453 protein-coding genes, 9 tRNA genes, 1 other RNA gene, 13 pseudogenes and 1 riboswitch (2 of these 477 running past the window's edge) are annotated in these 450103 nt (G+C 58.4%); of the genes and pseudogenes, 267 read left to right on the plus strand and 209 right to left on the minus strand.

Annotated features, from left to right (window positions below; translation table 11 throughout):
• Nucleotides 1-521, plus strand: the final stretch of a protein-coding gene (locus DA792_RS03545; protein ID WP_159075149.1) for an MFS transporter. The gene continues 637 nt to the left of window position 1, outside the view; 521 of the gene's 1158 nt are visible here — the last part of the coding sequence; its start codon lies off the left edge, out of view; the stop codon is at nt 519-521.
• Nucleotides 522-527: 6 nt separating this feature from the next.
• On the opposite strand, the gene DA792_RS03550 is transcribed toward DA792_RS03545, so the two are convergent.
• The 5 genes from DA792_RS03550 to trpA all read right to left on the minus strand — a co-directional run bounded on the left by DA792_RS03550 (nt 528) and on the right by trpA (nt 6234).
• A complete protein-coding gene (locus DA792_RS03550; RefSeq protein ID WP_107718141.1) occupies nt 528-1691 on the minus strand; it encodes an alpha-hydroxy acid oxidase in 1164 nt (387 codons plus the stop codon).
• A 175-nt stretch (nt 1692-1866) separates the two neighbouring features.
• Nucleotides 1867-2532 (minus strand): hypothetical protein, encoded by a 666-nt coding sequence (locus DA792_RS03555; RefSeq protein WP_159075150.1) that lies wholly within the window; start codon nt 2530-2532, stop codon nt 1867-1869.
• A 338-nt stretch (nt 2533-2870) separates the two neighbouring features.
• Nucleotides 2871-4115 (minus strand): saccharopine dehydrogenase family protein, encoded by a 1245-nt coding sequence (locus tag DA792_RS03565; protein ID WP_107718148.1) that lies wholly within the window; start codon nt 4113-4115, stop codon nt 2871-2873.
• Between the two features lie 43 nt (nt 4116-4158).
• Nucleotides 4159-5253, minus strand: coding sequence for a carboxynorspermidine decarboxylase (locus tag DA792_RS03570; protein WP_107718150.1), 1095 nt, complete (start codon nt 5251-5253; stop codon nt 4159-4161).
• Nucleotides 5254-5442: 189 nt separating this feature from the next.
• Nucleotides 5443-6234: a tryptophan synthase subunit alpha gene (gene trpA / locus DA792_RS03575; protein ID WP_107718152.1), complete on the minus strand. Its 792-nt coding sequence runs from the start codon at nt 6232-6234 to the stop codon at nt 5443-5445.
• A 126-nt stretch (nt 6235-6360) separates the two neighbouring features.
• Between trpA and ychF the strand changes: the two genes are divergently transcribed.
• The 3 genes from ychF to DA792_RS03590 all read left to right on the plus strand — a co-directional run bounded on the left by ychF (nt 6361) and on the right by DA792_RS03590 (nt 9526).
• The gene (gene ychF, locus DA792_RS03580; RefSeq protein ID WP_107718155.1) at nt 6361-7458 is read left to right on the plus strand and encodes a redox-regulated ATPase YchF; all 1098 of its coding nucleotides are present in this window, start codon (nt 6361-6363) and stop codon (nt 7456-7458) included.
• A gap of 106 nt (nt 7459-7564) precedes the next feature.
• A complete protein-coding gene (locus tag DA792_RS03585) occupies nt 7565-8503 on the plus strand; it encodes a glycosyl transferase family 90 (protein WP_159075151.1) in 939 nt (312 codons plus the stop codon).
• 51 nt (nt 8504-8554) lie between these two features.
• Nucleotides 8555-9526 carry a UDP-glucuronic acid decarboxylase family protein gene (locus DA792_RS03590; protein WP_107718159.1) on the plus strand — a complete coding sequence of 324 codons (972 nt, stop codon included), beginning with the start codon at nt 8555-8557 and terminating at the stop codon, nt 9524-9526.
• A gap of 4 nt (nt 9527-9530) precedes the next feature.
• Here DA792_RS03590 and DA792_RS03595 read toward each other — a convergent pair whose 3' ends face one another.
• Nucleotides 9531-10940: a coniferyl aldehyde dehydrogenase gene (locus DA792_RS03595; protein ID WP_107718161.1), complete on the minus strand. Its 1410-nt coding sequence runs from the start codon at nt 10938-10940 to the stop codon at nt 9531-9533.
• A 475-nt stretch (nt 10941-11415) separates the two neighbouring features.
• Here DA792_RS03595 and DA792_RS03600 point away from each other — a divergent pair, with 475 nt between their 5' ends.
• The 3 genes from DA792_RS03600 (at nt 11416) to DA792_RS23200 (ending at nt 12205) form a co-directional block, all read left to right on the plus strand.
• Entirely contained in the window at nt 11416-11586 is a 171-nt protein-coding gene (locus DA792_RS03600) for a hypothetical protein (protein WP_159075152.1), read from the plus strand.
• 144 nt (nt 11587-11730) lie between these two features.
• Nucleotides 11731-11820 (plus strand) — tRNA-Ser (locus tag DA792_RS03605).
• A gap of 148 nt (nt 11821-11968) precedes the next feature.
• Complete coding sequence (locus DA792_RS23200; RefSeq protein WP_368074493.1) at nt 11969-12205, plus strand: Arm DNA-binding domain-containing protein; 237 nt, start codon at nt 11969-11971, stop codon at nt 12203-12205.
• Here DA792_RS23200 and DA792_RS03615 read toward each other — a convergent pair.
• The gene (locus DA792_RS03615) at nt 12175-12771 is read right to left on the minus strand and encodes a DUF7146 domain-containing protein (RefSeq protein WP_159075154.1); all 597 of its coding nucleotides are present in this window, start codon (nt 12769-12771) and stop codon (nt 12175-12177) included. The genes DA792_RS23200 and DA792_RS03615 overlap by 31 nt on opposite strands.
• 173 nt (nt 12772-12944) lie before the next feature.
• A complete protein-coding gene (locus DA792_RS03620; RefSeq protein WP_107718167.1) occupies nt 12945-14117 on the minus strand; it encodes an ROK family transcriptional regulator in 1173 nt (390 codons plus the stop codon).
• Between the two features lie 173 nt (nt 14118-14290).
• Here DA792_RS03620 and DA792_RS03625 point away from each other — a divergent pair, with 173 nt between their 5' ends.
• The 4 genes from DA792_RS03625 to DA792_RS03640 all read left to right on the plus strand — a co-directional run bounded on the left by DA792_RS03625 (nt 14291) and on the right by DA792_RS03640 (nt 17869).
• Nucleotides 14291-15301, plus strand: a complete 1011-nt coding sequence (locus DA792_RS03625; RefSeq protein WP_107718169.1) for a sugar ABC transporter substrate-binding protein — start codon at nt 14291-14293, stop codon at nt 15299-15301.
• 83 nt (nt 15302-15384) lie between these two features.
• On the plus strand, nt 15385-16464 hold the full coding sequence (locus tag DA792_RS03630) for an ABC transporter permease (RefSeq protein ID WP_107718171.1): 1080 nt from the start codon (nt 15385-15387) through the stop codon (nt 16462-16464).
• Nucleotides 16461-17252, plus strand: coding sequence for an ATP-binding cassette domain-containing protein (locus DA792_RS03635; RefSeq protein ID WP_107718173.1), 792 nt, complete (start codon nt 16461-16463; stop codon nt 17250-17252). The genes DA792_RS03630 and DA792_RS03635 overlap by 4 nt, the downstream gene beginning before the upstream one ends.
• Nucleotides 17252-17869 carry an AAA family ATPase gene (locus tag DA792_RS03640; protein WP_107718175.1) on the plus strand — a complete coding sequence of 206 codons (618 nt, stop codon included), beginning with the start codon at nt 17252-17254 and terminating at the stop codon, nt 17867-17869. Before DA792_RS03635 ends, DA792_RS03640 begins: the two co-directional genes overlap by 1 nt.
• A gap of 6 nt (nt 17870-17875) precedes the next feature.
• Here the strand turns inward: DA792_RS03640 and DA792_RS03645 are convergent, their stop codons facing one another.
• The 8 genes from DA792_RS03645 to DA792_RS03680 form a co-directional block, all read right to left on the minus strand.
• The gene (locus DA792_RS03645) at nt 17876-18445 is read right to left on the minus strand and encodes a maleylpyruvate isomerase N-terminal domain-containing protein (protein ID WP_107718177.1); all 570 of its coding nucleotides are present in this window, start codon (nt 18443-18445) and stop codon (nt 17876-17878) included.
• Nucleotides 18445-19548: a cupin domain-containing protein gene (locus DA792_RS03650; protein WP_107718179.1), complete on the minus strand. Its 1104-nt coding sequence runs from the start codon at nt 19546-19548 to the stop codon at nt 18445-18447. The genes DA792_RS03645 and DA792_RS03650 overlap by 1 nt, the downstream gene beginning before the upstream one ends.
• Nucleotides 19549-19575: 27 nt before the next feature.
• Nucleotides 19576-20223 (minus strand): maleylacetoacetate isomerase, encoded by a 648-nt coding sequence (gene maiA, locus DA792_RS03655; protein WP_107718181.1) that lies wholly within the window; start codon nt 20221-20223, stop codon nt 19576-19578.
• Nucleotides 20224-20238: 15 nt separating this feature from the next.
• On the minus strand, nt 20239-20937 hold the full coding sequence (locus tag DA792_RS03660; protein ID WP_107718182.1) for a fumarylacetoacetate hydrolase family protein: 699 nt from the start codon (nt 20935-20937) through the stop codon (nt 20239-20241).
• A gap of 30 nt (nt 20938-20967) precedes the next feature.
• The gene (locus DA792_RS03665; protein ID WP_107718184.1) at nt 20968-22170 is read right to left on the minus strand and encodes a 3-hydroxybenzoate 6-monooxygenase; all 1203 of its coding nucleotides are present in this window, start codon (nt 22168-22170) and stop codon (nt 20968-20970) included.
• 135 nt (nt 22171-22305) lie between these two features.
• Nucleotides 22306-23697: a TRAP transporter large permease gene (locus tag DA792_RS03670; protein WP_107718186.1), complete on the minus strand. Its 1392-nt coding sequence runs from the start codon at nt 23695-23697 to the stop codon at nt 22306-22308.
• On the minus strand, nt 23690-24187 hold the full coding sequence (locus tag DA792_RS03675; RefSeq protein WP_107718188.1) for a TRAP transporter small permease: 498 nt from the start codon (nt 24185-24187) through the stop codon (nt 23690-23692). Before DA792_RS03675 ends, DA792_RS03670 begins: the two co-directional genes overlap by 8 nt.
• 83 nt (nt 24188-24270) lie before the next feature.
• Nucleotides 24271-25305: a TRAP transporter substrate-binding protein gene (locus DA792_RS03680; RefSeq protein WP_107718190.1), complete on the minus strand. Its 1035-nt coding sequence runs from the start codon at nt 25303-25305 to the stop codon at nt 24271-24273.
• Nucleotides 25306-25470: 165 nt separating this feature from the next.
• Between DA792_RS03680 and DA792_RS03685 the strand changes: the two genes are divergently transcribed.
• The 10 genes from DA792_RS03685 to DA792_RS03730 all read left to right on the plus strand — a co-directional run bounded on the left by DA792_RS03685 (nt 25471) and on the right by DA792_RS03730 (nt 35479).
• Entirely contained in the window at nt 25471-25941 is a 471-nt protein-coding gene (locus tag DA792_RS03685; RefSeq protein ID WP_107718193.1) for a MarR family winged helix-turn-helix transcriptional regulator, read from the plus strand.
• A gap of 207 nt (nt 25942-26148) precedes the next feature.
• Entirely contained in the window at nt 26149-26913 is a 765-nt protein-coding gene (locus DA792_RS03690; protein ID WP_107718195.1) for an SDR family NAD(P)-dependent oxidoreductase, read from the plus strand.
• A gap of 24 nt (nt 26914-26937) precedes the next feature.
• Nucleotides 26938-27711: a crotonase/enoyl-CoA hydratase family protein gene (locus DA792_RS03695; RefSeq protein ID WP_107718197.1), complete on the plus strand. Its 774-nt coding sequence runs from the start codon at nt 26938-26940 to the stop codon at nt 27709-27711.
• A 97-nt stretch (nt 27712-27808) separates the two neighbouring features.
• Nucleotides 27809-28849, plus strand: a complete 1041-nt coding sequence (locus tag DA792_RS03700; protein ID WP_254679345.1) for a TRAP transporter substrate-binding protein — start codon at nt 27809-27811, stop codon at nt 28847-28849.
• A 3-nt stretch (nt 28850-28852) separates the two neighbouring features.
• Nucleotides 28853-29392: a TRAP transporter small permease gene (locus DA792_RS03705; protein ID WP_107718201.1), complete on the plus strand. Its 540-nt coding sequence runs from the start codon at nt 28853-28855 to the stop codon at nt 29390-29392.
• Nucleotides 29392-30714, plus strand: coding sequence for a TRAP transporter large permease (locus DA792_RS03710; RefSeq protein ID WP_107718203.1), 1323 nt, complete (start codon nt 29392-29394; stop codon nt 30712-30714). Before DA792_RS03705 ends, DA792_RS03710 begins: the two co-directional genes overlap by 1 nt.
• Before the next feature lie 13 nt (nt 30715-30727).
• Entirely contained in the window at nt 30728-31183 is a 456-nt protein-coding gene (locus DA792_RS03715; RefSeq protein ID WP_107718205.1) for a MarR family winged helix-turn-helix transcriptional regulator, read from the plus strand.
• A gap of 39 nt (nt 31184-31222) precedes the next feature.
• A complete protein-coding gene (locus tag DA792_RS03720; protein ID WP_107718207.1) occupies nt 31223-33040 on the plus strand; it encodes a feruloyl-CoA synthase in 1818 nt (605 codons plus the stop codon).
• A gap of 10 nt (nt 33041-33050) precedes the next feature.
• Entirely contained in the window at nt 33051-33926 is an 876-nt protein-coding gene (locus DA792_RS03725) for an amidohydrolase family protein (RefSeq protein ID WP_107718209.1), read from the plus strand.
• On the plus strand, nt 33923-35479 hold the full coding sequence (locus DA792_RS03730; protein ID WP_107718211.1) for an acyl-CoA dehydrogenase family protein: 1557 nt from the start codon (nt 33923-33925) through the stop codon (nt 35477-35479). The genes DA792_RS03725 and DA792_RS03730 overlap by 4 nt, the downstream gene beginning before the upstream one ends.
• Here the strand turns inward: DA792_RS03730 and DA792_RS03735 are convergent.
• Nucleotides 35476-36369 (minus strand): helix-turn-helix domain-containing protein, encoded by an 894-nt coding sequence (locus tag DA792_RS03735; RefSeq protein WP_254679346.1) that lies wholly within the window; start codon nt 36367-36369, stop codon nt 35476-35478. The two genes, DA792_RS03730 and DA792_RS03735, sit on opposite strands and share 4 nt — an antisense overlap.
• 54 nt (nt 36370-36423) lie before the next feature.
• On the opposite strand from DA792_RS03735, the gene pobA reads away from it, so the two are divergent.
• Complete coding sequence (gene pobA, locus DA792_RS03740) at nt 36424-37593, plus strand: 4-hydroxybenzoate 3-monooxygenase (RefSeq protein ID WP_107718213.1); 1170 nt, start codon at nt 36424-36426, stop codon at nt 37591-37593.
• Here pobA and DA792_RS03745 read toward each other — a convergent pair.
• The 5 genes from DA792_RS03745 to pcaD form a co-directional block, all read right to left on the minus strand.
• Complete coding sequence (locus tag DA792_RS03745) at nt 37590-38642, minus strand: 3-carboxy-cis,cis-muconate cycloisomerase (protein WP_107718215.1); 1053 nt, start codon at nt 38640-38642, stop codon at nt 37590-37592. The two genes, pobA and DA792_RS03745, sit on opposite strands and share 4 nt — an antisense overlap.
• Nucleotides 38643-38710: 68 nt before the next feature.
• Nucleotides 38711-39316: a protocatechuate 3,4-dioxygenase subunit alpha gene (pcaG, locus tag DA792_RS03750; protein WP_107718217.1), complete on the minus strand. Its 606-nt coding sequence runs from the start codon at nt 39314-39316 to the stop codon at nt 38711-38713.
• A gap of 1 nt (nt 39317) precedes the next feature.
• Nucleotides 39318-40046 (minus strand): protocatechuate 3,4-dioxygenase subunit beta, encoded by a 729-nt coding sequence (gene pcaH / locus DA792_RS03755; RefSeq protein WP_009573830.1) that lies wholly within the window; start codon nt 40044-40046, stop codon nt 39318-39320.
• Complete coding sequence (gene pcaC, locus DA792_RS03760) at nt 40039-40425, minus strand: 4-carboxymuconolactone decarboxylase (RefSeq protein ID WP_107718218.1); 387 nt, start codon at nt 40423-40425, stop codon at nt 40039-40041. Before pcaC ends, pcaH begins: the two co-directional genes overlap by 8 nt.
• Nucleotides 40422-41204 carry a 3-oxoadipate enol-lactonase gene (gene pcaD, locus DA792_RS03765; RefSeq protein WP_107718220.1) on the minus strand — a complete coding sequence of 261 codons (783 nt, stop codon included), beginning with the start codon at nt 41202-41204 and terminating at the stop codon, nt 40422-40424. Before pcaD ends, pcaC begins: the two co-directional genes overlap by 4 nt.
• A 75-nt stretch (nt 41205-41279) precedes the next feature.
• Here pcaD and DA792_RS03770 point away from each other — a divergent pair, with 75 nt between their 5' ends.
• Entirely contained in the window at nt 41280-42194 is a 915-nt protein-coding gene (locus tag DA792_RS03770) for a LysR substrate-binding domain-containing protein (protein WP_107718222.1), read from the plus strand.
• A gap of 9 nt (nt 42195-42203) precedes the next feature.
• On the opposite strand, the gene pcaF is transcribed toward DA792_RS03770, so the two are convergent.
• From pcaF to DA792_RS03785, 3 genes are read right to left on the minus strand one after another with little or no spacing between them, the layout of a single operon-like run.
• Nucleotides 42204-43403 carry a 3-oxoadipyl-CoA thiolase gene (gene pcaF, locus DA792_RS03775; RefSeq protein ID WP_107718224.1) on the minus strand — a complete coding sequence of 400 codons (1200 nt, stop codon included), beginning with the start codon at nt 43401-43403 and terminating at the stop codon, nt 42204-42206.
• The gene (locus tag DA792_RS03780) at nt 43403-44095 is read right to left on the minus strand and encodes a 3-oxoacid CoA-transferase subunit B (protein ID WP_107718225.1); all 693 of its coding nucleotides are present in this window, start codon (nt 44093-44095) and stop codon (nt 43403-43405) included. The genes pcaF and DA792_RS03780 overlap by 1 nt, the downstream gene beginning before the upstream one ends.
• Nucleotides 44096-44815, minus strand: coding sequence for a 3-oxoacid CoA-transferase subunit A (locus DA792_RS03785; RefSeq protein ID WP_107718227.1), 720 nt, complete (start codon nt 44813-44815; stop codon nt 44096-44098). It lies immediately after the preceding gene.
• Nucleotides 44816-44921: 106 nt separating this feature from the next.
• Here DA792_RS03785 and DA792_RS03790 point away from each other — a divergent pair, with 106 nt between their 5' ends.
• Nucleotides 44922-45680, plus strand: a complete 759-nt coding sequence (locus tag DA792_RS03790; RefSeq protein WP_107722544.1) for an IclR family transcriptional regulator domain-containing protein — start codon at nt 44922-44924, stop codon at nt 45678-45680.
• Between the two features lie 6 nt (nt 45681-45686).
• Here the strand turns inward: DA792_RS03790 and DA792_RS03795 are convergent, their stop codons facing one another.
• Nucleotides 45687-46328, minus strand: coding sequence for a ChrR family anti-sigma-E factor (locus tag DA792_RS03795; protein WP_107718229.1), 642 nt, complete (start codon nt 46326-46328; stop codon nt 45687-45689).
• Nucleotides 46325-46843, minus strand: coding sequence for a sigma-70 family RNA polymerase sigma factor (locus tag DA792_RS03800; protein WP_199908167.1), 519 nt, complete (start codon nt 46841-46843; stop codon nt 46325-46327). Before DA792_RS03800 ends, DA792_RS03795 begins: the two co-directional genes overlap by 4 nt.
• Before the next feature lie 358 nt (nt 46844-47201).
• Between DA792_RS03800 and DA792_RS03805 the strand changes: the two genes are divergently transcribed.
• Genes DA792_RS03805 through DA792_RS03820 form a run of 4 tightly spaced genes read left to right on the plus strand, consistent with a single transcriptional unit; the run spans nt 47202 to nt 50588 of the window.
• Nucleotides 47202-48515, plus strand: coding sequence for an NAD(P)/FAD-dependent oxidoreductase (locus tag DA792_RS03805; RefSeq protein ID WP_107718234.1), 1314 nt, complete (start codon nt 47202-47204; stop codon nt 48513-48515).
• A complete protein-coding gene (locus DA792_RS03810) occupies nt 48512-49303 on the plus strand; it encodes a DUF1365 domain-containing protein (RefSeq protein ID WP_107718236.1) in 792 nt (263 codons plus the stop codon). The genes DA792_RS03805 and DA792_RS03810 overlap by 4 nt, the downstream gene beginning before the upstream one ends.
• On the plus strand, nt 49300-49863 hold the full coding sequence (locus DA792_RS03815; protein ID WP_107718238.1) for a DUF3833 family protein: 564 nt from the start codon (nt 49300-49302) through the stop codon (nt 49861-49863). The genes DA792_RS03810 and DA792_RS03815 overlap by 4 nt, the downstream gene beginning before the upstream one ends.
• Complete coding sequence (locus DA792_RS03820) at nt 49860-50588, plus strand: SDR family NAD(P)-dependent oxidoreductase (RefSeq protein WP_107718239.1); 729 nt, start codon at nt 49860-49862, stop codon at nt 50586-50588. The genes DA792_RS03815 and DA792_RS03820 overlap by 4 nt, the downstream gene beginning before the upstream one ends.
• Before the next feature lie 3 nt (nt 50589-50591).
• Here the strand turns inward: DA792_RS03820 and DA792_RS03825 are convergent, their stop codons facing one another.
• From DA792_RS03825 to DA792_RS03855, 6 genes are all read right to left on the minus strand, one after another.
• A complete protein-coding gene (locus DA792_RS03825; protein ID WP_107718241.1) occupies nt 50592-51188 on the minus strand; it encodes an energy-coupling factor transporter transmembrane component T family protein in 597 nt (198 codons plus the stop codon).
• The gene (locus DA792_RS03830; protein ID WP_107718243.1) at nt 51182-51847 is read right to left on the minus strand and encodes an energy-coupling factor ABC transporter ATP-binding protein; all 666 of its coding nucleotides are present in this window, start codon (nt 51845-51847) and stop codon (nt 51182-51184) included. The genes DA792_RS03825 and DA792_RS03830 overlap by 7 nt, the downstream gene beginning before the upstream one ends.
• An 18-nt stretch (nt 51848-51865) precedes the next feature.
• Nucleotides 51866-52417, minus strand: coding sequence for a biotin transporter BioY (locus tag DA792_RS03835; RefSeq protein ID WP_107718245.1), 552 nt, complete (start codon nt 52415-52417; stop codon nt 51866-51868).
• A gap of 260 nt (nt 52418-52677) precedes the next feature.
• Nucleotides 52678-53931, minus strand: coding sequence for an organoarsenical effux MFS transporter ArsJ (gene arsJ / locus DA792_RS03845; RefSeq protein WP_107718249.1), 1254 nt, complete (start codon nt 53929-53931; stop codon nt 52678-52680).
• A complete protein-coding gene (locus DA792_RS03850; RefSeq protein ID WP_107718251.1) occupies nt 53931-54956 on the minus strand; it encodes an ArsJ-associated glyceraldehyde-3-phosphate dehydrogenase in 1026 nt (341 codons plus the stop codon). Before DA792_RS03850 ends, arsJ begins: the two co-directional genes overlap by 1 nt.
• Nucleotides 54953-55783: an arsenate reductase/protein-tyrosine-phosphatase family protein gene (locus tag DA792_RS03855; RefSeq protein WP_254679347.1), complete on the minus strand. Its 831-nt coding sequence runs from the start codon at nt 55781-55783 to the stop codon at nt 54953-54955. Before DA792_RS03855 ends, DA792_RS03850 begins: the two co-directional genes overlap by 4 nt.
• A 197-nt stretch (nt 55784-55980) precedes the next feature.
• Here DA792_RS03855 and cydD point away from each other — a divergent pair, with 197 nt between their 5' ends.
• From cydD to DA792_RS03905, 10 genes are all read left to right on the plus strand, one after another.
• The gene (cydD, locus tag DA792_RS03860; RefSeq protein ID WP_254679348.1) at nt 55981-57684 is read left to right on the plus strand and encodes a thiol reductant ABC exporter subunit CydD; all 1704 of its coding nucleotides are present in this window, start codon (nt 55981-55983) and stop codon (nt 57682-57684) included.
• Nucleotides 57681-59312, plus strand: a complete 1632-nt coding sequence (cydC, locus tag DA792_RS03865) for a thiol reductant ABC exporter subunit CydC (RefSeq protein WP_107718256.1) — start codon at nt 57681-57683, stop codon at nt 59310-59312. The genes cydD and cydC overlap by 4 nt, the downstream gene beginning before the upstream one ends.
• Before the next feature lie 203 nt (nt 59313-59515).
• Nucleotides 59516-61129, plus strand: a complete 1614-nt coding sequence (locus tag DA792_RS03870; RefSeq protein WP_107718258.1) for a cytochrome ubiquinol oxidase subunit I — start codon at nt 59516-59518, stop codon at nt 61127-61129.
• A gap of 5 nt (nt 61130-61134) precedes the next feature.
• Complete coding sequence (gene cydB, locus DA792_RS03875; RefSeq protein WP_107718261.1) at nt 61135-62298, plus strand: cytochrome d ubiquinol oxidase subunit II; 1164 nt, start codon at nt 61135-61137, stop codon at nt 62296-62298.
• 14 nt (nt 62299-62312) lie between these two features.
• Entirely contained in the window at nt 62313-62441 is a 129-nt protein-coding gene (gene cydX, locus DA792_RS03880; RefSeq protein ID WP_107718263.1) for a cytochrome bd-I oxidase subunit CydX, read from the plus strand.
• A gap of 149 nt (nt 62442-62590) precedes the next feature.
• On the plus strand, nt 62591-63907 hold the full coding sequence (locus tag DA792_RS03885; protein WP_107718266.1) for an NAD(P)/FAD-dependent oxidoreductase: 1317 nt from the start codon (nt 62591-62593) through the stop codon (nt 63905-63907).
• Nucleotides 63908-63919: 12 nt separating this feature from the next.
• A complete protein-coding gene (locus tag DA792_RS03890) occupies nt 63920-64282 on the plus strand; it encodes a DUF5368 domain-containing protein (protein ID WP_107718268.1) in 363 nt (120 codons plus the stop codon).
• Nucleotides 64283-64454: 172 nt separating this feature from the next.
• Nucleotides 64455-65195, plus strand: coding sequence for a glycosyltransferase family 2 protein (locus DA792_RS03895; RefSeq protein ID WP_107718270.1), 741 nt, complete (start codon nt 64455-64457; stop codon nt 65193-65195).
• A 16-nt stretch (nt 65196-65211) separates the two neighbouring features.
• Nucleotides 65212-65517: a lipid-A-disaccharide synthase N-terminal domain-containing protein gene (locus DA792_RS03900; RefSeq protein ID WP_254679349.1), complete on the plus strand. Its 306-nt coding sequence runs from the start codon at nt 65212-65214 to the stop codon at nt 65515-65517.
• The gene (locus DA792_RS03905; protein ID WP_107718272.1) at nt 65480-66907 is read left to right on the plus strand and encodes an ArnT family glycosyltransferase; all 1428 of its coding nucleotides are present in this window, start codon (nt 65480-65482) and stop codon (nt 66905-66907) included. Before DA792_RS03900 ends, DA792_RS03905 begins: the two co-directional genes overlap by 38 nt.
• A 17-nt stretch (nt 66908-66924) precedes the next feature.
• On the opposite strand, the gene DA792_RS03910 is transcribed toward DA792_RS03905, so the two are convergent.
• A complete protein-coding gene (locus DA792_RS03910) occupies nt 66925-67608 on the minus strand; it encodes a sugar transferase (protein ID WP_107718274.1) in 684 nt (227 codons plus the stop codon).
• Nucleotides 67609-67974: 366 nt separating this feature from the next.
• Here DA792_RS03910 and modB point away from each other — a divergent pair, with 366 nt between their 5' ends.
• From modB to DA792_RS03930, 4 genes are all read left to right on the plus strand, one after another.
• Nucleotides 67975-68688, plus strand: coding sequence for a molybdate ABC transporter permease subunit (gene modB, locus DA792_RS03915; RefSeq protein WP_107718276.1), 714 nt, complete (start codon nt 67975-67977; stop codon nt 68686-68688).
• Entirely contained in the window at nt 68685-69815 is a 1131-nt protein-coding gene (gene modC / locus DA792_RS03920; RefSeq protein ID WP_107718278.1) for a molybdenum ABC transporter ATP-binding protein, read from the plus strand. The genes modB and modC overlap by 4 nt, the downstream gene beginning before the upstream one ends.
• A 129-nt stretch (nt 69816-69944) precedes the next feature.
• A complete protein-coding gene (locus tag DA792_RS03925; protein WP_107718280.1) occupies nt 69945-70931 on the plus strand; it encodes an efflux RND transporter periplasmic adaptor subunit in 987 nt (328 codons plus the stop codon).
• Nucleotides 70924-74187, plus strand: a complete 3264-nt coding sequence (locus DA792_RS03930) for an efflux RND transporter permease subunit (RefSeq protein ID WP_107718282.1) — start codon at nt 70924-70926, stop codon at nt 74185-74187. Before DA792_RS03925 ends, DA792_RS03930 begins: the two co-directional genes overlap by 8 nt.
• Before the next feature lie 158 nt (nt 74188-74345).
• On the opposite strand, the gene DA792_RS03935 is transcribed toward DA792_RS03930, so the two are convergent.
• Nucleotides 74346-76427: a methyl-accepting chemotaxis protein gene (locus DA792_RS03935; RefSeq protein WP_107718284.1), complete on the minus strand. Its 2082-nt coding sequence runs from the start codon at nt 76425-76427 to the stop codon at nt 74346-74348.
• 148 nt (nt 76428-76575) lie between these two features.
• Nucleotides 76576-78765 carry an NADP-dependent isocitrate dehydrogenase gene (locus DA792_RS03940; RefSeq protein ID WP_107718286.1) on the minus strand — a complete coding sequence of 730 codons (2190 nt, stop codon included), beginning with the start codon at nt 78763-78765 and terminating at the stop codon, nt 76576-76578.
• 290 nt (nt 78766-79055) lie between these two features.
• On the opposite strand from DA792_RS03940, the gene DA792_RS03945 reads away from it, so the two are divergent.
• Genes DA792_RS03945 through DA792_RS03960 form a run of 4 tightly spaced genes read left to right on the plus strand, consistent with a single transcriptional unit; the run spans nt 79056 to nt 82995 of the window.
• A complete protein-coding gene (locus tag DA792_RS03945) occupies nt 79056-80480 on the plus strand; it encodes a circularly permuted type 2 ATP-grasp protein (RefSeq protein ID WP_107718288.1) in 1425 nt (474 codons plus the stop codon).
• Between the two features lie 16 nt (nt 80481-80496).
• Entirely contained in the window at nt 80497-81438 is a 942-nt protein-coding gene (locus DA792_RS03950; RefSeq protein ID WP_107718290.1) for an alpha-E domain-containing protein, read from the plus strand.
• A gap of 6 nt (nt 81439-81444) precedes the next feature.
• Nucleotides 81445-82245: a transglutaminase family protein gene (locus tag DA792_RS03955; RefSeq protein ID WP_107718292.1), complete on the plus strand. Its 801-nt coding sequence runs from the start codon at nt 81445-81447 to the stop codon at nt 82243-82245.
• Between the two features lie 18 nt (nt 82246-82263).
• Nucleotides 82264-82995: a proteasome-type protease gene (locus tag DA792_RS03960; protein ID WP_107718294.1), complete on the plus strand. Its 732-nt coding sequence runs from the start codon at nt 82264-82266 to the stop codon at nt 82993-82995.
• Here DA792_RS03960 and tsaD read toward each other — a convergent pair.
• The 9 genes and pseudogenes from tsaD to DA792_RS04005 all read right to left on the minus strand — a co-directional run bounded on the left by tsaD (nt 82992) and on the right by DA792_RS04005 (nt 89715).
• A complete protein-coding gene (gene tsaD, locus DA792_RS03965; RefSeq protein WP_107718296.1) occupies nt 82992-83984 on the minus strand; it encodes a tRNA (adenosine(37)-N6)-threonylcarbamoyltransferase complex transferase subunit TsaD in 993 nt (330 codons plus the stop codon). The two genes, DA792_RS03960 and tsaD, sit on opposite strands and share 4 nt — an antisense overlap.
• Complete coding sequence (locus tag DA792_RS03970) at nt 83981-84598, minus strand: L-threonylcarbamoyladenylate synthase (protein WP_159075155.1); 618 nt, start codon at nt 84596-84598, stop codon at nt 83981-83983. Before DA792_RS03970 ends, tsaD begins: the two co-directional genes overlap by 4 nt.
• 1 nt (nt 84599) lies before the next feature.
• Nucleotides 84600-85232, minus strand: coding sequence for a hypothetical protein (locus DA792_RS03975; protein WP_107718300.1), 633 nt, complete (start codon nt 85230-85232; stop codon nt 84600-84602).
• Between the two features lie 4 nt (nt 85233-85236).
• Nucleotides 85237-85968: an L-threonylcarbamoyladenylate synthase gene (locus DA792_RS03980; protein WP_107718302.1), complete on the minus strand. Its 732-nt coding sequence runs from the start codon at nt 85966-85968 to the stop codon at nt 85237-85239.
• Entirely contained in the window at nt 85965-86570 is a 606-nt protein-coding gene (locus tag DA792_RS03985) for a hypothetical protein (RefSeq protein ID WP_159075156.1), read from the minus strand. Before DA792_RS03985 ends, DA792_RS03980 begins: the two co-directional genes overlap by 4 nt.
• Complete coding sequence (gene tsaE / locus DA792_RS03990; protein ID WP_159075157.1) at nt 86567-87037, minus strand: tRNA (adenosine(37)-N6)-threonylcarbamoyltransferase complex ATPase subunit type 1 TsaE; 471 nt, start codon at nt 87035-87037, stop codon at nt 86567-86569. The genes DA792_RS03985 and tsaE overlap by 4 nt, the downstream gene beginning before the upstream one ends.
• A gap of 126 nt (nt 87038-87163) precedes the next feature.
• Nucleotides 87164-87604 carry a D-aminoacyl-tRNA deacylase gene (gene dtd / locus DA792_RS03995; protein ID WP_107718308.1) on the minus strand — a complete coding sequence of 147 codons (441 nt, stop codon included), beginning with the start codon at nt 87602-87604 and terminating at the stop codon, nt 87164-87166.
• Nucleotides 87601-88520 (minus strand): annotated as a pseudogene (locus tag DA792_RS04000) (carbohydrate kinase family protein). Before DA792_RS04000 ends, dtd begins: the two are co-directional and overlap by 4 nt.
• Before the next feature lie 70 nt (nt 88521-88590).
• Complete coding sequence (locus DA792_RS04005) at nt 88591-89715, minus strand: primosomal protein N' (replication factor Y) - superfamily II helicase (protein ID WP_107718311.1); 1125 nt, start codon at nt 89713-89715, stop codon at nt 88591-88593.
• Between the two features lie 80 nt (nt 89716-89795).
• On the opposite strand from DA792_RS04005, the gene DA792_RS04010 reads away from it, so the two are divergent.
• A complete protein-coding gene (locus DA792_RS04010; protein ID WP_107718313.1) occupies nt 89796-90179 on the plus strand; it encodes a CZB domain-containing protein in 384 nt (127 codons plus the stop codon).
• Between the two features lie 11 nt (nt 90180-90190).
• Here the strand turns inward: DA792_RS04010 and DA792_RS04015 are convergent, their stop codons facing one another.
• The 7 genes from DA792_RS04015 to DA792_RS04045 all read right to left on the minus strand — a co-directional run bounded on the left by DA792_RS04015 (nt 90191) and on the right by DA792_RS04045 (nt 97289).
• Nucleotides 90191-90574, minus strand: coding sequence for a hypothetical protein (locus DA792_RS04015; RefSeq protein WP_107718315.1), 384 nt, complete (start codon nt 90572-90574; stop codon nt 90191-90193).
• A gap of 5 nt (nt 90575-90579) precedes the next feature.
• Nucleotides 90580-91692: an SPFH domain-containing protein gene (locus DA792_RS04020; RefSeq protein WP_107718316.1), complete on the minus strand. Its 1113-nt coding sequence runs from the start codon at nt 91690-91692 to the stop codon at nt 90580-90582.
• A gap of 18 nt (nt 91693-91710) precedes the next feature.
• Nucleotides 91711-92676 carry a DUF2927 domain-containing protein gene (locus DA792_RS04025; RefSeq protein WP_107718318.1) on the minus strand — a complete coding sequence of 322 codons (966 nt, stop codon included), beginning with the start codon at nt 92674-92676 and terminating at the stop codon, nt 91711-91713.
• Complete coding sequence (locus DA792_RS04030; RefSeq protein WP_107718320.1) at nt 92676-93857, minus strand: toxic anion resistance protein; 1182 nt, start codon at nt 93855-93857, stop codon at nt 92676-92678. Before DA792_RS04030 ends, DA792_RS04025 begins: the two co-directional genes overlap by 1 nt.
• Nucleotides 93858-93894: 37 nt before the next feature.
• Nucleotides 93895-94794: a 5-bromo-4-chloroindolyl phosphate hydrolysis family protein gene (locus DA792_RS04035; RefSeq protein ID WP_107718322.1), complete on the minus strand. Its 900-nt coding sequence runs from the start codon at nt 94792-94794 to the stop codon at nt 93895-93897.
• 199 nt (nt 94795-94993) lie between these two features.
• Nucleotides 94994-96487 carry a pseudouridine synthase gene (locus DA792_RS04040; protein WP_107718324.1) on the minus strand — a complete coding sequence of 498 codons (1494 nt, stop codon included), beginning with the start codon at nt 96485-96487 and terminating at the stop codon, nt 94994-94996.
• Between the two features lie 178 nt (nt 96488-96665).
• On the minus strand, nt 96666-97289 hold the full coding sequence (locus tag DA792_RS04045) for an OmpW/AlkL family protein (RefSeq protein WP_107718326.1): 624 nt from the start codon (nt 97287-97289) through the stop codon (nt 96666-96668).
• Nucleotides 97290-97478: 189 nt separating this feature from the next.
• Between DA792_RS04045 and DA792_RS04050 the strand changes: the two genes are divergently transcribed.
• Together DA792_RS04050 and DA792_RS04055 are read left to right on the plus strand one after the other, a co-directional pair.
• Nucleotides 97479-97931 carry a nucleoside deaminase gene (locus DA792_RS04050; RefSeq protein ID WP_107718328.1) on the plus strand — a complete coding sequence of 151 codons (453 nt, stop codon included), beginning with the start codon at nt 97479-97481 and terminating at the stop codon, nt 97929-97931.
• Nucleotides 97932-98106: 175 nt separating this feature from the next.
• Nucleotides 98107-98355 carry a peptidase gene (locus tag DA792_RS04055; protein WP_107718330.1) on the plus strand — a complete coding sequence of 83 codons (249 nt, stop codon included), beginning with the start codon at nt 98107-98109 and terminating at the stop codon, nt 98353-98355.
• Nucleotides 98356-98361: 6 nt separating this feature from the next.
• Here the strand turns inward: DA792_RS04055 and DA792_RS04060 are convergent, their stop codons facing one another.
• Nucleotides 98362-99081: a metal-dependent hydrolase gene (locus tag DA792_RS04060; RefSeq protein ID WP_107718332.1), complete on the minus strand. Its 720-nt coding sequence runs from the start codon at nt 99079-99081 to the stop codon at nt 98362-98364.
• An 81-nt stretch (nt 99082-99162) separates the two neighbouring features.
• Here DA792_RS04060 and DA792_RS04065 point away from each other — a divergent pair.
• From DA792_RS04065 to rnpB, 6 genes and pseudogenes are all read left to right on the plus strand, one after another.
• A pseudogene (locus DA792_RS04065) lies at nt 99163-99803 on the plus strand (ceramidase domain-containing protein).
• Between the two features lie 67 nt (nt 99804-99870).
• Nucleotides 99871-100158 carry an Asp-tRNA(Asn)/Glu-tRNA(Gln) amidotransferase subunit GatC gene (gene gatC, locus DA792_RS04070; protein WP_107718334.1) on the plus strand — a complete coding sequence of 96 codons (288 nt, stop codon included), beginning with the start codon at nt 99871-99873 and terminating at the stop codon, nt 100156-100158.
• Nucleotides 100158-101645 (plus strand): Asp-tRNA(Asn)/Glu-tRNA(Gln) amidotransferase subunit GatA, encoded by a 1488-nt coding sequence (gene gatA, locus DA792_RS04075; RefSeq protein ID WP_107718336.1) that lies wholly within the window; start codon nt 100158-100160, stop codon nt 101643-101645. Before gatC ends, gatA begins: the two co-directional genes overlap by 1 nt.
• A gap of 39 nt (nt 101646-101684) precedes the next feature.
• Nucleotides 101685-102374, plus strand: coding sequence for a hypothetical protein (locus DA792_RS04080; protein WP_107722547.1), 690 nt, complete (start codon nt 101685-101687; stop codon nt 102372-102374).
• A gap of 83 nt (nt 102375-102457) precedes the next feature.
• A complete protein-coding gene (locus DA792_RS04085; protein ID WP_107722546.1) occupies nt 102458-103081 on the plus strand; it encodes an N-acetylmuramoyl-L-alanine amidase in 624 nt (207 codons plus the stop codon).
• Between the two features lie 13 nt (nt 103082-103094).
• Nucleotides 103095-103510: RNase P RNA component class A (rnpB, locus tag DA792_RS04090), an RNA gene on the plus strand.
• A gap of 144 nt (nt 103511-103654) precedes the next feature.
• Here the strand turns inward: rnpB and DA792_RS23205 are convergent.
• The 3 genes and pseudogenes from DA792_RS23205 to DA792_RS04115 form a co-directional block, all read right to left on the minus strand.
• Nucleotides 103655-104544, minus strand: a pseudogene (locus DA792_RS23205) (DUF5677 domain-containing protein).
• A pseudogene (locus tag DA792_RS23210) lies at nt 104529-105280 on the minus strand (IS5 family transposase). The pseudogenes DA792_RS23205 and DA792_RS23210 overlap by 16 nt, the downstream one beginning before the upstream one ends.
• Nucleotides 105281-105340: 60 nt before the next feature.
• Nucleotides 105341-105547, minus strand: a complete 207-nt coding sequence (locus tag DA792_RS04115) for a hypothetical protein (RefSeq protein WP_107718348.1) — start codon at nt 105545-105547, stop codon at nt 105341-105343.
• Between the two features lie 40 nt (nt 105548-105587).
• Here DA792_RS04115 and DA792_RS22150 point away from each other — a divergent pair, with 40 nt between their 5' ends.
• Together DA792_RS22150 and DA792_RS04120 are read left to right on the plus strand one after the other, a co-directional pair.
• Nucleotides 105588-105737 (plus strand): hypothetical protein, encoded by a 150-nt coding sequence (locus DA792_RS22150; protein WP_159075160.1) that lies wholly within the window; start codon nt 105588-105590, stop codon nt 105735-105737.
• A gap of 222 nt (nt 105738-105959) precedes the next feature.
• Complete coding sequence (locus DA792_RS04120) at nt 105960-106670, plus strand: DUF533 domain-containing protein (RefSeq protein WP_107718350.1); 711 nt, start codon at nt 105960-105962, stop codon at nt 106668-106670.
• Between the two features lie 176 nt (nt 106671-106846).
• Here DA792_RS04120 and DA792_RS04125 read toward each other — a convergent pair whose 3' ends face one another.
• Nucleotides 106847-107224 (minus strand): VOC family protein, encoded by a 378-nt coding sequence (locus DA792_RS04125; protein WP_107718352.1) that lies wholly within the window; start codon nt 107222-107224, stop codon nt 106847-106849.
• A 244-nt stretch (nt 107225-107468) separates the two neighbouring features.
• The gene (locus DA792_RS04130; protein ID WP_107718354.1) at nt 107469-108377 is read right to left on the minus strand and encodes a DMT family transporter; all 909 of its coding nucleotides are present in this window, start codon (nt 108375-108377) and stop codon (nt 107469-107471) included.
• A gap of 79 nt (nt 108378-108456) precedes the next feature.
• Nucleotides 108457-108623, minus strand: a riboswitch (FMN riboswitch).
• 230 nt (nt 108624-108853) lie between these two features.
• Between DA792_RS04130 and rpmG the strand changes: the two genes are divergently transcribed.
• The gene (gene rpmG, locus DA792_RS04135) at nt 108854-109021 is read left to right on the plus strand and encodes a 50S ribosomal protein L33 (RefSeq protein WP_009572866.1); all 168 of its coding nucleotides are present in this window, start codon (nt 108854-108856) and stop codon (nt 109019-109021) included.
• A gap of 182 nt (nt 109022-109203) precedes the next feature.
• A complete protein-coding gene (locus DA792_RS04140; RefSeq protein WP_107718356.1) occupies nt 109204-109794 on the plus strand; it encodes a GNAT family N-acetyltransferase in 591 nt (196 codons plus the stop codon).
• A gap of 74 nt (nt 109795-109868) precedes the next feature.
• Here the strand turns inward: DA792_RS04140 and DA792_RS04145 are convergent, their stop codons facing one another.
• Both DA792_RS04145 and DA792_RS04150 read right to left on the minus strand, forming a co-directional pair.
• Nucleotides 109869-110639 carry a Bax inhibitor-1/YccA family protein gene (locus DA792_RS04145; RefSeq protein ID WP_107718358.1) on the minus strand — a complete coding sequence of 257 codons (771 nt, stop codon included), beginning with the start codon at nt 110637-110639 and terminating at the stop codon, nt 109869-109871.
• A gap of 284 nt (nt 110640-110923) precedes the next feature.
• Nucleotides 110924-111148, minus strand: a complete 225-nt coding sequence (locus DA792_RS04150) for a DUF1127 domain-containing protein (RefSeq protein ID WP_107718361.1) — start codon at nt 111146-111148, stop codon at nt 110924-110926.
• 122 nt (nt 111149-111270) lie between these two features.
• Here DA792_RS04150 and DA792_RS04155 point away from each other — a divergent pair, with 122 nt between their 5' ends.
• Nucleotides 111271-112149 carry a LysR family transcriptional regulator gene (locus DA792_RS04155; protein ID WP_107722548.1) on the plus strand — a complete coding sequence of 293 codons (879 nt, stop codon included), beginning with the start codon at nt 111271-111273 and terminating at the stop codon, nt 112147-112149.
• A 10-nt stretch (nt 112150-112159) separates the two neighbouring features.
• On the opposite strand, the pseudogene DA792_RS04160 reads toward DA792_RS04155, so the two are convergent.
• A pseudogene (locus tag DA792_RS04160) lies at nt 112160-113130 on the minus strand (NADPH:quinone oxidoreductase family protein).
• 364 nt (nt 113131-113494) lie between these two features.
• On the opposite strand from DA792_RS04160, the gene DA792_RS04165 reads away from it, so the two are divergent.
• From DA792_RS04165 to DA792_RS04185, 5 genes are all read left to right on the plus strand, one after another.
• Nucleotides 113495-113878, plus strand: coding sequence for a helix-turn-helix domain-containing protein (locus DA792_RS04165; protein ID WP_107718363.1), 384 nt, complete (start codon nt 113495-113497; stop codon nt 113876-113878).
• 247 nt (nt 113879-114125) lie between these two features.
• Nucleotides 114126-114953 carry an inositol monophosphatase family protein gene (locus DA792_RS04170; protein WP_107718365.1) on the plus strand — a complete coding sequence of 276 codons (828 nt, stop codon included), beginning with the start codon at nt 114126-114128 and terminating at the stop codon, nt 114951-114953.
• 19 nt (nt 114954-114972) lie between these two features.
• The gene (locus DA792_RS04175) at nt 114973-116316 is read left to right on the plus strand and encodes an 8-oxoguanine deaminase (protein ID WP_107718367.1); all 1344 of its coding nucleotides are present in this window, start codon (nt 114973-114975) and stop codon (nt 116314-116316) included.
• Between the two features lie 33 nt (nt 116317-116349).
• Nucleotides 116350-116868 (plus strand): CAP domain-containing protein, encoded by a 519-nt coding sequence (locus tag DA792_RS04180; RefSeq protein ID WP_107718369.1) that lies wholly within the window; start codon nt 116350-116352, stop codon nt 116866-116868.
• Nucleotides 116869-116999: 131 nt separating this feature from the next.
• Nucleotides 117000-117194: a hypothetical protein gene (locus DA792_RS04185; protein WP_107718371.1), complete on the plus strand. Its 195-nt coding sequence runs from the start codon at nt 117000-117002 to the stop codon at nt 117192-117194.
• On the opposite strand, the gene guaD is transcribed toward DA792_RS04185, so the two are convergent.
• The gene (guaD, locus tag DA792_RS04190) at nt 117161-118456 is read right to left on the minus strand and encodes a guanine deaminase (RefSeq protein WP_107718373.1); all 1296 of its coding nucleotides are present in this window, start codon (nt 118454-118456) and stop codon (nt 117161-117163) included. The genes DA792_RS04185 and guaD overlap by 34 nt on opposite strands.
• A 138-nt stretch (nt 118457-118594) precedes the next feature.
• On the opposite strand from guaD, the gene mgtE reads away from it, so the two are divergent.
• The 6 genes from mgtE (at nt 118595) to DA792_RS04220 (ending at nt 125031) form a co-directional block, all read left to right on the plus strand.
• A complete protein-coding gene (gene mgtE, locus DA792_RS04195) occupies nt 118595-119995 on the plus strand; it encodes a magnesium transporter (protein ID WP_107718375.1) in 1401 nt (466 codons plus the stop codon).
• A complete protein-coding gene (locus tag DA792_RS04200; RefSeq protein ID WP_199908111.1) occupies nt 119992-120558 on the plus strand; it encodes a 5-formyltetrahydrofolate cyclo-ligase in 567 nt (188 codons plus the stop codon). Before mgtE ends, DA792_RS04200 begins: the two co-directional genes overlap by 4 nt.
• A 23-nt stretch (nt 120559-120581) precedes the next feature.
• Nucleotides 120582-121352 carry an HpcH/HpaI aldolase family protein gene (locus tag DA792_RS04205; protein ID WP_107718379.1) on the plus strand — a complete coding sequence of 257 codons (771 nt, stop codon included), beginning with the start codon at nt 120582-120584 and terminating at the stop codon, nt 121350-121352.
• A 91-nt stretch (nt 121353-121443) separates the two neighbouring features.
• Complete coding sequence (locus DA792_RS04210; RefSeq protein WP_107722549.1) at nt 121444-122256, plus strand: TIGR00282 family metallophosphoesterase; 813 nt, start codon at nt 121444-121446, stop codon at nt 122254-122256.
• A 128-nt stretch (nt 122257-122384) separates the two neighbouring features.
• Nucleotides 122385-124166: an SLC13 family permease gene (locus DA792_RS04215; RefSeq protein WP_107718381.1), complete on the plus strand. Its 1782-nt coding sequence runs from the start codon at nt 122385-122387 to the stop codon at nt 124164-124166.
• Nucleotides 124167-124290: 124 nt separating this feature from the next.
• Nucleotides 124291-125031, plus strand: a complete 741-nt coding sequence (locus DA792_RS04220) for a YebC/PmpR family DNA-binding transcriptional regulator (protein WP_107718383.1) — start codon at nt 124291-124293, stop codon at nt 125029-125031.
• A gap of 31 nt (nt 125032-125062) precedes the next feature.
• Here DA792_RS04220 and DA792_RS04225 read toward each other — a convergent pair whose 3' ends face one another.
• A complete protein-coding gene (locus DA792_RS04225; RefSeq protein WP_107718385.1) occupies nt 125063-125971 on the minus strand; it encodes a LysR family transcriptional regulator ArgP in 909 nt (302 codons plus the stop codon).
• Between the two features lie 85 nt (nt 125972-126056).
• On the opposite strand from DA792_RS04225, the gene DA792_RS04230 reads away from it, so the two are divergent.
• The 8 genes from DA792_RS04230 to DA792_RS04270 all read left to right on the plus strand — a co-directional run bounded on the left by DA792_RS04230 (nt 126057) and on the right by DA792_RS04270 (nt 130793).
• Entirely contained in the window at nt 126057-126671 is a 615-nt protein-coding gene (locus DA792_RS04230) for a LysE/ArgO family amino acid transporter (RefSeq protein WP_107718387.1), read from the plus strand.
• Nucleotides 126672-126707: 36 nt separating this feature from the next.
• Complete coding sequence (locus DA792_RS04235) at nt 126708-127607, plus strand: DMT family transporter (protein WP_107718389.1); 900 nt, start codon at nt 126708-126710, stop codon at nt 127605-127607.
• Nucleotides 127608-127691: 84 nt separating this feature from the next.
• Nucleotides 127692-127934 (plus strand): YdcH family protein, encoded by a 243-nt coding sequence (locus tag DA792_RS04240; protein ID WP_107718391.1) that lies wholly within the window; start codon nt 127692-127694, stop codon nt 127932-127934.
• 354 nt (nt 127935-128288) lie between these two features.
• Nucleotides 128289-128861 carry a thermonuclease family protein gene (locus tag DA792_RS04245; protein WP_199908112.1) on the plus strand — a complete coding sequence of 191 codons (573 nt, stop codon included), beginning with the start codon at nt 128289-128291 and terminating at the stop codon, nt 128859-128861.
• 73 nt (nt 128862-128934) lie between these two features.
• Nucleotides 128935-129010 (plus strand) — tRNA-Val (locus DA792_RS04250).
• Between the two features lie 559 nt (nt 129011-129569).
• A tRNA-Asp gene (locus tag DA792_RS04260) sits at nt 129570-129646 on the plus strand.
• 70 nt (nt 129647-129716) lie between these two features.
• Nucleotides 129717-129793 (plus strand) — tRNA-Asp (locus tag DA792_RS04265).
• A 148-nt stretch (nt 129794-129941) separates the two neighbouring features.
• Nucleotides 129942-130793, plus strand: coding sequence for a DMT family transporter (locus DA792_RS04270; RefSeq protein ID WP_107718395.1), 852 nt, complete (start codon nt 129942-129944; stop codon nt 130791-130793).
• Nucleotides 130794-130798: 5 nt separating this feature from the next.
• Here DA792_RS04270 and DA792_RS04275 read toward each other — a convergent pair whose 3' ends face one another.
• The 3 genes and pseudogenes from DA792_RS04275 to DA792_RS04285 form a co-directional block, all read right to left on the minus strand.
• Nucleotides 130799-132196, minus strand: a complete 1398-nt coding sequence (locus DA792_RS04275) for a helix-turn-helix domain-containing protein (protein ID WP_107718397.1) — start codon at nt 132194-132196, stop codon at nt 130799-130801.
• A gap of 89 nt (nt 132197-132285) precedes the next feature.
• Nucleotides 132286-133520 (minus strand): annotated as a pseudogene (locus DA792_RS04280) (multidrug effflux MFS transporter).
• A gap of 84 nt (nt 133521-133604) precedes the next feature.
• Nucleotides 133605-134558 carry an META domain-containing protein gene (locus DA792_RS04285; protein WP_107718399.1) on the minus strand — a complete coding sequence of 318 codons (954 nt, stop codon included), beginning with the start codon at nt 134556-134558 and terminating at the stop codon, nt 133605-133607.
• A gap of 247 nt (nt 134559-134805) precedes the next feature.
• Here DA792_RS04285 and DA792_RS04290 point away from each other — a divergent pair, with 247 nt between their 5' ends.
• The 9 genes from DA792_RS04290 (at nt 134806) to DA792_RS04330 (ending at nt 142984) form a co-directional block, all read left to right on the plus strand.
• On the plus strand, nt 134806-136338 hold the full coding sequence (locus tag DA792_RS04290) for an acyl-CoA carboxylase subunit beta (RefSeq protein WP_107718401.1): 1533 nt from the start codon (nt 134806-134808) through the stop codon (nt 136336-136338).
• A gap of 18 nt (nt 136339-136356) precedes the next feature.
• Nucleotides 136357-136725, plus strand: a complete 369-nt coding sequence (locus DA792_RS04295; RefSeq protein ID WP_107718403.1) for a hypothetical protein — start codon at nt 136357-136359, stop codon at nt 136723-136725.
• Nucleotides 136691-137161, plus strand: a complete 471-nt coding sequence (locus tag DA792_RS04300; protein WP_254679352.1) for a DUF6497 family protein — start codon at nt 136691-136693, stop codon at nt 137159-137161. The genes DA792_RS04295 and DA792_RS04300 overlap by 35 nt, the downstream gene beginning before the upstream one ends.
• Before the next feature lies 1 nt (nt 137162).
• Nucleotides 137163-137570 carry a RidA family protein gene (locus DA792_RS04305; protein WP_107718407.1) on the plus strand — a complete coding sequence of 136 codons (408 nt, stop codon included), beginning with the start codon at nt 137163-137165 and terminating at the stop codon, nt 137568-137570.
• On the plus strand, nt 137570-137992 hold the full coding sequence (locus DA792_RS04310) for a hypothetical protein (protein WP_107718409.1): 423 nt from the start codon (nt 137570-137572) through the stop codon (nt 137990-137992). Before DA792_RS04305 ends, DA792_RS04310 begins: the two co-directional genes overlap by 1 nt.
• Nucleotides 137993-138347: 355 nt before the next feature.
• Nucleotides 138348-138548 (plus strand): hypothetical protein, encoded by a 201-nt coding sequence (locus tag DA792_RS04315; protein WP_107718411.1) that lies wholly within the window; start codon nt 138348-138350, stop codon nt 138546-138548.
• Nucleotides 138549-138742: 194 nt separating this feature from the next.
• Nucleotides 138743-140740 (plus strand): acetyl-CoA carboxylase biotin carboxylase subunit, encoded by a 1998-nt coding sequence (locus DA792_RS04320; RefSeq protein WP_107718413.1) that lies wholly within the window; start codon nt 138743-138745, stop codon nt 140738-140740.
• Between the two features lie 113 nt (nt 140741-140853).
• Nucleotides 140854-142077: a DinB/UmuC family translesion DNA polymerase gene (locus DA792_RS04325; RefSeq protein ID WP_107718415.1), complete on the plus strand. Its 1224-nt coding sequence runs from the start codon at nt 140854-140856 to the stop codon at nt 142075-142077.
• 43 nt (nt 142078-142120) lie between these two features.
• Nucleotides 142121-142984: a hypothetical protein gene (locus DA792_RS04330; protein ID WP_159075161.1), complete on the plus strand. Its 864-nt coding sequence runs from the start codon at nt 142121-142123 to the stop codon at nt 142982-142984.
• 163 nt (nt 142985-143147) lie between these two features.
• Here the strand turns inward: DA792_RS04330 and DA792_RS04335 are convergent, their stop codons facing one another.
• Nucleotides 143148-143591: a DUF4174 domain-containing protein gene (locus tag DA792_RS04335; RefSeq protein WP_107718419.1), complete on the minus strand. Its 444-nt coding sequence runs from the start codon at nt 143589-143591 to the stop codon at nt 143148-143150.
• 104 nt (nt 143592-143695) lie between these two features.
• Here DA792_RS04335 and scpA point away from each other — a divergent pair, with 104 nt between their 5' ends.
• Complete coding sequence (scpA, locus tag DA792_RS04340) at nt 143696-145825, plus strand: methylmalonyl-CoA mutase (protein WP_107718421.1); 2130 nt, start codon at nt 143696-143698, stop codon at nt 145823-145825.
• Nucleotides 145826-145898: 73 nt separating this feature from the next.
• Here scpA and nhaA read toward each other — a convergent pair whose 3' ends face one another.
• Nucleotides 145899-146909 (minus strand): Na+/H+ antiporter NhaA, encoded by a 1011-nt coding sequence (gene nhaA / locus DA792_RS04345; RefSeq protein ID WP_368074494.1) that lies wholly within the window; start codon nt 146907-146909, stop codon nt 145899-145901.
• A 23-nt stretch (nt 146910-146932) separates the two neighbouring features.
• Nucleotides 146933-147112, minus strand: coding sequence for a Na+/H+ antiporter NhaA (locus DA792_RS23215; protein WP_368074495.1), 180 nt, complete (start codon nt 147110-147112; stop codon nt 146933-146935).
• Between the two features lie 103 nt (nt 147113-147215).
• Here DA792_RS23215 and DA792_RS04350 point away from each other — a divergent pair, with 103 nt between their 5' ends.
• From DA792_RS04350 to DA792_RS04370, 5 genes are all read left to right on the plus strand, one after another.
• Nucleotides 147216-147836 (plus strand): VOC family protein, encoded by a 621-nt coding sequence (locus tag DA792_RS04350; protein ID WP_159075162.1) that lies wholly within the window; start codon nt 147216-147218, stop codon nt 147834-147836.
• Nucleotides 147833-148336 carry a GNAT family N-acetyltransferase gene (locus tag DA792_RS04355; protein ID WP_107718423.1) on the plus strand — a complete coding sequence of 168 codons (504 nt, stop codon included), beginning with the start codon at nt 147833-147835 and terminating at the stop codon, nt 148334-148336. Before DA792_RS04350 ends, DA792_RS04355 begins: the two co-directional genes overlap by 4 nt.
• Nucleotides 148337-148413: 77 nt before the next feature.
• A complete protein-coding gene (locus DA792_RS04360) occupies nt 148414-149097 on the plus strand; it encodes a molecular chaperone DjiA (RefSeq protein WP_107718425.1) in 684 nt (227 codons plus the stop codon).
• Nucleotides 149069-150172: an endonuclease/exonuclease/phosphatase family protein gene (locus DA792_RS04365; RefSeq protein ID WP_107722552.1), complete on the plus strand. Its 1104-nt coding sequence runs from the start codon at nt 149069-149071 to the stop codon at nt 150170-150172. The genes DA792_RS04360 and DA792_RS04365 overlap by 29 nt, the downstream gene beginning before the upstream one ends.
• A gap of 9 nt (nt 150173-150181) precedes the next feature.
• Nucleotides 150182-150487, plus strand: a complete 306-nt coding sequence (locus DA792_RS04370; RefSeq protein WP_107718427.1) for a hypothetical protein — start codon at nt 150182-150184, stop codon at nt 150485-150487.
• Between the two features lie 9 nt (nt 150488-150496).
• On the opposite strand, the gene DA792_RS04375 is transcribed toward DA792_RS04370, so the two are convergent.
• The 3 genes from DA792_RS04375 to DA792_RS04385 form a co-directional block, all read right to left on the minus strand.
• Complete coding sequence (locus DA792_RS04375; protein ID WP_107718429.1) at nt 150497-152059, minus strand: Ppx/GppA family phosphatase; 1563 nt, start codon at nt 152057-152059, stop codon at nt 150497-150499.
• A gap of 94 nt (nt 152060-152153) precedes the next feature.
• Nucleotides 152154-152837 (minus strand): AAA family ATPase, encoded by a 684-nt coding sequence (locus DA792_RS04380; protein WP_107718431.1) that lies wholly within the window; start codon nt 152835-152837, stop codon nt 152154-152156.
• A 3-nt stretch (nt 152838-152840) separates the two neighbouring features.
• A complete protein-coding gene (locus tag DA792_RS04385; protein ID WP_107718433.1) occupies nt 152841-153953 on the minus strand; it encodes an AI-2E family transporter in 1113 nt (370 codons plus the stop codon).
• Between the two features lie 224 nt (nt 153954-154177).
• Here DA792_RS04385 and proS point away from each other — a divergent pair, with 224 nt between their 5' ends.
• The 5 genes from proS to DA792_RS04410 all read left to right on the plus strand — a co-directional run bounded on the left by proS (nt 154178) and on the right by DA792_RS04410 (nt 159270).
• The gene (gene proS, locus DA792_RS04390) at nt 154178-155515 is read left to right on the plus strand and encodes a proline--tRNA ligase (RefSeq protein WP_107718435.1); all 1338 of its coding nucleotides are present in this window, start codon (nt 154178-154180) and stop codon (nt 155513-155515) included.
• Between the two features lie 208 nt (nt 155516-155723).
• Nucleotides 155724-156233, plus strand: a complete 510-nt coding sequence (locus tag DA792_RS04395; protein ID WP_107718437.1) for a DUF2937 family protein — start codon at nt 155724-155726, stop codon at nt 156231-156233.
• A 117-nt stretch (nt 156234-156350) separates the two neighbouring features.
• Nucleotides 156351-157646 (plus strand): lipoprotein-releasing ABC transporter permease subunit, encoded by a 1296-nt coding sequence (locus tag DA792_RS04400; protein WP_107718439.1) that lies wholly within the window; start codon nt 156351-156353, stop codon nt 157644-157646.
• Complete coding sequence (locus tag DA792_RS04405; RefSeq protein ID WP_107718441.1) at nt 157639-158313, plus strand: ABC transporter ATP-binding protein; 675 nt, start codon at nt 157639-157641, stop codon at nt 158311-158313. The genes DA792_RS04400 and DA792_RS04405 overlap by 8 nt, the downstream gene beginning before the upstream one ends.
• Nucleotides 158314-158406: 93 nt before the next feature.
• Nucleotides 158407-159270: a BRCT domain-containing protein gene (locus tag DA792_RS04410; RefSeq protein WP_107718442.1), complete on the plus strand. Its 864-nt coding sequence runs from the start codon at nt 158407-158409 to the stop codon at nt 159268-159270.
• A 34-nt stretch (nt 159271-159304) separates the two neighbouring features.
• Here the strand turns inward: DA792_RS04410 and parE are convergent, their stop codons facing one another.
• Complete coding sequence (parE, locus tag DA792_RS04415) at nt 159305-161281, minus strand: DNA topoisomerase IV subunit B (RefSeq protein WP_107718443.1); 1977 nt, start codon at nt 161279-161281, stop codon at nt 159305-159307.
• A 186-nt stretch (nt 161282-161467) separates the two neighbouring features.
• Between parE and ppk2 the strand changes: the two genes are divergently transcribed.
• The gene (gene ppk2, locus DA792_RS04420; RefSeq protein WP_107722553.1) at nt 161468-162496 is read left to right on the plus strand and encodes a polyphosphate kinase 2; all 1029 of its coding nucleotides are present in this window, start codon (nt 161468-161470) and stop codon (nt 162494-162496) included.
• Nucleotides 162497-162566: 70 nt separating this feature from the next.
• Here the strand turns inward: ppk2 and DA792_RS04425 are convergent, their stop codons facing one another.
• Nucleotides 162567-163544, minus strand: coding sequence for an isopenicillin N synthase family dioxygenase (locus DA792_RS04425; protein WP_107722554.1), 978 nt, complete (start codon nt 163542-163544; stop codon nt 162567-162569).
• 172 nt (nt 163545-163716) lie between these two features.
• Here DA792_RS04425 and DA792_RS04430 point away from each other — a divergent pair, with 172 nt between their 5' ends.
• Nucleotides 163717-164172 carry a GNAT family N-acetyltransferase gene (locus DA792_RS04430; protein WP_107718445.1) on the plus strand — a complete coding sequence of 152 codons (456 nt, stop codon included), beginning with the start codon at nt 163717-163719 and terminating at the stop codon, nt 164170-164172.
• An 11-nt stretch (nt 164173-164183) separates the two neighbouring features.
• Here DA792_RS04430 and DA792_RS04435 read toward each other — a convergent pair whose 3' ends face one another.
• Nucleotides 164184-164624, minus strand: coding sequence for a DUF983 domain-containing protein (locus tag DA792_RS04435; RefSeq protein ID WP_417267327.1), 441 nt, complete (start codon nt 164622-164624; stop codon nt 164184-164186).
• A 247-nt stretch (nt 164625-164871) separates the two neighbouring features.
• Here DA792_RS04435 and DA792_RS04440 point away from each other — a divergent pair, with 247 nt between their 5' ends.
• The 4 genes from DA792_RS04440 (at nt 164872) to DA792_RS04455 (ending at nt 167084) form a co-directional block, all read left to right on the plus strand.
• Nucleotides 164872-165432 carry an EF-hand domain-containing protein gene (locus DA792_RS04440; RefSeq protein WP_159075163.1) on the plus strand — a complete coding sequence of 187 codons (561 nt, stop codon included), beginning with the start codon at nt 164872-164874 and terminating at the stop codon, nt 165430-165432.
• A gap of 85 nt (nt 165433-165517) precedes the next feature.
• Nucleotides 165518-166108 carry an RNA polymerase sigma factor gene (locus DA792_RS04445; protein ID WP_107718449.1) on the plus strand — a complete coding sequence of 197 codons (591 nt, stop codon included), beginning with the start codon at nt 165518-165520 and terminating at the stop codon, nt 166106-166108.
• Nucleotides 166095-166520 (plus strand): hypothetical protein, encoded by a 426-nt coding sequence (locus tag DA792_RS04450; protein ID WP_107718451.1) that lies wholly within the window; start codon nt 166095-166097, stop codon nt 166518-166520. The genes DA792_RS04445 and DA792_RS04450 overlap by 14 nt, the downstream gene beginning before the upstream one ends.
• A 3-nt stretch (nt 166521-166523) precedes the next feature.
• The gene (locus DA792_RS04455) at nt 166524-167084 is read left to right on the plus strand and encodes a periplasmic heavy metal sensor (RefSeq protein WP_107718453.1); all 561 of its coding nucleotides are present in this window, start codon (nt 166524-166526) and stop codon (nt 167082-167084) included.
• A gap of 86 nt (nt 167085-167170) precedes the next feature.
• Here DA792_RS04455 and DA792_RS04460 read toward each other — a convergent pair whose 3' ends face one another.
• On the minus strand, nt 167171-168580 hold the full coding sequence (locus DA792_RS04460; protein WP_107718455.1) for a diguanylate cyclase: 1410 nt from the start codon (nt 168578-168580) through the stop codon (nt 167171-167173).
• 128 nt (nt 168581-168708) lie between these two features.
• Here DA792_RS04460 and DA792_RS04465 point away from each other — a divergent pair, with 128 nt between their 5' ends.
• The 4 genes from DA792_RS04465 (at nt 168709) to DA792_RS04480 (ending at nt 171460) form a co-directional block, all read left to right on the plus strand.
• A complete protein-coding gene (locus DA792_RS04465) occupies nt 168709-168987 on the plus strand; it encodes a DUF3572 domain-containing protein (RefSeq protein WP_107718457.1) in 279 nt (92 codons plus the stop codon).
• Nucleotides 168988-168996: 9 nt separating this feature from the next.
• Nucleotides 168997-169731 carry an HAD family hydrolase gene (locus DA792_RS04470; protein WP_107718459.1) on the plus strand — a complete coding sequence of 245 codons (735 nt, stop codon included), beginning with the start codon at nt 168997-168999 and terminating at the stop codon, nt 169729-169731.
• Between the two features lie 113 nt (nt 169732-169844).
• A complete protein-coding gene (locus tag DA792_RS04475; protein ID WP_107718461.1) occupies nt 169845-170444 on the plus strand; it encodes a heme NO-binding domain-containing protein in 600 nt (199 codons plus the stop codon).
• A complete protein-coding gene (locus tag DA792_RS04480; RefSeq protein ID WP_107718463.1) occupies nt 170441-171460 on the plus strand; it encodes a GGDEF domain-containing protein in 1020 nt (339 codons plus the stop codon). Before DA792_RS04475 ends, DA792_RS04480 begins: the two co-directional genes overlap by 4 nt.
• A gap of 84 nt (nt 171461-171544) precedes the next feature.
• On the opposite strand, the gene DA792_RS04485 is transcribed toward DA792_RS04480, so the two are convergent.
• Nucleotides 171545-172816, minus strand: coding sequence for an amidohydrolase family protein (locus tag DA792_RS04485; RefSeq protein WP_107718465.1), 1272 nt, complete (start codon nt 172814-172816; stop codon nt 171545-171547).
• 314 nt (nt 172817-173130) lie between these two features.
• On the opposite strand from DA792_RS04485, the gene DA792_RS04490 reads away from it, so the two are divergent.
• The 3 genes from DA792_RS04490 to DA792_RS04500 are packed head-to-tail and all read left to right on the plus strand — an operon-like array spanning nt 173131 to nt 177298.
• Nucleotides 173131-173826, plus strand: coding sequence for a response regulator transcription factor (locus tag DA792_RS04490; RefSeq protein ID WP_107718467.1), 696 nt, complete (start codon nt 173131-173133; stop codon nt 173824-173826).
• Between the two features lie 35 nt (nt 173827-173861).
• A complete protein-coding gene (locus DA792_RS04495; protein WP_107718469.1) occupies nt 173862-175079 on the plus strand; it encodes an FIST N-terminal domain-containing protein in 1218 nt (405 codons plus the stop codon).
• Nucleotides 175076-177298, plus strand: a complete 2223-nt coding sequence (locus DA792_RS04500; protein ID WP_107718471.1) for a hybrid sensor histidine kinase/response regulator — start codon at nt 175076-175078, stop codon at nt 177296-177298. Before DA792_RS04495 ends, DA792_RS04500 begins: the two co-directional genes overlap by 4 nt.
• A 29-nt stretch (nt 177299-177327) precedes the next feature.
• Here DA792_RS04500 and DA792_RS04505 read toward each other — a convergent pair whose 3' ends face one another.
• A complete protein-coding gene (locus DA792_RS04505; RefSeq protein ID WP_107718473.1) occupies nt 177328-178107 on the minus strand; it encodes an ABC transporter permease in 780 nt (259 codons plus the stop codon).
• A gap of 99 nt (nt 178108-178206) precedes the next feature.
• On the opposite strand from DA792_RS04505, the gene DA792_RS04510 reads away from it, so the two are divergent.
• Both DA792_RS04510 and DA792_RS04515 read left to right on the plus strand, forming a co-directional pair.
• Nucleotides 178207-180309, plus strand: coding sequence for a 4Fe-4S binding protein (locus tag DA792_RS04510; RefSeq protein ID WP_107718475.1), 2103 nt, complete (start codon nt 178207-178209; stop codon nt 180307-180309).
• The gene (locus tag DA792_RS04515; protein ID WP_159075164.1) at nt 180288-181187 is read left to right on the plus strand and encodes an FAD:protein FMN transferase; all 900 of its coding nucleotides are present in this window, start codon (nt 180288-180290) and stop codon (nt 181185-181187) included. Before DA792_RS04510 ends, DA792_RS04515 begins: the two co-directional genes overlap by 22 nt.
• Nucleotides 181188-181214: 27 nt before the next feature.
• On the opposite strand, the gene DA792_RS04520 is transcribed toward DA792_RS04515, so the two are convergent.
• Nucleotides 181215-182126, minus strand: a complete 912-nt coding sequence (locus tag DA792_RS04520; RefSeq protein ID WP_107718476.1) for a substrate-binding periplasmic protein — start codon at nt 182124-182126, stop codon at nt 181215-181217.
• 12 nt (nt 182127-182138) lie between these two features.
• Nucleotides 182139-182825 carry a cytochrome c-550 PedF gene (gene pedF / locus DA792_RS04525; RefSeq protein ID WP_107718478.1) on the minus strand — a complete coding sequence of 229 codons (687 nt, stop codon included), beginning with the start codon at nt 182823-182825 and terminating at the stop codon, nt 182139-182141.
• 149 nt (nt 182826-182974) lie between these two features.
• On the opposite strand from pedF, the gene DA792_RS04530 reads away from it, so the two are divergent.
• From DA792_RS04530 to DA792_RS04560, 7 genes and pseudogenes are all read left to right on the plus strand, one after another.
• On the plus strand, nt 182975-184165 hold the full coding sequence (locus DA792_RS04530) for an ABC transporter substrate-binding protein (RefSeq protein WP_107718480.1): 1191 nt from the start codon (nt 182975-182977) through the stop codon (nt 184163-184165).
• 1 nt (nt 184166) lies between these two features.
• Nucleotides 184167-185125, plus strand: a pseudogene (locus tag DA792_RS04535) (YVTN family beta-propeller repeat protein).
• 52 nt (nt 185126-185177) lie between these two features.
• Entirely contained in the window at nt 185178-185621 is a 444-nt protein-coding gene (locus DA792_RS04540; RefSeq protein ID WP_107718482.1) for a hypothetical protein, read from the plus strand.
• Between the two features lie 8 nt (nt 185622-185629).
• Nucleotides 185630-186373 carry an ABC transporter ATP-binding protein gene (locus DA792_RS04545; RefSeq protein WP_107718484.1) on the plus strand — a complete coding sequence of 248 codons (744 nt, stop codon included), beginning with the start codon at nt 185630-185632 and terminating at the stop codon, nt 186371-186373.
• Nucleotides 186370-187161, plus strand: a complete 792-nt coding sequence (locus tag DA792_RS04550; RefSeq protein ID WP_107718486.1) for an ABC transporter permease — start codon at nt 186370-186372, stop codon at nt 187159-187161. The genes DA792_RS04545 and DA792_RS04550 overlap by 4 nt, the downstream gene beginning before the upstream one ends.
• Before the next feature lie 87 nt (nt 187162-187248).
• Nucleotides 187249-187830, plus strand: coding sequence for a tetratricopeptide repeat protein (locus DA792_RS04555; protein ID WP_107718488.1), 582 nt, complete (start codon nt 187249-187251; stop codon nt 187828-187830).
• A 126-nt stretch (nt 187831-187956) separates the two neighbouring features.
• Nucleotides 187957-188367: a c-type cytochrome gene (locus DA792_RS04560; RefSeq protein WP_107718490.1), complete on the plus strand. Its 411-nt coding sequence runs from the start codon at nt 187957-187959 to the stop codon at nt 188365-188367.
• Nucleotides 188368-188393: 26 nt separating this feature from the next.
• Here DA792_RS04560 and DA792_RS04565 read toward each other — a convergent pair whose 3' ends face one another.
• Both DA792_RS04565 and DA792_RS04570 read right to left on the minus strand, forming a co-directional pair.
• The gene (locus DA792_RS04565) at nt 188394-188987 is read right to left on the minus strand and encodes an ATP-binding cassette domain-containing protein (RefSeq protein WP_254679353.1); all 594 of its coding nucleotides are present in this window, start codon (nt 188985-188987) and stop codon (nt 188394-188396) included.
• Between the two features lie 86 nt (nt 188988-189073).
• Nucleotides 189074-190063, minus strand: a complete 990-nt coding sequence (locus DA792_RS04570; RefSeq protein ID WP_107718492.1) for an ABC transporter substrate-binding protein — start codon at nt 190061-190063, stop codon at nt 189074-189076.
• A gap of 205 nt (nt 190064-190268) precedes the next feature.
• Between DA792_RS04570 and DA792_RS04575 the strand changes: the two genes are divergently transcribed.
• The gene (locus tag DA792_RS04575) at nt 190269-192035 is read left to right on the plus strand and encodes a PQQ-dependent methanol/ethanol family dehydrogenase (RefSeq protein WP_107718494.1); all 1767 of its coding nucleotides are present in this window, start codon (nt 190269-190271) and stop codon (nt 192033-192035) included.
• Between the two features lie 304 nt (nt 192036-192339).
• On the opposite strand, the gene DA792_RS04580 is transcribed toward DA792_RS04575, so the two are convergent.
• A tRNA-Glu gene (locus DA792_RS04580) sits at nt 192340-192414 on the minus strand.
• 252 nt (nt 192415-192666) lie between these two features.
• On the opposite strand from DA792_RS04580, the gene DA792_RS04585 reads away from it, so the two are divergent.
• Nucleotides 192667-194538: a PHA/PHB synthase family protein gene (locus tag DA792_RS04585; RefSeq protein ID WP_107718497.1), complete on the plus strand. Its 1872-nt coding sequence runs from the start codon at nt 192667-192669 to the stop codon at nt 194536-194538.
• A 124-nt stretch (nt 194539-194662) separates the two neighbouring features.
• On the opposite strand, the gene DA792_RS04590 is transcribed toward DA792_RS04585, so the two are convergent.
• The 7 genes from DA792_RS04590 to DA792_RS04620 form a co-directional block, all read right to left on the minus strand.
• Nucleotides 194663-195691 carry a hypothetical protein gene (locus DA792_RS04590; protein WP_199908113.1) on the minus strand — a complete coding sequence of 343 codons (1029 nt, stop codon included), beginning with the start codon at nt 195689-195691 and terminating at the stop codon, nt 194663-194665.
• Nucleotides 195692-195849: 158 nt separating this feature from the next.
• A tRNA-Glu gene (locus tag DA792_RS04595) sits at nt 195850-195924 on the minus strand.
• Nucleotides 195925-196039: 115 nt separating this feature from the next.
• Nucleotides 196040-197782 carry a single-stranded-DNA-specific exonuclease RecJ gene (recJ, locus tag DA792_RS04600; RefSeq protein WP_107718499.1) on the minus strand — a complete coding sequence of 581 codons (1743 nt, stop codon included), beginning with the start codon at nt 197780-197782 and terminating at the stop codon, nt 196040-196042.
• Nucleotides 197783-197902: 120 nt separating this feature from the next.
• Nucleotides 197903-198880 (minus strand): class II fructose-bisphosphatase, encoded by a 978-nt coding sequence (glpX, locus tag DA792_RS04605; protein WP_107718501.1) that lies wholly within the window; start codon nt 198878-198880, stop codon nt 197903-197905.
• A 179-nt stretch (nt 198881-199059) separates the two neighbouring features.
• Nucleotides 199060-199758, minus strand: coding sequence for a ceramidase domain-containing protein (locus DA792_RS04610; protein WP_107718503.1), 699 nt, complete (start codon nt 199756-199758; stop codon nt 199060-199062).
• Between the two features lie 3 nt (nt 199759-199761).
• Entirely contained in the window at nt 199762-201000 is a 1239-nt protein-coding gene (locus DA792_RS04615; protein WP_439099381.1) for a homoserine dehydrogenase, read from the minus strand.
• 210 nt (nt 201001-201210) lie between these two features.
• On the minus strand, nt 201211-201543 hold the full coding sequence (locus DA792_RS04620; RefSeq protein ID WP_107718507.1) for a hypothetical protein: 333 nt from the start codon (nt 201541-201543) through the stop codon (nt 201211-201213).
• 219 nt (nt 201544-201762) lie between these two features.
• Here DA792_RS04620 and DA792_RS04625 point away from each other — a divergent pair, with 219 nt between their 5' ends.
• Nucleotides 201763-202251, plus strand: coding sequence for a hypothetical protein (locus DA792_RS04625; protein ID WP_107718509.1), 489 nt, complete (start codon nt 201763-201765; stop codon nt 202249-202251).
• 35 nt (nt 202252-202286) lie between these two features.
• Here the strand turns inward: DA792_RS04625 and DA792_RS04630 are convergent, their stop codons facing one another.
• From DA792_RS04630 to DA792_RS04640, 3 genes are read right to left on the minus strand one after another with little or no spacing between them, the layout of a single operon-like run.
• Nucleotides 202287-202949: a TadE/TadG family type IV pilus assembly protein gene (locus DA792_RS04630; protein ID WP_159075165.1), complete on the minus strand. Its 663-nt coding sequence runs from the start codon at nt 202947-202949 to the stop codon at nt 202287-202289.
• 11 nt (nt 202950-202960) lie between these two features.
• Nucleotides 202961-203506, minus strand: a complete 546-nt coding sequence (locus tag DA792_RS04635) for a TadE/TadG family type IV pilus assembly protein (protein WP_107718513.1) — start codon at nt 203504-203506, stop codon at nt 202961-202963.
• Nucleotides 203503-205227, minus strand: a complete 1725-nt coding sequence (locus DA792_RS04640; protein WP_107718515.1) for a TadE/TadG family type IV pilus assembly protein — start codon at nt 205225-205227, stop codon at nt 203503-203505. The genes DA792_RS04635 and DA792_RS04640 overlap by 4 nt, the downstream gene beginning before the upstream one ends.
• A 454-nt stretch (nt 205228-205681) precedes the next feature.
• On the opposite strand from DA792_RS04640, the gene dnaG reads away from it, so the two are divergent.
• The 4 genes from dnaG (at nt 205682) to DA792_RS04660 (ending at nt 210925) form a co-directional block, all read left to right on the plus strand.
• Nucleotides 205682-207667, plus strand: a complete 1986-nt coding sequence (gene dnaG, locus DA792_RS04645; RefSeq protein ID WP_107718517.1) for a DNA primase — start codon at nt 205682-205684, stop codon at nt 207665-207667.
• A gap of 277 nt (nt 207668-207944) precedes the next feature.
• Nucleotides 207945-209948 (plus strand): RNA polymerase sigma factor RpoD, encoded by a 2004-nt coding sequence (rpoD, locus tag DA792_RS04650; protein ID WP_107718519.1) that lies wholly within the window; start codon nt 207945-207947, stop codon nt 209946-209948.
• Nucleotides 209949-209987: 39 nt separating this feature from the next.
• The gene (locus tag DA792_RS04655) at nt 209988-210470 is read left to right on the plus strand and encodes a mismatch-specific DNA-glycosylase (RefSeq protein WP_107718521.1); all 483 of its coding nucleotides are present in this window, start codon (nt 209988-209990) and stop codon (nt 210468-210470) included.
• A 152-nt stretch (nt 210471-210622) separates the two neighbouring features.
• Complete coding sequence (locus DA792_RS04660; protein ID WP_107718522.1) at nt 210623-210925, plus strand: HlyU family transcriptional regulator; 303 nt, start codon at nt 210623-210625, stop codon at nt 210923-210925.
• Nucleotides 210926-210962: 37 nt separating this feature from the next.
• Here the strand turns inward: DA792_RS04660 and DA792_RS04665 are convergent, their stop codons facing one another.
• Nucleotides 210963-211814 (minus strand): SDR family oxidoreductase, encoded by an 852-nt coding sequence (locus DA792_RS04665; RefSeq protein WP_107718524.1) that lies wholly within the window; start codon nt 211812-211814, stop codon nt 210963-210965.
• A gap of 112 nt (nt 211815-211926) precedes the next feature.
• On the opposite strand from DA792_RS04665, the gene DA792_RS04670 reads away from it, so the two are divergent.
• The 6 genes from DA792_RS04670 to ribD all read left to right on the plus strand — a co-directional run bounded on the left by DA792_RS04670 (nt 211927) and on the right by ribD (nt 215358).
• Nucleotides 211927-212322, plus strand: coding sequence for a winged helix-turn-helix transcriptional regulator (locus tag DA792_RS04670; protein ID WP_107718526.1), 396 nt, complete (start codon nt 211927-211929; stop codon nt 212320-212322).
• Between the two features lie 90 nt (nt 212323-212412).
• Entirely contained in the window at nt 212413-212673 is a 261-nt protein-coding gene (locus DA792_RS04675) for a hypothetical protein (RefSeq protein WP_107718528.1), read from the plus strand.
• Nucleotides 212674-212745: 72 nt separating this feature from the next.
• Nucleotides 212746-213234: a hypothetical protein gene (locus DA792_RS04680; protein ID WP_107718530.1), complete on the plus strand. Its 489-nt coding sequence runs from the start codon at nt 212746-212748 to the stop codon at nt 213232-213234.
• The gene (locus tag DA792_RS04685) at nt 213231-213650 is read left to right on the plus strand and encodes a secondary thiamine-phosphate synthase enzyme YjbQ (protein WP_107718532.1); all 420 of its coding nucleotides are present in this window, start codon (nt 213231-213233) and stop codon (nt 213648-213650) included. The genes DA792_RS04680 and DA792_RS04685 overlap by 4 nt, the downstream gene beginning before the upstream one ends.
• Nucleotides 213651-213783: 133 nt before the next feature.
• On the plus strand, nt 213784-214251 hold the full coding sequence (gene nrdR, locus DA792_RS04690; RefSeq protein WP_009572755.1) for a transcriptional regulator NrdR: 468 nt from the start codon (nt 213784-213786) through the stop codon (nt 214249-214251).
• A 6-nt stretch (nt 214252-214257) separates the two neighbouring features.
• Nucleotides 214258-215358 (plus strand): bifunctional diaminohydroxyphosphoribosylaminopyrimidine deaminase/5-amino-6-(5-phosphoribosylamino)uracil reductase RibD, encoded by a 1101-nt coding sequence (ribD, locus tag DA792_RS04695; RefSeq protein WP_107718534.1) that lies wholly within the window; start codon nt 214258-214260, stop codon nt 215356-215358.
• On the opposite strand, the gene DA792_RS04700 is transcribed toward ribD, so the two are convergent.
• From DA792_RS04700 to DA792_RS04710, 3 genes are all read right to left on the minus strand, one after another.
• The gene (locus tag DA792_RS04700) at nt 215348-217096 is read right to left on the minus strand and encodes a capsular polysaccharide biosynthesis protein (protein ID WP_159075166.1); all 1749 of its coding nucleotides are present in this window, start codon (nt 217094-217096) and stop codon (nt 215348-215350) included. The two genes, ribD and DA792_RS04700, sit on opposite strands and share 11 nt — an antisense overlap.
• Nucleotides 217097-217121: 25 nt before the next feature.
• The gene (locus DA792_RS04705; protein ID WP_107718538.1) at nt 217122-218255 is read right to left on the minus strand and encodes a polysaccharide biosynthesis/export family protein; all 1134 of its coding nucleotides are present in this window, start codon (nt 218253-218255) and stop codon (nt 217122-217124) included.
• Nucleotides 218256-218496: 241 nt separating this feature from the next.
• Nucleotides 218497-219801 (minus strand): capsule biosynthesis protein, encoded by a 1305-nt coding sequence (locus DA792_RS04710; protein ID WP_254679355.1) that lies wholly within the window; start codon nt 219799-219801, stop codon nt 218497-218499.
• 241 nt (nt 219802-220042) lie between these two features.
• Here DA792_RS04710 and DA792_RS04715 point away from each other — a divergent pair, with 241 nt between their 5' ends.
• The 5 genes from DA792_RS04715 to nusB all read left to right on the plus strand — a co-directional run bounded on the left by DA792_RS04715 (nt 220043) and on the right by nusB (nt 223489).
• Entirely contained in the window at nt 220043-220642 is a 600-nt protein-coding gene (locus DA792_RS04715) for a riboflavin synthase (protein WP_107718542.1), read from the plus strand.
• On the plus strand, nt 220639-221208 hold the full coding sequence (locus DA792_RS04720) for a hypothetical protein (RefSeq protein WP_107718544.1): 570 nt from the start codon (nt 220639-220641) through the stop codon (nt 221206-221208). The genes DA792_RS04715 and DA792_RS04720 overlap by 4 nt, the downstream gene beginning before the upstream one ends.
• Nucleotides 221209-221348: 140 nt before the next feature.
• A complete protein-coding gene (gene ribB, locus DA792_RS04725) occupies nt 221349-222455 on the plus strand; it encodes a 3,4-dihydroxy-2-butanone-4-phosphate synthase (RefSeq protein ID WP_107718546.1) in 1107 nt (368 codons plus the stop codon).
• A 3-nt stretch (nt 222456-222458) separates the two neighbouring features.
• The gene (locus tag DA792_RS04730) at nt 222459-223004 is read left to right on the plus strand and encodes a 6,7-dimethyl-8-ribityllumazine synthase (protein ID WP_107718548.1); all 546 of its coding nucleotides are present in this window, start codon (nt 222459-222461) and stop codon (nt 223002-223004) included.
• Complete coding sequence (nusB, locus tag DA792_RS04735) at nt 223001-223489, plus strand: transcription antitermination factor NusB (RefSeq protein WP_107718550.1); 489 nt, start codon at nt 223001-223003, stop codon at nt 223487-223489. Before DA792_RS04730 ends, nusB begins: the two co-directional genes overlap by 4 nt.
• Before the next feature lie 50 nt (nt 223490-223539).
• Here nusB and DA792_RS04740 read toward each other — a convergent pair whose 3' ends face one another.
• Nucleotides 223540-224559: an acyltransferase family protein gene (locus tag DA792_RS04740; RefSeq protein WP_107718552.1), complete on the minus strand. Its 1020-nt coding sequence runs from the start codon at nt 224557-224559 to the stop codon at nt 223540-223542.
• Nucleotides 224560-224778: 219 nt separating this feature from the next.
• Between DA792_RS04740 and DA792_RS04745 the strand changes: the two genes are divergently transcribed.
• Entirely contained in the window at nt 224779-225087 is a 309-nt protein-coding gene (locus tag DA792_RS04745; protein WP_107718554.1) for a hypothetical protein, read from the plus strand.
• Nucleotides 225088-225344: 257 nt separating this feature from the next.
• Here DA792_RS04745 and DA792_RS04750 read toward each other — a convergent pair whose 3' ends face one another.
• Entirely contained in the window at nt 225345-226124 is a 780-nt protein-coding gene (locus DA792_RS04750) for an aminoglycoside phosphotransferase family protein (RefSeq protein WP_107718556.1), read from the minus strand.
• Nucleotides 226125-226287: 163 nt separating this feature from the next.
• Between DA792_RS04750 and DA792_RS04755 the strand changes: the two genes are divergently transcribed.
• Nucleotides 226288-226770, plus strand: a complete 483-nt coding sequence (locus tag DA792_RS04755) for an MmcB family DNA repair protein (protein ID WP_107718558.1) — start codon at nt 226288-226290, stop codon at nt 226768-226770.
• A 3-nt stretch (nt 226771-226773) separates the two neighbouring features.
• Here the strand turns inward: DA792_RS04755 and DA792_RS04760 are convergent, their stop codons facing one another.
• Complete coding sequence (locus tag DA792_RS04760) at nt 226774-226962, minus strand: DUF6324 family protein (protein ID WP_107718560.1); 189 nt, start codon at nt 226960-226962, stop codon at nt 226774-226776.
• A 187-nt stretch (nt 226963-227149) separates the two neighbouring features.
• On the opposite strand from DA792_RS04760, the gene DA792_RS04765 reads away from it, so the two are divergent.
• A tRNA-His gene (locus DA792_RS04765) sits at nt 227150-227226 on the plus strand.
• 50 nt (nt 227227-227276) lie between these two features.
• Here DA792_RS04765 and DA792_RS04770 read toward each other — a convergent pair.
• Nucleotides 227277-227597 (minus strand): DUF6476 family protein, encoded by a 321-nt coding sequence (locus tag DA792_RS04770; protein WP_107718562.1) that lies wholly within the window; start codon nt 227595-227597, stop codon nt 227277-227279.
• On the opposite strand from DA792_RS04770, the gene DA792_RS04775 reads away from it, so the two are divergent.
• Entirely contained in the window at nt 227596-228615 is a 1020-nt protein-coding gene (locus tag DA792_RS04775) for an RluA family pseudouridine synthase (RefSeq protein WP_107718564.1), read from the plus strand. The two genes, DA792_RS04770 and DA792_RS04775, sit on opposite strands and share 2 nt — an antisense overlap.
• Here the strand turns inward: DA792_RS04775 and DA792_RS04780 are convergent.
• Nucleotides 228606-229259, minus strand: a complete 654-nt coding sequence (locus tag DA792_RS04780) for a DUF4386 domain-containing protein (protein ID WP_159075168.1) — start codon at nt 229257-229259, stop codon at nt 228606-228608. The genes DA792_RS04775 and DA792_RS04780 overlap by 10 nt on opposite strands.
• 98 nt (nt 229260-229357) lie before the next feature.
• Here DA792_RS04780 and DA792_RS04785 point away from each other — a divergent pair, with 98 nt between their 5' ends.
• The 3 genes from DA792_RS04785 (at nt 229358) to DA792_RS04795 (ending at nt 232515) form a co-directional block, all read left to right on the plus strand.
• A complete protein-coding gene (locus DA792_RS04785; protein WP_254679356.1) occupies nt 229358-230266 on the plus strand; it encodes a LysR family transcriptional regulator in 909 nt (302 codons plus the stop codon).
• Between the two features lie 253 nt (nt 230267-230519).
• Entirely contained in the window at nt 230520-231428 is a 909-nt protein-coding gene (gene rpoH, locus DA792_RS04790) for an RNA polymerase sigma factor RpoH (RefSeq protein ID WP_107718569.1), read from the plus strand.
• A 115-nt stretch (nt 231429-231543) separates the two neighbouring features.
• On the plus strand, nt 231544-232515 hold the full coding sequence (locus DA792_RS04795; RefSeq protein ID WP_107718571.1) for a Gfo/Idh/MocA family protein: 972 nt from the start codon (nt 231544-231546) through the stop codon (nt 232513-232515).
• 378 nt (nt 232516-232893) lie between these two features.
• Here the strand turns inward: DA792_RS04795 and DA792_RS23220 are convergent, their stop codons facing one another.
• The gene (locus DA792_RS23220) at nt 232894-233031 is read right to left on the minus strand and encodes a hypothetical protein (RefSeq protein ID WP_368074496.1); all 138 of its coding nucleotides are present in this window, start codon (nt 233029-233031) and stop codon (nt 232894-232896) included.
• Nucleotides 232992-234071: a dipeptidase gene (locus tag DA792_RS04800; RefSeq protein WP_368074497.1), complete on the minus strand. Its 1080-nt coding sequence runs from the start codon at nt 234069-234071 to the stop codon at nt 232992-232994. Before DA792_RS04800 ends, DA792_RS23220 begins: the two co-directional genes overlap by 40 nt.
• Before the next feature lie 173 nt (nt 234072-234244).
• Between DA792_RS04800 and DA792_RS04805 the strand changes: the two genes are divergently transcribed.
• Nucleotides 234245-234562, plus strand: a complete 318-nt coding sequence (locus tag DA792_RS04805) for a DUF4389 domain-containing protein (protein WP_107718573.1) — start codon at nt 234245-234247, stop codon at nt 234560-234562.
• A gap of 74 nt (nt 234563-234636) precedes the next feature.
• On the opposite strand, the gene DA792_RS04810 is transcribed toward DA792_RS04805, so the two are convergent.
• The 3 genes from DA792_RS04810 to DA792_RS04820 form a co-directional block, all read right to left on the minus strand.
• Nucleotides 234637-236469 (minus strand): M3 family oligoendopeptidase, encoded by a 1833-nt coding sequence (locus DA792_RS04810; RefSeq protein ID WP_107718575.1) that lies wholly within the window; start codon nt 236467-236469, stop codon nt 234637-234639.
• A gap of 63 nt (nt 236470-236532) precedes the next feature.
• Nucleotides 236533-237483, minus strand: coding sequence for an alpha/beta fold hydrolase (locus tag DA792_RS04815; RefSeq protein ID WP_107718577.1), 951 nt, complete (start codon nt 237481-237483; stop codon nt 236533-236535).
• 5 nt (nt 237484-237488) lie between these two features.
• Nucleotides 237489-237779 carry an SCP2 sterol-binding domain-containing protein gene (locus tag DA792_RS04820; protein ID WP_107718580.1) on the minus strand — a complete coding sequence of 97 codons (291 nt, stop codon included), beginning with the start codon at nt 237777-237779 and terminating at the stop codon, nt 237489-237491.
• Between the two features lie 94 nt (nt 237780-237873).
• On the opposite strand from DA792_RS04820, the gene DA792_RS04825 reads away from it, so the two are divergent.
• The 6 genes from DA792_RS04825 (at nt 237874) to DA792_RS04850 (ending at nt 243700) form a co-directional block, all read left to right on the plus strand.
• A complete protein-coding gene (locus tag DA792_RS04825; RefSeq protein WP_107718582.1) occupies nt 237874-238452 on the plus strand; it encodes a tetratricopeptide repeat protein in 579 nt (192 codons plus the stop codon).
• Between the two features lie 50 nt (nt 238453-238502).
• Complete coding sequence (locus DA792_RS04830; protein ID WP_107718584.1) at nt 238503-241511, plus strand: helicase-related protein; 3009 nt, start codon at nt 238503-238505, stop codon at nt 241509-241511.
• A gap of 26 nt (nt 241512-241537) precedes the next feature.
• Nucleotides 241538-241933 carry an RNA-binding S4 domain-containing protein gene (locus tag DA792_RS04835; RefSeq protein WP_107718586.1) on the plus strand — a complete coding sequence of 132 codons (396 nt, stop codon included), beginning with the start codon at nt 241538-241540 and terminating at the stop codon, nt 241931-241933.
• Between the two features lie 51 nt (nt 241934-241984).
• Nucleotides 241985-242323 (plus strand): ferredoxin FdxA, encoded by a 339-nt coding sequence (fdxA, locus tag DA792_RS04840; RefSeq protein ID WP_107718588.1) that lies wholly within the window; start codon nt 241985-241987, stop codon nt 242321-242323.
• Nucleotides 242324-242749: 426 nt separating this feature from the next.
• Complete coding sequence (locus DA792_RS04845; RefSeq protein ID WP_107718590.1) at nt 242750-243265, plus strand: CarD family transcriptional regulator; 516 nt, start codon at nt 242750-242752, stop codon at nt 243263-243265.
• A 99-nt stretch (nt 243266-243364) separates the two neighbouring features.
• A complete protein-coding gene (locus DA792_RS04850; protein ID WP_107718593.1) occupies nt 243365-243700 on the plus strand; it encodes a ribonuclease E inhibitor RraB in 336 nt (111 codons plus the stop codon).
• Between the two features lie 9 nt (nt 243701-243709).
• Here the strand turns inward: DA792_RS04850 and cobS are convergent, their stop codons facing one another.
• Nucleotides 243710-244474 carry an adenosylcobinamide-GDP ribazoletransferase gene (gene cobS, locus DA792_RS04855; RefSeq protein WP_254679357.1) on the minus strand — a complete coding sequence of 255 codons (765 nt, stop codon included), beginning with the start codon at nt 244472-244474 and terminating at the stop codon, nt 243710-243712.
• Nucleotides 244475-244598: 124 nt separating this feature from the next.
• On the opposite strand from cobS, the gene cobT reads away from it, so the two are divergent.
• The gene (cobT, locus tag DA792_RS04860; protein ID WP_107718595.1) at nt 244599-245603 is read left to right on the plus strand and encodes a nicotinate-nucleotide--dimethylbenzimidazole phosphoribosyltransferase; all 1005 of its coding nucleotides are present in this window, start codon (nt 244599-244601) and stop codon (nt 245601-245603) included.
• Nucleotides 245604-245612: 9 nt separating this feature from the next.
• On the opposite strand, the gene DA792_RS04865 is transcribed toward cobT, so the two are convergent.
• The 5 genes from DA792_RS04865 to DA792_RS04880 form a co-directional block, all read right to left on the minus strand.
• Nucleotides 245613-247514: a monovalent cation:proton antiporter-2 (CPA2) family protein gene (locus DA792_RS04865; RefSeq protein ID WP_107718597.1), complete on the minus strand. Its 1902-nt coding sequence runs from the start codon at nt 247512-247514 to the stop codon at nt 245613-245615.
• Between the two features lie 171 nt (nt 247515-247685).
• Nucleotides 247686-249473 (minus strand): hypothetical protein, encoded by a 1788-nt coding sequence (locus DA792_RS04870; RefSeq protein ID WP_217621085.1) that lies wholly within the window; start codon nt 249471-249473, stop codon nt 247686-247688.
• 11 nt (nt 249474-249484) lie between these two features.
• Nucleotides 249485-249826 carry a hypothetical protein gene (locus tag DA792_RS22155; RefSeq protein ID WP_159075170.1) on the minus strand — a complete coding sequence of 114 codons (342 nt, stop codon included), beginning with the start codon at nt 249824-249826 and terminating at the stop codon, nt 249485-249487.
• Between the two features lie 44 nt (nt 249827-249870).
• The gene (locus DA792_RS04875; RefSeq protein ID WP_107718601.1) at nt 249871-250617 is read right to left on the minus strand and encodes a hypothetical protein; all 747 of its coding nucleotides are present in this window, start codon (nt 250615-250617) and stop codon (nt 249871-249873) included.
• Nucleotides 250618-250783: 166 nt separating this feature from the next.
• Nucleotides 250784-251788, minus strand: coding sequence for a hypothetical protein (locus DA792_RS04880; protein WP_107718603.1), 1005 nt, complete (start codon nt 251786-251788; stop codon nt 250784-250786).
• A 107-nt stretch (nt 251789-251895) separates the two neighbouring features.
• Between DA792_RS04880 and DA792_RS04885 the strand changes: the two genes are divergently transcribed.
• Nucleotides 251896-252321, plus strand: coding sequence for a hypothetical protein (locus DA792_RS04885; RefSeq protein WP_107718606.1), 426 nt, complete (start codon nt 251896-251898; stop codon nt 252319-252321).
• Between the two features lie 7 nt (nt 252322-252328).
• Here DA792_RS04885 and DA792_RS04890 read toward each other — a convergent pair whose 3' ends face one another.
• The 4 genes from DA792_RS04890 to DA792_RS04900 all read right to left on the minus strand — a co-directional run bounded on the left by DA792_RS04890 (nt 252329) and on the right by DA792_RS04900 (nt 254702).
• Entirely contained in the window at nt 252329-253054 is a 726-nt protein-coding gene (locus tag DA792_RS04890) for a hypothetical protein (RefSeq protein WP_107718608.1), read from the minus strand.
• 74 nt (nt 253055-253128) lie between these two features.
• Complete coding sequence (locus tag DA792_RS04895; protein WP_107718610.1) at nt 253129-253905, minus strand: glycosyltransferase family 32 protein; 777 nt, start codon at nt 253903-253905, stop codon at nt 253129-253131.
• A 72-nt stretch (nt 253906-253977) separates the two neighbouring features.
• Complete coding sequence (locus DA792_RS22405; RefSeq protein ID WP_199908114.1) at nt 253978-254148, minus strand: dienelactone hydrolase family protein; 171 nt, start codon at nt 254146-254148, stop codon at nt 253978-253980.
• Nucleotides 254145-254702, minus strand: a complete 558-nt coding sequence (locus tag DA792_RS04900; RefSeq protein ID WP_199908115.1) for a dienelactone hydrolase family protein — start codon at nt 254700-254702, stop codon at nt 254145-254147. Before DA792_RS04900 ends, DA792_RS22405 begins: the two co-directional genes overlap by 4 nt.
• Before the next feature lie 133 nt (nt 254703-254835).
• On the opposite strand from DA792_RS04900, the gene DA792_RS04905 reads away from it, so the two are divergent.
• From DA792_RS04905 to DA792_RS04930, 6 genes are all read left to right on the plus strand, one after another.
• Nucleotides 254836-255753 (plus strand): LysR family transcriptional regulator, encoded by a 918-nt coding sequence (locus DA792_RS04905; RefSeq protein ID WP_107722561.1) that lies wholly within the window; start codon nt 254836-254838, stop codon nt 255751-255753.
• Nucleotides 255754-255843: 90 nt separating this feature from the next.
• On the plus strand, nt 255844-256338 hold the full coding sequence (locus DA792_RS04910) for a formate dehydrogenase subunit gamma (RefSeq protein ID WP_107718612.1): 495 nt from the start codon (nt 255844-255846) through the stop codon (nt 256336-256338).
• On the plus strand, nt 256335-257852 hold the full coding sequence (locus DA792_RS04915) for a formate dehydrogenase beta subunit (protein ID WP_107718614.1): 1518 nt from the start codon (nt 256335-256337) through the stop codon (nt 257850-257852). Before DA792_RS04910 ends, DA792_RS04915 begins: the two co-directional genes overlap by 4 nt.
• On the plus strand, nt 257849-260782 hold the full coding sequence (fdhF, locus tag DA792_RS04920) for a formate dehydrogenase subunit alpha (RefSeq protein ID WP_107718616.1): 2934 nt from the start codon (nt 257849-257851) through the stop codon (nt 260780-260782). Before DA792_RS04915 ends, fdhF begins: the two co-directional genes overlap by 4 nt.
• Complete coding sequence (gene fdhD, locus DA792_RS04925; protein WP_107718618.1) at nt 260779-261552, plus strand: formate dehydrogenase accessory sulfurtransferase FdhD; 774 nt, start codon at nt 260779-260781, stop codon at nt 261550-261552. Before fdhF ends, fdhD begins: the two co-directional genes overlap by 4 nt.
• Complete coding sequence (locus tag DA792_RS04930; RefSeq protein WP_107718620.1) at nt 261549-261752, plus strand: formate dehydrogenase subunit delta; 204 nt, start codon at nt 261549-261551, stop codon at nt 261750-261752. The genes fdhD and DA792_RS04930 overlap by 4 nt, the downstream gene beginning before the upstream one ends.
• Before the next feature lie 15 nt (nt 261753-261767).
• Here the strand turns inward: DA792_RS04930 and fghA are convergent, their stop codons facing one another.
• Nucleotides 261768-262607, minus strand: a complete 840-nt coding sequence (gene fghA, locus DA792_RS04935) for an S-formylglutathione hydrolase (protein ID WP_107718622.1) — start codon at nt 262605-262607, stop codon at nt 261768-261770.
• Nucleotides 262607-263716 carry an S-(hydroxymethyl)glutathione dehydrogenase/class III alcohol dehydrogenase gene (locus tag DA792_RS04940; RefSeq protein WP_107718624.1) on the minus strand — a complete coding sequence of 370 codons (1110 nt, stop codon included), beginning with the start codon at nt 263714-263716 and terminating at the stop codon, nt 262607-262609. Before DA792_RS04940 ends, fghA begins: the two co-directional genes overlap by 1 nt.
• Nucleotides 263717-264020: 304 nt before the next feature.
• Here DA792_RS04940 and mnmH point away from each other — a divergent pair, with 304 nt between their 5' ends.
• The gene (mnmH, locus tag DA792_RS04945) at nt 264021-265070 is read left to right on the plus strand and encodes a tRNA 2-selenouridine(34) synthase MnmH (RefSeq protein WP_107722562.1); all 1050 of its coding nucleotides are present in this window, start codon (nt 264021-264023) and stop codon (nt 265068-265070) included.
• 5 nt (nt 265071-265075) lie between these two features.
• On the opposite strand, the pseudogene selD reads toward mnmH, so the two are convergent.
• Nucleotides 265076-267270, minus strand: a pseudogene (gene selD, locus DA792_RS04950) (selenide, water dikinase SelD).
• A 157-nt stretch (nt 267271-267427) separates the two neighbouring features.
• On the opposite strand from selD, the gene DA792_RS04955 reads away from it, so the two are divergent.
• The gene (locus DA792_RS04955; RefSeq protein ID WP_107718626.1) at nt 267428-268657 is read left to right on the plus strand and encodes a glycerate kinase type-2 family protein; all 1230 of its coding nucleotides are present in this window, start codon (nt 267428-267430) and stop codon (nt 268655-268657) included.
• A 363-nt stretch (nt 268658-269020) separates the two neighbouring features.
• Here the strand turns inward: DA792_RS04955 and DA792_RS04960 are convergent, their stop codons facing one another.
• The 4 genes from DA792_RS04960 to DA792_RS04975 are packed head-to-tail and all read right to left on the minus strand — an operon-like array spanning nt 269021 to nt 271410.
• Nucleotides 269021-270073: a YeeE/YedE family protein gene (locus tag DA792_RS04960; protein WP_107718628.1), complete on the minus strand. Its 1053-nt coding sequence runs from the start codon at nt 270071-270073 to the stop codon at nt 269021-269023.
• A gap of 34 nt (nt 270074-270107) precedes the next feature.
• Entirely contained in the window at nt 270108-270437 is a 330-nt protein-coding gene (locus tag DA792_RS04965; protein ID WP_040402083.1) for an ArsR/SmtB family transcription factor, read from the minus strand.
• Between the two features lie 54 nt (nt 270438-270491).
• Nucleotides 270492-270998 (minus strand): GlcG/HbpS family heme-binding protein, encoded by a 507-nt coding sequence (locus DA792_RS04970; protein WP_107718630.1) that lies wholly within the window; start codon nt 270996-270998, stop codon nt 270492-270494.
• A 19-nt stretch (nt 270999-271017) separates the two neighbouring features.
• Entirely contained in the window at nt 271018-271410 is a 393-nt protein-coding gene (locus tag DA792_RS04975; protein WP_107718632.1) for a hypothetical protein, read from the minus strand.
• A 160-nt stretch (nt 271411-271570) separates the two neighbouring features.
• Between DA792_RS04975 and DA792_RS04980 the strand changes: the two genes are divergently transcribed.
• The 11 genes and pseudogenes from DA792_RS04980 to DA792_RS05030 all read left to right on the plus strand — a co-directional run bounded on the left by DA792_RS04980 (nt 271571) and on the right by DA792_RS05030 (nt 280856).
• Nucleotides 271571-272326 carry a cytochrome c biogenesis CcdA family protein gene (locus DA792_RS04980; protein ID WP_107718634.1) on the plus strand — a complete coding sequence of 252 codons (756 nt, stop codon included), beginning with the start codon at nt 271571-271573 and terminating at the stop codon, nt 272324-272326.
• A gap of 5 nt (nt 272327-272331) precedes the next feature.
• Entirely contained in the window at nt 272332-272928 is a 597-nt protein-coding gene (locus DA792_RS04985) for a thioredoxin family protein (protein WP_439099391.1), read from the plus strand.
• Nucleotides 272929-273089: 161 nt separating this feature from the next.
• The gene (soxX, locus tag DA792_RS04990; RefSeq protein ID WP_107718636.1) at nt 273090-273563 is read left to right on the plus strand and encodes a sulfur oxidation c-type cytochrome SoxX; all 474 of its coding nucleotides are present in this window, start codon (nt 273090-273092) and stop codon (nt 273561-273563) included.
• Nucleotides 273564-273602: 39 nt separating this feature from the next.
• Nucleotides 273603-274019 carry a thiosulfate oxidation carrier protein SoxY gene (gene soxY / locus DA792_RS04995; protein ID WP_107718638.1) on the plus strand — a complete coding sequence of 139 codons (417 nt, stop codon included), beginning with the start codon at nt 273603-273605 and terminating at the stop codon, nt 274017-274019.
• A 139-nt stretch (nt 274020-274158) separates the two neighbouring features.
• Nucleotides 274159-274488, plus strand: a complete 330-nt coding sequence (soxZ, locus tag DA792_RS05000) for a thiosulfate oxidation carrier complex protein SoxZ (RefSeq protein WP_107718640.1) — start codon at nt 274159-274161, stop codon at nt 274486-274488.
• A gap of 66 nt (nt 274489-274554) precedes the next feature.
• On the plus strand, nt 274555-275421 hold the full coding sequence (gene soxA / locus DA792_RS05005; protein WP_107718642.1) for a sulfur oxidation c-type cytochrome SoxA: 867 nt from the start codon (nt 274555-274557) through the stop codon (nt 275419-275421).
• 121 nt (nt 275422-275542) lie between these two features.
• Nucleotides 275543-277239: pseudogene (soxB, locus tag DA792_RS05010) on the plus strand (thiosulfohydrolase SoxB).
• A 73-nt stretch (nt 277240-277312) separates the two neighbouring features.
• On the plus strand, nt 277313-278599 hold the full coding sequence (gene soxC / locus DA792_RS05015) for a sulfite dehydrogenase (RefSeq protein WP_107718643.1): 1287 nt from the start codon (nt 277313-277315) through the stop codon (nt 278597-278599).
• Nucleotides 278580-279653: a c-type cytochrome gene (locus DA792_RS05020; protein WP_107718645.1), complete on the plus strand. Its 1074-nt coding sequence runs from the start codon at nt 278580-278582 to the stop codon at nt 279651-279653. The genes soxC and DA792_RS05020 overlap by 20 nt, the downstream gene beginning before the upstream one ends.
• 77 nt (nt 279654-279730) lie before the next feature.
• Nucleotides 279731-280168, plus strand: coding sequence for a DUF302 domain-containing protein (locus tag DA792_RS05025; protein ID WP_107718647.1), 438 nt, complete (start codon nt 279731-279733; stop codon nt 280166-280168).
• 31 nt (nt 280169-280199) lie between these two features.
• A complete protein-coding gene (locus DA792_RS05030) occupies nt 280200-280856 on the plus strand; it encodes a Crp/Fnr family transcriptional regulator (protein WP_107718650.1) in 657 nt (218 codons plus the stop codon).
• Nucleotides 280857-280860: 4 nt separating this feature from the next.
• Here the strand turns inward: DA792_RS05030 and DA792_RS05035 are convergent, their stop codons facing one another.
• Nucleotides 280861-281064 carry a YgaP family membrane protein gene (locus DA792_RS05035; RefSeq protein ID WP_107718652.1) on the minus strand — a complete coding sequence of 68 codons (204 nt, stop codon included), beginning with the start codon at nt 281062-281064 and terminating at the stop codon, nt 280861-280863.
• A gap of 186 nt (nt 281065-281250) precedes the next feature.
• Nucleotides 281251-282750, minus strand: a complete 1500-nt coding sequence (locus DA792_RS05040; RefSeq protein ID WP_107718654.1) for a CoA-acylating methylmalonate-semialdehyde dehydrogenase — start codon at nt 282748-282750, stop codon at nt 281251-281253.
• Nucleotides 282751-282928: 178 nt separating this feature from the next.
• On the opposite strand from DA792_RS05040, the gene DA792_RS05045 reads away from it, so the two are divergent.
• From DA792_RS05045 to coaD, 3 genes are all read left to right on the plus strand, one after another.
• Nucleotides 282929-283822, plus strand: a complete 894-nt coding sequence (locus DA792_RS05045; protein WP_199908170.1) for a LysR family transcriptional regulator — start codon at nt 282929-282931, stop codon at nt 283820-283822.
• A gap of 70 nt (nt 283823-283892) precedes the next feature.
• The gene (locus DA792_RS05050; RefSeq protein ID WP_107718656.1) at nt 283893-284327 is read left to right on the plus strand and encodes a CBS domain-containing protein; all 435 of its coding nucleotides are present in this window, start codon (nt 283893-283895) and stop codon (nt 284325-284327) included.
• Nucleotides 284328-284444: 117 nt separating this feature from the next.
• Nucleotides 284445-284939: a pantetheine-phosphate adenylyltransferase gene (gene coaD / locus DA792_RS05055; RefSeq protein ID WP_107718658.1), complete on the plus strand. Its 495-nt coding sequence runs from the start codon at nt 284445-284447 to the stop codon at nt 284937-284939.
• Between the two features lie 108 nt (nt 284940-285047).
• Here the strand turns inward: coaD and DA792_RS22410 are convergent, their stop codons facing one another.
• From DA792_RS22410 to gap (DA792_RS05065), 3 genes are all read right to left on the minus strand, one after another.
• Nucleotides 285048-285206, minus strand: a complete 159-nt coding sequence (locus DA792_RS22410; RefSeq protein ID WP_199908116.1) for a hypothetical protein — start codon at nt 285204-285206, stop codon at nt 285048-285050.
• A 145-nt stretch (nt 285207-285351) separates the two neighbouring features.
• Complete coding sequence (locus DA792_RS05060) at nt 285352-286002, minus strand: MarC family protein (protein WP_107718660.1); 651 nt, start codon at nt 286000-286002, stop codon at nt 285352-285354.
• 355 nt (nt 286003-286357) lie between these two features.
• Nucleotides 286358-287359 carry a type I glyceraldehyde-3-phosphate dehydrogenase gene (gene gap / locus DA792_RS05065; RefSeq protein ID WP_107718662.1) on the minus strand — a complete coding sequence of 334 codons (1002 nt, stop codon included), beginning with the start codon at nt 287357-287359 and terminating at the stop codon, nt 286358-286360.
• A 59-nt stretch (nt 287360-287418) separates the two neighbouring features.
• Between gap (DA792_RS05065) and DA792_RS22160 the strand changes: the two genes are divergently transcribed.
• Entirely contained in the window at nt 287419-287682 is a 264-nt protein-coding gene (locus DA792_RS22160) for a hypothetical protein (RefSeq protein ID WP_159075171.1), read from the plus strand.
• Nucleotides 287683-287815: 133 nt separating this feature from the next.
• On the opposite strand, the gene gap (DA792_RS05070) is transcribed toward DA792_RS22160, so the two are convergent.
• From gap (DA792_RS05070) to tkt, 3 genes are all read right to left on the minus strand, one after another.
• Complete coding sequence (gap, locus tag DA792_RS05070) at nt 287816-288814, minus strand: type I glyceraldehyde-3-phosphate dehydrogenase (RefSeq protein WP_107718664.1); 999 nt, start codon at nt 288812-288814, stop codon at nt 287816-287818.
• Between the two features lie 224 nt (nt 288815-289038).
• Nucleotides 289039-289608, minus strand: coding sequence for an NADPH-dependent FMN reductase (locus tag DA792_RS05075; RefSeq protein WP_107718665.1), 570 nt, complete (start codon nt 289606-289608; stop codon nt 289039-289041).
• Between the two features lie 107 nt (nt 289609-289715).
• Complete coding sequence (tkt, locus tag DA792_RS05080; protein ID WP_107722565.1) at nt 289716-291737, minus strand: transketolase; 2022 nt, start codon at nt 291735-291737, stop codon at nt 289716-289718.
• Nucleotides 291738-292100: 363 nt separating this feature from the next.
• Here tkt and DA792_RS05085 point away from each other — a divergent pair, with 363 nt between their 5' ends.
• From DA792_RS05085 to DA792_RS05095, 3 genes are read left to right on the plus strand one after another with little or no spacing between them, the layout of a single operon-like run.
• The gene (locus DA792_RS05085) at nt 292101-292658 is read left to right on the plus strand and encodes a hypothetical protein (protein WP_199908117.1); all 558 of its coding nucleotides are present in this window, start codon (nt 292101-292103) and stop codon (nt 292656-292658) included.
• Between the two features lies 1 nt (nt 292659).
• A complete protein-coding gene (locus DA792_RS05090) occupies nt 292660-293067 on the plus strand; it encodes a cell division protein ZapA (RefSeq protein WP_107718667.1) in 408 nt (135 codons plus the stop codon).
• Nucleotides 293057-293419 (plus strand): MliC family protein, encoded by a 363-nt coding sequence (locus DA792_RS05095; protein ID WP_107718669.1) that lies wholly within the window; start codon nt 293057-293059, stop codon nt 293417-293419. The genes DA792_RS05090 and DA792_RS05095 overlap by 11 nt, the downstream gene beginning before the upstream one ends.
• A 79-nt stretch (nt 293420-293498) precedes the next feature.
• Here the strand turns inward: DA792_RS05095 and grxD are convergent, their stop codons facing one another.
• The 5 genes from grxD to DA792_RS05120 form a co-directional block, all read right to left on the minus strand.
• Nucleotides 293499-293858, minus strand: coding sequence for a Grx4 family monothiol glutaredoxin (gene grxD / locus DA792_RS05100; RefSeq protein ID WP_107718671.1), 360 nt, complete (start codon nt 293856-293858; stop codon nt 293499-293501).
• A gap of 47 nt (nt 293859-293905) precedes the next feature.
• Nucleotides 293906-294136, minus strand: coding sequence for a BolA family protein (locus DA792_RS05105; RefSeq protein WP_074641462.1), 231 nt, complete (start codon nt 294134-294136; stop codon nt 293906-293908).
• A 77-nt stretch (nt 294137-294213) separates the two neighbouring features.
• The gene (locus DA792_RS05110; RefSeq protein ID WP_107718673.1) at nt 294214-294696 is read right to left on the minus strand and encodes a hypothetical protein; all 483 of its coding nucleotides are present in this window, start codon (nt 294694-294696) and stop codon (nt 294214-294216) included.
• A gap of 70 nt (nt 294697-294766) precedes the next feature.
• Nucleotides 294767-296926, minus strand: a complete 2160-nt coding sequence (gene purL / locus DA792_RS05115) for a phosphoribosylformylglycinamidine synthase subunit PurL (RefSeq protein WP_107718675.1) — start codon at nt 296924-296926, stop codon at nt 294767-294769.
• 397 nt (nt 296927-297323) lie between these two features.
• Complete coding sequence (locus tag DA792_RS05120; RefSeq protein WP_107718677.1) at nt 297324-298232, minus strand: LysR family transcriptional regulator; 909 nt, start codon at nt 298230-298232, stop codon at nt 297324-297326.
• 268 nt (nt 298233-298500) lie between these two features.
• On the opposite strand from DA792_RS05120, the gene DA792_RS05125 reads away from it, so the two are divergent.
• The 14 genes from DA792_RS05125 to DA792_RS05180 all read left to right on the plus strand — a co-directional run bounded on the left by DA792_RS05125 (nt 298501) and on the right by DA792_RS05180 (nt 308930).
• Nucleotides 298501-299442 carry a lysophospholipid acyltransferase family protein gene (locus DA792_RS05125; RefSeq protein WP_107718679.1) on the plus strand — a complete coding sequence of 314 codons (942 nt, stop codon included), beginning with the start codon at nt 298501-298503 and terminating at the stop codon, nt 299440-299442.
• 28 nt (nt 299443-299470) lie between these two features.
• Complete coding sequence (locus tag DA792_RS05130) at nt 299471-300283, plus strand: glutamate racemase (protein ID WP_107718681.1); 813 nt, start codon at nt 299471-299473, stop codon at nt 300281-300283.
• 122 nt (nt 300284-300405) lie between these two features.
• Nucleotides 300406-301434: an N-acetyl-gamma-glutamyl-phosphate reductase gene (gene argC, locus DA792_RS05135; protein ID WP_107718683.1), complete on the plus strand. Its 1029-nt coding sequence runs from the start codon at nt 300406-300408 to the stop codon at nt 301432-301434.
• A 31-nt stretch (nt 301435-301465) separates the two neighbouring features.
• Entirely contained in the window at nt 301466-301909 is a 444-nt protein-coding gene (gene ccmE, locus DA792_RS05140; protein ID WP_199908171.1) for a cytochrome c maturation protein CcmE, read from the plus strand.
• Between the two features lie 95 nt (nt 301910-302004).
• The gene (locus tag DA792_RS05145; protein ID WP_254679358.1) at nt 302005-302607 is read left to right on the plus strand and encodes a thermonuclease family protein; all 603 of its coding nucleotides are present in this window, start codon (nt 302005-302007) and stop codon (nt 302605-302607) included.
• 144 nt (nt 302608-302751) lie between these two features.
• Nucleotides 302752-303363: a holin-associated N-acetylmuramidase gene (locus DA792_RS05150; RefSeq protein ID WP_107718687.1), complete on the plus strand. Its 612-nt coding sequence runs from the start codon at nt 302752-302754 to the stop codon at nt 303361-303363.
• Nucleotides 303354-303950: a holin family protein gene (locus DA792_RS05155; RefSeq protein WP_107718689.1), complete on the plus strand. Its 597-nt coding sequence runs from the start codon at nt 303354-303356 to the stop codon at nt 303948-303950. The genes DA792_RS05150 and DA792_RS05155 overlap by 10 nt, the downstream gene beginning before the upstream one ends.
• A complete protein-coding gene (locus DA792_RS22415; protein ID WP_199908118.1) occupies nt 303943-304119 on the plus strand; it encodes a hypothetical protein in 177 nt (58 codons plus the stop codon). Before DA792_RS05155 ends, DA792_RS22415 begins: the two co-directional genes overlap by 8 nt.
• Before the next feature lies 1 nt (nt 304120).
• Nucleotides 304121-304261, plus strand: a complete 141-nt coding sequence (locus DA792_RS22165; protein WP_159075172.1) for a hypothetical protein — start codon at nt 304121-304123, stop codon at nt 304259-304261.
• Complete coding sequence (locus tag DA792_RS05160) at nt 304258-304680, plus strand: hypothetical protein (protein WP_107718691.1); 423 nt, start codon at nt 304258-304260, stop codon at nt 304678-304680. The genes DA792_RS22165 and DA792_RS05160 overlap by 4 nt, the downstream gene beginning before the upstream one ends.
• Nucleotides 304681-304839: 159 nt before the next feature.
• Complete coding sequence (locus DA792_RS05165) at nt 304840-306813, plus strand: heme lyase CcmF/NrfE family subunit (RefSeq protein WP_107718693.1); 1974 nt, start codon at nt 304840-304842, stop codon at nt 306811-306813.
• Nucleotides 306810-307259, plus strand: a complete 450-nt coding sequence (locus tag DA792_RS05170) for a cytochrome c-type biogenesis protein (protein ID WP_107718694.1) — start codon at nt 306810-306812, stop codon at nt 307257-307259. Before DA792_RS05165 ends, DA792_RS05170 begins: the two co-directional genes overlap by 4 nt.
• A 231-nt stretch (nt 307260-307490) precedes the next feature.
• On the plus strand, nt 307491-308051 hold the full coding sequence (locus DA792_RS05175; RefSeq protein ID WP_107718695.1) for a DUF2087 domain-containing protein: 561 nt from the start codon (nt 307491-307493) through the stop codon (nt 308049-308051).
• Between the two features lie 102 nt (nt 308052-308153).
• Nucleotides 308154-308930 carry an enoyl-CoA hydratase-related protein gene (locus DA792_RS05180; protein ID WP_107718697.1) on the plus strand — a complete coding sequence of 259 codons (777 nt, stop codon included), beginning with the start codon at nt 308154-308156 and terminating at the stop codon, nt 308928-308930.
• A gap of 3 nt (nt 308931-308933) precedes the next feature.
• Here the strand turns inward: DA792_RS05180 and DA792_RS05185 are convergent, their stop codons facing one another.
• From DA792_RS05185 to gltX, 3 genes are all read right to left on the minus strand, one after another.
• On the minus strand, nt 308934-309149 hold the full coding sequence (locus DA792_RS05185; protein ID WP_107718700.1) for a hypothetical protein: 216 nt from the start codon (nt 309147-309149) through the stop codon (nt 308934-308936).
• Nucleotides 309150-309198: 49 nt separating this feature from the next.
• A complete protein-coding gene (gene gltA / locus DA792_RS05190) occupies nt 309199-310497 on the minus strand; it encodes a citrate synthase (RefSeq protein WP_107718702.1) in 1299 nt (432 codons plus the stop codon).
• A 326-nt stretch (nt 310498-310823) separates the two neighbouring features.
• Nucleotides 310824-312263, minus strand: coding sequence for a glutamate--tRNA ligase (gene gltX, locus DA792_RS05195; RefSeq protein ID WP_107718703.1), 1440 nt, complete (start codon nt 312261-312263; stop codon nt 310824-310826).
• Between the two features lie 91 nt (nt 312264-312354).
• On the opposite strand from gltX, the gene DA792_RS05200 reads away from it, so the two are divergent.
• The gene (locus tag DA792_RS05200) at nt 312355-314514 is read left to right on the plus strand and encodes a ComEC/Rec2 family competence protein (RefSeq protein WP_107718705.1); all 2160 of its coding nucleotides are present in this window, start codon (nt 312355-312357) and stop codon (nt 314512-314514) included.
• Between the two features lie 87 nt (nt 314515-314601).
• Here the strand turns inward: DA792_RS05200 and lexA are convergent, their stop codons facing one another.
• The 5 genes from lexA to DA792_RS05225 form a co-directional block, all read right to left on the minus strand.
• Nucleotides 314602-315315, minus strand: coding sequence for a transcriptional repressor LexA (lexA, locus tag DA792_RS05205; protein WP_107722567.1), 714 nt, complete (start codon nt 315313-315315; stop codon nt 314602-314604).
• Nucleotides 315316-315726: 411 nt separating this feature from the next.
• Nucleotides 315727-316899 carry a molybdopterin molybdotransferase MoeA gene (locus DA792_RS05210; protein ID WP_107718707.1) on the minus strand — a complete coding sequence of 391 codons (1173 nt, stop codon included), beginning with the start codon at nt 316897-316899 and terminating at the stop codon, nt 315727-315729.
• Nucleotides 316896-317375: a cyclic pyranopterin monophosphate synthase MoaC gene (gene moaC, locus DA792_RS05215; RefSeq protein WP_107718709.1), complete on the minus strand. Its 480-nt coding sequence runs from the start codon at nt 317373-317375 to the stop codon at nt 316896-316898. Before moaC ends, DA792_RS05210 begins: the two co-directional genes overlap by 4 nt.
• 11 nt (nt 317376-317386) lie before the next feature.
• Nucleotides 317387-318193: an indole-3-glycerol phosphate synthase TrpC gene (gene trpC / locus DA792_RS05220; RefSeq protein ID WP_107718711.1), complete on the minus strand. Its 807-nt coding sequence runs from the start codon at nt 318191-318193 to the stop codon at nt 317387-317389.
• Nucleotides 318194-318244: 51 nt separating this feature from the next.
• Nucleotides 318245-319429: a cytochrome P450 gene (locus tag DA792_RS05225; protein WP_107718713.1), complete on the minus strand. Its 1185-nt coding sequence runs from the start codon at nt 319427-319429 to the stop codon at nt 318245-318247.
• Between the two features lie 102 nt (nt 319430-319531).
• Between DA792_RS05225 and DA792_RS05230 the strand changes: the two genes are divergently transcribed.
• The 6 genes from DA792_RS05230 to DA792_RS05255 all read left to right on the plus strand — a co-directional run bounded on the left by DA792_RS05230 (nt 319532) and on the right by DA792_RS05255 (nt 327284).
• Nucleotides 319532-321388 (plus strand): sensor histidine kinase, encoded by a 1857-nt coding sequence (locus tag DA792_RS05230; RefSeq protein ID WP_107718715.1) that lies wholly within the window; start codon nt 319532-319534, stop codon nt 321386-321388.
• Nucleotides 321385-322629 carry a sigma-54-dependent transcriptional regulator gene (locus DA792_RS05235; protein WP_107718717.1) on the plus strand — a complete coding sequence of 415 codons (1245 nt, stop codon included), beginning with the start codon at nt 321385-321387 and terminating at the stop codon, nt 322627-322629. Before DA792_RS05230 ends, DA792_RS05235 begins: the two co-directional genes overlap by 4 nt.
• Nucleotides 322630-322742: 113 nt before the next feature.
• A complete protein-coding gene (locus DA792_RS05240) occupies nt 322743-323753 on the plus strand; it encodes a DctP family TRAP transporter solute-binding subunit (protein ID WP_107718719.1) in 1011 nt (336 codons plus the stop codon).
• A 318-nt stretch (nt 323754-324071) separates the two neighbouring features.
• Nucleotides 324072-325076, plus strand: a complete 1005-nt coding sequence (locus tag DA792_RS05245) for a DctP family TRAP transporter solute-binding subunit (RefSeq protein WP_107718721.1) — start codon at nt 324072-324074, stop codon at nt 325074-325076.
• Nucleotides 325077-325182: 106 nt separating this feature from the next.
• Nucleotides 325183-325884 (plus strand): TRAP transporter small permease, encoded by a 702-nt coding sequence (locus DA792_RS05250; protein WP_107718723.1) that lies wholly within the window; start codon nt 325183-325185, stop codon nt 325882-325884.
• A gap of 5 nt (nt 325885-325889) precedes the next feature.
• Nucleotides 325890-327284: a TRAP transporter large permease gene (locus DA792_RS05255; protein WP_107718725.1), complete on the plus strand. Its 1395-nt coding sequence runs from the start codon at nt 325890-325892 to the stop codon at nt 327282-327284.
• Nucleotides 327285-327407: 123 nt separating this feature from the next.
• Here DA792_RS05255 and trpD read toward each other — a convergent pair whose 3' ends face one another.
• Together trpD and DA792_RS05265 are read right to left on the minus strand one after the other, a co-directional pair.
• Nucleotides 327408-328439, minus strand: coding sequence for an anthranilate phosphoribosyltransferase (gene trpD, locus DA792_RS05260; RefSeq protein ID WP_107718727.1), 1032 nt, complete (start codon nt 328437-328439; stop codon nt 327408-327410).
• Entirely contained in the window at nt 328436-329023 is a 588-nt protein-coding gene (locus tag DA792_RS05265; protein WP_107718729.1) for an anthranilate synthase component II, read from the minus strand. Before DA792_RS05265 ends, trpD begins: the two co-directional genes overlap by 4 nt.
• 286 nt (nt 329024-329309) lie before the next feature.
• Between DA792_RS05265 and DA792_RS05270 the strand changes: the two genes are divergently transcribed.
• Nucleotides 329310-330803, plus strand: a complete 1494-nt coding sequence (locus DA792_RS05270; RefSeq protein ID WP_159075173.1) for a divergent polysaccharide deacetylase family protein — start codon at nt 329310-329312, stop codon at nt 330801-330803.
• Here DA792_RS05270 and DA792_RS05275 read toward each other — a convergent pair.
• Together DA792_RS05275 and DA792_RS05280 are read right to left on the minus strand one after the other, a co-directional pair.
• Nucleotides 330800-331225: a carboxymuconolactone decarboxylase family protein gene (locus DA792_RS05275; protein ID WP_254679359.1), complete on the minus strand. Its 426-nt coding sequence runs from the start codon at nt 331223-331225 to the stop codon at nt 330800-330802. The genes DA792_RS05270 and DA792_RS05275 overlap by 4 nt on opposite strands.
• Nucleotides 331137-331586 carry a MerR family transcriptional regulator gene (locus tag DA792_RS05280; protein ID WP_107718735.1) on the minus strand — a complete coding sequence of 150 codons (450 nt, stop codon included), beginning with the start codon at nt 331584-331586 and terminating at the stop codon, nt 331137-331139. Before DA792_RS05280 ends, DA792_RS05275 begins: the two co-directional genes overlap by 89 nt.
• A gap of 153 nt (nt 331587-331739) precedes the next feature.
• Here DA792_RS05280 and DA792_RS05285 point away from each other — a divergent pair, with 153 nt between their 5' ends.
• Together DA792_RS05285 and DA792_RS05290 are read left to right on the plus strand one after the other, a co-directional pair.
• Nucleotides 331740-332510, plus strand: a complete 771-nt coding sequence (locus DA792_RS05285) for a DUF2189 domain-containing protein (protein WP_107718737.1) — start codon at nt 331740-331742, stop codon at nt 332508-332510.
• Between the two features lie 40 nt (nt 332511-332550).
• A complete protein-coding gene (locus DA792_RS05290) occupies nt 332551-332877 on the plus strand; it encodes a hypothetical protein (protein ID WP_107718739.1) in 327 nt (108 codons plus the stop codon).
• Between the two features lie 106 nt (nt 332878-332983).
• On the opposite strand, the gene DA792_RS05295 is transcribed toward DA792_RS05290, so the two are convergent.
• The 6 genes from DA792_RS05295 to bcp form a co-directional block, all read right to left on the minus strand.
• Entirely contained in the window at nt 332984-333874 is an 891-nt protein-coding gene (locus DA792_RS05295) for a DMT family transporter (protein ID WP_107718741.1), read from the minus strand.
• Between the two features lie 109 nt (nt 333875-333983).
• Nucleotides 333984-334118, minus strand: coding sequence for a hypothetical protein (locus tag DA792_RS23030; protein ID WP_302666610.1), 135 nt, complete (start codon nt 334116-334118; stop codon nt 333984-333986).
• A 306-nt stretch (nt 334119-334424) separates the two neighbouring features.
• Nucleotides 334425-334961: a bactofilin family protein gene (locus tag DA792_RS05305; RefSeq protein WP_107718745.1), complete on the minus strand. Its 537-nt coding sequence runs from the start codon at nt 334959-334961 to the stop codon at nt 334425-334427.
• Complete coding sequence (locus DA792_RS05310) at nt 334951-336255, minus strand: M23 family metallopeptidase (protein WP_107718747.1); 1305 nt, start codon at nt 336253-336255, stop codon at nt 334951-334953. The genes DA792_RS05305 and DA792_RS05310 overlap by 11 nt, the downstream gene beginning before the upstream one ends.
• A gap of 287 nt (nt 336256-336542) precedes the next feature.
• On the minus strand, nt 336543-337391 hold the full coding sequence (locus DA792_RS05315) for a ferritin-like domain-containing protein (RefSeq protein ID WP_107718748.1): 849 nt from the start codon (nt 337389-337391) through the stop codon (nt 336543-336545).
• Nucleotides 337388-337846, minus strand: coding sequence for a thioredoxin-dependent thiol peroxidase (gene bcp, locus DA792_RS05320; protein ID WP_107718750.1), 459 nt, complete (start codon nt 337844-337846; stop codon nt 337388-337390). The genes DA792_RS05315 and bcp overlap by 4 nt, the downstream gene beginning before the upstream one ends.
• A 114-nt stretch (nt 337847-337960) precedes the next feature.
• On the opposite strand from bcp, the gene DA792_RS05325 reads away from it, so the two are divergent.
• From DA792_RS05325 to DA792_RS05350, 6 genes are all read left to right on the plus strand, one after another.
• A complete protein-coding gene (locus DA792_RS05325; protein WP_107718752.1) occupies nt 337961-341407 on the plus strand; it encodes a YhdP family protein in 3447 nt (1148 codons plus the stop codon).
• 25 nt (nt 341408-341432) lie between these two features.
• A complete protein-coding gene (gene queA / locus DA792_RS05330) occupies nt 341433-342521 on the plus strand; it encodes a tRNA preQ1(34) S-adenosylmethionine ribosyltransferase-isomerase QueA (RefSeq protein WP_107718754.1) in 1089 nt (362 codons plus the stop codon).
• A 70-nt stretch (nt 342522-342591) separates the two neighbouring features.
• Nucleotides 342592-343881 carry an MFS transporter gene (locus DA792_RS05335; protein WP_107718756.1) on the plus strand — a complete coding sequence of 430 codons (1290 nt, stop codon included), beginning with the start codon at nt 342592-342594 and terminating at the stop codon, nt 343879-343881.
• A gap of 170 nt (nt 343882-344051) precedes the next feature.
• Nucleotides 344052-344660 (plus strand): DUF924 family protein, encoded by a 609-nt coding sequence (locus DA792_RS05340; RefSeq protein ID WP_107718758.1) that lies wholly within the window; start codon nt 344052-344054, stop codon nt 344658-344660.
• Between the two features lie 280 nt (nt 344661-344940).
• Nucleotides 344941-346350, plus strand: coding sequence for a dihydrolipoyl dehydrogenase (gene lpdA / locus DA792_RS05345; protein WP_107718760.1), 1410 nt, complete (start codon nt 344941-344943; stop codon nt 346348-346350).
• Between the two features lie 146 nt (nt 346351-346496).
• Complete coding sequence (locus tag DA792_RS05350; protein WP_107718761.1) at nt 346497-347462, plus strand: LysR family transcriptional regulator; 966 nt, start codon at nt 346497-346499, stop codon at nt 347460-347462.
• Nucleotides 347463-347538: 76 nt separating this feature from the next.
• On the opposite strand, the gene DA792_RS05355 is transcribed toward DA792_RS05350, so the two are convergent.
• On the minus strand, nt 347539-347898 hold the full coding sequence (locus tag DA792_RS05355) for a rhodanese-like domain-containing protein (RefSeq protein ID WP_107718763.1): 360 nt from the start codon (nt 347896-347898) through the stop codon (nt 347539-347541).
• A 256-nt stretch (nt 347899-348154) separates the two neighbouring features.
• On the opposite strand from DA792_RS05355, the pseudogene uvrA reads away from it, so the two are divergent.
• The 3 genes and pseudogenes from uvrA (at nt 348155) to rssA (ending at nt 352413) form a co-directional block, all read left to right on the plus strand.
• A pseudogene (gene uvrA, locus DA792_RS05360) lies at nt 348155-351048 on the plus strand (excinuclease ABC subunit UvrA).
• Between the two features lie 4 nt (nt 351049-351052).
• Nucleotides 351053-351475, plus strand: coding sequence for an NUDIX hydrolase (locus tag DA792_RS05365; protein WP_107718764.1), 423 nt, complete (start codon nt 351053-351055; stop codon nt 351473-351475).
• Nucleotides 351476-351489: 14 nt separating this feature from the next.
• Nucleotides 351490-352413 carry a patatin-like phospholipase RssA gene (gene rssA, locus DA792_RS05370; RefSeq protein WP_107718766.1) on the plus strand — a complete coding sequence of 308 codons (924 nt, stop codon included), beginning with the start codon at nt 351490-351492 and terminating at the stop codon, nt 352411-352413.
• 23 nt (nt 352414-352436) lie between these two features.
• Here rssA and DA792_RS05375 read toward each other — a convergent pair whose 3' ends face one another.
• The 3 genes from DA792_RS05375 to DA792_RS05385 all read right to left on the minus strand — a co-directional run bounded on the left by DA792_RS05375 (nt 352437) and on the right by DA792_RS05385 (nt 355938).
• Nucleotides 352437-353150 (minus strand): hypothetical protein, encoded by a 714-nt coding sequence (locus tag DA792_RS05375; protein WP_107718769.1) that lies wholly within the window; start codon nt 353148-353150, stop codon nt 352437-352439.
• 135 nt (nt 353151-353285) lie between these two features.
• Nucleotides 353286-354578, minus strand: coding sequence for a serine--tRNA ligase (gene serS / locus DA792_RS05380; RefSeq protein WP_107718771.1), 1293 nt, complete (start codon nt 354576-354578; stop codon nt 353286-353288).
• A 73-nt stretch (nt 354579-354651) separates the two neighbouring features.
• Nucleotides 354652-355938, minus strand: a complete 1287-nt coding sequence (locus DA792_RS05385; protein WP_107718774.1) for a pentapeptide repeat-containing protein — start codon at nt 355936-355938, stop codon at nt 354652-354654.
• A 97-nt stretch (nt 355939-356035) separates the two neighbouring features.
• Here DA792_RS05385 and DA792_RS05390 point away from each other — a divergent pair, with 97 nt between their 5' ends.
• The 9 genes and pseudogenes from DA792_RS05390 (at nt 356036) to DA792_RS05430 (ending at nt 362850) form a co-directional block, all read left to right on the plus strand.
• Nucleotides 356036-356434, plus strand: coding sequence for a VOC family protein (locus DA792_RS05390; protein WP_107718775.1), 399 nt, complete (start codon nt 356036-356038; stop codon nt 356432-356434).
• 157 nt (nt 356435-356591) lie between these two features.
• Nucleotides 356592-356915 carry a preprotein translocase subunit YajC gene (yajC, locus tag DA792_RS05395; RefSeq protein ID WP_009571455.1) on the plus strand — a complete coding sequence of 108 codons (324 nt, stop codon included), beginning with the start codon at nt 356592-356594 and terminating at the stop codon, nt 356913-356915.
• Between the two features lie 75 nt (nt 356916-356990).
• Nucleotides 356991-359618 carry a protein translocase subunit SecD gene (gene secD / locus DA792_RS05400; RefSeq protein ID WP_107718777.1) on the plus strand — a complete coding sequence of 876 codons (2628 nt, stop codon included), beginning with the start codon at nt 356991-356993 and terminating at the stop codon, nt 359616-359618.
• Between the two features lie 86 nt (nt 359619-359704).
• Nucleotides 359705-360058 (plus strand): Mth938-like domain-containing protein, encoded by a 354-nt coding sequence (locus DA792_RS05405; protein ID WP_107718779.1) that lies wholly within the window; start codon nt 359705-359707, stop codon nt 360056-360058.
• 30 nt (nt 360059-360088) lie between these two features.
• Nucleotides 360089-360709: a heme ABC exporter ATP-binding protein CcmA gene (gene ccmA, locus DA792_RS05410; protein ID WP_107718780.1), complete on the plus strand. Its 621-nt coding sequence runs from the start codon at nt 360089-360091 to the stop codon at nt 360707-360709.
• Nucleotides 360706-361361: pseudogene (ccmB, locus tag DA792_RS05415) on the plus strand (heme exporter protein CcmB). The gene ccmA and the pseudogene ccmB overlap by 4 nt, the downstream one beginning before the upstream one ends.
• 58 nt (nt 361362-361419) lie before the next feature.
• Nucleotides 361420-362157: a heme ABC transporter permease gene (locus DA792_RS05420; protein ID WP_107718782.1), complete on the plus strand. Its 738-nt coding sequence runs from the start codon at nt 361420-361422 to the stop codon at nt 362155-362157.
• On the plus strand, nt 362154-362309 hold the full coding sequence (gene ccmD, locus DA792_RS05425) for a heme exporter protein CcmD (protein ID WP_199908119.1): 156 nt from the start codon (nt 362154-362156) through the stop codon (nt 362307-362309). Before DA792_RS05420 ends, ccmD begins: the two co-directional genes overlap by 4 nt.
• Nucleotides 362302-362850 carry a DsbE family thiol:disulfide interchange protein gene (locus tag DA792_RS05430; RefSeq protein ID WP_107718784.1) on the plus strand — a complete coding sequence of 183 codons (549 nt, stop codon included), beginning with the start codon at nt 362302-362304 and terminating at the stop codon, nt 362848-362850. Before ccmD ends, DA792_RS05430 begins: the two co-directional genes overlap by 8 nt.
• A 95-nt stretch (nt 362851-362945) precedes the next feature.
• Here the strand turns inward: DA792_RS05430 and DA792_RS05435 are convergent, their stop codons facing one another.
• Complete coding sequence (locus DA792_RS05435; protein ID WP_107718786.1) at nt 362946-364226, minus strand: O-acetylhomoserine aminocarboxypropyltransferase/cysteine synthase family protein; 1281 nt, start codon at nt 364224-364226, stop codon at nt 362946-362948.
• Between the two features lie 437 nt (nt 364227-364663).
• Between DA792_RS05435 and arsC the strand changes: the two genes are divergently transcribed.
• Nucleotides 364664-365005: an arsenate reductase (glutaredoxin) gene (gene arsC, locus DA792_RS05440; protein ID WP_107718788.1), complete on the plus strand. Its 342-nt coding sequence runs from the start codon at nt 364664-364666 to the stop codon at nt 365003-365005.
• A 3-nt stretch (nt 365006-365008) separates the two neighbouring features.
• Here the strand turns inward: arsC and DA792_RS05445 are convergent, their stop codons facing one another.
• A complete protein-coding gene (locus tag DA792_RS05445) occupies nt 365009-365749 on the minus strand; it encodes a helix-turn-helix transcriptional regulator (RefSeq protein WP_107718790.1) in 741 nt (246 codons plus the stop codon).
• Between the two features lie 107 nt (nt 365750-365856).
• On the opposite strand from DA792_RS05445, the gene DA792_RS05450 reads away from it, so the two are divergent.
• From DA792_RS05450 to DA792_RS05465, 4 genes are all read left to right on the plus strand, one after another.
• Nucleotides 365857-366480 carry a glutathione S-transferase family protein gene (locus tag DA792_RS05450; protein WP_107718792.1) on the plus strand — a complete coding sequence of 208 codons (624 nt, stop codon included), beginning with the start codon at nt 365857-365859 and terminating at the stop codon, nt 366478-366480.
• Between the two features lie 87 nt (nt 366481-366567).
• Nucleotides 366568-367185: a flavin reductase family protein gene (locus tag DA792_RS05455; protein ID WP_107718794.1), complete on the plus strand. Its 618-nt coding sequence runs from the start codon at nt 366568-366570 to the stop codon at nt 367183-367185.
• A 71-nt stretch (nt 367186-367256) separates the two neighbouring features.
• Nucleotides 367257-368054 (plus strand): heme-dependent oxidative N-demethylase family protein, encoded by a 798-nt coding sequence (locus DA792_RS05460; protein ID WP_107718796.1) that lies wholly within the window; start codon nt 367257-367259, stop codon nt 368052-368054.
• 96 nt (nt 368055-368150) lie between these two features.
• Nucleotides 368151-368594 (plus strand): EVE domain-containing protein, encoded by a 444-nt coding sequence (locus tag DA792_RS05465; protein WP_107718798.1) that lies wholly within the window; start codon nt 368151-368153, stop codon nt 368592-368594.
• A gap of 16 nt (nt 368595-368610) precedes the next feature.
• Here DA792_RS05465 and DA792_RS22170 read toward each other — a convergent pair whose 3' ends face one another.
• On the minus strand, nt 368611-369429 hold the full coding sequence (locus DA792_RS22170) for a hypothetical protein (RefSeq protein WP_159075174.1): 819 nt from the start codon (nt 369427-369429) through the stop codon (nt 368611-368613).
• Between the two features lie 118 nt (nt 369430-369547).
• Nucleotides 369548-372235, minus strand: coding sequence for an aconitate hydratase AcnA (gene acnA, locus DA792_RS05480; protein WP_107718804.1), 2688 nt, complete (start codon nt 372233-372235; stop codon nt 369548-369550).
• 306 nt (nt 372236-372541) lie between these two features.
• On the opposite strand from acnA, the gene DA792_RS05485 reads away from it, so the two are divergent.
• A complete protein-coding gene (locus tag DA792_RS05485) occupies nt 372542-373291 on the plus strand; it encodes a DUF1223 domain-containing protein (RefSeq protein ID WP_107718806.1) in 750 nt (249 codons plus the stop codon).
• Nucleotides 373292-373405: 114 nt separating this feature from the next.
• On the plus strand, nt 373406-374065 hold the full coding sequence (locus tag DA792_RS05490) for a hypothetical protein (RefSeq protein WP_159075175.1): 660 nt from the start codon (nt 373406-373408) through the stop codon (nt 374063-374065).
• A 26-nt stretch (nt 374066-374091) separates the two neighbouring features.
• On the opposite strand, the gene DA792_RS05495 is transcribed toward DA792_RS05490, so the two are convergent.
• The 5 genes from DA792_RS05495 to purB all read right to left on the minus strand — a co-directional run bounded on the left by DA792_RS05495 (nt 374092) and on the right by purB (nt 378861).
• The gene (locus DA792_RS05495; RefSeq protein ID WP_107718810.1) at nt 374092-375033 is read right to left on the minus strand and encodes a lysophospholipid acyltransferase family protein; all 942 of its coding nucleotides are present in this window, start codon (nt 375031-375033) and stop codon (nt 374092-374094) included.
• A gap of 7 nt (nt 375034-375040) precedes the next feature.
• The gene (locus tag DA792_RS05500; protein ID WP_107718812.1) at nt 375041-375940 is read right to left on the minus strand and encodes a DMT family transporter; all 900 of its coding nucleotides are present in this window, start codon (nt 375938-375940) and stop codon (nt 375041-375043) included.
• An 87-nt stretch (nt 375941-376027) separates the two neighbouring features.
• Entirely contained in the window at nt 376028-377140 is a 1113-nt protein-coding gene (locus tag DA792_RS05505; protein WP_339690377.1) for a flagellar motor switch protein FliG, read from the minus strand.
• A gap of 176 nt (nt 377141-377316) precedes the next feature.
• A complete protein-coding gene (locus tag DA792_RS22175; protein WP_159075176.1) occupies nt 377317-377481 on the minus strand; it encodes a hypothetical protein in 165 nt (54 codons plus the stop codon).
• Nucleotides 377482-377556: 75 nt separating this feature from the next.
• Entirely contained in the window at nt 377557-378861 is a 1305-nt protein-coding gene (gene purB / locus DA792_RS05510) for an adenylosuccinate lyase (RefSeq protein ID WP_107718816.1), read from the minus strand.
• Nucleotides 378862-379061: 200 nt separating this feature from the next.
• Here purB and DA792_RS05515 point away from each other — a divergent pair, with 200 nt between their 5' ends.
• Both DA792_RS05515 and DA792_RS05520 read left to right on the plus strand, forming a co-directional pair.
• Entirely contained in the window at nt 379062-379562 is a 501-nt protein-coding gene (locus tag DA792_RS05515) for a GAF domain-containing protein (RefSeq protein WP_159075177.1), read from the plus strand.
• Nucleotides 379563-379569: 7 nt separating this feature from the next.
• Nucleotides 379570-380001: a DUF6314 family protein gene (locus DA792_RS05520; protein ID WP_107718820.1), complete on the plus strand. Its 432-nt coding sequence runs from the start codon at nt 379570-379572 to the stop codon at nt 379999-380001.
• Between the two features lie 274 nt (nt 380002-380275).
• Here DA792_RS05520 and DA792_RS05525 read toward each other — a convergent pair whose 3' ends face one another.
• The 6 genes from DA792_RS05525 to DA792_RS05550 all read right to left on the minus strand — a co-directional run bounded on the left by DA792_RS05525 (nt 380276) and on the right by DA792_RS05550 (nt 384259).
• Nucleotides 380276-380683, minus strand: a complete 408-nt coding sequence (locus DA792_RS05525; RefSeq protein WP_107718822.1) for a hypothetical protein — start codon at nt 380681-380683, stop codon at nt 380276-380278.
• 118 nt (nt 380684-380801) lie between these two features.
• Nucleotides 380802-381341, minus strand: a complete 540-nt coding sequence (locus tag DA792_RS05530; RefSeq protein WP_107718825.1) for a hypothetical protein — start codon at nt 381339-381341, stop codon at nt 380802-380804.
• Between the two features lie 115 nt (nt 381342-381456).
• Nucleotides 381457-381882 carry a DUF1284 domain-containing protein gene (locus DA792_RS05535; RefSeq protein WP_107718827.1) on the minus strand — a complete coding sequence of 142 codons (426 nt, stop codon included), beginning with the start codon at nt 381880-381882 and terminating at the stop codon, nt 381457-381459.
• The gene (locus DA792_RS05540; protein WP_107718828.1) at nt 381879-382322 is read right to left on the minus strand and encodes a hypothetical protein; all 444 of its coding nucleotides are present in this window, start codon (nt 382320-382322) and stop codon (nt 381879-381881) included. Before DA792_RS05540 ends, DA792_RS05535 begins: the two co-directional genes overlap by 4 nt.
• Nucleotides 382323-382441: 119 nt before the next feature.
• Nucleotides 382442-383848, minus strand: coding sequence for a type I glutamate--ammonia ligase (gene glnA, locus DA792_RS05545; protein WP_107718830.1), 1407 nt, complete (start codon nt 383846-383848; stop codon nt 382442-382444).
• 72 nt (nt 383849-383920) lie between these two features.
• A complete protein-coding gene (locus DA792_RS05550; protein ID WP_107718832.1) occupies nt 383921-384259 on the minus strand; it encodes a P-II family nitrogen regulator in 339 nt (112 codons plus the stop codon).
• A gap of 262 nt (nt 384260-384521) precedes the next feature.
• Here DA792_RS05550 and DA792_RS05555 point away from each other — a divergent pair, with 262 nt between their 5' ends.
• Complete coding sequence (locus tag DA792_RS05555) at nt 384522-386084, plus strand: NAD(P)H-hydrate dehydratase (RefSeq protein WP_107718834.1); 1563 nt, start codon at nt 384522-384524, stop codon at nt 386082-386084.
• 151 nt (nt 386085-386235) lie between these two features.
• Here the strand turns inward: DA792_RS05555 and DA792_RS22705 are convergent, their stop codons facing one another.
• The gene (locus DA792_RS22705; protein ID WP_107718836.1) at nt 386236-386556 is read right to left on the minus strand and encodes a hypothetical protein; all 321 of its coding nucleotides are present in this window, start codon (nt 386554-386556) and stop codon (nt 386236-386238) included.
• 149 nt (nt 386557-386705) lie between these two features.
• On the opposite strand from DA792_RS22705, the gene DA792_RS05565 reads away from it, so the two are divergent.
• Nucleotides 386706-386790 (plus strand) — tRNA-Leu (locus DA792_RS05565).
• Here DA792_RS05565 and DA792_RS05570 read toward each other — a convergent pair.
• The 6 genes from DA792_RS05570 to DA792_RS23035 form a co-directional block, all read right to left on the minus strand.
• Entirely contained in the window at nt 386769-388139 is a 1371-nt protein-coding gene (locus tag DA792_RS05570; RefSeq protein ID WP_159075178.1) for a zinc ribbon domain-containing protein, read from the minus strand. The two genes, DA792_RS05565 and DA792_RS05570, sit on opposite strands and share 22 nt — an antisense overlap.
• Nucleotides 388140-388299: 160 nt before the next feature.
• Nucleotides 388300-388617: a type II toxin-antitoxin system RelE/ParE family toxin gene (locus tag DA792_RS05575; protein WP_107718840.1), complete on the minus strand. Its 318-nt coding sequence runs from the start codon at nt 388615-388617 to the stop codon at nt 388300-388302.
• Nucleotides 388607-388849, minus strand: a complete 243-nt coding sequence (locus tag DA792_RS05580; protein ID WP_066710806.1) for a type II toxin-antitoxin system ParD family antitoxin — start codon at nt 388847-388849, stop codon at nt 388607-388609. Before DA792_RS05580 ends, DA792_RS05575 begins: the two co-directional genes overlap by 11 nt.
• A 77-nt stretch (nt 388850-388926) precedes the next feature.
• A complete protein-coding gene (locus tag DA792_RS05585) occupies nt 388927-390162 on the minus strand; it encodes a relaxase/mobilization nuclease domain-containing protein (RefSeq protein ID WP_254679361.1) in 1236 nt (411 codons plus the stop codon).
• A 50-nt stretch (nt 390163-390212) separates the two neighbouring features.
• Nucleotides 390213-390569, minus strand: coding sequence for a hypothetical protein (locus DA792_RS05590; RefSeq protein ID WP_254679362.1), 357 nt, complete (start codon nt 390567-390569; stop codon nt 390213-390215).
• 311 nt (nt 390570-390880) lie between these two features.
• Nucleotides 390881-393466, minus strand: a complete 2586-nt coding sequence (locus DA792_RS23035; protein WP_107718846.1) for a Hint domain-containing protein — start codon at nt 393464-393466, stop codon at nt 390881-390883.
• Nucleotides 393467-393800: 334 nt separating this feature from the next.
• Between DA792_RS23035 and DA792_RS05605 the strand changes: the two genes are divergently transcribed.
• On the plus strand, nt 393801-395702 hold the full coding sequence (locus tag DA792_RS05605) for a Hint domain-containing protein (protein WP_107718848.1): 1902 nt from the start codon (nt 393801-393803) through the stop codon (nt 395700-395702).
• Here DA792_RS05605 and DA792_RS05610 read toward each other — a convergent pair.
• The 7 genes and pseudogenes from DA792_RS05610 to DA792_RS05640 all read right to left on the minus strand — a co-directional run bounded on the left by DA792_RS05610 (nt 395588) and on the right by DA792_RS05640 (nt 402231).
• On the minus strand, nt 395588-396526 hold the full coding sequence (locus DA792_RS05610) for an AEC family transporter (protein ID WP_107718850.1): 939 nt from the start codon (nt 396524-396526) through the stop codon (nt 395588-395590). The two genes, DA792_RS05605 and DA792_RS05610, sit on opposite strands and share 115 nt — an antisense overlap.
• 1 nt (nt 396527) lies before the next feature.
• Nucleotides 396528-397327, minus strand: a pseudogene (locus tag DA792_RS05615) (MBL fold metallo-hydrolase).
• Nucleotides 397324-398130 (minus strand): TatD family hydrolase, encoded by an 807-nt coding sequence (locus DA792_RS05620; RefSeq protein ID WP_107718852.1) that lies wholly within the window; start codon nt 398128-398130, stop codon nt 397324-397326. Before DA792_RS05620 ends, DA792_RS05615 begins: the two are co-directional and overlap by 4 nt.
• 43 nt (nt 398131-398173) lie before the next feature.
• Nucleotides 398174-399340, minus strand: a complete 1167-nt coding sequence (locus DA792_RS05625; RefSeq protein WP_107718854.1) for a DNA polymerase III subunit delta' — start codon at nt 399338-399340, stop codon at nt 398174-398176.
• Entirely contained in the window at nt 399337-399969 is a 633-nt protein-coding gene (gene tmk / locus DA792_RS05630) for a dTMP kinase (RefSeq protein WP_107718856.1), read from the minus strand. The genes DA792_RS05625 and tmk overlap by 4 nt, the downstream gene beginning before the upstream one ends.
• Before the next feature lie 25 nt (nt 399970-399994).
• Nucleotides 399995-401200 (minus strand): D-alanyl-D-alanine carboxypeptidase family protein, encoded by a 1206-nt coding sequence (locus tag DA792_RS05635; protein WP_107718858.1) that lies wholly within the window; start codon nt 401198-401200, stop codon nt 399995-399997.
• 86 nt (nt 401201-401286) lie between these two features.
• The gene (locus DA792_RS05640; RefSeq protein WP_199908120.1) at nt 401287-402231 is read right to left on the minus strand and encodes an SPOR domain-containing protein; all 945 of its coding nucleotides are present in this window, start codon (nt 402229-402231) and stop codon (nt 401287-401289) included.
• Between the two features lie 324 nt (nt 402232-402555).
• Between DA792_RS05640 and DA792_RS05645 the strand changes: the two genes are divergently transcribed.
• Nucleotides 402556-402643: transfer RNA gene (locus tag DA792_RS05645), tRNA-Ser, on the plus strand.
• A 141-nt stretch (nt 402644-402784) separates the two neighbouring features.
• Here the strand turns inward: DA792_RS05645 and DA792_RS05650 are convergent.
• From DA792_RS05650 to DA792_RS05705, 10 genes are all read right to left on the minus strand, one after another.
• Nucleotides 402785-403228, minus strand: a complete 444-nt coding sequence (locus DA792_RS05650) for a hypothetical protein (RefSeq protein ID WP_217621086.1) — start codon at nt 403226-403228, stop codon at nt 402785-402787.
• 398 nt (nt 403229-403626) lie between these two features.
• Complete coding sequence (locus DA792_RS05655) at nt 403627-403854, minus strand: hypothetical protein (protein WP_107718862.1); 228 nt, start codon at nt 403852-403854, stop codon at nt 403627-403629.
• Nucleotides 403855-404133: 279 nt separating this feature from the next.
• Nucleotides 404134-404511, minus strand: a complete 378-nt coding sequence (locus DA792_RS05665) for a hypothetical protein (protein WP_107718867.1) — start codon at nt 404509-404511, stop codon at nt 404134-404136.
• The gene (locus tag DA792_RS05670) at nt 404511-404981 is read right to left on the minus strand and encodes a DUF5681 domain-containing protein (RefSeq protein ID WP_199908121.1); all 471 of its coding nucleotides are present in this window, start codon (nt 404979-404981) and stop codon (nt 404511-404513) included. The genes DA792_RS05665 and DA792_RS05670 overlap by 1 nt, the downstream gene beginning before the upstream one ends.
• A 154-nt stretch (nt 404982-405135) precedes the next feature.
• The gene (locus DA792_RS05675) at nt 405136-405732 is read right to left on the minus strand and encodes a hypothetical protein (protein ID WP_107718869.1); all 597 of its coding nucleotides are present in this window, start codon (nt 405730-405732) and stop codon (nt 405136-405138) included.
• 843 nt (nt 405733-406575) lie between these two features.
• The gene (locus DA792_RS05685) at nt 406576-408132 is read right to left on the minus strand and encodes a DUF3987 domain-containing protein (RefSeq protein WP_107718871.1); all 1557 of its coding nucleotides are present in this window, start codon (nt 408130-408132) and stop codon (nt 406576-406578) included.
• Nucleotides 408133-408306: 174 nt separating this feature from the next.
• A complete protein-coding gene (locus DA792_RS05690; RefSeq protein ID WP_107718874.1) occupies nt 408307-408567 on the minus strand; it encodes a helix-turn-helix transcriptional regulator in 261 nt (86 codons plus the stop codon).
• A gap of 237 nt (nt 408568-408804) precedes the next feature.
• Entirely contained in the window at nt 408805-409287 is a 483-nt protein-coding gene (locus tag DA792_RS05695) for a TIGR02391 family protein (RefSeq protein WP_107718876.1), read from the minus strand.
• The gene (locus DA792_RS05700) at nt 409280-409954 is read right to left on the minus strand and encodes a DUF5343 domain-containing protein (protein WP_159075179.1); all 675 of its coding nucleotides are present in this window, start codon (nt 409952-409954) and stop codon (nt 409280-409282) included. Before DA792_RS05700 ends, DA792_RS05695 begins: the two co-directional genes overlap by 8 nt.
• A 103-nt stretch (nt 409955-410057) precedes the next feature.
• Complete coding sequence (locus tag DA792_RS05705; protein WP_107718878.1) at nt 410058-411353, minus strand: tyrosine-type recombinase/integrase; 1296 nt, start codon at nt 411351-411353, stop codon at nt 410058-410060.
• Nucleotides 411354-411718: 365 nt separating this feature from the next.
• Here DA792_RS05705 and DA792_RS05710 point away from each other — a divergent pair, with 365 nt between their 5' ends.
• The 8 genes from DA792_RS05710 (at nt 411719) to DA792_RS05740 (ending at nt 419416) form a co-directional block, all read left to right on the plus strand.
• Nucleotides 411719-412531, plus strand: coding sequence for a tyrosine-type recombinase/integrase (locus DA792_RS05710; RefSeq protein WP_254679363.1), 813 nt, complete (start codon nt 411719-411721; stop codon nt 412529-412531).
• Nucleotides 412471-412908, plus strand: coding sequence for a tyrosine-type recombinase/integrase (locus tag DA792_RS22720; protein ID WP_254679364.1), 438 nt, complete (start codon nt 412471-412473; stop codon nt 412906-412908). The genes DA792_RS05710 and DA792_RS22720 overlap by 61 nt, the downstream gene beginning before the upstream one ends.
• Entirely contained in the window at nt 412895-413209 is a 315-nt protein-coding gene (locus DA792_RS05715) for a hypothetical protein (protein WP_107718880.1), read from the plus strand. The genes DA792_RS22720 and DA792_RS05715 overlap by 14 nt, the downstream gene beginning before the upstream one ends.
• Nucleotides 413210-413324: 115 nt before the next feature.
• On the plus strand, nt 413325-413537 hold the full coding sequence (locus DA792_RS05720; RefSeq protein ID WP_107718882.1) for a MerR family transcriptional regulator: 213 nt from the start codon (nt 413325-413327) through the stop codon (nt 413535-413537).
• A complete protein-coding gene (locus DA792_RS05725) occupies nt 413537-413956 on the plus strand; it encodes a helix-turn-helix domain-containing protein (protein ID WP_107718884.1) in 420 nt (139 codons plus the stop codon). Before DA792_RS05720 ends, DA792_RS05725 begins: the two co-directional genes overlap by 1 nt.
• A 114-nt stretch (nt 413957-414070) precedes the next feature.
• The gene (locus DA792_RS05730) at nt 414071-415093 is read left to right on the plus strand and encodes a site-specific integrase (RefSeq protein ID WP_009571409.1); all 1023 of its coding nucleotides are present in this window, start codon (nt 414071-414073) and stop codon (nt 415091-415093) included.
• A 217-nt stretch (nt 415094-415310) separates the two neighbouring features.
• Nucleotides 415311-416762, plus strand: coding sequence for a site-specific DNA-methyltransferase (locus DA792_RS05735; RefSeq protein WP_254679692.1), 1452 nt, complete (start codon nt 415311-415313; stop codon nt 416760-416762).
• Entirely contained in the window at nt 416759-419416 is a 2658-nt protein-coding gene (locus DA792_RS05740) for a DEAD/DEAH box helicase (RefSeq protein ID WP_107718888.1), read from the plus strand. The genes DA792_RS05735 and DA792_RS05740 overlap by 4 nt, the downstream gene beginning before the upstream one ends.
• A 449-nt stretch (nt 419417-419865) precedes the next feature.
• On the opposite strand, the gene DA792_RS05745 is transcribed toward DA792_RS05740, so the two are convergent.
• The 8 genes from DA792_RS05745 to DA792_RS05780 all read right to left on the minus strand — a co-directional run bounded on the left by DA792_RS05745 (nt 419866) and on the right by DA792_RS05780 (nt 429486).
• A complete protein-coding gene (locus DA792_RS05745) occupies nt 419866-422967 on the minus strand; it encodes a type I restriction endonuclease subunit R (RefSeq protein ID WP_107718890.1) in 3102 nt (1033 codons plus the stop codon).
• Complete coding sequence (locus tag DA792_RS05750) at nt 422960-424075, minus strand: AAA family ATPase (RefSeq protein WP_107718892.1); 1116 nt, start codon at nt 424073-424075, stop codon at nt 422960-422962. The genes DA792_RS05745 and DA792_RS05750 overlap by 8 nt, the downstream gene beginning before the upstream one ends.
• Nucleotides 424076-425290, minus strand: a complete 1215-nt coding sequence (locus DA792_RS05755; protein ID WP_107718894.1) for a restriction endonuclease subunit S — start codon at nt 425288-425290, stop codon at nt 424076-424078.
• On the minus strand, nt 425287-426834 hold the full coding sequence (locus DA792_RS05760; protein WP_107718896.1) for a type I restriction-modification system subunit M: 1548 nt from the start codon (nt 426832-426834) through the stop codon (nt 425287-425289). The genes DA792_RS05755 and DA792_RS05760 overlap by 4 nt, the downstream gene beginning before the upstream one ends.
• Nucleotides 426831-427022: a methylation-associated defense system helix-turn-helix domain-containing protein MAD1 gene (mads1, locus tag DA792_RS05765; RefSeq protein WP_107718898.1), complete on the minus strand. Its 192-nt coding sequence runs from the start codon at nt 427020-427022 to the stop codon at nt 426831-426833. The genes DA792_RS05760 and mads1 overlap by 4 nt, the downstream gene beginning before the upstream one ends.
• A gap of 303 nt (nt 427023-427325) precedes the next feature.
• Nucleotides 427326-427730 (minus strand): hypothetical protein, encoded by a 405-nt coding sequence (locus tag DA792_RS05770; RefSeq protein ID WP_107718900.1) that lies wholly within the window; start codon nt 427728-427730, stop codon nt 427326-427328.
• Nucleotides 427727-429037, minus strand: a complete 1311-nt coding sequence (locus tag DA792_RS05775; RefSeq protein ID WP_107718901.1) for a recombinase family protein — start codon at nt 429035-429037, stop codon at nt 427727-427729. Before DA792_RS05775 ends, DA792_RS05770 begins: the two co-directional genes overlap by 4 nt.
• Nucleotides 429034-429486 carry a DUF2924 domain-containing protein gene (locus tag DA792_RS05780; RefSeq protein WP_107718903.1) on the minus strand — a complete coding sequence of 151 codons (453 nt, stop codon included), beginning with the start codon at nt 429484-429486 and terminating at the stop codon, nt 429034-429036. The genes DA792_RS05775 and DA792_RS05780 overlap by 4 nt, the downstream gene beginning before the upstream one ends.
• 396 nt (nt 429487-429882) lie before the next feature.
• On the opposite strand from DA792_RS05780, the gene DA792_RS05790 reads away from it, so the two are divergent.
• The 21 genes and pseudogenes from DA792_RS05790 to DA792_RS05885 all read left to right on the plus strand — a co-directional run bounded on the left by DA792_RS05790 (nt 429883) and on the right by DA792_RS05885 (nt 446761).
• On the plus strand, nt 429883-432138 hold the full coding sequence (locus tag DA792_RS05790; protein WP_107718907.1) for a hypothetical protein: 2256 nt from the start codon (nt 429883-429885) through the stop codon (nt 432136-432138).
• A gap of 80 nt (nt 432139-432218) precedes the next feature.
• On the plus strand, nt 432219-432464 hold the full coding sequence (locus DA792_RS05795) for a hypothetical protein (protein WP_107718909.1): 246 nt from the start codon (nt 432219-432221) through the stop codon (nt 432462-432464).
• Between the two features lie 99 nt (nt 432465-432563).
• On the plus strand, nt 432564-433286 hold the full coding sequence (locus DA792_RS05800; protein ID WP_107718911.1) for an RNA polymerase sigma factor: 723 nt from the start codon (nt 432564-432566) through the stop codon (nt 433284-433286).
• An 84-nt stretch (nt 433287-433370) separates the two neighbouring features.
• Nucleotides 433371-433643, plus strand: coding sequence for a hypothetical protein (locus tag DA792_RS05805; RefSeq protein ID WP_107718913.1), 273 nt, complete (start codon nt 433371-433373; stop codon nt 433641-433643).
• Nucleotides 433644-433660: 17 nt separating this feature from the next.
• Nucleotides 433661-434014 (plus strand): hypothetical protein, encoded by a 354-nt coding sequence (locus DA792_RS05810; RefSeq protein WP_199908122.1) that lies wholly within the window; start codon nt 433661-433663, stop codon nt 434012-434014.
• Nucleotides 434014-434547: a hypothetical protein gene (locus tag DA792_RS05815; protein ID WP_199908123.1), complete on the plus strand. Its 534-nt coding sequence runs from the start codon at nt 434014-434016 to the stop codon at nt 434545-434547. Before DA792_RS05810 ends, DA792_RS05815 begins: the two co-directional genes overlap by 1 nt.
• On the plus strand, nt 434544-435419 hold the full coding sequence (locus DA792_RS05820; RefSeq protein WP_107718915.1) for an ATP-binding protein: 876 nt from the start codon (nt 434544-434546) through the stop codon (nt 435417-435419). Before DA792_RS05815 ends, DA792_RS05820 begins: the two co-directional genes overlap by 4 nt.
• 19 nt (nt 435420-435438) lie before the next feature.
• Entirely contained in the window at nt 435439-436065 is a 627-nt protein-coding gene (locus DA792_RS05825; protein WP_107718917.1) for a hypothetical protein, read from the plus strand.
• Nucleotides 436066-436077: 12 nt separating this feature from the next.
• Nucleotides 436078-437760 carry a DEAD/DEAH box helicase gene (locus tag DA792_RS05830; protein ID WP_107718920.1) on the plus strand — a complete coding sequence of 561 codons (1683 nt, stop codon included), beginning with the start codon at nt 436078-436080 and terminating at the stop codon, nt 437758-437760.
• Nucleotides 437757-437975: a hypothetical protein gene (locus tag DA792_RS05835; RefSeq protein WP_107718922.1), complete on the plus strand. Its 219-nt coding sequence runs from the start codon at nt 437757-437759 to the stop codon at nt 437973-437975. Before DA792_RS05830 ends, DA792_RS05835 begins: the two co-directional genes overlap by 4 nt.
• Nucleotides 437968-438174, plus strand: a complete 207-nt coding sequence (locus DA792_RS05840) for a DUF6511 domain-containing protein (protein ID WP_107718924.1) — start codon at nt 437968-437970, stop codon at nt 438172-438174. Before DA792_RS05835 ends, DA792_RS05840 begins: the two co-directional genes overlap by 8 nt.
• The gene (locus DA792_RS05845; RefSeq protein ID WP_107718926.1) at nt 438174-438932 is read left to right on the plus strand and encodes a hypothetical protein; all 759 of its coding nucleotides are present in this window, start codon (nt 438174-438176) and stop codon (nt 438930-438932) included. Before DA792_RS05840 ends, DA792_RS05845 begins: the two co-directional genes overlap by 1 nt.
• Nucleotides 438929-441331, plus strand: a complete 2403-nt coding sequence (locus tag DA792_RS05850; protein ID WP_107718928.1) for an AAA family ATPase — start codon at nt 438929-438931, stop codon at nt 441329-441331. Before DA792_RS05845 ends, DA792_RS05850 begins: the two co-directional genes overlap by 4 nt.
• Before the next feature lie 448 nt (nt 441332-441779).
• A complete protein-coding gene (locus DA792_RS05855) occupies nt 441780-442127 on the plus strand; it encodes a hypothetical protein (RefSeq protein WP_439099383.1) in 348 nt (115 codons plus the stop codon).
• Complete coding sequence (locus tag DA792_RS05860; protein WP_107718933.1) at nt 442124-442327, plus strand: hypothetical protein; 204 nt, start codon at nt 442124-442126, stop codon at nt 442325-442327. The genes DA792_RS05855 and DA792_RS05860 overlap by 4 nt, the downstream gene beginning before the upstream one ends.
• Nucleotides 442320-442766: a DUF6362 family protein gene (locus tag DA792_RS05865; RefSeq protein ID WP_107718935.1), complete on the plus strand. Its 447-nt coding sequence runs from the start codon at nt 442320-442322 to the stop codon at nt 442764-442766. The genes DA792_RS05860 and DA792_RS05865 overlap by 8 nt, the downstream gene beginning before the upstream one ends.
• Before the next feature lie 395 nt (nt 442767-443161).
• Complete coding sequence (locus DA792_RS05870; protein ID WP_107718937.1) at nt 443162-444538, plus strand: site-specific DNA-methyltransferase; 1377 nt, start codon at nt 443162-443164, stop codon at nt 444536-444538.
• A gap of 4 nt (nt 444539-444542) precedes the next feature.
• A pseudogene (locus tag DA792_RS22725) lies at nt 444543-445052 on the plus strand (DNA cytosine methyltransferase); the annotation flags it as partial.
• A 202-nt stretch (nt 445053-445254) separates the two neighbouring features.
• Entirely contained in the window at nt 445255-445737 is a 483-nt protein-coding gene (locus DA792_RS22730; RefSeq protein ID WP_254679735.1) for a hypothetical protein, read from the plus strand.
• Nucleotides 445734-445949 carry a DUF7220 family protein gene (locus DA792_RS05880; RefSeq protein ID WP_107718940.1) on the plus strand — a complete coding sequence of 72 codons (216 nt, stop codon included), beginning with the start codon at nt 445734-445736 and terminating at the stop codon, nt 445947-445949. Before DA792_RS22730 ends, DA792_RS05880 begins: the two co-directional genes overlap by 4 nt.
• A gap of 80 nt (nt 445950-446029) precedes the next feature.
• Nucleotides 446030-446761 carry a hypothetical protein gene (locus DA792_RS05885; protein WP_107718942.1) on the plus strand — a complete coding sequence of 244 codons (732 nt, stop codon included), beginning with the start codon at nt 446030-446032 and terminating at the stop codon, nt 446759-446761.
• A 99-nt stretch (nt 446762-446860) separates the two neighbouring features.
• Here DA792_RS05885 and DA792_RS05890 read toward each other — a convergent pair whose 3' ends face one another.
• The 3 genes from DA792_RS05890 to DA792_RS05900 form a co-directional block, all read right to left on the minus strand.
• Complete coding sequence (locus tag DA792_RS05890; RefSeq protein ID WP_107718945.1) at nt 446861-447382, minus strand: DUF3489 domain-containing protein; 522 nt, start codon at nt 447380-447382, stop codon at nt 446861-446863.
• Nucleotides 447383-447478: 96 nt separating this feature from the next.
• The gene (locus tag DA792_RS05895) at nt 447479-447697 is read right to left on the minus strand and encodes a hypothetical protein (RefSeq protein ID WP_107718946.1); all 219 of its coding nucleotides are present in this window, start codon (nt 447695-447697) and stop codon (nt 447479-447481) included.
• A 5-nt stretch (nt 447698-447702) separates the two neighbouring features.
• Nucleotides 447703-447975, minus strand: coding sequence for a hypothetical protein (locus DA792_RS05900; protein WP_107718949.1), 273 nt, complete (start codon nt 447973-447975; stop codon nt 447703-447705).
• Nucleotides 447976-448083: 108 nt separating this feature from the next.
• Between DA792_RS05900 and DA792_RS05905 the strand changes: the two genes are divergently transcribed.
• Nucleotides 448084-448644: a hypothetical protein gene (locus DA792_RS05905; protein ID WP_107718951.1), complete on the plus strand. Its 561-nt coding sequence runs from the start codon at nt 448084-448086 to the stop codon at nt 448642-448644.
• A protein-coding gene (locus DA792_RS05910; protein ID WP_107718953.1) for a phage terminase large subunit family protein crosses the window boundary here: on the plus strand, nt 448592-450103 show its 5' portion. It continues 483 nt past the right edge of the window; 1512 of the gene's 1995 nt are visible here — the first part of the coding sequence; the start codon lies at nt 448592-448594; its stop codon lies off the right edge, out of view. The genes DA792_RS05905 and DA792_RS05910 overlap by 53 nt, the downstream gene beginning before the upstream one ends.

Raw genomic sequence — 450103 nt, forward strand, 5'->3', positions numbered from 1 at the left:
TGTTGTTTGTGTCCTTCATGGGGGAAAACGCCATCGAATCCTGGTCGGCGCTGTTTCTTGAGCGTGAACTCGGCGGCGAGGCGGGGCAGGGCGGGTTTGGCCCCTCCATGCTTGGGTTTACCATGGCTGGGTTTCGCCTTTTGGGCCATCTTGGCACACAGCGTCTCGGAGAGGCGCGCGTGGTGTTTTGGTCCGGCGTCCTTGGGGTGGTTGGCGCGTTGGTCTTGTCTCAGGCCCAAACCCAACCGATTGCCCTCTTTGGGATTGCCGTCACTGCGATTGGCATGGCGGTAATCGTGCCAACCGCGACGTCCTTGTTGGGCAAACGTGTGTCGCGCCGACACCGCAATGTCGCCATTTCGCGTGCCTGGATGTTGGGTTTTGTCGGTTTTTTTGTCGGGCCTTCAACCATCGGCTTCGTGTCCGACCATTTCGGCCTGCGCGTGGCGTTTTTATGTGTCACAGGGATGCTCGCTTTGATCATCCCTGCGGTTCTTGCATTGACCCGTGTGCAGAACTGACGGGGGTTACGCCCAGCGACCGGCGAAATCTTCGGGCACCAAGACCATATCCCGGTCGACCTGATCCACGGTTTTGCGGCCACAGAGGGCCATCGTGGTGTCCATTTCCTTTTGGATCACCTCAAGCGCCTTGGTCACGCCAGCTTCGCCCATGGCACCAAGCCCATGGACAAACGCGCGACCAATATAGGTGCCTTTTGCCCCCAGAGCCAAGGCTTTGAGCACGTCTTGACCTGAGCGGATGCCACTGTCGAGATGCACCTCAATCTTGTCGCCCACGGCGTCCATGATTTCGGGCAGCATCCGAATGGAAGACAGCGCGCCATCAAGTTGGCGTCCGCCGTGGTTGGAGACCACAATGGCATCCGCGCCGATATTGGCCGCCTGTTTGGCGTCTTCTGCGTCCAAAATGCCTTTGAGGATGACGGGGCCATCCCACATCCGGCGCAGCTCTGCGATCCGATTCCAGTCGAGTGACTGATCAAAGGCTTCCGCGGTCCATGCGCTCAGGGAGGATGGGTTGGTGACGCCCTTGGCGTGGCCGACGATATTGCCGAAAAAGCGCCGTTTGGTGCCGAGCATCTCAAGGCCCCACTGCGCCTTGGTCATCATATTGGCGATGGATTTTGGTGTGAGCTTGGGCGGAGCGGAGAGGCCGTTTTTCAGATCTTTGTGGCGCTGGCCCATGATTTGCAAATCAACGGTGATTACCAGAGCCGAACATTTGGCGTCCGTGGCGCGGGCGATCAAACGGCGCATGAATTCATCGTCTTTGAGGGTGTAAACCTGAAACCAAAAGGGTTTTCCGGTATGTTCGGCGACGTCTTCGATGGAACAGATCGACATGGTTGACAGGGTGAAGGGGACGCCAAATTTCGCCGCGGCTTTCGCCGCTTTGATTTCGCCATCGGCCCGTTGCATCCCGGTCAGCCCGACAGGGGCGAGGGCCACAGGCATGGCCACATCCTGTCCGATCATTTTAGAGGCGGTGGAGCGGCCCGTCATGTCCACGGCGATGCGTTGGCGCAGACGGATTTTGTCAAAATCGGTAACGTTTTCGCGAAAGGTCTGCTCGGTCCAGGACCCGCTTTCGCAATAGTCATAGAACATCTTTGGCGTGCGCATTTTGTGCAGCCGTTTGAGATCATAAATATTGGTTATGACGGGCATCTCTGATCCTAACTGGTCAAATTGGTTTTCTTAATTAACCAATTTGCACATATTGAGGCCGGAGCCAAGACCAATTGCTGCGACGTTTTGCACGGGCATAGTCGCACATCGGGTCCGCCACGTTTCGAGAGGGGTGCGTTGCCCAAAGCCCGAGACTGATGAGGGGGGTGGCAGATTAGAGGCTCATGAAAATAGCAATGTTCTCGTGGAGTTTCATGTTTAGAAATTCAATGCCATAGGACATGTCTGGCAATAGGTTGATCATATCTTGGCCATTCGGGTCTTCGATGACCCCTTCAAACAGCGTTTCGAGCCCGACCCAGTCTTGCCACGTGTTGAACGCCGCCTGTTCAAGCACATCTGACTGTGGGGCGGGGGCGCTTGCCGGGCGCACGAAGGTCAGCTCAAAGATATTCTGATCGAAAGTGGCAAGGATGTCTTTGAGCGTCTCCACCTGTGCCGCACTCACTTGCGACTTGTGCGCGAGATGAATGAGACAGGCCTCTTTGCCTGCTTCTTGCAACAGTCGACTTTGATTTGTAGCGGTGGTGATGATCCTGGTTCGGACCAATTTTTCTGGCGCTTGGTTCACAGAGGTCTGAAGCTCCAGAGATTGTGCAACATTGCGCCAGAGTTTTTCCAGAGATTGCGATTTAAACGTGAGTTTAAGCACCTCTTCATCTGTCAGACCTGTCTCCGATAGAAAGGTCGCCGCTTTTTTGTCGAGCCCTTTCCAAACCATTTCGACAGAGCCAATTTGGGTGCGGATATTGCCATTGGTGATCGGGGGGATGGCGTCATTGCCCTCAGCAAGGGCCACAAGCGCCGTAGAAATCTCCATGCGGGTTTGTTCGATCACCCGACGATTTCGAGCGACGTCGATCCCGGCCTGGGCAAAACAGATGCTGCTGACAAGGCGATGACCAAGGGCCCCTGTTCCCCGACCAAAAGCACATGTTGGTCGTATGAGGCCTCGCCGTCCGAGGCGTGCAGGGCGCCGACATTGGAGGCTACAGTTAAGAAAATCACAAAGAGGAGGCGAATGAAGGGCATGGACGTCTCGCTGGTTTCAATATCTTGACCTTGCGCGATTCGCCTTTCTACACTCTTAAATTACGTCCAGAGAACATAAAAAAGCCCGCCATACAGCGGGCTTTTTGAGTGCGGTGAGTAGCGGGTTTATACGTCCCAGGCTTTGTCTTCGCCGCCGAGGCCGCCGATCTGGACGCGGGTCGGCAGACCCATTTTGTCCAGCAGCGTAAAGAACGGCTTTGGGTCCATTTCTTCAACGTTTTTCATGGTTTTTGCGTCCCATGCGCCAGAGGCCACCAACATGGCAGCGGCCACGGGCGGCACGCCTGCGGTGTAGGAAATGCCTTGCGATCCGACCTCTTCATAGGCCTCTTTGTGATCGGCAACGTTGTAGACAAACATCTCAACCTCTTTGCCGTCTTTCACGCCCCTTACCAAATCCCCGATACAGGTTTTTCCGGTGTAATCGGGAGCCAAAGACGACGGATCAGGCAGCACGGCTTTGACGACTTTGAGCGGCACGACCTCTTGGCCCTCGGCGGTCTTTACCGGATGTTCAGACAAAAGACCTAGGTTTTTCAAAACGGTAAAGACGTTGATGTAATGGTCGCCAAACCCCATCCAGAACCGCACATCGGCTTTGGGGTAGTTTGCGGCGAGGCTGTGAACCTCGTCATGGCCGGATTGATAGGCCTTTTGTACGCCAACAACGGGCAAGTCCCACTCGCGGCCAGAGGCGAACATTGACGTCTCTTTCCATTGCTGGTCTTCCCAATAGTAGACCGTGCCCGTGAATTCGCGAAAGTTGATTTCTGGGTCAAAGTTGGTGGCGAAATATTTACCATGCGATCCAGCGTTGATGTCGACGATGTCGATGGATTTGACCTCGTCCATTTGATCGGCGGCAAAGCGGGCAAAGGCATTGACCACACCCGGATCGAACCCTGCGCCCAAGATCGCGGTCACGCCTTTCTCGGCGCAGAGATCGCGTTTTTTCCACTCGTAATTGCCATACCAAGGCGGGATTTCACAAATTTTCGCCGGGTCTTCGTGGATGGCAGTGTCGATATAGGCCGCACCCGTTTCGATACAGGCATCCATCACCGTCATGTTCACAAACGCGGAGCCGACGTTGATCACGATCTGGGCGCCGATGTCACGGATCAGGGTCGCAACGGCCGCACTATCCATCGCATCGACCTGATGGGCCGCAAGAACGCCCTCTTGTTTCATCGCGCCTTTGGCATGCACGGTCTCAAGGATGGAGTCGCATTTCGAAAGCGTCCGGCTGGCGATATGAATATCTCCCAGCACATCGTTGTTTTGAGCGCATTTATGCGCCACGACCTGAGCGACGCCGCCAGCGCCAATGATGAGTACGTTCCGTTTCAACGGTCGAGACCCCCTATCGTTTGGGTGGTGAATGAAAGCAGGCTCAGCCGAGCGCCGCGACGAAATCCTGATACCCGAAAGAGCGGGCCAGAGTGATGGAGCCATCCAATTCGCGCAGGGCGATGGAGGGCATTTGCACACCGTTAAACCAGTTCTTTTTAACCATTGTGTAACCGGCTGCGTCTTGAATCGAAATTTTATCGCCAATTTCAAGCGGTTTGTCGAACAAGGCATCGCCAAAGATGTCCCCGGCCAAACAGGTTTTTCCCGCGATTTGATAGGCATGGTGGCCATTTTGCGGCAATTTTGCCGTCTCGCGGTAGATCAACAGATCAAGCATATGCGCCTCAATCGAACTGTCGACGATGGCAACTTTTTTACCGTTATCAATGATATCCAAAACAGAGACTTCCAACGTGGTTGAGCCGGTGATCGAGGCCTCGCCGGGCTCAAGATAGACCTGAACGCCCATGGCATCAGAGAAGGCTTTGAGGCGATCCGCGAGCTTGTCCAGTGGATAGTCATCTCCGGTAAAATGAATGCCGCCACCCAAAGAGACCCAGTCCAAACGTTTCAAAAACGTGCCAAACTCGGCCTCAATCCGGGTCAATTGTGCCGAAAACAGATCAAAATCGCGGTTTTCACAATTATAGTGGATCATCACGCCGTTGATCCGATCCAGCGCGCCCTCCAGCCGGTCCATGTCCCATTCACCTAGGCGCGAAAACGGTCGGGCCGGATCCGCGAGATCAAAACCCGAGGTCGAAAATCGTGGATTGAGACGCAGGCCGGTGGCAATGCCCGATGCTTTGTCGCCAAAGCGGTCCAGCTGCCCGAGAGAGTTGAAAATCAGCTTATCGGCATGGCTGACCGCCTCGTCAATCTCGTGATCGGCCCAACCAACGGAATAGCCGTGGGTCTCTTTTCCGAATTTTTCCGCCCCAAGTTTCAGCTCATAGAGCGACGACGAGGTCGTTCCGTCCATATAGTCGCGCATAAAATCGAACGCCGGCCATGTGGAAAAACATTTGAGCGCCAAAAGCGCTTTTGCCCCAGAGCGCTCGCGCAGCCGGGCAATTTTTTCCATGTTGGGCAACAAGCGCGCCTTGTCGATGAGGTAGTAAGGCGTCTGGATCATCGTGGGTCCCCTCACGGTTTCAAAAGGGATGAACGGTGTGAGGGGCACTTAGGGCGATTCACCCTCTAGGGCAAGAAAAATACGGATGTACCGCCTCTGCCCTCATGTCCGTATTTGGAGGTGGAGCGGGAAAAGCATTGCGCTCCCCCGGCAAGAAATGCGCTATGTTTTTGGCGTATAAAGAACAGGTTAGGCGCGATGTGTGCCCTCAGCCAAGGCGGCAACATAGGCGATGATCTCATCCACCGACTTGCCTTGTGCGATCTCGTTCACAATCGCCGACCCGACCACGGTGCCATCCGCAACGGCGGCGATTTCTTGCGCCTTCTCCGGCGTACGCACGCCAAAGCCCACGATCACAGGCAGATCGGTCTTGGCCTTGATCCGGGCCACTTCGGGGGCGACATCGGCGCCAGAGGCCGCCGCGGCCCCCGTGATCCCAGTGATCGAAACGTAATACACAAAGCCCGAGGTGTTGGTCAGCACTTTTGGCAGACGTTTGTCATCGGTCGTTGGCGTGGCCAAGCGAATGAAATTCATCCCGGCCTTTTGCGCCGGAAGACACAGTTCGTCATCTTCTTCGGGCGGCAGATCAACGATGATCAACCCATCAATCCCGGCCTCAACCGCATCGACTAAAAATGTGTCGACACCGCGCGAATAGATCGGGTTGTAATAGCCCATCAAAACGATCGGGGTGGTGGTATCGCCTTTGCGAAATTCTGCTGCCATATCAAGGGTCTTTTGCAAGGTCATCCCGTGATCCAGTGCGCGCTGACCGGCCAGTTGAATGGTCGGGCCATCGGCCATCGGATCGGTAAAGGGCAGCCCCAGTTCGATGATGTCCACACCTGCGCGGGGCAGGGCTTTGACAATCTCAAGCGACTTTTCAACATCGGGATCACCGGCCATCACATAGGCGACAAAGGCTTTTTTGCCCTGAGCTTTGAGCTCGGCGAATTTGGCGTCGATGCGGGTCATAGGGGCCTCCGGCTTGCAAGTCTTCACCGGGTTTGGCCGATCTTTGCGCTAAGTGCAATGGGGAAGGCTTGCGCGAGGCCTCTTTGCGCCTTAGACACGCGTGGAATCTGCACAAAGGGACGCGATATGGGCTTTAAAATGGGAATTGTCGGGCTGCCGAACGTGGGCAAATCGACGCTGTTTAATGCTCTGACCAAAACGGCAGCGGCGCAGGCGGCGAATTTTCCGTTCTGTACGATTGAGCCCAACGTGGGCGAGGTTGCCGTGCCGGATGCGCGCCTGGACACTCTGGCCGAGGTTGCCGGGTCGAAACAGATCATTCCAACGCGGATGACTTTTGTCGACATCGCGGGTCTGGTCAAAGGCGCCTCAAAGGGCGAGGGCCTTGGCAACCAATTCCTGGCCAACATCCGCGAATGTGATGCCATCGCCCATGTGGTCCGCTGTTTTGAAGACGGCGATGTGACCCATGTCGAAGGCCGTGTGGACCCGGTTGATGATGCGCAAGTGATCGAGATGGAATTGATGCTGGCCGATCTGGAAAGCATCGAGAAACGCCGGGCCAATCTGGCGCGCAAACTTAAAGGCAATGACAAAGAAGCGGCACAACAGGATCGCCTTTTGGCCGCTGCCCAAGCCGCCCTTGAGGCCGACAAACCAGCCCGTTCGGTCGAGATCGACCCGGATGACATGAAGCAATGGCGGATGCTGCAACTTTTGACACAAAAGCCGATCCTCTATGTCTGTAACGTCGAGGAAGAAAATGCCGCCAACGGCAATGCGCATTCCGAAGCGGTTGCCAAAATGGCCGCTGAGCAAGGCGCGGGCGCTGTGGTGATTTCTGCCAAGATCGAGGAAGAGATTTCCCAACTCGAAGCGGAAGAAGCGGAGATGTTTTTGGGCGAAATGGGGCTGGAAGAAGCTGGTCTCGACCGTCTGATCCGCGCTGGCTACGAATTGCTGCATTTGGAAACCTATTTCACCGTCGGCCCGAAAGAGGCCCGCGCTTGGACCATCCAAAAAGGCACCGCCGCGCCGCAAGCGGCAGGCGTCATCCACGGCGATTTTGAAAAGGGTTTCATCCGCGCCGAAACCATCGCGTTTGCAGACTTTGTGCAATTTAAGGGCGAATCTGGCGCGAAAGAAGCCGGTAAAATGCGCGCTGAGGGCAAGAGCTACATCGTTCAAGATGGCGATGTGATGCATTTCCTCTTTAGCCGATAACCGTATTTATACGTTTGATTTTACATAACTGACTTTATGGAGATCGACGATGGCCCGCCCACGTCCATTGAAAGCGTTTAAGGTCCGGCGGAAGGTAAGAAAGAGTTTGCAGACCTCTTTCAACCGTGCGGGCGTTGCGCCAGTGGCCTTTGATTTCGCGGCTTCGGACGAGGTCAAATCGGAGTATGAATTTCACTTGGTCAGAGACCGAGGCCGAAATGTTTACCTCTATAATCAAGAGTATCTCATGCGCCACGCGGGGCTGCATCGGAATATTTCGCCAGCTTATCTTTATTGGTTCAGTCAAACCGATCCCGCCGTTGAGAGGATCTCGTGCGATCTCTCAGACGGCGAATGGCCGGGCTTTGCGCGTTTTACTTATTCAACCTGCTTTTCGGGTAAGGTTTTGGTCCCGGATCAACATTTTTTCCGCGATCACGGGTATATTGAAACGGATCGTTTGGCGCGTGAGGCCCCCGCGTGGTCGGAGCGTAAAGATACCATTTATTGGCGCGGACAGAACAACAGTCACGGGTTTTTTTCTCTTGAGCCCGAACATCTGGACAAGCCGTGGGTGATGCAGCGTTTGCGCTTTGCCATGGCCGCCCGCGATATTCAGGGGGTTGATGCCCGTTTTGTGGCTGGGACGACCCATCTCCAAGAAGCGCAATGTGCGCAAGCGGGCTTGATGGCGCAGAAACGCCCTTGGCAGGCTTGGGCCGGTGACAAATATGCACTGGATATTGATGGGTTTTCAAATGCTTGGTGCAACTTTATGCAACGGCTGAAACTTGGCTGTTGCGTGCTTAAAGTGGACAGTCAGTTTGGCTTTCGGCAATGGTATTACGACACGTTGGTGCCATTTGAACACTACGTCCCGGTCAAGGCAGACATGTCTGATTTGGCCGAAAAAGTGGACTGGGTTCGGACCCATGACACGGAGGCGCAAAAAATCGCCGCTGCAGGGCAGGCCTTGGCCCGCGCAATGACATTTGAGAGCGAAACGGCACGCGCGGCACAGATTATCGAAGAGCATTGGGCATAAGCCCCTGTGCCAATCCGGCCCGCATGGGCTAACCCTATTTTGGAGAGCCCTATGGCGCGACTTTATGACAGCCGTAAACGTATTCTTGTCACCGGAGGTGCGGGGTTCATTGGGTCGCATTTGATGGATCGTTTGTTGGATCAAGGTCATGATGTGATCTGTGTCGACAACCTCTTCACCGGCACCAAACGCAACATCGACCATTTGCACACGCATCCGCGCTTTGAGTTCCTGCGCCATGATGTGACCTTTCCGCTCTATCTTGAGGTGGATGAAATTTACAACCTCGCCTGTCCGGCCTCGCCGGTGCATTACCAACACGATCCCGTGCAAACGACGAAAACCTCGGTGCATGGTGCGATCAATATGTTGGGACTGGCCAAGCGTTTGAAATGTAAAATCTTTCAGGCTTCCACTAGCGAAGTTTACGGCGATCCCGTGGTGCATCCGCAGACCGAAGACTATTGGGGCAACGTCAATCCCATCGGCCCGCGGTCTTGCTACGATGAGGGCAAACGTTGTGCCGAAACCTTGTTCTTTGACTATCACCGCCAGCACGGGCTTGAGATCAAAGTGGCGCGAATTTTCAACACCTATGGCCCGCGCATGCATCACGCCGATGGGCGCGTTGTGTCGAATTTCATCGTGCAGGCCTTGTTGGGCGATCCGATCACCATTTATGGCGATGGCTCGCAAACCCGGTCCTTTTGCTATGTGGATGATCTGGTCGAAGGCTTTTTGCGGTTGATGGAGACCGGGCGCGAAGAAACGGGTCCGATCAACCTTGGCAATCCGGGTGAATTTACCATCCGCGCATTGGCGGAAAAGGTCATCGAGATGACCGGTTCGCGCTCGACGCTTGTGTTTCACAATTTGCCGCAAGACGATCCGAAACAGCGCAAACCGGATATTTCCCGCGCCAAAGCGGCGCTTGATTGGGAGCCAACCGTGGCATTGGAAGAGGGCCTGTCGCGCACCATTGCCTATTTCAACGCGCTTCTCCCCACTCTCAAGGTGGCGTGAGCCGTTACATAAAGCGGCGTAAGCGTTTGAGAAGGCGGGCTTTGAGGCCTTTGAATGGGGGGTCAATCAGAGCCATCCCGTTCCATTTCACTTGCCGCACCACGGGTTTGAGATGGGAAAACGTCTCGAACCCGGCGCGGCCATGATAGGCTCCCATACCAGAGGCACCGACACCGCCAAAGGGTAGCGTGTCAAACCCCACATGGATCACCGTGTCATTGACCGTCACGCCACCTGAAATGGAGTGATCAAGCCACAGATCTTGCTCGGCGCGATCTTCGGCAAAAACGTATAGCGCCAGCGGATGATCGCGCGCGGCGGCGAATTCAAGCGCCTGTTGCGGCGTGTCATAGGGCACGATCGGTAGGATCGGACCAAAGATTTCCTCCCGCATCAAGGCGATGTCCAAAGGCGGGTCAAGCACAAGGGCAGGGGCGAATTTACGGGTATTTCCTGTGCCGCCTTCAAGCCGGATCACCTCGGCCCCACGCGTTTTCGCCTCAGAGAGCAGTGTCTCAAGCCGGGTCAGGTGACGTTCCGTGATGATCCCGGCAAAATCCGGGCTTTGCGCACCTTGCGGATAAAACCGCATCATCGCGCCCATCACCGCATCCGCCATCGGACCAATTTTATGACGCGGCACCAAGACATAATCGGGCGCAACACAGACCTGCCCCGCATTTGCGGTCTTACCCCAAGCAATACGCCGCGCGGCACGGTTGAGATCCGCAGAAGGCATCAAAATGGCGGGGGATTTTCCGCCCAGCTCCAAGGTCACGGGTGTTAAATTCCGCGCCGCTGCCTCGGCCACCTTACGCCCCACCCCGGTGGAGCCGGTGAAGAACAGGTGATCAAAGGGCAGGGCGGAAAACGCCGCCGACACATCGGGGCCGCCGATGATCGCTATGATTTCGTCAGGGGCGAAGGCCTCGGCAATCATATCGCGTAAGACGGCGGAGGTGCGCGGCGCCAATTCGGAGGGTTTCAACATCACCCGATTGCCCGCAGCCAAGGCGGCGGCAATGGGGGCAAGCGACAACATCACCGGAAAATTCCACGGCGCAATGATGCCGACCACGCCCAATGGCTGGGGGCGAATTTCAGCGCGGGCGGGTTTGTAAATCAACGGCGTGCGGATACGACGGATTTTCATCCAGGCTTTGAGATGGCGCTTGGCGGTGCGAATCTCTCCAAAACTTACGTCGATGTCAAACGTCCGACTTTCCTGCGCACTGCGATGGGAAAAATCGTCGGACATGGCGGTGAGCAGGGCAGGCTCGGCCTTGGTCAGGGCTTCTTCCAACCGCGTCAGGCGATCCAGACGCAGATCATAGGACACCACCGGCTCCGCCCGATGCGCGTGGCGCATGGTTTCAAACATGCGGGATAGGTCTGTCGATGTGTCTTGGCTCATCTGTCACCTCCTGTGCCTGTGTGGCATTGAGCCAGAAAACAAGCGTAAGAGAAAGGCGTCAGATGCGCTTTGCCGTGACGTTTAACGCCAGATAAGGCGGCGCACTGTCGCACGAATGCCGTTTTGCGACGGCTCCAACAGGCATCCCAATACGAATGCAAAAGGTCTGATCTCGGTCATGTCGCAGGTCCCCACGCCTGATTTTCGTCTCTCCCACCCTTGATACGTTCAAATTATCTCGATTGCGTGACAGATAGCGCGGTGATGTCGTTTAAAGGCCACCAGATTCAACATTTCATTAGGGGCTTTGTGGTTTGGTTTAGGGCATGAACTGGAGGGGTCCAGTGTTGCGCTTTCGGGTGCAGCTCAGTCACGTGGGGTGAATGCGATGTCCAACACTACAATGTCCAACAGAGACAAGAGAGATGCGGTTTCGACCGCCACACCTAGGGCGATGCCACTTGGGGGGATCAGATTGAGTGTTTTGATCCTTTTGACGGGCTTGGCTTTGGTTGAGGCGCAACCGGCGAAGGCTGCGTTCCCAAATTCGAAAAAGCATGTCGTTTTGCCGGAGATCAGCACCCCAATTGCGCCGCCTTTGACCGTGGGCGGCGGAACTGAGGACGCTGCCCCTTTGTCCGAATGAAATGATATGGAGTGTGGCTCACATCACTCGGGACGGCCTTGTCATGGGACGATACTTGATTGCCGTTCGTGGACTGAAAAACATGCACCCAGAGGATGCTATTTTATCTTGTGTCTCTGAAACGCCTCCATTACACGGGTCGGCGGAGACGTGGCCGAGTGGTCGAAGGCGCTCCCCTGCTAAGGGAGTAGGCCCGGAAGGGTCTCGAGGGTTCGAATCCCTTCGTCTCCGCCACCTACCATTTTCATTGAATGGCCTTGGGGCGTTTGTTAGCGTATAAGTGTATGGACTTATGCGCTTATTTTCATTCGTTGATTGTGTTCGTTTCACTTCGATTGCGCTCGGTTCTGTTCGTTGCGTGGTATGAAAGGTGGTACGTTCCATGGCCTACACCTCAGGAAAATTGACAAAGAATCTCGTCCGAACCCTTGGCTCAGGGCGGCATGGCGACGGAAATGGTCTCTACCTTGTCGTGGACCCATCCGGCGCCCGGCGCTGGATCGTGCGGGTCACAGTGAAGGGCCAGCGAAACCGGCAAGGGAAGCCCAACCGAACCGACTTCGGGCTCGGCGGTGCCGATAAGGTCAGTCATTCTGCACCGCCTTTCATGTTCAAATAATCATTCCAATCTTGTCCAGCGGGGGCGGGAAGTAATGAAACATCCCAGCCAAGTCCGCTGGCCCTTTGTGCCAAAGCCTGTGCCGCTCTTAATACTGCGCCTTTGTCGTCGCTGTCTGAAGCGATTATGAGCCGTGAAGGGGTTGCTGGCAGTGATAGGCTTTCTATTCCACTGGCCGAAAGTGCCGCCCAGATCGTCGCAGGGGTTTTGAGTATGCCACTCGCAAGAGAAAGACCTGTTTCAATACCTTCTGAAACGGCAAGAACATTGCCGCCCTGAGCCAGTCGCACAGAGCCGCCTTTGCAGCCGCCTAGCATGGCTTTGGCAGGTATGACCTTCGCTTTCTGGCCCGATTGCGTAAGGTAGGTGCGATGGACTGCAAAGCCCTGTACGCCCTGAATGTGTGCAATCATTGCAGGCAAGTGATTGCCTGAGGCATGTCTGCACGATGGATGAAAGCGCAGGGAGGTTGGCATCGCGCATGTGATTGCGCGTTGCCTTAGCCATTCATCTGGAATGGAAATGCCTCGACCGTCTTTATTGTAGGCCAGTTCGAGCCTTATCAAATCTTGTAGTCTGGTTTCTTGATCAACTCGTGGAGGAACAGCATTTCGGAAGTAGTTGTCGCGAGCGGTAAGACGCGGGCGCGAAAGTCTTTCATATTTTCGTATGGTTGTTTTGTTCCAGCCTACGGCCTTGATTTCATCGCGAAAACCTCCAGCCCTTGTTTCGCAAGTTTTCAGGTCAGGAAAAATTGCGAGAACATCGGTTCTGCGGCGGCTCCGATTACACGGGCATTGCCGCCGATTTGGGCGGGTTCGACCCGGGGTGCGATCAGCCCACGCAGGTCCAGAGCCTGAAGTTCGGCGCGGGTTTCGTCCACAAGCCGCTCGCGCACATCTGCGGGAAAGGCCCCGTCGATCAGCACCGCTTCGAAATCAATCACGCTACAGACCGTGCGGCTGGCGGAGGCGAGGGCCTTGGCGGACTGGGTGATCCAGTCATCCAAATGGGTGCCGAAACCGGACCAATCTTGCGGCATACGCCACAGCGCTGTGGTGTCGCCTCCGGCTTTAAGGACTGCGGCCTCCAGCAGATAAAGCGAGGCGGCGTCAATCAGTTGCACCTCTTTGCCCTCGGTGGTGATGTGGGGCAGGGAGCCAAAGGCCCCGGCATTGTGTTGCCGTCCTTCGACGACCGAAGAGGCCATGACAATGCCGCCACCGATGAAGGAGCCAATGAAGAAATAGGCGTAGTCAGTAAAGGCGCGTCCGCGGCCAAAGAAATGTTCGGCGCGGCAGGCGGCGGTGGCGTCATTGTCGGTATATTGCGGCAGGTCGGAAAACGTCGCGATCTCGGTGGCAAAGTCGATCTCGCGCCAAATGTTGAAATCCTTTGGCGCGCCCAAAGCGTCGCTCCACCGCCAAATTTCCGACGGTGCGGCGACGCCAATGCCACACAGACGCTTACGTTGATAGGGGGTTAAGGCCGCGGCGAGCGTCTCCATTCCCTCACGCAAAAAGGTAAAGATTTGGTCCGGCATGGGATAACGGTAGGTAATCAGGCGTTGTTCCAAAACTCGACCGGACAGGTCCATCACCACCAAATCTGATGAGCGTCGCCCAATTTTGAGGCCAAACGACAGCGCCCCATCCGAGTCGATTTCCATCGGAATCGACGGCTTTCCGACCTTGCCGCGCTTTGGTGATCCGCGTTTGAGAAAGCCTTCGTTTTCAAGTTTTCTCAATATGTTAGAGACGGTTTGAGCCGACAGGTCGGTGCGCTTGGCAAGCTCGCTACCGGGCATGCCTCCATGACGTTGAATGAGCGATAGGATCAATCTTTCATTGATCTCACGCACGCCAATCTGATTGACGCCCGATCGAAGCTGGCGCACCTCAATATCATTCATCTGTCGTCCTCCCGTGGGTCATATTGTCGAACTCGCATTAATAAATCAAATGGATTTATTTATTGACGGGGCGCTAGGAATCATGTCTTTTCACCGTGAGCCGCTCGGAGGAAGTGGTGAGAGTGATGCGTGACCCTGAGACAGGGAGCGCGACGAATTTTGGGAGGACGACCATGAAAAAACTTCTGACTGGGAGCGCAATTGCGCTGGCTTTGACGGCATCCGGGGCTTTTGCTGAGGACATCAGCGCCTGCCTTGTGACCAAGACGGACACCAACCCTTTCTTTGTGAAAATGAAAGAGGGTGCAAGCGCACAAGCTGAGGCTTTGGGCATCAAACTCAACACCTACGCGGGCAAACTTGACGGCGATGTGGAAACTCAGATCGCAGCCGTTGAATCCTGCATCGCTGGGGGCGCAAAAGGCATCCTGATCACCCCGTCTGACAGCCGTGCTTTGGCGCCTGTCGTGACCCAAGCCCGCGAAGCCGGTCTTTTGGTCATCGCACTCGACACGCCGTTTGAGCCGATCGACACCGCAGACGCGACCTTTGCCACCGACAACTTCTTGGCTGGCGAATTGATCGGCCAATGGGCGGCGGCGAAAATGGGCGACACGTCTAAGGCAAAAATCGCACTGTTGGATCTCAACCCCTCTGAAGTGTCCGTCGATTACCTGCGTGACAACGGGTTTTTGCAGGGCTTTGGCGTCGACATCAAAGATCCGAAAGACATTGGTGACGAAGACGACGAGCGCATCGTTGGCAATGATGTGACCAACGGCAACGAAGAGGGCGGTCGCACCGCGATGGAAAACCTGCTGCAAAAAGACAGCGGCGTGAACGTGGTGTACACCATCAACGAACCGGCAGCAGCCGGGGCCTATGAAGCGCTCAAATCCATGGGTCTCGAATCTCAGGCCTTGATCGTCTCGGTCGATGGCGGTTGCCCCGGCGTGCAAAACGTCAAAGACGGCGTGATCGGTGCGACGTCCATGCAGTTCCCGCTGTTGATGGCCTCCAAAGGCATCGAAGCGATCAAAGCCTATGCGGACACGGGCGAAAAGCCGATGAATTCCGAAGGTCTCGATTTCTTCAACACAGGCGTTGAGCTTGTGACCGATCAACCGGTGGAGGGGATTCCGTCGATCACCTCCGAGGAAGCCCTCGGCAAGTGCTGGGGCTGATCTGATCCGCGTCGTTTCACCGGGAGAGGCAGCGTGCTGCCTCTCCCCCCTCTTTTCGCCCTCCGACATCGAAGGACAGGGAAATGAGTGACACCACCCCGGCCAAAAAAGGCCAAGATTTTGAACATGTTCTGGATCAAAGCGACCGTTCTGTCGCCTCGTTCGAGACGTCCCAGAGAAATATCATCGAACGACTTCAGTCGGCTTTGCATGGCAACCCGACACTGGTGCCGGTGATCGTTTTGGCCGCAGCCGTTGTTGTGTTCGGTCTGATCGCAGGCGGTAAATTTTTCTCTGCCTTCAACCTGACATTGATCATGCAGCAGGTGTCGATCATCGGCATTCTCGCCGCGGCGCAATCGCTGATCATCCTGACTGCGGGCATTGACCTTTCGGTGGCGGCGATCATGGTTTTGATGGCGGTGATCGCGGGCAATTTGGCGGTGTATAATGGCGTACCTGCGCCCATTGCACTGATTGTTGCCTTTGTTGGCGGGACAGTGGCGGGGCTGATCAACGGCTTCTTGGTCACCAAGATCAAACTGCCGCCTTTCATCTCTACCTTGGGCACGTGGTCGATCTTTTTCGCGCTCAACCTGTGGCTTTCAGGTGCGCAATCCATCCGCTCGCAAGACATCGACGCCAATGCGCCCTTGCTCAAATTCTTTGGCCATACCATTGAAATGGGCGGTGCGCGCATCACCTATGGCTCGATCCTGATGGTGCTGGTCTTTGCCGTGCTGTGGTACATGCTCAACAAGACCGCGTGGGGCCGTCATGTTTACGCGGTGGGCGACGACAAAGACGCGGCGGAATTGGCGGGCATTCGCACCGACCGCACGCTTTTGTCGGTCTATGCGCTCTCAGGTTTCATCTGTGCCGTCGCCGCTTGGGCCTCTATCGGTCGGGTTGGCTCGATCTCGCCGCAGGCCTTCTATGAGGGTAACCTGCAATCCATCACTGCCGTGGTGATCGGGGGCATCTCGCTCTTTGGCGGGCGTGGTTCGATCCTTGGCGCTCTGTTTGGTGCTTTGATCGTGGGGGTGTTCCAATCCGGGCTGCGACTGGCCGGTGTGGATGTGCTCTGGCAGGTCTTTGCCATCGGTTGGCTCATCATCATCGCGGTCGCTATTGACCAATGGATTAGAAAGGCTTCGGCATGACACAGTCTCATATTCAGCCCATTCTCTCCGCCTCAGGCCTGACCAAACGCTATGGCCGTGTCACCGCCCTCGATACCTGTGATTTCGAACTCTATCCGGGCGAGATTTTGGCCGTGATCGGGGACAATGGTGCGGGCAAATCTTCCTTGATCAAAGCGCTGTCTGGTGCGGTCAAACCCGATGCGGGCACGATCAAATTGGATGGTGAAGAGATCCATTTCCGCTCGCCGCTTGAGGCCCAGGACGCAGGCATCGCCACCGTCTATCAAACCCTCGCGCTTTCGCCTGCGCTGTCCATTGTTGACAACATGTTCCTGGGTCGTGAAATCCGCAAGCCGGGGTTTGCGGGCAAGTTTCTGCGGGCTTTGGATCATGGGGCGATGCGCGATTTTGCTCGGGACAAGCTGTCCGAGCTGGGTCTGATGACGATCCAAAACATCGACCAACAGGTGGAAACCCTGTCAGGTGGTCAACGGCAAGGCGTGGCCGTGGCCCGCGCCGCAGCCTTTGGCTCAAAGGTGATCATTTTGGACGAACCGACTGCGGCTCTTGGCGTCAAGGAAAGCCGCCGGGTGTTGGAGTTGATCCAAGATGTACGTTCGCGCGGCATTCCGATCATTTTGATCTCGCACAACATGCCGCATGTGTTCGAAGTGGCGGACCGGATACATATCCACCGCCTTGGTCGCAGGCTGTGCGTGATTGATCCGAAAGAATACACCATGTCGGATGCCGTGGCCTTTATGACCGGGGCAAAAGAACCACCAGCCGAGGCCGCAGCCGCCTGATGGAGAGCCGTCTGAACGCTTTGGTCGCCAAAATTCGCACCGCCGCAGAGGGGCAGGAACGGCTTTTGGTCGCCGTGGCCGGACCTCCCGGCGCGGGCAAATCGACGCTGGCCGAGGCGTTGGCCGATCAGATCGGACCAGAGGCGCAGGTCATTCCGATGGACGGGTTTCATCGCGACAATGACTGGTTGATCGCACACACTCTTCTGGCGCGCAAAGGTGCGCCAGAAACTTTTGATGCGGCGGCTTTTTTGCACCTGATCAAACGGTTTTCAAAGGGCGAAAGCCCGCGCTTTCCGCTGTTTGACCGCGCTGGTGATTGCACCGTGCCAGAGGCGGGAGGGCTGTCTGAGGCCACGCGTATTCTGGTGATCGAAGGCAATTACCTCCTGCTCGACCGTCCAATTTGGCGCGATCTTGCGGCGTTTTGGGATATGACGGTCTTTATCGACGTACCAAAGCCGGAGCTTGAACGTCGCTTGATTGCGCGTTGGTTGGATCACGGGTTGGACCCGGATGCGGCGCGGGTGCGGGCGCAGAGCAATGATTTGATCAATGCCGACACGGTGATCGCACAGAGCACCACCGCCGATTGGACCATATCAAGCGACTTTTAACGGCGCTTAAAGCTGGCGTAGGTCCTGCGGCAGGTCCGTCCTGCGCCCGCCATTGTCCAAATCCAGCGCGCCAAACCAGACCTCGCGCGCCCGCATCATTGGCAGAGCGCGGACGGTTGTGGCCGCCTGATCGGGCAGTGTCAGCGGCATGTCCCAATGCGCATCTGTGAGGTCGCGCCAACAGACGTTCAAATGCACCTCCGTGTGGTGAAACAAATGCCGCAAAGCGCGCGCGGGCAGGGTCGCAGCCAGATCCAAAGCGGGCATTTGATGCTTTTCGTCATTCGGCGGGGTGTAGGCCACGCCTTTGGTCAGAGCCTCAAGAAGCATTGCCTGATGGCGGGCATGATAGCTGACATGGGCGATCACATGCCGCCGGGTCCAGCCGGGGCGCAATGCCGCCCCGTCCAGATCAACGTCCGACAACTCATTGAGTTTGCGTGCAAAATAGGCCGTCCCACGGCGCGCCATCAACAGGTCTTCGGCGGGGGCGAGGGCGGCGTCATAGCGCGCGCCCTTGCCTTGGCGGGCCTTGAGAGCCGCGCGGGCGACCCGATCGGTCTCGCCAAGCGCCATCAGTTTTGCCCCTCGACCTTCGTACGCATAAACGAAAGCGCTTCCATGATCGGCGCGTCCGAGAACCGGAACAGGTCGAATTGGGTGTCCGCCTGCAACGACCATTTGACCCAGCTCGGCACGACGAACATATCGCCGGTTTCAAGCCGAGTGGTCACGCCGTTGAGCACCACAGAGCCGGTGCCTTCAAACACTTGGAAGACGCTCGATCCGACCTCTTGGCGCGGCGCGGTTTCAACGCCCGCCCGCAGACGGTGGAATTCACAGCGCATCGTTGGCATCACATCGCCGCCAGTGGTTGGATTGACGTAGCGGATTGCGGCGTGGCCTTGGGCGACGGTGGCGGGTTGGCCCTCGTCCTCCAGCAAAAGCTGTTCGGTCAACGCCCGGTCGGTGAACTCCCAGCGATAGGCCCCGATCGGCGAGGCCACGGTGTTTTGCAACTGTGACAGCGGTCGCACCCCCGGATGACACCAAAGCCGCTCGCCGCGCGAGAAATTCGGCGTGGCATAATCGGTCACCCGGTCGGAGCCGAATTCGAAAAAGCCGACGTCCATCTGTTGGCTGAACGGAATATCGAGCCCGTCGATCCAGGCCATCGGTTTGTCGGTGTCATTGTGATGGCCGTGGAAACACCAGCCCGGCGTCAGCAACAGATCGCCGCGCGACATGCGCACCGGATCGCCGTTGACCACGGTCCAAACCCCTTCGCCCTCAACCACAAAGCGGAACGCGTTTTGAGAATGGCGATGCTCGGGCGCGGTCTCTTTTGGACCCAAATATTGGATCGCGGCCCACATGGTTGGCGTGACATAGGCATGCGGCGCAAGGCCCGGATTGGCCAGACCAAGCGCGCGGCGTTCGCCTCCGCGCCCTACAGGCACCAGTTCGCCGGATTTCTCCGCCAAAGGCAGCAGATTCGACCATTTCCAAACATGTGGCACGGCTTTGGATTTTGGATGGATCGGCATCAGGTCGCCAAGCTGGGTCCAAAGTGGGATCAGGCTTTCGTCCTCGAACCCTTTGTAAAGCGCGCGCAATTCCGGCGTATCTTCGGGCTGCATCGCATGGTCTACGCTGTCGTGATCAAGCTGTTCATTCATGGGAACCTCCTTGCGGGATGGGGACGCTTAGGCCGCGTCCGGCTGTTGGGGCGGAGCCGCCTTGGCAAAAGCGGGGAGTTGGTCGAGAGCGGCATAAATGCGCGCAATCGTCGGCCAGGGATCAAGCGGGATGCCGAAGCGTTTGTTGTTCCAGACCTGCGCGTAAAGGCACACATCCGCCAGTGTTGGCGTGTCGCCGTGGCAATAGATGCCGGTGTCTGGGCTGTGCGTCAGGGCCGCTTCAAACGCGTCAAACGTGGTGCTGACCCAATGGGTGAACCACTCTTTTTGTGCCGCTTCATCGGCCCCGAATTGGTCGCGTAGGCGGAACAGCACCCGCAAATTGTTGAGCGGGTGGATTTCGCAGGCGATCATGTAAGACAGCGCCCGCACCCGCGCCCGTCCATCCGCATCTTTTGGCAAAAGCGCGGGTTCGGGATGGGTCTCCTCCAGCCATTCGATGATGGCCAGAGATTGGGTCATAAACGTGCCGTCCTCACGCTCCAAGGTTGGCACCAGCCCTTGCGGGTTCTTCGCCAAATACTCGGGCGTGCGGGTTTCCCCGTCGCGCAGCACATAGGGGATATAGTCAAAATCCAGCCCCTTGAGGTTCAACGCGGCACGCAGCCGCGTTGAGGTGGAGGAGCGAAAGAAGTTATGCAACTTCAACGTCATGGCATTCAGCCTCGCTCAATCTTCTTTGGGGCCAATGGGGGTCTCGATCGACCCCAGTCCCTCGATGGAGACAACACAGACATCACCAGAAACGAGCGGGCCGACGCCTGCGGGCGTGCCGGTCATGATCAAATCGCCCGGCGCAAGCGCAATGGAATGGGACAGGATCGAAATGATCTCTGGCACCGACCAGATCAGCTCATTGAGATCCGCATCCTGTTTCACATCGCCGTTGACGGTGAGTTTGATCGCGCCCTTATCCGGGTGACCGACTTTGGCGACCGGGAACACCGGGCCGATCACGGCAGAGCGGTCAAACGCCTTGCCCCAATCCCACGGGCGGCCCTGTTCGCGGGCTTTGAGTTGCAGATCGCGTCGGGTCAAATCGTTGCCCACCGCATAGCCCCAGACATGGGACAGGCTGTCGGCCTCGGTAATGTTTTTGCCGCCGGTGCCGATTGCCACAACCAATTCGGCCTCGTAGTGAAAGTTTTCGGTCTCGGGCGGATAGGCGACGGTTTCACCGCTTTCCACAACCGCATCCGCCGGTTTGGTAAAGAAAAACGGCGGATCACGATCCGGGTCTTTGCCCATCTCGCGGGCATGAGCGGCGTAGTTGCGGCCGACGCAGAAAATACGGCGCACGGGCAGGCGCTCGTCCGTGCCATCAACTGCAATCGAGGCCTGAGGCGCGGGGGGGAAGACATAGGTCATCGGATGGTCCTTTGCGTTTCTGAGGGGAGGTTATTCGGCGGCCAGCGCGGTTTCGTCGAGGCCGGTGGAGCCATAAATCCAGCTCAATTGGTCGTACCATTGTGCGGGGGACATGCCCTTCATCACATGGTTGCGCACGGCCGCTTTGGCGTCATCCGGGTGGTAGATATATTCACCGATCAGGCGGGAATTCATCTGAACCCGGGCGGTGCGCACGCGGCGCATGTCTTGGTAGCGCTGAAGCGCGTTTTCGACATGATCGCCATAGTTTTCAATGCAATGGGATAGAGCCACCGCGTCTTCCATCGCCATGCAGGCACCTTGGGCAAAATATTGCAGCATCGGGTGGGCGGCATCACCCAGCAGAGCCACACGGTTCTCAACCCAGTTGGAAATCGGCTCGCGGTCGCACAGCACCCAAAGTTTCCAATCATTGCCATGTTCGATGATCTGACGCGCTTTCGGGTGGATGTGCTCAAAGCCCTGCGCGACTTCTTCTTTCGAGACGGGCTTGCCGGCAATCGCCTCTTTGACGTCGCGGTGATAGGTCACCACAAGGTTGAACATTTTCCAGCCCTTGAGCGGGTAATGCACGATGTGACATTTCGGACCGGCCCAGAGCGTGGCAGCGTTCCACCGCAGATCTTCGGGCATTTGCTCGGTCGGGATCACCGAGCGATAGGTGGTGTGGCCGGAAATACGCGGCTCGCCATCGCCGATCATCTGGGCGCGCACGGACGAACGCAACCCTTCCGCCCCGATCAAAAACGAGCCTTTGAGTGCGTCACGGTCTTTGAGTTTGAGTGTCACAGAGGTGCCGTCTTGCTCATAGCCTTCGACAACATGATTGGTGCGAATGTCGATCAGCGGGCTGTCTTCGCAATATTTCAACAAAACGCCATGCAGATCGGCGCGATGCACCACCGCGTAGGGGTTGCCAAAGCGTTCGCGGAACGGCGCGTCGAGCGGGATCGAGGTGATGTCTTCGGCGGTTTGCGCATCCATCAGGCGCAGGGCGTCGATATAGACCGCCTTGTCGCGCGCCTCGTCGCCAATGCCGAGATAGTCAAAGCAATGAAAGGCGTTCGGGCCAATTTGAATGCCAGCGCCGATTTCGCCAAGCGCAGGGGCCTGTTCGACCACGATGGAGCGATGACCTTTGCGGGCAAGGCCACAGGCGGCAGCAAGCCCCCCGATGCCACCACCGGCGATGAGGATAGGAAGATCAGACATGAGATGTCTCCTTTTTCGGACCTTAAAGCGTTTCGTCAAAAACCTGGATCACAGCTTTTCGAGACGCGCCGTGCAAGATTTGAATGTGTGCGCATTTCGCATCAAACTTGTGTCTCAAGTTTAACGCGAAACGCTTTAGCCGCCGATCAGGCGCGGAATGGTGAGGGTGAGGGCGGGGATCAGAATGATCAGCGCCACACGGATGACTTCGGAGCCAAGAAAGGGCATGACACCGCGGAACACGGTGGACATCGGCGTGTCCTTGGCCAGAGAAGAGATGATGAACACGTTGAGGCCGACAGGCGGCGTGATCAGGCCAAGCTCGACAACGATCAGCGCCAGAATGCCAAACCAGATTTTCAAATCCTCAATGCCCATGCCAAAGGCGGCATCGGCGGCGGTGACATATTCCCCGCCATTGAGCGCAATCAAGGTCGGCCAAAAGAACGGCACGACGACAAGGATCATCGCCAGACTTTCCATGAAACAGCCAAGGATCACGAAGGCGATCAACATGATAACCAGCACCAGCATCGGGTCCAAGCCAGAGGTCGCGGCCCAATCAGACAACGCTTGCGGTAGGCCGGAGCGGGTGAAAAAGCCCTTGAGCACCTCGGCACCAAACAGGATCAGATAGATCATGCCGGAGGTGATCGCCGTGGCCTGAACCGCGCGTCTGAGGCCTTTGAGATTCAGCCCCTCGCCGGTCAACGCCCGAAGCACAAAGCCATAAGCGGCAATCATGAACACGCCAATGGAGGCGGCAGGGGTGGGGGTGAACAGGCCAAACCCCAGACCCAAAATGATCGCGCCGAAAATGGCGATGACCGGGAACAGGCGTTTGAGCGCGATGTTGCGGTCTTCGCGCGGCATCGGGCGCGGTTCGGGGGCCAGGGACGGGTTGATCCGCACCTGAATGGCAACCACGAGGATAAAGGACAGCACTGCCAAAAGGCCGGGGATGACAGCGGCTTGGAACATTTTAAGGATCGAACCCTCAACGATGATCGCATAGATCACCAGTGCGACAGAGGGCGGGATGAGAATGCCCAACGTGCCACCTGCCGCCAATGCGCCCGCCGACAAACGGTCGGCATAGCCGAGTTTTTTCAACTCAGGCAGGGCAACTTTGCCCATGGTCGCCGCCGTTGCCAGGGACGATCCGCAGACCGCACCAAAGCCGCCACAGGCCGCAATCGCCGCCATGGCCACGCCACCGCGCAGACGCGAGAGGAGGGCTTCGAGCCCTTTGAACAGGTCACTTGAGAGCCGCGCCTCGGCAGCAATATAGCCCATGAGCACGAAAAGTGGGACGACCGAGAGGTCATAATTGGCTACGTTTTCCCAAAGCAAAGACTTGAATTGGCGCAGATAAGGCACAAACCGCACGTAAGGCACGGACAGAGACAGCGCATAGGTGCCGCCCACGCCGACCAAAATCATCGCAATGCCCACAGGCATTCGCAGCATCAAAAGGGCGAACAGGACAACAAGGCCGACCACGCCGATGGTGATGGGATCAAGCATAGCGGGCATCTCCGAAAATTTGGCTCACAGAGACGATGGCCCAAAGGATCATCGAGGCGATGCCGGGGATATAAAACGGCCAGATCGGCCAGCCGAGCACGCCGGCCACCACTGCATCTGAGCGCGATTCCAATAGGCCGTTGATCATCCAATAGGCCAAAAACAACGCCACTCCGGCGGTGAGGATCAGCCACATGTGATCGAGCACACGTTTGACCACCATCGGCGCATTGGAGACGAAAAGATCGACCGCGACATGACCGCGCGAGGCCTGCGTGTAAGGGAAAAACATCAGTGCCGCGCCGGAAATGGCCAGTTGCACAAAGTCTTCATATCCGGGCAGGCCGGAGATATTGACGCCAGCGGGCGCAAGGATACGGTCGAGGATGAAAGCGCCGGTATTGGTGGTGGTGACCATGACGATGACAAAGAGGATCACGCCTCCAAGCATCGCAAAGATGTCAGCCAGACGCGTCACATGAGCGTGCATAGCAGGCCTCCCGGTTGGGTGGTGGTGTTTCGTATCGGTTTAGCGGGGGCGTTGGGCGAACCAGCCCCCCGCTTAGGTTTGGCTTATTGGGCTTCGGCTTCGGCCACCGCGGCACGGGCCGCGTCGACAAGGGCTGCGCCATCAATGCCTTTGCTGGAAACTTCTTCGATCCAGCGGTCGACAACAGTGTCATTTGCGGCATCAAATTTCGCACCTTCTTCGGCGGAGAACACGGTGCGGGTCACGCCCGCCGCATCCAAGGCGTCAATCCCGGCCTGTTCGAAATCTTCCCACATCTGGCCGATCTCCGCGGCGACATTGACCGTGGAGTTGGCGTCGATCACGGCCTTGAGATCCTCTGGCAACGCGTCATAGGCGTCTTGGTTCATCGCCACCATGAAAACGGCGGTGCCAAAGCGGTCGCCATTGGGCAATTCGGCGGTGTATTTTTCCAGCTCCTGCAATTTCAGCGCGGGCACGATTTCATAGGTGGTCAAGGCGCCGTCGATCACACCTTTGGCCATGGCTTCCGGCACGGCAGGGACGGGCAGGCTGACGGGCTCTGCACCCATGGCCTCAATGGTCCACGCGCCAGAGCGGCCCGGTGTGCGCAGTTTCAGACCGGCCACATCTTCGAATGTGGTGATCGGAGTGCTTGCGGAATGGATCAGGTTGCCGTCATTGGCATGCAAAAACAGCACATGAATGTCTTTGAAATCCTCGGCCAACAGATCAAGAGAGGCGTTGAGTGCAATGGTGGTGTCACGGGCGGAGCCTTTGTGAACACGGGGCAATTCAAACACTTCGGTGCGCGGGAAGACCCCCGGCGTGTAGCCCAAGAGGGTCCAAACAATGTCGGCCGTGCCGTCGCGGACCTGACCGTAAAGCTCGCTGGGTTTGCCGCCCATCGACATGGCCGGATAGATTTCAATGTTGATGCGACCGTCGCTCTCGGCCTCGATCGTCTGTGCCCAAGGCTCCAACATCACCTTATGGGCGTTGGCCACTGGCGGTAGGAAATGGTGCATGATCAGCGTGACATCTTGGGCCATCGCCGTGGTGGCCGACAAGATCGCCGCGGCCGTGAGTGTGCCGAGAATTTTGGCTTTAGAAAACATATGAGCTCCTCCGATTTTATCTGGGCGCACTCCCGTTGCGCATGTAGTATGTATACTTACTATTGATCTGGGTCAAGTCTGTAAGCATACTCATTATTGACCTCCCTCAAGTCCCGTGGGCTATGGGGGAGGCATATGGTGATAAAAAGAATGACATGAGGGCCGATGAAACTTGAGATCCACAACATGGCAGGACATTTGATTCGCCGATTGAATCAGATTTCGATGTCGATCTTTAATGAGCGGATGCGGCTCACAGGCCATGCGCTGACCTCGGTGCAATTTGCCGCGATGAACGCGCTGCACGCCAATCCTGGGCTGGATCAGGCCAGTCTCGCCGGGCTGATTGCCTATGATCGGGCGACCATCGGTGGGGTGGTGGATCGGTTGGAGGGCAAGGGGTTGGTCAAACGGATCGTGAATGAACGCGACCGCCGCGCCCGTACAATCACACTGACCCCTGAGGGCGAGCAGATTTTGCAAGAGTTGATCCCGGTGGTGAAGCGGTTTCAAGATGAGATCCTTTTGGGTCTGGATGAGGGGGAGCGGGTGGAGTTTTTGCGGTTGGCGGCCAAGGTTGCGGATGCTGGCAATCACCTCAGCCGCGCGCCGCTGATTCTTGACCGAAAGCCCTAACCTGATCGTTCTGCGCAGCTGCGCCACGCCTGAGCCAAAATTTTAAAACCACACAGCCTGCGCGCTGTGTGGTTTTTTATTTGCCTTTTCAAATGTCCGTGTGCGGGCATCGTCGATGCTGCATCTGCGAGATAGGTTATTGCATTAATTGTTCATTGACATAACAATTAAATCTTCGCATGGTTTGCTCAAATGGGAGGAGATCACATGAAGATCGAAGGGCATGTCGCCGTTGTGACAGGTGCGGCCAGCGGGCTTGGCTTTGCCACCGCCAAACGGCTTGCTGCGCTGGGCGCGAAAGTGGTCGTGTTGGACCTGTCAAAAGAGGCCGCCGAGCGTGCCGCCGCCGAGATCGGTGGTCTTGGTTTTGGCGTTGACGTCAGTGACGCTGATGCTGTTGAGGCCGCGTTTGCCGAGGTTGAAGCAACCCTTGGCACCCCGCGCGTCACCGTGTCCTGCGCCGGGATCGGCACTGCCGCACGCATCTTGCCGCGCGATGGCAGCCTGACCATTGATGCCTTTGCCAAGGCGCTGAACGTCAATCTTTTGGGCACTTACACGGTGATGAACATCGCTGCGCGGGCCATGGCCAAAGCCGACCCTCTGGATGACGATGGCGTGCGCGGTGTGATCATCAACACCTCCTCTGTGGCGTTCGAAGACGGGCAGATCGGCCAAGCGGCCTATTCCGCCTCCAAAGGCGGCGTGGCCTCCATGACCTTGCCCGCAGCGCGCGAACTTGCACGGTTTGGTATTCGGGTCATGGCGATTGCGCCGGGCCTGTTTGAAACCGCGATGAGCGCGGGCCTGCCTGAGGACATTAAAGCCGACATTCTCAAATCCGTGCCGTTCCCGTCGCGTATGGGCCATGCGGATGAATATGCGCAGCTTGTGCAGTCGATTGTGGAAAACCCGATGCTCAATGGCACGGTGATCCGACTGGATGCTGCCGCGCGCATGCCGATCAAATAACTGAATAAAAAGAAGAAAAATACAATGACATCTGATACAGAGATCCTGAAAGTCGAGGTTGAAGGCCCGATCGCCACGCTGACGATGAATCGCCCGGCCAAACGCAATGCCATGTGCGACGCGCTTTTGGATGCGATCGAGGCGTTCTTCTCTCGTCCGCCAGAGGGCGTGCGCGTGGTGATCCTGACTGGGACGGCAGGACATTATTGTTCAGGTCTTGATCTCTCAGAACATGTCGCCCGCGATGCCGAAGGCACGATGCGCCATTCGCGCAATTGGCACGGCGTCATGGATAAAATTCAATTCTCCGGCCTGCCGGTGATCTCCGCCATGTTTGGTGCCGTGATCGGCGGTGGTTTGGAATTGGCGGCTTCGACCCATGTGCGCATTGCCGAGCCGTCGACGCTCTTTCAACTGCCCGAAGGGATGCGGGGCATCTTTGTCGGCGGGGGCGCGAGCGTTCGGATCGGGCGCATTCTTGGTGCCGACCGGATGTGTGAAATGATGCTGACCGGGCGCAAATACAATGCGGCTGAGGGGCTTGATCTTGGGCTGGCGCATTATGCGGTGGGCGAGGGCGAGGCGATGGATTTGGCGCGCAAACTGGCGGCCAAAATTGCCAAAAACGCCACCCTGTCGAACTACATGATGATCCAGGCGATCAGCCGGATTTCCGACATGTCCAAATCCGACGGCCTGTTTATGGAAAGCATGTGTGCGGCGGTGTCGCAGACCAGTGAAGATGCCGGGGAAGGCCTGAAAGCCTTTCTCGAAAAACGCGCTCCGGTGTTTCGGTAACGCGCGGTAAGGGGCCTTGCGCGGAGGAGTGCAGGGCCGCTGCAAAAGGATCAGGGCTCGGGCAAGGGGCCAGATGTCATCAATGGGAGGAACCAATATGACGACTATGACGCGCCGGATGGCGATGACGACACTGGGGGCGGCTTTGGCCACACCCGCATTCCTGAAAAAAGCCCATGCCGCAGAGGTGACCCTGCGCGTGCACCATTTCCTGCCGGGTGTGGCCCCGATGCAAACGCGGTTTTTCGACGTTTGGGCCAAGGAAATCTCTGAGGCCTCGAATGGCGCGATCGAGATGCAAATGTTCCCGTCGATGCAGCTTGGCGGCAAACCGCCACAGCTTGCCGATCAGGCGCGTCAGGGCATCTGTGACATCGCCTGGACACTGCCGGTCTATACGCCGGACCGTTTCCCGGTGGCCGAAACCATGGCGATGCCCTTTATGGTGACCAATGCCGAAAAGACATCGGTGGCAATGCACACGTTGATGGAAGAATTCGGTCAAAACGAATACAAAGGCATGAAACCTTTGGCGTTTCACACCCATGATGGCGGCAAAATTCACACCCGTGGTCAGATCGTCTCCAGTGCCGAAGACATCAAGGGGCTGAAACTGCGCGCCCCGAACCAAGCGACCGGTGAAATGCTGGCGTTGATGGGGGCTGAAACGGTGTTCTTCCCGGTGACCGAAATGGTCGTGGGGCTCTCAAACGGGGTGATCGACGGCTGTTGCCTGCCTTACGAGGTGGTGCCTGCATTCAAATTGCAAGAACTGACCAAAGTGACCAACGAACCCGAAGCGGGCGGACGCGGCATCTATGCCAACACCTTTGCCCTCGTGATGAACGAGCGCAAATATGAAGGCCTGTCCGATGATCTGCGCGCCGTAATCGACGCCCATTCCGGGGCGGATCTGTCACGTCGTTTGGGCGCGCAATTCGATGAATTCGAGGCCTTTGGCAAATCCGTTGTCGAAAAACAGGGCAATGAAATTCACACCATCGCGGCCTCTGAGATCAACACATGGCGCGAAATGGCGACCCCGATTTATGACAATTGGATCGGCAAGCTCAATGACGCGGGCCATGATGGCGCGGCGATTGTGGCACGGGCCAACGCCCTGTTGGACGCGGGTTAAACCATGGCCGAGCGGCTTGCAAACGAGACGGAACAGGTGCCGCATGGCCGCGTGTTCCTGATTCTGCAACGGATCTGTCTTGGCTCTGCGGGTGTAGGAGGGGCGGTGATTTTTGCCGCCTCGCTCACCGTCGCAGCCTCGGTGATCATGCGTAACCTTGGCCTTGGCGGTATTCGTGGCGATTTCGAACTGGTCGAATTGGCCTGTGCCGCCTGCGCGTCACTGTTTTTGCCCCTGTGCCAATTCAACAAAGGCCATGTCATGGTCGATCTTTTCACCCTCTGGCTCGCACCAAAGACCCAACGCCGCATGGACGGGGTTTGGACATTGATCTTCGCCTTCGGCTGGGCCTTTTTGGCGTGGCGTTTGTCGGTGGGGCTTGGCGAAATGCACGACTACGGCGACCGCACCATGTTGCTGCGCGCGCCTGTCTGGTGGGTGTATCTGCCCGCTCTGTTCGGCACCGCGCTGTCGGCCATCGTCGCATTTTTGCAAAGCCTGCCAATGTTGAGCCACGCCTTTCGTGCCATGGAGGTCCGCTGATGGAACCGCTGACAATTGCGATCATCATGGTCGTTGTGCTGTTGATCCTGATCTTTGCCCGGATGCCCATTGCTTTGGCGATGGGGATGGTGGGAGCCGTGGGCTATATGGTGCTCGCCTCGCCCTATGCGCTCATGGCCTATTTCAACACCGCCTGGGTCGACAAATTCATGTCCTATGAGTTGGCCATCGTGCCGCTCTTTATCCTCATGGGCCATCTTGCGACCCGCTCCGGTATTTCCGCCTCGATCTTTGCCGCATCCAACGCGTGGATCGGCCATTTGCGGGGCGGTTTGGCGATGGCATCGGTTGCGGGCTGTGCGATGTTTGGCTCTATCTCCGGCTCGTCCTTGGCCACGGCCTCGACCATGGCACGGGTGGCTTTGCCAGAAATGCGCAAACACGGCTATTCCGGCGCTTTGGCCTCTGGGTCTTTGGCGGCGGGCGGCACTTTGGGCATTCTGATCCCGCCCTCTGTGGTGCTGATCATCTATGCGCTCTTGACCGAACAGAACATTGTCAAACTGTTCTTGGCGGCAACCATTCCGGGCATTTTGGCGGTCATTGGCTTTTTCATCGCCATCGCCGTTTACGTCCGCCTGTTCCCGAACGAAGGCCCAACGCGCCCAGCGACCGACATGAAAACCCGATTCAAAGCGCTGCGCGACATTTGGCATGTGGTGGCGATTTTTGTCGTGGTTTTGGGCGGCATCTATGGCGGCTTCTTTACCCCGGCCGAAGGTGCGTCTGTTGGCGTTGTCTTGATGCTGATCGCGGGGCTGTTCACCGGCGGTCTGACACCGCAAGCGATCCTTGATTGTCTGATCGACACAGCGGGATCAACCGCGATGATCTTTGCCATCGTTTACGGCGCGGATATTTTCAACGTCGCTTTGGCGCTCTCAAGGATGCCGTCTGATGTGGCTGCGTTCTTTTCCGCCGCCGATGTGGCTCCCATTGTAGTGCTCTTGGGCATCATCGCCTTTTATCTGGTGATGGGCTGTTTGATGGACAGCTTGTCGATGATCCTTTTGACCGTACCGGTGTTTTTCCCAACGATCATGGCACTGGATTTCGGCCTGATGCCGGAACAACAGGCGATGTGGTTTGGCATCATCTCTTTGGTGGTGGTCGAAATGGGGCTGATCACGCCGCCGGTGGGGATGAATCTATTCGTCATTTCGTCGATGGCCAAAGACATCCCGACCAGTCAGATTTTCCGAGGCACCACGCCCTTTATCATCGCCGAGTTCTGTCGGATCGCCATTCTGGTGAGCTTCCCGGTTTTGAGCTATTGGCTGGTGGATATCGTGGCCAATTGATCGGGAGAGAGACGTGAAAAAAGAGGGCACCGCCAAAGAGATCACCGACGAAAATCTGCGTCAGTTCGTGGGCTATAATATGAAGCGCGCCTTTCTCAACGTGCGCGCGGATTTGGCCGATACGTTGGAGCCGATCGGGCTGCGTATGACGTCGTTTTCGGCTTTGGCGGTGATTATTGAGAACCCTGACATTTCCCAAAGCCGCCTCGCCGAGGCGCTTCATATCGAACGCTCTGGGGTGGTGGTTTTGGTCGATGAATTGGAAAGCGCCGATTTGATTTCGCGTGGACGGGTTGAGGGGGATCGACGCCAATACGCCCTGCGCGCGACCAAGGCCGGAATGGCAAAATGGAAAGAGGCAGAGACCGCCGTCAATGCACATGAGGCGGCGATGTTTTCTAAGCTCACAGAGGCGGAAGTCACCGTTCTCAAAGAGCTCTTGTACCGGGTCAGACGCCCGGAGGCATGATCGGAATTCGGTCCTTGATAAGGGCCAAGGGAGGAAATGATGAAAGATCAAACCACGGGGCTCACGCTGGTTGAGCATTCTGTTCGGCTGGAAAAACGCGAAAATGCATCCCTGATTTTGACCTCTGAGGTGCCGCTCGACCCGGTCGTGGCGCATACGGGTATATGGTTGGAAAAATGGGCCGCAGAAACACCTGATACGGTGTTTTTGGCCGAACGCGACGGGGCAGGGTGGCGCGAGCTGGGCTATGGCGAGGTGTTGCGCCGTGTCAAAGCCATCGCCGCCTCTCTGGCTGCGCGCGGGTTGGGTCAGGACACGCCGATCCTGATCATGTCGGGCAACTCGGTGGATCACGCCTTGCTCTCCTTTGGCGCGCAATGGGCCGGGGTGCCGACCGTGCCTTTGGCAGAACAATATTCGCTCATCGAAGAGGCCCATTTCCGCCTGCAATACGCAATCAAAAAGACCAAGCCGAAACTGGCCTTTGTTGATGATGCGGCCCGCTACGGCAAAGCCATCGCCCTTGCGGAGCTCGACGGGATCGAAGTCATCGCCTCCCTCCCTGAGGGCGCGCCGCGTCCGGTCACGGCCTTTGCCGATTTGCTCAAAGGCGACGCATCCGTCGATCTCGACGCGGTCCACGCCAAGGTCGGCCCAGATACGTTGGCCAAAATCCTGTTCACCTCGGGGTCCTCCTCTGACCCCAAAGGCGTGATGACGACCCAGCGGATGATGTGTGCCAATCAGGCCCAAATGGCCTCGGTCCTGCCATTCATGAAAGAGCGCCCGCAGCGTATCGTCGATTGGCTGCCGTGGAACCACGTTTTCGGCGGCTCGCATAACGTCAATATGATGCTGATGCACGGCGGGTCTTTCTACATCGACAATGGCAAACCGACCAAGGCGCTGTTCCAGCATACCATTGATAACGTGACGGAAAAATCCTGTACCGCCGCGTTCAATGTACCCGTGGGCTTTGCCATGCTGGTGCATGAGATGGAGCACAATCAGGCCCTCAAAGAAGCCTATTTCAAAGACCTCGATATGCTGTTTTACGCTGGTGCCTCCCTGCCACAGGATGTCTGGACCCGGCTCGAAGAGATGGCCATCGAAGTGCGCGGCAAGCTGCCGTTGATGATCTCAAGCTGGGGCTTGACCGAGACCGCCCCCGCCAATGTCATGGTCCACGAACCGATCGGTCGCTCGGGCGTTATTGGCGTGGCTTTGCCGGGGGTTGAGGTCAAACTCATCCCTGACACCGACATGCGCTGTGAAATCCGGGTCAAAGGCCCGAATGTCATGCCCGGTTATCTCAACGATCCTGACAAAACCGCCGAAGCCTTTGATGGCGAGGGCTTTTTTATCACCGGCGATGCGGTCAAGTTTCTTGATCCCGAGGATATGAACCGGGGGCTGGTGTTTGATGGCCGCGTGTCCGAGGATTTCAAACTTTTGACCGGCACATGGGTACAGGCCGGCAAGTTGCGGCTTGACGCTTTGGAGGCGCTGCGTGGGCTGGTGATGGATGTGGTCATTTGTGGCCATGATCGTGGCGAAATCGGTCTGATGATTTTCCCGCGCCCAGATCACGTTCATGGTGACAACAGCTCAGAAGGTGCCGTGATTGACGAGCATCTTCAGGCCGAAATTCACCATGTTTTGCGCACCATGGCCCGCGCCGCCTCCGGCTCCGCCAAACGCATTGCCCGTGCCATCATTGTGGCCGAACCTCCCTCAGTCAAAGATGGCGAAATCACCGACAAAGGATCGCTGAATACCCGCAAAATTATCACCCGTCGTGCCGCGCTTTTGGAGCGGATGTACGACAATGAAGACCCCGCATTGATCCGGGTGTAAGGAGCTGAAAATGGTAGATTTTACCTCTGTCCGCGCGATTGATTTTCACACCCATGCCGAAGAGGCCTGTGGCTGTCATGATGACGATGGCTATGATGACCTTCAGGCCTCGATGGCGTCCTATTTTGGCGCGCCGTGGTCGCATCCGCCGACCATTGATCAAACCGCCGCGCATTACCGCGAGATGAATATCGCTGCGGTGATTTTCCCAGTCGATGCCGAGCGCGAAACCGGCTACCGCCGTTACAACAATTACGAGGTCGCCGAGGCCGCCGCCAAACATGCGGACATCCTCATTCCCTTCGCCTCGATTGATCCGGCCAAGGGCAAACTGGGCGCGCGTGAGGCCCGCGATTTGGTCGAAAATCACGGCGTTCAGGGCTTTAAATTTCACCCGACGATGCAGGGATTCTACCCCAATGATCGCAATGCCTACACGCTTTATGAGGCCATCGCCGAGTCTGGCAAACCGGCGTTGTTTCACACCGGTCAAACCGGCGTTGGATCGGGGATGCCGGGCGGCAATGGGATGCGGCTAAAGTATTCAAATCCTATGTATATTGACGACGTGGCGGTGGATTTTCCCGACATGCCGATCATCCTCGCCCACCCGTCGTTCCCCTGGCAAGAAGAGGCTTTGTCGGTGGCAACGCATAAGCCGAATGTTTACATCGACCTGTCCGGTTGGTCGCCGAAATATTTCCCGCCAATCCTTGTGCGCTACGCCAACACGATGCTGAAAGAAAAGATGCTCTTTGGCTCGGACTGGCCGATGATCGCGCCGGAAAAATGGTTGGCGGCGTTTGAAAAAGCCGAGTTCCGCGACGAGGTTCGCCCGCTGATTTTGAAAGAGAACGCGATGCGGTTGTTGGGGGTGGCTGAATGACCCCGTTTCAGGCCCCTTTAGATGACATTCTCTTTTGTTTGAAAGGGGTTGCCGGAGCGGATCGGTTGCCCGACTGGGATGATGAATTGGCCGAGGGCATTCTGTCGCATTTTGCCAGTTTCGCCGAGGGCGTGATCGCGCCTTTGGATGAGCCGGGTGACGCGCAGGGGTGTGCCTTGGTTGAGGGTCGCGTCGTCATGCCTGACGGGTTCAAAGACGCCTTTGATCAACTCTCTGAGGGGGGATGGCAAGGCCTCACAGCCCCCGAAGCGTTCGGCGGCATGGCGCAAAACGCGGTGATCGCAGCGGGCGTGTCCGAGATGTTTTCGGGCGCAAACCACGCGCTGCAAATGGTTTGCAACCTCGTGCCCGGCGCGATCTCGACATTGATGAAATTCGGCTCTGAGGCGCAACAACACACTTGGATTCCGCGTCTGGTATCCGGGGACGTGCTTTCCACCATGTGCCTGACAGAACCGGGGGCGGGCTCGGATCTCTCTCGTATTCGCACCAAAGCCACCCGTGAGGGCGATGTTTGGCGGATCGAAGGGGAGAAAATTTTCATCTCCGGCGGCGATCAAGACATGTCTGAGGGGATTTTGCACCTTGTTTTGGCCCGCACCGGCGCGCCTGAGGAGGGGATCAAAGGCCTGTCGCTGTTCCTTTGTGGCTCCGATGAGGACGGTGCGCGCAATGCGGTCACCGTGACCCGGATCGAGGAAAAACTGGGTCTTCACGCTTCGCCCACCTGTCAACTGGCCTTTGACGGCGCGCGCGCCGAGTTGATCGGCCAAGAGGGCGGCGGGTTGATGGCGATGTTTACCATGATGAACCACGCCCGTCTGGATGTCGCATTGCAAGGTGTCGCTCACGCCAGCCGTGCCCATCAGATCGCGGCGGCTTATGCCAGTGAGCGCAAGCAAGGCCGTAAATCCGACGGTACGGAGGCGGTTTTGGCCGATCACCCGGACGTGCGCCGGATGCTGGACGCCCAGAAATCATTGGCCCTTGGCGCCCGCGCCATGGCCTATCTGACCATGGTCGAATTGGCTTTAGGCGAAAATCGCGCGCTGGTCGATTTCCTCACGCCAATCTGCAAAGTGTTCTGCACCGATGCGGGAATTATGTCGGCGGATTTGGGCATGCAAGTGCTGGGTGGCTACGGCTATCTGACGGAATATCGCGTGTCTCAGACTTGGCGCGATGCCCGCATCACCTCGATCTACGAGGGGGCGAATGGCATTCATGCCATCTCTACCGCCACGCGGGGTCTGCGTGCGCCAGAGGGCCCAGACGCCTTTACTTGCTTGATTGAGCGGCTTGCGGACGGGGATGCGGCCTGTCTTGCGCTTTTGTCCGATTGGCAAGCTGCGCGTGCAGAAATGAGTGAGGGGGTGCTTGAAAAATCTCATGATTTCATGGCTTTGACGGCGGAACTCTTGTTTCAGGCGGTCTGGTGTAAACTGGCGGCGACAGGCGATGCGGAGTTGATCCGCCTTGCCAAATGTGTGGCGCGCCGTCCGTTGCCAGTGCGTTTGCCTTTGGCGGCTTAACCCGCCTCTCCCGCAACCCGGGCGCGATATGTGGTGGGGGTTTCCCCCATGCGCGCCCGGAAGCGGCGGGAAAAATATGGCGGATCGGTATAGCCCAAACGATAGCCAACTTCGGCGACGGACAGCCGGGTGAAGGCCAACAGGCGGCAGGCCTCGGTCATCACGGTTGTTTCCAAAAATTGAGATAGGCTCGCGCCGGTCTCATTTTTGACGATCCGGTTCAAATGCCCCGTGGTCATATGCAGCGCAGTTGCAAACTCGCTTGGCCCCCAACCCTCATTCAGGTGATCGGAAAGCAGCGCCTCAAGCCGCTGCATTTGCTGGGTCGGCGCGTGATCTGATGGCGCGCCCTCATCACTTTCCTCGGCCAGTGTCACCAGAAGGGCATTTGAGAGGGCGATCAAACGTTGTGTGCGAAATGTACCAGTAGACCCATAGGATTGTGCAATCGCATGGAGCAACGGCGTGGCCGCCGCACCAAGCGCGCCTTGATGGGGCGCATTCAGCCAAGCTGTGAGGGCAGGCGTGCGGGGGCCCACGCGCTGCACCACAGGAGAGGGGAGGGACAGGACCAAACCTTCGGTGCCTTTTTGAAACGCAAACCCATGCACAATTTTGGTTGGAACATAGAGAAATTCGCCGTTTTTAAGGGAGTTCTCTTGGCCATCCAAACTCACACGAGCATGCCCCTGTTCGATATGGAAAATTTGAGTCATTTGGTGGTGGCGATGCGGCGAGATCACCCAATCATGCAATCCCGCCCGGTCAAACACCCGTTCGCAATGCACCACATCGGGAAAGGCGCTGGTTTCGCCAAAGAGGTTAAAGGCAGGGATGATGTTTGTGTCGATCATGCCCGAATAATACCATTCATTGCCGACCCCGTCCATTCGGTCCGTACCGGTGATGCGTTAGGCTTACGGTAAGAAAAGGGAGAGACGCATATGAAAACCCAAGTTGCCATTATTGGCGGGGGCCCGTCGGGCCTCTTATTGTCACAACTGTTGAACAAAGCGGGTGTCGAGACTGTCGTTTTGGAACGCTCCACCCGCGCGCATGTTCTGTCGCGCATCCGTGCTGGTATTTTGGAATGGGGCACGGTCGAGCTTTTGAACGAGGCGGGCGTCGGCGCGCGCATGGCCCAAGAGGGCATCCCGCATGACGGTTGTTATCTCACCGACGACGAATTGATGGTCCACATCGACTTCAAAGAGCTGACCGGAAAACAGGTGATGGTCTACGGTCAGACCGAGGTCACCACCGACCTTTATGCTGCCCAAGACGCCATTGGCACCACTGTGATCCACGGCGTCGAAGATGTGTCGATCCACGATCTCGACCAAGCCACGTCTTATGTTGAATTCACTCATGAGGGCGCGCGCAAGCGGCTTGAGTGCCTTTATGTGGCGGGCTGTGACGGCTTTCATGGCGTGTCGCGCAAAACCATCCCCGAAGACAAGCGTCGCGAGTTTGAGCGCGTCTATCCCTTTGGTTGGCTTGGGATTTTGTCTGAAACCCCACCTGTACATGACGAGTTGATTTATTCCAACTCGCGCCACGGCTTTGCGCTTGCCTCGATGCGCAACGAAAATCTGGTGCGCTATTATGTGCAGGTGCCGTTGTCGGATAAGGTCGAAGATTGGTCGGACGGGCGGTTCTGGGACGCGTTCTCCCGTCGCATTCCCTCTGACGCCGCCGCGCGGTTGATTACGGGCCCGTCGATTGAAAAATCCATCGCACCGCTGCGCAGTTTCGTGGCCGAGCCGTTGCGTTGGGGCAATATGTTCCTTGTTGGCGATGCTGCACATATCGTGCCGCCAACCGGTGCCAAAGGCCTGAACCTTGCGGCGTCTGATGTCTATTACTTGTACAAATCGCTCATTGATGCGGTGAAAGGCGGGTCCAAAACAGGCATCGACGAATACTCGGCCCGTGCGTTGGAGCGGATTTGGAAAGCCATGCGCTTTAGCTGGCAAATGACCACGATGTTGCACCGGTTTGATGGCGAAGACGCCTTTGCCGAACAGATGCGCAAAGCAACGCTCACTCACCTCGCAACCTCTGAAACCGCGCGGCGTGATTTGGCAGAAAACTACATTGGCTTGCCGTTTTAAAGCGCGCCGATCCGCTCAACATTTTTGATCAAGGTGATGGCCATGGCGAGCGCCCGCCCCGTGGCCATCATCATTTGCGGCAGGACCATCCATTCGAGTGACCAGGCCGCGCCTGAGCGTTCCTGTTCATGTACCAGAGCGTGATGCATGGCTGAGACCTGTGTGGCGTTGAACCGCGCGAGGGTGACGAGCAGTTCTGCCGCGACGGGGTTTTGTTTGTGCGGCATGGCCGACGACCCTCCGCCGACAGAAAGTGAAATCTCTTCAATGCCTTGTTGTGACATGAGGGCAATGTCTTGGCCAATTTTGCCAAGGCTGCCGGTGATGAGAGAGAGGAAAGAGGCATAGCCTGTGAGGCCATGTCGCATGCTGTGCCAGGCCTTATCCGTGGGCGCAAGGCCAAGGGTTTTCGCGACCTCAGCGACAACCAGATCGGCTTGATCCCCAAGCGCTTTTCGGTCCCCCGAGGCACCGCCAATTTGCACTTTTTCCACATCTGCGCGCTTTTGATCAAGCGTTTTGAGGTGGTCCGCAAGCGGCAAACGCCAGGTCGAAATCCGGTCCCGCACGGTGATTTCTGTCGCCGCTTGCATCCGGGTGCGCCCCATCAAGGGCGCGTCCCCAAACCGATCTTCCAGTGCTTTCAAATAGGTTTCCAGCTCCATCAATCGTCCGGCAATCAAAAAAGAGGCTTCACGCAGGGTGAGCACCAATGCGGTGTCCACGACATCCTGTGAGGTCGCGCCTTTGTGCAGCGCTGCGGCAGGGGCTGTGGCTTTGAGTTGCGCGATCAAGCGCGGGATGGGGACGCCGTCTTGCGCCATGCCCAAGGCAATATCGGCAAAGTCGATTGTGGCGCACTCAATGGCGCACGCAGCCTCTTCCGCCAAGGCCGGATCAAACACGCCTGCCGTGCCACAGGCGCGCGACCATGCGGCTTCGAATGCCAACATATGCGCCATCTGGCGCTCAGGTGACAGGATCGCGGCCATTTCGGGATCGCCAAAAAGGCCGGACAACCACGGGTGATCAAAAACAGAACTGCTCATCGAATTGTCCTTGTTTACGGCGAAAGGGGCGGTGGTTGCCGCCCCTTATAGTTTGAATTGTGCAAAAGTTACAGGTCGAGAAACACCGTCTCACCCGCCCCCTGCAGGCGGATATCAAAGCGATATAGGCCCTCGGCGGTCTTCTTGGCGATCAATGTGTCAACGCGCGGGCGCTGTTCGATCCGGTTCAAAAGCGGGTCATTGGAATTGTCCTCATCCTCGAAATAAATCCGGGTGTTGAGGCCAATGTTGATGCCGCGTGCCACCACCCAAAGGGAGATATGCGGCGCAGTTTTGACGCCACCCCGGCCGACATATGAGCCGGGCTTCACGGTGCGCAGCGTAAACTCACCGGTCTCGGCATCGGCGGCAAAGCGGCAATGGCCGGTGAATGCCGGATCTGCACCCTCCGCCCCCGGGAACAGGCCTGTCGCATCGCATTGCCAGGACTCAATGAGCGCGTCGCGCATCGCCCAACCGGTGCCATCAAACACCGAACCGACGATCTCGATGATGTCGCCTTTGGCTTTGGCTTCATCCATAAACGGCGTCGTGGCGATTTCTTCGTCGTAATAGCCGCCATTGCCCGCGTAGGTCGGCATCAATCCGATATGGACATAGGGGCCTGCGGTTTGAGAGGCGGTTTCAATCAATGTGTCAAGTTTCTGGACCATCTTACATGCCCTCCAGCTTGTTTTCGAACATGGTCTGGCGACGACCGCGCAGCACAATGTCAAATTTATAGGCGAGGAAATCGAGCGGACGCGATTTCGAGAAATCCAACGGCGCGACCAGACGATCCAGCGAGCTGCGGTCTTTGATTGTCGCGGCAATTGGGCAGTGATTGATCAAAGGATCACCTTCGAAATACATCTGGGTGATCAGGCGCTGACCGAAACTGTGGCCATAGACCGAAATGTGGATGTGCATCGGTCGCCAATCATTGGCGCGGTTCGGCCAAGGATAGGCCCCGGGGCGCACGGTCAAAAACTCATAGTAGCCGTTTTCATCTGTAATGGTTCGGCCGCAGCCGCCAAAATTCGGGTCGAGCGGCGCGAAATAACTGTCCTTTTTGTGACGATAGCGCCCGCCTGCATTGGCTTGCCAAATTTCGATCAACGTGTTCGGCACAGGGCGGCCCATTTCGTCCAAAACCCGACCATGCATGAGAATGCGTTCGCCCACCGCAGGGGCCGCGCCCTTGGTCCAGTTCAGGATCAAGTTGTTGTCCAAAGCACCGAGTTTGTTATGGCCGAACGTCGGGCCAGTTTCCTCAGATGGGCTGCTTTCCATCGACAAAAGCGGCAGGTTAGGCGAGCGCGACACGCTCGTCTTATAATCCGGGTCATACGGCACCGGATGGATCGCGCGATTGCGCGGGATCAAGGGACCCATATCAGTCATTTTCACTCTCCTCCATTTCGGCAAAGGTTTGCTTGGCCAATTTCAGCGCGTGATTTGCCTTTGGCACACCCGCATAAATCGCCACATGTTGCAGCGCCTCTGCCACATCGTCTTTCGATGCGCCCGTGCGCGCGGTGGCGCGGATATGCATCGGAATTTCCTCAAAATTTCCAGTCGCGGCCAAAAGCGCGATGGTCAACATCGACCGTTCCCGGCGCGAGATCTTGTCCGACGACCACACTGTGCCCCAAGCCCCTTCGGTGATCAGTGTTTGAAAGGGCAAATCAAACTCGGACTTGGCGGCCTCGGCACGATCGACATGGGCATCGCCCAAGACAGCGCGGCGGGTTTTCATCCCCTGATCGAATGTCTTGCTCATGCGGTGATCCTTTCGACAAATCGGACAAGCGCCTCAGCAAAGGCGTCGGGTGTTTCAATCGCGGGCAGGTGCCCAGTGGTTTCGAACATCATAAAATCGGCGCGGGGCAGGGCGCGTGCCAGGGCCTCGACGACGGGTGCGGGCGTGGCCAGATCGTGCTTGCCAGCGATGACCAGCGCGGGCTGGGTGATTGCGCTCAGACGGTCAGAAATGTCCGTGCCTGCAATCGCGGCGCAGGTGGCAATATAGCCGTCCTGATCGGTGCGCGCGAGCATGGTGCGCCAAAGCGCAGCATCGGGGTGGCTCAGAAAATCCGGCCCGAACCACCGCGGCAAAATCCCCTCGGCTATCGCCCCCATACCATGTGCGCGAATGGCTTCGATGCGCGCAAGCCAGCCGTCAGCCGGGCCAAGTTGCGGCGCGGTATTGGACAGCACCAAACCGACCACCCGTTCGGGGGCCATCAGCGCGATATGTTGCGCAATCAGTCCGCCGATGGAGCAGCCAACGATCACAGCGCGTTCGATCTCTGCGTGATCCATCGCGGCCAAAACATCTTTGGCCAAATCGGGGATTCCATAGCCCTCGGGTGCAGTTTCGGACAGGCCGTGCCCGCGTTTGTCCATCCGCAGCGTGGTCCATTCCTGCGGCAGGCGTGTGCAAACCGCGTCCCACATCCGCAGGTCCGTGCCCAGAGAATTCAGGAACACCAAAGCAGTGCCCTCGCCCTGTGACTGGCTCAAATGCTGTGTGCCCCAAGGGCGGTGTAATGCGTGCATGTGATCCTCCTTGTCTCAGAGTGCCATAATATTTTCATTGGAAAAAATACAATATCATGCCAAAAGCATAACCAAATGAATATACCAAACGGCCTCAAACTCCGCCACCTCGACGCCTTCCTCGCTGTTGCCGAGGCGGGCACCATCTCTGCTGCCGCGCGGTTGCGCAATGTCTCGCAGCCTGCGCTCTCAAAAACCGTGTCGGAGCTTGAGGCGCAACTGGGCACCGAGTTGTTCGAGCGCACGGGAAGGCGGGCGATCCTCACTCCCGGTGGCGAAGCGTTTCGCCGCCATGCCATTGCGGCCTTGCAAAGCCTTGAGGCCGGGTGTCGTGTGCTCAGTGGCCCGTCGCACCGCGATCTTGTCAAAGTGGGCGTCTTGCCCACGGTGGCAGGCGGGTTTTTCCCGTCGGTTGCATTGGAATTCCACGAATTGCGACCCGAGGCGCGGATCGGCGTGATGACAGGGCCCAACCGCTATCTGATCGACATGCTGCGGTCGGGCAAAATTGATCTGATGATTGGGCGCATGCCGGGGTCAAAGGATATGCCTGGCCTGTCCTTTGAATATCTCTATGATGAGCCGATTGAATTGGTCGCACGCGCCGGTCATCCGGCCTTGGGGCATGACCCGGTTCAGGCGCTTTCGACCTATCCGTTGATCCTACCTAATCCGGGGGCGATCATCCGCGCAACGGTCGATCAATACCTGTCGGCGATGGGGGTGTCGGGGTTGCGTCCGGTGTTTGAAACCGTCGCTTTGCCGGTGGCGCTGACGTTGTTGGAGCAATCGGATATGCTATGGTTCATCTCGCGCGGCGTGGTGGCGCGGGAGTTGGCGGCGGGCACATTGGGGACGCTTGATATGAAGGCCGATTACATGTCCGGCGCGGTCGGTTTGACGCGTAAATTTGCCTTTGGTCAAAACACGCCTGCGGATCTTTTGGCAAGCTTGCTGCACCAGCGGGCGGAACAAATGTCCGCCCGCTGATCTTTGATCTTACACGGCCTCCAGCGCAATGGCGATGCCTTGGCCGACGCCGATACACATCATCGACAGCGACTTTTCACCCGGTTTGAGTTCCAACATCGCCGTGCCGGTGATCCGCGCGCCTGACATGCCAAGCGGGTGGCCGAGCGAAATCGCACCGCCGTTGGGGTTCACGCGCGCATCGTCGTCGGCAATGCCCAGATCGCGCAGCGTGGCCAAGCCTTGGCTCGCAAAGGCTTCGTTCAGCTCGATGACCGCAAAGTCCTCTTGTTTGAGGCCAAGGCGTGCCATCAGCTTTTTCGAGGCAGGCACAGGGCCGTAGCCCATGATGCGTGGCGCAACCCCCGCCGTGGCCCCGCCAAGGACTTTGGCGATCGGCGTAAGCCCGTGTTTTTCCGCCGCTTCCTTGGTCGCGAGGATCAGCGCCGCCGCCCCGTCGTTGACGCCAGAGGCATTGCCTGCCGTGACCGTGCCGTCGGCTTTGACGAAGGTTTTGAGCTTTTGCAGATCGGCAAGGGTGGTCTGCGGGCGCGGGTGTTCGTCGGTGTCTACGACAATCGGATCGCCGCGGCGCTGCGGGATGGTCACGGGTACGATTTCACGGGCCAGACGTCCGTTTGTCAGTGCAACCCCTGCCTTTTGCTGCGAGCGCAGGGCAAAAGCGTCTTGGTCCGCACGGTTGATGTTAAAATCTTCCGCCACGTTTTCCCCCGTCTCGGGCATCGAGTCGACGCCATGCATGTCCTTCATCAACTTGTTGACAAAGCGCCAGCCGATGGTGGTGTCCTCGACTGTGTTGCTGCGCGAATATGCGGCCTCTGCCTTGGGCATCACGAAGGGCGCGCGCGACATCGACTCGACCCCGCCTGCCACGATCAATTCGGCTTCACCCGCCCTGATCGCCCGCGCGGCCGTGATGATCGCATCCATGCCAGAGCCGCAAAGCCGGTTCATTGTCGTTCCGGGCACGCAATCCGGGTAACCCGCCAGCAAAAGCGACATCCGTGCCACGTTGCGGTTGTCTTCGCCGGCTTGGTTGGCACAGCCAAAAATGACCTCGTCAATCGCCGCAAGGTCCAGGCCGGGGTTGCGCTCGGCCAGGGCTTTCAAAGGGATCGCGCCCAAATCGTCGGCGCGCACCGAGGCCAAGGCCCCGGCGAAACGGCCCATGGGCGTGCGGATATAATCGCAGATATAGACGTCTTGCATCACAAATCCTCCGGTACGTTTAGGTCGGCCACGTCGCCATCAACATGAAGCGTTGCGCCCGTTACGGCCTGCAATTGCGCCAAGGTGATCCCAGACACTTTCTCGCGCAGGATGAATTTTCCATCCTCGATGTCGACCACGGCGAGCGAGGTATAGACGCGGGTCACACAGGCCACGCCGGTGAGCGGAAAGGTGCAGGCCTCGACCAATTTCGGCTTGCCATCTTTGGTGACGTGATCGGTGACCACGGCCACGCGTTTGGCACCATGGACCAAATCCATTGCCCCGCCGACCGCAGGCACGCCTTTGGAGCCAACGCGCCAATTCGCCAAATCGCCGTTTTGCCCGATCTGATATGCGCCCAGCACGGCCAGATCGAGGTGACCACCGCGGACCATGGCGAAACTGTCGGCATGGTGGAAAAACGACGCGCCCGGATTGAGCGTGATCGCCTTTTTCCCGGCGTTGATCAGGTCCCAATCTTCCTCACCCTCAAGCGGCGCCTTGCCAAAGCCCAGCACACCGTTTTCGGTGTGATAGGTGACATCGCGGCCTTCGGGTTGGAATTTGGCGATCATCTCGGGAAAGCCGATCCCGAGGTTCACATAAGAGCCATCTTCGATGTCTTGCGCGGCGCGCCACGCGATTTGGGCGTTGTTCAAAGCCACGTCGGAAATGTTGAAATCGGACATTTAATGAACCACTCCCGTGCGCACGAGCACTTCTTCTTGTTGAGGATGTGCAACTTCGACCACCATATCGACAAAGATGCCGGGGGTGATGACTTGTTCCGGGTTGATGCCGCCGGGGGCGACAAGTTCGGAGACTTGCGCGATGGTTTTATTGGCAGCCATGGCCATCAGCGGATTGAAGTTGCGGCCTGCAAGGCGGTAGGTCAGGTTGCCGACCGTGTCTCCGATCTGACCTTTGATCAGGGCGAAATCCGCCTTCAACCAGCGTTCGCGGACATACATTTTGCCGTCGAACTCTTCGGTCGGTTTGCCGATCGCAAGGTCGGTGCCAAAAGAGGAGGGCGTGTAAAACGCCGGGATGCCCGCACCGGCGGCGCGGATGCGTTCGGCCAAGGTGCCTTGGGGCACAAGTTCCAACTCGATCTCGCCCGCGAGATATTTCTCGTTGAACGCTTCGGCGTTGGAGCTGCGCGGGAAGGAACAGATCATTTTGCCGACCATGCCGGCTTTGATCATCGCGGCGATACCGATGCCGCCATTGCCCGCGTTGTTGTTGATCACGGTCAGGTTTTTCGGGCTGCCGGTGGCGCGAAAGCGGTCGATCAGCGCGTGGATCAATTCGATCGGCGCGCCGGAGCCGCCGAAACCGCCGATCATGACCTGTGCACCGTCCGGGATCTCGGCGATGGCCTCGGCCACGGTAGAGATGGTTTTGTCCATGAGACTCTCCTTATTCTGAACGTTGATCTAGCTTTGCCATCGCAAAAGGCCGAGTCATTTTGTTCGCATATTGACATTTGTTCTCTGAATGATCAAAATCGTGCGCATGGCGAACAAATCATCAGACACCATCTCCTCTCTGGCCAAGGGCCTGCATGTTCTCGAATGTTTCGGGGCGGAGACGCCGAAACTGTCAATCACCGATGTGTCGAAACAAACCGGGCTGGACCGGGCCACCGCGCGGCGCTGTCTTTTGACGCTGCATGCCGAGGGCTATGCCGAGTATGATGGTAAATTCTTCACGCTGACCCACCGCGCTTTGCGGCTTGGGATGGGGGCGATTTCGGCCCTGCCGCTGCCGCAAATCGTGCAGCCTTGGTTGGATCAACTGACGGAAAACATTGGTGAAAGCTGTTCTGTGTCGATTTTGGACCGCACGGAAATCGTTTATCTCGCCCGCGCGGCGCAAAAACGGGTGATGTCGATCGGGCTGATGCCGGGGTCACGTCTTCCGGCGCATTGTACCTCGATGGGGCGGGTGCTTTTGGCCGCTTTACCGCGCGATGAGGCGGTGGCGGTGATTGAGGCCTCAGACCTCTCTCCGCGCACGAAATTTAGCGTTACCGACCCGGAAGAGGTCATGGCGCGCGTCGATTTGGCGCGAAACCAAGGCTATGCCTTGATTGATCAAGAAGTCGAGATTGGCCTGCGCTCTATCGCCGTGCCCTTGGTCAACAGTCATGGCACGGTCGTGGCGGCGCTCAATACCGGCATGGCGGCGACGCAGGCCCGCGTGGAGGGCCTGATTCCGGTCTATTTGCCGAAATTGTTGAAGGTGCAGTCAGGGTTGAAGCGGGTACTGTAACCCGCCTCAAATCCGAAAGATTGGTTGCAACAGACGCGGCACAAGCGACAAGAACCGCAATTGCGCGTCGGTCGCGGCCAGACAAATACAGGCCTCTCCGGGTTCGGCAATGGGCGTGTGTTCCAAACTGCCATCGGCGGTCTCAAGATCACCAACACCGTAACGCCCGGTTTCATCGCGAAATGCGCCTTGTAACACCAGGGTCAGTTCCAACCCGTTGTGCCCATGATCCGGCACAGCCATGCCGCCGGGGATGTACAAAAGTCGCACGCTTCCGGCCTTGTCATGCTGTAAAATCGCCTGTTTTGTGCCAAGCCCCATGTGTTTCCACCGCGGTTGGGCCCCGCCCAGTGCGGCCATCACCGGGGCCGGGTAGGGACCTTTGGCCTCATACTCTGGCTCTTGCTCAAAAACGGCGTCGAGTTCGTCAAACAGCCGCGATTTCAGAGCGGCCGAGACATCAGACACGGCACCCGTTTCCATCACCACGCCACCGGCATGGGCGTGGGCCTCGGAGCGCGCGCGACAGTCGTCGCACAGCGACAGATGGCTGGCAATCACCACCGCATAGGGCTGTGGCAGGTGACCCGACACATAGGCCAAAAGAACATCGTCAGAGACGTGATGGGTGATTGAATTCGTGCTCATGACCGTGCTCCTTTCATTTCGTGTCTGAGTTTTTCCAAGGCGAGGCGGATGCGGGATTTGATGGTTCCAAGCGGCAATCCGGTCGCTTCGCTGATTTCACTGTGGCTGAGTTCGCCCATATAGGCCTGTTCGACCATTTGCCTTTGATCCGGGCTCAGCGCCGCCATCGCGCGTTTGAGATGTTGCACCTCCTGTTCAAGCCCAATGACATGGCTGGCGTCTGGTTCGGGGGGCTCCGGGGTTTTTAACGCCTCTGGCACAGGTCGCGCATTTTTGCGGAAATGATCGGTCTGTTGGTTGCGTGCGATTTGATAAATCCACGCCGAAACCTGCGCTCGTTCGGGATCAAACAAATGCGCCTTGCGCCAGACTTTAAGCATCACCTCTTGCACCACATCCTCAGCCTGCGCCGAGGAGGCCCCGGAGCGCATCACCATGCCTTTGAGGCGAGGGGCGAAATGGTCAAACAGGGCAGAAAATGCCGCCTTGTCGCGCTGATCGCGCACCTTGAGCATCCATTGGGTCTGATCCGATGGGGAGTCAGTCGAGGGGGATGTCACGTCGGTCGGCCCTTTCGCGCAGATCCGGGGTCTGGTGGAGCGCCGTTGAGGGCGGGACGGACCCGTCTTTTCAAGCGGCACCACACATGCCCCTGCCTCAAAAGAGGGAGCGGGCTCCAGCACGGATGCAAACATATGATGGTCTTGGGTCAACATATCTGGTTTACGCGGCCCGTCGAGGGATGGATCACTTTCGGTCTTCACTTTTTTCGATTTTTCTGTGTCGCCTCTCCGGTCGGTTCGGTTTGTGATCATCGTTTTGATCCAAAAGCGCGCGCGCCGCGTAGTGCTTTGTAACCAAGGAGATTAAGACATGTCATTTGACGTATCCCCCGCCCCCGTCCAACGGATCGCCATTATTGGCGGCGGTATTTCAGGCCTTGCCGCGGCTTACCGTTTGGCTGGAACGCATGCTGTGACCCTGTTTGAGGCTGAGCCGCGTTTGGGCGGTCATGCGCGCACGGTGATGGCCGGGGTCAAGAGCGACAGGCCGGTGGACACAGGATTTATCGTGTTCAATTACGCCAATTACCCGCATCTTACCGAGATGTTTGCGGCCCTTGATGTGCCGGTTGAGCCAAGTGATATGAGCTTTGGCGCGACGATTGATGGCGGGCGCGTGGAATACGGGCTGAAATCCTTGGCGGCTTTGGTGGGCCAAAAACGCAACCTGCTGCGCCCAGGGTTTGTCCGTATGGTTCGCGACATTTTCCGCTTTAACGCGGGCGCGGAAGCCGCCGCCAAAGACGAGCACATGACCATTGGCGAGATGGTCGAGGATATGAAGCTTGGCGACTGGTTTCAGCGCTACTACCTGATGCCGATCTGTGGCGCGATCTGGTCAACCTCGCCGGAGGACATCCGCGCCTTTCCGGCCCGTGCCTTGGTGCAGTTTTTCCGCAATCACGCGTTGCTCAGCGCCACGGGTCAACACCAATGGTGGACGGTGTCGGGGGGCTCGATTGAATATGTTCGCCGCCTTGAGGCGTATCTTTTGGGACGTGGGGCTGATTTGCGCACAGGTACGCCGATTGCCACGGTTCAGCGCGATGAAATGGGGGTTGAGATCACGCCGTTTGGTGGTGCGTCCGAGCGGTTTGATCAGGTGATTTTTGCCTGCCATTCCGACACGGCGCTCAAACTGCTCGCCGTCCCCTCTGCGGCCGAGACCCGCGCCCTTTCCGATCTGCGTTACCAAGACAACCGGGTTGTGCTGCATCGTGACGCCTCCTTTATGCCAAAGCGCAAAACCTGTTGGTCCTCTTGGGTCTATCAGGCCAAATCAGACGAGAGCCGCACCCAAATCGGCGTCACCTATTGGATGAACCGGTTGCAAAACATCCCAGAAACCGACCCGCTTTTCGTCACCCTCAATCCAGCCCATGCGCCCGACCCGGCGATGGTTTATGACGAGGTCACCTTTCGCCACCCGGTGTTTGATCATGCGGCCTTGCGCGCCCAAGGCGCGATCGCAGCGCTTCAGGGTCAAAACCGCACATGGTTTGCGGGGGCTTATCTGGGCAATGGGTTCCATGAGGACGGATTCGCAAGCGCCGTGCGCGTCACCGATGCGCTCACCGCACAGGCAGCCATGGCCGCGACGGCCGTCACGATTGCGGCGCAATGAGTGCCCCCGAACATATCGCGGGCCAAACGGTCCATGCCCGGCGCGGGGCGCTCAAACATGCGTTTCGCTATGGCGTGGACTATGTCTTGATCGACCCTGAAAGTCCGCTTCACCCACGCCTGTTTTCGCGCAATCACTTTAACCTGTTTGCCGTGCATGACCGCGATCATGGCGGAGTTCGCGACGCCGGGCGGGGCGCGGTTTGGGCACGGGAGGCGTTGAAAAGCGCTGGTTTGTCAGAGGGGTACAGTCTACGCCTGTTGACGCAGCCCGCGTTTCTTGGGTTTTCCTTCAACCCGGTGAGCTTTTGGTTGGCCTGTCGCGAAGGCGCGCTTGTGGCGGTGATTGCCGAGGTCAACAACACCTTTGGCGATCGGCACAATTACCTCTGCCACCTAGCTGACTTTGCCCCGATCTCCGCCACGGATGTGATCACCGCACGCAAAGTGTTTCACGTCTCGCCGTTCCAAGAGATCAAAGGCGGCTATAGCTTTGGTTTTGCCATTCACGCGGATCGCATCGCCATACGCATCCTGCATGACAATGGCACCGAGGGTTTGATTGCGACACTCACCGGCGCGCGGAGGCCGCTCACCAATGGCTCGATCCTGCGCGCCACGCTGCGCCGTCCTTTTGGGGCATTGCGCACGTTGATTTTGATCTACGCCCAAGCGCTCCGGCTCAAAGTCAAAGGTGCCCGCTATCGCCCGCGCCCCGCGCCGCCAAAAGACAGTTTGAGCGCGCCCAACATGCCCCACACCCCCTCGGCCAAAGAGGTCCAATCATGAAACTTATCCTCATCGCGCTCGTTCTGATTTTGCTGCTCGTCGTGCTCATCCTCTGGCGGCCCGGATATAATTTCCGCGCTCAAAAGCCTGCGGATTACGCCGAGACGACACCGTTGTTTGACCCACAGGTTCACCTCAACGGACCGATCGATTCAGAGGGCGTGATTTATGGCCCCGATGGCCGGGTCTCCTCGCGGTTTGTGGCCCGGATGACCGGGACATGGGACGGGCTGAACGGCACATTGCGCGAGGAATTCACCTATGCCAGCGGCGGTCAGCAGGTGCGCGAATGGACGCTGTCCTTTGATGCCAGCGGCGCGCTGACCGCCACGGCACCCGACATCATCGGCGTGGGCACCGGGCAATTGTCGGGGGCGACCCTGTCGATGCGCTATAAAATCAAACTCGAAGAGGACGCAGGCGGGCATGTGTTGGATGTCACAGATTGGCTCTATCTGGCGCAAAATGGCGTGATCGTGAACCGCTCGGAAATGCGCAAATTCGGCATCAAAGTGGCCGAACTGGTGGCGACGATGCGCCCCGCAGAGGAGGTAAAATGACCTATCAGGGCAAGACCTATTGGATCATCGGCGCCAGCGAAGGGTTGGGCCGGGCTTTGGCCGAAGAATTGGACGCGAAAGGCGCAGGGCTGATCCTGTCGGCGCGATCCGAAGATCGGTTGAATGAGGTCGCGGCCAGTCTCAAACACGCCCGTGCGGTGGTGATGGATGTGACCGATGAGGCCTCCGTGGAACAGGCCTATAAAACGGCGGGTGCGGTTGATGGCATGATATATGTGGCGGGCACTTACGATCCGATGACGGCGCAACAATGGCAGGCCAAATCGGTCTCAACCATGTTCGCGGTCAACCTGATGGGGGCGGTGTCTGTGCTCCATCATATCGTGCCGGACTTCACCAAACGCGACGCTGGCCACATCGTTTTGATCGGCTCCTTGTCGGGGCATCGCGGCCTTCCGGGGGCCATTGGATATGGCGCGAGCAAAGCGGGTTTGATGCATTTGGCCGAGACGCTTTACGCCGATTTGCACAAAAGCGGCGTAAAGGTACAATGCGCCAATCCGGGCTTTATTCGCACCCGGCTGACCGACAAAAATGACTTTGACATGCCGATGTTGATGGCGCCGAAAGAGGCCGCCGCTCACGTCATGCGCGCGATGGACAGCGGCCGGTTCGAAACCAATTTTCCACGGCCGTTTTCGTGGCTGTTTTCATTGGCGCATTTCATTCCACGCAGGCTTTTTCTAAAAATAACCGGGGCTTAGGGATCAATCTTCCAGAGAGCGTGCGTGGATCGCCTCTGAGATTTCATCGGCGGATTTCAGAGTGCGCACAATGATCGGCACGAACAACGCGGTCAGATTGCGACCCAGCCCGCGCGCGCTTTGTGCCTCACGCACCTCGTCAAAAATACCGCGCACCATTGGAATAAACCGCCAGACCAAGGACATCGCCAAAGCGATTTTCGCTTTTGGCACCCACGCAGGCGCATAAGTCAGCGCGGCCAAGATCCCGTCAATAAATTCGCTGGCTTTGGTGGTAAAGGTCACAAGGCTCGCGGCCCATAAAAGACAGGCAAATCGCGCGACGATATAGGTGGCCATGCCGGGGCCTTCGAGCCAGAGTTGCACCGCAAAAATGATCATCAAGACGTAAAATGCCGGACGCACGGCCATCACCGCATGAGACGCTTTTAACCCGGCGAGGCCATAGCCGAATGCGACCAAAACCGCACCAGCCGCCAAGACGCCCGGATGCGCGATCACAAACAACAGGGTACAATAGACGAACAACAGCCCCAGTTTCAGGGCTGGATGGGCAAGGTGCAGCGGGCTTTGCCCCGGAACGTAAAGCTCGGTCAGCATGTCGAGCGCGCAATATAGGCCGGGATCACCGCATCGGGGGGGCCATCGTTGATGATATGGCCGTCCTCAATGTGCAAGATGCGGTCAAACCCGGTGAGCAGGTCAAGATCATGCGACACCACCACCGCAGGGTGCGGCAAAGCATCAAGCACCGACATGAAACGCAACTTATTGCGCAGGTCCAACAGCGTGGTGGGTTCGTCAAACACGATGAGATCGGGACGGGTGACTAGCACACCGGCCAACGCCACCATTTGCTTTTCCCCGCCCGACAATTGATGGGTCAGACGCTCACGCAGATGGGTCAAGGACAGCTCGGTGAGCACAGCGTCGATCCGTGCCTTGATGTCTGGCTTTGACAGTTTGCGCGCCTTCAACCCAAAGGCGAGGTCTTCGTCCACCATCGGGAAAACGATTTGATTGTCTGGATTTTGAAAGACAAAGCCAACATGCTGGCGCAGGTCGGTTTTATCCTCTCCTTTGTAGCTCACGCTCCCGGTGCTTGGGCGTTCCAAGCCGTTGAACAGGCGTAGAAACGTGCTTTTGCCGGAGCCATTGTTGCCGATCACGCCAATACGGTGTTCGGGCAAGTTGAGGCTGATCTCCGACAGGATCGTGCGACCCTCTTTGGTGACGGTGACCCTGTCGAACTGTATCATCTGAGCGTTTGATCCAAGTTAGGCGGCGCGCGCGCCGATGATCGGATAGCTGCGCTTGACGGTGATCATGACACCCGCCGCGATCACGCATTTGACCAGATCGCCGGGGACAAAGGCAATAGAACCGCCGATGGCTTTGGACAGGGGCACACCTGCGGACAGGGTGATCCATGGAATGCCGACCAGATACATCACAACGATGCCACCAAAGGCGCAAATGAGGGCGGCGTGGAGAAAGGACAAACCATCCCAGAATTTTTCAGTGAGCCAGCCGATGACAAACGCGGCCAAGACCCAACCGGCCAAAAAGCCTGCGGAGGGTCCAAAGAACACCGCCAAACCGCCGCGCCCGCCGGACAAAAGCGGCAATCCAATCGCGACCAGCACCAGCAGCAAGATGATCGACAATGCGCCGCGCTTTGCGCCCAGAACGCCACCCGCAAGCATCACGCCCAGCGATTGTGCGGTGATTGGCACTGACAGGACCGGCAAGGTGATCGGCGGAAAGACGCCCGCCACCGCAGTGATGGCGGCGAACAGGGCGATGAAAACGATGTCGCGTGTGGTCATGAAAGTGGGTCCTCTGTCTGGTGCGGTTTTGATTTTTGCCGTTTTTGTTATATTTTTGTTTGGCCGCCGAAATGGAGGTCCCGAGGGCCAAAGGTCTTGGCGCCGAGTGTTACCCGGCGAAGACAGGCGCGGTAAAGCCTTATTTTATGGGATTTTAGTCCAAACCGCTTTCGGGGGCGGGTTTGCAAAAGGGCTATTCAAACCCGATAGTGAGGTGCCCGGATTGCAGAGCGTTTGCAAAGCATGGCACTGACCGGTCGTCACCGGCTCAATCTGCGGACGCTGAGAAAACTTAGTCCGGCCATGATCCCCGCCGTGGCAAGGCAAAGGGGCAGGCCCCCCGCCTGATAGGAGAGACCCGACAAAAGCGTGCCCAAAAGCCGCCCCCCGGCATTGGCCATGTAGTAAAATCCGACATCCATGGTGACGCGATCCGTGCCAGAGAAGGCGAGGATGAGATAGGAATGCACCGAGGAATTGATCGCAAAGACAAAGCCAAAGAGCAAAAGCCCGGCGACCAAAGAGAGCGTGAGCCAGAGCGTTGGCGCACCCGAGATCAGGGCTAGGCCTGCGAGGGCGAAAGGGATCGGCGTTAAAAATCCGGCCCAATGCATGGCCGATCGCGTGGTCTGCGTGACGCTGTGAGAGGCGGCGTTGAGAAGTTTCGGGGCAAAGCCTTGCACCGCGCCATAGGCGATGATCCACAGCGCCATAAAACCGCCAACGATGAAAAACGCCTCGCGCCCCCCTTCGGGTGTGCCATCCGAGAGCACATCGTGAAAATAGATCGGCAGGCCGACGACAAACCACACATCGCGCGCGCCAAACAGGAACATCCGCGCCAAGGAGAGTTGATTGACGCGCGTGTCCTTGGAGAACACGGCGGAGAATTTGGTGCCCTTTTTGCCAACGGGCAAACCTTTTGGCAAAAACAGGACCACCGAGATCAGGATCACCGCCAAAAGCGTGGCCATGCTCCACAACGACAGTTTGAACCCGACGAGGCCCAACATCGCTGCACCGACGAAAAAGCCCAAACCTTTGACGGCGTTTTTCGATCCTGTCAGGACGGCGACCCATCGAAACAGTGTGCCGTCTCCCGTCGGGGCCAAGAGTTTCACCGCCGATTTGGACGACATTTTCGCCAAATCTTTCGCCACGCCGGACGCGCCTTGAACGGCCATGACATAGACGACAGAGACGCCAACGGACCACGCCGGGTTGAGACCCGCCAGTGCCACCAAGGCGGCAATTTGGATCGCCAGTCCGGCAAACAAGGTGGCCGCCAAACCAAACCGCGCGGCCAACCATCCGGCGGTGAGATTGGTCACGATCCCCGCCACCTCATAGAGCAAAAACAGCCACGCCAATTGGATCGGAGAAAACCCCAACCCATTGAAATGCAATAGGACCAGCATTCGCAAAGCACCATCACAGAGCATGAAGGCCCAGTACGATGCAGTCACCGCCATATAGGCGCGCAAGGGGTTTTGCTGGGGCGTGGTCGAACTCATCACATCGACCCTGCCACCAAACGGGCAACATCGGCCAAACGGCAGGCATAGCCCCATTCATTGTCGTACCAGGCGTAGATTTTGACCTGTGTGCCGTGGATCACCATGGTCGATTGCGCATCAACAATGCTTGAACGCGGGTCGTTGATATAGTCACAGGACACGAGCGGCCGGGTCTCATAGCCCAAAATGCCCGCAAGTTCGCCTTCGGATGCGGCTTTGAACAGGGCGTTGACCTCTTCGGCGGTGGTTTCGCGTTCGACCTCAAAGACGCAATCGGTCAAAGAGGCATTGAGCAAAGGCACCCGGACTGCATGGCCGTTCAAACGGCCTTTCAGTTCGGGGTAGATCAATGTGATCGCCGTGGCCGACCCGGTGGTGGTCGGGATCAGGTTGGTCATCGCTGAGCGCGCCCGGCGCATGTCTTTGGCGGGGCGATCCACGATGGTTTGGGTGTTGGTCACGTCATGGATCGTGGTGATCGACCCATGTTTGATGCCAAGGGTTTCGTGGATCACTTTGACCACCGGGGCCAAACAATTGGTGGTACAGGACGCCGCCGTCACCAGATTATGCGTGGCCGGATCATAGAGGTGATGGTTCACCCCGTAGACCAGATTGAGCGCGCCACCGTCTTTGACCGGGGCGGAGACCACCACTTTTTTCACCCCGGCCTCGTAATAGGGGGCGATTGTGTCGGCGGTTTTAAACACCCCGGTGCAGTCAATCACCAGATCGACGTCGAGTGCGGCCAAAGGCAGGTCTTCGATCCGGGTGTGGCGGGTCAACATCATATGGGTGCCGTTCACCGTCAGGCTGTCGGCATCATGCGAAATCTGTGCGCCCCATCGGCCATGAACCGAGTCAAATTCCAGCAACAGCGCGTGCTGCTCTGCGTCTCCAGCGAGGTCATTGATCAACACGATATTCTCGCCAAGGCCGCGATCAAACAGGTCACGAAGGGCCAGTTTTCCCATCCGACCAAGGCCGTTGAGCGCGATTTTTGGAGCTGAGGTCTGGGTCATGACGGGGTCCTTTCAGAACCGGAAATCTGGTCGATCTGAGATTGAAGTGACAGCCGGTCCAACCCGTCCAGACGCAGTGCGGCAAAGGCTTTGATCCGGTGAAAGAGCTGGCTGTAGGTCTGCGCAAAGGCGAGAGCTTTCTCCGCCTCGGTGCCGGTCGCTTTGACCGGGTCGGGCAATCCCCAATGGGCGCTCAAAGGCTGGCCAATCCAGGGGGCGCAGTCTTCGCTTGCGGCCAAGTCACAGACGGTGAACACGAAATCAAAGGCAGGCGTCTCTTTGGTTTGAAAGGTCGTAATGTCTTTGGATGTCAGTCCTGTGGTGTCATGACCATTGCGTTCTAAAAGCGAGAGGGTCATCGGGTGGACCGCACCATTGGGGCGGGTTCCAGCCGAAAAGGCGACAAATCGGCCATGGCCCACCGCGTTGAGGATCGCCTCGGCCATGATGGATCGTGCGGAATTGCCTGAACACAGGAACAACACGCGGTAGGGGGATGTGTGGGACAAGCGAGTCTCCTCGGGGCAAATTTCGGGACGTCCGCGGCAACAATCGTTGACCAGATAGCCGACCAAGCCCTCGCAGGCGGCCAAGTCGACCTCATAATACAACGAGCGCCCGTCGCGTTTGGCGTGGATCAGCCCGGCCTGTGTCAAATCAGACAAGTAACCGGACAGGGTGTTGGCTTTCAGATCCAGCGCGGCGACCATTTCGGACGGGCGCACCGGATGGGGCGCAAAGCGCATCAATAGGCGAAACACCGCAAGCCGCCCTTCGTGTCCAAGAGCGGCAAAGGCGGTTTGGGCCATGGGTGAGTCGAATGTCATCTTTTCCATAATTCGCGAATAATAGAATTATATAAAAACCCCAAGTGAAGATTTTGTAACAGGCGGCATTTTCGCCCCAAAGGTGAGACACCCCGCCGCAGATGGGCCCCCTATGCGGTATCAAAGATTGCGCTACCTGTCTGAGCATGCCAGCAAAGGCGCATAACAATCAAAAACACCGCTCGGATCACGCGCGCATGACAAAACTGAAAAAAACCAAAGCCGTCGCGCCCGAGCGACAGGTGCTCGCGACGCTTTTGTCGCGTGAGGCCAAGGGGATCAAATATGCCTCACGGCTCAGCGCCCTGTCCGCACTTGTGTGGGTGGTGCAAGCGGCTCTGGTGGCTTCGGTGTTTTCGCGGCTTTTGACCGGGGTAGGTGGCGTGTCGGTTGTTGCGGGCTCGTTGGGATTTCTGGCCCTCGCCGCGCTGCGCCTTGCCCTTTCGTATATCGCAGAGGGGCTGTTGTTTCGCGCAGGCCAGTCGATTGTCACCCAGACCCGGCAAGAGATTTTGGACCGTGAAGCCCAAAGCGTTGGCACCTCCACCTTTGGCGGCCCCGGCGCGCTGGCGGCTTTGGCTTGCGAAAAACTCGACGCGCTTTTGCCTTACATCACCCGCTACGCCCCGGCGCAGGCGCGGGTCAAAACCGTGCCTTTGGTCATCCTCGCGCTGGCGTTTTGGCACTCTTGGGCGGTGGGTGTGGTGCTTTTGATCGCTGGCCCGCTTATTCCGGTGTTCATGGCGCTCGTGGGCTATGCCGCCAAAGAGGCGTCCGAACGGCAAATGTCCGAGATCGGCACGCTCAACGACCTGTTGGTTGATCGGTTGGCGGCATTGGCGGATATGCGTCTTTTAGGGGCCTCTCCACGGGTGATCATGCAATTTGAAACCGCAGCCGATGACTTGCGCGCCCGCACCATGGCCGTGTTGCGCGTCGCGTTCCTGTCCTCCACCGTGCTCGAACTCTTTGCCGCTTTGGGCGTGGCAATGGTCGCGGTCTGGGTCGGGTTTTCGCTTTTGGGCGAACTGTCTTGGGGCGCTTACGGCGCGGGGTTGACGCCCTGGGCCGGGATGTTCCTCTTACTGCTTTCGCCCGATTATTTCCAACCTTTGCGAGACCTGTCTGCGGCGTGGCATGACAAGGCGGCGGGGTTGGCCGTGGCCAAGGATTTGGCCGCGTGGCAAGACGCGACATCTACGCCGCTTTTGGGCAAAGGGGCCGCCTCTGCGCCTTTGCCAGCTCCGGCAGAGATCACGCTCGCAGGCGTGTCGGCCCAACGTGGCCCGCGTTTGATCTCCTATCCAGATCTCATAATCTCACCAGGTGCGCGCATCGCGTTGTCCGGTCCGTCCGGGGCGGGAAAAACCACGCTTTTGCGTCTGATCGCGGGGCTGGAACACCCGGCCTCGGGCGAGATCACCGTGGCGGGGCAGCCGCTCACCGCCGAGATTGCCGACGCATGGCGCGCCCGCCTTGGCTGGATGCCACAAGCGCCGATGTTTTTGGGCCGCTCTCTACGTCACAACATCACCTTCGGTGCGCCTTTGACGCCTGATGTGATCGACGCGGCGGCGCTTAAAGATGTCCTTAAAACCCTGCCCAAGGGCGATTTGACCCTGTTGGGGGAAACTGGCGGCGGGCTGTCAGGCGGTGAGGCACGGCGGGTGATGTTAGCCCGCGCACTCGCGGCAAACCCCGATGTTGTGCTGGCCGATGAACCGACCGCCGATCTTGACCGCGACACGGCGGATCGCATCACTGAGGGTCTCATGGCCTTGGCCGCGCGTGGGGCGACGGTGATTGTCGCCACCCATGATCCGGTGCTGATCGCGCGCATGGATCAAGTCGTCGACATTCAGCCCGAAGATCATCCTCTTGATGCGGAGGCCGCCCAATGACCGCTTTGTGGCGCATTTTCACCCTCATGGTCAAAGGTGAGACGACATCGCTTATGCGTGGCCTGTTGTTGTCCACCCTCGTGCTGATGATGGGCGCGGCTTTGTTGGGCCTGTCGGGGTGGTTCATCACGGCGGCTTCTGCTGCGGGTTTGATTGGCGCGGGTGCGGTGTTTGACGTGTTCCGCCCTTCCGCCATGGTGCGGTTCTTGGCGATTGGTCGCACCGCGACGCGCTACGGCGAACGCATCCTCACCCATGACGCCACGTTGCGGGCGCTGACCCGATTGCGGGTGGCGCTTTTGAGCCGGGTTGCGGCGCGGTCTTATGATCGGCTGATCCGTCTGCGCGGCGCACAGGCGCTCAACCGGATCGTTGCCGATGTCGATGCCCTTGATGGCGTGCCTTTGCGGCTGTTTTTGCCGCTGATTGCCGGGGCCGTGACCCAAATCGTCGCTTTTGCGGTGATCTCATGGCTGGTCGATCTGCGTGTGGGCTTGGCGATTTTCGGGCTGTTCACCATTGGTGGCGCGGGCGTGTTGCTTTGGGGCATTCGACGGGCGCAGACGCCATCAAAGCGGATGGAAATGGCGGCGCAGGCGTTTCGTTCGCGGCTCATTGACCTGATCACCGGGCGCGAAGATCTGGCGGTCTATGGCCAACTGACGACACAGACAGAAACCTCCCGCAGCGCGGAAATGCGCCGTCAATCGGCGGCCACACACACCGATCATCTGGAGCGTCAAATCGGGGCCGCCTTGATGGCGGTCAGTGCCTTGGCCGCGGGGTCTGCGCTTTGGATTGGCGGGCATTTGGCCGAAATGGGCGAGATTTCACCCGCCCGTGCCGCGATTGGATTTTTTGCCGCCCTTGCCTTGATGGAAACGCTTGCGCCTCTGCGTCGGGCTGTGGCCGAGATTGGTCGGATGATCGGGGCCGCACGACGGGTGTCGGAGCAGCTTGGCCCGGAGGTCGCACCCATCGTGCATTCTGTGCCGAACGGCTCAACGGATTTGATTTTCTCGGACGTCAGTTTTGCCCGCAACGCAGGGGCGCGCCGCGTGATTGACGGTTTTGATCTGACGCTCAAACCCGGCGAGTGGGTCGCGCTCAAAGGGCCATCGGGCGTCGGCAAAACCACAGTGCTTTTGCTTGGTGCAGGGGCACTGTCACCCTCCGGTGGGCAGGTGCGCCTCTGTGATCACCCCGTCACGCAATGTTCACCCGGCTCTGTCACTTTGGTGGGGCAGCGCGCGTCGCTTTTGCGCGGCACAGTGGCGGAGAATTTGCGAATTGTGGCGCCAGAGGCCGAGGATGACGCGCTTTGGGCGGCGCTTGCGGCGGTCGCCTTGGACGATGTCGTGCGCGCCAAAGGCGGCCTGTCGATGCGGCTTGGGCCACGCGGCGCGGGCCTGTCGGGGGGCGAAGCACGCCGTCTTGTGCTGGCGCGGGCCGTGTTGCGCAAGCCTTTGGTTTTGCTTTTGGATGAGCCGACCGAAGGCTTGGACCACGCCACGTCCTTGCGTGTGCTGGCCGGGATTCGGGCGGCGTTGCCGAACACCGGCGTTTTGATGGCGGCGCATCGGGCCGAAGAGCAGGGTGCGTCTGATCGAATTTTGACATTGGGTTAAACTGGGCCGATCTTGGCCCTGATGTCACATGAAATTGAGTGCCAAAGCGGAGGGCGCGCGCCCATGTCGCGGTCACAAAAAGATATATCTGTAATATTGCATTTATTGATGTGAGTCAAAGTGCTGATCTGTGCCGCGACTTATGCAAGGTCTTAAATATATATCTGCGAGATATGTTTCTCGCGTAATAGGAGCATGAGACAATGGAGTTCGGATTGGTCGAGCTGTCGCGTCTGCAATTCGCGTCGACAGCACTTTTCCACTTTCTCTTTGTGCCGCTGACGCTGGGTCTGTCGATCATCGTCGCGATTATGGAGACTGTGTATGTGATGACGGGCCGCCCGATTTGGCGGCAGATGACGAAATTCTGGGGTACGCTGTTTGGGATCAACTTTGTCCTGGGCGTCGCCACCGGCATCACGATGGAATTTCAGTTCGGGATGAACTGGTCCTATTATTCTCATTACGTCGGTGACATTTTCGGCGCGCCTTTGGCGATTGAGGGTTTGATGGCCTTTTTCCTTGAAGCCACCTTTGTCGGGTTGTTTTTCTTTGGCTGGGACAAGCTGTCGCGTACCGCGCACCTTGTGGTCGCTTGGTTGGTTGCCATCGGGTCGAATTTCTCGGCGCTGTGGATTTTGATCGCCAATGGGTGGATGCAAAACCCGGTGGGGGCCGTGTTCAACCCCGACACGATGCGCATGGAAATGACCAATTTCTTCGAGGTCGTGTTTAACGAGGTGGCGCAGGCCAAATTCGTTCACACCGTTTCGGCAGGTTATGTCACCGCCTCTGTGTTCGTGCTGGGTGTTTCGTCGTGGTATCTCTTGAAGGGCCTCCACATGGAATTGGCCCGCCGCTCGATTGCTGTTGCGTCGGCCTTTGGCTTGGCGGCCGCCTTGTCTGTGGTGGTTTTGGGCGATGAGTCTGGGTACTCCGCTTCGCACACTCAAAAAATGAAACTCGCGGCGATCGAGGCGATGTGGGAAACCCATCCGGCGCCTGCGCCGTTCACGTTGATCGGTTTTCCGGACAAAGAGGCGCGCGAAACCCATTATGCCATCGAAATCCCCTATGTGATGGGCCTGATTGGCACGCGCTCTTTGACGCATGAAATTCCGGGCATTGATCAACTTGTCGCTGAATCAAAAGACAAAGTCCGTTCCGGTATCATCGCCTATGACGCGCTGATGACCATCCGGTCTGAGCGCGACAATACTCCGGCGGATGTGCGCGCCACATTCGAAGAACACTCCGAGGATTTGGGCTATGCCCTCTTGCTCAAACGCTATGTCGATGATCCAAGAGAGGCCACAGAGGCGCAAATCCAACAGGCCGCAGACGACACCGTGCCGGGCGTTTGGCCGATCTTCTGGGCCTTCCGCATCATGGTCGGGCTGGGCTTTAGCTTCATCACGGTCATGGCGTTTTTCTTTTACCGCGCCTCGTTCAAAGGCATGCAATTCCCGCGCTGGGCACTGCGTTTGGGCGTGATCATCATTCCGGCCCCGTGGATTGCCGCCGAGCTTGGCTGGTTCGTCGCCGAATTTGGCCGCCAACCTTGGACCGTGGATGGCATTCTGCCCACCGCCTTGTCGGCCTCGAACCTGTCGATCACCGACCTTCTGATCACGCTGACAGGCTTTGTGGTGTTCTACACCGTGCTGTTCATCGTCGAGATGGGCTTGATGCTCAAATACATCAAAAAAGGCCCCTATATGGATGTTGCAGAAACCGACACATGGATGGAGCGCCATTCGCACCGTCTGCGCACCCATGATGGCCAAGGCCCCTTTGCTGAAACCCCTGCGGAGTAAATGACATGATCCTTCACGACTTGATCTCTTTCGACATCCTCCGCGTGATCTGGTGGGCGCTTTTGGGCGTGCTCCTGATTGGCTTTGCCCTGACCGACGGCTTTGATTTGGGGGTCGGGGCCTTGTTGCCTTTCGTTGGCAAATCCGACACCGAACGCCGGGTGATCATCAACACCATCGGCCCGGTTTGGGAAGGCAACCAAGTGTGGTTCATCTTGGGCGGGGGGGCGATTTTCGCCGCTTGGCCGCCGCTTTATGCGGTGTCGTTCTCGGGCTTTTACCTTGCGATGTTCTTGGTGCTTGCCGCGCTGATCCTACGGCCTGTGGGTTTTAAATATCGGTCCAAACGCGAAAGTGCGACATGGCGGACGACATGGGATTGGGCGCTGTTCGTGGGCGGTGCGGTGCCTGCGCTGATCTTTGGTGTGGCTGTTGGCAACGTGTTGCAAGGTGTGCCGTTCTACCTCACCCCTGACATGTTGATGCCGATGTATGAGGGCAACTCGATCATGAAGCTCTTGGGCCTTTTGAACCCCTATGCGCTTTTGGCCGGTGTGGTGTCGCTGTCCATGTTGTTGATGCACGGCTCTGCCTGGCTTGGCCTGAAAACCGAAGGCGTGATTGCTGAGCGCGCCCGTCGCATCGGGGCCGTTGCGGGGATCGTTGCTGCGGTGTCTTATGCGCTTGCGGGGCTTTGGTTGGCCTTCGGCATTGAGGGCTATCAGATTGTTGGTGAGGTGGTCAAAGACGGGCCGTCTAATCCGCTGTTCTCCGACGTCACCCGTGGTGGTAGCTGGATGGACGCCTACGCCACCCGGCCTTGGATTGCTGTGGCCCCGATCATGGGCTTTGCTGGCATTGCTCTGGCCGTGATGGGGCTGCGCGCAGGCCGCGAAGTCTCTACGCTCTTGTTCTCCAAGCTCGCGATCTTTGGCATCATCTCTTCGGTCGGGTTAACGATGTTCCCGTTCATCCTGCCCTCGACCGTTGATCCGGCAAGCTCGCTCACCGTTTGGGACAGCTCCTCCTCGCATCTCACCCTCTTTGTGATGCTGGTCTGTGCAATCATTTTTGTCCCGCTCATCCTCGCCTACACCTCTTGGGTTTACAAAGTCCTCTGGGGCAAAGTGACCGAAGAGGACGTCACCCAAAACTCGCAAAGCTACTGAGAAAGGAAAGACTTATGTGGTATTTCGCTTGGCTTTTAGGCCTCCCGCTCGCTGCCCTTTTCGCTGTGCTCAATGCGATGTGGCTTGAGATGCGCGAAGATGCGCGCCTCACCCAAGAGGCTGACGAAGACACCGCCGCCTGACTTCGCGTCCCTGTCAGGAGGTGCGACCCCCGAGGGCGGATGTAGTTCCCCGCCCTCGGGACCAATAATCCCAGATACGCTGTCCTTCGGGGCAGATTTTTCACCTCAAATAAATGCATACATATGCATACGTTAATGCGGAGATCCCTATGTACACCCGTTCTTCACTCCCGCTTGATCGGCGCGGATTCTTAGGCCTCGCCATCGGCGCAACGGCCCTTGCCGCAAGCTCCGGCCAGGCTGAGGCCTCCCCCCTCAAAACATCGGCCAAAATCGTCATTATCGGTGCGGGCGCGGGCGGCACAGCACTGGCCAACCGTTTGGTCACCCGCCTTGAAGGCGCTCAGATCACCCTGCTTGATCCGCGCCAAGAGCATCTCTATCAACCCGGTCTGACATTGGTCGCCGCCGGTCTCAAATCTGCCGATTACGTCACCTCCAAAACAACCGATTGGTTGCCCAAAGGCGTCACGTTGATCGCGCAAAAAGCCGCCGCCATAGACCCCGTCGCGAAAACCGTATCAACCGAAAGCGGTGACACGCTTGCATACGATTTCCTCGTCGTGGCCCCCGGGCTTGTACTCGATCATGACGCGATCGAGGGCTTTTCCCTTGATATGGTAGGCGAAAACGGCATCGGCGCTTTGTATGCCGGGCCGCAATACGCCAGTGCCACATGGAAAGCCGCCTCGACATTTATCGAAGAGGGCGGTCACGGTGTGTTCACCCGTCCGGGCACCGAAATGAAATGTGCCGGCGCGCCTTTGAAACACACGTTTCTGATTGATGACCGCCTGCGCCGCGCCGGACACCGAGGCAAAGCCGAAATCACCTACGCCGCCCATGATGGCGCGCTGTTTGGGGTGCCGATTGTGTCGGAAAAGGTCCGCATGATCTTTGGGGATCGGACTATTGCGCCAGTGTATCATCACGTTCTCACATCCATTGACGTTGGCACCAAACGCGCAACATTCACCACTGCTGATGGTACAGATGAGATTGACTATGATTATCTGCACGTCATCCCGCCGCAGCGTGCGCCTGAGGTGATCCGCCAATCCGGTCTCTCCTGGGCCGACAAATGGACCGACCAAGGCTGGGTCGAATGCGACATGGCCACGTTGCAACACCTGCGCTACCCCGAAATTTGGGCGCTTGGCGATGTGGCAGGCGTCCCAAAGGGCAAAACCGCCGCGTCGGTGAAATGGCAAGTGCCGGTGGTCGAGGATCAAATCCTCTCCGCCATCGCGGGCACCGAGCCGAGCGAGACCTACAACGGCTATACCTCTTGCCCGATGATCACCAAAATCGGCCGCGCCATGTTGGTCGAATTTGATTACAACAACAACCTCACCCCCTCCTTCCCCGGCATCATTCCCCCGCTCGAAGAGCTATGGATTTCGTGGTTGATGAAAGAGGTCGCCCTGAAAGCCACCTATAACGCCATGCTGCGTGGCAAAGCATAAGGAGCGCGCGCAATGAAAGATTTAACAGTTCAAACCCTCCTTGCTGTGTTCGAGGAAATCTTTGGTCGGGGTCTGTTTTGGGCCATGGTTGTCGCTGCCGTTTTGGTGACTGTCGGCTATATCTATGTGCTGATCCGGGATCGGTCGGTGAGTTGGCGCAAATTCCTTTGGGCACAACTTTCCATGCCATTGGGCGCGATTGGTGCGGTCTGGTTTGTGATGGCCATGACCCATTCCGCGCTTTCCGACATCGGCGGGGCCATTGATGTCGGCGTGCTTTTGGGCGTGGCTGGGATGGGCGCGGTCGGCATGGCGATCTTGGTCTACACCGTCCAGTCCATCCTCAGAAAACCGCAAAGCGACCCTGCATCCTGACGGCCGCGAGAGCGACCCGAAGGTCAAGCCCCCATCTCGTGCGGAGTGGGGGGCTTGTTTGCGCGGGCACGCCGGGGGGGCGCTAAGGGGCTTTCTCTTTACATCACGACAGCGCTCCTTTAATCGCACAGTGATGGACCGCGTGAACGGAAAAAGGCCTTGAGTACGAGATATGTGTGACACTTCCATCATCATTCCCGCCCGCAATGAGGCCGAAAACATCGAGACTTTGCTGGATGGCATTGCGCAAGCCTGTACCGCTATTGGCCCGTGGGAAGTGATCGTCATCGACGATGCCTCTGATGATGGCATGGCCGACATCCTTGCCCGACGTATGACCCAGATGCCCGAGCTTCGGGTGATCCGTCACAACCGCTCCGGCGGTCAATCGGCGGGGGTGCATTCGGGTGTGCGTGCCGCGCGTGGTACGTATATCTGCACGCTCGATGGCGATGGTCAAAACCCGCCGTCTGAGATCCCGAACATGCTGGCCCCTTTCAAAGGACCAAACAGTGCGCAGATCGGGCTCGTCGCGGGTCAACGCGTGGCCCGACAAGACACTTGGTCCAAACGCTACGCCTCTAAATTTGCCAATGCGCTGCGCTCCAAAATTCTCAAAGATGGCACCCGTGACACCGGATGTGGCCTAAAAGCCTTTCGCCGCGATGACTTTTTGGCGCTGCCCTATTTCGATCACATGCACCGCTATTTACCTGCGCTCTTTGCTCGCGACGGTTGGACCATTGCCCATGTCGACGTGTCCCATGCGGCGCGTGGCGGCGGTCGCTCGCATTATTCCAATCTTCAGCGCGCGCTTGTCGGTGCGACTGATTTGATCGGGGTGGCGTGGCTTTTGAAACGTCGCAAAAAAGCTCAGCCCACCGAAGTTACCCGTTCCGAAGATCAAGGCTAAGCTTATGCAAATGCTGATGAATATGCTCCACGTCGACAGTGTTGCCGAGCTGTGGTGGGTGGTTTTTGGACTGGCCGCGCAGCTCATGTTCACGGCGCGGTTTCTGTTGCAATGGATCGCCTCTGAACGGGCCAAAGACAGCGTCATGCCCGTCGCGTTTTGGTATTTCTCTCTGATCGGCGGCGTGATGCTTTTGATCTATGCGCTCTATCGGGCCGACCCCGTGTTTATTCTGGGGCAGGCCCTCGGCGTCTTTATTTACGCCCGCAACCTTTGGCTGATTTATGCAAAACGACGCGCCCAACCCACCCCGTCTGAATGAGTGGCTTCCGGGCGCTCTGATCCTTGTCGTCGTGGCCGTTGGCCTGCGGCTTTTGGCGCTTGCCTTTGATCACACAGACCTGTTCGTGGATGAGGTGCAATATTGGTTTTGGGGCCAAAACCTTGATTTCGGGTATTATTCCAAACCGCCATTGATCGGCTGGGTGATCCGTTTGGTCACCGATCTGGCTGGCTCCGATGCGGCGTTTTGGGTGCGGATGCCCGGTGCGGTGTTGCATGGCATCACGGCTTTGATCTTGGGCGCACTGGCTGCGCGGTTGGCCGGGCGCACCGCCGCGCTTTGGACCGTGGCACTCTATCTCTCGCTGCCTTTCGTCAGTCTCGGTTCGGTGATGATCTCGACCGATACGATCATGGCACCGTTTTATGCCGCCGCGCTTTTGTTTCTGTTCCGCACCGCCGAAACGCGGCGGGCCTCTGACGCGCTGGCAGTCGGCGTGTGTGCCGGACTGGCCTTTATGGCGAAATATGCCGCCATTTACATCTTGGCCGGGGCCGGGTTGGCGATGATTTTTGTGCCCATGATGCGACCCGGTTGGCGCAATCTTGCCGTGATGATCCTGGGCTTTGCCTTGGTGATCTCGCCCAATGTTGTGTGGAACCTCTCGCATGATTTGACCACCGTGTCGCACACGATGGACAATGCCGGTTGGGTGCGGCACGGCGCAAAATTCGACCTCGGCTCACTCCTGACGTTTTTCGGCAGCCAGTTTGGTGTCTTTGGCGTGATCCCGATGGCGGCACTGGTCTGGGCCTATCTGCGCCCGCGCACTCAGGCCCATGTCGCTCTTATACTCTTGTCGATCCCTGCCATTTTTGCCGTGTCCATTCAGTCGCTTATGGATAAGGCCTATGCCAATTGGGCAATTGCCACCTATTTCGCCGGTACGGTTTTGGTGGTGATGGTCTTGCCGCGGGGGGGACGGATTGCGGCTCTTGCCCTGAATGGCATTTTGGCCGTGACGCTTCCGGTCTTGCTCATCCTCGCCCCGTGGCCGATGTCGGGCGATAAGCCGCTTTTGAACCGCTATCTTGGTCGTCATGCCCTCTCCGAGAGCATCCTGACCTTGGCCGAGCGCGAGGACCTGCCTGTTGTTGCGTCCAATCGTGATGTCTTGGCCGATTTGTTTTATACGGGCCGCGATCGTGATGTGGCCCTCTATGCCATGCCCGAAACAGGGCGTCCTTCAAGCTATTATGCCCAAAATTTCACACTGCCGGAGGAGATGCTTGGCTCCGTCTTGGTGATTTCCGTCGGTGACATCACCTGTCCGGGCGAGGCGTTTGACGGGCTGGTGCGTGAGGGCACGTGGGTGAAGACTGATCTGCGTGCAACCCGTGTGAAAGCCGCGTGTTTGTTCAAAAACTGAGCGAGACAGCGCGCCGCTCAGTGTCCGGTTTGTTTCAAAACGACCCCGGCTGTGCGCGCAATCAAGGCTATATCCGTGCGCAAGCTCAGGCGTCTGTAATAGAGGTGATCGTAGCGGACGCGGTCGGTGAAACTGGTCTCCCCGCGCCCTGAAATTTGCCAAACACCAGTGATGCCGGGGCGCATTTCAAAATACGCCCAACCATTGGCCGCCTCATACAGCATCTGCTGGCTCGTCATAAACGGACGCGGTCCGACAAAGCTCATATCGCCTTTGATGACGTTCAAAAGTTGAGGCAACTCATCGAGGCTGGTGGCACGAATGAACTGACCCACTTTGGTGATCCTGGGATCATGGCGTAATTTTTGATACTTAAGCCACTCTTCCGCAACCTCGGGATCTTCACGGCACAAGCGTTCCAAAAGCTCATCGGCATTCTGGCGCATGCTGCGAAGCTTATAAAACTGGAACAGTTTGCCGTTTCGTCCAACCCGGCGCTGCATATAAAATGCAGGACCACCGTCAAGGCGCACAAGAAGGGCGAGCACCAAGATCACCGGCAAAAGAAAGGGGATCATCGCGGCGGCGAGCAGCAGGTCAAAAGCGCGTTTACCGCCTTTTCTATAAAAAAATCCTGACTGGGGTGGAACGGGACGCGCCCCTTTGGACAGATCGTTACTATTTTTTGATAAAATGGACATATTCGCCCCCCCGCGAATAGCGACTGGTTATTTGAAACACGTATTACTGCGCCTGCCTTGCGCGATTCTTTGGATCGGGGATAGCGATCCCGCGGGTTTGTATCACGGTTTATAGCTAGAGCGCAGTTTCATGTGGGAATTTTATTTTCTACTCGCAAAAGTCTGCCGATTCTTTGGTGGATTTACTGTGGTGTTCGCATGATGGCGGGTAAATTTGGAGCCTTGCGCCACGCTTTGAAGGGCTTGCACTTTGACGCTTGCCCACCATTATGGTGAAAATTTTCAAGACGCAGAGCGCAGATAGGCCCTGGCGTGGCTTGATATGCGGTTTTAGACGAATGGGATTGTGACGATGATGGAGACCAAATGACGGGGCAGGTGGCACAGTGGTTTGGCTTGGGCGCTGCAGAGTGGCAGGCCGTGGCTCTGTCTCTCAAAGTGGCCTTTTGGGCCGCGCTCCTCAGCCTGCCTTTGGGCATTTTCGCCGCCTTTGCCTTGGCGCGCTGGCGCTTTGTGGGGCGTGAGATCCTCAATGGGTTGGTGCATTTGCCGTTGATCCTTCCGCCTGTGGTTACGGGCTATCTGTTGTTGATGACGTTTGGCGCGCGTGCACCGATTGGCGCGGCGCTTCAAGACATCGGGATTGTTTTTGCCTTTCGCTGGAGCGGTGCCGCTTTGGCTGCGGCGATCATGGGCTTTCCTTTGATGGTGCGGGCAATCCGCCTGTCAATCGAGGCGGTCGATCCCAAATTGGAGGCCGCCGCCGCCTCTCTTGGTGCCTCACCGATCCGAGTGTTTTGGACCGTGACGTTGCCCTTGGCCTTGCCCGGTGTGCTGGCCGGAGTGGTTTTGGCCTTTGCCAAGGCTCTGGGTGAATTTGGCGCGACGATCACCTTTGTCTCCAACATTCCGGGTCAAACCCGCACATTGCCTTCGGCTATCTACGCGTTTTTGCAGGTACCCGGCGGTGAAAATGCGGCCCTAAGATTGGTGGTGGTTTCGATCGTTTTGGCGATGAGTGCGCTGATCCTGTCAGAGATTCTGGCCCGCCGCATGGCCAAACGGGCACGCGGCGCATGAGTATTTCGGTTCAACTCCGCCATCAATTCGAAGGCTTTGACCTTGAGGCGCAATTTGATGTGCCCTCGGGGATCACGGCGCTGTTTGGCCGGTCGGGGTCGGGCAAATCCACGGTGATCCGCGCGATTGCCGGGTTGTTTGTCCCAGATGAGGCGCGCGTGGTGATCAATGGCCGGGTGTTATGTGACACGGGGGCCGGGATTTGCCTGCCGCCGCACAAACGTCGGATCGGCACGATTTTCCAAGATGCCCGGCTGTTTCCACATATGTCTGTGCGGCAAAATCTCGACTATGGCCGGCGCTTTTCCGGCCGCGATGTCCCCGAGGCTGAGGTGGCGCAAATGGTCGAGATGCTGGGCATCGGGCCTGTGTTAGATCGGCGTCCTGCCGGGTTATCAGGAGGCGAACAGCAACGGGTCGCTATTGGCCGCGCGTTGCTGTCCGGGCCGGATTTGATCTTGGCCGATGAACCTTTAGCGGCGCTTGATGACGCCAGAAAAGACGAAATTCTCCCGTATTTTGAACGGCTTCGTGATGAGGTTGAGATCCCGATCCTCTATGTCAGTCACAGTCCCGCCGAGGTCGCGCGTCTGGCGACAACGGTGGTGGCCTTTGAGGCTGGGCGCATCACGGGGCAGGGTGGGGCGGTTGAAATCCTTGGCGATCCAAACCTCATGCCCGCAGGTGTGCATGGCGCGGGGGCGCTCATTCAGGCACAGGTGCAGGCGCATCATGCGGATGGTCTGACCGAACTGTCTGCCGGAGGCGTGCCATTGTTTTTGCCCAAATTGGACGCAGCACCCGGCACGCAAGTCCGGTTGAGAATTGCGGCACAGGATGTGATCTTGTCGCCATCCCGCCCAGAGGGGCTGTCGGCGCTGAATATTATGCCCGGGACCATTGCGCAAATCCGCAGGGGCGAGGGGGCGGGCGTTATGGTGTCGCTCGCAACGCCTGCGGGCGTGGTTTTGGCGCGGGTGACCAAACGCTCCACCGCGGCTCTTGACCTAAAACAAGGTATGCCTTGTCACGCTGTGATCAAATCGGTCTCGATTGCACGTCAAACAGTGGCGCGTGGAGGGGCGCAGTTTGGTTTTGGTGAGGGCAGGGACGAAAAAACGCAGTAATCCGTGACAGATGTCTCATTTTTTCCTACTCAAAGACCAAGCAGCGCTTGCACATGCTATATGATTTGCTACATATGCAAAAAATTGAATATTATGTGATGACACTCACAGAACCGAAATGAGGACCTTATGCGCCGCACTCTAATGCTCATCTTACCGCTGATGTCCGGAAGTTTTCTGGCCATTGCCCCCGCCTTTGGCGAGACTTTGACTGTGACCCCACAGGCGGTCATTGAATGGAAACCGGTTTATGCCGAGGTTGAAACCCGCGACCGTGTGCCCGCGCGTGCCCGGATCGGCGGAACGATTTCGGCCCTCGACGTGACCGAAGGTGATATGGTTGAGGCCGGTCAACGGGTTGCCATCATCGAAGACACCAAACTGTTGTTCCAAATCGAAGGCATCGACGCCCAGCTCGACGCTTATGGGTCGCAATTGGATCAGGCGCAGGCCGATCTGGATCGTGGACAGTCGCTTTCGGAGCGCGGCGTGATTTCCAACCAAAGCCTGCAAGCTCTGCAAACCAACGTGAATGTGCTCGAAGGTCAGATCACCAGCCTGAGATCCGAACGCCAAGTTGTGGCGCGTCAGATTGAAGAGGGCGAAGTGCTTGCCCCCGAGGCCGGCTTGGTGCTGTCCGTGCCCGTGTCCAAAGGCGGCGTTGTGTTTGCCGGTGAAGAGGTCGCGACCATCGGCGCAGGCGGTGCGTTCTTGCGTCTTGGTGTCTCTGAACGCTACGCCGATACGCTCAAACAGGGCGACACCATCGAAATCACCGAAGCGGGCGGGGCCACATCTGGCACGCTCGCCAAAATCTATCCGCTGATTGAGGGCGGTCGGGTGCAAGCCGATGTCGAGGTCGAAGGCTTAGAGACCACTTTCGTCGGACGCCGGGTTCAAGTGCGCTTGCCTGTGGGCAGCCATGAGGGGCTTTTGGTCCCCGCAACTGCTCTGACACAATCCGGCGGGCTTGATTTTGTCACCGTTGATCTTACGAGCGGCCCATCCGAGCGCGTGGTGGTTCCGGGCAATCGGATTGAAACAGAGGGTGTCGTTTGGGTCGAAATTCTAAGCGGCTTGACCGCTGGCGATGTGGTGGTGACGTCTCATGAGTAACTCTCCTCACGGTGTCTCGGGCGCGCTCGGCCTCGCCGGGCGTTTGACCCGCACTTTCATCCTCTCCCCGCTCACCCCCTTGTTTCTCTTGGCCTCTTTGGCTGTGGGCATGATCGCGCTTGTGTCTTTGCCACGCGAAGAAGAGCCGCAGATTTCCGTGCCCATGGTCGACATTCATGTCGACACCTCCGGGCTTAAGGCGCAAGACGCGCTCAAACTCGTGACCGAGCCGTTGGAAACCATCGTCAAAGGCATTGATCAGGTTGAACATGTCTACTCCGACAGCCGCGATGATCACGTCATGGTCTCCGCACGCTTCATGGTCGGTGTGCCTTCCGACACCGCCATTCTGCGGGTGCGCGATAAAATCATGGCCAATCTTGACCGCATCCCGGTCGGTATTCCGGAGCCCTTGGTCGTCGGCCGGGGCATCAATGATGTGGCGATTGTCGCGCTGACCTTTAGCCCTGCTGAGGGCTTTGAGGCCATGATGCCCTCCGATCTCACCCGGATCGTCAAAGAGGTCGAAGTGCGCCTCGCCCGGATTGAAAACGTTGGCCTAACCTATGTAATTGGCGGCACGGAAGAGGCGCTGCGGGTTGCCCCGTCGCCCGAAAAACTGGCTCTTTACGGCATCACCTTGCAACAGCTTGCGGGCAAAGTGCAGGGCGCAAACTCCTCCTCACCTGCGGGCCTGTTGCGCGATGGTGGCGATCAAATCGGCCTGATCATCGGTAAAACCCTGACCACGCCGGAAGAAATCGGCAACCTCGAACTCACGGCCCGCGATGGCCGCACGGTTTACGTTCGTGATGTGGCCGAGGTTGGCTTTGTCTCCGATCTCGACGAAAAGCATGTGGCGACCCTGACGCGTGCCGGGGCCGATACCGGTCTCGAAGGCGCACATTCCGCGATTGACATGACCGCAGAGATCATCCGCCGTCCTGCCGTGACCTTGGCCATTGCCAAGCGTGCGGGAGCCAATGCGGTGACCGTGGCCGAAGAAGTCTTGACCCGTGTGTCCGAGATGGAAGGCAGCATCATTCCCGACAGTGTCAGCATCGAAGTGACCCGTGATTATGGCGAAACGGCCAATGAAAAAGCCAATGAATTGCTGTTCCACTTGGGCCTTGCGACTGTCTCCATCGTCATTTTGGTGTTGATCGCGATTGGCTGGCGCGAGGCCATTGTGGTCGCCATCGTGATCCCGGTCACCATCCTTTTGACCCTCTTCGCGGCCTATATCATGGGCTATACGCTCAACCGTGTGTCCCTGTTTGCGCTGATTTTTTCGATCGGGATCTTGGTCGATGACGCCATCGTGGTGATCGAAAACATTGCCCGCCATTGGGGCATGAAAAAGCCCGGACAAAACCGGTTTGGTGCGGCAATTGCCGCCGTGGCCGAGGTCGGAAATCCAACCATCGTGGCCACGCTGACCGTGGTTGTGGCGCTGTTGCCGATGCTCTTTGTGTCTGGGCTGATGGGGCCGTATATGTCCCCGATCCCGGCCAATGCGTCGGCTGCGATGATCTTTTCCTTCTTCGTGGCAGTGATGATCACGCCGTGGCTGATGCTGAAGATTGCGGGGCGCGCGGAACTTCATCACGATGAAGAAGGCGCGTTTCCAGGCGGTAAATTGGGCAAGTTTTATGCCTCCATTGCACGGCCCATCTTGGCGTCGAAAAAAGTCGCATGGCTGTTTTTGATTGCGGTGATTGTGCTGTCTTTCGGCTCGCTCGGCGCGCTTTACACCAAAGACGTCACGGTTAAATTGCTGCCCTTTGACAACAAATCTGAACTTGCGGTTATGGTCGATTTGCCAGAAGGGGCGTCCGTTGAGGCCACGGATGCGATTGTTCAACAGGCCGCGCGTCTGGCCATGACCCTGCCCGAAGTGATGTCGGTTCAGACCCATGCGGGCACCTCGGCCCCCTTTAACTTCAACGGTCTCGTGCGGCATTATTATTTGCGCGAAAACCCGGAGATGGGTGAGGTGCAACTCAAACTTTTGCCGAAAACCGAACGCGACCGGACTTCGCATGACATCGCGCTCGAACTGCGGGAAAAAATCCTTGAGGGCATCACAGTGCCGCCGGGAACCGCGATGAAAGTGGTCGAACCTCCTCCGGGTCCGCCGGTGATCTCGACGCTTCTGGCCGAAATCTATGGCCCCGATGGCGAAACCCGGCGTGCGGTTGCAGGCAAGGTACGCGATGCCTTTGAAGACGTCGATTTCATCGTCGATACCGATGATAATTTCGGGGTTCAGGCCCGTCGTATTCGGGCTGAAATGCAGCCCTCTGATCTAAATTTCTATCAAGTCAATGAAACCGACGCCGCCCAGACGCTTCAGCTTTTGAACAGCTATACGACGGTGGGTTATTCCCATCGTGGCGAAGGCCGCCGCCCGATCCCGATTGTGATCGGTCGAGATCGTTCGGATCGGGTTTTGGATGCCGAAACACTGTCCACCCCGGTGCCTGCCAACGCGTTGCCCGGTGGGCGCGGCGTGGTGGAGCTGGGCGATGTGGTGAAAATCACGGAAGAACAAACCTCCTTCCCGATTTTCCGCCACAATGGCTACGATGTGGCGATGGTTCAGGCCGAACTTGCCGGTGAATATGAAGCGCCGCTTTATGGCATGATGGCTGTTGCGGATAAGTTGGATGCGATGGACTGGCCGGAAGGGATGCAGCCTGAGATTTCACTGCATGGTCAGCCCTCGACGACCGAGCATCCGACCTTGTTGTGGGATGGCGAGTGGGAAGTGACTTGGATCACCTTCCGCGATATGGGGGCGGCCTTTGGTGTGGCGCTTCTTGGGATCTACATCCTCGTCGTGGCTCAGTTTGGATCGTTCCGCTTGCCCTTGGTGATCCTGACGCCGGTGCCATTGACCTTTCTTGGGATCATGATCGGGCACTGGATGTTCGGCGCGCCGTTTTCGGCCACCTCGATGATTGGTTTCATCGCGTTGGCGGGGATCATTGTGCGGAACTCGATCCTGCTGGTCGATTTCATTCGCAACGCCGATGATCAAGGCAATGTGACGCTTGATATTCTTATCGAAGCAGGGGCCACGCGGTTCAAACCGATCCTTTTGACCGCAATTGCCGCGATGATTGGGGCTGCGGTGATCTTGGCGGACCCGATTTTCCAAGGTCTTGCGATCTCGCTTTTGTTTGGGCTGTTGTCGTCGACGGCTTTGACTGTGTTGGTGATCCCGGCCATCTACCGCATTTTTAAAATGTGATGGGACGGTAAGCGAGAGGGCCGGCCCTGTTCTGGGCAAGTGAAAACGAAAAGAGGGGGCACATGGTGTCCCCTCTTTTCGTTTCATCTGTCGCAAAGACGTCAGGCATATCAGCGTTTCAACGGGCACCCGTCGTCAGCGTGTTGTCGTCTAAAACTTTAGGCGCTGCGGGATAGGCTGGTGTCAAAGGGGGTGAGTGTGGTTGTCGCCTGCGTGTCTTCGGTCGAGAAGAAGCGGACGTCTCGTTCCATTGCCGCAATGTTGCTTTGCAAGCTGACTGTGGCCGCGTTTGTTTCTTCTGACATGGCGGCGTTTTGTTGGGTGGTTTGGTCGAGCTGATTGATCGCCGAACTCAATTCGCCAAGGCCAGTGGCCTGTTCCGTCGTGGAGGTGGCGACCTGTTCAATCCCGTAATTGATTTTTTCGACAGCTTCACGGATACGGCCAAGCGCGGCCCCAGCTTCGCGCACCAAATCAACGCCATTTGTGACCTGACGGTTCGAGGTGTCGATCAGCGTGGCGATTTCGCGCGCGGCGTCAGAGGAACGTTGCGCCAATGCGCGGACTTCAGAGGCCACCACTGCAAAGCCACGCCCGGCATCCCCGGCGCGGGCAGCCTCAACCCCCGCGTTGAGGGCCAAAAGGTTGGTTTGAAAGGCGATGTCGTCGATGACGGAGGTGATGGAGGCGACTTGTTTCGAGGAAGATTCGATCTCGTCCATCGCGTTCACGGCTCGGTCAACCACCTCACCCGCTTGGACCGTGTAGCCCTGTGCTTCTTTGGATTGATTTTGAACTGTACCTGCGGTGGTCGCGACGCCTGAAACAGAGGCCACCAATTCATCAAGGGCCGATGCGCTTTCTTCGAGGGTTGCCGCCTGAGCTTCGGTGCGCCGAGCCAAATCATCGGTGGCATGGCTGATGGCATCAGCCTCTGCCTTGATGATTTGGGTGCCGTCGACCACGCTCCCCATGGTTCGATTGAGTTTCGCGAGGGCGGTGTTGAAGTTCTTTCGGATGTCATCGAATTCGCCCAAATCGGTGTCAAGTTGCACCGACAAGTTGCCATGCGCCAAGGCATCAAGCCCCGCCATGAGCGTTTCAGCCGTGCGGCGATAGACGGTTGTGTCGACGGCAAATTTGACGATTTTTACAACTTGTCCTGCTGCGTTACAGATCGGGTTGTAGCTGGCTTTAATGGTGACGCGCTTGCCGTTCTTGCCGATACGCTCATATTCGTCACTGAGCGCTTCGCCCGATCTCAAACGCGCCCAGAATTGGGTGTAGTCAGAAGATCCTGCGTAGGTCGGGTCGACGAAAATCTTGTGATGCTTGCCAATGATTTCGGATTCGTCATAGCCAATGACGTGACAAAAGGTGTCATTGGCGCGGCGGATCGTTCCATCCGGATTGAATTCGATCACACCCTGCACCTTTTGGATGGCGTCGATTTGACCCCGTGCATCCGCTTCCATGTTTTTGGCGGTTGTGATGTCAAAGGCGTATTTGACCACCTTAAAGGGCCGACCTTCAGGGTCGATCAGGGTTTCATAGGTGCTTTCAAGCCAGACTGTCGACCCGTCTTTCGCAATGCGTTTCACCGGCCCTTTTTCGGAGGCACCTTGTCCGAGGCGGGTCCAGAAATCACGATAGGCTTGGGTGTTGACCTCATCCTTTGGCATGAAAATGCTATGATGCTTGCCTTTCAAGTCCTCCATAGAATAACCGGTCGCGGCAAGAAAATGATCATTCGCGATGAGGATATTGCCCTTAAGGTCGAATTCGATGACCGCCATGGAGCGTTTGATCGCGTCCTCTTTGGAGCGGTTGTCGCGGCGACGCAGGTGCATTTCAGAGATTTCGCGGGCAATGATCGAAATATACGCCACGGCCCCCTGATCATCCTTGATCGGCACATAGGTGGTGTCGAGCCAAACCTCTTCGCCCGCGGCATTGAGGCGCGGCATGATCTGATTATGTGTCTCGCCTGTGGCGAGCTTGGCCCAAAGTGCGGCACATTCCGTGTGATCTTTGCTGCGGACAAGGGCCTTATAAGGGGTTCCAACAATCGCCGCCTCATCAAAGCCCATACGATGACAGAACTGCGCGTTGGCGGAGAGGATGGACCCGTCTGGCGTACAGGTGAGCATGAAATGGGTCTTGTCGACAGCGGCCAGAAGGGCCACGTCGGTCGGACGCGATGGCGCCGTAGATTTTACACGTCTAAATTTACTGAACATTTGAACCCTATGTCGTCACCATATGGCGAGAGTTCGCCACGATCTGACATCAGAGTATCGGCAATCCCTTAAGGAGGAGTTTAAGGGGCCATAAACAAAAAGGGAGCCGCGAGGGCTCCCTTTCTGATTTTGAAAACAGACAGTTAGATTAGCCGATGATGGCGTTCAGCGTGGCCGAGGGGCGCATCACAGAGGCGACTTTGGCCGGATCTGCGTGGTAATAGCCGCCCAAATCGGCCGGCTCGCCTTCGGAGATTTTCAACTCGTCCAAGATGATCTCTTCTTTCTCGGCCAGCTCTTTTGCAATCGGGGCAAAATGCGCAGCGAGATCGGCATCGGTGGATTGAGCCGCCAGAGCTTCGGCCCAGTAACGGGCGAACCAGTAATGCGAGGACCGGTTGTCGTTTTCACCGACTTTGCGCTCCGGCGACTTGCCGTTCAACAACAGCTTTTGGGTCGCATCTTCGACAGCTGCGGCCAGAACGGCGGCTTTGGCTTTGCCACGCGACGCGGCCAAGAAGGCGTAGCTTTCACCCAAGGCACAGAACTCGCCAAGGCTGTCCCAGCGCAGGTGGTTTTCCTCGATCACCTGCTGAACGTGTTTCGGCGCAGAGCCGCCAGCCCCGGTTTCAAACATGCCGCCACCGTTCATCAATTTGACGATGGAGAGCATTTTCGCCGAGGTGCCCAGTTCCAGGATCGGGAACAGATCGGTCAGATAATCGCGCAGCACGTTGCCGGTGATGGTGACCACGTCTTTGCCTTTGCGCATCTCGACAAAGGAGAACCGCGTGGCTTCGCGCGGGGCCATGATCGGGATGTCTTTGCCCGCCGCTTTCAGCGCCGGTTCGACATATTTGATCAGTTCCGCGTCATGTGCGCGGTTGGCATCTAACCAGAAGGCGCCGGTGCCAGTGGCGTCAAAGCGTTCGATGCCGAGTTGAATCCAATCGAGGATCGGCGCTTTTTTCGCAGTACACGACCGCCAGATGTCGCCCGCTTCCACCGCATGGGAATGCAGCACATCGCCAGTGTCCAAAATGATCTCGACTTTGCCGTCGGCCTTCATTTCAAAGGTGGTCGGGTGAGAGCCGTATTCCTCGGCCTTTTGCGCCATCAAGCCGACGTTGGACACCGCACCACAGGTGGTGACGTCCAGCGTGCCGGTCTCTTTGAAATACTCGACCGTCTCGTCATAGACGCAGGCGTAGGAGTTGTCAGGGATACAGCATTTGGTGTCGGCCGCTTTGCCATCCGGGCCCCAACCGATGCCACCGGCTTTGATCACGGCAGGCATGGAGGCGTCGATGATCACGTCAGAGGGGACATGCAGGTTGGTGATGCCCTTGTCAGAATTCACCATGTAAAGCGGCGGACGGGCCTCAAGGGCGGCTTTGAGGTCGGCTTTCATCTCGGCATTGTCCGCGATGAGTTTGTCCAATTCGCCGATGCCGTCGTTCGGGTTCCAATCCAGAGAGGCCCCATGTTTGGCGATGAAATCTTCGAGATAGACAGACACGAAGTGACCAAAGATGATCGGGTCAGAGACCTTCATCATCGTGGCTTTGAGGTGCACGGAGAACAAAACGCCCGGTTCCATGCTTTCCACTTCGGCTTTGATATAGGCACGCAGCGCCTTGGCGGAGAGGAAGGTCGCATCGACCACTTCGCCCTCGGCGTATTTCAGGCCGGATTTCAGCACGGTTTCGGTGCCGTCTTTGGCGGTGAACACGATCTTTGCGCCGCCGGCTTGGGCCGCCGTGATGGTCGCGGCTTTTTCATTGGCGAAAAAGTCGTTGCCCGGCATGGAGGCGACCGTGGTCTTGGACGCGGAGGTCCATTTGCCCATACGGTGAGGATTGGCCTTGGCATATTCTTTCACGGCTTTGGCGGAGCGACGATCCGAATTGCCTTCGCGCAGAACCGGGTTCACGGCGGAGCCTTTGATTGTGTCGTATTTGGCGCGGATCGCCTTTTCGGCGTCGGTCTGCGGATCGGCCGGGTAGGATGGGATCGGGTAGCCTTGGCCCTGCAATTCTTTGATCGCGGCTTCGAGTTGCGGCACGGAGGCGGAAACGTTCGGCAATTTGATCACGTTGGCTTCGGGGGTTTTCACCAACTCGCCCAGTTCGGCCAAATCGTCAGACACTTTTTGATCGTCCGAAAGCAGCTCCGGGAAGAGCGCCAGAATACGCGCGGCGACCGAAATATCGCGGGTCTCGACATTGATCCCTGCGGCCTCGGAGAAAGAGGTGATGATCGGCAGGAGCGAACCACGCGCGAGTTCAGGGGCTTCGTCTACGATGGTGTAGATGATATCGGGGGTCTCTTGGGCCATGGGGTCCTCCACTAGTGGGTCTGCCACTTTAAGCGATGCTTTTCAGCGATTCTGCATCGGGGCATTTGCCCTTTTGCGCTTGGCCTTTCGGGTAGCGGAGTATGGGTCTCAAGTCAATGTATCCCGAGGTATACAATGCAAATGCTGTGGCGAATTGAGGCGGGCGACGGCGCTTCATGATCCGGTTTACCAAAGGTGCATGCTTAAAAATTAAGCTAATGCGCGTTTCATCACCGCAAAACGCGTGATTCCGATTGTGAAGCGCTTCGACGAACCTCTAAATTCTAAGCATGAGCGACACAAAAATCTTTGACGAAATGTGGGGCCGCAATGAGACCCTGCGCGATCCTTACGCAGGATTTCAGAGCTGGTTTGAAGGCGAAGACCTCAAACGGCTCCGAGCAAAACAACGCGAGGCGGAAGAGGTCTTCCGGCTCACGGGCATCACCTTTAACGTCTACGGACGCTCAGAGGCCGAAGAGCGGTTGATCCCGTTCGACATCATCCCAAGGGTGATTTCGGGACGGGAATGGCAAAAGCTGTCCAAGGGGATCGAGCAACGGGTCCGCGCAATCAATGCCTTTCTGCACGACATTTATAACCGGCAGGAAATCATCAAAGCGGGGCGTATCCCGCTTGAGATGATCACCCGCAACGAGGCGTTTTTGCCACATATGATGGGGATGAGCCCGCCGGGCGGCATCTATACGCATATTGTGGGCACCGACCTTGTGCGCACCGGCGACGATCAGTTCTATGTCCTCGAAGACAATGCCCGCACCCCCTCCGGCGTCTCCTACATGTTGGAGAACCGCGAAACGATGCTGCAAATGTTCCCCGAGCTGTTCTCGAAAAACCGCGTGCAGCCGGTGCAAAACTACCCGTCGGACCTGCGTCGTTCGCTGGCCGCCTGTGCGCCGCCCGCCTGTGATGGGCCGCCGACCGTGGCCGTTTTGACGCCGGGGATTTACAACTCTGCCTATTTTGAACACGCGTTTTTGGCCGATCAAATGGGTGTGGAACTGGTCGAAGGTCATGATCTTCGGGTTGTGGACGGGCGTGTCGCCATGCGCACCACGCGCGGCTACCAACCGATTGATGTGCTCTACCGCCGGATTGACGACGATTTCCTCGATCCGCTGAATTTCAACCCGGAGTCGGCTCTGGGCGTGCCCGGCATTATGGATGTCTACCGCGCGGGCGGCATCACCATCGCCAACGCGCCGGGCACCGGCATCGCCGATGACAAGGCGATCTATAGCTATATGCCAGAGATCGTTGAATTCTATACCGGGGAAAAAGCGATCCTTGAGAACGTGCCGACATGGCGCTGTTCTGAGCCGGACAGTTTGGCCTATGTGCTCGACAACCTCTCTGAGCTGGTGGTCAAAGAGGTGCACGGTTCTGGCGGCTACGGCATGTTGATCGGACCGACCTCAAGCAAGAAAGAGATCGAGGCCTTCCGCGCCAAATTGACCTCGCGCCCCTCGAATTACATCGCCCAGCCGACGCTGGCCCTCTCGACCGTACCGATTTTTACCAAAGCGGGGCTTGCCCCGCGCCATGTCGATCTGCGACCCTATGTGCTCTGCTCGCCTGAGGGGATCAACATCACGCCCGGCGGGTTGACCCGCGTGGCGCTGCAAAAAGGGTCCTTGGTGGTGAACTCATCCCAAGGCGGAGGCACCAAAGACACTTGGGTGCTGGAAGATTAAGGGGTAGGGGACAGACATGCTTGGGAAAACCGCAAATGGCCTCTACTGGATGTTTCGCTATCTGGAACGGGCCGAAAACACCTCGCGGCTTGTCGATACGGGGCAACGCATCGGGCTGACCCGTCTGGGAGATGCCGATGATGAATGGACCTCGGTGATGCAATCCGCCGGTGTCATCGAGGGCTATGATGCCCATTATGATGAGATCAGCAAAGACAGCGCGATTGATTGGATGCTGCGCTCTCGGGACAATCCGTCCTCTGTGCTCTCGACCATCTCGGAGGCGCGCCAAAACGCCCGCCTCGTGCGCACGGCCCTGACCGGTGAGGTCTGGGAGGCCTTGAATGGCTGTTACATGGCGACGCGTGAGGCGTTGAAACGCAAAGTCTCCGAACGCGATCTTCCGGCCGTTTTGGGCCTTATTCGCCAACGCACCGCCTTGGTGCGCGGCGCGACCCATGGCACCATGTTGCGCAACGACATCTATGATTTTGCCCGCATCGGTACGTTTATCGAACGCGCCGACGCCACGGCGCGGATTTTGGATGTCAAATATTACGTGCTTTTGCCGTCGAATTTCTCGGTCGGTTCCTCGATCGACAATGTGCATTGGGAAACCATTCTGCGCTCGGTCTCGGCGCGGGGCGGGTTTCGCATGGCTTACGGCTCACAGGTCAACGCCCGCGACATTGCCCAGTTTCTGGTGCTCGACAAACGCATGCCGCGGTCGCTGAATTTCTGCGTCTCTAAAATCTACGACAACCTGTCCTATCTCGGGGCAGATTATGGGGGAAAATTCCCCTCGGTGGACTTGGCTGAGGCGCTGGTCAATCGGTTCAACGCTCATGATATTGACGCGGTCTTTGAATATGGGCTGCATGAGTATATTCAAAACGTCTTGACGAGTTTGCGCCACCTTGGGGGCCAAATCGAACAAGACTACCGCTTTTATGAGTGAGGACCCATGCGCCTGACGATCCGCCACACCACCCGATATTCCTTTGCCGATCCTGTGACGTACGGGCTGCAACAACTGCGCAAAACGCCAAAGTCGGGCCATGGTCAGGAGGTGATCCGTTGGAGCACCACCCTGTCCGGGGCCAAAAAGGAACTCGAATACCATGATCATATGAACAACGCGGTGGAGCTGATTTCTTTTGATAAAGACGTCACCGAAGTCACCGTGCGCTCGGAGGGCGAGGTTGAGGTCTCTGATGCCAATGGCATCATCGGCGCGCATCGCGGGCCGGCCCCGCTTTGGCTGTTTGAAACCGTCACGCCCCTGACCAAACCGGGCCCCGGCGTACGCGCACTGATCAAACAGGTGGAGGGCGAAAGCTCGGTCGGCAAGCTGCACGATCTTTCGCGCATCATCAGCGAAGCCGTGGCCTATGAGGTTGGCACCTCGCAGTCTGAAACCCGTGCCGAAGACGCGATTGCTGAGGGCAAAGGTGTGTGCCAAGACCACGCCCATATCTTTATCTCTGCGGCCCGCGAAATGGGTTTTCCGGCGCGCTATGTCTCTGGCTATCTGATGATGGACGATCGAATTGAACAGGACGCCACCCATGCTTGGGCTGAGGCGCATGTGGATGGTCTGGGTTGGGTCGGATTTGATGTCTCCAATCAAATTTGCCCGGACACACGTTATGTTCGTGTTGCAACAGGGCTGGACTATCAGGGGGCTGCCCCTGTAACTGGCACGCGATATGGCGGGGCGGGGGAGACTCTCTCGGTCGCGATCGAAGTTGCCCAGCAACAATAAACGTTCCCGGAGGGACAGATGACCTATTGCGTCGGCATGATGCTCAACAAGGGCCTTGTGATGATGTCGGACACCCGCACCAATGCAGGCGTCGATAACATTTCCACTTTCAAAAAGATGTTCACCTGGGAAGAGCCTGGTGAGCGTATTTTGACATTGATGACGGCGGGCAATCTGGCGACGACACAGGCTTTGGTCTCTTTGCTCGACGAGCGCACCAAAGCACCGGGGGATCGCGAGCCCTCGATCCTTGGCGCGCCTTCAATGTTCCAAGTGGCGCGCATTGTCGCGCAGACCCTCAAAGATCTGATCACCACCCACGCCGACGAAGGCCAGCGCGCCGCAAGCACGTTCAACGCCACCGTGCTTTTGGGCGGTCAAATCAAAGGCTCGCCGCCGCGTTTGTTTTTGATCTATCCCGAGGGCAATTTCATCGAGGCGGGGGATGAGACGCCGTTTTTCCAAATCGGTGAAACCAAATACGGCAAACCGATTTTGGTGCGCGCTTATGACCCGGATATGTCCTTTGAAGATGCGGTCAAATTGACACTGGTCTCCTTTGACAGCACGGTGAAAGCCAATCTTTCCGTCGGCCTGCCGTTCGATTTGCAAGTCATCGAAACCGACACCTATAAAGTCACGCACCAACGCCGTATTTCGGCGGATGACGAATATTTCCAAACGATTTCATCGGGTTGGGGCGAGGCGTTGAAAACTGCGATGGACAGTCTTCCGGGCTTTACCTTTTAAGGCGTCTCAAGGCTGAGATTGGGTGTTGGGAACAGCGCTGGTTTGACCCCACGCTCGATGTAATCCCATGTCGCCATGGCAATCATCGCCGCATTGTCCGTCGCCCATTTCACCGGCGGCAGGCACAGGTTGACGCCGTGCCGCCCGGCCACATCCGTCATCGCGTCGCGCAACTGTGGCGAGGCGGACACCCCACCGACAATCACCAAAGACCGCGGTTTGCACTCTGACAGCGCCCGGTCTGCCTTGGCCACCAACACGTCGAGACAGGCGGCGACAAACGACGCCGACATGTCCTCAAGGCTGACGTCTGGGTGGTTTTCAATATGGCGCGCAACCGAAGATTTCAGGCCGGAAAACGAGAACTCATAGCCCTCATTTTTCATCGGCCGTGGCAGGCGCAACACCGGCGTGCCCAATTTTGCCGCCCGGTCAATCGCCGGGCCGCCCGGCATGCCAAGCCCCAACATCCGCGCCACCTTGTCGTAGCTTTCACCGACGGAATCGTCCCGCGTCGTGCCCAACAGGCGGTAGGACCACGCATCTTTCAACTCCGCGATCAACGTGTGCCCACCTGACACCAACATGATCACGGCGGGGAATTCTGTTTGGCCGTCTTCCAACTCGACCGAGCGAATATGCCCACGCAAATGGTTGACGCCATATGCCGGCACGCCCCAGCCCAAGGACAGCGCCTCAGCCGTGGACAGCCCGACCAAAAGCGAGCCGATCAATCCCGGCCCGCGGGTCACGCCAATTGCGCAGAGGTCCTTAGGAGTGACCGCGGCCTCATCCATAACCGACTGAATTGTTGGCAAAATCGCCTCAAGATGCGCGCGTGATGCCAGCTCGGGATAAACCCCGCCAAAAGCCTCATGCACCGTATATTGTGACACGGTCTTGATCGCCGCCACATGCCCGGATCGGTCGACAAGTGCCACCGAAGTGTCGTCGCATGAGGTCTCGATGCCGAGGATCAGATCGCTCATTGAAGGCCCTCCAAAATCGTGGCGATTTCGTTCTCAGACACCGCGCCAAGGCGCTCGATCCGCGCCGGGGTGACACGACAATTCACCAAGGTCGATGGCTGTGAGCCGCGCCCCACGCCCGCGACGACCACGTCCGGCGCGCCATTCAGCTGCGCCAGTGCAGCCTCTGTTGTGTTTGGCGTCTCTTGTCCTGAACGGTTGGCCGAGGTGACCAAGAGCGGTCCGGTGCGGCGCAAAACGGCCAAAAGCAGTGCATCGTTTGGAATACGAAAGGCAATCTCCTCGCGGTCCTGAAGCCAGTCGGGCGCGCGCGTGGCATCGACCCCCAAGGCCACGGTGAGCGGCCCCGGCATATGACCCGAGCTGAGCATCTTTTCGACCGCAGAATTGGCGATGCCGCCAAGCATGTCGATTTGGTCCTGTGCGGCGATCATGATGGGTAGGTTTTTCGAGCGCGCGCGGGCCTTTAAATCAAAGACGCGCGCCACGGCCTCGGCCTGTGTGGGGCACGCGGCGAGCCCAATCACAGTATCGGTCGGCAGCAACACGATCTGACCGTCCATCAATGCGGCCGCGACCCGGTCTGCATCTGCGTTCACAGAGTGGTCCATCATTTTAGCTGCCTTCAGGTTTGCGCGATGCGGGCAAATCATCCGCCGACAAGGGGAGGGTTTGCGCGGCTTGATGACCCAAAAACATGCTCATCCCTGCCGCGAGCAAACGATCCGATTGGCGTTTGCGCGGGGAACTGATCGCCAGCCGCATAAACATCAATGCCACACGTTTTTCGGCCAAACGTTCGGCGGCCAAACTGGCCTGTTGATGCACACGCAAAATCAGAAAACCATGCACGCCCAAAGCCGTCACCAAAATTCCTGCGAGACCGGCGGCGGCGATGAAGGGCACTTTGAAATAAACAGAAATTGCCAACGCCCCCAACACCAAGGCAATACCGATAGGGACACCGGATGTCCCGAGTTTGAATTGAATGTTCGCACGCTTTTCCAGCGTGTGCTCCATCTCCTCAAGGGCGACAGAAATCTCTTTCCAATCGTTCAAAAACGACGTCGAGCCAGCCCCCAAAGAGATATCAAGCGGGGCGTCATTCAGTTTTTCAAGCTCGTCGTGATACTGTGCGTCTGACAAAAAGCCTTTTGCGCGGCGGGATTGAAGGTGGTCCATGATTTCAGTGGAGACCATTGGATCGTTGCGCAGACGCGTTTCCAGAGTTTGAATTTTATCCATCATGGGTTCAGTACCTCATGCTCCGAGGCAGCGCGGCCACCACGGCTTCAATCTTGGCTTTGGCGATATCGCCTTCGCGTAAGATGGTGATCTTTCCACGTGGTTCAATGCGCACCACAGTCGAATGGGTTGCACGAAACGCGTCCCCTTCAATCGCCGCCCATGGCACTGTTTTGAGGCGCGCCATCCCTTTGGCGACCAGATCAAGCGCCCGATCAAACTCTCGGATTGTGTTTTGCGCCAGCGTATCGGCGGCTTGGCGCACCGCAGTTGTGGTCAATAACCCGTTTCTCACCATGGCACAAAGATCACGTTCAATGACGCTGTCGGGGATTCTCATTCCGATGGTGCCGTCTTGTGATTTGATCGTCATTTCAATTAATTGGGTTTGCTTTCGGATGGATGCGCTGGCTTGGGCCACAACCGTGATCGGACCGGGCGTGAAATGGTCAAAAAGGGCCGAGGCCACAGGGCTGTCTTCCAGATAGAAAGTGGCGTCTTTGACATTGGCGGCGGAGACGGAAATCGGGTCAGACACATTCCGGCGCAAGGCAAAATTGACCCGGTTTGCCACCTCGCCAGAACGCACACTTCCAGAAAGAGAATAGCAGGTATCGCTTGGCAAAAGAACCAAGCCACCATCGGCGAGAAGCTGGGAGACCTCATCTAAATGCCGCGTACTCAAAGACCCGTTGCGGGTGAGGTCACTCTTGCGAATGGTCAGGACTGGCTTGCTCATGTCAGCACCTCGACAATCGGATAAGCGCGGGCGTTTGCGGCGGGTTCGGGGGCGGCATCGACAAAGGTCAGCAGGGTGGTCATCTCGGCGGTGTTGGTTTTGGGCGGTTCCGCGCCCTCCACCGGGATGTTGCCCGCAAGGCGGTATTTGTCTAACTCTGCGAGCTTTTCTAAGGCGGTTTCTTCCAAACAATGTTCGTAATGTGCAAGTGTGCCATCACGGTAAATTCCAAAATGCACATAAGGCCGACCGGCGCGGCGCAGAAGGGCGACGGGGGTTTGACCGTCAGACGCCTCCATTCCCAAAAGCGCAAAGGCGGGCAGGGCATAGATTGGCAGGCCGAGGGTAAAGCCCAGCCCATTGGCAAACGCCGCCGCCGTGCGCGTCACACCAAGCCCGCCGGGACCGATGTCGCACCCGATGCGGGTGATCTCGTCTAACGTCGCCCCGATCTCGGCCAGCCCCGTTTCCAACATCAGGCGATAATCGCGCGATCCGGCGAGGCAGTCGATCGCTGAACTGTCAAATCGGATCGCACCATCACGGGCCAGCGCCAAAACCGGCACGCCATTGGAAGCTTGGATCAGGAGTGTCACAGTCATGCCAGCGCCTCCATTGCATCTAAAACCGTAGCCCATCGCGGGGCAGAGGCGGAAACTGATAAGATCCGTGCGCTGTCATCCTCGCCAAAGCCAATGTGGATTGACAGAGCGGAGCCATAGCTTTCTGCGATCCGCTCACCCCATTCGATCACGGCAATGCCTGTGTCAAAATAGTCTTCTAATCCAAGGTGATAGAACTCTTGTGCGCTGGTCAGGCGGTAGGCGTCGACATGCAACACCGTGGCCCTTGGCGTCTCGTAAATATTGGCGATGGTATAGGTCGGGCTGGTCACCGCCTCCTCTGATCCAAGAGCACGGACCAAGGCGCGGGTGAAAAATGTCTTTCCCGCCGCCAGGCTGCCATCCAGCAAGATCACATCGGTGGGACGCAACAACGGGGCCAGCGCCGCCGCAACACGCGCGGTCGCGGCTTCGTCTTTCGCAATCAATGTCACTGTGCGTGCCACGGGGCCTGTCCGGTCTATGAAAACGTCCTGCGCGATTTAGGGCAAATGGGGCCAAAGGTCCATGGTGTCAATCACCGGGTTAATCTGTGGGCCAATCGGTGGGGCGATCCGCTCGCAACGCCCCGCTCACTGATCGGTGTCGAGCCAAATCGTAATCGGACCGTCATTGATCAGGCTCACCTTCATATCGGCGCCAAAAATTCCGGTCTCACAGGGGACGCCCGTCTGGCGCAGGGCATCGGTGAAATGCGCGTAGAGCGCGTTCCCAATGTCGGGTGCAGCGGCGGTGGAAAACCCCGGACGATTGCCTTTTGTCTCGGCGGCGAGCGTAAATTGGCTGACCACAAGCGCACTGCCTTGGATGTCGCGGACAGACAGGTTCATTTTGCCCGCATCATCTTGAAAAATCCGCAGCTTTGAAATTTTGTCAGCCAGTTTTTCGGCCTGCGCCTCGCTGTCGCCACGCATCGCACAGATCAGCACCAAAAGCCCCGGCCCGGATTGTCCAACCACCGCACCATCGACTCGCACAGCGGCTTCAGAGATGCGTTGAACCAGCGCTCTCATAGGTCATGCGCCCATGGTGGATTGGCCCCGGCGCGGCTGACGGTCACGGCGGCGGCCTTGGCCCCAAGGGCAAGAGCGGCGCGCAATGTGGCCTCATCCAAATCGGCAACATGCGCTTTGGTCAGTTTGCCCGCCTGTTGCAGCCCGGCCAAAAGGCCTGCGTTGAACGTGTCCCCGGCTCCCACGGTGTCCACGACCGTTACTTTTTCGGCGGCCACATGGGTGACATGTCCGGCGGTATAGCCCTTGACGCCATCCCCGCCCATCGTCAGGCAAACAAGCTTTGGCCCCTTGGTCAAAAGCACCTCGATATGGGCCTCAATTTCACCCTCTCCCATCAGCCACAACAAGTCCTCGTCGGAGACTTTGACAATATCGGCATGGGCCAGCATATGTTCGATTCGTGCACGATAACGGGTCTCATCGCGGATAAATCCGGGCCGAATGTTCGGATCTATCATGGTGACGCGATCCTTCGAAGCCTCGACAAACAGCGTTTCATAGGCCGCGCCACAGGGTTCGACCGGCAAGGAAATCCCACCACAAAACACGGCCTTGATCTGGTCGGGAAGGGGGGGATGTCGGCCTCGGTCAACATCCGCCCGGCGGTGTTTTCGTCATAAAACGCATAGGTGGCGTGACCATCGACCAGTTTGACAAAGGCCACGGTACAGGGGCGATCCACAGTGAGGGACAGGCGACCATCCACATGGCTCTGGGCAAGACTTTGTTTCAACAGATCGCCAAAGAAATCCTCTGAGAAGCCACTGAAAAATCCCACATCCGCCCCAAGCCGCCCCAAAGCGATGGCGGTGTTAAACACGGCGCCACCGGGGTAGGGCGCATAGGCGTCCTCACCCTGCGTCGTGGTGCGGGGCAGCATGTCGATGAGGGCTTCGCCTGCGCAAAGGATCATGGGCCTGTCTCCTGGAAATGGGGTTGCGTCGTTTTAGAGGTGTTAGCGCTATCTGCGCAAGAAAAAAGGCTCAAAACCCACCCGTGCCCTGCTGATTTATCGCCACCACATAGCCCACACCCGCCGCAACGATCAGCCCGGCGATCACCGCCAAGGCGATTTTCCACGCCGAATAGGGGCGTTCGCCCTGAACCTTGCCGGTACGGCCATTGACGACAAAGCGGTAGGTCTTGCCCCGGTATTTATAGGCCGCCATCCACACCGGCAGAAGGATATGTTTGAACGTCACCTCCGACACCGCAGTCTGGAGGCCATGCACCCTTTGTCGGTCGCCGCCAATGTCAAATTTCACATCGCGAACAATCACCCGGTCCATGTAGTCGCGCGCGCTCTCGTAGCCCTCTTCGAGCGGCACGGTATAGGCGGAGGCCCGAAATCCTGCTAAATAATCTGGCACATAGGGTTCCAATTCGGACAGATCCCATGGTGCAAGCCCATCGGTGAACCGCGCCGGTAAAGCCTGTGAGGCCAGCACCAGGACATCGTCAAAAAACCGTGACACACGCCCGGATTTGGCCCGCCAACGGGTGTGGCGTTCGCGGATGGTTTGGGTTTTGCCATCACGGGTGATCGTGCGGGTGGTGTAATAATCATCGCCACGCTCGCCTCGGTATTGCGTCGCTGTTTGCGCATCAAAGGTCCAGTAAGGCAGGTACATCCCCGACAATTGCCGCCCTTTGCGGGCATAGTCTTTGAGGCCATTTGGGGCAAACCAAAGGCCGCCAAGCCAATCGGTCATCGCCTGCCGTGCGCGCTCCTCCGCCAAGGCAAAGGGCAAGAGCCCATGCGGTTTGATCTGGCGATGGATGCCGGTGTCTGTGACCACGGGGGTGGCGCAAAACGGGCATTCTGTGGCGTGGATGTCGGCGTCAAATTCCACCTCCGCCCCGCAATTGGGACAGGTTGAAACGCGGGTGTCTTCCATCGCCTGATCCGGCAGGGTCGCGTTCAATGCTGCGCGAAAATCCAATTCCCGCGGTGGCGCTGCGTCGCCTTTATCGAGCGGTTGATCCGCCCCGCAATGGTCGCATTTGAGCAGCTCGGCCCCCGGATCAAACCGAAGATCCGCCCCACAGGCAGAACAGGGGAAGCGGTGCTCTTGGGGGCTTTGTTCAGAAAATTTCTCTGATTCCATAACAATTTACCCCGTGTTAAGTGCGCAGAGCACATGCTGCTTCATAGTACACTGCACGTTGAGACAGATGGAGATGATCTTTGCTGAAAAATGAACAAGATACGCAAGTGCGCGATGCGATCTGCGCCCATGCCGATTGGACGAGAAAACTTTCGGAGTGTATCGACAGTGGCCAGTTGGAAAAAACATCACATGACATCTCTTGTGACGATCAATGTGCCTTTGGCAAATGGCTGGCGGGGCTTTCGCCTGCGGCGCATGATCCGGCGATGAAAAAATTCACAACGATTAAAACCATGCATACGCGGTTTCATGCTGAGGCGGGTAAAATCGCGGCTCATGTTGAAAATGGAGATCGTGCCGCAGCGCGCCAAGGCTATGAAGCACCCCATTTCAAAAGGATGACCAATTCGTTGATCATCAATCTCAACGATTGGCGCGAGGATTTTCGCAGGTTCACCTGAGGCTCTACATCTCATGCGCTGTCCCGCCGTTCAAAACTCACCGCCTGAGCGATTTGACGACAGGACGGATCGGTGAAGCGGATGACATGGCAAAACACCATGGTCCCAACCCCGTCTCGGGTCAGACGGCCGGAAACTGTGCCGGCTTTGCCATGACAGACCACCTGATCAATCAGGATGCTTTGCGGCGGCGTCGCGTGTAAGAGATGCGCCGCAATGGCCTCCCGGCCAAGCACACAGGGCATTCCGGTTTGGTCCCAACTGGCCGTCTCAGAAAACATTCCATGATCCACTGTGCTCACGCCCATGAGGGCGAGAGCGATCTCGGTGACTTTCAGGCTTTCAGTGCTGCTGTCGCAGTCCGGCGATCGCTGCACCCGTGTGGCGAGTGACATGAGGGTCAGGCACCCGGCGGCGGCGGCGGTGGGGCGATGGTGAAAAGCTGCGCCAATTCGCGCACATCTTCGGCCTGTAACCACCCGTCCTGACCCGGAGTCCAGACGTAAGAGGCGCGTTTCAATGCGCCCTTTGCAGCCATCTGACCCATTTCCGCTTTGGAAAACGGACCGGTTGTCTGCCCATTCTCGGCGATGTGCCAAACATGTTCGACCGGCGGCGGAGGCGGGGTTTGAGCGACAGGCGCAGCGGCGGTGGCAGGACGTGCGCCCCACGGTCCTTGTTGGGTCGCCATCCCCATCCCAATGCCAGCCCCCATACCTGCGCCCATGGAAGAGGCCATCGCCGAATTTTCCGCGCCCATGGCTTCGGCGGCGTTGAATTTCATATAGGTGTCGAGATTGCCGACGATGCCCATCGAGGTGCGCTTGTCCATCGCGGCCTCAACCGCTTCGGGCAAGCTGATGTTTTCAATGTAAAATTCCGGGATGATCAGACCGTATTCCGACACCACCTTGGTGATCTCACTGGCCACCAATTTGCCCAGATCCGCTGTATTTGCCGCCATATCCAACACCGGAATGCCAGACCCCGCGACGATGCGGCTAAAGGCCTGAACGATGATGTTGCGGATTTGGAAGGAGATTTCGTCCATGGTGAATTCGCCGTCTGTGCCGACGATTTCGGTCAAAAACAACGCCGGATCAGAGACTTTGACCGTATAGGTGCCAAAGGCGCGGATGCGTACGGGGCCAAATTCCGGGTCACGGCACATGATCGGGTTTTTCGTGCCCCATTTGAGGTCGGAAAACCGTGTGGTGTTGACGAAATAGACTTCGGATTTGAACGGCGATTTGAACCCATGATCCCAATGGTTCAGCGTGGTGAGGATCGGCATGTTGTTGGTTTCCAACATATAAAGCCCGGGCGAGAACACATCCGCCAATTGACCTTCATGCACAAACACGGCCGCCTGACCTTCACGCACGGTCAGTTTGGCCCCGTATTTGATCTCATGCGCCTCACGTTCAAACCGCCACACCATCGTGTCGCGGGTGTCATCCGTCCAATGAATGACGTCAATGAATTCGCCAGAGAGAAAATCGAAAATACCCATCGGGGCCTCCTGTGGTCGTCAAATATCTTCGCCCATCAACTCGCGTGCAATCACGACAGAGATCGGGCGGGCAACTTCGGGGGGCATGCCGGGCGCCAGGCGCGGATCATAGAGCATGCGGAGCAAAAATTCGTCATGGCGGGTCAGCAACGCAAATTCTTCGTCGTCGTTGAAAATCGACGGGCGGGCCCGCGGGCTGTCGTTGGCCAACCCCAGACCTTGGGCGATTTCTTCGTGAAAACACGACCGGCGCAGCAAGTCCGGGTTCTCGGCGCGGATGATCGCCACGGCCTTGCGATACGCGCCATCATTGGCCGGATCAGAGGCCACCACCAAGCAATAGGTCGAGCGCGGCATGTCGATAACAGAGCGGATCGCATCCGATCCGATGCCGGGAATGAGCTGGTTCAAACGTGGGCCAATGGCGCGGCGTTCGTCTTCGTTGAGCACCAAGACGTTGAAGTTCGGGCGCGAGGACACGGTGACCGAATGCCCCGAGGCACGCGCCAGTTGCCCGGCAAAACTGTTTAGCGTCGCACGATCTTTTTGGCGTTGCTCCAGCGGCACAGACGCGCCGAATTCAATGCCAAGCCGCACCGGCACATCCCAGCGATGCAGATCAGAGGGCGTGGTTCTGGCCACAAATTGCCCGCCGACCGAGGTGTATTCATCATTGAGCGCGATGGCATCAAAATTCACCGCAAGTTGGCGTGCGGAAAAGGGTGTGTCCGGGCCACCCCCGTCCGTGCGCAACAGGTCATTGGCCAAAAGATCGGCCTGAACCCGCGCAAAATAGGTCTCAAGCAAACGGCTTTCCGTGCTGCGCGGGGTGACGGTTGTGCTGTCTGGGCGCAAAACGGGTTGCGCCGCTTGGCTGGGCGGGCGGGCAATGGGCGGCGTGACTGGACCGGACACACAGGCCGACAACGCAAGCACTGCGCTCGCGCCGAGGACTGTTAAATGTGTCCGGCCCAAGGCAGGCATCAGGAGCGCACCGATGGCCCGGCCGCATTGCCCGTGGCTTTGGCTGAGGCCAAGGTGTCGCGCAGATTGGTTTCCATGGTCTTGAGTTCGACCTCGGCTTCGGCGCGTTTGCGTTTGCCCTCATCGGCGATCTGAAGGCTTTCCTCGATGGTGGCGATCAATTCGGCATTGGCGGTTTTCACAGCCTCGATGTCAAACACGCCGCGTTCCATTTCGGTGCGTACGATTTTGTTGCCCTCGCGCAGATTTTTGGCATTCGCGGTCAACAGTTCGTTGGTCAGATCCGTCGCGGCTTTGATGTCTTTCGCGGCTTCGGTCGAACGCTGAATGGTCACGGCCTGGGCCAATTGGGTTTCCCAAAGCGGCACAGTGTTGACCAGCGTCGAGTTGATTTTGGTGACCAGGGATTTGTCGTTTTCCTGCACCAAGCGGATCGAGGGCAGGGATTGCATCGTCACCTGACGGGTCAGTTTCAGATCATGCACCCGACGTTCCAAATCGTCACGCGCTGCGCGCAGATCGCGCAATTCCTGCGCTTTGATCACTTGGTCCTGTTCGGGCGCAGCGTCAACGGCAGCGGCCAAGGCCGGGATCTCGTTCTCATCCAATTCTTTGATTTTCAACTCACCCGCCGCGATATAAATCGCCAATTCGTCATAGAAATTCAGCGTCTTGTCGTAGAGCATGTCGAGCGATTTGATGTCTTTGAGCAGCTTGTGCTCATGGGTCAGCAAATTGTCAGTGATCTTGTCGATCTGGGTTTGGATGGTCTCATAACGGGCAATGAATTTCGCCATTGGAGCGGCGCGCCCCAACAGCCTTTCCCACCAGCTGCGTTTGCGACGCACGTCAAGCTCAGATACGGAAAACCCACGAATGGTGGTGACGATGGAGCGCAAAGAGTCGCCCGCAGGCCCCACATCTTTGTTGCGCACATCTTCCAGCATCGCTTGCGAAATCTCTTGCAACTCGGCCTGCGCGCCTGAGCCAAAACGGACGATGGAATTGGTGTCCCCCATGTCGATCTCGGATTTCGCACGCTCAATTTCCGCGCTCAAAGGCGTGTTTGCCAAGGCTTCCGGGTCAATCAACTCGCCTTTGGGTTCGGCAAGGACGACGGCGGTGACCGCTTCGACGTCTTTCAATGTGGCTTCGGCCTTTTGGCGGGTGGTGTCGGACATGGAACGGTTCCCCAGTTAAGAACTTGAAAAGTTTGTTTTATTTGATGCCTTCGCGGGCAAGTCGGTCACGCAGGACCTCGATCTCAATGTCGAGATCGGTCTTACTGTCCAAAAGTAACGCCTCATTGCGCGCGGTGAAATTTTGTTCAAGATCATCGAGCAACGCAAACCAATCCTGACGCGCCTCAGCGTTTTTGGTGCGCGCCCAAAGGTCGGCATATTTGACCGTCGCATCGCGCGCGCCCAGCAAATAAACCCCAAGATATTTGCGCGCGGCGGTCAGGTCGCGCGGGTCTTCTTCGACAGTACGAAACATATCGCGGGCGGTTTTGATAAACGCATCAAGGCGGGTTTCGGCGGCCCGGTCGCCAGAGCGCGAAAGGGCCTCGCGCATGGTGTTCAAATGCGCCTCGGCCTCGTCAATCGCTTTGGATACCCGATCTTGTTGAAACGTGTCGATGTCGTCCATGCCTTTGTTTTTCAACGGATCAAAGCCAAAGGCGAGGCTATGCAACACGGTGCCAAGACCGGCAAAAATCACCGTTTCCAAAGCGCCCCAGCCGAACCAGCCAACAAGGCCAAGGCCAAGCCCGGTCAAGGCAGAGCCAAAGATTTTGCGAGGGATCGCCGGGCGGCGTGAGATTTTGCGCGCCTCATAGGCCTCTTCGGCTTTCAACCCTTCACGGGTCAAAAATGCCGCCGCGACAAGACATCCCAAGGCCGACAAATAGCCTGCCATAACAACAGGTTCGGCGGTAAAGGCCTTCCATGCCAAAGGCAGGCCCGCGTAGAATAATAGGTTGGAGCGTGCACCAACGCGAGACGGGCGTTTGCCATCAAAGGGGCGATGTTGCGGGGGAGGCGGGGTGCCCTCCGATTGCGCCGAAGGCTTGGGGCTGCCTTCAGGCGAATAGGTCGAACCATACCGTTGGGCCATGGATCACATCCCCTGCGCTTTGATGGTGACGTAAAAGGTCAGCGCGACCAAAAGATAGTAGGCCAGTTTTGAAAACGGACTGTCGCTCATGGCCACCCTTTCGATCAAACGCAGTGTTCAGGTCCAGATATAGGAAGAAATTGCACGCTGCGAAAGAGTTAAGGGGAGCAAATGCCCCCCTTTCCCCGGTGTTCTTTGGTTAGGTCTTGCCTCTCGGCGGTTTCCCGCCCGGCTTGCCACCGGGCTTGGTTCCCGGTTTGGCCGCGTGGGATTTGAACCCGGAGGAGCGGGGCTTGCCCTCCGCACCGCCGCCATGGCTTTTGAAGCCTGCGGATTTGAAGCCGCCCGGTTTTCCACCTGGCTTCCCGCCCGGTTTGCCAAAGGGCCGACCTGCGGGTTTGCCATCGCGATCACCCCGTGAGTCGTTGCGTGAATCGCTGCGGGAATCTGTGCGGGACTTGAAATCGCCATCGCGTTTTTTGAACCCGCCCTCTGGCCGACCGCCGCCTGCATCGTCGCGACGTTTGAACCCGCCCGGTTTGCCACCCGGCTTGCCGTCCCGATCATCACGGGATTTAAAGCCGCCTTCACCGCGTGGTTTGCCGCCAAAGGGGCGATCTCCGCCCGCATCGTCGCGGCGTTTGAAGCCGCCGGGTTTGCCACCGGAACGATCATCGCGCTCGCCATAGGCCGGTTTGTCGCCGCGCGGCTTGAACGATGCTTTGCCGTCTGCGCGCCGATCTGTCCCCCGCGCGTCATCGCGGCCTTTGGTTTCGGTGCGCGGACCGCCCGGTTTGCCGTCACGCGACACGGTACGTTTCGCGCCTTGCGGTGCGCCACGTTTGGAAAACCCGCCATCGCCAACCTCAAGATCCATGCCCAACTGATCGCGCAGCACACGGGCGCGGACCTCTTCGACCTGACCGGGTTGCAAGGTGCCAAGACGGAACGGGCCATAAGACAGCCGGATCAGGCGGTTCACCACCAGACCGATATGTTCCATCGCACGGCGAATTTCGCGGTTTTTGCCTTCGCGCAGACCCACGGTCAGCCAAGCATTGGCGCCCTGTTGCCGATCAAAGGTGACTTCCATGCCTTGGAAATCTTCGCCATCAATGGTGATGCCATTGCGCAACGTGTCCAATGTCGCCTCAGAGGCGGTGCCTTTGACGCGGACCCGGTATTTGCGCAGCCAGCCGGTGTCGGGCAGCTCAAGTTTGCGTTTGACCTCGCCATCGTTGGTCAGCAAAAGCAGACCTTCGGAGTTGATATCCAACCGGCCGACAGACATCACCCGCGGCATTTCCACCGGCAATTTGTCAAACACGGTCTCGCGGCCTTTTTCGTCCTTGGCCGTGGTCACAAGGCCCAAAGGTTTGTGATAAAGCCACACACGCGGTGGCTCGGGTTCGCCCACTTCTTTGCCGTCGACATAAATGCGGTCCTTCGGCATGACATTGAGGGCAGGGGAGACCACTTTGCGGCCATTGACCGTGACGCGGCCCTCATTGATCAATTCTTCGGCCTCGCGGCGCGAGGAAATGCCCGCGCGCGAGAGCACTTTGGCGATGCGGTCGCCCGGATGGGGCTTGTCCGCGCCACCAGAATGATCCGATCCCGGTTTGGAATGCGGTTTTGCGTGGCTTTTGTAGCCGGTGGGTTTGGACGGTTTTTTGGGCGTGTCGTCGGTCATGGAAAAGGCCTCTCTTTGCGCCGCTCATACTCTGACATAGCCCCGTTTAAAAGAGCCTTGCTTGGATTGCGCGGTTTTCTGAGGTCTTTGATACAAAACCGGCCCGCACGAGGGCGCGTGCAGGCCGGATCATCATGGATTGGGGACGCCCCATCCCATCTCTTGGACGAGATGACTTTTAGAACGTGTAGACGTAGGACATCCCAACGACCCAAGGGTCAATCTCGGCTTTGCCAATTTTTGCGCCATCGAGTTTGACATCGCTGTCAATGTCGATCCAGCGCACATCGGTCCGGAACGCGCCGTGATCGCTGATTTTGTAGTCAAAGCCCGCATGAAGCGCGACGCCCCAAGAATCGCTGAGGTCCAGATCGCTACCGGCGATCGCGCCTTTGGCTGTTTCTTCGAAAAACGCCGTGTAGTTGAGGCCAACCCCCACAAAGGGCGAGAACTGTTCGCCGCCGTTAAAGTGATACTGCACGGAGACGACCGGCGGCAGGTGTTTGGTCGAGCCAATGCGGCCCAGGCCGGAGGCGTCAATGTCATGCATGAAAGGCACGGCGCCGAGCACTTCGATGCCGATGTTGTTGGCGACGAAATACTCAAATGTAATGGTCGGGCGGACGTTGTCCCCGATATCAAGCGTATTGGCCCCGCCCAGAATGGTGCCGTTGTCTGATTTTGGCATCACGCCGCCAAGGCCAAGGCCGAGAGACATAGTCCCCGCCTCTTGCGCGCTTGCGCCGGAGATCCCGGCAAGAGAGAGTGCGAGGGCGGTGGCAAAAAGTGTCGTCGTTTTCATAGTGTGTCCTAATGTCGTAACGTCGCGCGTGTGGCGGACGCTCTGCCTCGGGCGGGGCAAGGGCTTTGATTTGCATCAAATTGGCGGGGGCTGCGTCAATCTGTCGGGGTGGGCATGTGGGGAGCGCCCCGTAGGACGCCATCACGACGCGTGTCTTGCGTCGACGGCGATTCCACGTCAGGAAAGGCCATGTCTTTTCGCTCTTATATGGATGATGCGTTCATCGAAGCCGCTTTGGCCGAGGCGCGCGGCGAGGTGCCTGTGGGTGCCGTCGTCGTGTCACCAAAAGGCGAGATCGTCGGGCGCGGTGGCAACCAAACCCGCGCCGATAATGATCCTACGGCCCATGCCGAGATCGTCGCCATCCGTGCCGCCTGTGCCGCGCTGGGCCAGGAGCGTCTGTCGGGCTACGATCTTTATGTGACGTTGGAACCTTGTCCGATGTGCGCCGCGGCGATGTCAAATGCGCGGATTGCCCGGCTGTATTACGGCGCGCAAGATCCGAAATCCGGCGGTGTGGCCCATGGGGCGCGGGTGTTTTCGCACGCCCAATGTCACCACGCCCCCGAGGTTTATGACGGCATCGCGGCGGATCGGGCCGAAGCCATGCTCAAAGCCTTTTTTGCCGCCCGCCGCGGTTGAGACGGATCATAGCGGCGCGGCTCTTGCACAGCGGCTCTTGCACAAAAGGCGCTCTTGGGCTAAAGATTGCGCTGTACAGGCTTGGCCTGTGCGCCACCCCAAATCCTTGAAATAACGCCCGTTTTCGGGGCCAGTCGCATGCCTGGGCCTTTGCGGGTCTCTGCGTGAGTGTCTGATGATCGAAACCACATTGCTGCGCTATGAGCGGCCCTTGAAAAACCTCGCCCTGATGTTGGGCGTGGCCTCGACGATTGCGATTGTACAAAACTGGTATCCGCTGAACCTGTTTCTGTCGTTGCCCTTTTGCATGATCTGGCTGGCGATGGGGTGGCTGCATTCTGAGCGGCAGTTGAAATGGATCAACATCCTGTTTGCTGCATTTTACGTGTACGGTATTGGGCGCTATCTGGTGGTTGGAGCTTAGCCGCCGTCAAATCTCGATGGCGGCAAGCACCTCGGGCACTTTGACCACACCGTCCTCCAACGCATAGACCAGAGGATCACAACTCTGCGCCAAAAGCGGGAAGGTGCCCCAGTGGCACGGGATCACCGTTTTGAACTCAAAGAACTTTTGACAGACATAGGCGGCGCGGGCCATGTCCATCGTGTAGTGGCCCCCGGCGCAGAGAATGCCGATGTCGGGCTGATGCAGGTCGGCAAACCACGCCATATCGGCCATGATATCGGTGTCGCCTGAAACATAGATCGTGTGGCCTTCGCCCGAGATCATAAAACCCGCAGGATCGCCTGCGTAGGCAGGTGCGCCATCTTTGAAATCAATCGAAGAGGAATGCACCGCGTTCACCATGGTGACCCGCACCGCCGCATCGCCTTCGCCCAAGGTGCCTTCGCCCAAGGTGATGGTGCCGCCTTTGCCAAATCCGGTGACGTCGGCGCCCTCAGCGCCCAAAATGAGCGACAATTCATGGATGCAATAGATCATCGCCCCGGTGTCTTTGCCCACAGGGATCGTTGTCGAGGCGTGATCGCCATGGCCATGGGTGAGAAAGATCGCGGTTGCGCCTGTGGTGGCCTCCGCCGCGCGCTCCTCTGGGAAGGAGGGGTTGCCCGCAAGCCACGGGTCGATGAGCAAAACCTGATCCGCGATCTCGATGCGAAACCCGGAATGTCCAAGCCAAGTGATTTTCATGCGACCTCTCCCTATATTGTCCTCAAAATTGTCCTCAAACGGCAGTTCAGGAAAAGTTAGCACAGGTGCGGGGAAAATCACATGTGGACCGAGCAATTTGATGGCTATTGTGAGCGGGTGGATTTCACATTTTGGTCAGAACCCGTCAATGCGCTGACCAATTTGGCCTTTGTGCTGGCGGCGCTTTGGATGTGGCCGCGCACCCGGCATTCCCCTTTGGCGCGGGCGATGGCGGCGGTGTTGATGGTGATCGGTTTTGGCTCGTTTGCCTTTCACACCACCGCGACACGTTGGGGGCAATGGCCGACATCGCACCGATTCTTGGCTTTATCCTGTTGTATATTTTCGCGGCCACGCGGGATTTCTTTGGTCTCACGCCCTTGAAAAGCGGTCTTGTAACCCTGCTGTTTTTCCCCTTTGCCGCCGCCACCGTGCCGCTTTTTGCCAAGCTTGGGCTTGGGTCATCGGCGGCCTATGCGCCCGTGCCGATGTTGATTTTCATCTACGCCTCTCTGCTCAATCCCCGAGCCCCCAAAACCGCGCGCGGATTGGTCATGGGGGCGGGGCTGTTGTGCCTCTCCATCGGCTTTCGCATGTTGGATGATCCGATCTGTGCCCTCTGGCCCATCGGGACGCATTTCCTCTGGCATCTGCTCAATGCCGTGGTTTTGGCCCATATGATCGCGGTCTACGCCAACCATATAGGGGTGAAGGAGGCTTGAAGGCCGCGCGCCTGCGCGATAAAGCCATGTCAAAAGCCCTGTGCAACAGAAAAGACGGAGCCCAACCATGTCCATTGACATCGACACCGCACGCCGGGTCGCCAAACTCGCCCGCATCCGGGTTGAGGAAGACGCACTTCCCGCACTGGCCCAAGAGTTCAACGCGGTGCTTGGCTTTATCGAGCAACTCTCCGAAGTGGATGTCGAAGGGGTCGAGCCGATGACTTCGGTCACGCCGCAGCGCCTCAAGCGCCGGGTCGATGAGGTCACCGATGGCAATATGCAGGAGAAAATCCTGAAAAACGCGCCCGATGCGCGCGAAGGCTTTTTTGCGGTTCCGAAGGTGGTGGAATAATGTCTGATCTCAATAAACTCACCCTGTCTGCGGCCCGTGACGGTCTGCGCAAAGGCGATTTCACCTCTGTTGAGCTGACCGAAACTTGCTTGTCCGCGATTTCCGCCTCCGGAGCGCTCAATGCGTTCGTGCACAACACGCCCGAGATCGCGATGGAACAGGCCAAAGCGGCCGATGCCCGGATCGCGTCCGGCGATGCGCCTGCGATGTGTGGCCTGCCGATCGGGATCAAAGATCTGTTTGCCACCAAAGGCGTCGACACCCAGGCGGGATCGCGCATCTTGGAAGGCTTCAAACCCGAATATGAGAGCACCATCACCACCAAGCTGTTTGACGCGGGGGCGGTGATGTTGGGCAAGCTCAACATGGACGAATTCGCCATGGGCTCCTCAAATGAGACCTCTGTGTACGGCAATGCGGTCAACCCGTGGCGTCGCGGCAATGAGGACACTCCGCTTACGCCGGGCGGCTCCTCTGGTGGCTCTGCGGCGGCAGTGGCGGCGGACCTGTGTCTGGCCGCGACAGGCACCGACACCGGCGGCTCGATCCGCCAACCGGCGGCTTTCACCGGGATTGTCGGGATCAAACCGACCTATGGGCGTTGTTCGCGTTGGGGCGTGGTGGCCTTTGCCTCCTCCCTGGACCAAGCCGGGCCGATGACCAAAACCACCCGCGATGCGGCGATCATGTTGGAAGCCATGTGTGGCCATGACGCGAAAGACAGCACCTCCGCCGATCTGGCCGTGCCGAATTTCGAGGCCATGCTGACCGGCGACATCACGGGCAAAAAAATCGGTATCCCGAAAGAATACCGCATGGACGGCATGCCGGAAGAGATCGCCAAACTTTGGGATGACGGTGCAGACATGCTGCGCGCGGCTGGGGCTGAGGTGGTCGATATTTCGCTGCCCCACACCAAATACGCGCTGCCTGCCTATTACGTGATCGCGCCCGCTGAAGCCTCGTCCAACCTCGCGCGCTATGATGGCGTGCGCTATGGTCACCGCGCCAAATTGGCGGCGGGTGACGGCATCGACGACATGTATGAAAAGACCCGCGCCGAAGGCTTTGGTCACGAGGTTCAGCGCCGCGTGATGGTTGGCACCTATGTGCTCTCCGCCGGCTTCTATGACGCCTATTACAACCGCGCCCGCAAAGTCCGCACCCTGATCAAAAAGGATTTCGAGGATGTGTTTGCCCAAGGGGTCGACGCGATCTTGACCCCGGCGACACCGTCGGCGGCCTTTGGTCTGGGCGAAATGTCGGAGAGCGATCCGATCCAGATGTATCTCAACGACGTCTTCACCGTGACCGTCAACTTGGCGGGTCTGCCGGGAGTGTCTGTGCCGGCGGGCCTGTCCGCCAAGGGTCTGCCTTTGGGGCTGCAACTCATCGGGCGTCCGTGGGAAGAGGGTGATCTGCTGAATATCGCCCATTCGCTTGAGACGGCTGCGGGCTTTGTTTCCAAGCCAGAAAAATGGTGGTAAGGGACGACGAACTGCCCTCATCCTTGGAGCTTGCCGCCGATGCGCCGCGCCTCTTACGCCTTGATTTCTTTGATTGCCCTTGCGGCTTGCGAAACCCCCGTGCCGGACAGCGGTTCCGGCGTGGGCTTTGGCTCCTATGCGGATTATCAAGCCCAACGTGAGGCCGAATTGATTGCCAATGGTGATGGGCGTGGTCAAAGCGCAGGCGTGAGCACGAGCGCAACCACGGGCCTCGACACCAAAGAGATTTCGGCCGAGGCCGCTGCGGCAATTGATGCGGCGGAGAACACGCCCGCGCCGGTGGGGCCCGCACCCAAAGCGGTGACCAACGCCATCGGGATTTCCTCGGAAAACAATTTCGATGCGGTTGCCTCCGAGCGGTCGATCGAACAAGACGCGGCGCGTGTTGCCGCCAACAAAGACTCCTATGTCACCATCCAACCGACTGCCGTGCCGACCCGTCCAACCAAGGATGCGGCCACGATTGTTGAGTTCGCCTTGTCGACCACCAATCGCGTTGGCGAAGCGCTGTATTCGCGTCTGATCCCCGGCGCGCAGACCCGTGCCGCGCGCGCCTGTGCCAAATACCCGTCGCCCGATCTGGCGCAGGAAGATTTCCTCAACAGCGGCGGGCCGGAACGCAACGCCAAAGGGCTTGATCCCGATGGCGACGGCTTCGCCTGTAGCTGGGATCCCGCACCTTTCCGTCTGGCCGCGCGCGCGCGCTGATCCGCGATTTGACTGCTGTGCCTGATATCCGTGATCACCCGTCGCCCAATTTTGGTGATCGACGCGGCGGTGCGCAACCGGATATGGTGGTGTTGCATTACACCGCCATGACCTCAGCCGATGCTGCGCTTGAGCGGCTGTGTTGCCCGGATCACGAGGTCTCCGCCCATTATCTGATTGATTGCCGAGGCGTTATTTTGCGCCTCGTGAATGAGGAAAGCCGGGCGTGGCACGCGGGGGCGGGGCAATGGGGTCGTGTCACCGATGTCAATTCGCAGTCCATCGGCATTGAACTGGCCAACCCCGGCACAGCCCCTTTTGCCGCCGATCAAATGGATGCGTTGGAGTGGCTGTTGAGTGACATCATGGAGCGTTGGTTTATGACGCCCGAACGGGTCATTGCCCATTCCGACATGGCCCCCACGCGCAAAATCGACCCCGGCCCGCGCTTTGATTGGCGCAGGCTGGCGCTTGGCGGTCTGTCGGTCTGGCCGCAGATTGCGCTGGATTTTGAGGCCCATGCGGATGAGTTTTTGCAAGGTCTTGCGGCATTTGGCTATCCCGATGCGCCGATTGAGGCGGTGCTTCCGGCCTTTCGTGCCCGCTTTCGTCCCAATCATCATGGGCCGCTGGATGCCGTTGATATGGCCATGGCGCATGATCTGGCGTCGCGCTTTCCCGTTGACCCGGACGACTGGCTCGCCTAAGTCGCTTTGATACGCGGATGGCTGGATAATCGCGGGCTGGGGGCGATCTCTGGCGCGAGGAAAGTCCGGACTCCATCAAGCAACGGTGCCGGGTAACGCCCGGCGGGGGCAACCCTAGGGACAGCGCCACAGAGAACAGACCGCCTTACACGCGCGCAAGCGCAAGCTGGGGTAAGGGTGAAACGGTGGGGTAAGAGCCCACCGCGGGACTGGCAACAGAACCGGCATGGCAAGCCCCACCGGGAGCAATGCCAAATAGGGACGTCGCGCGGGGACTGTGTGCTTTGCATACCGCCCGCAGGGATGCTTGAGCCCGAGACGTCCGGGTTGGCAGCTTGAGCCTGTTGGTAACAACAGGCCTAGAGGAATGGTTATCCACGGCGGGTCCGCCCGCTGAGACAGAATCCGGCTTATAGGCCGTCCGCGTATATTTCTGTCATCCCTATTAGAGGGGCCATAGCCGACATTGGCGCTCAACGCAGCCAAAGGCAGGAACGAGCCCAGAGTGCATGATGCTGCATTATGCCCAAACGTCAGCTATTTGCGGGGCGGGGTGTTTACAAAGCTCAAATTTTAAGAGTCTGTTCTGTTCAATGCCTCAAAGGCCCGTTTACTGTCTCGTTCGGCTTTTAGAGCGATATCGGCCATTTCGTTTGCAAGCTCATGAAACACGTCAATATGCACGATACGATCAAAATTTTTCGAATGTCTAAGATACGTATCAACCAACTGAGCCAAAGACAGCGCCGTCAACTGAAACGGATCTACGAAGCCCGAGTTGCTCGCCTCAACCAGATTTACTGGAACCGTTGTCTCTGCCAAGCCGAGGTATGTGTCGACAGGGCGGTGATTGGCATGGACGTGGCTCGATGCCCACTTGTACCACGGCCTCCAATGGTCCATGCCAACATCCTTTTCGACTTTATCAAATTGCGGATGAGAAACGGTGATTTTTGGCCATTCACCATTTGTTACAGTTCGACCAAGAACTCGCTCTGCTTCGGCGCAACGTTCCTCAAACGTGTGCATTTCCTCAGCACTAAAGCCTCTTAGCCCCGATCGTTCTGAGTGTTCGTTCATCTGACGTGCAGCACGGCATGCAGAAAAGTGAAAACTCAGCAAGTATTTTTGGCTGTGTCCTCACCGTGCTTTGCGATGTACATCGCCGTTACCGACAATTCATGCAGAGACCTCCATCGGGTCAAAGCGCCATCCGGGAAGCCGCCCTTTAGGAGATAAATAATCTCTTGTACCACCAGAAGCGCTTTGGAAAAGATACGGGCCAAAGCAGCCATGGTTGCATTGTTGTCTTCGTCATTGCGTCGTTGAACATCCTTGCCGTGCAATTCGCCAAGTTCTTGTGCGACATGCCACAGCATATCGAGGTGGTCGAATGCAGGTTTCCAGCGCGAGAAGGTTCTCTCTTCGAACCCTTTAGGGTGTGGACTCAATTCAGCCAACATCTGATTGCAAAGATATGGACCATCGACAGGAAGTTGCGTTTCAACTTTTCGTATCTCGTTGTTAGCCTTCGCATGTCTTTCATGCGGCAGAAGAACCGCTCTACAAGGTTTCGCTGGGCGTAGATGTCGGGGTCATGTGGGATGTGGATGCGGGCGTTTGACTTGGATGGGATCACTGCCAATGCGCCTTCGTCAGCGATGGTTTGGCGGATGGCTTTTGAGCCATAGGCTTTGTCTGCGACGATAGCTGTCGGCTGTTTTTGCCAGCCGACAAATGAACCAAATACCTTGCTATCATGCCTTTGTGCGCCTGTAATCGCGAACCGTAGAGGCAGGCCGCGATGGTCTACGGCGACGTGAACCTTGCTGCCGCGACCGCCGCGTGAGCGTCCAATACCTTGCGCCAACTCCCCCCTTTTGAGCCTGCTGCCGCCCGGTGTGCCTTGACGATTGAACTATCAATGAAGATCAGCGCGTCCTCACATTCCGTCGCCAGCACATCAAATATCCCTTGCCAAATCCCGCGCTCACCCCAGCGGACATAGCGGTTGTAAACAGTCGTGCGCGGGCCATACCGGTCCGGCAGATCGCGCCACGGCACCCCCGTGCGCAGAACATAGAAAATGCCATTCAAGACTGTTCTGTCATCCTTGCGCTGCGGACCGCGCCCTTGTTTGGGTAAATGAGGCCGGATTGCAGCCCATTCTTCGTCGCTCAGATCAAATCTCGCCATCATGCACCTGTTTTCCGCAGATGAATCATGAAGAGCCCATTTCAGCAAGACAAGGAATTGGGTTCACACCCTAGTCTCCTCCCGAAAACATGCCAAATTTTCAGCCGCGCTTTTTCTATAAGACTCAATGCTGCTGTTTTTGCAGTCTTCCCGTACCAGTTCAAATGACTCATCAACCTGTCGCGCGGCTTCTTTGTCGTCCATTTCTGTGAGATCCAGCGAAGCCGTGATGCTGTTTTCCAGTACGTTCAGGCTGTTATCTTCATCCATTTAAATCACCAAAAAATTGTGCGCTTTGGTGAGTGATAGCATGCTGTGGTTGGGAATTGCTATTATGGTCAGCGCTCAGGGCAGTGGAGCAGACCTTGCCTTGGGCGAGTTGAACGGCGGCAAGGTCCGCTGGGTTGAACTCCGTGCAACCTGTTGCGAAGGTCCGACATTCCCCGAGCAGATGAGTTAAGGCAGCGGGATTATGATCTTAAATTTAAGATTACAGGATAGCAAAACACTTTAGAAACTGATTTCCAAATAGACCAACGCCCTCCTGTGCGAGTGCCGCCCACTGTGTCTTTACGCGCAAAACGCCAGTTTTAGAGGGAGGTGGTGGCATTCTCCCCGTTGGCACAATGGAATTTTGCGCGCAGTATGTGGGGGAGCGAAATCTAAAAGAGGGAGTGTCCCAATGAGTTTTGTGCGGGCTTTGACAACTTTGGCGATCGGCTTTGCTGCGGCGAAAGGCGTGGAGAAAGTGAAAAAGATGGGCGGGATGGATGGTGTGCGTGAAGCCATGCGCCAGTCCGGCAATCCCGGCGGTGTGGCCGATCAAATGGGCCAGATGGCGGAGAAATTCGGCCTTCCGGGCGGCGCGGACGCGGTGCGCGACATGATGGGCAAATTTGGCAACCAAGCCGCCGATATGTCTGAGGCGACCGAAGCCGGACTTGGCTCGCTGTTCTCGGCCATGGGCGGGGCGGCGGCGACGGGCGCGGCCTCGATGACCGATATGTTTGCCTCGGTGACCCAAGGCACGCCGGTCGGCGCGGCCAGTGAGGAAAACGCCAAGCTGATGATCCGGGCGATGATCATGGCGGCCAAGGCGGACGGCGAGATCGACGCCGAAGAGCGCACCAAAATTTTGGATAAGCTGAACGATGCCTCTGATGAGGAAATCGCCTTTGTGCAGGCCGAACTGGACGCCCCTGTCGATCCGATGGCTCTGGCCAAGGACGCGGGCACCTCTGCGGCGGCTCAGGTCTATGCCGCGGCCCTGATGGCGATTTCGGTCGATACCGATGCGGAAAAGACGTTTTTGATGGGTCTCGCGCAGTCTTTGATGTTGGACCCGGCACGACAGGCCGAAATCCATCAGTCGATGGGCAAACCGGTTTTGTAGGCTCAATTCAGCTTATAAAAAGGGCGACTTTCGGGCCGCCCTTTTTTTGGGGGGGGACGTCAGATCAATTTGACCTTCGCGTCGCAAATGGGGCGAGACGGGACGTTGGGCGTTCGTACAGATCGCCGCGAATGGCGGGTTTGAGGCCATATCGACCGGCGCGGCTGTTTATTTCCTTAGATTATCTCACCGACATCAATTCGGTTGCCGTCATCGTCGGAGAACACGAAGGCGCGTAGCCCATAGTCTTTGTCTTGCAATTTCTTGATGATGCGAAACCCGTGCTCTTGACACCTTCGGCAAGCCTCATCTGCGTTGGAAACGAGGATATGAGCCACATTAAATGTGGGATGCCGATGATCTTTTTGAAGCGTCAGATGCAGCTCTGCGCTATCTCTTTTCAAGATCATGAACCCCACGGGGTCACCGTTTTCAAAGGTCTTCTCGAAACCAAACACCGAGTTATACGACTTGTATGCCTTTTCGACGTCTTGAACAGGCAGCGTTGCTGCGATGCGGCCGAGGACAAGTGCGTTACTTTTTGAGGATGTCATCTGACACTCCCTAATTTATCGTGTTCCCCTTCAGGTCCGATCGGTGTCGGCGGCATCAAGGGGCAATCACTATACAGGGCGGTGCCTGATTGAGGTATCCACCAAAGTAATTTCAAAATCAAGGTATAGATGGCACAGCCAGACATATCCATGTTGTGGGTGTTCCGCCATAAACCCGTGAAACAGGTTTATGGTGGAACGCTTTAGGTTTGAGCCAATATGACGCGGCCCGATGTTCGCGCGCTCAGGTCGTAGCCATCTGCGCGTTGCGGCTTTCCTGGCGCAGCAAATAGAATGACGCGGACAGGATCATCAGTGACCCGATCCACATCGACCCCGGCGGCACAAAGCCAAAGGCCGCAACCCCCAACGCCACGTTGAGCGGCAATTTGAGGTGGTCAAACGGCTGAAGATAGGCGGCATCGGCGATGGAATAGGCTTTGGCGATCGCATATTGCGCCATCGCGGTCAAAACCCCCGCCAACAACACGATCCCACCTGAGAGGCCAAGATCTAGCGCGATGCCGTCGCCCAGAGCGAGGCCGAAATTCACCGGCGTCAGCAAGAGCAACAGATAGACGGTGAGGCTTTCGGGCGTCTCGGTGCGGGTCATGCGTTTGGTCAACAATGAGGTCAGCGCCCAAAACGCGGCGGCCCCCACCGGATAGAGCGCGTAGATCGAAAACTTTTCCGACCAAGGCGCGAGGATGATCATCCCGCCCAGGAACCCAAGCGTGACGGCAAACCAGCGTGCCAATGTGGTCTCTTCGCGCAGGATCAGCCCGGCCCCCAAGGTGACGAAAAACGGCGACAGCATGATCAAGGCAATGGCCTGCCAGATCGGCACATGCGCCAGCCCGGCGATCCAAAGCTGGACCCCGATGGTGGCGGCCCCGACGCGCAACAGATGCAGGCCAAGGTTGCCCGTGGCCATGGCGCGCAGCCCGTGACGGATCACCCATGGGGCGGAAAACAGGAAGGCAATGAAATATTGCCAAAACGCCAGACGCGCGGAGGGCACGCCCTGCATCATCGTGACATATTGGGTGAGGGCGTTGATCACGGCAAACAAAGCGCCGGCAGCGATCATCAATAGCGCACCGGCGCGCGCGGGGCCGAGCGTGGCCCAAAGGCCAGAGGGGGAACGAGTCATGTGGCGTGTCCTTTCTGTTACCGCACATAACTCAAGGCACAGAAGGACATGGGGGCAGGGGCCAAAACCCCATCCCGCATCCAACTCTCTTTCATCCGGACTATACCGTCGGCCCCGGAATCGCACCGGATCTGCTGTCCCAAGGGGCCTCTGTGAAGGTGCCCGTGGCGCTCGCGGGCTTACATCAACGCCTGCGCGCCGTTGCTTACCGCCGGTGGGGAATTTCACCCCGCCCTGAGAGGTTTTGCGGTCCCAATGACCGCGTCGCGTACCCTATGCACAGCGCGGCACCGGCGCAAGTGTCGGACGTGCAGGGGCATTGTGCGAGAATAGGAATGGACGGCATATGTGGTTTTTTGGCAAAACCCGGTCGAACACCATTGACTCGGGGCCGCAAGGGCTTAAAAGGCGGGCTTCAAGGATTCCACGGGTCGGCCCGGACGCCCCCGTTGCATGTGATAACTGGAGTATTCAAAATGGCGAAGCCGACGACGATCAAAATCCGTCTCAACTCGACCGCGGACACGGGCCACTTTTACGTGACCAAAAAGAATGCCCGCACCATGACCGAAAAGATGGTCGTAAAAAAATACGACCCGGTCGCGCGTAAGCACGTCGAGTACAAAGAAGGCAAAATCAAGTAAGCCCTTCCGAAGACACCGAAATGCAAAACCCGCGCGACCCGAGAGACGGTCACGCGGGTTTTCTTTTTAAACATCCCCCCGCCTGACTGCCTCGCCCCCTGATCCCCAGAGATCCTCGCAAAAAGAGACCTCGGGAGATCACCGTTCGCCGCCAAACGCGGCCCACAGGAGAGGCCTGAGAGATGTTAGAGTGTGATGATCCATATGATGAGAGACCTGCGAGCCTGAGCGAGGCTTTGGAGGTGTTGGACCGGCGGCCAGAGCTGCCACCCTTTGTGATGCGTCAGGCGATGCCGGCGGACACGATGCAGATTGATAATTTGTTCCGCGCCTCTTACGGCGAGTTGCTCAGAGCCGACTATTCGGCAGCGACGTTGGCCAAGGTTTTGCCCTCCCTCTTGGTGACCTCGCCGCGGCTTTTGAACAGCGGCACGTTTTTTGTCGCAGAGACTGGGGGTGGCGATGTGATTGCGGCAGGGGGGTGGACACAGGCCAGCCCCTTTGGTGGCGTCGGCCCGCGCGAGATCGGCCATATGCGGCGCGTGGCGGTTCACCCGGACTATGTGCGGCGTGGGGTCGGCAGTGTGATCCTGGACCATGTTTTGGCCAATGCGCAGCGCACCGGCGTGACGCGGATGTGTTGCCTCTCCACCCTGACGGCCCAACCGTTTTACGAGGCGCATGGATTTGCCATGTCTGGCGATGTCGATCTGATGTTGCGGCCCGGTGTGGCCCTGCCGGCGGTACAGATGGCGCGGGATTTGAACGCGTAAGCTCACATGGTGAGAGACATAAAAAGGGCCGGTCACAGTGACCGGCCCTTTGGCATTTCAAGTCCGTCTGCGGATCAATCGCGGTTGCCCAAGAATTGCAACAGGAACATGAACAGGTTGATGAAGTCGAGGTAGAGGTTCAGCGCCCCCATGATGGCCGATTTCGCCAACCATTCGCCGTCCATCGCATGAGCGTGAGCAATATAATCGGTTTTGATTCTTTGTGTGTCATAGGCGGTCAGACCGGCAAAGATCAAAACACCAATGCCAGAGATCGCGAACTCAAGACCGGAGGATTTGAGGAAGATGTTCACAACAGAGGCGATCAAAAGGCCGATCACCCCCATGATGAGAAACGATCCCCATGCGGAGATGTCTTTTTTGGTCGTGTAGCCCCAAAGCGACAGGCCCGCAAAGGCGGCGGAGGTCACGAGGAAGGTTTGGGCGATAGAGGCGCCGGTGAAGACCAGAAAGATCGAGCTGAGCGACAGGCCCATCAACGCGGCGTAGGCGTAGAAATAGGTCTGGGTCGCGGCGGCAGACAAGCGCGACACCACGGCGTTAAAGCCAAACACCATTGCCAGCGGCGCGAACATCAACACCCATTTCAAAGGCGTCGCATAAAGCGCATAGCCGAGCCCGGTGAGATATTCACCGTCGCCGACCATATATTCGGTCGGGGTGGAACTCACGGCCATGTTGGCCAACGCCCAAGCCGCCAAAGCGGTGACCAAAAGGCCCACCGACATGGTGCCGTAAACTTTGTTCATGTGGGTGCGAAGACCCGCGTCCACCTCAGCAGAGCGGGCACCTGCGCCTGCGTGGACCGTTCTGTAGTCAGCCATGGACTGTACTCCTCGTGCGTCAAAATCACTACGCCCCGAAAAATTCGGGATTTCCCTTCTGATATTGGCAGTTTGAGGGGGGATTTCAAGCACATGCGGATCACAAACCGCGTGTTTCTTTTTGACCCCTATTAATATGTGTCGCGCAGTGAAAAAAATGAAAAAAACCGCGACACTTTCGGGTGTCGCGGTTCAAATGGGGGTGCGGCAGGGGCGCTGGCCCTGATTCTGGCCCTGATTCTGGCCCGGATTCTGGTCTGTTCGTCGCATGATCGCGCGGCGTTTCAGCGTTTCCAATGGCGGGGAACATCCCAAAGCGGACGCTCTGCCTCGCGCTGGGCCTCTTCGCGGGTCAGGCCGATGTCTTTGAGCAAAGCGTCGTCGAGGTCCGCCAAGCTGCGGCGCTGCTTTGAGAGGGCCATTGCGGCGCGCAGGCGAGAGAAAAAGGACGGTGCGCGGCGTGCGCCCGTGCTGCAGGTCGGGGCCAGAGTTTGAGCTTTCGCGAACATCGTCAATCCTTTCCGAATGGTGAACTATGGTGGCTGTGGAATCATTTTCCTTGATCTGTATCGCCGATCATGATCAACAAATAAAATGAATGCTTGTTGCGAAACAGATCACAGGAATTGATATGGCCCGAAATCTCGACATCACCGCTCTGCGCTCCTTTGTGGCCGTTGCCGATTGTGGTGGCGTGACCCGGGCAGCGGGATACCTCAATCTGACACAATCGGCCGTGTCGATGCAGCTCAAGCGGCTGGAGGAAAGCCTCGATTCCCATTTGTTGGATCGCTCGGCGCGCACCATTGCGCTGACCGCCTCGGGGGAACAGCTTTTGTCCTATGCGCGGCGGATGTTGGAACTCAATGACGAGGTCTATGGCCGCCTCACGGCACAGGAATATGAGGGCGAGATCGTTCTCGGCGTGCCCCATGATATCGTCTACCCGTCGATCCCACAGGTGTTGCAACAGTTTCACGCCAATTTTCCGCGCATGCGGGTCAATCTCGTGTCCTCCTACACGGTCAAACTGAAAGAAATGTTTGCGCGCGGTGAGGCGGATTTGATCATGACCACCGAAGACGGGTTGGACGCGGGCGGGGAAACCATCGCCGAACTCGCGTTGGTTTGGATCGGTGCGATCGGCGGCAACGCGTGGCGGCAACGGCCACTGCGTCTGGCGTTTGAGCATAGATGTGTGTTCCGCAAAGGCGTCCAGGAGGCGTTGGATCGGGCGGGCATTCCGTGGGAAATGGGCATTGAAAGCGATCAAACCCGCACGATCGAGGCCTCCGTGTCCGCCGATCTTGCCGTGCACGCGATTTTGGAAGGATCAACCCCGCCACAGACCGAGCCCATTCATCATGGTGGCGCTCTGCCGGAACTTGCCCATAAAAAGATCAACCTCTACGCCTCTGATCTGATGAAAGGCGAGGCGGAAACCACTCTGCGCGATTTGATCCGCAACGCCTATAGCTACCGCACCGGGGCGCGGCTCGCAGCGCAGTAAAGGCAGGACATCAGGGCGTGACGATGACCTTGCCCGTGGCCTGACGCGATCGGATCAATTCCATCGCCTCCTCCACCTGTGAGAGCGGCAGGCGATTTGAAATATGCGGCGTGATCTCGCCGCGCGCGGCCCAGTCAAACAGTTGGCTGAGTGAGGCCAAAAACGGCGCGGGTTTAAAACCCAGATAGGCGCCCCAATAAAAGCCAATCACCGTGATGTTTTTCACCAGCATATGATTTGGCTTGATCTGGGGCAGGCCGCCGCCGGCAAACCCGATCAACAAAATGCGCCCATCCGGGTTGGTGGCGCGAAAACACGCCTCATAAAGGGCACCGCCGACCGCGTCATAGACCACATCGGCACCGCCAAGCGCCTTGATCTGGTCGCGAATGTCGTCCGCCTCTGCGTCAATCAGATGATCGGCCCCGGCCTTTTGCGCGATGGCCAATTTATCGGTTCCGCGCGCAATGGCGATCACCTCCGCGCCCATCCGTTTGCCAATTTCCACCGCCGTCAAGCCGACGCCGCCCGCCGCCCCGGTGACGACCAACCGTTCGCCGGGCATAAGTCGCGCCTTATAGCTCAGTGCCATATGCGACGTGCCATAGGCGATTTGCAGCGCAGCGGCGGCGTCATAGCCAAGGCTGTCGGGGATCGGCACACAGCGCGACGCGGCGAAATTGCCATAAGTGGCCAGACCACCCTGACCGGAAAACACCGCCACGCGTTGCCCAATGGTGAGCCCTGTGACGTCCTTGCCAAGCGCTGTCACCTCTCCGGCCAACTCCAACCCAAGGGTAAAGGGGGGGGCGGCGTGTCCTGATAGGTGCCTGCGCACATCAATGTGTCGGCAAAATTGAGGGCGGTGGCATGGATTTTGACCTGAACTTGATTTGCGTCAGGGGGCTCCAAACGCAACTCTTGTAGCTGTGGGGCAAGATCAAATGCGGTGACGCGGTAGGCGGTTGCTGTCTTATTCATAGTGTTGTTTTGGCCTGACTCGGGGGTGCTGTCTATGCCGTTTCGCCGCATTGCGACTCGCTTTTATCCTTTGGGAAAAAGAAAACTGTGTTCGATTGAGAGGTCTTGCGGAGCGGCGTGAAATTTGCGAAATGCAACAAATGATCAAAAAACACGCGCAGGTTTAGTGAGGAACACCCGAAAATTAGCAAGTGTTCGCTATATTTTTCCTTATGGTTCAGTATTATATTATTTCAAATCAATTACTTAAAATCATTTTTTAAAATCCTATCCAAAAAGACAGGTTGAGCGGAAGGCCCAAGCCTTGGAAATGTGCTATGCACGCATAGGGTATTGCGCACAGCACGAACAAGGAGCGGTCAGTATGAAACATCCCGTGGACGTCCACGTGGGCAAGCGGATTCGCCATCGTCGTTGGATGGTTGGAATGACGCAGCAACAACTTGCAGAAAAAGTTGGGATCAAATTCCAGCAAATTCAAAAATACGAAACGGGCATGAACCGTGTGTCCGCCTCCCGGCTGTGGGACATTGCGGAATCGCTTGGGGTGCCGGTGGCATTTTTCTTTGACGGCATGGAGGCACATGTGCGCGACCTGACCGAAGTGCCCAATGCGCAAGACAGCGTTCCTGCGGATATTCTGGCCGACAAAGAGGCGCTTGAATTGGTGCGCTCTTACTATGCGATCCCAGAAAACCAACGCCGCCGGTTGTTTGAACTGGCTCGGGTTTTGTCCGACGTTGCCTAAGCATTGATTTGCGCAAATCTAGGCGCACACGAAGTGGTGTGTGTGACCTTCATCACAGCCCTCAAATGATCGGCCCCCTTGCCTGAATGGCAATTGGGGCCGTTTCTTTTCCGCCTCATCCTTTGGCATCTGCGCGGGTCTTGCTTTTGGTGCCGTATTTTGGCCTCCCCGTCGCTTGACCTGACAGGTCCAAGCGGCTACCGCCAAGATCAAAGCCCCTGCAAAAGCCCAGACCAAGGAGAAGACGATGAGCGATGCCACAGCCAAATTGGGACAGGCTCTGAGCGAGACAGATCGCGCAGAGATCATCGCCACCGCCCATGCTGCCGCCGATGTGGCGCGCGAGGTGACGCTGACATATTTTCGCGGCACCGGCCTTGGCACCACCTCCAAAAAAGACGCGGGCTTTGATCCGGTGACCGTGGCGGACCGTGGCTCGGAACAGGCAATGCGCGCGCTGATCGAGGCCCGTCGCCCGCAAGACGGGATTATGGGCGAAGAGTTTGGCCCGAAAACGGGCAGCTCCGGGCTGACCTGGGTTTTGGATCCGATTGATGGCACACGCGGATTTATTTCCGGCACGCCGACGTGGGGTGTGTTGATCGCGTTGCGCGATGCCGATGAGGCGCTGTTTGGCATCATTGATCAACCCTATATCGGGGAACGGTTTTTGGGTGGGTTTGGCCTGTCTGAAATGACTGGCCCCCATGGCACACGGGTCTTGGGCGTACGCAGCGGTGTGGCCCTTGGTGATGCCGTGATTTTCTCGACCTTCCCAGAAGTCGGCTCCGAGGTGGAAGGCCGCGCGTTTCATGATCTCGCGGCGCGCTGTAAACTCACGCGCTACGGCATGGATTGCTACGCCTATGCGCTTTTGGCTGCGGGGCAGATTGATCTGGTGGTTGAGGCCGGGCTGCAATCCTATGACATTCTCGGCCCGCTGGCGGTGATCGAAGCCGCAGGCGGCATTGTCACCGATTGGCAAGGTGGTCCGGCGCTTGAGGGTGGGCGTGTGGTGGCCGCCGCCAGCAAAGAGTTGCATGAGGCGGCTTTGGCAGTACTGTCGACATATTGACCCATATGTGAGGCTCCAAATGCACCGCTGTTTTCTGATCCGCAACGCCGATGTCATTCTCACCATGGATGATGGGCGACAGGAGATCAAAGGCGGCGACATTTTGGTCCGCGATGGCGTGATCGAAGCGGTCGGGCCGGGGCTTTATGACGATGATGCCCAGATCGTCGATGGCCGGGGCTGTTTGGTCACGCCGGGGCTGATCAACACCCATCACCACCTCTACCAAACCCTGACGCGTGCTGTGCCGGGGGCGCAGGACGCGCTGTTGTTTGGTTGGCTTCAAACGCTCTATCCGATCTGGGCCAAATTTGGTCCCGATCACATGCGGATTTCGGCCATGGTCGGGCTGGCGGAACTGGCGCTTTCGGGCTGTTCCACCACCTCCGATCACCTCTATCTCTATCCCAACGGCGCGCGGCTTGACGATACGATTGACGCCGCAAAGGCCATCGGCCTGCGGCTTCACGCCACGCGCGGGGGCATGTCGATTGGCGAAAGTGCCGGGGGCCTGCCGCCTGACAGTCTGGTCGAGCGCGAAGAGGATATTCTCAACGACAGTATCCGAGTGATCGACGCGTTCCATGACCCAAACCCCGGTGCGATGATCCGGGTTGGGGTGGCCCCCTGTTCGCCTTTTTCCGTGTCGCGAGGCTTGATGCGCGATGCGGCGATTTTGGCGCGGGACAAGGGGGTCATGATGCACACCCATCTGGCCGAAAACGACGAAGACATTGCGTATTCCTTGGAAAAATTCGGCTGTCGTCCCGGTCAATATGCCGAAGAGCTGGGCTGGACCGGACCGGACGTGTGGCACGCCCATTGCGTCAAATTGGACGTCAGCGAGATTGAGCTGTTTGCCAAAACCGGCACTGGTGTGGCGCATTGCCCCTGTTCCAATTGTCGCCTTGGGTCTGGCGTGGCCCCGGTGCGCCCAATGCGCGATGCGGGGGTGAATGTGGGGCTTGGCGTGGATGGCTCGGCCTCGAACGACATCGGCAACCTTGTGGCCGAAGCGCGCATGGCGATGTTGTTGCAACGTGTCACCTATGGCGCCGATAAAATGAGCCCGCGCGAGGCGTTGGAAATTGCGACACGCGGCGGGGCACAGGTTTTGGGCCGCGATGACATTGGTCAAATCGTGCCCGGAATGCGCGCGGATATTGCGATCTGGGACATGTCCGACGTCGAAGCGGCGGGCAGTTGGGACCCGGCGGCGCTGTTGCTGGCGGGACCGATGGTGGTGAAACATCTGTTTGTGGAAGGTCGCCATGTGGTGTCTGACAGTTGGGTCGCCACGATCAACATGGAGGCGACGCTGGCATCACAGGCGCGGCTTTTGAAAGGTTTGATGGACGGGTGAACGTCCGTCAGCGCGACACGAGGGAGAGAGACAATGAGAAAACGGACAACGGCCTGTGCCATCACGGCGGCGTTGATGCTAACGGCCTGCGGCCCAGAAACCGGCACCGGCTTCGATCAAATCAGCCCCGTTTCGGCCCCAAGCGCTACATCAAACTCCCTGCGTAACAGTGTTGTGACTGGGGCTCAGGTGATCAGCCTGATCAATGCGGAGCGCGCCAAACAGGGGATCGCGGCCTTGACCCCCAACGCCAAGCTAGCGGTCGCCGCGCAACGACATGCGGATGATCTGGTGGCCCAAAACTATTTTTCGCATACTGGTAAAAACGGGTCCACTGTGGGCGATCGTGTGACCGCAGCGGGCTATCGCCATTGCCTTGTCGCCGAAAACCTGTCGGCGCAATACCCCACGATCCAACAGGCCGTCGCAGGGTGGATGAACTCGCCCGGACACCGCAAAAACATGCTGTTTAAAGGATTGGACAGCGTTGGCGTTGGCGTTGGCGTCAGTGACAATATGACCCTCGTTGCGGTCTTTGCTCACCCGTGTTGAGGTGGGGTCTGCGAGATCCATCACATTCTATTCAAATTGCATTTGAGTGATGAAAATGCGCCGAACATCCGCCCAGAAGCGGCCACTTTTCCCTTTGAGAACAAGAACAGGTTCGTCAGGGGAGGTGTGATATGAGTTTCATTCGCGGTTTGATTGTCTTTGCCGTTGTGGTGGGAGGTGTCGGTGGGGTTGCCCATGCGGCGGAGGTCCATCCGCAGGCGAGGGCTGCGATGCCACCTGCATTGGAGCCTCTGGCGGTCACAGCCCCTGGCCACACCACACGCGCGGCGGATCAGGTCACGGCGACCCGGCGGCCCATCACATAGGTGGCACTCACGGCGCGGTCGTCGCCCATCATAATGGTCGGAAACACCTCTTCCCAAATCGTTTCGGCCCGGATCGCGCGCTGGGCAATGGCGGGGGTCGAGGCCAAATCCAACACGGTGAAATCCGCCTCCATCCCCGGCGCAATCGACCCAATCCGATCCGCCATGTGCAACGCATGGGCTGAGCCGTAAGTGGCCAGCCACAAAAGCTGGGCTGGGTGCAGTGCCGTGTGGGTCAACTGGCCGATCTCATAGGCGGCAGCCATGGTGCGCAGTAAGGAGAACGACGATCCGCCGCCGGTGTCGGTGGCAAGCCCAACACGCAGCGCCTCCGCTTTACGCGCGCCCATGTCAAACAGACCCGATCCGATAAAGGTGTTCGAGGTCGGGCAATGGATCAACGAACAATCATTGGCCCGCAGGTGATCAATCTCGCGCGGTTCCAAATGGATCGCATGACCAAACAACGCTCCTTCGCGGACCAATCCAAATTGCTCATAGGTGTCCAAATAATCGCGCGCGGTGGGGTAAAGCCCTTTGACCCAGTCGATCTCGTCCAACTGCTCGGACAAATGCGTTTGCATCAAACAGGACGGATGTTCGGCCCACAGCGCGCCAAGGGCCTCCAACTGCTCCGGTGTCGAGGTCGGTGAAAACCGTGGCGTGATCGCATAGGTGGCGCGCCCCCGGCCATGCCAGTGCTCCAACAAGGCCTTGCTGTCGTCATAGGCGGAGTGTGCAGTGTCGCGCAGGCCTTCGGGGGCGGTGTCGCGGTCCATACAGGTCTTGCCCGCCACGATCCGCATCCCGCGCGCCTCCGCCGCCTCAAACAATGCCTCCACAGAGCCGGGATGGATGGTGCAAAATGAGGTCACTGTGGTGGTGCCATTGGCCAAAAGCAAATCGAGATAGCGCCCGGCGATGTCATCGGCATAGGCGCGATCCGCGAATTTCATCTCTTCGGGAAAGGTGTAGCTGTTGAGCCAATCAATCAGCCGCTTGCCCCAACTCGCAATCATCGCGGTTTGTGGATAATGGGCGTGGGCGTCGATGAAACCGGGTGTAATCAAGCCTGGACCATGATCGTGAAGCACTGCGTCGGGGTGTTTGGCGCGCATATGGTCGCGCCCCCCAACGGAAACCACTTTGCCGTCCCGCACCAAAATTGCGCCGTCGGAATGAACTTGAACAGCCTCTTCTGCGGGGATGGCAAACGGGTCGCCTAAAAATTGGACAACCTGACCGGCGATGAGAGTTTCCATGGGAACCTGCTTTGGTGAATGGGTGCGTTGGCTTTGTGAGAGATTAAGCGTGCAGATCAGCGAGGTAAATCAATCTTGCCTCTGTTTCTCTTGGGCAAGCTGCCTTAAAGTCCCCCGTGACGAACAAGCGGGCAGGACATGAGCGAAGATCAGCAGGACATCATTGAAGAGCCGGAGGCCGAAGAGGCCGAAGAGGATGTATATTCGCTGAGCGCGCGCGTGCTCAGTTCGATCCTTTTTGCCGTCGACACAGGTGATCGGGCCAAGCTGATTGAGCTGATGGAGCCGCTGCACGCGGCCGACATCGCCGACATGTTGGAGCAGATCAACGCCTTTGATCGGCGTCGGTTGATTCTACTCTATGGTGCTGAGTTTGACGGTGAAATCCTCTCGGAACTCGACGAAGGCATCCGCGACGAGGTGATTCACGCGCTGCGGCCCGAAGTGTTGGCCGAAGCGGTTCGCGAACTTGAATCCGATGACGTTGTCGATCTGATCGAAGACCTCGATGAGGAAGCGCAAGAGGCGATTCTGTCCTCTCTTGAGGATGCCGACCGGGTCGCTGTTGAAAAATCCCTGTCTTACCCGGAATTCTCCGCCGGACGTTTGATGCAGCGCGAGGTCGTGATGGGCCCGGAGCATTGGACCGTGGGCGAGGCAATTGATTTTATGCGCGAAGCCGAGGGGCTGCCGGAAGATTTCTACCACATGGTGCTGATTGATCCCAAACTGCATCCCGTGGGCCATGTCACCCTTGGCAAAATCCTTGGGGCGCCACGTAAGCAACCTTTGCTGGAACTTTTGGAACCCGGATTTCGCACCTTTCGCGTCGATGAAAGCGAAACCGATGTGGCCTATGCGTTCAACCAGTATCACATGATCGCCGCCCCCGTGGTGGATGAGGATGATCGAGTGATTGGCGTGATCACCATTGATGACGCGATGAATGTGTTGGACGAAGAGCACGAAGAAGACATCATGCGTCTGGCGGGTGTCGGTGAAGGCTCTTTGGCCGACCGGGTGTTTGACACGGTGAAACAACGTCTGCCGTGGTTGGCGGTCAACCTAGTCACGGCAATCATGGCCTCTTTGGTGATTGCGCAATTCGAAGCGACAATCACGCAATTCGTGGCGCTTGCGGTGTTGATGCCAATCGTGGCCTCAATGGGGGGCAATGCCGGAACACAAGCGTTGACCGTGGCGGTGCGCGCCATCGCGACCCGCGATTTGACCGGCGCAAACGTCTGGCGGGTGATCCGTCGTGAGGTGCTGGTCGGGTTGACCAATGGCGTCGTCTTTGCGGTGATCATGGGCATTGTGGGCATCGCCTGGTTCGGCTCGCCTGCGCTGGGTGCCGTCATAGGTGCTGCGATGGTGATCAATTTGGTGATCGCCGGACTGGCTGGAATCGGGGTGCCTGTTGTGCTTGAACGCATCGGAGTTGACCCGGCGCTGGCCTCCGGGGCTTTTGTGACGACTGTCACTGATGTTGTTGGTTTTTTTGCATTTTTAGGGTTAGCGGGTGTGGTTCTTCTGTGACTGTAACGGATGATTTGAAATCGGCTCTACGCGCGCGCGCGCGCGCGGCCCGCGCCAAAGCGCACAAAACCGGCGGGCTTGCGGCGAGCCAGGCGGCACAATTGCTTTTGGGGTTCTTGACCCCGTTTCGGGGACAGGTGATCGCGGGCTATATGCCGATTGGCACGGAGATCGACCCGCGTGCCGTGATGACCACGCTGGCCCGATCTGGCCCGGTCGCCGTGCCCGTGGTCGAAGCCAAAGCCCAGCCTTTGCGCTTTGATCTCTGGACGCCAGACACGGCCATGGTCACAGGCGCGTTCGGGGCCTTGATCCCGGAACAGTCCACCCCCGTGACGCCGACGGTTTTGATCGTGCCGATGTTGGCGTTTAGCCGTCATGGCCATCGGTTGGGCTACGGCGGCGGGTTTTATGATCGCAGCTTGGCGCAACTGCGCGCCCAAGGATCGGTCTTTGCCGTCGGCCTGGCGTATGGCGCGCAAGAGGCACCGGACCTTCCGGTCGAAGGCACCGATGCACCGCTGGATGCGATTGTGACCGAGCGCGAAGTCCTGACATTTTAAGTCCCCTATTGGAGGTCTCTCCCATGTCTATCCCGCAGAATCTGTTCAAACGCCGCCTGCGCGAGGGCGGCCAACAATTCGGTGCGTGGCACACGATGGGCGGCGGGCAACAGGCCGAGCTTTTGGCTGCGGCGGGCTATGATTGGGTGCTGATCGACAGCGAACATGGCGCGATGGAGGTGACCGATGTGCTGCCGGTGCTTCAGGCGCTGTCTGGATATGCGACCTGCGCGCCGGTTGTGCGGATCGCTGAGAATGACACGGCCTTGATCAAACGTCACCTCGATCAAGGCGCGCAGACGTTGATGGTGCCAATGGTCCATTCGGCAGAGGCGGCGCGCGCGGCCGTGGCGGCGATGCGCTATGCCCCCGAAGGCCTGCGCGGCATGAATAGCATGACGCGCGCCAGCAGATTTGGCACAGTGACCGATTATGTCGCGCGTGCAGCAGACGAGCTGTGCCTGATCGTGCAAATCGAGAGCCGGGCCGGAATGGAGGCGCTCGAAGAGATCGCCGCCGTGCCCGGCGTCGATGCGGTCTTTGTTGGCCCGGCCGATCTGGCCGCCGATATGGGCCACCCCGGCAATTTGGCGGCACCCGAGGTCGAGGCGGCTGTTTTGGACGGGTTTGCCCGGCTCAAGGCGCTCGATATGCCCTCAGGCATCATCACCCTCGATGAGGCGGCGTTGCGGCGCTATATCGCGGCGGGCTCGCGGTTTACCGCGCTTGGCATTGATGCGGCGTGGTTGATGGCGGCGGCACGGGGCAGTTTGGCGCGTTTTCAGGACATTTAAGCGCTGAATTTGTGTATTTCGCTCCCGGTAAAGGCGCATGTCCTGCCACATGTCTTGCCAATGGCCGCGCGGGAGCCTAAGCCTTTTCGCCATGAAAATTCTATTTCTCGGAGACATCGTCGGCAGTGCCGGACGTCAAGCTGTTCTTGAGCGGATCGCGAAACTGCGCGCCGATTGGGGCCTCGATTTCATTGTGGTCAATGGTGAAAACGCGACCAATGGCATGGGGCTTTCAGCCGAACATGCCAAGGGGCTGTTGGAGGCGGGCGTCGATTGTTTGACGCTGGGCGATCATGCTTTTGACCAAAAAGACATGATGCAATATTGCGAACGCGACACGCGGATCATCCGACCGATCAATTTCGCCAAGGCGGCCCCCGGACGTGGTGTGCGGATCTTTGAAGATCGGCGCGGGCGGCGTATTTTGGTGGCGCAGGTGTTGGGGCAAGTGTTTATGAAACGCGCCTTTGATGACCCGTTTTCAGCGTTGGATCAGGTGTTTATGACCCATAAACTGGGCGGCTCGATTCAGGCCGCTTTGATTGATGTGCATTGCGAAGCCACCTCTGAGAAAATGGCGATGGGGCATTTTTGCGATGGCAAAGCCTCGGTCGTTGTCGGCACGCATACCCATGTTTGTACTGGCGATGCGCAGATTTTGCCCGGCGGTACAGCCTATTTGACCGATGCGGGCATGTGTGGCGACTACAATTCGGTGATTGGCATGGACAAGGCTGAGCCGCTGCGCCGGTTTGTGACGGGCATGTCAAAAGGCCGCTTTGAGCCTGCCAAAGGCGAAGCGACACTTTCGGGCGTGTACGTTGAGACCGATGACAAAACCGGACTGGCCACCCGCGTGCGCCAAATCCGCCAAGGCGGGCGATTGGAGCAAAGCATCCCATAAGGGGAAAATGTTCTGATTTCGGTGGCTTGGCCGCGAGAGTGTTTTGAAACTGCCGTTTATTCGAGCTTGTGAACCGGGGGGGCAACAGGTCATATTGCGCTGGATATAGTCACTCAGCGCGAGGATGCATGGAGCTTTTTCAATTCAGCCCTATGACAGAGGCGGTGGTCGCACTTGTCGTGGTTGGTATTATGTTTGTGCTGTTTGTGCGCGAGATTTTTCCAACCGAAGTGGTCGCCATTACGGGGGCGGCCTTGATGATCGTTTTGGGCATTTTGCCCTATGACAAAGGTCTGGCCGTCCTCTCGAACCCGGCCCCTTGGACCATTGCGGCGATGTTTATCGTCATGGGCGCGATGGTGCGCACGGGCGCGCTGGAATGGTTCACCCGCCAAGCCGGAAGATATGCCGAAACCCACCCGCCGGTGGCGATTGCTTTGCTGTTGTTGGTGGTGGTGATCCTGTCAGCCTTTGTCGCCAACACGCCGGTGGTTGTGGTGATGATCCCGGTGTTCATCCAACTGTCTTCTAAGCTCGGGGTTCAGCCCTCTAAGTTGCTGATTCCCCTCAGCTATTGCGCCATTATGGGCGGGACAATCACGCTTTTGGGGACCTCAACCAACCTGTTGGTCGATGGTGTGGCGCGCTCACAAGGCATGGCGCCGTTCACGATTTTCGAAGTCTCGATTTTAGGTCTGATCATCACCGCTTGGGGGTTGTTTTATCTTTTGGTCATCGGGCGGCATCTTTTGCCAAACCGCGACAGTTTGGCGGCGATGTTGTCCTCCGGGCGCTCCAAGATGAAATTTTTCACCGAAGCCGTGGTGCCCCCCGACAGCAACTTGATTGGGCGCGAAGTCACAGGCGTGCAACTGTTTAAACGTGATGGCGTGCGTTTGATCGACGTCATTCGCGGCGACAAATCCTATCGCCATGAGTTGAACGGGTTTCAGCTTCAGGTCGGGGATCGCGTGGTGCTGCGCTCGCAGATCACCGAATTGCTCAGCCTGCAACGCGACAAATCGCTCAAACGCGTCGATCAGGTTTCGACGGTGGAAACCACCACGATGGAGGTGCTGATTACGCCGGGTTGTAAAATGGTCGGGCGCTCGTTGTCCTCGATGCGTCTGCGCCGCCGCTATGGCGTCTATGCGCTTGCGGTGCATCGTCGCAACCAAAACCTAGGTCAGAACATCCAAGACCTCGTGGTGCGGGTGGGCGATACGCTTTTGCTTGAAGGTGCGCCTGCGGATATTCAACGTTTGGCCTCCGATATGGATATGGGCGACGTGTCCGTCCCGACCGAACGCGCCTATCACCGGTCGCACGCGCCGATTGCGCTGGTTGCGATGTTCTCCATCGTCTTTTTGGCGGCTCTCGGCGTTGCGCCGATTCTGATGTTGTCGGTGGTGGCCGTGGCGATTGTTTTGATCACCCGCTGCATTGATGCCGAAGAGGCATTCTCCTTTGTCGATGGGCGGCTTTTGGCGATGATCTTTTCGATGCTGGCCATTGGTGCGGCCTTGGAGGCCTCGGGGGCGGTGCAACTGATCGTCACCGCCTTGACCCCGCATCTTTTGGGCTTGCCGATCTTTTTCGTGGTCTGGGCGATCTATCTTTTGACCTCGCTGTTGACCGAACTTGTGTCCAACAATGCGGTCGCGGTGGTGATCACACCGATTGCCATCGGGTTGGGTCATTCGATGGGGATTGATCCGCGCGGGCTTGTCGTGGCGGTGATGGTGGCCGCGTCCGCGTCTTTTGCCACGCCGATCGGCTATCAAACCAACACCATGGTCTACGGTCCAGGCGGCTATAAATTCACCGATTACATGAAAATCGGTATCCCGTTGAACATCTCCATCGGGCTCTTGGCCTCTGCTGTGATCCCGTTCCTTTGGCCGATGTAGGGCGAATTCTTTTGAATTTGCCCGCTTTCCCGCCATTGAGCCCTGCGCGTGATCTTGCGGGCGGGGGGTGGATCGCCTATAGAGACGCGAATGCTGACTTAATTGAATTTGCGGAGGTGCCTCAATGGCAGGCCATTCTAAATGGGCAAACATCCAGCACCGTAAAGGGCGCCAGGATGCGGTGCGGTCCAAACTGTTTTCCAAACTCGCCAAGGAAATCACCGTGGCGGCGAAAATGGGCGACCCCGACCCGGAGAAAAACCCGCGTCTGCGTCTGGCGGTGAAGACGGCGAAAACGGCGTCTTGTCCGAAAGACGTGATTGATCGCGCGATCAAAAAGGCCATGGGCGGCGATGCGGAGAACTATGACGAAATCCGCTATGAGGGCTACGGCCCCTCGGGCATCGCCTTTATCGTCGAAACCATGACCGACAACGTCAACCGCACCGCCTCCAACGTGCGCTCCTATTTCACCAAAGCGGGTGGCAATTTGGGCACCTCTGGCTCGGTGTCCTTCATGTTCGACCGTGTTGGTGAAATCACTTATGATGCCTCTGCGGGGGATGCCGACACGGTGATGATGGCCGCGATTGAAGCGGGCGCTGAGGATGTGGAATCGGATGAGGATGGTCACTGGATCTACACGGCAGATAGCGATCTGTCGGCGGTTTCGGATGCTTTGGAGGCCGTTTTGGGCGAATCCAAAGAGGCCAAACTGATCTGGAAACCGCAGAACCGCACCGAGGTCGATCTTGAGGCGGCGCAAAAGCTGATGCGCCTGCTTGAGACCATCGAAGACGATGATGATGTGCAATCTGTGACGGCCAACTTTGACGTGCCGGACGATGTTGCCGCGCAGCTTTAATTGCTGATGCGACAGGTTTTGAAAGCCCCCGCTATGTTGCGGGGGTTTTAGTTTGGATCAGCTGAGATTTGGCCGCCGCCACAATCGCCTGTGTCACGGGCGCAAGCACCGCCGCGTTCAACCGCGAAACATGCCAAAACAGCGCAATGTCGACGGGCTCGGGCGAAAGGCGCTGTAAGGCCCCTGAGGCCAGATGCGGCGCCAAAAGAGCCGCAGGGTTCAGCCCCCAACCCAATCCCAACACAGCCGCATCGACAAAGCCATGGGTGGAGGGGATGCGATGCGCGGGCAGGGACAGGCGTTGTCCGGTCAACCGTGTGGCCCAAATGTCCTGAAGCCGATCCTTTTCATTATAGATCAAAGAGGGGGCGTTGGTGAGCGCTGCGGCGGTGATCCCGGTCGGGAGGTGGCGTGCGATAAAGTCGGGAGAAGCCACCGCCTCATAACGCAGCACGCCGAGCGGATGGATGTCACAGCCCGCGACAGCCGTGGCCCGCGCCGACACGGCCCCGCTGACGTCACCACGCTTGAGGGCCTCGGCGGAATGATCCTGATCGTCGATCTCCAGTTGGAACAACAGCCCGTCCTGCACCGCAAGCGCCATCGCCGTACAAAACCATGTGGCGAGACTGTCGGCATTGACCGCAATGCGCAGAGGCCGCCGGGTCGCACGCGCGTCCTGCCCCAGATCGCGGCTCAGTTGTGCCTCTAACAGGCCAACATCCTCCATATGCCGTGCCAGGCGGCGTCCGGTTTCTGTCCCGGTACAGGGCGCGCCGCGCAGCACCAAAGGCGTGCCCATCCGGTCTTCAAGCGCCTTGATCCGTTGGGAAATCGCCGAGGGGGTGACGTGCAGCGCATGGGCGGCGGCCTCAAAGCTGCCGCTGCGCAGAACATGGGTGAGGGCGGTAAGGGCAGGGTAATCGGATGAGATAAGCATAACTAATCTTGGAGAAGTACCTTTAATTTGTCTAACTTAAATTTTGCCCCTATTCGAAAGCGACAGATCCATTGGAGCGCTGACCATGCCACCCGATTTTCCCGTTTTCCTCACCGGCTTTCTCACCGGGCTCAGTCTGATTGTCGCCATCGGCGCGCAAAACGCCTTTGTGCTGCGCCAAGGCATCCGCCGGGCCCATGTGGTGCCGATCGTGTTGGTCTGCGCGCTCTCGGATGCGGCCTTGATCTCGGTCGGCGTGTTTGCCTCGGCGCAGGTCTCCGTGGCCTTTCCGCAATTTCTGCCGCTGATGCGCTGGGGCGGAGCGGCGTTTTTGACCCTTTATGGCGCAAAGGCGGCCTGGGCTGCGATCAAGGGCGGCGGGCATCTTGAGGCGGCAACGGGCGGGGCAGGGTCTTTGATTGGGGCTGTGAGCACGGCGCTGGCGCTGACCTGGCTGAACCCGCATGTCTATCTCGACACCGTGGTGCTTTTGGGGGCTGTGTCGGCGCGATTTGCGGGCGCGGAGGAGGCCTTTGCCATCGGCGCGATCACCGCATCTTTCGCCTTCTTTTTCGCGCTTGGGTTCGGGGCGCGGTTTTTGGCACCGATCTTTGCCCGCGACATCTCATGGCGTGTGTTGGACGCGTTGATCGCCGGTGTCATGTGGACAATTGCCATCAGCCTTGTGCGCGGCGGCTGAATTGCCATTCCCGACAAATCCCGCGAGTGTCGCGCCATGATACAGATCAGCAAACCCGTTCAGGGCATCTTGTGGATGCTTTTGACCACGTTGAACTTCGTGATGGTCAACGTCTTGGTCAAATATGTCGGCAGTGGGCTTCCTATTTTGGAATCGGCATTCTTGCGGTTCCTTTTGGGGCTGGTGTTCCTGATCCCGGCGCTGAAATCGGTGGCCAAGGTCCAGTTCACGCCACGGCTGTGGAAACTCACCTTTGGCCGCGCGTTGTTTCACGCTCTTGCTATGACCTGTTGGTTTTTTGCCATGACCAAAATCCCGATGGGCGAAGTCACGGCGATGAATTTTATGAACCCGATCTATGTCTCGATCGGCGCGGTGATGTTGTTTGGCGAACGCATTGCTTTGCCGCGCATCTTGGCATTGGTGGTGGCGTTCTTGGGCGGGTTGGTGATCCTCAGGCCGGGCTTTCGCGAGATCGACCCCGGCCATTTGGCGATGATCGTCTCCGCCATCGCCTTTGCCGGCTCCTATCTGATCGCCGGCCAATTGACCCGCGAATTGCCCGCCTCTGTCGTGGTGTTTTTGATGTCCGTGACCGTGCCTCTGGTGATCGCGCCTTTTGCTGTTTTGCATTGGCAAACGCCGACGCTGCACGAGGTGGTCTTGTTGTTTTTCACCGCTGCCTTCGCCACATTTGGCCATTATTCGATGACCCGCGCTTTTTCTTGTGCGCCGCAATCGGTGGTGCAGCCGGTGGTGTTTATCCAACTGATCTGGTCGGTCAGCCTTGGGATGCTGTTGTTTGGTGAGGCGTTTGACCCGTTTGTGATTTTGGGCGGGGCGATGATCATTGGCGCGGTGTCCTTTATCACATGGCGGGAAGCGCGGGCGAAACGCTCTGCGCGTGTCGCGGCGGCGATGAGTGAGAAACTGTGAATTTTGTTGATCTTGGTCAATGTGACGGGCGGTTGATCCGTCCAAACTGACACCAATTCAGGACGCAGACATAAGGAGAAGCGCATGTCCAATACGCCACACCAATTGATCACAGATTTCCCAGATCTTGCGGATAAGATTTCCGCGCTGAAGTTGGAAGACACCCATTTTTCCCGTCTGATGGACGCGTATAATGAGTTGAATGATCAGGTGCATTTGGCCGAAAGCGATATCAATCCGATGGAAGATTTGGCTTTGACCGAGCTGCGCAAAAAACGGATGGCATTGAAAGATGAGCTTTATGGGATTTTGACCGCTCCGGCGTGAGGTTTGCCTCTTTTGAGGGGGTGAAATCCAGTAAAAAAGCGAGCAGGGCGCGTTAACCGAGAAGGGACGCGCCCTCTTGTATTGGGAGAACAAATCATGCACAATTAGTGTGTGAGGTTGGGTAAAATACCATATGTTGCGGCTCTTTGGGTCGCATTGGGGCTTGGATTCGCCCTGATTCCCCCGAAAACAGCGCAGGCTGTGGGGGAGAGGACCGCTATTGAGGCCCAGACGGGCGGGCAAGCCGATAAAGCCCGACAAATTGCCTCAAATGCCCCCCAAAAAGTCGCGCAAACATTCGACCAGTCCGGATTAATTCATAGCAAAAGCCTCCGCGTCGTCGATGGTGACACGGTGGTCTTGGGCACAGTGCGCATCCGCCTGTTTGGCATTGATGCGCCTGAGCTGTCACAGAGCTGTAGCGACATCCAAGGCGCGTCTTGGGGGTGCGGTGCATGGTCGAAAGCGGTGTTGGAACGGCTGGCGCAACCCGGCCTGTCCTGCGCGCCGAAAGACACCGACAGATACGGGCGCACGGTGGCTGTTTGCTATGACGCAACGGGCGTGGATGTGAACGCCGAAATGGTCGCGGCGGGGGCGGCCTATGCTTACGTCAAATACGCCAAAGATTATGTTGAAACCGAAGCGTATGCGCGCGCCGGTGGCATTGGTTTGTGGCGTGCGGCGGTGACTCCGCCTGCCCAATATCGGGCTGACAAACGCGCCACACAGGTTGCGTCAAAGCCGGTTCAAACCCATCCAGAGGGCTGCGCGATCAAAGGCAATATCTCGAAATCCGGCAAACTCTACCATCTGCCCGGCGGGCGCTGGTACGAGGGCACACGGATTTCTCCCGCCTCTGGCGAGCGTTGGTTTTGTTCGGAAGGCGACGCACAGGCCGCCGGATGGCGCCGCGCACAGGGCTGATCCGCGTCAAAGCGCGACAAAGCCGTTTACCCCCTTGCATGCCCCGAATTTTTCGCCTAAACGCCTCTGCACCGGGTCGTTAGCTCAGTTGGTAGAGCGCTTCGTTTACACCGAAGATGTCGGGAGTTCGAGCCTCTCACGACCCACCATTTCCCTTATCCTGCGAAATCTGCGGAATGCGCTTGCAATGCAAGGTGTGCGCCTGTCTTAATGACCGTGAAAGGCCTATGGTCTCTCAATATGCGGAAGGTGGATGTGCGGATTGTCGAAGAAATACGGATCAGGAACCAGGCCAGCAAGGGCGGTGTGGTGAAGGCCATACTGATTTGTGCAGGCTTAGAGATATTTCTTCTCTATTTGGCGGTCTATGAGCCCCAGTGGTGGAGGGAGGATCGCCGTTATCTTCCCTATCTTGCACATGTCTTGGCTGGCCTCATGCCATTTGTCTGTGTTTGGGGCGTCTGGACCGCTCCAACAACGCGGGAAGCGTTCGAAAAGAGGCTTGAGGAAAGACGGCGCAGAAAGTGAAACGCGCGTCGGGCAAGAGGGGGGGCTTGCCGGGGCGGAGATGGACTTGGGGGCGCAGTTTTGCCGGTTTAAAGTTTTTTCTCGCCCCCGACACTTTTTCGCGATTCCCCGCTTGACGAGGGCGCGTACCGGCCATAGAACGCCCCTCACGTTCGGGGCTTGGCCCCGGTCGGGTAGCGGGCGGTTGTAGCTCAGATGGTTAGAGTACCGGCCTGTCACGCCGGGGGTCGCGGGTTCGAGCCCCGTCAACCGCGCCACGCTACCACACCGGAAACGGCACGCGTCTGAAAGGGCGCATTGGAAAGACCTTGCCTCTTTTGGCAATGCGCGGTTGTAGCTCAGCTGGTTAGAGTACCGGCCTGTCACGCCGGGGGTCGCGGGTTCGAGCCCCGTCAACCGCGCCACTTTCTTTCTCAATACACCTTCAGCTTTCTCACTTTGAGAACCATGATGTTCTCTCATACCTGTTACCTTTGACCCTCTTGCGCTTTTGCGCCTGCCCCCTCAGCATGGCCTTTCGCACACCGTACGCCGCGCACTAGGGAGGCACTCATGGGCCGTATCGACGTCAAAACCTCGGGCCTCTTGCTGCTCACGCTCATCGCCTTTGCGGGCAATTCGCTTTTGACCCGTGCCGCGCTGTCGGACCCGGCGCATGCGACAAGTGGCAGCGCCATAGCATTTGCGGCCGTGCGGTTGATGTCTGGGGCGGTGGTTTTGGCTGGTTTGGCAACGTGGCGCCATCAGCCTCTGCGCCCAAGCCGGTCCGATCTGCCGACCATTTTCGCATTGTTCGCCTATGCCGCCGCGTTTTCGCTCGCCTATGTCTCGATGTCGGCGGCCAGCGGCGCGTTGATCCTGTTTGCGATGGTTCAAGTCACCATGTTGGCGTTGGGCTATCTGCGGGGCCACCGGATCGGGGGCTGGGCGATTTTGGGCGTTGTGATTGCCTTGTCGGGGCTGGCGTGGCTGCTGTTTCCGGGCTTGACCGCCCCGCCTTTGGGCGCGGCGCTTTTGATGGCACTCGCGGGGGCGGCTTGGGGCGTTTATAGCCTGCTTGGGCGCGGGGCCTCGGCGCCACTGGCGCGCACGGCGCGTAATTTTATCGGTACGGCACCCTTGGCGCTGATCGCGTTTTTCCTTAGCCCAATGGCCTCGGCGCTCACCGGGTTTGGCTGGCTCATGGCGCTCACCTCCGGCGCTGTGACCTCGGCGTTGGGCTATGCACTCTGGTATGCGGTGCTGCCGCGGCTCTCGCCGTCCTTGGCCGCAAGTGCACAGCTTTCAGTGCCCGTCATCACCGCATTTGCAGGCGCGCTCTTGCTCGGGGAACCCATGGGAATGCGGTTGGTGATGGCCTCTGGATTGATCTTGGGCGGGGTCTGGCTGAGCGCGCGCGGCTGATGGTCTCAGTCGATCCGGTAGGGCAGGGTGCCACGGTTGTTCGGGTCAATTGTCAGCCGCCGTTCCAGCGGGGGGATCGAACGTTGATGGCAATCGCGCCGCTCGCAAATCCGGCAGGAAATCCCAATCGGCTCAAACGCCGCCGGTTTGGTCACATCCAAATCATCAGCATAGACCATCTCGGAGGCGTGGGTCACCTCACAGCCCAATCCAATCGCATAGCGCCGCACAGGCGCATGAAACGCGCCGCCGGGTTTGGACACATCGCGCGCGATTGACAGGTAGCGCACCCCATCCGGGGTTTCCGCCAATTGCCGGAGGAAATGTCCGGGCCGTTCAAAGGCTTGGTGCACATTCCACAGCGGGCAGGCACCGCCATAGCGGGCAAATTGCAGCCGTGTGGCAGAGTGGCGTTTGGTGATGGTTCCGGCCTGATCGACACGGACGAAATAGAACGGAATGCCCTTGGCTCCCGCCCGCTGAAGCGTGGACAGCCGGTGCGCGACCTGTTCGATTGACGCGCCAAAGCGATCCGCCAAAAGTTCAAGGTCGTGACGCACCTCTTGGGCTGTGGCCAAGAATTCGGTGTAGGGCAAAAGCGCGGCACCTGCGAAATAATTGGCCAATCCGATGCGCGCAATTTGCCGCGCTTGTTCGGATTGAAAACGCGCCAGATCCAGTGTCGCATCCAACAGTTTGCCATGGGTCACAAGGGCGAGTTGGTGCAGGATTTGAAAGCTGCGTGTCGCACCTGAGGCGCGGGCTGAAATGGTCAATGTGCCACTGTCCGGGTCAAACCGGCGCAGGCTATCACCGGAGGCGCGCAGATTGATGCCGCTGCGCTCCAATGTGTCAATCGCGGCCTTGACCACATCGCGGTGCTCACCATGCGGGCGGGCAAAGTTTTCCGCCGCGCGGTCCACCGGGTCGATATAATTGTCGCAATAATGAAAGAAATCGCGCACCTCTTCCCATGCGCTGGGGCGGGCGGGATTGTTTTCGCGGTCCAGTGCCTCGTCCATCGAGGCCAGCCGTTCGGTGGTTTGGCGATAGGCGCGGTGCAGTTCCAAAAAGGCGCGCGCCAAAGCGGGGGCATTGGAGGCGGCAAGGCGCAGATCGGCCAAGGGCGGTGCGCCATCGGCAAAGACCGGATCAACCAAGGCCTCGCGCATGTCGGTGACCATGCGTTCGGCGTCGCCTGAGGAAAGCTCGGTGACGTCAAAGCCAAATTCCTGCGCCAGCGCCAAGACCACGCCAGTGGAGACCGGGCGGTTGTTGTTTTCCATCTGGTTGAGATAGGGCAGGGACACGCCAAGTTTTTCGGCAAAGGCGCGTTGGGTCAGGCCCAGACGCGTCCGGGTCTCGCGCAGTTTCGCACCGGCATAGAGTTTCTGCTGAGCCATGGCTGCCCTCGTGTCTCTGAATTGTTTGCAAAGCAAGGTTTGCCATTGCAAACTCTGCTTGGCAAGAGGGGAGCGCGCGGGGCGGGCGCTTAGCTTATGGCAATCACACGTTCACGCCGCACCACCCAAATCGCGGCCAGGATCGACGCGCCTGAGGCCCCGGCCATGATGTACAAAAGCGGCAGCGCGCCGCCTTCGACGGTGAGCACCGAACCCGCAAAGGCCGCCAAAATTGCCCCGCCGCCGATATACATCGAGCCGCCCAGCCCCGCCGCCGTACCGGCAAGATGCGGGCGCACGGAAAGCGATCCGGCGATGGAATTGGGCAATTGCATGCCGTTGCCGAGGCCTACGAAGGTGATGAAAAAGAAAAAGCTTTCGGGCGTGGCGTGGTCCAGGAGGAACAAAACGAGCGAGCCGAGGATGCCCAACGTGCTGACGCTCGCGCCGATCATGATCATCGTATTCATGCCGAGGCGGGTGGAAAATTTACCTGCCAGAAAATTGCCAAAGAAATAGCCGACAGCGGGGGCTGCCATATAGAGGCCAAGCCGATCTTCTGAGAGGCCAAACAGCGTCGAGCCGACGAAAGGCGCACCGCCAAGAAAGGCGAAATAGGCCCCCGATGCGGTCGCAGCCGACAGGGCATAGCCCAGAAAGCGTTGGGATTTGAGCAGTTCGGGAAAGCCACGCAGCGTGTCCATCATGGACCCTGTGCGCTTTGGCGCGGTTTCGCCCGCATCGAAAAACACCATGACCAACAGCAACAGGCCGACGCCGAACAGCAACCAAAAGCTGCTCTGCCAGCCATAATGCGAGGTCAAAATGCCCCCACGGAGGGCGCAACCATTGGCACAAGAGACATGCCCATGGTGACATAGGCGATCATTTGCGCCGCCTCTTCGCCGGGCACCATGTCGCGCACGATGGCGCGCGACAGCACCATGGCGGTGACGATCCCGGCCTGTGTGGCGCGCAAGACCAAGAACACGCCGGCAGTGGGGGCAAAAATGGCCCCAAGCGTGGCAAGGAGAAAAAGCAAGATGCCGCCGATCAACACCGGACGGCGACCATAGCGATCAGACAGGGGGCCGACGACCAGTTGCAGCACCGCATTGACGCCAAGGAAAATCGCCACAGAAAGCTGCATCACCCGATATTCGGTGCCGAAATAGGCGGTCATTTCGGGCAGGGCGGGCAAAAACACGTTGATGGTCATGGCGGACAATCCGGCCATGAGCACTAAGGTGACGATATGCGGCGGTGTTGTCCGGTCAAGAAAGCGGACAACAGGCTTTGACGAGGTGTTGGGCTTTTGTGTCATGGCGCAACAATAGGCGGCCTTGCTGGGCTGTCTATGGCAAACCCATACATGTTTTTGCACAGGGCATTCGCTGCGGATAGAGATTCAGCGCCCTGCGATCACCGCACCCTCATTGCCATGCAGCAGGACCAAATCCCCGCTCTCGTTGATTTCAAAGCGCTCAACAGCGGCCAAACTGGCCAGAAAGTTGTGTTCCTGTTGCATCGCATCCGCAGCGCAGGCCATGCGTGTGGTGGCCAGTGGTCCAATCATCACCTGGCCCTCGCCGGTGATCGACATCTGCCCTGCAAAGCGGTTGCACCCCGTCGAGCCAGAAAGCTGGCCGGTGTTTGTGATGGCAAAGGTGATGGGGTGGGCCTCAAGCGGGGGGTGGCCCGCATAATCTTTTACTTGCCAGTCCGGGCCTTGCAAAAGCGCCATTGTGTCGCCGCCACAGCCACGAAAGTCTGATGTCGCCGTGGTGAGGGTGACGGTCTGCGGGTAGGGTCGTCCGCTCATGTCATCGTAACACACCGCATCTTCTTGGGTGAGGGTGAGGGCAAAGGCCGGGATGGTGTAGATTGTACGCGCCCCGTCCGGCATGGGATCAGGTCGGCGCAGGTCAAGGCGGTCTTCGCCATAATTGAGATCAAAGAGAATCCGCTCTCCCGTGATCTGAACCCGCCACCCGGGTTCGTTGCCCTGCGCGCTCCACGGGTTGGTCCGGGGCTCAAGGCGGCAGTCGGTAAGAGCCGTGCCGTTCAGCGTGACCGACGCAGTGCGGCCCTTGATCCAGACCAGCGTGCTTTCGTCAGCGGTTGCGTATTTCGCCCCATCGGCGGACGGCACTTGGGGCAAGGGCACTTGGGGCAAGGTATAGATGTCATTGTCTGTCGTGATCGAAAGGGCTTCGTCGGCAAAGGTGACGTCGAAGGTCTCAGAGGCACAGATCATCCGGTAGGACATCGTTTCGGTGCTGTCACCTGCGAGGCTGGGGGTGGCGAGAGCCATCAGCGCAAGGGTCAGCGCGATGGAGGGTGACTGGGGAGTTCTATACATACCTGCCTCATACAAAGAGATCGTCTTGTGCTGGCTGTGACGGTATCAGACCAAAGAGGGGAGACCCAAGCGGCTGGTTTTTGCGGTCGGCGCAAATCTGCCACTGCGATTTTTCTGCGTCGAATATTTGCGAATTTGCGATTAGCAAAAAAATTATTTTGCATAGTTTGCAAATCTGCCAGACTCTGCTTTGACGCCGGCGCGTGCCCGCGTAAGGTGCGCCCTGAAATGACGAGGAGGCCCACCCGTGAAAGACATCATCCAAGAACTTCACGATCGCCGCAATGAGGCCCGTCTGGGAGGCGGACAGCGACGCATCGACAGCCAACATGCCAAAGGCAAACTCACCGCACGCGAGCGGGTTGAGCTTTTGCTTGATGAGGGCAGCTTTGAAGAGTTTGACATGTTCAAAACCCATCGCTGCACCGATTTCGGCATGGAGGAGAGCAAACCCTACGGTGACGGTGTGATCACCGGCTGGGGCACGATCAATGGCCGTATGGTCTACGTGTTCAGTCAAGATTTCACTGTGTTCGGCGGCTCGCTGTCGGAAACCCACGCTGAAAAGATCGTCAAGATCATGGATATGGCGGTGCAAAACGGTGCGCCTGTGATCGGTCTCAACGACTCGGGTGGCGCACGTATTCAGGAAGGCGTGGCCTCGCTTGCGGGCTATGCCGAAGTGTTCCAACGCAACATCATGGCCTCCGGCGTCGTGCCGCAGATCTCCGTGATCATGGGCCCGTGCGCGGGTGGGGCGGTTTATTCGCCTGCCATGACCGACTTTATTTTCATGGTCAAAGACACGTCCTACATGTTCGTCACCGGCCCTGATGTGGTGAAAACCGTGACCAACGAAGTGGTGACCGCCGAGGAATTGGGCGGGGCATCGACCCACACCAAAAAATCCTCAGTTGCCGATGGTGCCTTTGAAAACGACATCGAAGCGCTGACCGAAGTCCGCCGCTTGGTCGATTTCTTGCCGCTCAACAACCGCGAGAAAGCCCCGGTGCGCCCGTTCTTTGATGCGCCGGATCGGATTGACGCGTCGCTCGACACGATCATCCCGGACAACGCCAATACGCCCTACGACATGAAAGAAGTGATCTATAAGATCGCGGATGAGGGTGATTTTTACGAAATCCAAGAAAACCACGCCAAAAACATCATCACCGGCTTTATCCGCCTCGAAGGTCAGACGGTCGGCGTTGTGGCGAACCAGCCGATGGTCTTGGCTGGCTGTCTCGACATCGACAGCTCGAAAAAAGCCGCGCGGTTTGTGCGCTTTTGTGATGCGTTCGAAATCCCGGTGCTGACTCTTGTGGACGTTCCGGGCTTTTTGCCGGGCACCTCTCAGGAATACGGCGGCGTGATCAAACATGGCGCGAAATTGCTCTTTGCCTATGGCGAAGCGACCGTGCCGAAAGTGACCGTGATCACCCGCAAAGCCTATGGCGGTGCCTATGACGTGATGGCGTCCAAGCACCTGCGCGGCGATTTCAATTACGCCTGGCCGACCGCAGAAATCGCGGTGATGGGGGCCAAAGGGGCCACCGAAATCATCCATCGCGCCGATCTGAAGGATGCGGAAAAGATCGCCAAGCATACGGCCAGCTACGAGGCCCGTTTTGCCAATCCGTTTGTCGCCGCCGAACGGGGCTTCATCGACGAGGTGATCCAACCGCGCTCGACCCGCAAACGCATCACGCGGGCCTTTGCCTCTCTGCGCAATAAAAAGATCGAGAACCCGTGGAAAAAACACGACAATATCCCGCTCTAAGCGGGGTCGTGAGGACAAATGACCCGCAGTCAGTGGCATATCTCTGAGGCGGATGGTGCGTTGATCTTGTCGCGCCGTCTGCCCGCACAGTTTGATGTTGCGGTGAAAACCGTGATTTCAGGCGGCGCGGGGCTGCGCAAAGCGCGCATCGCTCATCAGGTGCGCCAAGACATGTGGCGTGCCCTGCAAAATCTGCGCGGGTTTAGTCCGGTGGTGCGTGTTGCCACACACGGGCCAGATCTGGAAATCACCGCCGGCGGTACCATCGCCGGACGGTTCCCGAAAGCGGCCACAGAGGCGCGGGTGAGCGCGGTTTTGGAAAACCCAAATCTGCGCGCCCGGTGGGCCAGATATGCCACTGCCCTTAAGAAGGAGAAGACCACATGATCTTGCGTTTGTCGTCTTTCGCGGCGGGTGTGATGGCCTTTGCGCTGCCCTTTTGGGGGGGGCGGCGGCGGCGGAGGGAACTCCGGTTGCGGCACAGGATGTGGCCGTGCCCTCGGGGCAGCCGGTGGCGTTTTATGAAACCTTGATGGATCGTCCCGCGATGGGGCTGACCGCACGGTTCCGATTTGTCGCGCCCGAACTTGGGCAGCGGATCAAAACCATGGCCTATGAGGCGCTTGAGGCCGACCTCTCATCGCTCTGCGTCAGCTACGCCCTACCGCGTCTGGCCGAACCTACGCCTGCGATCATCGTGATTTCACTGTCAGAGCGCCCGACCGAATTTGGGTCCCCTGACCCGAATGTGGCACAGGTGTTTGAGGCCTATCGTCCGACCGAAACGGATGCGGGTGCGATTTGTGAATGGGAGGCGTTTTAAGATGGCCCCTAAATTCCATCTGTTTTCCAACGGTCCGCGACCGGTCGCACCGTTTTCTCATGCGGTCGAGGATGACGGGTGGGTGATCCTCACTGGACAAATGCCGACCGATCCGAACGCGCCTGACGCGCCGCTGCCCGAGGGGATCGCGGCGCAAACCCGCCGCGTGATGGACAACCTTGTGTTGATTTTGGCTGAATTGGGCCTGCGTGCAGAGCATATTATGCAATGCCGCTGCTTTCTGACCGAGTTCGAGCGCGATTACGCCCTGTTCAACGACACGTACAAAAGTTACTTCCCCGAGGGTAGGCTTCCGGCACGCACCACGGTGGGCGTGACCGCGTTGGCCGTTGGTGCGTTGGTTGAGATCGACCTCATCGCGCGCCGACCAGATCAGGGAGACAGCTGATGGCACGCGATTATATGACCAAACACAAAGGATTTCCGGGCCGCTTTCCGGGCACGGATTTCCAATTCACCATTCGCCGCGCGAACCCCAAAGGGGTGACGCCGCTCAAGGCGCTGGAGCGCTACAAAGACCGCAAGTCGCTCGACAAGCGGGTTGATGCGGCGTTTTTGATGGCCTTGGTCGAACAGTTTGGCGAGGAGCCGTTTGAGCGCGGCAATTTGGACGCAGGCCGCTTGTCGTGGCTGTTTGGCCGCGAAGTTGTGCCCGCCGATGCCGAAGATTTTGATCCGGCCTCTTATGAGGCGCTTCTTAAGGTCGATATGGGTCGGGCTATGGCCTCCTATCCCGAAATTTTCGCCTCTGATGAGGACGAAGAAGCCCCCGATTGGGACGAGATGTGGAACGGGGAGCAAGAGGACTGATGCGCGGAATTTCGCTTGGCATTGGGGTGTTTGCGCGAACTGCTGCCAGTTTTGGTGGGCGGTTTGGCTATGTCCTTGCGAGCGAAAGCGATGCATCCCATCTTACGGGTAGGACGCAGGTGACCAGCAACACCTCGTCCTGTTCTGAAAACCGTTACCCTTCCCCTTTGGCGAGGTCTGTATGTCCCCCATACGGATCTCGTCACTCTTCTTTGCGTGTCGATTGGCGCGTGCCTGTTTTTCGCCATGGGCTTGGTTTCGCCGATTTTGCGGTGGGCCGCATTTGTCGCTTTGCGCAGGGGTTTGGCTGGGATAGAATCGTCTCAGTCGTAACATCATCAGAAGCAGAAAAAACATGCGCAAATCCATTCTCATTCTTGGCCTCGTCTCCGTTTCGGCCCTTGCCGGCTGTTTGCAAACAGACGGTGAGCGCGCAATCGCGGGTGCCGCAGCGGGTGCGGTCGTCGCCGACGCGACGAACAACAATGTGCTCACTGGAGCCGCTTTGGGCGCGCTCGCGGGCACCTATTGCGACGACGCGGGCGTTTGCCGCTAAACCTATTCGTCTGACAGGGCCGCGCTGCGCGCGCCCGTTTGACAGATCACAACACAGCTTCCCGGGCGGGTTCCGCCGGGGAAGCTTTTTTGTGGCCAAAACCATACCGACAACCATGACAGAAATTCCAAAGACCATCTGCGCAGTCGCGCGCGTGGTCTGGTGAGACTTGAGAAAAGGGAGAGGGACTGCGGATGTTTGACAAAATCCTGATTGCGAACCGCGGCGAGATTGCATGCCGTGTGATGAAAACCGCCAAGAAAATGGGGATCAAAACGGTCGCCATTTATTCCGATGCGGATAAAAACGCCCTGCATGTGGCCATGGCGGATGAGGCGGTTCACATCGGCCCGCCGCCCGCAAACCAATCCTATATTGTCATCGACAAGGTGATGGATGCGATCCGCCAGACCGGCGCGCAGGCGGTTCATCCAGGCTATGGCTTCCTCTCCGAGAATTCGAAATTCGCCGAGGCTTTGGCGGCCGAAGGCGTGGCCTTTGTGGGCCCCCCGGTTGGTGCGATTGAGGCGATGGGCGACAAAATCACCTCGAAAAAACTGGCCCAAGAGGCCGGCGTTTCGACCGTTCCGGGCTATATGGGCCTGATCGCGGATGCGGATGAAGCGGTGAAAATCTCCAATGAGGTCGGCTATCCGGTGATGATCAAAGCCTCCGCTGGCGGCGGCGGTAAGGGCATGCGGATCGCATGGAATGACGAAGAAGCCCGCGAAGGCTTTCAGTCGTCCAAAAACGAAGCCGCAAGCTCCTTTGGCGACGACCGGATTTTCATCGAGAAATTCGTCACTCAACCGCGCCACATCGAAATTCAGGTGCTTTGCGATGCCCATGGCAACGGGATTTATCTGAACGAACGCGAATGTTCGATCCAACGCCGCAACCAAAAGGTCATCGAAGAGGCCCCGTCGCCGTTCCTTGATCCCGAAACCCGCAAAGCCATGGGCGAACAGGCCGTGGCGCTGGCGAAAGCGGTGGATTATGCCTCTGCCGGGACCGTGGAATTTATCGTCGATGGCGACCGCAATTTCTACTTCTTGGAAATGAACACCCGTCTTCAGGTGGAACACCCTGTGACCGAGCTGATCACCGGCATCGACTTGGTCGAACAGATGATCCGGATTGCCAATGGCGAGCCGCTTTCGATGACCCAAGACGACGTGAAAATCAACGGCTGGGCGATGGAAAGCCGTCTCTACGCCGAAGACCCCTATCGCGGCTTTTTGCCCTCCATCGGGCGTCTGTCGAAATATCGCCCGCCCGCCGAAATTGTCACGGACACCAACGTCGTGCGCAACGACACCGGCGTCTATGAGGGCGGCGAAATTTCGATGTACTATGACCCGATGATTGCAAAACTTTGCACATGGGGCCCGGATCGTTTGACCGCGATTGAGAACATGCGCAATGCGCTCGATGGGTTTGAAGTCGAAGGCATTGGTCACAACCTGCCGTTCCTCTCCGCCGTTTATGACCACCCGAAATTCATCGCGGGGACCATGACCACGGCCTTTATCGAAGAGGAATATCCCGAAGGATTTGAAGGGGTTGAACTACCCTACGCGGATCTGGAACGGATTGCTGCGGCCACGGCGTCGATGTACCGTGTCGCCGAAATTCGCCGCACCCGCGTGTCGGGGCGGATGGACAACCACGAACGTGTGGTGCCCAATGATTGGGTCGTTCAAATCGGTGGTCACGATTTCCCACTGACGATCGAGGCGGATAAAACTGGCTCGACCGTGTTGATCAACGACAAAACACTGCGGTGCGAAAGCACTTGGGTTCCGGGCGACAGCTTGGCGGTGATCGACATGGGGGACAGCCATTTGACCTTGAAGGTTGGCAAGACGCCGGGCGGGTTCCGCATCCGCAATCGTGGCGCGGATATGAAGGTCTATGTTCGCTCGCCGCGCGCCGCCGAACTGTCCAAATTCATGATCGAAAAATTGCCGCCGGACACGTCCAAATTGCTGCTCTGCCCGATGCCGGGTCTGATTGTCAAAGTGAACGTCGAAGAGGGCGATGAGGTCCAAGAGGGTCAGGCCCTTTGCACCGTTGAGGCGATGAAAATGGAAAACATCCTGCGCGCTGAACGCAAAGGCATCGTGTCCAAAATCAACGCAGCGCCGGGCGACAGCTTGGCCGTCGACGAAGTGATCATGGAGTTCGAATAAGGTGATCTTGGCCGGGCGGGCATATCGCACCAAGGGCGTGCAAGCGGGGGCTGGACAAGTGTTCTCACTTTGTTCTAATTTGAGCCTTCTCTCTCGTCGCGAGGCGCCCGGCCATGACATTGCGTGTTTCAACGCTGTTTTTCGATATGAACAGCTTTTACGCCTCCGTGGCGCAGGCCGAAGAACCTGCGTTGATGGGGCGGCCTGTGGGGGTGTTGACGGCCGATGCGCCGAATGCCGCCTGTATCGCGGCCAGCATCGAAGCCAAGCGCAAAGGTGTGGGCATGGGCACGCGTCAGGACGAGGCGCGCAGTCTCTGTCCCGGCATCGTCTTTCGTCCGGTCAAACACGACATTTGCGTCGACTATCATCACGCGATTTTGCAGGCGGTGGAGACGGTCATCCCGGTCCATCGGGTCTGGTCGATCGACGAATGTTCCTGTCTCTTGATGGGATCGCAACAAGATTTGCCGCGCGCTTTGGACATTGGACGGGCGTTGCAACAGGCGGTGCTGGCGCAGGTCAGCCCGGCGTTGCGCTGTTCGGTCGGGCTTGGGCCGACGCGACTTTTGGCGAAACTCGCCGCCGGGTTGGAAAAACCGGGCGGGTTGCATTGGCTTTTGCCTCATGTGCTGCCGGATCGGATTGCGCATCTGGCGCTGGACGATTTGCCGGGGGTGTCTTGGCGGATGCGCGCGCGGTTGGAGGCGGCTGGGATCATGGATGTTCCTACGCTCTACCGCATCCCACCCAAACGCGCCCGCGCGATTTGGGGCAGCGTCTCGGGCGAACGGTTTGTGCGCGAACTCAGGGGCGAGACCGTGGTCTGGCCAGAGACCCGCAGAAACATGATCGGCCATGGGCAGGTCCTGACCAATGGAAACAAAACACCAGAGGGCGCGCGTTTGGTGTCTCGGCGGTTGCTGGTCAAAGCAGCAGCGCGGTTGCGGCGCGAGGGGCTTTACGCCCGCAACCTGTCTTTGGGGCTACGTCCCATATCGGGGCAGGGGATCAGATACGACAGCACGATCCGCGCCACGCAGGACACGTTCTTTTTGCTCAGTACGCTGTCCGGGCTTTGGGCCGCCGCGCCCGCCGCGCCACTGCGCTCTGTCTCCGTGACATTGGCGGGGCTTTTGCCCGCAGCCGATGTGATGGACGACCTGTTTGCCCCCGAAGCGGATCGACGCGGGCTTTGCCTTGCCATCGACCGGCTCAATCAACGCTTTGGACAGGACACGGTGCGTTACGGCCTCTTGCCGCCGCATCACGTGGCCTATACCGGGGCCAAAATCGCCTTTGGCCGCATTCCAACAGCCGAGGATTTTCGCGAGTAAACCGCGATCTTCCCTCTGATATCTGCGATCCGAGGGGGAGCCTATGAGAGACTGGGCTGGGTATCGAAAAGGATTGCTTGCGATTGCCCTTTTGGCGGCGATTGCCGTTGCGCTTTTCGTGTTGGCCCCCGTGCCGCGTCTCGCGCCTGTCGCCCCTGTTTCCATTGGATTGTATGGGGTCGTGTTTCTCTGTTTGTACGCCGGGCTTGTCCCGCCGCGGCTGTTGCGCAGCTTTGGCCGGGTTTTATATGTTTTTCCGCCGTTTTGGGGCATCGGGGCCGGTGCGGTTTGGATGATCTGGGCACATGCCGCAGATGCGGATAAGGCGCGGATCTATCCGGGGCTGATCACCGGGCTCATCGTTGTTTTGGGCTGGTTCGTGACCTTTGTGATTTCGAGTTATCGTGAAGCCGAACAAGCAGACCGCATCCGCCGCGATACTCTTGTGGCGATCAAGAACGAGATTTTTGCCCTCGTGGACAAAATGGACAACGTGGCTATTCGCAGCAACGCGCAACTGGTTCAGGACCGCATTGCGTCAGGTGTTACGGATGCGCAGGGAAAAGAGAGTGACTATTTCCCGTTTGCAACGATGGAAAGCGAACCCATTGTGTTTGAGGCGCTCGGCACATCGGTGCCGGGGCTGGAAGAAGCCACAGTCGCCGCTGTTGTGCGGTTCTATGCTGAATATACGGATTTGCGGCGCATGGTCGAAGACAGCCGGACGGAAGATATTAAAAGATTGCCGCGTGATCGGCGGGTTAATTTCCACAAACAGCTGACCAAACGGCGAATCGGCACACTGAGGATGGGGCTAAAAGCCCTCGTAGAGATCAATTTTGAATTGGGAATTGAAGATCCCGAAAATATCGGAAGGTCGGGTGAGAACCCGGAGATAACCCCATGATAAGTATGAGATTATATGGGTTTTTAGATGTCGCCGCTGATCGGTTTTTCGGGCGATTTTTCCGGGTGATCAATGTCTCTGCGCATCATGGCCTCCTTGCCTGTTGCATGGCTAATCTATGCTGGGAAGGTAAAGAAATCAATGCGTTCCGCGCGCGGCAGGATTATCGTTCGCTTTGCAATGCGTTCTGGATTTCTTGCTGGCGCAGCGGCGTTTTGTCAATCGCACGGGTGATTTCGCGCACATTCCATGGATCGGGTTTGCGCAACATTACGCGGCCATCTTTGTCGACGATCACAAGACCAAATCCGCGTGGACGCAGCTCTGTGCGCACCATGCTTTTGGCCGCCGGGTCGGTGTCGGTGATCACCACCACATCCCGCTCCAAAAGCGCCTCTGGGCGCGTGGCCAACAGGTCCAATTGTTCGCGGAAACTCGGATCGAGTGGGCTGTCGGCAAAGACCACCAAGACCCGGTGGGTCCATTTGAACTCGGAGAGTGCAATCTCGCCAGCGTCTTGGACAATAAATTCCACTTCCTGCGCCTGGAGCGCGGGGGATGATGTTAGAAAAACGGCAGTTAGTGCTGCGGCATAGATATGTTTCATCGGACCTCCCGGATACCCTCTATATAGGGTGCCCTGAGGGCCAAACCAAGCTTAAGCGCCCCTCATATGGGATGCGGTGACAGAAAACGGAGAGGAGCCTGAAAATGACGGACAGGAAAAAGTGGGAAGCGCTTGCCGAGAAAGAATTGCGTGGCAAACCGCTTGAGACGCTTGACTGGGAGACGCTTGAGGGCATCAAGGTCAAGCCGCTCTACGCCGAAGATGATTTGGAAGGTATGGAGCACCTTGGCAACACGCCGGGCGAGGCCCCGTTTACCCGTGGCGTAAAGGCGACGATGTACGCCGGGCGGCCCTGGACGATCCGCCAATATGCGGGCTTTTCCACCGCTGAAGAATCAAATGCGTTTTACCGCAAGGCGCTCGATGCGGGTCAGCAAGGCGTCTCTGTCGCTTTCGATCTGGCCACCCACCGCGGCTATGATTCCGATCACCCGCGCGTGGTGGGCGATGTCGGCAAAGCCGGCGTGGCGATTGATTCTGTCGAGGATATGAAAATCCTGTTTGACGGCATTCCGCTTGATAAAGTCTCCGTCTCGATGACGATGAACGGGGCTGTGATTCCGATTTTGGCGTCTTTCATTGTGACCGGCGAAGAGCAGGGCCATGACAAGGCGCTTTTGGCCGGAACCATCCAAAACGACATTCTCAAAGAGTTCATGGTGCGCAACACCTATATTTATCCGCCCGAACCTTCGATGAAAATCATCGCGGATATTATTGAATATACCGCCAATGAGATGCCGAAATTCAACTCGATTTCGATCTCCGGCTATCACATGCAGGAAGCGGGCGCGAACCTGGTGCAAGAGCTGGCCTTCACGCTGGCCGATGGGCGCGAATATGTGCGCACGGCGATCAAGGCGGGGATGGATGTGGACCGGTTCGCGCCGCGCCTGTCGTTCTTCTTTGCGATTGGTATGAATTTCTTTATGGAAGCCGCCAAGTTGCGCGCTGCGCGCTACCTGTGGACCCGGGTGATGGAAGAGTTCGATCCGAAATCTGACAAGTCCAAAATGTTGCGGACGCACTGCCAGACCTCTGGTGTCTCGCTGCAAGAACAAGATCCCTATAACAACGTCATCCGCACCGCCTATGAGGCGATGTCGGCGGCCTTGGGCGGCACGCAGTCGCTGCACACCAATGCGCTCGACGAAGCCATCGCTTTGCCGACCGAATTCTCGGCCCGCATCGCCCGCAACACTCAGTTGATCCTGCAAGAAGAGACCGGCATCACCCATGTGGTCGATCCGCTGGCGGGCTCTTACTATGTTGAAAGCCTGACCAAGGAACTTGCCGACAAAGCCTGGGCTTTGATGGAAGAGATCGAAGAGATGGGCGGCATGACCAAGGCGGTCAATTCCGGCATGCCAAAGCTGCGGATTGAAGAAACCGCCGCCCGGCGTCAGGCCCAGATCGACCGGGGCACCGAGGTGATCGTCGGCGTCAACAAATACCGCAAGGACAAAGAAGACCCGATCGACATTTTGGACGTCGACAACGTCGCTGTGCGTGTCAGCCAAGTCAAACGGTTGGAAACCATCCGCGCCAGCCGCGACGGGGCGGCAGTTGAGGCGACACTGGCCGCACTGGAAGAGGCGGCAAAATCCGGCAAGGGCAACCTGCTTGCGCTGGCGGTGGATGCCGCCCGCGCCCGTGCAACCGTGGGAGAAATCTCGATGGCTATGGAGAAAGTGTTTGGCCGCCACCGCGCCGAAGTGAAAACCTTGGCGGGCGTGTATGGCGCGGCCTATGAGGGCGACGAGGGCTTTGCCCAAATCCAAAAAGATGTGGAAACCTTTGCCGAGAAAGAGGGTCGCCGCCCGCGCATGCTGGTGGTGAAAATGGGCCAGGACGGCCATGATCGCGGCGCAAAAGTCATCGCCACGGCCTTTGCCGATATCGGTTTTGACGTCGACGTTGGCCCGCTGTTCCAAACCCCGGAAGAGGCCGCCCAAGACGCCATCGACAACGATGTGCATATCATTGGTATTTCCTCGCAAGCGGCGGGTCACAAGACCCTCGCGCCGAAGCTGATCGAAGCCCTGAAAGAACAAGGCGCCGAAGAGATTATCGTGATCTGTGGCGGTGTGATCCCGCAGCAAGATTACGACTATCTCTACAAAGCGGGCGTCAAAGCGATCTTTGGTCCGGGCACCAATATCCCGGCGGCTGCGCGTGAGATTTTGGATATTCTGAGCGCTGATCAGAACTGATCCACGGTTCAGATGCATGTAAAAAGGGCCGGGATATATCCCGGCCCTTTCTCATTCAAACCACAGGTTGCGCTCAGTGAGAGGCGTGAACTGCAGGGGAGAGGATTTCCTCTTCTGCGTCCTTGTCACCCTTGGCAGAGGGCGCGAGTTTGAGCACGGTAAAGCCGATGATCGCGGAGATCACAGAGCCTGAGAGCACGCCGATGCGCACTTCGTTCATGTGGAATGCATCCTCAAAGGACAGCCCGCCGATGAACAGTGACATGGTGAAACCGATGCCCGCAAGCGCGGCCACACCGTAAATATGCATCCACGTGGCCCCAAACGGTTTGCGCGCGGCGCCGAATTTCACCAACAGCCATGTGATGCCAAACACACCGATTTGTTTGCCCAGAATCAGACCCAATGCGATGCCCAAAGGCAGCGGTGAGAACACGTCGGCGAAGGTCACACCAGTCAATACAACACCGGCGTTGGCGAAGGCAAAGATCGGCACGATGACAAAAAAGACATAGGGCGAAAGCGCATGTTCCAGCGCATGAAGCGGAGATTTGCCCCATTTGTCTTTGAGAGGGATAAAGAAGGCGGTGATCACCCCGGCCAAGGTTGCGTGAACCCCGGATTTGAGCACCAAAACCCAAAGGATCGTGCCCATAAGAATGAGCGGTGCGATGCGGTGAATGCCCGCCCGGTTCATCAGGAACATGATCAGCAACGGGATCGCGGCCAAGAACAGGTAATCGAGATGCAGCTCTGAGGTGTAGAAAAACGCGATGATCAGGATCGCGCCTAAATCGTCCAAAATGGCCAGTGTCAGCAAAAAGATTTTGAGCGAAGAGGGGACGCGGTCGCCGACAAGCGCCAAAATGCCCAAAGCAAAGGCAATATCGGTGGCCGCCGGGATCGCCCAGCCGGAGTGAGTCTCAGGCGAGGAGAGGTTGAGCGCAAAATAGATGATCGCAGGCACAAACATGCCACCCACGGCGGCCATGCCCGGCAAAACCACATCGCGGGGATTTTTAAGTTTGCCTTCCAAAAGCTCGCGCTTCAATTCCAACCCAACCAACAGGAAAAACACCGCCATCAGGCCGTCATTAATCCATAGAATCAAAGGTTTGGATAATCCTTCTCCCCAAGAGTTACGGAGAAATATGAGGAGAGAGCGCCATCATAAAGCGGGTAAAGCGAAGAGTTAGCCACGAACATCGCGGCAACGGCAGCCACCATAAGCACGATGCCACCAGAGGCCTCACTGTCGAAGAATTGTTCCAATTTGCGCAGGAGCATTGTCTTTTTCTATTCTTTCCTGAAGGTTAATGAAAAGGGTGCGTCATGTAGAGATGGGGGCAGCCTTGATGATTTCAACAGCGTTTTAGTCAGGAAACACAAAATGCCCTACCGGATTGATCATTTGGTGATTTCTGCTGCAGATTTGCAGCAGGGCAAAGAGTGGGCTGAGGGCTTGCTCGATGTCACATTCGGGCCGCGCGGCGTGCATCCCGATATGGGGACGCACAATCATTTGGTGGCGATGCATCCTGATGCCTACCTCGAAGTGATCGCGCCGGACCATGATGCGTTGCGCCCGGATTATCCGCGATGGTTCGATTTGGACAATTTTGGCGGCCCGCCGCGTCTGACCCATTGGGCCGTCTCTTGCCCGGATTTGGAAGAGGCATGGGAATTGGCCCCGGCCAATGCTGGGCGCATTCTGTCCTTTCGTCGGGGTGACTACGCATGGCGGATGATCGTGCCGGACACCGGTGTTTTGCCCTTTGATGATTGCTTTCCCGCCCTGATCGAATGGCACTCGCCGCGTCCGGTGCCTGCTTTGCCCGACCCCGGCCTTTTGATGCGCAGGCTCAAGATTTCTCACCCCGAGCCAGACGCGCTGCGTGCGGCGCTGTCGCCCTTTGTCTCGGCGTTGGAGCATGTGCGCATTGTACAATCGGACACCCCCGGTTTGACCGCCGAAATCAGCACCCCTTCTGGAGAAATTTGGATCGCATGACACATCATCCTCACCTGCGCGACGCCACAGCGGACGATGCGCCCGCCCTCAAAGCCATTATGGCCCCGGTGATTGCGGGCTCGACCGCGTCGTTTTCCTCCGTTGAACGCGATGTGGCCGATTGGGCCGCGATGGTCACAGATCGCCACGCCCGTGGGCGCGCCTTTTATGTTGCCGAGCTTGAGGGCGAAGTGGTCGGCTATGCCACCTATGATCAGTTTCGCCCCGGCAACAATGGCTACCGCTTCACCATGGAACATTCGGTCTATCTCAATGATGCGGCGCAGGGGCGGGGCCTCGGCCGGGTGTTGATGTTGATGGTCGAAGAACATGCCCGCGAGGCCGGGTTGCATTCGATGATTGGTGCGGTTGATGGTGACAACGCCGCCTCCATCGCCTTTCACAAGGCGTTGGGGTATAAAGAGGCAGGGCGGGTGCCGCAGGCCGGGTTTAAATTTGAGCGCTGGCTCGATGTCCTGTTCATGCAGAAAATTCTGTAACATCTGTCACGCAAATGTCGCGGCTGCAGGTGTTTTTGCAGCCTGACAGCGGGGCTGCGACAGGCTAAAGTCATCTTATGTCGATTTGGTCCCTCATCATGGAGGCGCTCAAGGCGCTTCGGGCCGGTGAAAGCCTGGCCTCGGTCTTTGAACAGTTTCGTTCAGAGCCGGAACGGCGCGTGGGCTTTGCCATTGGGGTGATCGCTTTGGGCGCGAAAATGGCCAAGGCGGACGGGCTTGTCACCCGCGACGAGGTCACGGCCTTTCGCGAAGTGTTCCAAATCGCCAAAGAGGACGAAGCCGCCGCCGCGCGGGTGTTTAATCTGGCACGGCAAGACGTGGCGGGGTTCGAAGACTACGCCAAGAGCGTCAAGAAAATGTACGGCAGTGACTGCCGCCCGTTGATGGACCTGCTCGATGGTTTGTTCCACATCGCGATGGCGGACGGCGAATATCACCCCGGCGAAGATGCGTTTCTGACCCGTGTGGCCGAGATTTTTGACGTCAACGATCGGGCGTTTCGGGCCATGCGCGCGCGGTATGTCCCCGATGCGCTGCGCGATCCCTATGATGTGCTGGGGGTGGCGCCGGATGCGCCGCTCAGTGACATCAAATTGGCCTATCGCACCTTGGTGCGCGAAACCCATCCCGATCGTATGATTGCGCGTGGCGTGCCCGAAGAGGCGTTGCAATTGGCCAATGACCGGATGAGCGAAATCAATGCCGCTTGGGATGAAATCAGCGCAGAACGCGCGGCCTGACATGCGCATCGCCACGTATAATGTCGAATGGTTTGATGCGCTGTTTGACACGCATGGTCGGCCCTTGGCCGATGACGCATGGTCCGCCCGATACAATGTCACCCGCGCCGCTCAGCTTGAGGCATTGGGCATTGTTTTTACTGCGATGGACGCCGACGCGGTGATGGTGATTGAGGCCCCGGACACCAACCGTCGTCGCGACACGGTGCGCGCGCTGGAACAGTTTGCCACTTGGGCCGGGCTGCGCACCACCGCTGTGGAAATGGGGTTTGTCAACGAGACCCAGCAAGAGATTGCGCTGATGTATGACCCGACCGTGTTGCGGGCGCGCCATGACCCGATGGGGGCACCTGCGGATTTGGGGAGCGGGCTTGAGGTTCCGGCCTTTAATTCGGTGTTTCGGCTTGATCTCGACACGGATCGCGACCGTGAAGAGGTGCGGTTTTCCAAACCGCCCTTGGAGCTTGCGATGGAGACCTGTGCCGATGGCTATGCCTTTCGAATGATCGGCGTGCATGTGAAATCCAAGGCCCCACATGGCGCGCGTGGCCGCGAAGACGAGATCCGCATTTCGATTGAAAACCGCCGCAAACAATTGGCGCAATGCATTTGGCTGCGCGAGCGGGTCGAGGCGCATTTGACGGCGGGGGAGCCGATCATCGTGTTGGGGGATTTCAACGATGGGCCGGGGTTGGATGAGTATGAAAAACTGTTTGGACGCTCTGGCGTTGAGGTTGTGATGGGGCGCGAGGACCCGGATGTGGACCAAAATATGCGGCTCTATGATCCCCATGCGATCAGAGCCTTTGCGCGCCGTGGCGGTGAGGCCCTGTCATCGTCACGGTTTTATATCCAGCATGAAAAACGCTATCTGTCGGCCCTGTTGGATTATGTGATGGTCTCGCAAAATCTGCGGGCCGGGACGGCATGGCGGATTTGGCACCCGTTTGATGATCCGGTGTGTTTCACCACGCCGGAATTGCAACGGGCGCTTTTGACCGCCTCGGATCATTTTCCGGTCACGATTGACCTGACTTTGCCACCAAAGGATGAAATCTCAGAACAGATCGGGTAGACTGTCGCCATGAAACAGATTGTCGCGCGCCTCTCTTTGAGTCTTCTTGTGCTCTCGTCCTCGCCAGCAACAGCGCAGGAGGCCTCTGAAGGCATCGACCTGATGCGCGAAGGCGCGCGGATTTTGCTGGAACAGTTGTTTCAACAGATGGAGCCTGCGCTCAAAGAATTGGACGGGGTGATGGACGATTTGAACGCCTATGAGCCGCCAGTGGTTTTGCCCAATGGTGACATCCTGATCCGGCGCAAACCGCCCACGGAGGCGGGTCCTGAACCTGATCAAGACGCCGCACCCGATGGGGACATTGAGATTTAAATCCGCGCGTTAAGATTTGGCGTGTTTGATCTCGGCCTGCGCGCCCAAGCTGTTGGCGAGCGATTGAAACCGGGCCTGTGCCACTTCGCCAAACAGGTCTTCGGCCTCTGGGCGCAGGGTCAGGATCAGCACTTTCTTTTTCGGAAAATAGTCGAGTTTGGCCAGCTCATCGGGGGCTTCAAACGCGAACATCGCGCCAAAACGCATGGCTTTGCCCAAGACCTCGGCATCACGGATGTCTTTGTCTGGCAGCATTGCAATCAGATCGGCAAAGGGCGTGCCATCGCGCGAATTCTTGTAGCGATGCAACAAGGCCAACCCAAGGAATATCCGTTCATTGTGGGTCAGCCCACCAAGGTTGGCACGGGTCGCATTGTCAAAACACACCTCAGCCCGGTAGTCGGGATGCGCGCGCCATGTCACGTCATGCAACAGGCAAGCGGCGCGCACGATGCGCATTTTTTCATATTGGCGGGCGCGGAACATCGGTTCGATGAAGCGGTGCAAGCGCTTGCCAAATCCGGGCGTGCGCGCGTCTTTCATTTCGGAAAAACGACAGGCCTCGATCAACGGGTCACGGGCGCGGATTTGGTCAGGCATTTGCTCATACAAAAGCCCCTCGCGGATACCGTAGGACGAGATGCAAATCTCTTTTGGATGAAAGGCATGGACCAATTGGCGCAGCACTTCCGAGGCGATCGGAACAAGGCTCATCCGCGCCGATGAGGTGCCAGTTTTGGCGCGCAATTCATCCATATTGCTTTTGCGAATAAATTTGATCGTGTCTGTGACCGCCCGGCTCGACATCCGGTATTCGTGCAACACATGTAGCGGATAATTGCGCCGTTCCATGTCGATCCGCGCAATCGCCCGCCATGAGCCGCCGACCAGATAAATCCGTTTGTGATCCTTGCCCATTTTGGCAACGAGATCGGCCATGATCGGGGTGATATGGTCCTTAAGACCGGTGCGCCCGCCTTTGAGCCCCTGAAGTTTCAGCGGCCCAAGCGGCGAGGTCAAACGTTTGCCAACGGTGCCGCCTGTGACGACCGCAAGCTCCATTGAAGAGCCGCCAATGTCACAGACCAACCCATCCGCCTCGGGCCAGCCCAGCAAGACGCCCTGTGCCGACAGCCGCGCCTCTTCTTCGCCGTCAATCACCCAAAGGCTGAGGCCGGTCTCCCGCTCAATCTCCTCCCGAAAAGCAGGACCGTCCTCAGCCTCCCGCACAGCAGCCGTCGCAACGGCTGTGAGCGGGGGGATTCCCATGCCTTGGGCCAATTTTTGAAACCGCCGGATGGCGACCATGGCCCGCAATTTGCCTTCGGGGTTCAATCGACCGGTTTCCCGCAATCCCGCGCCCAATCCACACATGATTTTCTCATTGTAGAAATAGGCCGGACTGCGCGCCGCACCGTCAAAGACGACAAGGCGCACGGAGTTTGATCCGACATCAACCACGCCCACACGAGACAAGGCCCGCGCCTCTTCGTCGAGAAACAGAGGGCGGCCAAAGACGCCCCAATCCTGTTGCTCCGCGCCAGACTGGGCGGCATCCGTCGATGTGGTCAAAGTGTATCCCCTAGCTTCGCTCAAGACAGTGCCAAATGCGATGGGGTCCTGTCAATTGCTTGAAATCTGTGCAGAAAAGAAAACGGGTTTGGAATTAGGCCTCGGGGTCCAAAATCCGCGCCGCAAGGGCGCGCGAAATCGGCTTTCCGGCACGCAGGGCCTCGCGGTCCAGAGCCTCAACAATGTCGCGCACCGCAGCGGCCGACCGTTCCATGCGTTTGACCAGCCATGTGATCAGAGCCTCGGGCACGATAAGTTGGCGGTCCTCAAATTGCTTGACCAAAAGCACGGTCAGCAACATGTCATCGGGCGGCTCGATTTGCGCCACGGGGGTGCCTTGCATCCGGGAGGCCAGATCGGGCAGGGTCAGGGTCCAACGGTTTGGAGCCGTGCGCGCGGTGAGCAAAAGTCGCCCGCCCTCGGCCAAAGTCAGATTGTGCAGGTGAAACAACGCCTCTTCGGTCGCGCGGGCATTGGGCAGATCGGACAGTCGATCGACATCCTCGACCACAACACATCTGCGCGCAGCGAGGGCGGGGATGTCGGCCTCTGCCAACGTCGATGGGGCGAGAACCACGGCATCGCGGTCCTTCGCCCAGACCTGTGCCATATGGGTTTTGCCCGCGCCTGCCGGGCCGATCAGGACCAGTTTGCCCGAGGGCCATGTGTCCACCGCATCCAATGTGGCCAGCGCCAGCATATTGGAAGGGGCAACGAAAAACGCATCCCGCCCCAGCGCTTCGCGGGCTGGCAAGTCCAAGGTGAGCTGTTCGGCCATGGCTTAGCTTTCGCCGCTGCGAGCGTCGTATTCTGATTGGTCCTCGGGCATTGGAGCGGCCTCATCAGAGAGACCTTTGTAGAGGCGGCCCTCACGGTATTGATCCGTGGCAAACCGGGCGATCACACCGAGCGCTGCGGCAAGCGGTACGGCCACCAACATGCCGACAAAGCCAAACACCGTGCCAAAGGCAGACAGCGCAAAGATCAGCCACACCGGGTGCAAGCCGACGGAAGAGCCGACCAAATTGGGGGTTAGGATATTGCCCTCAACGAATTGCCCAAAGACAAAAATGCCAACCACGGCGGCGATCCAATACCATTCACCCCAAAACTGAAACAGCGCCAAACCGATAGCCAAAACGCCACCCACGGCGACGCCGACATAGGGGATAAAGGTCAAAATCCCGGCAATCGCGCCCGCGACAAGGCCGAATTTCAACCCCACCAGCATCAGGCTCGTGGCATAAAACGTCCCCAAAATGAGGCAGACTGTGCCTTGGCCGCGAATGAACGAGGCCAGTGTGCGATCAATATCAGAGGCGAGATTGCGGATCACCGGTGCGTAATCGCGTGGCAACAGCTTGTCGACTTCGGCGACCATGCGGTCCCAGTCGAGCAACAGATAAAAGGTGATCACCGGCACCAAGACGAGCAGCACTGCGACGTTAAACACGCTCATCGCCGAGGATAAAACAGAGGACAAAAGCTCTCCGCCCTTTGATCTGATCGCTTCACCGATCTGCAACAGCGTTTGGTGCAATTGCGAGTTTTCATCCAGTAAAACCGGGAACTTCGCGGTTAAAAAGCTCTGGAGATTGTCAAAAAGCTCTGGCGCTGTATCGACCAAATCGGTTGATTGCCGCACCAGAGTCGGCAACACCACCAAGGCGGCCAGCACGAATAAAATGACGGCGCTTAGGGTGATCGTCAATGTCGCGGCAACACGGCTCAGCCCCCATGACTCAAGCCGATCCGCCACCGGATCAAGCATATAGGCCACGGCCATACCGAGAACGAAGGGCAAAATCACATCGCCGAGCAACCACAGCACGGCAAAGAACCCTGCTGCTGCAAAGCCCCAGTATTTCATCTGATCACGGACTGGTAACGCCATAGTATCCCTTTGGTGTCGCTTTGCTTTCTTTCCATATCGCCCGAGACGGGGCGGGTTTCAAGGGGAAGAGACGGGGTCAAAACGGCCTTTCCCCTGCCCCGTAGGGGGCAAAGAGGGGCCAGAACTGCGGAAGAACAGGCATTTGCCTGCCGCTTTGGCTTGTGTGGTCCAAGGTGATCGCTTAGACCGAAGCAAACCTGATCATCACTTGAGGGCATCTCCGCATGCGTCTGTCGCGCTATTTTCTCCCGGTACTGAAAGAAACGCCGTCTGAGGCTCAAATCGTCTCGCACCGTCTGATGTTGCGCGCGGGCATGATCCGCCAACAGGCGGCTGGGATCTATTCTTGGTTGCCTCTGGGCTACAAGGTCCTGAAAAAAGTGGAGCAAATCGTCCACGAAGAGCAACAGCGCGCGGGTCACATCCCACTGTTGATGCCGACGTTGCAACCGGCTGATTTGTGGCGCGAAAGCGGCCGCTATGATGACTACGGCGAAGAGATGTTGCGCATCACCGACCGTCATGGTCGCGATATGCTTTACGGGCCGACCAACGAGGAGGTGATCACTGACATCTTCCGCTCTTATGTGCGCAGTTACAAAGACTTGCCGCTCACACTTTACCACATTCAGTGGAAATTCCGCGACGAAGTTCGCCCGCGCTTTGGCGTGATGCGGGGCCGCGAATTTCTGATGAAAGACGGGTATAATTTCGATCTGACTGTTGAAGATGCGATGCATGCCTATAACCGCCATTTGGTCAGCTACATCCGCACCTATGAACGTATGGGGCTACAGGCGATTCCGATGCGTGCCGACTCCGGTCCGATCGGCGGTGATGACACGCATGAGTTCCTCGTCTTGGCCGACACCGGCGAATCCGAGGTGTTTTATGATGTCGCCGTCACCGACATCAAACTCGGCAAACGCGAGATTGATTACGACAGCCACGAAGCCTGTCACGCGGTGATGGAAGAGTTCACCTCGCTTTACGCCCGTACTGATGAAACCCATGACGCCGCCCTGTTTGAACAGGTTCCCGAAGAGCGCCGTCGCGTGGCGCGGGGCATCGAAGTCGGTCAGATTTTCTTCTTTGGCACCAAATATTCCGAAGCCATGGGCGCGACCGTCCAAGGCCCGGATGGCAAACCGACCCCGGTCCAGATGGGGTCGCACGGCATTGGCGTGTCCCGTCTTTTGGGCGCGTTGATTGAGGCCAATCACGACGACAAGGGCATCATCTGGCCCGAAGGCGTGACCCCGTTCCATGTTGGTATCGTCAACCTGAAACAGGGCGATGCGGAGGCGGATGGCGCCTGTGAGGCGCTCTATAAATCCTTTGAGGCGCTTGGGCTTGAGCCTTTGTATGATGACCGCGACGAACGCGCGGGCGGCAAATTTGCCACCATGGACATCATCGGCCTGCCGTGGCGGATCACCGTTGGCCCGCGTGGTTTGAAAAACGGTGTCGTCGAAGTCACCTCGCGCCGCACAGGCGAGAGCGAAGAGATGACACCGGAATTGGCCATCGCGAAAATTGCTAAAATTTACGCGGATTTGTAAGGCGAAAATTGCTAAAATTTACGCGGATCTGTAAGGCGAAAATTGCTAAAATGGACACGGATCTGTAAGCGCTGATCCTTGGCGCAATAGGCAAGAAGTCGCGGTTTTGATCAACGGGGGCGGGGACATGTTTGTCTTACGCCCCCGAATCCTTTTACCCTTCGCTATGACCCTCACGTCAGATGGGGGCGAGGCAGAGGAGCGCGACATGATCGTCAAAACACTCACACTTGTGGGTGGCCTGTTCGGGGCTGCCATTGTTTCCCAGTTTCCTGAGTTTTCCCAACAATATACCCAAAGGCTCGGCGGTCAGGTGGATGCCTTGGCCGTTGTGATCACGGATTTTGACGCCTCGGCGCAAAAGGCCGATATGACGCGTGAGGATGCACTGGCCTCGATGGGCGGGTCGGTGTTTTTGGAAAACCGTCGCCGCGATATGCGCACCACATTCGCCCGCTATGATCGCTTGTCAGAAGACCTGACCATGCTGCGCGATGCCTCGCCTCTGGAACGTCTGACTATGCCGCAGCGTATCGCCGACGTCGAATTGGCGCGCACCACCTGGGACAATTTTGTGCCCGCCATGCCGCTGTCCGTGGCGGGTGGCCTGTCCGCGCTGATCGGATATGTTGCAGGATGGGGCGGTGTGTTTGCCGTGTTGTGGCTGTTGGCCTGGCCCTTTAAGCGCCGCAAATCCAAAGATGGGCTGACATTTTAATCCGCGTTTATATCGCACTGTTCACGCAGCTGTTTGGTCCAAAATCCGTGCGGGCGCTTGACCTTTGCCCTGTCAAAGGGAATGGTCTGGCAACTTTGAACGGAGCCCTATCGGACCATGACACAGGCCAAATCAACCAAGCCCTTCTCGCGTTTTGAGTGGAAAATCGCATGGGCCTATTTGCGGGCCCGGCGAGAAGAGGGCGGCGTCTCGGTGATGACGTGGATCTCTTTGATCGGCATCACTTTGGCGGTGGCGGCGCTGATCATCACGCTGGCCGTGCGCACCGGGTTTCGCGATGAATTCGTCGCCACGATCCTCGGCTCCAACGCCCATGTGACGGTCTATTCCTCGATCTATGTCGATGAGGCGGGCCAAACCGCGCGCACCATTCCGGACTATGCGCAATGGGCGACATCGCTTGCGGCCGTGCCCGGCGTCACCCGCGCAGCACCTTTGGTGAAGGGACAGGTTTTGGCCTCGTTCAACGGCAACAACGCCGGGGTTGAGATTTACGGCATCGCCCCAGCGGACCTGATGACCATCCCCCGCGTGGCGATCACTCCGGACGAACAGTGGGGCGATGTCACCCGCTTCAGTGAGGGCGTTGCCATAGGCTCCGGTGTGGCGCGCGAATTGGGCGTGACGGTTGGCGATAAGATCAAATTGATTTCGCCCGACGGGGCCAAAACCGCCTTTGGCACAAGCCCGCGCGTGTCCTCTTTCGATGTCGTCTATGTCTTTTCCGCGGGCCGCTATGACATTGATAAAACACGGGTTTACCTGCCATTCGGGCAGGCGCAAACTTATTTCAACCGGGGCGACACTGCCGATGAGATCGAGGTCATGGTGACCCACCCCGAAGCGGTCGATGAGATGACCCTTCCATTGCTGCAAGCGGTAGGGGAGCGCGGGCTGGTGTGGACGTGGCGCGATGCCTCGGGATCGTTCCTGCGCGCGCTTGATATTGAGGACAATGTGATGTTCGTCATCCTTTCAGTCCTTGTGTTGATTGCGGCGATGAATATCGTGTCCGGCCTGATCATGCTGGTCAAAAACAAAGGCCGCGACATCGGCATTTTGCGCACGATTGGTCTCACTGAGGCCTCCGTTTTGCGGATCTTTTTCATCTGCGGTTCGCTGACGGGGGTGGTCGGTACGCTGTTTGGTGTGCTTATTGGCGCGCTGTTTGCCATCTACATTGATCAAATCATGTCTTTTGTGAATTGGATGAATGGCGGCGGCGCGTGGGACCCGTCGATCCGGGGCATCTATGCGCTGCCGGCCGAACTACGCGCGGCGGATGTTCTCAAAGCCGTGTCGCTCTCGCTTGGCCTGTCTTTTGTGGTCACGATTTTCCCGGCGCGCCGTGCCGCGCGAATGAACCCGGTGGAGGCGCTGCGGTATGAATAATATGTTGGAGATCAAAGGCATCACCAAGACCTATAACGCTGGCAAGCCAAACCAGATCGAGGTTCTGCGCGGCATTGATTTGACCATTGCGCGCGGTGAGGTCGTGGCCCTGACCGCGCCGTCGGGGGCGGGGAAATCGACGCTTTTGCACATTGCCGGGCTGTTGGATGTGCCGGATGCAGGCACGGTGACGATTGCCGGGCAGGACATGACGGGGTTGGGGGATCGTCGTCGCACCGCGATGCGGCGCGCGGGCGTTGGGTTCATCTACCAATTTCATCACCTGCTGCCGGAATTCACCGCGCTTGAAAACGTGGTCCTGCCGCAACTTGCCAATGCCGTGCCTGTGGCCGAGGCCGAGGCCCGCGCTTTGAAATTGCTCGACAAGGTCGGCATCAGTCGCCGCGCCCAACACCGCCCGGCGGAACTGTCCGGCGGCGAACAACAACGCGTGGCCTTTTGCCGGGCGCTGGCCAATGGGCCGGGGCTTTTGCTGGCCGATGAACCGACCGGGAACCTTGATCCGACGACCTCGGATTTGGTGTTTGACGTGCTGATGGAACTGGTGCGCGACGAGGGCCTGTCGGCGCTCATCGCCACGCACAATCATGAGCTGGCGGATAAAATGGACCGGGTGGTGAAGTTGGATATGGGGCGGGTTGTTTAGGGGGAGATTGAACGCGCTTGCACTCGTCAGTCGCTTGGGTTGACAAAATTAATAGGCTGCATTCTCCTCGCCTTGGAATTTCAGGAGATTGACATGGCTAATTTTGAGGTTGGTGGGGCTGCCTTGGGGCGGGTCCATCGCAAGGCAAATGATAAAAAGTTTTTCTGCTATTTTACCGGATTTATACAGGGCATTGTTGCGAGTGGCGGAATTGAGCCTGAGGAGGTCAAGCCACTCTTGGATCAATGTTTTGAGTTTGCGAGAAATGTTGGCGATGAGGATGCATTTGAAATAATAGAGGATTTCAATGCGGAACTTTTGGAAGCTGACAGCCTGTTTGACGCGGCTGAATATCGGATGCGAGACATTGATCCGGATTGCGAGCGGAGCGCACTAAATAGATTTTTGGGATTCTGTGCGGGGATTGCCTGCGATGACAGAATTACGCTGGCTGAGACGGAGAAGGTTATCGCCTTTGCTCAAGAGCAGCCATCAGTGTTGGAAGATGTTGGTGCGCGTGCCGTGATATCTTGCTGTGTTGATGCTGTTGAAGATGGAGAAATTTCATCGGAAGAGTCTACGGAAATTTGCTATTCGATCTCACGGATTGTTGGTGACTGTTATGCGGATACAGGCATGTCGGCACTCGGTTCCGTTCCCGTATTTGAAGAAGCAAAAATTGACGAAATACTTGAAGGTACGAGTTTCGTTTTGACCGGTGCTTTCACGGTTTCCCCACGCCGAATTTTAGAGGATGCCATATTGGAACGTGGAGGCCTTGTCGCAAAATCCCCAAGTGGAAAAACAGACTATTTGGTTGTTGCATCTGAGGCCTCACGGGACTGGGTCCAGACCCACAAAGGAACCAAGATCATAAAAGCCATTCAGTTGCGTGAAAAATCAGGGCAGCCCCATTTTTTGTCTGAGATGAGATTGCTCAAAATACTAGACTTGTAAAATATTTCTCGTGAGCCGTGCTCACGAGAAATAATCACACATCCAATTCCTCAACAAACTGCGCGTTCTCTTGAATATACTGATACCGCAGTTCCGGTTTTTTCCCCATCAAGCGCTCGACCAAATCCGCCGTTTCACCGGGGAAATCCTCTTGGATGGTCACCCGGATCAGCTTGCGGGATTTGGGGTCCATTGTGGTCTCTTTCAAATCCTTCGCGTCCATTTCGCCAAGGCCTTTGAACCGCTGCACGTCAATCTTGCCCTTGCCGCCAAGACCCTTGTCCATCCACTCATTTTTCTCCGCGTCATCAGAGACATAGAGCCTGCGCGCGCCTTGGGTCAGGCGATAGAGCGGCGGGCAGGCCAGATAGAGGTGGCCTTGGTCAATCAGCGGGCGCATTTGGGTGTAGAAAAACGTCATCAATAGCGCCGCAATATGGGCGCCATCGACGTCCGCATCGGTCATGATGATGATTTTCTCATAGCGCAGGTCTTCGACGTTAAAGCGCGTGCCCATGCCGACGCCCAAGGCCTCGCAGAGGTCAGAAATTTCCTGGTTGGTGTTGAGCTTGCCGGAGGCCGCGCCCAAGACGTTTAGGATTTTACCCTTGAGCGGCAACAGCGCCTGCGTTTCACGTTTGCGCGCGCCTTTGGCGGACCCGCCCGCAGAGTCGCCCTCGACGATGAACAATTCTGTGCCGACGCGGTCTTTCGAGGAGCAATCGGTGAGCTTGCCGGGAAGGCGCAGTTTCTTGGTCGCGGTCTTGCGCTGGGTCTCTTTTTCCTGACGACGGCGCAGGCGTTCCTCGGCGCGCAGCACGAGGAAATCAAGGATGGAACCGGCGGATTTCGTATCGGCGGCGAGCCAGTTGTCAAAGTGGTCGCGCACGGAGTTTTCGACCATGCGCTGCGCCTCAGTGGTGGCCAGACGGTCCTTGGTTTGGCCGACAAATTCCGGCTCGCGGATAAAACAGGACACCAAAGCGCCCGCGCCTGTGGTCAGGTCTTCGCGGGTGATGTTTTGGGCCTTTTTATTGCCGACCAACTCACCATAAGCCTTGATGCCTTTGAGGATCGCCGCCCAAAATCCGGCCTCATGGGTGCCGCCTTCGGGGGTGGGCACGGTGTTGCAATAGGACTGGATAAAGCCATCGCGCGCAGGCGTCCAATTGATCGCCCATTCGACCTTGCCGGGGGCTTTGAATTTTTCAAAAGAGACGGTGCCCGCAAAGGGTTTCTCTGCATAGGTGGTGGCGCTGCCCATAGTCTCAGAGAGGTAATCGGCAAGCCCGCCGGGGAAATGGAATTTCGCCTCAAGCGGCGTGTCGCCGTCCTTGATCGCGGTTTTCCAACGGATTTCAACGCCCGAAAACAGATAGGCTTTGGACCGGGCCATGGCAAAAAGACGGGCGGGTTTCAGTTTGAGCGCGCCGAAAATTTCGGGGTCGGGGTGGAATGTCACCGCGGTGCCACGCCGGTTCGGAGCCGCACCAATTTTGGCCAGCTTGCCCTGTGGCACGCCACGGGAAAACTCCATGGCATAGAGCTCTTTGTTCTGTGCCACTTCGACGCGCAAATGATCAGAGAGCGCGTTGACCACAGAGGAGCCAACGCCGTGCAAACCGCCCGAGGTTTCATAGCTGTCGCCAGAGAACTTGCCTCCGGCGTTCAGTGTGCAAAAGATGATTTCAAGCGCGGATTTCGACGGGTCTTTCGGGTGCGCACCAATCGGAATACCACGGCCGTTGTCGCGCACGGAGACATGGCCGTTTTCATGCAGCTCGACCTCAATCCAAGAGGCGTGTCCGGCGACGGCTTCGTCCATCGAGTTGTCGATGATCTCGGCGACCATGTGATGCAAAGCGCGCTCATCCTTGCCGCCGATATACATGCCGGGGCGCAGCCGGACGTGCTCCATATCTTCGAGGACTTGAATGGAGGAGGCATCATAGGTGGAGGCTTTGGCTTTGACATTGGGATCGGGTTGGCCGGAAAGGAGATCGTCGGACATGGGTGTGGCGCTCGATTCTTAGAGTTTGCTCGTTGGGCTAGGATTAGACCATTGGGCGGCGTGTGACGCAAGCTGTTGAGACATGTGGACAGGTGGCACATCAAAAACCTTGCCTCAGATCAAGGAAAGAGAAAGGGATTTCGTGTAACAGGGGTGTCACAGATTTATGAATGGAGAACCGCCCGCATGACGACGACTGTAAAAGCTGTGCCTGCCGCTGTGAAAAATGAACCTGTGGCGGGGCAGGAGGGTATGACCGCCGAGACCATGCCAGCGGCGGCGAATGAGACGGCGCATGAGACGACGGCGGAGCCGACCACACGCGGCGGGCCGAAAACATTTCCAACCGTGACGCCGGACAAAATCCGGGCGGCCTTTGAGACCGGGACATACCCCTACCGCAAAAAGATGACGCGGGTGGAATACGAGACCACGAAAGTCGCACTTCAGGCCGAGCTTTTGAAGGCGCAGATTTGGGCGCAAGAGAATGGCGAAAAATTCGTGTTGTTGTTTGAAGGCCGCGATGCTGCGGGCAAGGGCGGCACGATCAAACGGTTCATGGAGCACATGAACCCGCGCCACGCCCGTGTGGTGGCGCTCAACAAACCGACCGACGAAGAGCGCGGTCAATGGTTTTTCCAACGCTATGTTGAACATCTGCCGACCTCGGGCGAATTCGTGCTCTATGACCGCTCTTGGTACAACCGGGCGGGCGTGGAACGGGTGATGGGATTTTGCACGCCGAATGATTACCTCGAATTCATGCGCCAGACGCCGGAATTTGAACGGATGCTGACGCGCTCAGGCATCCGGCTTTATAAATACTGGTTTTCGGTGACCCAAGCCGAACAACAACGCCGCTTTGCCGCGCGCGAAAACGACCCGCTGAAGCAATGGAAACTCTCGCCGATCGACAAAGCATCCTTGGACAAATGGGATGATTACACCGAGGCGAAAGAGGCGATGTTTTTCTACACCGACACGGCAGATGCGCCATGGACGATTGTGAAATCCAACGACAAAAAACGCGCGCGGGTGGAATGTATGAAACATTTTCTGTCCACCATCGACTACCCGGACAAGGATATGGAATTGATCGGCCAACCGGACCCGTTGATTGTCGGCAATGCGGGGCATGTTGTGCACCGCGCGGATCATATTTTAGGGACGGCGTTGCATCCGGACGCACGGCGCGGGCGCAACGGCAAAGTCTAAGGCTCAGCTAAGAGTATTTGAACTGCGATGAAGGCAAAGGCCCTGTCCGAAAGGAGAGAGCCTTTGTGTGTCAGCCGTTGGCGGCGGCAAATTTAGCCATCAGATAGGGGCCGGAACTGACGGTTTCCGCATTTGCGCCGGACAAAGGGGTGATCTCGGCGTGCCAATTGGGTTGGTGAAAAAACGCCAAGGACATGCGCCGTTTGGTGGCCCAATCGGGCGGGGTGACAACACGGTGCAGGGTCGAGGTCCAGCGCCCAGCCGTCCAAAGCGTCATGAGATCGCCGATGTTGATCACAAACGCGCCCTCAATGGGCGGCACACCGCGCCAATCGCCTTCAGGTGTGAGGATTTCAAGACCGCGCGAGCCGGGTTCGGGCAACAGGATGGTGAGCGAACCGTAATCGGTATGCGCCCCGGCGCGCAGTTGGTTTTCTTTCGGCGCGCTGTCTTGGGCTGGGTAATTGAGCGCGCGCAACGCCGAGATTGGCGTGTCGATAAAGGGCGCGAAATGGTCCTGCGGCAGATTGAGGGCGAGAGCAAAGACCTCCATGATCCGGGCGGCGAGCGCCTCCATTTCAGCATAATAGGCGCGCCACGCCGCGCGGAAATCGGGCATGTCTGGCCAAGGTGTGGGGGCATAGCAAAAGGCCAAAGCGTCTGGATCGGTCTCGCCGGGAGGGATGCTCAAAGGTCCGCCATTGAAGCTTTCCTTCAGGTCGGGCGGCGTGTCTTCGCCGCGTGATTTGGCCAAGGCTTCGGTGCCTGGCCCAAGGTAGCCATAGGGCGCGCCGGGTGCAGGGGCGACCGCGTGTTTGGTCTCGGGCGCGAGATCGAAAAAGCCGCGCGCCTTGTCCCAGATCGCGTCGATCACCGGCTGCGGTACGCCATGACCGGTGACGGCGAGAAACCCGGTTTCGATACAGATGCGATCCACCTCGGCGGCGATCTTGGCCTTGTTGGCAGCATCGGCTGCGGCAAAAGCGGCGAGGTCGAGCAGAGGGAAATCGGTTTGGGTCGTGTTGGTTTGGGGCGTGTCGGTTTGCATGGTGGTCTCTTCGCGGGGGACGTCGGTTGGCACACCGTTTCGCGACCACGTGCCTCTGTCAACCGGAGCGAAGCCGCGGCGGCGTGCACAGGGGGTGCGCAAGAACAGGCTCGCCAGAGCGCGGGGCCAAAGATAAGTTGGCGAGGATTGCAACAGAAACGACAGGACGCGCATGGCTGAGATGATTTTACGCCCCGCCACACGCGCGGACACAGAGGCGGTAACGGGTTTGGTGGCACAGGCCTTTTCGATCTACACGCCAAAGATCGGCAAACCCCCGGCACCTGTGTTTTATGACTACGGATCGCTGATTGAGACGGGGTTGGTGAGCGTCGCCTGTGACGGCGCAGCGCTGATGGGCATAGTCTATCTTTACGACCAAGACGACGGCACGGCGATGTTGGATGTTTTGGCGGTGGCCGAGGCAGCGCAGGGACGTGGCGTTGCGCGGCAATTGATTGCGCGGGCCGAAGATCAGGCGCGTGAGATGGGCGCGCGGGCGTTGATGGTCTATACCAATGCGGTGATGGACGGTCCGCTTGTCATCTATCCCAAACTGGGATTTGCCGAGACCCATCGCGGGGAAAGCGACGGGTATCAGCGGGTGCATTTTCGCAAAGAGCTATAAGCGCGGCTCGCTTAGGCTTTGTCGTCGCCAAAGCCATTCATGCGCTTGGCCCATTGAAAGGCCACGATCGCGCCTTTGAAGCGGGGCAAGAGGTACAGAGACAGGGCGACGGTGCCCGTGGCGAAAATGGCGATCAACACCAAAGGATCGGGGCGGAATTCGATAAAGGCAAAGCCCAAAAGCGGCGCCATCAGGTGACCGACGATCAAGATGGTCAGATAGGCGGGACCATCATCGGCCCGGTGATGATACAATTCTTCGCCACAGACCGGACATTCGTCGCGGACTTTCAAATAGCCCTTCATCATTGGCCCGCCGCCACAGGAGGGGCAACGCCGTTTCCAGCCTCGCAAAAGGGCCGGGCGCATTTCGCGTTCGCCTGCGCGCGCCGAGACGGCGTCAGAAAGAATGTTTGAGGTGGCGGCGCTGAGGGCCTGAGTGGTGTCGGTCATGTGCGGTTCGCCTCTTTGCTGATATGGGCGTGAGTTTAAGCGACAAAGTCTTACGCAGATCCGCGCGTTTTGTCCTTGCGTCCCGATGTCGCGTTTGGGCAGGAGCGCGTGTCTTTCATATTTTTGAGCCGCAGTGCGACGGAAGTGCGAGGGTGGCCCGTTTCATAAGTATCAAAGCGCGCCGCATGTTGGTCTCGAACGGGGTTTGAGCGGCACGTCAGAGTAACCCTGTGAAAAGGAAATGAACATGAAACGCAATACATTTGTCTCCGCCCTCGCTTTTGTTGCCGTGCTGGGTGGGTCCGTCGCGGCCTTTGCCGCTGGTGGTCCGAACACTCCCGATCAAATGGGCGGGATGCGCGGCGGTATGAAAACGGAACGCGGACAGGGCTTTATGCCGTTTGGGCCGGAGTTTGATTTTGCCACGGTAGATACCGATGGCGACGGCAAACTGTCCATGGCCGAGATGGATGCGTTCAAAGCGGCACGGTTTGCCGAGGTGGATGCGGATGGCAACGGCACAGTGGATGCCGCCGAATTGATGGCGCATCACGAGGCACAGCGCATGGCCCGTATGCAAGCCCGTGTTGAGACCATGATCAAAAACCGCGACACCAATGGTGATGGCGTGTTGAGCGCCGAAGAAATGAGCAACGCCCCCCGCGTGAGTCTGTTTGATCGGTTGGACCAAGACGACGATGGTATGATCAGCCAAGAAGAACTGGCGCTGATGCAACAGCGGATGCAGGGGCATATGAAAGACGACGGACGTCCCGGTATGAAAACGCCGGGTCAAGGCCGGAACTAAGCCGTGAGGGTGGGGGAGAGAGATGTCTCTCCTCCACGGTCCCACGGTGGACGCCTCCAACGGTTTGAGATAGCTATAGCCGGTGATGGATATGCCCTTTGACGCCCTAAACGATGTCTCTGATGAGGCGTTGCTGATTGCCTTTGGCAATGGCGATGCGGCTTCGTCGCGCGCGTTGACGATGCGTCTGACCCCAAAGGTTTTGGGCTATGCCGCGCGCCTGTTGCGTGATCGGGCCGAGGCCGAAGATGTGGCCCAGGAGGCGATGCTCCGACTGTGGAAAATCGCGCCCGACTGGCGTCAGGGCGAGGCCAAGGTCACCACATGGCTCTACCGGGTGGTGACCAATCTGTGCACGGACCGGCTGCGCAAAAAGCGTGGCAGTGCCTTGGATGAGATTGCCGAGCCTGAAGATGATCGCCCCTCACAAGAGGCGGTGATGATCCAGAGGGAGCGGATTGATGCGTTAAACGCCGCGCTGGCAACTTTGCCGGATCGACAACGCGAAGCGGTGGTGCTGCGCCACATTGAAGGCTTGGGCAATCCTGAGATTGCCGAAGTGTTGGACATTAGCGTCGAGGCGGTCGAAAGTTTGACCGCCCGAGGCAAACGCGCCCTGACGCAGGCTTTGGCCGCGCAGCGCGACAGACTGGGGTTCGAAGATGACGCATCGTGATGATAAAATGACAGGTGGTCTTTCAGATCAATCGCTTGAGGCGCTGTTTGCCGAGGCACGTGACGAGGCGGTGAGACCTTCCGCCGCGCTTTTGGCCGCCGTCATGGCAGATGCCGACACCCAAATGGCCACACGTGCCCGTCAGGACGCGGCACGTCGCGAGGCCCTGCGCCCGAAACAGCGGCATCCAATGCTGGCGGCCATGGTTGCGGCGCTGGGCGGATGGCGGGCGGTGGCTGGCTTGGCCACGGCGGCGGTCACAGGTCTGGCCATTGGGCTGGGCGCGCCCTCAACGGTGACCAATTTGGCGACAGGTGACTATAGCGAGAGCGCCACGGTTGAGATGACAGCGGCAAGCGATGCGCTTGATGCTTTGGTCCCAAGTTTCTACGATCTCGCTTCGGAAGGATAAGCCATGACGGATGACAGCCAAATGACGCCCGAACCTGTGGCCACCGAGGACACGCCGAAAAAGCCGTTCCGCTGGAGCCGTGTGGTTTTGGTGATGTCGCTGGCGCTGAACCTTGCGGTGATCGGCACGGTGGCAGGCGCTTTGTTGCGCTGGGATGCGGGCATGGACCGGGCGCGGGCGATGCAAGTGCGCGATTTTGGCTTTGGCCCCTTCATTGGTGCATTGGACCCCACGGATCGTCGGGATGTCGGGCGCAGCTTTGTGCGCTCTGTCGGCAATCCGCGCGAGGCGCGGGCCGAGGTGAAAACCATGTTTGCCCAGATGGTTGCAACGTTGAAGGCGGAACCGTTTGATCGGCAGACCTTTGAAACGCTTTTGCTGCAACAGCAACAGAATTTTTCCAGCCGCCAAGAGATCGGCGCGCAGATTGTTGTGGATCAAATCGCTCGGATGAGCGCCCCGGACCGTGCCGCTTATGCGATGCGACTTGAGGACATGCTCAAAAAGCCGCCGCGGCCACCGCATGCGGGCGATGGATCACGCGAAGATAAAAAGCAGAACTAAGATGTGACCCCAGATCGGGAGAGATCCATATAAAAGGCGCCTTCGGGCGCCTTTTATATGTGTGAACGGCGGGCAGGTTTGCTGATTTAGGCCGCGTAGGAGCCCAGAGTGACTTGATTGCGTCCCTCGGCTTTGGCCCCATAAAGCGCCTGGTCCGCGATGGCGATCAGATCGGAGACGTTCGGGGCGTGCGCGTTCATTTCGCCGCCCATGCCACCGCCCATGCCACCGCCCATGGCGAGGCCGATTGAGGCAGAAACGGTGACCGGAGCACCGTCGGAGGACATCGCGACCGGGCGGGCACAGATCGCCGCGCGCAACCGTTCGGCGGCGGCGCGCGCCTCCATCAAAGTGGTCATCGGCATACAGACCAAAAATTCTTCGCCGCCAAAGCGCGCCACCAAATCCATGCCGCGCAAATTGTCGCGCATCCGATGTGCCACCTCGATCAAAACCTCGTCTCCGACCGCATGGCCATAGGTGTCATTGACCAATTTGAACCGATCAATGTCGACCAACATCAGAGCAAAATGTTGCCCGCCCTCATGGGCCTCTTTGGCAATTTTCTCAAGATGGGGCAGGGCATAGCGGCGATTGTACAGCCCGGTGAGGCTGTCGATCGACGCCAGACGCAAGCCTTCGTCGAGGGTTTGTTTGAGTTGATCGGATTCCTTTTTTCGGCGCATTTGGGTGCGCAGGCGCAGCGCCATTTCTTCGGGATCAGCGCCGCGGGTGATCAGGTCATTGGCCCCCAGATCCAGCGCCATCAAAGCCTCGCTCCGGTCCTGTTGCCCATGCACAACCACGATGCCGGATGTGCGGGTGGCATCGCGGGCGCGCAAATCAGAGATCAGTCTAAGCCCCTCCGCCCCACCGCCAAATTGCGCAGAAATCACATAGAGATCAGAGACATTCCCATTGTAGATCGCTTCTAAAACGTGATCCCCTCGTTCGATCACAATCTCGTCTGACGTCATGCCGCGCAGACCGGCGCGCCAGGTCATCGCCTCTTCGGTTGTGGCCCCGATGAGGGTGATTTTGCCGGGGGTTTCAAAATGGCTCGCGGGTTCGGAAAAGCCCAGAGTGTGAGCGGTTTCGTTGCGCCGACGCAATTCCTCTGAGGTGGCCGAGGCGCGCATCAAGGCGCGCACACGGGCGGTCAGCGTCAACTCATCAAGCGGCTTGGTGAGGAATTCGTCCGCACCGGCCTTGAGCGCGGCAATCCGCGCGGTCGTGTCATGAGCCGGGGTGATGATGGCGACGGGGATATGGGCGGTGAGCGGGTCTTTTTTGAGGGCTGCACAGGCATCATATCCGGTCATATCGCCGAGGTTGCCATCCAGAATGATCAGATTTGGCCGCAACTCACGCGCGAGTCCAAGGGCATCGGACCCGGTGGAGGCCTGAGACACATCATAAAAGGCGGACGCAAGTTTCACCTTTAGGATGATGCGATTTGTCGGCACGTTGTCCGCGATCAAAATCCTGCCCGCCATTAGGACCTCTCATAGCGCCGCGTTGTTTTTCGGCTTTGTTTTTATTGTGTTGAATGCTGTTGCATTTGTTAGGGAATTTGGTTGAGAAAGGTTAAGAAATCGTTTCCAACGCCCGGAGTTATCCACAGATGAAGCAGGAATCCGCCGAAGTGATTGCCCTTAAAGTTTTGGCATGGCTGGTCGGAGATGAGGAGATTTTACCTATTTTTCTTGGCTCTAGCGGCATGAGTCCCGATGAATTGCGTTTGCGGGCCACAGAGGCGGAGGTGCTCTCGGCCGTTCTCGATTTCGTGACCATGAACGATGAATGGGTTAACGCTTGCGCCACAGCGACCGGACTTGATCCGCATGATCCGATGCGCGCGCGTCAGGCGCTTCCGGGCGGTGCAGATATCCATTGGACCTGAAAGACCATCATGTCCCCCCTTCCAAAAACGACGCAAAACACGTCTGCCGCGATCACTGCGATTCTGTTTGATAAAGATGGCACGTTGATGGATTTTCAGGCCAGCTGGGGACCATGGGCGCAGGGCGTGATCCTTGAGATCTGCGGCGGACCAGGGGAAAAGGCCGAGGCGGTGGCGCAGGCGATGGGATTTGATCTGGCACAGGCACGGTTTCACCCCGACAGCGCGATCATCGCAGGCACGCCAGAGGATGTTTTGAATCTGTTGCAGCCGCATTTTCCACATCTTGCCCCAGACCAACTTTTGGCCTGTCTTGATGCCGATCCCGCGCGGTTTTCCCCCAAGCCCGTCGCGGGGCTTGGCGACATGTGCATGGCTTTGACACAGGCGGGCTATGCCTTGGCAGTTGTGACCAATGATTTCGAGGCCTCCGCCCATGATCACCTGCGGCAAATGGATGTTTCAACATATTTCTCTGCGGTGATCGGCTATGACAGTGGCTATGGTGGCAAACCTGCGCCGGGACCCTGTTTGGGTGCTGCGCAGCGGCTTGGCGTGGCCCCTTCGGCCTGTGTGATGGTGGGCGACAGTCTACACGATCTGGCGGCAGGACGCGCGGCGGGGATGTGTACCGTTGCCGTTTTAACCGGGGTCGCGGTGGCGGCTGAGCTTACTCCCCATGCAGATGTGGTTTTGAACAGTGTGGCCGACCTTCCTGACTGGCTTCGCCACAGGCAGATCTAAGGTTTTAGGCGGTTTACATTGAATGTGCTGCCAAAAAAGTCTCGGGCCATTGGTAATTTCTTAAGAGTGCGCGCGTAAGTCTTTCGCATGTGTAAGTGAGAGGCGTGCCGGTCATGCACGGGATGATAAATCGAGCGATCCAATGTTTTCTGCGTGATACCTACGGGACGCAGACATGGTTGGATATTGCCGAAAATGCGGATCTTGGCTTTGAAAATTTCGAAGCCATGCTGAGCTATCCGGACCAGATCACGTTGGACGTGCTGGGCCGGGCGGCGCGGCATTTGCACAAACCTGTCGAAACCTTTCTTGAGGATCTCGGAACCTATCTTGTGTCGCATCCAAATGTGGAAGCGATCCGACGATTGTTGCGATTTGGCGGTGAAAATTTTACGGAATTTCTGTATTCTCTCAATGACTTGGAAGGGCGCGCCAAATTGGCTTTGCCCGACCTTGAGGTGCCAATGCTCTCGGTTGAGTGCTGTGGCGACGGAACATTCCGGCTGAGTTGTTCCAGTGCGATGCCGGGGTTTGGCTATGCGATGGTTGGCGTGATGCGGGCGATGGCGGATGACTATGGGGCCTTGGTCTTTTTGGAACATTCCGGCTGGATGGATTCCGGCGAAGAAGTGATCACCATCAATCTATTGGAAGTCGCCTATGCCGAGGGCCGGGCGTTCGATCTATCTGGGCGGATGGGAGATGGCGTATGAAACACGCGACATTTGATCCCACGTCCATTTGCGCTTTGATGCCTATGGGTCTGATTTATGACGACGATGGGATCATTCAGTTTGTTGGCCCGACGCTTGGCAAATTGCGCAAAGCTGAAACTTTGATAGGAAAATCCATTGGTGAGGTGTTTTCCGTCCGTGACAATGGGCGTGGGACAGGGGATGGGCCGCTTCCGCTGTCAACGAAACTCTATCTGAACTTCCATTCTGGTATTTCGACTCCTCTGAAAGGGATGGCCATTTCTATCGCCGGGGCCAATCTCAACATTTTAAACCTGTCTTTTGGCATTTCGATCCTTGATGCGGTGGCGGATTATCGACTGACCTCGGGAGATTTTGCACATACCGACCTTGCCATCGAAATGCTCTATCTGGTTGAGGCGAAATCGGCGGTTTTGGAAGAAACCAAACAGCTGAACGCACGGCTACAAGGCGCAAAAGTCGCTGCCGAAGAACAGGCCTATACCGACACGCTCACCGGGCTGAAAAATCGCCGTGCGATGGACTATGTTCTGGACCGGATGTTGCGCGGCGGGGTTCATTTTGCCCTGATGCATCTTGATCTGGATTATTTCAAATCGGTGAATGACACGTTGGGCCATGCCGCCGGTGATACGGTGTTGCAACGGGTGGCAAAAATCCTATTGGAGGAAACCCGCGGTGACGACATGGTGGCGCGGGTGGGAGGCGATGAATTCGTTTTGGTTTTCAATAAATTCATTGATCATGATCGGCTGATGCGCACGGCGTCCCGGATCATTGCCCGGCTTGAAGAACCAATTCCCTATCAGGATACGTTCTGTCGCATTTCAGGCTCTATCGGGATCACGACCACGGAATTTTACGACAGCCCGAGCGCTGAAAAGATGATTCACGATGCGGATTTGGCGCTCTACGGATCGAAACACGAAGGCCGCGCCCAAGCGACGATATATAATCCAGACATTCATGATGCCGGGATGCCAGAGACGCAAATTGCGCCACTCCAGCGTTGACCCGTCATTTGCGACATTTCAGTGCGGCCAACGCTGGGGATGAGGACTGTCTCAGGCGGATTGAAAACAGGAGCCGCGACGCCTTTATGACAGGCGACGGCGCACCGTGGCACCGCGTCCGGGCAGCGACAGGGTTGCATCCCCTCGCGGCGAGCGGGCGATGACTTTGCCTTTGGCGATCACCGCCAACCGCGCGGGCCGCAACCGCAGCGCCTCACTCGGGGAGGCGGCGTCCAGAACCACCAAAGAGGCCAGCGCACCTTTGCGTAGGCCATACTCCGAAAGCCCCATAATCGCGGCATTGTCCTCGGTGACCATGGTGAAACAGCGCGCGATGTCATCGGGATGGGTCATCTGCGCCACATGCAGCCCCATAAACGCGACATCCAACATATCGGCGGTGCCCAGTGAATACCATGGGTCCATGACGCAATCCTGCCCCCAACCAACGCGAATGCCCATGGCCAGCATTTCCTTGACCCGGGTCAAACCGCGCCGTTTCGGGAAGGTGTCATGGCGACCTTGCAGTACGATGTTGATCAACGGGTTTGGGATGGCGGAAATCTCCGCCTCCGCAATCAAAGGCAAAAGCTTCGACACATAATAATTGTCCATCGAATGCATCGAAGTCAGGTGACTGCCCGCCACCCGGCCTTGCAGCCCAAGCCGCGTGGTCTCATAGGCCAGCGTTTCAATATGGTGGCTCATCGGATCGTCGGTCTCATCGCAATGGATGTCGACGGGCAAGCCGCGTTTGGCGGCGATCTCGCACAGATCGGTCACAGAGGCCGCACCATCGGCCATCGTGCGTTCAAAATGGGGGATGCCCCCGACCACATCGACGCCCATATCCAGAGCCCGGATCACATTGTCGCGCCCGGTTTTGGACCGATAAAGCCCGTCTTGCGGAAAGGCCACGAGTTGCAAGTCAATGTAGTCTTTGACCTTTTCGCGTACCTCCAACATCGCCGTAACGGTGTTGAGGTGATCAGGTGTGGTGTCGACATGCGAACGGATCGCCAAAAGCCCCATCGAGGCGGCCCAGTCGCAATAGCTCAGTGCACGGGTGACCATGTCCTCCACCGACGTCATATCGCGCAGCTCGCCCCAAAGGCCGATCCCCTCCAACAGAGTGCCTGAGGCATTCACCCGTGGCGTGCCAAAGGACAGGGTGGCATCCAGATGAAAATGCGGATCGACAAAGGGTGGCGAGACCAAATCCCCCGTGGCGTCGATGACTTTGCGGGCCTCAAATTCGATATTGGGCGCAATCTCGACAATTCGGTCGCCGCGTATCGCCACATCCGCCACCCGCCCGTCCGGCAATGTGCCGCCCTTCACAATCAGATCAAACATTGTCTTTCTCCCATGTTGAACGGCGCGATCAGGGCGGTGCGACCCTTGTATCGGCGTGACACACCGACAGGCGTAAGGATAGAGCGAAAACACGCAGAGCACAGCAGGTCTTGCGTCTGTATGACGGTGCCGGAATATCTTAGCAAAAATACATAGATGTGTTTAAACTGGCACAATTCGGGCGTGATCCAATCCCCACTTAAGAGCGTCATCGCAGCTTGGGGCGCAAAGGCACAACATAGACCTTTGGGCAATTTGTAATGCGCTAACTGTTTGCTAATCTCGGTTCAGACCCAAACTGAAAGCGGTTTCCCATGATCGAAAAGACTCCCATCCGCGTCGAAGGTGCTTTTCAAACAGCGTTGATTGTTGATGACCACCCGCTGTTTTGTGACGCTTTGTCGATGACCTTGCGGGCAGGGGTCGGAATTGCAACCGTGGCCACCGCTGGCGCATTGGAAGAAGCTTTGGAACGGCTGTCCGCCGGCGATGCGCCGGATGTGATTTTGCTCGACCTGAACTTGCCGGATGTCAACGGATTGGACGGTTTGGTGCGGTTGACCAAAATGTGCCCGCAAACACCGATCGTAATCGTGTCGTCTATGGCCGAACCACGGGTGGTGCGGTCTGCCATTCGGGTGGGGGCGGCAGGGTTTGTGCCCAAACATTCCACCCGTGACACGTTCCGCAAAGCCTTTGAACATATCGCGGGCGGCGAAATTTACGCCCCCGAAGGGGCCTTCTCAGAGGGCGACGCCAATATGCCGCTGAGTGCACGCGAAGATGCGTTGATCCGGTTGTCGCATCTGACCCGGCAACAGGCGCGCATTTTGCAATTGATTTGCGAAGGCCAAATGAACAAACAAATCGCCTATGAGCTGACCATCGCGGAAACCACGGTCAAAGCCCATGTGACCGCGATCATGCGCAAACTTGGAGTGCAAAGCCGGACCCAGGCGGTGTTGATCGCGCAGGAAGCGAATTTCAACAGTCTCTTGTCTGGAAGCTGACTTTCCGCCACCCTTGGGGAGGGATGGAGGTTCCAATGCACACATATGGCAAAACGCCACAGATGACCGACCTGTCGGCCGCCCCGCTGGTGCGCCGCGCAGAGGTGGAGGCCGACGATCCAGAGGCCGTGCGCAAAATCATCAACGGGCTTGGACCGGGGCCGTTTTCGATCGTCTTGATGTTTTTCTCGCCTGAAACCGACCGGGTGGCTCTGGCGCGCAACCTTAAGGCCGAGATTCCTTGGGGCCGGGTGATGGGCTGTTCGACGGCGGGGGAATTGACCTCGATGGGCTATGACGAGGGCAAAATCGTGGCTCTGGCCTTTCCGGTGGAACATTTTGGGGTGGAGACGCTTTTGGTGTCGGACCTCAAAACCTGTACGCCGCATGACCTGATGGGCGGGTTGATCCGCGCCCGACAATTGTTGTCGCGCCGCTACCCGCATTTCACCCATGAATTTGCCATGCTTTTGGTGGATGGCCTCTCTGAGCGCGAGGATCAATTGACCGCAGCCCTGGCCTCGGGGCTTGGCTCGGTGCCTCTGTTTGGTGGCTCGGCGGGGGATGGCGCGCGGTTTGAAGAAACCTTTATCATCAATGGCCGAGACATCATTGAAAACGCAGCGATTTTGACGTTTTTCCGCACCGATTGCCCGGTCAAAGTGTTTTCCTACGACCATTTGCGCGCGACCGAGAAACGCATGGTGGTGACGGCGGCGGAACCGAATGCGCGGATCGTCAAGGAGATCAACGCCGAACCCGCAGGGGCGGAATATGCCCGATTGATCGGCAGCGATCCGGCACGGTTGAATGACAATGTCTTTGCCGCAAATCCGGTGGTTGTGCGTGTCGGCGGCAAGCAACATGTGCGGGCGATCAAATCGGTCGCGGCCAATGGCGACATGTCGTTTTTTGCCGCGATTGACGAAGGCTTGGTTTTGACGCTAGCCGAACCGATGGACATGGCGGCCCATCTCAAAAACGCCTTGGAGGGGTTGTCGCAAGGGGCCGCGCCGGAGATGATTTTGGCTTGTGATTGTATTTTCCGCCGGATCGAAGCCCGCAATAGCCAGAAAAGCGCCGAAATTTCCGCACTTTTGGTCAAACACAACGTGCGCGGGTTTTCGACCTATGGCGAACAAATCGGGTCGATCCACGTCAATCAAACCTTCACGGGCGTGGCGATTTACCCGCCCGGTAGCACCCCAACGGCACGCAAACCCGACGCGGATGACAGCGGAGAGACACCATGACACAGCTCTCTGAGAGCCTGTTGAACCCAGAGGACAGTTCCGAGCGCACCCGCGAGAAGCTGTTGAAAATCGTCGATGTGTTGATGCGCCAAGTTGAACAGCGCTCAAATGAACACGGTGCCGCCTACGCGCAGTTTCAACGCGCCGCGATGTTGGAGGATCAGGTCCGTCAACGCACGGCGGATTTGGAATATGCGCTGGATTTGCTCAACGTCTCCAATGCGCGATTGGCCGAGGCCAACCGCAAAATGGAAGTGGCACAACGCAACCTCGCCAATGCCATCGAAACCGTGCGCGAAGGCTTTGCGCTGTTTGATCAAGACGATGTGTTGGTGCTCTACAATTCGCGCTTTGCGATGTTCTTGCCTGATATTGTGCCGCGTTTGAAACAGGGCATTAGCTTTTCGGATTACGCCGAAATGGTCAGCACTTCGGAATACCTCGACCTGACGGGCACCGACAATGCCTATTCTTGGGCCTCGCGCCGGGTCGAGCGGCACCGGGATCGGCATGTGGTGTTTAACGTCCATGTGGTCGGGGATCGCTGGATCCAGATTTCCGAACATCGCACCCCTGACGATGGCACGGTGATCCTTCAGACCGATGTGACCGATCTGGTGTTGACTGAACGCGAAACACGCGGGCGGATGCTGGACGATCAGGCGCAAATGATCCGCGCCACCTTGGAACATGTGTCCCTTGGGGTGTGTATCTTTGACAAAAATTGCCAGTTGGCCGGGTTCAACCAGAGGCTTGGCTATTTGTTGGGCCTGCCGATGACGCAGCTGCAACTCGGCGCGGGCTTTGAGGCCATGTATCAACGTGTCAGTGACGAATTGGCCGTGGGCGGGCAATTGACGCCTGATGAGCTTTTGGCCTGGGTTTACGGCACGGCACCGCGTGTGCCGATCACTTTTGAAATGCATCATTTGGATCGGCGGATTCTTGTGGTGTCGGCGGAAGACCTGCCAGATGGTGGGTTTGTGATGTCGGTGACAGATGTGACCTCGGAACGGCGTGCCATGGCCGAACTGACCCGCACCAATGAGACGCTTGAGGCGCGGGTGATGTCGCGCACGCTTGATCTTGAGGACGCGTTGGCGCGTGCCGAACGCGCCAACGCGGCACGTTCGCGCTTTGTCGCGGCGGCCAGTCACGATCTGTTGCAACCCCTCTCCGCCGCCAAGCTCTTTGTCGCCTCCGCCGAAGATGGTGTGACCGATGACGACACGCGCGAGGTTCTGGGCAAGGCACAAAACGCGCTTGAGAGCGTCGAAAATATCCTGTCGGCGCTGCTGGACATTTCCAAACTGGAGGCCGGGCGCTCGGCTTTGGACATCATGCCCGTGCCGCTGGCACCGATGTTGGCGCAGTTGCGCGATGAATTCATGTTGGCGGCGCAGGCCAAGGGCATTGATTTACGGGTGGTGCAGACCAATCAGATCGTTGAAAGCGACCCAACCTATCTGCGCCGGATCGTGCAAAACCTGATGTCGAATGCGATCCGGTACACGGAAACCGGGCGGGTCTTGGTCGGGGTAAGGCGCAGGGGCGCGGGCCGGGCGCGGCTTCAGGTCTGGGACACCGGTCCGGGCATCCCCGAGATCGAACACCAAGCGGTGTTTCAGGAGTTTCATCGTCTCGGCGTGTCCGCCTCGGCCTCGGTCGGGATGGGGCTTGGGCTGGCGATTGTGGACCGTGCCTGTGCCCAGCTTGGCCATCCGATCCATCTGGACAGTGTCGTGGGCAAAGGCACGGTGTTTGGCATCGACCTGCCGCCCGCACGGCAATGGGTGGCGAAAAAAGTCGGGACTTACCTGCCGGAGCAGGCCAGTCATGAACATCCGAGTGGGTTGATGGTGCTTTTGGTCGAAAATGACGCCGATGTGCGCCGCGCCGTCACGCTTTTGCTGGAGAAATGGGGCGTGGCTGTCGTCGGTGTCGAAACCGGAGAAGAGGGGCTGTCGCTGATGGAGGAATTGGATGTGACGCCAGACTTGATGTTGGTGGATTATCAACTGGGGGAGGGGATGGACGGGATCGCCTTTATCGAGACGTTTTGGGCGAAATACGGTCGGATGCCCACGCGTCTTGTGACCGCCAATCGGTCGCGCGAGGTGCGCCAAGCCTGTCAGGCGGCGCAGATCAAAATCCTCTATAAACCGATTGCCCCGAAGGATCTTGAAGCCTTTGTGCTGACACCGCCCAGGGCGCCTTAGGGCGTCTTAGGGCGTCTTCGGGGGGGGGCTTAGGCCGACCGCCACCGCGCCGCCGCCCGTTCCCAGCGTTGGATCACCACGACCTCGATGAGCAACATCACGGCCACAAAGCTGAGCGCATAGGCCAAGACATAAGCAGTCTGAAAGTTTTGAAAATGCAGGTGAATTTTAAAACCTATCCCGCTTGAACGGCCCAAAAATTCGACCACAAGAACGATTTTCCAGATCATCGCAAGCCCGTTGCGCCCGGCGATGGCGAAATAGGGCGCGAGTTGCGGCAGCAAAACATGGCGCAGACGTGCTCCGAGTGGCATGGTGTATAGTCGCGCCATTTCATCCAATTTCGGATCGCGCGCGCGTGTCCCATCCCGCAAAGTCACCGTCACTTGTGCCAATTTGTTCAATGTGACGGCGGTGATGGCGGCGGTTTCGTTGAGGCCGATCCAGAGATAGCACAACACGATGATCACCAGCGCCGGAAGGTTCAAAAACACCGTGATCCATGGCGCAAACGCGCGTTCTAATCGCGGCAATACCCCAAGTGCGATGCCCAATAGCGTTCCCAATGCCATGGCCAAGCCAAAGGACAAGGCAACGCGGATCATCGTGGCCTGCATCTGTGGCCAGAGCGTGCCGGAGGTGATCAAATCGACCAAAACGCGCAGCACCGCCATCGGGGACGGCAAAATATCCGGGTCCGCCTTATGCCACGCGGCCACAGACCAAAGCCCGATGAGCGCGGCCAGTGACAGCACTGTGCTCGCCCCTTTTGACGCGGCCTGTCCGATGATGATCCGTTCCTGTCGCATTCAATCCTCCCGATCCTGATCCTAACCCCGCACGGGTCCTAGAGCGCTCTGGACCTTGGTCGTATTCAACGCCAGCGCGCGCGCCGTTAGCGTCATCATATGATGACACGGTACGCCCTTATTCTGGCCCTGCTTTGCGCCATTGTCGTTGCCCCGAGGCCTGTTTCGGCGGCGGCCCCCGATCCTTTGCCCCGCGCAGACGTCGAGGCGATGATCATCCCGCCCTATGCCTTGGGCGAGAGCCTCGCCGACAATGGCGTCTATCAATTGTTGAATTCGGGCGGCGCGGAGATCGGTTATGTGTTCGAAACCGGCCCGCTCGCGCCCTTGCCGGGGTTTTCCGGTGCGCCGATCGACATGCTGGTGTTGATGGACACAAGCGGTGTGTTTTTGGATGTGCGGTTGGTGTCGCAACGCGAGCCAGTGTTCGTGTCTGGTCTTGGAGAAGCCCCGTTTCGAGAGTTTATTGAACAATATAAAGGTCTTGCGATCACCCAAAGTCTTGTTGTCGGTGTGCCTTACGGGGCCAGCGGTGGCGGCGGATCGGACCTTGTGTATTTGGACGGCGTGACCAAAGCGACGGCCAGTGTGCGCATCGCCCATGAAAGCCTATTGGCGGCGGCGCTTTCAGTGGCGCGTGACAAAATGCAAGGTCTGGCCCAGACGCCGCCAGCGCGTCCCAAACCCGACGATGGCGAGATGTTGAGCTGGCAAGACTTGGTGGATCAAGGCATTGCCAAGCCGTTGCGGGTCAGCAATGCCGAGGTGGACGCCGCCTTTGCCGGGACGATTTGGGCCGATGATGACCCGGAGGCAAAGGCCGATCCGGAAGGGATGTATCTCGATTTGTGGTTGGTGGATTTGGGCCCGCCTGCGGTTGCACGCGCCGTGTTGTCCGACGACTCACTGAGTGACTTACAGCATTTTCTAGCGGTCTCCCCCGAGGCGGAACCTTTGCTGATGTTGGAGGCGGGGCGGCATGGGTTGGTCTCCGAGGATTTCGTGCGCAACACCGCACCAGATCGGCTTTCGGCGGAACAGGGGGGCTTGCCCGTGGCGCTGCGCGATGCGGATTTGCTGGTCGAATTGGCTCCTGATGTGCCACAGGCCGGGGCCGCGATGATCCTACGGGCTGACCGGCGTTTGGGCTTTGATCCGATCTCAGACTGGGAGTTGCGGGTGCAAGCCGTGCGCGCCCATGGCAGTTTTCAGCCGCGTTTGGGCGACACTCATTTCGCCCTGACCTACGCCGCGCCTGATCGGTTCTTCGAGGTCTCAAAACCGCATAAGCCGCTGCCCGCCTGGGCCGAAGCAGCGCTCAATCGACGGGCAGATTTGATCGTTTTGGCCGTGGTTCTGACCGGGCTGTTGCTCCTTGTCGGGCCCGGCATGACGCGGCTTGCGGCTCGGCCAAATTTCACCGCCATCCGCCTGACAATATTGGCCTTTGTCATCGTCTTCATCGGCTGGTGGGGGCAGGGGCAGTTGTCAATTGTCACCGTCTTGGCCAGCCTGCGCGCCGCTGTTGGACAAGGTTCCTTTTTGGTGCTGCTTTATGACCCGTTCTCTCTGATGATCTGGGCGGTGGCGATCCTTGGGTTCGTGCTTTGGGGGCGGGGGCTGTTTTGCGGCTGGCTTTGTCCGTTTGGTGCGATGCAGGAGGTGCTCCACCATGTCGGAAAGCGCCTGAATATCCGTCAGATCAAAGTCTCGGATGACTGGGACAACCGTTTGAAAAAAGTCAAATATCTGGCGCTCTTTGGCGTCATCGCGGTGACATTCGCCGCCCCCAATTATGCCGAAAAAGCCGCCGAAATTGAGCCGTTTAAAACCGCCGTCACCGTCTATTTTATCCGCGATTGGTATTACGTTGCTTATGCCGTGTTTTGGTTGGGGCTTAGCCTTGTCTTTTTCAAAGGGTTTTGCCGGTATGTTTGCCCCTTGGGCGCAGTCATGGTGATTGGAGGCCTGTTGCGCGGGCGCGATTGGATTGCACGGCGTGAAGCGTGCGGCAGTCCGTGCCAATTGTGCCGGGTCAAATGCCGCTATGGTGCGATCAAAAAGACCGGTGAAATCCAATATGATGAATGCTTTCAATGTCTTGATTGTGTCAAAATTCATGATGATCCGAACCAATGCGTGCCGCTGATCTTGGCCGCCAAGCGACAGGAGCGTGCCACATGCCCGCCAAATCTCACCTGACCCGCCGCCGGTTTTTAACGCTCTGCGCCTCGGCCCCTGCGATGGGGCTGGCCAGTGCCGCACGCGCCTCAACCCAAATCTGGCGGGGGCAGGCTTTCGGTGCGGAGGTCTCGCTGGAACTGTCGAGTGATGTGCGTCAGCTGCAACAGGATTTGGACGCGGTGGTGCAGGAACTGCGCCAGATCGAGTCGCGGTTTTCGATCTATTTACCCAGTTCAGAACTGTCGCAATTGAACGCGCGCGGACGCATCGCGGTGAGCGAGGAGATGCACGAGGTCTTGCGGCTGGTGCGTCGGGTACATTTGGTCAGTGAGGGCCTGTTTGATCCGACGATTCAACCACTTTGGCAGGCTCTTGTCGAGGGTCGCGACACAGCGGAGGCACGCGCTTTGATCGGCTTTGAGCGGGTCGAGATCGGCAGTAGCCATGTGCGTCTGGCACCCGGTCAAAAGCTCAGTCTGAACGGCATTGCACAAGGCTATGCCACCGACCGGATCACAGCGCTGTTGCGGCGGCGTGGTTATGATCACGCGCTGGTCAATATGGGAGAGTTTCGTGCCATGGGGGGGCCCTATCATTTGGGCATGTCTGACCCCGAGGCGGGACAACTTGGCCGCCTGAGCCTGACGGATGGCGCGGTGGCAAGCTCCAGCCCCGGTGCGATGCGTGTGGGCGATGAGACCCATATTCTGCACCCGAAAGGCGGTGTGCCGCTGTGGTCAACGGTTACGGTGCAGGCCAGCTCGGCTGCGCTTGCGGATGCTGTGTCGACCGCGTTTTGCCTGATGCCGCGCAATCAGATCGCACGGGTTTGCGACCGGCTTGATCTCGGGCCTGTGGTGATGGTTGACTTTGAAGGGAACCTTGAAACGCTGTGAGCGTGGTCAAGGTTCCGATCTATGATCTTAACGCTCGGGGGGCAGGAAACTCAGCCCATGAGCGGCGAAAATCGCCGGGATACGCCCATCATCGAGCGCTTTTTCAATCGCATAATCCACGGCATAGCCAAGATCGCGGTGCTGTTGGTTGACGGCAGCGCCGATGGTCCATGTCGAGCGCACCAGCCCCGGAAGCGGCGGGGTGTGGACCGCAAATCCAGAGGTCTCATCCACAGCAAGCCCGGCCTCAATCACCGCCAAAGGTGCCATGACGGCCATGGTGTCTCCGGCCACCATGGCGGAAACGGCGAGGTCTGAGCTGGGATAGCGGTGGATCGTATCGGAGACCACGCCGCGCCCGATGGAGGCGAGGTAGAGATCCGAAATGCTGTCGTTTTCCACGGCGACCGTGTCATAGCGGAAATAGGCCGGTGTCGGGATGTCATCCGGGTCGGGATAGTCGGTCAGGCTATAGCCGATGGCGAGGGTTTCCGCCGCATATTGCCCCGTAAAAACAGCCTGTTCGACGCGGCAGGCGAATTCACTGTCATAAGGCACATGCAACATCACATCGGAGACACGCCCGCCCACGGCAGCCCCTTTCCAAACGTAATTGCGCAGATCGCCCTCAAGGGTTTCATCGGCCTGAACCAGACGAAACCGCGGCGCGACGCCGAGGTCTTCGGCGATGAGCGTGCCGATTTCTACGTCGATACCTGCGGGTTTTCCGTCCTTGAGAAAGGACCAGGGCGCGAAGTTTTCGTAGAGCGCAAATTCGATCCAACCCTCATCAATGATCGTGTCGAAATCACGGCCAATGTCTTGGGCAAAGGTGTTTTGCGGCCGCAGTTGCGGCACGACATCCTCACATCGGGCAAAAGCCGGCCCCGCAGAAGCGAGACCGGCCAAAAAGGTGAGAGCCAAGAGGGAATGTTTCATGGAAACAAACCCTTAATGCGCGGCAGACAGGCCAACGGTCAACAGGTCCGCTGCGTGTTTCCAGGTCTCTGGATCATCAGACATGGTGCGCGAGGCCTCAAAGGCGATGCTGTCGGCGACGGGCGCACCTGATCCGGTTTCAACCCCGGCGGCGATGCTGGCCAGCTCTTCTTTGAGGGCCATAGGATCGTCAACATCGCCTGCCAAAAGGTGATCGCGGATTTCGATCAAACGGGTCATGTGGCTGTCCAACGCACCATCATCGGGGCGGGTTTCGATATAGGTGCGGATCGCCCAAGCGGCTTTTTGACCCAGGATTTCGCCAAAGGCGGGCATTTTGGTGACGCCGTTTTGGGTCATCCCCAATTGAAACCGCTCCACGAACCATTCATCGCCATATTCTGCGGCTTCAAGATAGCGCAGATCGGGGGCAAGGCCGCCGGAGACCGCACCAAGACCATGACAGCGGGCGCAGTTTTGGTTGAACCCGGAGGAGCCGATTTCAATGGCTTTAAGCCAAACCTCTTCACCGGCAGCTTCGGCACGATAAGGGTTTTCGATCAGCCAATCGTCCCCCTCCACGCCAACATCGGGTAGCATATCGGTGTTGACCGCCTGTGGGGTGACATCGCCATGGGCGAAGGCGGAAGTGGCGAGTGTGGCGGCGGTGAGCGCGGCAAGCAAAGCAGTGCGTTTCATGTGATCCTCCCAAGTTTCCCAATCAATATCGCTGCAGCTGCAACAGGCGCTATTCGACCTTGGTGCAACTGTCGAAACCGTCATGCGACCTTGGTCCCATTTCGGTCGAGCCGGAGCCGAATTTAAGGTGAGAGCACGGGAGGACGACAATGACACATATGCGGCGCGCGATCCGTGTGGCGGCGTTTGGCATGCTCTGTGCGCTTTGTGCGCAGGCGGGTGTCCAGGCGGCTGAGTTGGATCTGACGGTTGGTTATTTGCGGCTGGAAGAGCCTGCGCATCCGGTGCTGTCGGGCTTGGATCCGGTGCCCGCGCGGCGTGGTATTGAGGGCGCTGAACTTGCCATTTCCGACAATCAAACAACGGGCGGGTTTTTAGGGCATTCCTATGCGTTGGATGTGGTCAGCCTTGCCCCGGAGGCCGATGTGTTGGCGGCGGCGCAGGACATGTTGGCCCATACCCGCGTTGTGGTGTTGGACATGACGGCTGAGGCGGCTTTGGCTGTGGCGGATTTGGCCGAGGCCAAGGGCGCGATTCTGATCAATGCGGCCAGTGGTGAGGCGGCATTGCGCGGGGCGTCGTGCCGCGCGAATCTGCTGCATACGGCGTTGGAAGACGGTATGGCGGCGGACGCGTTGATGCAGGTTTTGCTTAGCAAACGCTGGACCAAACTGGCGATGATTGTGGGACCGACCGACGAGGATAGGGTGCGGGCGCAAACGTACCGTCAGGCGGCGCAGAAATTTGGGCTCAAGATCGTCTCAGAGGCGACATGGACCTTTGACAGCGATCTGAGGCGCGCCGCGAGCCGCGAAGTGCCGTTGCTGACCCAAGGGTTCAAATCCCACGATGTGGTGTTGATCGCCGACGCCCATGACGATTTCGCCCGTTACATCGAACACAACACATGGGAGCCGCGTCCGGTGGCGGGCGGCGGCGGTTTGACCGCTGTGGCTTGGGCGCCGGTGATCGAACAATGGGGCGCGGCACAGCTTCAGGCGCGATTCACCGATCTGACGGGGCGCGTGATGACGTCGCGCGATTACGCGGCCTGGGCGGCGGTGCGCGCCGTGGGCGAGGCGGTGACGCGGACCGGGAGCACGGAGGCGGCGGTGCTGCACGATTATCTTTTGTCTGATGGGTTTGAATTGGCCGGGTTTCAGGGCCGCCCTTTGAGTTTTCGCAATTGGAACGGCCAGATGCGCCAACCCGTGCCCGTGGTCAACGCCCACGCACAGGTGGCGGCAGCGCCATTGGACGGGTTTGAACACCCGCGCAACCCTTTGGATACGCTGGGAACAGATCAGGCGGAAAGTGAGTGTCATGCGTTTGGAGAGTAAGATGAAAGTGATATATGCGGGGCTATTGGCCGCCTGTTTGGCACAGCCGCTTGCCGCTGCCGAGATTTGGGTGAGCAATGAAAAGGACGACACCCTGTCGGTGATCGACATTGACACTTTGGAGGTGATCCGCACGCTCAAAACCGGTGAACGCCCACGTGGAATCACGTTTAATGCAGATTTCACAAGGCTTTACATCTGTGCCTCTGACAGCAACGCGGTGCAGGTGATGGACCCGGAAACGGGTGAGATCTTGTTTGATCTGCCTTCGGGGAGGACCCGGAACAATTCGTGCTGCACCCGGACAATCGCCACCTTTGGATCGCCAATGAGAATGATGCCGTGACCACAGTGGTCGATGTCGAGACGCATAAAGTGGTCACGCAAATCAACGTTGGGATTGAGCCCGAAGGCATGGCGGTCTCACCCGATGGCAAGACGGTGATCACCACCTCCGAGACCACCAACATGGCGCATTGGATCGACACCGAGAGCCACGAAATTTACGCCAACACGCTTGTCGATGCCCGTCCACGCCATGCCGAATTTGTCAAAGACGGAACCGAGCTTTGGGTCAGTTCGGAGATCGGCGGGACAGTTTCGGTGTTTGACGCGGCGGATCAGTCAGAGATCGGAAAAATCCATTTTGAGATCAAAGGCGTGCACCCCGATTTGATCCAGCCGGTGGGGTTTGAACTGACCCCGGATCAAAAGACCGCTTTTGTCGCGCTTGGCCCGGCCAATCACATCGCCGTGGTCAACACCGAGACGCTTGAAGTCGAGGACTATATCCTGACCGGGCGGCGGGTCTGGCACATGGCCTTTAGCCCGGATCATCGACTTTTGTTCACCACAAACGGGGTGAGTGGCGATGTGACGGTGATTGATGTGGCCAAACGGGAGGCGATCAAATCCATCAAGGTTGGGCGGTTTCCCTGGGGCGCGGTCATGCGTCCGTGATCGGACAAGTGAGGTGTTGAGAGACGGCAAAAATACAAACAGGAGTTTTAAAATGCGTTTTCAAATTTTAGCGGCAGCATTGATCGCAGCCACCCCGGCCTTGTCCGATGACGATGGTGATAAACCCAGTTTCGGCATGGCGGGTATTTTGTCGGCCAGCAATTCCGAAACCCTGCCGCCGATCCTTTTGTCTGCGGGCCAACCCTTGGCCGACGCCCCGTTGCACCTCAAATCCGGCACCTCCTACGAGATTGAAATCGAAGCTGACGGATCGCAAGAGCTTGGCCTTGTGGGGGCGGGATTTTTCCACGCCATTTGGATTGATGAGATCGTCATCGAAGGCATTGAAATTCGCCCCTTGGGGGTCGATAGCGTTGAATTTGACGAGGCGGGGGTGATGGAAATCAGCTTTGTCGCGATCAAGCCCGGGACCTATGATCTCCATGTGCCGAACGCACGTGGCGATTTGCAACGCCTTGAAATTACAATCGAATAGGAAACCCTATGGCCGGGCTTGTCGTTGATCACATCACCCATCGCTACGCAGGGCGGGCAGATCATCCGCCCGCTTTGGATCAGGTGAGTTTCTCGGTGGAGCCGGGCCAATTTTGCGCGCTTTTGGGGCCAAATGGCGCAGGAAAATCAACGCTTTTTGGCATCCTCACCCGGCTTTTCGCGCCCAAATCGGGCCGGGTCGAGGTCGCGGGATATGACATGAGCCACACGCCGCTCAAGGCCCTGGCGCGCATGGGCGTGGTGTTTCAACAGCCGACGCTCGACCTGGATCTGACGGTCTGGCGCAACATGTTGTATTTCGCGGGTCTGCACGGGATCACCGGACGCGCCGCCAAACTGGCCGCCTCTGAGGCGCTGGAGCGGCTGGCGATGGTCGAACGCGGTTCGGAACGGGTGCGCGATCTCAACGGCGGGCATCGGCGGCGGCTGGAAATTGCCCGCGCTCTGATGCACCGGCCCGAGGTCTTGTTGCTGGATGAGCCGACGGTGGGATTGGATGCGCAAACGCGGGCGGATTTGGTCGCCCATGTGCATCAATTGACGCAAGAGAGCGGGCTGGCCGTGCTATGGGCGACGCATTTGACCGATGAAGTTTGTGCGCAGGATGGGTTGGTGGTGCTGCATCGGGGCCGGGTGATTGAGCGCGGCGTGGCCGAGCAGGTCGGGCCGGAGCTGACCGAACATTTCCTCGCGCTCACGGGCGGGTTGAGCGGCGAAAGACAGCCCGCATGAGCCATTATGTCAGCGCCCTCATTGCCATTTGCCACCGCGAAGCGCTGCGGTTTTTCGGCCAACGCGCCCGGATGATCGCGGCTTTGGTGCGGCCTTTGATGTGGCTTTTTGTTTTTGCGGCGGGGTTTCGCGCGGCTTTGGGCCTGTCGATCACGCCGCCCTATGAGACCTATATCAGCTATGAAACCTACATCGTGCCGGGGCTTTGCGCGATGATTTTGCTGTTCAACGGCATGCAATCTTCGCTGTCTTTGGTGATGGATCGCGAGATGGGCACGATGCGGCTTTTGCTGACCGCGCCCTTGCCGCGCTGGTGGTTGTTGAGTTGCAAACTGGTGGCGGGGGCGGTGATTTCGGTGCTGCAAGCCGTTGTCTTTTTGGCAATTTGTGCCCTCTACGGCATCCGGTTTTCGCCTATGGGCTATGTCGCGGTCTTGCCTGCGATGTTCCTCTGCGCGCTGATGGTGGGGGCTTTGGGGATCGCGCTGTCCTCGACCATCCGCAGCTTGGAAAACTTTGCGGGGGTGATGAATTTCGTGATTTTCCCGATGTTTTTCCTCTCCACAGCGCTGTACCCGCTTTGGAAAATGGCCGAAGCCTCTGAGCTTTTGTGGTGGATTTGCGCGATCAATCCGTTTTCGCACGGGGTCGAAACGATCCGGTTTGCACTTTACCTCAAGGCCGACCCTTTGGATTGGGCCATCACTTTGGCGGCTGTGATGGTGTTTATGGCGCTGGCGCTGTGGGGCTATGATCCGGGCAAGCGGACGATGGGACGCAAGGGTTAAACGCGCCCTGGTCGTAGAAAATCCGCCACTTTGGTCGGATGTGATATGATCGCGTGCTCTGGCAGCATGGGCGTGGGAGGATGCAACATGAGATCTGCAATTTTAGCGATGGCGCTTGTCGCAGCGACACCCGTTTGGGCCGAAGATTTGGCTGAAGATTTCGCCATGGAACTTGGCCCTGACACCGAGGTGACAGAGCAAGGCACACTCAATCCGCATGAGATGTCGATGGCGCAGGTGATGGAAAGCATTCGCAACGGCGACACCGGGATGGTGATCTGTTCTCAGGGCTATTTGGTGACCAAATCGGGCCGTCACGAGATGGCGCGCGAGCTGTTTGAGCAGTGTGCCGAGAGCGGCTGGACCGGGGCGATGACATGGATGAGCCAACTCGATGATCGCGGTTTGGGCGGGCCACAGGATTTGGAGGCCGCAGCAGAGTGGAACCGCAAGGCAGCAGAGGCGGGTGATCCGGTTGGCAAATTCAACCATGGGCTGGATTTGATGCGTGGCTGGGGTGTGGCGCGCGACGAGGCGGCAGGGCGCGCAATGGTCGATGAGGCGGCGCGGGACGGTTTGGATGTGGCGCAGCGGCTGCAAAGTGCGGAGTATGATTTGGATGAGGTGACGCCGGATGCGGATGAATGGCGCTATTTGAACCTGTTCTAAGGCGCACTCTACGACCAAGGTCGTAGCCGGGGTGCGACCAATGTCGGGGGGCTTTGTTGATGTGCATCAACATCTTGGGCGGCAGAACGGGCGATCTTAGTGGCGAACATGCCATAGGAGACCGCCATGAAAGCCATTCGATTTTCCCCCAGATTTGCCATTGCTCTGATCCCCGCAGTCTTTGCCACAACGCTGGGCGCATCTGCCGTTGCAGGCGAATATGACGCGATCAAAACCGCCGCTGGGGCAGAGTTTTTTGACAAGGAATGTCACCGCTGTCACTCGGTCGATGCAGACCGCGCCAGCTACGGTCCGTTGTTGACCGGGGTGATTGGTCGCAAAGCCGGTAGCTTTGAGGGCTACCCCTATTCTGAGGCCCTGAAAAGCGCCAATTTCACTTGGACCGCAGGTGCGATCCGGGCATGGATGGAAGACAATGACGGTTTGGTGCCGGGCACGAAAATGCGCCATGTCGGCGTCGATGATGCCACAGTTCAGGATTTTATCGTCACCTATCTGGCGTCGATTTCCGAATAATTCGCGTTGTTTAATCGTGCTTTGATTTAAGAGGGGTCGGCGGTCTGCACCTGTGCGGGCCGCCCAAAAAGGGTCAACACCCGATCACACAGTCGTGCCGCCTCTTTCGGGTCGTGGGTGACCACAATTGTGGTGGTGACATGATGTGCGCGCAGGGTCTCAAACAGGCGCATCATCTCATCGGCGAGCCTCGGGTCCAGCGACACAAAAGCCTCATCCATAAGCAACAAATCGGGCGCCGCGGCAAAGGCGCGGGCCAAGGCCAAGCGACGCTGTTGGCCCAAGGAGAGCTGACCGGGAAACAGATCGGCATGATCTGAAAGCCCCACCTGCGCCAACCATTGCCGCGCTTTTGGCGCGTCGATGCGGGTGGTCAGGGTGAGGTTGTCCAAGGCGCTGCGCCATGGCAACAGGGTCGGCTCCTGGAACACGGTGCTGATGCGCTCTGGGCGCTCGCAACTGCCGTCATAGTCGGAATGCAGCCCGCAAATCACCCGCAGCAGCGTCGATTTGCCGACGCCGGAGGGGCCAACGAGGGCAAGGGAGGCACCGGGCGCGATCGAAAACGAAATCGGCCCGAGAATCTGTTGACCCCCGGCATGGGCCGAGCGCAGATCCACATGGACCCCTCCATGCACACCCCCGCTCGGGCTTGCCTGTGGGCGCGCGGGAGCGGGAGCATTGGGTCGGATGATCGGCATAAGCTTCATGTGCCGGGATGGTAGAATGTGCCTTCTGGCAGCGTCGTGGCTTGGCCCACCAAATCCGTGCCGCCAAGTTGCGCCATCAGATCGAGCATCTTGGCCGCATCTGCGTCAGACACCGGACCCTTTGGTGGAATGCCGTCGATCCATCCGGCTTTGAGGGCCGAAAATTGCGCATCGGTTTTGACATTCATTCTTGGGCGCAGGCGATCCCAGGCGGCGTCATCCGTGGCCAAAAGCTCTTTGGCCTGACGTGAGGCGGCGGCCAGTCCGGCGACCAATTCGGGGTGGTTTTTCAACACTTCACCGCGCACAACATAGCCCAAAAGCGGTGTGTCAGGATTTAGACCAAGCGCCACGGCGGCCTCGGAGGTGGAGGCCAAGAGCCGCATCCCGGCGGCGTCCATTTTGGCACCGAAATGCCAAAAATTAATCGCGCCGTCCAACTCGCCGGATAGGGCGGATTTAAAGATCAGCGGCGGTGCGCCGTAGACCTGTTCGGTGTTGGCCGCCAGATCAAGCCCCTCAGTCTGGGCTGCAAAGGCGCGCAGGATCAGCCAACTTTTGTCATTCGGCCCGCCAGCGATGCCAATTTTGCCGCCTTTGAGATCGGCAATGGTTTGGGCCGGGCTGTCTTTGGGCACATAAAGACCACCCACGGCTTTGGAATAGGGGATGAAAACGTAATCCTTGCCTTCGGCGCGTTGGGCCGCAACCCAGAGCCAATCGGCAACGATCATATCCACTTCGCCCGCTGCCAATGCGACACGTGAGGCGGGGGAGCCGGCGACATCAAGCGCCTCAAGGGCAAAGCCCTGAGCGGTATCGAAGCCGTTATGTTGGATGGTGTCCACCTCCCAAGCGACGGTGCCGGACATTTGCAGCGCGGCTTTGAGTTTTGGCAGGTCTTCGGCTTTGGAAGCGCCCGAAAAAGCGGCGGTTAAAGCCGCAGCGGTGGCAAGGGCTGCGAGGCCTTTGGTGAATTTGGTCATGGTTGATCCTCCCTCATGGCAGAGTAGGAGCGGGCAGGCGTGGCACAAATACGACCAAAGGATGGGAAATGGCCCCTAGGTCGCATGGCCCCTACGACCAATGGCCAATTTCGGAGGGGGCCTCGCTTTGGCGATCATTGGTCAGGCTTTATCTGCGCGGGTCCAAGAGGGAGCGCGCGTCTGGTCATCCATGGGAGGAAAACACATGAACAGGTTTCTATCTGCTGCATCTGCGGCTGTTCTGGCGTTCGGTCTTGCGGGGGGCGCCTTGGCGGGCGTCACCGAAGAGGACCTGCTGAACGACGCAAACACACCGGGCGATATTTTGACCAACGGCATGGGGCGCGATCTGCAACGCTATTCGCCGCTTGAAACGCTCAACAAAGAGAACGTGAAAAACCTTGTTCCGGCATGGGCCTTTAGCCTTGGTGGCGAAAAGCAGCGCGGGCAAGAGACCCAGCCTTTGGTGCATGACGGCATCATGTATGTGACGGGGTCCTATTCGCGCCTTTATGCGATCGACATGACCAACGGCAAAGAGATCTGGCAATATGACGCCCGTCTGCCCGAAGGCATTTTGCCCTGCTGTGACGTGATCAACCGTGGCGGCGCGATCTATGGCGACAACATCTATTTCGGCACGTTGGACGCACGCATCGTGGCGTTGGATTTGAAAACCGGCGATGTGAAATGGAACAAAAAGATCGCCAACTACAAAGAAGGCTATTCCTACACAGCCGCGCCTTTGATCGTGAACGGTCTGGTCATCACTGGTAACTCCGGCGGTGAATTTGGCATCGTCGGCGAAGTGCAGGCACGCGACGCGGAAACCGGTGAAATGGTTTGGACACGTCCGGTGATCGAAGGTCACATGGGCACGCTCAATGGCGAAGACTCGACCATGACCGGGACACTGAACGCAACCTGGCCGGGCGATATGTGGAAAACCGGCGGCGGGGCAACTTGGCTCGGTGGCTCCTATGACGCCGACACCAACACGTTGGTCTTTGGGACGGGCAACCCGGCACCGTGGAACTCGCATCTGCGCAACGCGGGCACACCTGTTGAGGGCAACACGGGCGATAACCTTTACGCCGCATCGCGTTTGGGCATTGATCCGGCCACCGGCGAAATCAAATGGCACTTTCAAACCACGCCGCGCGAAGGCTGGGACTTTGACGGGGTGAACGAGGTTGTGGCCTTTGTCGACAAAGACGGCAACAAACGCTTCGCCACCGCCGACCGCAACGGTTTCTTCTACGTGTTGAACCGCGAAGACGGCGCTTTTGTGAACGCAACCCCGTTTGTCTCTGACATCACCTGGGCCAAAGGGATTGATGAAACCGGTCGTCCGATCTACGTCGAAGAGGCCCGTCCGGGCAACCCGCTTGAGGCGGAAAAAGGCGAGATGGTGTTCTCGGTTCCGTCCTTCTTGGGGGGCAAAAACTGGATGCCGATGGCACACAGCCAAAAGACCGGCATGTTCTATGTGCCGTCGAACGAGTGGGGCATGGACATCTGGAACGAGCCGATTTCCTACAAAAAAGGCGCGGCTTACCTTGGCGCGGGTTTCACCATCAAACCGATCTTTGAAAGCCACATCGGGTCTTTGAAAGCGATTCAGCCGGAAACCGGCGAGATCAAATGGGACTTCCAAAACGAAGCGCCGCTTTGGGGTGGTGTGATGACGACGGCTGGCGGCCTCGTGTTCTTCGGCACGCCTGAAGGGGAATTCATCGCGCTTGACGATGAGACCGGTGAGAAACTCTGGTCGTTCCAAACCGGCTCCGGCATCGTTGGTCAGCCTGTGACCTTTGAAATGGACGGCGAACAGTATGTCACCGTTGTGTCCGGCTGGGGTGGTGCGGTTCCGCTCTGGGGTGGTGAAGTGGCCAAAAAGGTCAACTATCTGAACCAAGGTGGCACGGTCTGGACCTTTAAATTGCCGAAACAACTGGCCATGGCGAACTGATCTCAGTCTCTTAAATCGGTGCTGAGGCACCTCTGGCCCCGCTGCGGTTCTGTGCCGTGGCGGGGTTTTCTTTTGCGCTTATGTGCGGCGCTTATCAGAGGTCTCGCGGCAAGGTTTTGATCCGCGGCTGATGGGCCAAAATGTCGGTTGAGGCAAGAGCGTATGTCCGCATGTTTGACGTGCCAGAGGTTGCGCGAAAGGCGTCATAGCCAAGGCCGAGCGCGACAGGTTTGGACCCTGCGGGGACACCAGATCGCGCCACGAAGAGACGCGAGGTGCAGCATGATACATCTGAGGGGATAAGTGGCAGTCCATAGGGGAATCGAACCCCTCTTTCCAGGTTGAAAACCTGGCGTCCTAACCGATAGACGAATGGACCGCGCTTTTGGTAGGCGGCTAATTAGACGGCATGACGCCGAAGCGCAAGAGGGTTTCGAGACAATTTTGCGATTTTCTTTTGCGGAGGACGACCGGCCAGACAGAACGGCAGTCACAGGCGATTTGGGGCGCTGTCTGGCGGACTTTGGCTGAGTGGAATGGGGGTTGACTGAAATCAGTGTTCTGAGGCGTGGAACAGGTCAGAATGATCTCAAGCTGCGGGCAATGCCGCCTTGAGTGAGTGGAGGATGTGATGGCACACCAGATCAAAACGACGCCCCCCAAAGTCAATGCCCCTCGGAAACCTGCGGCCAAAATGGCTTTGGTGAAACCGGGTGAGGCGCGTGACAAGGGGGCTGCGACCCCAAGGTCTTTGGGGACGCCCGAGCGCGACACGGATCAGGATTTCAACGTCTATAACGTGATGGACAAGGCGGCCAATGCCGCGTTGGCGCGGGTGACTATGGGCATTGCCCCCTCGGCTCTGGCTGCGGCTTGGGCGGATTGGCTGACCCATCTGGCAACCGCCCCCGGCAAACAATTGGAACTGATCGAGAAGGCCGGGAAAAAGGCCTCTCGCCAGATGCAATATGCCGGGCGATGCCTGTCGGGGGCTGACGTGCAGCCCTGTATCGAAAGCCTGCCACAGGACCACCGGTTTCGCGATCCGTCTTGGCAAGAATGGCCGTATAATATGATGTATCAGTCGTTTTTATTGCAACAACAATGGTGGCACAACGCGATGACCGATGTGCCGGGCATGACGAAACAGCATGAAAATGTGATGGCGTTTTTGGCGCGTCAGGTGCTTGATATGATGTCGCCATCAAACCTGCCGCTGACCAACCCCGAGGTTTTGCAGGCGACGCTGGCGCAGGGGGGCATGAACCTTGTGCGTGGGGCGCAAAATTTTGGCGAAGACATCAAGCGCTATGTGACGAAAGAAAAATCACCCGAGGCCGAGGCGTTTCAACTTGGCCGCGATTTGGCGACCAGCCCGGGTCAGGTGGTCTATCGCAACCGCTTGATCGAGCTGATTCAATATGCGCCGACAACGGATCAGGTTCATCCCGAACCGATCCTGATCGTGCCCGCATGGATCATGAAATATTACATTCTCGATCTGTCGCCCGAAAATTCGATGGTCAAATTTCTGACCGGGCAGGGGTTTAGCGTGTTCATGATTTCTTGGCTCAACCCGGAGGCCGAAGACCGTGATCTGAGCATGGAGGATTACCGTGCGATGGGCATCATGGAGGCCTTGGACGCGGTTCAGGCGATCACCGGTTCGGATCATGTGCATGGGTTGGGCTATTGTCTTGGCGGTACTTTGCTGGCGATTGCGGCGGCGGCGATGGCGCGCGATGGCGACACGCGGTTTGACACGCTGACGTTTTTGGCCGCGCAAACCGATTTCACCGAAGCGGGCGAATTGACCCTGTTTATCAACGACAGTCAGGTCAATTTTCTCGAAGATATGATGTGGGATCAGGGTTATTTGTCGACCGAACAGATGGGCGGTGCCTTCCGCCTGTTGCGCTCTGCCGATCTGATCTGGTCGCGCAATGTCCATGATTATCTGATGGGTGAGCGGATGAAGATGTTTGATCTTCTGGCGTGGAATGCCGATGGCACGCGGTTGCCCTATACAATGCATGCGCAATACCTGCGCCAGTTGTTTTTGAACAATGATCTGGCCGAAGGGCGCTATGAGGTCGCGGGCAAACCGATTGCGATCTCCGACATTCGTGCGCCGATTTTTGCGGTCGGCACCGAGGATGACCATGTGGCCCCGTGGAAATCGGTTTATAAATTCCACCGCTTTGCCGACACAGATGTCACCTTTGTTCTGACCAATGGCGGGCACAACGCCGGAATCGTCACCGAACCCGGCCATCGGGGCCGTCATTTCCGCATGGCGACCACAGCGTTTGATGCGCCGTTCCGCGATGCGGATGAGTGGCAAGAGGCGGTGGCCCCGCAGGAGGGATCATGGTGGACAGCGCACGCGCTGTGGTTGAAAGAACGCTCCGGCCCGCTGGGGGATCTGCCAGCTATGGGGCGTGCAGAGGCGGGCTATGCGCCGCTCTGTGCGGCACCGGGGACCTATGTGCTTCGGGCGTGAGGGGCCTGTGGTTCAAGTGTGATCCAGCACGCCCCCAACAAACAGCATCGCCGGGACAAAACCCCGGCGATGACAGTTTGAGTGCCTTAAATGGCGCGTCTGATCGCCCGAACCGGACGTGCGCTTAGTTCGGCAAAGATTTCATCGCATTCGCGGCCACAATCATCGGGCGAAAGGTGAACACGTCGCGGGTGGTTGCGTCGACATCGACCTTGACCCAATGCACGTTCGGGGAGCCAAATGTCTGAACACGGGTGAAATTGGCCAACATGTGGGATGCGTTCGGCAGCGGCTTGTCCATTTTAAAGTAATGGGTGTCGCCATGGACCAAAACGACTTGGCCGTCGAAGGCTTCGGTCTGAGCCATCAGCGCGTCGAGGAAGGCGGCATAGCCTTCTTTGCCCGACAGGCGGCTTTCGTCGTCATCCTCGGTCTCAGGAATGTCAAAGCCCATGTCAGCCTGAAGCACGATCATGATGCCCATGTCACCGGCGTCTTTGGCCATGGCAAAGGACTCGGTCAGCCAGGCGATGTTTGCGGCATCGCGCTCTTTGTACTCCGCGTTGTCAGCGGCACATTGCTCTGCGGTGCGTTCGCTTTTTTTGGTACAGGCCGCGTCATCGACGACCATGTTGTTGTTGGACCCCGGCACGTTGAGGCCCACAAACATGGCCCCATCACGGCTGTAGCGGGTGTTCTCGGCATAGGCTTCGCCCGGTGTGCCTTGGTGCTCAACCGGCATCTTGGTTGCGCCAAAGGTGTCGAGGGTGTTGAACATCGTCTGGCGGATATGGCTCAGGCGCTCAAGGTTGTCCCAGCCACCGTTGTTGGTGCGATGACAATCGGTCCATTCGTTGTCGCCGGGCACATAGATGACCGGGGCGCTGAGGCTGTCAAACATGGTGATCGCATCGGTATAGATCGCATCGGTGCACTCAGAAGACCCGTCTTTGATATCACCATCATACATGGAAAAGGCGATGTCTGAGGCGTTGATATCCGCGATCAGCGCGGGAATAAACGGGGCGTCATCGGCCTTGGCATAGGGCATGTCGCCCCAAAGGCCCATGGAAAACGGGTCGGCAGAGGCTGCGCCAGCCATCATCATGCCGCAGACACTGACGGTCGCGAGCAACCGGGAAACGGTCATCATTTTGAGATCTCCTTTGAACGCAGCAAAGCACCGCGCAGAGGCTCTCTAATACGAGGCTGTGAACCTGTCGTGACAGAGGGGCGGACAACCGAAACGTCAACACGACAGCCAAACGGCGCAGCGCAGCGATGGGAGATAAGATCGGGATATGGGGAAAGTGGCAGTCCATAGGGGAATCGAACCCCTCTTTCCAGGTTGAAAACCTGGCGTCCTAACCGATAGACGAATGGACCGCGCTTGGTGTGAGCGGGTGTTTAGACGGGCAGCCGCGTAGGCGCAAGAGGAATTTTGCGCATTGGCGGCAGAATCTTACAACTTGGTGACAGCGAGGATGCGTCACGCGGGCCATCATGCCCGAGCCGCGTCCTCAAGGCGCAATTGCACCGATTGCCGCCCGCCCCAAGTGTTGATTTCAAGCCGTCCAGCCAAATGGAATCGCGCACCACCATGGGCCTCAAGCGCCGGACCCAGAGCGCCATCATACGCGCCAAAACAAATCGCCTCCAAACGCGGTCCCAGACCGTCGGAAAAGCTGATTTTCAGGTGGCTTTCGCCAATGCGTCGGGCGAAATGGATGGCACAGGACGGAAAAGCAAACCGCGGGGCAGGGGCGGCGGCCCCAAACGGCCCTGCGGCCTCTAACCGGGTGATCAGATCAATCGTGGCGGCACCGGGCATGAGCATCCCGTCGAGTTTCAAATCCGCAGGCCCGCCGTCGCCCGCGCCCTGTTTGGCGAGCAATTCAGACAGGCGTTCCATCGCGGGTTCCAATTTGTCCCGCATCACGGTCAAACCCGCCGCCATCTTATGGCCGCCGCCTTTGACCAAAAGCCCCTCAGCCGCCAGTTTTTGGATCGACGCGCCCAGATCGACGCCCGAAATAGAGCGGCCAGAGCCTTTGCCCTCATCGCCGTCAAAGCCGATGACAATGGCGGGGCGGTTGGAGGATTCTTTCAGGCGCGAGGCGACGATCCCAACCACGCCGGGATGCCAACCTTCGCCTGCGGCCCAGACCAGCGGACCGTCAAGTCCGCGGGCCTCAGCCTGCGCAAGCGCCGCCTCGCGCACGGCGTTTTCAATTTCGCGCCGCTCGGTGTTGAGCTGGTCCAGCCGTTCGGCCAGCGCCTGTGCCTCATTTGGGTCTTGGGTGGCCAAAAGCCGCGCGCCTAAATCCGCCGCACCGATCCGACCACCGGCGTTGATCCGAGGCCCTAACAGGAAACCCAGCGAATAAGAGGTCGGGGCGGTGTCCATCCGGGCCACATCGGCAAGCGCGCGCAATCCGATGCGATGCCGCCCGGCCATGACCTTTAGCCCCTGACGCACCAGCGCGCGGTTGACACCAATCAGCGGCGCGACATCGGCAACGGTGGCCAGTGCGACAAGATCAAGCGCGGCCATCAGATTGGGGCCTTTTTGGCCTTCGGCGCGCATCAGCCGGTTGACCTCAACCAGCATCAAAAACACCACAGAGGCGGCGCAGAGATGGGCCAGGTCGCCACTCTCATCTTGCCGGTTCGGGTTCACCACGGCAACGCATTCGGGCAGTGTCTCTCCACCCAAATGGTGATCCAAAACGATCACATCCGCGCCTTTCGCCGCCGCAATGGGCGCGTGGCTAAGCGTCCCGCAATCGACGCAAACGATCAGATCGTGGTCCTGTGCCAGCGCCGCCATGGCCGGTTCATTCGGGCCATAGCCCTCATCAATCCGGTCGGGAATATAAAGCGTCGCCTGATGCCCCATGTCACGCAACCACGTCAGCAACAGCGCCGCCGAGGTGCCGCCATCGACGTCATAATCGGCAAACACCGCAATGCGTTGTTGGGCTTTCAGCGCGACCAAAAACCGCTCGGCGGCTTTGCCCATGTCTTTCAATGTCAGTGGGTCGGGCAAAAGGTCCTTGAGCTTCGGGTCCAAAAACCGCTCTGCCTCTCCGGCGGTTACGCCCCGCCGTGCCAAGGTTTGACACAGGGCAACCGGCAGGCCGGTGTGCTGGGCCAAGGCCTCCGCCTGACGGATCAGATCATCGGTGGGACCAACCCAGCGGCGGGCGGTCAAAGAGGTGGTAACATCAAGAAAATCGCTCATGGCTGAGCTTATCGCCCATGCCCAAGCCAGTTGCAAATACTAGCGGTCGGGCACAAGCAAAAGGCGGCCCCAAAGGAGCCGCCTGTCTGAAACATCTGCGAGCAAGGCTCGGGCGTGATCTTAGAGCTGGTGCGCGTTCGAGATCGGGTTGCGGTAGGTCATGTGACGCACCGAGCCGGTTTTGGACCGCATCAGAATGGTTTCTGTGGTCAAATAGCCCGGCTCGCGTTTGATGCCTGACACGATAGAGCCATCAGTCACGCCAGTTGCGGCAAAGATCACATCGCCGGTGACCAGTTCGTCCCGCGAATAGATTTTGTCGAAATCGGTGATGCCGGCTTTGGTGGCGCGGCCGCGTTCGTCGTCGTTGCGGAACAAAAGCTGACCCCACATCTGACCGCCCATGCATTTCAACGCGGAGGCCGCCAAAACGCCCTCTGGGGCGCCGCCAGAGCCCATATACATGTCGATGCCGGTTTTGGCCTCGGCACAGTGGATCACACCGGCGACATCGCCATCGGTGATCAGGCGGATCGACGCGCCCGTGGCACGCAATTCGGCGATGAGGTCTTCGTGGCGGGGACGTTCAAGCACACAGAGGTTGATCTGGTTCGGACGCACGCCTTTGGCCTTGGCCAGCGCTTCAACGCGTTCGGTCGGGGACATGGCAAGGCTGATCACGTCTTTGGCGTAGCCCGGCCCAATTGCCAGTTTGTCCATGTACACATCAGGGGCGTGCAACAAGGTGCCGCGCGGCGCCATCGCGATCACGGTCAATGCGTTGGGCATGTCTTTGGCGGTCAATGTGGTGCCTTCGAGCGGATCAAGGGCGATGTCCACGGCTGGACCTTCGCCGGTGCCAACCTCTTCGCCGATGTAGAGCATCGGGGCTTCGTCGCGCTCGCCCTCACCGATCACAACAACGCCTTTGATGTCGAGAGAGTTGAGCTGTTCGCGCATGGCGTTCACGGCGGCTTGGTCAGCGGCTTTTTCATCTCCGAGGCCGACGAAATCGGCGGAGGCGAGGGCGGCTTGTTCGGCGACACGGGCGAGACCGAGCGACAGCATGCGGTCATAAAAAGCGATGGGTTTCGACATGGGATGGTCCTTTTTCGACGGACGGATTGGATGGTCCCCCCCTCATGACCATATGTTCATCGGCGGGGCAAGGTGAGCGCGCATCTGTGTGCGCTAACAGGCAATTGTTTGCGCTAACTTATTGGTGAGACGTAACAAAATTACGTCAACTTGTCGCAATCCGCCCCGTAGATAGGCAGTCACCGCGTCGATGTGGCGGGTCTGGCGACAGAGCGGGCCAAGAGTAAAAAACCGATCATTGCCGCATTCAGGATATGCCACATGAAATGTGTCCCCATGGGCCACGAGTCGCAAAACGCCATATCAAAGGTCCGAAATGCCAGAGAGGCAAGAAAGGTCGCGGCGGCGGTCAAGACCCAGGGCGTTTGCGGCAAATGCAACCGCCATGATGCTCCGGCAAAGACCAGCAAAGCGATCAGCGCGGGAGCATATTGACCCGTGCCATTGAGCGGATCGGTGGCATTCGCATCGGTGGTTTCGCCGGTGGCCATGAGACCCAATACGGCGAGGGTGGCGGTGGAAATTAACGTGGCCGCAATGATTTTATAGCGCCGGGATTTGCCGCGCTCCGTGGTCAGGGTCGCATAGACATACAACCCGACAAAGCCCCAGATCGGCACGGTGTCGGCCCATTCTGACCAACGATTGGCGAAGGTGTGAAACAAAAACGAGCCGAGCCCAATCAGCGCGCAGAGCCCGATCAACACCGCAGTCATCGCTGAGATCAGCCCACGCGCCCGCATCATCTGCCAGATCAGCAGGGCGACGAGGGGAAAGGCGGCATTGGACAGGGCGTTGAGCGGTTCGGCCCAAAAGGACGGGTCGAGCCGCTCGCAGTAAATGTCGACAGGGGTGTTGAGCGCCTGCCAGATCGACATGGATCACACCGTTTCAATACGGATCGCGACCGGTTCAGAGGCCAAAACGCCGGTTTGCGACATGCCCTCCAATGCCACATCCAAGGATTTGCGCGAGGTGGCGTCGGTGACGATCAACACGGGCGCGACCTCTGGATTGGCCTCTTGGCCATATTGGCGCATCCGGTCGATGGACACACCTGCGTCCCCCAAGGCGGCGGCGATTTTCGCCAAAGCGCCGGGTTTGTCGAGCAAGGACATGCGCAAATAATAGGGCGCAGGGGTTGCGGCGACGGCAGGCGTGGATTTTTCCAGCACATCGGCGGGGACGCCAAAGGTCGGAATGCGTACACCGCGCGCAATGTCGATCACATCGGACATGACGGCGGAGGCGGTGGGGCCCATGCCCGCACCTGCGCCGCGCAGCACGATTTGCCCAACCTCATCGCCCTCAAGCACCACCATATTGGTGGCATTTTCCAACTGACCCAAAGGTGAGGTGGCGGGGACAAGGCAAGGTGTCATGCGCTGTTCAAGGCCGCGCCCGGTCATCTGTGCCACGCCCAAAAGTTTGATGCGAAAGCCCATGTCGGCGGCGTGGTGAATGTCTTCGATGGTGATGCGTTCGATGCCCTCTAGCACCATGTTCTCAAAATCGACCTGCGTGCCAAAGCCGATAGCGGCCAGCAAGGCCAGCTTGTGACCAGCGTCGATGCCACCCACATCCAGCGTCGGGTCGGCTTCGAGATAGCCAAGCGCCTTGGCCGCGGCGAAGACTTCGTCATAGGACAGGCCCTCGTTTTCCATCCGCGTCAGGATGTAATTGCAGGTGCCGTTCATCACGCCGACGATGCGCTCGATGCGGTTACCCGCAAGGCCTTCGGTCAGCGCCTTGATCACTGGAATACCACCGGCGACGGCCGCCTCATAGCGCAACACAGCGCCCTTGGCTTCGGCGCGCAGGGCAAGGTCTTGGCCGTGCAGCGCCAGCATGGCTTTGTTGGCGGTGACCACGTCTTTGCCCGCCGCCAAAGCGGCCTCGGTTGCAGCCTTGGCGGGGCCGTCGGAACCGCCCATCAATTCGACAAACACATCCACATCATCGCGCAGGGCCAAAGCGACCGGATCGTCTTCCCAAGCGTAATGGGACATGTCGATGCCGCGATCCTTGTCGCGCGAACGGGCGCAGACGGCGGTGACAACGATAGGGCGCCCGGTGCGTTGGGCCAAAAGATTGGCTTTGCGTTGGATGATTTTGATCACCCCCACACCAACGGTGCCGAGACCCGCAATCCCGAGGCGTAGGGGGCGGTTTTGGAAGGGGTTTTCGGCATAGGAGGCTCCGCATCACTAAAGAAGAATATGTGCGCTCTGATAGCTGTGAATGAGCTAAGGTGCAACTGTGATGGCGGCGGCGAGGTCACAGGGTTTGCCGCCTGTCAGGATGGGGCCGACGCGTGCCGAGATGTGCGGTTAAGAGGGGGCGTCTGTGCGGGCAAGAGCGGCCAGCAGGCGGGCACGCTCGGCCTGTGTCAGGACTGGGGTTCTGGATAAGGCGCGACCCCGCGCGGCCAGCGCGGCGGCCCTTTGTGCCAGAGCCGTGGCGGCCTCTGCGCCAGCCTCGGTTGCGGGCGGTGTGGCACTGAGCGTCGCTGAACTCAACAGGCTTGGCCAAGCCTGAGTTGCATCAACCGGCGCGACACGCCCCGATAGGTCTGGACGATTGGCACAGCCAGAGAGGCCCAAGAGCGCGGCGGCCAAAGGCAAGGCCACATAAAAAGAGCGAAAGGGGCGATGGCGCAACATGATCGGCAGGGTCCGTTGGCAGGATAAACTATGTTTGCTTACCTTGCACCGTGCTTCGGGACAAGATGGCTTTCCGTTGTGCGGCTTTTGCGTTACAGCCTTTTGCACGTCACCTGAGGTCAAAAGGTCCAGCGTCTCGCACGGGTGTATGTCGTTTGGTGGGTCCATCATGAGAGGGCCTTCTGAAGCCCTGAAAAAAGCCCCAACAGGAGCATCCATATGTCCGATTTCATCCTCCTCCCGTCCCCCGCCCGACGTGCGAGTGCCGCGGCAATGCTGGTCGCATTGGGGGCCTTGCTTGTCTGGATCGCGGCGCAGCCTGAAGCGGTCGGGATGGGGTGGATTGCCTTGCTTTTGGCGATGGCCGTGTTGGCCTTTGCCTTTGCGTGGCTGGTGTGGCGGGCAACCGGGCGCGGTTTGGTTTTGACCGAAGAGGCTCTGATTGAGCAGGGCGGCCGGGTTTTGTGTCGGTTGGACGATATTTCCGCCGTCGAACGCGGCACGTTTGCCTTCAAACCCTCAAACGGCTTTATGATCCGATTGAAAACGGGCCCGGATCAGACAGCATACCCGCGCGCGTGGGTGCCGGGTCTGTGGTGGCGATTGGGGCACCGGATCGGGGTCGGCGGGGTAACCCCCGCAGGCCAAGGCAAAGCGATGGCCGATGTGATCGCAGCACGCATTGCAGGCGCAGGGCGGATCGACTGAGCCATTGAGCTGAGCCGTGATCCGCCTCCAAGCGATCAATAATAATATCTATTATATTTGCGCGTGCCGCTGCCTTGATCCATGTTGGGATCGTCGGTGGTGTCTGTGTTTGACGACCCCGAAGATGTCGTGCCGTCATCAAACAAAACCTGTGTTGCAAAGCGGGGTTTGGTGGTGATTGTGTCGGCAAAAGACAATTGTGCGCCCAAGCCCACATCGAACAGTGGCGCCCAGTTGCGCACGGTTTCGACCAAAAGCACCTCTTCCCCATTCGCCAAAAGCGGTAGGCGGTTTTCGACGCCAGACAGGCTATCCCCGGTCAATGCCGAGAAATTGCCCACGGCGTAGGACCACACGAGGCTGTAGGTCCCGTTGCCATCGCTGTCGACCGAAAACTTGACCTCAGAGACACGCATGTCGATGTTGCCGGAGTTGTTGAGAAAACGATAGAGATCCGCCGTCCCATTGAGAAAGGTCGGGGTGACCGGGTCGGTTTGCCGCGAGAGGTAATCAGAGATCGTATAATTGGCTTTGTTGGCCTCTGATTTGGCCTGAAACGCGGTGAAGAACGTGTAACAAAACACCAATGAGAATAGGATCAACGGGGTCATGATCACGGCTTCGACAGACCATGTGCCTTGGTCGTCGCGTTGGTAGCGACGGGCAAAAGACAGCAGATGAGTGCGCAAGGATGTCATGAGCATTCCGATCATGTGTTGGGTTCGTTGACGAAGCCTGCGGTGGACACCATCGCATAGCCAGAGCCCGGCGTGCCTTCCAAAGCGGCCCCAAGCCAAGTGGTTGGGAAAATCGGATCGACGTTCACACAAGCGCGCACAAGCATCAGTTCATTTTCACCGCCGTCACTAAACGTGGTTGCGGGGGTGATGTTTTGGTTCCTGTCAATGCACTCCGCGATATAGGCGGGGCGCACAAAATTATTTGCATCCACGGGTTCAAGTGCGATGTGCAGGTTGTCTTCACACTTGCGGACATAGCGCGCATAGGTGCAAACCGCCGTCTTGAGCGATGACAGCGTGACATTTGAGGCTGTGCCAAGACGGATATCGCGCACAGCAAGGTCAAGCCCCCGGTCCAGCATGGAGGAGGAGACCGTGTAATACCCGATCTCATAGCTGCCCATCATCAGGAACGCGAACACCGGAAAGACGATGACAAATTCGATTGTCGAGCTGCCAGTTTCGCCGCGACGATAGCGCCGCGACAGGCGTCTTAGGGCGGATAAAGCACTCATTCGACCAACCTCAGTTCCGTTACCTTTGTGGCGATTGCAGCAAAAGCGTCGGCGATTTCCAAACCATCCACATCATAGTAATGCGACGGAGAGGAGGCGCAGGAGATCAGCACATCTTCGGCGTCGCTGGGGGCTTCGAACCCGATGGTAAAGATCAAAACACCGTTGTTTTTGGCCGCAGTACAGATTTTGTCCAGACGCGCGTTCTTGGTGGAGCCGCTCACGCCAACGCGGGTGGCACCGGTCCAGAAGTAATAGTCATTGGCGCTGCCGGACGCATAGTAGCGGGCATAGGCATGGCTTTCGACGGTGAAGCGTTTCCACACTTCGGGCCATGTCAGTAGCGTGGCGTTTGAGCCACCATAGACGGCGCTGTAGTAATTTCGGCTTTGCGGTTCATACCATTGGGTTTCATACCAGCAGGAATAGTAGCTGCATTTCCTTTTGCTGATCGGGAAAGAGACCTTGCCATCGGGGGCAAGATAGATATCCGAATTGCCGGAGCGGTAATTTGAGGGCATGTAATATTGCGTGGTGTTCACACCATCGGTCATCACCACCATCACTTTGAGGGTCGAGCCAGAGTTCGCTGTTGGGCGTCCCGACATGGCGGAGGACACTTCGCCTGTGCTGATGAGCGCGGCGGTCAGAGGGGCGGCGGAGGTATCAAGCAAAGCAGCCCCCCATTTCACGCCGACATCAATGGAGGTGTTGCCGTCGGCTTGAAGGCCGCCGATTTTGCTTTGCACATCAGCAAGCGAATTGGAGAACGGCAGGATGCGGTTGTAGCTGTGGGGGTCACAGACCTCAAGCAGGGTGCCTTTGTTGAAGTCATTGTAATACCACGGGTCAAACGCCACTGTTTGTTGGTAATATTTGGACCCGGCATAGTCTTTGGGTTCGATGTTCGTGGTTTCGAAATCGCTTTCGGTGAAGTTCAGGCAATAGGAATTGTCATGCGTATCCTCGACGTTGAATTCCGACAATATGGTCGGGCCCGCGTTCACCTGAGTGGAGTAGGGAACAACGGACATCGAAACCGTGTCAGGCGCGGAGTTGTCGAAAATGGTCTTGGCAAAATCTTTGCCTGCGAGGGCAAGGTTGCCAATCCGGTTTGAACTGTTCATCGAGTTCGACACATCAAGCACAAGCGAGATTTCGAGATTGGCCAGACCCTGTTCAGCAGTGCCGTGGCTTGCCAATGTCAGGGTGTCGACGGCGGCGAATTTCATGAAATAGGTCGGAATGTCGGCGGACACGGTTGCGGTCACGCGTCGGCCTTGGCCGGACACTTCGGTTTTGACACTGCTCAGATACTGCGACAGGCCGGCCTTGGCGAAATAGTCTTCGACCACCACGTCGGGATCAAAGGTGTTTTCAAGGTTGGCAGCGGCCAGCACGGCGCGATCAAGGGTGTTTTGGAGCTCGGTTCTTAGGGTTTCATGGCGCACGATGTCGACGCCAATCCCAGCCAGAACCATCACAATGACAAAAGTGAACAGGCCGAACACAGCCAGAGAGCCATGTTCCTCACGGGCATAGCGGTCGGGCTGCGGCAAACGCAACCGAGAGAGCATGCGTACAGACTGCCCCAAACGCTGTGGCGCTGAGGTGAGGCTATAAAATATGCCCTTCGCGGCACCATTTTGCGCCGTTCCAAAGGACCGCTGTGTACTCATATTTCCTACAGCGATTTCATCGCTGCGATCAAAACCTTGCATGACACCATCTTTTCATCAAAGCGGTGCCCCCATTTCCCAGTTTGATAGAGAAAGGCCGGAATTTTCCGTGCTTTGTACAATCCCTATCCAGAGCATGTTGATCCTGCATTTTCTTAAAGTAAATAGAGGATTGCTTTGCCCTGATATGGTCACAAAGGTCGCGGATCAAAGCGCTTTTAGAGGGAGTTTGGGGGCGGGAGTGAGGTGGCGGTCACGATTTTGCCACACTGCGCCTTGGGAGCGCCACATTTGGCGCACCATTTTGCCACAAAGTGATTCATCGTCGTTAAGGCAGGGCGAAGTCTTTGCGAACTTTTCGGCGGGGAAAGAGGCTTTTGGCGGCGGGGAAGGGGGGAAGGGGGGAAGAGGGGAAGTCACAGCGCAGGCTCGGACATGCCTCTTTGATGCGCGGCCCCTCTGGACCTTGGCCGCCGGACGGAGGATACTGCCGCCCATGTCATTGCCACCCGGATTCTTGGAAGAGCTGCGCACCCGCCTGTCACTGACCGATGTGGTCGGGCGAAAAGTCATGTGGGATGCGCGCAAATCCAACGCCGGAAAAGGCGATATGTGGGCGCCATGCCCATTCCACACCGAAAAATCCGCCTCCTTTCATGTCGATGACAAACAAGGGTTTTACTATTGCTTCGGGTGCCACGCCAAAGGCGACGCGATCACATTCGTGCGCGAGACGGAAAACGTCTCCTTCATCGAAGCGGTCGAAATTTTGGCGCGCGAGGCCGGGATGCCGATGCCTGAACGCGACCCGAGGGCCCAAGAGCAGACCGACAAGCGCAGCGCCTTGGCCGAGGTCAACGAGGCGGCGAACCGGTTCTTCCGGCTTCAGTTGCAACAATCAGGCGGGGCACAGGCGCGGGCCTATCTCGACAAACGCGGCATGAAACCCGAGACCCGCGATCGCTTTGAGATCGGCTTTGCCCCCAATGGCAACGCGCTTTTGCGTGCGCTCAAAGATCAGGGCATTTCCGCCGAGCTGGCGATTGAGGCCGGGGTCGCCGCCAAGCCTGACGATGGCCGCGAACCATACGATTTCTTTCGCGACCGGATCGTGTTTCCCATCCGCGATGGCCGGGGGCGGCTGATTTCCTTTGGGGGCCGTGCGATGGACCCGAACGCGCGGGCGAAATACCTCAACGGCCCGGAGCGATTGCTGTTTGATAAGGGCGCGGCCCTGTACAACAACGGTCCGGCGCGTGCCGCCTGTGGCAAAGGTCAAACCTTGGTGGTCTCCGAAGGCTATATGGACGTGATCGCACTTTCGGAGGCCGGGTTTGAGGCCACGGTTGCGCCGTTGGGCACGGCCATTACGGATCGGCAATTGCAATTGATGTGGCGGATGTCGCCGGAGCCGGTGATTGCACTTGATGGCGACACCGCCGGGCTGCGCGCCGCTTACCGGGTGATTGATCTGGCGATGCCGCTGCTTCAGGCCGGGCAATCGCTGCGCTTTGCGATCCTGCCGGAGGGCCAAGATCCCGATGATCTGATCAAGGCCAAGGGCGCGAGCGCGATGCAAGAGGTGTTGGACGCGGCGGTGCCAATGGTGACGCTGTTGTGGCGGCGTGAGACCGAGGGCAAAGTGTTCGACAGCCCGGAACGGCGCGCCACGTTGGACAAGGCGCTGCGCGATGCCATCCGACCGATTACAGATGCCTCGATCAAAGGCCACTATGGCGAAATCCTCAAAGATATGCGTTTTCAACTGTTCCGGCCGCAAAGATCGGGCAATGGCGAGGCGCGTGGCGGGGGCAGAAATGGCGCGCCAAAACGCGCTTGGGTGCCGGGACCGGGCGGGCAGGGCCGTTATCAGGTTGCTGCGGTCCCAACCGCGGGGCTGAAGGCCTCGATGATCGTCTCGGGCGATGACAACAACGCTGATTTGATGCGCGAAGCGGTGGTTTTGGCCGTGCTGATCTGCAACCCCGGACTGGCCTTGACGTTTTTGCCGCAACTTGAGGGGCTGCACCCGCGCACCGAGGAACATGGCGCATTGCTTCATGCCATCCTGACCCACGCCGAAGAGGTGGACGCGGCAGCTTTGCGTGAAAATGTGATCGCCATGGTGGGGCAAGAGGCCCTTGATCGGTTGATGTCGCATCCCCATGTTCAAATCGCGCCGCCCGTGCGTCGCCCCGAAGCGGACACGGCGCAGATGTGTTTGACCGAAGAATTGGCCAAGCTCAAAGCCCGGCGCGGCTATGGTGTCGAGTTGGCCGAGGGGGTAGAGGCGCTGTTGGCGGCCGATGATGAGAAATTAACCTGGCGTTTGCGACAGGCCGCCGAGGCGCGCAATCGCGCGACCAAGGCGGAGGCGGAGGACCGCACCGAGTTTGATGTGGCTGACAACGGATTGGCCTTGTCGCGCAGTGAGCGCGAGGCGTTTCATGCGCTTTTGTCCAAGATCAATCCGCAAAAGTGAGCCTGTCCTGCGCTCAAATATGCGGCGCGCGGATGACATGCGGCACCTGTGCTCTATCTGTTGCAGAAGAAGGGGCAGCGTTCGCTGGCCTCTGGTGCAGGAATGGTTAAGGAAATATGGGTATTCGGGTAGCGAATCGGCGAATCGCATGACATGATTCGTTTCATCCGAAGATCAGCCCTTGGGACAGGGGTGATTCGCGGGCCAACCACAGGGGGCGTCGGGCCTATCCGATGCGCTTGATGGGGCCCAACAGTGACGTGAAGGGGAGTGCCGTATGGCCGCTAAGGACAACGACGACGCCAAGACTGAAGATCAAGATCAGGATGGTATGCTGGATGTAAGCCAGACCTCGGTCAAAAAGATGATCTCTGAGGCTCGTGAAAAGGGCTACATCACCTACGACCAGCTCAACAAAGTGTTGCCGCCGGAACAGGTGAGTTCTGAGCAGATCGAAGATGTGATGTCGATGCTCTCTGAGATGGGCATCAATATTATTGAAGATGAAGAGGTCGAGGACGAGGACGCAGGCGACGCCAAGGGCGGCGCTTTGGTTCAGGCCACGGGATCGCGCGATGTCGCAATGGCGGCGTCTGAGACCGAAAAACTGGATCGCACCGACGACCCCGTGCGGATGTATCTGCGCGAAATGGGCTCTGTTGAATTGCTGTCGCGCGAAGGCGAGATCGCGATTGCCAAGCGCATTGAGGCCGGTCGCAACACGATGATCTTGGGGCTTTGCGAGAGCCCGCTGACCTTTCAGGCGATCACCATCTGGCACGACGAACTTTTGTCCGAAGACATTCTTTTGCGCGATGTGATCGACCTTGAGGCCACGTTTGGCACCGGCGTTGATGGCGATGACGAAGAGAGCGTTGTCGGCGGTCTGGCGACGAGCAGCAGCAGCTCCTCCGACGATGAGACCAAAGAGAAGGCACAAGAATACGACGCCGACGGCAATCCGATCTCCACGGATGACGATGACGACGAGGATGACGACGAACAGGCCAACATGTCTTTGGCGGCGATGGAAGCGGCATTGAAGCCGCAGGTTCTTGAAACCCTTGCGCGCATTTCCGAAGACTTCGCCAACCTGTCCGAGATGCAGGATCAGCGGATGTCGGCCACATTGAACGAGGACAATAGTTTCTCCGACAATGAAGAGGCGACCTACCAAAAGCTGCGCTCCGAAATCGTCGTTTTGGTGAACTCGCTTCACCTGCACAACAACCGGATCGAAGCGTTGATTGACCAGCTTTACGGCATCAACAAACGCGTTATGTCGATCGACTCCAACATGGTGAAACTCGCCGATCAGGCTCGGATCAATCGCAAAGAGTTCATTGATGAATATCGCGGCTACGAATTGGACCCGTCTTGGTTGGATCGTATGGCGGAAAAGGCCGGGCGCGGCTGGCAGATGTTTGTCGAACGCCACACACCGAAAGTCGAAGAGCTGCGCTCTGAAATGGCCATGGTTGGTCAGTATGTTGGTGTGGATATTTCCGAATTCCGCCGCATCGTGCAACAGGTGCAAAAGGGCGAAAAAGAGGCGCGTCAGGCCAAGAAAGAAATGGTCGAGGCCAACCTGCGTCTGGTGATTTCGATTGCGAAAAAATACACCAACCGCGGTTTGCAATTCCTCGATCTCATTCAGGAAGGCAACATTGGCCTGATGAAAGCCGTCGATAAGTTTGAATATCGTCGCGGCTATAAATTCTCCACCTATGCGACCTGGTGGATTCGTCAGGCGATCACCCGCTCGATCGCCGATCAGGCCCGCACCATCCGTATCCCTGTGCACATGATCGAAACGATCAACAAACTCGTGCGCACCGGGCGTCAGATGCTCCACGAAATCGGCCGCGAACCGACACCTGAGGAATTGGCAGAAAAGCTGCAAATGCCTTTGGAAAAAGTCCGCAAAGTGATGAAAATCGCCAAAGAGCCGATCTCTTTGGAAACTCCGATTGGCGACGAGGAAGATTCACAACTCGGCGATTTCATCGAGGACAAAAACGCCATCCTGCCACTGGATGCGGCGATTCAGGAAAACCTGAAAGAGACCACCACCCGCGTTCTGGCCTCGCTCACCCCGCGTGAAGAACGCGTCTTGCGGATGCGGTTTGGCATCGGCATGAACACGGACCACACGCTCGAAGAAGTCGGCCAACAGTTCTCGGTCACCCGCGAACGCATCCGTCAGATCGAAGCGAAAGCCCTGCGGAAGTTGAAACACCCAAGCCGGTCGCGCAAACTGCGGTCGTTCTTGGATCAGTAAAGTGAGAGGCGCCTCCCGAAAGGGGGGCGTTTTTGTTTTATGCTTCAAGACTTTTTAGAGTGGGATTTAGAAGTCCTTTTTTGTGGAACTGCGGCGGGTCGTAGGTCTGCAGAAATTGGCTCCTATTATGCAGGACGCGGAAACCGGTTCTGGTCAGTTTTGTCTGAGGTTGGTCTGGTTTCTCAAGCCTTGTCGATTGGCGAAGAAGACAAACTGCTTTCACATAAAATAGGTTTGACTGACCTGGTCAAAAATAAATCGGGCATGGACCGAAAACTTTCAAAACAGGATTTTGCGGTGCATCGGTTGGTGGGTGTTGTGCATGAATTTCAACCTCGAAAGATTGCCTTTAATGGTAAAAAGGCGGGTCAAGTTGTTTTCGGTAAAAAATGCATAGAGAGATATGGCAAGTATCACTTTTCAGGGTTTCCAGAAATTTGGATTTTACCATCTACCTCTGGTGCGGCACGCGCCTACTGGGACATTGAACCGTGGCGCGCACTGGCGGTTGAGATTCGTTAGTGACATTCACTATAATTGAATATCTCTAAAGGGGTTTGCATATCGTCGATTTGGTTTGGTGTTTATCCTTTGACAGCCCCCGGTCAGGCGATGCGCACCACCTTGCACTCCCGACTCCACCACGCCAAACTGCCCCCAAACAGGAGGCCCCCATGTCCCTTTTCGGAAAACTCTTCGGCGGCAAATCGCAACCCGACACCGCGCCACACCACAGCACAAAGCCCGAGCTTTACGGCAATGACTACCGCATCTTTCCCGAGCCGATGAAGGCCGAGAGCGGCTATCGCATCGCGGCCAAGATCGAAAAGGATTTTGGCGGCGAGACCCGCGCCCATAGGATGATCCGGGCCGATACGATGAGCGACATCGACGATGCGCGTCGGGAAAGCCTGCGCAAGGCGCAAATTTTTATCGACCAGATGGGCGACGCGATTTTTGCCGATCCCCGGATGTGACCCCGACCGCGTGCGGTCAGGGCCTTGAGGCGCAGGATCAGAGCGCGGCTTTGATCGTCTGAGCAATCGGTTCGGTCGGGCGGCCAATCAGCTTTGAGAGCGTCTTGCTACCGTCAAACAAAGCGCCCTGAGCCGCTTTTGCGTCCGAATCCGCTAAGATTGTGGCAAAGCCTTTTGGCAGGCCTGCGCTCAGGAGCGCCTCGGCAAAGGCGGCCTCTGGCATGTCGGTATAGGCGACCGCTTTGCCTGACAGATCAGAGACAAGCGCGGCATACTCCGCCAGCGTGTAGCCCTCATCGCCCGCAAGTTCCAACACCGCGCCATCATGACCACCAGCCAAAACAACAGCCGTCGCGTCGGCATAATCCTGACGCGTGGCGGTGGCGAGTTTTCCCGTACCCGCAGCCCCGAAATGTTGCCCCAATTCAAGATCTTGGCTCAGTGTCATGGTGATGTTTTCGGAATACCACCCATTGCGCAAGAGCGTGTAGGGGATGCCCGAGGCCGCCAACATGTCCTCGGTCGCTTTGTGTTCCTCGGCCAGCGCCATGGTGCTGTCTTGGGCGTTCAGGATCGACGTATAGGCGATAAAGGACACGCCCGCCGCCTTGGCCGCAGCGATGACATTGCCATGCTGTGCGGCGCGTTGGCCAACGTCGGAAGAGGATATCAAAAGTAGGCGATCCACCCCGGCAAAGGCCGCCTCAAGCGCAGCTGCGTCGGTGTAGTCGCCAAAGCGGGTGGCGATGCCTTTGGCGGCATAGTCTTCTGCGGCTTTGTCAGAGCGCACCAATGCGATGATGTCGCTTTTGGCAACGCGGGTGGCGAGGGTGTCGATGACGCGTTGGCCCAATTGGCCGGAGGCGCCGGTGACGAGATAGGTGGTCATGTGTCTTCCCTTTCAGTGCGGAAACGAGTATAGGTCTCATTTAGAGACTTATTTCGGACCTGAAAAGGAGGCACTTTTTCGGTCCTAGGGCACACAGAGGGAACCACGTCAGATGCGAGACAGCGCCCAAAGCCGGATAGAGCAATGGAAAGCCGATGGGTTTGACCCGAAAAATTGCCCGGTGCGGCAGGTGTTGGATCACCTGGCGGCCAAATGGACGACGCTGATTTTGCTGGAGCTGGAGAATGGGGCGCAGCGGTTCAATGCGCTTGGGCGGGCCTTGCCGGATATTTCCAAACGGATGCTGACGCAAAGCCTGCGCGATCTCGAACGTGACGGGCTGGTGCGTCGTGAGGTGTTTGACACCAAACCGCCCAGCGTGGCCTATAGTCTGACCGATCTTGGCCGCTCTTTTTTGACGCCGCTGCATGCGATGATGGATTGGGCGGGGCAAAACATGCCTGATATTATGGCGGCGCGGGATCGTTTTTCGGCGTCTGGGGGATAAAATTTTGTTATCCACAGAAAGCTGTGGCGGCTTTTAATCCGAATTAACCTTTGACGCGTTTCCTCTGTGTATAGCCACAGGAGACCTGCCATGTCCTGGATCACCAAAGCCTTGATAGCCATGACCGTGACCGTTGCCGGGGCTGCGTTTGCCCTGCCGCATGCGCCCGCGCAAACGCAGCCCCTCTCTGCGGCTGAGCCGATTGTCATCACCGTGCTGCCCGAAGACCTCAGTCGCTGTGTCGCAACGCTCGAAGCGGTGTTTTTCGCCCCCGTCCATGACGCAACGGTCGTCAGCGCCTCGCTCTCATCAGATGCTGCGGGGCCAACAGTGACCTGCGTGGCGCAATAGCGCGAGAGCAGCCATTTGCATTCGTGACCTGCTCGGTTAGATTTGCCTCGAACAGGTGTGTGAGGAGCTGAGATGGTGCAGTTTTCTATTGGGGTCGGTGTTTTGGTCTTGAGCGCGATGCCCTTAGGCGCTGCCGCACAGGCGGAGACGCTCCTGCAATGTTCCTTTGCCAATGGCAAAACGGTGGTGCTTGAAACCGATGAAACTGGAGTGGCTTACCGGTTTGGCCGTCCCGGTCAGACGCCGGAACTGACTCTGCATCGCCCTTACGATCAAGTCGACGTCACGCCATGGCCCGGTATTGGCCGTTCGATTTGGGAGGATCTCAGCCTGCACAATGGCGAGGTGACCTATCGGTTGTGGGGCGCGCTGGACCGGATGAGCGAGGATCATGAGCTGTCCGCCGGGCTGATCGTTGAACAGGGCGAGGAGGAACTCGCCCGATTTGAATGCCTTCCGAACAGTGTCAATTACGCGGTGTTCAGTTTTTCGGATGCTTATGAAGCCGCGGGCTATTGCTGGACCCATGAGGATTTCACCTGGCAGGAGGCCTGTGAATGAGCCACCATCTGTTCGAAATTCCGACCCATGGTCCGGGGCTATATGAGATTACCGCAGATGTGGCGCGTTGGGTCGCGGGGGAGGGGCCGATGGAGGCGGCGCTGACCCTGATGGTCCAACATACCTCCGCCTCGCTCGTGATCCAGGAAAACGCCGACCCCGAAGTCCAAACCGACCTCGCTGCATTTTTTCACCGTCTTGTCCCGCCCACGACGGAGCCCGCCATGGCCTATTTGACCCATACCTATGAGGGGCCAGACGATATGCCGGCCCATATCAAATCTGCCTTACTGCCGACAACGATCACAATTCCGGTCATTTCGGGGCGAATGACCCTTGGAACATGGCAAGGACTTTACCTTTTCGAACATCGTGCCCGCCCGCACCTGCGAAAGCTTTCGGCTCTTCTGCGTTAAATGAATGCCGCTACCACATGTCGTGGTTAAAATTTTATCTACCCAAGTTATGGGCTTCCCCCTATAGTACCTGTGGATAAATGGGGCACAGACCCCATGGCAACGAGGCAGTGAACAGAAGAGGGGACGCGACATGCGTTGTCCATTTTGCGGAAATGTAGATACCCAAGTGAAAGACAGCCGTCCGGCTGAGGATCATGTGGCCATTCGACGGCGGCGGTTTTGTTCGGCCTGTGGTGGTCGGTTTACCACCTATGAGCGCGTGCAGCTGCGCGATCTGGTCGTGGTGAAAACCAATGGTCGCCGCGAGGATTTTGATCGCGATAAACTCGAACGCTCCATCCGGATCGCCGCGCAAAAACGCCCGATCGAACCGGAGCGTCTGGATCAGATGATCTCTGGCATCGTGCGGCGCCTTGAGAGCTTGGGAGAGACGGATATCCCATCGAAAACCATCGGTGAGATCGTGATGGAAAGCCTCGCGCGGATTGATACCGTGGCTTACGTGCGCTTTGCGTCGGTTTATAAAAACTTCCAGGCCGCAGACGATTTTGACAAATTTGTCAGTGAGTTGCGCCCGGAAGGTAAGCACGACGAGTAAGTCGCTATGCCTGATGTCGGTCCCATGCAGCACGCGCTTTCATTGGCGGCGCGCGGGCTTGGTCGGACGTGGCCAAACCCGGCTGTTGGGTGTGTGATTATACGTAAAGGACGCGTCGTTGGGCGGGGATGGACCCAGCCCGGCGGTCGTCCCCATGCCGAAACCATGGCCTTGGCACAAGCGGGCGTTGCGGCGCGGGGGGCCACGGCCTATGTGACGTTGGAGCCCTGTTCTCATCATGGTAAAACGCCGCCCTGCGCCGAGGCACTGATCGCGGCGGGAATTGCCCGTGTGGTCGTGGCCTTAGGCGATCCCGACCCACGGGTGAATGGACGGGGTTTTGCGCTTTTGCAAAATGCGGGGATAAAACTAACCACGGGTGTCTGCGAAGAAGAGGCCCGAGCGGCGCAAGAAGGTTTCCTATCCAAGGTGATTTTGGGCCGTCCAATGGTGACGCTGAAACTTGCTTTGTCTTGGGATGGCCGGATTGCGACCGCGACGGGCGAAAGCCAATGGATCACTGGCCCGATGGCGCGGCGGCGTGTTCATGCGATGCGCGCCAATCACGATGCGGTTTTGGTCGGGGCGGGCACAGCGCGCGCCGATGATCCAAGCCTGACCGTGCGTGGTCTTGGCGTGTCGCATCAACCCGTGCGCGTGGTGATGTCGCGTCGTCTTGACCTGCCTTTGAGCGGACAATTGGCGCGCACCGCGCAGGAGGTGCCGGTCTGGATCGTTCATGGTCCTGATGTTTCTTCCGATCTCAAATCCGTCTGGACCGGCCTCGGCGCGGAGCTGATCGAAGCCCCTGTGGTCTATGGTCAGCTCGATCCCAAAGCGAGCCTAGAAGCCCTTGGAACGCGCGGTTTGACGCGGGTATTTTGCGAAGGCGGTGGGGCCTTGGCAGCCTCTTTGATGGGGGCGCATTTGCCGGATCATGTGGCACTGTTCACTGCCGGGCTTGCAATAGGCGCGGAGGGGATGCCGGGGCTCGGTGCGCTTGGGATTGATCGGTTGCGACAGGCCCCCCGCTATGCGTTGCAGCGTATTGAACAGGTCGGCCCAGATGCCCTAAGTCATTGGAGACGAACGCAGATTAGCGATTAAGGCCAAGGGTGGCGGCGCGCAATTGGCGCAGTCTGGCCAGCATGGTCTGCGCCAAACGACTGCGGCCTTGGGGCGCATGGGCCAAAAGATCCAAAGCCTCTTCTGGTGCAATCGCAGTCCCCGTTTGGGGATCAAAATAGCGTGGATAGTCGATCAAAACCGCATGGGCGAGGGCTTTGAGCGACGGGCGTGCGGCACGCCGTGCGGGCGTGTTGCCAAGGTCCTGCGTCAGACCCCATCCGGCATAAAACGGCGCGCCGGTGCAGGTCACGGGAGTGCCGCGCAACAGCGCCTCAAACCCAATCAGAGACGTCATGGTCCAGACCTCATCACAGGCCTCAATCAACGCCAATGGATCGGCGGACTGCGCCACCACATCGGCGATCGCGTCTGCATCCGCCACCTTGCCGCGTCGCAGGCCCGCCTCGACATCGGGGTGCGGTTTGTAGACGATCACAGCGCTCGGATGCGCTGCACGCGCCGCCATGAGCAGGGCGCGGTTGGTGCTTATCTCGCCTGCGCCTTGTCCCGTTCCAAGGCGGACCGAGGCGTCATCTTCGACCTGACCAGCGACGAGAATACGGTGGCCACCTGGGAGCGTGGGGGCCCCCGCGCCAACATTATATTTGCTGAGATTGAGCGTTTTGAGACGGGTGAGAAACCCGTCAATTCGATGCGCCGCAGCGGTGGAGAGATCGGTGCGTGCGGAAATCAGAGCCTCAAGGCGCGAAGGGCGAGTGGGGTCAAAATACAGACCCTGATCATCCAAAATCAGCGACACGGGCCGCACCAGCGCCGCACCAAGGCCGCGCGAACGCAGAAAACCGTCCTCAAGCCGCAGCGCCGCTTTGGCATCAGAGCCCCAAATCATCTGCCTGCGGCCCTGCGCGACGTGAGCGGCGATTTGGTGGGGCGCATCGGTAAATTCAATGCCATTTGAGCCGAAATATTGCCGTAGAAACGGACGTTTCCAACGTAAGATATGGCTGGCGACATAGCCGTTTGCGTCTTCGCGGCGGGCGCGCTCTGTGGCTTCGAGATGTGCGAGGATGTCCTCAAAGAGGCATGGTGCGCCGTGGCGATTTTTCCAGTTTGGATAAAGCAGCATCGCGGCGGCAAAGGCCTGTGCGCGGGTGAGGCGGCGGTTGCGATGCGGATCGGGGGCTTCATCTTGGGTGAGGTCGAGGCCGCCATACCACGGCTGCCCAAAGACGCGCGGGCGGTGACCGGCGAAAATCGCATCAAAGCCAAGGCCGGAACTGTGCGTGTAAACGGCCATAGCGGAGGCGAAAAGCGTCCAAGGGTTGCTTTTGGGGTCTGCAAGGGTGATCCGGTCGCTTGCCATATCGGCCTGCGCCACGCCGTTTTCACAGGGGAGGATCACAACTTTGCTGTTCAGGTGCTCGGTCTGGGCAAAGACCAACATTTCTTGAAAATCAGCCACAGTGATGGCTGGGTCAGCCTGATCTATAACCAGCACATATGGCGCATTTGCATATGATATTTTCTCTTGATCTGCGGGGAAGTTGCACAATTCAAGCTTTGCCCACCAATCCATAGCATTGCGCGCCCGGCTCAACAGCGCGCCATCATCCAGCGGTGCGTCGCGTAGGATTGTGGCGAGATCGACGTCGGAGCGCGCCTCCGGGAGGGGCAATCCGGCATCCTGCAACAGGTCCATGAGCAGGGGCGGGGCAGAAAAAAGCCGCCCCTGCGTGTGTACAGGGGCGGCCGTCATGTCAGGGTCGTGAGCGACCATCGGGTTATTGGCCGACGGCGGAACTCAGCGTGTTGGCCGAGGCAGCCGTGCCGGTGATCGCCGAAATTGATTTCTGCCACTGCACGAACGGGGCTTCGGTCACATAGACGGTGTCCTCGTCGCGGATCAGGAAGTCGCGGGCCAAGAACAAGCCGTTCGGTTGGGTCAGATCCAGCACATAAATCAAACGCTGAGGGCCAACGATATCGTCGCGGCCAAGCACAAGCTTAGAGATTTCTTCGGGCTCGTTGCGATAGACGAAAACGCCGGTCGGGTCCGCCGCGTTGGTTTGCAAACCGCCAACTTGAGCAATGGCTTCAAGTGCGGACAGATTGCGTGCTTCAAACGGCACAACGCGTTGCGCGCCTGTCGCGCCAAGGGCGGTGAAGGAGCGGGGGTCGGCCTCAACCAAGATGCGGTCGCCATCCCGCAGCGGGATGTCAAATTTCGGGTTTTGATAGAGGTCTTGGAACCAAATCTTGCCAACGCGCGAGCCGCGGATGACTTTGATCTGAGCCACTTCTGGCTCAACGCCCACACCACCAGCCCGCGCCAACATGGCGGTCAGGCGACGGGTTGGGCGCTCAATCGGGTAGACGCCTTGGCCGTTGATTTTGCCAGTGATGGTGACGGTTGCACCGTCGCCTGCGGCACGCGTGACCATGACCTGCGGATCGGGCGTCTGGGCGTCGAGTTTTTCGGTGATGATGCGGCGAATGGCTTCGGGGCTGTTGCCCGCCGCTTTGATCCGACCCGCATAGGGCACAAAGATAAAGCCGCCGCCATCGACCTGAACCTCGGAGAGCACAGTGGCATTGGCACCTGCGCCAGCCAAAAGACCGTCGTCAACGTTTTCCCAAATGGTCAGCGATAGCACATCGCCGGGGGCGATTGTGTCGGACCCGATTTCGCCCGCATTCAAAAAGGCGGAAGAAAAGCCAAGCTCATTGTTGATGGACGTCGCGGCAGTGACGCGGTCATTGACGGTGATGACAAAGGCATCGCCTTCTTTGAGAACCGAGCCTGCAAACACTTCACGCTTGTTTGGGCCGGACCTAGGCAGGCCACAGGCCGAAAGGCTTGCGACCAAAGCCACGAGCGCAACCACACGGGTGGTCCGCGATGTCAGAAATGCCACTGATCGATCTCCTCTGCCCCGATTTTTTTTGGGTTTAATCAGAACATTAACGAATAGCGAGTCAAAAATCCAGCGCCGCAGCGGTCCGGCTTTCCGGCATTGGAAGGGTGTTGCAGGGAGGCCTCGGCTATAACAGGGGATGTGTCTGAATAAAGCTTTGCCCCATGATATAGGGGGTTGGGCGGTGTTTTTGATGTGGTCTTTGCAGAAAAATCTGTGCCATGGCGAAAGATAGCCCGTCTCAGGTCACAATACGCAGCGGTTGGCGTGGGTGGGCTGTGCCCTGCAACAGCGCCTCGTCGGGGGCCTCTTTCGCCAACATCAGATCAACCACGAGGCGCAAAAGCTGTCGACGTCCACGAGAGGAATAAAAGCCCCCCGGAATTTGCGAGGTTTCCAAAAGGAATTGGCGGTAGTCGCGATAGGCGCGGGTATCGGGCCGTTCGGGGCGGATGAAAAACGCCTTTAGAGTTTGGTGGGACACGAATTCCGGTTTGTCATAGACCGCGCGCCCAAAGACTTTGAGCGGCAAACCGAGAGAAAGAACCTGTTGCCCAGCCGTGGAATTGACGGTGACGGCGGAGCGCGCGGTGTGCAACAGCCGTTGAAGTTTGCCGCCACGGACATAATGAACGCGCTCGGCAACGCCGTATTCGGCGGCGATGCGACGGACCTCATGGGTGAGGTTGCGGCGATCGTTTTCCAACGGATGGGCCTTGAACACCAAATGATGGTGTTGCGGCGCACCGGCGGCAAACCCCGCGATCACATCGGCGATGAATTCGGGCATGGTCGAATAGGGCGAATGGACTTGAAAGCTGGTGTCATGTTCGAGTTGCAGCAGCGCGATGTGAAACGGAAACCCGCCTGCGAGCAGACGCCGGGTGTGCCATGCGCGCGAAATGTAGTGTTGCGGCATCATGATCAAGCGTTTGAAGTAGAGTAGAAACTCTCGCGTGACGGGCAACTCGCGATGGCCGCGATAATGCCGGAAGGCGGAGTTCCGAAACATCACAAACCAATGATAAAGCGCGCCATAAAAGATATGTTGGCGCATGTCGCCCCAATGCGCAGGCGGTTCGATATTGTCATGATCAATCGTATCGAGCGCGGTGCGCATATCGGCGACAGAGAGGGTCATCAGCGAGGAGTTGCCATTGGAGCCGCCGCGTTCATAGGTGACCCAATAGGGCCGGATATAGCCCTCTTCAAACACATGGATGGTCAGACCCAAAGCGCGGGCGCGTTCAATCGCCAAGGCATGCACGGGACGGGTGTCGCCGTAGAGCACAATGTCGGTGACGTTTTTATCCGCAACGATTTGAGCGAAGTGATCGGGCCAATCCTCAGCAGCGCCAGAATAGGGCAGGAAGGTTTTGGTCGAAAACCAAAAGGCGCGGTCACCGGCATTAAAGCCCACGCGCCACACGGTCGCTCCAGCCGCGCGCAACATCCGTCCAAGCGACCAGAAAAATGGCCCATGCGGCCCCTGAAGCATCAGGAACACCCGTTTGGGGGAGGCTTTGCTGTTTGGTGTGATCCGCATCTTGCTTTCTTGGGGCATGTTTTGGCCGATGTCTTTGTTATTTTGACGATTAGATTAAGAATTGGGCGGATTTGTGGCCTGAAGGGCGCAGCGCGTGGCCTGATCGCGGGTTAGGACGCGCAAGGGTCAGTTTTGCGCAAAAAGATGAACAAACCCTCAGTGCCCCTCATGCGGGTGCTTGCAGGGGCGCAAACGGGGCGTTACCCCTAACGCAACCCAACGATCAACGCGTGGAGGCGGCATGTTTACAGGGATCATCACCGACGTCGGAACAGTGCTTGAATTGGAGCAGCGTGGCGATTTGCGGGCGCGGATCGGTTGTCGCTATGACGTAGATGGGATCGAGATCGGTGCGTCCATCGCCTGTGATGGGGTGTGCTTGACGGTGGTGGCGCTTGGCGTATCGCCACAAAACTGGTTCGACGTGCAGATCAGCGCGGAGTCGGTGTCAAAAACCAACATCGGCGCTTGGACAGTGGGCAAACCGGTCAATCTTGAGCGCGCCTTGAAGCTGGGCGACGAATTGGGCGGACATATTGTGTCGGGCCATGTCGATGGCGTGGCGGTGATCACGGCGATGGTGGACGAGGGGGAGAGCACGCGGATCAGCTTTGAGGCCCCCGAAGCCTTGGCCAAATTCATCGCGCCCAAAGGCTCCGTGGCGCTCAATGGCACGTCTTTGACGGTCAATGAGGTGGCGGGCTGTAGCTTTGGCATCAACGTGATCCCGCACACCCAAGAGGTGACCACATGGGGGGCGGCCAAGGTCGGTGACCGGATCAATCTGGAGATCGACACATTGGCGCGCTATGTTGCGCGGCTTCAGGAGTGGCAGGCATGAGCGGTATCAGCCCAAGCATCGGGCACAACAACGGCCCCGCCTTTGATCGCGGCGTGAGGTTTCGCACCGTGGCATGGAGCAAGGCGCGCAAAGGCTTGTTGGGAGAGACATTGCCAATCGAAGTGATCCGAATGCGGGTGCGCCGGGCCACGGAGTTGGGCTTGCCCTATCGGTCTTACGCCTCGATCCGGGCCAGCACCGGGCGCGATGTTTTGGGGTTTCTGTTCTCGTCGAACGCGCTGCGGCTGATCCGGGCGGGGGACGCTTTGCCCGCGCCTTACGCGGACAGGCTGGCACAGATCAAAGCCACGCGGATTGCGGCGGTTCACCGACCTTTGGATCCTGAAACGATTGCCGCGCTGGCGGGGATTGATCGCGCAGGACGCGCGCCCGCCCCCCTTGCCGGGTGGGGCAGACAAAGCGCGGCGTTGGATGCCCTGTTTGAGGACACAAAACTGCCGCGCGATTCTGTTGTGTTGATCCATGATGCGCCGTTTGAGGTGGAATGGGTTGCGGCTGGAAAATTGGCGGGATTTATCCCGGCGCCTGCGTTTTTTAGCGCCTAACGCCAGAGATCGCTGACACTTGCGAAAATGCAGCGCAATTGTGCATGGGTTTGCGCCCCTGCGCTGCGCGTTTGACTGGCATTTGCGATCATGACGCTGTACGGAGAAGCACCCTAAGGATCAAGAGGCCGCCCGATACCATGTCCGACATCACAGACACAGACAGCTACGACACCGCGATTTCCCCGATTGAGGAAATCATCGAGGATGCCCGCAACGGGCGGATGTTTATCTTGGTGGACCACGAGGATCGCGAGAACGAAGGCGATCTGGTGATCCCATCGCAAATGGCCACGCCTGAGGCGATCAATTTCATGGCCACCTACGGGCGTGGTCTGATCTGTGTGACGCTGACCGGCGAACGGATTGACGCGCTGGGCTTGCCGATGATGGCGTCGCACAATTCCTCACGCCACGAAACCGCATTCACCATTTCCATTGAGGCGAAAGAGGGCGTGTCCACCGGGATTTCGGCCCATGACCGCGCCCGCACCGTGGCCGTGGCGATTGACCCGTCGAAAACTGCGACGGATATTGCCACGCCGGGCCATATTTTCCCGCTGCGCGCGCGCGATGGCGGCGTCTTGGTCCGCGCCGGTCACACCGAAGCCGGTGTCGATGTGGCACGTCTGGCGGGGCTGCAACCGAGTTCTGTGATCTGTGAGATCATGAACGAAGATGGCACCATGTCGCGCCTGCCGGACCTTGTGTCCTTCGCGCAAAAACACGGGCTGAAAATCGGCACCATCTCCGATCTGATCGCCTATCGTCGCCGTCACGACAACCTTGTGACCAAAACCGCCCACCGCGAAGTGGTGTCGGAATTTGGCGGCACTTGGGACATGACGATTTACTCCGACGTGCTGCAAGGCGCGGAACATATCGTGTTGTCTAAGGGCGACATTTCCACGCCCGCGCCGGTCCTGACCCGGATGCACGCGCTCAACCCGCTCGAAGACGTGTTGGGCATTGGCAAAACCTCGCGTGAAATCGAAGGTGCCATGGAAGTGATCGCGACCGAGGGCCGGGGCGTTGTCGTGTTGCTGCGCGATCTGACGATGCAGGTGCTCGAAGATGAAGCCTCGCCGCACACCTTGCGCCAATATGGCATCGGGGCACAGATTTTGGCCGCCCTTGGCCTGCACAATCTGATCCTTGTCACCGACAATCCACAACCGAAAGTGCCCGGTCTTGAGGCCTTTGGCCTGACCATCACCGGCACCCGCAAGATTTCTCAGGAGGGCTAAGACATGGCCGCGAATGAACAGCACCACATCCTCGATTTGCCGACATTCGACAAGCCGGTCAAACTTTTGATCGTGGTCGCGCCCTATTACAAAGACATCGCCGATGAATTGGTTGCAGGCGCTAAAGCCGTGACCGAAGAGGTGGGCGGCACCTGGGAGTTGGTTGAGGTGCCCGGCGCTTTGGAAGTGCCCACCGCGATTTCAATCGCCGATAAAATGTCGAACTTTGATGGCTATGTCGCGCTGGGCTGTGTGATCCGCGGCGAGACCACCCATTATGAGACGGTCTGCAACGACAGCTCGCGGGCGCTGCAACTGATGGGCCTGCAAGGGCTGTGCATCGGCAATGGCATCCTGACGGTTGAAAACCGCGACCAAGCGGTGGCGCGCGCCGAGGCCAAAGGTCAAAATAAAGGCGGTGGGGCGGCGGCTGCGGCCTTGCATCTCATCGCACTTTCGCGCAAATGGGCAAATCCGAGCAAGGGCGTGGGCTTTCATTCCGACGCGATCCGCCTGGCCGGAGAAGCGACAGGACCGAAAAACGCATGACCTCTGACAACACCGACCATTTGAAACCGCCCTCAAAGCGCGAAAAGAAATCAGCCGCGCGGCTTTACGCTGTGCAGGCGCTGTTTCAGATGGAAGCCTCTGACATGACGGTCGATAAGGTCCGCCGCCAGTTTTATGATTTCTTCTTTGGTCTGGTGACCGAGGAAGAGGGCGAATTCATCGACGGCGACAGCGACCTGTTCCATGAGATCACCGAAGTGGCGGTCAATGAACAGGCCAAGATCGACCAAATGACCGACCGCGCTTTGGTGGCGAAATGGCCGATCGCGCGGATCGACTCGACGTTGCGGGCGATTTTCCGGGCGGCGGGGGCGGAGCTTTTATCCGGCCTGACGCCGCCGAAAGTGGTGATCGTGGAATTTGTGGACGTGGCCAAAGCGTTTTATCCCGAAGGCCGCGAGTCGAAATTCGTCAACGCGGTATTGGATCATATGGCCCGCGAGGCGCGTCCAGAAGCGTTTTGACGCTTTTGGGCGGTCGACGTTTCAAATGCATGTTTGGTCGCAGGCCGTCGTCACGCGCCGACAAGGTGTCGGCTGTGAGCTGGGAACAACCGACGCAGCAGGGCAATCGCACTCAGGCAGAGCGCAAAGAGCAGCGTGGTCATGACTGCGATGTTGGCCAAAGGCGCGGCGAACAGCGGCTGATACCCGGCCTCCAACAGCAAAGCGATCATTGGGGCGTGCAGGAAGAAAATGCCGAAACTGGCATCGGCTAAGGTCTGAATCCAGGCGATGGGGCGGTCGGCGTAGCGTTCCAGGCCGCCAAGGATCGCGAAGGACAGCGCGATTTTTTGCGGCATCATCAGGTCGAATTCCGTCCAGCGCAGTGAAAACCCAGTGTGATAATTGCCGTAATGCCCTGCCTGTGCCGCCAGCATCGCCAAAGTGATGGCCAGCAGCAACAGCGGCAGGCTCAGACGCTTGAGCGGGGGCAAAAAGCGTTGGCGGTTTTGGCTATAGATCATCCCGGTGAGATAGACAGGCGTAAAATACAGCACGGACTGTGGAATGAACATATCCTCGACCGAGCGCTGCGCAATGTTTGACAAAAGATATAGCATGGCGGTGAGGCTGAGTTGATGCGACAGCGACAGGCGTTGAAATGCCATATGCAGCGGCGACATCAAGAAGATGACCAGAATGGCGGGCACATACCAATAGGCGATCACTGTGTTGCCGGTGAAAAAGAGCGTTGCGCCATGCAGGATCTGTTCTGCGCCGCCAGTGTCGGGATGCGGTCTGTCTCGCAGCGTTGTAAAAACGATGAGTGGCAGGCTCAGGACCAAATAGGGCAGGGCCACATTGCGCAGTTTTGAGCGCATGAAGCGGCGAAAACTGTAGCGCGGTACGAAAACAGTTTGAAACAGGATGCCAGAAATCAATACGAAAAACACCGTCGCGCCGGTGATGAGGTTGATGAACGTGCCCTGCACAAGGCTCGGCGTGTCGTAATGAGCCAACAAAATACAGTGAGACGCCACGACGAAAACGATCGCAAGGGCCCGGAAATGGGTGATGGCATTTAACGTCATGCAAATCTCGCGTGTACTCCGGCTTCGGCCGGGCCTGTTTCAACCAGGCGGGACTTCTGCCCCGCGACCCCGTCAGAGAACAGGTGAAACGTGAAGATTTTGCGGCGGGATTAGGGTGTTTCGGTGCGGCAAGGTGGCGCTACATCCTGTCACCTGTTGTTATATGCGGAATTTGCTATACTTCTTATACAGTGACGGACATTTTCGTTGGAGACTGCCATGCCCAAGCTCATCAAACTCTATATCACTCAGGTGCTGATTGGCTTTGCCATTTCGGCGACCTTTGTCGCAGCGCTGCTTTATTTCAATGTCGCCAATATGTGGCATTTGGTGACCCATTCCGACATCGGTTGGCTTGCAGTGCTGATTCTGTGGCTGGCCAATGGCGTGGTGTTTTCGGGGGTGCAATTCGCGATCACGATCATGCGGATGGCCGGGAAAGACGACGATGACCAAGGCGGCAAACGCGATGACATTCCGCTGCGTGTGTTGGAACCGATCCGGGTTGAAACGACCGACCGCCGGTAAATGCTGGCCTCGTACATCTTTACAAAGCTCAAACAAAACGCGCCCCGATTGAGGGCGCGTTTTGTGTTTGAAAGTGGCGGGGGACCACAGCATCCGTAGCAGTGCGTTGCTCCCGAAGCCTGAATATTCAGGTGGGCGCCAGATAACCAAACCACGGTCTGGACAGAGCCAGCCCCCTTTCGGTTGCTTAAGGCCACCGGAGTCTTGCACCCATATGTACGAAACGAGCAGATCCCGCCACCGCAGCAGATAGTGTGTCACAGGGCCGAAGACAAGGGGCCGCCCCGCGATAGGCTCAACAGGCGCGGCAGGCGGATCATATCGTGGTGCGGTGGCCGGGCTGTGGGGCTGGCCAAGGTCCAGCAGATGGAAAGTGCGCATTTGACCGCTGCCCAATCCAAAAGCCGCGCCCGATCCAGGCCGGTTTCATAGGCATAAACCTCCGCCATTCTCGCAAAGCGTGCAACGGACAGGGTTTCGTTCGCCGCGCCCTTTGGATTGCGAAAGGCATTGGCGGGTTCGTAGTGCGGATCGCCAAAGATCACTTTGGGATCAATCACCGTCCAATGGCCGGGGGTCCCAATCACATTGTCATGGTGCAAATCGCCATGCATCGGCTGAACCCGCTCCGGACTGCTCAGCAAGACCTCAATCAAGGCTTTGGCACGCATCATCTCAAGGTGCTCAGGGGGCGAGAGACGCGAATCGCCGGTGAAATTTCGGAGCGCTCGGGCGTGGTCGGCCAAGGCGGCACAGCCTCGGGTCTGGTTCGGCGCGGCACGCAGAAGAGCGGCAGTCAACCGCGCAAGCTCTGAGGTGGCCAAATCATCTTGCCCGTTGCGAGACAGATCGCCTAAAGGCGCGCCTTCCGCCCAGTCGAACAAAAGCGCGTCACCATGGGCGGCGCGCAACCGAGATATAAGGCCCGAGGACCCAAAGGCGCGGTCCCAATGCTCTGCTGCGCGTTCGCTACCGCCTTTGCCAGATTGAAACAGTTTGAGCGCAGCCGGGCGGCCTTGTGCGTCGCACACGCGCAAACATGGGCGTGACCGTCTGTCTTAAGTGGGGTGGGCGCACTCAAAGACCAGAGCGTGAGAAAGGGGGTCGGATCAAGCATGACGGAACAATAGAGCGTATGCGGCAACGGGAAAGAGTGAATTTTAGCTTGCGATTTGTTTACGTTTTGTTCACATTTGAGCCATGCAAACCGATGATCCCGCCCTCTCTTCTCACCAGCCGATTCACACCCAACCCGGCCAAGTTCTCGCGCGCGGGGTGTGCCGCCATTTGCGCACGCTTGATATCACCTGCCTTGAGGAGATGGTGCCCACGCGTGGGTTGCGCGTGGATGTGATGGGGCTGGGGCCAAAGGGCGCGGTCTGGGTGGTGGAGTGCAAATCAAGCCGCGCTGATTTTATCTCTGATAGCAAATGGCAGGGCTATCTGCCTTGGTGTGATCGCTATTTCTTTGCGGTGGACCCGGCATTCCCAGTGGAGATTTTGCCAGAAGAAACCGGGTTGATCATCGCCGACGGCTACGGGGCAGAAATCATCCGCATGCCTGATGAGGTCAAACTGCCCGCCGCGCGGCGCAAGGCTCTGCATCTGAGTTTCGCCCGTCAGGCCGCTTTGCGGTTGCAAAGCTACCGTGATCCGGGCGTGGCGGCGTTGTTTGGCGGCTGAGGCCTATTTCGCCATCTTGCGCGCTTGGGCGGCGGCGGCGCACAGCTCTTCGGCGATCTCTTCGGCCTCTTCGGGTTCAAAATCCATCGGGATTTCAACGCCCTTGGCCTCGATAAACAGGCGCACCATGCCAAGCGAGGTTGGCCCGATTTGCAGGTTTGCTTCGATATCTTGTTCCGAGTTGATACCCATGCGCTTGGCTCCTTTTCGACCCAAAAGGGAGTACGACTTTGGGCCTTGGATGACAAGAGGCCGCAAGACCGCGCCGCTGTGCGCGCTCTGTCTCGGACTTTTGCTCACACGCCACGTTGATTTGCGCAGATATTTTCGTAAACTGCCCTTGCATTCAAGGAAAGGGCCGGGTAAATCCCCGGCCAGTGCCGCCATAGCTCAGTAGGTTAGAGCGCCTGATTGTGGATCAGGAGGTCCCCCGTTCGAGCCGGGGTGGTGGTACCATTTCAACCCATCCGTTTGTGACGCATCGGTGCTGTCGGGCTGTTCAGGCGTTATTTCAGCATCACCGTCTGGCGCAACGCTCCAGTCTCGGCGTCGTAAATCATGATCGCATCATCGGTGACGATCGCCAGCCAGTCGTCTCCACGGGTAAAGGCGGTGGCGGTTGCGCCCTTGGGCAAAGTGATCGTTTCTGGCAGATCAAAAGAGATCGCAGGCGTGCTTGGCGCATTCATGTCAGGGAAACGGGTGACAAGCAGTCCAATCAGGACTAGAAACCCGCAAATCATCACGACCAAAAGCCCGGTGACCAGCCGACGCAACAGCGTCAATCCCGCCATGTCTTTTGGGTCCAACTCAATCGGATCACTCATGTCTGTCACCACCGTTGCTTTCGTCATTGCGGACAACCCGCCCAAACGTCTTGATAAGGCGATTGCCCGCGATGTGCCAGAAGAAGCCACGCTGTCGCGCTCGCGCTTGGCAAAATTGCTGGCCGAGGGGGCGATCACGGTCAATGGTGTGGTGGCGACGGATCAGACCGGCAAAATCGCGGCTGGGGATCGGGTTGAGATCACTGTTGAACAGGCCGCCGAGGTCGAAATTGTCGCCGAAGACATCCCTTTGGACGTGATCTATGAGGATGACGATCTGATTGTGATCAATAAACCCGTCGGCATGGTGGTACATCCCGCGCCCGGCTCGCCGTCGGGCACCTTGGTCAATGCGTTGATGTATCATTTCGGCGATAACCTGTCGGGTATTGGCGGCGAAAAGCGCCCCGGTATCGTGCACCGGATCGACAAGGACACATCGGGGCTTTTGGTTGTTGCCAAATCGGACAAGGCGCATCAAGGCCTGGCCAAACAGTTTGAAAAACACACGGTTGAGCGCAAATATTACGCGTTGGTCTATGGCATGCCGGACATCATGGACCCGCGCCTGCGTGGGGTCAAAGGCGTGAGTTTTGAAGGCTCGAATGTGATGCGCATCACCACCATGCTGGGCCGTCACAAAGCCGATCGGCAAAAACAAGCGGTGTCTTTTAGTGAGGGCCGTCACGCCATCACCCGCGCGCGGGTGGTTGAGACCTATGGCGCGCCTGTGCAGCTTTGCCTTGTCGAATGCTGGTTGGAAACCGGGCGCACCCATCAGATTCGCGTGCATATGGCCCATGCCGGCCATGGTTTGGTTGGCGATCAAACCTATGGCGGACGGCGCAAACTCAATCACAAAGCCCTCTCAGAGGTGGCGCGTGATGCCGTCGCGGCCTTCCCGCGTCAGGCGCTTCATGCCGCAGTGCTGGGTTTTGTGCATCCCGTGACGGGAGAGGATATGTTGTTTGAGGCGCCTCTGCCCGAGGATATGCAGGATCTTTTGGATCAGCTCTGAGGCGGCGTTTCAAAGCGCCGAGGCTGTGCGATCAACAACCAGAGGGCGAAGGCACTCTCAGACACCAAGGGAATGGCGTAGCTGGGTGCGAGGATTTCGGCAAAGTTTGAGCCCAAAAGCGCCAGCGTGCTGTTGACGCCATAGATCAGCGCCGAGGTCATGAGCAAAGGGGGCAAAACCCGTTTGGTCATAGGCGACAGGAGCCCGGAATGGCACAAAAGCTGCGCCATCAGCGCGGTGTTGAGCGCAAAGAACAGCAAGCCAAGATCATAGCCATCCGCCTGTGCCGCCATGAGCCAAGCGGCCTGATCCGGCGCATGGATCGCGCAGAGTTGCAGCATCAAAGACCCGGCAATCACCGCCCCCTGCATCAGCCGAAGCACCGTGGCAAACAGCGCCTTTTGCGGATCAACCGCGCGAAACACTGCGTAAAATGTCAGCGCGACATAGATATCCGCGCCGATCATGACACAGTCCAAAAGCGTACTGGCCCGCAAGGCCGAGACAGTCTGTGACATCTCGCCGGACGACAGAGCTGCGGCGCGAAACATCATTTCGGAACTCATCCCGGCGAGGATGATCACCACATAGGCCACCCCGGCACGGCGCAGTTGGGTGTGAAGCAGGGGGGAGGGCGTCAGCATTGGAGGTCTCCTTTGGGAACAACAGTGATGGACCTTCATACCTATGCGTTTATTGTCGATATATTGCCTAAATATGCCATTATGGTATTCATATTTGCATGGATACATCAGACGTCCCAATCATCGACTTTCGCGCCGCCCGCTTTGACTGGACCCATGCGCGTGCGTTCCTCGTCACGGCGGAAACCGGGTCATTCTCTGCCGCGGCGCGCGCGCTCAATATGAGCCAGCCGACCTTGGGCCGACAGGTGGCGGCGTTTGAGGCCGAGCTTGGCGTGACACTGTTTGATCGCATCCCGCGCGGACTGAGCCTGACCCCGGCGGGGCTGGACCTGTTGCCTCATATCCGCGCCATGGGCGTGGCGGCGACACAGGCGGCGCGGGTTGCCTCAGGCCAGGCCACAACGCTTGAGGGCAGTGTGACCTTGTCCGTGTCGGAAATCGTCGCGGCCTATTACCTCGCGCCTGTGCTCAATGCGTTGCGCAGCTCCGCGCCCCGATTGCAAATCGAAGTGCTGGTCTCCAACGAGGCCGCCGACCTGCGTCGTCGCGAGGCGGATGTGGCGATCCGCTCCTTTCGCCCGACCCAACCCGACCTGATCGCGCGCAAACTGCGCTCCGAGGCGGTGTATCTCTATGCCGCCAAAGACTATGCCGCCACGTTGGGGCCGGACCCCGCCCATGCGGATCTCTCACAGGCGGAGTTTATCGGCTATGACAGCGGCCCGCGCCTGCGCGCGGCTCTCTCAGAGATCGGGCTTGAAGTGGCGGAGCGCCAGTTTATGCGCCTGTCAAATTCGCATCTTGTGGTGGCGGATATGGTGCGTTCGGGGTTTGGGGTTGGGATTTTGCCGGAACGGGTGGCCGTTCAGATCGGCGGCCTGGTGCGGGTCGGAACCTATCCCCCAATTCTGTATGATCTCTGGGCGGTGGCGCATAGGGAGCTGCGCACTTCTGCACGTATTCGTGCATTGTTTGACTCCTTGGTGCAATATATAACAGTGTAACAGACGGCACATTGCCGTGAGAGGGGTGAAATACCGTGGTGCCACGACGGTATCTGCGTCACCTTTCGTTTAGATCTTGGGGATAGGAAGCCAATAGCACAGGTCTTGAACCGGGCTTTGAACCTAGGCCTTGAACCGATGAGGACCCGGTCCTAAATCAGGATACGGTGTTTGATGTTAAGTGTTGTAACATGACGCGCCCCATGTTAAAGGTTGTTACATAAGGCGCAGATGACGCGGGAGAATGTGAACGATGAGCAGCTATACCAATTTGCCAGCCCCAAGCCCGGAACAGGGCCTGAACCGCTATTTGCAGGAAATTCGCAAATTTCCGATGCTGGAGCCTGAGCAGGAATATATGTTGGCCAAACGCTGGGTCGATCATGAAGACAGCTCGGCGGCGCATAAACTTGTGACGTCGCACCTGCGCTTGGCGGCCAAAATCGCCATGGGCTATCGTGGCTACGGCTTGCCGCAGGCCGAAGTGATCTCCGAGGCCAATGTCGGTTTGATGCAAGCGGTCAAGCGCTTTGATCCCGAAAAGGGCTTTCGCCTTGCGACCTATGCGATGTGGTGGATTCGCGCCAGCATCCAAGAATACATCCTGCGTTCGTGGTCCTTGGTCAAACTCGGAACCACCTCGGGCCAAAAGAAACTGTTCTTTAACCTGCGCAAAGCCAAAGCCCGTATCGGTGCGCTCGAAGAGGGCGATTTGCGCCCCGAAAACGTCACCCGGATCGCCACCGATTTGGGCGTGACCGAGGCCGAAGTGGTGTCGATGAACCGCCGGATGTCTGGCGGCGACGCCTCGCTCAATGCCACGGTCGGCAGCGATGACGAAGGCTCGGCGCAATGGCAGGACTGGCTTGAAGACGAAAACGCCAACACCGCCGCCGATTATGAGGCACGGGACGAATTGGAAAGCCGCCGCGCCCTTTTGGTTCAGGCGATGGATGTGCTCAATGAGCGTGAAAAAGACATCCTGATGCAACGCCGCCTTGAGGATCAGCCGGTGACGCTTGAGGAATTGTCGGGCCGCTATGACGTGTCGCGCGAACGTATTCGTCAGATCGAAGTGCGCGCTTTTGAAAAGCTGCAAAACCGCATGCGTGAGTTGGCCACAAAAGCGGGTATGGAAACCGGGGTCAGCGAAGACGCCTGATCGTCACGCTCGCGCATACGCAAAAGAGAGGAAAGGGGTGGCCAAGGCTGCCCCTTTTTCTTTGCGACGGTTTGCGTCATGATGGCGCTAACAAGGGCTTGAGAGGGAGAAAGACATGAGCAATCCAATCCGGTTTGGCGTTTTGGGTGGGGCGAAGTTTGCCCTCGACCATATGGCGCGGGCGATTCACGAGGCGGAGGGCGCGGAATTCACCGCGCTCGCAACCTCGTCCCTGGACAAAGCCGCCCCGTTTCAGGCGTTTTGTCCGCGGCTTAAGGTCTTCACCGATTATGACGCCATGCTCGCCTCGGACGAGATCGACGCGGTCTATATCCCTCTGCCCAACCACCTGCATGTGGCGTGGAGCCTCAAGGCGCTCGCAGCGGGCAAACATGTGCTCTGTGAAAAGCCGATTGCGATGAAAGCTGCCGAGATTGACGCGTTGATCGCCAAACGTGATGAAACCGGGTTGCTGGCGGCGGAGGCTTTTATGATCGTGCATCACCCGCAATGGGCGCGGGTGAAAGAGATGTTGGCGGGGGGCGAAATCGGCGATTTGATCCGCGTTGATGTGGCGTTTTCCTTTGACAACCCGGACCTCGACAACATCCGCAACAAACCCGGCACAGGCGGCGGCGCGATGGGCGACATTGGCGTCTACGCGATCGGATCGGTCCGCTATGCCACGGGACAGGACCCCGAGGCGATCACCTCCACCACCATCACCTATGAGAACGGTGTCGATGTGAGCTCGGCCTTCACCGCGCGCTTTGCGGGTTTTGACTATAGCGCCTATGTCTCGATGCGGATGTCGCCGTTCCAAGAGGTGCGGTTTCATGGTCGCACAGGCGTGATCACCGTCAAAACGCCTTTTAATGCCGGGACCTATGGCAGTGCGGAGCTACAGATCCGCGCCACCAATGGCGTCACCCGGATCGAGACCTTCCCGACCGTGCGGCAGTATGTTGTTCAGGTTGAGAACTTTGTGCGTTCTGCGCGCGATGGGGCAGACTACCCGTGGAGTTTGGAAAATGCACGCGGCACACAGGCGATGATTGATGCGGTATTTGACGCGGATCAAGGCTAAGCGAGGCGACTCGGGCTATCCTTAAGATGTTGGAAAGGCAAGGAAAGGAGGGTGACATGAGACTGTCCCGAGGTTCTGGCCAAGACAACACAGACAATCCGCCTGAAAAGGGAGGCGGCCCAAGGGGTCTGGAGGGACGCCGGGCTGCGATCTTCAGGGGATGACCCGCGTGGGATGCCGCCGGTTTAGGCCGCAGTGTCCCGGATGAAAGCGAGATTGAGGGCCGTATGTCCCCCTCGCTGAAAGGACAGACATCCGCGTGGGCCGCCTTTGTGTGAACAGGAGGATGTCGGAGTGTATATGCGACGGGTGCCCAGTCGGGCGCCCGTATTTGTTTGTTTGGTGTTTTCAAAATGGCGCGGGCTTAATGATGCGGGCTTATTGCGGCAAAACCTGCCCCAGCACGCGCATCATATTGCCGCCCATAACCGCCGCGATGTCTGCATCACTCAAGCCCTCGTCCATCAGCGCCTGCGTCACCGCTGCCAATTCGGAGACGTCAAATTGGGTCTCCACCGCACCATCAAAATCCGATCCCAACGCGATGTGATCAACCCCACCGCACCAATCCCGGCCTTGATCGCGCGCGCAATGCCTTGGGGCGTGGCGTCACAGGTCACATCCTCCCAATAGCCAATGCCAATCACCCCGCCGGTGGTCGCAATCGCGCGCATCAGATCATCCTCGAAATTGCGTTTGACCGCGCAATGGGAGTGGATGCCGGAATGCGACACAATCACGGGGATATTTCGATCCGCGACCATTGCCAAAACATCCTGCGCCATCTGCGGCGAGGCATGGGCGAGATCAAGGATCATATGCTTGTCCATCATTTGCGACACCACCTCGCGGCCAAACGGGGTCAGCCCGGCGTTGCCCTCGCCATGCAGCGAGCCCCCCAGCGCGTTGTCAAAGAAATGCGTCAGACCCATCAGGCGAAACCCGGCGTCATAGATCCGATCCAGATTTTCAATCTCGCCCTCAAGCACATGCCCGCCCTCGGAGCCAAGCAGGGTGCCGACCACCTTTGATCCACCGGCATGGGCCTCCAAAACAGCGTCCAAATCCCCTTTGGTCAGGATCATATGAACCTGATCGGGGGCTTTTTCGGCGTAGCTGTTCAGTCGATCGGCCATATAAAGCCCGCGCTCGGTCAGATTAAACCAGCTTTTGATCGGCCACATTTCGGCCATCGCCAACAAGGTGATGTTGTCGCGCGCATCCGTTGAATTGTGGTCATAATTCTGTCCCGCGGGGCTTTTGGTCACCGTGGTGAGCACCTGCACCGCGACATTGCCCTCACGCAGGCGCGGCACATCAACCTGACCGCGATCGCCACGCTTCAATAGATTGCGGTTCCACATCAGACTGTCGGCGTGCAAATCGCCGATGATCAGCCTGTCATGCAGCGCCTGCGCCTCGGGCGAAATCGGATAGGGGGCATGGGCCACCACCGGGTTTTGACCCTTTTCAACGATGCCGGGCAAGATCCCGAAAAACACAATCGCGGCCACGACCAGCAAAAGCCCAATCCCGCGTCCAATCCATTTGATCATTTGAAATCCTCCCATTTGCGCGAGCCTAGGACTGGGCAGGGGCCAAGACCAAGTGAAACCTCGCGTCAGTTTGCGCACCGCTTTTGTGCCTGTTTGTTCGGTCGAGGTGCGAAGCGATTTTTGTCTTCGGTTAAACCCTGTAAACTGTGCAGCGAAACATAAAGGAATCACCCATGGCCGACCCGCATGAATTTGATCACGTCATGCCCAACATGTCCTCGTCAAAGCCCAAGCGGCTCGAAGAGGTCCAAGAAAACATCGGCGCGCGCATTCTGTTTTCGGTGCTGATCTGGATGATGATGAGCTTTGCCTCGACCATCATCGGGTTTTTGGCGGTGCTTCAGGCGATTGTGCTTTTGACCACGGGCAAAAAACCAAACGCGCGCATCGCCGGATTTGGCACCGATGTCGGCATTTGGTTTGCCAAGGCGACGCGCTACATCACGGCGGATTCTGAGGAAAAACCTTGGCCTTGGTCCGAGTTGGATTGACGAAAACATCCTGACATCACACATAAAAGCCCCCGCGCCATCTGGCCGGGGGCTTTATCGTGGAGCGGCGGCGGTTACTCCATCGCTTCCAATTCATCAATGAACCCTGAGATCATCGACAGACCCTTGTCCCAGAATTTTGGGTCAGAGGCGTCAAGCCCGAAGGGTTTCAACAATTCGGAATGGTGCTTCGATCCGCCCGCTTTGAGCATGTCGAAATACTTGTCCTGAAAGCCCTCTGGGGCCTCTTGATAGGCGGCGTAGAGCGCGTTGACCAAACCGTCGCCGAAGGCATAGGCGTAGACGTAGAACGGCGAGTGGACGAAATGCGGCACATAGGCCCAGAAGGTGTCGTACCCGTCCATGAAATCAAACGCCGGGCCCAAGGATTCGCCCTGAACCGACATCCAGAGGTGGCCGATGGCCTCCGGGGTCAATTCACCGCCTTTGCGGGCCTCATGCAGCTTGCATTCGAAATCGTAAAAGGCGATTTGGCGCACGACCGTGTTGATCATATCCTCGACTTTTCCGGCCAAAAGCACTTTGCGCTGTGCCGGGTTGGTGGTGTCGGCCAAGAGTTTTTGGAAGGTCAACATTTCGCCAAAGACCGAGGCGGTTTCCGCCAGAGTCAGCGGGGTATCGGCCAAAAGCTCGCCTTGTTCGGCGGCCAGAACTTGGTGCACGCCGTGACCCAATTCATGCGCCAATGTCATGACATCGCGTTGTTTTCCAAGGTAATTCAGCATCACATAGGGATGCGCATCGGTGACGGTCGGATGGGCAAACGCCCCCGGTGCCTTGCCCGGTTTTACGCCCGCATCAATCCAGCCGCGCTCGAAAAACGGTTGGGCGATTTCGGCCATTTTGGGATCAAACCCGGCATAGGCGTCCATCACCATGGCGCGTGCGCTGTCCCAATCGACGACACGGGTTTCTTCCATTGGCAGCGGCGCGTTGCGGTCCCAGACCTGCAATTTGTCATAGCCCAACCAACCGCGCTTCAACTCGTAATAGCGGTGCGACAGTTTCGGATAGGCGGCGACCACCGCGTCCCGCAGCGCTTGCACGACTTCAGGTTCAACATCATTGGACAGGTGCCGTCCGGTTTGCGGGGTTGGCATTCCGCGCCAGCGGTCCTCGACCTCACCCATTTTAGACAGGGTATTGTGAACGCGAGAGAAAATCTTGATGTTTTGACCCAAAACGCGGGCCATTTCGCGGGCGGCCGCCTCGCGTGTGTCGCGGTTTTGATCCATCATCAGGGTCGATGTGGCCTCAAGCCCAAGCTCTTTGCCGTCGACCGTAAATTTCAGATCGGCGATGGTTTCGTCAAACAGTTTGTTCCACGCAGAGGCTCCGACAATCGACATATCGTGCTCATAGCGCTCCAACTCATCAGAAAGCTGGTGCGGGCGCATTTTGCGCATCCGTTCAAAGATCGGGCGATAGCGCGACAGGCCCTCATGCGCCAACATCGCCTCAATCGTCTCGTCGGGGATGCGGTTCACTTCGAGCGAGAAAAACACCATCGGGGCAGTGTAGGTCGTCAACTTGTCCTGGATGTCGGAAAAGAACGTCGCACGGGTGCTGTCGACGGTGTTTTGGTAATACAAAAGCCCGGCGAACGATCCCAAACGTCCCGCGACCTGCGAAATCCGCTCATTGCGCAGGATGCAATCATACATGCCCGCGCCGTCAAGATCGGCCAATTTGCCCTCGTAGTCGCGCGCAAAGGACAGGCAGGCCTCTTCAATCCAATCGAGATCGCGTTTGACCTCGGGGGCATCGGGGGCAGGGTAGAGATCGGTCAGGTCCCATTCCGGCAGGTCGCCAAACGCCGCGTCACCTCCGGTGGCATTGGCGTCGAAAACCATATTTTGGGCGAATTGGGGCTGCGTGAACCGCATTGCATCTCTCCGTTTTATATCTTTGAGACAGAGATAGGCATTCCTGCGCCCTGATGCAAAGGATCAGGCGCTTTGAGCGGCAAAAACTGCGGCCAGACGGTCATAAAACAGCGCCCGCGCGGCTGGGTTTTCCATCGGGATCTCGTGGCGACCATGCGACACTGGCACCAACGCGCAAGACGGCCAGCGCGCAGCCAGGTCTTTGACCGCTGTGGTGTTGACGATTTTCTCATCCGTGCCCAAGAAACACAGCACCGGCACATCCGGCAAATGTTGCGCGCTTGCCCAATCGTTTTCGGCAATCGCTTCGGTCACCCAATGGGTCGAGGGGCCACCAAGGCCCAGATCGGGCTGGGCGATGATTTGATCGGTCATATAACGGTACATCTCAGCGTCGGAGGTCAAAAGATTGTCCTCAAACGGATGCCAGAGCATGTAGGTTTCGGCCTTTGTGCCCGGTGCCCGGCGGTTTTGCAGGCCAAGCGCGTGCATCACCGGCGAGAGAAAGCGCACCATGGCCTTTTGGATCGGTGTCAGGCCGATCCCCCACATCGGTGCGGAAAATCCTGCGGCCAAAAAGGGCTTTCCCTGCATCAAGGCGCGCAAACCAATGGCGCCGCCCATCGAATGTCCGACGATGAACCACGGTTTCGGCATGTTCTGCGCCTCAGCCAAGGCCATCACCGCATCAAGGTCTTTTTGATAATCCGGGAAAGTGCCAACATGGCCAATGCTACGATCCGCCAAAAGCCGATCAGCAATGCCCTGACCGCGCCAATCAATCGCCAGGGACGCAAAGCCGCGGGCGGCCAAATCCGCCGCACCGCGCCCATATTTTTCAATGCATTCGGTCCGGCCCGGCAGGATGAACACGGTGCCTTTGCACGCACCCTCCCCCTGATAGGGCCAAAGCCCGGCGCGGATGCGCACCCCATCCGATGTGGTCAGCCAATAGGCCGACCCACCCTCAGGCCCTTCGGCCATATCTGCGAAATAGGGGGCGTGTTCCGTCATGGCATTTACGACAGCGCGGAGCCGAGTTGCATTGCCAGACCCATATCGCCATCGACGGACAATTTGCCCTGCATGAACGCAGCGGTCGGGTTGACGTCGCCCTCGATCATACCTTGAAAGGTTTCGAGATTGGCGGTCAGGGTCACGTCGGCCGCATCATCGGACGCGCGCGCGCCCTCGGCGTCAACGACAATCGCGCCTTCGCCTTCGATGACGAATTTCGCCACGCCGGCGTCGAAACCGCCGCCCATTTTTTCGTTCAGAGCATCTACCGCTTTGGTGATGACGTCGCTCATTTGGTCTTCCTCCGAAATATTATGGCGCGTTTTGTTGTGAACGCGGATTTGTGACTTTGACCACGCGCGCCAGAAAGCTACAATCCCAACTGTTATGAAAGCATTACGACAGTTTCTCAAATGTGCCGTTGCGTCCGGGCTGTTTTTTGCCGGGATCGTTGTTTTTTGCACCAGCTCGGCCGCTTTTGCGGCGGATGCGCTGCGCCTGAATGATTTGTTTGACCAATTGTCACAGGCCGATCCCTATGAGGCCGGGCGGATCGAACAAGACATCGTGCTTGAAATGTCGCGCTCCGGCTCTGATGCGATGGATTTGTTGTTAGAGCGGGGCAGAGCTGCGACGCAGGCGGGCGATTTTTCCGGTGCGATCGGTCATTTGACCGCGCTTGTCGATCACGCGCCCGAATTTACCGAAGCCTACAACGCTCGCGCCACCGCCTATTTCATGGCGGGGCTGTATGGTCCGGCGCTCCAAGACATCGGTACGGTGCTGACCCGCGAGCCGCGCCATTTTGGCGCTCTTTCGGGGCTGGAGGTGATTTTGGAAGAGACTGGAGACGAAGCGGCAGCGTTGGAGGTGCTTTATAAGATCCACGAGATACATCCGCAGATGGAGGGGCTCAATGCACGCATTGCCGCTCTGGAACTGGTGCTTGGCGGAACAGCGCTTTAAACATCCCTGACACAGATGCCCAAATCGGGCCAAACAGAAAGACCAAAGCGATGAGCGGCGCGATGGGGACGGGGGGGCGCATCACTGCGGTGCTCGGGCCGACCAACACAGGCAAAACCCACTATGCGATCGAACGCATGTTGGCCTATCGCACCGGCGTGATAGGTTTGCCGCTGCGGCTTTTGGCGCGGGAAGTCTATGACAAGATCGTTGCACGGCGCGGCCCGTCCGTGGTGGCGCTGGTGACCGGCGAAGAGCGGATTGTGCCAGCGCGGGCGCAATATTGGGTCTGTACGGTTGAGGCGATGCCGACGGGGATGGGCGCGGATTTTCTGGCCATTGATGAAATTCAACTTTGTGCTGATCCCGAGCGCGGCCACGTGTTCACCGACCGGCTTTTGAACGCGCGGGGCCTACATGAAACGCTGTTTATGGGCAGCGATTCGATGCGCTCGGTGATTGCCAATCTGGTGCCCAAGGCGCAGTTCATGCATCGAGACCGATTCTCTCGTCTCACCTATTCAGGCTCGAAAAAGATCAGCCGCATGCCCCCGCGCGCCGCCATCGTCGGGTTTTCGGTTGATGATGTCTATGCCATTGCCGAGCTGTTGCGTCGTCAAAAAGGCGGGGCCGCCGTGGTGATGGGGGCGCTCAGCCCGCGCACTCGCAATGCTCAGGTCGAGATGTATCAAAACGGCGACGTCGATTATCTGGTCGCCACTGATGCGATTGGCATGGGGTTGAATCTGGACGTCACCCATGTGGCATTTTCGTCCACCATTAAATTCGATGGTCGCCGGATGCGCCATCTCGCCCCCAATGAGTTGGCTCAGATCGCGGGCCGGGCCGGGCGCTATCAAACCGATGGCACATTTGGCGTGACGGGCGAGGCGGAGCCGTTTGACGAAGAGGTGATCGAGGCGATCGAAGAGCACCGATTCACTCCGATGAAAAAGCTCAATTGGCGCAATTCCCGGCTTGAATTCGGCTCGGTCGAGGCGCTCATTCAGTCGCTCGAAAAAATGCCGACCGATCCGGCCTTGGTGCGGGCGCGCGATGCCGACGATCTTTTGTCGCTCAAAACGCTGTCCGATCTCAAATCGGTGCGCCCGCGTGTGCGCACAGGGCGTGATGTGCGGCTGTTATGGGACGTGTGCCGAATCCCCGATTTTCGAGGAATCAGCCACGGCGAACACACCACGTTGCTTGAGCGGATTTATGAATTTTTGCACGAATATGGGCGGGTTCCCGACGATTGGCTGGCGTCTCAGATCAAACGCATTGACCACACGCAGGGCAATATCGACACTTTATCCAAAAGACTCGCCTATATTCGGACTTGGACCTATGTTGCTCAACGCGAAAACTGGGTTGATGACGAAAGCCATTGGCGCGGCGAGACTCGCGCTGTAGAAGACCGTTTGTCGGATGCGCTCCATGGCGCACTGACGCAGAGATTTGTGGACCGGCGGACGAGTGTGCTCCTTCGGCGGCTCAAACAGAAGGAGGGCCTTGTGGCCGACGTGAACGACAAGGGTGAAGTGACGGTTGAGGGCGAGTTCATCGGCCGTCTTGAAGGGTTCCAGTTTATTCAGGACAAATCCGCAACGCCGGATGAGGCAAAGACGTTGGCACAAGCCGCGTTGGCCGCATTGGCACCGGAATTTAGCCTGCGTGCCGACCGGTTCTATAATGCGCCGGACACAGAGATGGATTTCACCGACCAAGGTGGCCTGATGTGGGGCGAACATGCCGTGGGCAAACTGGTCCCCGGTGATGACATTTTGAAACCGCGCGCGGTGGCGTTTGTTGCCGAGGGCGCAAGTGCGGATGTGGCTGAAAAGGTCCAACGCCGGTTGCAGCATTTCATCGACCGCAAAATCGCGACCCTGTTTGAACCGCTGTTGAACCTGACCCGTGACGAGACCCTGACCGGGTTGGCACGTGGCTTTGCCTTCCGTTTGGGCGAAAGCTATGGCGTGATCCCGCGTGATCAGGTGGCAACAGAGGTCAAGGATCTGGATCAAGACGCCCGTGGCGCGCTGCGCAAACATGGTGTGCGCTTTGGTCAGTTCACGATCTTCCTGCCTTTGCTGTTGAAACCTGCACCGACCCGGTTGCGGCTTTTGCTTTGGGCGTTGAACGCGAAATTCGATGAATTCCCTGACAGCCCGCCCGCCGGTCTGGTGACCATTCCCGCCGTTGCGGATGCGCCCGAGGGCTATTACGTGACCTCCGGCTACCGGTTGGCCGGGGCGCGTGCGATCCGCATCGACATGTTGGAACGCCTGGCTGATTTGCTGCGTGGACAAGACAGCCGGGGCGGCTTTGAGGCCAACCCCGACATGTTGTCGATCACCGGCATGACATTGGAACAATTCGCCGATCTCATGGTGGGTCTGGGGTATAAGGCCGAAAAAGGCGAACGCCCCAAGGTCAAAGCCGTTGATAAAGTGATCCCGACAGAGGCCACTGGCACAGAGGCGGCAGACACGCCGGTGTTTGACAAAGGCACGCCTGATGCGGTTGCGCCCGGGGCCCACACCGAAGAGGCCGCCGTGGCAACAACGCCCGCAGACACCTCTGCCGAGGCCGCGGCGATCGTGGATGAGGGCCTTGCCCCGATCGACGAAACACCTGCCGAGGGTGCGCCGGTTGACCCGATCGCTGACGTCGCAGAGGCCGAAGTGCCCACAGGTGAGGCCGCCGATGCGGCTTTGGCTGGCGCTGAGATGGAGAGCTTTGTGACCTTCACCTGGGGAGGCAATCGCGGCGCAAACCGTGGCGGCAATCGCGGGCAACGTCAGGGCGGGGATCGTCAGGCTGGCGAACGCCAAGGCGGCGAGCGTCCGCAGGGCAAAAAGTCCGGTGGCAAGCCACATGGAAAACCCGACGGCAAAGGCGGCAAACCCCGCCGCGATGGGGGCCGTGATGGTGGCAAAGGCAAAGACGGCAACAAGCCGCAAAGCTTCTCCGCACGTCCGCCGCGCAAAGAAAAGCCGATTGACATGGATAACCCCTTCGCCGCTGCGCTAATGGGTTTGAAAGACAAAAAGTAAGAGGCCCCCATGCCTATGGTGCGCCTATGACGGAAAAGCGGGACAGCCTTCGCCTCGATAAGTGGCTTTGGTATGCCCGCTTTTTCAAAACCCGCAGCTTGGCCGCCAAGATCGTCACCGGTGGCCATGTGCGGGTCAACGCGAACAAAGTGTCGAAAGCCTCCACGACCGTTGGGGCAGGGGACGTTTTGACCTTTGCGCAGGGAAATCACATCCGCGTCGTCAAATTGATCGCCTGTGGCACCCGCCGCGGACCTGCCCCCGAAGCCCAAGCGCTGTACCAAGACCTCAGCCCGCCAGTGGCCCATGCGCCCGGCGATAAGGATTATGTTCCACCCGCACCGAAATTTGAGGGAAAAGGGCGTCCGACAAAGAAAGATCGTCGCACTGGCCTCCTTTCTCGTCCTGACTGGCTTGAATGATGCGGCCCATCCGGCTAATTGGGTCGGGACTTTAGATTTGGATGTGCCGACATGACCTACGTCGTTATCGAGAACTGTATCGCCTGCAAATACACCGACTGTGTCGAGGTATGCCCCGTGGATTGTTTCTACGAGGGCGAAAACATGTTGGTGATCCACCCGGACGAATGCATTGACTGCGGTGTCTGTGAACCGGAATGCCCCGCCGACGCGATCCGCCCGGACACGGAGCCGGACATGGAAAAATGGGTCGAGTTCAACCGTAAATACTCCGAAGCCTGGCCGGTCATTTTGGCGAAAAAAGATCCGCTTCCGGACTACGAAGCGAAAGACGGTGAGAGCGGCAAAATGGAGAAATATTTCTCCGAGGCACCGGGCGAAGGCTCCTAAGTCACAAGCCATCCTCGCTTTGCGGCCCTTGCGAGGGACCGAAAGTGATTCGCGTTTGAAATGGGTCCGGTTTCGGGCCCATTTGCATCTCTTGCCCCGGCTCACCCCCTTAAAAATAAGGGGGAAGGGCCTGAAAACCGGGGGGATATCCGGCCCGGGCTGCGCGCTACGCTTTCTTTGGCCCTATTTTTGTGCTATATTGATCAAACCACATCAGGGCATATCAACCTCAACCCCCTAAGCTTGCTTTTCAGGGGATTGGGTTTTTCGCGCCAAATTTAGACCCAAAGGCCCCTGATCGGGTCAGGACGGTCCCCGATCTCAGGCTTTTGTGTGTGCCAGATTGGGTGAGGCAAACAAGACCCGCGCCGAGGATGAGCGCCCGATGATGTGCCCAAAAGGTTCCTGCGAGGAAAAAGACTGCAAATGAGCAAGACCAGAAAATTAGACTTCCGCCCCAGTGATTTCGTCGTTTACCCCGCCCATGGCGTCGGTCAGATCGTGTCGATCGAAGAACAGGAAATCGCGGGCATGTCCCTCGAACTTTTCGTCATCTCCTTTGAAAAGGACAAGATGACGCTGCGCGTTCCGACCAACAAAGCGACCGAAGTGGGCATGCGCTCGCTCAGCTCGCCCGATGTGGTCAACGACGCCATGCGCACGCTCAAAGGCAAGGCCAAGGTCAAACGTGCCATGTGGTCCCGCCGGGCGCAGGAGTATGAGCAAAAAATCAACTCTGGCGACCTGATCGCCATCGCCGAAGTGGTTCGCGACCTGCACCGCACCGACGATCAACGCGAACAAAGCTACTCCGAGCGTCAGCTTTATGAGGCCGCTCTTGACCGCCTGACCCGCGAATTCGCCGCTGTGTCTGGCGATCCAGAGGCCGAAGCGCAAAAGAAAATCTCTGACGTGCTCGTCGGCCGCGTTGCCGCCGCCTGATCACCGCTGTGATGTCGATAGGAAGACCGCCGTAAGGGAAACCTTGCGGCGGTTTTTTTTGGGGTGTTGGATGGTGGCGTATTTTGAAAGGCAGGTTCTATGGATTTTGATTTCCAAAGTTTGCAGGCGGACACAGTCGCGGTATTTCAAAAGATTGATCTCGAATACGGCATTCCCGGACGTGCCAAGATTGATTACGCGTTGGTCCCAAATGGCGACGCTGCCGATTGGCAAGCCTGTGAAAACGCGTTGACACAGGCGGGCTACACGGTCGAGAGGTTCGAGAGTGAGGGCTATCTCACGGCGACAACGCAGCCGCTTTCCATGAGCTTGGAAACCGTTTGGTTGCACGAAAAAGAGGTCACGCTTTTGGCGTTGAACTTTGGATTTTCGCCAGATGGATGGGGCTTTATGGGGCTGCCGCCAACAAGTTAGGTCAACAATTTAGGTCAGCGCCGTAAACACCGTCAGCGCCGCGATCTCGGACAAAACTTGGGTTGCACCCAAAACATCGCCGGTTTGCCCACCGATTTTGGACTGTGCGATTTTACCCGCGACAAAGCTGATCAGCATGACGGCCGAGGCTGCGATCACGGTCGGGACAAAGCCGACCAAAATCCAAGACAGAGCCAAAGCCACCACAGCCCCAAGGCTTGTCGCATCGCGCGGCGGACGCCCGGTTTGCACCGAAAGCCCATCCGCACGGGCATGGGGTAAAAGCAGCATCACATAGGGCATAGAGGCGCGTGACAGCACGGCGGAGGCAATGAGCGCTGTGACGATCACATCCTCATGCGCCAAGGCCGAGAGCGCCGAGAACCGCAACAGCAAGGCCAGACCAAGCGCCAAAACGCCGTAGGTGCCGATGCGGCTGTCATGCATGATCTCAAGGCGGCGCAGGCGCTCCCAACCGCCCCAAAACCCATCGGCGCAATCGGCCAGCCCGTCTTCGTGCATTGCGCCGGTGACGGTCACCGCCGCCGCCATAGTGAACCCGGCGGTCAATCCCGCGCCCAGACCAAACCAGCCCGCAATCGTTGCCACGGCACCAGCCACAAGCCCGACAGCAAGCCCTGCCACAGGAAAGGCCCAAGCCGCCTGTGCCGTGCGGCTGAACCCGGCTTTGACCGGAATGCGCGTCAGGATCGCGAGGCTGGTGGCGATGTCCTCCATACGCGGCGTGAACCGTGACGTGTTTTGGGGGGTCATGGACGTCTCCTTTGCGGCAAATCGGTCCTGTCCTTGATCTTGATCCCGGGATAAAACCCCAGCGACACGAATACAATGCCCAGACACAGGCAATGCCCAGACAAACAATGAGGGACCGCGGCACATGGCTTTTTCCGATCTTGCAGAATTTGAACAGATCCTGAAACAGGCCCCCGGCCCAGACACAGAGGCGCAAGCCGCAGCGACCGCGCGCAATGCGCAGTTGACCAAACCCGCCGGAAGCCTGGGTCGGCTGGAAGAGATCGGTATCTGGTATGCGGCGTGGCGCGGCGACGGGCGCCCCCGGATCGCAGCCCCACAAGTTGTGATTTTTGCGGGAAATCATGGTGTTACTGCACGCGGCGTATCGGCTTTTCCGGTCGAGGTAACGGTGCAAATGGTCGCGAATTTCCAACAGGGCGGAGCGGCGATCAATCAATTGGCGCGCAATGCGGGGGCGTCGATGTCGGTGCATGCGCTTGAATTGGACCGCCCAACCGGAGATTTCACCGAGACCGTGGCGATGTCTGATGAGGACTGCGCGCGCGCACTCAAAACCGGCTGGGACGCGGTTGACCCAAATGCCGATCTGTTGGTCGTTGGCGAAATGGGCATCGGCAACACCACCTCGGCGGCGGCGATGGCCCATGCTTTGTTTGGGGGCACTGCGGCCGATTGGGTCGGGCGCGGCACCGGCGTGGATGACGCCGGGTTGAAACTCAAAGAAGAGGTCTGTGCCGCGGGGGTGGCCCTGCATGGCGGCAAAGCCCCACTCGCGATCCTTGCGAGTTTAGGCGGGCGCGAAGTGGCGGCGATGGCGGGCGCGATCGCGCGGGCGCGGGTCTTGCGCATTCCGGTGATTTTGGACGGGTTCATTTGCTGTGTGGCGGCCGCTTGCCTTGAAAAGGCCGTGCCGGGGGCTTTGGACCATTGCATCGCCGGACATCAATCCGCCGAAGCGGCCCATGGCGCCGTCCTCAACGCGATTGGCAAAGAGCCTCTCGTGTCGCTGGGGCTGCGCCTTGGCGAAGGCTCGGGCGCGGGCTTGGTCATTCCTCTGGTCAAAGGTGCCGTCGAATGCCTGTCCGGCATGGCGACCTTTGCCGAGGCGGGCGTGTCAGCGGGCTGATCTATCGCGTCAGCTGGTGTTCCCGGTGTCCTGCTGTTGGGCGCGCTTTTGTTCCAATTGCGCGACCAAGGCGGCCTCAAGATCCTTATCGAGCGCGCGTGAGCGTTCGACATAGGCGGCATTTTCGGACACGGGAACATTCGGGTCCCACAACTCCGCCATTGATCGCAACGCCTCGCGGTCATGTTGGTAATAGGCCATTTCACTGACCGAGGCGTCATATTCGGAAAAGCCCATCTCTTCCAAAACATAGCGCCCGGCGCGTAGCGAACTGTCAAACATTTCGCGCACGATTTTATCCGCGCCCGCTTTGAACAATTCGTAAACATGGATGCGATCACGGGCGCGCACGATGATAAACAGATCGGGCCGTTGGCCTCGGGCATATGTCACCAACCGTGTGGCCGCCTCAGGATTGTCCAGCGCCACCACCAAAATCTTTGCTGTCTCAAGTCCCGCCGCGTGCAAAAGCTCAGGCCGGGTCGGATCGCCAAAGAAGCCCTTAAAGCCAAATTTGCGCATCAGTTGAATGGTTTTCAGATCATGGTCCAACACTGTGGTGTGAAAACCTGAGGCCTGCACCAAGCGATTCACCACCTGACCAAACCGACCGATCCCAGCGATGATGATCGAATGCTGTTCGTCGATTTTATCATCAGGCTGATCCTCGACCCGATCGGCAAATTTTTGACGCAGCGTATCATGCAGCATGAAAAACAGCGGCGTGAACATCAAGGAGAGTGCAATGACCAGCAACACGCGTTCGGCCAAATAGGTCGATAAAACATGTTGTTGCAGCGCGAAGGTGGTCAAGACCATGCCGAATTCCCCGGCCTGTGCCAGCGAGAGGGCAAAGAGCCATTGTGCCCGTTTGCGCAGCGAAAAAATCCGCCCGATGACAAAGAGAATAAGCCCCTTTGACACCATCAACAGCACGGTCAGCCCGATGATCAAAATCGGATCGCGAAACAGCACCGTAAAGTTGATGCCCGCGCCAACGGCGATGAAAAACAACCCCAAAAGCAGGCCTTTAAAGGGCTCGATTGAGCTTTCCAATTCATGGCGAAACTCGGAGTTGGCCAAGACCACACCGGCCAAGAATGTGCCAAGCGCCGGGGAGAGGCCGACAGAGGTCATCAACAGAGCAATGCCGATGACGATCAACAGCGCCACCGCCGTGTAAATCTCACGCATATTGGCGGCATGGATGTAGCGAAACACCGGGCGGGTCAGGAAAACCCCGGCCAAAACGATCGCGGCCACTGCGCCCAACGTCACCAAGGTCACCCCCCATGCGGGCAGGCCTTCGACCAAGGACACGCTATGCTCACTGGCGACTTTCGCCAAATCTGACGGGCGGCTGATTGAGCCATCGGGGTTGATGGTCAGTGTCGATCCCGTGGCCAAAAGCGGCATCAGGGCCAACATCGGGATCACTGCGATGTCTTGGGTCAACAGCACGGAAAACGCCGCGCGCCCACCCCCCGTATGGATCAATTTCTTTTCAGAAAGAGTCTGAAGCACCACGGCGGTAGAAGACAGTGACAAGATCATCCCAAGTGCGAGCCCGGTTTGCCAGTCCAGTCCGGCCCAAACCGATGCCCCGGTGATCGCGGCAGCCGTGGCGACAATTTGCAGCCCGCCCAGCCCAATCAACCGATGACGCATCTCCCAAAGGGCACGTGGGTCAAGCTCAAGCCCAATGAGAAACAGCATCATCACCACGCCAAATTCGGCGAAATGCATCAAATCGGTGCTCTGCGAATGCTGCACAAAGCCAAGCACTGGCCCGATCATCATCCCGGCAATCAGGTAGCCCAACACCGACCCGAGACCAAGCCTGCGTGCCAAGGGCACGGCGACAACGATGGCGGCGAGGTAAATGACGGCTTGGGCCAACATGCCTTGCATTCGGGGGCTCCGATCTGAATTGTGCGTTTGTGTGATCTAAGAGGTATAGAGATGCGCGCGCGCGACAAGAGTGCACGGCCATTTTCCAAGAGATTGTTGCACGGAGGGCAGGTTCAGCCACCAGAGAGACCGCACATGCCCGCAATCGGGCAAACGGGCCGCGCCGGGGCCTTAGCCCGCAACCTCAAGTGTCACAGAGCGGCCGTTTTTCACATAGGTCAGAGAGTCAGAGCCAATGGATTGCACCCGTCCACCGTCGATCTTGTCGCCGATCTTGACCTTGGCAAAGCGACCAGAGGGCAAACGGACAAGCGCGCGGCGATCCGAACTCGATCCATAGACCCCCATCAGGTTCAAGGCGCGTAGATTGATCGCATTTTTCACCGTCGCAGCACGCGCCACCGTGGTGGGGGCATTTGACGGGATCTTGCTGTCAGGGACGCGCGCCGTGACTGTCGCTGCGGCAGAGGTTTTTGTCGTGCCTTCGTCGGTGGCAATGGCGGCGGCGGCAGAGGCGGCGGCTGCCGCGGCGGCGAGTTTGGAGAAATCTTTCGGCCGCTCTTTCGGGATCAGGGAGGCGACAACAACGGGCGCGGTGGGGGGCGGGGCGTCGGCTCCGGCGACAATCGCCTCTTGAGCGGCTTGCTCTTGGGCCGAAGCCGGGCGGAATTTGGGACGGAACCCGCCAAGTTGGGCGCGGGTGATGCCACCCAAGTTGGCCTTTTCATTGGCCTCCTGCAATTCTTCGGGCCGCAGTTTGGGGCGGACTCCGGCAAGCGCCAAACGCACCGGATCATCGGCTGCCGCGGGGGCAGGGTTGAGTGCGGTTTCCACCGCTTCATTCACCGCACTGCCCGGACGCGCGCCGGGAACAATCGCGGGCCGTCCGGCATAAACCACGATGCCGTCGGGTGTCACGGTGCCCTCGGGGGTGGCGCGGATAAATCCAGCGTCGTCAAAGTCATAGCGCGTGCCAAATGGCGCGGGTGTGGTCGTTGCGCGTGGCGGCAGGTCGCCTTGATGGCGGGCCACATCGACCAAAGCCCCCGCATCTTGCGATTGAATGCCGGGGTCGATCGAGGCAACGTAAACGTCATCCGCACTGTCTTCGACAACCGTGCCATCTCCGGCGTCGGGGGCAAGCGGCCAAATGCCAGTTGCGGCATAATCAGCCGTGAGTTTGGCCAGATCAGCTTCGGAGGTCTCAGTCTCTGCGCCAAGCGGGGCAGGGCGGCTGGCCTCTTCCAAAAGCTCAGGTGTCAATTCCTCTTCTTCGTCTGCGGCGTCGGTTTCGACCGCAACATCCGCCTCAGGCAGGGGGTCCGCGTCGGCCAGAACCGTGTTTGACACATTTGGTGCGTCAGAAAGGGGCTGCGCTGCACTGGTCTCGGTGGGCGTCTCAGCGGTGTCTGGCGATGGCAAGAGCCCCGCAATCAACCCGATCAGCAAGAGCAATGCCACCAAGGCCCCGGTCAGGATCAACCCAAGGTGACGCGGTTTGCGTGCGGCCTCGCGATTGCGGCGACGGGCACCGAAGACGGTCATCGCTTCGGCTTCATCACGGGTGTTTTCCACCGAGTCGAGACCGGCGGCCCGATCTGACAGCGGCATCATCGTCGTGTCGTCAAGCCGGCCATCCGGGGCGGGCGCTGCGATCACATCAGTGGTGCTAAAGCCTTTGGTGCTTGGCTTTACAGGGTTCGCCAGCTCGGTTTTGGCCTTCGCGGTTTTGGCCTTGGCGACGACGGGTTTGGCCTTTTGGGCGGCGCGCACTGAAAGGGTTTTGAGCTTGCCAAGGGTCGCAGCCGCTTTGCCGGGCTTGTCCGAGACCGGCGCGGGTGTCGGTCGTTTCGGTGCAGGCAAAGGCGCGGGCATGGGCGGCGGTTCCGGCAAAGGCCCTGTTTGGCGCAGTTTAGCCGGTTTGGGTTTGGCCGCGTTGTCTTCTGGCGCCAACGGCATGTCGCCTGATGTCACCGGAACATGCACCGCGATAGGCGCAGGCCCTTGTGGTGCTGGATCGGCGAGCGTTTGCGGCACAGGGGTATTTGAACCGTCCGGGGCCACCACATCGGGCAGCTGCTGCGCGGATGTGACCTCGGGGCCTTGCGCACATCGGCCAAAACCCGTGACGGCTGAGCCGACAGGCGCGGCGCAACCGATAGGGCGTCTGGATCGTCTGTCTTTGTGGTGCTCAAAACCCGACGAGATTGAAACGAAGAGGGCGCTTCGGGGGCCGCATTTTTGGTATCGTCTGGCGAGTCTGGCGTATCGGTTGGGGTGTCCTTTGCCTCAAGCCCCTCGGGCGCAGTCATGTCCTCGGGCTGAGGCTTGGGCACCGATGGGTCGGGCTCCTGTGTCAGGGCAGGTGGTTCGATGTGATCGGCCTGCTCGCCGTTCTCGGGGGAACATCTGTCGCCGTTTCGGCTTTTTGGGGCTCGTCTAAATCGACAAGAGAGGTCGAATTCGGCGCAGCGGATGCAGCAGGCGCAGTAACAGGAACAGGAACAGGCTCGGGAACAGGCGCGGGGTCGGGAACAGGATCAGGTTCCACCTCGCGATGCGCCAAAATCCGAATGGCTTCAACATCTGGTTCAATCCGGGTCTTAGCTCCGACCAAATCATCGGCGGCTTTGGCGCGGCCGAAAAACGGCTCTCCGCTATAGGCATCCGCCTCTGGCACAGCGACGAAAGACACCGGGTTGAACCGATGTTCTGTTGCGAAAGATTCAGCCTCTTCAAGGGTTTCCTTGGCGACGACCGCGATTTGAAGGGTGCCGGATGTCGCCACCCAATCCCAAACCAAATCGGACAGCGCGTAGGGGGTGGCCCCCTCAAGAGAGGCGCGAATGGCGGCTTTGCGTGCCGTGTCTGAACCGCCCGGATCGGGCAGGTTGCGATAGAGGACCTGACTGTTCGGGATCACAAGTTTGGTGGCCAGACCCGCAGCCGACACAGCGGTGGCGGTCTGCCGCAGATCGGAGAGGTCTTTGGCCATATCTGGGGCGTCCAGTGCGACCTCGCCCATGTGGTGCCATCCGGCGGAGGCGCGGTGCAACAGAACGATGCCATCATGGCTTAGGTTGAGGGCAAAATTCGGTTTCATTTCCGGGACTGGCTCAGTTAGACGCGGTTCAAGGGGCACCCTAACGCAGCTTTTGGATGGTGCAAAGCGAAACTGCCCCCCGCTTTGGTCGAGGGCGCAGTGGCGGGCGAACTCTTGCCGCCCTGCTGTGAGGGTCATGCCCGCGGCACGCCGGGGAAATCCCGTTCTAGCGCATCCAAAGCCCGGCTTTTTTGATTTGATTGCGGATCATCTGTTCGCGGCGGGGCAAATGGTCGCGATCAAACATGGCGCGAATTTTTTCGCCTTTGGGCTGATAGACCAAGCGTTTGATCGGCTCATATTCTTTGAGCACTTTTTTGATCCAGTTCGGCGCAGACACCTCGCGCAGCACCTCGACGGTATGATCGCTTTCGCGCGCAAACAGCAACGGGAAGGTGCGGTAATGACACGAGATTGCGCCATCCAGAGTGTTCTGCGGCAAGGTGGTGCGCGCGCCGCCAAAGGAATGGATCACCAGAGGCAATGCCACCTGATCCAGCCAGGGATCATAGGTCTGAAGCGCTGCGGCTTGGGGCGGATCATCGCGGATGGCGAGGGCGTACTCCAAGAACCGTTGACCAAATTCATGCGGGCATTTGTAAAAGAAAAAACCCGCGTTGAAATAGAGGTAGCGGCGCCAATATTCGTCTGGTTGATCGAGATCGAGCGTGCTCTCAAACTCCAACCCGAATTTGTCATAGAGCGATTTCCAAATCGCGCCGTAGCCCGGCCCGTAGAGTTCGATTTGCGGCCACGTGCCCTCAACCTTTTGACTGGCGCAGGGGCGGTCAAAATCGAACGGCACCTCGGAAACCGGCCCGGTGATCAGGGTGTCACTGTCAAAAAATACGAAAGGCTCGCCCTTGGGCAGGGCAAACAGCGCCTCGATTTTATTGCCGTAGGGGTAGGCTTGGCCGAAGTGATGCGACTCGAAGGGCAAAATTTCCGCATCCAGACGTTTGAACGCCTCCAGCGCATCGGATTGTTTCATCCGCGGATCGCCGTTCCAAAGTGCGCCGGGTTGCGGTTCGGCGATGAACAACCGGCCTTTGAACTCCGGGTCAGAGGCGCGCAGAGAGGCCGCAAAGAGCAGCGCCTCATACATCAAGCGGCCACTCTGGCCGACAATGACAATGTTGAACGAAACGGCGTTTTGGGTCTTACTGGTCATGCGCACTACTTTGATCTGGTCGGGAGGACACCTGGTGGTGAGACTATAGGGTGGTTCGGTGTTTATCAAAAGGTGCTAATTCCCTTGTTTGTAAAAGGATTGTTTCGATGAAGCCTATCATCCCCACTCTGTTGCTTTTGGCGGCCACCTTTGGCGGTCAGACCCCCGCAATGGCTGAAAATTTCACCACAGCGGCGGAAGTTAAGCCGATTTTGCAAGCGACCAAACCGCAATGGGTCGCCGTGCGCACCTATGATGACCACGACCTTTTGTATTTCACCAACCTTTTGTCGTGGCGCTGCGGGGTCAGTGAGATTTTTTATGCGGTCAACGGCGGGGACATGGTGCCGTTTAAGGCCGAGCCTTGTTATGGTGACACTGCGCAACCCAATGCGCTCAAGGCCGAAAGCCTCGACAGTATTTTGGTGATGTTCGCGCCCGGATCGGTGCAAACCGTGTCGGTGAATGTGATCTTTGACGATGGCACATCCGATCAGGCGCACTATGAGCGCAAGATGATCGAAATTCCCTAAGCCTGGCTCAGAGCAAATGTCGCCGGTCCCAATCGACCATGCGATGAGCGTTTCCAACCTGAATGGCCTGCGAGAGGGGAGAGGAGAGCGGCGCGAAAACGGTGGATATCAGGATTTTCGACCGCGCCCCGCCGACCGCTGCCGCCATTTCCTCTTCGGTTGATCCCCGGTGCAACGCCCGCAGGTCCATCATCACCACGTCACCGGATTCAAGGTCAAGCCGATCGACCGCCTCAGACTGGGCGAGCCGTTCGAGGGCCGCGTCATCAAGCGGCGTGGGCGAGAGATGCGACCCACGCACGATGCGCAGGCTTTTGCCGGGCTGCAAATAGAGCAAGACTTTGATGCAGGGCCCGACAGTGGGCGCCCATGGATCAATGCCTGCCAAATGCTGCGCGTAGGGGCCGCGCAACAAATCCGTATGCCAATGCTGCGAGCGGTTGACGGTGATGTCGCTCAGGCCAATCGAAAGATACGAGTTGTGGTCATAGACCTGCGACAGAAAGGCCGTCACAGTCGGATGGGTGGCCAAATCCGTGTGGAGTTGGGCGAAGGTGGGAAACCGATGAAACCCCGCAAGGTGGTGCGAATGGGCGGTGCGTCGTGTTCGTCCCATCTGATCCAGGTTTTGCAAAACCTGATCGCGAAAATGGGCGACCTCTTCTGGACGGAAGACCGCTTTGAGGCAGCACACCCCATCTTGCTTGAGTGCGTCAACAGAAGGATCTGACATTTTGAACCGCCTTTTTGAGTCATTTTATTTGGCGAGTGTAGCCTGAAGGTGCCGCAGTGTCACAAGGCTTTGTTTTAAGGACGCCCTAAATGCCGACTGGGCCCGCGTTTAAACAGTCCCGGTTTGCTGCGGTCGCCCCAGATTTGCCCTTTCTTCCACAGCCGCGCGTAGTTGTTCGCATGGCCCTCGACCATTTCGTCGATGGACGAGTCCTTGTCCTTATTGCGCAGGGCGACAATGGCACCGCTGGGCATCATTTTGACGATATTGGCGCGTCCCGATGGTTCGCGTGAGATCAGGCGGGACTCTCCGAATTGTGTTGTCGTCCAATCCTCCCCCTCCGAAAGCACGCGCCCAAACATGTAGGGCCCGGTGACATCAAGGGTCGATTGCCCGTGATACCCTGACCGATGATGCGAGACGATCCGCTCAATGGCCCGCTGGAACACCGGAAGGTTCGGGACCGCATGAATAAGCGCATTGCTGGTGGCCCATGACGGATGTCCCATGATGTCGCGAAACACCACAAGGGTTTTGCCAGAGGCCGGTTGAATGGCCCGCATGTGCAAATGCGAGAGATCCGAATAGATCCCGCCTTTGTCATACAAAAGACAGTAGCGGGCGAGGTCGGCCTTGAACGCAAAGGGGATCAACGCGTGATAGGCCTCAGCCACCTCGGGCGGGAAAGCGGAGGCCAGATAGTCGGAAATCTCTTCATGCGTGTAGAGGTGATAGCTGGCCTGAGGGTAGATCGTTTTGAACGAGGCGATGTTCTGGGTCAGCGAGGGCGAAAAACGCCGGTCATCCACAGGGCCATCGGTGATGAGAATTTGGAAAATATTGAGACTCATAGTCAACTGTCCTGTGCATATCTAAAAAATGTCGCACCTCTGCACCTCTGTTCCAAACGGGGGCGCTCAGGTCTATCGCAACACGTCCGAGAGAAAATCCACCATGGCCCGCCAACTGCGCGCGGTGGCTTTGACGTCAAACCCAAACCCCGGCTGCATCCCCGGTTTCGCTGCCGGATTGGTAAAGGCATGTCCGGTGTGGCCATAGGCGTGCAACTGCCACGGCGCGCCGCGTTCGGTCATCTCAGCGCCAAAAATGAGCGCGCTTTCGGGGAGGCCAAAGGGTCGTCCCAGCCGTGCAGCACCAAGACCTCCGCCGTGATCGGCACGTCGGGGGCGCTTGCCGCTCGGTCCAAAATTCCGTGAAAGGCCACCACGCCGCGCAGCTGCGCCCCTTGGCGCGCAAGGTCCAAAACCGCCTTGCCGCCGTAGCAATATCCTATCGCCGCCGTGCGCTCAGGGTCCACCAAAGGCTCTGCGATCAGCGCCGAAAGCGCGGCCTCCATCCGCGCGGCCAAAGCGGGGCGATCCTGGTCAAGTGCTGTTTTGGCGGCATGAGCTTCGGCGGGGTCGGCGGTGGACCAGCCCTCGCCGTAATAATCGGCCGCAAAGCCAACATAGCCCAAGGCTGCCAACTCCTGCGCGCGCTGTTCCTCAAACGCTTTGCGACCGCTGAAGGCATGAGCGACCAAAACGCCGGGGCGCGGTTCTTTGAGATCGGCGTCCCAATGCAGCGTGCCGACAAATGGCCCGCCAAACGCCCCCTCATAGGTGATTTCTTTGCTCTGTAGGTCCATGGCGCACTCCTTTGACTGGTTTGAAAGAACCCTCTGCTCGGAGTGCTGTCAAGCGCGCTCATGTGGTGGGATTTTGATTGTCCATACGGGTGTTTTCCATCAAGTTGATGAAAAGCGATTGGAAAATTCTATCATGCTGGACAAGCTCGACATGTTTATCGCGGTGGCGCGCGAACATCATTTTGGCCGCGCCGCCGTGAGCCTTGGCATCACCCAACCGACGCTCTCGGCGGGGATCAAACAGTTGGAGGATCAACTGGGCGTGCAACTGATCTTTCGCGGTTCGCGCTACGGCGGGTTGACGCCGGAGGGCACGCGGGCCTTGGATTGGGCGCGGCGGATCACCGGGGATGCGCGGCAACTGCGCGAAGAAATGCGCTCGACCCGGCATGGCCTGTCCGGTCAGCTGCGCATCGCGGTGATCCCAACGGCGCTGAATCTGGCCGCCAAATTGGCCGACGCGGTCAGTCGCAAACACCCGAAAGTGCGCTTTGTCATCCTGTCGCGCCCCTCGCGGGACATTTTGGCAATGTTGGAGAATTTCGAAATCGACGCGGGCCTGTCTTATTTGGACAACGAACCGATGGGCCGGGTCGAAACCGAGGCCTTGGGCCAAGAGCGTTTGGTGCTGGTTTGCGCCAAGACATCGCCCTTTGCTGGCCGCACAGAGGTGGATTGGGCTGATCTTGCCAGACAAAATCTGGGTGGACAAAAGTTGGCGCTGATGACGCCAGATATGCAAAACCGCCGGATCATCAACCAAGCTTTCATGCGTGCGGGCATCGCCCCCGAAGCGCAGATCGAATCCAATTCGATCCTTGCCCTGATTGCCAATGTTGTGGCGGGGGAGTGGGTCACGGTCCTGCCCGATGACATCGCCCGGTTTTTGGCAGAGGGGAAGGGGCTGTCCTTGGTGCCGATGAGCGGCGAAGAAGGGCAGGAGAGTCATAGCGTTGGCCTTGTTGTGCCGCAACGTGCACCACACACGCCAGTGATCGAGGCGCTTTTGGCCGAGGCGCGGCGGATGCGGGCGGAAATGGGCGCGCTTTGATAGGAAATTTCTATCATCTAACGGGAAAGCGATATTGACCTTTTGTGTGTGACTCAGGTTTTGTGGTGAAAATGACCAAAGAGGCCAGCCATGCGCACCCCAATGCCAGCCCAGACCGATCTGACGCCACCTGATGAGGCGGAGGTCGAAGCGGTGATCCAACCGTTTTCCACACTCGAAGGGCCGCTTTTGCCGATGTTGCATGCGCTGCAAGAGGTCTATGGCTATGTCCCCGAGACCGCTCACGCGCCGCTCTGTGCTACGCTGAACATCACCCGCGCCGAACTCAAAGGCGTGCTGTCGTTTTACCATGATTTTCGTGCCCGCCCGTCGGGCAAACATGTGTTGAAAATCTGCCGCGCTGAGGCCTGTCAGGCGATGGGCGCGACCGCGATGGCAGACCGGGTGTTGAAAAAACTGGGCTTGGAATGGCATGGCACCACCGCCAATGGCGCGGTCACGGTTGAGCCGGTCTATTGCCTTGGCCTCTGTGCCTGCGCCCCCGCCGCGATGCTGGACGGCAAGGTGATTGGTCGGGTCAGTGACGCGCGTTTGGATGCGGTTTTGGCGGAGGTCGGCGCATGAAGATTTATGTTCCCATGGACAGCGCCGCCAAGGCGCTGGGCGCCGATGAGGTGGCTGACGCGCTCATAGTCGAGGCACAAAATCGCGGTCTTGAGGTTGAGATCATCCGCAATGGCACGCGCGGCATGATCTGGCTAGAACCCCTTGTCGAGATTGAGAAAGACGGTGTGCGTCTGGCCTATGGTCCGATCGCCCCCGAGGATGCGGCGGCTCTTTTGGACGGTCACATCGGCACGCTCGGTCCGGTCGAAGACATCCCGTTTTTCTCCCGCCAGACCCGCCTGACCTTTGCTCGTTGCGGCGTCACTGATCCGCTTTCCATCGCGGATTATGAGGCGCATGGCGGGTTTGAAGGCCTCAAACGTGCCATCGCTATGTCGCAGGATGCGATCATTGATGAGGTCAAGCTCTCAGGGCTGCGTGGACGTGGCGGCGCGGGCTTTCCGACCGGGATCAAATGGGACACCGTGCGCTTGGCCCATGCGCCGCAAAAATACATCGTCTGCAACGCGGACGAAGGCGACAGCGGCACTTTTGCCGACCGGATGATCATGGAAGGCGACCCGTTCACCTTGATCGAAGGCATGACCATCGCCGGGATCGGCTGTGGCGCGACCAAAGGCTATATCTACATCCGCTCCGAATACCCGGACGCCATCGCTGTGATGACGCGTGCGGTCGAGATTGCGCGCGGCGCGGGCGCGTTGGGCGCGGATGTTCTTGGCTCGGGCAAGGCGTTCGATATGGAGGTTCGTACCGGGGCCGGGGCTTATGTGTGCGGCGAAGAGACCTCGTTGCTCAATTCGCTTGAAGGCAAACGCGGCGTGGTTCGCGCCAAGCCACCGCTGCCCGCGTTGGAGGGGTTTCTGGGCCGCCCGACCGTGGTCAACAACGTGATCTCTCTGGCGACTGTGCCGGTGATCTTTGCCAAGGGCGCGGCGCATTACGCGGGCTTCGGTCTTGGCCGATCAAAAGGCACGATGCCGATCCAAATTGCAGGAAATGTGCAATTTGGTGGCCTGTTTGAAACCGCATTCGGCATGCCCTTGGGGGAATTGGTCAACACAGTCGCAGGCGGCACCGCCTCTGGGCGGCCTGTCAAAGCGGTGCAAGTCGGTGGACCCTTGGGGGCTTATCTTCACCCGGATCAGTTTGACACGCCCTTTGGCTATGAAGAATTCGATGGCCAAAAAGCCCTGATCGGGCATGCCGGGATAGTGGTGTTTGACGACAATGCCGACATGCTGTCGATGGCACGGTTTGCGATGGAGTTTTGCGCGGTGGAAAGCTGTGGCAAATGCACGCCCTGCCGGATCGGCGCGGTGCGCGGCGTTGAAACGATTGACCGAATTGCCGAGGGCGACACAGGCGCAATCGAATTGCTCACAGATCTCTGCGAGGTGATGACCGATGGCTCCCTGTGCGCTTTGGGCGGGTTCACGCCCTTTCCGGTGATGTCAGCACTCAGACATTTCCCCGAAGATTTCGCCCCGCAAAAGGAGGCCGCAGAATGAAAGATTTCATCATCCCCGGACAGAATGACGCGTGGGGCAATGGCATTCAGGATGAAACAGATCGTGGCACCCCGGCGCACACCGGCGCGCCCGTGACACTGACCATCGACGGCATGGAGATCACCGTGCCTGCGGGCACATCGGTGATGCGTGCGGCCAGTGAGGCGGGCATTCAGGTGCCAAAACTCTGCGCCACGGATAGCCTTGAGGCCTTTGGCTCTTGTCGTCTTTGCGCGGTCGAAATCGAAGGGCGCAGAGGCACGCCCGCGTCTTGCACGACGCCGGTTCACGCCGGGATGAAGGTCCACACCCAAACCCCGAAACTGCGCAAGCTGCGCAAGGGGGTGATGGAGCTTTATATCTCCGATCACCCGCTGGATTGTCTGACCTGTGCCGCCAACAATGATTGCGAATTGCAAGACATGGCCGGGGCCGTGGGCCTGCGCGATGTGCGCTATGAGGCCCCGAAAAACGCCGCTCTGGCCAACCATTTCGAGGCGCGTGACACCTCTGGGGCGGCCAATCCCGAGTGGCTGCCAAAGGACGATAGCAACCCTTATTTCACCTATGACGCCTCCAAATGTATTGTCTGCAACCGCTGTGTGCGGGCCTGTGAAGAGGTGCAGGGGACATTTGCATTGACCATCGAAGGCCGGGGCTTTGACAGCCGCGTTGCGGTCGGGGCGGAAAATTTCATGGCCTCCGATTGCGTGTCCTGTGGCGCCTGTGTTCAGGCTTGCCCGACCGCGACCTTGCAGGAAAAATCTGTCATTGAACTCGGCACGCCGGATCGCTCGGTGGTAACCACCTGCGCCTATTGTGGGGTGGGCTGTAGCTTTAAGGCGGAGATGCAGGGCGATCAATTGGTCCGCATGGTGCCCTACAAACATGGCAAGGCGAACCGGGGTCATTCCTGTGTCAAAGGCCGGTTTGCCTATGGCTATGCCTCGCATTCGGACCGCATCCTCAACCCGATGATCCGCGACAGCGTCGATCAACCGTGGACAGAGGTGTCTTGGGACGAGGCGCTGAGCTTTGCCGCCAAGAAACTCGTCGGGCTTCAGGCCAAATACGGCCAAAAGAGCATCGGTGTGATCACCTCGTCGCGCTGCACCAATGAGGAAACCTATCTGGTGCAAAAGCTCACCCGTGCGGTGTTTGGCAACAACAACACCGACACCTGCGCGCGCGTGTGCCATTCGCCAACGGGCTATGGGCTGGGCCAGACGTTCGGCACCTCTGCGGGCACACAGGATTTTGATTCCGTGGAAAAATCAGATGTGATCATCGTCATTGGTGCGAACCCGACGGATGGTCACCCGGTCTTTGCCTCGCGGCTGCGCAAACGCTTGCGTCAGGGGGCGAAACTGATCGTGGTGGACCCGCGCCGGATTGATCTTTTGCATACGCCACACATGGGCGAAGGGCATCACCTGCCGCTCAAACCCGGCACCAACGTCGCCGTGGTGTCCGCGATGTCGCATGTGATCGTGACCGAGGGGCTGATGGATGAGGCGTTTATCAAAGAGCGCTGTGACCTTGAGGCTTGGGAGGATTACAAAGCCTTCATCACCCAAGACCGCCATGCGCCCGAAGCCACCGAGGCGCTGACCAATGTGCCCGCCGCGGCCCTGCGGGATGCGGCGCGGGCCTTTGCGACGGGGGGCAATGGCGCGATCTATTATGGGCTTGGGGTGACGGAGCATTCACAAGGCTCGACCACCGTCATGGCCATCGCCAACCTTGCGATGATGACCGGCAACATTGGCCGCGAAGGCGTGGGGGTGAACCCTCTGCGTGGTCAGAACAACGTCCAGGGCTCTTGTGATATGGGGTCCTTCCCGCATGAATTTCCCGGCTACCGCCATGTGCACGGCGACGAGGTGCGGCAGATGTTTGAACAGGTCTGGGGCGTCAGTTTGGACGCCGAACCGGGTCTGCGCATTCCGAACATGTTGGATGCCGCGGTCGATGGCACCTTTAAAGGCCTCTATTGTCAGGGCGAAGACATCCTGCAATCGGACCCCGATACCAAACATGTGGCGGCGGGTCTTGCCGCGATGGACTGTGTCATCGTCCACGACCTTTTCCTCAACGAGACCGCCAATTACGCCCATGTGTTCTTGCCCGGATCGACGTTTTTGGAAAAAGACGGCACGTTCACCAACGCCGAACGCCGCATCAATCGGGTGCGCAAAGTGATGGCGCCGAAAAATGGCTATGCCGATTGGGAAGTCACCCAAATGCTGGCCAATGCTGTGTTGAAAGAGACCGGTGGCGCGCGTTGGACCTACACGCACCCGGCGGAAATCATGGACGAGATCGCCGCCACAACGCCGTCTTTCGCCGGTGTTGACTATGCGGTTTTAGAAGAACAAGGCTCGGTGCAATGGCCCTGTAACGAGGAGCACCCGGTTGGGACGCCGTTGATGCATGTCGACGCCTTTGTGCGCGGCAAGGGCCGGTTTATCGTCACCGAATATATCCCGACCGACGAGAAAACCGGACCGCGCTTTCCGCTGTTGCTGACCACTGGACGGATTTTGAGCCAATATAACGTCGGCGCGCAAACGCGGCGGACGGAGAATTCGCAATGGCATGACCAAGACCTGTTGGAAATCCACCCGCATGACGCCGAAAATCGCGGTCTCAAAGACGGGGATTGGGTGCGCTTGGCCTCTCGCTCGGGGGAAACCTCACTGCGTGCGATTGTGACGGACCGGGTCAGCCCGGGCGTGGTCTACACCACCTTTCACCACCCGGACACGCAGGCGAATGTCATCACCACGGATTTCTCCGATTGGGCCACCAATTGCCCGGAATACAAGGTGACAGCGGTGCAGGTCGCGGCGTCCAACGGGCCAAGCGACTGGCAGCAAAGCTACACGGCACAGGCTGAAAAAGCCCGCCGGATTGCGGCCGCCGAATGAGCGAGGTCACCGCCTCCAAATCTGCGGGCACCATGTCTGTGGACGCCTTGCCAGAGGAACACCCCGTGGCCTTGGTGTTCAATGGCTCGACGGCGGCGGTGATGATGGCCTCGCCCTTTGATTTGCCGGATTTCCTGCGTGGATTTGCCCGTTCTGAGGGCATCGTGACCCGCGGGGATGAGGTCACGGAGGTCGCCGCGATCCGCCATGAGATCGGCTTTGAAGTGCGCGGACAGATCTCCGAAGACCGCTCTGCCGCCATGGACGCGCGTCGTCGTGCGGCGGTTGGTCCCGTCGGGTGCGGCCTTTGCGGCATCGACAGTCTGGCACAGGCGAGCGCTTTTCCCGGACAGGTTGCCCCAATGGAGCCAGGTCTGATGGATCACGCTCGGTCCGCTCTTGCGGCGCTGAACGCCGGACAAAAGCGGCGCGAAGATGTGGGGGCGATGCATGCGGCAGGGTATTTTGACGCCACGGGATTGGGTGCCCTGCGCGAAGATGTTGGGCGGCATAATGCTTTGGACAAACTCATCGGCGCGCTTGGGGATCGCGATCTGAGCACAGGCGCGGTGTTGATCACCTCGCGGCTTTCGGTCGATTTGGTGCAAAAATGCGCGCGTGTCGGCGTGTCTGGATTGTTCAGCCTCTCAAGCCCCACGCGGGCAGCGGTCGATTTGGCCGGGCGATGCGGCATGACGCTTTGCGTGATCCGGCGCGAGGCGATTATGACTTACTCAGCCGCGCAGACAGAAAAGGAAACCGTGCTGTGACCAATGATAAAATGATCTTGATGGCCAATCAAATTGCCACGTTTTTCAACACCCAACCTGGGGGTGATCAGGCCCAAGGCGTGGCACAGCACATCAAAGATTTTTGGGAGCCGCGGATGATTGCGCAACTGCGCGCCTATCTGGCTGAGGGCGGGCAGGGGCTTGATCCGCTGGTGATTGAGGCCGCAACACAGGTGTGATGCGGCCTCAAAATATCACATCCGCGCGGCGTGCCACGCGATGTGATCGGCCATAAAGGTCGAGATGAAATAGTAGCTGTGATCATAGCCCTCCTGCATCCGCAGGGTCAGATTTTGGCCTTTTGCGTCACAGATCGCTTGTAACAACTCGGGCTTCAACTGGCCTTCGAGGAAATTATCTCCGGTGCCTTGATCGACCAAAATATCCGGCACAGAGGCACCATCTTCGATCAAAGCGCAGGCATCATAGCCGCGCCAATTGGCCCGATCCGCACCGATATATCCGGTCAGCGCCTTCTCACCCCAAGGGCAATTCAGCGGTGAGACGATCGGCGAAAAGGCGGAGACGGATTTGAACCGTTCCGGATTGCGCAACGCGATGGTCAATGCACCGTGCCCGCCCATCGAATGACCCGTGATGCCCTGACGCGCCATATCGGCGGGAAAGTTGGCCGCGATCAGATCGGGCAATTCACTTTCGATATAGGCCTGCATCCGGTAGTTTTTGGCGAAAGGTGCCTCGGTCGCGTTGACGTAAAACCCGGCACCAAGGCCAAAATCATAGGCCCCATCGGCATCATCGGGCACGTCTTCGCCACGGGGGCTTGTATCCGGGGCGATGAAAATCACGCGATGCTTGGCGCAAGCCGCACGAAACTCGCCCTTTTCGGTGACATTGGCATGGGTGCAGGTCAGGCCCGACAGGTACCAGAGCACCGGGAGTTTTTCTCCCGGCGCGTGATCTGGCACGAAAACGGAAAAGGTCATTTCCGTTCCGGTCTCGGTGGACGGGTGGGTGTAAACCCCCTGTGTGCCACCAAAGGCCTTGTTGGTTGAAACGGTTCCAAGCGTCATCAGAACACCACGACCGAACGGATCGACTTGCCCGCATGCATCAGATCAAAGCCTTTATTGATCTCATCCAAGGTCAGAACATGAGTGATCATCGGGTCGATCTCGATCTTGCCGTTCATGTACCAATCGACGATTTTTGGCACATCGGTCCGGCCTTTTGCGCCGCCAAACGCGGAGCCTTGCCACACACGGCCGGTGACCAATTGGAACGGACGGGTGGAGATTTCCTTGCCCGCTTCGGCCACGCCGATCACGGTGGACACGCCCCAACCCCGGTGACAGGCTTCAAGGGCTTGGCGCATCACCGTGGTGTTGCCGGTGCAATCAAAGGTGTAATCCGCGCCGCCGTCGGTCAGCTCAACAAGGTGCTGAACGATGTCGCCTTCGACTTTGAGCGGGTTGACGAAATGGGTCATACCAAAGCGTTTGCCCCATTCCTCTTTGTCGTCATTGATGTCGACGCCGATGATTTTATCCGCGCCAACCATCCGTGCCGCTTGCAACACGTTCAGGCCAATGCCGCCCAAACCGAACACGATGACGTTCGATCCGACTTCGACCTTGGCCGAATTGGTCACAGCGCCGACACCGGTGGTCACGCCGCAGCCGATGTAACAGGCTTTGTCGAATGGGGCGTCTTCGCGGATTTTCGCCAGCGCGATTTCCGGCAAAACGGTGAAGTTTGAGAAGGTCGAACAGCCCATGTAATGGTAGAGCGTTTCGCCTTTGTAGCTGAACCGCGAGGTGCCATCTGGCATCAGGCCTTTGCCTTGGGTCGCGCGGATCGAGGTGCAGAGGTTGGTTTTGCCAGAGAGGCAAGATTTACACTGGCGGCACTCGGGCGTGTAGAGCGGGATGACGTGATCGCCGGGTTTCACGGATGTGACCCCCGCGCCGACTTCGCGCACGATGCCCGCGCCTTCGTGGCCCAAAACGCAAGGGAACAATCCTTCGCTGTCGAGCCCGTCGAGGGTGTACGCATCGGTGTGGCAAATGCCGGTCGCCATGATTTCAACCAAAACCTCGCCAGCCTTCGGGCCTTCAAGGTCAAGCTCAACGATTTCCAACGGTTTTTTGGCCTCAAAGGCCACGGCTGCGCGCGTTTTCATGGGGTCTCCTCCCGGTGCGAAGTGTCTATCGCGTTATGTCACAAGGGCACGATGCGCGAGCTCTTGCCTGCACATCGAAAATGAGAAGATTTCCCCATATTTCATTGGGAAATCGTCCGGTTTACGTTGCGGCAAAAAGCCTCTGAGGTCAAATGCTTGGGGGGCATTTTTACGCAGTTTTTGCACAAGAGGGGTGTGTTTTTTCGCCTCTATTTCGGCCTTGACCTTAGGCGAGGAGGCGGGCGGTCAAAAGGTGGGCGATCTTGTCGCTGTTCTCGCCTTTGATCTGGGGGTAAAAGAGGGGATGAATGACCCATTTTCCAGTCTCAAGACGCTTTTGGACACGCCGTTTGATACGATCATCGACGTGCGCGCGCCCTTGGAATTTGCTGAGGATCACATCCCCGGCGCGATCAATTTACCCGTTTTGAACGACCTTGAACGCGCCGAAGTCGGTACGATTTACAAACAACAATCACCGTTTCTGGCCCGCAAACTTGGCGCCGCCATGGTCGCGCGCAACGCCGCAACTCATATCGAAGGGCCACTTGCGGACAAGAATGGCGGCTGGCAACCGCTGGTGTATTGTTGGCGCGGCGGGCAAAGATCGAACTCCTTTGCCTCGATTTTAAAGCAAATCGGCTGGCGGGTTGAGGTGTTGGAGGGCGGCTATAAAACATGGCGCAGGCTGGTGGTGGAGGCACTCTATGATCACGCTCTGCCCTATCGGATCATCTTGTTGGACGGCAATACGGGGACTGCAAAAACGGATATTCTTCAAAGGGTTGCCTCAAAGGGCGGGCAGGTTTTAGACCTCGAAGGCCTGGCCCATCATCGCGGGTCGATTTTTGGCACAATGGGCACGCAGCCGTCGCAAAAAGGCTTTGAAACCGCGCTCGCCGCAGCATTGGCGCGGCTTGATCCGAACCGTCCGGTCTTGGTCGAGGCGGAAAGCTCACGCATCGGGGCGCGCAACCTGCCGTCCATGCTTTGGGCCGCCATGTGTGACGCCCCTCGGATCGAGGTGAGCGCCTCTTTGCCTGCGCGTGCCGGGTATTTGGCCGAGGCCTATGCCGACCTCGTGGCGGATTGCGATTTGATGGATCAGCGTCTGGATCAACTGGTGTCGCTGCAGGGGCATGAGCGCATTGATGCGTGGCGCGCTCTGGCGCAGGCGGGGGCCTTTGTCGATTTGGCGGAGGCGTTGATGGCGTATCATTATGACCCGCGCTATGAGAAATCCCGTGCCCGCTATGGCCATGAGGTTTTGGAGAAAATTGATCTTTTGGACATGAGCGAGAGCGCGCGAGAGATGGCGGCTGAGCGCATCATCGCCCGGCTCGACACGCTCTGATCGGCTCACTCTGTCACGGATAGGAGACCCGTGGTCTCGGTGATTTCCCCAATGATCATAGCGGGATAGCCTGCCTCGCGTAAGGCGCCCAGAATTTTTTCTGCCCGCATTGGTGACACGGTCGCCAAGAGTCCGCCCGCCGTTTGCGGATCAAACAACAGATCGGCGCGGGCGGTGTGCGGCCCTTGATATTCTTGCGCATAGGCGCGGTTGGCGGGAAAAATCGTTGACCGCATCCCGGCTTTTGCCAGCGCCAAAGCCCCCGGTAAAAGTGGCACATCCGAGAGGCGCAAATGCGCGCCAACATGTGAGGCGCGGCAGATGCCAAGCACATGCCCGGCCAATCCAAATCCCGTCACATCGGTCATCGCATGGGCCGCATTCAAAATCCGCGCCGCAGCGCCAGAGCTTTGCACCATCGAGGCATAGGCCCGTTCCATGTCGCGGCCATGGGCCTGCATCGCCATATCCGCCGCCAACATCACCCCCGTGCCAATCGGTTTTGTCAGAATGATCTGATCGCCCGGACGCGCGTCTTTGAGCGTGATCGGACGCTCCAAAAGCCCGGTGACGGTGAATCCCATCGACAGTTCCGCCCCCATCGACGTGTGCCCGCCGATGATCTGCGCGCCCTCTTCGGCAAAGAGGTCTTGCGCCACCTGCATGATCTCATTGAGCCAGCGTTCCTGTAGCGCGGCGCTCAGAGGCGGTAGGGTGATCGTGGCCAAAACCGCCTGAGGTGCGGCCCCCATTGCCCAGATGTCACCCAGCGCATGGATGGCGGTGATGCGGGTCATCAACACCGGGTCGGACACAAAGCCGCGCAGGTGATCAACCGAGGCCACTTGCCAGGTGTCGCCATGGGTCAAAATCGCGGCATCATCGCCGGGCAAATGGAGGACATCACCGCGATCGGGGCGCGGGTCTGTGCCTTCTGAGGCATGCAAAACGCGGGTCAAAATATCGCCCCCGACCTTGGCACCACAGGCGCCGCACATCGGCTTTTTGCCCTCCACTTCCTCGCGCAGCCCTAAGGCCACGCGGTCAGGCAGAAGTTTGGGCGGCATTGGGGATAAGTCTTTGAGTTTAGACATGAATGCGAGATCAATATGAGTTTTCCAACGCCACATCAGCGGGCCAGAGACCCGGATTCCGGCCTTGTCGGCAAGCGCCGATTTGGACCCCAATGAGATCAGTTTGAGATAGTCATTTTGCGGATGATAGGGATGCAGATCGGCGTTCTCGGTCGGTTCAGACAAAAGCGCGCGCAGATTGTCGAACAGCACCGGGGCCTGCCGCACGGCGAACACCCCGGCTTTGGGACGTGGCGCATGGGCCATATGGGCGCAATCGCCCGCCGCAAAAATCATTGGATCGGAGCTTTGCAAGCTCGGGCCAACGGTGACAAAGCCGCCGGTTAGATCAAGCCCGGTTTCCGCCAGCCAACCATAAGGCCGCGCACCCGCCGCCGCCAAGGTGAAGTGAGAAGGCAGGACGGACCCATCGCCGAGAGTGATCGCCTCGGCACCGATGTCGGCCACCTCGCACTGTGGGCGCAGGGCGACGCCGGAGGTGGCCAAAGCGTTCAAAAGGGCGCGGCGGGTGCTGGGGCGCAACTCGGAGAGGATTTCACTGCGATCAATCAACGTGACTTTGGCCGAGACGACTGCGCGCAGGGCATGGGCCATCGCCATGGCCAATTCCGCCCCGGCCACGCCGCCGCCGATCACGGCCACCTCTGGACGGACCTCGCCACGCAGCGCGCGGGTGCGATACGTGTCCCACCGACTGGCGAAGGCCTCAAGCGGTTTGGCGGCGATGCCATGATCGGTAAACCCCGGCAAATCGGGCATGGCGGAGGTGATGCCAATGTCGATGGAGGCGACATCATAGGCGATGGGGGGCGGCCTTCGACATGGATCAGCTTGGCCGCGCGATCTATCCCTGTGGCGCGTCCTAAAACGGCCCGTGCCCCGGCAAACCGCGCCAAGCGCAACAGATCAAGTTCCAAATCTTGCCGTTGATAATGACCGGCGACAAACCCCGGCAACATGCCGGAATAGGCGGCGATCGCGCCCGGGTTGATCACGGTCACGCGCACGCCGGGCAGGGGCTTCATCCCCCAGCGTTTGAGGATCAGCGCATGGGTGTGGCCGCCGCCAATCAGGACCAAATCGCGAGTGAGGGGGAGCTCTTGCATGGCGGGGTCCGTTCTGTGTTGTGTTGCGGGAAATCTGGTCTGATCCGCGCGTCTTGGCAAGGGTGCTGGACGCCGCAGTCTGATCGTGACACCATCCGCCTATGCAGATGCAGCACAGATATTCCCAAACAGACAGTTCCAAACAGAGACCCCAGCCATGACACAACTGGACCACATGCGCACGCAAGCCCGAGAGATTTTCCTCGAAGGGGTGGCGAGCGCGGACCCCGCCCAAGCCGTCGAAGACGCCCTCAAAGGACGACATTTCAATGCGCCATTGATCATCGCGGTGGGCAAGGCGGCGCGCAGTATGGCGGCGGCGGCGATGCGTCAGGTTGATGCCGCACGGGTGATCGTGGTGACCAATTACGAGAATGCGAAGCCTTTGGAGGGGGCCGAAGTTCGCGGCGCGGCGCATCCGGTGCCCGATTTTGAAGGCGCGCGGGCGGCGCTTTTGATCGAGGATGCCCTGGCCCATGCCAAGGGGGATGTTTTGGCGCTGATTTCGGGCGGCGGCTCGGCGCTTTTGCCTGCGCCCGTACCCGGTGTATCCCTTGAGGATAAGGCCGAGGTCAATCGGCTTTTACTGGGATCGGGCGCGGATATTGTGGCGATGAATTTGGTGCGCCAACAGCTTTCACGGCTCAAAGGCGGCGGTTTTTTGCGCGCTGCGGCCCCCTCGAAGGTGACGGCATTGCTGTTGTCCGATGTGGTCTCCGATGATCTGCGTGCGATTGCCTCTGGGCCGACGGTCTCGCCTATTGGCACCCGCGAAGAGGCGGTCGAGATGCTGCAAGAGCTTGATCTGTGGGACAAATTGCCCGCCACCGTGGCGGAGTATTTGGCCCGGCCTCGCCCCGATCTTGGGCCTTTGCCCGAGAGTGAGGTGGCGCTGATTGGGTCGAATAAAATTTCGGTCGCGGCCATGGCGCGCAAAGCGGGGGGCGGTGCGGCGCAGGGCGTGCATGTGTTTCCGATCGCGCTTGAGGGCGATGTTGCGGAGGCGGCGCGCACTATTGTGGAGAGCGCGATTGAGCCGGGAATTTACCTGTTTGGCGGTGAGACCACGGTGAAAGTGACCGGAGGTGGCATGGGCGGGCGCAACCAAGAATTGGCTTTGCGCGTGGCGGTTTTGGCCGAAGAACAGGGGCTGAAAGACTATGTGTTTCTCTCGGGTGGCACCGATGGGCGCGATGGTCCAACGGATGCGGCGGGCGGCATGGTTGATCCCGGCACGCTGGACCGGATGCGCGCCAAAGGGCTTGATCCGCAAGATGTTCTGGCCCGCAATGACAGCTATCACGGGCTCGAGGCCGCAGGGGATCTGTTGCAGATCGGGGCGACCGGGACCAATGTGGCCGACCTTCAGGTGTTGATCAGGGGGTGAGGTGCGCCTGAGCGTTCCATTGACTTAGAGTGCATGTGGAAAGGCAAAGGCGGCCGTTGACGAGGGATGTCGCGAATGATCGCATTGATCATCCCATATCTGCCGGATGAGTGTTGCGCTAGGTCATGCCAAAGGAGAGGAACTTGTCGGATATCCTATCACGAGTTGGGTCACATCCTAGACATCTAGCCGTTTTGGCAGAGGCTGGGGCGAGCGGGTATTCGGCTGGCTCCGTTTTGTAGTTTTGGCGTCAGCAGCGTGGACGTGGTTCGTTTTTGCCGCAGTGACCAATTCCTGATCTACTCTGGCCGCCTTGTCCGCACACCGGCCCCTGTACAGACCGCACCGACTGTCCGTTTTGGCTCAGCGGCTAAACGCGAAGCCATAGATCAATTGCCGCAACCCGATGGCAGCGCCAATGATGATGGCGGTGATGGTCAGGGGGGCGGAGAAGGCGAGGACGGAAAAGGCCGAAAGACCTTGGCCGACGGTGCAGCCAAAGCCGACCACAGCGCCGACGCCCATCAAAGCCGCGCCGCCGATCTGGCGTTTCAATTCGCGCGGGTCTTCGCAGGCTTCCCAACGGAAATGGCCTTTGATCAGCGAACCGATGGCCGCACCCAAGAGCACGCCAATGACCGAGCCGAGACCAAAGCCGGGCGAGGAGGCCGACGAAGTCATCAGGTAAAACAACGTGTCGCCAATGGGAGCGGCGAAAGTGTGGGAGGCGACAGGTTCGGCCTCGAAAGTGGCATGAGACAGCCAGCTTGTCCCGGCCCAGCCAGAGACGATGGCCAGACCCACGGCGGCCCCCCAGAGGATCAACCGTCGTTGGGCACGAAAGGCACGAGAGGAGAGCGCGACCGAGAGGATGGCAAGGCCAGCCATGACGCCAGTGGCCGCGACCGGCAGGCCAAACGCCCCTGAAACCACCTGTGCGAAACCGGGCAGGGCGGAGGCCGGGCGGGGCGGAAACAGGGTGACGCGCAATTCAGCCAGCGGGCCATTGAGCGTGACATATGTCGCCAGCCCCATGACCAAGACGATGACGAAATTGCGCAGATCGCCACCGCCCAAACGCGCCAAGGCACCAAAGCCGCAATTGCCCGCCAGCGCCATGCCATAGCCGAACATCAAGCCGCCTGAGATCGAGGCCAGCGGATACCATTTGAGCGCCAAATAGGGCGACATGGCGGGATCGAACAGGCCAAAGCCGATGAGGGTGAAGGTGCCGATCAAGGCCACGCCAAGCGCCACGCCCCATTGCCGAGCGCGTAGATCGGAGCCTTGGTACAGGGCGTCTTCGATGGCGCCCATGGAGCAAAACCGCCCCAAACGCGCGGCCAGCCCCAAGACGAGGCCACCGACACCACCGATCAGAGCTGCAAGCAGCCCTGGGTCAAATAGATCGAACATGGGTTCTCCCTCCCTACCGGGAGCGTGAAGCGCTTTAGCCGCGCTTCATTTTCCCGCCATCCACCGAACAGAACATGTCGTAGATGACTTCGAGGATGCGTTTGGGACGATCATCCGTCAAGGAATAGTAAATCGCTTTGCCATCGCGCCGGGGCGTGACCAAACCTTCGAGACGCAGCCGGGCGAGCTGTTGGCTCACGGCGGCTTGGCGGGCGGACAGGAGGTCTTCGAGTTCTGTGACGGATTTCTCGCCGGTGACCAGATGACACAGGATCATCAGGCGACCTTCATGCGAGAGCGCTTTCAAAAGCTGAGAGGCGTCACAGGCGGAGGCCATCATGACGTCCATGTCATCTTCCGACATGTTCTCAGAAATTACCGGCAAAGGCGAATTCACTGTGTCCACCCCTTTTGTCCTTTAGAAGGCGATTTCATCCATAATCGCGTCAATGCCCGCTTGGGCGCATTCCGCGTCGAGATCCGGGCCAGGAGCACCAGAAACGCCGATGCCAGCCACTATAGAGCCTGCTGCTTCAATCACAAGACCTCCCCCCAAAGCAAGCGGTTCTGTCAGTTCGCGAATCCCGGCCATCATTTGTCCGGGTTCAGTGAGGCCGCTCAAAGACATCGTGTCGGTGCGAAAGGACACGGCCGTCCAGGCCTTGCGCCGGGCGGTTTCAAAGACGTGAAGCCCGGCGTAGCGGTCGCGCAAATAGACCTGTGGACTGCCAAACCGGTCCACCACCATAACGCCGACCTGATAGCCCGCGTCGCGACAGCTTTGCATTGCGGCCAAGGCGGCGGTTTGGGCGACCTCGGGTTTGAGCACTTTGAAGGTGACAAAGGCGTCGTCGCTGTCTTGGGCAAGGCTTGGGCTTGCGAGGGTGCAAGAAGCTGTTATAGCAGCTAAAATTAGATGTTTCATGGATCTCCTCCCGAGAGAATTATGGCTTTGGCGTGTGAGTGGCTTGAACGGCCTCGATGTCAAAATCACTGTGGTCGCGTAGGGTGATGGTCAGCATCGCCCAAAACATTTCGTCGCCGGCGTAGCCTTCGAGCCGCCCCTGTTCGATCCCGTCCTCCACGAGAACAAAGGTCGGCGTAAAGATCACCGGGCCTTTGAAAGTCAGGTCCTCAGGCAGTGGCGCACGCAGATCAACCCGACGCAGCGGGGCAAATTTACCCTCAGGCGTTTTGGGATAAATTTCAGAAATTTCCGCATCCCAGCGGGCGCAATAGGCACATCCGTCTTGCTCCACCATAACCAGTTCGGTGGCGAAGGCGGGGAGAATCGATACGATCAGGGCGGCGATAGAGGCCAGAAATTTTGTCAACATATGTATACCAATTGACGGGTGCGACATAAACAACCTAATTTGAATATGTGAATGACACAAGTCACGGATCGACCGGGACGCCGGGGGGAGGAGCCACGTTTTGGTGAGGCCAGAGTGTCGATCCTGCGATGGACCCCTGTTTTCACAAAGGGAGGACTGAATGTTCGACGTGAGTTTTATCTCGGCCCTTTTGGGTGGGTTGGTGGTGTTTTTCTCGCCCTGTATCCTGCCGATCGTGCCGTTCTACCTGTCTTATATGGCGGGCGCTTCGATGGGCGAAATCAATGCCGAGGGCGATTTGGCTCCGGGCGTGCGCCGTCGGGCCGTGCTTTCAAGTGTGATGTTTTCGCTCGGAATCATCACCGTCTTTGTGCTCTTGGGCGCCGCCGCGTTTTCTCTATCGCAGGCGTTCCGCAGCCATCAGGACATCTTTCGTTTTGCCTCTGCGGCCCTCGTGTTTGTCATGGGGTTGCATTTTTTAGGCGTGATCCGAATCGGTTTTCTCAACCGCCAATTCCAAATGCAGGCAGGTGACACCAAAAACATGAACATCTGGTCGTCCTATGTGGTGGGCCTTGCCTTTGCCGCCGGCTGGACGCCCTGCGTCGGCGGTGTTTTGGTTGGCGTGGTGATGATGGCGTCGAATGAATCGACGGCGATGCGCGGGCTGATCATGATGGTGGTGTTTGGGATTGGGATGACCGCGCCTTTTGTGGTGGCGGCGTTTTTCATTAAACCGTTCCTCAAATTTGCCGCAAAATTCCGCCGCCACTTGCCGAAAGTGGAAAAGGTGATGGGGTTGTTCCTGATCCTGTTCGCACTGCTGATCGTGACAAATTCGGTCAATATGATCGCGGCATGGCTTTTGGAAACCTTCCCGAGCTTTGCTAAAATCGGATCAAAAGGGAGTCTTTAAAAATGATGAAAATCGCACGACGCACATTGATGGCCGCCACCCTCTCGGCCCTCGCCATTTCTCCCGCTCTGGCGGTTGAAATGGGCGATGACGGGTTGCACAAAACCCCGTGGCAACGCGACACGTTCAAAGATTTGCGCGATGATTTGGCCGAGGCCAACGCCGAAGGCAAACGGCTTTTGGTGATGATTGAACAGCGTGGTTGTATCTATTGCACCAAAATGCACGAAGAGGTTTACCCCGATCCCGAGATCACCAAGATGATCGAGGACAACTTTTTCGTCATTCAAATCAACATGTTTGGCGACATCGACGTGACCGATTTTGATGGCGAGGCTTTGCCGGAAAAAGACATGGTGCAAAAATGGGGCGCGCTGTTCACGCCGACGAATCTCTATTTCCCCGAAGAGGTGCCCGAGGGCGTCTCCGCCAAGGACGCGGCGGTGGTCACCGTGCCCGGAGCCTTTGGCAAATACACCACGTTCAACATGATGAGCTGGGTGTTGGAACACGGCTATGAGGTCGATGAGCCGTTCCAAAAATACCATGCGCGTCAAGTGGTTCTCCAGCAGGAAGCGGGTCATTTGAATCTGAAGGAATAGGGGGTATGATAGCGCTATACCTGCCGCAGCGCAGAAAAATTCGATTTTTTGAATTTGTTCTTGCCCTGCGACAAAATGGTGCGCTACGGTATGCAAAACAGATACCGCAGAAATGCGGACGGTCGCACAGTTTTTAGGACACAAGTCTTTTGGGAGGAGACATGAAACGTATCGCAACTTGTTTTGTTGCGCTGGGCCTCACGGCAAGCGCAGCGATGGCCGAAGTGGCCCCGGGGAGCATTCAGTTTGAGGAAGGCGCTGTGGCGCAGTCTCTGACCGGCACTGCGGGCAATCCGGCCGAAGGCCGCACGATCATGACCACGAAATCCGTCGGCAACTGCGTGTCTTGTCACGCCGCCACAGATTACGCCGATGTGCCTTTTGCGGGTGAAGTTGGCCCGCTGTTGGACGGGGCAGGATCGCGCTGGGACGAAGCGCAATTGCGCGGTCTGGTGGTCAATCCGAAAATGACGTTCGAAGGCACTGTTATGCCTGCCTTTTATAAGGTCGACGGGTTCAACCGTCCGGGCGACGCCTTTACAGGCAAAGCCGCACCTGCCGATCTGCCGCCGCTTTTGTCGGCGCAACAGGTCGAAGATGTGGTGGCCTATTTGATGACGCTGAAAGACGAGTGATCGCCTTTTCGGCCCCCCTGAATTTATGAGGAGCAAACCATGAATCTCACACGACGTGACGCTCTGGCTCTTGGCCTTGGTGCGACGGCTGCGGCATTTTTGCCCTGGCGCGCCACGGCCGCAGCCGAGGACGAAATGGCCGCCTTTACGGGTGGTGCAGACGTTGGCAGCGGTGACATCACCCTGACAGCGCCGGAAATCGCCGAAAACGGCAACACAGTGCCGGTCTCGGTCAACGCACCGGGCGCAGTTGCCATTGCGGTGTTTGCCACGGGCAACCCGACCCCGGGCGTGGCCACGTTCAATTTTGGCCCGCTGGCCGGATCGCAATCCGCCTCGACCCGCATTCGCCTTGCTGGCACGCAAGATGTGGTGGCCATCGCCAAACTGGCGGACGGCTCTTTCATCAAAGCGGCGTCGACCGTGAAAGTGACCATCGGCGGCTGCGGCGGCTAAAGTGTTTCGAGAAAAGCCTTTCTCACTGTTTTTCTCGAAACGCCCACAACATTGATATGTCGCGCGGCATTTCTACTCAAACCTGTCTCAGGTTTTCGTTGAAACGCTTTAAACCGACTTATTCTAGGAGACAAAGACAATGGCATCTGGTGTCAAACCCCGCGTGAAGGTCCCCAAGTCGGCTGCTGCTGGCGAGGTGATCACGATCAAAACCCTGATTTCGCATCCGATGGAATCGGGTCAGCGCAAAGACGGTGATGGCAACATCATCCCTCGCTCGATCATCAATCGCTTTACCTGTGAGTTCAACGGTCAGTCGGTGATCGACGTGACCATGGAACCGGCGATTTCCACCAACCCGTATTTCGAATTCGATGCGCAGGTCCCCGAAGCAGGTGAATTTAAATTCACTTGGTACGATGACGATGGCGACGTCTACGAAGACGTAAAACCGATCGCAATCGGTTGACCAAGGTCAGCCTACGCGCCCCGGAATATCGGGGCGCGTAGGGCCACTCAGGGAGGAGAGAAACGCATGACTATTAAAAATACGCTCACCACCAAGCTTTGCACGGCTGCGGTTTTGACCGCTTTTGCTGTTGCGGCCCCGGCATTTGCCGATGAGGATGCCGAACTGGTGATCAACGGCGATATTGAGATCGTCACCAAGACGACAGCGCCCGCGCATCTTGAGGGGCACCTCACCGAGATCATGTCGGGTTGGCGCTTTCGCTCCGATGACACTCAGGCGATGGAAATGGACGATTTCGACAACCCCGGCATGTTGGGGGCCGAAGAGGGGCTTGCCCAATTCGACACCGTGATGGGGTCTGAGGGCAAAGCCTGTGCCGATTGTCACAATGGCGTAGAAAGCCTGGCCTCTGTGCGCCCGACCTATCCGAAATGGAATGACGCCAAAGAGGCAGTTTACACCATTCAGATGCAGATCAACGACTGTCTGACCGAACGGATGGGCGCGGACGCCGAGAAATACGACAGCAAAAAAATGCTGAACTTCGAAGCGGTTCTTGCCTCTGTGGCGCGCGGCACGCCGATGAACGTGGCCATTGATGGTCCGGCTCAATCGACATGGGAGCAGGGCAAAGAGATGTATTACACACGTTTTGGCCAACTCGATCTGTCCTGTGCCAACTGCCACGAGCAGAACTATGGCAACATGATCCGCGCCGACCACCTGTCGCAGGGCCAGACCAACGGCTTCCCGGTGTACCGGATCAAAGACAACAAGCTGACCGGCGCACACAGCCGGTTCAAGGGCTGTATTCGCGACACCCGCGCCGAGACCTTTTCGCCGGGCTCGCCTGAGTTCGTGGCGCTTGAGCTTTATGTCGCGTCGCGTGGCAACGGCCTGTCGGTCGAAGGCCCGTCTGTCCGCAACTGATCGAACAAAGCCCCGCCGGCTGTGCTGCGCGGGGCTTTGTTTTCCTCAATATATTCAATTTTACGCATGAAACTTGGCCGCAAATGCGCCGGTTTTGGCAAAATGCAACGGAGCAACACGCATGATCTCTCGTCGTGACTTCCTTCAGGTCTCCATGGCCGCCTCTGCCTTGGTCGGGGCCTCTGGTTTTGGCAATTGGTCCCGTTTGGCGGCGCAACAGGCGCTGACCCAAGATCAGCTTTTGGACTTTGACACCTTTGGCAATGTCTCCCTGATCCACGTCACCGACATCCATGCCCAGCTCAAGCCGATCTATTTCCGCGAACCGTCGATCAACATCGGGGTGGGCGGCAACAAGGGCGCGGTGCCGCATGTCACCGGCGCGGATTTCCGCAAACTCTACGGCATCGAGGAAAACTCGCCCTCGCATTACGCGCTCTCGGCGGGGGATTTTTCCGCGCTGGGTCAGGCCTATGGCAAGGTCGGCGGTCTGGACCGTGTTGCGACCGTGATCAATTCGATCCGCGCTGCCCGTCCTGACGCGTTGCTCTTGGATGGGGGCGACACATGGCACGGCTCCTACACCTGTTATCACACCGAAGGCCAAGACATGGTCAATGTGATGAACGCGCTCAAACCCGATGCAATGACCTTTCATTGGGAATTCACGCTGGGCTCTGAACGGGTGCGCGAGATCGTCGGTGATCTGCCGTTTGCCGCGCTTGGGGCCAATATTTTCGATGCTGAATGGGATGAACCCTCTGAGGATTTCGCACCCTACCAATTCTTTGAACGCGGTGGTGTGAAGATCGCTGTGATCGGTCAGGCCTTTCCCTATATGCCGATCGCCAACCCCGGTTGGATGTTCCCGGAATACTCGTTCGGCATTCGCACCGAACGGATGCAAGAGGTGGTGGACGAGGTCAAAGCCATGGGGGCGGAGCTGGTCGTGCTGTTGTCGCACAACGGCTTTGACGTCGACAAAAAGATGGCGGGTCTGGTCAGCGGCATCGACGTGATCCTGACGGGTCACACTCATGACGCGTTGCCCGAACCTGTGCTCGTGGGCGAGACGATCCTCATCGCATCCGGGTCGAACGGTAAATTTGTGTCCCGCGTTGATCTCGATGTGCGCGATGGCCGGATGATGGGCTTTCGGCACAAATTGATCCCGATCTTCTCCGACGTGATTGAACCGGACAAAGAGGTCGCGGCGCTGATTGACGAACAACGTGCGCCCTATGAGGCCGATATGTCCGAAGTGATCGGCCAGACCGACAGCCTTTTGTACCGTCGCGGCAACTTTAACGGCACCTGGGATGATTTGATCTGTGATGCGCTGATGTCTGAGCGTGAGGCGGATATTGCCATGTCTCCGGGCGTGCGTTGGGGCCGTCACTGCTTCCGGGCGATGACATCACCCGCGAAGACATCTGGAACGCCACCTCGATGACCTACGGCAAAGCGTATCGGAGCGAGATGACCGGTGAGTTCATCCATACGATCATGGAAGACGTGGCCGACAACATCTTTAACCCCGATCCCTATTACCAACAGGGCGGTGACATGGTGCGGATGGGCGGCCTTGGCTACCGCATCGACATCACTAAACCGCAGGGCGAGCGGATTTCTGAGCTGACGCTGTTGAAAACCGGCGAAAAGCTCGACCCGGCGAAAAACTATGTCGTCGCCGGTTGGGCGTCGGTCAACGAGGCCACCGAAGGGCCGCAGATTTGGGACGTGGTCGAAGATCATATCCGCAAGCAAGGCACGATCACGTTAGAACCGAACACCTCGGTTCAGGTCATTGGCGCCTGAGCGCATTTGAACATGTCGCCCGGGGACACCGCGCCCGGGCGGAAACGCACAACCTCAAAAGGGAGCACGCACCATGAGTGACACCCAAAAGGACATAAGCCCCTCGCGCCGCGCGTTTTTGCGTGGAGCGGCGGCAACGGGGGTCGGTTTGGCCGCAGGATCAGCCACGGCACAGGCCACACCCGATCCGTTGATCACCGAGAAACAAGATTGGGCCATGATCACTGGCGCGGGCGTGGATGAAACGCCTTATGGCCTGCCGATCAAATACGAGGGCGATGTGATCCGGCGCAATGTGCCGTGGCTCACCGCTGATCCGATTTCCTCGATCAACTTCACGCCGATCCATGCGCTTGATGGGACGATCACGCCGCAGGGCTGTGCCTTCGAGCGCCATCACTCCGGTGCGATTGAGCTGAAAAAAGAAGATTACCGTTTGATGGTCAATGGTTTGGTCGATCAGCCGCTGGTCTTTACCTATGCCGATCTGGAACGGTTCCCACGCGAAAACCGCACGTTCTTCTTGGAATGCGCGGCCAACACCGGGATGGAATGGGCGGGGGCGCAGTTGAACGGCGCGCAATTCACCCATGGCATGATCCACAATATGGAATATTCCGGCGTTTCCCTGCGCACGCTTCTCGAAGAGGCGGGGCTGTCTGCCGCTGGTGATCTGTCGGACAAATGGGTCTATGTCGAGGGCGCGGATGCGTCGTCCAACGGCCGCTCCATCCCGATGGAAAAGGCGCTTGATGACGTTATGGTGGCGTTTAAGGCCAATGGCGAAGCGCTGCGCATGGAGCATGGCTATCCGGTGCGTTTGGTCGTGCCCGGTTGGGAAGGCAACATGTGGGTCAAATGGCTGCGTCGCATTGAAGTGACAGCCCAAGCCGTTGAGGGCCGCGAAGAGACTTCGAAATACACGGACACTCTGGCGGATGGCACATCGCGCAAATGGACATGGGTGATGGATGCGAAATCCGTTGTCACCTCGCCCAGCCCGCAAAGCCCGATTGCGCACGGCACCGGGCCTTTGGTGATCACCGGTCTGGCCTGGTCCGGGCGCGGCGCCATCACCGGCGTCGATGTGTCGAAAGACGGTGGCAAGACCTGGGAAAAGGCACGTTTGGCCAAACCCGGCGAGAAAATGGCGCTCACCCGCTTTTATCTCGACACCGATTGGGACGGCTCGGAAATGTTGCTGCAAAGCCGCGCGCATGATGACACCGGCTATGTTCAACCGACCAAAGCGCAGCTGCGCGAGGTCCGGGGCGAGAACTCCGTCTATCACAACAACTGTATTCAGACATGGCATGTCAAAGCCAACGGGGAGGCAGAGAATGTCGAAGTTTCTTCCTAAACTCATGACGGCAACGGCGCTGGCCGCCACGCTGGCCATCCCGGCCTTTGCCGAAGGCTTCGGTCTGGGCCGCCCGGCTTTGCCCGAAGAAATCACCGCATGGAACCTGGATGTGTCGCCCAATGGCGATGGGCTCCCGGTGGGGTCCGGTTCGGTGGAAGATGGCGAAATGATCTTTTCGGAAAACTGCGCGGTGTGTCACGGCGAGTTCGCCGAAGGCGTTGGCAATTGGCCGAAACTTGCGGGCGGCGATGGGACTTTGGCCGACAAAGATCCGCTTAAAACCGTCGGCTCCTATTGGCCGTATCTGTCCACCGTCTATGACTACGTTCGCCGCTCGATGCCCTTTGGCAATGCACAGACCATGTCGGATGACGATGTCTACGCGATCACCGCCTATATCCTCTATTCGAACTACATCGTTGAGGATGATTTTGTGCTTTCCAACGAGAATTTCCTCGATGTGGACATGCCCAATGCCGATGGGTTTATCGTCGATGATCGGCCTGACACGGAATATCCGATCTTCACCGAAGAAAACGCGTGTTACGAGAATTGCAAAGACAGCGTTGAGATCACCAAGCGGGCGACTGTTTTGGACGTGACCCCGGTTGAGGACGGCACGGATCAAGCCGCCGCCGAGCCGGCGTCGGAGGCCGCGCCTGTCGAGGTCGCTGTGGCACAAGAGGCCCCGGTTGAGGCCCCCGCCGAGGTTATGAGTGCCGCATTCGATGCCGATCTCGCAGCCAAAGGCGAAACGGTCTTTAAAAAGTGCAAAGCCTGTCACCAGACGGGCGAGGGCGCGAAAAACAAAACCGGTCCGGTGCTCAATGGCGTGTTCATGGCTCCCGTCGCCCATGTCGATGATTTCAAATATTCCAACGATTTGATGGGCGCACATGAGGCGGGTGTGGTCTGGGATGAGGCACATTTGGCGGACTTCTTGGCCAAACCGAAAAGCGTCTATGCCAAGACCAAAATGACCTTTGCGGGTCTCAAAAAAGACAGCGAAATTGCCGCAGTGATTGAATATCTCAAATCGGTGTCGCAGTAAGTGATGCCGTTCAGAAAGGGCGTCCTAGGGGACGCCCTTTTTCTGTGGTAGACTGAGATCAAAGGGAGGAAATTCACATGAAAACAATGATAAAGGCACTTGTGGTCGGTCTCATTTGCGCATCCCCGGCCTATGCTGAAGATCAAGCCATCACCTTTGACTATGACGGCACATTCGAGGACGCGACATTCGCGATTGAGGATGCTATCGTCTCCAAAGGGCTGGTCATCGACTACCGCTCACACACTGGCGAAATGTTGGAACGCACCCGCGCGGATGTTGGGTCTGACGTCGTGCTGTTTGACGCCGCTGATGTGTTTTTGTTCTGCTCCGCCGTGGTGTCGCGTCAGGTGATGGAGGCCGATCCGGCGAATATCGTCCATTGCCCCTATTCGATCTATGTCGCGGACCAAGCGGGCAAAGTCACCATTGGGTTTCACAATTATCCCGATGGCCCGATGCAAGCGGTCGAAGATTTGCTGACAGAGATTGTCGAAGAGGCCACGAGCTTCTAAATATAGCCTCTGAACCAAAGGGATGAGGCATATGGACTGGATCGACCGATTTGCGGGGTTATCATCCCTTGAGCCGCGCGTACGCGAACGGCTTGTGGCGCAATCGCAGATTGTCCATTTGCCGTTGGGGACGGTGCTGTTTGGGCCGGGAAAAAGCCCCGAAAACCTGTTGTTGCTGCTCGAAGGGACGGTGCGGGTGCAACAAACCACTGAAGGCGGGCGCGAGATTGTGCTTTACCGCGTTCATGCCGGTGAAAGCTGTGTTTTGACCACGGCGTGCCTTTTGGCCTATGAAGATTATTCCGCCGAAGGCATCGCCGAGACCGAGGTGGAAGCCGTGGCCATTCCGCGCCGGGTGTTCGACGATCTGGTGGCAAATTCGCAAAGTTTTCGCACCTTTGTCTTTTCCGCCTATTCGCGCCGGATCACCGATCTGTTTCATGTGATCGAAGAGATTGCCTTTCAAAAGGTCGATATTCGCTTGGCGCAAAAGCTGTTGGAATTGTCGAAAGGGGCGGGCAGTTTGAAAGCCACCCATGCGCAACTGGCCGCCGAATTGGGCACCGCGCGCGAAGTGATTTCGCGTCAGTTGCAGGAATTTCAACGCCGGGGCTGGGTTGAAACTGCGCGTGGCGAGGTGACTTTGGTCAACCCCGCCGCACTTAGAAATCTGTCAGAAGCGGCGTGACGCCTTACTTTTTCATTGGGCAGGTCGAGAACCCAAAGATGGAATAGAGCGGGCAGCTCGACATTAGGCCAGTGGCCAGCGGAATGATCCCGAGCAGGTAAAGCCAACGCATCGACGCGTCCGGGTTCATGAAAAAGCCGAGGATAAGGGCTGCGCCGACGACGATCCGCAAAATGCGGTCGATCTTGCCGATGTTCTTTTTGAGCATGGGACTCTCCATTTGTGACACTGCATTAACCTTAGGCCTGCTTCGCTGTCTTGTCTGTGACAAACTCACAGGGGGGCAGAGGGAAGACGGTAAATCTGTGCAAAACATGGGGAATGTTCGATATGTGCAAAATAAAACGGGGAACCCTCAGGTTCCCCGTTGAAAAGAGTTCGATTTGGTAAGGATTTAGTCCATCGCTTTGAAGTTCAAAGCCGCGCCGTCTTTGATGCCAGAGAACCAGCGCGCGGTGACGGTTTTGGTTTTGGTGTAGAATTTGAACGCATCGGGGCCGTATTGGTTCAAATCGCCAAAGGCCGATTTTTTCCAGCCGCCAAAGGAATAATAGGACAGCGGCACAGGGATCGGGAAGTTGATGCCGACCATACCGACATTGACGCGCGCGGCAAAATCGCGGGCCGTGTCGCCGTCTGCGGTGTAGATCGCGGTGCCGTTGCCGTACTCATTGTCGATGATCAGTTGCAGCGCCTCTTCATAGCTGTCCATCCGCACGGTGGAGAGCACCGGGCCAAAGATTTCCTCTTTGTAGATGTCCATGTCCGGGGTCACATCGTCAAACAGCGACGCGCCGGTGAAAAAGCCGTTTTCATAGCCTTGGATGCTCAGACCACGGCCATCCACCAAAAGTTTGGCACCCTGTTCGACACCCGAGGCAATCAGGCCCTCGACACGGGTTTTAGAGGCGGCGGTGATCAGCGGACCGAAATCGACATCCGCACCCGCGGTGTAGGGCCCGACTTTGAGGGCTTCGATTTTGGGGATCAGCTTGGCGATCAAACGATCCGCAGTCTCTTTGCCCACCGGCACAGCCACGGAAATCGCCATGCAGCGTTCGCCAGCGGCACCATAGCCCGCCCCCACAAGCGCATCGGCGGCCATGTCCAGATCGGCGTCCGGCATGATGATCATGTGGTTTTTCGCACCGCCGAAACACTGCGCGCGTTTGCCGTTGGTCGCAGCGCGGCCATAGATATATTGCGCGATCGGGGTGGAGCCGACAAAGCCGACGGCCTGAATGGTGTCATGGTCCAAAATGGCGTCCACCACCTCTTTGTCACCATGCACGACCTGCAACACACCGTCGGGCAGACCCGCCTCGGTGAACAGCTCGGCCAGCATCAAAGAGGTCATTGGCGTGCGTTCAGAGGGTTTGAGGATCATCGCGTTGCCGGCCGAAATCGCCGGAGCCATTTTCCACAGCGGGATCATCGCCGGGAAGTTAAACGGCGTGATGCCCGCAACAACACCCAGCGGCTGACGCATCGCGTAAAGGTCAATGCCGGGACCCGCATCGCCGGTATATTCGCCCTTAAGCATCGCAGGCGCGCCCATGCAAACTTCAACCACCTCAAGCCCACGCTGCACGTCGCCTTTGGCGTCGGGAATGGTTTTGCCGTGCTCGCGCGACAGGCATTCGGCCAGCTTATCCATGTTGTCATTGATCAACTGACCAAAACGCATCATCACCCGTGCGCGGCGCTGAGGGTTGACCTTGGCCCACGCCTGTTGCGCCACGGCGGCTTTTTGCACCGCTGCGTCCAATTCAGCAGGCGTGGCCAGCGGCACGCGTGCGATCACCTCGCCGGTGGAGGGGTTCAGGACATCGGAAAACCGACCGGAGGTTCCGGCGACCAAAGCACCGTTGATGTAATGTTGCAGCTCTTGCATGGGGGTCTCCTTTTCATTTGCGCCACGGTAGCCTTGCGAAAATGAGTTAAAAAGAGGGAAGATTTCAAAAGCATTTTGCGTTATTGCAAAGGAGCCCGCTGAAGTCCTAAGGGCAGTTATTCAGTATATGGTCATCAGGTTTGGCAACTCAGATCAGAGGGAAGGCATGGCTATGAGCATGAATTGGGACGATCTAAAGGTGTTTTTGGCGGTGGCACGCACCGAGAGCCTGTCGGGGGCAGGGCGTCAGTTGAAAATTGACCCGGCGACTGTGGGGCGGCGAATTGCGCGGCTCGAAGAGGGGCTGGGCGTAGCACTGTTTGCCAAATCACCCCAAGGCTATGATCTGACCCGCGACGGTGGACGGCTGTTGAGCCATGCAGAGGCGGCGGAACAGGCGGTGGCTTTTGGCACCGAAGACATGAGCGGCGAAGGGGACCGGGGTCTCAAAGGGGTGATCCGGGTCGGCGCACCAGATGGCTGTGCCAATTACGTGTTGCCGCGTGTGATTGCGCGAATCGCCGAGGCACATCCTGAGCTTGAGGTGCAAATCGTTGCCCAGCCGCGCCTTTTTAACCTGTCCAAACGGGAAGTCGATTTTGTGGTCAGCGTCTCTGCGCCGACCTCTGGGCGGCTTTTGGTTCAGAAGATCACCGACTATCACCTCTCGCTTGCGGGAATGAAATGGTACATGCGCCAACATGGCGATGTGCGCGGGCTACAGGATCTGTCGACCCATAAAATGGTCGGCTATGTGCCCGATCTGATTTTTGACAAGGAACTCGACTATCTTGAGGAAATCGGGGTCTCAAAGGTCGATTATACGTCAAATTCAGTCTCGGTTCAGCTCAACATGATCCGGGCCGGGCTGGGATTGGGGGTCGTGCATGATTTTTGCCTGCCCTATGTGCCGCGCCTGATCCGGCTTTTGCCCGATCAAATTCGGCTCAAACGGGCGTTTTATCTGGTCCGCCATGCCGATGATCGCAAGGTCGAACGGCTGTCGCGTTTTGCTGATATGTTGGCGGTGGAAATGCGCGCTGTGGTTGAAAGTCTTGAAGCCGAGACTTGACAGGCACGGCCTGCTCAGAGGACGCTGAGGACAGGGAGACGATTGAACTCAAACACATAAGGGAGGGCCTATGCTCGTAGGACAAATTCTGAAATCGAAAGACATTGGCGAAGCCATCACGATCCGCCCGGACATGACGGTGGGCGATGCGGCCGCTCTTTTGTCGTCACGCAAAATCGGCGCGGTGATTGTGGCCACAGACCCGGAGCGCCCCGAAGGCATCCTGTCCGAGCGCGATATTGTGCGCGAATTGGGCAAGACCGGCGGCGAGATCCTTGGGCATCAGGTCAGTGATTTTATGACCCGCAAATTGGTGAGTTGTGAGCCAACCGATACCGCACTCGCCGTGCTTGAGCGGATGAGCCAAGGCCGGTTTCGTCACATGCCGGTGATGGAGGGTGACACAATGATCGGCATCGTCTCGATTGGCGATGTGGTGAAAGCGCGTCTTGATCAATTGGCGATGGAAAACAACGCGCTTGAAGGGATGATCATGGGGCATTGAGCCCTCTCATCGCGGTTTGGTGAGATTATACCAAGGTGACGGGGCGTTCGCGCCCCAATCCCCTTGATTTTGCACCCGCAATATAGTTGCGTGCACCGCAGAAAGAGGAGGACCCCCATGCGCATCGGACTCTATCCCGGCACGTTTGACCCTGTGACCCATGGCCACGGCGATATTATCCGCCGGGCCTGTGCTTTGGTCGATCGTTTGGTCATCGGCGTGGCGATCAACCGCGACAAGGGGCCGTTGTTTACGCTCGAAGAGCGGGTTGAGATGCTACAACTGTACACAAGCCGTCTTGCCCATGAGACCGGCTGTGAGATTGTGGTACACCCGTTTGAGAACCTGTTGATCCAATGCGCCCGCGATGTGAACGCGTCGATCATCATTCGGGGGCTGCGGGCTGTCGCAGATTTTGAATATGAATATCAGATGGTTGGTATGAATCGCGCGCTGGATCGCAATATCGAGACGGTGTTTTTGATGGCGGATGCCAAACACCAAGCGATCGCGTCGAAACTGGTCAAAGAGATTGCCCGTCTGGACGGCGATATTTCCAAATTCGTGGACCCGGATGTCGCAGAGCGGCTTTTGGCAAAATTTAAGCGGTGATCACGGCTGCCGTCGAAAGGCGGCACTGCAAGATTGTAAAAATCCGAAATTATAAAAGCCCCGCCGGGAGAACCCGTGGGGCTTTTGCATGAGAGGCTTTTAGGGGGCTTAACCGTAAACGGCTTGGCGGGCGAGGTCGCAAGCACGCCCGTGGTCCATGGCAAGATCCGCTTTGACCTTTTGTGGCAGGGCGTCCAATTCGGCGAGGGTGCGACGATAGGCGGCCCGTTTTTGAGCGGCATTTTTCAGGTTGGCAAAAAGTTTCATGGTGCCGATCCTTTCTGGGCTATGATGAATTTCTGCCCCCTATATGCGCCTGAATTAGCGCTAACACCAATGCCGGTTCACCAAAGGCGACATGCGATTGGTGCATGGGTGAGCGTGAAACTGCATAGCTTTTGGGGGCTGGTGTTCAGAAACTTGGGATGACGCCAATGGCGACAAAGCCTTTGAGGACGGTGTCCACCGCCACAGCCGCCAAAATCATTCCCATGACCCGGCTGACCACGGCAGCACCGGTTTCACGCAGCACCTTGAGGATGGGGGAAGCGGCCAGGAGGATGAGCAGTGTGATCACCAAGACCACGGTCATGATCGAGGCGGTCATCGCCTGATGCGCCATAGAAAACCGATCATTGTCGGTGAGCATGACCACGGCCAGCATAGCACCGGGGGAGGCGATGGAGGGCATCGCCAGTGGAAACACCGCCACGCGGCGGGCCTGCGCATGTTGATCTGAGATCGGTTTTTCGACCTGTGCGACCTCATGCGAGGGTTTGCCGTCGCCAAAGATCATGGTGAGGGCAAAGAGGAAAAGCACCAATCCGCCCGCAATTTGGAACGATGGCAGGCCAAGCCCCAAAGCGTTCAAAATCACCTGACCAAACAGGATGAACAGCAACAGGATGAGAAAGGCCGTCAACACCGCGCGTGCCGCAACCATACGGGCCAAGCGCGGCTCCAGGCTTGCGGTTGCGCCGATAAACACGGGCAGGGTGCCGATGGGATCAATGACGACCCATAGGGTAATGAATTCGCTCAGGAGGGTGGATAAATTGAACATGGGCACGCGCGTTTGGTGGGTTTGCTTTGAAATAGCCACAGGACCATAGAACGCAAGAGGGGCGGCTCTGATTTGGCGGTAAAGTTGAAAAAAGCGCCCCGAACCTTAAAGCTCGGAGCGCCCACCTCCCGTTCGCGCGGGATAGCTGTGTTTGTGTAACCACCCGCTTAAAGGAATTTGCCCATAGCGACGGCAGTATCGGCCATACGGTTCATGAAGTCCCGTCATAGACGGGGCTTTCACCCCGCCCGATGATGCTCCTCAGAGGAATTTACCCATAGCGACGGCAGTATCGGCCATACGGTTCATGAAGTCCCGTCATAGACGGGGCTTTCACCCCGCCCGATGATGCTCCTCAGAGGAATTTGCCCATAGCGACGGCAGTGTCGGCCATACGGTTCGAAAAGCCCCATTCGTTGTCATACCAGGTCAGAATGCGCACCATGGTGCCCTCCATGACTTTGGTTTGATCGCAATGGAAGGTCGAGCTGTGCGGATCGTGGTTGAAGTCCGAAGACACCAGTTTGCGATCCGTATAGCCGAGGATGCCTTTGAGCGGGCCGTTTGCGGCGGTGCGGATCATTTCGTTGATCTCTTCGACCGTGGTGGCGCGTGCCGCTTCAAAGGTCAGGTCGACAACTGAGACGTTCGGGGTCGGCACGCGGATGGCGACGCCGTCCAGTTTGCCATTGAGTTCTGGCAAGACCAAACCCACGGCTTTGGCGGCCCCGGTCGAGGTCGGGATCATCGACAAAGCGGCGGCACGGGCGCGGTAGAGGTCTTTGTGCATCGTGTCCAACGTCGGCTGGTCGCCGGTGTAGGAGTGAATCGTGGTCATAAAGCCTTTGACGATGCCGATATTGTCGTTGAGCACTTTGACCACCGGCGCAAGGCAGTTGGTGGTGCAAGAGGCGTTCGAGACGACGATGTCATCGGCGCTCAGTTGGTCATGGTTCACGCCGTAAACGATGGTTTTGTCGGCATTGGTGCCGGGGGCCGAAATCAGCACGCGAGACGCGCCGTTTTCAAGGTGGGCTTGGCATTTCTCTTTCGAGGTGAAGATGCCGGTACATTCAAGCACAACGTCGATGTGCGCCCATGGCAAATCGGCCGGATTGCGGATGGCCGTTACCGCGATGGGGCCACGGCCCACATCAATGGTGTCTTCGGTGAAGGTGACGTCCACCGGGAAACGACCATGCACCGAGTCGTACTGGAGCAGGTGGGCGTTGGTTTCAACCGGCCCCAAATCGTTGATCGCGACCACTTCGATGTCGGTGCGACCCGACTCAATGATCGCGCGCAAAATATTACGCCCAATTCGTCCAAATCCGTTGATTGCAACTTTTACGGCCATATCAGCACCTCCTATGACGCTTTGGCAGGAAAGAGGGCAATGGGAGAGTGCCCTCTCTTATGTGGTCCATGATGGTGCGCAGTGGCAAATCCCGCCATGGAGAAATTCGTGAGCAATTGCTTGTTATCGCTAACATCACGATCCGAGCGAAAAGGTCAACCCGAATGCGACTTTCATCGCCAGAAGGCGACCAATTGCAGCAATTCAAGAAATCTTCGGGTCAGAAAAAGAGAGGCCTGCCCTCCGTTCAACCCAAAATCAAGACCGAGCGCGATCAAAATCACGATGGCGAGCCCGACGGCAATTTGATTGGTCATGTGTAGCGCTAACTGTTTCTTTGGCCGAACAATGCGTCAGAGAGATGAAGAAAAAAAGGGTTCAGATCAAAAAAACAAAAAAAGGCCCGGCAAAGTGATGCCGGACCTCAAAAACTTTAGATATATGCGCCGAATATGCTCAGTGCAGGCGACCCATCGCCGCGGCCACATCGGCCATCCGTGCCGAAAAGCCCCATTCGTTGTCATACCAGGCCAGAACGCGCACGGTGCGACCGACGACTTTGGTCTGATCGGGCGCAAAGATCGAGGATTCGGTGGTGTGGTTGAAGTCAATCGACACTTTCGGCTCCGGGTCATAGCCCAACACCGCGCCCATGTGACCGGCGGCGGCTTGGCGCACGACTTCGTTCACATCCGCAACCGTGACGTCTTTGCTGGCTTGGAAGGTCAGATCGACGGCGGAGACGTTCGGGGTCGGGACGCGGATCGAGGTGCCGTCCAATTTGCCCGCAAGTTCCGGCAACACCAGACCCAGCGCTTTGGCGGCCCCGGTCGAGGTCGGGATCAAGGCCATGCTGGCGGCACGTGCGCGGTAGAGGTCTTTGTGGCGGCGGTCATGGGTGGATTGGTCGCCGGTGTAGCTGTGGATCGTGGTCATGATCCCGCTTTCAATGCCGATGGCGTCGTTCAACACTTTGGCCAGAGGGGCGAGGCAGTTGGTGGTACACGACCCGTTGGAAATGATCCGGTCTTCTGCCAAAATGTCGCGGTGGTTCACGCCGTACACCACGGTGCGCGCCACATTGGTCGCAGGGGCCGAGATCAACACTTTGCGCGCGCCGCGCTCAAGGTGAACGGCGGATTTCAGGCCGTCGTTGAATTTGCCGGTGCATTCGAGCACGACGTCAACGCCCTCCCAATCCAATTCTTGCGGATCGTAGGTGGACATGACTTTGATCGGGCCGTGGCCCAAATCCATCGTGTCACCTTCGACGCGGACGGTGCCGCCAAAGCGACCATGGACAGAATCATATTTGAGCAAATGCGCATTGGTTTCGATCGGGCCGGTGGCGTTGATTTTCACCACTTCGACCTCATTGAGGCCAGCCTCAGCAATATGTGCCAAGGTGCAGCGGCCGATGCGGCCAAAACCGTTGATCCCAAGTCTGATGGTCATTCTTGCGTCTCCCGAGCTCTCATGTTGGCGGGGGATTGCCCGCCGTGCGTGCTGTTTCTGTTCGGTCTCTCAAACGGTGTTATTTGCGGCATGTCGTCGGGGCCGCGGTTCTCAGACCGGCAGGATGTTGAGCGTGGTATACGGGCGTATGCCACTCGGGAAAAGTCTTTAGCGCCAACATGTTAGCGAAAACATGATGGTTAGCGCAAACACTACGCGGTATTTTAGGCGGTATTTTGGTCCTCGCATGCTGCTTGGGCAGGGAGGAGGCGATGAACCCACTGGGAAAAGCGGGTCAAAAAGGCGCGGGCGTCTTGGGCCATGTCAGTGCGGGTCACCAGCGCGTGAATCTCCTCAGGCGTCGATGCCATCACCGGGATGCGCAGAAATATATCCGTCGTAAAGCCGCTGGACACGGTCGAGAGCACCCGACGCAGGTCGGTCAACATCTCATCCCCACGATGAGAGGCATGGGCCAAAGCGATGGGCTTGCCGATCAGTTCCTCGCCGGAGACCAGCCAATCCAGAGCGTTTTTCAATCCGCCGGGCAGGGCGCGGACATATTCGGGGCTGGCGATGATCACCCCATCGGCGGCTTTGATCTGAGCGATGAAATTCGACACGGCTTTGGGCCGATCGGGCCCCTCAAGGTCAGGCGAAAAAATTGGCAACTGTCCCAGCCCGTCAAAAACGGTGATGTCCATGCCCTCCGGCGCAATGGCTGAGAGAGCCTGCAACAGGGCGGTGTTGGTGGAGGCGCGGCGGGTGCTGCCGGAGAGGGCGAGAATATGCATGCCCCATGAACCCCACTGCGGAGGCGGGCGTCAACTCACAGAGGTGTCAGGCCGTAAAAAAGCCCGCGCAGATGGCGCGGGCTTTTGAAATTTGCGTGTGCGGTGGGTTAGCCCAACAGCGCCTTGACCTGAGCCACGACATTTTCGGCGCTGAGGCCAAATTTGGCGTAAAGCTCTTCGGCCGGGGCAGACGCGCCAAAGCGGGTCATGCCGACGAAGGCCTGTTTCGCTTCGCGGCCCCGTTCGCCCAAAAGCCAACGATCCCAACCGCCATCGCGCACAGCCGCCTCAATCCCGACGCGCACCGGACCTGCGGGCAGGACCTTGCGGCGGTAGGCTTCGTCTTGCTCGGCAAACAGCTCCATACAGGGCATGGAAACGACACGGGTGCCGATGCCGTTGTCTTGCAGAATTTTGCGCGCATCCATGGCGATTTCAACCTCAGAGCCGGTGGCGATGAGGATTGCGTCGCGTTTGCCTTCCGCTTCGGCCAGCACATATGCGCCTTTGGACACGAGGTTGGAGGTCTTGTGCTCGACGCGTTGGGTCGGCAGGTTTTGACGGGTCAGCACCAAAACCGACGGCGTTTTCTGCGAGGTCAGCGCGATTTCCCACGCTTCCGCCGTCTCGACCGTGTCACAGGGACGGATGGTCAGCGTGTTCGGCGTGGCGCGGCAGATGGCGAGATGTTCGACCGGCTGGTGGGTCGGACCGTCTTCGCCAAGGCCGATGGAATCATGGGTCATGACGTAAGTCACCGGGATCTGCATCAACGCGGACAGGCGCATCGCCGGGCGGGCGTAGTCGGTGAAACAGAAGAAGGTGCCGCCGTAAGGACGGATGCCACCGTGCAGCGCCATACCGTTCATCGCGGCGGCCATGCCATGTTCGCGGATGCCGTAATAGACGTAACGGCCTTTGCGGTTGGTTTCATCAAAGACGCCCATATCCGCGGTCAGCGTGTTGTTGGAACCGGTGAGATCGGCCGAACCGCCGATGGTTTCCGGCATGATCGGGTTGATCACCTCAAGCACCTTTTGCGACGAGGCGCGGGTGGCAAGGCTCGGTTGCGACTCGGAGACTTGCTTTTTGAAGGCTTTGATCGTGGCGGAGAGCTTTTTCGGCACCTCGCCCGCAAACACCCGGTTGAATTCGATCTGACGGCGCTCGGATTGCTCGTCAAACCGGGCCTTCCACGCGGCATGGTCTGCGTGACCACGGGCGCCGATGGCTTCCCACTGGGCTTTCACATCGGCGGCCACTTCGAACGGCCCCCAAGTGACGCCGTATGCGGCTTTGGCGGCAGCCAACTGATCGGCATTGGTCAATGCGCCGTGGCCTTTGGAGGTGTCTTGTGCCGCGTGGCCCAAAGCGATGTGGGTTTTGCACGCAATCATAGACGGCTTTTTGGACTTTTTCGCGGCCTCGATGGCGGCGTCGATTTGTTCCGGGTCATGGCCGTCAATGGACTGAACATGCCAGCCAGCGGCCTTAAAGCGCATCACCTGATCGGTGCGATCGGACAGATCGACGGTGCCGTCGATGGTGATGTTGTTGTTGTCCCAGAACACGATGAGCTTGCCGAGTTTTTGGCGACCCGCGAGCGCGATCGCCTCTTGGCTCACGCCTTCCATCAAACAGCCGTCGCCAGCCATACAATAGGTATAGTGGTTTTGAAGTTTCGACCCAAAACGCGCGCGCAGGGCCTCTTCGGCCATGGCAAAGCCGACCGCATTGGAAATGCCCTGACCCAGCGGGCCAGTGGTGGTCTCAACGCCTTCAAGCAAGAAGTTTTCCGGGTGACCGGCGGTTTTCGCGCCCATCTGACGGAAGTTTTTGATCTCCTCAATCGGCATCTCTTTGTAGCCGGTGAGATAGAGCAGGGAATAGATCAACATCGAGCCGTGGCCCGCAGACAAGATGAACCGATCCCGGTCCGGCCATGTCGGGGCGGAGGCATCAAATTTGAGGTGGTTGCCAAACAAAACAGTGGCGACATCGGCCATGCCCATCGGCATCCCGGAGTGACCGGAATTGGCGGCGGCAACGGCATCAAGGGTCAACGTGCGGATGGCGGTGGCGCGCATCCAATGATCGGGGTGCGCCTCGCGCAGGGTTGCGATGTCCATAAGCGGATCTCCTTGCTCTCCCAAAACAACCAAGTCGCGCATGGGAACCCCCGCATTCCTTGGCTTTTCCGGCTTCGTGATAACGATGTGACAGCAAAGTGCAAGGCAGCGCGGGCGTCTGAGCGGTGACATCTGCTCCTTTTCGCCTGTGTTTGGGGCTAACTTGGTCAGACATATTGGTAAAGCCTGCCCCATGCGCTAGGCTCTCGAATCAAGTGCGATAGGATGAGGCCCGTGCGCTTCGCCTTTGATGCCAAAGGAAGTTTCTGGTTTTGGCACCAAAGCGGGGCGGGGAAAGGTCCAGCCTGTCACCTGGACCAAACAGAGCAGAGACAAAGAAAGTCAAAGTGTGAGTGAACGGCGATGAATGATATTTCTGAATTCGAAGCCCGGATCACCGCGGCACTGGAACGCATTGGGCGGGCTGTGGCTGTGGCCGAGGAGCGTGCTGAGGCGACGTCGGGGGGAATCGCCTCGGAGGCGATGGAAGCGGAATTGGGTCGAATGGCCGATGCGCTTGAGGCGGAAAAAACCGCCAATTCGCAGCTCGAAGAGCGGGTGCGCGCGATTCATGACCGGCAAGAACACCATGTGGCCGCCCTCGAAGAAGAAGTCGAGACGCTGCGTCGGCAGTTGATGGATCATGACCGGGAGATGCAAAAGCTGCGGTTGGTGAATACGCAATTGCGCGAAAACAATGCCGGGCTTCGGGCCGCCAATGCGCAAGGGCTGGGTGATGCGGCGCTGATTGACGCCGGGATGCGCACCGAACTTGAGGCGCTCAAAGTGGCGCGCGAAGCGGATGTGACCGAAATGGATGCGATCCTGACCGAACTGCGCGCAGTGATGGCGCGTGTGGCCAATGGGGCAGCGCCAACTGAGGCGCCCGCGCCGTCTGAGCTGTCCAACGAGGAGGTGTGATATGCCCGAAGTGAAAATCTCGATCGGCGGACGTGAATTTGAGGTCGCCTGCCAAGTGGGTGAAGAACATTTCCTCAAATCCGCAGCCCAGCTTTTGGACAATGAGGCCTCGGTGTTGTCGAGCCAGATCGGGCGTTTGCCAGCCGAGCGGATGCTGTTGATGGCGGGCTTGATGTTGGCGGATAAAACCGCAGGGCTTGAAGAACAGATGCGCGCGCTTGAGGCCAAACTTGGGGCACAAGAAGCGTTGATCGAAGAAATGCGCGCCCGTCCCACGCCTGCGCCTGAGCGGGTCGAAGTGCCCGTGGTGCCCTCCGAGGTGACCGATACTTTGGCCGAAATGGCCGCGCGGGCGGAAAGCATGGCCGCCGCGTTTGAAGAGCGGTTGGGCGTGAAAGATGCGATCTAAGGATCTGGTCCTGTCGGCGGGGCTTGTGCTTTGTGCGGGCGTGGCGATGGCGGATGAGATGCCGCAGATGACCCCCGCACCTGAGGTTTTTCACTACGTTTGTGACCGCGGGGTTGGCATTGATGCGGTGTACACCGGCACGGATGACGCACCCGCTGCGGTGATCTATGCCGAAGGGCGGCTGATCTCCATGTCACAGGCGGTGTCCGCCTCAGGCGCGCGCTACGCAGAAGCCGCAGGGGCCTCTGGCTATGAATGGTGGACCAAGGGGGACACCGCAACGTTGAGCTACTTTGATGCCAACTACGGTGAATCCGTGACGCTTTTCGCCTTTTGCAACGTGGCCGAATAAAGCGGTGGAAAGCCCTTAACGGCATGAAAAAGGCGCACGGGAGGCCCCGGCGCGCCTTTCTTTTAGGGCTTTGCGTGGCTTAAACGTTGGCCGCGCGGATTTGTTCGGCTTTTTCTTGATCAAAAACAACGCCTTTGTCGGCAAACATCTGATCCAACTCGCCCGAAAGCGTCATTTCGATCACGATGTCACAGCCGCCGACAAATTCGCCTTTGACGTAAAGCTGCGGGATGGTCGGCCAGTCGGAAAACTCTTTGATGCCTTGGCGAATATCGGCATCGGCCAGCACGTTGACGTCGGCATAGTCCACGCCCATGAAGTTGAGGATGCCCGCAACCTTTGAGGAAAAGCCACATTGCGGCATCATTTTTGTGCCCTTCATAAACAGCACAACGTCATTCTCGGTCACAGTATTTTGGATGGTGTCTTGGGCAGTCATTCGATGGTCCTTTCGGCTGTCGCTCAGCACGGATGTGGGTGAGGGACTTATTCGGGGGCGCGGGTGGTCAAGGCGAGGGCGTGCAATTCACCGCTGTCGAGTTTTTCGCGGATCGCGGCATTGACGGCGCGCTGTTGTTGCACCCGGTTCATCCCCGCAAACGACGCATCAACCACTTCGGCGGCGAAATGTTGTCCGTCGTCGCCTTGCACAACGATATGGGCGTCGGGAAAAGCCTCGCGGATCAGGTGTTCGATGTCGGTGGCAGTGATGGCCATGAATGGCGCTCCTTGATCTTTGGAATTGGGGCAAATGTAGGGCTGTGGAGGCGGCGCTGCAAGCGGGTTTGGTGCGATTACTCAAAGCCGCCTTGACGCAGGGTGTCGATAAAGGCGTCAAACGCCGCCGCCATTTTGTCCGTGTCAGACCACGCGCGCGACAGGCGGGTCAAAAGTGCGAGACGCTCAGTTTCAAGCGCGGGGGGCAAGGCGAGGTCTTGCGCGGCCACAAGTTGTGTCATGCGCTCGTGCAACGGGCGCAGGTTTTCAAAGTCGCGGATCATCGCGGGCAAAAGCTCGGGGGCATCGCGCCAACTTTCGCCGTTAAAGCGCATCTGAGTGACCCGTTGCCCGGCACCGGCACAGTCATAGAGCACACAGCCGGGATTGCCGATGTCGTTGAGTTTGGCATGAACCGAACAGAGATGACCTTTGAGATTGGGGCAGGGCGTGCCCGCCGGTTTGTCAAAGGAGAACAGGTTGCCTTTGTCGAGGGTCAGACCAACACAGCACAGTGCGGCGCAGTTGGAGCAATCGGAGGTGAGATCAGGCAGGTCCATCCGGGGTCCTTATAACGGAAAAGACCCGCGCGAACGCGGGCCTGATTGGGTTTCTCTCGCGGCGAACGACTTAGCCGAAGATCTCGCCAAAGCTGGTGCGGTAAATCGCAGAAAGCTCCACGAGAGGTGCGGAGGCCCCGCCCATGGAGACCGTATCACCGCCGAATTTACCAACTGTGGCGACCGTCACCCCGGCTTGACCCGCCGCAACCATGAGGGCTTCGGCTTGATCAAAGGTGCAGGCCACAAGGTAGCGCGCTTGGTCTTCGCCAAAGAGTGTGGCGGTATAAGCGCTGTCCAGATGCACGCCAACGCCCGCCGCATCGGCCAGTTCAAACGCCGCCAAAGCCAGCCCACCATCGGAAAGATCGGTGACTGCGTTGATCAGCTTGCCATGGGTGCGCAGGAATTCGCCGTTGCGTTTTTCCGTTGCCAGATCGACATGCGGCGCATCGCCATCTTCGCGATGGAAGACTTCGGCCAGAAGCGCCGATTGGCCGAGGTGACCATGGGTTTCGCCAATCAAAACAGCCACATCGCCGCTTTGCGCCAGACCGGAGATGAGATCGTCCTCGGAGGCAATCAGACCAACTGCGCCGATGGTTGGCGTTGGCAGGATGCCCTCGCCATCGGTTTCGTTGTACAGCGAGACATTGCCTGACACGATCGGCATGTCGAGGAAGGACACCGCCTGGCCGATGCCATCGAGCGCGCCGACAAACTGGCCCATGATCTCGGGTTTTTCGGGGTTGCCGAAGTTGAGGTTGTCGGTGGTCGCCAACGGCGTCGCGCCGACGGAGATCAGGTTGCGATAGGCTTCGGCCACCGCCTGTTTGCCGCCCTCAATCGGGTTGGCTTTGACGTAGCGCGGGGTCACATCGGAGGTGAAGGCCAGCATTTTGCCTGTGCCATGCACGCGGATCACGCCCGCACCAAGACCCGGCGCACGCACGGTGTCGGCCATGACTTGGGTGTCGTATTGCTCGTAAACCCAAGCCTTAGAGGTGTAATTCGGCGAAGAAATCAGGCCTTTGAGACCATCAATCGGGTCAATTTGGGGCACATCTGCGACCTGTTCGGCGGCAGGGGTCGCGACCCAAGGACGATCATATTCGGGCGCAGAAGAGGCCAGCGTGGAGAGTGGCAAATCGCCTTTGCACACGCCGTTGTGCATGATCAAAAAGCGGTCCTCAGAAATGGTTTCACCGACGATGGCGAAATCGAGGTCCCATTTTTCAAACACCGCGCGCGCCTCGGCCTCTTTTTCCGGTTTCAGCACCATCAACATGCGCTCTTGGGATTCGGAGAGCATCATCTCGTAGGCGGTCATGTTGGGTTCGCGTTGCGGCACGTTTTCAAGGTCAAGACGAATACCAAGATGTCCCTTGTCGCCCATTTCGACCGCAGAACAGGTCAGACCTGCCGCGCCCATATCTTGGATCGAGATCACAGCGCCGGTGGCCATCAGCTCAAGCGTGGCTTCCATCAGGCATTTTTCGGTGAACGGATCGCCGACCTGAACGGTGGGGCGTTTGTCCTCGATCGTGTCGTCAAATTCAGCCGAGGCCATGGTCGCACCGCCGACGCCATCACGGCCGGTTTTGGCACCGAGATAGACAACCGGCATGCCGACACCGGAGGCGGCAGAATAAAAGATTTTGTCAGCGTCAGCCAAACCCGCCGCGAAAGCGTTGACCAAGCAATTGCCATTATACGCGGCATGAAAGCGGACTTCGCCGCCCACGGTGGGGACGCCGAAACAGTTGCCATAGCCGCCGACACCTTCGACGACGCCGTGGACCAACTGTTTGGTTTTCTTGTGATCTTTGACACCAAAGGAGAGCGAATTCATCGCCGCAATCGGACGTGCGCCCATGGTGAACACATCACGCAGAATGCCGCCCACACCCGTGGCCGCGCCTTGGTAGGGTTCGATGTAGGAGGGGTGGTTGTGGCTTTCCATTTTGAACACCACGGCCTGACCATCGCCAATATCGACGACACCGGCGTTTTCGCCCGGGCCACAGATCACTTGCGGGCCGGTTGTCGGCAATCCACGCAGGTGTTTTTTGGAGGATTTATAGGAACAATGTTCGTTCCACATCGCCGAGAAAATCCCAAGCTCGGTAAAGCTCGGCTCGCGGTTCAGAATACGCAGGATTTGCGCGTATTCGTCCGGCTTGAGCCCGTGGGCGGCGATCAGGTCCTCGGTGATCATTGGCTCGGTCATGGTGTGTCCCTCGGCGGCAGCTGTCTTTCCCGCGTTCTCTTAGGGCAAGTGGGGCCAATGGGGAAGGGGCTAAACGGGGCTGAGACATATCGGAGCTGTGCTTTGACGGGGTGTGCGGGAGGGTGCGGGCCGCGTACAGGCCACGTACAGCATGCCAAACCGGCAAAAGACCATGGCGGAGAGCAAAAAAAAGGCCGAGCAAAAGCTCGGCCCAAGTCCAACAGGGAGGTGAAACCGCTAGGAGTTGCCTCATTCGGCGGCTTCAATGATGCATTTAGGGGCGGTTTGTGAACGGTTCAAGGTGTTTTCATCACATTTCACGCAATGCCGATATGCCAATTGTGCATGGCTTGCGTAACTCTGGCAAAACATTGACCAAAAAGTCAAAGAATGCGGATCAGTTTGAGCCCTCGTCATCGCGCATGTTCTTGCGGTGGGCGCTGATTTCTTCTGTGATGAAATCGCGAAACACTTCGATCCGTTTGGAATGGCGCAATTCTTCGGGGTAGGCGAGGAAGACCGGCACTTCGCCACTTTCCAAATCGGGCAACACACGCACGAGATCCGGCGCGCTCTCGACCAGGTAATCAGGCAAGACGCCGATGCCCAAATGGTTGAGCACGGCCTGAAGCACGCCGAAATAGTTGTTCACAAAGAGTTTCGAACGAATGTCATGCTCATTGAGCTCCTCGACCAGCCGCGCGCCGGCGGCGACTTGATGGGCGTTTGGGTTTTGGCAAATCAAGCGATGGGTGGAGAGGTCGTCCATGGTGAGCGGTGTGCCATGTTCGGTCAGATACTCTTTGGTGGCAAACAGGCGCATGCGGATGTTCATCAGGCGTTTGCGGATCAGATCGGCCTGAGATGGCTCTTTCATTCGGATTGCCACATCAGCCTCACGCATCGGCAAATCCAACACGCGTTCTTCAAGCATCAGGTCGATCTTCAGCTCGGGATATTTGTCATACAGTTTCGAAAGGCGCGGCGCGAGCCAGAGCGTGCCAAAGCCGGTGGCGGTGGTCACACGCAATTCGCCATAGACTTCTTCTTCGCTGTCACGAATGCGCGCGGCGGCGGCGTCCAAACGTTTGGCCATGGAACGGGTGGCATCAAACAGCAACTCGCCCTGCTCGGTCAGGATCAGCCCACGGGCATGTCGGTGAAACAGGGTGGTGCCAAGGGATTCCTCAAGCGAGCGTATCTGTCGTGACACGGCCGATTGGCTCAAATGCAGGGTGTCCCCCGCATGAGTCAGCGATCCCGCGTCTGCCACGGCGTGAAAAATTCTAAGTTTGTCCCAGTCCATACCCGTCACCTGTTAAAAGACCACACCTATTTAAGTCCCACACATCTATCCTACGCTAACATAATGCGGATGTGAGGTCATTTGGGCGTTTCATTCGCGTTTTTCGCACAGATCGCAAGCGGAATGCATTGCGCTAACACAAATTGGCAGAGACGCGTGAAGGAAATGCAAACTTTTGAGGCAATGCATTGGCGGGTTCGTGCCGATTGGTCTTTGAGGGCGGGCAGGGTATAGAGTGAGACCGCGTATGGGGAGAGGCGATACGGCCATGCAAGAGCAACTGAAGCACAGCCGGGTGAAGAAATGGACCGAGCGGCAGGTGGCGCGTGATATTTCCTATGCCAGCTCGGCGGGCACGCGCACAGGACGGGTTCTGATCCGGTTGATGGAGAATGCGACGGGGCGTTTGTCTCTGATCCGGCGGGCGCGGGGGTATAGTCTTGATGTTGCCGACGGTCACGATTTTTGGGCGGTGATGGTCGAACGCTACGGTTTGGAGCTTGAGGTGCTCCATGGTGCGTTGGATGCGATCCCCACGACAGGGCCCTTGATCGTAGTGGCCAATCATCCTTACGGCATTTTGGACGGGTTGATGTTGGGGCATATCCTGTCTGTGGTGCGGGGGGATTTTCGGATTTTGGCGCATAGCGTGTTTAAACGCGCCGAAGATATTGACCGCGTGATCCTGCCTGTGTCGTTTGAAGAGACGAAAGAGGCGGTGGCACTCAATCTGGCGACGCGCAAAGCGGCGCTGTCCTATCTGGACGCAGGTGGATGTATTGGGATTTTTCCGGGTGGGACGGTCTCGACCGCGGCACGGCCAATGGGACGACCGATGGACCCGAGCTGGCGGGCCTTTACGGCAAAGATGGTGGCGAAATCCGGGGCGACGGTGGTGCCGATCTATTTTGACGGTGCCAATTCGCGGTTGTTTCAATTGGCCAGCCACCTCCACACCACCCTGCGGATGGGACTTTTGATCCGGGAATTTCGTGCCAAAATCGGCGCCCCCGTGCGGGTGTCGGTGGGCGCGCCCATTGGCTCGGAAAAATTGGCGCAATTTAAGGGGGACCCAAAAAAGTTGATGGATTTTCTGCGCGCCGAGACCTATGCCTTGTCTCCATCCCCTGTGTCAGATCCGGCTTTGGGGTATGAGTTTGAAATCAAACACGGGGCCAAACCCCGCAAAGGTCTGAAAGACCGATATTAACCAAGGGTCTAAAGGACCGGTATTGAACATGGCAGTGGGTATTTTTGACAGCGGGTTGGGTGGTCTGACGGTTTTGGATGCGGTGTCCAAGCGGTTGCCAGACGTGCCTTTTGTGTATTTCGGCGACAATGCCCACGCGCCTTACGGTGTGCGCGACGCCGATGATGTCTACAATCTGACCACGGCGGCGGTGGAGCGGCTTTGGGCGGCGGGCTGTGATTTGGTGATTCTGGCCTGTAACACCGCCTCAGCGGCGGCGCTGCGGCGGATGCAGGAAAGTTGGATTCCCTCGGACAAGCGCGTGTTGGGTGTCTTCGTGCCGCTGATCGAGGCGTTGACCGAACGGCAATGGGGCGACAATTCGCCGCCACGCGAAGTCGAAGTCAAACATGTGGCACTGTTTGCCACTCCCGCAACCGTGGCCTCGCGCGCCTTTCAACGTGAATTGGCGTTTCGTGCCATTGGCGTCGATGTCGAGGCGCAGGCATGTGGTGGTGTCGTTGATGCGATTGAAGACGGCGATATGATCCTTGCAGATGCTTTGGTCCGCTCGCATGTGGACGCGCTCAAACGCAAAATGCCGCATCCGGGGGCGGCGATTTTGGGCTGTACCCATTATCCGATGATGCAAGACGCGTTCCAAGACGCGCTGGGCGCAGATGTGAAAGTCTATTCTCAGGCCAATTTGGTGGCCGCGAGCCTTGAGGATTACCTCAAACGCCATCCAAAGATGATTGGCACCGGCACCGAGTCGTTGTTCTTGACCACGGGTGATCCGGTCAAAGTGTCGCGCGGAGCGACGCAGTTTTTGCGACGACCGGTGACGTTTCAAAAGGCGTGATCGCCAAACAGTGACCCGTATGGTGCCCCGCGCGGTCCTGTCGCAATTGCGGCGGGGCGCGTTCTTCCCTAGATTACAGGCTGACCGGGTCGTCCGGCAACCGATGCACGAAAGAGACTTTGATGACCCATAAAATCGCCATTCTGGGCGCCTCTGGCTACACAGGGGCCGAGCTTGTCCGTTTGATCGCCACCCATCCGTCTATGGAAATTGTGGCGCTGTCTGGGGATCGCAAGGCGGGCATGGCGATGGCCGACGTCTATCCGCATCTGCGGCACATGGATCTTCCGGCGCTGTGCAAGATTGAGGATATTGATTTTTCGGCTGTCGATTTGGCCTTTTGTGCGCTGCCCCATGCGACCTCTCAGGCGGTGATCAAAGAGCTGCCTGCAACGACGAAAGTGGTGGATCTGTCTGCCGATTTCCGCCTGCGTGATCCGGCTGAATATGAGAAATGGTATGGCAAACCGCACTCTGCAGTCGAATTGCAAAAAGAGGCTGTATACGGCCTGACCGAATTTTACCGCGAACAGATCAAGACGGCGCGACTTGTGGCCGGAACCGGCTGTAACGCCGCAACCGGGCAATTCATCTTGCGGCCTTTGATTGGCGCCGGGGTGATCGACCTTGATCAGATCATTTTGGATCTCAAGGTGGCGGTTTCCGGCGCTGGGCGAGCGCTGAAAGAGCATCTTTTGTTCGGCGAGCTTGAGGATAACGCCTTTGGCTATTCGGTCGGTGGCAAACATCGGCATTTGGGCGAGTTCGATCAGGAGTTTTCCCTGATTGCTGGCCGCGATGTGCGCATCCAATTCACGCCGCATCTGATCCCGGCCACGCGCGGCATCTTGGCGACCGCCTACGTGCAAGGCGAGGCGAGTGCGGTGCATTACGCGCTGGCCGACGCTTATATGAGCGAGCCGTTTATCAAAGTGTTGCCACTGGGGCAGGTGCCCGCGATGAAACACGTGCGCGGCTCGAATTTCTGTCATATTGGTGTCGCCGAGGATCGTATCCAAGGCCGGACCATTGTTATGGGCGTGATCGACAACCTGACCAAAGGGTCGTCGGGTCAGGCGATCCAAAACGCCAATTTGATGCTTGGGCTGGATGAGACTGCCGGTCTTATGAACGCGCCGATGTATCCGTAAAATTGTTCGGCAGGAGGACGCCATGGCCGGTTTGAAGAACCTGAAAAAGACCCGCCGCATTCAAGTGTTTGCGATTGCGGCCGTGGCCCTTGTGGTCTCCGTGTCGCTGATCGGCTTTGCCTTTCGCGATGGCATCAACCTGTTTCGTTCGCCGACGCAAGTGGTCGAAGACCCGCCCCGCGTGGGCGAGATTTTCCGCATCGGAGGATTGGTTGAAGAGGGCAGTTTGGTGCGCGGTGAAGGCGCCCATGTGACGTTTAGCGTGACCGACACCAATGAGACAATCCCGGTGCGGTTTGAGGGCGTTTTGCCGGATCTGTTTGGCGAAAATCAGGGCATGATCGGTACCGGAAGCCTGCAAGATGGGGTGTTTGTGGCGACTGAAATTTTGGCCAAACACGACGAGTCTTATATGCCGAAAGAGGTTGTAGACGCATTGAAAGAGCAAGGGCTTTACAAAGAGCCGGAAAGCTAAGTCTTTCTTTTCAGAAGGGGATGTTCAGAGCGAGACCCCTCTTGAATTTCCAATGTCTGTACTTTTTAATCCCCTTTATTTGAGGGGAATGTATTTTGACTGAATTATTCTTTGCGGTTGTTCTTTTGGCCGGCGTTGCCCTGATACGCCATGCAAAGAAAGAGGCGCGACGTGCCGTGCGCCGGGCGATGAGGCCGTCTGCGCCGCGTCCTCACTATAAAGTTGCTCCAAAGCCCAGCTCCTTTAAAGAAAAAACTGCACGAGAGGCATTGGAAAAGCCGATTTTACGCGGGGGGGCATATGTTATTGATGGCGACACCATTGTGATCCAGAAAACCCAGATTCGCCTCTTTGGTGTTGATGCGCCTGAAATGAACCATCCCTATGGAAAAAAGGCGAAATGGGCCTTGGTCGCGCTGTGCAAAGGGCAATCTCTTCGCGCAGAAGTGACCGATGTGGATGCCCATGGCCGCACAGTTGCGCGGTGTTACTTGCCGGATGGGCGAGACCTCTCGGCGGAAATGGTCAAGCAGGGGCTTGCGATTGATTGGCCTAAATTTTCGGGTGGACTCTACCGGCCTATGGAAGTCGCTGATGCGCGCAAAAAACTCTGGCTCGCAGATGCGCGCCAAAAAGGGCGGATGCATGTTTGGGAGCAATTCGAGGCGAAACAGACCGTGCATAAAGAGAGTGAATAGCTTTCTGTTGTCTGAATGGTGAGGTGGGTGATTTTCGTGCAAAGCATTATAAAGTAATTATAAAATCGAGCCCGCGCGCTCAAGTCCACGGGCGTTAACCTTTTTGCGCAACCTTGATCCCATCAATTGGTGGGATTGAGGCATATGAAAACAGTACAACAGATCGCAGACGAGATCATTGCCCGTGAGGGCGGATACGTCAATGACCCCGACGATCCGGGCGGGGCAACCAAATATGGCGTCACCATCGGCACGATGCGCACGCTTGGCGTCGATGTGGATGGCGATGGGCGGGTGACGACATCCGACCTGCGCAAGTTGACGCGGGTTCAGGCGCGCGACATTTTTGTCGAACATTACTTTCACCGCCCCCGCATCGACGAATTGCCGCCAGTTTTGCAAGCCAGCGTGTTTGACATGTATGTCAATTCGGGCGGCAATGCTGTGCGGATTTTGCAGCGGCTTTTGACCGATATGGGACAGAGGATCGCGGTGGACGGGCTGATTGGGCCGCAGACCATTGAGGCGGCTCATCTCGCGCAATCCTTGGCTCCGCATCATTTGGCCGACGCTTACGGCATCGCCCGGCGCAATTACTATTATGCCTTGGCGGACCGCCGCCCGACCTCGCGCAAATACGCCCGTACGCGTAGGGGCGGCAAAGGCGGCTGGATCACCCGCGCCGAGGAATTCATCTCGCCCCGCTATCACCTGACGGAGGCCGAGCATGCCGCGCGGGTGGCGTCATGGGGATAATCGGCAGGCTGTTTGAGGTGATCTTTGGCGACGGGCGTAATCTGGTCAAAGACACGGCCGAAGTGTTTTTTGAAAACACAGAGGCAGGCGCGGTGCGCGAGGCCAATAACCGCAGCTCCGCGATGCAACAATTCGCCGCCGAGTTTGCGGTCGAACGCAAGGGCGCGTTTGATCGGCTGATGGACGCGCTCAATCGCGTGCCGCGTCCGTTGATGGCTTTTGGCACCATCGGTCTCTGTGTCTCGGCGATGGTCGATCCGCTGTGGTTTGCCTCAAGGATGCAGGGGATCGCGCTGATCCCAGAGCCGCTATGGTGGCTTTTAGGCACCATCGTTTCGTTTTACTTTGGCGCTCGATATCAGGTGAAATCGCAAGAATTTCAACGCTCTGTCGCCGCCACCGTGGCGCAGGCCCCGATCGTGACGGCCAATATTGCGGCGCTCAAGGCGCTTGAGGCGGGGGCGCAGGGCCAGGGTGTTCCACCCGCGTCCTCAGCCCCCTCATGGGAGGCCAAGCCGATTTATGTGCCGGGGGCAGAGGCGACAAACCCCGCCCTTGAGGCGTGGAAAGGAGGCCGGGATGAGTGATGCGCTGATTGCCGCTGTCTCTGAGCACGGGCCATGGGTGGTGATGGTGTTTTTCCTGCTCTACCGCGATGCACAAAAAGATCAGGCGACCCGTGATGTGCTCAACAAAAACACGCAGATTCTGGTGGAAATGACCACGATGATCCGCGAACGGCTGCCGAGGGGATGACATGATGACAGATCCCTTCCGCAAAATCTGGACCAAACTGCGCAGGCTTTGGTGGGGCGAAGCCCTTGCCACGGCCCTTCGCCAAAACCGCGAGGCAGCCGACGCATTGGACGCTGTCGTCAAGGAGATGCTTGAACAATGAAACAGGTGGCAATTCTTTACGCAGCCGTTGTCGTGGCGGCGTTTTTGGCGGTGCAGACCGTCGGATATGAGCAGGCGATGTTGATCGCCTACGGGGCCATTGCCTTGATGGCGTTGCTGATCTCGGTGACGTTTCTGTGGCTCTGGCAGGTGCGCGCCACGCCTTTGGCGCTTGGCATGTCCCTGTCTTGGGCGGGGTCTGGTTTGACCATCGGGTGGTGGTGGCTGATGCAAATTGCCGGAAACCCCGATTGGGGGGCCGAAGCGGCAGCGTTGTTTTTGTTCCTCTCGCTGCTGATCTCGGGGGCTGTGCTTCACTTTTCGGTGATCCAGGGCTCGTTTGGCCTGCGCGGCCTCGCCTTTCTTTGGCCGGTATTTGGGGCATTGCTTGTCTCTCTTGGGGTCCTTTTGTTGCTTTAGCGACAAGGGGGGTGGGGAGAGACGGAAAAAGGGGCCGCTTTGGCTCCTTTTTCTTGTGCTTTGGTCGCAGGTCTTGTGGCCTTCACTTGCGACATGCGCGCGCAGCCCATTGGCGCGTCGCATACAACCGGGTAGAACAGTCTCAAAAGGGAGACGCACATGCTCGTAGAACTAGGACATTTTGCCCTCGTTATGGCCTTTGTCGTGGCCATCGCTCAAACTGTTTTGCCGCTTTGGGGCGCGCAAACGGGCAAACGAGCCTTGATGGCCGTGGGTGAACCGGCGGCTTTGGTGCAGCTTGTGCTGATTGCCTTCTCCTTTGGCGCGCTGACCTACGCATTCGTCACCTCGGATTTTTCTCTGCAAGTGGTGGTGGCCAACTCGCACACGCTCAAACCGATGCTCTACAAAGTCTCCGGCGTTTGGGGCAATCACGAAGGCTCGATGTTGCTTTGGGTGCTGATCTTGGCACTGTTCGGCGCGGCGGCGGCGCTGTTTGGCACCAACCTGCCGGACACATTGCGGGCGCGGGTTTTGGGCGTCCAAGGCTCGATTGGTTTGGCGTTTCTGGCCTTTATCCTGTTCACGTCCAATCCGTTCACCCGCTTAGAGTTTCCGCCGATGAATGGCGAAGACCTCAACCCGTTGTTGCAAGACCCGGGTCTCGCCTTTCACCCGCCGTTCCTCTACCTCGGCTATGTTGGCCTCTCGATGACCTTTTCCTTCGCCGTTGCCGCCTTGCTCGAAGGCCGTGTGGACGCCGCTTGGGGCCGCTGGGTGCGGCCTTGGACTTTGGCCGCGTGGATTTTCTTGACCATCGGCATCGGCCTTGGGTCGTGGTGGGCCTATTACGAACTCGGCTGGGGTGGTTTCTGGTTCTGGGACCCGGTCGAAAACGCGTCCTTCATGCCGTGGCTGTTTGCCGCCGCATTGCTCCATTCGGCCATCGTGGTGGAAAAACGTGAGGCGCTCAAAAGCTGGACCATTTTGCTGGCCATTTTGGCCTTTGGGTTCTCGCTCATCGGCACTTTCCTTGTGCGCTCAGGCGTCATCACCTCGGTCCATGCCTTTGCCAATGACCCCGAACGCGGCATTTTCATCCTAATGATTTTGGCCTTTTTCATGGGCGGCGCTTTGGTCCTATTTTCTTTGCGCGCCAATGTGATGAGCGCCAAGGGCGTGTTCTCCATGGTCTCGCGCGAAAGTGCTTTGGTGGTGAATAACATCCTGCTTGCCGTTGCGGCTTTGGTTGTCTTTACCGGCACAATCTGGCCTTTGGTGGCCGAAGCCTTCTGGGCGCGCAAACTCTCGGTCGGCGCGCCGTTTTTCAACGCCGCCTTCACACCGTTTTTCACCATGCTGGCCGTGGTCTTGCCCATCGGTGCGATCCTGCCGTGGAAACGCGCGCGGCTTGGGGCGGCGGTGCAAAAGCTCATCCCGGCGCTGATCTTGGCGCTCGCGGTCATGGGCCTGATCTGGTCGATGCAAACACAACGCACCTTGCTTGCGCCCATCGGTCTTGGCCTTGGCACTTGGGTCGTTGCGGGCGCCATCCAAGATATCGTTTTGAAGCTGGGCAAAAACCGCGACCTGTCGCGGCTGTTCCGTCTGCCGCGTGCTGATTGGGGGCGTCTGTTTGCCCATGGCGGCCTTGGCATCACCATTGCCGGCATCGCTGGGTTGACCGCCTGGACCGTCGAAGACATCCGCGTCGTGCAAGTTGGTGAAACCTTTGATGTTGCGGGCTTTACCATCACGCTTGATGCGGTTGAGCGCGGGCAGGGGCCGAATTACATCACCACCATGGCCACCATGTCAGTGTTTGAAGGCACCCAAAAAGTCGCCACGCTGCACCCCGAAAAACGCTCCTATCCGGTGGCGCAAATGCCGACCACCGAGGCGGGCATCGACAACGGCTTTTTGCGGGACGTTTATCTGGTGATTGGCGATGTGCAAACCAACGGCGGCTGGGCCGTGCGCACCTATATCAAACCGCTGGCCAACTGGATTTGGGGCGGCACTTTGATCATGGCCTTTGGCGGGGGTCTTTCCCTCACGGATCGTCGCTACCGGGTGGCTGCGGGCGCGCGCAAATCGGCCGCCTCGGCCCCAAAAGGGGTGCCTGCCGAATGAAACGCCTGATCTTTGCCCTCACGCTGCTTCTCGCCACGCCGCTCTACGCGGTCCAGCCTGACGAGGTTCTGCCCGATCCGGTGATGGAATCGCGCGCGCGGGAGATTTCTCAAGGGCTGCGCTGCCTTGTCTGTCGCAATGAAAACATTGATGAGAGTAACGCGACCTTGGCCAAAGACCTGAGGCTTTTGGTCCGCGAACGCCTTGTGGCGGGGGACACGAATGACCAAACCGTGGCCTATATCGTCGATCGTTACGGCGAATATGTGCTGTTGAAGCCGACGCTGACCGGGGCCAACAAATTGCTCTGGATTGCAGGACCTGCCATGTTGATCATCGCGCTTGGCATTGGGTTTGGCTTTCTGCGGCGTCGGCAATCGGAACCCGAACAATCCGAGCTGACCGAGGACGAAGAAAAGCGGCTACAGGCGCTTTTAAACGACTAAAGCCGCGATCTGTACCGTGATCCAAATACTGCAACCCCGCCGCTTGCCACAGCACGGCGGGGTTTTGTATACCCGTATCACGGTCCGCAGTTCACCGAGTCGCTGTCGTTTCCACATGGAAATACGCTGAACCTGTTTAAGCCTTTGACCACCTCCGGTTTCCCGCGCGTCTTCAGCGTGGCAAGGACAGCTCCCGCACGATGTAACAGACGCGATCAACGGAGAGAACCGATGACTCGTGACGTGATTTCACTCACCCTTCCCGACGTGTCCGCCTTTGCGCGCGCCCTTAAATCCGAGCTGGGCGCCGCCGCCCCGCCGCATCAATCGGTGTTAAATACGATTGCCCGCGCTGGTGGTTATCGCAATTTTCAACATCTCAAAGCCACGCAAGCCGGTGCGGCTCTTATTCAGGCCGCCGAAGGCCGCGCCGTCTCCCGAGCGTTGTCGCGCTTTGATGAGACCGGGCGGTTGACCGCGTGGCCGACCAAACGCAAAGTCCGTCAACATGGGCTTTGGGCGCTTTGGGCGCAGCTTCCCCCGCGCCACGTGTTCTCCGAACGCGAGATTTCCGATCTGTTTGACACGATGACGACCTTTCGCGATGCCGCCCAAATTCGCCGCTCTTTGATAGAAGACGGTCTTTTGGAACGCAATCGCGATGGCTCGCGCTACATCCGCCTTGAAGTGCGCCCCGATGAAACCGCTTTGGCGCTCATCCGCGCCGTGATGCGCAGGCGTCAGGCCACCGCCGAGGGGCCGGATCGAAGGTCTGCACCGCTTGATCTTTAACAGGGCGCCAGTCACGAAACTCGCGCGATGACGGAGCGTCTCTCTTTCTTTTGCCCCCACGATGCCTATCTTGGTGACAACCAATCAGGGAGAGAGACGTTCATGCAGTACGACACAATTCGCTTTGAGCAGGCGGGCGACATGGCCGTCGTCACCCTCAATCGCCCCGAGGTGATGAATGCGCTCAACACTCAGATGCGCGCGGAAATCACCCATGCGGTGCGCGATGCTGCCAAATCGGCGCGGGTGATTGTGTTGACCGGGGTCGGGCGCGCCTTTTGTTCCGGCCAGGATTTGGGCGATGGGGTCAATGCCGCCACCGCCGATCTGGAACGCACCCTGCGCGACGAATACGAGCCGATGCTTCATGCCATTCACGACAGCCCGGTGCCCACCATCGCCGCCGTCAATGGGGCAGCGGCGGGGGCAGGGGCGTCTTTGGCGCTGGCCTGTGATGTGGTGATCGCCAGCCAATCCGCCGTGTTTGTTCAGGCGTTTTCGCGCATCGGTCTGATCCCGGATGCGGGGGGCACCTATGCCTTGCCGCGTCTTGTCGGGCTGTCCCGCGCCATGGGGGCGTCGCTTTTTGCCGATGAAATTTCGGCGGCTCAGGCGGTGCAATGGGGGATGATCTACGAGGCGGTGCCCGATGCGGATTTTGAGGCTCATTGGCGGGCGCGGGCCGGGTATCTGGCCAAGGGCCCAACCGTGGCTTACCGCCACCTCAAAGAGGCTCTACACGCCTCTTATGACAACACTCTGGCCGAGCAATTGACCCTTGAGGCCAAGTTGCAAAACCAGTGCGGTCAGACCCGCGATTTCAAAGAGGGTGTCATCGCCTTTTTGGAAAAACGCAAACCTCAATACGAGGGGCGCTAAGCCTCAATCGTCTTGCACCGCCGCGATCACCGTGGCCATCACCGTGGCCATCACCGTGGCCATCAACAGGGACAAGGCCTCGCGGTCTTTTTGCGTCAGCCTGCGTGTGGCCGTGTCATTGACCTGATCTGACCTGCGCGCGCGTCGCTCTGATGGGCGCGGAGGCTTGCGGTTGTCGCGGCGGGGCGTGGCGGATTGATGCGTTCGCGATGAAAACAAAAAACCCGCCCAAAAGGGCGGGTTTTACATGTTGCGTGATGACGCGTGCTTAGCCGCGGTCTTCGACGTTCACATAGGGGCGCTCGGTTGCGCCGGTGTAAAGCTGACGCGGACGACCGATTTTCATTGCCGGATCTTCGATCATCTCTTTCCACTGCGAAATCCAACCGACGGTGCGCGACAGCGCGAAGATCGGGGTGAACATCGCGGTCGGGAAGCCCATGGCCTCCAAGATGATGCCGGAGTAGAAATCGACATTCGGGAACAGTTTTTTGTCATGGAAATACGGATCGGCAAGTGCTTGTTTCTCAAGCTCTTTTGCCACCTGAAGTGTCGGGTTGTTTTCAACACCCAAGAGTTCCAAAACCTCGTCGGCGGACTGTTTCATCACGGTCGCGCGCGGATCGAAGTTTTTGTAAACGCGGTGACCAAAGCCCATCAGGCGGAACGGATCATTCTTGTCCTTGGCGCGGGCGATGTATTCCGGGATACGGTCCACGGAGCCAATTTCGCGCAGCATTTCAAGACAGGCTTGGTTCGCACCACCATGCGCCGGCCCCCAAAGACAGGCGATGCCCGCGGCGATACAGGCGAACGGGTTGGCACCCGAAGAGGAGGCCAAGCGCACGGTCGAGGTCGAGGCGTTTTGTTCGTGGTCGGCGTGCAGCGTAAAGATCCGGTCCATGGCGCGGGCCAGAATCGGGTTCACCACATATTCTTCGGCAGGCACCGAGAAACACATGTTCAAGAAGTTGGAGGCGTAATCCAAATCGTTACGCGGGTAGACCATCGGCTGACCGATTGTGTATTTATAGGCCATCGCCGCAATGGTCGGCATTTTCGCCAACAAACGGATGGTCGCCACTTCGCGCTGATGCGCATCGGCAATGTCGATCGAGTCGTGGTAGAACGCCGACATGGCGCCAACAACACCGACCATAATGGCCATCGGATGCGCGTCACGACGGAAGCCGGTAAAGAATTTGTGCATCTGCTCATGCACCATGGTGTGGCGGGTCACCAGCGCTTCGAAGTCTTCCATCTCTTTCGCGGTCGGCAGGGCCCCGTAAAGCAACAGGTAGCACACTTCGAGGAAATGCGATTTTTCGGCCAGCTCACCGATGGTGTAACCGCGGTGCAAAAGAACGCCTTCGTCGCCGTCAATAAAGGTGATGGCGCTGTCGCAGGCGGCGGTGGAGGTAAAGCCCGGATCGTACGTGAAAACACCGGCCTGGCCGTAGAGTTTTCGGATGTCGATCACGTCAGGCCCCACGGTGGGCGAATAAATCGGAAGATCGAAAGTCTTGCCGTCAAGCGTCAGGGTCGCGGTCTTTTGAGTGTCTGCCATGGTCGTTCCTTCGGTTGGCAACGGTGCCCTTATGGTCTGGGGTGCAGACGACAATAGGGCCGTTGGTGATCAGGCGAGCGCCCGAGACATCTCTCGGGCACCGTCTTCGCGCGGGAACCTCATATCAGGTCCCAATTCCGATCCCGCGGGGGAGGTGTTCGTCACATCCGTTCAACACAGACGCACTGCCTCGCCCTGGGGCAGCCAAAGCCCGGTCGGCTTTGGCGTGAAATCTCTTGTGACCGTCACAAATACTTTCGGTCACCACATGCCAAAAGCGCACTCAGATCAGGCAGTCTTTCGGCCAAACCAACCATGCCCATCTCTTATGCAGGCGCAGTTGCAATAAAATCTTCGATCCGGGCGAGGCTTTCGTCACGGCCCAAAACCACCATCATATCAAGCACGCTTGGGGTTGCGGCACGGCCAGCGAGGGCGGATCTCAAAGGCCCGGCCACTTTGCCAAACCCGATCTCTTGCGCCTCCATCACCCGGCCGACAGCCTCCTCCAATGCGTCGCGCTCCCAGCTAACACTTTGCAGGTGCGGCGTCAATTCTCTCAGTATACCGTTGGATACAGAACCCACCAGTTTTTGCGCCTTTTCATCCATCGAAACCGGACGATCCACCAAAGCAAACCGTGCCTTTTCAATAAGTTGTGGATAGGTCTTGGCCGTCCCTTTGAGAAATGGCAAAGACGCCAAAAGCCGCGTTTCCTGCGCATCCGTCAATTTTGTCTCACCCGCAGCGACAAGATAGCCGGTGATTTCGCCCAAGATTTCGGCATCTTCCATCACCGCAAGATGCTGACCACAGATATTTTCAAGTTTTTTGGTATCAAATCGCGCCGGAGCCTTATTGATTCCATCGAGTTCAAACCACTCTTGCGCCTGCGCATCGGTGAAAAACTCGTCGTCGCCATGGCTCCATCCCAGCCGCGCCAAATAGTTGCGCATCCCGGCGGCGGGGTAACCCATGGCCTGATATTCCTTGACCCCGGTCGCGCCGTGGCGTTTCGACATTTTCTTGCCATCTGGCCCAAAAATCAAAGGGATATGGGCATAGACCGGCAGGGGCCAGCCCATTGCTGTATAGATCGTCATCTGGCGTGCAGCGTTGCTCAGGTGGTCATCTCCACGGATCACATGGGTCACCCCCATGTCGTGATCATCGACGACCACGGCCAACATATAGGTTGGTGTCCCATCCGAACGTAACACGATCATGTCATCGAGCAACTCGTTCTTGAACGTCACGTCACCTTGCACTGCATCTTTCACCACGGTGACGCCCTCGCGCGGCGCTTTCATGCGGATCACATAGGGCGCATCAGGGTAGGTTCTTGGGTCCGCGTCGCGCCACGGGCTGCGGTAGAGCGTGGATGTGCCCGTCGCCCGTGCCGCCTCGCGAAAGGCTTCGATCTCCTCTTGCGTGGCGAAACATTTATAGGCGGTGCCTGCCGCCAACATCTGATGCGCCACCTCGGCGTGGCGCGGCGCCTGTTCAAACTGGCTCACCGCTTCGCCATCATAGTCCAAGCCAAGCCACGCCATCCCATCCAAAATGCCCTGGGTTGCCTCAGGCGTGGATCGCGCTCGATCTGTGTCCTCGATCCGCATCAAAAACGTGCCGCCATGGCCGCGCGCAAACAGCCAGTTGAACAGCGCAGTGCGGGCGGTGCCAATGTGCATGTCGCCGGTGGGCGAGGGGGCGATGCGGGTGACGACAGGAGAGATTTTGGCAGATACGGAAGAGGTGGCGGACATGCGAGAATTAACCCTTTGGTAACCAAGATTGCGCCATGATGGCAGACAGGTGTTGAGCACGGAATAAGGGAACGGGGATAGGGAAACAAGGGTGCGCCTCTTCACGCTCATTGCACAGGCCCCTCTCGATATCGTCGATGCGCAACGCGGGCGGCTTTTCCTGTGGCTGCCGGTGTGTTTCGGCATCGGTATTGGTGTGTTTTTCGCCCAGCCTCTGGAACCCTCCGTCGCGCTGCTGCGCATGATCCTTGCCGGGGTCATCCTGGGCCTTTTGACCCTGATCAAAACCCCGCCGCGCGCCGCCCCTGTGTTGATCGCGGTGCTCACCATCGCGTTGGGCTTTCTCGCCACTGGCCTGCGCACCCATATGGTGTCTGAACCAGTGCTGAGCTTTCGCTATTACGGCCCGGTCGAGGGGCGGGTGGTCCACATTGACCGCTCTGCCTCCGATGCCCTGCGCCTGACCTTGGATCAGGTCACGTTGCGAAATTTTGCCCCGGACCGTACGCCGCATAAGGTGCGTATTTCGCTGTATGGCGACCAAGGTTTCGTCACTCCCGAACCCGGCATGCGCCTTGCGCTCACCGCCCATTTGTCGCCGCCCTCCGGCCCCTCGGAACCCGGCGCGTTTGAGTTTCAACGTATGGCTTGGTTCGACAAATTGGGGGCGGTCGGTTACACGCGCGTGCCCAGCCTGCGCATCGCTGACACCGATCGCTCGCTCACGCTGTGGGTCCATCGCCTGCGACAAACCTTGTCCTTTGCACTCCAATCCCAAATCCCCGGCCAACCCGGCGCGTTTGCCGCCGCCATCCTCACCGGCGACCGCTCCGGCATCACCTTGGACACCGCCGAAGCCTTGCGCGGCGCCAATCTTTCGCATCTTCTGGCGATTTCCGGCCTGCATATGGGGCTTTTGACCGGGTCTGTGTTCTTTGCCCTGCGTTTGTGTCTTGCCATGGTGCCCGGCGCCGCGCTGGCATGGCCGCTCAAAAAAATCGCCGCTTGGGGCGCATTGGCCGCAGGCCTGTTTTACCTCGCGCTCTCCGGCTTTAATGTCGCCACCGAACGCGCCTTTGTCATGGTCTCGGTCATGCTCGTCGCCGTGCTTCTGGATCGCCAAGCCATCTCTTTGCGCGCGGTTGCCATCGCCGCGCTGATCATCCTCGTGCTGCGTCCCGAAGTCCTGCCTGAACCCGGATTTCAAATGTCCTTCGCCGCCACAACCGCCCTTGTGGCCGTGTTCACCATCGTGCGTCGATTGCGGTTGATGTCGGGCTGGCCCAATTGGTTGCGCGGGATGGCCACGGTGGTGCTCTCATCTGCCGTCGCGGGCATCGCCACCGCCCCCGTCGCCGCCGCGCATTTCAACCGCATCGCGGATTTCGGGCTTTTGGCCAATGTGATTTCCGTGCCGATGATGGGTGCGGTGATCATGCCCGCCGCCATCCTTGCGCTATTGCTGACGCCGTTCGGGCTTCAGGGCCTCGCGCTTGCGATCATGGGCGGTGGCATCCGTTGGATTTTGGCCGTGGCTCATACGGTGTCGGGCTGGGACGGGGCAGTCAGTCGCCTTGCCGCCCCGCCGCCCGAGACCTTGCCGCTCATCGCTCTTGGCGGGATTTTCGTCATCCTCTGGCGCGGACGCGGCCAGATTTTGGGGGTCTTGCCTGTCATGGCCGGGTTTCTACTCTGGTCTATGGCAGACCGCCCGGCGCTTTTGATCTCCGAGGATGGCAGTCTGATTGGCCGGATGGGGGCTGAGGGGCGGGTGCTGAATAAACCGAAAGGCGCGGGCTTTGTCGCCTCTGTTTGGTTGGAGAATGACGGCGATTTTGCCGATCAACTCACAGCCGCGGCGCGGGACATGCCGGTTTTGGACCTGCCTGGCCTGAGCATCGCCCATGTCAGCGGACGGGGGTGGCAAGACGCCACGCGCAGGGCCTGTGCCAGTCATGATTTTGTGGTGATCAACCAGGTTTGGGACGGGCCTATGCCCGAGGGGTGTCTTTTGGTGGATGTCGGCTTCCTTCGTCAAAGCGGCGCTGTGGCGCTCTCGCCTCTGGGGGATGCGGTGGAGATGCGCACGGCCTATGCCGCCTCTGGCGTACGGCTTTGGAACACGCCCGCTTTGCGTGGCGCGCATCCGCGCGAGGCGCGTTCGGCCCGCGATGCATTGCCGCCCATGGTTTTGGGAACGCGCTTTGCCCCCGATGTGGTGCGTTTGGCGAGGGGCAATAAACACGACTGAAACGACAAACAGGACGGAAACAACATCACAAAAAACCGCCGCCAAAAGCAACTTTGGCGGCGGTTTCAAAGCTACGAAAAGGTGGGGTCAGTAGCTGCGGATCAGACCCACAAGTTTGCCCTGTACTTCGACCTGATGGGCGGGCAGGACGCGGGTTTCAAAGGCCGGGTTTGCCGCCTCCAACGCCACCATGTCGCCTTGACGTTTGTAGCGTTTCAGCGTGGTTTCATAGCCTTCGACCATCGCCACCACAATATCGCCATTGGTGGCACTTGATGTTTCGCGGATGACCACAATGTCACCGTGGTTGATCCCCGCCTCAATCATGGATTCGCCTTTGACTTCAAGCGCGTAGTGATTGCCGCGCCCCGACAACATGGACCCGGGAACGGCCACGTTCACCGCCCCGTCAGAGACCGCTTCAATCGGCACGCCAGCGGCGATTTTGCCCATGATCGGCAAGTTGATCGCGGTGACGACCTCCACATCCATGGCATGGCTCGGTGGCAGGGTGTTGGGACGGTCGCCATCAATCACCCGCGGGGCAAACCCGGCGGAGGTCGGCGCCGTTGATGGCCCGCCCATGGATTCGGGCAGTTTCACGATCTCAATGGCGCGGGCGCGGTGGGCGAGGCGGCGGATAAATCCACGCTCTTCCAAGGCGGTGATCAGGCGGTGAATGCCCGATTTCGAGCGCAGATCCAGCGCCTCTTTCATTTCGTCAAAGGAGGGCGGCACACCGTCCTTGTGCATCCGTGTGTTGATAAATTCCAACAGCTGAAGTTGTTTGCGTGTCAGCATCTGCTCGGTCCTCTTCCCCGGTTCGGGATCGTTTGGTCCCGACTGGATCGGGCCGTGTGGCACGGCATCCCCCGAAAGCGTTTTGACCCAATGCACCGGCACAGGCGCTATGGCACCCGAAATCCGCATCTTTGATCGGTCATCACGCCCAATCTGACCCTTTTGGCCAAAAGCGACAGGTCCGCCATTGTCCGCAAGCCCCCAGATGGGTTTTGCACTATGTTCTGACAATGTTCTATCGCTGTTCCCGAAATGTGTCAATGTCCCTCTCCTTTTGGATCGTGAGGCTTTTGGGCCTGTTGATCGTAGAAGAGGGGAGCTTGGTTAATTCAGGGTTAAAACGCGCGGTGGATCAGGAAAATTTTATGAAAAGGCGTCACAGTGACATGCGGCATGCACAAGGTGCGCCCTTCACAGCGCAATATAGTCGACGATCTCGCCCGCCATGCGTGCCGGGTCAAGCGGCGGACGGACCAAAAGCACATTGGCCGAGGACAGGATCGACATCAACGAACTGTCTTGGCGCTCAAAGGGGCGAACGCCGCCGGTCTCAAGCCGGGCGCGCATATAATGGGCGCGCGGGCCGTTGGCGGAAATACCCTGTAAAAGTGGGGCTTTATGGCGCGGAGCCGGGGCGGCGGGCAGGCCTTGAAGGGCGTGCAGAGCCGGGATCAGAAACAGTTTGGCGGTGACCAGTGAGGAGACCGGATTGCCGGGCAGACCAATCATCACGGCCCCCTGTAACTGCCCCGCCATCAAAGGTTTTCCGGGCCGCATGGCGACTTTGTAAAACGCCCGATCCAGCCCCATGTCCGCGGCGACTTTACCGACCAAATCATGATCGCCCACCGACGCCCCGCCGATGGTGACGATCACATCCGCACCCTGCGCCAACTCAAAAGTGGCACGGAGCGCGGTTTCATTGTCAGGTGCGATGGGCAACATCCGTGCAATGCCGCCCGCCTCTTCGATCATCGCGGCCAAGCCGAAAGAATTGGAGGCGATGATTTGCGACGGTCCCGGTGTCTCGCCCGGCATGACCAATTCGTCGCCTGTGGCGATCAGGGCCACGATAGGCGCGCGGCTGACGCGGACCTCGGGAATGTTCATCGCGGCCAAAAGTGCCACATCCTGTGCGCTCAGGCGACGCGGGGCCGTGACCCGGTCACCGACGCGAAAATCCCCGCCGAGGGGGCGGATGTTGGTGTTCTCGGATAAGGTCTCGGTCACGGTGATGACATCGCCGTCGCGCGTCACGTCCTCTTGGATGATCACGCGGGTGACGCCCATCGGCACAGGCGCGCCGGTGAAAATGCGCACAGCGCAGCCTTTGAGCAGTGCGCCGTCAAACCCGTGACCTGCGGCGGCCTCGCCGACAACGGTGAATTGCGCGCCCACGGGCACATCAAGATCCAACACCCCGTAGCCATCCATCGCCGAAGAGGCAAAAGGCGGCTGATCGCGTTTGGCCACGGCATCTTCGGCCAAGACCCGGCCATGAGCGTGGCGCAGTGGCACGGTTTCCAGCGCAAGCGGGCGGCACAGGGCAAAGACTTTGTCGAGCGCCTCGGCGACCGAAATCATTGATCCGCCTCATACACCCCGGATTTTCCGCCCTCTTTGCGCAGCAAGCGGGTGGGGCCGATTGCCATGCCTTTCTCGGCGGCTTTGAGCATGTCATAGATGGTCAGGGCGGCGATAGAGGCGGCGGTGAGCGCTTCCATTTCCACGCCGGTTTGACTCGATGTTTTCACCGTGGCACGGATGCGCACGCCGGGGAGGGTCTCGTCGGGGTCCAAATCCAAGGTCACTTTGGTGATCGGCAAAGGATGGCACAAAGGGATCAGATCAGAGGTTTTTTTCGCCCCCATAATGCCCGCCAGCCGCGCCACACCCAACACATCGCCCTTTTTCGCCGTGCCCTGAGTGACCAAGGCCAAAGTCTCTGGCGTCATCGTGATTGAGGATTCCGCAACGGCCAAGCGATCCGTCACCGCCTTGCCGGACACATCGACCATATGGGCGTTGCCGCCGTCGTCGAAATGGGTGAGATCGGCCATGGGAGCCTCCGTTACAGCGTGTTTGGGACTGGATTGGCCAAAAGCGCGCGGGTCGCGGCCTCGACATCGTCTTGCCGCATCAGGCTTTCACCGATGAGGAACGTGCGCGCGCCATATCCCGCCATGTCGGCCAAATCTTCGGGGGTGAACAACCCGCTTTCGCAGACCAAAATGCGTTCGGGAGGAGCGCGTTTGGAAAGGACACGTGTGGTGTCCAGCGTGGTCTCAAAGGTCTTGAGATTGCGGTTGTTGATGCCCAAAAGCGGCGATTTCAACACCTGAGCGCGCTCCAATTCCTCGGCGTCATGCACCTCGACCAACACATCCATGCCCCAGCCAAAGGCCGCATCTTCCAACTCGACCGCTTGGGCATCCGACACGGAGGCCATGATGATCAGGATCGCATCAGCGCCCCACGCGCGGGCCTCGGTGATCTGATACGGGTCATACATGAAATCTTTGCGCAAGACGGGCAGGGAGACCGCCGCGCGCGCTTGCACCAAAAATTCCGGCGCGCCTTGGAAAGACGGCGTGTCGGTCAGCACTGACAGGCAGGTCGCGCCACCCGCCTCATAGGCGCGCGCAATGCGGGGCGGATCGAAATCCGGCCGAATGAGGCCCTTGGAGGGGGAGGCCTTTTTGACCTCCGCAATCAACCCATAGCCGGTTGTCGCGGCCTGTTGCAGCGCCTTGGCAAAGCCGCGCACGGGGCTTTGGACCTTGGCTGTCGCCTCCACCTCTGAGAGCGGCACGGCGATCTTTGCCGCGGCCACCTCTTCGAGTTTATAGGCTTTGATTTTATCGAGTACGGTTGCCATGGGGCTGAAATACCTTGGGTTGGGATCAAAGGAAAGATGTCAAACGCGTCGTCAGGGTCGCACCATGAGCCGTTCGAGCCCATGAAAATGCCAAGTCTGGGCATAGCGCGGCGTCTCCGTCAGGCGCAGGTTGGGGCAACGGGCAAACAAGATTGGCAGGGCCACCCGCAGTTCAAGCCGCGCCAAGGGGGCGCCGACGCAAAAGTGGAGGCCCGCGCCAAAGGCCATGTTTTGTTTCACCGGGCGGGTCGGATCAAACACATTCGGATCGTCCCACGCATCATCATCACGACCCGCCGCGCCGAGCAAAAGTCCGATCTTGTCGCCGCGTTTCAAATCTTGGCCCAAAAACGTGGTGTCTTCATAGACCCAGCGTTGAAACAGATGCAGCGGAGGATCAAAGCGGATCACCTCTTCGATCACGCCCTCAATGCGCGCGTCCATGATCATTTCGCGTGGGGTTTCTTGTTCCAAAAGCGTTTTCACCGCGATGCCAAGGCTGTGCACCGTCGCCTCATGGCCCGCATTGAGCAACAGGATGCAGGTGGTGATCAACTCATCGGTCGACAGCTTTTCGCCCTCTTCCTCGGCGGCAATCAGACTGGTGATCAGATCGTCGGCGGGGCTGGATCGGCGCTGGTCAATATAGCCGCGCATAAAGGTGGCAAACTCTGTGGCGGCGGTTGCGGCCGCCGTTTCGATTTCAATTGTGCGCCCCGGCGTATAGACCGCGACCATCGCGTTGGACCAGGTCAAAAGCTGCTCGCTCATCGCTTCGGGCACGCCCAAAAGCCGGCAAATGATCCGCACTGGCACCATTTTGCAAAAGGCGGGCAACAGGTCAAAATCGACTTCTTGTGGGAAGTGATCAATCAAATCATGAGTGATCTCTTCCAGATCGGGGACCAGGTCTTTGATCCGCCGCGACGTAAACGCCCGCAGCACCAACCCGCGCAACCGCTTGTGCCGGTCGCCCTCAAGTTCCAACATCGAATGATCGTCGATGTCATAAAACGGGCGCAGATGGGCCGGGATGTCGGGCTCAAACCCAATCGGAGCCTCGCGGCCAAACCGCGCGTCACGCAGCGCCATCGAGACACCGTCATAGCCCGCAATCACTGGCAGGCCCAAGTCTTCCCACCAGACCATCCGCCCCGCTTCACGTAGATCATCGTAAAACGGATAGGGGTTTTGGACAAAAATGGGATCAGTGGGGGCGCAGCGGAGTTTTTTCATCGTCTCTATTTTCACGGTCTGTTTTTAATGGCGCGTTTTCATCGCGCGAACTTGTCGGGAACTGCTTTCCTTTGCAAGACAGGTTTTCTACTCTTGGTTCAGATGACCACAGAGCACACCCTCGCGCCAGACACCGCTGCGCCCACCGTCACGCCTTCGGGCCATCCCCGCCTGTTCTGGGCCGTGGGGATGCTTGTGGCGGTTGCGACCTTTGGCCTTTTGGTCTTTGGCCTGAGTTTTCGCGCCGAATTGGATCAAGCCTCTGAGCGGGGCGCGTCGGATTTGGCCTTGGCCTCGGATCGGTTGACCACGGGTCTGCAACGCTACCGGGAATTGGCGGTGTTCTTGTCCGATCACCCGACCGTTTTGGCGCGTGCGCTCAACTCCGGTCAAACGGCGGAGGGAATTCAGAACGCCACCGATGTGTTGCAAAACCTAGCCGACAAAACCGGGGCGCATTCGCTGATGTTGGTGGCGCGTGATGGGACTGTTTTGGCCGCAGCGGGCGAACAGGCCCTGCCCAAAGGTGCCCAAGCCGCCTTTAATCGTGCCATGGTCGGGGCTTTGGGCGTGGCGCATTTCGTCGATACAGAGCAGCAGCGCCGCTATGTGTTTGCCGCCCCGGTGTTTGATCCGGGCGGCCCGGCCCGCGCCGCCGTGATCGTCAATGTCAACATTGGCCTGTTGGAATGGGGCTGGCCGACGGAACCCTCAGCAATTTATTTCACCGATGACTATGGCGTGGTGTTCGTGTCCAACCGCTCCGAATTGGTGCTGCGCGGAGGTTTGGCCGGGCCGATGCCGGTGACCGCGCGCCATCAGGTCTCGGGCCATGATCTTTGGCTGCATGAGGCCGGCCCCTATATTCCCTCGCCCGCGCTGCATCTCACCCGGCCCTTGCCGGTCATCGGCTTGGAGGCTGAACTGCTGATGGACTTGCACCCGGTGATCGCGCTCGCAAGTTTGCAGGCCGGGATGGCGGCGGCGTTGGCGCTGGTCTTTGCGACGTTTTTGTTTTTCGCGCGCGAGCGCAGGCGCACCCTGGCCGAGGCCAACATGCGGCTGGAAGCCCGCGTGGCGACCCGCACCCAAGCCTTGGAAATTGCCAACCGCGACCTGACCCGTGAGGTCACAGAGCGGCTTGAGGCCGAAGCGCGCCTCAAACGCGCCCAAGCCGATTTGGTCCAGGCCGGGAAATTGTCGGCACTGGGAGAAATGTCGGCGGGGATCAGCCATGAGTTGAACCAGCCGCTGATGGCGATCCGATCTTTTGCTGAGAATGCTCAGGCGTTTTTGGCGCGCGACAATGCGGCCAAGGCGGGGGAAAATCTGGGCCGGATTTCCGAACTCGCGCGCCGCATGGGCCGGATCATCAAAAACCTGCGCGCCTTTGCCCGGCAAGAATCCGAAACCATCACCAATGTTGAACTGACTGCGGTGGTCGAGGCGGCGTTGGAAATGACGATGGGCAAAGTCTCGCGGGCGGGGGTCACCTTGGACTGGACGCCGGGGGACCCGGTCTGGGTCCGCGGTGGCGAGGTACGGTTGCAACAGGTGGTGATGAACCTGTTGTCCAATGCGGTGGACGCGATGTCTGACAGCACCGAGACGGAAAAGCGGATCGAAATTCGCATTGTTGCGGGCCAAGAGGGCGTGACGCCCACCCGTCTGACCGTGGCAGACACGGGGCCGGGGATTGCTGAGCCAGACAAAATATTTGATCCGTTCTACACCACCAAAGAGGTTGGGGCGTCTGAGGGCATGGGATTGGGCCTGTCGATTTCTTATGGCTTGATCCAATCTTTCGGCGGGCGCATTCGCGGTGCCAACCGGGCCGAACAGGGCCAAACGCCGATCGGCGCGATCTTTACCATCGAATTGATCCCGGCCCGCTTGACGGGGCGTTTGCCAGAACGTTTGCCGGAACGTTTGACACTGGCACAGGAGGCGGATGAATGAACCGGGCAGGGCGCGTGGAGCGGGTTTTATTGGTCGATGATGACGCCTCGGTGCGCGAGGCCTTGGGGCAGACGTTGGAACTGGCCGATCTCGTGCCGACCTTGGCGGGCAGCTATATCGAGGCCAAAGATCACATCACGCCGCGCTTTGAAGGCGTCATTGTCACCGACATTCGGATGCCGGGCAAAGACGGGTTTGCACTGTTGGATTTTGCCCAGTCGGTGGATGCGGAATTGCCGGTGATTTTGTTGACGGGCGAGGGCGATGTGCCGATGGCGGTGCGTGGCATCTCGTCTGGGGCCTTTGATTTTCTGGAAAAACCCTGTGCCCCGCAAGACTTGATCGCCGTGGTGGAAAAGGCGCTGAAAACCCGCGCGCTGGTGTTGGAAAACCGTCGTCTCAAACGTCAAGTGGCCCAAGGCGACGCCGCCGCCCGGTTGTTGCGCGGCACGTCTGAGTTCTCCAAACGGATGCGCGAAGAGGCCCGCGCCGTGGCCCGCTCTGCCGCTGATGTATTGGTCACGGGCGAGCCGGGGGTGGGCACCGCCAAAATGGCCGAGGTGGTGCATTTGCTCTCGGCCGGGTCCATGGCTCCGTTTTTGAAATTTCCGGCGGTGTCGCAAACTCCCGAAAGCCTCGCCGCCGCCTTTGAGGCCGCCAAAGATGGATCGGTGTTTTTGGATGAAATCGTCGCCCTGTCGCGCCCGGCGCAATTCGCGCTTTTGGAGCTCTTGGAGGGCCATGATCGCCCGCGTTTGATTGCGGGCACCTATGCCGATCTGCGCCATGAAACCACCGAGGGTACATTTTCGCCGGATCTGTTTTACCGGCTTGAGGCGGCAGTGATCCGCATTCCGCCCCTGCGCGAACGGCGCGAAGACATCCCGACCTTGTTCCGCCATTACGTGGATATTGCCTGTGAACAATCCGACCTGCCAGTGCCCGACATCACGCCCGAGGTGATTTCAAATCTGATCGCCCAAGATTGGCCGGGTAATGCGCGTTCGCTGATGAATGCGGCGATGCGTTTTGCCATGGGCCTCTCTGACGGCGAGGCACATGAGGATGAATTGGGGCTGGCCGAACAACTGGCGCAAGTTGAACGCTCGCTTTTGATCGCCGCGTTGCAACGCCATGGTGGCAATGCCACAGAGGCGGCGAAGGGATTGAAATTGCCACGAAAAACCTTTTACGACAAGCTCGCGCGCCATGGCGTGCGGGCGGAGTTGTATCGCGGCTGAGGCCGTTAATGTGCCTCAAAAGCATGATCTGATACCTTGCATAAAACCCGCCGCCTTTGTTTCTTGCCCGTGTCCCGACCGAAAGCACGGGACGAAACACGGGAGGGAAATCCATGAGAAATTTGACCTGCGCTTTGGCCGCCGGGATGTTGACGCTGTCCGTCTCTGGCGCAGTCGCTGGAACCGAAGGCTGTGATCCGGGCGAGATGGTGATCAAGTTCAGCCATATCGTGAACACAGACAAACACCCGAAAGGCATCGCCGCGACCCTGTTGGTGAACCGGGTGAACGCGGAGATGGACGGGACCGCCTGTATGGAGGTCTACCCCAACGCCACGCTTTATAACGACGATCAGGTCTTGGAGGCGATGCTGCAGGGCGACGTCCAACTTGCGGCCCCATCCTTGTCGAAATTCGAATCCTTCACCAAACAATTCCGCATTTTCGATCTGCCGTTCATGTTCAAAAACATGGAGGCCGTGGATGCATTTCAGGCCTCAGACACCGGGCAGGACATGAAAGAGGGCATGGTGCGGCGCGGGCTTTTGGGGCTTGAATTTTGGCACAATGGCATGAAGCAAATCACCGCCAACACACCGCTTGTCATGCCAGAAGACGTCGCCGGTCTTAAAATGCGGGTTCAGCCTGCCGAGGTAATCATTGAACAGATGCGCGCGCTCAATGCAAACCCGCAACCGCTGGCCTTTCCTGAGGTCTATGGCGCGTTGCAAACCGGCGTTGTGGATGGTCAGCAAAACACATGGTCCAACATCTACGGTCAAAAGTTCTTTGAGGTTCAGGACGGCGCAACCGAAACCAACCACCTGTTGCTTGACTATATGGTCGTGACCTCGGTCGATTGGTGGGAAAGCCTCGATGCGGATGTGCGCGATCAGTTTGCCACCATCCTTCATGAGGTGACCGTGGCGCGCAACGGCGAGTCCGAGCGGGTCAATCAGGAGGCCAAAGAGGCGATTTTGGCGGCAGGCGGTGTCGTGCGCACGTTGACACCTGAACAGCGCCAAGCCTGGGTTGAGGCGATGAAGCCGGTGTGGTCAATGTTCGAAGCCGATGTCGGTGCCGACAACATCGCCGCCGCCCAAGAGATCAACGCGCGCTATTGAGGCCTGTGCGTGATCCGCTCTGGTCAGACTGAGTCGCTGGCCAAGGCGGAGCGTGAGACCAAAACATGTGCGGATTTCCGCACGCCTGTGAAAATCGGGCGTGCGGAAAATCACACAGTTGCGCTGGGTGCATGGCGGATATGCGTTTTGAATTCTCTTCAATTTCCTGAAAATAAAGGGAAATTATAAAATTTTCACGCCGCCGTCACGAAACCTTGTTCCAAATCTCTTGCCCCTGTTTGGTCTGTCTCAGAGGTGCATGGGTCCAAATCCGATGTGCCACGTCTGACATTCGATTTCATGATAGGGAGGAAACCCATGAAATTTCTTGCAACCGCTGCCACCGCTCTCGCGCTCACCGCAACCGGCGCTTTCGCCGACACGATGGGCTGTGATGCTGGCGAAATGGTGATCAAATTCAGCCACGTCACCAACACCGACAAACACCCAAAAGGCATCGCCGCGAACCTGTTTATGGAACGCGTGAATGCCGAGATGGACGGCAAAGCCTGTGTCGAGGTCTACCCGAACTCCACGCTGTATAACGATGACCAAGTGCTGGAAGCGATGCTTCAGGGCGACGTGCAAATGGCGGCACCCTCGCTGTCGAAATTTGAATCCTTCACCAAAGTTTACCGCATTTTCGATCTGCCCTTCATGTTCAAAAACATGGATGCGGTTGAGGAGTTCCAAAACTCCGAAGTTGGTGAGAACATGAAAGAAGTCATGGTACGCCGTGGTCTTTTGGGGCTTGGGTTCTGGCACAATGGGTTGAAACAATTCTCCGCCAACAAGCCGCTTGTGATGCCTGAAGATGCCGCAGGCTTGAAATTCCGGGTTCAGCCCTCTGACGTGCTGGTCGCGCAGATGGAAGCGCTCAAGGCCTCGCCGCAACCGATGGCCTTTTCCGAAGTCTACGGCGCGCTGCAAACCGGGGTTGTCGATGGTCAGGAAAACACATGGTCCAACATCTACGGCCAGAAATTCTTTGAGGTTCAGGACGGCACCACCGAAACCAACCACGGTTTGCTCGACTATATGGTCGTGACCTCGGTCGATTGGTGGGAAGGGCTGGATGCCGACACCCGCGATCAACTCAGCACCATCATGAACGAAGTGACGGCAGAGCGGAACGCGGCGATCGCCGAAGTGGACGCCAACAACCGTCAGGCTGTGTTGGATGCGGGCGGTGTGATCCGCGAATTGACCGCAGAACAACGTCAGGCGTGGGTTGATGTGATGAAACCCGTTTGGGCGCAGTTTGAAGCCGATGTTGGCGCAGACAACATTGCCGCAGCCCAAGAGATCAATGCCAAACACTAAGGCGTAAGCCTTTGAACACGAACGGTTCCCGCGGATTTGTCGCGGGGCCGTTTCCTGCATCCTTTGCCCGGGCTCGGGCATCTGGGGCCAAAAGAGGGGGCCAGTGATGACACATTATCAAGACAACCTGCCTGACACATCCATCGCGCGGTTTTTCGACGCCTTGGAAGAAAACCTGATCGCTTTGATTTTGGGGCTAATGACGCTGGTCACCTTCGTGAATGTGGTGATGCGCTACCTGTTCAATGATTCCCTGATTTGGGGGCTTGAGGTGGTGTTGATCCTGTTTGCCTGGCTGGTGCTTTTGGGCATCCCTTACGGGTTTAAAAAGACTTCGCATCTGGGCGTGGATGCGGTGATCAATATGCTGCCCTCGCGTGGGCACCGGATTTTGGCCATCCTGTCGGCGCTGGCCTGTGTCGCCTATGCCGCGCTTTTGATGAAAGGCGCGTGGGATTACTGGGCGCCCTTCGCCGGGCTTCAGCCCACCACAGGCCGCTGGTTCCCAACCGGGATCGCCACGGGTGTGCGCGACCGGGCGTTTTATGTCACCGACCAAATCCCGATGCTGGGCATTTTCCGCTGGTTAGAGGGCGCGATCAACTATGGCGACAGCTATGATAAGCTGCCCCGCGTTGTGCCCTATTTCATCATCCCGCTCTCAGCCGCGCTTTTGCTCTTGCGCGTGGTTCAGGCAACGATCCGCATCATTCTTGGCACCCAGTCGATCCTGATCGTATCCCACGAAGCCGAAGAAGAAGTCGAGCGTGTTGCAGCCCATCCTGCGCACCCCGAATACGAGGAATAACCCCAATGGATGTCATCCTTCTTTTCGTCATGATCATCGGGCTGTTGCTGATCGGCGTGCCGATTGCGGTCTCATTGGGCCTGTCCTCGATGATCTTTTTGTTGGTCTTCTCCGACACGTCCCTGGCCTCCGTCGCCCAATCTTTGTACCAAGCGATGGCCGGGCACTACACGCTCCTTGCGATCCCGTTTTTCATCCTTGCCTCCTCCTTCATGTCCACGGGTGGCGTGGCCACGCGCATTGTGCGGTTTTCCATCGCCTGCGTCGGCCACATGCATGGCGGCTTGGCGATTGCGGGTGTGTTTGCCTGTATGATCTTTGCCGCTCTGTCCGGCTCTTCGCCTGCGACCGTGGTGGCCATTGGTTCCATCGTCATCGCGGCGATGCGCAAAATGGGCTATTCGCGTGATTTTGCAGCGGGTGTGATCTGTAACGCGGGCACTTTGGGTATCTTGATCCCGCCCTCCATTGTGATGGTGGTCTATGCCTCCGCTGTGGACGTGTCGGTCGGTCGGATGTTCCTTGCGGGCGTCATTCCGGGCATTTTGGCGGGCACGATGTTGATGATCGCGATCTACGTCATCGCCCGGATCAAAAAATTGCCAAAAGGCGAATGGGCCGGTTGGGGGGAAATCTACGCCTCGTTCAAAGACGCCTTTTGGGGCCTGATGTTGATCGTCATCATCATGGTCGGCATCTACGGGGTTCCGGGCCTCACCGGCGCGATCTTCACGCCGACCGAAGCCGCCGCTGTCGCTTCTGTCTATGCCTTCCTGGTGGCCTCCTTTGTCTATCGCGATATGGGGCCGCTGGCGGGACGGAACGGGGCAGGGCCCACGGCCTTGTTGCAAAAGCCGCAAGCCTTGATCACCGCATGGTTTCACGCAGACACGCGCCAAACTCTGTTTGATGCGGGCAAGCTGACCGTGATGTTGATGTTCATCATCGCCAACGCGCTGATCCTCAAACATGTGCTGACCGACGAACAAATCCCGCAACAGATCGCCAATGCGATGCTGTCGGCGGGCTTTGGCAAGATCATGTTTCTGATCATGGTCAACATCATCTTGCTCATTGGCGGTCAGTTCATGGAACCGTCGGGTCTGATTGTCATCGTTGCGCCCTTGGTGTTTCCGATTGCGATCGAACTTGGGGTGGACCCGATCCATTTGGGCATCATCATGGTGGTGAACATGGAAATCGGGATGATCACGCCGCCGGTGGGTTTGAATCTGTTCGTCACCTCCGGGGTCGCCGGGATGCCGATGATGGCGGTGGTCCGTGCGGCTTTGCCGTTCCTCGCGATCCTCTTTGTGTTCTTGATCCTCGTGACCTATGTGCCCTGGATTTCGACGGTTCTGCCGAATGCGTTGATGGGGCCAGAGATTATAACGAAGTGATCTAAAGCGTCACGCCTTTCCTCTGTCTCAGGTTAAAGGCGTGACGCTTTCAGGTGAGGATAAGACATGAAAAAGGGGCCTCTTGGGGCCCCTTTTTCAGTGTTTATGCCGCTCAAAGGGGACTTAGTGCCGCGAGGTCAGTTCCGCCAGTGCGGTCAGCCGACCAATGGCCGCGCCAGAGGCGATGCTGTCTTTGGCAATCTCGACACCCTCTTTCAGGGTGGCTGCCTTATCCGCCACAACCAGCGCCGCCGCCGCGTTGAACAGCACAGCATCGCGATAAGCACCCGCTTCACCGTTCAACAGCGCAATCATCGCCGCGCTGTTTTCCTGCGGGGTGCCGCCAAGAATGTCTTTCAGCCGATGCACGGGCAGGCCCGCGTCTTCGGGGTGAATCTCCATCGACTTGATCACGTCCCCCTCAAGGGCTGCCACCGCCGTGGTCCCGGTGATCGAGATTTCATCCATCCCATCCGCGCCATGCACCAGCCATGCTTTTTCCGTGCCAAGCATTTGCAGTGTTTCGGCCATCGGAAAGATCAGATCGGGGGCAAACGCGCCGGTCAGTTGGCGTTTCACGCCTGCCGGGTTGGTCAGAGGGCCCAAGATGTTGAAAATGGTTTTACAGCCCAATTCAACCCGCACAGCCCCGACATATTTCATCGCCGGGTGGTGCATCGGCGCCATCATAAAGCCGATGCCGATCTCGCGCAGTGCCTCTTCGACCACGTCTTTGCCGACCATGACATTGACGCCACTGACCGACAACGCATCCGCCGCACCCGATTTCGAGGACAGGTTGCGATTGCCATGCTTGGCCACGGGCACGCCTGCGCCCGCGACGACAAAGGCGGTGGCGGTCGAGATGTTGAGCGTGCCCAACCCGTCCCCTCCGGTGCCAACGATGTCCATCGCGCCCTCGGGGGCCGTGACCCTGACGCATTTGGAACGCATCACCGAGGCGGCTGCGGCATATTCCGACACGGCCTCACCACGGGCGCGCATCGCCATCAAAAATCCGCCGATCTGCGCATCGGTTGCTTGGCCTTCAAACAGAATTTCAAAGGCTTCGACAGCTTGCGAACGACTGAGCGGCCCCTCTGAGGCGGCAAAAATCAGCGGTTTCATCGCATTGGGATTCTCTGGCGTGCTCATGCCGCGTCCTCCGCTTTGAGTTGGCTCAAAAAGGTGCCGATCATCTCGTGGCCGTGTTGGGACCGGATGCTTTCCGGGTGAAATTGCACGCCCTCAATCGGCAGGGTTTTGTGACGCAGCCCCATGATTGTGCCATCCGCCAATTCCGCCGTGACCTCAAGACAGTCGGGCAGGGTGGCGCGATCGACGACCAGCGAATGATAGCGTGTGCCTTGCAAGGGCGAGGGCAGACCGGCAAAGACGCCTTTGCCCTGATGATAAATCTCACCCATTTTGCCATGCACAATCTCATGACAGCGCACAACGTTGCCGCCAAAGGCCTCGCCGATGGATTGATGCCCCAAACAAACGCCAAACAACGGAATGCCCGCATCGGCGGCGGCATGAACCAAAGGCACACAAATGCCGGCTTCATGCGGGGTTTTCGGACCCGGCGACAAGACGATGCCAGACGGGCGCAACGCCATCGCCTCTTGCACGTTCAAAGCATCATTGCGCACCACTTTGGCTTGCCACCCCATCTCGCCAATGTAATGGACGAGGTTGTAGGTGAAACTGTCGTAATTATCGATCAGAAGCAGCATCGCTTTGGTCCTTTGGGTGTCATGACGCGGTGAAATCCGCACATAAATCCGCACAGGCACCGGCCAAGCGCCGCGCGGGGAGAGATTGTGGCGTGAAAGGGGGATGATCCTTTGATAAAGCCGGGTTATACATGGTCACAAGGACCTCAGAGGGTCAAGGGGGTCGCCTTGACCAAAAGGGGAGAAACACGGCCTGATACCTTAGACGATAACAAGGCCGATTGAGCATTTGACAGGGCCGATGTGCATGCCACATCCGGCAACAGGGCAAGGAGCGCCAAAGACAATGGGGCGGGGAATTTTCACTGGGTTGATTTGGGGCGGTGTCGTTGGATTTGGGATCCTGACGGTCGCAAATGAAGTCGTCGCACCTGTGACGTTGGAGGTGACCCCTGTGGTATCGACCCCAATGGCTCCGGCACCTGCGCCCGCGGCGACGCAAGTGATCCCCGAGGGCACAACAGAGACCACCCCTGGCTTGAGCGCCGCACCTGAGGGCGAGGATGCCCCCGATATTGCCCCGGATGTGGCCGCCGCCGATCCAAACCGGTCCGGCACCCAGCCCGATGTGAGTGCGCCCGAAGGCCAAGAACTGCCGCCTGAAACCGAAACAGCCGCCGCTGCTGCCCCCGACATCAGCGCGCCCACCGGGCCGCAATCCGCGCCCGATGAGACGATGGAAATGACGGCACAAGCGCCCGCAATCGAACCGGTTTTGACCCCGCCACAAGGGCTGGCCCCCGAAGCCGAAGCCCCAGACTCGCTGCCCATGGCCGAAGAAAACGCACCGCTTTTGACGCCTGAGGGCTCGGATATGGCCCCCGAAATGGCCGGAATGCCAGACAGCACCTCGATCGACACCGCGCTGATCGAAGCCGCACCCGAAGAGCAAGTGTTAACCGGCCCAGCCCCCAAGGCGATGCCCGGCACGGTCGAAACCGGGATGCCGCATGCGACCGATCCCCTCATGGAGCCACAAGGTGCGATCCAGCCGGGCGAAAAAGTCGGCTCTTTCACCGACCGTGAAGATGCCCGCAAATCCTCGCGCTTGCCCTCTATTTCGGCGCCGTCCAGCCCGGATGACGCGGCACCCATGGTGTTGGCCGACGATCTTCCTGCCCTTGTGGCCTATTCCGCCGATTATGCCGGGACGCCCGCGGGTCCGATGATGAGCATCGTTTTGGTGGATATTGCCGAGCTTGGCCCCAATGATCCGATCCTGTCCAAACTGCCGTTCCCGGTCACCTTTGCCGTCGATGCGGTGGCGGCGCGGGCCGGGGGCCGGGCCAAAACCTATCGCGACAAAGGGCTTGAGGTTATGGCGATGATCTCCTTGCCCGAAGGCGCATCGCCGCAAGACGCGGCCGTAACCCTGCAACAGGCCGCCGATCTTGTGCCCGTGTCTATTGGCTTTTTGGATGTGCCCTCGGGCACCTTCCAAAGCTCGCGCACCATCGCCGCCCAAGTGGTGGCCACGGCCCAAGACAGCGGGCGAGGGATATTGACCTTCCCGCGTGGGCTCAATGCCTTGGAGCAAGAAGCCCAGCGGGCCGATGCGCCTGCCGCACTGGTGTTTCGCGATTTCGATGGTCGCGGCCAAGACATTGCCGCGATCAAACGATTCCTAGATCAGGCCGCCTTTCGCGCCAATATCGACGAGAAAATCGTCCTCTTGGGCCGCTCGAAACCGGAGACACTTCAGGCATTGGCCGAATGGTCCCTTGGCAACCGCGCGGCGGCGGTCTCGATTGTGCCTCTGTCCTATTTGCTGACGCATTAGGCCGCGTCTTCGTCTTTGCGTGCCAACACGGCTTTGGCCGCCGCAAAGCCGTTGAGGGCGGCGGGGAAACCGGCGTAGACCGACATTTGCATCAGGATTTCGGCGATCTCTGCGCGTGTCAGGCCCACATTCAGCCCAGCCTCAATATGGACCTCCAATTGTGGTTGCGCTGTGCCCATGGCGCACAGGGCGGCGATGGTGGCGATTTCGCGGTCGCGCAAGCCAAGGCCCGGGCGGCTGTAGATATCGCCAAAGGGAAATTCCAACAGGTAGGTGGCAAAATCCGGCGCGATTCCGGCCAGCGAAGCGATGACGTTTTCGCCCGCCTCACCGTCAATCACGGCCAAGGCGGCCTTGCCGCGCTCCAATCGGGTCTGTGGTGTTGCCTCTGGTGTGATCGGTGTCATTTGGGTCTGCGTCATTTTGGTCCATCCTTTCAGTCTCGCCATAACCGGCGATTTTGGTGTCGAGGACGGTGAGGGCGCTGTGAAGCTCGGCCAGATGCGCACGCACCCGGTCGCGATGTTCACTCAAAAGCACCGCGCGCGCCGGGCCCGTGCTGTCGCCTTGGGCGCGCAGCTTGGCATAGCGCAACATGTCACGGATTGGCATTCCGGTGGTTTTCAACCGCGACAGAAACCCGATCCAGACCACGCTGTCTTCGCCATAATCGCGCCGACCGGAGCCGTCGCGATGGGCATAGGGCAAAAGCCCGATCCGTTCGTAATAGCGAATGGTGTGAGCCGTGATTCCGGTGCGTTTCGCCAAATCTCCGATCTTCATGTCACCCTCTTCTCTTCGACGCCCTCGACCCTAGGGCTTTGAGCGCACTCTAAGTCAATGGGGGATTTGCACGTCACGCGTGCTTGACAGGCTGCGACATTTTGTCGTGAACTCGCGGCGAGGAGATCGGCGCAGAGCCGACAGGGAGAATTTATGGAACAGATTCAGGCGGTGGCTGCGGCCCCGGTGCCCGATGTGGCGCGTTTGAAAATATCGGATTTACGCGCGGCGCTGCGCGGCGGCTGGCGCGATTTTCGCCGTGCGCCCGCCTTTGGAATTTTCTTTTCCGCGGTCTATGTGCTGATCGGGCTTGGGTTTATCCTCTTTGGCGCGGGCACGGTGGCGTGGACCTTTGCCTTTTCACTGGCCTTCCCGTTGTTTGCACCTTTCGCCGCTGTCGGCCTCTATGAGGTCTCGCGTCGAATGGAGGCAGGGGCGGCGCTCGATTGGTATCAAATCCTGGGCGTGGTCAAGGCGGAAAAAGACCGGCAAATCCCGTGGATGGGGGCGATCATCGTCATCTATGTGCTGTTCTGGTCGTTCTTTGCTCATATGCTTTTTGCCCTCTTCATGGGCCTCTCTGCGATGACCAATATCAGCTCCTCTTATGAGGTGTTTTTGACTCCGAACGGTTTGACCATGATTGCGGTTGAGCTGGGCGTGGGCAGCCTGTTCGCCTTTCTGTTGTTCTCGCTGACGGTCACGTCCCTGCCGCATCTGTTGGACAAAGAGGTCGATTTCGTCACCGCCATGTTGTTGTCGTTTCGCGTGGTCAAAGACAATTTCTGGGTGATGTTGATCTGGGCCGGGGTGATCGCGGTGCTGTCCGTTTTGGCGCTGATCCCGTTGTTTTTGGGCCTGTTCATCGTTTTGCCGGTGATGGGCCATGCAACATGGCATCTCTACCGCCGGGCTTTGATTTAAGGCGATGGCGCATCCAGCCGGCGCAGAAAGAGATTTATAAATGGCAGATGATCAACAGCACAGGAACAGTACAAAATCTTGGGAGAGTGTTGATGGAAAGCTACCAAGCGACTTGAAAGAACTGCTGCGTGCAAAGATCTATTCAAGCTCGCAAATAGTCTATCCTGATCCGATGGTTGCACCATGGCTGCAATTTCCAGAATACGCACGCTCAAGCATGGGCTGGAGGATGGGCGGAGGCGAAGATTACATGTTTGCCTTTCGAACTTGGTTTAAAGCCTTGGACCGTGCAGCTCAGAGAAATTACCAACATGAAAACGAGGAACCAAAAGGTTGGAATGGCTTCTATGACAGTTTCAAATTGTGAGTTTGCAGCTGTCCTCAGGCTCATTCGAGACCTTCGTTGTTCCGCCCCGTGCGGACGTGATCCCTCGCTGCGAATTGAAGGATAAAGGGCGGTCTACGGCCCGCCTTTACGCTTTGCGCCGGGAGCTGAGCATCAGCAACACACCAGCGCCGACAATCACAGCACCGCCTGCCAGTTCCATCGCATCGGGGCGCTCGCCAAAGACCAAAGCGCCCAGAATCATCGCGAACAACAGCCGCACATAGCGAAACGGTGTGACCACTGACAATTCGCCCATGCGCATCGCCATGGTGATGCCGGTGTAGGCGATGACACCGACGACCACCGCCACCGACAAAAACGCCAGATCGACCAGCGAGGGCATCACCCACGCGCCGCGCCAGAGCAACAGGATCGCGCCCGAGGGGATGAGTGCGGCAAAGCCCGTCACGCCCAATTGCGCATAGGACAGGATTGGCGGGGCGGCGCGGGTGGCCAGATCGCGTCCGGCAAAGCCGATCATGCCCAGCACGGCCAGGATCGACAGCGGGGTAAAGCCCGACAGCCCCGGCCTGAGCACCATCAACACACCGGCAAAGCCCAGTGCGATCAAGGCCCATCGCAGGGGCGAGACCCTTTCGCGAAAGATCAAGACCCCGGCGGCGGCCACGACCAAAGGCGTGGCTTGCAAAATCGCGGAGGTGGTGGACAGGGCGGTGAGGGCCAGGGAAAGGGTGAAAAACACCCGGCCCATCATTTCAAACAGGGCACGAATGGCCATCACGCGGGTGAAGATGATCGGGTGAAAAATCCGCTCGCGGCGCTGACGGGTCAGCACGGCAAACACCGCCAAGCCGCCGAGGCCGAACAGGATCAACACCTCGCCCACCGGCAAATGCGCGGTGACCGATTTCAGCGCCATATCCTCGATCGAGAACCCGGCCATCGCCATCACCATCAACAGCGCGCCGCGCAGATTTCCGGCTTTGAGAAGGGTCAGGTCAGGGGCGAGGGTCATGGTGGCTCCACTATACTATGCGCGCCACCATGACCGGGACGCCTGAGGGCCTCAAGAGCAAAACAGCTTTGCGGTTTTGCGCCAGAGGTGTCTCTGGGGGCCGCTCAGATCACTTGGCCTTTTTCTTTTCGCCCAAAGACACCGGCTTGGCCGCGCCGGAATTGGCTGTGGCCAAAACTTTGGCCTTTTCTTGTTTCGGCTTTTTAATCTCTTTATTGCCGCGCTTGTTGTCGCCTTTTCCCATGATGATCTCCCATGTGATATGACCCTCCGGCGACAGGCCGAAGGGATCTCCCTCAAGAAAATCAGGGTTGCCAGACAGGGGCCTCAAGAGGCGGGGCCAAGTCAGGGCGATGATTTCGGTGAGTCGCAGACGCCGCTTTCCGGGCCATCGTGCTGGCAATAATCTACGCCTGCGCTTGTATCTGCGCAAGTGCCGCCGAACTCACATCGGCTCAAGATGCAAGCATGAAAAAAGGCCTCATGAAAAAAGGCCCCATGAAAAAAGGCGACCCGAAGGCCGCCTTTTAAAATCAAACATGAGACCCGATCAGGCGGGTTTGGTCGGTGCAGCAGCCGGTTCCGGCGCTTTCGCGGGCTGAGGTTTTGCCCCACCGGCTTTTGAACCGATCGACAAAGGATCGTCAGCGCGCTGAACCGAGCCTTCAAAATGCGCACCGCTCTCGATGGCGATGGTTTTGTGGATGATGTCGCCTTCGACCCGTGCGGTCGAGGTCAGGCGGACTTTCAAGCCACGCACACGACCAACAACACGACCGTTGACCACCACATCATCGGCAATCACTTCGCCCTTGATCATTGCGGTTTCGCCGACTGTCAAAAGATGGGCGCGAATGTCACCCTCAACCGTGCCTTCGATTTGAATATCGCCGGAGGTTTTCAGATTGCCCACGACGGTGAGGTCAGAGGACAGCACCGATGCGGGCGGTTTCGCCTTGGGTGCGGATTGGGTGAAGTCAGGGGCCGGAGTTTTCGGCAAGGCGGGCTTTGCAGCCGCCGTTTCGGGTTTCGTGACGTCCTCGCCCTGTTTCGGGCCGGGTTCATTGATCCTGCTTTTAGAAAACATCGTTGGCAGCCTTAATGTAGATCATCGGGTTGACGGCCTTGCCCTGTACACGGACTTCATAGTGGAGGTGCGTGCCAGTGGAGCGGCCAGAATTCCCCATAGCACCGATTTGCTCCCCACGCGAGACTCTTTGACCAACTTTCACAAGAAGTTGGGATTGGTGACCATAACGTGTCTCGATCCCGAACTCATGTTGAATTTTTACCAAACGCCCGTAGCCGGAGGACCAGCCGGAGAATGTCACCACACCATCAGCGGTGGCATAGATCGGCGTGCCGTAAGCGGCGGCAAAATCCGTGCCCTCATGCATCCGCCCCCAACGTGGGCCAAAGCCCGAGGTGTAGCGAAAGCTGTCTTTGAGCGGTAGGGCGAAGGGGGCTTTTTGCGCGGCGATCCGGTAGATGTTGAGCTTGTCCATCTTGTCGATCAACGCATTGGCGCGCATCGAATCCGGGTCGATCAAGCCACCTTTGGTCGAGAATGTGATCGGGGTGAGCGGGCCACCCTGACCGGAATAGCCGCGTTTGACGGTGGCGAGCATCGAGTCGACCGGCATTCCAGCAGCTTTGAACATTTTATCAAGCGGGGCGACAGAAACGGTCATCGCATCTTCGAGCTGGGTGAAAATGCGGTCGTTCTTTTCTTCCATCAGCTTGAGATCGGTTTCCAACACGTCGGCCATTTTCATCGCCTGTGAGGCGGTCAGGGCCATCTCGTCGCGTTCCGCAGCCGTATCGGCCAGCGCCACGGACAACACATCGACCGTGCTTTCCATGTCTTCGGGCGTCATGCCCTTGGCCGCATTCGCGTCGCCATTGAGTTTGGCGAGAACCTGCTCTTCGCCCTGTTGTGCTTCGTCGCGCGCTTTCAACGCATCGCGCAGATTGGCCTGAACCACATCCACGCCGGTTTCCAATTCGCGCACGCGCTCCTCGGATGCCAAAAGTTGCGATTGCATCGACGAGATTTGTTTGAGCGCGGTGTTGAACCGTTCTTGGGCGGCGGCGGCTTCGTTGGCGCGCATGTCGCGCTCATGGGCCAGTTCCGCCACGCGGTTTTCAAACAACACAAGATCACGTCCCGCCTGTTCGCGCAGATTGCCCGACCCGATGCTGTCCATCAAAATGATCGCCGAAGCGATGATCATCCAGACGGCGATCAGCGTGGTTCCAGTCGCGGCCACCAATTGTGTCAGGGGAGAAAGCCGCAGATAGCGGGTCTCAGAGTCAGACCGCAGAAACACCCGGCGTTCGGGGAGTCTGCGCTCAAGCATGTGATTGAGCTTGTGTATCATTGTTAGGCTAAAACCGTCCTCATTCCCATCTTTATCCGCTGTAGATCCTGGTAACTTTGGAATTTGCACGTCTTTTGCGTGGCTTTTCCCAAATCGGCACTGACATAAATAAGCGGTTGCACCCTGTTAGCGAACGAAGGCCAAGCGGGCAACGCTTTTGCCCCGCTGTCGGCTGTTCAGGCGAGCTATGGGCGGGAAATGACTGTTTGTGGGCGGTTTTTTGCCTATGGGAGCGCCACCATACGCGGTGAATTCGGTCCCCCGCGACCGCCTGCCGCAGGGGGGCGTTACCGCCAAGCGGCAGGAGGCTCATCGGACAGGGGCCAGTAGAAATCCGGCGGCATCCCGGCCTCGGCGCGTTTTTCGTCGTTGAACGGCCCTTTGGTGCCAGACGGGAAAAAACGACGCACAAGGGCGTGGAATTCCGCAGTCGGGTCCAGCCCCTCGCGGCCACAGAGGAAATTAAACCATTTGGCGCCATAGGCGACATGGAACACTTCCTCGGCATAAATCACAGTCATCGCCTCCACCGTCTCGCGGTCCTTGGCGTTTTGAAAAATCTTGATCATGCCCGGTGTCACATCCAAGCCGCGCGCCTCCAACACCATCGGCACCACGGCCAAACGGCCCATGATGTCATCTACCGTATCCTCGGCGGCGCGCCACATCCCGGCATGGGCAGGCAGGGCACCGTAAAAGGAGCCGAGCGCTTCAAGCCGATCACATATCAGATTGAAATGTTTAGACTCTTCATCCGCTGCCTTGACCCAATCGTCATAAAATCCAATCGGAAATGGCACATGGGTGAACCGCGCCACGATGTCCCAGTGCAAATCCACCGCGTTCAATTCGATATGGGCAATCGCATGCAAAATCGCGATCCGGCCTTCGGGGCTGCCGGGTTTGCGCCGCGGCACATCGCGCGGGTCGCGTTGTTCGGGCTTGTCCGGGCGCGCGGGTTGCAAGGGCGGATGGGCGGTGCCGATCTCAATCGGTGTGCCGCCAGCACGCGACTGTCGCCACATCTCGGCAAAGCGGTGGCTGAGCGCGGTTTTCTCGCGCCCATCCTTCGTGCGGAGCACCGCCTCGGCCATCTGGGCCAGCGTCAGCGGCCCTGTGTGCAATGCCTCGCTCATGCGGTGGCGACCGCAAGAACCTCTCCCGCATGTCCCGTGACTTTCACCTTGGGCCAGACATGGGAAATTTTCCCTTCTTCATCAATGAGAAAGGTGGCCCGAATGATGCCAAAATAGGTTTTGCCATACATCTGTTTCTCCGCCCAGACGCCATAGTCTTCGCAGACCGTGCCGTTCTCGTCGGACAAAAGCGGGATGCCAAGGCTGTGTTTGGCGCAGAAATTGTCGTGCTTTTTGACGCTGTCTTTGGAGATGCCAAAGACCTGAACGCCCGCCGATGCAAAATCCTCTTTGAGGGCGGTGAAATCCAATGCCTCGGTGGTGCAGCCCGGTGTGTTGTCTTTCGGGTAGAAATACAGCACCACTTTTTGCCCGCGCAGATCGGACAGGGTCACATCTGTGCCACCGTCGCGGGGCAGGGTGAAATCCGGGGCCATGGTTCCTTGGTCAAGCATGTCGATCTCCTTATAATGCCATCTGAACACTTTTACGCGTTGCACAGGCTTTCGGTTTCGTTTTAGGCCGCTTTGCGACAAGATGAAACCAACACGAGCCTCAGAGCAGGTAAAATGAGCGAGCGTCCAACCCCGGATCAAACCCCGGATCAAACGTCTGGCGCCGACCCGGAGCACAGCCCGGAGATGTCCGACGCGCAGATCACACAGACGTCCACAGAGGCCCCCTCTGCGGACGCAGCCGGTGTGGAGACCTCCGATTCCGAGAGTGCGACAGAGACCGAGGCGGAGGAAACCCCCGCCGAGACCCGCAAGCGCTTGCATCCGGCACATCGCTTTGGTCTGTGGTCGCTCGCGCTCATGGCCCTTATGGCGCTGTTCATCGGGGTCGCGGTTCTGGCCTTTACCGGGCGGACCATCGTCTTGCCCGACATGATCACCTCGCGCATCGAAACGCAGATTAATGGCGACCTCGATGGCGCGAAAATTTCCATCGGTCAGATCGTGGTCTTGGTCGATAAAACCTTTGTGCCGCGTGTCACCGCCCGCAATGTTGGCTTGATTGATGGCTCAGGTGCGGAAATCGCCCGACTCAATGAATTGCGCGCGGTGCTTTCCAAGGACGCGCTCAAACAAATGCGGTTGCGACCTGACACGCTACGCCTCTCCGGCGCGCAGGTCACGGTGCGACGGCGTGCGGATGGCACGTTTGCCTTGGATTTCGGCGGTGCGCAGGGCACGGTAGGCTCTGCGGCCGAAGTATTGGAAGCGATTGACCGCGCTTTTTCCACCGAGCCCTTGTCGAAAATCTCTCGGGTTGAGGCGCGCGAGATCACCGTTTCGCTCGAAGATGCCCGATCAGGGCGGTTGTGGCAGGCGACCGACGCCGCCGTGATTCTGCTTAATTCGGATGAAAATTTTGACATCACGCTGAATTTCGAACTGTTCAACGGCACCGAAGACCTCTCCGATGTCGAGGTTAGTTTTGCCTCGCAAAAAGGCTCTTTGGCGACGGTCATGTCGCTGAACGTGGACACTGCGCCGACCCGCGATTTCGCGCTTCAAAGCCCGGCTTTGTCGTTTCTATCCGTGGTCGACGCGCCGGTCTCCGTCGCCATGCGCGCCGAATTTGATGCCAAGGGGCGGCTGGCGCAGTACTCCGGCAAACTTGCGATTGGCGCCGGACAGATCGTTGCCGGAGAAGGGGCTAAACCTTTGGCCTTTGAGGGCGCGAGCGGGTATTTTGATTATGATCCGGGCAAAGAACGCATTGAATTTCCTCAGTTTAGCCTCAAAACAGAGGCGCTCGACGTCAGCGGGCGCGGCCATATTTTGCTGCGTGATTTCGACGGGGTTTGGCCGCAGGTTTTCACCAGCCAATGGCAGCTATCCGAGCTGAAACTTGCCCCCGATGGCGTGTTTTCCGAACCTTTGGTGTTCGATCAAGGCATGGCCGATCTACAGTTGCGGCTCGCGCCGTTTCGCCTTGAGATTGGTCAACTTGATCTCAAACAGGGGGATCTATGGCTGCGCGGATCGGGACGTGCTGCGGCCACGCCGGAGGGCTGGCAAGCCGGGCTTGATCTGAATGTCGATGCGGTGAGCAACGCTGAACTTATGGCGCTCTGGCCGCCGAAAGCCATCGCTAAAACCCGTGAGTGGATGGCCGAAAATATCCGCTCCGCCACCTACCGCGACCTGAATGCGGCGCTGCGGTTTGTGCCGGGACAAACCGCGCCGACACTGGCGCTCGACTGGAGTTTTGACGATCTCGATCTGCGCTATATCCCGGCGCAACCGCCGCTTTTGGGCGGGCATGGCTACGGGTCGATTTTTGGCAATGCTCTGACAGTTGTCTTGGATGGCGGCGCGGTCACGCCTCCGCTGGGCGGGGCGGTTGACATGGCGGGCACGGTGGTGCGCATCCCCAATATCACCGAAAAACCGGCGCGTTTGGACATCGCCTTGGCCAGCCAATCGACGATTGAGGCCGGGCTGTCCTTGGTGGCGGAAAAGCCGTTTTCGGTGCTCAAAGAGGCCGCCTTTGGCCCGGATGTGGCCAAAGGCCAGGCCAGCCTGCGCGGCCTCATTTCCTTTCCGCTCAAAAAGATCGTCACCTTTGAGGATGTGAATTTCCTGCTCAATGGCACGCTGAGCAATGTCTCCTCGGATCAACTGATGAGCGGGCAGGTGCTTTCCGCCGATCAACTGGCGCTGACCGTCGATCCGTCCGGTCTGAGCCTCGCGGGATCGGCGCGGATCGGGACGGCGCAGGCCGCCGGGCAGTGGCGCAAAGACTTCGGCCCCGATCATCGGGGCGCCTCGGATATGACCGGACGGATCACCCTCAATCAGGCGCTGTTGGACACGTTTAAGATCGCTTTGCCGGACGGCACCGTGTCGGGGGCCGCCTCGGGCAGCCTGTCCGTGGCGCTGCGCAAAGGCCAGCCGCCAAAGTTCGATATTACCTCTGATCTGTCTGGCATGCGGCTGAGTTTCGCGCCGCTCAAATGGGGCAAACCCGCCGGAACGCGCGGCTCTTTTGCGATTTCGGGCACGGCAGGCGATCGACCAAATATCACCCATCTGGCGCTTTCGGCCGCCGGGCTTGAGGCCACAGGCGGGCGGGTGACGTTGACGCCCGAAGGGACGCTGGATCGGCTGGATGTGGATCGGTTCAAACTGGGCGGATGGCTTGATGTGCCGGCCTCCTTGGTCGGGCAGGGCGCAGGGCAGCCGGTCAAGGTCGAAATTCGCGGTGGGCGGCTTGATCTGCCACGCGCCACTTTTGGCGGCACCTCGGGGACGGGGGGGGGCGCTGCGATCCCGATGGAGGTGAGACTTGATCGCTTTGAGATCACCAAGGGCCAAGAGTTGAATGCCTTTTCGGCACGTCTGTCTTTGGGAGATGGGGTGACGGGGTCCTTCCGCGGCGATCTGAACGGCACGGGCACCTTGACGGGCACGGTGCGCCCCGGTCCCTATGGTCCAACGATCACCGCGACCTCGAAAGATGCCGGGTCCATCGTAACGGCGGCGGGGGTTTTGGACCGCGCTTCTGGTGGCGAATTGAGCTTTGGCCTGACCGCTTTGCCCGAAGAGGGCAGCTATGATGGCCGAGTGGTGGTCGATGACATCCGGGTGCAATCCGCCCCGGCACTGGCCGAGCTTTTGTCCGCGATTTCTGTCGTTGGGCTGATTGATCAGATGACCGGGGCGGGCGGCATTCAGTTTTCGCAAGTTCAAGGCGATTTCACCCTGCGTCCGGGTAAGTTGATCATCCGCGATGGCACCGCCGAAGGCCCCTCCCTTGGCATTACTCTCGAAGGGCTTTATGACACATCCGCAGGACAGGTGGACCTGCAAGGGGTCGTCTCGCCCGTCTATTTTATCAATGCGCTGGGGCAGGTTGTGGCACGCAAAGGCGAGGGTCTTTTTGGCTTTACCTATACGCTGACGGGGGACGCCAAATCGCCCGCCGTTGGGGTCAATCCGCTCTCCATCCTGACCCCTGGGGCGTTGCGCGACATCTTCCGCAAAAAGCCCGCTGGGGGCGAGTAACCCAATCCGCCTGATGTGAGGCCCTATGAAACTGTCCGATTTCGATTTCGATCTGCCTGAGGCGTTGATCGCCACACGGCCCGCCAAACCGCGCTCTTCGGCCCGGCTTTTGGTGGCCACGCCCGACACCATCACCGATGGTCATGTCACCGATCTTTTGGACTGGTTGCAGCCCGGTGATCGGTTGGTGTTGAACGACACCAAAGTGCTGCCCGCGCGCCTCACGGGCAAACGTGGCCGCGATACGGCGCAGGGGTATCAAGAGGCCAAGATCGAAGTCACCCTGTTGGAACCGCAGGCCGAGGCGGGGCATGGCGGGATGGTCTGGCGGGCGCTGATCAAGCCGCTCAAAAAGATCAAAGAGGGCGAGGAGGTGCGGTTTTCCGATGATCTTTCGGCCACTTTGATTGCCAAAGAAGACGGCGAGGCGATGGTCGCCTTCAACCTTTCGGGCGCGGATTTCGACAAGGCTCTGGCCGAAGCCGGCTCCATGCCCTTGCCGCCTTATATCGAGGCCAAGCGCAAAGCCGACGCCCAAGACAAAGAAGACTACCAAACCGTTTGGGCCCGCAATATGGGCGCTGTGGCTGCGCCCACCGCTTCGTTGCATTTCGATGAGCCGCTGCTCAAGGCGCTGGCGGAAAAGGGCGTGGAGTTCACCTATGTGACGCTGCATGTCGGGGCGGGGACGTTTTTGCCAGTCAAGGTCGACAATGTCGATGATCACAAAATGCATTCGGAATGGGGTGAGGTCTCAGAGGGCGCGGCCATCGAGATCAACACCACCAAGCAACGCGGCGGGCGGGTGATCCCGGTCGGCACCACGGCGTTGCGGTTGATCGAATCTGCCGCGCCTGCGCCCGGTGTGATCGCGCCGTTTTTGGGCGAGACCGATATTTTCATCAAACCCGGCTATCCGTTTCGCGTCACCGATGCGTTGATGACCAATTTCCACCTGCCCAAAAGCACGCTTTTGATGTTGGTGGCGGCGCTGATGGGGCGCGAGCGGATGCGCGCGGTCTATGAACATGCCGTCGCTGAGGGCTATCGGTTCTTTTCCTATGGCGATGCCTCGCTTTTGTTGCCGCAAAAGGACCGAGGGTGTGAGGTCTGATTTCTGTGGCTCAGGACCGCGCCGCAAACCGCGGGTTTCCCTCCTCTTCGAATCCAAATAGGGTCCGGGAATGAAACAAGTCCTCGCCTCCTCTTCGCCGCTCCTGTTGGGCATTCTTTTACTGATGATCGGCAACGGTTTGCAGGGCTCCCTTTTGGGGGTCCGTGGCGGGCTGGAGGGCTTTTCGACCTTGGAAATTTCCATCGTCATGTCGGGCTATTTCTTGGGCTTTTTGGGCGGATCACGCGCCGCGCCTTTGCTCATTCGCCGGGTCGGCCATGTGCGGGTGTTTGCGGCCCTCGGCTCCTTTATCTCTGCTGCGCTGATTCTGTTTCCGGTGGTTGCGGACCCTTGGGTCTGGACCGCTCTGCGTGTGATGTTGGGGTTCTGCTTTTCCGGCGTCTATGTGACCTCGGAAAGCTGGCTCAACAACGCCGCCTCCAACGAGGTGCGCGGCAAGGCCCTATCGGCCTATATGTTGGTGCAGATGGTCGGCATTGTCGTTGCACAATGGATCCTGTCCCAAGGCGACCCGTCCGGGTTCATTTTGTTCATCGTGCCCTCTGTCTTGGTGTCGATTTCTTTCGCGCCGATCCTGTTGTCGGTGACGCCCACCCCGGCCTTTGAAACCTCCAAGCCGATGACCTTCAAAAAGCTGTTTGAAGTCTCGCCTTTGGGCTGTGTTGGCATGTTCTTGATGGGCGGCGTCTTTGCCTCGCAAATGGCGATGGGCGCGGTCTATGCCACTCAGGCGGGCTTTTCCTTGGGCCAAATCTCCACCTTTATCGCCGCGATTTACATCGGCGCCGTGGCATTTCAGATGCCGATTGGCTGGATTTCGGATCACATTGACCGGCGCAAAGCGATCTTTGGCGTTGCGGGCATGGGCACGGCCGCTTGTATCGTCGGCATCCTGATCCCCGGCAACTATATGCTTGGGCTGGGCATTGCCTTTGTGGCAGGCGGGGCGGCGAACCCGCTCTATTCGCTGTTGATCGCCCACACCAATGATTACCTCGACCCCGAGGATATGGCCGCCTCCTCTGGTGGGCTGTTGTTCATCAACGGGGTGGGGGCCGTTGGCGGGCCGCTGATCGCCGGTTGGTTGATGGGCTATATTGGCCCGCGTGGCTATTGGTTGATGCAAGCGGTGCTGATGGGCGGCGTGGCCGCCTATGCGCTGTGGCGGATGACCCGGCGCGCAGCCGTGCCGGTGGATGAGACCACGTCTTATGTTGCTGTGATGCCCTCTGCCTCGCCTGTGGTTGGGGAGATGGCGCAAGAGGTGGCCATTGAACGGGCCGAAGAAGAGGCGCATGATGTGGCGCGTGATCCCGCCGATGGTGGGGCGCATCCATAACCGCAAGAGACCGGGCGCTTACAGGGGTGTAAGGCGGCTGGCGGTGGCTTGAAGTGCTATTTTCAGCAATATTGATAAAAGTTTACCTTGCGACATTATAATTAACTTGCGTGCTGATCTTGTGGCTTGTAACGGTTTTATAACGATTACGCCGTCGAGAGGAGCGACTGATGGCCCAGATTCAGACCCAAACCACCCAAAAAACGCCAGAGGAGATCCTCGCCTTTTGGCTTGATGAGTTGACCCCGGCGGATTGGTATAAGGTGGATGAGGCTCTTGATGCGCGCATTCGCGATCAGTTCCTTTCTACTTGGGAAAAAGCGCAAGAAGGCGCCTATTCGCTTTGGTTGACCCATGCGTCCGGGGCGCTGGCCTATATCATTCTCAATGATCAAATGTCGCGCAATATGTTCCGCGGGCAGGGGCGTGCCTTTGCCTCGGACCGGATCGCCCTCACCGCCGCCAAGGCCGCGATTGATAAGGGCTGGGACATGCGCATTGATACGCCCGCACGGCAATTTTTCTACCTGCCGTTGATGCATTCCGAAAATCTCACCGATCAGGACCGCTGTGTGCGCCTGATGTTTAAACGCCTCTCGGAACAGCCCGACAATCTGCGACATGCGCAGGCGCATCGCGAAGTGATCCGCATGTTTGGCCGCTTTCCTTACCGCAACGCGGCTTTGGAGCGGCGCACAACAGACTCCGAGGCGCAATTTATCACCTCCGGTGGCTACGGCGCGGTTCTTAAAGACATGTCATCGGCGCACGCGGCCTGATTTGGTCGCGCAGTCCAAAATGTTCAAACCCTCCTTTTATCTATGCGTTACCCGCTCAAGCTATGCGCTGAGCGGGACGCAGCCTTTCGGCCTGAAGGTTGCGCGCCCCGTTGCCACGATTTTCAAGATAGTTTAGTATCAAACTAAATTGTTTTGTCGCAGTTGTAGATCGTGGATCAACAACACAGCGACGGCAGGATTGAAGTGGCGTGGGCCTTTTTCCTTGTCCCAAACGGGAAAGGTGCAAAAGGCTTTAAATTTGGTTTCGGGAGGACCCTCCATGTCTGACACACTTTCTGGCACATCTTTTGACCTTGTGGTCATCGGCGCAGGCCCTGGTGGCTATGTCGCCGCGATCCGTGCGGCGCAGTTGGGCCTTAAGGTCGCCTGTGTCGAGCGCGAAAACCTGGGTGGGATTTGCCTGAACTGGGGCTGCATCCCGACCAAAGCTTTGCTGCGCTCCGCCGAAGTGTATCATCAAATGCACCGGGCCAAGGAATTCGGCCTCTCCGTCGATAACATCGGTTTTGACCTCGATGCCATCGTCAAACGCTCGCGCGGTGTCGCCAAACAGATGAACGCCGGGATCAAAGGCCTGTTCAAAAAGAACAAGGTCACGTCGATCATGGGCGAGGCCAAATTGGCCGGAAAAGGCAAAGTCTCCGTTAAAACCAATGATGGCAAAGACGAGATTCTGACCGCCAAAAACATCATCGTTGCCACTGGCGCGCGGGCGCGGCAATTGCCGGGGCTTGAGGGCGATGGCGACCGGGTTTGGACCTATCGCGATGCGTTGGTGCCCAAACACATGCCGAAAAAGCTCCTGGTCATTGGCTCGGGCGCGATCGGCATCGAATTCGCCTCCTTCTACAACACGCTTGGCGCTGACACGACTGTGGTCGAAGTTATGGATCGGGTGTTGCCTGTTGAGGACAAGGACATCTCTGCCTTTGCCAAAAAGCAATTCGTCAAACAGGGCATGACCATCCATGAAAAATCCGGCGTCAAACAGTTGGATCGGAGCAAGGATAAAGTCGTCGCCCATATCGAAATCAACGGCAAAATCGAAAAGCACGAGTTCGATACAGTGATTTCCGCGGTCGGCATCGTCGGCAATGTCGAAGGTCTCGGACTTGAGGAAATGGGCGTGAAAATCGACCGCACTCATGTCGTCACCGACGCCTATTGCCGCACTGGTGTCGAGGGCGTGTATGCCATTGGCGACATCGCGGGCGCGCCTTGGTTGGCGCACAAAGCCTCGCACGAGGGCGTTATGGTGGCCGAACTCATCGCGGGCGGTCATCCTCATGCGATCAAACCGAACTCGATTGCGGGCTGCACCTATTGTCACCCACAAGTGGCCTCCGTCGGTCTGACCGAAGCCAAGGCGAAAGAGGCCGGATATGAGATCAAGGTCGGCAAATTTCCCTTCATCGGCAATGGCAAAGCCGTTGCGATGGGCGAGGCGGAGGGGCTGGTGAAAACCGTGTTTGATGCCAAGACCGGCGAACTTTTGGGTGCGCATATGGTCGGCGCGGAAGTGACCGAAATGATCCAAGGCTATGTCATCGGTCGCGAACTTGAAACCACCGAAGAGGATCTGATGAACACCGTTTTCCCGCACCCGACCATGTCGGAAATGATGCATGAATCGGTGTTGGATGCCTATGGTCGCGCGCTGCATATTTAAACTGTCGCCACTCTAATAGACAAAAGCGCCTCGGAGACGGGGCGCTTTTTATTTGCAAAACCATGTCGTTTCATAAATACATGTGGGCAAAGCCCGCAAGATAGCGCGCCCCTTGTGCGCAAATAGATGTGATGTAATGTGTCAATATGACTGACTGGGATTCTCTGCGTTATATTCTCGCCGTTGCGCGTGAAGGTGGCCTTTCGGGCGCCGCCAGAGTGCTGGGCGTGAACCATGCCACTGTGTCGCGGCAATTGGCCAAGGCCGAAGACACCGCCGGTGTGCGGTTCTTCACCCGGCTGGCGTCTGGCCTACAACCGACCGAAGCGGGGCAGGTGGCGATTGCCCATGCCGAAGAGGTAGAGGCGCGCATGGTCGCGCTTGATATGGCGCTCGCCGCCCGTGACGAGACCGAAGAAGGCGAATTGAAAGTCACCATTCCGCCGCTTTTGGCCGACAATCATTTCGCAGAGGACCTCAAAACATTCAAAGAGTTACACCCGGCGATTGATTTGCAAATCGTTGGCGCGACGGAGGTGTTGAACCTGCACCGTCGCGAGGCCGATGTGGCGATCCGGGTGACCCAATCGCCCGAAGAAAGCCTTTGGGGGCGGATGATGACCTCGCAGCGCGCCGGATGGTTTGCGTCCCCGAGTTTTATTGAGCAGTTTCAAGACGTGATCGAGGGGCGCGACACCGAAACGCATCTGCCCTATATCGCGTTTTTGGCTTGGGCCCAGACCAACCCAACCGCGCTTTTTGCCGATTTGCCGACCTGTCGTGTGGCGATGCGCACCGATGATATGATCACGGCCATGGCTTTGGCGCGTCAGGGCGTTGGCATGGTCCGCACCGCGCATTTCTTGGGCGACAGTGACCCGCATTTGGTGCGGGTGCCGGGGTTGAAACTGGCCGATCATACGCCGCTTTGGGTGTTGACCCACCCGGACCTGCGCCATGTCCCGCGGGTGACCGAATTCATGCGCTTCATCGCCGGGCGGTTCACCGCGCGCCGGGGCTATTACATGGGCCCGGATGCCAGCTCTGCCGATACTGTCATTCGGCCCGATGGGGTGAAATTTGAAGGCACGGTGTCGGAGGCGGCAGAGTAGCCGGTTCAATTTTGGCATGATAAAAGGCGGCCCATTGGCCGCCTTTTATGTGTTTTAAACGGGGTGAAAGCGCCCCTTAGACGTTCACAACCTCGCCGCCACCGGCGACCCAATTGTGTAGCCCTCCAAGGTTTTGCACATCTTCATGGCCAAGCCGTTTCAACAGGGAGGCGGCATTTGAGGAGCGCGCCCCCGAAGCACAGTACAGCACCTTGGTGAGCTTCGTGTCCTTGAATGCGGGCAGGCAGTCGGGCGAGCGCGGGTCACATTTCGCCGCAATCACCGTCAGCGGCACATGGATCGCGCCCTTGGCGGTGCCGGTCATGTGCAACTCCTGCTTGTCGCGCACGTCGACCAAGATCATTGTGCCCTGCGCCAGCCCGGCTTTGACCTCGTCCACAGATATTTTTGGCCCACCGCCAAACAATCCAAACATCTCATTCCACCTTTGCAATCTGTTGCATGTCTTTGCGCTGCTTTTAGGCCTGAGGGCAAGCGTGTGTCTGTGATGAAATCACCGACGCCTGATCCGCAGGTGCCATTGGTGAAAAAAACAGCATGCGCGGCACAAGTTCTTGTTACGTTCTTATTTTCCTATTGGAACATAGGCCACGCTCGCCTAGATATGGGGAGCGGCTGCGCCGGGGCAAAGAACCCGGTCAGATCGGGTGTGGACAGAGGGCAAGTGGGCTATGGTCGAACTCAAAACTATCGAAGTGCGCGGCGCGCGCGAGCACAATCTCAAAAACGTCGATGTGGATATTCCACGCGACGAATTGGTGGTGATCACCGGCCTGTCGGGGTCGGGCAAATCCTCACTGGCCTTTGACACGATCTATGCCGAGGGCCAGCGCCGCTATGTCGAAAGCCTGTCCGCCTATGCCCGCCAGTTCTTGGACATGATGGGCAAGCCGGATGTGGATCACATCTCGGGTCTGTCGCCTGCGATCTCGATTGAGCAAAAGACCACCTCGAAAAACCCGCGCTCCACCGTGGGTACGGTGACAGAGATTTACGACTACCTGCGCCTGCTCTTTGCCCGCGCCGGGACACCCTATAGCCCCGCGACCGGCGAGCCGATTGAGGCGCAACAGATCCAAGACATGGTGGACATCATCATGCGGATGGAGGAGGGCACGCGTGGCTTTCTTTTGGCGCCGATCGTACGCGACCGCAAAGGCGAATATCGCAAAGAATTCTTGGAGTTACGCAAACAAGGCTTTCAACGGGTTAAGGTTGATGGCGCGTTTTACGAACTCGATGAACCACCCACTTTGGACAAGAAATTCCGCCATGACATTGACGTGGTGGTGGACCGGTTGGTGGTGCGTGAGGGATTGGAAACCCGTCTGGCCGACAGCCTGCGCACCGCCCTTGATCTGGCCGATGGCATCGCCATTTTGGAAACCGCGCCGAAAGAGGGCGAGGGCGATCCAGAGCGCCTGACCTTTTCGGAAAAATTCGCCTGTCCGGTGTCGGGTTTTACCATTTCGGAAATCGAACCCCGGTTGTTTTCATTTAACGCGCCGTTCGGGGCCTGTCCGCAATGTGACGGGCTTGGGGTCGAGCTGTTTTTCGACGAACGTTTGGTGGTGCCCGATGCGGCATTGAAAATCGCCGACGGGGCCATCGCGCCCTGGCGCAAAGGTAAAACACCCTATTTCCTCCAGACCATCGAAGCGCTGGCCAAACATTACGGGTTCAAAGCCTCGACCCCATGGAAATCCATCCCCGAGGACGTCCAAAAGGTCTTTCTCTACGGTTCCGGCAACGTGGAAATCCCGTTCCGCTATGATGACGGCGGCCGCGTCTACGAGGTCACCCGCAGCTTTGAGGGCGTGATCCCGAACATGGAGCGCCGCTACCGCGAAACCGATAGCAATTGGGTGCGCGAGGAATTTGAGCGCTATCAAAACAACCGGCCTTGTGGGCTGTGCGGCGGCTATCGCCTGAACGAAGCGGCGCGGGCGGTGAAAATTGGCTCCGTCACAGGTGGGGAAACCGAACTGCTTCATGTCGGCCAAGTGGTCGAAAAGTCGATCAAACAGGCCTATGACTGGACGCTCGGCGTGATGGATGCGCTCTCGCCACAAAAACAAGAAATCGCCCGCGCCATCGTCAAAGAGATTCGCGAACGGTTGGGGTTTCTCAACAACGTCGGGCTTGAATATCTGACCATGTCGCGCAATGCGGGGACGCTGTCGGGCGGTGAAAGTCAACGGATCCGACTGGCCTCGCAAATTGGCTCGGGGCTTCAGGGCGTGCTTTATGTGCTTGATGAGCCCTCCATCGGTCTGCACCAACGCGACAATGATCGCCTCATCGGCACGTTGAAAAACCTGCGCGATCAGGGCAATACCGTAATCGTGGTTGAGCATGACGAGGACATGATCCGCGAGGCCGATTACGTCTTTGACATGGGGCCGGGGGCGGGGGTGCATGGCGGTCAAATCGTCTCCAAAGGCACGCCGCAACAGATCGAAGCGGACGCCGCCTCGCTCACCGGGCAATATCTTTCGGGGACGCGCGAAGTGTCGGTGCCAAGCAAACGGCGCAAGGGCAATGGCAAGAAACTGACTGTGGTGAAAGCCACGGGCAACAACCTCAAAGAGGTGACCGCGGATTTCCCATTGGGCAAATTTGTTTGCGTTTCGGGCGTGTCTGGCGGCGGGAAATCGACCCTGACGATTGAGACGTTGTATAAAAACGCCGCGAGCAAATTGAACGGTGCACGCGAAACGCCCGCCCCTTGTGAGACGATCAAAGGTTTTGAACACCTCGACAAGGTCATCGACATTGACCAACGCCCGATCGGGCGCACCCCGCGTTCCAACCCCGCGACCTACACTGGGGCCTTCACCCCGATCCGTGATTGGTTCGCCGGTCTGCCGGAAGCGAAAGCGCGCGGCTACAAGCCCGGGCGGTTTAGTTTCAACGTCAAAGGTGGACGCTGCGAGGCCTGTCAGGGCGACGGGGTGATCAAGATTGAAATGCATTTCCTGCCCGATGTGTATGTCGAATGCGAGACCTGCCGGGGCAAGCGCTACAATCGTGAAACCTTGGAAATTCAGTTTAAAGGCAAAAGCATAGCCGACGTTCTTGATATGACGGTTGAGGATGCGCAGGCGTTCTTTAAGGCGGTTCCGGTGATCCGTGAAAAGATGGACGCGCTGGTGCGCGTGGGGCTTGGCTATATCAAAGTTGGGCAACAGGCGACGACGCTGTCGGGGGCGAAGCCCAACGGGTGAAGCTGTCGAAAGAGCTGTCGAAACGCGCCACGGGCCGCACGCTTTACATCTTGGACGAACCCACCACGGGGCTGCATTTCGAGGATGTGAAAAAGCTGCTCGAAGTGTTGCATGAACTGGTCGATCAGGGCAATTCGATGATCGTGATCGAACACAATCTCGATGTGATCAAGACCGCCGATTACATCATCGACATTGGCCCCGAGGGGGGCGATGGCGGTGGGAAAATTGTCGCCTCCGGCACGCCCGAAGAGGTGGCAGAGGTCGAGGCAAGCCACACCGGGCGCTACCTCAAACCGATGCTTGAAAAGATCAAAGCGCGCAAAGCGGCGGAGTAAGAGGATGCGTCAAACGGTGCTTCAAATCCCCAAACTCGCGGTGCTGGCGGTCTGTCTGCATGAAGGAAAATTCCTTTTGGTGCAGCGCCGCAATCCGCCTGATGCCGGGCTTTGGGGCTTTCCCGGCGGGCATGTTGAGCTTGGCGAGAGCCTGGCCGAAGCCGCCGCGCGTGAACTCCATGAGGAGACCGGCGTGACGGCCACGGCGGGCGAGGTGATCGGGCATGTTGAGTTGATTGATCGCGATGGCTCAGAGGTGAGGCATCATTTTCTATTGGTCGCCGTGGCCTGCGCCTATCAGTCGGGGGTGCCGCTGGCCGATGATGACGCGATGGCGGCCGCTTGGGTCAGCGACGCGGAGATGGCGGATCTGGCCCTCTCGGATCACGTCATGGAATTGGCACAACAGGCGTTGAAACAGACCTGAGAGGGGAGCAGGCCATGGCCAAGCAAAAGAAGACGGTGAAGGTCGGATTGGCTTTGGGCTCGGGCGGGGCGCGGGGGTATTGCCACATCGGCGTGTTGCGCGCCTTGGCTGATTTGGGCATTCATCCCGACATCATCGCGGGCTGTTCCATGGGGGCACTTGTCGGTGCCGCCTATGCGGGCGGTCGGCTTGACGCGCTCGAAGACTGGGCTCGCGCCATGACGCCGCGCTCCTACCTGTCCTTGGTCGATTTGAACCTGTCCGGCGGCGGCTTGGTTGAGGGGCGGGAAATCATGACGCTTTTGCAAAAACTGGGCTTGCCGGACACCATCGAAGGGCTTGACCGCCCCTTTGCCGCCGTCGCCACCGATCTTGAAACCGGGCGTGAAGTTTGGCTCAAGGACGGGCCTCTCAGCCACGCGGTGCGTGCCTCGGTGGCGCTGCCGGGGATCATTTCACCGCATTATCATCAAGACAAATGGCTTTTGGATGGCGGTATGGTCAACCCGGTGCCGGTGTCATTGGCCCGTGCGTTGGGTGCCGATGTGATCATTGCCGTCAATCCAAACGCACGGCTGGACGGCACGCTGTGGCGCGCGCCTCAGGTCGATCAAGCCACCGGCTTGGCCGCGTTGCAAGACCGCCTGCCGGAGGCGCTCAAAGCACTTTGGCCGAGCTCAAACACAGAGGATCGGCGCGCAGCACCCGGGTATATTGAGGTGCTGTCGACGTCGATTGACATCATGACCGACCATATCCGCCGGGCGCGCATGGCGGGGGAGCCACCGCAGGTGATGTTGTCGGCCGACCTTTCGGACATGTCCGTGCTTGATTTCCATCTTGCGAAAAAGGCAATCGAGGATGGCAAAAGGATGGTTCTTGAACATGAGGCCACGTTGACCCGCCTCTTTGAGTGTGGGCCAAAGACACCCTCCTAAGTCCCAAAGCGGGCGTCTGCCCGTTAAATCGCGGCGCGGCGCGCGCTTTTGGCGCAGAGCAGCAACAGGATCACCGCCGCCAAAGCGGCCACGGCCGCCACGCCCCACTGCGTGCCCCAATTGCGCACCACAATCGCGATCAAGGCCCAAGCCGTGCCCAGTGGATATAGCGGCGCATCCGGGCGCATTTTATGGCCGATCAGTGCGACAGAAAACGCCCCTGCCAGACAGATTAAGGCCCAGCCGACCTGACCAAAGATCACGCCGTGACCGGCGGCCAAAATCCCCAGCGAAGCAAAGGACGCGGCGGTCAACCACCCGGCATAAAGCGACACAGGTGCGCGGGCCCACCATGGGTCCAACACCGGCGCGCGGTCCATTGCCACCAAGGCCAGGATCAGCATGGCGAAAATCAAAACCGTCGCCCAAAGTGGCGAGATCATGGCCACCGCCAACCACGGCGTCCCGATCACCAGTGAGGCAATCAACGGCCACCGCATCGGGTCCCAGTCTTCGGCATCCGCGCGTTTGAACACTCCAAACCCGCCGGAGATCACAAGCCACGTGTAAATCACCCCCCAAATCGCGAAGGCGTAGCCTGCGGGGACAATCGGCGCGTTGTCTTGTGGGATCGGAAAGAGCGAGGGATCATAGCCGCCAAATCCGGGGGCCAAAAGTGGGCCCAAAATGGCAAAGGCGAGAGCCCCGACAAAGGCAAAGATGGCTTTCATATGCATGGGGTGTCCTTTCATGGGCCCAAGCATGAAACGGGCCGCGCCCCTGTCAATATAGGACGGAAAACGGCGCCGGAAAGGGCGCCGTTTGTCAGATAGCCATGTGCTGTGTTTTGGGGGGGCGGTGTTTTGGGCGGGTTAGGCCAAAACGCCCTCGGACGTCAGGGTCAGTTTGCCACCCAAGTAAGACGCAAGCACGTCGGGCAAGGTCACCGAGCCGTCGGCGTTTTGGCCGTTTTCCAGCACCGCAATCAAACAGCGCCCCACAGCCAAGCCTGAGCCATTGAGCGTATGCACGAACTCAGGTTTGCCGCCATCGGCGGGCTTGAACCGGGCGTTCATCCGCCGGGCCTGGAAATCGCCCGTGGTCGAAACCGAGGAGATTTCGCGATAGGTGTTTTGCCCCGGCAACCACGCCTCAATGTCATAGGTGCGGCGCGCGCCAAAGCCCATGTCGCCGGTGCACAGCGCGACCGTGCGGTAGGGCACGCCGAGCTTTTCAAGAATGCCCTCGGCACAGGCCAACATGCGTTTTTGTTCGGTATCAGACGCATCCGGGTGGGTGATCGAAACCATTTCGACCTTTTCAAACTGGTGCTGACGCAACATACCCGATGTGTCGCGGCCCGCCGACCCGGCCTCGGAGCGGAAGCACAGCGAATGCGCGGTCATGCGGATCGGCAAGGCGGCCTCGTCCAAAATATCATTCGCCACCGAATAGGTCAGCGGCACCTCAGAGGTCGGGATCAACCACCAGCCGTTGGTGGTCTGATAGCTGTCCTCACCGAATTTCGGCAACTTATCTGTGCCATACATCGCCTCATCTTTGACGATCACGGGGGTGTTGATCTCCGTCAGGCCGTTTTCGTCCACATGGGTGTCGAGCATGAACTGCGACAGTGCCCGGTGGATACGCGCCACGGCACCTTTGAGCACCACAAACCGCGCGCCGGAAATCTTGGCCCCGGTTTCAAAATCCATCGCTTTGGAGACACCCGTGATGTCGAAATGCTCTTTCGGATCAAAACCATAGCTGGGCACATCGCCCCAACGCTTGATCTCGACATTCTCGCTCTCATCCTTGCCGTCGGGCACGTCGGCGGCGGGCAGGTTGGGGATGCGGGCCAACATATCGGTGAGCTTGGCGTCCTCGTCCTTGGCCTCGTCCGTCAGGCGGGCGATCTCGGCCTTTTTCTCGGCCACAAGCGCGCGCAGGCGCTCAAATTCCGCCTCGTCGCCCTTGGCCTTGGCGGCACCCACAAGTTTGGAAGCCTTGTTCTGTTCCGCCTTGGCCTCCTCTGCCGCCGCAATCTTGGCGCGTCGATCCGCGTCGAGTGCCAGCACCTCGGACGACACCCCAGACAGCCCCCGCCGCGCCAAAGCAGCGTCAAAAGCGTCAGGATTTTCGCGAATGGCCTTGATGTCATGCATCGGAGTGGTCCTCAGAAGTGATTTGATCTTGGCTAGGCTTATGCCTCAGCGGGCAGGGGGGATCAACGGCGAGTTATTCGGGCGGTAACTTAGAGCGAGAAGGCAGTTTCACATATTGGGGGCGGATATGTTTGTCGTATATTTGAAAGAAGTACCAACCGTCCTTTTCCTCATTCGGCCACTCTGGCTTCTCAATACCTTCAGGCAATTTAACGGATCCATCCCCGTATGCTGAGGCAAGTAGTTTCTCGACTGAGTTATTTTTCGACAAATCCACGCGTCGAAGAATTACTTGGCGTGCATTAGCTACTGATAGGATTGTATGTTCGTCTATCTTCGTTTCTTGGAGCCATGTTGCATTCAAAATGGCCCCTGACAGGTTTGCGCCTTTTATGTTTGTTCGCAGAAGATCGGTGTGACTTAGGTTTGCACTTACAAGATGAGCACGCTCGAACACCGTGTCGGTCAACGTTGCCCCTTCAAATGACGTTCTCTTGAGGTTTGCTAACGTAAAGTCCAACCCACTTAAGTCCATTCCTTGCAAGTTGGTCCCGGAGAGGTCGGTCGCTAATTCTGCCGGTAATATCCCCGCCTTGTCTGACAGCTTTCCAAGCACCTGAACAGCAAACTCCATGTCCTTGCGCTGTAATTTGTGATCTACTTTTTCAAACTTGATTGGCTCATCTACAATTACTGCCCCATGCTTTGCAGGAAAAATTTGAGACATCTCTTTGAGATACACACACAACATTCGCGCAATCCGGGGGGCCATCACTGGCCGTTCAATCGCCAGGGCCTCCAACCGATCAATCGCACCATTGCGGCGGATGATGTCGTCTTTCCAAATGTCGACATATGTGCCGTCTTCCTGCTTTTCTGTCGTTTGATACCGCGCATGAAGGTCGGTGTTGGCGTCATTGAGTTTTTCATTGAACAACACATTGGCGGCATGGCGGGTTTGGGTGGCGGTGTGTTTGAGACGCAAAGCCGTAAAGGGCAGGGCGATCAAACCGCCCAGCACCGCTGTGAGCGCCGTTGCCTTGGTGAGCAGAAAGCGAAAGTCGCTCTCACCTGTCGGTGTTTCGGGCCGTACGGTACTCCATGCGATTTCGGCCAAGAGCGTCAAAAGTCCCGCCGCCAACACAGCACCAAGCGCGGCCCATAACAGGACAATCGCCAAGGCTACACCATGCGGCATGTCCTCTGCGCCAAATGTTTTTTTAATTCGGGCAATTGGATCATCGGGCACATGTTTCTGCACCTGCCCAAGCAAGACACCCACAACGATCACGCCTAAAATGATCCATGGAACCCATGGGGTGGACAGCATCTGGGGCAGGCGGGTCATAAAATCTGTCATGCAAAGGCTCTATGCAAATGGCAATGTCTTCCCCATATGAAACTCAAACCCTCTCTATGAAAAGCCCAAAGGACCAATCCCCGTGCCAGATACGCCCATGACAGCCAAAGCCATCCACTCCTGTATTCGCGTGTTGGACGAGGCGCGCTCGGTGGCGTTTTATCGGGCGGCGTTTGGGTTGACGGTGGCGGAGAAATTGGACTTCCCGGACTTCGCGCTGATCTACCTCTCAAACCCCGAGTCTGCCTTTGAGTTGGAACTGACCGTCAACAAATCCACCACGGAACCTTATGATCTTGGCAATGGCTATGGCCATTTTGCCGTTTCCGTGGCCGATCTGGCCGAAGACCACGCGCGGATGGACAAAGCCGGGCTGAACCCCGGCAAAATCGTCGATTTCGCGCCCGCAGGCACCCGTGTGGCCAAGTTCTTTTTCGTCACGGACCCGGATGGCTACAAAATCGAAGTGATCGAGCGCGGCGGGCGGTTTTTATAAGCCGTTTTATGCGCCATTTTATGCGTCGATGACAGGCGCGTGAAACGTGGCGGGCATTGCTTGCCAAGGTCCAAGGCCCGCTATAGGGTGCGCGGCGACTTTATGGGGTGGCGAGGGGCCGCTCTGACAGATGAATGACTGACAAAAGGACGACCAAATGTTCGTAACTCCTGCCTACGCTCAAGCTGCCGGTGGCGCTGCCGCAAACCCGATCATGCAATTCGCACCGCTGATTGCGATTTTTGCGATCATGTATTTCCTGATGATCCGCCCGCAGCAAAAGAAAGCCAAAGAGCATCGTGCGATGATCGAAGCTGTGCGTCGGGGCGACGAGGTGATCACCGCTGGCGGCCTGATGGGCAAAGTGGCGAAAGTGCGCGAAGACGGCACGCTTGAGGTCGAAATTGCCGAGGGCGTGAAAGTGCGCGTTCAAAAAGGCACGCTGGCCAACGTGGTGTCAAAAACCGAACCGGCCGCTTAAGCCACGCAAATATTCAAGGCCCGGGCAAACGCGCGGGCCTTTCCCTTTTCAGACCAAATCGCTCAGGCTCCCAATATGTTGCAACTCCCTCTTTGGAAACGGATCGTCATCTGGGGCCTTGTCGCCCTTGGCCTTTTGGGAGCGCTCCCAAACGCCTTTTACCCGCGGGTCGAAGGCCATAATGACGCTATCGTAGCGATTGAGAAATCGGGGGAGACGCCAGAACGCGCCGCCGCGCGTGACGCTTGGCCGTCGTTTTTGCCGTCCAATCTGGTCAATCTGGGTCTTGATTTGCGCGGCGGGGCGCATCTTTTGGGTGAGGTTGAAGTTGCCGAGGTCTACGGCGCGCGGATGGATGCGCTTTGGCCGGATGTGCGCGATGCGTTGCGCGATGAGCGCGCCACGGTGGGCACGATCCGCCGTATTGACGCGCCTGCGGGTCAACTCCGGGTGCGTATTTCCGAACCTTCCGGCATGGAAGCCGCACTCGCGAGCGTGCGCAAACTCGGCACGCCGGTGGTGTCGCTGACCTCTGCGGGGCAAAACGACATCGACGTGTCTGCGGTCAATGACGTGATCACCATTCAATTGTCTGAGGCCGAAAAAGCCGCCACCGATGACCGCACGCTGCAGCAGTCGCTTGAAATCATCCGCCGCCGTGTGGATGAGGTTGGCACTCGTGAACCGACGATCCAACGTCAGGGCGAAAACCGCATTCTCATTCAGGTGCCGGGCATCGGCTCCGCCGCCGAACTCAAAGCCCTGATCGGCACCACCGCGAAACTGACCTTTAACCCGGTCGTGGGGCGCACCACCAATCCTGATGAGGCCCCCGGCGCGCGCAATTTCATCGCGCCCTCTGTGAATGAACCGGGCATCTATTACATCCTCGAAAACACCGCTGTTGTGTCCGGCGACGAGTTGACCGACAGCCAGCCGGTGTTCGACCAAAACGGTCGTCCGGCGGTGTCTTTCCGGTTCAACCCGACAGGCGCGCGCAAATTTGGCGATTACACGGCGGCCAATGTCGGCGCTTTGTTCGCCATTGTGCTGGATAACGAAGTGATCTCCGCCCCGCGCATCCAAGACGCCATTCGCGGCGGTTCGGGTCAGATCACCGGCTCGTTTACGGTTGAGGAAAGCACCAATCTTTCGGTGTTGCTGCGCGCGGGCGCACTGCCGGCCAAGATCAACTTTTTGGAAGAACGCACCATCGGGCCGGAACTCGGCGCCGATAGTATCGCCGCCGGGCGCATCGCCACGGTCGTCGCCTTTGCCGCCGTGCTTTTGTTCATGGGCGTGTCCTATGGCCTGTTTGGCCTCTTCGCCAACCTCGCGTTGATCATCAACGTCGGGCTGTTGTTCGGCCTTCTCTCCGCCATTGGCGCGACATTGACCCTGCCGGGCATCGCCGGGATCGTGTTGACCGTCGGCATGGCGGTGGACGCCAACGTGTTGATTTTCGAACGTATTCGCGAGGAATTGAAAACCGCCAAAGGGGTGGGACGCGCGATTGAGCTTGGCTATGAAAAGGCGCTTTCGGCCATTATTGACGCCAACATCACCACCTTTATCACCGCCGCGATCCTGTTTGTCATGGGCTCCGGCCCGGTCAAAGGCTTTGCCGTGACGCTGGTTCTGGGTCTGATCACCTCGGTGTTCACCGCGATCTATGTGACCCGCGCCATGGTCGTGTGGTGGTACGGTCGCAAGAACCGCAAAGGCTGGACGCTCAAAGGCTTTCAACTTGTGCCGGGTGAAACCACCATCGACTTTTTCAAACGCGCCAAGGCGACCTTTGGTTTCTCGGCGGTGTTGGTCGCGGTCTCTGTTGCCGCCTTTTTGGCCATCGGCCTGAATTTCGGCATTGATTTCAAAGGCGGCACCACCATTCGGACCCAATCCGAAACCGCCGTTGATGTGGCCGAATATCGGACCGCCATGTCGACGCTGGGTCTGGGCGACATCTCTATCACCGAAGTGTTCGACCCGAATTTCGCCGAGAACCAACATGTCGCCATGGTCCGCATTCAGGCCCAGGACGAGGTTGAAGCGATCACGCCGGAAACCATTTCTGCCGTCGAATCCGCGCTTAAAACCGTTGATCCGACGATCACCTTCCCCTCGGTTGAATCCGTCGGACCGAAAGTGTCGGGCGAATTGATCTGGACCGCGGTCGAAGCCGTGGCCGCCGCCATCGTCGCCGTGTTGTTCTACATCTGGCTGCGGTTCGAATGGCAATTTGCGCTCGGCGCGGTCATCGCCTTGGTCCATGACGTCGCCATCACCATCGGGATTTTCGCGCTGTTGGGCATCCAATTCGACCTGACCATCATCGCCGCCCTTCTGACCATCGTGGGGTACTCCTTGAACGATACCGTGGTGGTGTTTGACCGGGTGCGGGAGAACCTGCGCAAGTATAAGAAACTCGAACTCGGGGGCGTGTTGAACCTGTCGATCAACGAAACCCTGTCGCGCACGATCATGACCTCGGGCACCACTTTGGTGGCGCTCATCGCGCTCTTGGTCTTGGGCGGCGATGTGATCCGGGGCTTCGTCTTTGCCATGACACTGGGCGTTGTGGTCGGGACATGGTCGTCGGTGTTCGTCGCCTCCAACATCCTGTTGTGGCTCGGCGTCAAACGCGACTGGGACAAGAAAGAGCCGACCCCGGGCATTCAAACCGATGGCAGCGCGGTGTGATCGCGTCGCTTTAGGGTGAGCGTTAAACCACGATAAAAAGGTCCGCCGCACGCGCGGGCCTTTTTGCCACAAAAAGGAGCCGTATCATGCACTTCAACGAAATGCCTTTTGAAGACGCGATCCCAGTGGAGGGCTACGGCCCCGGCATGTTCCGCATCGCCGGACAGGTGCATCAGGGGGCGGTGCTTTTGTGTGGGGCCAAGGTGGTGCCATGGGGCGGATATACTGATCGTGACAGCCTGTTGGAGCTGAAGGGCCAGATTGATTTCATCATCATCGGCACCGGGCCCGACATGACCCATTTGCCAAAAGAGTTTCGCGAGGTGTTTGAGGCGGCGGAGATCGGGCTTGAACCGATGGCCACCCCGACGGCGGCGCGCACCTACAATGTATTGGCCTCCGAGGGGCGTCGTGTCGCAGTGGCGCTTTTACCGGTTTGAGGCACGGCCAAGGCCGAGTAGGGTGGGCGGATGAAGTTGATTTCTGTGAAAAATCTGACGGTGGCGCGCGGCGGGATGCCAGTTCTTGAGGGGCTGAATTTCGACGTGTCCAAAGGTGAGATTTTGGTGCTGCGTGGCCCCAATGGCGCGGGCAAAACCACGTTGCTGCGCACGCTCGCCGGGTTGCAACCGCCCTATGCGGGTGACGTTGAGGCCGCGCCCGATGCGGTCGCCTATGCGGCCCATGCGGATGGGTTGAAAACGACGCTGACAGTGCGTGAAAATTTGATGTTTTGGGCCGGGGTTTATGGCGGTCACGATATTGAACCGGCGCTGCGCGATTTCAATTTGGACAGCTTGTCCGAGCGTCCGGCGGGCAATCTTTCCGCCGGGCAAAAGCGCCGTTTGGGTCTGGCCCGTTTGATGGTCACCCACCGCCCGGTCTGGGTCTTGGACGAACCCACCGTGTCGCTGGACCTGGCCTCGGTGGATCTGTTTGCCGCCGCCGTCAAAGCCCATGTCGCCTCTGGCGGCGCGGCCATCATCGCCACCCATATCCAACTGGGCTTTGAAGAAACCGTATTCGACGTCACCCCCTATAAAGCCCGCATGGACGTGGTGCGCGACGATTTTGATGAGGCGTTTCTATGATCCGGCTGTTTTGGCGCGACCTCACATTGGCGTTTCGATCGGGCGGCGGATTTGGCTTGGGCCTTGGGTTTTTCCTAATTTTGGTGACGTTGGTGCCCTTTGGCGTGGGGCCAAATTCCGAACGCCTGATGGCGATTGCGCCGGGCATCCTTTGGGTTGGGGCCTTGCTCGCCTGCCTTCTCTCGCTCGACCGGATTTTTGCGTTGGATTTTGAGGACGGATCGCTTGATTTGCTGGCCACTGCGCCGATCCCGCTTGAAGGCGTGGTCGCGGTCAAAGCGCTGGCGCATTGGATCACCACCGGCCTGCCTTTGGTCCTTGCGGCCCCCGCATTGGGGTTTTTGTTGCATCTGGACTCTGCGGCCTACCGTTGGCTTATCGTCACGCTGCTGATTGGCACGCCCGCATTGTCATTCATAGGGACATTTGGTGCGGCGCTGACCGTGGGGCTCAAACGCGGTGGGTTGTTGATGAGTCTTTTGGTCCTGCCGCTTTACATCCCGACCCTGATCTTTGGCGCCGAAGTGATACGCCGGGGGCGGGCGGGTTTTTGGTGGCGACACCTTTGGCGATGCAGGCCGGGATCACCGCCGGATCGGTGGCTTTGCTGCCCTTTGCCGCCGCCGCCGCCATTCGGGTCGCTTTAAGGTGAGTTGAGATAGCGCGCCAAAGCCCCTAAGGTGACGCGCGATCAAGGGAGATGAGGATCAATGGCATCCATATGGGAATGGGCAAACCCGCGAAAATTCATGGCGTGGACGGACCGGGCGTTGCCGCTTTTGTCGGTCCTCTCGGCCTGTCTTTTTGGGGCTGGTTTGGTGTGGGGCTTTTTCTTTACCCCCGATGACTATCGCCAAGGCGCGACGGTCAAAATCTTTTACCTCCACGTGCCAAGCGCGATGATGGCGATCAACATCTGGGGGATGATGTTGGTGACTTCTCTGATTTGGATTGTGCGCCGCCACCATGTCTCTGCCTTGGCCGCAAAATCTGCGGCCGCGATTGGCATGACGATGACGCTGATCGCGCTCATCACCGGGGCGATTTGGGGCAAGCCGATGTGGGGGACATATTGGGAATGGGACCCGCGTCTGACCTCGTTTCTCATCCTTTTGCTGTTTTATATCGGCTACATGGCATTGTGGGAGGCGGTTGAAAATCCCGATACCGCCGCCGATCTGACCTCGGTGCTATGCCTCGTCGGTTCGGTCTTTGCCCTCTTGTCGCGCTATGCGGTGAATTTCTGGAACCAGGGCTTGCACCAAGGCGCGTCGCTGTCACTTGATGCGCAGGAAAACGTTGCCGATGTTTATTGGTATCCGGCCTTGGTCGCCATTGCCGGGTTTATGCTTCTGTTTGTTACGCTTGTGTTGTTGCGCACCCGGACCGAAATCCGCGCACGGCGTTTGCACGCGTTGGAGATGCGCGAAAGGGTTCAGGGCCAATGATGCCAGATTTAGGAAAATATGCGGGCGATGTTTTGGCCGCTTACGGGATCACAATTTTGCTTTTGGCGGGACTGATTTGGCGCTCTTTGGCGCGATCCGTTAAAATGAAACGCTTGTTGAAACAGGCAGAGGAGCGTCGCACAAATGGCTAAGATCAATCCGCTTGTGGCGCTGCCGCCCTTGGTGTTTGCCGGTTTGGCGGGGCTTTTTATCTTTGGCATGGGGCGCGAAGATGCGCAGCAATTGCCAAGCTCGCAATTGGGCCGCGATACGCCGTCCATCGCCTCGGTCACGCCTTTGGGTGATCTGCCGCCGCTGTCAGATGAGATGTTGGACCTGCCCGGCGTCAAATTGGTCAATTACTGGGCCTCTTGGTGTGCGCCTTGCCGCGCCGAACACCCGCAACTCAAGATGCTGCAAGAGGCGGGCGTGACGATCTACGGCATCAATTACAAAGACGAAGCGCTGAAAGCCCTGGGCTTTCTCGATGATCTCGGCAATCCCTACACGGCGATTGGCGCGGATGAGCCGGGACGCACCGCGCTTGAATGGGGCGTCTATGGCGTACCTGAAACCTATGTCGTTGATGGAAATGGTAAAATTACCTACCGCTTTGCAGGGCCGATCACGGTTGAGATCATGGAAAAATACATCAAACCCGAGATTGCGAAGGCGGCGGATGAGGCAAACTGAGGTTTGTGCGCTCTGCAAACAAAGTTCAAGACGCTATAGACGCAAAGAAAAACCCGCCAATCTCTGGCGGGTTTTGCAATTTTATAGGGGCGTGATCAGCAAAGTGCCGCATCCAAATCCGCGATCAGGTCATTTGCATCCTCAATCCCGATCGAGAGGCGCAAGACATTCGGGCCTGCGCCCGCTTTGATCAATTCTGCCTCGGTCAACTGGCTGTGGGTGGTGGAGGCCGGGTGAATGACCAGAGAGCGGGTGTCGCCCAGATTGGCCACATGCGAGAACAAGTCGAGCTTTGCCACCGTATCGACACAGGCCTGATAGCCGCCTTTGAGCGCCACGGTGAACAATGCGCCCGCGCCGCGCGGACAAATCCGGGTTTGCAACTCGTAATAGGGCGAGGAGGGCAGGCCAGCGTAGGTCACCGCCTCAATCCGATCATCACCTTCCAACCAGCTTGCAATCTCACGCGCGTTTTGGACGTGTTTTTGCATCCGCAGGCTCAGGGTTTCGATCCCCATCAGCGTATAATGCGCCGCTTGCGGGTTCATCGTCATGCCAAGATCGCGCAAGCCAATGGCGATAGAGTGGAACGTAAAGGCCGCAGGGCCAAATGTATCCACGAAATCAAGGCCATGATAGGCGGGCTCTGGTTCGGACAGGGACGGGAATTTGCCCGAGGCGGCCCAGTCAAACGTGCCGCTGTCGACCACACAACCGCCGGTCACTGTGCCATTGCCGGTGAGGTATTTCGTGGTCGAATGCACCACCAGCGTCGCGCCGTGTTTGATCGGGTTGCACAGGTAAGGCGTGGCCGTTGTGTTGTCGACGATCAACGGCAGGCCCGCCGTTTTGGCAATCGCGCCAAGCGCGTCCAGATCGGAGATCACGCCGCCGGGGTTGGCGATGGTTTCACAGAAAATCGCACGGGTGTTGTCGTCAATCGCATCGCGCACGGCGTCGAAATCGTCGAAATCGACGAATTTCGCCGACCAACCAAAGCGTTTGAAGGTTTGGGAAAACTGCGTCAGCGTGCCGCCGTAGAGCTTGGTCGAGGCGACAACATTGCAGCCCGGCATCATCAGCGGAAACAGTGCCATGATTTGGGCGGCGTGACCGGATGAACAGGTCACAGCGCCTGCGCCACCTTCAAGCGCGCAAATCCGGTTGGCCAGCGCCATCACCGTCGGGTTGGTCAGGCGCGAATAGATGTAGCCGACCTCTTCAAGGTTAAACAGGCGCGCCGCATGGGCCGCGTCTTTGAAGACATAGGATGTGGTTTGATAGATCGGCACTTGGCGCGCGCCGGTGGTGGGGTCTGGTTCGGTGCCTGCGTGAACTTGCAGCGTGTCAAAGCCCAATTTGCGGTCTGTCATGATGGTCCTCCCATTCGCGATTTGGGCGACCCTACCATGTGTTTAGGCGGTTTCAAGCATCGACGTTCTCAAGATGATTATGAAGAATGCGTAAATTGCCCGGCTCACCACCAGCCGGAGGGATGAGGGGGCTGGTGGTGAGCCGGGTCGCGAGAACATCGGAAGATCAGGCCCCGAAAGAGATCAGGGCCGGTGCAAAAGGCGCTATCGCGCCAAAATCATCACGGCAAAGAAAGGGACCAGCAACAAAATTTCGCCAATGGGCAGCGGGATATGAGAGAGAATATGTTTCATGAGCTTAGATTTAGGGGCGAAAGGTTAATGTGTGATAACCGTGAACAGATGTGGAACGGAAACAATCGGTTTCCTGATTTGTTCATATTGCCACCTCCGTTATCCTGTCCCATTCTATGGTTCACTTCAGGTTGAAAAGGCGTGTCATGACAACGATTTACCACAATCCCCGCTGTTCAAAATCCCGTGAAACCTTGGCGCTTTTACAGGCCGAAGGGATCACGCCCGAGGTGGTGCTTTACCTCGACACCCCAGTGTCACGCGCCAAATTGGCCGAGCTTGTTACTCGTTCTGGCCTGTCTGCGGCGGCGTTTTTACGTGCCAAAGAGGCGGAGGCCAAGCAGAGGGGTGTGAGTGCGGCGTCAGACCCAGAGGCGATTTTGGACGCCATTGCGGCCCATCCGCGTCTGATGGAGCGGCCGATTGTCGAGACAGCCAAAGGTGTGGCGTTGGGGCGGCCGCCAGAGGCGGTCAAAGCGGTGTTGTAACGCCTACATCTTGCCGTTCGTCGCGATCTTGTGCCCGTCATCACGCACCGGGGCACTCACAGGCCGGGTTTTCAATTCGGCAATATAGTCGCGCAAAAGTTGCACCCGGTGGGGGCGAAAACTTTGGTCCAAAAGCGTGAAACTGGTGATCGAATTGACGATAAATTGCCGAAACGCGCCTCTGAGCTGGCAGGAGGCCAAAAGCATCAACTCGCGGTCCAGATAGACAATGGCCAAAGGCCAGATCACGCGGTCGCTCATCTGACCCGCGCGGTCGCGATAGGTGATTTGGATCGCGCGCTCTTGCCAACAGGCCTCGCGCAGATCGGACATATCGACGGAGGGCGCCGCGGGCGTTTGATAGCGATGCACAAGGCCCACGGCATGATGGATGTGACGTTGTTTGTCCTCGGGCAGGGTGGCGGTGATTTTGGCCAGTGCATCGCGCGCGGCCTGCGCCAGTGCCGGATCGCCACGATGTTGCACTTCTGAGAGGCCCAAGACCAGCGCTTCAATCTCCAACTGACTTAATGTCTGGGGCGGCAAGGCGAAGTCCTTGGACAGGGTATACCCCAGCCCCGCTTCGCCCTCGATCCGCGCGCCCGCCAAACGCAGGCTCTCAATGTCGCGGTACAGCGTGCGTTCAGAGACGCCCAGCTCCTCTGCCATCCGGGCCGCCGTAACCGGGGCGGGCAGGCAGCGAAACAGGTGCATGACACGAAACAGACGGTCAGATTTGCTCATAGGCTGTCCTTTTTCCTCATCCCCATCCTCGCACAGTCCTACTGACGGAAACTGACAGGAGTATGGTGCCAGAGTGAGCCTCATTCGCAAAGCAAAAAGGACATGCCATGCTGACGCTCTATCACGCCCCCAATTCGCGTTCGACGCGGATCATCACCCTGTTGATGGCCCTTGATGTCATGGATCAGGTGGAGATCCGTCTCACCGACATCCCGCGTCGGGACGGGTCGGGCAGGCGTGATCCGAACAATCCCCATCCCGAAGGCAAAGTGCCGTTTTTGGTCACCGAAGACGGCGAGACATTGCGTGAAAGCAATGCGATCATGCTTTACCTCTGTGATCGCTTCCCCTCTGATATTGCCCCAACAGTTGGCGCACCGGGGCGGGCGACGATGCTGTCCCTGATGGCATGGTACGGCAATGTGTTGGAGCCTGTTTTTGTGCTCAATGCGGTCGGGATCAACCATCCGGCGTTGGCCTCAACCTTTCGCGGCTTGCCAGAGGCACTCACAGCGCTGGCGGCGGATCTTGAGGGGCGCGATTACCTTTTGGGGGCAACGTATAGCGTGGCCGATCTGCTTTTGGCTTCGGCGTTTTTGTGGCTCCCTGAGGCTGTGCCGGATGTGCCGGTGATCAAGGACTGGGTGGCGCGTTGTGTGGCCCAACCCGTCATCGCACAAACCGCAGAATACGAGGTAAAGGCACAAAAAACGCTCGCTGATCGGGCCTAAGTCATTGCAAGCGCCGGGGGGTGCCTTCGGCGCGTTGCCAATCCGCGCGCAGTCTGTTTGTTTGGGCCGAACCGATTGAGAGGCCCGATGCAGTTTGATTTCACCACACTTCCCGCCCGCGACCGTTACCGCCTCTTGACCAATTTCGTTGGGCCCCGGCCCATCGCCTTGGTCACGACGCGCAACCCGGATGGCAGCAACAACGCCGCCCCGATGTCGTTTTTCAACGTCATGTCTTCTGACCCGGCGCTTTTGGTGTTGGGCATTGCCTCCAAACCGGACCAAGAAAAAGACACCGCCACCAATATTCGTCGAAATGGCACCTGCGCCATTCATATGGTCGATATGGATTTGGCGGACACGATGTTGATCGCCGGGCTGTCGGTGCCCAATGGGGTGGATGAGCTGTCCTTGGCTGGGGTGGAAACCTCTGAGTGTGAGGTGATTGATGCGCCGCGAATTGCAGGGGCCGCCTGTGTGTTCGAATGTCGTGTGGAGCGGATTTTGGACTGGCCGAACCGGGTTTTGGTCATCCTTGAGGTGGTGCGGATGCATGTGCGCCCGGATTGTTTGGACGATGAGGGGCGTTATGTGAACCCCGAGACCTATCAACCGATCGCGCGGCTGCATGGCGATGCTTACATCACCTCGGATCGGCAATTTGAACTGACCGCCCCGGCGTTGGAGAGCGTGTTCAAACCCTGATCTGGCTGGACTCATCCATGATCTGATCTGGCCTCTTTCTGCGGCCTCGTTTCCGGCGCAATCTGTCGTCTATGGAACAGATTCTACAGACAAAACTGAGCTTTGCTCCTTGGGCCGATCCACGCACCCGGCGGTTGCCGGGGGTGGTGCCCTTTGAGCTTGAGGATTGGCTTGAGGTCGATACGGCCTACGGTGCGCAAATGGCGCTGCGCGATCATTTGATTGCGACCCAACCCGATGAGGTCATGGGGCTGGATGTGAGCGCCCGGCCAGCCGCCGAGGAATTATATGACATGGCTTTGGCGCTTTTGCCGAGGCTGGGGTTTGCGATCACGCAAGATGCGGTGACCCGGCCTGATGGCGTCATTGTGACGCTGGATCGGGACGCGCCGATCAAAACCCTCGCGCGGCTGATGCAAAATGATTTCTGTCTGATGCAACCGGACCCGACCGGCGCGAGCCCGGAAAGTGTGCTGACGGGGGGCGCGCTGTGTTTCCCCTCGGGCTGGCGTCTGCCGGAGAAATTCATGAAGCCGATGTTGCGCATTCACCAACCGATTGCGGCCTATACGCCGGAATTGGCACTGCGAGTGCAGCGGCTTTTGGACGGGGTGCCGCCGGGACGGGGCCTCATGCGCGGCACCGCCTCGCGCTCGGATGCGCCTCTGAGTGATCCGCGTTCTGAGGGCGACTTGCGCCATGGATCACAGCAGTCGCGCTATATTCGGGTGGAGCGCCAAAGCCTTGTGCGCCTGCCGAACACGCGGGCGGTTGTGTTCACGATCCATACACAAGTGGTACGGCCTGAGGCGCTGAGCCCGGATCAAGCCAAGGCACTGGCCGAGTTTCCCATTCGTCTGGCGGATTGAGGCCAGACGTCTGACAGAACGGGGGCCTGATAGCACGAATCCTGACATATTATGTCAGGAGTGATGGGGGAAGATGTCTCAACAAGGAGGCAGATCATGCGCAAATACTGGATTGGTGTCGCCGCTGGTGCCCATGTGGCGAAAGGGGTGGCGGAAGGCTTTGCCCAACTCGGCCATGGCAAACACACGCCGGTGCAACGGCTCTCTCTTGGCGATTGGATCGCCTATTACGCGCCGCGTGAGGGCATGGGCGAGGGCGCACCCGTGCAAGCGTTCGTGGCCATTGGTGAAGTAACAAGCCCGGTCTATACCGCGCAACAAGCCCCCGGCTTTTGCCCCTATCGCCGCGATGTCGCCTATGTTGCAACGGCCAGACCAGCCCCCATTCGTCCGCTTCTACCACGCCTTAAATTTATCCCGGATCAAACCCATTGGGGCATGCCGTTTCGACGGGGCGCCTTTGCGGTGTCACGCGATGATTTTGCGGTGATTGCAGGCGCGATGGGGGTGTCGGTGCCCGCGGAGGTTGGGCTGATTTGAAAGGGGACGGTCCAGATCACCACGCTCGCGCCTTTTCAAGGAACTCTTGCAGCAGCTCCGCCTGTATCAGCCCAGCAGAACTGGCTCTGGCGTAGGCGTCCGTGGCATAGGCAATCGCGCCCTCTTGATCTCCTGAAATCGCAATGGCCCAAGCCATCTCATACATGAGGGGCACCGAGCTTGGGTAAAGGGTGAGACCTTCTTGTGCAATGCGGCGCGCATCTTTGCCGCGTTTGGCGAGATTATAGACATAGGTCAGCGTGTAGAGCACTGCATTCGAGGTCGGTTCAATTTGATAGGCGCGTTCACAATAGGTCACCGCCAAATCAATCTCTTGGCGGGTGATAAGGACGTCGCAAAAGTCGCGCGCGTGGTATGCGCTTTGGGTCTGTGCGATCAAGGCATCCATGGTTTTGCGGTGCTCATCCCAAAGCTGGGCTGCCCCAAACCGATTCGCCACATCTTCGAGCATGTGCTCCTTTGCCCCTGTCCGTGCAGCCTCCGCGTCGTGGCGCATGTTCTGAGGTCTGTGCAACCTGTGGTAGGCAATGGCGCGCTGCGTATAAAAGAGGGGCCAAGCGGCCTCAAGCACCCTGTCATTCAAGACAAGGCTACAGCTTTTCACCACCCTTTGCGGGCGTGTCAGAGGATTTTGTTGGGTGCAGGCTTCGGCCTCCTCGGTCCAAATCTCTAAAAGACTATTGGGGCCCTCGTATTGGATAAGTGGGTCGCCATAGGGAGAGAGGTCTTCGCTGACTTGGATCAGATTGCTGTTGGACGCCATAGCCGGTTGCGAGAGAGCGAGAAGAAGGGCGAGGGGAAGACTGGAGAGCATGAAATCGACTTTGAGAAAAAGAGTTGCTCGGATGAGCGTAGCGCGATTTTGCCTCTTTGCCAAACAAACAAAAAGCCCCGCCGGAGCGGGGCTTTTCTATCTCAACCTGCTTAAAACCTTACGATTTCGCGAGGTTGCGCAGCACGTAGTGCAGCACGCCACCGTTTTCGATGTATTCGATCTCAGGGGCGGTATCGATGCGGCATTTGACTTGGATGACCTTCACAGTGCCGTCCGCATAGGTGATCTCGCAGGGCAGGGTTGCCAGCGGGGTGACCGTGTCGAGGCCAGTGATGGAGACGGTTTCGTCGCCGGTCAGGCCCAGAGATTTGCGGTTGTCATCACCGGTGAACTCGAACGGAACAACACCCATACCAACCAAGTTGGAGCGGTGGATGCGTTCAAAGCTTTCGGCGATGACGGCTTTGACACCCAAAAGTGCCGTGCCTTTGGCCGCCCAGTCACGCGAGGAGCCCGCGCCGTATTGTTCGCCAGCAAAGATCACCAGCGGAGTGCCGGCCTCTTGATAGGCCATGGAGGCGTCATAAATGGCCGCCTGTTGCCCATCCGGACCCTTGGTGTAGCCGCCTTCGACCCCATCGAGCATCTCGTTTTTGATGCGGATGTTGGCGAAAGTGCCGCGCATCATGATCTCGTGGTTGCCGCGACGCGAGCCGTAGGAGTTGAATTCACGGACCGGAACTTGGCGATCAATGAGGTATTTCCCTGCGGGCGTTGTCTGGGCAAAGGAGCCTGCCGGAGAGATGTGGTCGGTGGTGACCATATCGCCCAAGATGGCGAGGACTTTGGCGTCTTTGACGTTGTGGATCGTGCCTTTTTCCGCAGCCATACCTTGGAAGTAAGGCGGGTTTTGGATGTAGGTCGAGGTTGGCGGCCAATCGTAGGTTTCGCCACCGGAGACGTCCACAGCTTGCCATTTCTCATCGCCTTTGAACACATCGGCGTATTTCTTGAGGAAGGCTTCGCGGGTCACGGTTTGATCGACCAGATCGGAGATCTCTTCGTTGGTCGGCCAGATGTCTTTGAGGTAGACGTCATTGCCATCAATGTCTTGGCCGATCGGTTCGGACGAGAGGTCAATGGTCATGTCGCCAGCGATGGCATAGGCCACCACGAGCGGCGGCGAGGCGAGGTAGTTGGCGCGCACGTCGGGGGAAATACGACCCTCGAAGTTGCGGTTGCCCGAAAGCACAGCCGTGGCCACCAAATCACCCTCAGAGATGGCTTTGGAGATTTCGGGCTGAAGCGGGCCGGAGTTGCCGATACAGGTGGTACAGCCGTAGCCCACAAGGTTGAAGCCGATGGCGTCCAGATCCTCAGACAGACCAGCCGCATCAAGATACTCGGTCACAACCTGCGAGCCGGGGGCCAGTGAGGTTTTGACCCAAGGCTTGCGGGTCAGACCCAATGCGCGCGCTTTGCGTGCCACAAGGCCCGCGCCGATCATCACGTAAGGGTTGGAGGTGTTGGTGCAAGAGGTGATCGACGCGATCACAACCTTGCCCGAGGTCATGGCGTAATCTTCGCCTTCAACCGCAACGGATTTGCCCATTTCGCGTTTGAACGTCTTGGCCATTTCATCAGCAAAGGCGTCTTTCGCGTCGGTCAGTTTCAGGTAGTCCTGCGGGCGTTTCGGACCGGAGATGGCCGGAACGATGCTGCCCATGTCGAGCTCCAACGTGGAGGAGTAGATCGGCGCATAATCCGCACCGCGCCAGAACCCGTTCTCTTTCGCGTAGGCTTCGACCAACGCGATGCGATCTTCGTCGCGACCGGTTTGTGTGAGGTAGCGCAGGGTTTCGTTGTCGATCGGGAAGAAGCCGCAGGTTGCGCCATATTCCGGTGCCATGTTGGCAATGGTGGAGCGCTGTGCGATCGGCAGTTTGTCCAAGCCTTCGCCGTAGAATTCAACGAATTTGCCAACCACGCCGTGAGCGCGGAGCATTTCGACGACTTTGAGCACGAGGTCGGTGCCGGTGGTGCCTTCGACCATTTCGCCGGTGAGTTTGAAACCGACAACTTCCGGGATCAACATGGAGATCGGCTGACCGAGCATCGCAGCTTCGGCTTCGATGCCGCCCACGCCCCAGCCCAAAACGGCCATGCCGTTGACCATGGTGGTGTGGGAGTCGGTGCCGACGAGCGTGTCAGGATAAGCAACTTCGACGCCGGTTTGGTCTTTGTCGGTCCAAACGGTTTGTGCGAGGTATTCGACGTTCACCTGGTGACAAATGCCGGTGCCCGGCGGCACAACGCGGAAGTTTTCAAACGCGGTCTGACCCCATTTGAGGAACTGGTAACGCTCCATGTTGCGCTCATATTCGCGGTCCACGTTCATCTGGAACGCACGCGGGTTGCCGAATTCGTCGATCATCACCGAGTGGTCGATCACGAGGTCAACAGGCACCAGCGGGTTGATCTTTTTGGCATCGCCACCCAAGGATTTGATGCCGTCGCGCATGGCGGCAAGGTCCACAACGGCGGGAACGCCGGTGAAATCCTGCATTAAAACGCGGGCCGGACGATAGGCAATCTCGCGCGGGTTTTGGCCGCCATTGGCGCCCCATTCGGCAAACGCTTTGATGTCGTCGGTGGAGACGGAAAAGCCGCCGTCTTCAAACCGAAGAATGTTTTCCAGCACCACTTTCAGCGAGGCGGGCAGGTTGGAGAAATCGCCAAGCCCGGCGGCTTGCGCGGCGGGGATCGAATAATAGGCGATTGTCTTGCCGTTCACAGTGAGCTCGCGGCGGGTTTTTGCGGTATCTTGACCGACAACTACAGTCATGGGGTTGGCCTCCCTTAGAGTGTCAACAGGGTTATGCTGCCCTGCTTTTGGCCTATTGGCCGAGTCCATTCAAGAGGGGAGATGCATTTTTGTGTGCAATGGTATACAAAAAAGCCTCCTTGCCCGCGTCGCATCGCCCAAACGGGGCAAATTCGTGCTTTTCCTAGAGAATAAGTCGGATATTTCGCAGCCCCAATGGTGGCTTTTCGTCCTGCGTTCTTTACGCCACTGTAACGCTTTCTCGCAAAACCTTGATTGGCACCAACGTCCTGACACCGTTATGCAGGGACCAAAGACGGAGACATCATGCGACAGTTTATGGCAGGCCTCACCTTCGCGGTCCTTTCCGGTGTGATCACTGGAACACTCCCGGGCGCTCTTGTCGCTCAGGACGCTCAAGGCCGCGCGACACACAGCACGCCCGATCTTGTCGTTGTGGAACTCTTCACCTCCCAAGGTTGCTCCTCTTGCCCCCCCGCCGATGCCATGATGGCAGAGCTTGCCACCCGTGACGATGTTCTCCCCCTCTCACTGCATGTCGATTACTGGGATTACATTGGCTGGCGTGATGAGTTCGCCCAGCCGCAATTCACCACCCGGCAAAAAGCCTATGCCCATGCCGCTGGCAATCGCACCATCTACACGCCGCAAATGATCGTGCAGGGGTTGGATCACCTCGTCGGTGCCAAACCGATGCGCTTGGCCGATCTTGTTGCCCACCATCATGCCAGTCCCGTCGCCCCCGTCGCCCTCTCGGTGCTGCGCGCGGGGTCTGTTCTGACGGTGAATGCGCGTCCCACCGGGGCTTTGCCTGCATTGATGCGGCTCCAAATCGTGCGCTACATCCCCTATGCGCGCGTCGATATTGAACGCGGCGAAAATGCGGGGCGTGTGGTGGATTACACCAATGTTGTGACGCAATGGACCTCTGTGGCCGATTGGGATGGGATGGGGCCGCTCTCTGTGACCCTTGATGTCCCCGGCAAAGATCGTACCGCTGTGATCCTGCAAGCCGCAGGCCCCGGTCCGATCCTCTCGGTTGCCCGCGCCGACTAACGCGCGCTCCCATTTTTAGGCATGTGAGGGCTTTTAATAGGCTCTAAAGGATTTGCGATTAGGCTTGCGGTTGAAAGACACGCCCCTCGTCGCGCATCCCACTTTGGAGGTCATATGCCGTTGTTCCGCCTTTTTGCCCTAACTCACGCTGCCGCACGGGCGACGACTGGACGTCACCTGTTTATGGCCGCTTGCACCTGTTTGGGGGTGTCCCTGTTCAGTGCCGCGCCGGCGTCAGCCACCTCCGTCGCCTTGAATTCGCCCGAGGCAAAGGTGGTGCTCCAAACCTATTTTGAAGAAACGATCCTGCCTTGGCTGTCAGAACCGACCCTTCTTGGAGCCATTCGCAAACAAAATGAAACCACCGCCGGTTTGAGCGAGGCCGATGTCCTTGAGCTTGATAAAACGTGGCGCGCCCAAGTGGGCACCGAAGACCAGCCTATGGTCGATCAGGTGATCCACAACAACGTCTCTGATTTTTTCGTCCATAGCATTGCCGATAACGGGGGCATTATCACCGAGATTTTCATCATGGATGCCAAAGGCCTGAACGTGGCGGCCTCTATGCCCACCTCGGATTACTGGCAGGGCGATGAGGCAAAATTCCAACAGACATTCTCGGTCGGTGTGGATGCCATCCATGTTGGCGATATTGAGTTTGATGCCTCGACAGGCGTGTCACAATCGCAGATTTCGGCCACCATCACCGATCCGGCGACCGGCGCGCCGATTGGTGCGATCACGGTTGGGCTGATTGCCGATATTTTGATGTGATCTGTTGTGGCGGTGCGAAAGCGACCCTATGCCTCGGGCGCCTCGTCTTGCGCGCGCGCCATTTCGGCCAGTTGGTCTTCCAAACGCTCCGGTTTCCACCGCCGATGGATCCAAAACCATTGCTCCATATGTTGACGGGTCACCGCCTCTAAACTGTCGTTGAGCGCCTGTGTCATCACCTCGGGATCGCCATGCGGCACGGGGGCTTCGACGCGCACCCGGAATGTCAGCCCGTCTGGTTGCCGAATGCCATAGATCGGCACCAAAAGAGCATCATATTTCAACGCGAGTTCGGCCGCGGACAAAGCGGTGCGGGCGGGTTTGCCGAAAAACGTCAAAATTGGCCCGGCATGGACATAGACATCCACCAAAAAACCAATCATCCCACCGGATTTAAGATGGGCCAGCAATTTGGCGTAGCCTTTGCGCCCTCGTGGGAACAGGGGTTGGCCGATGGTGCCGATCGCCTTGACGTAATGAGCGTTGTAAAACTTGTTTTTCATCGGATTGTAGAGTGATCCGATGTCATAGCCTTTGGCAATCAAGGCGGCGCGGGGCACGTCATAATTGCCAAAATGTCCGGTCAAAAGGATCACCGGTCGTCGCGCAATGCGGGCCTGTTCAATGATCTCAACGCCGGGCCCCTCAAAGGTGACATCCTTCATGCGTGCGATGAAATCCGCGCCGGAATAAATTTCGATCAAGGTGCGGCCGGCGTTATCCGCCACAGCGCGCATCAGCCGTTTGACCTCAGCTTCTGGCAGTTCGGGCATCACATGTGCCAGATTTTCGCGCACCCGCCGATTATATCCCGCCAAGGGCGCGACCACATACGCCATCACCCAACCCATCATCCGTACACGCGTTTGATAAGGCATCGCTAAAGCGGCCCCCAAAACCCCACGGATCAGCAGATTTTCAAGGTATTGTCCCAAGGGCCCCTCGACATCGGCACGTTTGATTTTCATGGCAGGCTCACTTTTGGGGCAGGTTTGCAGCAGGCGGAACGCGGGTCTGTTTTTCGCGATGCCAGACATAAAGCCCGGCCGCCACGATCACAAGTGCGCCGATCACGGTCCAAAAATCGGGCAATTGGTTAAAGAAAACCATGCCCCAAACAGAGGCTGTGAGCAATCCGGCGTAGGAAAACGGTGCGATGGCCGAGGCCTCTGCCGCCGCATAGGCCCGGATCATCATGAATTGCCCGACCGCACCAAGCGCGCCCATCACTGCCATCAACATCAAGGCCTCACCGCTTGGAGCAACCCAGCGAAACGGGACAATCAGGCTCATGATCGCGGTGCAGATCAGGCCGGAATAGAGCAGGGCGGTGAACGGGTTTTCCTTGGTCCCAATGTAGCGTGTCGATAAGGCATAGCCCGCCAAACAGACAGCCGAGCCCAAGGGCCACAGCGAAGTGAAGGAAAACACCGATGCCCCTGGGCGAATAATGATCAGCGCGCCGATCAGGGCGGCGATGATGCCCATAATCCGGCGGGAACCAACCTTTTCACCCAAAAGAACCGCAGCCCCCAGCGTGATTAAAACCGGGGCCAAATCGGCCACGGCGGTGGCTTCGGCCAACCCTTGGGTTTTGAGCGCTGCGAAAAAACAGGCGGCGGCTGTGAGTTGCAAGAAACCGCGCAGAATTTGGAGGTTTGGATGCTGGGTTTTGAGCACAGTCTTGAGCCGAGGCGCAAAAAGCACGACCAAAATCAACAATTGCCCGCCGTATCTGGCCCACAAGATCTGCGACAAGTCGACTTCCCCGCTCAACCGTTTGGCGACCGCATCCATCAGCGAGAAAAACGTCACCGAGGTGAGCATGAAAAGAATGCCGCGTGATTGGGCGGTGAGAGCGGAGAACCATATCATGGTGCGACGCTAGGTCCGGTGTCGAAGTTTGTCCATATGGTCCAAATGCAATGGGCCGTTGCACGAGAGATGTCTGATCTGCGCCGGCTATTCTTCGTCGCCGGTCAAAAGGAAAATCTCCCCGGTGGATTCGAGGTCGCGAATGGCGGCAACCACGGCGTTCATGGCCTCTTCGGCATCCGACTCTTTGACTTTGCCAAGGGTGTCAATTTCTTCGCGCAGGCCATCGGCCATGCGTTTGGACATGTTGGAGAGGATGAAATCGGTGGAGGCCGCCGCTTCGCCCGTGGCCCCCGCAAGGGCTTTGATCAGCATGTCTTGTTCGACCCCGCGCACCACTTTGGCGACATCGCGGCCATCAATTCGGGTGGCGATATTGGCAAAGGTAAAGATATTGCGCCGCACTTCTTCGGCAAAGGCCTTGTCGGTTTCGTCCAACCCCTCTAGCACGCCGTCACGGGTGGCGGAATTGGAGAAGTTGAGGATCGCGCCGACCCGTTCAGGCGGGTGATCGGTAAAGGCTTGTGGCGGCTGCGCATCCAGTTGCGAGGCAATGGAAATGCCGATGCGCTGAACCACGGCGGGAGAGATCGAGGAGGTCAGAGAAATGGCGTAGGCGATGCGGCGGGCGCGCTCGCCCGGTAGCATCGACATCAGCTGCGCCGATTTCGAGACTTTGAGCTTGGACAAAAGCACCGCGCCAACTTCGACGCTTTCCTCTTGTAATACCGGGATCAGGCGGGAGATATCGACATCTGAAATGCGTTCCCACGGATCGCCTGTCAGAGAAAAACCGGCGTTTTTGCGCAGTTTTGAGGCTGTGGTGGCCGAAATTGTGCCATCCAGCACATTGAGCGCGCCCTCAAGCCCGCCGGGGAAAGACAGGCCGATGGCTTCGAGCTCTTCTAGAAATTCTTCGATGACAGAGGCCAGCGTGTCCTTGTCGATATAGCGCAAATCGGTCAGTTGATGAGCCAATTCGACCTGCATTTCCTCTGGGAAATGTGAGAGCGGCAATTTGATGTCTTGGGCGGCAAGCAGTTTGACGATGACCGCGGCTTTCGCGCGTTTGGACAGTTTGGCGGGCATCCGTGAGACGGGGGAGGGCATGTCAAACCCGCCCATGTCGCCAAAATCGCCCATAGACCCGAGATCGGGCAGAGATCCCATGTCATCTGAAATTTGAGGAAATCCTGCCACGTGCGCCTCTTGATTTGGGTGTTTGGTGATTCACCAGTCGTACGGGGCTACATTGGGCGATCAACCTTAACGCAAAGCTACCACACCCGGATCAAAGGCCCGAATGTGCAGGATTTTATCTAAATTTCGAGCTGAGGCTGACCTGCGGCCCAAGCCACGCCCAGATCACGCCAAGTTTAGCCCATCACCTGTTCGACGCAGGTGCCCGTTTTGCTGTCCCAGGCGAAACCTTCCGCGCAGGAGGCCAGTTTTTGTTCGTGTGGGCAGGTGCGGTCTTGGGCCGAGGTGGGACCAGACAAAGCAATGAGACAGGCGAGGGCGGTGAAGCTGCGTTTCAACATAAAACTCTCCCAAAAGCGGTGGCCTTTGGGAGAGCATATCACAGAATCAGCAGGTTTTTGAGCCTCAAGCGTCGCTTAGGCGCCAAACACCCGTTTGAAAATCGTGTCGACATGTTTGGTGTGGTAATCCATGTCGAATTTCTCGTTGATGCCGTCGACCCCAAGTGCGGCCACGACCTCTTCGTCCGCCAAGAGGAGATCACGGAAATCGAGACGCTCTTCCCAAACTTTCAAAGCGTTGCGTTGCACCATGGAATAGGCGTTTTCACGCGACACACCGGCCTGCGTCAAAGCCAGAAGCACACGTTGGCTCATCACAAGGCCCGGAAATTTGTTCATATTGTCGAGCATGTTGTCCGGGAAGATCAACATTTTCTCGACCACACCGGCCAGACGGTTGAGGGCAAAATCGAGGGTCACGGTGGCATCCGGGCCAATGCCGCGTTCGACGGAGGAATGCGAAATGTCGCGTTCATGCCAGAGCGCCACGTTTTCCATCGCGGGGATTACGGTCATGCGGACGAGACGGGCAAGACCTGTGAGGTTTTCGGTCAACACCGGGTTTTTCTTATGCGGCATGGCCGAGGAGCCTTTTTGCCCCGCAGAGAAAAACTCGGCCCCCTCAAGGACCTCGGTGCGCTGCATGTGGCGGATCTCGATGGCGACGTTTTCGATCGAGGAGGCGATGACCCCCAAGGTGGCAAAGAACATGGCGTGACGGTCGCGCGGAATAACCTGAGTGGAGATCGGTTCGGGTTTGAGACCGAGTTGCGCGCAGACATGCTCTTCGACGGCTGGGTCGATATTGGCAAATGTGCCGACCGCGCCGGAGATGGCGCCGGTGGCGACTTCTTCACGGGCAGATTGAAGGCGGGCCTTGTTGCGGTCCATCTCAGCATAAAAGCGGGCAAAGGTCAGACCCATTGTGGTGGGTTCCGCGTGGATGCCGTGGGAGCGGCCAACACGGACGGTCATCTTGTGCTCAAGCGCGCGTGTTTTCAGCGCCGCAAGCAATTTGTCCATATCCGCCAAAAGGATGTCGGCGGCGCGCACAAGTTGGACGTTCAGGCAGGTGTCCAAAACGTCGGAGGAGGTCATGCCCTGATGCACGAACCGGGCCTCATCAGAGCCAACATGTTCGGCCAGATGGGTGAGAAAGGCGATGACATCATGCTTTGTGACGGCTTCGATCTCGTCAATGCGCGCGACATCGAACTCGACGTCTTTGGCTTTCCAGACGGCGTCGGCGTTTGCCTGAGGGATCACGCCGAGCTTGGCCTGAGCGTCACAGGCGTGGGCTTCGATCTCGTACCAGATTTTGAACTTGGTGGCGGGTTCCCAGATGTCGACCATCTCTTTGCGGGAGTAACGGGGGATCATGGCAGTCCTTTCGTGTACGCAAACGCATCGCGCGCCTCATACGCGTCTGACGGGCCAAGAGCAAGTCTATGCGCAAAGCGTTGCGCCAGGCGAGGGGATCAAATCGTTTTGGTGCAATGATCGTTTTGGTGCAATGCAAGAGTGTGATACCATCATCTCATAGCATACAACGTCATCTTGTTCACAAATGGGCGCAATTCATGTTTGACTTCGCAGATCCAACGCTGATGGGGTATGCCCAAAAGTTACATGACACGATTGCGCCCTCTGGCGTGGTGATCTACCGCGCTCGGGCTGGCGAAGTGGCCCCCGTTCTTGAAGTTCTGGTCAACACGAACCACCCCGTGGGGCGTACACTTGACACGCTTCTCGTGCCACGTCTGACCATTGGTCACCTGGTGGTTGAGATGAACTGTGAATTGATCATCGACGACACGCTTATCCACCCGCTTCTCAAAGACAGCGCGGCGGTCACGGAAATGGGGATCATGGCCTATATTGGCGTGCCCTATCGCCTCGAAGGGCAGGTTGTCGGCGGGATTTCAGTGGTCCACCAACACCGCCGCCAGTGGGCCAACGAGCATATCCAAGCGGTGCGCGATGTGGCGCGTCATTTGGAACATATGGCTGAGGAGCGCCATGCGCAGGGCCTGCGTGGGGCGCCTATGCCGGATGCCGCCCCGGATCATTCCACACTATAGATTTTGTATGACACGACAGCTTTCTGATTTCATCGGTCTTTGGACGATCTCGCGCCACATCGATGACCGCCGGGTTGCCTCTGGGATGGGGGCTGCACGCCTTGTGGGGACGTGCGATTTTACCGTTTGCGCAGAAGGTCTTATGCAAGACGAACAGGGGCTTTTGTCTGTGCCTGGCGTCGACACCCCCTTTGAGGCCGCCCGGCGATATATGTGGCGAGCAGATGCGGCGTTGATCTCGGTGTTCTTTGACGATGGCCGATATTTTCACAGTTTCGACCCGAACCAAGCCCATCCCGAGGCGGATCATGATTGCACCCCGGATCGCTACGAGGTGCGCTATGATTTCTCTGAATGGCCGATCTGGCGGGCGCGGTGGCGCGTGACGGGGCCACGCAAGGATTACGTTAGCGTGACCACATATCGCAAAAGCGCGTAGGTTCGGTTACGGGCACTGGGCCTTGACGATGTCGCGCGCGCCCGGCATGCCGCCGATATTGGGCGTAAAATCGGTTCAGTGCCATAGGGATTGGCGGTCTTATAGCTCTCATAATCTGGCGTCATAGGACCGCAAGAGACGAGCAAGGAGAAAGCGAAACCGCTAAAATGACGCGCAAATCCATGAGGATAAAGCCCTATACATTGAGCAATATCTATGGGGTGTAGAGCGTTCCTTGGGGAGTCAGTGAGCCTTGGCTGGCCACCAATACAGCTCAGCGTGACAGCACAGTCATATGTGTTGGCTCGCCCGTCACAAGCTCGGTGACCGCCGCGCGGGAGACTTCAAAAAAGGCATGGCGCATATCCGGATTGCTGAGAAGCACAGCCATAAAAAACGCCAAAGCCCCAAGTCGCACCCATTTGTCCATGCTGTAGGCGGTGTTGATGGCAGCGACAAAAGACTTGATCTTTGTCCCTTGAGGACCAAGGGGCAGGGTCGCACGGGACGGCATTTTTTGCCGTTTGCCTTTGCGTGCAAACACCTCATGCGCACTCAAATGCACGGGGTCAGACGGTGCGATGCGCGACGCAATGGGCAGAGCGGACGTGCTTAAATCCGGCGGTGTGGCCGAGTTGTTGGGATGTCGACGATCCAGCGGATGATAGGGTTTGCGAAACATGGTCAATTCTTAAAGTCCGATCACGGCAAGAGTTTGACACAAATCGGAAAGAAGCGGCGCGGGTCTGAGCCGCGCCGCCTCTTTTTCTGTGTCGTTTGCGGTGTGTTTTGGCGGGGGGTTATACGTCTTCGTCCGCCTCCTGCGGGGCCGGGCCGGGGGCAGGCTCGCGGATATAATCGGGGGCCTCCGCCAAAAGACCGGCCTGCGGTGTTTCGGGGGCATCCGCTTCGGTGGTTGCCGTCGAAAAGCCGCTCACACCACCGCTTTTGGGCACGGGGTTCAACGACATCAAAGGTGGGCTCTTGCCCGCATCATACAGTCGGATGCCATAGGTTTGCGCACTGTTGCCATAAATATAAAGATCACGCGGGCCATTCACACCGCCATTCGGCCACGTCTGATGGCCGTTGGTGATGTCGCCGGTCAAAATATGCTGATCGCGTTGCCACAAAAGATAATAGCGCTGGCTGGCATAGAAAAACACCCGCATGAATTTATCCGCTGGGTGGGTGAAACTGTGCCACGGGATCGGGATGTCACAAGTCGCGACGCCCCCTTTGGGCAGAGTAAACACATCGCCGCGCTCAAACTGACGGATTTCGATGGATGAGTTGCTGTGATTGACGACTTTCGTCACTCTGGTGATTTCTAAAACCATGATTGTCCCCCCTTAATACCCTTTCATCAGGCCCAAGCCGGAAGTCGGTTTCAAGGGGAATGTGCGTCCGGCTTGGCAAATTGGCGTGAAAGTTGTCGCTACACCGCCTCGTCGTTCAAAGCTGTGCCGCCACGCGCACGCCCGCAAAGCCACCTTGCGCCACATCTGTACACAGATCGGCCCAGTCACAGCCGAGGCAGGCCAAGCGGCTCTCACCACGCGCAAACCCCGCTCTCAGCCGCGTAAGCCGGGCGGCATCTATGCCAAGCCGCACCCCGAGGGTGATCTCAAGCCCCAATAAAGCCCCGACATCGCGCGCGGCCAAGGCATCTCGCTCCACCACGCTGTCCCGACGACAATGCGGTGCGTCCTCGGTCAACAGCGGTGCGCAAATGTCATCCGGTCCGTCCACGATTTCGATCTCTTCACCGGCGGACAATCTCGCAGCGATCCGGTCGTAATTTTGAACAAAATCAGCCGAGTAGCCTTTTCCCGCGTAGGTGAGAAGGCACAACAGATGATGTGGGCGGAGATGGATCACTCGGTGTCCTCCAACGGCAATCCCCCTAAGACCCGGAGGCCGAGACGTACGCTGTCAATCTGATCCTGTGGCACCTTATGCAGCGCCAATTTGTCTGCAACATATGCTTCTAAGGAGGGAAGGTTCGTGCAATCAACTGGCTCTTGCCATGAATGGATAAACTCAAATTCACCGTCTTGATCCGCTTCGCACTCTTCGCGGTAGACGTAATTCCGTCCGATCATAACCTGAGCTTTCCACAGGTCGGCGAAAATATCATTCTCCACCAACAAGGCTCGTGGATACCAAGGTTCGTCAGTCTCAAATTGCTTGGCCCATTTTCTTTGCTCGATATAGCCCAGAGGGACGGTGATCACAAAATGGGCCGCTTGAAGAACAGCAATTATTGCAAGCGCTTGCTTGCCATTTTCAGACAGGCGATCCCAAAAAGGCAGTTTCATGGTGAGGCTTTCATGGTGAGGCTTTCGTCATAAAATAGCAGTTTTATGCTATAAGATTTCCCCCAAAAGAAAAGGGCCCCCGAAGGAGCCCTTTCCAAATCTTTGTACAACCGGCCTGCTTAGCAGGAGTAGTACATTTTGTACTCGATCGGGTGCGGTGTGTGCTCGTAGGCGTACACTTCTTCCCATTTGAGGGCCATATAGCCTTCAAGTTGGTCTTTGGTGAACACGTCGCCAGCCAGCAAGAAGTCCATGTCGGCTTCCAGCTCTTCAAGCGCTTCGCGCAAGCTGCCGCAGACCGTCGGGATCGCTGCCAATTCTTCCGGCGGCAGATCGTAAAGGTCTTTGTCGGACGAGGGGCCCGGATCGATTTTGTTTTTGATGCCGTCGAGGCCAGCCATCAACAGGGCCGCAAAGCACAGGTACGGGTTGGCGGACGGGTCGGGGAAACGGGCCTCGACGCGTTTGGCTTTGGGAGATTCCGACCACGGAATACGCACACAGCCCGAGCGGTTGGATGCGGAATAGGCCCGCAGAACCGGAGCTTCAAAGCCCGGGATCAAGCGTTTGTAGGAGTTGGTGGACGGGTTGGTGATCGCGTTCAACGCTTTGGCGTGCTTCAAGATGCCGCCGATGAAATACAGCGCCTCTTGCGACAGGTCCGCGTATTTGTCGCCTGCGAACAACGGCTTACCGTCTTTCCAAATCGACATGTTGACGTGCATCCCGGTGCCGTTGTCGCCAGACATCGGTTTCGGCATGAAGGTCGCGGATTTGCCATAAGCATGGGCAACGTTGTGCACGACGTATTTGTATTTCTGGATCTCGTCGGCTTGCGTGGTCAGCGTTCCGAAGATCAGACCAAGCTCGTGCTGGCAAGACGCCACCTCGTGGTGGTGCTTGTCCACTTTCATGCCCATGTTGGCCATTGTGGTCAGCATTTCGCCGCGAATGTCTTGAGCGTCATCAATAGGGTTGACCGGGAAATAGCCGCCCTTGATGCCCGGACGGTGGCCGGTGTTGCCCATTTCATACTCGGTGTCAGAGTTCCACGCACCGTCGAGCGCGTCGATTTGGTAGGACACTTTGTTCATCGACACGGAGAAGCGCACGTCATCGAACAGGAAGAATTCAGCTTCCGGGCCCATATAAGCCGCGTCACCGATGCCCGAGGACTTCAGGTAAGCTTCGGCTTTTTGTGCTGTGCCGCGCGGGTCGCGATCGTAGGCTTCGCCGGTGTCGGGCTCGACGACGGAGCAATGCACGCACATGGTTTTTTCCGCATAGAACGGGTCGATATAAACCGAATCCGGGTCCGGGATCAGTTTCATGTCGGATTTGTCGATGGATTTCCAACCGGCGATCGACGACCCGTCGAACATAAACCCGTCTTCAAAAAAGCCTTCATCGACTTCGGTGTAGCGCAGTGTGACGTGCTGCAGCTTGCCGCGCGGATCGGTGAACCGCACGTCGACGTACTGAACGTCTTCGTCTTTGATGGTCTGGAGAACGTCTTGGATGCTCATTGTGACCTTTTCCCTCTGAGTTAGAAAAACATAAATTGACATGAGGGCGGCTTACTCCGCCCCATGCCCCCCTTACAGCGCGTCTTGGCCAGACTCGCCGGTGCGGATACGAATGGCTTGTTCGATCGGAGAGACGAAAATCTTACCGTCGCCGATCTTGTCGGTTTTGGCCGCCGCAATAATCGCCTCAATCGCGCTGTCGACCTGATCGGCGGCCAGCACAACTTCGATTTTCACCTTCGGCAAAAAGTCCACGACGTATTCTGCACCACGGTACAGCTCTGTGTGGCCCTTTTGGCGCCCGAAGCCCTTCACCTCGACGACCGAAAGACCCTGAACGCCAATATCTTGTAGCGCCTCTTTCACTTCGTCGAGCTTGAAGGGCTTGATGATCGCTTCGATCTTTTTCATCGACCTTCGACTCCCTAAACTTGGTTCGCTGACTGTCAGACCATTTCTCATCTGCCGCCACAATCGGGTAGGCTGGACTAAGCGAGAAAGTCCCACAGGATTCGCATGGCCGTGCTTATAATTTGTGCGATGCGATTTTAAAATGTGCATAAATAAAACTTTTGAGGAAAATGATGGCGGAACTTCTGAGCAGTGCCCAAATGCGCGCCATTCCCGCCGCGCCTTCTGGCGTGGCCGCACCGGTTGAGCGGAGGCCAAAACGATGACCGAACTCCTGACATCGGCCCAAATGCGTGCCATTGAACAGGCTGCGATCGCCTCTGGATCGGTCACTGGACTGACCTTGATGGAACGGGCCGGGCAGGGTGTTGTGGATGCCATTTTTGACGAGTGGCCCGAGCTGGCCCTGAGTGCCTATAAAGCTGTCGTGCTTTGTGGCCCCGGCAACAATGGTGGTGACGGATTTGTCATCGCTCGCCTGCTCAAACAGCGCGGTTGGGAGGTGGCGGTGTTTCTCTATGGCGACCCCGAAAAACTCCCGCCCGATGCGCGGGCGAATTATGAGCGGTGGGTGGGAATGGGGAGCGCTCAAGCTCTCAAATCCGAGACGTTTCCGCAATTCCACAAATGTCACTTTGACGTCATTTGTGATGCGCTTTTTGGGACGGGACTCGCCAGACCCGTTCAGGGCGACATCGCCAAAGTATTGAAGAGAATGCGTGTGGGGCTTTGGCCCTATGAACGCTCGCTTCGGCCGACTGAGCGCTATGTCGCGGTCGACATTCCGACGTCGATTTGTGCTGATAGCGGGCAGCTCATCCTCGAGAAAGAAAATACTCTTGCTCATTTCTGGGCGGATCTCACCGTGACATTTCATGCACCGAAATTGGGGCATTTTTTAGCGGATGGTCCTGATATTGTAGGAAAGCTTGTCGTCAAAGACATTGGTCTGAAGTCTCGTGTGAGAGACGACGTAACTCTGAACGGCTGTCCTGACGATCTTGCCAAAGAAGCGTATTCTCACAAATACAGCCATGGCCACGCCCTCATCCTCTCCGGTCTCTCAGGCAAAACGGGTGCTGCCCGTCTGTCTGCGCGCGCGGCTTTGCGGGTTGGGGCGGGGCTTGTGACCCTTGGCACCCCACATGAGGCCTTGCTTGAAAACGCGGCGCAGCTTACCGCCATTATGCTGACGGAAATCGACACACCGGACATTCTGACACGTGTGCTCAAAGACGCGCGCATCAACGCCCTGTGCATCGGGCCGGGCTTTGGCGTTGAACGGGCGGGCGCGTTCTTGCCCTATGTGCTGGCCGCCAAGCGCGCCATGGTGCTCGATGCCGATGCGCTGACGGCGCTTTCGCAGGACCAAGCCCTGTTTGCCGCCCTGCATGACAGATGCGTCCTCACGCCCCATGCGGGCGAATTTAAGCGCCTGTTCCCGGACCTCGCCGCCAAACTTGACGCGCCCGCCACGACAGGTCCGGCCTATTCCAAACTCGATGCCACCAGAGAGGCCGCCAAACGTGCCGGGTGCGTGGTTTTGTTCAAAGGCCCCGATACGGTGATCGCCTCTCCCAATGGCCACGCCACCATCAACGCCGCGGTGTATGAGCGCGCCGCCCCTTGGCTCGCCACCGCCGGGTCGGGGGATGTTTTGGCCGGGATCATCACCGGGCTTTTGGCGCGTGGACACTCCCCGCATCAAGCCGCCGAGACCGGCGCATGGCTCCACACAGAGGCCGCGCGCAGCTTTGGCCCCGGTTTGATTGCGGAGGATTTGGCTGAGGAACTGCCCAAGGTGTTTCGTCAGCTTGGGCTATGAGTATTTTTGCTGCAATGAAGGCGCACGCTAAGTTTGGGGCCAGCGTTTTCTTTTTGGCTCAAATACTCAAAACCCAGGCCCGAAAAAGACATCAGCAGATGAAAAGGCGCGCCTAAAAATGCGTCACTATTGTTTGGAGTTGGGCCGGAGATCAGGCTGCGAAGGGCAATCCGCTTTCGCTCATGACCAAAATGCCGCCCGCATAGATCGCTTCTTCGCGCTCAAACACCAATTTGAATCGTTTCGGCGCAAGCGTGTCGATGTCGCGCAGCCGGCGCATTCCGCCACGCGTGATGATCCGATCGCCCGGTTCAAGGTATTCAACTGGCAGGATGCCATCCGCCGTCATCACCTCAGTCCCCATGGGCAAGCCATTGGCATAGTTGGATAAAATGTCCTGCACGCGAAGTCGCTGAGACGGATCTCGCCCGTCATTACGCTCATTCTCGTGCCCGCTGCCGTTATCGGTCATGTCAGGGCCCTATTATACTACTGCCTCAGTACTATGATCCAGAATATGGCAATTTTTCGTTACCGGATAGGATTTTTTGCAATTTGTTGCGTGATACCAGCGTTTTGTGGCTGGCATAGGGGAATGCAGTTTGCTAATTGAAGCGCCACGCGGGTGTGGCGAAATTGGTAGACGCACTAGATTTAGGTTCTAGCGCCGCAAGGCGTGGGGGTTCAAGTCCCTCCACCCGCACCACTCTTCTCATGAAGGGTATAAACATCCCCCAAAGCCTTGAATGGCAAGGCTATTTCCGGGGTTCTAGCGCCCAGTTTTCGATCATAGGCAACACGGTCTGCGAAGGCCAGTTTCGCGACTAGTCTGCGGGCGTGGATATGGCCTGTTTCCCAGAGTTTCCAAGGGTTTGCGAGGAAGGTCAGGACTGGTTCTAGCTTGTCTTCGAAGCTGTCTGGCTTTTGCGGCTGAGAATGCAGCGTTTCTGCCATGAGAGCCTTTTGCTGTTCCAGCTCGCCAATCTTGGTTTCATAGCTCTGAATCACAATGTGATTGCTCGCCGCCATGATGCGGTCCAGCAGCGTGGCGATCTCTTTATCAATCGTCGTAATCCGCCGTTTGGCAGCGTTGAGAATATCTTGCGCCTGATCACGTCGCGCATTCCATGCATCACGGAACATCGCTGTCGCCAACATCATCAACGTGTCGGTCGGTTGCAGCGTCTTGATCAGATTGCCTACATCAGCTTCCAGCTTGTCACGCGGGATCGACTTGCCATAGGCCTCACAGCCTTTGGTCTGGCACAGATAATACGGGTAGTGTCCACCATTGCCGCGCGTAATAGACGAGCGCAGCGACGCGCCACAGCAGGCACAGATGACCATGCCACGCATGACGAAGGTCTCGCCGATGTCAGGCCGCTTCGGGGCCTTGGCAACCCCTTGGCGGCGCTCCTGCACCTTGTTGAACAGAGCCAGTGTGATCAGCGGTTCATGTTGGGCTTTGAGCCAGTTGATGCCATAGGTCTCTGAGCAGATATGTCCGGTATCGCCCTCTTGTAGCCAATCCAGCGGGTTGAAGCGCACAGGCGTGATGCCTTCGACCGGCGCAATGCCCCACGGATCGAGGATACAAACCTGTTGCCCCATCTCTTGACGGGCTTGGGCGGTGATCAGGGCGTTCTCGCCCTTGGGATCAATCACCACTGTCGAGCCCTGATAGCTCAGCAGGTTGGGGATGATCAGGCTGGTGCCTTTATGGGTGCGGCTCGGGGCTGACACCACAAGGTGACGATCCCCCTTATACGTGATCGTCTTCATGGTCTCGCCGTCATAGGCTTCCCCGAGATAAATCCCGCTTTTTCCCCAGAGCTTATACTCCGCGAGATCGTCCGCTGTGGCCCAGCGAGCCGAGCCAAAGGTGGTGGGAACCTCGCCCAGAGACTTCACCGCCGTGCCGATCCAATAGCCCAAGGCCAGACAGAACCCGACGATCGAGACCAAAGCCGTGGTGCTCCAGCCCAGAACGCCATGGTTCAACAGCGCAATGGCCAACGCCCCCAAAGATGATGACGAACTTGTCGCGATGATCAATAGCCAAGGTAAGGTGCTGTATGGCCTGGGGTTTCGGCTCAGACTTGATGAAACATCGTTTTCTCGACGGGTGAGGGAGCGTGTTTTTATCACTATTCCGGGCATCCGACGTCGGATATGACACACAGTTTGCCCAATATCCGAATTGGTGGAGGGCGTTTCACCCCTCCACCTGTTCCAACACGGCTCGCCAGTTCTGCTTTGCTCCGAGTACCCGGATCACCGACAACTTCGCATCGTCCGCCACATACACCACCAAATGCGGCCCAATCGGGTGGATGCGCACGGGCGGGGTGAATTCGTGATATTCCCGCGCCATGGTCGGCATGGCGCAGAGCATATCAAAGCTCTCGGAAATCGTATCGAGATAGCGTTCGGCTTGGGTCTCGCTCCACGTTTCAACCGTGTAGGCCCATATCTCTTCGAGGTCAGCTCTGGCTTTCGGCGTCAGATGCAGCGCCAGCGGCTCATCCGTCATGACGGGCCTTGAGGCTGGCTTTGAAACCGGACATTTCAAACGGTTCCGCCGGGCCGCTCTCCAGCCCTTCGGTGATCGCGCCTTGTAGCATCGCAATGGCCGATTGGCGCTCCTGATCTTTGCGGATCAGGTGGCGGACATAATCGCTGGCATTGGCAAAACTGCCCGTGGTCGATTGGTCTTCAACCCAAGACTTCATGCCGTCCGGCAGGGAAACATTCATCGTGGCCATAGGGGTCTCCTTCATGAGGATAGTATAGCGCAATTTGGCAAAGATTGTCAAAATGAATGGCAAACATTGTCATGTCCTTATGGTCCGCGACTTAATCCAAAGGGGCGGGGCCGATTGCGAGCTTGCTGCTTTTGTTCAATCTCAGCCTGAAACCGCGAGGTGCGGTTGAGACTGGCAGCAATGTCCCGCGCCAACAGGCTGCGGTCCTGCTTCTGTTTCTCCCTGAGCATGATCATCTGCTTTTGCAGGGCTTTGCGCTCGCGCATTTGCGCTTCGATCAGGGAGTGTTTCTGGGCTTGGTCGCGTTTGAACGCGGCAAGAGCTTCGGCCTCGTTGGTTTGGCGTGTGCTTTTGGTCTTGCCCGAGAACCGATCAAATAACCCACGCAGACCTTTGTTCAGTCGATCATTACGAGCCTTGGTTTCTTTGACCCAACGCGCTTTCTGGCCTTTGGCCAACTTGCGCCGCTCAATGCGGTGCTGGGCCACGAGATCGGCTTTCTCTTCGATCAGCGGTTTGGCTTCATCCCGGTGACGGGCTTTGGTTTGAGCGATGAAGCCCCGCATTTGCTCTGAGACTTTGCTGCGGATCGTGGCGCGTGTGTCATCAACCGAGGGCAGGGCCTCTGGGGCGCCGAGTTTGTCATTGACCTCTTTGGTCTTGAGGCCTGTCCATTTGGGAATGGCAAAGACATTGCCCTCAACATCTAAAGCGACAAATCCACGTCTGTCTCCACGGGCTAAGAAATAACCCCGTTCTTCGAGGGCATTCTTAAACCCGATCTGGCTGTCACTCCGTTCCCATGCCTGTTGAAACATCTGCTTGATCTCTCGGGGATCGACACCGATGCGCTTGGCCTGTTGCCATTCTTCCAGTGTGAAATTGAGCGGGCTTTTCCCATCATGGGTTTGCAGCCCCTTGGGCAGTTCCCAGCCATGATTGAGATACAGCTCTTTCGACAAATCCCGCAGTTTGAGTTTGAAATGCGGCAGGTTGATCGCGGTCATGCTATCCGCGTCAATGCGCGACCACACGACATGGGCATGACGACGGCCTTCTTTCTCGTGGATGACAATGGCGCGGGGCTGGTTTGACAGACCCAGCCGTTCCTCAACACGATCCGCCGCGTCGAGAAAATCCTGTTCAGATGCAATATGATCTTGGGGCGGATTGAGACTGAGAGAAAACATAAATTGCGTACAACGTGTGGCTTTGGAAATGGCGTGGGCCTCTAACAAAGCCCCATGTAAATCATCTGCCATGAAACCACGCAGGTCGAGCAGAGCAACATGATCGTTGTCCCGCTCGTTCATGAGGTGGTCTGCCAAAGCCTTTGCGCCACTTCTTTGGGAGGCTTTGAGGATCATGAGCCTACCCCAAGCGCCCGCATCAAGGTGACACGCATCCATGCGACATCGGCTAGAGCCGCATTTAAATTGACTTCCAGCTCTTCATCGACCACCAACGTGCCTTGGTTCAAATGCTTGGCGATCTGGTTGAGATTATTCGCCGTGCGGCTTTGCCCGAGACGTGCCAGCACTTCGGCGAGCAACTGTTGCTCCGCCACGGGCGGCTTCCTACTCTTGCGATAACGCGGGGCATCCTCGGCCAACACGACAGATTTGATGTAGGACGCCAAAGACATCGCCCCGGCCTGTGCTTCAAGCCGGGTGTGTTCCTTGTCGGACAGTCGCAATGAAAACGGGGCAGCACGGCTCATGGGCGCGGCCCTCGCAGCTTGGGGGCGGAAATGGGTGAAGCTTGTTCGCCTGTACCATTCCCAGTGTCAATCTCGTCTGCCTCACGCAGCCACTGATAAAACGCAGGTTCCGCCCGAATTTGGGCTTCCCAGTCTTCCAGCATTTGCAGCACGGATTCGACGTCAATCGGTTCTATGGGGCTCCGCTGCGGTGCACCAATCATTCTCCTCAAAATGTGTAGACCATCCCCAAGATCTGCCCATGACGTGTTTGTCGCGTTCAAACGTTGTTGGCTTGAACGCACAAGATTTCCATATCAATGGCGTTCAATCTAGGCGGCCAAAAGTCCCGCCTCATGCGCTTTGAGGCATTTGCGTGCGGTGTCGCCATGACCTGAGGGCAGGGCGCGCAGCTCTGGGAACAGGCCAAACAGCTCGTCGCGTGCCGCATCTGCCACGCCGGTGAGCGAGTAATCCGAGACGTGGAAACTCTCGGAAGCTGCTCCTTCGGCAAAGATCACCTCATGGGCGTCAAACATCAGGTGGTAATAGGTCACAAAGCCGCCGACACGGGGCCGGATCGTGTTGTCATTGATCAGGTGTTTGGCGGCAGCAAAGACTTCGGACGTGCCAAAATGCATCTCGGCTTGCCAACCTTTCAGCAGCATCCGGTGCTGTGGCGAGACAATCAGAGTGTCGGAATTGCCCAAAGCGCCTTTCGCAATCTCGATCGGGGCAAACCGACCCAAGGCGGGGACGTTGCGCGCGCCAATCCAGCGCAGCGGTTGCGGACCATGATCAAGCGTCAGCACCATGTCTCCGAGCTTCAGGTCTTCGACCCGGCGCGGGCCGTAGGGCGTGGCCACGCGGGTGCCTTTGCCAAAACAAATCACGGTTTCGATGTTGGAGAAGTTGATGACAGTGCCATCGACCAAGGTCAGGGAGCCGCTTTCGGGATCGGCCGCATCATAGACAATTGAGCCGTGCACAAAGTTGGACCCCAGCTGAGACAGATCCAATACATCGCCCGCACCGCTGTCGCCGTCTTCAGAGCCGACGATATTGATCGCATTGCCGTCCAACTGCGACGGGTCGATGATGATCGTGTCATTGCCTTCGCCGCCGGTGATCGTATCGCCGCCACCGGCGTAGATTGTATCATCGCCGTTGCCGCCATCAATCAGGTCGGCCCCTGCACCGCCAATGATGGTGTCATTGCCCGTACCGCCATAAAGTTCGTCGTCGCCGCCGGCACCATCGAGGTAATCATTGCCCGCACCGCCATAAAAGACGTTGGTATAGCTGTTGGCACCATCGGTGCTTTCGCCATCAAAACCGATCAGGGTGTCGTCGTAATCTGAGCCGATGATGCCATCAATGCCGGAGCCCGTGTCACCTGTTGCATCGCCGCCGGAGTAGGTGCCGGTTGCCAGGTTGACGCTCACCCCCGCGCTGGAGTCGGAATAATCAACGGTGTCCTGACCGGAGCCACCACTCATACTGTCGCTGCCTGCGCCACCGATGAATGTGTCATCACCTGTGCCGCCGTCCATCGTGTCGTCGCCAGCCCCGCCGATCAGCGTGTCATTGCCGTCTTCGCCATAGAGCGTGTCATTGCCGTCACCGCCATCAAGGACGTCATTGCCGGTGCCGCCGTAAACCGTGTCATTGCCATCGCCTGCCACAACCGTGTCGTTGCCGGTGCCTGCGTAGACCGTGTCATCGCCAAGACCTGAGTCAATCGTATCATTGCCGTCGCCCGCGTCGATCACATCGTCATAATCGGCATAGATCGCATCAAAGGTGACGTCAGAGATGTTGACGCCCTGATATCCGGTGTCTGCATTGCCATAGGTGATGGTGACGGAGGAGACAGGGCCCGCGATTTCGACCAAGATCGCACCGTTTGCGCTTCCGGCGGTGATCCCGGTGGCATCTGCGGTCCCGGTGGCCGTGTCGCCCGAAACGGAGACTGCGCCTTCGGATGTGATCGTGACCTCAACGGGATTGCCGTCGGCATCAACCGCTGTGATGGTGACCGTGTCGGTGAAGCTGTAAACGTCGAGATCGCTGATCCGAAAGGAGACGTTTTGCACCTCGTCGGCCATTGTCCCGGTCGCGGAGGAGAAGTCCAAGGTCAGGCTTGAGGTGTCAGAGCCGCCGCCTGAGCTGTTGTCGCCGAGCAATTGCACCGAACTGTCGGGATCAAAATCGCCGTTCTCGGTATAAAGCGTTTCGTTCGAGATCGTGGCGGACTGACCTGGGCCCAAGTCGGTATAGCTGACATCAACGTGCACGCCGTTGATGTCGGTCGAGAGGCCGCCCGCAATCGAGCTTCCGTCTGATCCGAGGGTTTCCCAGCTGAGCGTGCTTTCGACCGCGATGCCTTGATCCACCATTTCGCCTTGGGGGTCTTGAGTGGTGGTGCTGTTGATCGTGTCGTCGCCTGCGGTGCCTTCGATGATCCCATCGGTGTAATCGGCATAGCTGAACACCTGATCCGGGGTTGAATCCGTGGCATCGGGCAGGGAGTCATAGGCGACGACCTGATAGGTATGTCCTGGCACCAAAGGCGATTCAGACAGGGTATATGTGCCCGCCGCAGCCCCATTTTCGACATCAAAGGAGGCGATTTGAAACACCTCGCCCGTGGTCAGATCCTTGACGGTCCAGACGGCTTCGGCGTCGACGTTTGACCCAGTTGAGGTGTTCGCCCCCACGGTCACGGTGCCAGTTGTGCCGTTTTCCCCAGCATTGTCATCGGTCAGCGCCGTTTGATTGACGCCCGTGCCTGTGTCGTTGATCAACGCCGAACCTGCGGCCACGCTGGGGCCTGCATAGGTAAATGTCGATCCGGTCGAGGTCGACATAAAGCTCGTTGGATTGATCGTATAAAAATTCAGGTCATAGACGGCCATGGGAGTCCACTCGATACGAGGTCAAAATCTAACGCCCGCAACGCGCATGCCTTTCAGCACGCCTTTGCGGATCTTGGTTAATGCTCTGACGCTGGTTTGAGGCGGGATTGGGGCCAGTTTGGGCAATTCATGTGAAATTTGAATGCTTATGCGTCTGCGTGTCAGGCGGTTGCGGCTGTCACAGGCCCTTGATTGCCGCCACAATCCCACGCCGTTTGGCAATAATAAAATCAAATTTTAACAAGGTTGTCGGCGCGGATTCACCTTTTATCAGCACCGATTTTTTAACGTTAATCCCGCTGTGGTGGGCCTAAAGCGGCTTTTTGGGGGAAACATGTCGACCTACACTCTTCGGGGATATGCCCTTAGTGATTTCTATTCGTCAACGGGCTCCGCAACGGTGGCACCGGGCGATGTCGTTCAACTTGCGCCCACTTGGGATGCGGCGTCTGATTATCTTCAGGTCAACGTCACTGATGATGAGGGGATCTTTCACGGTGACGCCAATTTTGATGAGGTTGGCAGTGACAGCAACCAATTGGGGACCATTACCGATTCGTCTGGCAATACCTTAGCCAGCGGTCGGATTTACCTCGAAGACCGCATCACCCTCTCCGATGGCGAGGGCAATATTGTTTATGTCTATGTGGTTGAGATTGGTGGTGGCGAGCAAGCGATCCTCACCAACCCGGCCATTGTCCCCGGTGTCACTTACATGGTGTCTGCCGTGGACAATGTCGATACCAGTTCGGGAACAACCCCATATTACAATGATATGCCTTGGTCCCCGTATGATGCTGCAACGGGGCAAACCTATGATGGGGGGGCGTATTCCGATCAAATCGAAGCAGGGGGCGGGGATGACACCGTCTACTCCGGCGGTGGCGACGATACCGTCTATGGCGGCGATGGCAATGATACGATTTACTACGGAACGGGCGGCGCGACCCAGTCTGACGGCGACACGGTGTATGGCGGCGAGGGCAATGATCTTATTGATGACGTCAGCGGGACCGAATACGTTTACGATGACACGCTCTATGGCGAAGGTGGCAATGACATCCTCTACGGCGGTGGCGGCCATGATGAGATTTATGGCGGCACCGGTGATGACCAAATTTTCGGTGAAACCGGTCATGACGAGCTGTATGGCGGCGATGGCGCCGATAGTATTTACGGTGGCGAAGGCTATGACATCATCGACGGCGGTGCCGGGGACGATTTGCTCTCGGGTGGGTCCGAGGAGGATGTCTTTGTCTTTCAAGACGGCTCCGGTATCGACACGATCACCGATTTTGACATGGGGGATAGCGATCTAAACGGTATTACCAACGATCAGTTTGATGTCTCTGCTCTGACCGATGCTGAGGGCAATCCGGTCAACGCATGGGACGTGGTGGTCAGTGACAATGGCGCAGGCGATGCGGTTTTGACCTTTCCAAATGGCGAAAGCGTCATCCTATGGGGCGTTGCCCCCACACAGGTCGATACCGCGCCGGAACTCTATTCCATCGGCATTCCCTGTTATGTTTCAGGCACCCGGATCATGACACCTTCGGGCGAGGTGCCTGTCGAAGATCTGCGCACCGGCGATCTGATTTCAACGCTTGATGCCGGGCCGCAACCGCTGTTGTGGCATGGGGTGCGCCATTTGGGGCGCGATATTTTGGCCGAACATCCCGAACTGTTGCCGGTGTTGATCCGCGATGGCACGTTTGGCAACCGGGGTGATCTTTTGGTGTCGCCGCAACATGGGATCTACGTGCCTGACCTCCGGTTCGGCCCGGATGCGGGCAGACACCGGGTTTTTGCGCGTGCCAAGCATCTTTTGACCACACAGGCGGGGGTTCGCGTGGCGCGGGGCAAACGGGAGGTCTGCTATCACCACCTGTTGCTGCCGCGTCATGCGGTGATCCGCGCCAATGGGGCGCTCTCGGAAAGCCTCTATCCCGGACGTTTTGCGTTGTCGGGATTTGACCGCGTGGCAAAGGCCGAACTGTTCGACCTTTTCCCCGCGCTCGAAGCGATTTTGCGCACCGCTGTGCATGGCGTTGACCCCGTGACGACACAGCTTTATGGCCCGCCCGCACATCCTTATTTGAGCGGGGCAGACCTGCGTCACTATGGTAGGATCGCCAGCCAACACCAGATGGTGACAATCGACAGGGCCGTGGCAATCAACACGGATGAGGCGGCCACACGTTTTGCCACCCCATACATATTGGCAAACAGATAGGCATTGACGCCGGGTGCCATGGCGGCGGTGATCGTGGCGGAGCGCAGGGGCGGGGTCGCAAGACCAAAGCCAAAATGCGCCAAGCCATAGGTCACAGCCGGGTGCAGGATGAGAGAGGCGAACACCGCCCAAGCGATGATGCGCATGTCGCCTTCGGGCCGATAGCGTAGCAACACACCCCCCAGCCCAAACAGCGCCGCCGGGATCGCTGCCTTGTTCATCATAAACACCGCATCCCAGATCGGTTGTGGCAAGCGGATGCCGCCGACATTGACGATCCATCCGGCCAAAATGCCCAAAACCAAAGGATTGCGCAGGATCGCCGTGCCGATTTGCCGGATCAACCGCACCGCAGATAGACCCTGACCCGCCGTGCGTGCCAGCTCCATCGCGGTGATGCCAATCGCATAGAGCAACGGGGCGTGGATCGAAATGATCGCGAAATTCCAACTCAGCGCATCCGCACCATAGGCGCGCTCGGTGATCGGGATGCCAAGCAACAGCGAATTGGAAAACAGGCCGATAAATCCGATGGCGACACTGTCGGTCAAGTCGCGTTTGAACAGGTAGCGCGCGCCCAAAAAGCCGAACATCCCGCCCGAAAACGCGCCTGCGTAAAAGGAAATCAGGATCGGTGGGTGAAAATTTTGGGCCAAATCAATCCGGGCAATGCCCGCGAACAACAGCGTCGGCACGGCAAAGTTTTGGGCAAATTTCATCACCCCGTCGATGGTCGCATCCGCCACCCAGCGTCGCCACGCCGCCACATAGCCAAAGCCGATGACGATGAACACGGGCAGGATGACGTCGATCAGCGCCTGCATGTCAGATCAGGCCCGCGATTGGCAAAACCATGCCGTCATGAGCCGGGGCGATGTGATCGGGGGTCTCGGCGTCGACCGTATCATGGTCAATATCGACATGCATATTGGTCAACACCGAGCGGCGCGGCGCAAGGCGGTCGATCCAGTCCAAAGTCAGCGCCAAATGGGCATGAGAGGGGTGTGGTTTATAGCGCAGCGCGTCGATCACAAAGGTATCAAGCCCGTCCAAAAGCGGCCAACTGGCCTCGTGGATTGCAAGCACATCCGGGATATAGGCCAGATCACCGATGCGAAAGCCAAGGGCGTTGATCTGGCCATGATTGACCGGGATCGGGGTAAAAGTGATCGGCCCGCCGGGCCCCTCAACGGTCACTGGGCCACGAATGGCATGCAGGTCCAAAATCGGTGGATAATTCGAGCCCTCAGGTTGCACAAAGGCATAGCCAAAGCGCGAGATCAGATCGTTTTCCGTCTCGCTGTCGGCCCAGACTTTGACCCGCTCACGCATGTTGAACACAATCTGGCGCAGGTCGTCGAGACCATGGACGTGATCGGCATGGGGATGGGTGTAAATCACCCCATCGAGCCGCGTCGTGCCCGCCATCAACAACTGTTCGCGCATATCGGGCGAGGTGTCGATCAATACGGTGGTGGTGCCGCCGGGGCCGTCGCGCTCAACCAAGGCGGAACAGCGCATCCGGCGGTTTTTAGGGTTGTTTGGATCGCAGTCGCCCCAAATCCCACCAATGCGCGGCACGCCCCCGAAGAGCCACAGCCCAAAATGGTGAAACGCGCGCTCATTGCGGACTCTCGGTGAGCACAGCCTTGGTGAACAGCCGTTCGAAATTGGCCTCGGTGAGGGCGGCAAACTCGGCGTAGCCCATGCCAAAGGTTTCGGCGGCGATGGCCGCGGTTTTGGCCGTGTAGGCCGGTTCATTGCGGCGTCCGCGATGCGGCGGAGGGGCCAGATAGGGGCTGTCGGTTTCGACCAAAATCCGGTCTTTTGGCACGTCGCGGAAAATATCGCGCAGCTCGCCGGATTTCGGAAACGCCGTGATCCCCGACATCGACAGATAACAATTCAACTCAAGCGCGGCCTCGGCCAAAGCGCGCGAGGAGGAAAAACAATGCATGACACAAGGGTAGGCGCCGATTTTGTATTCTTCGGTCAAGAGCTGCGCCATGTCCTCATCCGCGCCACGCGCATGGATGATCAGCGGCAATTGGGTCTGACGCGCCGCCTCGATATGCAGGCGCAGACTGTGCTTTTGCACCTCGGCGCTCTCGGCGGTGTAATGATAATCAAGACCGGTTTCACCAATGGCGACAAATTTCGGGTGCTGCGCCAGTGTCACCAACTCCTCGACCGTGACCATCGGTTCTTCGGCCACAGACATCGGATGGGTGCCCGCCGCCCAAAACACCGGCGCATAGGCCTCTGAGATGGCTTTGACTTGCTCGACGTTCTTCAGCTTGGTGCAAATCGTCACCATCCGGTGCACGCCTGCGTCCATCGCGCGCGCGATCACATCGGGCAATTCCTCGGAAAAGTCTGGAAAATCAATATGGCAATGGCTGTCAGTGATGAGGGGAGGCGTGGTCATGGGGCTGCTCTAAATCTGTCTGGCCGCACCCCGCGCAACCGCCTTATCCAGCGATCCGGGTGGCCGTGTCATTGATCTTAAATACCATATCTAGGATCAAGGCGGCGGGGTCAAGGTTGACGGCCTTGGCATGGGCCGCTCGCGCCGAAAGCTCTTGCTGCAATACCGCCCAATCACGCGCGGCCAAGCCATCGGGGGCCAAACGGCGCATCACATCGGCCTCACCGGGGGCGGCCTCGACAATTGGCGGACGCCCGGCCCCGGTGCGCGCTAAGCGGATCAAAAACCGATCCATCAACCCAAGGGTCAACTCATAGCGGTCCACGTTGGCCGGACCGACACAGGCTTCGGCCAATTTCAATGCCCGGCCACGATCCAACTGGGGCAGGGTGGCAAACAGCGCCACCACATCGCGATAGGCGGACAATCCGTCCAAATTCGTCAAGCGCAGCGCCTCCCCAACTGATCCGGCTGACAGCTCAGCCAATGCGTTTGACTGCTCTGCGGCATCAAAGCCCGCCGCGTCAAGAGCGCGGGCCAAATCTGTGGGCGAAAGCGGACCAAGGCGCAATTCGCGACAGCGCGAACGGATGGTCGGTAAAAGTCGGGTCGGTTGATGCGAAATCAGCAACAGCGTAGAGTGTTTCGGCGGCTCCTCCAAGGTTTTGAGCAGGGCGTTGGCGGCGGAGACGTTCATCTCATCGGCACTGTCGACAATCACCACGCGACGCCCGCCATCGGCCGCCGACATTTGGAAAAACCCATTGAGCTTGCGGACTTCATCGACGGAAATCCCAGCGCCAAATTTGTTCTTCTTCTCATCCCACATGCGCCGGATCAGGCACAGACGCGGTTCGGCCAATTGCGCAGAGCGGCGATAAATCGGACTGTCATGGACGATGTCGAGCTGGGGGGGCGCAGGCGGTGCTTCGCCAAAAAGCCCCGCACCCTCTCCGGTATGCCCGTCTTGGCCCTCAACCGGCTGCGACAGCAAAAATCGGGCGATCCGCCAGGCCAAAGTGGCCTTGCCGACGCCGCGCGGGCCGGTGATCAGCCAAGCGTGATGCAGGCGATGCGAGGTGAAAGCCTCAAGGAAATCGGCCTCGGCATGGGCTTGACCAAACAGCGCCGTGGTTTTGCGCGGATGCGGCGCTCCGGGGGCGCAATCGGCCTCGGGCAGTTCTTCGATCTCGCCAACGGGGGCTCTCATGGCTGGGCCTTTTGTGTCGTCTGCACAAGGCGAGCGGTGACCAGATCGGCCACCTCGCGCGCCACCACGTCAATGTCGCGTCCGGCGTCGATCACGGTGAACCGTGGATAGGCCTGTGCCAGCGCCAAAAACGCGGCGCGGCATTTTTCCTGAAACCCTTGACCGAAATCTTCAAACCGCTCTTCGACGGTTTGGCGGCCTTTGGCGCGGGCCAATCCAATGGCGGGGTCCATATCGAACAACAGGGTCATGTCCGGTTCGATCCCGATCATCTCGTCATGCAAACGGTTGACCTTGTCCTGAAGATCGCCGCGCGTGACGCCTTGGAACACACGGGTTGAATCGGCAAAGCGGTCACAGACCACCACCTGTCCGGCGTTCAGGGCGGGGAGGATGGTCTTTTCCATGTGATCGCGACGCGCGGCGGTGAAGAGCAAAATCTCGGTCTCCGCCGACCAGCGATCCGGGTCGCCTTCGAGCACCAGCGCGCGGATTTCTTCGGCGCCTTTGGAGCCGCCCGGTTCGCGGGTGTGGATCACGTCAAAGCCCGCCACGCGCAGAGTATCGGCCAAAAGCCGGGCTTGGGTGGACTTGCCGGACCCGTCGATGCCCTCGAAACTGATGAACATGGCGCTCCTGTCGGTGTTGGTTCGTCTATTCGGACACGGCCAATCCCGTTTGTCCCTCCAACTTGTCCTTAAGCACCACAAAGGCGGTACGCAAGCGCGGGACCAATCCGCCACGCGCAATGGAGCGGTCTGCGATCAGGGGAATGCGCGCCTCGGGAAGGTCCTGGCGCGCGATCACCAGTTCGGCCAAAACGTCGCCTTGGGTGATCGGAGCTTCAAACGGGCCCGTGTAGACCACCTTTGCGCTGCCGTCCTCAAGCTCAGAGCCGGGCAAAAGCACGGAGATGTCTTCGCCTGCGACCAAACCGACCTCGGTGTCATCGCCCATCCAGACCTGCGCCTTGGCAAATTCATGACCCTTTTCTGCGATCGGCTTTTCGGCAAATTGGCGGAAGGCCCAGTTGACGACGCGCTCAGATTCTTGCGCCCGATCCGCCGTGGAATCGAGACCGGAGAGGACAAACACAACCCGCCGTGTGCCTTGGGTGGCGGAGCCAACAAGACCGTACCCGGCTTCTTCGGTGTGGCCGGTTTTCAACCCGTCTGCGCCAATCCCGAGTTTCAAAAGCGGATTGCGGTTGTGCCGGTTCTGTGGCGCACGGTTGTCGTAGGGGAATTCTAATTGGCCGAAATAGCCATAATATTCCGGGAATTCAGTGATCAAACGGATCGCCAAAGTGCCCAGATCCTGCATCGACATGCGTTGAGCCGGGTTGGGCCAGCCGGAGGCATTGGCAAAGGTCGAATTGGTCATGCCAAGTGCCTTGGCGCGGTCATTCATCAGACGCGCAAAATTGTCTTCTGTGCCGCCAAGCCCCTCGGCCACCACCACACAGGCGTCATTGCCCGACAGCACGATAATACCCTGGATCAACTGCTCGACGGTGGGGCGGTCTGTTTCATTGAGAAACATAGTCGATCCGCCCATGTTTTTGGCTCGGGTCGAGACCGAAAACTGGGTGTCCAGCGTCACCCGACCATCGCGCAAAGCCTCAAACAACATGTTCAGCGTCATCAGTTTTGACATCGAGGCGGGCGGCAGGGGCGTTTGGGAGTTTTTGTCCATCAACAGCGTTGCGCTGGTCAAATCATAGACCCACGCTGCCCCCGCCCGCGTTTCAAAGGCGGCGACGGGAGTGGCGACACCGGTCAGGGTGAGGCAGACAACGAGGCTTTGGGCAAAGCGACGAAACGTGCGGCGAAACGTGGTGTGAGGCACGGTGAGAAACATGGAGAGGTATCAATCCTTGGTCTTGTGGCCAGAGCTGTCGGGCAGGGGGCCACGTTGCGCGGCCCCGACGGTCTCAGAATAGGCCCTTAATGGGTCACAGCATAGGCATCCGTGAAGCCCGCTTTTTTCACTTTTTCGAGAAGAGTTTTGCGTTCGGAGGCGGAAGACGCCGGGCCGACCACCACACGCCAGAAGGATTTTCCGTTGGAACTACCGGGTTTGACGGTTGCAACCAGCCCCTGTGAGGCGAGCATTTGCACGGTGCGTTCGGCATTGGCTTCGACCGAGAAAATCCCGATCTGCAAATAGGCTTTGTCCATCGTCGAGGGTGTGGCCTTGGCGGCGGGTTTGGCGACAGGCGGTTTTGCGGCGGCCACGGGAGCGGTTGCGGCGGGTGTCGCGGGCGCGTCAATGGCGTCTAAAGTGGCGGCGACATCGGCAATCGGATCATCCAAAGGCGCGGCGGCGATGGTTTCTGTTTCGGCAATGGTCGCAACGGTTTCGGGCTCTGGGGCCACTTCTTCGCGACGCAGCGCGGTGATGTTCAACTCGGCCGGAGATCCCGCCAACATGCCAAGCGCATCGGCCGCATCCGACGAGACCTGAACGCCGGGGCCGGGGGAGGTGGCTTCGCGTTTGAACAACGCGCCGATGACGAATTTGCCGTTTTGGGTGTTGCGGATGATCACGCGTTCGGGGTCCGTGACCTTGGAATGTGCCACCCAAACCCCGCCAAGCGACGGACGCCCGTCCCAAAGGCCTTTGTCGGTGACCTGAAACACATCGGGCGCTTCGACGTCGCGTTCGACCAATTTGGTCGAGGTCGAAGCGGGCGTCGACCCCGTGGCGGGGGCTTTCAAACTGTCGAAAAAGCTTTGCCCGTCCTGACACGCCGTGAGGGCAAGGGTGGTAGACACCAGCAGCGCCAGACGCAATTTACGTGAGAAACGGCCTTTGGATGTGATGTAGCGGTTGGCCTGTGCGGTTTGCCCGGCCTCTGTGTGCATGGAATGGCCCATGATATTGCCCATGTTGTTGCCCCGTGATCCCTTATGCGTGCCTGTTCCGGCACGGGTCTTATTTGCTCTGCTCTGCTCTGGTCCAATGCCAAGCCCATGCCGAATGGGGCAGGGGCGCATATAGATTGTCGGCAGTCTAACCTCAGAGCCCCAAACAGGAAAGCCCCGCGTGCGGTGTTGGGCGAAAATCGGCAGAGGAAAGGCCAAGAAATGAAAGTGATGGGTTTTAGAATCAAAACAGGGAGGCTAATCCTGTCCGAACCCGCTTTACGGCTCTAGGAGGAGTGGCAGAGTGGTCGAATGCACCGGTCTTGAAAACTTGTGCAGGAGTAATGTGGAAGGGTGGCAGAGTGGTCGATTGCACCGGTCTTGAAAACCGGCGATGTGCAAGCATCCGTGGGTTCGAATCCCACCCCTTCCGCCAATAAAAACAGCCACTTAGCGACAGGCCGCGCCTCCCGCCGCTACCCCGCTACAAGCTCGCTACACGCTGGCGGTTCAGGGTGGCGGGATTCGGTCAGTGCGGTTGGCATGTAGCGGATTTGTAGCACGCACGCGCCGACGCTCAGGGTGCAGTGTTCGTGATACGGTCCCACGCTTCGCGATAGTCGTCGCGGTCATATGCGGTTGGTTCAAGCCAATATGCGCCGCCTTTTTTGTCTTGCTGTGCCAGTTGCCTCACTTCTTCATTCCGGAGAACGAAGCATGTCGGGCTGTCGGAGTTGGCATGAATGGTAATCACCCACCATTCTGAACGCAGTTCTTCGATCTTCTTACCAAGCGGGACTGCATAACGTTTGCTGAGGGCTTTTGACTGAACACCGTAGAATACAGTCTCGTCGGCATCTGTGATGATCAGGTCAGAACCCCGTGCATTGCGTATGGTTGGCATGACGTGCCAGCCTCGCCGCGATAGCTGCCATGCTGCATAGTTCAGCCCGGAGTTGCCGGTTATTTGGTGCCGTATCGGCGGTAGGTTTTCAGTAGCCATCGGCGCAGCCTTCATCATCTGAGAGGCTGCCCGGATCAAAGCCGGGTGTTAGAATCCCCGTGCGTAGCCCGAGGCACCGCCGCCTTTAGCGTGCGCCTGGACATACGCAACGGTCACCCGGCCGAATAAATCGACCGAGCTACGCATCGAGGGGATTCTAAGCCCCACGGGCAGAGTTAGCTGCGCCGCAAACCATCTCTGCCACGTGGCTCCATATAATTCAATCATGATAGGCGTTTACGAAAAGCGCCCCGGACCCATGTCCCGGGGCGCCTTAGCAGGTCGCGCGGGAAGGAGACCCCGCGCTCTGCCTGCGGTCGTTATGTTTAACGAGGGACTGAACCGCTATGCCTCGCGCGGTTGGCGGGACCGCGCGCCGCTGCCCTGCCAACTCCTGCGGCAGCGGCTGAGCCAACCTAAATAAGCCCGTCTTCCTCCCACTGGCGCAGGCACCGCAGCACGCCACCGTCACCCGTCTCGCCAAGCATGTCGATCCGGTCTAGCGCACCGGCCTCAACCTCTTGCCGCACCTGTTCCTCGAACGCGTCGAAGGAACCGAAGGCACGGGCGATGCGGGAGCGCTTGGGTACGCGTGCCTCCTCAAGGCGGGCGACACGGTTCAGGAGGGAGCGGGCGTTGGGCATGTGGTCACCGTCCGCTCTTGAGCGCGGCACCGAGCCGCAGCGCAGCGGCGAAGTTTGCATCCGACTCGGCTTGCCGAGCTTCCACGGCTTCAAGTCGGCGCTGCTCTAGCACCTTCTGCTCGGCAGGGGTGAGGGCTGTGTTCCTCGCGTCGTGACGGCTGGTCTCTTGCAGGTAGTCGCGCCCAGCAACGCGGGTCACCGGCCCGTCTGGGACGGGTGCTGCCTGTCGCTCGCGCCGCTCGCTCTTGGTGAACGGGAGGTCTGCGAAGCTGCCCCGTCTCATGCTGCTTCCAGCTTCGCAAGTAGTGCATCGACCTCGGGCCAGAACGTGCGGTTGGCTTCGTCGTTGCGCAGGCCGGTCAAGACCGCGAGGGCACGGTTGACCACAGCGAAGGCGTCATCGGGGTCAGCCCCGTCCAAGCGCTCGGTCACCGCCTTATCGAACAGGGCGACAAACTCGGCCCCGGTGTAGGTCATCAGGTAGACGGTTCCGGAGTCCGGTAGGTTGCGAAGCAGCGTCTTGACCGCCTCGCGGTAGAGCGAGCTTGTGGTTACGCACACCATCTTCCCGTTGAGCATGACCATGATGAACGCGGCGTCGTCGGCCAGCGCATCGACCGCAACGCTTGCTCCGCCTGTCGTTTGGATGATCTCCATTACCTCACCTCCTTGGCTTCCAACTCGATGATGCGTTGCTCCAACTCGGTCACAGCTTCGATCCCGGCAACGGCGTTGAGGCACCCGATAAGGATACGCCCGGTGTCGGGGTCCACCTCACCGTTGGCGACGGCTTGCATGACCTGACGCGCTTGCTCGGCAAGCGGCGCGTCCTTGTTCAACTCGAACTGGACGCGCTCCGCCTGCGCCTTGATGACGGGGGCGCAGCGGGACAGGACCAACCCCGCCGCAGTCATGTCACCCTCCATCGCGGCGTCGATCACCACGCGGGCAACGGCGGGTGCGTCGTCCATCAGCGCCCGCGTCACCTTCGTCCGCTTGTCGGGCACGCCCTTGGGGCGGCCAAGCGGGTTCGGGCTTGCCATGCCTCGTTCCCACTTCGTGGGCGCGGGCTTGGGCACGAAGCCCTTCATCCATTCAGGTTCAATTTTCTCAGTCTGTTCTGTCATGTGCCGATCCTGATCTTATCAAGGTGCGAGCAGCGTCACGCGGAGGTAGCCTTGTCCGCAGCCATCTGGGCTGCACGGACCTGCTTCGCCTTGGTGGAGGTGCCGCCCACCGCGTCCTCAAGAGCCTTGAAGACTTTGCCCGCGTCCCGGTGGATCACATCGCCTGCGCCTGTTGCAGCACATGCAGACGCTTGGCCACGTCAGGGCGGTGCTGCGTGTTCCACTGTTTGAGGTAGGTCTTCTGAAAGTCGGGGGTCAGGCCACTGAGGTAGGCAGGGCCACCAAGCACTGCGCCCACTGTGGTCACATCACCATTGGCAATGGAGTCAGCCATGAACTTGTGCAGCTTGTCCTGCGGCAGCGCCTTCGCGAAGGCACGGATCTCCGCTGCCACCCCGCCCGTCGCCTTCTGCTCGATGGGCTGGGCAAGCTCGCCTTCAAGGAAGTTGATCTGCTTCTTGATGGTGTTGTTGGTGCTGTCGAAGGTGCGGCTGATGGCGTCCAGCTTCTTCTGGGCGAACCCGTCCAGTTGCAACAGGCGGGCGTCCGCCGTCTTGCTGGTGTCCTGCTCGACCTTCTCCCGCGCGTTCCACACGGAGCGGATGCCCTCGTAGGCCGTGCTGAATGCAGTCATGGTTGCGGCGAGCACGTCCTTCGTGTCATCGCCGTAACCGTCGATCTGCTCCACAACCCCCGGATGCAGCGCGGGGCTGATGCGGGTGTCCACCTTTACGTCATCTGTGATGCTCATTTTCGTCCCTCGATGCCTGATACGGCGTGATATATGCAACAAAGATACCTGCTTCACCGATAGTTCCGCAACGATTACATACACTTAGATATTATCCTGCATCGGTCTACTAAACTTGTGCCGCCCTTCAGTCCGTTTTTCGTTGCGCTTCATTCGAGACCTGTCGTGCAACTGGTCGTTCAACCTTTGAAGGAGTGACGACCATGACGACGATGACCACATACACCCGCCGCGAGAACGCGCGCCGTGCTGGGGTAGCTGCGGGCTTGCCCGCGAGCGGATCAAGATCACCGTCCACAAGAGCGACGGCGAGGTGCGGTTTGGGTGGAAGGAACTGGACACCGGCACAGGCGATAAGCAGCGACCCCAGCGGCGAGGCGGGGCTGCCGCTACCCCAGCGGCGAAGCGCACCGAGGCGCGCCCCCAGCGCCAGCACAGCGAGCGCACCGCACCGAAGCGCCCCCGTGCTGGCGGCAAGTGCGCGGCGGTGTGGGACTACCTTGACGCGAACCCGATGACCACGGGCAAGGCGCTGCGCGAGGTGGCGGCGGCGAAGGGGTGGAACCCGAATAACGCGACCTGCGAGCTATACGCATGGCGCAAGTTTCACGGGCTGACGCGCCAGCAGAACTGACGCATCTCTGCGTAAGGCGGGCGGCACCCGGCATTATGGTATTAAGAAATTAAGCCGCCCCCTCCCCATACCCAAAAGCGACCAAGCGAACTACAAGGGAGGGGGTATATTATTGTCTTAATATTCTTAATGTTACTTGTAACACACTGTTTTTGTTGGCTGCTCGCTATAAGAGGCCAGCTTGACATTAAGGCGGCTGGTCGGTCAGTTCAGTCCGGGAGGCGGACAATGCGGTATGCGACGCCGTGGAAGCTATAGCCCTCGATAAGTCGGTCAGACTGAACCTCCATGACATATCCGTTCGCAATGAGGCTGCGCATGGTGTCGTCCAAGGCGCGGGTCGCCCCGAGCTTGTGGTTAGTAAAGGCAGGCAGGGTTGCGCTCCGGGTCTGGAGGTAACTCCGGGGGATAATGCTGTTCTCCTGCATACCGGCGGGCACCTTGTAGCTTTTGGCGACTGGCTTCACGAGGTAGTCCCGCAGGAACGCGACCAGCTTCCGCTCGCGGGCGCTGTCGTCGATGCCAATGTCGCCGCCGCGCTTCCTCGTCTGGAACAGGTCAATGTCCTTGCGCACGAGTGTCAGCGCCCAAGCGACATGCTCAATCCGAACCTGCGGGGCGTATGGGTTGTCCATCACCGCCAGCAGTGAGGCAACCTTCATCCCCTTGAGGTGGGCGCGGCTCCACACCTGCCGCTCGGACTCGTCGTCGGTCGCGTTCAAGCTGTCGATGCAGTTCAACTCGAAGCGTTCCAGCTTCTCCTGAGCGTCGGCGTTCGGCTGAACGTAGGTCGGGGGCTTGTTGTTGATCGGCATCTGGTAGGAGGTGAGATGCGCCACCATGCCCTGCCACAGCCGCAAGGTGTCGTCGTCCAGAGGGATGTTCCGCTCCCGGTTCGGTTGCGGTCGGTCGCCCTCGTAGGTCACGCACAGGAACCGGCTGAGGAAGCCGTCACCCATCATGTCGGGCGTGAGGCATTCAAGGAACGTGGCAGGGGTCGTCTCACCGAGGAACGAAAGGGCTGGCCAGTCCACCCCGTCCAAGCTGTTGTCCGAGTTGCTGTAGCTCTTCCCTTCGAGGAACGCCTTTCCATATGCGTTCGTCATGACGGTGCGGAGGTTCTGCATTGGCGTGTCGTGCGGGTTGGACATGCGTTTCAGCTTGCGTCCAAACTCGCCCTGCAACGCGAGGAACCCCGGTTCGCGCAACAGCTCCTTGTGCAGCGCCTCGCCGCTGACAAAGTCCTGCGCCCGCGCGAAGCGCTCAGCGAAGTGGACGTTGGAGAGCTTGAGCATGGCGGGGATGCCCTCGTGGGTGCTGTCCTTGCCGATTCCGCTCTTTGCGACGAGGATGATGTAAAGCGCCAGATCCTTCCCGGTGTAGGTCCGATACCCGCGCCCGCACACCCCGGCCAGCAACCCCAAAGTGGCGGCGACCGCCACCTCACGGACAGGCGAATAGCTGTTGTCGAAGATGAAGCGCGCGATGACACCGGACCGCCCCGGCGGCCATTGCAACAGCGCACCAGCCTCGGCACCAGCCGCGTTTCGCCACCCGCCGCCACCTTCCCCTTGGCTGGGACGCCGGTCGCGCTGCTGGGGCGGCTGTGCAGCTTGTGCCCGACGAACCATGCGCAGCACCGAGGCGGGGTCCTTGCCCGCCTCAAGCGCGCGCTCCATTACATACCAGTCGTCGTCGTCCCAATCGAACTGATCGAGGTGCAATTCGTCGTCGCTACCTTCGGCAGCATTTGTTACCATTGTCATGTCCAGAATATCCTCTCAGGCGGCGGGGTGGTGATGCGCCCTGCCGCTTTTCGTGGGCGCGGCTGCGAATAGGCTGGACGTGACCTGTCCGCCGTCGCCGCAGTGTGCGGCATCGGTCTGGAAACAGGCATTTCCCGCCAAGCTCCCACGCTAGTTTCATTGTTACATGCCGCCTCAGGCTGACAGCGCTTGGCTGGTGCTGGTGCGCGCGCTCGCCACCAGCCACACGAGCAGGTCGCGCTCGGCATAGCGAACGACGCGGGTGCGAGGCGGATTGAAGAAGCGCGGTCCTCCGCCGCGCAAGCGGTAGCCCTCAAGCGTGCTGGGGTGAACGCCCAGAAGGGCGGCGGCTTCGCGCGCGTCCAGCGGGCGGCGCTTGGGTTCGTATCCGAACAGCTCGCAGAGCTGGTCGAACGTCATGTCGTTGTGGTCCATTGCGGTGACTCCGGCGACAAGTGTTGGCTTGCGCTGTGGTCACCAGAATCAGATCAGGCCGAATGCCGATCTGGCAGTGTCCGATACCCTGGGGGACTGGCTACCCTTGCTTCACCGGCTCTCGGAGACAGTATTCTTCGCGTGCCCCGTCTCCGGCACTGCCCACACCATAATGGGGGCGCATACGCCAGCACAACCCCTTATTTCGCTTGAATACTTTTGGGGGCTAGCCCGATTTTACGGAACCGTGTTTTCCAGCCGGCGCAATAACACCGATGCAAACGACAGGTGATCCAAGCACCGATCAATTGGATCGGTCAAAATGTCGTGCCCTCTCGGATTACGGATCGCTGACATAGCACCCGCAAAAATAAACTTGTAACCCATCTGTTCATCAACCTCGCTCGCTGTGGACAACGCGGTGAGTTTGATCTTGGGGTTCGCCTCTGCAAACGCAGCCATCATCAACTTGTAGCCGCTGTCCTTGATCTTCGAAAGCTTCTTCACCTTGTTGTCGAGGTATTTGAACGCTTCGAACGTTGCTTGCGAATAGTGTCCGTCATCGAAAAGTTTTAGCGCAACCTTGGTAATCTCAGGATGAATGTTGCGCTCGTCGAATGGATGCGATTGGACCCCTTTTTCTTCGTCAGCCTCCGGTTCATTACTCAAATCACCGGCGATTCTCACGAACTGCTCGAATGTCCGGAATGCGCTAGTCATCGATGAGGTTCGCCTTGATGCTCTTGAAAATGGCGTCGTAAGTTTCCTTGGTCCCGTTTGCGGGCAGATTTATCTCGACCCGGACTGTTAACGCCATATCGCGGCGCTGTTCTTTCGTATTCGCTTTTTCGATGACTTTGGTCGCGGTCTTCACCTCCGCACCGGTCGTCTTTTTCGCAGCCGCAGGTTTTGCTTTTGCGGAAGGCGCAGTCTTGGTCCCGTTGGGTGCAGTTTTGTCGCTTGGTTGTTCATGACCGGCCAGTGCGCGAAACGTGATGAACACCGACGCCTGCCTGCCACCAATCGCCTCGCTGGTCTTGTCCGTGGTTCGGAAATACGATGTAAGTTCTTTCTTGCTGAGCGACCACGCATCTTCGCCACGTAGTTCGAACAGGTCGCTGTATGCTTCTTTGACAAGCCCCTCGAACGCACTTGGAAAATCGTCATCGCCGAGGACGAATACATCATGACCCTTGTCGGTGCGCTTGCCCTCTTCGTCAATCGCGCCAATGAACTGTAGGGCATTGATAACGTAGCTTTCGTTATTTGATGCCAAGCCAAACTTCTTGACCGTCTCAGAGGTCACGGTGGCAGGGAAATTCTTTCTCAGAAACCCAATCATTTGCGCAATATTGCCTGCGCCCGAAATGTATGGATGCGACGCCATTGCCGTCCCTCCTATGGAAATGAACACGCTACCTGATGAAGTAGCCCGCTCAATCTATAGTAGGTTGCGCTAGCCTGGCAACAACTTGCTGATTCCCATCGAGCTAGGCGCTAATCGCCACCACGTTTGCACCGCTCGCTTTCGCAGCCTCGGCTTCGATCCAATCCGCGATGGACTGTGCTTCGGGGTAGAGGTAGGCAAGTCGCTCGGTCTCCAAGTAGTGGCGAGCGGTGACGGTCTTCGGCAGGTGCCCGGTCAACAACTCGACCTTGTAAAAGTCCATGCCGCACTGACCGGCGCCGACGTTGATGGTGGTGCGCCGCAGGTCGTGGTTCGTCACCTTGGTCCCCGCCACCTTGCTCACTTTCTTCAACAGGTCACGCGGGCTGACGATGTGACCGGACTTGCTCCATGTGGTGAACACCCAGGGCGAACCCTCGACGCGCTCGCGGGTCCTGAGCAGGTCCACCAGTTGCGTGGAGCAGGGGAACCAGAAGGGGTTCCGGTTCTTCGGGTCGGGCAGGTGCCACCAGCACGCGGCGGGGTCGTCCTCGATATGGACCTGTTCCCACCGCAGGCTGGCGGCTTCATTCAGGCGGCATCCGGTCAGCAGCAGGAACATGACAAGGTCAATCCCGGCGAGGCTGTCGCGGGTGTATGCCTCGGCACGCCACTCCTTCAACGCTGACCACACCGCGCCAACACGGTTGTCGGGAATGCGACCTGTGCGCGGCTTCAACTCCACCCAATCGTCCCTCAACCCGTCCACCGGATTGTTGGCGATGAGCGGGCTACCGTCAGCACGGCGATACTGACGGCTGGCGTAGTTCAGCAGCGCTTTCAGGATGGAGAGCGACTGGTTCGCTTGCCCCGGCGACCCCTGCTTGCGGTCGCCGCGCAACCCCTTCGTCATGAGCTTGCGGTAAAGCTGGCGGCACCCATCCTCGGTGATGGTCAGAATGGGCTTGTGCTCCCACTGGGCGAGCGTTGTGGTCACATGCCGCTCGATCTGCGCCGCACTGCTCTCCTTCAGCTTGCCGGGGCGCGTCATGTAGCTGTCTGCCACCTGACGAAGTGTCACTTTCATCGCCTCGTCCTGTTTGCGCTCGTCGCGGGGGTCGATCCCTTCGCGCATCCGCTGGAGCAACCGTCGCGCCTTGTCGCGTGCCTCGGCTTCCGTCAGTTCCCCGATGGGACCAAGCGTAAGGTTGACCTGCCGCCCCCTGACACGCCCATGGGCGACGAACACGCGCTTGCCCTTCGGGTATAGATCGGACGGGGCTGAGACGCGCAGTCCATAGCCCTTAACAGCGGAGTCGTGCCCTCCGTCCCAGTGCATTACGTAGCCCGTAGCGGGCGCTTCCACCTTGTCGATGTAGGTCTTCGTCAGCTTCGGCATTGTCGTTCCCTTTCCGCGCCCTGTAGCGCATTTGTAGCAGGCAGCTACGGGTTACGGCAGGTTACGACAGGCTTGCAAGTGGTTCAAGCTACTGATTCGTAAGGGCTTTTATGGGTTGTGCTGGGTTCTGCTGGCTTCTACGGGGACGCGGGCATAAGTCTTGAAAACCGGCGTGCGTGAAAGCGTACCGTGGGTTCGAATCCCACCTCCTCCGCCACTCAACAGTTTTATCCGATTTCAATAGGTCGCCTTGGGCGGCCTTTTTATTTGTTTATCATGCGGTTATGTGGGATTTCCTTTTTGTTGGATTTCTTTCGATTTGTCCCATATGCTTTCCTTGAGTGGTATAAAGTGTGGTATGATTTATGGCGGCGCTGGCTGGCAAGCTCACGAAAAAACTGGTGGAGAACCTAGGGCCGGGGCGGCACGGCGATGGCAACGGGCTTTATCTGGTGGTCGATCCCGGCGGCGCACGGCGGTGGATTGTGCGCGTGACGGTCAAGGGGCAGAAAAATCGCAAAGGCGCGCCCCTGAGAACGGACTTTGGCCTTGGCGGTGCCGATGTGGTCACGTTGCACCAAGCGCGGGATCGGGCTTTGGAATATCGGCGCATGGCCAAACAGGGCTTGAATCCGCGTTTCAACGCATCCCGCGACATTCCGACATTTGAAGAAATCGCCCAACAGGTTCACATCGACCGCATGCCGACGTGGAAAAACGCCAAGCACGGGCAACAGTGGATCAACACCTTGCGCGATTATGCCTTTCCCAAGATCGGGCGCATGCCAGTCGATAGTATTGATCAGCCTGAAATCCTGATGTGCTTGTCGCCTATCTGGACGGAAAAGCATGAAACCGCCCGGCGTTTGGCTCAGCGCCTCAAGGTGGTGTTGGATGTGGCGAAGTCGAAGGGCTTTCGATCCGGTGAAAACCCGGTGACCGCGATCAAAGACGCGGGCGTTTTGCCGAAGGTGGTCAAAAAGGCCAAACATCACAATGCGATGCGGTGGCAGGATGTACCAAACTTCTATGCCGATTTGTCCGGACGCGATGCGATGGCGGCGAAAGCGTTGATGTTCACCTGTTTGACCGGCTCACGCACGGGGAGGTTCTTGGGATGCGCTGGGATGAATTGGATTTTATTGCGCGCTTGTGGACCTGTCCGGCGGTACGCATGAAAACTGGCGATGATCACCGGGTGCCTCTGAGTGATGAAATGCTGGCAATCCTTGAGCCGCTGAAAGCAATGCAGTCCGAATATGTGTTTGAAGGTCAGAAACGGCACAGGCCGCTCTCAAACATGGCCATGTTGATGCTCTTGCGCCGCATGGGTGTCGAGGGCGTGACCGTTCACGGGTTCCGCTCCACCTTCCGAGATTGGGCCTCAGAGGTCGCCAATGCGCCGCGTGAGGTTGCGGAAATGAGTTTGGCACATAAGGTGGGGTCAGATGTAGAGCGGGCCTATGCGCGATCTGATTTGCTGGATAAGCGGCGGGTGTTGATGGAGCGTTGGTCCGGGTTTGCAACTCACCGGAGTTTAAATGGGCAAGCATGACTCCGTTTTGCAAGCTTTGCGCTTTGTTCTTTGCGAAAAAGTTTATCCGAGGCGGCTTGATTTAATGCGCAACGACACTCGAGCCGCAGAAGTAGTTGAGAGTTATGTGAGCATAATAAGTGAATTCTATGCAGGTGCCTATTTTAAAAACCCTGCAAAGCGCACGCCTTTCGAAAGAAACGCTTACAATGTATTTTGGAAAATACGGCCTCTAAATGGTTTGTCGAAAGACACGCTCAGGAAATATATTGCTGAGCTTTGGGCGAAAGGCGCGTTCGATCAGAAAATTTTGTTTAAGTAAGTCAAGGTGTTTTAAGTTAAATTTCCAATTTGGAAAATATGCATTTAGCCTATTCGCGGTTTTGAAATTTTGTGAATATTGGGCATCACCGATAAAAATAAAAAACAGGTGATACATGACAAACCTATTCGAACAAAACCGAAACTACGTCCTTGGCGATCCCGAACTTGAGATCATCGGCGACCGCGACAAGCTGGCGCAATGGCGGCACAAGGGCATGGGGCCGGCATTTTACCGGCTGGGCCGCAAGATTATCTATCGTGGCGCGGACCTCAACTCCTGGGCCGAAGCGAACCGGGTTGAGCCTGTCGCGGGTGTGCAGAACTGATGACCAAGCGCGTCACGTCGCGCCGGGTCAAAATTCACCGCCAATACACCTATGATCAGGCCGCAATGGCGCTGGGCGTGTCGCTCCAAACGGTGCGGGGGTGGCGTAGGGAGGGCCTTCCCGTCCTGACATCCAAAGTCCCGCATTTGATCATCGGTGCAGAGCTAAAGGCGTTTCTGGATCGGCGCTCCACCAAATCCAAGCTCACCCTCACGCTTGAACAGTTCCGCTGCATGCGCTGTGGCGGGTCTGTCGCGGCCTATGGTGGTATGGTTGATTACACGCCCCTCACATCAGAAAGGGGCGTTCTCTCGACGCTCTGCGCGACCTGTGAGGGGGCTTGCACGAAGTTCGCGAGCCGGGCGCAAGTCGATGCTCTCTCGCACATCTTGTCGGTGACGTTCTGCAATAGCCGGTGAGCCTAAGAGAACCTTTCAAACCTAGCGTGAACCATCACTTTCGGAGACCCGCACAACACGTCGCGAATATGGCTCTGAATCTCACCAAAACTGGCCATTCCAAGGAGCAATCACATGGCAAAGCGGATTGAAGACAACGAACGGATCAAATGGGCCTATGCGCTCTATTTGCGCGATGCCAAAGGGCAGGATCAAAAATCCATCGACAAGGCGCTGGCCGCGATTTGGCGTTTTGAGCAAAGCACCAATGGCAAGCCGTTTAAAAAATTCCACCGGCTGCAAGCGTCTGGTTTCAAAGATCACCTTGCACGGGCCAAGAACACGCGGAACGGCAAGCCGTTGGGCGTTAGTACGGTGGATGCAACCCTGCGTTTGGTTCAGGCGTTCTTTCACTGGCTGGCCAGTCAACCGGGCTACAAAAAGGCCGTGACCTATGCCGATGTGGAATATTTCAACAACACGATGAAAGCCGCCCGTGTCGCCCACGCCAAACGCGACATTCCCTATCCGTCGATGCAGCAATGCGCCCATGCCTTTCAGGCGATGCCAAACGGCACAGAGTTCGAGAAACGCGACAAGGCGCTTTTTGCCTTTTTCATGTTGACCGGCGCGCGCGATGGGGCGGTGGCGTCTTTGAAACTCAAACACGTCAATGTCGAGACCGGGCAAGTGTTCCAAGACGGGCGGGACGTGAACACCAAATTTGCCAACACATTCCGGTGTCAGTTTTTCCCGGTCGGTCCCGCCTATCGCGATTGCTTTGCGGCGTGGGTCACATATCTGAAATCCGAAAAACTGTTCGGCCCGACGGATGCGCTCTTTCCCAAGGCCAAAATCGCCTATGTGGAGGGGCAGGGCTTGGTCAATGTCGGGCTGGACAGGGTGGGCTATAGCGGTTCCGCCAAGCTAAACGAGATCATCCGCACCGCGTTCGCCGTGGTCCAAATGCCCGCGTTCACCCCGCACAGTTTCCGCAAAACACTGGTCAAACATGGCGACGAGGTTTGCACCTCCCTAGAACAACTCAAGGCCTGGTCGATGAACTTGGGCCATGAGAACTTGGCCACAACGGTCAATTCCTATTTGCCAGTGTCGGAGCATAGGCAATTGGAGATCATCGGCAAAATGGCGATGTAAGCCGAAAGGCGTTTGTGCCTCACGGGTTCGCCCGCTAATCTCCCCCGGAATTGTCCCGGCCCAGCGCCGGGGAGCGACTTGGGACGGGTGGGAATTTATGCCAACATTGCGATGGATGACGCGGGACGATGATGTGCGGGCAGCGGAAAAGGTGCCTTACCGCCTGTTAGAAGAAGACCCCGCTTTGGGCTATGGCGACCGCGACACCGGCAATATGATGATCCAAGGCGACAACCTTGAGGCGCTCAAATCCCTGTTGCCGTTCTATGCGGGCCAAGTGAAGTGCATCTATATCGACCCGCCCTATAACACCGGATCGGCGTTTGAGCATTATGACGACAACCTAGAGCACTCCAAATGGCTCGCTATGATGTGGCCCCGGTTGGAATTGTTGCGCGAATTGCTATCTGAGGATGGTTCGATTTGGGTGAGCATTGATGACCGGGAAGGGCATTATCTCAAGGTCATTATGGATGAGGTGTTTGGGCGTAAGAACTATGTAACTACTGTAGTTTGGAGGACTTCAGACAGCAGCAATAATAACGTAACCCAATTTTCATTGGATCATAACGATACCCACATTTATGGTAAGAAACCGGGTTGGCGACCAAACTTCTTAGACAACCCTGAGAAACGGAAGCACTTTAAGAACCCTGACAATGATCCGCGTGGCCCATGGTTTGACGGGAATAATATGCAAAACCCCGGACTTCGCCCCAACCTTCAGTACAATGTCACGGCCCCAAATGGGACAATTATAAAACACCCACCAAATGGTTGGCGATGGTCTTGGGAGACAGTTCAAGCAAAAATGGCTACGGGTGAAATCCGTTTTTCTGAAGATAATAAGCGGATTATTCGCAGAACATATATGAATGATATGCCCGGTCTTCCGCCTTCTTCTCTGTGGACCGACCTTAAGGAGACGAGCCATAACAGGGCGGCAAAGTATGAGCTAAAGTCAATTTTCCCGGAGCAGCCAGTTACGTCACTTTTTACCACACCTAAACCTGAAGGCTTTATTTCTAAGGTTTTAGCAGTGGCCACCAACCCCGGCGACCTTGTTCTAGACTCCTTCCTTGGCTCTGGCACAACCGCCGCCGTGGCGCAAAAAATGGGTCGCCGGTATATCGGCATTGAAATGGGCGATCATGCCGTGACCCATTGCGTCCCGCGTCTGCAAAAGGTGGTGGACGGTGAACAGGGCGGGATTTCCAAGGCGCAAAACTGGCAGGGCGGCGGCGGTTTTCGCTTTTTCCGTCTGGGCAGTTCGGTGTTTGACGAAACCGGCCAAATTCAACCCGACATTCACTTTGCCACCTTGGCCGCGCATATTTGGTTTTCCGAGATCGGCGCACCATGGACGCCCCCGTGGGCCGCGCCGGATGATGCGACGCCCTTTCTTGGCGCGCATACGTTTGGCGGCGAAGCGGGGGCAGGGCGCGCGCTGGGCGTGGCGCTTTTGTACAACGGTATCCTTGGCGACAAGTCGATCAATGGCGGCAACGTGTTGAACCGCAAGACGCTTAAAGTGATCCGTGAGGCGGCGGGGGGCTATGATGGCCCACTGGTGGTCTACGGCGAACGCACGGTGTTGTCCGAGGCGTCCTTGGCGGATGAGACTATCACCTTCAAACAGACCCCCTATGACGTGAGGGCGCGGCGATGAAACTTAAGAAATATCAACAACAGACCATCGACACGCTTGCGACCTATTTCAAAGAGGCGCGGGTGCGTGGCCCGAAAGTGGCCTTTGAGGCGATCACAACAGAGGAAGAGCAAGCCAAGCGGTTGCGGGGCCGTGGCGGCGTTTATAGGCCGATTAAGGGCCTAGAGGCGGTGCCTTATGTGTGTCTGCGTTTGCCCACGGGGGGCGGCAAGACCTTGCTTGCGGCGCATTCTATCGGCCTTGCGCGCGATTATTGGTTGGAACGCGAATATCCGGTGGCGGTGTGGCTTGTACCCTCTGACACGATCCGGCGGCAAACGGTTGAAGCGCTCAAAGACACGCGCCATGCGTATCGTCGGGCCTTGGATGACACGTTTGAGGGCCGGGTGCGGGTGTTTGACATTGCCGATTTCACCCAAGTGACGCCACAAGATTTGCGCGCGCAGCTATGTGTGTTCGTCGGCACGATCCAGACTCTCAAGGTGAGCAACACCAATGGCCGCAAGGTCTATCAGGACAATGAGTTTCTTGAGCCGCATTTTAGCACGGTGTCGCCGAACACGCCGGGTTTGGAGCGCAATGAGGAGGGGCCGCGCAAAGGCGAAATCCGCTATTCTTTCGCGAACCTGTTGCACCTGCACCGCCCGCTTGTGATCGTGGATGAGGCGCACAGCGCGGTCACGTCACTGTCGTTTGAAATGCAGCAACGGATCAACCCGTCTGCGATTGTCGAATTTACCGCGACCCCCAAGGATCGGTCTAACATCCTGCATTCCGTCACGGCGCAAGAGCTTAAAGACGAACAGATGATCAAAATGCCGGTCGTGTTGGAAGAACACACGTCTTGGCAATCGGCGGTCAATGGCGCGATTTTGAAGCGCGCAGAGTTGGCCGAAATAGCGGCAACGGACACGGAAAATTATATCCGGCCTATCGTGTTATTTCAGGCGCAAAACAAGGACCAAGAGGTCACTGTTGATGTGTTGCGCGATCACTTGGTTGAGGTCAAAGGCATTCCGCCCGAACAGATTGCGGTGGTAACCGGGAACCAACGCGAGTTGGACGGGATCGACCTCAAAGACCCGGCCTGTCCGATTGAATATGTGGTGACGGTACAAGCGCTCAAAGAAGGCTGGGATTGTTCGTTCGCCTATGTGTTCTGTTCGGTCGCCAATATCAGTTCGGCGGGTGCTGCAGAGCAACTTTTGGGCCGTGTCTTGCGCATGCCCTACGCCAAAAAACGCACGGCGGCGGCGCTCAACAAATCCTATGCCTGCTTGAACTCCCCGGCCTTCCAAGACGCCGTGCGCGGCCTTGTGGATCGTCTGGTTGATATGGGGTTCGAGGAAAGCGAAGTTCAGGACAACATAGAACACGCCCAGCCCGAATTGCTGGACGGAATGTTCGGGCGTCAAACCAAGCCGCGCCCAAGTTTCTCCGTGTCGCTTCCTGCGCCAGTTGAAGAGCTGAAGGGAATTGAGCTTGCCGCGCCGAATAAGGTTAAAGTTGCACCGGATGATGAGGGCATGGCGCGCGTATCGGTGACAGATTTTCCCACGCCGGTTGAAGAAGAGGCAATCTTTGCGCAAATGCCGGAAAAGCACCACGGCGCGTTCAAAGAACAGTTGGAGCGGTTCAAAGAGGAAAACAAACTCTTGGCCTCACCAGCGCAACGCGGGGAGGTGTTTATCGCCCCCCGCCTTATGGCGCATGTTCAGGGCGATCTTTTGTTTGCGGACAATGAACGCTTTTTTGAGTATCACGAATGGGCGCTCAAAGATCATTCGCACCAATTGTCTGAGAGAGAATTTTCGGTGCGTCAGGTGGCCGATACGTTCGAAATTGATCTGGATGGCGACAAGCTCAAGGTTGAGTATTCGGATCAATCCGAACAGTTGATGTTGGATATTGGTGTTGATGGCTGGACCGAACGCGGTTTGGTTCTTTGGCTGGATCGAAAGGTGCGGGATCGTTTTGTTGGGCAAGGCGAACTTGTAAGTTGGCTCACGGCTGTTGTGTCGCACCTTATCAACACGCGAAAGATACCTCTGGCCGCTTTGATGCGGTGCCAGTTTGTCTTGGCCCGGTGTTTGCAGAAAAAGTTAGAAACGATTTATGACCAAGAGCGATCTAAGAGCTTTCAAATGAATCTGTTTGCACCTGAGGCGCAACCGGAACTCAGCTTTGAAAACGGTTTCCGGTTCTTTGATGGCATGTTTGCCGGGGTGCGGATGTATCGCGGGCGTCAGTCATTCCCGAAACACTTTACCGGACCAAACCAAATTCCCGCTTTCGATGGGAAGGGCGATGATGGTGGCGATGGCGAAGAGTTCCGGTGTGCTGTTGCCTTGGACAGCTTGCCTCAGGTGAAACACTGGATCAGAAATGTGCCCAAACATCCGAACGCCTTTTGGTTGCCTCTGTCGGGTGGAAAATTCTACCCTGATTTTGTGGCGGAGTTGGTCGATGGCCGAACCTTTGTTGTCGAGTACAAAGGCGACCATTTGAAAAATGACCCGGAACAAATTGCCAAGGTTACCATCGGCGAACTGTGGCAGCGACAAAGCGGGGGCAAGGCTGTGTTTCGGCAAGTGGTCAAAGAGGATGACAACATGGATATGCGCGCGCAAATGATTGAGGCTATCGGCGGATAGAGAAGGGGCATTTTGACCCCCTTTTGAAACCTTGTGTGGTATTTTTTGTGGTATGAAATTTTCAGGTAAAATATTTTCACAATAAGATCAAATAATTGAAGGATATGTATTGCGGACACCTCCTCCGCCACTTGCCCCAGCGAAAGTATTCTCCCGATCCGGCTACGGCCGGATTTTTCCGTTGTTTTCGAGGGTTATGCGGGCGGGGCTGAGAACTGGTGGAGGCGCCGAGAGGCATGGAAGCGGTCTCTCCGGGCCGATATTCTCCGGACCTGTTGACTGCGCTCTTTTGGTACAGTCCTATAAAACTCTGAAAATTATACCCTTTTTCGGCCACTAGAACTGTACCTTTGCGGCGGACGTTCGGCATGCGGGCGCGACCCGGGCCGAAAACCCTAAAAAACCATAACTGGTATGCAGTGGTTCGTGACCATTGATCATGAACACGCCTACATTTTACCGCCAACACCCTTGAACTTCTCAACGAACGCAGAGATGCGTTGGAAAACATCTCTTTTTTTAGTCAGGTATTGTGGATTGAGTGGGCTCATTTTTGGGAGGATCGAGTTCAACTCTGTGCCGTTTTCGCTCGCGTATTCGCGCTTGATCGACGTCGCGATGTAGCGCTTGGCGGCATCTGCGTTCAATTTTTCCTCGGTTATCAGTTCTTCCGCTTCCCGGCGCTGTTCGGCTTGTGCGAAGGCAAAAAATGCCTCAATCACTCCGGCCTTGTCCCCCAGTTTGTCAAGGTCTGTTTGATTGATGAAATCGACGATGAGGCCTTCTTTCGCGCGATTGCCAATACTGGCGCGAATTACACGGCGAACCTCGCCAACGAGCTCTGACTTGCTCTTCGTTTTTTTGTTGTGCTCGAAGATAAGCTCCAGGATGTAATCCAGATTGATTTCCTGGGACTTTAAGAGGTCGATCTCAAACACTACATCATCCCAGTCAATCGTTGACTCAACTTGCTCGGCGCTCGCCTTTTCGCGGCGAAGCCAATCCCGGATGTCATTGTAGGTCGAACGGTAGTCCTGGACCTTTCGGTCAACAGGCATCTCGATGTTCTTGAGCTCGTCAACGTCATCATCACTCAGATGGTGTCGCTCCTTGAATGTTCTCACCGCTTCAGCGTCACTCTCGTCGATCTCCTGAAGCTCTCTTAGGCTCGAGAACTCATCATAATTCTGAAGGATATTCTCTACACGGAGATACTCGCCGAACAGCTTCGCAAAGGCCTTCTTGTCGGTTTCTTTTTCGATGGCGGAGGGGTCCGGGAAACGCTCTTCCAGCTCACGGACGACATCGATAAAGCCTCGCCGCGCCTCGCCTGTCGTCTGGTCTGTAAAACCTTCCATGTATTCTGAGTAGCTCTTCTCCAGAACGACGTTCTTGGTATTGGCGTTGCCAAAGAGTGTGATCGCCTTGACGGTCGCCTCTTCCAGGTCACGGAAGGTAACGATGTTGCCGAAGGACTTGGTCGCATCATAAATGCGGTTGGTGCGGGAGTAGGCTTGTATAAGGCCGTGAAAACGCAAATTCTTGTCCACGAACAGCGTGTTAAGGGTTGGCGCGTCAAAGCCGGTCAGGAACATACCAACCACGATGAGCAGGTCGACTTCCTTGGATTTTACCCGTTTCGCCAGATCCCGATAATAATTCTGGAAGCCTTTGCTATCGACGCTGAAATTCGTTCGGAAGCAGGCATTGTAGTCCGCGATTGCGGCGTTCAGGAATTCCTTGGCGCTGCTGTTCAGCGCCGAAACCTCAAAACTCTCGTCAGGAATGTCGCCAATCGCATCCTGTTCTTCGTTGGCTGCGAACGAAAAGATGGTCGCGATCTTCAATGGCTTGTCGCTACCGTCCTGCAGCGCATTCAGTTTTTCATAGTAGAGCTTGGCTGCATCAACGCTGCTCACCGCGAACATGGCGTTGAAGCCCTTATTGTCTCCATAGAGACGATGCGTCTTGCGGCGGAAGTTATCGAGAATGTACTGGGAAATCTCTGCGATTCGTTCGGGGTGTTGAAGAAATCGCCGGTTTTCGGCGGCGGTCAGCTTCTTTTCGTCCTGTTCGGTTTCGATCGCTTTGAACTGCGGGCGCACATCGTTGTAATCGACCTTGAACTTCAGCACCTTCTCGTCGCGGATCGCGTCAGTGATCACATAGGAATGCAGTTCGCTCCCGAACACACTGGCAGTCGTCTCCGCGCCCGAAGCATTTTCCGGAAAGATTGGCGTGCCGGTGAAGCCGAACTGGCAGAATTGTTTGAATTTCCGCTTGAGGTTCTTCTGTGCCTCACCAAACTGGCTGCGATGGCACTCGTCGAAAATGAAGACGACGCGCTGCGTATAGACCGGCAAGTCGCCCTCGCTCTTCATCAGATTGTTGAGCTTCTGGATCGTCGTGACGATGATTTTGTTATCGTCCTTGGAGAGGTTGCGCTTCAACCCGGCTGTGCTGTCGGAACCGTTGACGCTGTCAGGCGAGAAGCGCTGATACTCTTTCATCGTCTGGTAATCGAGGTCTTTGCGGTCGACCACGAAAAAGACCTTGTCGATGAAATCGAGGTTTCTGGCCAGGCGGGCCGCCTTGAAGCTGGTCAGTGTCTTGCCCGAGCCTGTCGTATGCCAGATGTATCCGCCGCTTTCTGGCTTACTAAGCGTCTTACCTTCGAACGAGCTTCTTATCTTTCGTAAGATTCGTTCCGTGGCCGCGATCTGATAGGGGCGCATCACCAGCAGCGTGTCACTGACGTCGAAGACGGAATAGTCCAACAACACCTTCAACAACGAGCGCTTCTCGAAAAAGGTCGCTGTAAAATCCTTCAGGTCCCGGATTAGGTTGTTATCGGCCTGCGCCCAGTTCATCGTGAAGTCGAAACTGTGCTTGTCACGCTTTGTCGTGTTGGCGAAGTAGCGCGTATCCGTGCCGTTCGAGATCACGAAGATCTGGAGGTACTTGAAGAGCGAACTGTCCGAGTTGAAGCTCTCCTTGCTGTAACGGTGGATCTGGTTGAACGCTTCCCGAATGGCGACGCCGCGCTTTTTCAGCTCGACCTGCACCAGCGGCAGCCCGTTCACCAGAATGGTCACATCGTAGCGGTTCGCGTGAGTGCCCGCTTGCTCGAATTGCTTGATGACCTGAACCTTGTTGCGACAGACATTGGCCTTATCGACCAGATAGATGTTCTGGATACGGCCGTCATCGAAGACGAAGTCAAAAATGTAGTCGTCGTGGATCTTGCGGGTCTTGTCAGTGGCGCTGTCGCTGGGGCGATCCAGATAGGTCTCAACGAACCGCGCCCATTCCTTTTCAGTAAACTGAACATTATTGAGCGCTTGCAGCTGTGTACGCACATTCGCCAGCATGGCGCCCGTTGATTTCAGATCGTCAAGAAACTCATAGCCTTGATTGCGCAGGTCCTGAACAAGCTCGCGCTCCAGGTCGGCCTCGGACTGATAGCTGTCAGCCGCCTCCCAAGCGCGGACATATTTATCGAGAACGATAAAGCGATTGGTCTCGGCGATCGGGGTCGTCTGCTCAGGCACTTGGGGCGTCCTCCTGCCAATAGCTGTAATTGTTGCGCAGATGATCCAGCAGGAGCTTTACCGTCTGCTTTTCCTGCGGCGAGGGCTCGGCGATGGTCTCACTGGAGAGCGTGCTATGGCTCGTAAACTGAATGATGCGGTTCATGTAAAGTTGCTGGTCGCCCGGCAGCAGCTCTGACCATCGCGGATAGCCCAGAAAGTTCGATGTCTTTTCATAGAGATTTCGCAGCAGGGTGAAGTGATAGCGCTCGATCTTGTCTGCCGCGATTGCCTCCTCCAGCGTCTGCTTGAGGTAAAGGTGATAAGAAAAGCTCTGGTTTGAATCGCCGTTCTTCTCTGTCAGCTCAAACGTACCATCCTCAAGCCGTTTCAGCATGTAGGAGGTCTTTTTTTTCAGCTCATTGAACAGCACGTTGAAGAAAAGCGGGCTGTGCGTCGTGATGATGAACTTCAGGCCGTTCACCGCATCGCTTCTCTTGATCAGGTCGGCGACATCGACGGCAAGCTGAATGAGGTGGTTCTCATCAAGCGAACTGACCGGGTCATCGATAAAGACATACTCGAGGTCATTGAACTGATCCGTCTCGCGCTCATCGACTTCAGCGACGTTTCGGGTGCTGATGACCTGATCCAGCAAGCAGTAGAAGACGCTCCAAATGAAGTTGCTTTCCTCGCCTTTGGAGATTTTCAGGTTACCGGTGCTCGTATCGGTTCCGCGTTCAAGCGAGAAAGTCACCTCTGAAAATTCGGGGTTGAAGCGTGGCGTCAGGTTCGGCTGAGTATAGCGCTGGAACGCTGTGATAACCCGAGTATCGAGTCCGAGGTCTTCAAAGGCGGATTTCGTATAAGCATTCGGATGAATGCAAAGCTTCCGCTCGGTGTCGCCGGTCAGATCATTGTCCCAGTAGAAGAGGTCTTCGGTGAAGGCGTTATAGTAGAGCACCTTGGGGCGATAATCGTCGTCCCGTTCTTCGGTCTTCGGGTCGATCAGCTCTCTGAATGCGCGGGACAGCCGCGTTTTGCCGGAGGCGTTGAACGCATAGATCAGCTGCACCTTCTTGTTGGCGCCCCGCAGCGTGTCAGCGATTTCGGTCAGCGTCTGTCCCATTTACGCCGCCTCTGCATCAGGCTTGGGAAAGCTCAGCAGCTGATCGCGGTAATAGGCATATTGCTTTTCACGCAGCTCGATCTCGCGGGGCAGGCCTTCGCTGATCGAAGTCGTCAGCGTGTCGAACTTGTCGAGGATTGCGACAATGCGCGACTGTTCCTCGAGAGACCTGGTAGGGTCGTTGGGGTAAGGAACCGGCAGACGCACGTTCTTGACTCCATCAATCAGGAGCCTTTTCATTTTGCCGCTCGAAACGTATTTCGCTTTCTGATCATGAAAGGCATCAGTCTGCATCGCATATGCAATGAACTTCGGGTTCATGTTGTGGCGGAAAGCATAGCTATCATCGTGGATCGCGACTTTTTCTTCTCCGAGCCACGCAACCGCTTTGCCGACGTCTTCGATTGTTTCGCTGACGCCCGCGATGACAACATCATTCGGCTCAGCATACCGCAACGAAGCCGCCATATCGCTTCTGACTTTCGAAAGTGTTTTGTGCGCGAAGACACCATAGTGCGTGTAGATTTCGCCATAGTGGATCGCACCGATGCCTTCATCCACATAATCGGCTTTCGTAAAGCGCTTTCCACGGATGAACTCGCCAATCTCGTCCAAGGGTTTCCATTCGACATCCCCACCTTCAAAGCTGAGAAGCCAGTCGCGGTAGTGGTTGTATTGCTTTTTGCGGGCGGTAAGCTCGGCGGTAAGCTCGGCGGTAAGCTCGGTGAAGGTGTCCAGTACCCGAACAATCTCCCCCTGTATCGCCAGCGACTTCTCCGGATCATCTGGGCATGGGATGGGGAAGTCGAGCAATTCTACGACTGACTTTGAAAGTCGCGGAATACTCGCTCTTCGTACTTGAGATGATATTTTGCTCCGCTGTGTTAGAAGCCAGTGATATACATATTTACTTAAAATCCAATTGGGCGTCTGAAAGAAATGAACATCATCTGCAGCCCAAAACTTGGAAGCGCTGTAACCAATTTCCCCTGCTGCTCCAGCGCAAATAACAAAAGCGGTGTCGGCTTCAACATTCGAATCATGATAGAATCCGAGGGGTTTCATGCTGTTTTGGAATACAGCAAATTTCCCGGTTTCCTCTAGCTGACTTCTTACGAGCCTTCGCCCACGTTGTATTCCAACAACTTCACCCAAAGGCTTCCACGCCACTTCACCACCATTCAGCAGCTTTTCCAGAAAGCCCGCCGCGCTCATGCGTCGATCTCCGCAATGATGGCGTCGATATCGGCGCGCAGCTGATTGATCCGTTCCACAGTGGTGCCGATCTGATCATTCAGCTCGGCAATATTGACGATCTCACGCGTGTCGCGCGGCTCGACATAGGAGCTGACGGAGAGGTTATAGCCCCGCTCCACAATGGTTTCATAGGGCACTGAGGCGGCGACATGTGGCACGTCTTCCTTCGAATCGAAGATGTCCATCACTCGCGCGATGTGATCATCCGTCATCAGATTGGTGTTGGTGGCCTTCTTGAAGAAGTCTTCGCCGGTCGCGTCGATGAACTGGATGGTCGTGTCGGTTTTGTTCTTGGCGAGAACCAGGATCGTCACCGCTATGGTCGTGCCGTAAAAGAGGTTGGAGGCGAGCGCGATCACCGTCTCGACATAGTTGTTATCGACAAGATATTGCCGGATCTTCTTCTCCGCGCCGTCGCGATAGAAGATCCCTGGGAAGCAGACGATCGCCGCGCGGCCCTTGGCCGAGAGATAGCTGAGCGCATGGAGCACAAAGGCGAAATCGGCCTTTGATTTGGGTGCGAGCACACCCGCAGGCGCAAAGCGGTCATCGTTGATCAGGGTCGGATCGTCCGAGCCGATCCACTTCACCGAATAGGGCGGGTTGGAAACGATGGCATCAAAGGGTTTGTCGTCCTGGAAATGCGGTTGGGTCAGCGTATCGCCGCGCTGGATGTTGAACTTGTCGTAATTGATATTGTGCAGGAACATGTTCATGCGGGCCAGGTTGTAGGTCGTGTGGTTGATCTCCTGCCCGAAGAATCCTTCTTGTATGGTGTGCTCTGGAACGGCCTTATTGGCTTCCAGCAGCAACGTGCCAGAGCCGCAGGCGGGATCGTAGACCTTGTTGACTGTTTCCTGTTCATGGGTGGCAAGCCGAGCGATCAGCTTTGAAACGTGTTGCGGGGTGAAAAACTCTCCGCCGGACTTGCCCGCATTTGCGGCGTAGTTCGAGATCAGGAACTCGTAGGCATCGCCAAACAGATCAATCTGGCTGTTGTGGAAGTCCCCGAAATTGAGTTCCGCAACCCGCTTCAGCACTTTGGCAAGGCGGCTATTCTTTTCGGTCACCGTATTGCCAAGGCGCGTGCTGGTCGTGTCGAAGTCGGCGAAGAGACCTCTGATGTCCTGCTCAGAGGGGTAGCCGTTGGCGGAGGACTCGATCGCCGCGAATATCTGCGCCAAATCGGTGTTCAGGCTGTCATTCGTGTTGGCGTCCTTGGCGACATTGGCAAAGAGCTGGCTGGGATAGATGAAATAGCCCTTGGTTTTGATCGCGTCATCCTTGATGTCATCGGTGACGACATCGTCGGGAAGGCCAGCGTAGTTGATGCTGTCGTCATCCGCCTCGATATAAGCGGCGAAATTCTCGCTGATAAAGCGATAAAAGAGCGCGCCAAGGACATACTGCTTGAAGTCCCAGCCATCGACCGAGCCGCGCACATCGTTCGCGATGTCCCAGATTTTCCGTTGTAGCGCCGCGCGTTGTTCCTGGCCTGTCATTTCTTTTTGTCCTTCTTCGGACTGGCTTCACGCTCGATCCAGTCCTCAATATCCGCGCGCCGAAACCGCCAAGTGCCGCCGACCTTGAAGCCGGGGAGCTTGCTGTCGGCCGCGAGACGGTAAGCGGTTTTTTTGTTGATCCTGAGATAGTCGGCGACTTCATCAATGGTCATGATGTCATCTGCCATGCGAAGCTCTTTCCCATAATCATCCCTTTTGAGATTTCTATGGAAAATTGCGGATTCCTACAAGGCGGGAATTCGAAGCGGTTTCAGAGCGCTGATGAGATCGCGCTGGCTTTGGGCGTGTCGCTCCTTGTAGTCGGTTTTGTCGCTGGCTTCGATGTCCGGGCATCTGAGCCGAGTCCCGCCCAAGGCCTCTAGCTCTGCCCATGGTCCCGTCGACGCCGCCTGTGCGCGCTTTGAACCTTATCTTCGCGCGGCGATACCGCTCCCGCATGCCTTGCGGCCCGACGCCGGGTGCAACGATTGTCAGGATTCCAGTGCTTCGCGTCCATTGAATTTTGAAACCTGCGCCGTCCACTCGTCGGGAAAGTGCTGCATTGCGGTCTTCAGAGTCAGGTCTGCGAACTGCTTGCCATCAAGGACAGCTGTGACGATCTCGGGAGCCAGCAGTGTAAGCCGCAGGACTCGCGTCAGGAACGAAGGCGTCACGCCTTCCCGTGCCGCCAGCTCTGTGATCGTGGCGAACTCGCCCGACTCCAGCAACCTCTTCCAACGGAACGCTCGGGCCAGCGCCTTGACTAGTGTGCTGTCGGTCCGGCGCGGTTGCTTGACGCCCTCTGGCAGCTGCATCTCCTTGCGGCCGCCGCGCTTCACGAGGCGGAATGGCACGCGCAGCGTAACGGTGTCCGGGATCGGGGCCCTGCTGGTCATGCTACCGCCTCGATGTTGTTTGCAAGCATTTCGCGCGCAAGACCACGGAGACCGTCGACGCGGAGCTCGACGTTCAGGCCTTCCGTGCTGATGTCCACCCGCTCCACCAGCAGCGCCACGATGCGCGCCTGCTCGGCCGGGAAGAGTTCGTCCCAAAGCGGGACAAGCTGCTGCAGGGCCAAGCTGGCGTCGGCTTCGGTGATCTTCTCATCCTGCGAGCGGGCCGCCTTCCACGTCCCAGCGACTATCTCAGGTTGACGGAACACTGCGCGCAACTGGTCGATGACTGCGGTTTCGATTTCGCCCGCAGGGACGCGACCCACTGGACACGTTCCGGTGCCATGCTTGAGCACCGTCTGACTGACATAGTATCGGTAAAGCTTGCCGCCCTTGCGCGTGTGGGTGGGAGAGAACGCCGCGCCATCGGGGCCATAGAGCAACCCTTTCAGCAATGCGGGCGTGTCCGCGCGGGTGCGCGCAGAACGTTTGCGCGGGCTTTCGGTCAGGATGGCATGGACCTTGTCCCAGACCGTGCGGTCAATGATGGCTTCATGCTCGCCGGGATAGCTGTCGCCCTTGTGGACAGCTTCACCGATGTAGGCGCGGTTGTTCAGCAGGCGATACAGGTATTTCTTGTCGATCCGGTTGCCTCGGCTGGTCTGGACGCCCCGAGCGGCCAATTCCCTTGCCAGCTCCGTGCCCGATCCGATCTCGATGAACCGGGCGAAGATCCAGCGGACATTGGCGGCATCGGCCTCCTTGATGATCAGTTTCCGGTCCTTCACTACGTAGCCCAGTGGAGGCACGCCGCCCATCCACATGCCCTTCATCCGGCTGGCGCGGACCTTGTCGCGGATCCGCTCGGCCGTCACCTCGCGCTCGAATTGCGCAAAGGACAGAAGAATGTTCAGCGTCAGTCGCCCCATGGACGTTGTCGTGTTGAACGATTGCGTCACCGAGACGAATGTCACACCATTCCGGTCAAACACCTCGACCAGTTTTGAAAAATCCATCAGCGAGCGAGACAGCCGGTCGATCTTGTACACGACGACCACGTCGACCAAGCCATCCTCGACGTCCGCGAGCAGCCTTTTCAGGCCGGGGCGCTCCAGCGTGCCGCCGGATATACCGCCGTCGTCGTACTGGTCGCGGACCAGCACCCAGCCCTCGGACCGCTGGCTGGCGATATACGCCTCGCAGGCTTCCCGCTGGGCGTGCAAGCTGTTGAACTCCTGCTCCAGCCCTTCCTCGGAGGATTTCCGTGTGTAAACGGCACAGCGCAGCTTCCTGACAATCGGTTTGGTCATTTGCCCCTCCGGTGGTTTTTCAGACCGAAGAACACCCAGCCGTTCCAGCGCGTGCCGGTGATGGCGCGGGCAATGGCCGACAGCGATTTGTATGGGCGCCCCTGCCAGTCGAAACCGTCGGCGGTGACGGTGACGACGTGCTCGACACCCTGCCACTCACGGAGCAGCCTTGTGCCGACGATGGGCGTCATGTCCGCGCGGATGCGGCTCTTTTTGCGGTCGCCGCCATCAAGTTGCTCGCCGAGGGCCTCCAGCCTTTTCACCGTTTCCGGCTTCAGGCCGCCATACGCCAGCTCCTGGATGCGATAGGCCAGTCGGCTCTCAAGGTAGCGACGATTAAACGGCGACGGTTCGCTGTCGAACAGGTCGCGCCATTGTTTCTTCAAGTCTGGCGTCGATGTCGTCTTGAGCGCGGCCAGGCGCGCGGGGATAGGATCTTGTTTGGTCATGCGTTTCTCCGTTGAGTTGGAGTTGCATGACGCCATTGGTCGGCAGGATAGTGTAGGCAACTTTCTCCAGTTTCGTCAGATACTTCCGCCCGGTCACGCATCCGCAATCGGACCAGCCCAAGGGCCAGCAGCCCGCACAACTCGGCACGACGTTCCGCTGGCGTCATCTGGTCGGCTGGAAATGGATTGGGTCGTTTCATGTCTCGGGCTGCCGTGATTGGTGATGTCGTTACCAATCAAAAGCCACCCCGAAGCTCCGTGTGGGACATGCCGCACCCTGTTGGCTACCCATGAGTGCGAACAAGTAGTGAACATCACCTCTTGCGAAAGAAAGTTTCGTCAACGATTATCAGTGGTTGAATCAGGTAGAGAGCAAACATTCATTGAGGTGATTTCATGGCGCGCAAAGCAATTCCGATCGGTCCCAATATTCTTGCGTTGATCGAAGATGCGCGTATCGATCTTGCCCGAGCAGCGCTCTCCGTCCGAGAGGGCGAAAACGAGCCAGATTTCGCCCTGCCAGATAACCCATCTGACCTGACAGATGACGATGCAGTGGAGGCGTTTCGGCTGGACCTCATCCAAACGCTCTCTGAATTTGATCAGGATGAACTGCGACCGGCAGAGCAGCGATCACGTAGAATTCGGGCGCTCGCAGACGGAAAGGGCGTGACCTCCCTCACGACAATTATCAAGCAGCAACTCGATGATACGCAGTCGCAGGAGTTCGACCGACAACCAGACCAGCTCTGCAGAAGCATATGGACCTATCTCAATGCGCGCGAAACGTTCGAGGACGCGGAAAGCTTTCATTTTGCTCGACAGTTTCGTGAGCACGGAAAGCTTTACGACGCCTTCGAGGTCGAGCTTGAAAATCATTTAGCCTTCGATGCGACCGCAATCGACGAGATGGCACTGGCGGCCAAGATCAAGGGGGTGCTCGAGCTGAAACCCGAGATTTCCTGCACGGTGAAAGCGCTCGATCTGCCCGCAACTGAAACACACCCCGCGTCCATAATGCTGATCGTCCGGCATGGCGGGCCGCTGTCCAGCGTCTATGACCATCGACACGACGGACGCAGGGGAACCATCTATTATCGACCACCCAACGAGGCGACGCTGATCTACACGCCATCGCTTCGTCAGATCGAGGTCTGTGCGGACAGCCCGGTGGTTCGCCAGACGGTCAGCGACTCGTTCGCCGAAGTTGCCCTCGGCCACGACATCTCCCAGAAACCGCTGACCTGGAAGCGCTATAACCTCTCGCGGTTTCGGACATCGCTTCGTCTGCAGCCGCCGGAAATCGATGGCTACGCATTCGCGTTTGCCCGCGTCGTGGAAGCCGAGATCCGGCTCGGGGTCTGGCGCCGCAAGCTGCAACTGAAGGTCGCCGTCGATGACGACATTGAAGAGGTGGCGGACAAGTATCTGGGCACCAGAAACATATTCCGCCGTGCCGAAGCTTTCAGTCGGATTGCCATTGCTGTCGCCTACAACCGGGTCGGCGACGAAAAGGAGCGGACGCTCAATCTCACGATCTCCGGCACGAAAAGCTGCAATCTGCAAAGCAAGACGGATCCCGAAGAGCGCGCCCTCGGATTCGCCCTCCTCAAGGAATGGGGGATCCTGAGCGCATTCCGGCAGATCGCGTCCGATGACCTGCAGGCGATATTTCCCCAACTGGTTCAACTCCATGACCGCATTGAAGACGAGGTCAGCGGCAGCTACCTCCGGGAACTCGGGCTCGACCCCAGCCGTCTGATCGAAGGCGGGCTGCTAGAGCGTCGCGACCGTCAGGATGTGGTCCTGATCGACGACGACGACTTTGCCGGGGAAAGCACCGTGAAGCCCTCGGCGGTTGAAGGCATCGTCAACACGATCGGCCCATTTGGCGAGGACGGTGGCAAGCGACCTGCGTCGGATGTCGAGATGTTTGCGATCAATGGCCAATGGCTACACGAGACCCTCATGCGTCTGATAAAACCGCTCTTGAGCAAGCGGACAGCCCAGATCCTCGACCCGGACCTGACCCTTCTCGGTGCAATGCAGGTGGATGGCGCTGAAGTGCCCGTCTATTTCGCCCGACGACTCAATGACCCGAAAACCGCGCAAAGACTGGATGTGGCCCTACGCGCGCGGAACACAGCTGGCGTCGGCATTATCCTCGCAGCAAGTGAGGAATTGCCATTGCACCTCGGCTCCAACGTCGTTGTGCCGCTTCTGTCCCATCTCGCATCGGCGGACGAGGATCTCCTGTTCACGCGCGATGGCATCGAACTCGCATATAGAAACAACATTTCGCTCGCTCGCGGGGGTGTGTCGCCGCGCGTCGTTCGGGCAGGCACGCAATCCGGTACTTTGTACATTCCGGGCAAGGAGCCGCTGCACCTCGCGGGGAACGATCAGCTGACAATCTTCGAGCGCCTTGTAGCTGCTTTCGTCAGCGGTAGTACGGATGTCTATGTCGGAGACCTGATGAAGGGTTTCGCGGCAAAGAGTCCTCAACCTGCGTTCCGCACAAAAATGTGGAAGGACATCGTCGATATCTACATCGGCAAGGGTGCGAAGCGTGGGTTCTGGCGCCTGATCACCACCGCGGTGCAAACAGGCGAAATCGTCGACGCCGAGGACGATGCTGAAACTCCCGTCTAACGACGGTCTAACATGTCGTGAGAGACGGTCTAACAAACCGCTGATTATTGGAAAGGCTCACTCATAAGAGGAGCATTCCAATGCCGACTCCCGATACTTCCCGCCAGCCAGCCCAGATGAACTGGACCGGCGGCGCAGAGACGAAACCCACCACTTTGAGCCCCGAATGGCGCTGCACGCGCTGTGACAAGCTGCTTGGCGTCTGCCGGGACGGCCGTATGCACCTGCGTTTCGCGCGGGGCCACGAGTATTTCGTGGGCTTTCCGGTCGTGGCCACCTGCCGCGGCTGCGGAACGCTGAACCAGGCGACATCACCCGCGCGCTGAGGCGCGCATCTCACCACTTCCCTGAAATCGCAGAGACGCACGACGTCCTGACCTGGCCACAAAAAGGCGCTGGACGCCTGGCCGCAAGGCAGGCGTCCAATGTCTATCGCGTGGCACGAGATCCGTGATCACCTCATGTTTTCTTCTTCAACTCTTGGTTTTCAAAACACCTTCGATGAGCTCCGGCGCAGCAGCGAGCCGCTCGCGCATTTCGCTGATCCTGCTGCTTTACTGGACACGCTGCACGTCGGTTGCCGTGCGCCAGACGACAAAAATCGGTTGCTGGTTGCACTGGTCGCGGCCGCGCAGTCCGGCGGCGCGGCCTCCGATTGTGCCCTGACGCTGATGCTGCTGGCGCTCTGGCCGGGGCTGGATGCCGTTCGGCGCAGATCGATCTGGCGCAGGATTGGCACCGGTGACGAGGTTGCATCCGAAATCCTTGCACGGGCTTCCGAGGCCATTCGGGGTCTGGATCTGCAGCGGGTCAACTGGATCGCAGCAACTATCCTGCGGAATATCGAGCGGGACTTGATCAGAACGCGTCAGCGCGAGGATCGGCACCAGAGCCTCCGCAGTGAGGCCGATCCTGACGAAATTCCGGCCGACGGTGGAGTGCCTGAGGCCACTGCCAGCCCCGGACTGCTCCACGGCGATCTGGTCCGCATGATCGGCACGGATGCGGATCTGGTGATCCGTGTGGCCATCAACGGGTTCTCTCAGGCCGAGGTCGCATTCGAGATGGGGCTGTCCGAGGCGGCGACGCGCAAACGCTATCAGCGGGCGACCCGGCGTCTGCGCGACGTCCTGCAAGAATTTCGCTGACCGGATGTCCCGATCCCTGCGGTGCGGTGGCTTTTCCCATTCAGACGCCACCGCGCGCCCCACTCAAACCGAAAGTCGACCAGCATGATCAGCAAAGCCGACCTCTTGTCCGCAGACCTCAAGCGCATCCCCGGCCTCTACCGCCGCTGGGAGTTGCCGGAAATCCTGAAGAACCAGCGTGCCTACCGCATCGAAAATGCCGGTTCCCATCAGGACGGGACGCCACTCGTGGCGGTCTACGCCGAGGCCGAGGCCGACGCCGATGCGGGCCAGCCGGACGACCTGCACAACGCCTCAATCAAGGGCGCCGAAGCGGCCTCGGTCCCCGCTGGGACGATGTCGCGGCGGCCTGAGTAGAGGGGAAAGGAGGAGACATGTTCATGGAAACCACACCCTTTATCACCGTTCGCGCCGGCCGACCGCTGTCCGAGATCGAGTTCTGCGCCTGGGTGGCGCAAGCCGTTCCCGGCGACCGGCTGGAATACCATCGCGGCTTTCTGGTGCTCGACATCTTCCCTGTGTTTTCAGGGCTGTCGGATGCGGCGCGCGTCGAGTTGAGCAGGCTCGGATCGCGGGCCTTCTGGGCCGCTGAACTTGGACTCGTGCATCTCGTCCAGCAACGCGTGGGGCCTGACCAGTTCGCCTATATCGCCGTCGCCCGGCCCAAGCCCAAAGCGGCCGCCGTCTCGCTGTCCGAACTGCTGCTGGCCGAACAGGAGGCCGTGTGATGCCCGCCTTCCAATCCTTTTTCACCGATCACGGAGACCATTTCATGCCATTCCCCGAGAACACCCCCACGCCTGACGATCTGCCATCTCTCAGCGCCGCCGAGGTTGCGGCCCTGCCGGTCGAGTTGCTGGCGATCCTGCAACGCGAGATCGACGAGCGTTTGAAGCGCGACAAGGCCGCCAAGGCCCGCTTTGATGCCGGACTGGCCGTCCGCTATGCCACCTGGGCCGCCGAAGAACGGAAGGTTTCGGGCAAAGACACCGGCGCAGTCCGCTTTGATGATGGCGATTTCACCGTGGTCGCAGATCTGCCGAAGCGGGTGGATTGGGATCAGGACCGGCTGGCCGACATGGTCGCGCGGATCCGCGATGCAGGCGACGACCCCGCCGAATATGTCGATCTCTCCTTCAAGGTGCCCGAGCGCAAATACGCCGCCTGGCCAGAGGCCATCCGGCAGGGATTCGAGCCCGCGCGCACCGTCCGGCCCGGCACGCTGAAGGTCGAGATCCTCGCCCAGGGGGCAGACCAGTGAGCCTTCCCATCATCAGCGCCGACCAGCGGCTGGCCGAGCCACGCGGCATCAAGGGCTGCATCTTCGGCAAGAGCGGAATCGGGAAAACTTCGCTGCTCTGGACCCTCGATCCCGAGCGCACGCTGTTCATGGATCTCGAAGCGGGCGACCTCGCCATCGAAGGCTGGGCGGGCGACAGCATCCGGCCACGCACCTGGACGGAATGCCGAGATTTCGCGGTGTTCATCGGCGGGCCTAACCCGGCGCTGCGCGATGAGCAGCCGTATAGCCCGGCTCACTATGCGGCGGTCTGCGACCGCTTCGGCGATCCGGCAGCGCTCGACCGCTACGACACGATCTTCGTGGACTCGATCACCGTGGCGGGGCGACTGTGCTTCGGGTGGTGCAAGGGCCAGCCCGAAGCGCTGTCGGAGAAGACCGGCAAGCCGGATGTGCGGGGCGCCTACGGTCTGCATGGCCGCGAGATGATCGGCTGGCTCACCCATCTGCAGCACACGCGGGCCAAGAACGTCTGGTTCGTTGGGATCCTCGACGAGAAGCTCGACGATTTCAATCGCAAGGTGTTCCAGCCGCAGATCGACGGATCCAAGACCGGGCTCGAGCTGCCGGGGATCGTCGATGAGGTGATCACCATGATGGAGCTGAAGGCCGACGGCGGCGACCCCTATCGCGCCTTCGTCTGCCACACGATCAACCCCTGGGGCTTTCCAGCCAAGGATCGCTCCGGTCGCCTGGATCAAGTCGAAGAACCCCATCTCGGCCGCCTGATGGCGAAGATCCGGACGGCAGCGACGCCTCCATCCGACCGGCTGACCTACGCCCCGCCGCCTGCCGATCCGGCCGGTGCCGACCAATCCCAACCGCAATCCTGAAAATAGAAGGAGGTTCCCCATGGGTTCCTGGAACGATTTCAACGACGCGCAGAGCAACACCAACCTGATCCCAAAGGGCACGCTGGCCAAGGTGCGCCTGACCATCCGCCCCGGCGGCTTCGACGATGCCTCACAGGGCTGGACCGGCGGCTATGCCACGCGCGGCTCGACCGGTGCTGTCTATCTCAACGGCGAGTTCACGGTGACCGAGGGCCAATACGCACGGCGCAAGATCTTTACGCTGATCGGGCTCTACAGCCCCAAGGGACCTGACTGGACCAACATGGGCCGCAGCCTGGTGCGTGGCATGCTGAACTCGGCGCGGGGGATTTCCGACAAGGACATGTCGGCCGAGGCGCAGGCCGCGCGACGCATCAGCGGCTTTGCCGATCTCGACGGAATCGAGTTCATTGCCCGCATCGACATCGGCACCGACGCAAGCGGTGACGACAAGAACGAGATCCGCAGCGCGGTCACGCCTGACCATCGCGATTATGCGCAGGTCATGGGAACGGCGGCCCTGCAGTTCAGTGGTAACGCCGGGCCGGGGGCCACTCCGCAGCATAATGCTGCCGCCCAAACGTCCTCGCCCAATCCGCCAGCAGCCAACCCCGGTGCCCCCGGGCGGCCGAGCTGGGCGCAGTAAGGGGGAACGGTCATGCGCCTGCGCCCCCGCCAGAAAACCTTCGTCGAGCGCAGTGTTGCTGCGCTCGCGTCCCGCGGCAACACGCTGGGTGTGGCTCCCACCGGCGCGGGCAAAACCATCATGCTCTCGGCGGTCACCGGCGAGATGATTGGCGACGGTGCCAAGGCCTGTGTTCTGGCGCATCGCGACGAGCTCACGGCGCAGAACCGCGCCAAGTTTCAGCGCGTGGTGCCGGAGGTGTCGACATCTGTGATCGACGCGACGGAGAAATCCTGGGGCGGCGACGTCACCTTCGCAATGGTGCCGACGCTGGCACGGGCGTCAAACCTGGCCGACATGCCGCGCCTCGATCTGCTGGTGATCGACGAGGCGCATCACGCGGTGGCGGACAGCTACCGCCGCATCATCGACCGGGTGCGCGATGCAAATCCCGACGCGAGGGTGTTCGGGGTGACGGCAACGCCGACCCGGGGCGATCGCAAGGGTCTGCGCGAGGTCTTCGACAATGTCGCCGACCAAGTGCAGTTGGGCGAGTTGATTGCGTCTGGCCACCTCGTGCCGCCGCGCACCTTTGTCATCGATGTGGGGGTGCAGGAGGAATTGAAGTCGGTCCGCAAGACCAGTGCCGATTTCGACATGACCGAGGTGGCGGACATCATGGACCGCGCGCCTGTCACGGACGAGGTGATCCGACACTGGACCGAAAAGGCAGGCGACCGTCAGACGGTCGTCTTCTGTTCAACCGTCGCCCACGCGGACCATGTGACCGAGGCATTCTGCGCCGCGGGGATCACGGCTGCGCTGATCCATGGTGATCTGGCTTCTGAGACCCGCAAGGCCATCCTTGCCGATTACGCGGCGGGCAAGACCCGCGTCGTCGTCAATGTCGCTGTGCTGACCGAAGGCTGGGATCATCCGCCCACCGCCTGCGTCGTGCTGCTGCGTCCCAGTTCCTACAAATCCACCATGATCCAGATGGTCGGGCGCGGGCTGCGCACCGTCGATCCTGAGGAACACCCCGGCCTCGTCAAGACCGACTGCGTGGTGCTGGATTTCGGGACATCGAGCCTGATCCACGGCACGCTGGAACAGGATGTCGATCTGGATGGCAAGATCGGCACCGGTGAAGCACCGACGAAAACTTGCCCGGCCTGCGCGGCGGAGATCCCGCTGGCCGCCACCGAATGCCCGCTCTGTGGCGAGGCATTGCTGCCGGATGAGGGTGAGACCGGCGCCGACTCTGCCCCGCTCTCGGGCTTTGTCATGACCGAGATCGACCTGCTGAAACGCTCGAGCTTCGCATGGGTCGATCTCTTCGGCACGGACGACGCGCTGATGGCTACGGGCTTTACCGCCTGGGGCGGCATCTTCTGGATGGGCGGCGTCTGGTACGCCATCGGCGGGGCCAAGGGCGAGCGGCCACGCTTGTTGGGCGTCGGAGAACGCACCGTCTGCCTCGCTCAGGCCGACGACTGGCTCAACACCCACGAGAGTGATGAAAGCGCCTTCAAGACAAGGGGATGGCTGCGTCAGCCACCGACGGACAAGCAGCTGAAATACCTACCGCCCGAGTGCCGGCACGACTTCGGCCTGACGCGCTATCGCGCCTCGGCGCTGATGACCTTCAGCTTCAACAAACGCGCCATCCAGGCAGCCGTGAACGCGGTGGCCGGATCCGAACGGAGGGCGGCATGACCCATGACCATACCAACACCGATCACGGCCGAGGGCCGGCGGCGTCTCTGGCATCCACGTGGAACGCTCTGTGCTGTCTGTCAGCAACCCACGCGTGGTTTTGGCTGGCGCGATCCACACCGGTCGAAGCGGCCCCGGCCATCAGTCTGGTTCTGCTCGATGCCCTGCCAAGGTTTCTGGACGCGTTTGGCGCGGGAGCGTTTTGCCATGGTTGATCTGACCGAAGAAGAGCGCGCCGCCATCACCGCCACCATGAAACGCGTCGCGCTGCTGATGGATGAGATCGGCTGGCAGACAGCTTTCGCCGATCTGTGTGAGGCGCAGGTGCGCGCCCTGATCGAGGAGGCTGTCGAAGGTTTCCGCGAGGCCATGTCCGACATCGCGCGGGCCCAGACACAGGAGGTGCCGTTCTGATGCTGGACTTCAATCACCGGCCCTCCACGGCGGAGCGGATCAACGCGCTGGTCGACGCAGCCCTCATTGCCGAGCGCGAGGCCACACCGCCCCGGACCTATCTCGGCGCGTCTCGCTTGGGGCACGCTTGCGAACGCGCGCTTCAGTTCGAGTTCGCCGGTGCACCCAAGGATGACGATGCCGATTTCGGCGGCCAGACGCTGCGGATCTTCGCGATCGGCCACCAGCTCGAGGACCTTGCGATCCGCTGGCTGCGGGCCGCTGGGATCGATCTTGTCACCCAAAAACGCGATGGCGGCCAGTTCGGCTTCTCCGTCGCGGGAGGTCGTATCCGGGGCCATGTCGACGGGATCATCGCTGATGCTCCGGCGACGCTTGGTCTGCGCACCCCGACGCTCTGGGAATGCAAGACCATGAACGCGAAGAACTGGCGCTCCTGCGTCAATGACGGGGTCGCCGTCTCCAAGCCCGTCTATGCCGCCCAGATCGCGATTTACCAGGCCTACATGGAGCCCTCGGTGCCGGGGATATCGGCGGCCCCGGCGCTATTCACCGCCATCAACAAGGACACGGCCGAGCTGCACCATGAACACGTGCCGTTCGATGCCGATCTGGCGCAGCGCATGTCCGACCGCGCCGTGCGGATCCTGCAGGCCACGGACGCGGGCGAGTTGCTGCCCCGTGTCGCGGCCAACCGGGATTTCTTCGAATGCCGGTTCTGTGCCCATGCCGAGCGGTGTTGGAGCCTGGCTGCATGACCGACGAGCCCAGCGATCCATCCGACCCCGTGCAGGACACACCTATGCGCGACGACACAACGCCAGATATGCCCAAGGAGAATATCGTCCATTTCAACCCGTGGCGCGATTTCAACGACGCGGCCCCGCAGATCGACGTGTTCGGGGACGAGCCGGACCCTGCGCAGATCGCTCAGTTCATGCAGGTTGTCTTTGGCTACTGCGACGGTCTGATCCCGGTCCGCAGTTTCATCGACAAGGGGCAAGGCATTGATGGCCGCCCGCATAACATCTGGCTCGATGCCGATCAGGCCGCGCCGGAGAAGATGGCGACTTTCGCCACATGGGCCTCGCGTGAGGGCGCGGCGGTCTATGTGATCCCCGGCACAGTCGCGGCACCCGGGCAAGCGAAGGCCGCCGAAATCCTGCAGATGCAGACCGTGGTGGTCGATCTCGACACCGGCGATATCGCTGCCAAGCGCGCCCATCTGGAGCGTCACCTTGGGTCGCCGACCATGGTAGTGGAAAGTGGCGGTGTGACACCGGAGGGTCAGCGGAAAGCCCATGTCTGGTGGTCGCTGACCGAGCCTGCCGAGGGCGACGACATCGCCCGTGTCTGCCGTCTGCGCGGCGACATCGCGGCAAAGGTCGGCGGCGACATGCATTTCCGCTCGGCCCACCAGCCGATCCGCGTGGCGGGTTCGGTCTATTACAAGAACAGCCTGAAAACGCAGGTGCGGATCGTCGAGCTAAACGCCGACCGCGAACGCGACCTGGCCGAGTTCATGGAGGCCGTGACCGACATGCCGCCCGCGCCAGGCGTGTCCCTGCAACCCGAGTTCAGCCATCCCGACAAACCGGCGATGGACGATGTGCTGGTCACCCCGGTGCGCGAGGGGGCGCAGGACGATTGGTCCCGCTTCGAGGGCGCATCTGCTGCGATCGGGCATTTCATCCGCATGGTCCACGAGGGCCGGATGACAAAAGACGAAGGCTGGGAGGGCATCTGCGGCTACAACGCCGCGATGCTGCGGCCGCAATGGCCGGTCGAACGGCTCAAGCGCGAGTCCGAGCGCCTCTGGGAGCGGCATGTCGAGAAATACGGACCGCCCCTGATCCGATTGGATTCCGGCGCACCGGGACCGGCCGAGATGCCCGCATTCACGCTGGGCGCGCTGCTGGACGACCAGAGTCCCATGCCGGAAGACATCATTGCGCCGCGCGTGCTGACGCCAGGTGGGCTGCTGGTGCTGGGTGGCGCGCCCAAGGTTGGCAAAAGCGATCTGCTGATCTCCTGGCTCGTACACATGGCCGCCGGTGTGCCGTTTCTCGGCTTCACGCCGCCACGACCGCTGCGGGTCTTCTACCTACAGGCCGAAATCCAGTATCACTATCTGCGCGAACGACTGAAGCAGATTGCCCTCCCGCCGGAGGTGTTGGCCGCCGCGCGCGATACCTTCGTCGCCACGCCGAAACTCAAGCTGCTGCTCGACAACGAGGGCAGCGTGCGCGTGGCGCGCGCCGTGCAAACGGCGTTCCCCGATGCACCGCCCGACATCCTCTGCGTCGACCCGATCCGCAACCTGTTCGACGGCGGGCCCGACGGCGGCGGCGAGAACGACAATTCCGCCATGATGTTCTTCCTCAAGGAGCGCATCGAGGTCTTGCGCGACCATATCGACCGCGATTGCGGGGTCATCCTGATCCACCACACCAAGAAGCTCAGCAAGCAGCAGGTAAAGGACGATCCCTTCCTCGCACTCTCCGGCGCCAGCGCGCTGCGCGGGTTCTATACGTCCGGCCTGATCCTGCACCGTCCCGACGAGGAGGCCCCAGAACGCAAGCTGGAAATTGAGCTTCGGAACGGACCCGCGCTGCCCTCCAAGCTGATCGACAAGGTTGGCGGTCAATGGATCGAAATCAACCCAATGAACGAGCGGCTGGTGCGCCAGAACGTCGGCGCAAAGCATGATGCCGAGCGCAACCGTAAACGCGATGTGATCCTCGACCTGCTCTATGAGGAAGCCGCCAGCGGGCATCTCTACACGACAATGCAATTCGCCGAAGCGTTCGAGAACCAGAGCGGGCTTGGCAGTAAATACACCATTCGCGAACGGTTGAGTGTTCTGGCCACGAAGGGCCACGTCAAGTTCCTGCGGGATGGCAACGTGTTTGGCTATCCGAAGGTCAGATCCCGTTTCGGATATCTCTGTGTCGACGGGATGCGGTTTCGCCCCGAAGAGCGTATTGATCCGGAGACCGGCGAGGTTTTCGAAGACGCCGATCCCGTTCTTCCCAGCCACTACAAATGCCCGAATTCCGGGGTCTGCATGGACGTCGAAAACCCGGCTGTCTGGGTCTATCCGGAGACGGTTGCGGACGCGGATTGTGGGTCACCAACTCCTAAGAGTGAGGCCTAACTCCTATGTCCTCCCCAACTCCTGTTTCAATTAAATCAACGACTTATCGCGCCAGAGGAGTTAGTGGCCCAACTCCTCCCCAACTCCTCCGAACTCCTAATTTTTCGTTCTTTATCAGCGCGTTACCCGGAGAGGAGGAGTTAGTGTGGAAAGCCCCCATACTACGTATGGGGCGCCAACCAGCAGGTTTGGCCCCCATCCCATACGCAGACGGGTATCCGCGCGCGGGCCGATGTGCACCGAGCCCTTCACCTTTCGAGCAGCAATGGAGATGACAATGTCGAACAGGCAAATTGAACCCGTGTGCGAACACCAGCTGGCACCTCTGCCCGGTACCATTCTTGCCCTGGATCTCGGGACAACCACGGGCTGGGCTCTGCGGTCCACGGACGGTCTAATCACCAGCGGCACCGCATCGTTTAAGCCTGGGCGCTACGACGGTGGGGGCATGCGGTACCTGCGCTTCACGAACTGGCTGGGCGAGTTGGAGCGGTTGTCCGGTCCCATCGCTGCCATCTGGTTCGAGGAAGTCCGTCGCCATGCCGGGACCGACGCGGCTCACGTCTATGGGGGCCTGATGGCCACCCTGAGCAGCTGGGCCGAGATGCGAGGAGTGCCCTACGAGGGCGTGCCGGTCGGCACCATCAAGCGCCACGCCACCGGCAAGGGCAACGCCAACAAGGACGCCATGATCGCCGCCGCCCGGGCCCGCGGGTTCAGCCCGGCCGATGACAACGAAGCCGATGCCATCGCGATCCTCCTCTGGGCCATGGAAACCCACGGAGGTGCGCAATGACCTGTATGCGCTTCACGCCCAAGGGCTATGGTGGGCATCGCCGCCAGCCCGATGAGGTCAAACGGGATGGCTGGAAGGAACAAGGCCTGCTTGCCGTCGCCATTGACGATGACCGGTTGACCTGGCCCGAGCGGGAACTGGTGCGCCAGCTTGGCGAGCGTCTCTACGGCAAACTTGAACGGGAGGCGCGCCATGGGTGAGTGGACAACCACACGTGTGGAGGACCGGCTGGAGAGCGCGGCCGACGTCTTCCGCACCTTGCCCGGTGTCATGCCGCAGGGCTTCTTCAACGCCTGGCCCGAGTATTTCCACAGCTTCGCGGACAAGGTTGGTCAGGAGCCGCAGATGCGGCGGCCCCGACCGGGCCCGCGCCAGATCACCGAGGCCGAGGAGGCTCTGCTCTGGCTGCGCTGGCTGGAACGGGATGATGCCCGGATCGTCTGGCTGCGTGCCGAACGCACGCCGTGGAAACCAATCTGCTGGGAGATGGGGCTGAGCCGGACAGCGGCGAACAAACGCTGGCAGTTCGGGCTCGCGGTGATCACATGGCGTCTGCATGGCCGGATGCCTCCGGTCCGGCGCTCGCAGCAGTTCGTCATCGAAAACGCCAACTGCCTGTCAAGAAAAATCGTCTTGTGAGGCAATTTTCCGGTGTACATCGCAGGGCCTTACACATTTCGAGAATGAGGCTACAAATTGGATATACTCGGGAGAGGAGCGCGCAGGCAGACGCCGCGCAGCTGGCTTCCGGGGTCCACCCAAGGGTCCAGCCGGGGTCCAGGTCGCTAACCCACTGAATTCACGGGTCCTTCCTGGCCCGAAACGTATACGGGCGGGCGAAGCGCGCAATATCGCCAGCGACAGGGCCGGTTTTTTGGGAAGCCACCCCGGCGGGCATCCACCCGCGACCTGCTGAAAACCACGACAAAACAGAACTTTGGCACCGGATACGCCCGGTGGCCGCTGGACCCCTCGCGGAGTCCAGACTGGCTGCCGGCATCCGGAGTCAACCCGATTGAGGGGGACCGACCCGCATGACCCTGAGCTTTGCCCCGGACGCGATTGAGACCTGGCCGCTGGCCAAGCTCCAGCCTTATGCCAAGAACGCAAAGGCGCATGGCGCGGACCAGGTTGCGAAGATCGCCGCCAGCATGGCCGAGTTCGGTTGGACGGTGCCGTGCCTCGTTGCTGACGACGGCGAGCTGATCGCGGGCCATGGCCGGGTCCTGGCCGCCACGCAGCTCGGGCTAACCGAGGCACCGGTGATCGTGCTGGGTCACCTGACCGAGGCGCAGCGCCGGGCCTACCGGATCGCGGACAACAAGCTGACCGAACTGGGCACCTGGGACGAGGCGCTGCTGTCTGCGGAACTGAACGACCTGCTGGCGGAGGACTACGATCTGTCTCTGGTCGGTTTTTCCGATGGTGAGTTGGACAAGCTGCTGGCCTATGTGCCGGAGGAGGATGGCGACGAAGGTGGTGCCGGGGGCTCTGTGCCGCCGGTGACCATTCCCGAGCCGCCGCGCAATCCGGCATCGCAAACCGGCGACCTGTGGATCCTCGGCGATCACCGGTTGCTCTGCGGCGACAGCACCAGCGCTGCCGATGTACGCCGCCTGATGAATGGCGAGCGGGCGATCCTGTTCGCGACCGATCCGCCTTACCTCGTCGACTACGACGGCTCGAACCATCCGACACGGAACAAGGATTGGTCGGCGTCTTATGGCACCACCTGGGACGACAGCAGCCAAGGTGCGGAACTGTACGATGGCTTCATCGCCGCTGCAGTGGCTGAGGCAATCGCCGAGAACGCGGCCTGGTATTGCTGGCACGCCTCGCGTCGTCAGGCGATGCTGGAAGCATGCTGGGAGAAGGCTGGGGCATTCGTTCACCAGCAGATCATCTGGGTGAAAGACCGCGGTGTCCTGACCCGGTCGCACTATCTCTGGAAGCACGAGCCCTGTTTCATGGGCTGGCGTCGACCCAACCGCCCGCCAAAGGTGGCCGAGGAAACGCTGTCATCGACATGGGCGCTGCCGAGCTTTGCCAAGGACGAACGGCCCGATCATCCGACGCCGAAACCGCTCGACGCGTTCGGCATTCCGATGCGGCAGCACGTGGCGCGCGGCGGTCTCTGCTACGAGCCTTTCTGCGGCTCCGGCTCGCAGATCATGGCCGGTGAAGCCTATGGTCGCCGCGTCTTCGCGATGGAAATCAGCCCGGCCTACATCGACGTTGCCGTCGAACGCTGGCAGGCCGACACGGGGCGCGAGGTGATCCTGGACGGTGATGGCCGGACCTTCGCTCAGGTGCGGACCGAGCGGCTGGGCGACAATGCTGACGTCTCCGCCGATGTCCCGGCCGCAAACGGCGAACCCGAGTCCGCCCGCGACCGCAAATCCGCAGCCTGAGGCAATGCATGACCTGGCTCTACCTTCCTCCGGGTGCACTTCCGGAACTGAAGACGCATGCCTGTTTGGCCTCTCGCTCTGCTCCGGCGCAGGCGGGCTCGACCTCGGGCTCACCATTGCCATCCCCGGATATCGAACTGTGGGCCATGTCGAACGGGAAACCTACGCCGCGGCCATCCTCGTGGCACGGATGGAAGAGACGGCCCTGGATCCAGCGCCTGTCTGGGACGATGTTGCCAGCTTCGACGGCCGCCCGTGGCGCGGTGCGGTGGACATCGTTACTGCGGGATATCCGTGCCAGCCGTTCTCTGTCGCGGGCAAGCGCCGGGGTGCCGACGACCCGCGCCACCTTTGGCCGCATGTCGCGCGGATCATCAACGAGGTCGAGCCGCCCTTCGTCTTCCTCGAGAATGTCGCCCATCATCTCCGCCTCGGCTTCCCCGAAGTCGCCAGCGGACTGGTCGGCATGGGCTACCGCCTTGCGGCGGGTCTCTTTACAGCGGCGGAAGTCGGTGCGCCGCACAAACGCGAGCGGCTGTTCATCCTCGCCATCCGCGAGGGCTCCGAACTGGCCGACCCCTCGCGCCTGCTCTGGCACCCGGTCGAGTGGCGGCAACCGGACGGAGATGTTGCGGCTATGGCCGACGCCGAGGGCAAGCGCGAACGAGAACCGGCAGACGAAACTAACGCCCTCGCAAGAAGCGGGCAAGCATGGGATGAACCTGGCGACGAGCGCCGCGATGTGGCCGACGCCGCAGACCGACAGCTTCCGGAGCCGGGGCGGAGACCGGAAACACGAGAAGGGTCTGGACGGTATGGCGCGGGACTTGCCGACGCCGATGGCGAACGATGGGTGCAAGCCGAGCGCGGGCAATCGCAAGACGGCCGATCTGACCCATGCCAGCCGCATGTGGATGACGCCGACGGCGCGGGATCACAAGGATGGGGCGACGACACTGGCGAACACGCCGGTCAACGGCCTTCTTGGCCGCCAGGTCCTGGTGACGCCGATGGCTGGGAGCAATACCTCCGATGTGCGCCGGACCTTGAACCCGCTGTTTGTCGAGGCGCTGATGGGCTGGCCCACAGGGTGGACCGGCTTCGCCTCTGTGGCAACGGCGTGGTCCCCTTGGTTGCGGCGCATGCGCTGCGAACTCTCGCGGCAGAACTGCTGGCCGCCGGATGAGGCGGCGACATGAAGCAATCGCGCCTCATGTCGCTGGCCGAGGCCATCGCCAACGTATTTGTCGGCTACGGCGTCGCGGTCGTCACGCAGATCCTGATCTTCCCGATCTTCGGCCTGCACACGACGCTGGCGCAGAACCTGAAGATGGGCGCGATCTTCACGGTGGTCAGCATTGCGCGGTCCTTCGCCCTGCGGCGGGTGTTCGAGGCGATCAGGGTAAGATAATGTCATTCTGACATGCGAGCTGGCGCGATTAGAGTCGTGGGGTGATGCTAAAGATTGATTTGATTGAATAAGGAGATTTCATGTTCTCAGATCGGCTTCTGGCAGCTCTCGGCGCATGGCAAAACGGATGGCGCGAGGACCGCACCCGCCGCATACCAATTACCGAAGAGCTACTGGAGGCAATTTCGGAGCAGCGTCTGCCGGAACGGTTTGTCACATGCACTGAAATTTGTTTTCGGAAACGCTTCTTGGTACCTAACAACCAACAAAACGGCGGGGACTTAGGCCCTCTTTTTCTCAATGGGAACATCGACGAGGGCGTCGCGTCTTGGACTACCGACCCCAAGTTCGCACAGGAATTCAAAGACCCGCTCCGAGATGGCACGTTCTCAGCGGTATTTGCTCACCGTCCAAACGCGGACGAGGTGGTTTTGAATGTGCCCGCGCTCTGGTCAGACCCGGCCTTTCGGGCAAGAGTCGCAGAGTTCGAAGAAGGCAATGGCTTGAACGCTAAGGCGCTGACCTATTTCAGATTTCGGCAGAGTGAAGTCATATTGACTGCAACGCTCAGGTACGACGAGGTGCATGCTGTCTGTGGAAGAAGCAGTCCTTTTGAGGTTCTCTGCGAGCTTCAGGGGCTTACTACGGACGCAGAGCGAGATTCCTATTGGAAGGAGTTGGTCGCTGCGAACAAGTTTCCTGAGGAGCCCTGTTGGATTGCCGGACCAAGAGTAAAGAATGTGCTCGAGCGGACGAAGGTTAAGTTCCTGAACCAATTCGGGGACGTGATAGACAAGGTAATTGACCGCTGAACCATCAGCGTCTGAAGCCGAGTTGTCTCGTCGGACCTCTACCGCGCAAGGGTAACTGCCGCCCACGTCTGGCGGCAGCATAGAAACTCGCCGCCGCTATCAAGCGCTGGGGAGACTGTAGACCCTGCCACGCCCTTCGACCTTTTCCGAGGTCACTTCGAGCCCGAGCTTTTTCTTGAGCGCACCGGACATCGCGCCGCGCACCGTGTGTGACTGCCATCCGGTTGCGGCCATGATCTCTGCGATGGTCGCGCCCTCTGGCGCGCGCAGCATGGCGATGAGCGTTACCTGCTTGGTGCGTCCGCGTGGGGTGCGCGTCTTGGGTGCTGCATCCTCGGTCGGTTTGGTTTCCACGCTGTCAGTCTCAATGCCGATGGCGGCGAGCCCTGCGCCGGTGGCGATCAACGTGACGCTGTGGCCGTCTCCAGTCTCGCGCCAGACCGGCTCGCCCTTGCGCATGTCGGCTTCGACCTCTTCGAGGAGGCCCTTGGCGAGCATCGCGCCGACCACCTTGGACGCGGCACCGCCGCGCAGGCTCTCGGGCAACGGCAGGGCAATGCGGTCCTCGTTCTGGGCCGCGCGCGACAGGATGATTGTCTGGGTGCCGGAAAGTCTGGTCATGGGGTCGTCTCCCGTGTTCGGACCGCGACCGTCGCGGTCTTCTACGACCCCAAGCCGCGCAGGGCGCGCGGCCGGAGTTTGGACGTCTGCCCGAGGTCAGATCAGGCCAAGGTCTCGCAGGAGCGCTGCGGCGTCGGGCAGTCGGTCGGTGGCGACGTCGATTGCGATTGTCATGCTGTCGGCGGTAAGGCGCGCCCAAGCGTTGGCTTCCTCTCTGAGCGATGCTTCTATTTCGTCGAGGACGGCCGGGATGCGGCTCGTGTCCCAAGGCTCGTTGAGGCTGTGAATGGCGATGCGGATGGTGCTGGTTTCCATGGGACTCACTCCGCGTGCTCGCCTTCGCTGAAAGCGCTGTAGGTGATGCGCTTCAGGAGGCTGGCGTAATGCTCAAGGGTGCCGACATGGCCCCAATTGATCTCGTCGGCGTGGGCGTTGAAGTGGTCGTCGCTGAGGCTTGTTAAGCGGGCCAGCATTTCGTCGATCTCGGCCTTCTTGCCGATGAAGGCGGTGAGCGCTGCTTCCTTGTTCCGCGCAGCCTTCTCGGCGCGAAGTTGGTGGCGGGGTGTGGTGATCGGGTTCAGGCGGGTCATCATGGCGGCTCCGTTGTGAGTTGCATCGTTTTCGTAGGATCACGTTCGCTCTACTTCGGAGGCCTATCAACTACATAAGAACATGATTTTGAATGATAATCGGAGCGTGCTATGGAGGGTCTGAGCGAGCGCCAATACGCTGCCCGCGTCGGCCTTTCACGTGGTGCAATCCAGAAGGCCAAAGCGACAGGGCGGCTGGTTCTGTACGGCGATGGCAGCATTGACGCGGTGGCCAGCGATGCCTTGCGCGCCGAAGCGACCGATCCGTCGAAGACCCGGAAAGCGCCGCAGCCAAAACTCAAGCCTGTCCCGGAGGCGGCAGTGTCCGCAGTCGGCGAGACGCTCCGTGAACAGGGGCTGGCGGCACCTTCAATCGGCAGCGGGACCACGTTCTTGCAGGCCAAGACGGCGAACGAAGTGCTGAAGGCGCAGGAACGGCGCCTCCGGCTACAGAAGCTGAAAGGCGAGCTGATCGACCGGGCCCGCGCGCTGTCGCTGGTGTTCCGGCTGGCGCGGCAGGAGCGTGACGTCTGGGTCAACTGGCCGTCCCGAGCGGCGGCGTTGATGGCGGCCGATCTGGACGTTGAGACCGCCGCGATGCAGAAGGTTCTGGAGAAACATGTCCGTGCCCAGCTCGACGATCTTGCCGAGGTCAAACCTGATCTCAGGTGATGAAGCGCTCGAGTTCGACGGCGCGACAGAGATCCTGCGCGCCTGGGGAGCGGGCCTCACGCCGGATGCAGACCTGACTGTTTCCGAATGGGCGGACCGGCACCGGATGCTCTCCGGGCGCGCTTCGGCAGAACCGGGGCGGTATCGCACGGCGCGCACGCCCTACATGGGCGAAATCATGGACCGGCTGTCGCCCGGCGATCCAACGCAGCGGATCGTCTTCATGAAGGCGGCGCAGGTCGGCGCGACGGAGGCGGGGAACAACTGGATCGGCTTTGCGATCCACCAGGCACCGGGCCCGATGCTGGCGGTCCAGCCGACGGTGGAACTGGCGAAACGAAACTCACGCCAACGGATCGATCCGCTGATCGATGAGAGCCCCGAACTGCGGGAGCGGGTCAAACCGGCGCGCTCGCGCGACGCGGGCAACACCATGCTGTCGAAGGAATTCGCGGGCGGCATCCTGATCATGACCGGGGCGAACTCGGCCGTTGGGCTGCGCTCGACCCCGGCGCGTTACATCTTCCTCGATGAGGTTGATGCCTATCCAGCATCCGCCGACGATGAAGGCGATCCCGTAACGCTGGCCGAAGCGCGGTCGCTGACATTCGCCCATCGCCGCAAGGTCTTCCTGGTCTCGACCCCGACAATCCGGGGACTGAGCCGGATTGAGCGCGAATATGATGCCAGCGACCAGCGGCGGTTCTTTGTGCCGTGCCCGCATTGCGGTCAGGAACAGTGGCTGAAGTTCGAACGGCTGCGCTGGCAAAAGGGGCGGCCGGAGACGGCTGAATATCACTGCGAAGGCTGTGAGACGTCCATCGCCGAGCATCACAAGACGGCGATGCTGGAGGCTGGCGAATGGCGGGCGACGGCGACCGCAGCCGATCCCGGCACCGTCGGCTATCACCTTTCGGCGCTCTATTCGCCGATCGGCTGGCTGAGCTGGGAGCGGATCGTGCGAGCATGGGACGCGGCGCAGGGGTCGGACGAGGCAATCAAAGCCTTCCGCAACACGATCCTCGGCGAGACATGGGTCGAAACCGGCGAGGCCCCGGACTGGCAGCGCTTGGCGGACCAGCGCGAGACCTGGAATGCTGGCGCTGTGCCAACAGGCAGTCTGTTCCTGACTGCGGGAGCGGATGTGCAGAAGGATCGCATCGAAGTCGATGTCTGGGCCTGGGGCCGTGGGCTGGAGAGTTGGCTGATTGATCACCTGGTCATCGAGGGCGGGCCCGGCGACCAGGCGTGCTGGCAGCAGCTGACCAATTTGCTCGGTCAAACATGGGAACATGCCTCAGGTCAACCGATGACGTTGGCACGGCTGGCGATCGATACCGGCTACGAGACCAGTGCTGTCTATGCCTGGTCGCGACAGGTCGGTTTCGCGCAGGTGGCCCCGGTCAAAGGAATTGAAGGCTTCAACCGCTCGAGCCCGGTCACTGGCCCGACGTATGTA

This window comes from Celeribacter baekdonensis (genome assembly GCF_003047105.1).
GTDB lineage: Bacteria > Pseudomonadota > Alphaproteobacteria > Rhodobacterales > Rhodobacteraceae > Celeribacter > Celeribacter baekdonensis_B.

What these genes read in the sequence shown, in the direction of transcription:
- DA792_RS04825 (WP_107718582.1), top strand. Translation starts at nt 237,874, where the DNA reads ATGAAAGCATTACGACAGTTTCTCAAATGTGCCGTTGCGTCCGGGCTG.
- DA792_RS04410 (WP_107718442.1), top strand. Translation starts at nt 158,407, where the DNA reads ATGGCTAATTTTGAGGTTGGTGGGGCTGCCTTGGGGCGGGTCCATCGC.
- moaC (WP_107718709.1), bottom strand. Translation starts at nt 317,375, where the DNA reads ATGGCCGATCTCACCCATTTCGACGACGGCGGCAACGCCCATATGGTC.
- DA792_RS05090 (WP_107718667.1), top strand. Translation starts at nt 292,660, where the DNA reads ATGCCCGAAGTGAAAATCTCGATCGGCGGACGTGAATTTGAGGTCGCC.
- trpA (WP_107718152.1), bottom strand. Translation starts at nt 6,234, where the DNA reads ATGACCCGCATCGACGCCAAATTCGCCGAGCTCAAAGCTCAGGGCAAA.
- DA792_RS05655 (WP_107718862.1), bottom strand. Translation starts at nt 403,854, where the DNA reads ATGCCCAACGCCCGCTCCCTCCTGAACCGTGTCGCCCGCCTTGAGGAG.
- DA792_RS04975 (WP_107718632.1), bottom strand. Translation starts at nt 271,410, where the DNA reads ATGTTGACAAAATTTCTGGCCTCTATCGCCGCCCTGATCGTATCGATT.
- DA792_RS22410 (WP_199908116.1), bottom strand. Translation starts at nt 285,206, where the DNA reads ATGAAACTTTTTGCCAACCTGAAAAATGCCGCTCAAAAACGGGCCGCC.
- DA792_RS04380 (WP_107718431.1), bottom strand. Translation starts at nt 152,837, where the DNA reads ATGGCCGAACAGCTCACCTTGGACTTGCCAGCCCGCGAAGCGCTGGGG.
- dnaG (WP_107718517.1), top strand. Translation starts at nt 205,682, where the DNA reads ATGTCATTGCCACCCGGATTCTTGGAAGAGCTGCGCACCCGCCTGTCA.
- DA792_RS05350 (WP_107718761.1), top strand. Translation starts at nt 346,497, where the DNA reads ATGACTGACTGGGATTCTCTGCGTTATATTCTCGCCGTTGCGCGTGAA.
- DA792_RS05905 (WP_107718951.1), top strand. Translation starts at nt 448,084, where the DNA reads ATGGAGGGTCTGAGCGAGCGCCAATACGCTGCCCGCGTCGGCCTTTCA.
- DA792_RS05845 (WP_107718926.1), top strand. Translation starts at nt 438,174, where the DNA reads ATGCTGGACTTCAATCACCGGCCCTCCACGGCGGAGCGGATCAACGCG.
- DA792_RS05240 (WP_107718719.1), top strand. Translation starts at nt 322,743, where the DNA reads ATGAGAAATTTGACCTGCGCTTTGGCCGCCGGGATGTTGACGCTGTCC.
- DA792_RS04895 (WP_107718610.1), bottom strand. Translation starts at nt 253,905, where the DNA reads ATGAGTCTCAATATTTTCCAAATTCTCATCACCGATGGCCCTGTGGAT.
- DA792_RS04040 (WP_107718324.1), bottom strand. Translation starts at nt 96,487, where the DNA reads ATGACCGACGACACGCCCAAAAAACCGTCCAAACCCACCGGCTACAAA.
- DA792_RS04005 (WP_107718311.1), bottom strand. Translation starts at nt 89,715, where the DNA reads ATGGAATCAGAGAAATTTTCTGAACAAAGCCCCCAAGAGCACCGCTTC.
- DA792_RS03930 (WP_107718282.1), top strand. Translation starts at nt 70,924, where the DNA reads ATGAGTAACTCTCCTCACGGTGTCTCGGGCGCGCTCGGCCTCGCCGGG.
- DA792_RS05365 (WP_107718764.1), top strand. Translation starts at nt 351,053, where the DNA reads ATGCGTCAAACGGTGCTTCAAATCCCCAAACTCGCGGTGCTGGCGGTC.
- DA792_RS03935 (WP_107718284.1), bottom strand. Translation starts at nt 76,427, where the DNA reads ATGTTCAGTAAATTTAGACGTGTAAAATCTACGGCGCCATCGCGTCCG.
- DA792_RS04450 (WP_107718451.1), top strand. Translation starts at nt 166,095, where the DNA reads ATGACGCATCGTGATGATAAAATGACAGGTGGTCTTTCAGATCAATCG.
- DA792_RS04865 (WP_107718597.1), bottom strand. Translation starts at nt 247,514, where the DNA reads ATGCAAGGCATGTTGGCCCAAGCCGTCATTTACCTCGCCGCCATCGTT.
- DA792_RS05160 (WP_107718691.1), top strand. Translation starts at nt 304,258, where the DNA reads ATGAAACAGGTGGCAATTCTTTACGCAGCCGTTGTCGTGGCGGCGTTT.
- DA792_RS05355 (WP_107718763.1), bottom strand. Translation starts at nt 347,898, where the DNA reads ATGTTTGGATTGTTTGGCGGTGGGCCAAAAATATCTGTGGACGAGGTC.
- DA792_RS04885 (WP_107718606.1), top strand. Translation starts at nt 251,896, where the DNA reads ATGAAGCCTATCATCCCCACTCTGTTGCTTTTGGCGGCCACCTTTGGC.
- DA792_RS04330 (WP_159075161.1), top strand. Translation starts at nt 142,121, where the DNA reads ATGAGAGACTGGGCTGGGTATCGAAAAGGATTGCTTGCGATTGCCCTT.
- DA792_RS03640 (WP_107718175.1), top strand. Translation starts at nt 17,252, where the DNA reads ATGGAGAGCCGTCTGAACGCTTTGGTCGCCAAAATTCGCACCGCCGCA.
- DA792_RS04955 (WP_107718626.1), top strand. Translation starts at nt 267,428, where the DNA reads ATGACACAACTGGACCACATGCGCACGCAAGCCCGAGAGATTTTCCTC.
- DA792_RS05800 (WP_107718911.1), top strand. Translation starts at nt 432,564, where the DNA reads ATGTCTATCGCGTGGCACGAGATCCGTGATCACCTCATGTTTTCTTCT.
- DA792_RS03690 (WP_107718195.1), top strand. Translation starts at nt 26,149, where the DNA reads ATGAAGATCGAAGGGCATGTCGCCGTTGTGACAGGTGCGGCCAGCGGG.
- rpmG (WP_009572866.1), top strand. Translation starts at nt 108,854, where the DNA reads ATGGCGAAGCCGACGACGATCAAAATCCGTCTCAACTCGACCGCGGAC.
- DA792_RS04680 (WP_107718530.1), top strand. Translation starts at nt 212,746, where the DNA reads ATGGTGCAGTTTTCTATTGGGGTCGGTGTTTTGGTCTTGAGCGCGATG.
- DA792_RS04815 (WP_107718577.1), bottom strand. Translation starts at nt 237,483, where the DNA reads ATGACGGAACACGCCCCCTATTTCGCAGATATGGCCGAAGGGCCTGAG.
- DA792_RS05095 (WP_107718669.1), top strand. Translation starts at nt 293,057, where the DNA reads ATGCGATCTAAGGATCTGGTCCTGTCGGCGGGGCTTGTGCTTTGTGCG.
- DA792_RS04875 (WP_107718601.1), bottom strand. Translation starts at nt 250,617, where the DNA reads ATGAAACCGAATTTTGCCCTCAACCTAAGCCATGATGGCATCGTTCTG.
- DA792_RS04590 (WP_199908113.1), bottom strand. Translation starts at nt 195,691, where the DNA reads ATGATGACCGTTTCCCGGTTGCTCGCGACCGTCAGTGTCTGCGGCATG.
- DA792_RS05750 (WP_107718892.1), bottom strand. Translation starts at nt 424,075, where the DNA reads ATGGGACAGACGCTGACCGAAATCGCTGACACGCTGCGGGGCGCCAAC.
- DA792_RS04490 (WP_107718467.1), top strand. Translation starts at nt 173,131, where the DNA reads ATGATCGAAAAGACTCCCATCCGCGTCGAAGGTGCTTTTCAAACAGCG.
- DA792_RS04425 (WP_107722554.1), bottom strand. Translation starts at nt 163,544, where the DNA reads ATGCAAACCGACACGCCCCAAACCAACACGACCCAAACCGATTTCCCT.
- DA792_RS03780 (WP_107718225.1), bottom strand. Translation starts at nt 44,095, where the DNA reads ATGTCCGATTTCAACATTTCCGACGTGGCTTTGAACAACGCCCAAATC.
- DA792_RS05450 (WP_107718792.1), top strand. Translation starts at nt 365,857, where the DNA reads ATGCTGACGCTCTATCACGCCCCCAATTCGCGTTCGACGCGGATCATC.
- DA792_RS03590 (WP_107718159.1), top strand. Translation starts at nt 8,555, where the DNA reads ATGGCGCGACTTTATGACAGCCGTAAACGTATTCTTGTCACCGGAGGT.
- DA792_RS05885 (WP_107718942.1), top strand. Translation starts at nt 446,030, where the DNA reads ATGTTCTCAGATCGGCTTCTGGCAGCTCTCGGCGCATGGCAAAACGGA.
- DA792_RS04220 (WP_107718383.1), top strand. Translation starts at nt 124,291, where the DNA reads ATGGCAGGCCATTCTAAATGGGCAAACATCCAGCACCGTAAAGGGCGC.
- DA792_RS03620 (WP_107718167.1), bottom strand. Translation starts at nt 14,117, where the DNA reads ATGAATGATATTGAGGTGCGCCAGCTTCGATCGGGCGTCAATCAGATT.
- purL (WP_107718675.1), bottom strand. Translation starts at nt 296,926, where the DNA reads ATGACCGAGCCAATGATCACCGAGGACCTGATCGCCGCCCACGGGCTC.
- DA792_RS05490 (WP_159075175.1), top strand. Translation starts at nt 373,406, where the DNA reads ATGCCGTTGTTCCGCCTTTTTGCCCTAACTCACGCTGCCGCACGGGCG.
- DA792_RS04960 (WP_107718628.1), bottom strand. Translation starts at nt 270,073, where the DNA reads ATGTTCGATCTATTTGACCCAGGGCTGCTTGCAGCTCTGATCGGTGGT.
- DA792_RS05815 (WP_199908123.1), top strand. Translation starts at nt 434,014, where the DNA reads ATGCCCGCCTTCCAATCCTTTTTCACCGATCACGGAGACCATTTCATG.
- pcaD (WP_107718220.1), bottom strand. Translation starts at nt 41,204, where the DNA reads ATGCACGCATTACACCGCCCTTGGGGCACACAGCATTTGAGCCAGTCA.
- purB (WP_107718816.1), bottom strand. Translation starts at nt 378,861, where the DNA reads ATGATCCCCCGTTACTCCCGCAAAGAGATGGTCGACATCTGGGAACCC.
- DA792_RS05580 (WP_066710806.1), bottom strand. Translation starts at nt 388,849, where the DNA reads ATGGCCACGATGAATGTTTCCCTGCCGGACGGCATGAAGTCTTGGGTT.
- DA792_RS05405 (WP_107718779.1), top strand. Translation starts at nt 359,705, where the DNA reads ATGCACTTCAACGAAATGCCTTTTGAAGACGCGATCCCAGTGGAGGGC.
- DA792_RS05150 (WP_107718687.1), top strand. Translation starts at nt 302,752, where the DNA reads ATGAAAACAGTACAACAGATCGCAGACGAGATCATTGCCCGTGAGGGC.
- tsaD (WP_107718296.1), bottom strand. Translation starts at nt 83,984, where the DNA reads ATGAGCGATCTGATCCTCGGCATCGAGACCTCATGCGACGACACTTCG.
- DA792_RS04435 (WP_417267327.1), bottom strand. Translation starts at nt 164,624, where the DNA reads ATGACCGACACCACTCAGGCCCTCAGCGCCGCCACCTCAAACATTCTT.
- DA792_RS05730 (WP_009571409.1), top strand. Translation starts at nt 414,071, where the DNA reads ATGGCAAAGCGGATTGAAGACAACGAACGGATCAAATGGGCCTATGCG.
- DA792_RS05760 (WP_107718896.1), bottom strand. Translation starts at nt 426,834, where the DNA reads ATGACAGGCCAGGAACAACGCGCGGCGCTACAACGGAAAATCTGGGAC.
- DA792_RS05575 (WP_107718840.1), bottom strand. Translation starts at nt 388,617, where the DNA reads ATGACGGATGAGCCGCTGGCGCTGCATCTGACGCCGAAAGCCAGAGCT.
- DA792_RS05715 (WP_107718880.1), top strand. Translation starts at nt 412,895, where the DNA reads ATGGGCAAGCATGACTCCGTTTTGCAAGCTTTGCGCTTTGTTCTTTGC.
- DA792_RS04700 (WP_159075166.1), bottom strand. Translation starts at nt 217,096, where the DNA reads ATGACGGCCGCCCCTGTACACACGCAGGGGCGGCTTTTTTCTGCCCCG.
- DA792_RS04460 (WP_107718455.1), bottom strand. Translation starts at nt 168,580, where the DNA reads ATGGCGGGCAGGATTTTGATCGCGGACAACGTGCCGACAAATCGCATC.
- DA792_RS04905 (WP_107722561.1), top strand. Translation starts at nt 254,836, where the DNA reads ATGCTGGACAAGCTCGACATGTTTATCGCGGTGGCGCGCGAACATCAT.
- tmk (WP_107718856.1), bottom strand. Translation starts at nt 399,969, where the DNA reads ATGTTCATCAGTTTCGAGGGCATCGACGGGTCCGGCAAGTCCACCCAA.
- DA792_RS05265 (WP_107718729.1), bottom strand. Translation starts at nt 329,023, where the DNA reads ATGCTGCTTCTGATCGATAATTACGACAGTTTCACCTACAACCTCGTC.
- DA792_RS03820 (WP_107718239.1), top strand. Translation starts at nt 49,860, where the DNA reads ATGACCTATCAGGGCAAGACCTATTGGATCATCGGCGCCAGCGAAGGG.
- gatC (WP_107718334.1), top strand. Translation starts at nt 99,871, where the DNA reads ATGTCCATTGACATCGACACCGCACGCCGGGTCGCCAAACTCGCCCGC.
- DA792_RS05525 (WP_107718822.1), bottom strand. Translation starts at nt 380,683, where the DNA reads ATGTTTCGCAAACCCTATCATCCGCTGGATCGTCGACATCCCAACAAC.
- DA792_RS05485 (WP_107718806.1), top strand. Translation starts at nt 372,542, where the DNA reads ATGCGACAGTTTATGGCAGGCCTCACCTTCGCGGTCCTTTCCGGTGTG.
- trpC (WP_107718711.1), bottom strand. Translation starts at nt 318,193, where the DNA reads ATGGCAACCGTACTCGATAAAATCAAAGCCTATAAACTCGAAGAGGTG.
- DA792_RS03855 (WP_254679347.1), bottom strand. Translation starts at nt 55,783, where the DNA reads ATGACATTCGACTCACCCATGGCCCAAACCGCCTTTGCCGCTCTTGGA.
- DA792_RS03800 (WP_199908167.1), bottom strand. Translation starts at nt 46,843, where the DNA reads ATGCTCAAGGTGCGCGATCAGCGCGACAAGGCGGCATTTTCTGCCCTG.
- DA792_RS05155 (WP_107718689.1), top strand. Translation starts at nt 303,354, where the DNA reads ATGGGGATAATCGGCAGGCTGTTTGAGGTGATCTTTGGCGACGGGCGT.
- DA792_RS05245 (WP_107718721.1), top strand. Translation starts at nt 324,072, where the DNA reads ATGAAATTTCTTGCAACCGCTGCCACCGCTCTCGCGCTCACCGCAACC.
- pcaF (WP_107718224.1), bottom strand. Translation starts at nt 43,403, where the DNA reads ATGCAAGACGTCTATATCTGCGATTATATCCGCACGCCCATGGGCCGT.
- DA792_RS04325 (WP_107718415.1), top strand. Translation starts at nt 140,854, where the DNA reads ATGACATTGCGTGTTTCAACGCTGTTTTTCGATATGAACAGCTTTTAC.
- DA792_RS04465 (WP_107718457.1), top strand. Translation starts at nt 168,709, where the DNA reads ATGAAGCAGGAATCCGCCGAAGTGATTGCCCTTAAAGTTTTGGCATGG.
- DA792_RS03595 (WP_107718161.1), bottom strand. Translation starts at nt 10,940, where the DNA reads ATGAGCCAAGACACATCGACAGACCTATCCCGCATGTTTGAAACCATG.
- mads1 (WP_107718898.1), bottom strand. Translation starts at nt 427,022, where the DNA reads ATGGCAGATGACATCATGACCATTGATGAAGTCGCCGACTATCTCAGG.
- DA792_RS05210 (WP_107718707.1), bottom strand. Translation starts at nt 316,899, where the DNA reads ATGATTTCGGTCGCCGAGGCGCTCGACAAAGTCTTTGCCCTGTGCCGC.
- DA792_RS03695 (WP_107718197.1), top strand. Translation starts at nt 26,938, where the DNA reads ATGACATCTGATACAGAGATCCTGAAAGTCGAGGTTGAAGGCCCGATC.
- DA792_RS04730 (WP_107718548.1), top strand. Translation starts at nt 222,459, where the DNA reads ATGGCCGCGAATGAACAGCACCACATCCTCGATTTGCCGACATTCGAC.
- DA792_RS04485 (WP_107718465.1), bottom strand. Translation starts at nt 172,816, where the DNA reads ATGTTTGATCTGATTGTGAAGGGCGGCACATTGCCGGACGGGCGGGTG.
- DA792_RS05725 (WP_107718884.1), top strand. Translation starts at nt 413,537, where the DNA reads ATGACCAAGCGCGTCACGTCGCGCCGGGTCAAAATTCACCGCCAATAC.
- DA792_RS04275 (WP_107718397.1), bottom strand. Translation starts at nt 132,196, where the DNA reads ATGGCTCAGCAGAAACTCTATGCCGGTGCGAAACTGCGCGAGACCCGG.
- DA792_RS04310 (WP_107718409.1), top strand. Translation starts at nt 137,570, where the DNA reads ATGGCACGCGATTATATGACCAAACACAAAGGATTTCCGGGCCGCTTT.
- DA792_RS05740 (WP_107718888.1), top strand. Translation starts at nt 416,759, where the DNA reads ATGAAACTTAAGAAATATCAACAACAGACCATCGACACGCTTGCGACC.
- DA792_RS04500 (WP_107718471.1), top strand. Translation starts at nt 175,076, where the DNA reads ATGACACAGCTCTCTGAGAGCCTGTTGAACCCAGAGGACAGTTCCGAG.
- ccmD (WP_199908119.1), top strand. Translation starts at nt 362,154, where the DNA reads ATGATGCCAGATTTAGGAAAATATGCGGGCGATGTTTTGGCCGCTTAC.
- DA792_RS04285 (WP_107718399.1), bottom strand. Translation starts at nt 134,558, where the DNA reads ATGTATAGAACTCCCCAGTCACCCTCCATCGCGCTGACCCTTGCGCTG.
- DA792_RS03975 (WP_107718300.1), bottom strand. Translation starts at nt 85,232, where the DNA reads ATGATGGATAAAATTCAAACTCTGGAAACGCGTCTGCGCAACGATCCA.
- DA792_RS04915 (WP_107718614.1), top strand. Translation starts at nt 256,335, where the DNA reads ATGAAGATTTATGTTCCCATGGACAGCGCCGCCAAGGCGCTGGGCGCC.
- DA792_RS05035 (WP_107718652.1), bottom strand. Translation starts at nt 281,064, where the DNA reads ATGCTCAAAAAGAACATCGGCAAGATCGACCGCATTTTGCGGATCGTC.
- DA792_RS04385 (WP_107718433.1), bottom strand. Translation starts at nt 153,953, where the DNA reads ATGGCGTTACCAGTCCGTGATCAGATGAAATACTGGGGCTTTGCAGCA.
- DA792_RS04515 (WP_159075164.1), top strand. Translation starts at nt 180,288, where the DNA reads ATGCCCGCCAAATCTCACCTGACCCGCCGCCGGTTTTTAACGCTCTGC.
- DA792_RS05310 (WP_107718747.1), bottom strand. Translation starts at nt 336,255, where the DNA reads ATGATACACAAGCTCAATCACATGCTTGAGCGCAGACTCCCCGAACGC.
- DA792_RS05050 (WP_107718656.1), top strand. Translation starts at nt 283,893, where the DNA reads ATGCTCGTAGGACAAATTCTGAAATCGAAAGACATTGGCGAAGCCATC.
- DA792_RS04455 (WP_107718453.1), top strand. Translation starts at nt 166,524, where the DNA reads ATGACGGATGACAGCCAAATGACGCCCGAACCTGTGGCCACCGAGGAC.
- DA792_RS05325 (WP_107718752.1), top strand. Translation starts at nt 337,961, where the DNA reads ATGAGCGAGCGTCCAACCCCGGATCAAACCCCGGATCAAACGTCTGGC.
- DA792_RS04745 (WP_107718554.1), top strand. Translation starts at nt 224,779, where the DNA reads ATGCCCAAGCTCATCAAACTCTATATCACTCAGGTGCTGATTGGCTTT.
- DA792_RS05890 (WP_107718945.1), bottom strand. Translation starts at nt 447,382, where the DNA reads ATGACCAGACTTTCCGGCACCCAGACAATCATCCTGTCGCGCGCGGCC.
- DA792_RS04235 (WP_107718389.1), top strand. Translation starts at nt 126,708, where the DNA reads ATGATACAGATCAGCAAACCCGTTCAGGGCATCTTGTGGATGCTTTTG.
- secD (WP_107718777.1), top strand. Translation starts at nt 356,991, where the DNA reads ATGTTGCAACTCCCTCTTTGGAAACGGATCGTCATCTGGGGCCTTGTC.
- DA792_RS04785 (WP_254679356.1), top strand. Translation starts at nt 229,358, where the DNA reads ATGGATACATCAGACGTCCCAATCATCGACTTTCGCGCCGCCCGCTTT.
- DA792_RS05235 (WP_107718717.1), top strand. Translation starts at nt 321,385, where the DNA reads ATGAACCGGGCAGGGCGCGTGGAGCGGGTTTTATTGGTCGATGATGAC.
- ychF (WP_107718155.1), top strand. Translation starts at nt 6,361, where the DNA reads ATGGGCTTTAAAATGGGAATTGTCGGGCTGCCGAACGTGGGCAAATCG.
- DA792_RS04445 (WP_107718449.1), top strand. Translation starts at nt 165,518, where the DNA reads ATGGATATGCCCTTTGACGCCCTAAACGATGTCTCTGATGAGGCGTTG.
- DA792_RS04870 (WP_217621085.1), bottom strand. Translation starts at nt 249,473, where the DNA reads ATGCCGTTGGCGCCAGAAGACAACGCGGCCAAACCCAAACCGGCTAAA.
- DA792_RS05665 (WP_107718867.1), bottom strand. Translation starts at nt 404,511, where the DNA reads ATGGAGATCATCCAAACGACAGGCGGAGCAAGCGTTGCGGTCGATGCG.
- rpoD (WP_107718519.1), top strand. Translation starts at nt 207,945, where the DNA reads ATGGCCGCTAAGGACAACGACGACGCCAAGACTGAAGATCAAGATCAG.
- DA792_RS04510 (WP_107718475.1), top strand. Translation starts at nt 178,207, where the DNA reads ATGATGACACGGTACGCCCTTATTCTGGCCCTGCTTTGCGCCATTGTC.
- DA792_RS04505 (WP_107718473.1), bottom strand. Translation starts at nt 178,107, where the DNA reads ATGCGACAGGAACGGATCATCATCGGACAGGCCGCGTCAAAAGGGGCG.
- nusB (WP_107718550.1), top strand. Translation starts at nt 223,001, where the DNA reads ATGACCTCTGACAACACCGACCATTTGAAACCGCCCTCAAAGCGCGAA.
- DA792_RS05835 (WP_107718922.1), top strand. Translation starts at nt 437,757, where the DNA reads ATGACCCATGACCATACCAACACCGATCACGGCCGAGGGCCGGCGGCG.
- DA792_RS04670 (WP_107718526.1), top strand. Translation starts at nt 211,927, where the DNA reads ATGCGAGACAGCGCCCAAAGCCGGATAGAGCAATGGAAAGCCGATGGG.
- DA792_RS05075 (WP_107718665.1), bottom strand. Translation starts at nt 289,608, where the DNA reads ATGCATATTCTCGCCCTCTCCGGCAGCACCCGCCGCGCCTCCACCAAC.
- DA792_RS04495 (WP_107718469.1), top strand. Translation starts at nt 173,862, where the DNA reads ATGCACACATATGGCAAAACGCCACAGATGACCGACCTGTCGGCCGCC.
- DA792_RS04270 (WP_107718395.1), top strand. Translation starts at nt 129,942, where the DNA reads ATGGGCCGTATCGACGTCAAAACCTCGGGCCTCTTGCTGCTCACGCTC.
- DA792_RS03725 (WP_107718209.1), top strand. Translation starts at nt 33,051, where the DNA reads ATGGTAGATTTTACCTCTGTCCGCGCGATTGATTTTCACACCCATGCC.
- DA792_RS22415 (WP_199908118.1), top strand. Translation starts at nt 303,943, where the DNA reads ATGAGTGATGCGCTGATTGCCGCTGTCTCTGAGCACGGGCCATGGGTG.
- DA792_RS04365 (WP_107722552.1), top strand. Translation starts at nt 149,069, where the DNA reads ATGAAATCAGCGCAGAACGCGCGGCCTGACATGCGCATCGCCACGTAT.
- DA792_RS04230 (WP_107718387.1), top strand. Translation starts at nt 126,057, where the DNA reads ATGCCACCCGATTTTCCCGTTTTCCTCACCGGCTTTCTCACCGGGCTC.
- DA792_RS04715 (WP_107718542.1), top strand. Translation starts at nt 220,043, where the DNA reads ATGTTTACAGGGATCATCACCGACGTCGGAACAGTGCTTGAATTGGAG.
- ccmA (WP_107718780.1), top strand. Translation starts at nt 360,089, where the DNA reads ATGAAGTTGATTTCTGTGAAAAATCTGACGGTGGCGCGCGGCGGGATG.
- DA792_RS03900 (WP_254679349.1), top strand. Translation starts at nt 65,212, where the DNA reads ATGAATATGCTCCACGTCGACAGTGTTGCCGAGCTGTGGTGGGTGGTT.
- DA792_RS23035 (WP_107718846.1), bottom strand. Translation starts at nt 393,466, where the DNA reads ATGGCCGTCTATGACCTGAATTTTTATACGATCAATCCAACGAGCTTT.
- DA792_RS05555 (WP_107718834.1), top strand. Translation starts at nt 384,522, where the DNA reads ATGACCGAACTCCTGACATCGGCCCAAATGCGTGCCATTGAACAGGCT.
- DA792_RS05455 (WP_107718794.1), top strand. Translation starts at nt 366,568, where the DNA reads ATGCAGTTTGATTTCACCACACTTCCCGCCCGCGACCGTTACCGCCTC.
- DA792_RS05780 (WP_107718903.1), bottom strand. Translation starts at nt 429,486, where the DNA reads ATGACCAAACAAGATCCTATCCCCGCGCGCCTGGCCGCGCTCAAGACG.
- DA792_RS05850 (WP_107718928.1), top strand. Translation starts at nt 438,929, where the DNA reads ATGACCGACGAGCCCAGCGATCCATCCGACCCCGTGCAGGACACACCT.
- DA792_RS05900 (WP_107718949.1), bottom strand. Translation starts at nt 447,975, where the DNA reads ATGATGACCCGCCTGAACCCGATCACCACACCCCGCCACCAACTTCGC.
- DA792_RS04225 (WP_107718385.1), bottom strand. Translation starts at nt 125,971, where the DNA reads ATGCTTATCTCATCCGATTACCCTGCCCTTACCGCCCTCACCCATGTT.
- DA792_RS03625 (WP_107718169.1), top strand. Translation starts at nt 14,291, where the DNA reads ATGAAAAAACTTCTGACTGGGAGCGCAATTGCGCTGGCTTTGACGGCA.
- DA792_RS04545 (WP_107718484.1), top strand. Translation starts at nt 185,630, where the DNA reads ATGGCCGGGCTTGTCGTTGATCACATCACCCATCGCTACGCAGGGCGG.
- DA792_RS23200 (WP_368074493.1), top strand. Translation starts at nt 11,969, where the DNA reads ATGGCCTACACCTCAGGAAAATTGACAAAGAATCTCGTCCGAACCCTT.
- glnA (WP_107718830.1), bottom strand. Translation starts at nt 383,848, where the DNA reads ATGAGCATCCAAGACGTTCTCCAGACCATCAAAGACGAAGACGTTCAG.
- DA792_RS05420 (WP_107718782.1), top strand. Translation starts at nt 361,420, where the DNA reads ATGGCATCCATATGGGAATGGGCAAACCCGCGAAAATTCATGGCGTGG.
- DA792_RS03985 (WP_159075156.1), bottom strand. Translation starts at nt 86,570, where the DNA reads ATGACTGTGACACTCCTGATCCAAGCTTCCAATGGCGTGCCGGTTTTG.
- DA792_RS04440 (WP_159075163.1), top strand. Translation starts at nt 164,872, where the DNA reads ATGAAACGCAATACATTTGTCTCCGCCCTCGCTTTTGTTGCCGTGCTG.
- proS (WP_107718435.1), top strand. Translation starts at nt 154,178, where the DNA reads ATGCGTCTGTCGCGCTATTTTCTCCCGGTACTGAAAGAAACGCCGTCT.
- bcp (WP_107718750.1), bottom strand. Translation starts at nt 337,846, where the DNA reads ATGCTTGACCAAGGAACCATGGCCCCGGATTTCACCCTGCCCCGCGAC.
- DA792_RS05230 (WP_107718715.1), top strand. Translation starts at nt 319,532, where the DNA reads ATGACCACAGAGCACACCCTCGCGCCAGACACCGCTGCGCCCACCGTC.
- mnmH (WP_107722562.1), top strand. Translation starts at nt 264,021, where the DNA reads ATGAATGACCCATTTTCCAGTCTCAAGACGCTTTTGGACACGCCGTTT.
- DA792_RS04125 (WP_107718352.1), bottom strand. Translation starts at nt 107,224, where the DNA reads ATGACATCCTCAAAAAGTAACGCACTTGTCCTCGGCCGCATCGCAGCA.
- pcaG (WP_107718217.1), bottom strand. Translation starts at nt 39,316, where the DNA reads ATGGTCCAGAAACTTGACACATTGATTGAAACCGCCTCTCAAACCGCA.
- DA792_RS05280 (WP_107718735.1), bottom strand. Translation starts at nt 331,586, where the DNA reads ATGAAGATCGGAGATTTGGCGAAACGCACCGGAATCACGGCTCACACC.
- DA792_RS04520 (WP_107718476.1), bottom strand. Translation starts at nt 182,126, where the DNA reads ATGAAACATTCCCTCTTGGCTCTCACCTTTTTGGCCGGTCTCGCTTCT.
- DA792_RS04710 (WP_254679355.1), bottom strand. Translation starts at nt 219,801, where the DNA reads ATGCGGATCACACCAAACAGCAAAGCCTCCCCCAAACGGGTGTTCCTG.
- guaD (WP_107718373.1), bottom strand. Translation starts at nt 118,456, where the DNA reads ATGGAAACTCTCATCGCCGGTCAGGTTGTCCAATTTTTAGGCGACCCG.
- DA792_RS04080 (WP_107722547.1), top strand. Translation starts at nt 101,685, where the DNA reads ATGCGCCGCGCCTCTTACGCCTTGATTTCTTTGATTGCCCTTGCGGCT.
- DA792_RS04770 (WP_107718562.1), bottom strand. Translation starts at nt 227,597, where the DNA reads ATGAGTGATCCGATTGAGTTGGACCCAAAAGACATGGCGGGATTGACG.
- pcaC (WP_107718218.1), bottom strand. Translation starts at nt 40,425, where the DNA reads ATGAGCAAGACATTCGATCAGGGGATGAAAACCCGCCGCGCTGTCTTG.
- DA792_RS05880 (WP_107718940.1), top strand. Translation starts at nt 445,734, where the DNA reads ATGAAGCAATCGCGCCTCATGTCGCTGGCCGAGGCCATCGCCAACGTA.
- DA792_RS05225 (WP_107718713.1), bottom strand. Translation starts at nt 319,429, where the DNA reads ATGAAAAAACTCCGCTGCGCCCCCACTGATCCCATTTTTGTCCAAAAC.
- DA792_RS03670 (WP_107718186.1), bottom strand. Translation starts at nt 23,697, where the DNA reads ATGCTTGATCCCATCACCATCGGCGTGGTCGGCCTTGTTGTCCTGTTC.
- DA792_RS03730 (WP_107718211.1), top strand. Translation starts at nt 33,923, where the DNA reads ATGACCCCGTTTCAGGCCCCTTTAGATGACATTCTCTTTTGTTTGAAA.
- DA792_RS04585 (WP_107718497.1), top strand. Translation starts at nt 192,667, where the DNA reads ATGGCACACCAGATCAAAACGACGCCCCCCAAAGTCAATGCCCCTCGG.
- DA792_RS05305 (WP_107718745.1), bottom strand. Translation starts at nt 334,961, where the DNA reads ATGTTTTCTAAAAGCAGGATCAATGAACCCGGCCCGAAACAGGGCGAG.
- DA792_RS22165 (WP_159075172.1), top strand. Translation starts at nt 304,121, where the DNA reads ATGATGACAGATCCCTTCCGCAAAATCTGGACCAAACTGCGCAGGCTT.
- DA792_RS04175 (WP_107718367.1), top strand. Translation starts at nt 114,973, where the DNA reads ATGCACCGCTGTTTTCTGATCCGCAACGCCGATGTCATTCTCACCATG.
- DA792_RS05825 (WP_107718917.1), top strand. Translation starts at nt 435,439, where the DNA reads ATGGGTTCCTGGAACGATTTCAACGACGCGCAGAGCAACACCAACCTG.
- DA792_RS03835 (WP_107718245.1), bottom strand. Translation starts at nt 52,417, where the DNA reads ATGACCACACGCGACATCGTTTTCATCGCCCTGTTCGCCGCCATCACT.
- DA792_RS22150 (WP_159075160.1), top strand. Translation starts at nt 105,588, where the DNA reads ATGCTGTGGTTGGGAATTGCTATTATGGTCAGCGCTCAGGGCAGTGGA.
- DA792_RS04170 (WP_107718365.1), top strand. Translation starts at nt 114,126, where the DNA reads ATGAGCGATGCCACAGCCAAATTGGGACAGGCTCTGAGCGAGACAGAT.
- DA792_RS04145 (WP_107718358.1), bottom strand. Translation starts at nt 110,639, where the DNA reads ATGGCTGACTACAGAACGGTCCACGCAGGCGCAGGTGCCCGCTCTGCT.
- DA792_RS05125 (WP_107718679.1), top strand. Translation starts at nt 298,501, where the DNA reads ATGCAAGAGCAACTGAAGCACAGCCGGGTGAAGAAATGGACCGAGCGG.
- lexA (WP_107722567.1), bottom strand. Translation starts at nt 315,315, where the DNA reads ATGCTGACACGCAAACAACTTCAGCTGTTGGAATTTATCAACACACGG.
- DA792_RS05020 (WP_107718645.1), top strand. Translation starts at nt 278,580, where the DNA reads ATGTCGAAGTTTCTTCCTAAACTCATGACGGCAACGGCGCTGGCCGCC.
- DA792_RS04300 (WP_254679352.1), top strand. Translation starts at nt 136,691, where the DNA reads ATGCCACTGCCCTTAAGAAGGAGAAGACCACATGATCTTGCGTTTGTC.
- DA792_RS05610 (WP_107718850.1), bottom strand. Translation starts at nt 396,526, where the DNA reads ATGCAGGCGCTGATCGACGTCATCCTGCCCGTGTTCATCGTCATCGGC.
- DA792_RS05495 (WP_107718810.1), bottom strand. Translation starts at nt 375,033, where the DNA reads ATGAAAATCAAACGTGCCGATGTCGAGGGGCCCTTGGGACAATACCTT.
- yajC (WP_009571455.1), top strand. Translation starts at nt 356,592, where the DNA reads ATGTTCGTAACTCCTGCCTACGCTCAAGCTGCCGGTGGCGCTGCCGCA.
- arsJ (WP_107718249.1), bottom strand. Translation starts at nt 53,931, where the DNA reads ATGAGTTCGACCACGCCCCAGCAAAACCCCTTGCGCGCCTATATGGCG.
- DA792_RS05690 (WP_107718874.1), bottom strand. Translation starts at nt 408,567, where the DNA reads ATGGACCACAACGACATGACGTTCGACCAGCTCTGCGAGCTGTTCGGA.
- DA792_RS03810 (WP_107718236.1), top strand. Translation starts at nt 48,512, where the DNA reads ATGAGTGCCCCCGAACATATCGCGGGCCAAACGGTCCATGCCCGGCGC.
- DA792_RS04720 (WP_107718544.1), top strand. Translation starts at nt 220,639, where the DNA reads ATGAGCGGTATCAGCCCAAGCATCGGGCACAACAACGGCCCCGCCTTT.
- DA792_RS03550 (WP_107718141.1), bottom strand. Translation starts at nt 1,691, where the DNA reads ATGCCCGTCATAACCAATATTTATGATCTCAAACGGCTGCACAAAATG.
- DA792_RS04165 (WP_107718363.1), top strand. Translation starts at nt 113,495, where the DNA reads ATGAAACATCCCGTGGACGTCCACGTGGGCAAGCGGATTCGCCATCGT.
- DA792_RS04210 (WP_107722549.1), top strand. Translation starts at nt 121,444, where the DNA reads ATGAAAATTCTATTTCTCGGAGACATCGTCGGCAGTGCCGGACGTCAA.
- fdhD (WP_107718618.1), top strand. Translation starts at nt 260,779, where the DNA reads ATGAGCGAGGTCACCGCCTCCAAATCTGCGGGCACCATGTCTGTGGAC.
- DA792_RS05285 (WP_107718737.1), top strand. Translation starts at nt 331,740, where the DNA reads ATGGAACAGATTCAGGCGGTGGCTGCGGCCCCGGTGCCCGATGTGGCG.
- DA792_RS05865 (WP_107718935.1), top strand. Translation starts at nt 442,320, where the DNA reads ATGGGTGAGTGGACAACCACACGTGTGGAGGACCGGCTGGAGAGCGCG.
- soxX (WP_107718636.1), top strand. Translation starts at nt 273,090, where the DNA reads ATGAAACGTATCGCAACTTGTTTTGTTGCGCTGGGCCTCACGGCAAGC.
- DA792_RS05120 (WP_107718677.1), bottom strand. Translation starts at nt 298,232, where the DNA reads ATGGACTGGGACAAACTTAGAATTTTTCACGCCGTGGCAGACGCGGGA.
- DA792_RS05170 (WP_107718694.1), top strand. Translation starts at nt 306,810, where the DNA reads ATGAAACGCCTGATCTTTGCCCTCACGCTGCTTCTCGCCACGCCGCTC.
- pedF (WP_107718478.1), bottom strand. Translation starts at nt 182,825, where the DNA reads ATGAAACGCACTGCTTTGCTTGCCGCGCTCACCGCCGCCACACTCGCC.
- DA792_RS05060 (WP_107718660.1), bottom strand. Translation starts at nt 286,002, where the DNA reads ATGTTCAATTTATCCACCCTCCTGAGCGAATTCATTACCCTATGGGTC.
- DA792_RS22405 (WP_199908114.1), bottom strand. Translation starts at nt 254,148, where the DNA reads ATGACCGAACGCGGCGCGCCGTGGCAGTTGCACGCCTATGGCCACACC.
- DA792_RS04550 (WP_107718486.1), top strand. Translation starts at nt 186,370, where the DNA reads ATGAGCCATTATGTCAGCGCCCTCATTGCCATTTGCCACCGCGAAGCG.
- DA792_RS05445 (WP_107718790.1), bottom strand. Translation starts at nt 365,749, where the DNA reads ATGAGCAAATCTGACCGTCTGTTTCGTGTCATGCACCTGTTTCGCTGC.
- fdhF (WP_107718616.1), top strand. Translation starts at nt 257,849, where the DNA reads ATGAAAGATTTCATCATCCCCGGACAGAATGACGCGTGGGGCAATGGC.
- DA792_RS03850 (WP_107718251.1), bottom strand. Translation starts at nt 54,956, where the DNA reads ATGACCCAGACCTCAGCTCCAAAAATCGCGCTCAACGGCCTTGGTCGG.
- DA792_RS05720 (WP_107718882.1), top strand. Translation starts at nt 413,325, where the DNA reads ATGACAAACCTATTCGAACAAAACCGAAACTACGTCCTTGGCGATCCC.
- DA792_RS03955 (WP_107718292.1), top strand. Translation starts at nt 81,445, where the DNA reads ATGCGCCTGACGATCCGCCACACCACCCGATATTCCTTTGCCGATCCT.
- DA792_RS03960 (WP_107718294.1), top strand. Translation starts at nt 82,264, where the DNA reads ATGACCTATTGCGTCGGCATGATGCTCAACAAGGGCCTTGTGATGATG.
- DA792_RS04830 (WP_107718584.1), top strand. Translation starts at nt 238,503, where the DNA reads ATGAGCGGCGCGATGGGGACGGGGGGGCGCATCACTGCGGTGCTCGGG.
- DA792_RS04480 (WP_107718463.1), top strand. Translation starts at nt 170,441, where the DNA reads ATGAAACACGCGACATTTGATCCCACGTCCATTTGCGCTTTGATGCCT.
- DA792_RS03650 (WP_107718179.1), bottom strand. Translation starts at nt 19,548, where the DNA reads ATGAATGAACAGCTTGATCACGACAGCGTAGACCATGCGATGCAGCCC.
- DA792_RS03970 (WP_159075155.1), bottom strand. Translation starts at nt 84,598, where the DNA reads ATGATGGACCACTCTGTGAACGCAGATGCAGACCGGGTCGCGGCCGCA.
- fghA (WP_107718622.1), bottom strand. Translation starts at nt 262,607, where the DNA reads ATGACGCTTGGAACCGTTTCAACCAACAAGGCCTTTGGTGGCACACAG.
- DA792_RS04850 (WP_107718593.1), top strand. Translation starts at nt 243,365, where the DNA reads ATGGATTTTGATTTCCAAAGTTTGCAGGCGGACACAGTCGCGGTATTT.
- DA792_RS04760 (WP_107718560.1), bottom strand. Translation starts at nt 226,962, where the DNA reads ATGGGTATCAACTCGGAACAAGATATCGAAGCAAACCTGCAAATCGGG.
- DA792_RS05530 (WP_107718825.1), bottom strand. Translation starts at nt 381,341, where the DNA reads ATGGTTTTAGAAATCACCAGAGTGACGAAAGTCGTCAATCACAGCAAC.
- DA792_RS03570 (WP_107718150.1), bottom strand. Translation starts at nt 5,253, where the DNA reads ATGATCCAGACGCCTTACTACCTCATCGACAAGGCGCGCTTGTTGCCC.
- DA792_RS05270 (WP_159075173.1), top strand. Translation starts at nt 329,310, where the DNA reads ATGGGGCGGGGAATTTTCACTGGGTTGATTTGGGGCGGTGTCGTTGGA.
- coaD (WP_107718658.1), top strand. Translation starts at nt 284,445, where the DNA reads ATGCGCATCGGACTCTATCCCGGCACGTTTGACCCTGTGACCCATGGC.
- DA792_RS05620 (WP_107718852.1), bottom strand. Translation starts at nt 398,130, where the DNA reads ATGACCACGCCTCCCCTCATCACTGACAGCCATTGCCATATTGATTTT.
- DA792_RS05650 (WP_217621086.1), bottom strand. Translation starts at nt 403,228, where the DNA reads ATGATGAAGGCTGCGCCGATGGCTACTGAAAACCTACCGCCGATACGG.
- DA792_RS04880 (WP_107718603.1), bottom strand. Translation starts at nt 251,788, where the DNA reads ATGACCAGTAAGACCCAAAACGCCGTTTCGTTCAACATTGTCATTGTC.
- DA792_RS04655 (WP_107718521.1), top strand. Translation starts at nt 209,988, where the DNA reads ATGCTTCAAGACTTTTTAGAGTGGGATTTAGAAGTCCTTTTTTGTGGA.
- DA792_RS05675 (WP_107718869.1), bottom strand. Translation starts at nt 405,732, where the DNA reads ATGAGCATCACAGATGACGTAAAGGTGGACACCCGCATCAGCCCCGCG.
- DA792_RS05775 (WP_107718901.1), bottom strand. Translation starts at nt 429,037, where the DNA reads ATGACCAAACCGATTGTCAGGAAGCTGCGCTGTGCCGTTTACACACGG.
- DA792_RS04295 (WP_107718403.1), top strand. Translation starts at nt 136,357, where the DNA reads ATGACCCGCAGTCAGTGGCATATCTCTGAGGCGGATGGTGCGTTGATC.
- DA792_RS04470 (WP_107718459.1), top strand. Translation starts at nt 168,997, where the DNA reads ATGTCCCCCCTTCCAAAAACGACGCAAAACACGTCTGCCGCGATCACT.
- DA792_RS05795 (WP_107718909.1), top strand. Translation starts at nt 432,219, where the DNA reads ATGCCGACTCCCGATACTTCCCGCCAGCCAGCCCAGATGAACTGGACC.
- DA792_RS05460 (WP_107718796.1), top strand. Translation starts at nt 367,257, where the DNA reads ATGGAACAGATTCTACAGACAAAACTGAGCTTTGCTCCTTGGGCCGAT.
- DA792_RS04910 (WP_107718612.1), top strand. Translation starts at nt 255,844, where the DNA reads ATGCGCACCCCAATGCCAGCCCAGACCGATCTGACGCCACCTGATGAG.
- DA792_RS03680 (WP_107718190.1), bottom strand. Translation starts at nt 25,305, where the DNA reads ATGTTTTCTAAAGCCAAAATTCTCGGCACACTCACGGCCGCGGCGATC.
- DA792_RS04180 (WP_107718369.1), top strand. Translation starts at nt 116,350, where the DNA reads ATGAGAAAACGGACAACGGCCTGTGCCATCACGGCGGCGTTGATGCTA.
- DA792_RS04630 (WP_159075165.1), bottom strand. Translation starts at nt 202,949, where the DNA reads ATGACATCCTTGCGCACTCATCTGCTGTCTTTTGCCCGTCGCTACCAA.
- DA792_RS05755 (WP_107718894.1), bottom strand. Translation starts at nt 425,290, where the DNA reads ATGAGCGCGGCGGGCTTTCTGGAAAAGCTGCTGAATGGTGGTGAAGTG.
- DA792_RS05625 (WP_107718854.1), bottom strand. Translation starts at nt 399,340, where the DNA reads ATGAGAGCCCCCGTTGGCGAGATCGAAGAACTGCCCGAGGCCGATTGC.
- DA792_RS22730 (WP_254679735.1), top strand. Translation starts at nt 445,255, where the DNA reads ATGAACCTGGCGACGAGCGCCGCGATGTGGCCGACGCCGCAGACCGAC.
- DA792_RS03950 (WP_107718290.1), top strand. Translation starts at nt 80,497, where the DNA reads ATGCTTGGGAAAACCGCAAATGGCCTCTACTGGATGTTTCGCTATCTG.
- DA792_RS04215 (WP_107718381.1), top strand. Translation starts at nt 122,385, where the DNA reads ATGGAGCTTTTTCAATTCAGCCCTATGACAGAGGCGGTGGTCGCACTT.
- DA792_RS03805 (WP_107718234.1), top strand. Translation starts at nt 47,202, where the DNA reads ATGTCATTTGACGTATCCCCCGCCCCCGTCCAACGGATCGCCATTATT.
- glpX (WP_107718501.1), bottom strand. Translation starts at nt 198,880, where the DNA reads ATGTCGAAACCCATCGCTTTTTATGACCGCATGCTGTCGCTCGGTCTC.
- DA792_RS04575 (WP_107718494.1), top strand. Translation starts at nt 190,269, where the DNA reads ATGAACAGGTTTCTATCTGCTGCATCTGCGGCTGTTCTGGCGTTCGGT.
- DA792_RS03895 (WP_107718270.1), top strand. Translation starts at nt 64,455, where the DNA reads ATGTGTGACACTTCCATCATCATTCCCGCCCGCAATGAGGCCGAAAAC.
- DA792_RS05465 (WP_107718798.1), top strand. Translation starts at nt 368,151, where the DNA reads ATGCGCAAATACTGGATTGGTGTCGCCGCTGGTGCCCATGTGGCGAAA.
- DA792_RS03910 (WP_107718274.1), bottom strand. Translation starts at nt 67,608, where the DNA reads ATGTCCATTTTATCAAAAAATAGTAACGATCTGTCCAAAGGGGCGCGT.
- DA792_RS04430 (WP_107718445.1), top strand. Translation starts at nt 163,717, where the DNA reads ATGGCTGAGATGATTTTACGCCCCGCCACACGCGCGGACACAGAGGCG.
- DA792_RS05390 (WP_107718775.1), top strand. Translation starts at nt 356,036, where the DNA reads ATGACAGCCAAAGCCATCCACTCCTGTATTCGCGTGTTGGACGAGGCG.
- DA792_RS04755 (WP_107718558.1), top strand. Translation starts at nt 226,288, where the DNA reads ATGCAAACCGATGATCCCGCCCTCTCTTCTCACCAGCCGATTCACACC.
- pcaH (WP_009573830.1), bottom strand. Translation starts at nt 40,046, where the DNA reads ATGACTGATATGGGTCCCTTGATCCCGCGCAATCGCGCGATCCATCCG.
- pobA (WP_107718213.1), top strand. Translation starts at nt 36,424, where the DNA reads ATGAAAACCCAAGTTGCCATTATTGGCGGGGGCCCGTCGGGCCTCTTA.
- DA792_RS05110 (WP_107718673.1), bottom strand. Translation starts at nt 294,696, where the DNA reads ATGGACCTGCCTGATCTCACCTCCGATTGCTCCAACTGCGCCGCACTG.
- DA792_RS03700 (WP_254679345.1), top strand. Translation starts at nt 27,809, where the DNA reads ATGACGACTATGACGCGCCGGATGGCGATGACGACACTGGGGGCGGCT.
- DA792_RS03705 (WP_107718201.1), top strand. Translation starts at nt 28,853, where the DNA reads ATGGCCGAGCGGCTTGCAAACGAGACGGAACAGGTGCCGCATGGCCGC.
- DA792_RS05790 (WP_107718907.1), top strand. Translation starts at nt 429,883, where the DNA reads ATGGCGCGCAAAGCAATTCCGATCGGTCCCAATATTCTTGCGTTGATC.
- rssA (WP_107718766.1), top strand. Translation starts at nt 351,490, where the DNA reads ATGGCCAAGCAAAAGAAGACGGTGAAGGTCGGATTGGCTTTGGGCTCG.
- DA792_RS04980 (WP_107718634.1), top strand. Translation starts at nt 271,571, where the DNA reads ATGTTCGACGTGAGTTTTATCTCGGCCCTTTTGGGTGGGTTGGTGGTG.
- DA792_RS05895 (WP_107718946.1), bottom strand. Translation starts at nt 447,697, where the DNA reads ATGGAAACCAGCACCATCCGCATCGCCATTCACAGCCTCAACGAGCCT.
- DA792_RS04140 (WP_107718356.1), top strand. Translation starts at nt 109,204, where the DNA reads ATGTTAGAGTGTGATGATCCATATGATGAGAGACCTGCGAGCCTGAGC.
- gap (WP_107718664.1), bottom strand. Translation starts at nt 288,814, where the DNA reads ATGACCATCAGACTTGGGATCAACGGTTTTGGCCGCATCGGCCGCTGC.
- DA792_RS05175 (WP_107718695.1), top strand. Translation starts at nt 307,491, where the DNA reads ATGACTCGTGACGTGATTTCACTCACCCTTCCCGACGTGTCCGCCTTT.
- cydC (WP_107718256.1), top strand. Translation starts at nt 57,681, where the DNA reads ATGACCGCTTTGTGGCGCATTTTCACCCTCATGGTCAAAGGTGAGACG.
- DA792_RS05130 (WP_107718681.1), top strand. Translation starts at nt 299,471, where the DNA reads ATGGCAGTGGGTATTTTTGACAGCGGGTTGGGTGGTCTGACGGTTTTG.
- DA792_RS05030 (WP_107718650.1), top strand. Translation starts at nt 280,200, where the DNA reads ATGGACTGGATCGACCGATTTGCGGGGTTATCATCCCTTGAGCCGCGC.
- DA792_RS22175 (WP_159075176.1), bottom strand. Translation starts at nt 377,481, where the DNA reads ATGTTGAAACGCAGCTTCACCGCCCTCGCCTGTCTCATTGCTTTGTCT.
- DA792_RS04405 (WP_107718441.1), top strand. Translation starts at nt 157,639, where the DNA reads ATGAATAATATGTTGGAGATCAAAGGCATCACCAAGACCTATAACGCT.
- DA792_RS05250 (WP_107718723.1), top strand. Translation starts at nt 325,183, where the DNA reads ATGACACATTATCAAGACAACCTGCCTGACACATCCATCGCGCGGTTT.
- DA792_RS05700 (WP_159075179.1), bottom strand. Translation starts at nt 409,954, where the DNA reads ATGGCGTCGCATCCATACATTTCGGGCGCAGGCAATATTGCGCAAATG.
- DA792_RS04020 (WP_107718316.1), bottom strand. Translation starts at nt 91,692, where the DNA reads ATGGGTATTTTCGATTTTCTCTCTGGCGAATTCATTGACGTCATTCAT.
- arsC (WP_107718788.1), top strand. Translation starts at nt 364,664, where the DNA reads ATGACAACGATTTACCACAATCCCCGCTGTTCAAAATCCCGTGAAACC.
- cydX (WP_107718263.1), top strand. Translation starts at nt 62,313, where the DNA reads ATGTGGTATTTCGCTTGGCTTTTAGGCCTCCCGCTCGCTGCCCTTTTC.
- ribD (WP_107718534.1), top strand. Translation starts at nt 214,258, where the DNA reads ATGCCTGATGTCGGTCCCATGCAGCACGCGCTTTCATTGGCGGCGCGC.
- DA792_RS04130 (WP_107718354.1), bottom strand. Translation starts at nt 108,377, where the DNA reads ATGACTCGTTCCCCCTCTGGCCTTTGGGCCACGCTCGGCCCCGCGCGC.
- DA792_RS04045 (WP_107718326.1), bottom strand. Translation starts at nt 97,289, where the DNA reads ATGAAAACGACGACACTTTTTGCCACCGCCCTCGCACTCTCTCTTGCC.
- mgtE (WP_107718375.1), top strand. Translation starts at nt 118,595, where the DNA reads ATGAGCGAAGATCAGCAGGACATCATTGAAGAGCCGGAGGCCGAAGAG.
- lpdA (WP_107718760.1), top strand. Translation starts at nt 344,941, where the DNA reads ATGTCTGACACACTTTCTGGCACATCTTTTGACCTTGTGGTCATCGGC.
- DA792_RS03885 (WP_107718266.1), top strand. Translation starts at nt 62,591, where the DNA reads ATGTACACCCGTTCTTCACTCCCGCTTGATCGGCGCGGATTCTTAGGC.
- cobS (WP_254679357.1), bottom strand. Translation starts at nt 244,474, where the DNA reads ATGACCCCCCAAAACACGTCACGGTTCACGCCGCGTATGGAGGACATC.
- DA792_RS05045 (WP_199908170.1), top strand. Translation starts at nt 282,929, where the DNA reads ATGAATTGGGACGATCTAAAGGTGTTTTTGGCGGTGGCACGCACCGAG.
- DA792_RS05295 (WP_107718741.1), bottom strand. Translation starts at nt 333,874, where the DNA reads ATGACCCTCGCCCCTGACCTGACCCTTCTCAAAGCCGGAAATCTGCGC.
- DA792_RS05705 (WP_107718878.1), bottom strand. Translation starts at nt 411,353, where the DNA reads ATGCCGAAGCTGACGAAGACCTACATCGACAAGGTGGAAGCGCCCGCT.
- DA792_RS04845 (WP_107718590.1), top strand. Translation starts at nt 242,750, where the DNA reads ATGAGCAAGACCAGAAAATTAGACTTCCGCCCCAGTGATTTCGTCGTT.
- DA792_RS03795 (WP_107718229.1), bottom strand. Translation starts at nt 46,328, where the DNA reads ATGAGCACGAATTCAATCACCCATCACGTCTCTGACGATGTTCTTTTG.
- DA792_RS04355 (WP_107718423.1), top strand. Translation starts at nt 147,833, where the DNA reads ATGACACATCATCCTCACCTGCGCGACGCCACAGCGGACGATGCGCCC.
- DA792_RS03790 (WP_107722544.1), top strand. Translation starts at nt 44,922, where the DNA reads ATGGCGAACAAATCATCAGACACCATCTCCTCTCTGGCCAAGGGCCTG.
- DA792_RS03940 (WP_107718286.1), bottom strand. Translation starts at nt 78,765, where the DNA reads ATGGCCCAAGAGACCCCCGATATCATCTACACCATCGTAGACGAAGCC.
- DA792_RS05180 (WP_107718697.1), top strand. Translation starts at nt 308,154, where the DNA reads ATGCAGTACGACACAATTCGCTTTGAGCAGGCGGGCGACATGGCCGTC.
- DA792_RS05255 (WP_107718725.1), top strand. Translation starts at nt 325,890, where the DNA reads ATGGATGTCATCCTTCTTTTCGTCATGATCATCGGGCTGTTGCTGATC.
- DA792_RS04030 (WP_107718320.1), bottom strand. Translation starts at nt 93,857, where the DNA reads ATGTCCGACACCACCCGCCAAAAGGCCGAAGCCACATTGAAAGACGTC.
- DA792_RS04560 (WP_107718490.1), top strand. Translation starts at nt 187,957, where the DNA reads ATGAAAGCCATTCGATTTTCCCCCAGATTTGCCATTGCTCTGATCCCC.
- argC (WP_107718683.1), top strand. Translation starts at nt 300,406, where the DNA reads ATGACCCATAAAATCGCCATTCTGGGCGCCTCTGGCTACACAGGGGCC.
- queA (WP_107718754.1), top strand. Translation starts at nt 341,433, where the DNA reads ATGAAACTGTCCGATTTCGATTTCGATCTGCCTGAGGCGTTGATCGCC.
- DA792_RS04530 (WP_107718480.1), top strand. Translation starts at nt 182,975, where the DNA reads ATGACACATATGCGGCGCGCGATCCGTGTGGCGGCGTTTGGCATGCTC.
- DA792_RS04035 (WP_107718322.1), bottom strand. Translation starts at nt 94,794, where the DNA reads ATGGCCCAACGGTATGGTTCGACCTATTCGCCTGAAGGCAGCCCCAAG.
- DA792_RS04015 (WP_107718315.1), bottom strand. Translation starts at nt 90,574, where the DNA reads ATGTCACTCGCCACACGGGTGCAGCGATCGCCGGACTGCGACAGCAGC.
- DA792_RS04540 (WP_107718482.1), top strand. Translation starts at nt 185,178, where the DNA reads ATGCGTTTTCAAATTTTAGCGGCAGCATTGATCGCAGCCACCCCGGCC.
- DA792_RS05830 (WP_107718920.1), top strand. Translation starts at nt 436,078, where the DNA reads ATGCGCCTGCGCCCCCGCCAGAAAACCTTCGTCGAGCGCAGTGTTGCT.
- DA792_RS04315 (WP_107718411.1), top strand. Translation starts at nt 138,348, where the DNA reads ATGCGCAAATCCATTCTCATTCTTGGCCTCGTCTCCGTTTCGGCCCTT.
- cydD (WP_254679348.1), top strand. Translation starts at nt 55,981, where the DNA reads ATGACAAAACTGAAAAAAACCAAAGCCGTCGCGCCCGAGCGACAGGTG.
- DA792_RS05605 (WP_107718848.1), top strand. Translation starts at nt 393,801, where the DNA reads ATGTCGACCTACACTCTTCGGGGATATGCCCTTAGTGATTTCTATTCG.
- DA792_RS22170 (WP_159075174.1), bottom strand. Translation starts at nt 369,429, where the DNA reads ATGCTCTCCAGTCTTCCCCTCGCCCTTCTTCTCGCTCTCTCGCAACCG.
- DA792_RS04055 (WP_107718330.1), top strand. Translation starts at nt 98,107, where the DNA reads ATGATCGAAACCACATTGCTGCGCTATGAGCGGCCCTTGAAAAACCTC.
- DA792_RS05290 (WP_107718739.1), top strand. Translation starts at nt 332,551, where the DNA reads ATGGCAGATGATCAACAGCACAGGAACAGTACAAAATCTTGGGAGAGT.
- rpoH (WP_107718569.1), top strand. Translation starts at nt 230,520, where the DNA reads ATGAGCAGCTATACCAATTTGCCAGCCCCAAGCCCGGAACAGGGCCTG.
- DA792_RS05315 (WP_107718748.1), bottom strand. Translation starts at nt 337,391, where the DNA reads ATGAGCGAGGCATTGCACACAGGGCCGCTGACGCTGGCCCAGATGGCC.
- DA792_RS04740 (WP_107718552.1), bottom strand. Translation starts at nt 224,559, where the DNA reads ATGACGTTAAATGCCATCACCCATTTCCGGGCCCTTGCGATCGTTTTC.
- DA792_RS04775 (WP_107718564.1), top strand. Translation starts at nt 227,596, where the DNA reads ATGTCTGTCACCACCGTTGCTTTCGTCATTGCGGACAACCCGCCCAAA.
- DA792_RS04800 (WP_368074497.1), bottom strand. Translation starts at nt 234,071, where the DNA reads ATGATCAAATGGATTGGACGCGGGATTGGGCTTTTGCTGGTCGTGGCC.
- modC (WP_107718278.1), top strand. Translation starts at nt 68,685, where the DNA reads ATGAGTATTTCGGTTCAACTCCGCCATCAATTCGAAGGCTTTGACCTT.
- DA792_RS05340 (WP_107718758.1), top strand. Translation starts at nt 344,052, where the DNA reads ATGGCCCAGATTCAGACCCAAACCACCCAAAAAACGCCAGAGGAGATC.
- DA792_RS04400 (WP_107718439.1), top strand. Translation starts at nt 156,351, where the DNA reads ATGACACAGGCCAAATCAACCAAGCCCTTCTCGCGTTTTGAGTGGAAA.
- DA792_RS05335 (WP_107718756.1), top strand. Translation starts at nt 342,592, where the DNA reads ATGAAACAAGTCCTCGCCTCCTCTTCGCCGCTCCTGTTGGGCATTCTT.
- DA792_RS23030 (WP_302666610.1), bottom strand. Translation starts at nt 334,118, where the DNA reads ATGGGAAAAGGCGACAACAAGCGCGGCAATAAAGAGATTAAAAAGCCG.
- DA792_RS05770 (WP_107718900.1), bottom strand. Translation starts at nt 427,730, where the DNA reads ATGACCAGCAGGGCCCCGATCCCGGACACCGTTACGCTGCGCGTGCCA.
- DA792_RS04305 (WP_107718407.1), top strand. Translation starts at nt 137,163, where the DNA reads ATGGCCCCTAAATTCCATCTGTTTTCCAACGGTCCGCGACCGGTCGCA.
- DA792_RS04060 (WP_107718332.1), bottom strand. Translation starts at nt 99,081, where the DNA reads ATGAAAATCACTTGGCTTGGACATTCCGGGTTTCGCATCGAGATCGCG.
- recJ (WP_107718499.1), bottom strand. Translation starts at nt 197,782, where the DNA reads ATGAGCGATTTTCTTGATGTTACCACCTCTTTGACCGCCCGCCGCTGG.
- ribB (WP_107718546.1), top strand. Translation starts at nt 221,349, where the DNA reads ATGTCCGACATCACAGACACAGACAGCTACGACACCGCGATTTCCCCG.
- soxZ (WP_107718640.1), top strand. Translation starts at nt 274,159, where the DNA reads ATGGCATCTGGTGTCAAACCCCGCGTGAAGGTCCCCAAGTCGGCTGCT.
- DA792_RS05640 (WP_199908120.1), bottom strand. Translation starts at nt 402,231, where the DNA reads ATGGGCAATATCATGGGCCATTCCATGCACACAGAGGCCGGGCAAACC.
- gltX (WP_107718703.1), bottom strand. Translation starts at nt 312,263, where the DNA reads ATGTCCGCCACCTCTTCCGTATCTGCCAAAATCTCTCCTGTCGTCACC.
- DA792_RS04570 (WP_107718492.1), bottom strand. Translation starts at nt 190,063, where the DNA reads ATGACCAAATTCACCAAAGGCCTCGCAGCCCTTGCCACCGCTGCGGCT.
- DA792_RS05385 (WP_107718774.1), bottom strand. Translation starts at nt 355,938, where the DNA reads ATGACAGATTTTATGACCCGCCTGCCCCAGATGCTGTCCACCCCATGG.
- acnA (WP_107718804.1), bottom strand. Translation starts at nt 372,235, where the DNA reads ATGACTGTAGTTGTCGGTCAAGATACCGCAAAAACCCGCCGCGAGCTC.
- DA792_RS03870 (WP_107718258.1), top strand. Translation starts at nt 59,516, where the DNA reads ATGGAGTTCGGATTGGTCGAGCTGTCGCGTCTGCAATTCGCGTCGACA.
- DA792_RS05585 (WP_254679361.1), bottom strand. Translation starts at nt 390,162, where the DNA reads ATGAACGAGCGGGACAACGATCATGTTGCTCTGCTCGACCTGCGTGGT.
- DA792_RS05040 (WP_107718654.1), bottom strand. Translation starts at nt 282,750, where the DNA reads ATGCAAGAGCTGCAACATTACATCAACGGTGCTTTGGTCGCCGGAACC.
- DA792_RS04685 (WP_107718532.1), top strand. Translation starts at nt 213,231, where the DNA reads ATGAGCCACCATCTGTTCGAAATTCCGACCCATGGTCCGGGGCTATAT.
- DA792_RS04120 (WP_107718350.1), top strand. Translation starts at nt 105,960, where the DNA reads ATGAGTTTTGTGCGGGCTTTGACAACTTTGGCGATCGGCTTTGCTGCG.
- DA792_RS04820 (WP_107718580.1), bottom strand. Translation starts at nt 237,779, where the DNA reads ATGAGCGACGTCATCACCAAAGCGGTAGATGCTCTGAACGAAAAAATG.
- scpA (WP_107718421.1), top strand. Translation starts at nt 143,696, where the DNA reads ATGACGGACAGGAAAAAGTGGGAAGCGCTTGCCGAGAAAGAATTGCGT.
- DA792_RS04660 (WP_107718522.1), top strand. Translation starts at nt 210,623, where the DNA reads ATGTCCCTTTTCGGAAAACTCTTCGGCGGCAAATCGCAACCCGACACC.
- DA792_RS05085 (WP_199908117.1), top strand. Translation starts at nt 292,101, where the DNA reads ATGAATGATATTTCTGAATTCGAAGCCCGGATCACCGCGGCACTGGAA.
- DA792_RS04205 (WP_107718379.1), top strand. Translation starts at nt 120,582, where the DNA reads ATGTCTATCCCGCAGAATCTGTTCAAACGCCGCCTGCGCGAGGGCGGC.
- dtd (WP_107718308.1), bottom strand. Translation starts at nt 87,604, where the DNA reads ATGAGAGCGCTGGTTCAACGCATCTCTGAAGCCGCTGTGCGAGTCGAT.
- DA792_RS03710 (WP_107718203.1), top strand. Translation starts at nt 29,392, where the DNA reads ATGGAACCGCTGACAATTGCGATCATCATGGTCGTTGTGCTGTTGATC.
- DA792_RS04780 (WP_159075168.1), bottom strand. Translation starts at nt 229,259, where the DNA reads ATGCTGACGCCCTCCCCCCTGCTTCACACCCAACTGCGCCGTGCCGGG.
- DA792_RS03675 (WP_107718188.1), bottom strand. Translation starts at nt 24,187, where the DNA reads ATGCACGCTCATGTGACGCGTCTGGCTGACATCTTTGCGATGCTTGGA.
- DA792_RS04335 (WP_107718419.1), bottom strand. Translation starts at nt 143,591, where the DNA reads ATGAAACATATCTATGCCGCAGCACTAACTGCCGTTTTTCTAACATCA.
- DA792_RS04085 (WP_107722546.1), top strand. Translation starts at nt 102,458, where the DNA reads ATGGTGGTGTTGCATTACACCGCCATGACCTCAGCCGATGCTGCGCTT.
- DA792_RS05500 (WP_107718812.1), bottom strand. Translation starts at nt 375,940, where the DNA reads ATGATATGGTTCTCCGCTCTCACCGCCCAATCACGCGGCATTCTTTTC.
- DA792_RS22160 (WP_159075171.1), top strand. Translation starts at nt 287,419, where the DNA reads ATGTGGTCCATGATGGTGCGCAGTGGCAAATCCCGCCATGGAGAAATT.
- soxY (WP_107718638.1), top strand. Translation starts at nt 273,603, where the DNA reads ATGAATCTCACACGACGTGACGCTCTGGCTCTTGGCCTTGGTGCGACG.
- DA792_RS04150 (WP_107718361.1), bottom strand. Translation starts at nt 111,148, where the DNA reads ATGTTCGCGAAAGCTCAAACTCTGGCCCCGACCTGCAGCACGGGCGCA.
- cobT (WP_107718595.1), top strand. Translation starts at nt 244,599, where the DNA reads ATGGCTTTTTCCGATCTTGCAGAATTTGAACAGATCCTGAAACAGGCC.
- DA792_RS03720 (WP_107718207.1), top strand. Translation starts at nt 31,223, where the DNA reads ATGAAAGATCAAACCACGGGGCTCACGCTGGTTGAGCATTCTGTTCGG.
- DA792_RS05710 (WP_254679363.1), top strand. Translation starts at nt 411,719, where the DNA reads ATGGCGGCGCTGGCTGGCAAGCTCACGAAAAAACTGGTGGAGAACCTA.
- DA792_RS04675 (WP_107718528.1), top strand. Translation starts at nt 212,413, where the DNA reads ATGTCCTGGATCACCAAAGCCTTGATAGCCATGACCGTGACCGTTGCC.
- DA792_RS04115 (WP_107718348.1), bottom strand. Translation starts at nt 105,547, where the DNA reads ATGGATGAAGATAACAGCCTGAACGTACTGGAAAACAGCATCACGGCT.
- DA792_RS03555 (WP_159075150.1), bottom strand. Translation starts at nt 2,532, where the DNA reads ATGGAGATTTCTACGGCGCTTGTGGCCCTTGCTGAGGGCAATGACGCC.
- DA792_RS05860 (WP_107718933.1), top strand. Translation starts at nt 442,124, where the DNA reads ATGACCTGTATGCGCTTCACGCCCAAGGGCTATGGTGGGCATCGCCGC.
- DA792_RS05805 (WP_107718913.1), top strand. Translation starts at nt 433,371, where the DNA reads ATGATCAGCAAAGCCGACCTCTTGTCCGCAGACCTCAAGCGCATCCCC.
- gap (WP_107718662.1), bottom strand. Translation starts at nt 287,359, where the DNA reads ATGGCCGTAAAAGTTGCAATCAACGGATTTGGACGAATTGGGCGTAAT.
- DA792_RS04050 (WP_107718328.1), top strand. Translation starts at nt 97,479, where the DNA reads ATGTCTTTTCGCTCTTATATGGATGATGCGTTCATCGAAGCCGCTTTG.
- DA792_RS03830 (WP_107718243.1), bottom strand. Translation starts at nt 51,847, where the DNA reads ATGATACAGTTCGACAGGGTCACCGTCACCAAAGAGGGTCGCACGATC.
- DA792_RS04635 (WP_107718513.1), bottom strand. Translation starts at nt 203,506, where the DNA reads ATGAGTGCTTTATCCGCCCTAAGACGCCTGTCGCGGCGCTATCGTCGC.
- DA792_RS05855 (WP_439099383.1), top strand. Translation starts at nt 441,780, where the DNA reads ATGCGGTACCTGCGCTTCACGAACTGGCTGGGCGAGTTGGAGCGGTTG.
- DA792_RS05550 (WP_107718832.1), bottom strand. Translation starts at nt 384,259, where the DNA reads ATGAAAAAGATCGAAGCGATCATCAAGCCCTTCAAGCTCGACGAAGTG.
- DA792_RS04155 (WP_107722548.1), top strand. Translation starts at nt 111,271, where the DNA reads ATGGCCCGAAATCTCGACATCACCGCTCTGCGCTCCTTTGTGGCCGTT.
- DA792_RS05375 (WP_107718769.1), bottom strand. Translation starts at nt 353,150, where the DNA reads ATGCATATGAAAGCCATCTTTGCCTTTGTCGGGGCTCTCGCCTTTGCC.
- DA792_RS22720 (WP_254679364.1), top strand. Translation starts at nt 412,471, where the DNA reads ATGCGCTGGGATGAATTGGATTTTATTGCGCGCTTGTGGACCTGTCCG.
- gltA (WP_107718702.1), bottom strand. Translation starts at nt 310,497, where the DNA reads ATGGCAGACACTCAAAAGACCGCGACCCTGACGCTTGACGGCAAGACT.
- DA792_RS03665 (WP_107718184.1), bottom strand. Translation starts at nt 22,170, where the DNA reads ATGTCTGATCTTCCTATCCTCATCGCCGGTGGTGGCATCGGGGGGCTT.
- DA792_RS03630 (WP_107718171.1), top strand. Translation starts at nt 15,385, where the DNA reads ATGAGTGACACCACCCCGGCCAAAAAAGGCCAAGATTTTGAACATGTT.
- DA792_RS03890 (WP_107718268.1), top strand. Translation starts at nt 63,920, where the DNA reads ATGAAAGATTTAACAGTTCAAACCCTCCTTGCTGTGTTCGAGGAAATC.
- serS (WP_107718771.1), bottom strand. Translation starts at nt 354,578, where the DNA reads ATGCATGACATCAAGGCCATTCGCGAAAATCCTGACGCTTTTGACGCT.
- DA792_RS05430 (WP_107718784.1), top strand. Translation starts at nt 362,302, where the DNA reads ATGGCTAAGATCAATCCGCTTGTGGCGCTGCCGCCCTTGGTGTTTGCC.
- DA792_RS03735 (WP_254679346.1), bottom strand. Translation starts at nt 36,369, where the DNA reads ATGGACGGGGTCGGCAATGAATGGTATTATTCGGGCATGATCGACACA.
- DA792_RS04890 (WP_107718608.1), bottom strand. Translation starts at nt 253,054, where the DNA reads ATGTCAGATCCTTCTGTTGACGCACTCAAGCAAGATGGGGTGTGCTGC.
- DA792_RS05685 (WP_107718871.1), bottom strand. Translation starts at nt 408,132, where the DNA reads ATGACAATGGTAACAAATGCTGCCGAAGGTAGCGACGACGAATTGCAC.
- DA792_RS04965 (WP_040402083.1), bottom strand. Translation starts at nt 270,437, where the DNA reads ATGTCGGAAGATGACATGGACGTCATGATGGCCTCCGCCTGTGACGCC.
- ppk2 (WP_107722553.1), top strand. Translation starts at nt 161,468, where the DNA reads ATGACGACGACTGTAAAAGCTGTGCCTGCCGCTGTGAAAAATGAACCT.
- DA792_RS04900 (WP_199908115.1), bottom strand. Translation starts at nt 254,702, where the DNA reads ATGGACCTACAGAGCAAAGAAATCACCTATGAGGGGGCGTTTGGCGGG.
- DA792_RS05515 (WP_159075177.1), top strand. Translation starts at nt 379,062, where the DNA reads ATGTTTGACTTCGCAGATCCAACGCTGATGGGGTATGCCCAAAAGTTA.
- DA792_RS22705 (WP_107718836.1), bottom strand. Translation starts at nt 386,556, where the DNA reads ATGACCGATAACGGCAGCGGGCACGAGAATGAGCGTAATGACGGGCGA.
- trpD (WP_107718727.1), bottom strand. Translation starts at nt 328,439, where the DNA reads ATGAGCACGCCAGAGAATCCCAATGCGATGAAACCGCTGATTTTTGCC.
- DA792_RS05870 (WP_107718937.1), top strand. Translation starts at nt 443,162, where the DNA reads ATGACCCTGAGCTTTGCCCCGGACGCGATTGAGACCTGGCCGCTGGCC.
- parE (WP_107718443.1), bottom strand. Translation starts at nt 161,281, where the DNA reads ATGTCCGACGATCTCCTTTCCGGCCAACCCGATCCCAATGTCAAAGCC.
- DA792_RS05275 (WP_254679359.1), bottom strand. Translation starts at nt 331,225, where the DNA reads ATGACGCAGACCCAAATGACACCGATCACACCAGAGGCAACACCACAG.
- DA792_RS05105 (WP_074641462.1), bottom strand. Translation starts at nt 294,136, where the DNA reads ATGGCCATCACTGCCACCGACATCGAACACCTGATCCGCGAGGCTTTT.
- DA792_RS22155 (WP_159075170.1), bottom strand. Translation starts at nt 249,826, where the DNA reads ATGACTGCGCCCGAGGGGCTTGAGGCAAAGGACACCCCAACCGATACG.
- DA792_RS04395 (WP_107718437.1), top strand. Translation starts at nt 155,724, where the DNA reads ATGATCGTCAAAACACTCACACTTGTGGGTGGCCTGTTCGGGGCTGCC.
- DA792_RS03645 (WP_107718177.1), bottom strand. Translation starts at nt 18,445, where the DNA reads ATGGCGCTTGGCGAGACCGATCGGGTCGCCCGCGCGGCTCTCAAGGCC.
- DA792_RS05695 (WP_107718876.1), bottom strand. Translation starts at nt 409,287, where the DNA reads ATGACTAGCGCATTCCGGACATTCGAGCAGTTCGTGAGAATCGCCGGT.
- DA792_RS03635 (WP_107718173.1), top strand. Translation starts at nt 16,461, where the DNA reads ATGACACAGTCTCATATTCAGCCCATTCTCTCCGCCTCAGGCCTGACC.
- DA792_RS05590 (WP_254679362.1), bottom strand. Translation starts at nt 390,569, where the DNA reads ATGAGCCGTGCTGCCCCGTTTTCATTGCGACTGTCCGACAAGGAACAC.
- DA792_RS05520 (WP_107718820.1), top strand. Translation starts at nt 379,570, where the DNA reads ATGACACGACAGCTTTCTGATTTCATCGGTCTTTGGACGATCTCGCGC.
- tkt (WP_107722565.1), bottom strand. Translation starts at nt 291,737, where the DNA reads ATGGACATCGCAACCCTGCGCGAGGCGCACCCCGATCATTGGATGCGC.
- gatA (WP_107718336.1), top strand. Translation starts at nt 100,158, where the DNA reads ATGTCTGATCTCAATAAACTCACCCTGTCTGCGGCCCGTGACGGTCTG.
- DA792_RS03685 (WP_107718193.1), top strand. Translation starts at nt 25,471, where the DNA reads ATGAAACTTGAGATCCACAACATGGCAGGACATTTGATTCGCCGATTG.
- DA792_RS23215 (WP_368074495.1), bottom strand. Translation starts at nt 147,112, where the DNA reads ATGCTCCTGCGCAAATTGGAACAATTCTTCGACAGTGAGGCCTCTGGT.
- DA792_RS05635 (WP_107718858.1), bottom strand. Translation starts at nt 401,200, where the DNA reads ATGTTTCTCACCGTGCCTCACACCACGTTTCGCCGCACGTTTCGTCGC.
- DA792_RS04940 (WP_107718624.1), bottom strand. Translation starts at nt 263,716, where the DNA reads ATGAAAACGCGCGCAGCCGTGGCCTTTGAGGCCAAAAAACCGTTGGAA.
- soxA (WP_107718642.1), top strand. Translation starts at nt 274,555, where the DNA reads ATGACTATTAAAAATACGCTCACCACCAAGCTTTGCACGGCTGCGGTT.
- DA792_RS05810 (WP_199908122.1), top strand. Translation starts at nt 433,661, where the DNA reads ATGTTCATGGAAACCACACCCTTTATCACCGTTCGCGCCGGCCGACCG.
- DA792_RS04620 (WP_107718507.1), bottom strand. Translation starts at nt 201,543, where the DNA reads ATGTTGCGCCATCGCCCCTTTCGCTCTTTTTATGTGGCCTTGCCTTTG.
- DA792_RS04795 (WP_107718571.1), top strand. Translation starts at nt 231,544, where the DNA reads ATGAGCAATCCAATCCGGTTTGGCGTTTTGGGTGGGGCGAAGTTTGCC.
- DA792_RS05540 (WP_107718828.1), bottom strand. Translation starts at nt 382,322, where the DNA reads ATGAAACTGCCTTTTTGGGATCGCCTGTCTGAAAATGGCAAGCAAGCG.
- DA792_RS03945 (WP_107718288.1), top strand. Translation starts at nt 79,056, where the DNA reads ATGAGCGACACAAAAATCTTTGACGAAATGTGGGGCCGCAATGAGACC.
- DA792_RS04640 (WP_107718515.1), bottom strand. Translation starts at nt 205,227, where the DNA reads ATGCAAGGTTTTGATCGCAGCGATGAAATCGCTGTAGGAAATATGAGT.
- DA792_RS04610 (WP_107718503.1), bottom strand. Translation starts at nt 199,758, where the DNA reads ATGTCGATCTGGCAGGCGCTCAACACCCCTGTCGACATTTACTGCGAG.
- DA792_RS04370 (WP_107718427.1), top strand. Translation starts at nt 150,182, where the DNA reads ATGAAACAGATTGTCGCGCGCCTCTCTTTGAGTCTTCTTGTGCTCTCG.
- DA792_RS04555 (WP_107718488.1), top strand. Translation starts at nt 187,249, where the DNA reads ATGAGATCTGCAATTTTAGCGATGGCGCTTGTCGCAGCGACACCCGTT.
- DA792_RS04360 (WP_107718425.1), top strand. Translation starts at nt 148,414, where the DNA reads ATGTCGATTTGGTCCCTCATCATGGAGGCGCTCAAGGCGCTTCGGGCC.
- DA792_RS04835 (WP_107718586.1), top strand. Translation starts at nt 241,538, where the DNA reads ATGACGGAAAAGCGGGACAGCCTTCGCCTCGATAAGTGGCTTTGGTAT.
- nhaA (WP_368074494.1), bottom strand. Translation starts at nt 146,909, where the DNA reads ATGGCGGTGTTTTTCCTGTTGGTTGGGTTGGAATTGAAGCGCGAGCTT.
- grxD (WP_107718671.1), bottom strand. Translation starts at nt 293,858, where the DNA reads ATGACTGCCCAAGACACCATCCAAAATACTGTGACCGAGAATGACGTT.
- DA792_RS04320 (WP_107718413.1), top strand. Translation starts at nt 138,743, where the DNA reads ATGTTTGACAAAATCCTGATTGCGAACCGCGGCGAGATTGCATGCCGT.
- DA792_RS05165 (WP_107718693.1), top strand. Translation starts at nt 304,840, where the DNA reads ATGCTCGTAGAACTAGGACATTTTGCCCTCGTTATGGCCTTTGTCGTG.
- modB (WP_107718276.1), top strand. Translation starts at nt 67,975, where the DNA reads ATGACGGGGCAGGTGGCACAGTGGTTTGGCTTGGGCGCTGCAGAGTGG.
- DA792_RS04985 (WP_439099391.1), top strand. Translation starts at nt 272,332, where the DNA reads ATGAAAATCGCACGACGCACATTGATGGCCGCCACCCTCTCGGCCCTC.
- DA792_RS03745 (WP_107718215.1), bottom strand. Translation starts at nt 38,642, where the DNA reads ATGAGCAGTTCTGTTTTTGATCACCCGTGGTTGTCCGGCCTTTTTGGC.
- DA792_RS03905 (WP_107718272.1), top strand. Translation starts at nt 65,480, where the DNA reads ATGCAAAACGACGCGCCCAACCCACCCCGTCTGAATGAGTGGCTTCCG.
- cydB (WP_107718261.1), top strand. Translation starts at nt 61,135, where the DNA reads ATGATCCTTCACGACTTGATCTCTTTCGACATCCTCCGCGTGATCTGG.
- DA792_RS03825 (WP_107718241.1), bottom strand. Translation starts at nt 51,188, where the DNA reads ATGCTGACCGAGCTTTACGTTCCGGGGCAAAGCCCGCTGCACCTTGCC.
- DA792_RS04475 (WP_107718461.1), top strand. Translation starts at nt 169,845, where the DNA reads ATGCACGGGATGATAAATCGAGCGATCCAATGTTTTCTGCGTGATACC.
- DA792_RS03785 (WP_107718227.1), bottom strand. Translation starts at nt 44,815, where the DNA reads ATGGACAAAACCATCTCTACCGTGGCCGAGGCCATCGCCGAGATCCCG.
- DA792_RS04025 (WP_107718318.1), bottom strand. Translation starts at nt 92,676, where the DNA reads ATGCCTGCCTTGGGCCGGACACATTTAACAGTCCTCGGCGCGAGCGCA.
- DA792_RS04185 (WP_107718371.1), top strand. Translation starts at nt 117,000, where the DNA reads ATGAGTTTCATTCGCGGTTTGATTGTCTTTGCCGTTGTGGTGGGAGGT.
- DA792_RS05735 (WP_254679692.1), top strand. Translation starts at nt 415,311, where the DNA reads ATGATCCAAGGCGACAACCTTGAGGCGCTCAAATCCCTGTTGCCGTTC.
- DA792_RS04665 (WP_107718524.1), bottom strand. Translation starts at nt 211,814, where the DNA reads ATGACCACCTATCTCGTCACCGGCGCCTCCGGCCAATTGGGCCAACGC.
- DA792_RS03815 (WP_107718238.1), top strand. Translation starts at nt 49,300, where the DNA reads ATGAAACTTATCCTCATCGCGCTCGTTCTGATTTTGCTGCTCGTCGTG.
- DA792_RS03770 (WP_107718222.1), top strand. Translation starts at nt 41,280, where the DNA reads ATGAATATACCAAACGGCCTCAAACTCCGCCACCTCGACGCCTTCCTC.
- DA792_RS04810 (WP_107718575.1), bottom strand. Translation starts at nt 236,469, where the DNA reads ATGCGGTTCACGCAGCCCCAATTCGCCCAAAATATGGTTTTCGACGCC.
- DA792_RS03660 (WP_107718182.1), bottom strand. Translation starts at nt 20,937, where the DNA reads ATGACCTATGTCTTCCCCCCCGCGCCTCAGGCCTCGATTGCAGTTGAT.
- maiA (WP_107718181.1), bottom strand. Translation starts at nt 20,223, where the DNA reads ATGACGTTGAAGTTGCATAACTTCTTTCGCTCCTCCACCTCAACGCGG.
- DA792_RS04240 (WP_107718391.1), top strand. Translation starts at nt 127,692, where the DNA reads ATGTCCAATACGCCACACCAATTGATCACAGATTTCCCAGATCTTGCG.
- DA792_RS05025 (WP_107718647.1), top strand. Translation starts at nt 279,731, where the DNA reads ATGAAAACAATGATAAAGGCACTTGTGGTCGGTCTCATTTGCGCATCC.
- DA792_RS03980 (WP_107718302.1), bottom strand. Translation starts at nt 85,968, where the DNA reads ATGAGCAAGCCAGTCCTGACCATTCGCAAGAGTGACCTCACCCGCAAC.
- DA792_RS04970 (WP_107718630.1), bottom strand. Translation starts at nt 270,998, where the DNA reads ATGAAACATCTAATTTTAGCTGCTATAACAGCTTCTTGCACCCTCGCA.
- DA792_RS04350 (WP_159075162.1), top strand. Translation starts at nt 147,216, where the DNA reads ATGCCCTACCGGATTGATCATTTGGTGATTTCTGCTGCAGATTTGCAG.
- fdxA (WP_107718588.1), top strand. Translation starts at nt 241,985, where the DNA reads ATGACCTACGTCGTTATCGAGAACTGTATCGCCTGCAAATACACCGAC.
- nrdR (WP_009572755.1), top strand. Translation starts at nt 213,784, where the DNA reads ATGCGTTGTCCATTTTGCGGAAATGTAGATACCCAAGTGAAAGACAGC.
- DA792_RS04805 (WP_107718573.1), top strand. Translation starts at nt 234,245, where the DNA reads ATGGCCGACCCGCATGAATTTGATCACGTCATGCCCAACATGTCCTCG.
- DA792_RS04625 (WP_107718509.1), top strand. Translation starts at nt 201,763, where the DNA reads ATGTCCGATTTCATCCTCCTCCCGTCCCCCGCCCGACGTGCGAGTGCC.
- soxC (WP_107718643.1), top strand. Translation starts at nt 277,313, where the DNA reads ATGAGTGACACCCAAAAGGACATAAGCCCCTCGCGCCGCGCGTTTTTG.
- DA792_RS05670 (WP_199908121.1), bottom strand. Translation starts at nt 404,981, where the DNA reads ATGACAGAACAGACTGAGAAAATTGAACCTGAATGGATGAAGGGCTTC.
- DA792_RS03925 (WP_107718280.1), top strand. Translation starts at nt 69,945, where the DNA reads ATGCGCCGCACTCTAATGCTCATCTTACCGCTGATGTCCGGAAGTTTT.
- DA792_RS05840 (WP_107718924.1), top strand. Translation starts at nt 437,968, where the DNA reads ATGGTTGATCTGACCGAAGAAGAGCGCGCCGCCATCACCGCCACCATG.